Origin of the sequence: Nocardia aurantia (assembly GCF_009604425.1) — a bacterium.
GTDB lineage: Bacteria > Actinomycetota > Actinomycetes > Mycobacteriales > Mycobacteriaceae > Nocardia > Nocardia aurantia.
On sequence record NZ_WEGI01000001.1, the window covers coordinates 1 to 461,373 of the forward strand.

At 69.2% G+C, this 461,373-nt stretch carries 414 protein-coding genes, 6 tRNA genes, 3 pseudogenes and 1 riboswitch (1 of these 424 only partly in view); of the genes and pseudogenes, 247 read left to right on the forward strand and 176 right to left on the reverse strand.

Annotation, left to right across the window (positions count from 1 at the left end; all coding sequences use genetic code 11):
- Positions 1–394, reverse strand: a 394-nt coding sequence (locus tag NRB56_RS00005; RefSeq protein WP_319942335.1) for an acetyl-coenzyme A synthetase N-terminal domain-containing protein, incomplete at its 3' end; no start/stop codon positions are given.
- Positions 395–599: 205 nt separating this feature from the next.
- Here NRB56_RS00005 and NRB56_RS00010 point away from each other — a divergent pair.
- Positions 600–1,343, forward strand: a complete 744-nt coding sequence (locus NRB56_RS00010) for an oxidoreductase (RefSeq protein WP_319942336.1) — start codon at positions 600–602, stop codon at positions 1,341–1,343.
- A gap of 368 nt (positions 1,344–1,711) precedes the next feature.
- On the opposite strand, the gene NRB56_RS00015 is transcribed toward NRB56_RS00010, so the two are convergent.
- A complete protein-coding gene (locus NRB56_RS00015; protein ID WP_319942486.1) occupies positions 1,712–2,491 on the reverse strand; it encodes an HAD-IB family hydrolase in 780 nt (259 codons plus the stop codon).
- Positions 2,492–3,340: 849 nt separating this feature from the next.
- Here NRB56_RS00015 and ssd point away from each other — a divergent pair.
- The 7 genes from ssd to NRB56_RS00050 all read left to right on the forward strand — a co-directional run bounded on the left by ssd (position 3,341) and on the right by NRB56_RS00050 (position 8,624).
- Entirely contained in the window at positions 3,341–4,417 is a 1,077-nt protein-coding gene (gene ssd / locus NRB56_RS00020) for a septum site-determining protein Ssd (protein WP_227837027.1), read from the forward strand.
- A complete protein-coding gene (locus NRB56_RS00025; RefSeq protein ID WP_153338465.1) occupies positions 4,414–5,607 on the forward strand; it encodes a TadA family conjugal transfer-associated ATPase in 1,194 nt (397 codons plus the stop codon). Before ssd ends, NRB56_RS00025 begins: the two co-directional genes overlap by 4 nt.
- A 278-nt stretch (positions 5,608–5,885) precedes the next feature.
- Complete coding sequence (locus NRB56_RS00030) at positions 5,886–6,569, forward strand: type II secretion system F family protein (RefSeq protein ID WP_319942337.1); 684 nt, start codon at positions 5,886–5,888, stop codon at positions 6,567–6,569.
- Complete coding sequence (locus NRB56_RS00035; protein ID WP_153338466.1) at positions 6,566–7,162, forward strand: type II secretion system F family protein; 597 nt, start codon at positions 6,566–6,568, stop codon at positions 7,160–7,162. The genes NRB56_RS00030 and NRB56_RS00035 overlap by 4 nt, the downstream gene beginning before the upstream one ends.
- Positions 7,163–7,219: 57 nt before the next feature.
- Complete coding sequence (locus NRB56_RS00040; protein ID WP_153338467.1) at positions 7,220–7,432, forward strand: DUF4244 domain-containing protein; 213 nt, start codon at positions 7,220–7,222, stop codon at positions 7,430–7,432.
- A 296-nt stretch (positions 7,433–7,728) separates the two neighbouring features.
- A complete protein-coding gene (locus NRB56_RS00045) occupies positions 7,729–8,082 on the forward strand; it encodes a TadE family type IV pilus minor pilin (RefSeq protein ID WP_319942338.1) in 354 nt (117 codons plus the stop codon).
- 200 nt (positions 8,083–8,282) lie between these two features.
- Entirely contained in the window at positions 8,283–8,624 is a 342-nt protein-coding gene (locus NRB56_RS00050) for an Rv3654c family TadE-like protein (protein WP_319942339.1), read from the forward strand.
- Between the two features lie 311 nt (positions 8,625–8,935).
- On the opposite strand, the gene NRB56_RS00055 is transcribed toward NRB56_RS00050, so the two are convergent.
- A complete protein-coding gene (locus tag NRB56_RS00055) occupies positions 8,936–11,359 on the reverse strand; it encodes a DEAD/DEAH box helicase (RefSeq protein ID WP_153338469.1) in 2,424 nt (807 codons plus the stop codon).
- Between the two features lie 436 nt (positions 11,360–11,795).
- Here NRB56_RS00055 and NRB56_RS00060 point away from each other — a divergent pair, with 436 nt between their 5' ends.
- From NRB56_RS00060 to NRB56_RS00085, 6 genes are all read left to right on the forward strand, one after another.
- Positions 11,796–12,002, forward strand: a complete 207-nt coding sequence (locus tag NRB56_RS00060; RefSeq protein ID WP_019044597.1) for a cold-shock protein — start codon at positions 11,796–11,798, stop codon at positions 12,000–12,002.
- Between the two features lie 332 nt (positions 12,003–12,334).
- On the forward strand, positions 12,335–15,208 hold the full coding sequence (gene topA, locus NRB56_RS00065) for a type I DNA topoisomerase (RefSeq protein WP_319942487.1): 2,874 nt from the start codon (positions 12,335–12,337) through the stop codon (positions 15,206–15,208).
- 110 nt (positions 15,209–15,318) lie between these two features.
- On the forward strand, positions 15,319–15,825 hold the full coding sequence (locus NRB56_RS00070) for a DinB family protein (RefSeq protein ID WP_153338470.1): 507 nt from the start codon (positions 15,319–15,321) through the stop codon (positions 15,823–15,825).
- A gap of 233 nt (positions 15,826–16,058) precedes the next feature.
- Positions 16,059–17,267: a DNA polymerase III subunit delta' gene (locus NRB56_RS00075; RefSeq protein ID WP_319942340.1), complete on the forward strand. Its 1,209-nt coding sequence runs from the start codon at positions 16,059–16,061 to the stop codon at positions 17,265–17,267.
- An 82-nt stretch (positions 17,268–17,349) separates the two neighbouring features.
- Positions 17,350–17,425, forward strand: a tRNA-Thr gene (locus NRB56_RS00080).
- A gap of 152 nt (positions 17,426–17,577) precedes the next feature.
- Positions 17,578–17,769 carry a hypothetical protein gene (locus NRB56_RS00085; RefSeq protein WP_153338472.1) on the forward strand — a complete coding sequence of 64 codons (192 nt, stop codon included), beginning with the start codon at positions 17,578–17,580 and terminating at the stop codon, positions 17,767–17,769.
- 37 nt (positions 17,770–17,806) lie between these two features.
- On the opposite strand, the gene NRB56_RS00090 is transcribed toward NRB56_RS00085, so the two are convergent.
- Complete coding sequence (locus NRB56_RS00090; RefSeq protein WP_319942341.1) at positions 17,807–18,694, reverse strand: SDR family NAD(P)-dependent oxidoreductase; 888 nt, start codon at positions 18,692–18,694, stop codon at positions 17,807–17,809.
- Between the two features lie 99 nt (positions 18,695–18,793).
- On the opposite strand from NRB56_RS00090, the gene NRB56_RS00095 reads away from it, so the two are divergent.
- The 3 genes from NRB56_RS00095 (at position 18,794) to NRB56_RS00105 (ending at position 20,668) form a co-directional block, all read left to right on the forward strand.
- Positions 18,794–19,495 carry a TetR family transcriptional regulator gene (locus NRB56_RS00095; RefSeq protein WP_319942342.1) on the forward strand — a complete coding sequence of 234 codons (702 nt, stop codon included), beginning with the start codon at positions 18,794–18,796 and terminating at the stop codon, positions 19,493–19,495.
- A gap of 91 nt (positions 19,496–19,586) precedes the next feature.
- Positions 19,587–20,060, forward strand: a complete 474-nt coding sequence (locus NRB56_RS00100; RefSeq protein WP_153338474.1) for a YbaK/EbsC family protein — start codon at positions 19,587–19,589, stop codon at positions 20,058–20,060.
- Positions 20,061–20,203: 143 nt separating this feature from the next.
- On the forward strand, positions 20,204–20,668 hold the full coding sequence (locus tag NRB56_RS00105; protein WP_153338926.1) for a flavin reductase family protein: 465 nt from the start codon (positions 20,204–20,206) through the stop codon (positions 20,666–20,668).
- On the opposite strand, the gene NRB56_RS00110 is transcribed toward NRB56_RS00105, so the two are convergent.
- Complete coding sequence (locus tag NRB56_RS00110) at positions 20,669–21,295, reverse strand: LysE family translocator (RefSeq protein WP_153338475.1); 627 nt, start codon at positions 21,293–21,295, stop codon at positions 20,669–20,671.
- A gap of 122 nt (positions 21,296–21,417) precedes the next feature.
- Positions 21,418–21,531: riboswitch (SAM riboswitch) on the forward strand.
- A gap of 52 nt (positions 21,532–21,583) precedes the next feature.
- Here NRB56_RS00110 and NRB56_RS00115 point away from each other — a divergent pair.
- Positions 21,584–22,894 (forward strand): aminotransferase class V-fold PLP-dependent enzyme, encoded by a 1,311-nt coding sequence (locus tag NRB56_RS00115; RefSeq protein ID WP_153338476.1) that lies wholly within the window; start codon positions 21,584–21,586, stop codon positions 22,892–22,894.
- 4 nt (positions 22,895–22,898) lie between these two features.
- Here the strand turns inward: NRB56_RS00115 and NRB56_RS00120 are convergent, their stop codons facing one another.
- A complete protein-coding gene (locus NRB56_RS00120; RefSeq protein WP_153338477.1) occupies positions 22,899–23,087 on the reverse strand; it encodes a hypothetical protein in 189 nt (62 codons plus the stop codon).
- 56 nt (positions 23,088–23,143) lie between these two features.
- Complete coding sequence (locus NRB56_RS00125) at positions 23,144–23,584, reverse strand: DUF2752 domain-containing protein (RefSeq protein ID WP_319942343.1); 441 nt, start codon at positions 23,582–23,584, stop codon at positions 23,144–23,146.
- Positions 23,585–23,796: 212 nt separating this feature from the next.
- Between NRB56_RS00125 and NRB56_RS00130 the strand changes: the two genes are divergently transcribed.
- Both NRB56_RS00130 and NRB56_RS00135 read left to right on the forward strand, forming a co-directional pair.
- Positions 23,797–24,585, forward strand: a complete 789-nt coding sequence (locus tag NRB56_RS00130; RefSeq protein WP_153338478.1) for an SDR family oxidoreductase — start codon at positions 23,797–23,799, stop codon at positions 24,583–24,585.
- A gap of 13 nt (positions 24,586–24,598) precedes the next feature.
- On the forward strand, positions 24,599–25,681 hold the full coding sequence (locus NRB56_RS00135; protein ID WP_153338479.1) for an NAD(P)H-dependent amine dehydrogenase family protein: 1,083 nt from the start codon (positions 24,599–24,601) through the stop codon (positions 25,679–25,681).
- A gap of 10 nt (positions 25,682–25,691) precedes the next feature.
- On the opposite strand, the gene NRB56_RS00140 is transcribed toward NRB56_RS00135, so the two are convergent.
- Positions 25,692–26,012, reverse strand: a complete 321-nt coding sequence (locus NRB56_RS00140) for a 2-oxo-4-hydroxy-4-carboxy-5-ureidoimidazoline decarboxylase (RefSeq protein WP_153338480.1) — start codon at positions 26,010–26,012, stop codon at positions 25,692–25,694.
- 157 nt (positions 26,013–26,169) lie between these two features.
- Between NRB56_RS00140 and NRB56_RS00145 the strand changes: the two genes are divergently transcribed.
- Positions 26,170–26,991 carry a crotonase/enoyl-CoA hydratase family protein gene (locus NRB56_RS00145; RefSeq protein WP_153338481.1) on the forward strand — a complete coding sequence of 274 codons (822 nt, stop codon included), beginning with the start codon at positions 26,170–26,172 and terminating at the stop codon, positions 26,989–26,991.
- Between the two features lie 72 nt (positions 26,992–27,063).
- On the opposite strand, the gene ppa is transcribed toward NRB56_RS00145, so the two are convergent.
- Positions 27,064–27,555, reverse strand: coding sequence for an inorganic diphosphatase (gene ppa / locus NRB56_RS00150; protein WP_319942344.1), 492 nt, complete (start codon positions 27,553–27,555; stop codon positions 27,064–27,066).
- Positions 27,556–27,795: 240 nt separating this feature from the next.
- Here ppa and dacB point away from each other — a divergent pair, with 240 nt between their 5' ends.
- The 5 genes from dacB (at position 27,796) to NRB56_RS00175 (ending at position 33,353) form a co-directional block, all read left to right on the forward strand.
- Positions 27,796–29,244, forward strand: a complete 1,449-nt coding sequence (gene dacB, locus NRB56_RS00155) for a D-alanyl-D-alanine carboxypeptidase/D-alanyl-D-alanine endopeptidase (RefSeq protein WP_319942345.1) — start codon at positions 27,796–27,798, stop codon at positions 29,242–29,244.
- Positions 29,245–29,258: 14 nt separating this feature from the next.
- A complete protein-coding gene (locus tag NRB56_RS00160; RefSeq protein WP_227837029.1) occupies positions 29,259–30,416 on the forward strand; it encodes a zinc-dependent metalloprotease in 1,158 nt (385 codons plus the stop codon).
- Position 30,417: 1 nt separating this feature from the next.
- Positions 30,418–31,404, forward strand: a complete 987-nt coding sequence (gene tilS, locus NRB56_RS00165) for a tRNA lysidine(34) synthetase TilS (protein ID WP_319942346.1) — start codon at positions 30,418–30,420, stop codon at positions 31,402–31,404.
- Between the two features lie 16 nt (positions 31,405–31,420).
- Positions 31,421–31,975, forward strand: a complete 555-nt coding sequence (hpt, locus tag NRB56_RS00170) for a hypoxanthine phosphoribosyltransferase (RefSeq protein WP_319942347.1) — start codon at positions 31,421–31,423, stop codon at positions 31,973–31,975.
- A 493-nt stretch (positions 31,976–32,468) separates the two neighbouring features.
- Entirely contained in the window at positions 32,469–33,353 is an 885-nt protein-coding gene (locus NRB56_RS00175) for a LysR family transcriptional regulator (RefSeq protein WP_153338482.1), read from the forward strand.
- A gap of 63 nt (positions 33,354–33,416) precedes the next feature.
- Here the strand turns inward: NRB56_RS00175 and NRB56_RS00180 are convergent, their stop codons facing one another.
- Positions 33,417–34,769, reverse strand: coding sequence for an amidase (locus tag NRB56_RS00180; RefSeq protein ID WP_153338931.1), 1,353 nt, complete (start codon positions 34,767–34,769; stop codon positions 33,417–33,419).
- Between the two features lie 313 nt (positions 34,770–35,082).
- On the opposite strand from NRB56_RS00180, the gene NRB56_RS00185 reads away from it, so the two are divergent.
- Positions 35,083–37,443: a serine/threonine-protein kinase gene (locus NRB56_RS00185; RefSeq protein ID WP_153338932.1), complete on the forward strand. Its 2,361-nt coding sequence runs from the start codon at positions 35,083–35,085 to the stop codon at positions 37,441–37,443.
- A gap of 10 nt (positions 37,444–37,453) precedes the next feature.
- Here NRB56_RS00185 and NRB56_RS00190 read toward each other — a convergent pair whose 3' ends face one another.
- Positions 37,454–39,841 (reverse strand): phosphoketolase family protein, encoded by a 2,388-nt coding sequence (locus tag NRB56_RS00190; protein ID WP_319942488.1) that lies wholly within the window; start codon positions 39,839–39,841, stop codon positions 37,454–37,456.
- Between the two features lie 497 nt (positions 39,842–40,338).
- Here NRB56_RS00190 and NRB56_RS00195 point away from each other — a divergent pair, with 497 nt between their 5' ends.
- Positions 40,339–41,010: a nucleoside/nucleotide kinase family protein gene (locus NRB56_RS00195; protein WP_153338934.1), complete on the forward strand. Its 672-nt coding sequence runs from the start codon at positions 40,339–40,341 to the stop codon at positions 41,008–41,010.
- A gap of 115 nt (positions 41,011–41,125) precedes the next feature.
- Here the strand turns inward: NRB56_RS00195 and NRB56_RS00200 are convergent, their stop codons facing one another.
- Together NRB56_RS00200 and NRB56_RS00205 are read right to left on the reverse strand one after the other, a co-directional pair.
- Positions 41,126–42,007, reverse strand: coding sequence for a PfkB family carbohydrate kinase (locus NRB56_RS00200; RefSeq protein WP_319942350.1), 882 nt, complete (start codon positions 42,005–42,007; stop codon positions 41,126–41,128).
- 6 nt (positions 42,008–42,013) lie between these two features.
- Positions 42,014–42,265 carry a DUF2277 domain-containing protein gene (locus NRB56_RS00205; RefSeq protein WP_019931655.1) on the reverse strand — a complete coding sequence of 84 codons (252 nt, stop codon included), beginning with the start codon at positions 42,263–42,265 and terminating at the stop codon, positions 42,014–42,016.
- 139 nt (positions 42,266–42,404) lie between these two features.
- Between NRB56_RS00205 and NRB56_RS00210 the strand changes: the two genes are divergently transcribed.
- A complete protein-coding gene (locus NRB56_RS00210; protein ID WP_153338483.1) occupies positions 42,405–43,253 on the forward strand; it encodes a DUF1266 domain-containing protein in 849 nt (282 codons plus the stop codon).
- A gap of 15 nt (positions 43,254–43,268) precedes the next feature.
- On the opposite strand, the gene NRB56_RS00215 is transcribed toward NRB56_RS00210, so the two are convergent.
- On the reverse strand, positions 43,269–44,201 hold the full coding sequence (locus NRB56_RS00215; RefSeq protein ID WP_153338484.1) for a hypothetical protein: 933 nt from the start codon (positions 44,199–44,201) through the stop codon (positions 43,269–43,271).
- Between the two features lie 349 nt (positions 44,202–44,550).
- Between NRB56_RS00215 and ftsH the strand changes: the two genes are divergently transcribed.
- From ftsH to NRB56_RS00305, 18 genes are all read left to right on the forward strand, one after another.
- A complete protein-coding gene (ftsH, locus tag NRB56_RS00220) occupies positions 44,551–46,941 on the forward strand; it encodes an ATP-dependent zinc metalloprotease FtsH (protein ID WP_153338485.1) in 2,391 nt (796 codons plus the stop codon).
- Between the two features lie 72 nt (positions 46,942–47,013).
- On the forward strand, positions 47,014–47,634 hold the full coding sequence (folE, locus tag NRB56_RS00225; protein WP_319942351.1) for a GTP cyclohydrolase I FolE: 621 nt from the start codon (positions 47,014–47,016) through the stop codon (positions 47,632–47,634).
- A gap of 61 nt (positions 47,635–47,695) precedes the next feature.
- Positions 47,696–48,652, forward strand: a complete 957-nt coding sequence (gene folP / locus NRB56_RS00230) for a dihydropteroate synthase (RefSeq protein ID WP_153338487.1) — start codon at positions 47,696–47,698, stop codon at positions 48,650–48,652.
- Complete coding sequence (gene folB / locus NRB56_RS00235; RefSeq protein WP_319942352.1) at positions 48,649–49,032, forward strand: dihydroneopterin aldolase; 384 nt, start codon at positions 48,649–48,651, stop codon at positions 49,030–49,032. Before folP ends, folB begins: the two co-directional genes overlap by 4 nt.
- Positions 49,029–49,571, forward strand: a complete 543-nt coding sequence (gene folK / locus NRB56_RS00240; RefSeq protein ID WP_319942353.1) for a 2-amino-4-hydroxy-6-hydroxymethyldihydropteridine diphosphokinase — start codon at positions 49,029–49,031, stop codon at positions 49,569–49,571. The genes folB and folK overlap by 4 nt, the downstream gene beginning before the upstream one ends.
- A 5-nt stretch (positions 49,572–49,576) precedes the next feature.
- Positions 49,577–50,047 carry a DUF3180 domain-containing protein gene (locus tag NRB56_RS00245; protein ID WP_153338488.1) on the forward strand — a complete coding sequence of 157 codons (471 nt, stop codon included), beginning with the start codon at positions 49,577–49,579 and terminating at the stop codon, positions 50,045–50,047.
- Positions 50,048–50,117: 70 nt separating this feature from the next.
- Complete coding sequence (locus NRB56_RS00250) at positions 50,118–51,599, forward strand: DUF6779 domain-containing protein (RefSeq protein ID WP_153338489.1); 1,482 nt, start codon at positions 50,118–50,120, stop codon at positions 51,597–51,599.
- Between the two features lie 175 nt (positions 51,600–51,774).
- On the forward strand, positions 51,775–52,686 hold the full coding sequence (locus tag NRB56_RS00255; RefSeq protein ID WP_319942354.1) for a Rossmann-like and DUF2520 domain-containing protein: 912 nt from the start codon (positions 51,775–51,777) through the stop codon (positions 52,684–52,686).
- Positions 52,683–53,606: a pantoate--beta-alanine ligase gene (gene panC, locus NRB56_RS00260; RefSeq protein ID WP_153338491.1), complete on the forward strand. Its 924-nt coding sequence runs from the start codon at positions 52,683–52,685 to the stop codon at positions 53,604–53,606. The genes NRB56_RS00255 and panC overlap by 4 nt, the downstream gene beginning before the upstream one ends.
- A 32-nt stretch (positions 53,607–53,638) precedes the next feature.
- Entirely contained in the window at positions 53,639–54,058 is a 420-nt protein-coding gene (gene panD, locus NRB56_RS00265) for an aspartate 1-decarboxylase (protein ID WP_153338492.1), read from the forward strand.
- Between the two features lie 22 nt (positions 54,059–54,080).
- Complete coding sequence (locus NRB56_RS00270) at positions 54,081–54,875, forward strand: type III pantothenate kinase (RefSeq protein ID WP_153338493.1); 795 nt, start codon at positions 54,081–54,083, stop codon at positions 54,873–54,875.
- A 177-nt stretch (positions 54,876–55,052) separates the two neighbouring features.
- On the forward strand, positions 55,053–55,697 hold the full coding sequence (locus tag NRB56_RS00275; RefSeq protein ID WP_227837031.1) for a cupin domain-containing protein: 645 nt from the start codon (positions 55,053–55,055) through the stop codon (positions 55,695–55,697).
- Positions 55,694–56,125, forward strand: a complete 432-nt coding sequence (locus NRB56_RS00280; protein WP_194290680.1) for a rhodanese-like domain-containing protein — start codon at positions 55,694–55,696, stop codon at positions 56,123–56,125. The genes NRB56_RS00275 and NRB56_RS00280 overlap by 4 nt, the downstream gene beginning before the upstream one ends.
- Positions 56,126–56,316: 191 nt before the next feature.
- Positions 56,317–57,783: a lysine--tRNA ligase gene (lysS, locus tag NRB56_RS00285; protein ID WP_153338940.1), complete on the forward strand. Its 1,467-nt coding sequence runs from the start codon at positions 56,317–56,319 to the stop codon at positions 57,781–57,783.
- Between the two features lie 118 nt (positions 57,784–57,901).
- A complete protein-coding gene (locus NRB56_RS00290) occupies positions 57,902–58,264 on the forward strand; it encodes a histone-like nucleoid-structuring protein Lsr2 (protein ID WP_153338494.1) in 363 nt (120 codons plus the stop codon).
- A gap of 196 nt (positions 58,265–58,460) precedes the next feature.
- A complete protein-coding gene (locus NRB56_RS00295; RefSeq protein WP_406603416.1) occupies positions 58,461–59,084 on the forward strand; it encodes an FHA domain-containing protein in 624 nt (207 codons plus the stop codon).
- A gap of 293 nt (positions 59,085–59,377) precedes the next feature.
- A complete protein-coding gene (locus NRB56_RS00300) occupies positions 59,378–61,918 on the forward strand; it encodes an ATP-dependent Clp protease ATP-binding subunit (RefSeq protein ID WP_153338495.1) in 2,541 nt (846 codons plus the stop codon).
- Positions 61,919–62,025: 107 nt separating this feature from the next.
- Positions 62,026–62,832: a phytanoyl-CoA dioxygenase family protein gene (locus NRB56_RS00305; RefSeq protein ID WP_319942355.1), complete on the forward strand. Its 807-nt coding sequence runs from the start codon at positions 62,026–62,028 to the stop codon at positions 62,830–62,832.
- 200 nt (positions 62,833–63,032) lie between these two features.
- Here the strand turns inward: NRB56_RS00305 and NRB56_RS00310 are convergent, their stop codons facing one another.
- Positions 63,033–63,842 (reverse strand): LLM class flavin-dependent oxidoreductase, encoded by an 810-nt coding sequence (locus NRB56_RS00310; protein WP_153338496.1) that lies wholly within the window; start codon positions 63,840–63,842, stop codon positions 63,033–63,035.
- A 175-nt stretch (positions 63,843–64,017) separates the two neighbouring features.
- Here NRB56_RS00310 and NRB56_RS00315 point away from each other — a divergent pair, with 175 nt between their 5' ends.
- Positions 64,018–66,720, forward strand: coding sequence for a discoidin domain-containing protein (locus NRB56_RS00315; protein ID WP_227837033.1), 2,703 nt, complete (start codon positions 64,018–64,020; stop codon positions 66,718–66,720).
- 25 nt (positions 66,721–66,745) lie between these two features.
- Here NRB56_RS00315 and mhuD read toward each other — a convergent pair whose 3' ends face one another.
- Positions 66,746–67,060 carry a mycobilin-forming heme oxygenase MhuD gene (gene mhuD, locus NRB56_RS00320; protein WP_153338497.1) on the reverse strand — a complete coding sequence of 105 codons (315 nt, stop codon included), beginning with the start codon at positions 67,058–67,060 and terminating at the stop codon, positions 66,746–66,748.
- A gap of 202 nt (positions 67,061–67,262) precedes the next feature.
- On the opposite strand from mhuD, the gene NRB56_RS00325 reads away from it, so the two are divergent.
- The 3 genes from NRB56_RS00325 to NRB56_RS00335 all read left to right on the forward strand — a co-directional run bounded on the left by NRB56_RS00325 (position 67,263) and on the right by NRB56_RS00335 (position 70,256).
- Entirely contained in the window at positions 67,263–68,003 is a 741-nt protein-coding gene (locus tag NRB56_RS00325) for an alpha/beta fold hydrolase (protein WP_153338498.1), read from the forward strand.
- A 79-nt stretch (positions 68,004–68,082) separates the two neighbouring features.
- Positions 68,083–69,267, forward strand: coding sequence for an acyl-CoA dehydrogenase family protein (locus NRB56_RS00330; RefSeq protein ID WP_153338499.1), 1,185 nt, complete (start codon positions 68,083–68,085; stop codon positions 69,265–69,267).
- 164 nt (positions 69,268–69,431) lie between these two features.
- Positions 69,432–70,256, forward strand: a complete 825-nt coding sequence (locus NRB56_RS00335; protein WP_153338500.1) for an enoyl-CoA hydratase/isomerase family protein — start codon at positions 69,432–69,434, stop codon at positions 70,254–70,256.
- 31 nt (positions 70,257–70,287) lie between these two features.
- Here NRB56_RS00335 and NRB56_RS00340 read toward each other — a convergent pair whose 3' ends face one another.
- The 6 genes from NRB56_RS00340 to carD form a co-directional block, all read right to left on the reverse strand.
- Positions 70,288–70,590, reverse strand: a complete 303-nt coding sequence (locus NRB56_RS00340; protein ID WP_153338944.1) for a DUF4190 domain-containing protein — start codon at positions 70,588–70,590, stop codon at positions 70,288–70,290.
- Positions 70,591–70,738: 148 nt separating this feature from the next.
- Entirely contained in the window at positions 70,739–71,704 is a 966-nt protein-coding gene (gene rlmB, locus NRB56_RS00345; RefSeq protein ID WP_153338501.1) for a 23S rRNA (guanosine(2251)-2'-O)-methyltransferase RlmB, read from the reverse strand.
- A complete protein-coding gene (gene cysS / locus NRB56_RS00350; RefSeq protein WP_319942356.1) occupies positions 71,705–73,102 on the reverse strand; it encodes a cysteine--tRNA ligase in 1,398 nt (465 codons plus the stop codon).
- Positions 73,103–73,250: 148 nt separating this feature from the next.
- Entirely contained in the window at positions 73,251–73,733 is a 483-nt protein-coding gene (ispF, locus tag NRB56_RS00355; protein WP_153338945.1) for a 2-C-methyl-D-erythritol 2,4-cyclodiphosphate synthase, read from the reverse strand.
- Positions 73,734–73,759: 26 nt separating this feature from the next.
- Positions 73,760–74,482, reverse strand: coding sequence for a 2-C-methyl-D-erythritol 4-phosphate cytidylyltransferase (gene ispD / locus NRB56_RS00360; protein WP_319942357.1), 723 nt, complete (start codon positions 74,480–74,482; stop codon positions 73,760–73,762).
- Between the two features lie 2 nt (positions 74,483–74,484).
- Positions 74,485–74,973 carry an RNA polymerase-binding transcription factor CarD gene (gene carD / locus NRB56_RS00365; protein ID WP_019931623.1) on the reverse strand — a complete coding sequence of 163 codons (489 nt, stop codon included), beginning with the start codon at positions 74,971–74,973 and terminating at the stop codon, positions 74,485–74,487.
- A 269-nt stretch (positions 74,974–75,242) separates the two neighbouring features.
- On the opposite strand from carD, the gene NRB56_RS00370 reads away from it, so the two are divergent.
- Positions 75,243–75,917: a copper chaperone PCu(A)C gene (locus tag NRB56_RS00370; protein WP_319942358.1), complete on the forward strand. Its 675-nt coding sequence runs from the start codon at positions 75,243–75,245 to the stop codon at positions 75,915–75,917.
- 94 nt (positions 75,918–76,011) lie between these two features.
- Positions 76,012–77,418 (forward strand): DNA repair protein RadA, encoded by a 1,407-nt coding sequence (gene radA / locus NRB56_RS00375; protein WP_319942359.1) that lies wholly within the window; start codon positions 76,012–76,014, stop codon positions 77,416–77,418.
- Between the two features lie 5 nt (positions 77,419–77,423).
- On the opposite strand, the gene NRB56_RS00380 is transcribed toward radA, so the two are convergent.
- Both NRB56_RS00380 and NRB56_RS00385 read right to left on the reverse strand, forming a co-directional pair.
- Complete coding sequence (locus NRB56_RS00380; protein ID WP_319942360.1) at positions 77,424–78,110, reverse strand: hypothetical protein; 687 nt, start codon at positions 78,108–78,110, stop codon at positions 77,424–77,426.
- A 122-nt stretch (positions 78,111–78,232) separates the two neighbouring features.
- Entirely contained in the window at positions 78,233–78,856 is a 624-nt protein-coding gene (locus NRB56_RS00385; RefSeq protein WP_153338505.1) for a carbonic anhydrase, read from the reverse strand.
- A 177-nt stretch (positions 78,857–79,033) separates the two neighbouring features.
- Between NRB56_RS00385 and NRB56_RS00390 the strand changes: the two genes are divergently transcribed.
- Complete coding sequence (locus NRB56_RS00390) at positions 79,034–79,930, forward strand: HhH-GPD family protein (RefSeq protein WP_153338506.1); 897 nt, start codon at positions 79,034–79,036, stop codon at positions 79,928–79,930.
- A gap of 381 nt (positions 79,931–80,311) precedes the next feature.
- Here NRB56_RS00390 and NRB56_RS00395 read toward each other — a convergent pair whose 3' ends face one another.
- The 5 genes from NRB56_RS00395 to kstR all read right to left on the reverse strand — a co-directional run bounded on the left by NRB56_RS00395 (position 80,312) and on the right by kstR (position 87,028).
- Entirely contained in the window at positions 80,312–81,190 is an 879-nt protein-coding gene (locus NRB56_RS00395; protein WP_319942361.1) for a metal ABC transporter permease, read from the reverse strand.
- Positions 81,187–82,023 carry a metal ABC transporter ATP-binding protein gene (locus tag NRB56_RS38570; RefSeq protein ID WP_227837093.1) on the reverse strand — a complete coding sequence of 279 codons (837 nt, stop codon included), beginning with the start codon at positions 82,021–82,023 and terminating at the stop codon, positions 81,187–81,189. Before NRB56_RS38570 ends, NRB56_RS00395 begins: the two co-directional genes overlap by 4 nt.
- Before the next feature lie 500 nt (positions 82,024–82,523).
- Positions 82,524–83,417, reverse strand: coding sequence for a metal ABC transporter solute-binding protein, Zn/Mn family (locus NRB56_RS00405; RefSeq protein ID WP_319942362.1), 894 nt, complete (start codon positions 83,415–83,417; stop codon positions 82,524–82,526).
- 190 nt (positions 83,418–83,607) lie between these two features.
- Positions 83,608–86,178, reverse strand: a complete 2,571-nt coding sequence (otsB, locus tag NRB56_RS00410; RefSeq protein WP_319942363.1) for a trehalose-phosphatase — start codon at positions 86,176–86,178, stop codon at positions 83,608–83,610.
- Positions 86,179–86,371: 193 nt separating this feature from the next.
- Complete coding sequence (gene kstR / locus NRB56_RS00415) at positions 86,372–87,028, reverse strand: cholesterol catabolism transcriptional regulator KstR (RefSeq protein WP_153338509.1); 657 nt, start codon at positions 87,026–87,028, stop codon at positions 86,372–86,374.
- 173 nt (positions 87,029–87,201) lie between these two features.
- Here kstR and NRB56_RS00420 point away from each other — a divergent pair, with 173 nt between their 5' ends.
- The 6 genes from NRB56_RS00420 to NRB56_RS00445 are packed head-to-tail and all read left to right on the forward strand — an operon-like array spanning position 87,202 to position 94,185.
- Complete coding sequence (locus tag NRB56_RS00420) at positions 87,202–89,382, forward strand: acyl-CoA dehydrogenase family protein (RefSeq protein WP_406603424.1); 2,181 nt, start codon at positions 87,202–87,204, stop codon at positions 89,380–89,382.
- A 29-nt stretch (positions 89,383–89,411) separates the two neighbouring features.
- Positions 89,412–90,473, forward strand: a complete 1,062-nt coding sequence (locus tag NRB56_RS00425) for an acyl-CoA dehydrogenase family protein (RefSeq protein ID WP_153338511.1) — start codon at positions 89,412–89,414, stop codon at positions 90,471–90,473.
- Positions 90,464–91,633, forward strand: a complete 1,170-nt coding sequence (locus tag NRB56_RS00430) for an acyl-CoA dehydrogenase family protein (protein WP_153338512.1) — start codon at positions 90,464–90,466, stop codon at positions 91,631–91,633. The genes NRB56_RS00425 and NRB56_RS00430 overlap by 10 nt, the downstream gene beginning before the upstream one ends.
- Positions 91,634–91,670: 37 nt before the next feature.
- On the forward strand, positions 91,671–92,603 hold the full coding sequence (locus NRB56_RS00435) for a bifunctional MaoC family dehydratase N-terminal/OB-fold nucleic acid binding domain-containing protein (RefSeq protein ID WP_153338949.1): 933 nt from the start codon (positions 91,671–91,673) through the stop codon (positions 92,601–92,603).
- Positions 92,600–93,016, forward strand: coding sequence for a MaoC family dehydratase (locus tag NRB56_RS00440; protein ID WP_153338513.1), 417 nt, complete (start codon positions 92,600–92,602; stop codon positions 93,014–93,016). Before NRB56_RS00435 ends, NRB56_RS00440 begins: the two co-directional genes overlap by 4 nt.
- The gene (locus NRB56_RS00445; protein WP_153338514.1) at positions 93,013–94,185 is read left to right on the forward strand and encodes a lipid-transfer protein; all 1,173 of its coding nucleotides are present in this window, start codon (positions 93,013–93,015) and stop codon (positions 94,183–94,185) included. The genes NRB56_RS00440 and NRB56_RS00445 overlap by 4 nt, the downstream gene beginning before the upstream one ends.
- 31 nt (positions 94,186–94,216) lie before the next feature.
- On the opposite strand, the gene NRB56_RS00450 is transcribed toward NRB56_RS00445, so the two are convergent.
- Together NRB56_RS00450 and NRB56_RS00455 are read right to left on the reverse strand one after the other, a co-directional pair.
- Positions 94,217–94,426 (reverse strand): hypothetical protein, encoded by a 210-nt coding sequence (locus tag NRB56_RS00450; protein WP_153338515.1) that lies wholly within the window; start codon positions 94,424–94,426, stop codon positions 94,217–94,219.
- A 551-nt stretch (positions 94,427–94,977) separates the two neighbouring features.
- Complete coding sequence (locus NRB56_RS00455) at positions 94,978–95,223, reverse strand: hypothetical protein (RefSeq protein ID WP_153338516.1); 246 nt, start codon at positions 95,221–95,223, stop codon at positions 94,978–94,980.
- 506 nt (positions 95,224–95,729) lie between these two features.
- Between NRB56_RS00455 and NRB56_RS00460 the strand changes: the two genes are divergently transcribed.
- From NRB56_RS00460 to NRB56_RS00480, 5 genes are all read left to right on the forward strand, one after another.
- Positions 95,730–96,662 (forward strand): DUF4129 domain-containing protein, encoded by a 933-nt coding sequence (locus NRB56_RS00460; protein WP_319942364.1) that lies wholly within the window; start codon positions 95,730–95,732, stop codon positions 96,660–96,662.
- 172 nt (positions 96,663–96,834) lie between these two features.
- Positions 96,835–97,362 (forward strand): hypothetical protein, encoded by a 528-nt coding sequence (locus NRB56_RS00465; RefSeq protein WP_153338517.1) that lies wholly within the window; start codon positions 96,835–96,837, stop codon positions 97,360–97,362.
- Between the two features lie 30 nt (positions 97,363–97,392).
- The gene (locus NRB56_RS00470; protein WP_153338518.1) at positions 97,393–98,355 is read left to right on the forward strand and encodes an AAA family ATPase; all 963 of its coding nucleotides are present in this window, start codon (positions 97,393–97,395) and stop codon (positions 98,353–98,355) included.
- Positions 98,352–99,626 (forward strand): DUF58 domain-containing protein, encoded by a 1,275-nt coding sequence (locus NRB56_RS00475; protein ID WP_153338519.1) that lies wholly within the window; start codon positions 98,352–98,354, stop codon positions 99,624–99,626. Before NRB56_RS00470 ends, NRB56_RS00475 begins: the two co-directional genes overlap by 4 nt.
- On the forward strand, positions 99,623–100,078 hold the full coding sequence (locus NRB56_RS00480; protein WP_153338520.1) for a hypothetical protein: 456 nt from the start codon (positions 99,623–99,625) through the stop codon (positions 100,076–100,078). The genes NRB56_RS00475 and NRB56_RS00480 overlap by 4 nt, the downstream gene beginning before the upstream one ends.
- Before the next feature lie 182 nt (positions 100,079–100,260).
- On the opposite strand, the gene NRB56_RS00485 is transcribed toward NRB56_RS00480, so the two are convergent.
- Together NRB56_RS00485 and kstD are read right to left on the reverse strand one after the other, a co-directional pair.
- Positions 100,261–101,124 carry a MaoC/PaaZ C-terminal domain-containing protein gene (locus NRB56_RS00485; RefSeq protein ID WP_153338521.1) on the reverse strand — a complete coding sequence of 288 codons (864 nt, stop codon included), beginning with the start codon at positions 101,122–101,124 and terminating at the stop codon, positions 100,261–100,263.
- A gap of 62 nt (positions 101,125–101,186) precedes the next feature.
- Positions 101,187–102,893: a 3-oxosteroid 1-dehydrogenase gene (gene kstD, locus NRB56_RS00490; RefSeq protein WP_319942365.1), complete on the reverse strand. Its 1,707-nt coding sequence runs from the start codon at positions 102,891–102,893 to the stop codon at positions 101,187–101,189.
- A 136-nt stretch (positions 102,894–103,029) separates the two neighbouring features.
- Here kstD and NRB56_RS00495 point away from each other — a divergent pair, with 136 nt between their 5' ends.
- The 3 genes from NRB56_RS00495 to dmpG are packed head-to-tail and all read left to right on the forward strand — an operon-like array spanning position 103,030 to position 105,791.
- Positions 103,030–103,815 (forward strand): 2-keto-4-pentenoate hydratase, encoded by a 786-nt coding sequence (locus NRB56_RS00495; RefSeq protein ID WP_319942366.1) that lies wholly within the window; start codon positions 103,030–103,032, stop codon positions 103,813–103,815.
- A gap of 12 nt (positions 103,816–103,827) precedes the next feature.
- Positions 103,828–104,739: an acetaldehyde dehydrogenase (acetylating) gene (locus NRB56_RS00500; protein ID WP_319942367.1), complete on the forward strand. Its 912-nt coding sequence runs from the start codon at positions 103,828–103,830 to the stop codon at positions 104,737–104,739.
- Between the two features lie 14 nt (positions 104,740–104,753).
- The gene (gene dmpG / locus NRB56_RS00505) at positions 104,754–105,791 is read left to right on the forward strand and encodes a 4-hydroxy-2-oxovalerate aldolase (RefSeq protein WP_153338523.1); all 1,038 of its coding nucleotides are present in this window, start codon (positions 104,754–104,756) and stop codon (positions 105,789–105,791) included.
- A 167-nt stretch (positions 105,792–105,958) separates the two neighbouring features.
- Here the strand turns inward: dmpG and NRB56_RS00510 are convergent, their stop codons facing one another.
- Both NRB56_RS00510 and NRB56_RS00515 read right to left on the reverse strand, forming a co-directional pair.
- Positions 105,959–106,276, reverse strand: a complete 318-nt coding sequence (locus NRB56_RS00510) for a hypothetical protein (RefSeq protein ID WP_153338524.1) — start codon at positions 106,274–106,276, stop codon at positions 105,959–105,961.
- On the reverse strand, positions 106,276–107,472 hold the full coding sequence (locus NRB56_RS00515; protein ID WP_153338525.1) for a Rieske 2Fe-2S domain-containing protein: 1,197 nt from the start codon (positions 107,470–107,472) through the stop codon (positions 106,276–106,278). Before NRB56_RS00515 ends, NRB56_RS00510 begins: the two co-directional genes overlap by 1 nt.
- A 270-nt stretch (positions 107,473–107,742) precedes the next feature.
- Between NRB56_RS00515 and hsaA the strand changes: the two genes are divergently transcribed.
- Genes hsaA through hsaB form a run of 4 tightly spaced genes read left to right on the forward strand, consistent with a single transcriptional unit; the run spans position 107,743 to position 111,342 of the window.
- The gene (gene hsaA, locus NRB56_RS00520; RefSeq protein ID WP_153338526.1) at positions 107,743–108,906 is read left to right on the forward strand and encodes a 3-hydroxy-9,10-secoandrosta-1,3,5(10)-triene-9,17-dione monooxygenase oxygenase subunit; all 1,164 of its coding nucleotides are present in this window, start codon (positions 107,743–107,745) and stop codon (positions 108,904–108,906) included.
- Positions 108,906–109,805 (forward strand): 4,5:9,10-diseco-3-hydroxy-5,9,17-trioxoandrosta-1(10),2-diene-4-oate hydrolase, encoded by a 900-nt coding sequence (gene hsaD / locus NRB56_RS00525; RefSeq protein ID WP_153338527.1) that lies wholly within the window; start codon positions 108,906–108,908, stop codon positions 109,803–109,805. Before hsaA ends, hsaD begins: the two co-directional genes overlap by 1 nt.
- Positions 109,802–110,701 carry an iron-dependent extradiol dioxygenase HsaC gene (gene hsaC / locus NRB56_RS00530; RefSeq protein WP_153338528.1) on the forward strand — a complete coding sequence of 300 codons (900 nt, stop codon included), beginning with the start codon at positions 109,802–109,804 and terminating at the stop codon, positions 110,699–110,701. The genes hsaD and hsaC overlap by 4 nt, the downstream gene beginning before the upstream one ends.
- A gap of 50 nt (positions 110,702–110,751) precedes the next feature.
- Entirely contained in the window at positions 110,752–111,342 is a 591-nt protein-coding gene (gene hsaB, locus NRB56_RS00535) for a 3-hydroxy-9,10-secoandrosta-1,3,5(10)-triene-9,17-dione monooxygenase reductase subunit (protein ID WP_153338529.1), read from the forward strand.
- Positions 111,343–111,507: 165 nt separating this feature from the next.
- Here the strand turns inward: hsaB and NRB56_RS00540 are convergent, their stop codons facing one another.
- From NRB56_RS00540 to NRB56_RS00550, 3 genes are all read right to left on the reverse strand, one after another.
- Positions 111,508–111,915, reverse strand: a complete 408-nt coding sequence (locus NRB56_RS00540; protein ID WP_153338530.1) for a cupin domain-containing protein — start codon at positions 111,913–111,915, stop codon at positions 111,508–111,510.
- 164 nt (positions 111,916–112,079) lie between these two features.
- Positions 112,080–112,925, reverse strand: a complete 846-nt coding sequence (locus tag NRB56_RS00545; protein WP_319942368.1) for an alpha/beta fold hydrolase — start codon at positions 112,923–112,925, stop codon at positions 112,080–112,082.
- Entirely contained in the window at positions 112,922–113,539 is a 618-nt protein-coding gene (locus NRB56_RS00550) for a TetR/AcrR family transcriptional regulator (protein WP_153338532.1), read from the reverse strand. The genes NRB56_RS00545 and NRB56_RS00550 overlap by 4 nt, the downstream gene beginning before the upstream one ends.
- Positions 113,540–113,672: 133 nt before the next feature.
- Between NRB56_RS00550 and NRB56_RS00555 the strand changes: the two genes are divergently transcribed.
- Entirely contained in the window at positions 113,673–114,410 is a 738-nt protein-coding gene (locus tag NRB56_RS00555; protein ID WP_194290682.1) for an SIR2 family NAD-dependent protein deacylase, read from the forward strand.
- Here NRB56_RS00555 and NRB56_RS00560 read toward each other — a convergent pair.
- From NRB56_RS00560 to NRB56_RS00590, 7 genes are all read right to left on the reverse strand, one after another.
- Complete coding sequence (locus NRB56_RS00560; RefSeq protein ID WP_153338534.1) at positions 114,403–115,155, reverse strand: DUF427 domain-containing protein; 753 nt, start codon at positions 115,153–115,155, stop codon at positions 114,403–114,405. The two genes, NRB56_RS00555 and NRB56_RS00560, sit on opposite strands and share 8 nt — an antisense overlap.
- An 89-nt stretch (positions 115,156–115,244) precedes the next feature.
- Complete coding sequence (locus NRB56_RS00565; protein WP_153338535.1) at positions 115,245–116,519, reverse strand: MFS transporter; 1,275 nt, start codon at positions 116,517–116,519, stop codon at positions 115,245–115,247.
- Positions 116,520–116,521: 2 nt separating this feature from the next.
- Entirely contained in the window at positions 116,522–116,998 is a 477-nt protein-coding gene (locus NRB56_RS00570) for a MarR family winged helix-turn-helix transcriptional regulator (RefSeq protein ID WP_319942369.1), read from the reverse strand.
- An 816-nt stretch (positions 116,999–117,814) separates the two neighbouring features.
- Positions 117,815–118,870 carry an acyl-CoA dehydrogenase family protein gene (locus tag NRB56_RS00575; protein ID WP_319942370.1) on the reverse strand — a complete coding sequence of 352 codons (1,056 nt, stop codon included), beginning with the start codon at positions 118,868–118,870 and terminating at the stop codon, positions 117,815–117,817.
- The gene (locus tag NRB56_RS00580) at positions 118,867–119,880 is read right to left on the reverse strand and encodes an acyl-CoA dehydrogenase family protein (protein WP_153338536.1); all 1,014 of its coding nucleotides are present in this window, start codon (positions 119,878–119,880) and stop codon (positions 118,867–118,869) included. The genes NRB56_RS00575 and NRB56_RS00580 overlap by 4 nt, the downstream gene beginning before the upstream one ends.
- Before the next feature lie 31 nt (positions 119,881–119,911).
- Positions 119,912–121,117: an acyl-CoA dehydrogenase family protein gene (locus NRB56_RS00585; RefSeq protein ID WP_153338537.1), complete on the reverse strand. Its 1,206-nt coding sequence runs from the start codon at positions 121,115–121,117 to the stop codon at positions 119,912–119,914.
- Positions 121,118–121,187: 70 nt separating this feature from the next.
- Positions 121,188–122,738, reverse strand: a complete 1,551-nt coding sequence (locus NRB56_RS00590) for a FadD3 family acyl-CoA ligase (RefSeq protein ID WP_319942371.1) — start codon at positions 122,736–122,738, stop codon at positions 121,188–121,190.
- A gap of 61 nt (positions 122,739–122,799) precedes the next feature.
- Between NRB56_RS00590 and NRB56_RS00595 the strand changes: the two genes are divergently transcribed.
- The 6 genes from NRB56_RS00595 to NRB56_RS00620 all read left to right on the forward strand — a co-directional run bounded on the left by NRB56_RS00595 (position 122,800) and on the right by NRB56_RS00620 (position 129,838).
- Positions 122,800–124,047, forward strand: a complete 1,248-nt coding sequence (locus tag NRB56_RS00595) for an acyl-CoA dehydrogenase family protein (protein WP_319942489.1) — start codon at positions 122,800–122,802, stop codon at positions 124,045–124,047.
- A gap of 112 nt (positions 124,048–124,159) precedes the next feature.
- Complete coding sequence (locus NRB56_RS00600; RefSeq protein WP_406603418.1) at positions 124,160–124,954, forward strand: SDR family oxidoreductase; 795 nt, start codon at positions 124,160–124,162, stop codon at positions 124,952–124,954.
- A gap of 162 nt (positions 124,955–125,116) precedes the next feature.
- Positions 125,117–125,908: a hypothetical protein gene (locus NRB56_RS00605; protein WP_153338540.1), complete on the forward strand. Its 792-nt coding sequence runs from the start codon at positions 125,117–125,119 to the stop codon at positions 125,906–125,908.
- Positions 125,909–125,975: 67 nt separating this feature from the next.
- A complete protein-coding gene (locus NRB56_RS00610; RefSeq protein WP_153338541.1) occupies positions 125,976–126,626 on the forward strand; it encodes a TetR/AcrR family transcriptional regulator in 651 nt (216 codons plus the stop codon).
- Positions 126,627–126,667: 41 nt separating this feature from the next.
- Positions 126,668–127,822, forward strand: coding sequence for an acetyl-CoA C-acetyltransferase (locus tag NRB56_RS00615; RefSeq protein WP_319942490.1), 1,155 nt, complete (start codon positions 126,668–126,670; stop codon positions 127,820–127,822).
- Positions 127,823–127,873: 51 nt separating this feature from the next.
- Positions 127,874–129,838 (forward strand): molybdopterin-containing oxidoreductase family protein, encoded by a 1,965-nt coding sequence (locus NRB56_RS00620; protein ID WP_153338543.1) that lies wholly within the window; start codon positions 127,874–127,876, stop codon positions 129,836–129,838.
- Positions 129,839–129,884: 46 nt separating this feature from the next.
- On the opposite strand, the gene NRB56_RS00625 is transcribed toward NRB56_RS00620, so the two are convergent.
- Positions 129,885–130,343: a MarR family winged helix-turn-helix transcriptional regulator gene (locus tag NRB56_RS00625; protein WP_153338544.1), complete on the reverse strand. Its 459-nt coding sequence runs from the start codon at positions 130,341–130,343 to the stop codon at positions 129,885–129,887.
- A gap of 89 nt (positions 130,344–130,432) precedes the next feature.
- On the opposite strand from NRB56_RS00625, the gene NRB56_RS00630 reads away from it, so the two are divergent.
- Positions 130,433–131,839 (forward strand): DHA2 family efflux MFS transporter permease subunit, encoded by a 1,407-nt coding sequence (locus tag NRB56_RS00630; RefSeq protein ID WP_153338545.1) that lies wholly within the window; start codon positions 130,433–130,435, stop codon positions 131,837–131,839.
- Positions 131,840–132,001: 162 nt separating this feature from the next.
- The gene (locus NRB56_RS39975) at positions 132,002–132,904 is read left to right on the forward strand and encodes a YdcF family protein (protein WP_153338546.1); all 903 of its coding nucleotides are present in this window, start codon (positions 132,002–132,004) and stop codon (positions 132,902–132,904) included.
- Between the two features lie 64 nt (positions 132,905–132,968).
- Here NRB56_RS39975 and NRB56_RS00640 read toward each other — a convergent pair whose 3' ends face one another.
- Entirely contained in the window at positions 132,969–134,009 is a 1,041-nt protein-coding gene (locus NRB56_RS00640) for a beta-ketoacyl-ACP synthase III (protein WP_153338547.1), read from the reverse strand.
- A 105-nt stretch (positions 134,010–134,114) separates the two neighbouring features.
- Here NRB56_RS00640 and NRB56_RS00645 point away from each other — a divergent pair, with 105 nt between their 5' ends.
- Positions 134,115–134,699 carry a TetR/AcrR family transcriptional regulator gene (locus NRB56_RS00645; protein WP_319942372.1) on the forward strand — a complete coding sequence of 195 codons (585 nt, stop codon included), beginning with the start codon at positions 134,115–134,117 and terminating at the stop codon, positions 134,697–134,699.
- Positions 134,700–134,708: 9 nt separating this feature from the next.
- On the opposite strand, the gene NRB56_RS00650 is transcribed toward NRB56_RS00645, so the two are convergent.
- On the reverse strand, positions 134,709–135,116 hold the full coding sequence (locus NRB56_RS00650; protein ID WP_319942373.1) for a type II toxin-antitoxin system HicB family antitoxin: 408 nt from the start codon (positions 135,114–135,116) through the stop codon (positions 134,709–134,711).
- Positions 135,113–135,349, reverse strand: coding sequence for a type II toxin-antitoxin system HicA family toxin (locus NRB56_RS00655; protein ID WP_153338549.1), 237 nt, complete (start codon positions 135,347–135,349; stop codon positions 135,113–135,115). Before NRB56_RS00655 ends, NRB56_RS00650 begins: the two co-directional genes overlap by 4 nt.
- Positions 135,350–135,500: 151 nt before the next feature.
- On the opposite strand from NRB56_RS00655, the gene NRB56_RS00660 reads away from it, so the two are divergent.
- A complete protein-coding gene (locus NRB56_RS00660) occupies positions 135,501–135,899 on the forward strand; it encodes a hypothetical protein (RefSeq protein WP_153338550.1) in 399 nt (132 codons plus the stop codon).
- A gap of 24 nt (positions 135,900–135,923) precedes the next feature.
- Here the strand turns inward: NRB56_RS00660 and NRB56_RS00665 are convergent, their stop codons facing one another.
- From NRB56_RS00665 to NRB56_RS00680, 4 genes are read right to left on the reverse strand one after another with little or no spacing between them, the layout of a single operon-like run.
- Positions 135,924–137,003, reverse strand: coding sequence for an NAD(P)H-dependent flavin oxidoreductase (locus NRB56_RS00665; protein ID WP_319942374.1), 1,080 nt, complete (start codon positions 137,001–137,003; stop codon positions 135,924–135,926).
- On the reverse strand, positions 137,000–137,755 hold the full coding sequence (locus NRB56_RS00670) for a CoA-transferase subunit beta (RefSeq protein ID WP_319942375.1): 756 nt from the start codon (positions 137,753–137,755) through the stop codon (positions 137,000–137,002). The genes NRB56_RS00665 and NRB56_RS00670 overlap by 4 nt, the downstream gene beginning before the upstream one ends.
- The gene (locus NRB56_RS00675) at positions 137,752–138,636 is read right to left on the reverse strand and encodes a CoA transferase subunit A (protein WP_153338551.1); all 885 of its coding nucleotides are present in this window, start codon (positions 138,634–138,636) and stop codon (positions 137,752–137,754) included. Before NRB56_RS00675 ends, NRB56_RS00670 begins: the two co-directional genes overlap by 4 nt.
- Position 138,637: 1 nt before the next feature.
- Positions 138,638–139,402: an enoyl-CoA hydratase family protein gene (locus NRB56_RS00680; RefSeq protein ID WP_153338552.1), complete on the reverse strand. Its 765-nt coding sequence runs from the start codon at positions 139,400–139,402 to the stop codon at positions 138,638–138,640.
- A gap of 50 nt (positions 139,403–139,452) precedes the next feature.
- On the opposite strand from NRB56_RS00680, the pseudogene NRB56_RS00685 reads away from it, so the two are divergent.
- Both NRB56_RS00685 and NRB56_RS00690 read left to right on the forward strand, forming a co-directional pair.
- Positions 139,453–140,238 (forward strand): annotated as a pseudogene (locus NRB56_RS00685) (SDR family oxidoreductase); the annotation flags it as partial.
- A 108-nt stretch (positions 140,239–140,346) separates the two neighbouring features.
- Positions 140,347–141,261, forward strand: a complete 915-nt coding sequence (locus tag NRB56_RS00690; RefSeq protein WP_153338957.1) for an SDR family oxidoreductase — start codon at positions 140,347–140,349, stop codon at positions 141,259–141,261.
- An 83-nt stretch (positions 141,262–141,344) separates the two neighbouring features.
- Here the strand turns inward: NRB56_RS00690 and NRB56_RS00695 are convergent, their stop codons facing one another.
- On the reverse strand, positions 141,345–142,100 hold the full coding sequence (locus tag NRB56_RS00695; protein WP_153338553.1) for an SDR family oxidoreductase: 756 nt from the start codon (positions 142,098–142,100) through the stop codon (positions 141,345–141,347).
- A 106-nt stretch (positions 142,101–142,206) separates the two neighbouring features.
- On the opposite strand from NRB56_RS00695, the pseudogene NRB56_RS00700 reads away from it, so the two are divergent.
- Together NRB56_RS00700 and NRB56_RS00705 are read left to right on the forward strand one after the other, a co-directional pair.
- A pseudogene (locus tag NRB56_RS00700) lies at positions 142,207–142,359 on the forward strand (transcriptional regulator); the annotation flags it as partial.
- 440 nt (positions 142,360–142,799) lie between these two features.
- Positions 142,800–143,303: a hypothetical protein gene (locus tag NRB56_RS00705; protein WP_153338554.1), complete on the forward strand. Its 504-nt coding sequence runs from the start codon at positions 142,800–142,802 to the stop codon at positions 143,301–143,303.
- A 572-nt stretch (positions 143,304–143,875) separates the two neighbouring features.
- Here NRB56_RS00705 and NRB56_RS00710 read toward each other — a convergent pair.
- From NRB56_RS00710 to NRB56_RS00730, 5 genes are all read right to left on the reverse strand, one after another.
- Positions 143,876–144,190, reverse strand: coding sequence for a hypothetical protein (locus tag NRB56_RS00710; RefSeq protein WP_153338555.1), 315 nt, complete (start codon positions 144,188–144,190; stop codon positions 143,876–143,878).
- A gap of 6 nt (positions 144,191–144,196) precedes the next feature.
- A complete protein-coding gene (locus NRB56_RS00715) occupies positions 144,197–144,799 on the reverse strand; it encodes a hypothetical protein (protein WP_227837035.1) in 603 nt (200 codons plus the stop codon).
- Positions 144,796–145,089, reverse strand: coding sequence for a hypothetical protein (locus tag NRB56_RS00720; RefSeq protein WP_153338556.1), 294 nt, complete (start codon positions 145,087–145,089; stop codon positions 144,796–144,798). The genes NRB56_RS00715 and NRB56_RS00720 overlap by 4 nt, the downstream gene beginning before the upstream one ends.
- 280 nt (positions 145,090–145,369) lie before the next feature.
- On the reverse strand, positions 145,370–146,026 hold the full coding sequence (locus NRB56_RS00725) for a histidine phosphatase family protein (RefSeq protein ID WP_319942376.1): 657 nt from the start codon (positions 146,024–146,026) through the stop codon (positions 145,370–145,372).
- 443 nt (positions 146,027–146,469) lie between these two features.
- Entirely contained in the window at positions 146,470–146,862 is a 393-nt protein-coding gene (locus tag NRB56_RS00730; protein WP_153338557.1) for a hypothetical protein, read from the reverse strand.
- A 121-nt stretch (positions 146,863–146,983) separates the two neighbouring features.
- On the opposite strand from NRB56_RS00730, the gene NRB56_RS00735 reads away from it, so the two are divergent.
- From NRB56_RS00735 to NRB56_RS00760, 6 genes are all read left to right on the forward strand, one after another.
- Positions 146,984–147,583, forward strand: a complete 600-nt coding sequence (locus NRB56_RS00735; RefSeq protein ID WP_227837037.1) for a DUF6879 family protein — start codon at positions 146,984–146,986, stop codon at positions 147,581–147,583.
- Positions 147,580–148,419, forward strand: coding sequence for a helix-turn-helix domain-containing protein (locus NRB56_RS00740; RefSeq protein ID WP_319942377.1), 840 nt, complete (start codon positions 147,580–147,582; stop codon positions 148,417–148,419). The genes NRB56_RS00735 and NRB56_RS00740 overlap by 4 nt, the downstream gene beginning before the upstream one ends.
- 1,103 nt (positions 148,420–149,522) lie before the next feature.
- Positions 149,523–150,047 carry a hypothetical protein gene (locus NRB56_RS00745; protein ID WP_319942378.1) on the forward strand — a complete coding sequence of 175 codons (525 nt, stop codon included), beginning with the start codon at positions 149,523–149,525 and terminating at the stop codon, positions 150,045–150,047.
- Positions 150,048–150,231: 184 nt separating this feature from the next.
- Entirely contained in the window at positions 150,232–151,722 is a 1,491-nt protein-coding gene (locus tag NRB56_RS00750; RefSeq protein ID WP_194290683.1) for an FtsK/SpoIIIE domain-containing protein, read from the forward strand.
- A 300-nt stretch (positions 151,723–152,022) separates the two neighbouring features.
- Positions 152,023–153,747, forward strand: a complete 1,725-nt coding sequence (locus NRB56_RS00755; protein WP_227837039.1) for a replication initiator — start codon at positions 152,023–152,025, stop codon at positions 153,745–153,747.
- Entirely contained in the window at positions 153,744–153,953 is a 210-nt protein-coding gene (locus tag NRB56_RS00760; RefSeq protein WP_153338560.1) for a hypothetical protein, read from the forward strand. Before NRB56_RS00755 ends, NRB56_RS00760 begins: the two co-directional genes overlap by 4 nt.
- 10 nt (positions 153,954–153,963) lie before the next feature.
- On the opposite strand, the gene NRB56_RS00765 is transcribed toward NRB56_RS00760, so the two are convergent.
- Positions 153,964–155,685 carry a recombinase family protein gene (locus tag NRB56_RS00765; protein WP_153338561.1) on the reverse strand — a complete coding sequence of 574 codons (1,722 nt, stop codon included), beginning with the start codon at positions 155,683–155,685 and terminating at the stop codon, positions 153,964–153,966.
- 29 nt (positions 155,686–155,714) lie between these two features.
- Here NRB56_RS00765 and NRB56_RS00770 point away from each other — a divergent pair, with 29 nt between their 5' ends.
- The 4 genes from NRB56_RS00770 to NRB56_RS00785 all read left to right on the forward strand — a co-directional run bounded on the left by NRB56_RS00770 (position 155,715) and on the right by NRB56_RS00785 (position 160,069).
- Entirely contained in the window at positions 155,715–156,422 is a 708-nt protein-coding gene (locus NRB56_RS00770) for an MmyB family transcriptional regulator (protein ID WP_227837040.1), read from the forward strand.
- A gap of 421 nt (positions 156,423–156,843) precedes the next feature.
- Complete coding sequence (locus tag NRB56_RS00775; RefSeq protein ID WP_153338562.1) at positions 156,844–158,541, forward strand: hypothetical protein; 1,698 nt, start codon at positions 156,844–156,846, stop codon at positions 158,539–158,541.
- A gap of 14 nt (positions 158,542–158,555) precedes the next feature.
- Positions 158,556–159,065, forward strand: a complete 510-nt coding sequence (locus NRB56_RS00780) for an ImmA/IrrE family metallo-endopeptidase (RefSeq protein ID WP_153338563.1) — start codon at positions 158,556–158,558, stop codon at positions 159,063–159,065.
- A complete protein-coding gene (locus NRB56_RS00785; RefSeq protein ID WP_153338564.1) occupies positions 159,062–160,069 on the forward strand; it encodes a hypothetical protein in 1,008 nt (335 codons plus the stop codon). Before NRB56_RS00780 ends, NRB56_RS00785 begins: the two co-directional genes overlap by 4 nt.
- A gap of 242 nt (positions 160,070–160,311) precedes the next feature.
- Here NRB56_RS00785 and NRB56_RS00790 read toward each other — a convergent pair whose 3' ends face one another.
- A complete protein-coding gene (locus NRB56_RS00790; protein ID WP_011207048.1) occupies positions 160,312–160,728 on the reverse strand; it encodes a helix-turn-helix domain-containing protein in 417 nt (138 codons plus the stop codon).
- Positions 160,729–161,088: 360 nt separating this feature from the next.
- Positions 161,089–162,255 carry a steroid 3-ketoacyl-CoA thiolase gene (locus NRB56_RS00795; RefSeq protein WP_153338565.1) on the reverse strand — a complete coding sequence of 389 codons (1,167 nt, stop codon included), beginning with the start codon at positions 162,253–162,255 and terminating at the stop codon, positions 161,089–161,091.
- 206 nt (positions 162,256–162,461) lie between these two features.
- Between NRB56_RS00795 and NRB56_RS00800 the strand changes: the two genes are divergently transcribed.
- Positions 162,462–163,643 (forward strand): cytochrome P450, encoded by a 1,182-nt coding sequence (locus NRB56_RS00800; protein ID WP_153338962.1) that lies wholly within the window; start codon positions 162,462–162,464, stop codon positions 163,641–163,643.
- 180 nt (positions 163,644–163,823) lie between these two features.
- On the opposite strand, the gene NRB56_RS00805 is transcribed toward NRB56_RS00800, so the two are convergent.
- From NRB56_RS00805 to NRB56_RS00820, 4 genes are read right to left on the reverse strand one after another with little or no spacing between them, the layout of a single operon-like run.
- On the reverse strand, positions 163,824–164,243 hold the full coding sequence (locus tag NRB56_RS00805) for a nuclear transport factor 2 family protein (protein ID WP_153338566.1): 420 nt from the start codon (positions 164,241–164,243) through the stop codon (positions 163,824–163,826).
- Entirely contained in the window at positions 164,240–165,406 is a 1,167-nt protein-coding gene (locus NRB56_RS00810) for a thiolase domain-containing protein (RefSeq protein ID WP_153338567.1), read from the reverse strand. The genes NRB56_RS00805 and NRB56_RS00810 overlap by 4 nt, the downstream gene beginning before the upstream one ends.
- Before the next feature lie 37 nt (positions 165,407–165,443).
- Positions 165,444–166,475 (reverse strand): thiolase domain-containing protein, encoded by a 1,032-nt coding sequence (locus tag NRB56_RS00815; protein ID WP_153338568.1) that lies wholly within the window; start codon positions 166,473–166,475, stop codon positions 165,444–165,446.
- Positions 166,476–166,487: 12 nt separating this feature from the next.
- Positions 166,488–167,465, reverse strand: a complete 978-nt coding sequence (locus NRB56_RS00820; RefSeq protein WP_406603425.1) for a Zn-ribbon domain-containing OB-fold protein — start codon at positions 167,463–167,465, stop codon at positions 166,488–166,490.
- Between the two features lie 143 nt (positions 167,466–167,608).
- On the opposite strand from NRB56_RS00820, the gene NRB56_RS00825 reads away from it, so the two are divergent.
- From NRB56_RS00825 to NRB56_RS00845, 5 genes are all read left to right on the forward strand, one after another.
- Positions 167,609–168,646, forward strand: coding sequence for an LLM class F420-dependent oxidoreductase (locus tag NRB56_RS00825; RefSeq protein WP_153338569.1), 1,038 nt, complete (start codon positions 167,609–167,611; stop codon positions 168,644–168,646).
- A 55-nt stretch (positions 168,647–168,701) separates the two neighbouring features.
- Positions 168,702–170,354, forward strand: a complete 1,653-nt coding sequence (locus NRB56_RS00830; protein WP_319942380.1) for an acyl-CoA synthetase — start codon at positions 168,702–168,704, stop codon at positions 170,352–170,354.
- 116 nt (positions 170,355–170,470) lie between these two features.
- Positions 170,471–171,463 carry a sigma-70 family RNA polymerase sigma factor gene (locus NRB56_RS00835; RefSeq protein WP_153338571.1) on the forward strand — a complete coding sequence of 331 codons (993 nt, stop codon included), beginning with the start codon at positions 170,471–170,473 and terminating at the stop codon, positions 171,461–171,463.
- Positions 171,464–171,675: 212 nt separating this feature from the next.
- Positions 171,676–171,948 carry a type II toxin-antitoxin system TacA family antitoxin gene (locus NRB56_RS00840; RefSeq protein ID WP_153338572.1) on the forward strand — a complete coding sequence of 91 codons (273 nt, stop codon included), beginning with the start codon at positions 171,676–171,678 and terminating at the stop codon, positions 171,946–171,948.
- A complete protein-coding gene (locus tag NRB56_RS00845; protein WP_194290684.1) occupies positions 171,945–172,457 on the forward strand; it encodes an N-acetyltransferase in 513 nt (170 codons plus the stop codon). Before NRB56_RS00840 ends, NRB56_RS00845 begins: the two co-directional genes overlap by 4 nt.
- 15 nt (positions 172,458–172,472) lie before the next feature.
- On the opposite strand, the gene NRB56_RS00850 is transcribed toward NRB56_RS00845, so the two are convergent.
- The gene (locus NRB56_RS00850; RefSeq protein WP_153338573.1) at positions 172,473–172,883 is read right to left on the reverse strand and encodes a VOC family protein; all 411 of its coding nucleotides are present in this window, start codon (positions 172,881–172,883) and stop codon (positions 172,473–172,475) included.
- A gap of 113 nt (positions 172,884–172,996) precedes the next feature.
- On the opposite strand from NRB56_RS00850, the gene NRB56_RS00855 reads away from it, so the two are divergent.
- Positions 172,997–173,536 (forward strand): AAA family ATPase, encoded by a 540-nt coding sequence (locus NRB56_RS00855; protein WP_153338574.1) that lies wholly within the window; start codon positions 172,997–172,999, stop codon positions 173,534–173,536.
- A 335-nt stretch (positions 173,537–173,871) separates the two neighbouring features.
- On the opposite strand, the gene NRB56_RS00860 is transcribed toward NRB56_RS00855, so the two are convergent.
- The 4 genes from NRB56_RS00860 to NRB56_RS00875 form a co-directional block, all read right to left on the reverse strand.
- The gene (locus NRB56_RS00860) at positions 173,872–174,531 is read right to left on the reverse strand and encodes an O-methyltransferase (protein ID WP_153338575.1); all 660 of its coding nucleotides are present in this window, start codon (positions 174,529–174,531) and stop codon (positions 173,872–173,874) included.
- 50 nt (positions 174,532–174,581) lie between these two features.
- A complete protein-coding gene (locus tag NRB56_RS00865) occupies positions 174,582–174,725 on the reverse strand; it encodes a hypothetical protein (protein ID WP_153338576.1) in 144 nt (47 codons plus the stop codon).
- A gap of 130 nt (positions 174,726–174,855) precedes the next feature.
- On the reverse strand, positions 174,856–175,965 hold the full coding sequence (locus tag NRB56_RS00870) for an acyl-CoA dehydrogenase family protein (protein ID WP_153338577.1): 1,110 nt from the start codon (positions 175,963–175,965) through the stop codon (positions 174,856–174,858).
- Between the two features lie 22 nt (positions 175,966–175,987).
- Positions 175,988–177,211, reverse strand: coding sequence for an acyl-CoA dehydrogenase family protein (locus NRB56_RS00875; RefSeq protein WP_153338578.1), 1,224 nt, complete (start codon positions 177,209–177,211; stop codon positions 175,988–175,990).
- 149 nt (positions 177,212–177,360) lie between these two features.
- Between NRB56_RS00875 and NRB56_RS00880 the strand changes: the two genes are divergently transcribed.
- The 12 genes from NRB56_RS00880 to NRB56_RS00935 all read left to right on the forward strand — a co-directional run bounded on the left by NRB56_RS00880 (position 177,361) and on the right by NRB56_RS00935 (position 189,357).
- Entirely contained in the window at positions 177,361–177,549 is a 189-nt protein-coding gene (locus NRB56_RS00880; protein WP_153338579.1) for a ferredoxin, read from the forward strand.
- 43 nt (positions 177,550–177,592) lie between these two features.
- The gene (locus NRB56_RS00885) at positions 177,593–178,495 is read left to right on the forward strand and encodes a 3-oxoacyl-ACP reductase (RefSeq protein WP_319942381.1); all 903 of its coding nucleotides are present in this window, start codon (positions 177,593–177,595) and stop codon (positions 178,493–178,495) included.
- A gap of 315 nt (positions 178,496–178,810) precedes the next feature.
- Positions 178,811–179,575 (forward strand): MlaE family ABC transporter permease, encoded by a 765-nt coding sequence (locus NRB56_RS00890; RefSeq protein WP_153338581.1) that lies wholly within the window; start codon positions 178,811–178,813, stop codon positions 179,573–179,575.
- Between the two features lie 4 nt (positions 179,576–179,579).
- Positions 179,580–180,431, forward strand: coding sequence for an MlaE family ABC transporter permease (locus NRB56_RS00895; protein WP_153338582.1), 852 nt, complete (start codon positions 179,580–179,582; stop codon positions 180,429–180,431).
- A 2-nt stretch (positions 180,432–180,433) separates the two neighbouring features.
- The gene (locus NRB56_RS00900) at positions 180,434–181,651 is read left to right on the forward strand and encodes an MCE family protein (protein WP_406603419.1); all 1,218 of its coding nucleotides are present in this window, start codon (positions 180,434–180,436) and stop codon (positions 181,649–181,651) included.
- Entirely contained in the window at positions 181,648–182,679 is a 1,032-nt protein-coding gene (locus NRB56_RS00905) for an MCE family protein (protein WP_153338583.1), read from the forward strand. Before NRB56_RS00900 ends, NRB56_RS00905 begins: the two co-directional genes overlap by 4 nt.
- Positions 182,676–183,740 (forward strand): MCE family protein, encoded by a 1,065-nt coding sequence (locus tag NRB56_RS00910; RefSeq protein ID WP_319942382.1) that lies wholly within the window; start codon positions 182,676–182,678, stop codon positions 183,738–183,740. The genes NRB56_RS00905 and NRB56_RS00910 overlap by 4 nt, the downstream gene beginning before the upstream one ends.
- Complete coding sequence (locus tag NRB56_RS00915; RefSeq protein ID WP_153338584.1) at positions 183,737–185,020, forward strand: MCE family protein; 1,284 nt, start codon at positions 183,737–183,739, stop codon at positions 185,018–185,020. Before NRB56_RS00910 ends, NRB56_RS00915 begins: the two co-directional genes overlap by 4 nt.
- Positions 185,017–186,330 carry an MCE family protein gene (locus NRB56_RS00920; RefSeq protein WP_227837041.1) on the forward strand — a complete coding sequence of 438 codons (1,314 nt, stop codon included), beginning with the start codon at positions 185,017–185,019 and terminating at the stop codon, positions 186,328–186,330. The genes NRB56_RS00915 and NRB56_RS00920 overlap by 4 nt, the downstream gene beginning before the upstream one ends.
- Positions 186,327–187,742: an MCE family protein gene (locus NRB56_RS00925; protein ID WP_153338585.1), complete on the forward strand. Its 1,416-nt coding sequence runs from the start codon at positions 186,327–186,329 to the stop codon at positions 187,740–187,742. Before NRB56_RS00920 ends, NRB56_RS00925 begins: the two co-directional genes overlap by 4 nt.
- Positions 187,739–188,869, forward strand: coding sequence for a hypothetical protein (locus NRB56_RS00930; RefSeq protein ID WP_153338586.1), 1,131 nt, complete (start codon positions 187,739–187,741; stop codon positions 188,867–188,869). Before NRB56_RS00925 ends, NRB56_RS00930 begins: the two co-directional genes overlap by 4 nt.
- Positions 188,866–189,357, forward strand: coding sequence for a h domain protein (locus NRB56_RS00935; protein WP_153338587.1), 492 nt, complete (start codon positions 188,866–188,868; stop codon positions 189,355–189,357). The genes NRB56_RS00930 and NRB56_RS00935 overlap by 4 nt, the downstream gene beginning before the upstream one ends.
- On the opposite strand, the gene NRB56_RS00940 is transcribed toward NRB56_RS00935, so the two are convergent.
- The gene (locus tag NRB56_RS00940) at positions 189,354–190,883 is read right to left on the reverse strand and encodes an alpha,alpha-trehalose-phosphate synthase (UDP-forming) (RefSeq protein WP_153338966.1); all 1,530 of its coding nucleotides are present in this window, start codon (positions 190,881–190,883) and stop codon (positions 189,354–189,356) included. The genes NRB56_RS00935 and NRB56_RS00940 overlap by 4 nt on opposite strands.
- 88 nt (positions 190,884–190,971) lie before the next feature.
- The gene (locus NRB56_RS38190) at positions 190,972–191,139 is read right to left on the reverse strand and encodes a hypothetical protein (protein WP_194290685.1); all 168 of its coding nucleotides are present in this window, start codon (positions 191,137–191,139) and stop codon (positions 190,972–190,974) included.
- 215 nt (positions 191,140–191,354) lie between these two features.
- Between NRB56_RS38190 and NRB56_RS00945 the strand changes: the two genes are divergently transcribed.
- The 5 genes from NRB56_RS00945 (at position 191,355) to NRB56_RS00965 (ending at position 195,275) form a co-directional block, all read left to right on the forward strand.
- Positions 191,355–192,194 (forward strand): alpha/beta fold hydrolase, encoded by an 840-nt coding sequence (locus NRB56_RS00945; RefSeq protein ID WP_153338588.1) that lies wholly within the window; start codon positions 191,355–191,357, stop codon positions 192,192–192,194.
- Positions 192,195–192,363: 169 nt separating this feature from the next.
- Positions 192,364–192,606: an MbtH family protein gene (locus tag NRB56_RS00950; RefSeq protein ID WP_019931522.1), complete on the forward strand. Its 243-nt coding sequence runs from the start codon at positions 192,364–192,366 to the stop codon at positions 192,604–192,606.
- Between the two features lie 168 nt (positions 192,607–192,774).
- Positions 192,775–192,846, forward strand: a tRNA-Thr gene (locus NRB56_RS00955).
- Positions 192,847–193,035: 189 nt separating this feature from the next.
- A complete protein-coding gene (locus NRB56_RS00960; RefSeq protein ID WP_153338589.1) occupies positions 193,036–193,767 on the forward strand; it encodes a response regulator transcription factor in 732 nt (243 codons plus the stop codon).
- Positions 193,764–195,275 carry a sensor histidine kinase gene (locus tag NRB56_RS00965; protein WP_227837042.1) on the forward strand — a complete coding sequence of 504 codons (1,512 nt, stop codon included), beginning with the start codon at positions 193,764–193,766 and terminating at the stop codon, positions 195,273–195,275. The genes NRB56_RS00960 and NRB56_RS00965 overlap by 4 nt, the downstream gene beginning before the upstream one ends.
- Positions 195,276–195,314: 39 nt before the next feature.
- On the opposite strand, the gene NRB56_RS00970 is transcribed toward NRB56_RS00965, so the two are convergent.
- Positions 195,315–195,740, reverse strand: coding sequence for an HIT family protein (locus tag NRB56_RS00970; protein ID WP_153338590.1), 426 nt, complete (start codon positions 195,738–195,740; stop codon positions 195,315–195,317).
- A 24-nt stretch (positions 195,741–195,764) separates the two neighbouring features.
- On the opposite strand from NRB56_RS00970, the gene purD reads away from it, so the two are divergent.
- Complete coding sequence (purD, locus tag NRB56_RS00975; RefSeq protein WP_319942383.1) at positions 195,765–197,042, forward strand: phosphoribosylamine--glycine ligase; 1,278 nt, start codon at positions 195,765–195,767, stop codon at positions 197,040–197,042.
- Between the two features lie 207 nt (positions 197,043–197,249).
- On the opposite strand, the gene NRB56_RS00980 is transcribed toward purD, so the two are convergent.
- The gene (locus tag NRB56_RS00980) at positions 197,250–198,380 is read right to left on the reverse strand and encodes a M23 family metallopeptidase (RefSeq protein ID WP_319942384.1); all 1,131 of its coding nucleotides are present in this window, start codon (positions 198,378–198,380) and stop codon (positions 197,250–197,252) included.
- A 118-nt stretch (positions 198,381–198,498) separates the two neighbouring features.
- Between NRB56_RS00980 and NRB56_RS00985 the strand changes: the two genes are divergently transcribed.
- From NRB56_RS00985 to NRB56_RS01005, 5 genes are all read left to right on the forward strand, one after another.
- Positions 198,499–199,653: a pyridoxal phosphate-dependent aminotransferase gene (locus tag NRB56_RS00985; RefSeq protein WP_319942385.1), complete on the forward strand. Its 1,155-nt coding sequence runs from the start codon at positions 198,499–198,501 to the stop codon at positions 199,651–199,653.
- A 304-nt stretch (positions 199,654–199,957) separates the two neighbouring features.
- Positions 199,958–200,620 (forward strand): TetR/AcrR family transcriptional regulator, encoded by a 663-nt coding sequence (locus NRB56_RS00990; RefSeq protein WP_319942386.1) that lies wholly within the window; start codon positions 199,958–199,960, stop codon positions 200,618–200,620.
- Positions 200,621–200,631: 11 nt separating this feature from the next.
- Positions 200,632–202,053, forward strand: a complete 1,422-nt coding sequence (purB, locus tag NRB56_RS00995; protein WP_319942387.1) for an adenylosuccinate lyase — start codon at positions 200,632–200,634, stop codon at positions 202,051–202,053.
- 101 nt (positions 202,054–202,154) lie between these two features.
- On the forward strand, positions 202,155–202,592 hold the full coding sequence (locus NRB56_RS01000; RefSeq protein WP_153338591.1) for an HIT family protein: 438 nt from the start codon (positions 202,155–202,157) through the stop codon (positions 202,590–202,592).
- 258 nt (positions 202,593–202,850) lie between these two features.
- Positions 202,851–203,825: an alpha/beta hydrolase gene (locus NRB56_RS01005; protein WP_153338592.1), complete on the forward strand. Its 975-nt coding sequence runs from the start codon at positions 202,851–202,853 to the stop codon at positions 203,823–203,825.
- 56 nt (positions 203,826–203,881) lie between these two features.
- On the opposite strand, the gene NRB56_RS01010 is transcribed toward NRB56_RS01005, so the two are convergent.
- Complete coding sequence (locus tag NRB56_RS01010) at positions 203,882–204,097, reverse strand: DUF397 domain-containing protein (protein WP_319942388.1); 216 nt, start codon at positions 204,095–204,097, stop codon at positions 203,882–203,884.
- Between the two features lie 215 nt (positions 204,098–204,312).
- On the opposite strand from NRB56_RS01010, the gene NRB56_RS01015 reads away from it, so the two are divergent.
- Positions 204,313–204,519 carry a hypothetical protein gene (locus NRB56_RS01015; protein WP_153338593.1) on the forward strand — a complete coding sequence of 69 codons (207 nt, stop codon included), beginning with the start codon at positions 204,313–204,315 and terminating at the stop codon, positions 204,517–204,519.
- Positions 204,520–204,562: 43 nt separating this feature from the next.
- Positions 204,563–206,773, forward strand: coding sequence for a S9 family peptidase (locus tag NRB56_RS01020; protein WP_153338594.1), 2,211 nt, complete (start codon positions 204,563–204,565; stop codon positions 206,771–206,773).
- A 33-nt stretch (positions 206,774–206,806) separates the two neighbouring features.
- Here NRB56_RS01020 and NRB56_RS01025 read toward each other — a convergent pair whose 3' ends face one another.
- Positions 206,807–207,088, reverse strand: coding sequence for a hypothetical protein (locus tag NRB56_RS01025; protein WP_153338595.1), 282 nt, complete (start codon positions 207,086–207,088; stop codon positions 206,807–206,809).
- Positions 207,089–207,400: 312 nt separating this feature from the next.
- On the opposite strand from NRB56_RS01025, the gene NRB56_RS01030 reads away from it, so the two are divergent.
- Positions 207,401–208,105 (forward strand): DUF2334 domain-containing protein, encoded by a 705-nt coding sequence (locus NRB56_RS01030; protein ID WP_153338596.1) that lies wholly within the window; start codon positions 207,401–207,403, stop codon positions 208,103–208,105.
- 50 nt (positions 208,106–208,155) lie between these two features.
- On the opposite strand, the gene NRB56_RS01035 is transcribed toward NRB56_RS01030, so the two are convergent.
- Positions 208,156–209,550 (reverse strand): glutamate decarboxylase, encoded by a 1,395-nt coding sequence (locus tag NRB56_RS01035; RefSeq protein ID WP_153338597.1) that lies wholly within the window; start codon positions 209,548–209,550, stop codon positions 208,156–208,158.
- A gap of 77 nt (positions 209,551–209,627) precedes the next feature.
- On the opposite strand from NRB56_RS01035, the gene NRB56_RS01040 reads away from it, so the two are divergent.
- The gene (locus tag NRB56_RS01040) at positions 209,628–211,010 is read left to right on the forward strand and encodes a dipeptidase (RefSeq protein ID WP_227837043.1); all 1,383 of its coding nucleotides are present in this window, start codon (positions 209,628–209,630) and stop codon (positions 211,008–211,010) included.
- Here NRB56_RS01040 and NRB56_RS01045 read toward each other — a convergent pair.
- Entirely contained in the window at positions 210,986–211,639 is a 654-nt protein-coding gene (locus NRB56_RS01045) for an MBL fold metallo-hydrolase (RefSeq protein WP_153338599.1), read from the reverse strand. The two genes, NRB56_RS01040 and NRB56_RS01045, sit on opposite strands and share 25 nt — an antisense overlap.
- Before the next feature lie 92 nt (positions 211,640–211,731).
- Here NRB56_RS01045 and purS point away from each other — a divergent pair, with 92 nt between their 5' ends.
- The 4 genes from purS to NRB56_RS01065 all read left to right on the forward strand — a co-directional run bounded on the left by purS (position 211,732) and on the right by NRB56_RS01065 (position 214,761).
- A complete protein-coding gene (gene purS / locus NRB56_RS01050; RefSeq protein ID WP_319942389.1) occupies positions 211,732–211,968 on the forward strand; it encodes a phosphoribosylformylglycinamidine synthase subunit PurS in 237 nt (78 codons plus the stop codon).
- Positions 211,969–211,988: 20 nt separating this feature from the next.
- Entirely contained in the window at positions 211,989–212,669 is a 681-nt protein-coding gene (gene purQ, locus NRB56_RS01055) for a phosphoribosylformylglycinamidine synthase subunit PurQ (RefSeq protein WP_319942491.1), read from the forward strand.
- Positions 212,670–212,929: 260 nt separating this feature from the next.
- Entirely contained in the window at positions 212,930–213,367 is a 438-nt protein-coding gene (locus NRB56_RS01060) for a MarR family winged helix-turn-helix transcriptional regulator (protein WP_153338601.1), read from the forward strand.
- Positions 213,368–213,462: 95 nt separating this feature from the next.
- Positions 213,463–214,761, forward strand: coding sequence for a M18 family aminopeptidase (locus tag NRB56_RS01065; RefSeq protein WP_153338602.1), 1,299 nt, complete (start codon positions 213,463–213,465; stop codon positions 214,759–214,761).
- Here the strand turns inward: NRB56_RS01065 and NRB56_RS01070 are convergent.
- Positions 214,722–215,993: a glycosyltransferase 87 family protein gene (locus NRB56_RS01070; protein WP_319942390.1), complete on the reverse strand. Its 1,272-nt coding sequence runs from the start codon at positions 215,991–215,993 to the stop codon at positions 214,722–214,724. The two genes, NRB56_RS01065 and NRB56_RS01070, sit on opposite strands and share 40 nt — an antisense overlap.
- A 198-nt stretch (positions 215,994–216,191) precedes the next feature.
- On the opposite strand from NRB56_RS01070, the gene purL reads away from it, so the two are divergent.
- Entirely contained in the window at positions 216,192–218,474 is a 2,283-nt protein-coding gene (gene purL / locus NRB56_RS01075; protein WP_319942391.1) for a phosphoribosylformylglycinamidine synthase subunit PurL, read from the forward strand.
- 36 nt (positions 218,475–218,510) lie between these two features.
- Here purL and NRB56_RS01080 read toward each other — a convergent pair whose 3' ends face one another.
- Complete coding sequence (locus tag NRB56_RS01080; protein WP_194290686.1) at positions 218,511–218,792, reverse strand: YiaA/YiaB family inner membrane protein; 282 nt, start codon at positions 218,790–218,792, stop codon at positions 218,511–218,513.
- A 148-nt stretch (positions 218,793–218,940) separates the two neighbouring features.
- On the opposite strand from NRB56_RS01080, the gene NRB56_RS01085 reads away from it, so the two are divergent.
- From NRB56_RS01085 to NRB56_RS01095, 3 genes are all read left to right on the forward strand, one after another.
- Positions 218,941–220,728 carry an alpha/beta hydrolase gene (locus NRB56_RS01085; protein ID WP_319942392.1) on the forward strand — a complete coding sequence of 596 codons (1,788 nt, stop codon included), beginning with the start codon at positions 218,941–218,943 and terminating at the stop codon, positions 220,726–220,728.
- A gap of 203 nt (positions 220,729–220,931) precedes the next feature.
- Positions 220,932–221,780 (forward strand): CPBP family intramembrane glutamic endopeptidase, encoded by an 849-nt coding sequence (locus NRB56_RS40375; RefSeq protein ID WP_153338603.1) that lies wholly within the window; start codon positions 220,932–220,934, stop codon positions 221,778–221,780.
- Positions 221,719–222,105, forward strand: coding sequence for a sterol carrier family protein (locus NRB56_RS01095; protein ID WP_153338604.1), 387 nt, complete (start codon positions 221,719–221,721; stop codon positions 222,103–222,105). The genes NRB56_RS40375 and NRB56_RS01095 overlap by 62 nt, the downstream gene beginning before the upstream one ends.
- 33 nt (positions 222,106–222,138) lie before the next feature.
- Here NRB56_RS01095 and NRB56_RS01100 read toward each other — a convergent pair whose 3' ends face one another.
- Entirely contained in the window at positions 222,139–223,482 is a 1,344-nt protein-coding gene (locus tag NRB56_RS01100) for a YhgE/Pip domain-containing protein (protein WP_319942393.1), read from the reverse strand.
- 113 nt (positions 223,483–223,595) lie between these two features.
- Between NRB56_RS01100 and purF the strand changes: the two genes are divergently transcribed.
- The 5 genes from purF (at position 223,596) to NRB56_RS01125 (ending at position 231,066) form a co-directional block, all read left to right on the forward strand.
- Positions 223,596–225,179: an amidophosphoribosyltransferase gene (gene purF / locus NRB56_RS01105; RefSeq protein ID WP_319942394.1), complete on the forward strand. Its 1,584-nt coding sequence runs from the start codon at positions 223,596–223,598 to the stop codon at positions 225,177–225,179.
- Positions 225,180–225,437: 258 nt separating this feature from the next.
- Positions 225,438–226,991 carry an ABC transporter substrate-binding protein gene (locus tag NRB56_RS01110; protein ID WP_153338606.1) on the forward strand — a complete coding sequence of 518 codons (1,554 nt, stop codon included), beginning with the start codon at positions 225,438–225,440 and terminating at the stop codon, positions 226,989–226,991.
- Between the two features lie 86 nt (positions 226,992–227,077).
- Positions 227,078–228,091 (forward strand): ABC transporter permease, encoded by a 1,014-nt coding sequence (locus NRB56_RS01115; protein WP_153338979.1) that lies wholly within the window; start codon positions 227,078–227,080, stop codon positions 228,089–228,091.
- The gene (locus tag NRB56_RS01120; protein WP_227837044.1) at positions 228,091–229,167 is read left to right on the forward strand and encodes an ABC transporter permease; all 1,077 of its coding nucleotides are present in this window, start codon (positions 228,091–228,093) and stop codon (positions 229,165–229,167) included. The genes NRB56_RS01115 and NRB56_RS01120 overlap by 1 nt, the downstream gene beginning before the upstream one ends.
- An 84-nt stretch (positions 229,168–229,251) precedes the next feature.
- Positions 229,252–231,066 carry a dipeptide ABC transporter ATP-binding protein gene (locus tag NRB56_RS01125; RefSeq protein WP_153338607.1) on the forward strand — a complete coding sequence of 605 codons (1,815 nt, stop codon included), beginning with the start codon at positions 229,252–229,254 and terminating at the stop codon, positions 231,064–231,066.
- A gap of 155 nt (positions 231,067–231,221) precedes the next feature.
- Here the strand turns inward: NRB56_RS01125 and NRB56_RS01130 are convergent, their stop codons facing one another.
- A complete protein-coding gene (locus tag NRB56_RS01130) occupies positions 231,222–231,836 on the reverse strand; it encodes a TetR/AcrR family transcriptional regulator (RefSeq protein WP_153338608.1) in 615 nt (204 codons plus the stop codon).
- Positions 231,823–232,689 (reverse strand): alpha/beta fold hydrolase, encoded by an 867-nt coding sequence (locus NRB56_RS01135; RefSeq protein WP_153338609.1) that lies wholly within the window; start codon positions 232,687–232,689, stop codon positions 231,823–231,825. Before NRB56_RS01135 ends, NRB56_RS01130 begins: the two co-directional genes overlap by 14 nt.
- Positions 232,690–232,901: 212 nt before the next feature.
- On the opposite strand from NRB56_RS01135, the gene purM reads away from it, so the two are divergent.
- Entirely contained in the window at positions 232,902–233,984 is a 1,083-nt protein-coding gene (gene purM / locus NRB56_RS01140) for a phosphoribosylformylglycinamidine cyclo-ligase (RefSeq protein WP_153338610.1), read from the forward strand.
- Between the two features lie 256 nt (positions 233,985–234,240).
- Here purM and NRB56_RS01145 read toward each other — a convergent pair whose 3' ends face one another.
- The 4 genes from NRB56_RS01145 to ygfZ all read right to left on the reverse strand — a co-directional run bounded on the left by NRB56_RS01145 (position 234,241) and on the right by ygfZ (position 237,426).
- A complete protein-coding gene (locus tag NRB56_RS01145; protein WP_153338611.1) occupies positions 234,241–234,474 on the reverse strand; it encodes a DUF3073 domain-containing protein in 234 nt (77 codons plus the stop codon).
- A gap of 173 nt (positions 234,475–234,647) precedes the next feature.
- Positions 234,648–235,610: an asparaginase gene (locus NRB56_RS01150; protein WP_319942395.1), complete on the reverse strand. Its 963-nt coding sequence runs from the start codon at positions 235,608–235,610 to the stop codon at positions 234,648–234,650.
- Entirely contained in the window at positions 235,607–236,311 is a 705-nt protein-coding gene (locus NRB56_RS01155) for an MOSC domain-containing protein (protein WP_153338612.1), read from the reverse strand. Before NRB56_RS01155 ends, NRB56_RS01150 begins: the two co-directional genes overlap by 4 nt.
- Positions 236,308–237,426 (reverse strand): CAF17-like 4Fe-4S cluster assembly/insertion protein YgfZ, encoded by a 1,119-nt coding sequence (gene ygfZ, locus NRB56_RS01160; RefSeq protein WP_319942396.1) that lies wholly within the window; start codon positions 237,424–237,426, stop codon positions 236,308–236,310. Before ygfZ ends, NRB56_RS01155 begins: the two co-directional genes overlap by 4 nt.
- Before the next feature lie 165 nt (positions 237,427–237,591).
- Here ygfZ and NRB56_RS01165 point away from each other — a divergent pair, with 165 nt between their 5' ends.
- From NRB56_RS01165 to NRB56_RS01190, 5 genes are all read left to right on the forward strand, one after another.
- Positions 237,592–238,479: an aminodeoxychorismate lyase gene (locus tag NRB56_RS01165; protein ID WP_153338613.1), complete on the forward strand. Its 888-nt coding sequence runs from the start codon at positions 237,592–237,594 to the stop codon at positions 238,477–238,479.
- A gap of 112 nt (positions 238,480–238,591) precedes the next feature.
- A complete protein-coding gene (locus NRB56_RS01170) occupies positions 238,592–240,049 on the forward strand; it encodes a cytochrome ubiquinol oxidase subunit I (RefSeq protein WP_153338614.1) in 1,458 nt (485 codons plus the stop codon).
- A gap of 10 nt (positions 240,050–240,059) precedes the next feature.
- Entirely contained in the window at positions 240,060–241,148 is a 1,089-nt protein-coding gene (cydB, locus tag NRB56_RS01175) for a cytochrome d ubiquinol oxidase subunit II (RefSeq protein ID WP_153338615.1), read from the forward strand.
- Between the two features lie 4 nt (positions 241,149–241,152).
- The gene (locus NRB56_RS38585; RefSeq protein ID WP_227837045.1) at positions 241,153–243,291 is read left to right on the forward strand and encodes an ABC transporter ATP-binding protein/permease; all 2,139 of its coding nucleotides are present in this window, start codon (positions 241,153–241,155) and stop codon (positions 243,289–243,291) included.
- Positions 243,292–243,491: 200 nt separating this feature from the next.
- A complete protein-coding gene (locus NRB56_RS01190) occupies positions 243,492–245,162 on the forward strand; it encodes an ATP-binding cassette domain-containing protein (RefSeq protein ID WP_153338616.1) in 1,671 nt (556 codons plus the stop codon).
- A gap of 292 nt (positions 245,163–245,454) precedes the next feature.
- Here the strand turns inward: NRB56_RS01190 and NRB56_RS01195 are convergent, their stop codons facing one another.
- The 6 genes from NRB56_RS01195 to NRB56_RS01225 all read right to left on the reverse strand — a co-directional run bounded on the left by NRB56_RS01195 (position 245,455) and on the right by NRB56_RS01225 (position 249,712).
- Positions 245,455–246,180, reverse strand: a complete 726-nt coding sequence (locus NRB56_RS01195; RefSeq protein ID WP_319942397.1) for an FABP family protein — start codon at positions 246,178–246,180, stop codon at positions 245,455–245,457.
- A 188-nt stretch (positions 246,181–246,368) separates the two neighbouring features.
- On the reverse strand, positions 246,369–246,674 hold the full coding sequence (locus NRB56_RS01205; RefSeq protein ID WP_153338619.1) for a DUF1416 domain-containing protein: 306 nt from the start codon (positions 246,672–246,674) through the stop codon (positions 246,369–246,371).
- A 5-nt stretch (positions 246,675–246,679) separates the two neighbouring features.
- The gene (locus NRB56_RS01210; RefSeq protein ID WP_153338620.1) at positions 246,680–247,513 is read right to left on the reverse strand and encodes a sulfurtransferase; all 834 of its coding nucleotides are present in this window, start codon (positions 247,511–247,513) and stop codon (positions 246,680–246,682) included.
- Positions 247,514–247,544: 31 nt separating this feature from the next.
- Positions 247,545–248,036, reverse strand: a complete 492-nt coding sequence (locus NRB56_RS01215; RefSeq protein ID WP_153338621.1) for a DUF4395 domain-containing protein — start codon at positions 248,034–248,036, stop codon at positions 247,545–247,547.
- 312 nt (positions 248,037–248,348) lie between these two features.
- Entirely contained in the window at positions 248,349–248,807 is a 459-nt protein-coding gene (locus tag NRB56_RS01220; protein ID WP_153338622.1) for a thioredoxin family protein, read from the reverse strand.
- Positions 248,804–249,712: an LmeA family phospholipid-binding protein gene (locus tag NRB56_RS01225; RefSeq protein ID WP_319942398.1), complete on the reverse strand. Its 909-nt coding sequence runs from the start codon at positions 249,710–249,712 to the stop codon at positions 248,804–248,806. Before NRB56_RS01225 ends, NRB56_RS01220 begins: the two co-directional genes overlap by 4 nt.
- Before the next feature lie 241 nt (positions 249,713–249,953).
- Between NRB56_RS01225 and NRB56_RS01230 the strand changes: the two genes are divergently transcribed.
- The 6 genes from NRB56_RS01230 (at position 249,954) to pstB (ending at position 255,841) form a co-directional block, all read left to right on the forward strand.
- Positions 249,954–250,721, forward strand: coding sequence for a winged helix-turn-helix transcriptional regulator (locus NRB56_RS01230; RefSeq protein ID WP_153338623.1), 768 nt, complete (start codon positions 249,954–249,956; stop codon positions 250,719–250,721).
- Positions 250,718–251,662 (forward strand): mycothiol synthase, encoded by a 945-nt coding sequence (mshD, locus tag NRB56_RS01235; protein WP_406603420.1) that lies wholly within the window; start codon positions 250,718–250,720, stop codon positions 251,660–251,662. The genes NRB56_RS01230 and mshD overlap by 4 nt, the downstream gene beginning before the upstream one ends.
- Before the next feature lie 285 nt (positions 251,663–251,947).
- The gene (gene pstS, locus NRB56_RS01240; protein ID WP_319942399.1) at positions 251,948–253,069 is read left to right on the forward strand and encodes a phosphate ABC transporter substrate-binding protein PstS; all 1,122 of its coding nucleotides are present in this window, start codon (positions 251,948–251,950) and stop codon (positions 253,067–253,069) included.
- A gap of 91 nt (positions 253,070–253,160) precedes the next feature.
- Positions 253,161–254,144: a phosphate ABC transporter permease subunit PstC gene (gene pstC / locus NRB56_RS01245; RefSeq protein WP_153338984.1), complete on the forward strand. Its 984-nt coding sequence runs from the start codon at positions 253,161–253,163 to the stop codon at positions 254,142–254,144.
- A complete protein-coding gene (gene pstA / locus NRB56_RS01250; protein ID WP_194290688.1) occupies positions 254,144–255,046 on the forward strand; it encodes a phosphate ABC transporter permease PstA in 903 nt (300 codons plus the stop codon). Before pstC ends, pstA begins: the two co-directional genes overlap by 1 nt.
- A gap of 18 nt (positions 255,047–255,064) precedes the next feature.
- Complete coding sequence (gene pstB / locus NRB56_RS01255; RefSeq protein WP_153338625.1) at positions 255,065–255,841, forward strand: phosphate ABC transporter ATP-binding protein PstB; 777 nt, start codon at positions 255,065–255,067, stop codon at positions 255,839–255,841.
- A gap of 85 nt (positions 255,842–255,926) precedes the next feature.
- Here the strand turns inward: pstB and phoU are convergent, their stop codons facing one another.
- From phoU to NRB56_RS01280, 5 genes are all read right to left on the reverse strand, one after another.
- Positions 255,927–256,598 (reverse strand): phosphate signaling complex protein PhoU, encoded by a 672-nt coding sequence (phoU, locus tag NRB56_RS01260; RefSeq protein WP_153338626.1) that lies wholly within the window; start codon positions 256,596–256,598, stop codon positions 255,927–255,929.
- Between the two features lie 99 nt (positions 256,599–256,697).
- Positions 256,698–258,659, reverse strand: coding sequence for an LCP family protein (locus NRB56_RS01265; protein WP_319942400.1), 1,962 nt, complete (start codon positions 258,657–258,659; stop codon positions 256,698–256,700).
- A 159-nt stretch (positions 258,660–258,818) separates the two neighbouring features.
- Positions 258,819–259,967: a tRNA dihydrouridine synthase DusB gene (gene dusB / locus NRB56_RS01270; RefSeq protein ID WP_153338627.1), complete on the reverse strand. Its 1,149-nt coding sequence runs from the start codon at positions 259,965–259,967 to the stop codon at positions 258,819–258,821.
- 70 nt (positions 259,968–260,037) lie between these two features.
- Positions 260,038–261,009: an acyl-ACP desaturase gene (locus tag NRB56_RS01275; RefSeq protein ID WP_153338628.1), complete on the reverse strand. Its 972-nt coding sequence runs from the start codon at positions 261,007–261,009 to the stop codon at positions 260,038–260,040.
- 447 nt (positions 261,010–261,456) lie between these two features.
- Positions 261,457–261,529: transfer RNA gene (locus tag NRB56_RS01280), tRNA-Lys, on the reverse strand.
- A gap of 895 nt (positions 261,530–262,424) precedes the next feature.
- Between NRB56_RS01280 and NRB56_RS01285 the strand changes: the two genes are divergently transcribed.
- From NRB56_RS01285 to NRB56_RS01315, 7 genes are all read left to right on the forward strand, one after another.
- Complete coding sequence (locus tag NRB56_RS01285; RefSeq protein WP_153338629.1) at positions 262,425–263,084, forward strand: TetR/AcrR family transcriptional regulator; 660 nt, start codon at positions 262,425–262,427, stop codon at positions 263,082–263,084.
- A 138-nt stretch (positions 263,085–263,222) separates the two neighbouring features.
- A tRNA-Glu gene (locus NRB56_RS01290) sits at positions 263,223–263,295 on the forward strand.
- 35 nt (positions 263,296–263,330) lie between these two features.
- A tRNA-Asp gene (locus NRB56_RS01295) sits at positions 263,331–263,404 on the forward strand.
- A 36-nt stretch (positions 263,405–263,440) separates the two neighbouring features.
- Positions 263,441–263,513: transfer RNA gene (locus NRB56_RS01300), tRNA-Phe, on the forward strand.
- 175 nt (positions 263,514–263,688) lie between these two features.
- Entirely contained in the window at positions 263,689–264,099 is a 411-nt protein-coding gene (locus NRB56_RS01305; RefSeq protein WP_153338630.1) for an SgcJ/EcaC family oxidoreductase, read from the forward strand.
- Positions 264,100–264,390: 291 nt separating this feature from the next.
- Positions 264,391–264,576 (forward strand): hypothetical protein, encoded by a 186-nt coding sequence (locus NRB56_RS01310; protein WP_153338631.1) that lies wholly within the window; start codon positions 264,391–264,393, stop codon positions 264,574–264,576.
- Positions 264,577–264,636: 60 nt separating this feature from the next.
- Complete coding sequence (locus NRB56_RS01315) at positions 264,637–265,380, forward strand: polyprenol monophosphomannose synthase (protein WP_153338632.1); 744 nt, start codon at positions 264,637–264,639, stop codon at positions 265,378–265,380.
- On the opposite strand, the gene NRB56_RS01320 is transcribed toward NRB56_RS01315, so the two are convergent.
- Both NRB56_RS01320 and NRB56_RS01325 read right to left on the reverse strand, forming a co-directional pair.
- Complete coding sequence (locus NRB56_RS01320; RefSeq protein WP_227837047.1) at positions 265,377–267,149, reverse strand: HAD-IB family hydrolase; 1,773 nt, start codon at positions 267,147–267,149, stop codon at positions 265,377–265,379. The two genes, NRB56_RS01315 and NRB56_RS01320, sit on opposite strands and share 4 nt — an antisense overlap.
- Positions 267,146–269,572: a glycerol-3-phosphate 1-O-acyltransferase gene (locus NRB56_RS01325; protein WP_153338633.1), complete on the reverse strand. Its 2,427-nt coding sequence runs from the start codon at positions 269,570–269,572 to the stop codon at positions 267,146–267,148. Before NRB56_RS01325 ends, NRB56_RS01320 begins: the two co-directional genes overlap by 4 nt.
- Before the next feature lie 240 nt (positions 269,573–269,812).
- Here NRB56_RS01325 and NRB56_RS01330 point away from each other — a divergent pair, with 240 nt between their 5' ends.
- On the forward strand, positions 269,813–271,117 hold the full coding sequence (locus NRB56_RS01330; RefSeq protein ID WP_319942401.1) for a salicylate synthase: 1,305 nt from the start codon (positions 269,813–269,815) through the stop codon (positions 271,115–271,117).
- A gap of 158 nt (positions 271,118–271,275) precedes the next feature.
- Here NRB56_RS01330 and NRB56_RS01335 read toward each other — a convergent pair whose 3' ends face one another.
- Positions 271,276–272,895: a (2,3-dihydroxybenzoyl)adenylate synthase gene (locus NRB56_RS01335; RefSeq protein WP_319942402.1), complete on the reverse strand. Its 1,620-nt coding sequence runs from the start codon at positions 272,893–272,895 to the stop codon at positions 271,276–271,278.
- 112 nt (positions 272,896–273,007) lie between these two features.
- On the opposite strand from NRB56_RS01335, the gene NRB56_RS01340 reads away from it, so the two are divergent.
- The 5 genes from NRB56_RS01340 to NRB56_RS01360 all read left to right on the forward strand — a co-directional run bounded on the left by NRB56_RS01340 (position 273,008) and on the right by NRB56_RS01360 (position 280,830).
- On the forward strand, positions 273,008–276,877 hold the full coding sequence (locus tag NRB56_RS01340; RefSeq protein WP_153338635.1) for a non-ribosomal peptide synthetase: 3,870 nt from the start codon (positions 273,008–273,010) through the stop codon (positions 276,875–276,877).
- A 151-nt stretch (positions 276,878–277,028) separates the two neighbouring features.
- Positions 277,029–277,913 (forward strand): oxidoreductase, encoded by an 885-nt coding sequence (locus tag NRB56_RS01345; protein ID WP_319942403.1) that lies wholly within the window; start codon positions 277,029–277,031, stop codon positions 277,911–277,913.
- 154 nt (positions 277,914–278,067) lie between these two features.
- Complete coding sequence (locus tag NRB56_RS01350) at positions 278,068–278,541, forward strand: carboxymuconolactone decarboxylase family protein (RefSeq protein WP_153338986.1); 474 nt, start codon at positions 278,068–278,070, stop codon at positions 278,539–278,541.
- A 77-nt stretch (positions 278,542–278,618) separates the two neighbouring features.
- Complete coding sequence (locus tag NRB56_RS01355; protein WP_153338636.1) at positions 278,619–279,539, forward strand: sigma factor; 921 nt, start codon at positions 278,619–278,621, stop codon at positions 279,537–279,539.
- A 106-nt stretch (positions 279,540–279,645) separates the two neighbouring features.
- Positions 279,646–280,830, forward strand: coding sequence for a pyridoxal phosphate-dependent aminotransferase (locus NRB56_RS01360; protein WP_153338637.1), 1,185 nt, complete (start codon positions 279,646–279,648; stop codon positions 280,828–280,830).
- A 451-nt stretch (positions 280,831–281,281) separates the two neighbouring features.
- Here NRB56_RS01360 and NRB56_RS01365 read toward each other — a convergent pair whose 3' ends face one another.
- Positions 281,282–281,926, reverse strand: a complete 645-nt coding sequence (locus NRB56_RS01365; RefSeq protein WP_319942404.1) for a LysE family translocator — start codon at positions 281,924–281,926, stop codon at positions 281,282–281,284.
- A gap of 91 nt (positions 281,927–282,017) precedes the next feature.
- The gene (locus NRB56_RS01370; protein WP_153338638.1) at positions 282,018–283,103 is read right to left on the reverse strand and encodes a 3-deoxy-7-phosphoheptulonate synthase; all 1,086 of its coding nucleotides are present in this window, start codon (positions 283,101–283,103) and stop codon (positions 282,018–282,020) included.
- Between the two features lie 307 nt (positions 283,104–283,410).
- Here NRB56_RS01370 and NRB56_RS01375 point away from each other — a divergent pair, with 307 nt between their 5' ends.
- The 5 genes from NRB56_RS01375 (at position 283,411) to NRB56_RS01395 (ending at position 288,775) form a co-directional block, all read left to right on the forward strand.
- Complete coding sequence (locus NRB56_RS01375) at positions 283,411–285,087, forward strand: DNA repair helicase XPB (RefSeq protein ID WP_153338639.1); 1,677 nt, start codon at positions 283,411–283,413, stop codon at positions 285,085–285,087.
- 44 nt (positions 285,088–285,131) lie between these two features.
- The gene (locus NRB56_RS01380) at positions 285,132–285,806 is read left to right on the forward strand and encodes a DUF3239 domain-containing protein (protein ID WP_153338988.1); all 675 of its coding nucleotides are present in this window, start codon (positions 285,132–285,134) and stop codon (positions 285,804–285,806) included.
- A gap of 30 nt (positions 285,807–285,836) precedes the next feature.
- Positions 285,837–286,475, forward strand: coding sequence for a LysE family translocator (locus NRB56_RS01385; protein ID WP_319942405.1), 639 nt, complete (start codon positions 285,837–285,839; stop codon positions 286,473–286,475).
- Between the two features lie 53 nt (positions 286,476–286,528).
- Positions 286,529–287,947: a M1 family metallopeptidase gene (locus tag NRB56_RS01390; protein ID WP_153338640.1), complete on the forward strand. Its 1,419-nt coding sequence runs from the start codon at positions 286,529–286,531 to the stop codon at positions 287,945–287,947.
- A 318-nt stretch (positions 287,948–288,265) separates the two neighbouring features.
- Complete coding sequence (locus tag NRB56_RS01395) at positions 288,266–288,775, forward strand: LppU/SCO3897 family protein (protein ID WP_319942406.1); 510 nt, start codon at positions 288,266–288,268, stop codon at positions 288,773–288,775.
- A 9-nt stretch (positions 288,776–288,784) separates the two neighbouring features.
- On the opposite strand, the gene NRB56_RS01400 is transcribed toward NRB56_RS01395, so the two are convergent.
- A complete protein-coding gene (locus NRB56_RS01400; RefSeq protein WP_153338641.1) occupies positions 288,785–291,115 on the reverse strand; it encodes a helicase-associated domain-containing protein in 2,331 nt (776 codons plus the stop codon).
- 128 nt (positions 291,116–291,243) lie between these two features.
- Here NRB56_RS01400 and NRB56_RS01405 point away from each other — a divergent pair, with 128 nt between their 5' ends.
- A complete protein-coding gene (locus NRB56_RS01405) occupies positions 291,244–291,435 on the forward strand; it encodes a hypothetical protein (RefSeq protein WP_153338642.1) in 192 nt (63 codons plus the stop codon).
- 779 nt (positions 291,436–292,214) lie between these two features.
- Here NRB56_RS01405 and NRB56_RS01410 read toward each other — a convergent pair.
- Both NRB56_RS01410 and NRB56_RS01415 read right to left on the reverse strand, forming a co-directional pair.
- Positions 292,215–292,859 carry a transglycosylase family protein gene (locus NRB56_RS01410; protein ID WP_153338643.1) on the reverse strand — a complete coding sequence of 215 codons (645 nt, stop codon included), beginning with the start codon at positions 292,857–292,859 and terminating at the stop codon, positions 292,215–292,217.
- 402 nt (positions 292,860–293,261) lie between these two features.
- Entirely contained in the window at positions 293,262–293,495 is a 234-nt protein-coding gene (locus NRB56_RS01415; RefSeq protein ID WP_153338644.1) for a hypothetical protein, read from the reverse strand.
- Positions 293,496–293,671: 176 nt separating this feature from the next.
- Here NRB56_RS01415 and NRB56_RS01420 point away from each other — a divergent pair, with 176 nt between their 5' ends.
- The gene (locus NRB56_RS01420; RefSeq protein WP_319942493.1) at positions 293,672–294,094 is read left to right on the forward strand and encodes a cold-shock protein; all 423 of its coding nucleotides are present in this window, start codon (positions 293,672–293,674) and stop codon (positions 294,092–294,094) included.
- 6 nt (positions 294,095–294,100) lie between these two features.
- Here the strand turns inward: NRB56_RS01420 and NRB56_RS01425 are convergent, their stop codons facing one another.
- The 3 genes from NRB56_RS01425 to NRB56_RS01435 form a co-directional block, all read right to left on the reverse strand.
- Complete coding sequence (locus tag NRB56_RS01425; protein ID WP_319942407.1) at positions 294,101–294,625, reverse strand: DUF2771 domain-containing protein; 525 nt, start codon at positions 294,623–294,625, stop codon at positions 294,101–294,103.
- A 34-nt stretch (positions 294,626–294,659) separates the two neighbouring features.
- The gene (locus NRB56_RS01430; protein ID WP_406603421.1) at positions 294,660–296,612 is read right to left on the reverse strand and encodes an MFS transporter; all 1,953 of its coding nucleotides are present in this window, start codon (positions 296,610–296,612) and stop codon (positions 294,660–294,662) included.
- 62 nt (positions 296,613–296,674) lie between these two features.
- The gene (locus tag NRB56_RS01435; protein WP_153338646.1) at positions 296,675–297,466 is read right to left on the reverse strand and encodes a glutaminyl-peptide cyclotransferase; all 792 of its coding nucleotides are present in this window, start codon (positions 297,464–297,466) and stop codon (positions 296,675–296,677) included.
- Between the two features lie 17 nt (positions 297,467–297,483).
- On the opposite strand from NRB56_RS01435, the gene NRB56_RS39980 reads away from it, so the two are divergent.
- Entirely contained in the window at positions 297,484–298,965 is a 1,482-nt protein-coding gene (locus NRB56_RS39980; RefSeq protein WP_319942408.1) for a DUF3027 domain-containing protein, read from the forward strand.
- A gap of 11 nt (positions 298,966–298,976) precedes the next feature.
- On the forward strand, positions 298,977–302,000 hold the full coding sequence (locus tag NRB56_RS01445) for a sacsin N-terminal ATP-binding-like domain-containing protein (protein WP_319942409.1): 3,024 nt from the start codon (positions 298,977–298,979) through the stop codon (positions 301,998–302,000).
- A gap of 429 nt (positions 302,001–302,429) precedes the next feature.
- Here the strand turns inward: NRB56_RS01445 and NRB56_RS01450 are convergent, their stop codons facing one another.
- Together NRB56_RS01450 and NRB56_RS01455 are read right to left on the reverse strand one after the other, a co-directional pair.
- Positions 302,430–303,053 carry a TetR/AcrR family transcriptional regulator gene (locus NRB56_RS01450; protein ID WP_319942410.1) on the reverse strand — a complete coding sequence of 208 codons (624 nt, stop codon included), beginning with the start codon at positions 303,051–303,053 and terminating at the stop codon, positions 302,430–302,432.
- Between the two features lie 141 nt (positions 303,054–303,194).
- Positions 303,195–303,431 carry a DUF2530 domain-containing protein gene (locus NRB56_RS01455; protein ID WP_319942411.1) on the reverse strand — a complete coding sequence of 79 codons (237 nt, stop codon included), beginning with the start codon at positions 303,429–303,431 and terminating at the stop codon, positions 303,195–303,197.
- A gap of 63 nt (positions 303,432–303,494) precedes the next feature.
- On the opposite strand from NRB56_RS01455, the gene NRB56_RS01460 reads away from it, so the two are divergent.
- Positions 303,495–303,932, forward strand: coding sequence for a MarR family winged helix-turn-helix transcriptional regulator (locus NRB56_RS01460; RefSeq protein ID WP_319942412.1), 438 nt, complete (start codon positions 303,495–303,497; stop codon positions 303,930–303,932).
- A 2-nt stretch (positions 303,933–303,934) separates the two neighbouring features.
- Here NRB56_RS01460 and NRB56_RS01465 read toward each other — a convergent pair whose 3' ends face one another.
- The 6 genes from NRB56_RS01465 to pdxH form a co-directional block, all read right to left on the reverse strand.
- Positions 303,935–304,333 (reverse strand): YccF domain-containing protein, encoded by a 399-nt coding sequence (locus tag NRB56_RS01465; protein WP_153338648.1) that lies wholly within the window; start codon positions 304,331–304,333, stop codon positions 303,935–303,937.
- A 50-nt stretch (positions 304,334–304,383) separates the two neighbouring features.
- Entirely contained in the window at positions 304,384–305,595 is a 1,212-nt protein-coding gene (locus NRB56_RS01470) for a GNAT family N-acetyltransferase (protein ID WP_153338649.1), read from the reverse strand.
- 340 nt (positions 305,596–305,935) lie between these two features.
- Positions 305,936–307,249 (reverse strand): AI-2E family transporter, encoded by a 1,314-nt coding sequence (locus NRB56_RS01475; RefSeq protein WP_319942413.1) that lies wholly within the window; start codon positions 307,247–307,249, stop codon positions 305,936–305,938.
- A 131-nt stretch (positions 307,250–307,380) separates the two neighbouring features.
- Positions 307,381–308,691 carry a citrate synthase gene (locus NRB56_RS01480; RefSeq protein ID WP_319942414.1) on the reverse strand — a complete coding sequence of 437 codons (1,311 nt, stop codon included), beginning with the start codon at positions 308,689–308,691 and terminating at the stop codon, positions 307,381–307,383.
- Between the two features lie 189 nt (positions 308,692–308,880).
- Positions 308,881–310,164: an MFS transporter gene (locus tag NRB56_RS01485; RefSeq protein ID WP_319942415.1), complete on the reverse strand. Its 1,284-nt coding sequence runs from the start codon at positions 310,162–310,164 to the stop codon at positions 308,881–308,883.
- A gap of 88 nt (positions 310,165–310,252) precedes the next feature.
- Positions 310,253–310,918: a pyridoxamine 5'-phosphate oxidase gene (gene pdxH / locus NRB56_RS01490; RefSeq protein ID WP_153338650.1), complete on the reverse strand. Its 666-nt coding sequence runs from the start codon at positions 310,916–310,918 to the stop codon at positions 310,253–310,255.
- Positions 310,919–311,066: 148 nt separating this feature from the next.
- On the opposite strand from pdxH, the gene NRB56_RS01495 reads away from it, so the two are divergent.
- From NRB56_RS01495 to NRB56_RS01510, 4 genes are all read left to right on the forward strand, one after another.
- Entirely contained in the window at positions 311,067–312,212 is a 1,146-nt protein-coding gene (locus tag NRB56_RS01495; protein ID WP_153338651.1) for a citrate synthase 2, read from the forward strand.
- A 66-nt stretch (positions 312,213–312,278) separates the two neighbouring features.
- Entirely contained in the window at positions 312,279–313,163 is an 885-nt protein-coding gene (locus tag NRB56_RS01500) for a polysaccharide deacetylase family protein (protein ID WP_319942416.1), read from the forward strand.
- Between the two features lie 189 nt (positions 313,164–313,352).
- Entirely contained in the window at positions 313,353–315,644 is a 2,292-nt protein-coding gene (locus NRB56_RS01505) for a hypothetical protein (RefSeq protein WP_153338652.1), read from the forward strand.
- Complete coding sequence (locus NRB56_RS01510) at positions 315,641–319,705, forward strand: hypothetical protein (protein ID WP_153338653.1); 4,065 nt, start codon at positions 315,641–315,643, stop codon at positions 319,703–319,705. Before NRB56_RS01505 ends, NRB56_RS01510 begins: the two co-directional genes overlap by 4 nt.
- Before the next feature lie 8 nt (positions 319,706–319,713).
- On the opposite strand, the gene NRB56_RS01515 is transcribed toward NRB56_RS01510, so the two are convergent.
- Complete coding sequence (locus NRB56_RS01515) at positions 319,714–320,358, reverse strand: hypothetical protein (protein WP_227837051.1); 645 nt, start codon at positions 320,356–320,358, stop codon at positions 319,714–319,716.
- Between the two features lie 127 nt (positions 320,359–320,485).
- On the opposite strand from NRB56_RS01515, the gene serC reads away from it, so the two are divergent.
- The 3 genes from serC to NRB56_RS01530 all read left to right on the forward strand — a co-directional run bounded on the left by serC (position 320,486) and on the right by NRB56_RS01530 (position 324,078).
- Positions 320,486–321,613: a phosphoserine transaminase gene (gene serC, locus NRB56_RS01520; RefSeq protein WP_153338654.1), complete on the forward strand. Its 1,128-nt coding sequence runs from the start codon at positions 320,486–320,488 to the stop codon at positions 321,611–321,613.
- Positions 321,614–321,979: 366 nt separating this feature from the next.
- Positions 321,980–323,122 (forward strand): septation protein SepH, encoded by a 1,143-nt coding sequence (gene sepH, locus NRB56_RS01525; protein WP_319942417.1) that lies wholly within the window; start codon positions 321,980–321,982, stop codon positions 323,120–323,122.
- 227 nt (positions 323,123–323,349) lie between these two features.
- Entirely contained in the window at positions 323,350–324,078 is a 729-nt protein-coding gene (locus NRB56_RS01530; RefSeq protein ID WP_319942418.1) for a DUF6928 family protein, read from the forward strand.
- 13 nt (positions 324,079–324,091) lie between these two features.
- On the opposite strand, the gene NRB56_RS01535 is transcribed toward NRB56_RS01530, so the two are convergent.
- Both NRB56_RS01535 and NRB56_RS01540 read right to left on the reverse strand, forming a co-directional pair.
- Complete coding sequence (locus NRB56_RS01535; RefSeq protein ID WP_153338655.1) at positions 324,092–324,400, reverse strand: DUF2537 domain-containing protein; 309 nt, start codon at positions 324,398–324,400, stop codon at positions 324,092–324,094.
- Positions 324,400–325,203 (reverse strand): TrmH family RNA methyltransferase, encoded by an 804-nt coding sequence (locus tag NRB56_RS01540; protein WP_319942419.1) that lies wholly within the window; start codon positions 325,201–325,203, stop codon positions 324,400–324,402. The genes NRB56_RS01535 and NRB56_RS01540 overlap by 1 nt, the downstream gene beginning before the upstream one ends.
- Before the next feature lie 125 nt (positions 325,204–325,328).
- Between NRB56_RS01540 and NRB56_RS01545 the strand changes: the two genes are divergently transcribed.
- The gene (locus NRB56_RS01545; protein ID WP_153338656.1) at positions 325,329–325,691 is read left to right on the forward strand and encodes an FKBP-type peptidyl-prolyl cis-trans isomerase; all 363 of its coding nucleotides are present in this window, start codon (positions 325,329–325,331) and stop codon (positions 325,689–325,691) included.
- A 45-nt stretch (positions 325,692–325,736) separates the two neighbouring features.
- On the opposite strand, the gene NRB56_RS01550 is transcribed toward NRB56_RS01545, so the two are convergent.
- The 4 genes from NRB56_RS01550 to NRB56_RS01565 form a co-directional block, all read right to left on the reverse strand.
- Positions 325,737–326,903 (reverse strand): YhgE/Pip domain-containing protein, encoded by a 1,167-nt coding sequence (locus NRB56_RS01550; protein ID WP_319942420.1) that lies wholly within the window; start codon positions 326,901–326,903, stop codon positions 325,737–325,739.
- A 153-nt stretch (positions 326,904–327,056) separates the two neighbouring features.
- Entirely contained in the window at positions 327,057–328,397 is a 1,341-nt protein-coding gene (locus NRB56_RS01555) for a sensor histidine kinase (RefSeq protein WP_153339005.1), read from the reverse strand.
- A 14-nt stretch (positions 328,398–328,411) separates the two neighbouring features.
- Positions 328,412–329,089: a response regulator transcription factor gene (locus NRB56_RS01560; protein WP_406603422.1), complete on the reverse strand. Its 678-nt coding sequence runs from the start codon at positions 329,087–329,089 to the stop codon at positions 328,412–328,414.
- Positions 329,090–329,758: 669 nt separating this feature from the next.
- Positions 329,759–331,837, reverse strand: a complete 2,079-nt coding sequence (locus NRB56_RS01565; protein WP_153338658.1) for an AMP-binding protein — start codon at positions 331,835–331,837, stop codon at positions 329,759–329,761.
- Positions 331,838–332,155: 318 nt separating this feature from the next.
- On the opposite strand from NRB56_RS01565, the gene NRB56_RS01570 reads away from it, so the two are divergent.
- The 6 genes from NRB56_RS01570 (at position 332,156) to NRB56_RS01595 (ending at position 340,568) form a co-directional block, all read left to right on the forward strand.
- Positions 332,156–336,361 carry a HAMP domain-containing sensor histidine kinase gene (locus NRB56_RS01570; RefSeq protein ID WP_194290689.1) on the forward strand — a complete coding sequence of 1,402 codons (4,206 nt, stop codon included), beginning with the start codon at positions 332,156–332,158 and terminating at the stop codon, positions 336,359–336,361.
- Positions 336,358–336,771: a roadblock/LC7 domain-containing protein gene (locus tag NRB56_RS01575; protein ID WP_011207200.1), complete on the forward strand. Its 414-nt coding sequence runs from the start codon at positions 336,358–336,360 to the stop codon at positions 336,769–336,771. The genes NRB56_RS01570 and NRB56_RS01575 overlap by 4 nt, the downstream gene beginning before the upstream one ends.
- 7 nt (positions 336,772–336,778) lie before the next feature.
- The gene (locus NRB56_RS01580; RefSeq protein WP_026343780.1) at positions 336,779–337,153 is read left to right on the forward strand and encodes a DUF742 domain-containing protein; all 375 of its coding nucleotides are present in this window, start codon (positions 336,779–336,781) and stop codon (positions 337,151–337,153) included.
- Positions 337,134–337,736 carry a GTP-binding protein gene (locus tag NRB56_RS01585; protein ID WP_225054249.1) on the forward strand — a complete coding sequence of 201 codons (603 nt, stop codon included), beginning with the start codon at positions 337,134–337,136 and terminating at the stop codon, positions 337,734–337,736. The genes NRB56_RS01580 and NRB56_RS01585 overlap by 20 nt, the downstream gene beginning before the upstream one ends.
- 354 nt (positions 337,737–338,090) lie before the next feature.
- Positions 338,091–339,650 (forward strand): carboxyl transferase domain-containing protein, encoded by a 1,560-nt coding sequence (locus NRB56_RS01590; protein ID WP_319942421.1) that lies wholly within the window; start codon positions 338,091–338,093, stop codon positions 339,648–339,650.
- 63 nt (positions 339,651–339,713) lie between these two features.
- Positions 339,714–340,568, forward strand: a complete 855-nt coding sequence (locus NRB56_RS01595) for an aldo/keto reductase (protein ID WP_319942422.1) — start codon at positions 339,714–339,716, stop codon at positions 340,566–340,568.
- Positions 340,569–340,745: 177 nt separating this feature from the next.
- Here NRB56_RS01595 and NRB56_RS38595 read toward each other — a convergent pair whose 3' ends face one another.
- Positions 340,746–342,209: an NAD(P)-binding protein gene (locus NRB56_RS38595; protein WP_319942423.1), complete on the reverse strand. Its 1,464-nt coding sequence runs from the start codon at positions 342,207–342,209 to the stop codon at positions 340,746–340,748.
- Positions 342,210–342,311: 102 nt separating this feature from the next.
- On the opposite strand from NRB56_RS38595, the gene NRB56_RS01610 reads away from it, so the two are divergent.
- The 4 genes from NRB56_RS01610 to NRB56_RS01625 all read left to right on the forward strand — a co-directional run bounded on the left by NRB56_RS01610 (position 342,312) and on the right by NRB56_RS01625 (position 347,470).
- Complete coding sequence (locus NRB56_RS01610; RefSeq protein ID WP_153338660.1) at positions 342,312–343,028, forward strand: enoyl-CoA hydratase; 717 nt, start codon at positions 342,312–342,314, stop codon at positions 343,026–343,028.
- 26 nt (positions 343,029–343,054) lie between these two features.
- A complete protein-coding gene (locus NRB56_RS01615; protein WP_153339008.1) occupies positions 343,055–344,212 on the forward strand; it encodes an MBL fold metallo-hydrolase in 1,158 nt (385 codons plus the stop codon).
- Positions 344,213–344,351: 139 nt separating this feature from the next.
- Positions 344,352–345,029: an antitoxin gene (locus NRB56_RS40380; RefSeq protein ID WP_153338661.1), complete on the forward strand. Its 678-nt coding sequence runs from the start codon at positions 344,352–344,354 to the stop codon at positions 345,027–345,029.
- Between the two features lie 176 nt (positions 345,030–345,205).
- Positions 345,206–347,470, forward strand: coding sequence for an ATP-dependent DNA ligase (locus tag NRB56_RS01625; protein WP_153338662.1), 2,265 nt, complete (start codon positions 345,206–345,208; stop codon positions 347,468–347,470).
- Between the two features lie 10 nt (positions 347,471–347,480).
- On the opposite strand, the gene NRB56_RS01630 is transcribed toward NRB56_RS01625, so the two are convergent.
- From NRB56_RS01630 to NRB56_RS01640, 3 genes are all read right to left on the reverse strand, one after another.
- A complete protein-coding gene (locus NRB56_RS01630) occupies positions 347,481–348,173 on the reverse strand; it encodes an ammonium transporter (RefSeq protein ID WP_153338663.1) in 693 nt (230 codons plus the stop codon).
- A 201-nt stretch (positions 348,174–348,374) separates the two neighbouring features.
- The gene (locus NRB56_RS01635) at positions 348,375–349,112 is read right to left on the reverse strand and encodes an energy-coupling factor transporter transmembrane component T family protein (protein ID WP_153338664.1); all 738 of its coding nucleotides are present in this window, start codon (positions 349,110–349,112) and stop codon (positions 348,375–348,377) included.
- On the reverse strand, positions 349,109–351,376 hold the full coding sequence (locus NRB56_RS01640; RefSeq protein WP_319942424.1) for an ABC transporter ATP-binding protein: 2,268 nt from the start codon (positions 351,374–351,376) through the stop codon (positions 349,109–349,111). The genes NRB56_RS01635 and NRB56_RS01640 overlap by 4 nt, the downstream gene beginning before the upstream one ends.
- Positions 351,377–351,501: 125 nt before the next feature.
- Between NRB56_RS01640 and NRB56_RS01645 the strand changes: the two genes are divergently transcribed.
- Positions 351,502–352,572 carry an AraC family transcriptional regulator gene (locus NRB56_RS01645; RefSeq protein WP_153338665.1) on the forward strand — a complete coding sequence of 357 codons (1,071 nt, stop codon included), beginning with the start codon at positions 351,502–351,504 and terminating at the stop codon, positions 352,570–352,572.
- Between the two features lie 9 nt (positions 352,573–352,581).
- Here the strand turns inward: NRB56_RS01645 and NRB56_RS01650 are convergent, their stop codons facing one another.
- From NRB56_RS01650 to NRB56_RS01670, 5 genes are all read right to left on the reverse strand, one after another.
- Entirely contained in the window at positions 352,582–353,361 is a 780-nt protein-coding gene (locus NRB56_RS01650) for a metallophosphoesterase (protein WP_153338666.1), read from the reverse strand.
- 156 nt (positions 353,362–353,517) lie between these two features.
- Positions 353,518–354,267: an RluA family pseudouridine synthase gene (locus NRB56_RS01655; protein WP_319942425.1), complete on the reverse strand. Its 750-nt coding sequence runs from the start codon at positions 354,265–354,267 to the stop codon at positions 353,518–353,520.
- A 30-nt stretch (positions 354,268–354,297) separates the two neighbouring features.
- The gene (locus tag NRB56_RS40385) at positions 354,298–355,143 is read right to left on the reverse strand and encodes a TetR/AcrR family transcriptional regulator (protein WP_227837053.1); all 846 of its coding nucleotides are present in this window, start codon (positions 355,141–355,143) and stop codon (positions 354,298–354,300) included.
- 212 nt (positions 355,144–355,355) lie between these two features.
- The gene (locus NRB56_RS01665) at positions 355,356–356,579 is read right to left on the reverse strand and encodes a cytochrome P450 (protein ID WP_153338667.1); all 1,224 of its coding nucleotides are present in this window, start codon (positions 356,577–356,579) and stop codon (positions 355,356–355,358) included.
- Positions 356,580–356,651: 72 nt separating this feature from the next.
- On the reverse strand, positions 356,652–357,326 hold the full coding sequence (locus tag NRB56_RS01670; RefSeq protein WP_153338668.1) for a phosphoribosyltransferase: 675 nt from the start codon (positions 357,324–357,326) through the stop codon (positions 356,652–356,654).
- A gap of 267 nt (positions 357,327–357,593) precedes the next feature.
- Here NRB56_RS01670 and NRB56_RS01675 point away from each other — a divergent pair, with 267 nt between their 5' ends.
- The 8 genes from NRB56_RS01675 to NRB56_RS01710 all read left to right on the forward strand — a co-directional run bounded on the left by NRB56_RS01675 (position 357,594) and on the right by NRB56_RS01710 (position 367,679).
- Complete coding sequence (locus NRB56_RS01675; protein ID WP_319942426.1) at positions 357,594–358,805, forward strand: hypothetical protein; 1,212 nt, start codon at positions 357,594–357,596, stop codon at positions 358,803–358,805.
- Complete coding sequence (locus NRB56_RS01680) at positions 358,802–359,770, forward strand: glutamate ABC transporter substrate-binding protein (RefSeq protein WP_319942427.1); 969 nt, start codon at positions 358,802–358,804, stop codon at positions 359,768–359,770. The genes NRB56_RS01675 and NRB56_RS01680 overlap by 4 nt, the downstream gene beginning before the upstream one ends.
- A 7-nt stretch (positions 359,771–359,777) precedes the next feature.
- Entirely contained in the window at positions 359,778–360,956 is a 1,179-nt protein-coding gene (locus NRB56_RS01685; protein ID WP_153338670.1) for a hypothetical protein, read from the forward strand.
- A 59-nt stretch (positions 360,957–361,015) separates the two neighbouring features.
- Positions 361,016–363,250 (forward strand): serine/threonine-protein kinase, encoded by a 2,235-nt coding sequence (locus NRB56_RS01690; protein ID WP_406603426.1) that lies wholly within the window; start codon positions 361,016–361,018, stop codon positions 363,248–363,250.
- Positions 363,247–364,371 carry a PP2C family protein-serine/threonine phosphatase gene (locus NRB56_RS01695; protein ID WP_153338672.1) on the forward strand — a complete coding sequence of 375 codons (1,125 nt, stop codon included), beginning with the start codon at positions 363,247–363,249 and terminating at the stop codon, positions 364,369–364,371. The genes NRB56_RS01690 and NRB56_RS01695 overlap by 4 nt, the downstream gene beginning before the upstream one ends.
- A 47-nt stretch (positions 364,372–364,418) precedes the next feature.
- Positions 364,419–365,678 carry a vWA domain-containing protein gene (locus NRB56_RS01700; RefSeq protein ID WP_319942428.1) on the forward strand — a complete coding sequence of 420 codons (1,260 nt, stop codon included), beginning with the start codon at positions 364,419–364,421 and terminating at the stop codon, positions 365,676–365,678.
- Between the two features lie 139 nt (positions 365,679–365,817).
- The gene (locus NRB56_RS01705; RefSeq protein ID WP_227837054.1) at positions 365,818–366,522 is read left to right on the forward strand and encodes an FHA domain-containing protein; all 705 of its coding nucleotides are present in this window, start codon (positions 365,818–365,820) and stop codon (positions 366,520–366,522) included.
- Between the two features lie 263 nt (positions 366,523–366,785).
- Entirely contained in the window at positions 366,786–367,679 is an 894-nt protein-coding gene (locus tag NRB56_RS01710; RefSeq protein ID WP_153338673.1) for a DMT family transporter, read from the forward strand.
- A gap of 65 nt (positions 367,680–367,744) precedes the next feature.
- Here NRB56_RS01710 and NRB56_RS01715 read toward each other — a convergent pair whose 3' ends face one another.
- Positions 367,745–367,909, reverse strand: coding sequence for a hypothetical protein (locus NRB56_RS01715; RefSeq protein WP_153338674.1), 165 nt, complete (start codon positions 367,907–367,909; stop codon positions 367,745–367,747).
- Positions 367,910–367,940: 31 nt separating this feature from the next.
- Between NRB56_RS01715 and NRB56_RS01720 the strand changes: the two genes are divergently transcribed.
- On the forward strand, positions 367,941–368,510 hold the full coding sequence (locus NRB56_RS01720) for a C40 family peptidase (RefSeq protein WP_153338675.1): 570 nt from the start codon (positions 367,941–367,943) through the stop codon (positions 368,508–368,510).
- A gap of 494 nt (positions 368,511–369,004) precedes the next feature.
- Positions 369,005–369,085: pseudogene (locus tag NRB56_RS39990) on the forward strand (MspA family porin); the annotation flags it as partial.
- Positions 369,086–369,233: 148 nt separating this feature from the next.
- Here the strand turns inward: NRB56_RS39990 and NRB56_RS01730 are convergent.
- Positions 369,234–370,085: a hypothetical protein gene (locus tag NRB56_RS01730; RefSeq protein ID WP_153338676.1), complete on the reverse strand. Its 852-nt coding sequence runs from the start codon at positions 370,083–370,085 to the stop codon at positions 369,234–369,236.
- 551 nt (positions 370,086–370,636) lie between these two features.
- Between NRB56_RS01730 and NRB56_RS01735 the strand changes: the two genes are divergently transcribed.
- Positions 370,637–371,365, forward strand: coding sequence for an IclR family transcriptional regulator (locus NRB56_RS01735; protein WP_319942429.1), 729 nt, complete (start codon positions 370,637–370,639; stop codon positions 371,363–371,365).
- Positions 371,366–371,436: 71 nt separating this feature from the next.
- Here the strand turns inward: NRB56_RS01735 and NRB56_RS01740 are convergent, their stop codons facing one another.
- The 5 genes from NRB56_RS01740 to NRB56_RS01760 form a co-directional block, all read right to left on the reverse strand.
- On the reverse strand, positions 371,437–372,300 hold the full coding sequence (locus NRB56_RS01740) for a hypothetical protein (protein WP_319942430.1): 864 nt from the start codon (positions 372,298–372,300) through the stop codon (positions 371,437–371,439).
- Between the two features lie 352 nt (positions 372,301–372,652).
- The gene (locus NRB56_RS01745; RefSeq protein ID WP_153338678.1) at positions 372,653–373,471 is read right to left on the reverse strand and encodes a hypothetical protein; all 819 of its coding nucleotides are present in this window, start codon (positions 373,469–373,471) and stop codon (positions 372,653–372,655) included.
- Between the two features lie 89 nt (positions 373,472–373,560).
- Positions 373,561–374,382 carry a hypothetical protein gene (locus tag NRB56_RS01750; protein ID WP_153338679.1) on the reverse strand — a complete coding sequence of 274 codons (822 nt, stop codon included), beginning with the start codon at positions 374,380–374,382 and terminating at the stop codon, positions 373,561–373,563.
- Positions 374,383–374,920: 538 nt separating this feature from the next.
- On the reverse strand, positions 374,921–376,660 hold the full coding sequence (locus NRB56_RS01755) for a dynamin family protein (protein WP_153338680.1): 1,740 nt from the start codon (positions 376,658–376,660) through the stop codon (positions 374,921–374,923).
- Between the two features lie 62 nt (positions 376,661–376,722).
- A complete protein-coding gene (locus NRB56_RS01760; RefSeq protein WP_153338681.1) occupies positions 376,723–381,357 on the reverse strand; it encodes a hypothetical protein in 4,635 nt (1,544 codons plus the stop codon).
- A 568-nt stretch (positions 381,358–381,925) separates the two neighbouring features.
- Here NRB56_RS01760 and NRB56_RS01765 point away from each other — a divergent pair.
- The gene (locus NRB56_RS01765) at positions 381,926–382,210 is read left to right on the forward strand and encodes a hypothetical protein (RefSeq protein WP_153338682.1); all 285 of its coding nucleotides are present in this window, start codon (positions 381,926–381,928) and stop codon (positions 382,208–382,210) included.
- Between the two features lie 12 nt (positions 382,211–382,222).
- Here the strand turns inward: NRB56_RS01765 and NRB56_RS01770 are convergent, their stop codons facing one another.
- Positions 382,223–383,065: an MHYT domain-containing protein gene (locus NRB56_RS01770; protein ID WP_319942431.1), complete on the reverse strand. Its 843-nt coding sequence runs from the start codon at positions 383,063–383,065 to the stop codon at positions 382,223–382,225.
- A gap of 592 nt (positions 383,066–383,657) precedes the next feature.
- On the opposite strand from NRB56_RS01770, the gene NRB56_RS01775 reads away from it, so the two are divergent.
- The 8 genes from NRB56_RS01775 to NRB56_RS01810 all read left to right on the forward strand — a co-directional run bounded on the left by NRB56_RS01775 (position 383,658) and on the right by NRB56_RS01810 (position 392,282).
- On the forward strand, positions 383,658–384,608 hold the full coding sequence (locus NRB56_RS01775) for a metal ABC transporter solute-binding protein, Zn/Mn family (protein WP_153338683.1): 951 nt from the start codon (positions 383,658–383,660) through the stop codon (positions 384,606–384,608).
- The gene (locus NRB56_RS01780) at positions 384,609–385,499 is read left to right on the forward strand and encodes a metal ABC transporter ATP-binding protein (RefSeq protein WP_153338684.1); all 891 of its coding nucleotides are present in this window, start codon (positions 384,609–384,611) and stop codon (positions 385,497–385,499) included.
- A complete protein-coding gene (locus NRB56_RS01785; RefSeq protein ID WP_153338685.1) occupies positions 385,496–386,785 on the forward strand; it encodes a metal ABC transporter permease in 1,290 nt (429 codons plus the stop codon). Before NRB56_RS01780 ends, NRB56_RS01785 begins: the two co-directional genes overlap by 4 nt.
- Positions 386,782–387,636 (forward strand): metal ABC transporter permease, encoded by an 855-nt coding sequence (locus tag NRB56_RS01790; RefSeq protein WP_153338686.1) that lies wholly within the window; start codon positions 386,782–386,784, stop codon positions 387,634–387,636. The genes NRB56_RS01785 and NRB56_RS01790 overlap by 4 nt, the downstream gene beginning before the upstream one ends.
- Before the next feature lie 285 nt (positions 387,637–387,921).
- Positions 387,922–389,019 carry an amidohydrolase family protein gene (locus NRB56_RS01795; protein WP_153338687.1) on the forward strand — a complete coding sequence of 366 codons (1,098 nt, stop codon included), beginning with the start codon at positions 387,922–387,924 and terminating at the stop codon, positions 389,017–389,019.
- A gap of 49 nt (positions 389,020–389,068) precedes the next feature.
- On the forward strand, positions 389,069–390,211 hold the full coding sequence (locus NRB56_RS01800; protein WP_227837055.1) for an amidohydrolase family protein: 1,143 nt from the start codon (positions 389,069–389,071) through the stop codon (positions 390,209–390,211).
- Positions 390,208–390,624 (forward strand): Rieske (2Fe-2S) protein, encoded by a 417-nt coding sequence (locus NRB56_RS01805; protein WP_319942432.1) that lies wholly within the window; start codon positions 390,208–390,210, stop codon positions 390,622–390,624. Before NRB56_RS01800 ends, NRB56_RS01805 begins: the two co-directional genes overlap by 4 nt.
- Positions 390,625–390,827: 203 nt before the next feature.
- The gene (locus NRB56_RS01810) at positions 390,828–392,282 is read left to right on the forward strand and encodes an aldehyde dehydrogenase family protein (RefSeq protein WP_153338688.1); all 1,455 of its coding nucleotides are present in this window, start codon (positions 390,828–390,830) and stop codon (positions 392,280–392,282) included.
- 144 nt (positions 392,283–392,426) lie between these two features.
- Here the strand turns inward: NRB56_RS01810 and NRB56_RS01815 are convergent, their stop codons facing one another.
- On the reverse strand, positions 392,427–393,980 hold the full coding sequence (locus NRB56_RS01815; protein WP_153338689.1) for an AMP-binding protein: 1,554 nt from the start codon (positions 393,978–393,980) through the stop codon (positions 392,427–392,429).
- Positions 393,981–394,235: 255 nt separating this feature from the next.
- Complete coding sequence (locus NRB56_RS01820) at positions 394,236–394,442, reverse strand: hypothetical protein (RefSeq protein ID WP_153338690.1); 207 nt, start codon at positions 394,440–394,442, stop codon at positions 394,236–394,238.
- Between the two features lie 160 nt (positions 394,443–394,602).
- On the opposite strand from NRB56_RS01820, the gene NRB56_RS01825 reads away from it, so the two are divergent.
- From NRB56_RS01825 to NRB56_RS01850, 6 genes are all read left to right on the forward strand, one after another.
- Positions 394,603–395,499, forward strand: coding sequence for a helix-turn-helix domain-containing protein (locus NRB56_RS01825; protein ID WP_153338691.1), 897 nt, complete (start codon positions 394,603–394,605; stop codon positions 395,497–395,499).
- A gap of 17 nt (positions 395,500–395,516) precedes the next feature.
- Positions 395,517–396,347 (forward strand): SAM-dependent methyltransferase, encoded by an 831-nt coding sequence (locus tag NRB56_RS01830; RefSeq protein ID WP_153338692.1) that lies wholly within the window; start codon positions 395,517–395,519, stop codon positions 396,345–396,347.
- A 27-nt stretch (positions 396,348–396,374) separates the two neighbouring features.
- Positions 396,375–397,625 carry a serine hydrolase gene (locus NRB56_RS01835; RefSeq protein WP_153338693.1) on the forward strand — a complete coding sequence of 417 codons (1,251 nt, stop codon included), beginning with the start codon at positions 396,375–396,377 and terminating at the stop codon, positions 397,623–397,625.
- Positions 397,626–397,936: 311 nt separating this feature from the next.
- Complete coding sequence (locus NRB56_RS01840; protein WP_153338694.1) at positions 397,937–398,713, forward strand: hypothetical protein; 777 nt, start codon at positions 397,937–397,939, stop codon at positions 398,711–398,713.
- Positions 398,714–398,978: 265 nt separating this feature from the next.
- Positions 398,979–400,469 (forward strand): MDR family MFS transporter, encoded by a 1,491-nt coding sequence (locus tag NRB56_RS01845; protein ID WP_153338695.1) that lies wholly within the window; start codon positions 398,979–398,981, stop codon positions 400,467–400,469.
- A gap of 123 nt (positions 400,470–400,592) precedes the next feature.
- Entirely contained in the window at positions 400,593–401,195 is a 603-nt protein-coding gene (locus NRB56_RS01850) for a Uma2 family endonuclease (protein WP_153338696.1), read from the forward strand.
- 75 nt (positions 401,196–401,270) lie between these two features.
- On the opposite strand, the gene NRB56_RS01855 is transcribed toward NRB56_RS01850, so the two are convergent.
- Genes NRB56_RS01855 through NRB56_RS01865 form a run of 3 tightly spaced genes read right to left on the reverse strand, consistent with a single transcriptional unit; the run spans position 401,271 to position 404,208 of the window.
- Entirely contained in the window at positions 401,271–402,791 is a 1,521-nt protein-coding gene (locus NRB56_RS01855; RefSeq protein ID WP_153338697.1) for an acyl-CoA synthetase, read from the reverse strand.
- 20 nt (positions 402,792–402,811) lie between these two features.
- Positions 402,812–403,462, reverse strand: a complete 651-nt coding sequence (locus tag NRB56_RS01860) for a 3-oxoacid CoA-transferase subunit B (RefSeq protein ID WP_319942433.1) — start codon at positions 403,460–403,462, stop codon at positions 402,812–402,814.
- Entirely contained in the window at positions 403,459–404,208 is a 750-nt protein-coding gene (locus tag NRB56_RS01865) for a CoA transferase subunit A (RefSeq protein WP_153338698.1), read from the reverse strand. Before NRB56_RS01865 ends, NRB56_RS01860 begins: the two co-directional genes overlap by 4 nt.
- Before the next feature lie 159 nt (positions 404,209–404,367).
- On the opposite strand from NRB56_RS01865, the gene NRB56_RS01870 reads away from it, so the two are divergent.
- The 3 genes from NRB56_RS01870 to NRB56_RS01880 all read left to right on the forward strand — a co-directional run bounded on the left by NRB56_RS01870 (position 404,368) and on the right by NRB56_RS01880 (position 407,370).
- Entirely contained in the window at positions 404,368–405,129 is a 762-nt protein-coding gene (locus NRB56_RS01870) for an IclR family transcriptional regulator (RefSeq protein ID WP_153338699.1), read from the forward strand.
- Between the two features lie 376 nt (positions 405,130–405,505).
- Positions 405,506–406,168: a hypothetical protein gene (locus tag NRB56_RS01875; RefSeq protein ID WP_227837056.1), complete on the forward strand. Its 663-nt coding sequence runs from the start codon at positions 405,506–405,508 to the stop codon at positions 406,166–406,168.
- A complete protein-coding gene (locus tag NRB56_RS01880; RefSeq protein ID WP_319942434.1) occupies positions 406,165–407,370 on the forward strand; it encodes a PrsW family intramembrane metalloprotease in 1,206 nt (401 codons plus the stop codon). Before NRB56_RS01875 ends, NRB56_RS01880 begins: the two co-directional genes overlap by 4 nt.
- Positions 407,371–407,430: 60 nt before the next feature.
- On the opposite strand, the gene NRB56_RS01885 is transcribed toward NRB56_RS01880, so the two are convergent.
- The 3 genes from NRB56_RS01885 to NRB56_RS01895 form a co-directional block, all read right to left on the reverse strand.
- Positions 407,431–408,057, reverse strand: coding sequence for an HD domain-containing protein (locus NRB56_RS01885; RefSeq protein ID WP_153338700.1), 627 nt, complete (start codon positions 408,055–408,057; stop codon positions 407,431–407,433).
- 85 nt (positions 408,058–408,142) lie between these two features.
- Entirely contained in the window at positions 408,143–408,739 is a 597-nt protein-coding gene (locus tag NRB56_RS01890) for a DUF305 domain-containing protein (RefSeq protein WP_153338701.1), read from the reverse strand.
- 80 nt (positions 408,740–408,819) lie between these two features.
- The gene (locus NRB56_RS01895; protein ID WP_153338702.1) at positions 408,820–409,203 is read right to left on the reverse strand and encodes a DUF6153 family protein; all 384 of its coding nucleotides are present in this window, start codon (positions 409,201–409,203) and stop codon (positions 408,820–408,822) included.
- Positions 409,204–409,323: 120 nt separating this feature from the next.
- On the opposite strand from NRB56_RS01895, the gene NRB56_RS01900 reads away from it, so the two are divergent.
- A complete protein-coding gene (locus tag NRB56_RS01900; protein WP_319942435.1) occupies positions 409,324–410,292 on the forward strand; it encodes an alpha/beta hydrolase in 969 nt (322 codons plus the stop codon).
- Between the two features lie 227 nt (positions 410,293–410,519).
- On the opposite strand, the gene NRB56_RS01905 is transcribed toward NRB56_RS01900, so the two are convergent.
- The 13 genes from NRB56_RS01905 to NRB56_RS01965 all read right to left on the reverse strand — a co-directional run bounded on the left by NRB56_RS01905 (position 410,520) and on the right by NRB56_RS01965 (position 427,342).
- Positions 410,520–410,924, reverse strand: a complete 405-nt coding sequence (locus NRB56_RS01905; RefSeq protein WP_227837057.1) for a hypothetical protein — start codon at positions 410,922–410,924, stop codon at positions 410,520–410,522.
- 391 nt (positions 410,925–411,315) lie between these two features.
- On the reverse strand, positions 411,316–412,290 hold the full coding sequence (locus tag NRB56_RS01910; RefSeq protein WP_153338705.1) for a helix-turn-helix domain-containing protein: 975 nt from the start codon (positions 412,288–412,290) through the stop codon (positions 411,316–411,318).
- 410 nt (positions 412,291–412,700) lie between these two features.
- Positions 412,701–413,846: a glycosyltransferase gene (locus NRB56_RS01915; RefSeq protein ID WP_153338706.1), complete on the reverse strand. Its 1,146-nt coding sequence runs from the start codon at positions 413,844–413,846 to the stop codon at positions 412,701–412,703.
- 30 nt (positions 413,847–413,876) lie between these two features.
- Complete coding sequence (locus NRB56_RS01920; protein WP_153338707.1) at positions 413,877–415,214, reverse strand: glutamate-1-semialdehyde 2,1-aminomutase; 1,338 nt, start codon at positions 415,212–415,214, stop codon at positions 413,877–413,879.
- Entirely contained in the window at positions 415,214–417,097 is a 1,884-nt protein-coding gene (locus NRB56_RS01925; protein ID WP_194290691.1) for a GNAT family N-acetyltransferase, read from the reverse strand. Before NRB56_RS01925 ends, NRB56_RS01920 begins: the two co-directional genes overlap by 1 nt.
- On the reverse strand, positions 417,094–418,449 hold the full coding sequence (locus NRB56_RS01930) for a glycosyl hydrolase family 28-related protein (protein WP_153338709.1): 1,356 nt from the start codon (positions 418,447–418,449) through the stop codon (positions 417,094–417,096). Before NRB56_RS01930 ends, NRB56_RS01925 begins: the two co-directional genes overlap by 4 nt.
- Positions 418,439–419,740 (reverse strand): GNVR domain-containing protein, encoded by a 1,302-nt coding sequence (locus NRB56_RS01935; RefSeq protein WP_153338710.1) that lies wholly within the window; start codon positions 419,738–419,740, stop codon positions 418,439–418,441. Before NRB56_RS01935 ends, NRB56_RS01930 begins: the two co-directional genes overlap by 11 nt.
- Positions 419,731–421,170 carry a hypothetical protein gene (locus NRB56_RS01940; RefSeq protein WP_153338711.1) on the reverse strand — a complete coding sequence of 480 codons (1,440 nt, stop codon included), beginning with the start codon at positions 421,168–421,170 and terminating at the stop codon, positions 419,731–419,733. The genes NRB56_RS01935 and NRB56_RS01940 overlap by 10 nt, the downstream gene beginning before the upstream one ends.
- Positions 421,171–421,197: 27 nt before the next feature.
- Complete coding sequence (locus tag NRB56_RS01945; protein ID WP_319942436.1) at positions 421,198–422,202, reverse strand: CgeB family protein; 1,005 nt, start codon at positions 422,200–422,202, stop codon at positions 421,198–421,200.
- The gene (locus NRB56_RS01950; RefSeq protein ID WP_153338712.1) at positions 422,199–423,626 is read right to left on the reverse strand and encodes a lipopolysaccharide biosynthesis protein; all 1,428 of its coding nucleotides are present in this window, start codon (positions 423,624–423,626) and stop codon (positions 422,199–422,201) included. Before NRB56_RS01950 ends, NRB56_RS01945 begins: the two co-directional genes overlap by 4 nt.
- Positions 423,619–424,770 carry a glycosyltransferase family 4 protein gene (locus tag NRB56_RS01955; RefSeq protein WP_153338713.1) on the reverse strand — a complete coding sequence of 384 codons (1,152 nt, stop codon included), beginning with the start codon at positions 424,768–424,770 and terminating at the stop codon, positions 423,619–423,621. Before NRB56_RS01955 ends, NRB56_RS01950 begins: the two co-directional genes overlap by 8 nt.
- Complete coding sequence (locus NRB56_RS01960; protein ID WP_153338714.1) at positions 424,767–425,828, reverse strand: glycosyltransferase family 4 protein; 1,062 nt, start codon at positions 425,826–425,828, stop codon at positions 424,767–424,769. The genes NRB56_RS01955 and NRB56_RS01960 overlap by 4 nt, the downstream gene beginning before the upstream one ends.
- 29 nt (positions 425,829–425,857) lie before the next feature.
- Positions 425,858–427,342 (reverse strand): sugar transferase, encoded by a 1,485-nt coding sequence (locus NRB56_RS01965; protein WP_153338715.1) that lies wholly within the window; start codon positions 427,340–427,342, stop codon positions 425,858–425,860.
- 508 nt (positions 427,343–427,850) lie between these two features.
- On the opposite strand from NRB56_RS01965, the gene NRB56_RS01970 reads away from it, so the two are divergent.
- From NRB56_RS01970 to NRB56_RS01985, 4 genes are read left to right on the forward strand one after another with little or no spacing between them, the layout of a single operon-like run.
- On the forward strand, positions 427,851–429,101 hold the full coding sequence (locus tag NRB56_RS01970) for a class I SAM-dependent methyltransferase (protein ID WP_319942437.1): 1,251 nt from the start codon (positions 427,851–427,853) through the stop codon (positions 429,099–429,101).
- Entirely contained in the window at positions 429,098–429,883 is a 786-nt protein-coding gene (locus NRB56_RS01975; protein WP_319942438.1) for a glycosyltransferase family protein, read from the forward strand. Before NRB56_RS01970 ends, NRB56_RS01975 begins: the two co-directional genes overlap by 4 nt.
- A complete protein-coding gene (locus tag NRB56_RS01980; protein ID WP_153338717.1) occupies positions 429,877–430,527 on the forward strand; it encodes a PIG-L deacetylase family protein in 651 nt (216 codons plus the stop codon). Before NRB56_RS01975 ends, NRB56_RS01980 begins: the two co-directional genes overlap by 7 nt.
- 2 nt (positions 430,528–430,529) lie before the next feature.
- The gene (locus NRB56_RS01985; protein WP_153339021.1) at positions 430,530–431,558 is read left to right on the forward strand and encodes an NAD-dependent epimerase/dehydratase family protein; all 1,029 of its coding nucleotides are present in this window, start codon (positions 430,530–430,532) and stop codon (positions 431,556–431,558) included.
- Positions 431,559–431,570: 12 nt separating this feature from the next.
- Here the strand turns inward: NRB56_RS01985 and rfbC are convergent, their stop codons facing one another.
- Entirely contained in the window at positions 431,571–432,140 is a 570-nt protein-coding gene (gene rfbC, locus NRB56_RS01990; RefSeq protein ID WP_319942439.1) for a dTDP-4-dehydrorhamnose 3,5-epimerase, read from the reverse strand.
- Positions 432,141–432,286: 146 nt separating this feature from the next.
- Between rfbC and NRB56_RS01995 the strand changes: the two genes are divergently transcribed.
- Entirely contained in the window at positions 432,287–433,390 is a 1,104-nt protein-coding gene (locus tag NRB56_RS01995; protein WP_319942440.1) for a methyltransferase domain-containing protein, read from the forward strand.
- A 147-nt stretch (positions 433,391–433,537) separates the two neighbouring features.
- A complete protein-coding gene (locus tag NRB56_RS02000) occupies positions 433,538–434,131 on the forward strand; it encodes an MspA family porin (protein WP_319942441.1) in 594 nt (197 codons plus the stop codon).
- A gap of 4 nt (positions 434,132–434,135) precedes the next feature.
- Here the strand turns inward: NRB56_RS02000 and NRB56_RS02005 are convergent, their stop codons facing one another.
- Both NRB56_RS02005 and NRB56_RS02010 read right to left on the reverse strand, forming a co-directional pair.
- Positions 434,136–434,951, reverse strand: a complete 816-nt coding sequence (locus NRB56_RS02005) for a glycosyltransferase family 2 protein (RefSeq protein ID WP_319942442.1) — start codon at positions 434,949–434,951, stop codon at positions 434,136–434,138.
- 344 nt (positions 434,952–435,295) lie between these two features.
- Positions 435,296–436,051, reverse strand: coding sequence for an alpha/beta fold hydrolase (locus NRB56_RS02010; protein WP_153338719.1), 756 nt, complete (start codon positions 436,049–436,051; stop codon positions 435,296–435,298).
- A 158-nt stretch (positions 436,052–436,209) separates the two neighbouring features.
- On the opposite strand from NRB56_RS02010, the gene NRB56_RS02015 reads away from it, so the two are divergent.
- From NRB56_RS02015 to NRB56_RS02060, 10 genes are all read left to right on the forward strand, one after another.
- The gene (locus NRB56_RS02015) at positions 436,210–436,434 is read left to right on the forward strand and encodes a ribbon-helix-helix domain-containing protein (RefSeq protein WP_153338720.1); all 225 of its coding nucleotides are present in this window, start codon (positions 436,210–436,212) and stop codon (positions 436,432–436,434) included.
- 8 nt (positions 436,435–436,442) lie between these two features.
- Positions 436,443–436,847 carry a type II toxin-antitoxin system VapC family toxin gene (locus tag NRB56_RS02020; protein ID WP_153338721.1) on the forward strand — a complete coding sequence of 135 codons (405 nt, stop codon included), beginning with the start codon at positions 436,443–436,445 and terminating at the stop codon, positions 436,845–436,847.
- Positions 436,848–436,947: 100 nt separating this feature from the next.
- Entirely contained in the window at positions 436,948–437,484 is a 537-nt protein-coding gene (locus NRB56_RS02025; protein ID WP_153338722.1) for a glutathione peroxidase, read from the forward strand.
- 111 nt (positions 437,485–437,595) lie between these two features.
- Positions 437,596–438,153: a hypothetical protein gene (locus tag NRB56_RS02030; protein WP_153338723.1), complete on the forward strand. Its 558-nt coding sequence runs from the start codon at positions 437,596–437,598 to the stop codon at positions 438,151–438,153.
- A 105-nt stretch (positions 438,154–438,258) separates the two neighbouring features.
- Positions 438,259–439,866 carry a fatty-acid--CoA ligase FadD5 gene (fadD5, locus tag NRB56_RS02035; protein ID WP_153338724.1) on the forward strand — a complete coding sequence of 536 codons (1,608 nt, stop codon included), beginning with the start codon at positions 438,259–438,261 and terminating at the stop codon, positions 439,864–439,866.
- A 171-nt stretch (positions 439,867–440,037) separates the two neighbouring features.
- Positions 440,038–440,463, forward strand: coding sequence for an Hsp20/alpha crystallin family protein (locus tag NRB56_RS02040; RefSeq protein WP_319942494.1), 426 nt, complete (start codon positions 440,038–440,040; stop codon positions 440,461–440,463).
- Positions 440,464–440,756: 293 nt separating this feature from the next.
- Positions 440,757–441,101, forward strand: coding sequence for a cold shock domain-containing protein (locus NRB56_RS40390; protein WP_153338725.1), 345 nt, complete (start codon positions 440,757–440,759; stop codon positions 441,099–441,101).
- Between the two features lie 151 nt (positions 441,102–441,252).
- The gene (locus tag NRB56_RS02050) at positions 441,253–441,396 is read left to right on the forward strand and encodes a hypothetical protein (protein ID WP_153338726.1); all 144 of its coding nucleotides are present in this window, start codon (positions 441,253–441,255) and stop codon (positions 441,394–441,396) included.
- 125 nt (positions 441,397–441,521) lie between these two features.
- Complete coding sequence (locus tag NRB56_RS02055) at positions 441,522–442,352, forward strand: SigB/SigF/SigG family RNA polymerase sigma factor (protein ID WP_153338727.1); 831 nt, start codon at positions 441,522–441,524, stop codon at positions 442,350–442,352.
- Between the two features lie 422 nt (positions 442,353–442,774).
- Entirely contained in the window at positions 442,775–442,978 is a 204-nt protein-coding gene (locus NRB56_RS02060) for an EF-hand domain-containing protein (protein WP_153338728.1), read from the forward strand.
- A 388-nt stretch (positions 442,979–443,366) separates the two neighbouring features.
- Here NRB56_RS02060 and NRB56_RS02065 read toward each other — a convergent pair whose 3' ends face one another.
- From NRB56_RS02065 to NRB56_RS02085, 5 genes are all read right to left on the reverse strand, one after another.
- Entirely contained in the window at positions 443,367–443,666 is a 300-nt protein-coding gene (locus NRB56_RS02065; RefSeq protein ID WP_153338729.1) for a hypothetical protein, read from the reverse strand.
- 14 nt (positions 443,667–443,680) lie between these two features.
- Positions 443,681–444,385 carry a nucleotidyl transferase AbiEii/AbiGii toxin family protein gene (locus tag NRB56_RS02070; RefSeq protein ID WP_153338730.1) on the reverse strand — a complete coding sequence of 235 codons (705 nt, stop codon included), beginning with the start codon at positions 444,383–444,385 and terminating at the stop codon, positions 443,681–443,683.
- 117 nt (positions 444,386–444,502) lie between these two features.
- Positions 444,503–444,817, reverse strand: coding sequence for a hypothetical protein (locus tag NRB56_RS02075; RefSeq protein WP_153338731.1), 315 nt, complete (start codon positions 444,815–444,817; stop codon positions 444,503–444,505).
- Between the two features lie 17 nt (positions 444,818–444,834).
- Positions 444,835–446,322: an EndoU domain-containing protein gene (locus NRB56_RS02080; RefSeq protein ID WP_153338732.1), complete on the reverse strand. Its 1,488-nt coding sequence runs from the start codon at positions 446,320–446,322 to the stop codon at positions 444,835–444,837.
- Positions 446,323–446,332: 10 nt separating this feature from the next.
- Positions 446,333–446,995, reverse strand: a complete 663-nt coding sequence (locus tag NRB56_RS02085) for a sensor domain-containing protein (protein WP_194290692.1) — start codon at positions 446,993–446,995, stop codon at positions 446,333–446,335.
- A 390-nt stretch (positions 446,996–447,385) separates the two neighbouring features.
- Here NRB56_RS02085 and NRB56_RS02090 point away from each other — a divergent pair, with 390 nt between their 5' ends.
- From NRB56_RS02090 to NRB56_RS40395, 3 genes are all read left to right on the forward strand, one after another.
- On the forward strand, positions 447,386–449,980 hold the full coding sequence (locus NRB56_RS02090; protein WP_153338734.1) for an AIPR family protein: 2,595 nt from the start codon (positions 447,386–447,388) through the stop codon (positions 449,978–449,980).
- Between the two features lie 713 nt (positions 449,981–450,693).
- Positions 450,694–452,091, forward strand: coding sequence for a group II intron reverse transcriptase/maturase (ltrA, locus tag NRB56_RS02095; protein ID WP_227837059.1), 1,398 nt, complete (start codon positions 450,694–450,696; stop codon positions 452,089–452,091).
- 318 nt (positions 452,092–452,409) lie between these two features.
- Positions 452,410–452,604 (forward strand): transposase family protein, encoded by a 195-nt coding sequence (locus tag NRB56_RS40395; RefSeq protein WP_406603423.1) that lies wholly within the window; start codon positions 452,410–452,412, stop codon positions 452,602–452,604.
- A gap of 348 nt (positions 452,605–452,952) precedes the next feature.
- On the opposite strand, the gene NRB56_RS02105 is transcribed toward NRB56_RS40395, so the two are convergent.
- The 5 genes in view from NRB56_RS02105 to NRB56_RS02125 are tightly spaced (at most 35 nt apart) and all read right to left on the reverse strand, a layout consistent with a single transcriptional unit that may run on beyond the window.
- Positions 452,953–454,536, reverse strand: coding sequence for a serine/threonine-protein kinase (locus NRB56_RS02105; protein ID WP_153338736.1), 1,584 nt, complete (start codon positions 454,534–454,536; stop codon positions 452,953–452,955).
- 23 nt (positions 454,537–454,559) lie between these two features.
- Complete coding sequence (locus tag NRB56_RS02110) at positions 454,560–457,709, reverse strand: type I restriction endonuclease subunit R (RefSeq protein ID WP_153338737.1); 3,150 nt, start codon at positions 457,707–457,709, stop codon at positions 454,560–454,562.
- Positions 457,706–458,992: a restriction endonuclease subunit S gene (locus NRB56_RS02115; protein ID WP_153338738.1), complete on the reverse strand. Its 1,287-nt coding sequence runs from the start codon at positions 458,990–458,992 to the stop codon at positions 457,706–457,708. The genes NRB56_RS02110 and NRB56_RS02115 overlap by 4 nt, the downstream gene beginning before the upstream one ends.
- Complete coding sequence (locus tag NRB56_RS02120; protein WP_227837062.1) at positions 458,989–460,944, reverse strand: type I restriction-modification system subunit M; 1,956 nt, start codon at positions 460,942–460,944, stop codon at positions 458,989–458,991. The genes NRB56_RS02115 and NRB56_RS02120 overlap by 4 nt, the downstream gene beginning before the upstream one ends.
- 35 nt (positions 460,945–460,979) lie before the next feature.
- Positions 460,980–461,373, reverse strand: partial view of an N-6 DNA methylase gene (locus NRB56_RS02125; RefSeq protein WP_227837064.1) — the end only. The gene runs 1,202 nt beyond the window's last position; the window shows 394 of its 1,596 coding nt (coding positions 1,203–1,596); its start codon lies beyond the right edge, outside the window; it ends in the stop codon at positions 460,980–460,982.

The window sequence follows — 461,373 nt, forward strand, 5'->3', positions numbered from 1 at the left end:
GGTCGCCGGCCACCAGGCCCAGCCCGGTGAAGTAGTTGGCGGCCTGCGACACCTCCACGAGCAACTGCGCGTAGGTGATGTCGCGGGAGTCGCCCGGCTCACCCTCCCAGCGGATCGCGACCTGTTCCCCGTGCCCGTCGAGCACGTGCCGGTCGACGCAGTTGTAGGCGACGTTGAGTTTGCCGTCGGCGAACCAGCGCGCGACCGGGGCGTCGTCCCAGTCCAGGACCCGGGTGAACGGCTTGTGCCAGTGCAGGCGCTCGGCCTGCTCGGCCCAGAACGCCTCCCGATCGGCGGTGGCGCGGTCGTAGAGGGCGGCGTCGGCGTTCGCCGCGGCGGCGAACTCCGCGGTGGGCGGATACGAGTCTCGAGGATCGGCAGGGGTTTCGGTCATGTCGTCTCTTCTTTCGCATGCGCTTCCGGCCGGGGTGACCGCGGCCACGTTCCGACCCTAACGGACGGTAACCCGGGCCGGGGCCGCGTCCCGTCGGCACGGTGTGCGAGGGCGGAATCGCCCGTGGAACGAGTGCGGTAGGCGCCGGTTCGACGCCGTCCCGGGCCGGAATCCGCCGCGATCGGCCTGACAGTAGCGTTGAGGCGTGACCGACGTGCTGCGACCCTTGGCCGATCTGCCCGGTGTGCGCGAGGCGGCCGAACGGGCGCGCGACGCGCTCGCCGAGGTGCACATGCATCGCGCCAACCGCCGGGGCTGGGCCGTCACCGCGGCCGAGGCGGCGGTGCGGGCCGCGCGCGCGTCGGCCGCGATCGACGGAGCCGCCACCGAACTGCCACCCGACGGACAGGTCGCCGATCCGGTGCTGGCCGGGTCGCTACGGATCGGGCAAGCACTCGACGGTGACGCGCTGCGGAATCTCACCGGCGTCTGGCAGCGTGCCCCGTTGCAGGCGCTGGCCCGGTTGCATCTGCTGGCCGCGACCGATCCGGCCGCGGATCCGGAATCGCTGGGCCGCCCGCGCGCCGAATCCGGGGTCGCGCAACGGCTGGATCTGCTCGCCCAGACCGTCCTCACCTCCCACGCCCCGGCCCCGGTCGTGGCGGCCGTGGTGCACGGGGAACTGCTGGCGCTGCGGCCGTTCGGGACGGCGGACGGTCTGGTCGCTCGCGCCGCCGCACGGCTGGTCACGGTGTCCAGTGGCCTGGATCCACGCGCTCTCGGGGTGCCGGAGGTGTTCTGGTTGCGGCGCCGGCGGGCCTATCTCGACGCGGCCGCCGGATTCGCCGGCGGTGGCGCCGACGGGGTCCGTGCCTGGACCCTGCTCTGCTGCGAAGCGCTCGAGGACGGCGCGCGGGAAGCGCGTTCCATCGCCGACAGCGCCGCTTGATTCGCACACGCAAGCGGGCGGTGTGGTCCTCGTGACCTCACCGCCCGCTGGCACGGACAGCCCGGTTACCAAGCGTGCTGGTCGGGTTGTGTTCTGCGGCCTCGGCGACTCTCCGGTTCCCGGTGGTTCATCCCCGCAACCTGTGCGAGGCTCCCGCCACCGCGGCCCCGGATCTCGCAAGCCCACAACGCTGCTGCCCTTGTCGCGGCGCGCTCCGCGTGGGTGCCCGGCTTCCGTGCCGGGAAGGGTGGTCGGGAGATCGGGCCTTCTCTTCCGGCGCGACCCTGGCCTTCCGTCCTTCCGTGGCACCATTGTTACTCTGTGACCCGCCTCACATCAAGGGCTGTGGGGGAATCGAAATATGCAGGTCACGGCCGACGACGGAGCAACCGGTAACTGATGGCGCCTGCCAGCACCGCGCTGAGCCCGACCACCACGCTGGCGGCGATCGTCGTCGAGGAGGGTGTCTGGATCCGCGACCACAGCGAAACCGGGTCGGAGAACGTCAGGATCGGCCAGCCCCGCGTCGTGGCCTCCCGCCGCAGCGCTCGATCCGGGTTGACCGCGGTGGGATGGCCGACCGCCGACAGCATCGGCACGTCGGTGATCGAATCCGAGTACGCGTAGCACCGGGTCAGGTCGTAGCCGTGTTCCGCGGCGAGTTCCCGCAGCGCCCGCACCTTGCCCTCGCCGTAGCAGTAGAACTCGACAACGCCTGTGTACCTTCCGTTCTCGACCACCATCCGGGTCGCGGCGGTATGCGTCGCGCCGAGCGCGGCCGCGATCGGCGCCACGATCTCCTCACCGGAGGCGGACACGATCACCACATCGTGGCCGCGGATCTTATGGTCCGCGATCAGGTCGGCCGCCTCCGCGTAGATCAGCGGATCGACAATGTCGTGCAGGGTCTCCGCGACGATGGACTTCACCTGCTGGACGTCCCAGCCGGCGCACATCTTGGTGAGGTACTCCCGCATCCGCTCCATCTGGTCGTGATCGGCGCCGGAGAGCAGGAACAGGAAGTGCGCGTAACTGCCCTTGAGCACCGTGCCGCGGTTCAGCAGGCCCTGTGCGAAGAACGGCTTGCTGAACGCGAAGGCACTCGACTTCGCGATGACCGTCTTGTCGAGATCGAAGAAGGCCGCCACCCGGCCGGACTCACCGCCGGGATGGGTTCCCGTCGCGGCGTGTGCGACCGCGCCGGTCGCCGAGCCCGAGCCGTTGCCCGATGCGATGTGCGGGGATATCGCGCTCTTCGCGCCCGAGCCGTTGGTCCGCGCCTCGGCGCGATCCCCGGCGGACGCGTCGCTCACCGCGGACTCCGATTCGGCGCTCGCGCCGGACCTTGATTCGGCGCTCGCGCCGGACCTTGATTCGGCGCTCGCGCCGGACCCTGATTCGGCGCTCGCGCCGGTGGTCTCCGTCACGCGGTCAAGGATAGGGAACCCGGCAGTCGTGCGAGTGACCAGGTTCGAGGGGATGTGCGGAACCGGGGTGGTGGCGATCGGCGGACTTGCGTGGCGGCCGGTGCCTGGGTGTACTATTGCTGACACCTGGACATAGTCCGGGTGCGTTCAGCCCGACCCCCCGGGGCTGAACCCGACGGCCCCAGCCTCCTCCCCCCCGGCTGGGGCCGTCCTCTATTTCCGACCCGGTCGTTTCCGGTGGTACTAGGCATGCGATAGACGTCCGCTCTGGATCCTCGCGTCCCAATCCGATTGGTTCGCAGTGTGTTTCCGCGGCACGACGGTGGAATTGTCGCTCCCGTCGCATCCGGAGCCCGACGGTGGGCAGCCCGAAGTCGTTCGCCGACTGTGTCTTTCGTCTCCTGCCGAGGACTGTCGAGCTGCAGGCCGCTGCCGGGGGTCACCGCGGCACGGAGCGGAACCGAGCTTGTCTGTCACCGTGGGTTCCGATTCTGCTCACACCCCCCGAGTTGTCCACAATCGGCCGATCGGCACTGTCGGGAGTGGGACAGAGACGCGACTCTGGGCCGCATGGGTTCCGAATCGACCACAGCCTCCGCGCTGATGCTGATCGCCGAGCATCGGCTGCGTGACGAAGTCCGCCGGATCGCCGCTGCCGCAGACCGTCACCTCGATGAGCAATCCACGCCGCCGGGTCGCCGACTCTGGACCGGCGCCGCGCTCGTGGTGCTCGACAGCGCCACTGTCGCGACGGCCGAATTGTCCCGATATCCCCGGCGCCCCGACACCATCCTGGTCACGGAGGGCGAACCGGGCCTGCCCGATTGGCAGGCGGCCGCGACGGTGGGCGCCGATCACGTATTCGCGCTACCCGCCGATGCCGACCGTCTCATCGAGGCATTCGCCGAAGCTGAATCGACCGGCGAGGACGGCGCGGTGGTCGCGATAGCCGGCGCCACCGGTGGTGCGGGCGCCTCGATCCTGTCCGCGGCGACCGCCCTCGTCGCCGCCGACTGTCGTTTCCGCCCCGAAACCGTGGTCGTCGACGGTGACCGGCTGGGCGGTGGTATCGATCTCCTGCTGGGTGTCGAGGCGGTCGACGGCCTGCGCTGGCCCGATCTCGTCGTCCGCGACGGCCGGGTCGCCGCCTCCGCGCTGCACGCAGCTCTCCCCGCGGCCGCACCCGGTCTGGGCGTACTGTCCTGCGGCCGGGCTCTCGACGGCCGGGTCCCGGACGAACTCGGCCCCGCCGCGGTTCAGGCGGTACTGTCCGCTGCCCGCGGCGCCGGCGACCTGGTCGTGTGTGATGTGTCCGGCGAACGCGGCCCCCATGCCGACCGGATGCTCGAAGCCGCCGATCTCGTAGTCCTGCTGGTCCCCGCCCGCCTGCGCGCGGTCGCGGCCGCCCAAGCCGTGGCTGCTCACATCGGCGGCCGAAACACCAACCAGGCCTTGATAGTTCGAGGACCGGCTCCCGGCGGTCTCCGGGCGGCCGAAGTCGCCGACGCACTGGGTCTTCCGCTACTGGCCGCGGTCAGGGCCGAACCCGGCCTCGACGCTCGATTGGAGCGCCGCGGTCTGGGCTTGGCCCGCGGACCGCTCCGGACCGCCGCCGAGGCGGTCCTCGCCGAACTCGGTGCCCGATGACCACACTGGTGACTCCGGAACTGCTGGAACGGGTCCGCGAACGCCTGGCCGGCGAGCAGGCCGGCCCGGACCCGGCCAGACTGGCCGCCGCGATCCGCGCCGAATCCGCCGGCGTGCTCGGCGACACCGATCTGCTGCGCGCCCTGCGCCTGTTGCAGACCGAGATGACCGGCGCCGGCATCCTCGAACCGCTGCTGCACGATCCGCAGGTATCCGATGTGCTGGTCACCGCGCCCGACGCGGTATGGGTGGACCGAGGCCACGGCTTGCGCCGCACCTCCGTCACATTCCCCGACGAGGCCGCCGTGCGCCGCTTGGCGCAGCGCCTCGCCCTGGCCGCCGGCCGCCGGCTCGACGACGCACAGCCCTGGGTGGACGGGCGCTTGCCGGAACTCGAAGGCACACTGGGGGATTCGTTCGGCGTGCGTCTGCACGCGATCCTGGCACCGATCGCCCACGGTGGCACCTGTGTCTCCCTGCGGGTGCTGCGACCCGCGGCACACGACCTCGCCTCGCTCACGGCGGGCGGATCCATACCGGCGCCTGCGAAAGCGTTGCTGGAGCGCATAATTCGTGCCCGGCTGGCCTTCCTCGTGATCGGCGGAACAGGCGCGGGCAAGACCACATTGCTGTCCGGCCTGCTGGCCGAGGTGGATCCCGCCGAACGCATCGTGTGTGTCGAGGACGCCGCCGAACTCGCTCCGCCACATCCGCATGTGGTCCGGCTGGTATCGCGCACCGCGAATATCGAAGGCGCAGGGGCTGTTACGGTCCGTGATCTGGTTCGGCAGGCGCTCCGCATGCGTCCCGACCGCATCGTGATCGGCGAGGTCCGCGGGGCGGAGGTCGTCGATCTGCTGACCGCCCTGAACACCGGGCACGACGGCGGCGCCGGAACCGTGCACGCCAACTCGCCACGAGAGGTTCCCGCGCGGCTGGAAGCGCTTGCGGCGCTGGGCGGTATGGGCCGCGACGCCCTGCACAGCCAGCTTGCCGCCGCGGTTCAGGTGATCCTGCACATGCACCGGCGAGCCGACGGCACCCGTGCGCTCCGCGAGATAGGCCTCGTCGCCCGCGCCCCCGACGGCACCGTCACCATCGAAGCCGCTTGGCGCTGCGACGCGGTCCCCACGCCGGCCGCCGCGGCGCTGCACCACCTGCTCGACGAACGACTGGGTACCACGGCATGACCGCGTCGAGCGGTCTGTCGCCGGCCGTATCCCAGACCGTTTCGCCCGGCACCACACGTCGGCACTCGAAGTGGCGAGGCCTCACCGGATATCGCGGACCGGCATGGTCGGATGCCGGCGCGCCGGTCGTCCTGCCGTTCTGGACGGCCGGGCTCAGCGGTTGCGGACCACGGCCATGGGCGTTCGTCTGCTGTGCCTTCGCGTTGCTGGCATGGCCCGGGGGCAGGTCCCGCCGCCGACTGTCGGGGTTGCTCCGGCAGCGGCGATCGGAGTGGAATGTGCCGTCCCGGTCGCTGTTCCGGGCCGTCATCGTGGTCGTGGCCGTGACCGCGGCGCTCGTGGGTATCGGTGTGCTCATCGCCGTGTGCCTGGTTGCGGCGACGGTCGGTTACCGGATCCGGCGTGCCCGCGGTGTGCGGGAGCACGACCGGGAGTGCCGTGCGTTGGCCGAGGGGCTGGAGGCGGTGATCGGTGAACTACGGGTGGGCGCTCATCCGAGTGTGGCCGTCGCCACCGCGGCCGCAGATCTGACCGGAACAGCGGGACGGGCGCTGACGGTGGGGGCCGCGCGTGGTCGCCTCGGCGGTTCGGTGGCAGACGGCCTGTGTTCTCCCGGAACGGTTCTCCAGGCGGAGCTGTTCCGGATCGCGATGGCGTGGCGGTTGGCCGAGCAGCACGGTCTCGCGCTCGTCGAGCTGCTCGCCGCGGCGCGGGCGGACCTGTCCGGGCGGATGCGGTTCCGGGAGAGCGCCATCGCCGGGCTGGCCGGTGCCCACGCCACGGCGCTCGTACTCTCGGGGCTGCCTCTGCTGGGCGTCGCGCTCGGTGAGCTGATGGGCGCCCATCCGGTCGGTCTGCTGCTCGGCTCAGGTCCGGGAACGGTGTTGTTGCCGCTCGGTATCGCACTGGCCTGCGCGGGTGTGTGGTGGACCGATGCGATCACCGGGCGGGTGTCGCGATGACCGGAGCGTTCTCCGTGGTCTTGCTGGCCGCGACTGTTCTGGTGTTCCCGCATCGCGGTGCCGCCTCCGGCCGATTGCGCGAACTCATTGCGAAAGCGCCACTGACACAGAGTTTTTCGTCATCGAAGGCCGAGGACGACCCGTTGGCCGCGGCTGCTGTATTCGATCTGCTGGCAGCGTGTCTGCGGTCGGGGATGCCGATCTCGGCGGCTGCACGCGCGGTCGCCGTCGCGGCCGGGGGCCCGTTGGAGCCACCGCTGCGCCGGGCGGCCGATCTGCTGGCACTGGGCGCCGATCCGGTGGCCGCCTGGGAACGCGCGGCGGCCGATGCCCGCTCCGACGACCTGCGCACGCTGGCCCGGTTGATCCGGCGGTCGGCTCGGTCGGGCGCGGCCCTGGCCGATGCGGTCGCCGAGGTGGCGCAGCAGTGCCGCGCGGCCGTGAGCGACGAGGCCACCGCCCGCGCCGCTCGCGCGGGCACGCTGATCGCCGGGCCACTCGGACTGTGCTTTCTACCGGCCTTCGTCTGTCTCGGAATCGTGCCGGTGGTCATCGGTCTGGCCGATCGGGTGCTGGGTGGTGGGCTGCCGTGACCGGCGGCGGGATGTGGCACGGACGGACCGTGCCGATCGGAGAGGAAAGGGAGATCCATGCGATCGACGGTTCGAGGAGCGTTGCGCACGTTGCGGTTTCGCCTGACACTGGTTTGGGGAGACGATGCGGGCATGAGTACGGTCGAGTACGCGATCGGCACCATCGCGGCCGCAGCCTTCGGCGCGGTGCTCTACACGGTCGTCACCGGCGACAACATCGTGAGCGCATTGACCAAGATCATCGACCGGGCTCTGAACGCCACCCCCTGAGTCCTCGCCTTTGCGCGGACGCCATCGCTGATCCGTTCGTGCGAAACAGGATGCACGATCTCACCGCATCCGTCGCGGGACCGGCCGTCCGATCCGATGTGACGGAACCTCCGGGTGCGGCAGAAGCGCCCGTCGTCGCAGCCGCCGGAGCGTGGCGAGGTCCCGGTCCGGCCGCGTCAGGTATTTCGGGACCGATGTGGAGTTGGCGCGGGGCGCCGCCGGTGGCCGCCGGGCCCATGGCGTCGGGTGCCGTCGCGCCTGAGCTCATGGCTTCGGATCACCGGAGAGTGTGGCCGGTGGTTCGACGGTGGTGGGGTGGCGAAGATCGTGGCGCCGTCACCGTGGAGGCGGCGTTCGCGCTGGCGGCGTTGGTCAGCGTGCTGACGATGTGTCTCGGCGGGCTGCTGGCGGCCTCCAGCCAGGTGCGGTGTGTCGACGCGGCGCGGGAGGCGGCTCGACTGGTCGCGCGGGGTGCGGACGATGAGGCGGTTGTGGCGGCGCGGAGGGTGGCGCCGAGCGGAGCCGAGATCACCGTGCACGTCGACGGCGACGGGGTGAGCGCGACCGTCACCGCGCATACCCCGCTGTTGCCGCGACTGACGTTGCGCGCGACCGCCTTCGCGGTTCGTGAGCCCGGAGCCGCATCGTGAGCCCGCGGTCGCATCGAGTGCGCCGAGTCCGTGCCGAGCGGCCGGATCGATACTGCCGGGAGTCGGCGGATGGGCCGGCGGGGTCGGCCCCACGTCGTGAATCCACTGATCCGCCCGGCCCGATCGGGCTAGGGGCCGGTACGCGTGTCACGAGGGCTTGTGGCGGCGTGCTCCACCGGTCGATCGGTCGGGAGGACGGGGTGGCGACCGTCGCCGCTTGTCTTGCGGTGCTGGCGCTGCTGGCGGTCACCGGGCTGATCGGACAGGTCGGGGTGGTGGCCGTCGTGCGGCATCGAGTGCAGTCGGCGGCGGATCTGAGTGCGCTGGCGGGAGCCGGTGCGCTGGAGGACGGGATCACCGCGGGCTGCGCGCGGGCCGGCATGGTCGCCGGGCGCGCGGGATTTCGCCTCGACGAGTGCACGGTGGTGGATTGGGATGTGATCGTCACCGTGGGGGCGGAGATCTCGCTCGCGGCATTGGGATCTCGGCGAGTTCTTGCGAGTGCGCGGGCGGGACCGGTAGTTCCTTACGGAACCGAATGAATACCGAACGGTTGGTGATGGCGGCTTTAACTGGGCCATGCCGTAGACCCCTCCGGGGCGCCTTTGGAAATTGCCGAAATGGAGTACGAAATATTCGCGCTCCGCTCAATTGCGGGCCGCCGCGTTGCGCCATTCCCGAGTTCGCGCAGCTCGCAGTTAATTCACTCGAGCAACGAAGTAGTTAACATGATGGATTTCCTTTTTATTCGGCCGCGAATGTGTCCGTTCGGATCGAAGACGCGCCCGAAGTCGGTCGGTGCGACGCGCGCGACGCAGATCACGACACGAGGAAACGGAGGACGACTGTGCCGTCACGGTTGCGGCACGCCGCCGTTATCCGACTGGTCGTCCGATTCCCCGGTCGGAGTCGCGCCGGCGCGGAGTTCGGCGAGGACGGCCGTCAGCAGAGCCGCGGCACCCTCCTTGTCCAGCGGATGGTTGCCGTTGCCGCACTTCGGCGACTGCACGCACGACGGGCAGCCACTGGGGCAGGCACAGGATTCGACGGCCTCGAGTGTCGCGGTCAACCAGGTACGCAGCTCGCCGAAGCCCCGCTCCGCGAATCCGGCCCCACCGGCGTGGCCGTCGTAGACGAAGACGGTGGGCAGTCCGGTGTCGGGATGTTCGGCGGTCGACACGCCGCCGATGTCCCAGCGGTCGCAGCTCGCTACCAGCGGCAACATGCCGATCGCGGCGTGTTCGGCCGCGTGCAGGGCACCCGGCAGGCGGCGGGCGTCTATGCCCGCCCGGGCCAGCAGACGCGGGGTGACCGTGTACAGCACGGCCCGGGTGGGCAGGGTCTGCTCGGGCAGTTCGAGTTCCACCAGGTCCAGCACCTCCCCGGTGGGCAGGGTGCGCAGGTAGGCGACCACCTGCCGGGACACGTCCACCTGCGCCAGCGCGGCGGTGACCTCGCCGAATCGGTGCTCGGTGGTCACGTCGGCGATCCCGATCGATGTCACGGTCCGCGGGCTGGTGGTCCAGCCGGGCTGGTCGGCGTGCACGAAGGCGACGCCGGCCTCCAGGTCCAGGTCGTCGACCACGTAGGTCTCGCCCTGGTGCAGGTGGACCGCGCCGGGATGCAGGGTGCCGAGGGCGCGGCCCGCGTCGGCGGTACCGAGCAGCCGTCCGGTCTCCTCGTCGACGATGGCGACCTGGGTGCCGATGCCGCCGCGCACGTCGACGGCGTCGTGCGGCTGCTCGGTGGTGGTGGCGTACCACCGGGCCGGTCCGCGGCCGTTGGTCCGGCGCCGGATCAGGCCGTCGGCGGCCAGTTCCGCGGCCACCTCGGTGGCGCCGAGTTCGGCGACCTCGAGATCGGTCAGCGGATGTTCCAGCGCCGCGCAGACCAGGTGCGGAGCGAGCACATACGGATTGCGCGGGTCGGTGATCGTGGCCTCCACGGGCCGCCCCAGCAGGGCCTGGGGATGGTGGACCAGGTAGGTGTCCAGCGGGTCGTCGCGAGCCACCAGGACCACCAGCGAGCCCTGGGTACGCCGGCCCGCGCGGCCTGCCTGCTGCCAGAACGAGGCCACGGTTCCGGGGAAGCCGGCGATCACCACCGCGTCCAGTCCGGCGATGTCGACGCCCAGCTCCAGCGCGGTGGTGGTGGCGGCGCCGAGCAGGGTGCCGTCGTTGAGGGCCGACTCCAGTTCGCGCCGGTCGTCGGCGAGATAGCCGGCCCGGTAGGCGGCCACCCGGCCGGCGAGGTCCGGGTCGATCTCGGCGAGCAGCCGGCGGGTGTCGATCGCGACCGTCTCGGCGGCCCGGCGGGATCGGACGAAGGTCAGCGTGCGGGCGCCCTCGGCCACCAGGTCGGTCATGATCCGGGCCGCTTCCGAGGCGGCCGGACGCCGCACCGGGGCGCCGTTCTCGCCGCTGATCGCGGGCAGCAGCGGCGGTTCCCACAGCGCGACGGTACGGGCCCCGGCCGGGGAGCCGTCCTCGGTGACGGCGACGCAGCGGGCGCCGATCAATTCACTCGCCGCGGCCGCGGGTTCGGCCGTGGTGGCCGAACAGAGGACGAAGACCGGGTCGGCGCCGTAGTGCGCGGCCAGCCGCCGCAGCCGGCGCAGTATCAATGCGACATTCGAACCGAATACACCGCGATAGGCGTGGCATTCGTCGACCACGACATAGCGCAGCCGGCGCAGTACCCGCGCCCAGCGCTGATGCGATCGCAGAATACCCAGGTGCAACATGTCGGGATTGGTGAAGATCCAGCGGGCATTCGCACGGACCCATTGCCGTACCTCGCCCGGTGTGTCGCCGTCGTAGGAGGCGGGATGGACAGCACGCAGCGCGTTGTCGTGGGTGAGTGCCGACACCGCGCGCAATTGATCGGCGCCCAGCGCTTTGGTCGGAGCCAGATACAACGCCGTGGCCTGGGGGTCCCGGTGCAGGTCGGTCAGTATCGGCAGCTGATATCCCAGTGATTTGCCGGAGGCCGTACCGGAACTGACCACCACGTGCCGGCCGGTCACGGCGTACTCGGCGGTCCGGGCCTGGTGTGACCAGGGCGTGACCACGCCGTTGGCCCGGAATGCCTCGATGACCTCCGGGGCCGCCCAGGTGGGCCAGTCCGTGACCTGCGCGGATCGCGCCGGCAGCTCGGCGAGATGGGTGAGCCGCGCGGCCCCGTCCGGCACGGCGGCCAGGACACGGTCCAGCAACACGCGGCCGTATCCGGCGGCCGTATCCGGCGTGGTGTCGGGTGTCGTGCGCGTCGGGTTCATTCGACCGTGATCGCGACACGCTGAAGAACTGTGAACCATGTGTGTGGTGTGTGCCCTACCTGCCATTTCACTACAGAGTAGCGATCTGTATCACACCCCCATTGCCTGACGTCAACCCGGTTATCGCGAAGCAAACCTACCTCAAGTACGGATTTGAGCATTCGAGCCCTCACCTGCGCATTCGCAAGATCATCTTTTTTGCAAATTGTCGGTAACTCGACTGTTGAATTGCTCGGAGACATGGTTCACTGGTTCCTGGTCGCAAGCTTCTGTGTTCGAGGGAACGGATCCAAAGTCCAACACCATCAGCAGGATCGATGTTGCGAACGGTGTGCTTGATGCTTCCTGCAGGGGGAACAGAGTACAGCGGTCGGAACGGGCCCGGTGGACGAACCTAACTAGTCTGCCGTTCCGGTATGGAAAGAGAAGGAACAGAATGGCACAGGGAACTGTGAAGTGGTTCAATGCGGAGAAGGGTTTCGGCTTCATCGCGCCCGAGGACGGCTCCGCTGACGTCTTCGTTCACTACTCCGAGATCCAGGGGACGGGCTTCCGCACCCTCGAGGAGAACCAGAAGGTCGAGTTCGAGGTCGGCCAGGGCACCAAGGGCCCGCAGGCCACCGGAGTTCGCGCGCTCAGCTGAGCGGTAACCCAACAGGTCCGAAGGCTACGTCCCTCACCGCCCACCGCGGTGGGGGACGAGCCGTTTCCGGGCCCAGTACACTCGACCGCGAAAGGGGCATCGCCTCGCGCCGACTACCGGCGCGGCGATCTGCGCACCCGCTGCATCGGGGGCGCGATGCTGAAACACGGTATAAACGTCTCTGGCGGGGATAGCCTCTTCCGCCGCTTGCCCCAGCCGCGCGCTGCGCTCCTGCGTCGCGCGGGTCGACAGGAAAGGTGTGTTCGCCGGTGGCAACACGAGACCGAAACGCCTCAGCAGGGCCCGACCAGGGTCGTCACGTGCGTCGTCTCGTGATCGTGGAGTCACCTACCAAGGCCAAGAAGATCGCTCCGTATCTCGGGCGCGGATACGTCGTGGAGGCCTCGGTCGGGCACATCCGCGATCTGCCGCGCGGCGCGGCCGACGTGCCCGCCAAATACAAGGGGCAGTCCTGGGCGCGGCTCGGCGTCGACGTCGACAACGACTTCGAGCCGATCTATGTCGTCAGCCCGGAGAAGAAGAGCAAGGTCACCGAGCTCAAGCGACTGCTCGAGGACGCCGACGAGCTCTATCTGGCCACCGACCCCGACCGTGAGGGCGAGGCCATCGCCTGGCACCTGCTGGAGACCCTGAAGCCCAAGGTCCCGGTGCGGCGCATGGTGTTCCACGAGATCACCGAGCCGGCCATCCGGGCCGCCGCCGCGGATACCCGTGAGCTGGACAACGATCTGGTCGACGCGCAGGAGACCCGGCGCATCCTGGACCGGCTGTACGGCTACGAGGTCAGCCCGGTGTTGTGGAAGAAGGTCATGCCGCGGTTGTCGGCGGGCCGGGTGCAGTCGGTGGCGACCCGCATCATCGTGCAGCGCGAGCGTGAGCGGATGGCGTTCCGTTCGGCCGAATACTGGGACATCGCAGGCAAATTCGACACCGGGGGCGGTTCGGCCGACGCCGCGAATCCGCGCACCTTCGGCGCCAGGCTGGTCACCGTCGACGGATCCAGGGTGGCGAGCGGCCGTGACTTCGGTTCCGACGGGAAGCTGAAGTCCGGTGGCGTGACCGTGCTCGACGAGGCGCATGCCCGGCGGCTCGCGGAAGCGTTGACGGGTGCGGACTTCCGGGTCTCCTCGGTGGAGTCCAAGCCGTACACCCGCAAGCCCTACGCGCCGTTCATGACGTCCACGCTGCAACAGGAGGCCGCGCGCAAGCTGCGGTTCACCTCCGAGCGGACCATGCGGGTCGCGCAGCGGTTGTACGAGAACGGCTACATCACCTACATGCGTACCGACTCGACCACGCTGTCCGAGTCGGCGATCGCCGCCGCCCGCGCGCAGGCCACCCAGTTGTACGGCGCCGACCATGTGCACCCGACGCCGCGGCAGTACAACCGCAAGGTCAAGAACGCGCAGGAGGCGCACGAGGCCATCCGGCCCGCGGGCGACACCTTCGCCACTCCGGGCCAGCTGCACGCGCGGCTGGACCAGGACGAATTCCGGCTGTACGAACTGATCTGGCAGCGCACGGTCGCCTCGCAGATGGCCGATGCCCGCGGTACCACTCTCACCGTGCGGATCACCGGCCACGCCGGTACCGGCGAGGAATGCGTGTTCTCCGCCTCCGGTCGCACCATCACCTTCGCGGGTTTCCTGAAGGCGTACGTCGAGAGCGTCGACGAGGATTCCGGCGGCCAGTCCGACGACGCGGAGTCGCGGCTGCCCGCGCTCGCCGAGGGGCAGGGCGTCTCGGCCGCCGAACTCACCCCGGACGGGCACACGACCAACCCGCCGTCGCGCTACAACGAGGCGTCGCTGATCAAGGCGCTGGAAGAGCTGGGTATCGGCCGGCCGTCGACCTACGCGTCGATCATCAAGACGATTCTCGACCGCGGTTACGTGTACAAGCGCGGCAGCGCGCTGGTCCCGTCGTGGGTCGCGTTCGCCGTGGTCGGACTGCTCGAGGAGTATTTCGGCCGGTTGGTCGACTTCGACTTCACCGCGGCCATGGAGGACGACCTGGACGCCATCGCCGGTGGCCGGGAGCGACGCGGAAACTGGTTGTCCAGCTTCTACTTCGGCGGCGACAACGGCGTCGAAGGTTCGGTGGCCCGGTCGGGCGGCCTGAAGAAGATGGTGGGCCAGCAACTCGACGACATCGATGCGCGCGAGGTCAACTCCATCAAGCTGTTCGTGGACGATCAGGACCGCGATGTGGTCGTGCGGGTCGGCCGTTACGGGCCGTACCTGGAGCGAATGGTCGTCGACCCGGACGATCCGGACGGCACGCCGGTGTCGCAGCGCGCCAACCTGCCCGACGATCTGCCCCCGGACGAGCTGACCCCCGAGGTCGCGGAGAAGCTGTTCTCGACCCCGCAGGAGGGACGTTCGCTCGGCGTCGACCCGGCCACCGGGCACGAGATCGTCGCGAAGGAGGGCAGATTCGGGCCCTACGTCACGGAGATCCTGCCGGAACCGGCCGCAGACCTCGATACGAAGACCAACGCCAAGAAGAAGGCCGACGCGAAGCCGAAGCCGCGGACCGGCTCGCTGTTCAAGTCGATGGACCTGGCCACCATCGGCCTCGACGACGCGCTCAAGCTGCTGTCGCTACCCCGGGTCGTCGGCGCCGATCCGGCGTCGGGCGAGGAGATCACCGCGCAGAACGGCCGTTACGGCCCGTATCTGAAGAAGGGCACCGACTCCCGTTCGCTGACCGGCGAGGATCAGATCTTCACCGTCACGTTGGACGAGGCGCTGCAGATCTACTCCGAGCCCAAACGGCGCGGCCGGCAGGCGGCGAGCGCGGCCGCGCTGCGGGAACTGGGCGCCGACTCCGCCACCGGCAAGCCGATGGTGATCAAGGACGGCCGCTTCGGTCCGTACGTCACCGACGGCGAGACCAACGCGAGCCTGCGCAAGGGCGACGAGGTCGAATCCATCACCGATGAGCGGGCCTCGGAGCTGCTGGCCGAACGTCGTGCCAAGGCGCCGGTGAAGCGGCCGGCGAAGAAGGCCGCCAAGAAGGCGGCCACCAAGACGGCCGCGAAGAAGACGGCGGCCAAGACGGCGGCGAAGAAGACCACCGCCGCGACGAAGACGGCGGCGAAGGCGACGACCGCCGCGACGAAGACGGCGCGGAAGGCCCCCGCGAAGAAGGCCGCCGCGAAGGCCACCACGGCGAAGAAGTAGTTCGGCGAAACGCCTTCTCATCGGCGGAAATCGGTCCCGGGCCGATTTCTGTCGGTGTCCTGCCGTACCGTGACCAGCCATCGAAGCCCGCTCGAGCGGAAGGACCCGCGATGGCCGTCGACACCGAACGCGAAGATCTGATCGGCATGCTGGCGAGCCAGCGCGATCTGTTCCGCATCACGCTACGCGGGATCGAGGACGATCAGGCGCGCCAGCGCACCACCGTGAGCGAGCTGACCCTCGGCGGTCTGCTCAATCATGTCGTCAACGTCGAGCGGCACTGGTACACGATCATCGTGGAGCGCGACGAGACGGCGACATTCGATGTCTCCCGAATGGATTCGGAGTACCGGCTCGGTCCCGACCAGACCGTCGTGGACCTGCTTGCCACCTGGGACGAGGTGGCGCTGGAGACCGAGAAGCTGATCCGCGACCTCGACAGCCTGGACACCTCGATCCCGTTGCCGACCGCGCCGTGGTCGCCCGAAAGGCAATGGTGGACAGTACGTTTCGCGGTGCTGCACATCCTCCGGGAGATCTCCCACCACTCCGGGCACGCGGACATCATCCGGGAAGCGCTCGACGGGGCCAACACCACGTATCAACGCGCTTCGTAACGGCGACAATTGATGCCATCTGCTCGAAAAGGTATGCGATCGGCGACTTTTCGACGCTGGATCAGCGCGCCGCCCGAACCGATACGGCCGCAACGTCGTTCACGTGACGCCGCGACCGTTTGCGAAGTTTGCGAGTATTCCGGAATTGGCCGCACCGCGGCGGCGGCGCGTGACAGTGGCCACGGCGCGACGGCGAAAGTTCGCTGTCGGTGCCGGACGTTAGGGTGTACATCGTGGCGGGAGTCTTCGATCGGCTGGTCGGCCAGGACGCGGTCGAGTCCGAACTGACCGCTGCCGCGGTCGCCGCGCGCAGCGGTGAGTCGTCGTCGGCCATGACCCATTCCTGGTTGTTCACCGGCCCGCCCGGGTCCGGCCGGTCCGTCGCCGCGCTGTGTTTCGGCGCCGCGCTCCAATGCACCGATCCGGGCACACCCGGGTGCGGGCGCTGTCACTCCTGCACCACCACCATGGCGGGCACCCACGGCGATGTGCGCCGGGTCGTGCCCGAGGGGTTGTCCATCGGTACGAAGGAGATGCGCGAGATCGTGCAGGTCGCCGCGCGGCGGCCGAGTACCGGCCGCTGGCAGGTCGTGCTGGTCGAGGATGCCGACCGCCTGACCGAAGCGGCCGGCAACGTACTGCTGAAGGTCGTCGAGGAGCCGCCGGAACGCACGGTGTTCCTGCTCTGCGCCCCCTCGGTCGACCCCGAGGACATCTCGGTGACGCTGCGCTCCCGTTGCCGGCACATTCCCTTGGTCACCCCGTCCGCCCCGGCAATCGCGCAGGTCCTGCGCGAACGCGACGGGCTCGACGACGAGACCGCCGCCTGGGCTGCCTCGGTCAGCGGCGGCCACGTCGGCCGCGCCCGCAGACTCGCCACCGACGCGGAGGCCCGCACCCGCCGCACCCGCGCCCTCGCCCTGGTCGGCGCCACCGCCCGCCCCGGCGCCGCGTACGCCGCCGCCGACGAACTGGTCAAATCCGCGGAGGAGGAGGCCAAGCAGGTCAGCGCCACCCGCGACGAACGCGAACGCGAGGAACTGGCCACCGCCCTGGGCGCCGGCGGCACCGGCAAGGGCACCGCGGCCGCCACCCGAGGTTCCGCCGGCGCCCTCAAGGATCTGGAACGCCGCCAGAAATCCCGCGCCACCCGAACCGGCCGCGACGCCCTCGACCGCGCCCTCATCGATGTCGCCGGCCTCTACCGCGACGCCCTCGCCGTCCGCCTGCGCGCCGCCGGTCCCAGCGGCACCGGCGTCACCCTCACCCACCCGGACCTCCCGGACCAGATCCGTGCCCTGGCCGCCGAGGTCCGCCCCGAGGGCCTGCTGCGCTCCATCGAGGCCGTCCTAGCCTGCCGCCAGGCCCTCGACCAGAACGTGAAACCTCGCTTCGCGGTCGCGGCCATGGTCGCCACCATGATCGCCGCCCGCGCCGCTTGACCGGCCCACACCCCGGCCCACCCGGACCACCCGTTTTCGCGATCCGGCCACGAGACGATAGACTTCGACGGCCGGAAGGCACGCCGCCTTAGCTCAGTCGGTAGAGCGCTTCACTCGTAATGAAAAGGTCGGGGGTTCGATTCCCCCAGGCGGCTCCACAATTCCCCCCTTCACAGGTTGCGACGACAGCCGCCGGTGACGTCGGGTTGCGCTCGTCGGTCGGCGGCTGTCGTAACTTTGCCCGGTTGCCCGGTTGCCCGGTTGCCTCGTCTCGGTCGGAGTTGGGGTGGGTTCTCGATAACCTGCTGTCATGTACAAGGTTCTGTGGGTCGACGACCCGGTCTGGTGCCGCCGCGCCGGCGAACCGATCGAGATCCCGAATGCCACTCGCGTCATCAACGAAATGGTCGAGCAAGGGTGGCAGTTGCACTCGGCGGTGTCCGGAAACGATTCGAGCAGTGCGGCGAACAAGGGCCTTTATCTGACGTTCTTCCGCACCTGAGCCGGCGGGTGCGCCGATCGAGATCGGTTGTGGTTGTTCACGATCGGACGTCGGGGAAGCTCACTCCGCGCTGGGCGTGCCAGCCGCCCGTGGTGGCGTCGTCGTGGTCGGTGGAGCGGCTCAGGTCGGCCCATTCGGCGTCGATGTCGACTCGGTGCTGCCAGGCGTCGCGGCCGATCTCGTAGGCGTCGCTGCCGGCGAGGATGCGCAGTGGGGGGTTGTCCAGGGCGGCGACGGTCAGGACCAGGCCGGCCACCTTGCGGGGGTCGCTGGTCGCGGTGTGCTCGAAGTCGGCCATGGCGGCCACCGAGGCGCCGAGGGTGGCTCTGTACGGCTCGCTGATCGGGGGAATGGTCATCGATGAACCGCCCCAGTCGGTGCGCATGCCGCCGGGCTCCACGACGGTGACCTTGATGCCCAGCGCGCCGACTTCGGCGGCGAGGGCTTCGCTGAAGCCGCCGACCGCCCATTTCGCGGACTGGTAGGCCGTCATGCCGGGGCCGCCGACGCGGCCGCCCACCGACGAGATCTGGATGATGCGGCCGCCACCCTGTGCGCGCAGGACGGGCACCACGGCCTTGGTGACATAGACGGTGCCGAGGAAATTCGTCTCGATCTGCCGGCGGAAGACGTCCAGGGTGGTGTCCTCCAGGGCTACGCGGTCGCCCTGACCGGCGTTGTTGACTACGACGTCCAGGCGGCCGAAAGCGGCGACGCCGTTGGCGACCGCCGCTTCGGCGGCGGCCGGGTCGGTGACGTCCAGGGCCTCGACGTGGATGTGGTCGCCGTACTTCTCGACCAGATCGTCGAGGGCGCGGGGGTTTCGGGCGGTGGCGACCACGCGGTGGCCGGCGTCCAGGGCCTGCTCGACGATCTGCCGGCCGAGGCCGCGCGAGGAACCGGTGACGAAGAATACCGAGCTCACGGTGGTGAGTCCTCTCTGACGGTTAACGCAATCTGCTTGCGTTAGTGACGCTAGGCCGATCCGGCGGTTAAGTCAATGGCATTGCGTTATCGTGTGGGGGTGGGTTCGACGAGACAACGCGCCCGATCCGTGCAGGACAAGGAACTGCGGAAAGTCGCTCTGCTGGACGCGGCGCGGGAGTTGGCGGCGGAGCAGGGGGTGCGGGAGGTCACGCTGACCGCCGTGACCGCGCGGGTCGGACTGCACCCGTCCGCTCTGCGGCGGTATTTCGAGTCCCGGGAGGAACTGCTGCTCGAACTCGCTCAGGGCGGGTGGGCGGACTGGCGGGACGGGCTGCTGGCGGAACTGGGGGCGGCACGAGACCTGGAGCCCGAGCGGGTCGCGGCCCTTGTCGCCGAAACTATGGTGCGGTTGCCGCTGTTCTGCGATCTGCTCACGCATGTCGCGCTCAGCCTGGAGGGCGCGGTGCGGATCGAGCGGGCGCGGCAGTACAAGCTCGCGGCGGGCGGAGCCTACGACCGGATGGTCGTGGCCGTGGTCACCGCGTCGGCGGACCTCGACAAGGTGGCGGCGCAGCTGCTGCTGACGGGCGCGATGACCATCGGGGCATATCTGTATCAGCTGTCGCAACCGACCGAGACGCTGCGCCGGCTGTACGAGGAGCAACCACGGTGGGCGCACACGGCGCTGCATTTCCGTGAACAGCTGACCACCTTGCTCACGACGATCGCGCTGGGGGCGCGGCCGGGTGTGCGGCCCGATGTCGGTGGTCCGCTGCCGGATGTGGTCGCCGGTGGCTAGGGTGGCGAGTTGCCGCGGGAATGCCGTTGCGGTGGTGTCGGATTCGGGTGCCCGGCCAGCGACGCACAGCTTGCACCTCTACTCTGGTGCCATGCGCAGGTCGTTGCCTCCGGTCGCATCCCGGGTGTCGGACACGCTTATCGCGCGTGGGCACCACGGGGTGATCATCACGCAAACCGAGCCCACGCATTCCGCCGAACAGGCGGCGCGGGCGCTCGGAGTGGACGTGGGCGCGATCACCGAGTCGATGGTCTACCTGCTCGACGACGAACCGGTGTTGCTGCTGGTTTCCGGATCCCATCGGGTGGATCTGGAGCGGACCGGGCATCGGCTGGAGGGGACGCTGGAACCCGCTCCGGCCGCGACCGCGCGCGAGGTGACGGGCCAGCCGATCGGGGGGATCGCGCCGGTGGGGCATCCCACGAATCTGCCCACCTACGTGGACAATGCGCTGTCCGGGTATCGGGAGTTGTGGGCGGCCGGGGGCCATCCGAACACTGTTTTTCGCACCTCGTTCCCCGAGCTGGTGCGCATCACCGCGGGGCTGTCGATCGACGTCGACTAGGCGATGTGACGTCGGTCATCGGGACTCGCGGCGAGGGCTGCGCCGGCCCGACGTAGTTTGGAACGGTGAGTAGATCTCCCGACGCGGACCTACGAGCGTCCGTGGGCTCGGACGGCATCCCGGCCGACCAGTACCGGTCGGCCATGCGGCACTACCCGGCCGGCGTGACCATTGTGACGCTCGCCGGTGCGGACGGGCCGGTGGGGTTTACCGCCACCTCGTTCGCCTCGTTGTCGCTGGAGCCGCCGCTGATCTCCTTCAATATCGCGCACACCTCCTCGAGTATCGCGGCGATGCTCGGCGCGGATTCGCTGGTCGTGCACTTCCTCGGCGAACATCAGCAGGAGCTGGCGCGCCGGTTCTCCCGGGAGGCCGGGCAGCGGTTCAGCGAACCGGACCTGTGGACGACTCTGGAGACCGGTGAACCGGTGCTGCACGGCACTCCGCTGTGGGTGCGGGCCACCGTGCGGGAGCGTTTCGCCGTCGGCGACCACACGTTGGTCGTGGGTCTGGTCACCCGGGTGCACGACGACACCGGTAGCGCGCCGCTGGCCGCGCCCTTGCTGTACTACAACGGCGCCTACCACCGCGCCACCGCACTGGACTGATCAGGCCGCCGACGCCGCGGTCCCGATGCCCAGCGCCGTCAGCACGCCCGCGCTGATCTGCTCCAGGCGGGCCCGGGTGCGCGGCCGCCGCAGCAGTTCGATCGCACGGGCGGCCAGCGTCGCCAGCAGCACCATTTCGACGGCGGCGACCGTCGATTCGATCGCTCCGAGGGCCAGCGCGTTCAGGAAGGTGACCGCCGTGAGGAACTGCGGGAGCACCGCCAGATAGAACAACCCCACCTTCGGATTCAGCAGGCACGACAGCAGTCCCGCCGTGAAGGCGGACGGCACCGTCGCCGTCGTGGCCCGGCCGGTCTCGGGCTCGTCGGCCGCGGTGCGGGCCCGGCGGTGCTCGATCAGCGTCCGAATCCCCAAGTACACCAAGTAGATTCCGCCGATCACCTTCACCGCCCGGTACACGGTGGCGGATTGCTCCAGCAACGCCGCCACGCCGGCCGCGACCACGGTTGCCCAGACGATGCCACCGACCGCGGAACCGAGGGCCGCGGCGATCCCGTGCCGACGCCCGGCGATCGAGAATCGCAGGACCAGAAAGGTGTCCGGGCCGGGGGTGATGGCCAGCAGTACACACAATCCGGTGAAGCCGAGCAGCAGGGAGACGGTCATCCGTCGATGAAAGCGCAGGTCGGCCCGGGATGGCAAGGCGATTACGGCGCGTCCCCGCGGACATGCGCGGCGACATGTCCGGATCTTGACAAGGTATCGGGCGGATGCCTATCTTCAGGTCAGGTCATGAGTGCCAGCGTCAAGCCCCGGCTTGCTGGCCGGCAACCCTCCTCCGCGGCGGGGTGCTCCGGGTGACGACCGGGCCGTTGCTCGACCGGGCACGGCAAGCGCGGGCTCCGATTTCTCTCTCGTCGTTCCCCGGAGTCCCCCACCCGAAGGGATTGCGTGATGACCGCTGTTCTCGACCCGACCTGTGCCGCCCGGGTTTCCGGCGCCGACCTCGAGGTTCCGCTGGTGTCCGGTGGCACCGCGCGGTACGCGAATTTCGACTACGCCGCCAGCGCCCCGGCACTGGCGCAGGTCACCGACCGGGTGACCGAACTGCTGCCGTACTACGCCAGCGTGCACCGCGGGGCCGGGTACGCCTCGCGGATCTCCACCGACTGCTACGAGGCCGCGCGGAACTCGGTGTCCCGCTTCCTGAACTGCGACGACGATCAGGTCGTGGTGTTCACGCGCAACACCACCGACGCGCTGAACCTGCTCGCGTCCTGCGTGCCCGGCGACACCGTGGTGCTGGATATCGAGCATCACGCGAACTTCCTGCCGTGGCTGCGGCGCGGGCGCCGGGTGGTCCCGGCCGCCGACACCGTGGCCGAGACGATTCGCCGGGTGGTCGCCGAGCTGTGTACCAAACCCGCTGCGCTGCTTGCGGTTACGGGTGCCTCGAATGTCACCGGTGAGGTGCTGCCGCTGGAGCGGCTGGCCGCCGTCGCGCACGAGTGCGGGGCCCGGATCCTGGTGGACGCCGCGCAATTGGCGCCGCATCGGCGAATCGATCTGCGGCACAGCGGAATCGACTATCTCGCGTTCTCCGGGCACAAGCTGTACGCGCCGTTCGGCGCGGGCGTGCTGGTGGGGCGCCGGGATTGGCTGGACGCCGGGCAGCCGTATCTGGCCGGCGGCGGGGCGGTGCGGGAGGTCCGCACGGACGGTGTCGACTGGGCGCCCGCGCCGCAGCGGCACGAGGCCGGATCGCCGAACGTGCTCGGCGTGGCGGCGCTGGCCGCGGCCTGCGATGCGCTCACCGAACTGGACGAGCGGGCCACCGAGCACGAGCGGCGGCTGGCGATCCGGCTGCGCGACGGGCTCGGCGGTATCGCGGGGGTGCGTTTCCTGCGCATCTGGTCGGACAGCGCCGACAGTGTGGGCATCGTGACCTTCACCGTCGATGGGCTCGAGCCGGGCCGGGTGGCGGCGTATCTATCCGCCGAACACGGGATCGGGGTGCGCGACGGCCGGTTCTGCGCGCATCCGCTGCTGGCCCGGTTGGGGGTCGACGGCGCGATCCGGGCCAGTATCGGCCTGGGGACGACGACGGCCGATGTGGATCGGCTGGTCGACGCGGTCGATGTGCTGGTACGGCGGGGACCGGCCTGGGACTACGCCTGCGTGGACGGGCACTGGAATCCGCAGCCGGAGACCCGTCCGCGGTTGACCGGCCAGGATGCCGGCGGCGCCGCGCCCTGCTCGTTCTGACCGGTCAGAACACCAGGTAGCGCTCGGCGAGCTGCTCCACCAGCGGATCGTCGTCGGGGACGGAGTCGAGTGCGTCGAGGTCGGTCGCGACGGAGACCAGCCGGGGATCGTCCAGGTCCGGATCGTAGGGCCCGTCCTCCCGGAGCTGTCGCATCAACTTCTCGCGCACCCTGTTCTTCAGGGAATCGATCATGTCGTCAGCATGCCCAGTACGGCGCGGAAGTCACGCTCACCACGCCGTCTGCCGAATCACACCGGCGCCAGCCAGCTGCCCCACGGGGTATTGCGCACCACGGTGAACGCCGCCAGCAGTGCCACCGACACCCACAGCGTGATCGGACCGGCCCGGAACGGGAACGGCCGGCGCCGTCCGTTCCACCGGTTCACCACGAAATGCACCCACCACGCCACGAACGCCACCGTCAGCGGGAGCAGCAGCACGTTGCTGTGGATCGCGGTGAGCAGGTGACCCTCGCTCAGGTTGTGCACGGCCCGTAACCCGCCGCACCCCGGGCACCAGTAACCCGTCAGCGCGTAGAACGGGCAATAGCCGTAGGAGCCGGAGACGTGCGGATCGCGGAAGTGCAGAATCGCGACGGCGGCGGCGAGACCGCCGGCGAGGAGGGCCGGCTGCCCGAGAGTGACCCAGCCGGTGCGGATTCGGTCCGGCGATGCGGCTGCGGTGTCCACAGTCGTCCACGGTAGCGAGGGTGGGCGGGGTCCCGCCAGGTGGTTCCGCTCCCGCCGTCCGGCATCGGCCCTTGACAGACTAGAACTTGTTCTAAAGACTGCTCTGTGACGATCGTCACGCCGCCGTCCCGGGCCGGGTGAGTTCGTCGGTACACCAACGCTTTTCGAGCACGGCTCGGCTGCGCACGGCAGGTCTGAGGAGGAGCCCCGCAATGATTCTGGACAACTTCCGCGTGGACGGCCGGGTCGCCGTCGTCACCGGCGCCGGGCGCGGGATCGGCGCGGCGGCCGCGCTGGGCCTGGCCGAGGCCGGGGCCGACGTGCTGATCGCCGCGCGCACGGCCGACCAACTCGAAGACGTCGCGGGGAAGATCCGGGCGCTGGGCCGCCGGGTCGTGACCGTGGCCGCGGACCTGTCGGATCTGGACGCGATCGCGGGGCTGGCGGAGACCGCGGCCGCGGAGCTCGGGCGCATCGATATCGTCGTCAACAACGTCGGCGGGACCGCCCCCAACACCTTCCTCACCACGTCGCCGGGCTATCTGGAACGGGCCTTCCACTTCAACGTGGCTACCGCGCACGCACTGACCCGGGCCGCGGTGCCGCACATGCTCACCGCGGGCGGCGGATCGGTGGTCAACATCTCCTCGATGATGGGCCGCACGCCGGGCCGGGGGTATCTCGCCTACGGCACCGCCAAGGCCGCGCTGGCGCACTGGACCCGGCTGGCCGCCACGGATCTGGCCCCGCGCATCCGGGTGAACGCGATCGCGGTCGGCTCGGTGCTCACATCGGCGCTGGACGTGGTCGCGTCGCAACCGGCGATCAAGGAGACGATGGAGACCGCTACGCCGCTGCGCCGGCTCGGGGAGCCGTGGGAGATCGCGGCGGGCATCGTCTATCTCTCGTCACCGGCCGGTGGCTACATCACGGGTAAGGTGCTCGAGATCGATGGCGGCATCGAACAACCCAACCTGGACCTCGGTCTTCCCGATCTGTGACAGGAGTTCTCGCATGTCCGCACCCGCCTACCGGGTAGTGCAATGGAGTACCGGCAACGTCGGCCGCCGGTCGCTGCGCTCGATCATCGCCCGGCCGGAACTCGAACTCGTCGGCGTCTGGGTGTCCTCCGACGCCAAGGCCGGCCGGGACGCCGGTGAGCTCGCCGGCCTGGACCGCGAGATCGGCGTCGCCGCCACCACGGACGCGCAGGCGCTGCTCGATCTGAAGCCGGACTGCATCGTGCACACCGCGATGGCCGACGACCGGCTGGCCGAGGCGGTGGAGGATCTGAAGACCTTCCTGCGGGCCGGTATCAACGTGGTGTCGTCGAGTCCGGTCTTCCTGCAGTTCCCCTACGGCACCGTGCCGCCCGAGCTGATCGATCCCGTGATCGAGGCGGCCGAGGCCGGCGGGGCGTCGCTGTGGGTGAACGGCATCGATCCGGGCTGGGCCAACGACTGGCTGCCGCTGCTGCTGTCCAGCGGCAGCGAGCGCATCGACACCATCGTCTGCTCGGAGATCCTGGACTACTCCACCTACGACAATCCCAAGGTGCTGTTCGACATCATGGGCTTCGGCCGTGAGATGGGCGAGGGCGCCAAACTGCCGCTGCTGTTGCAGCCGGGCGTCCTGACCCTGGCCTGGGGCAGCGTGATCCGGCAATTGGCCGCCGCCCTCGACGTCGAACTCGACGAGGTGACCCAGGATTTCCAGCGGTTGCCCGCGCCGGAGCCGATCCGGATCGGCACGCACACGGTCGAATCCGGTACCGCGGCGGCGCTGCGCTTCCGCGTCAGCGGCGTGCGGGGCGGCCGCGAGGTGCTGGTGCTGGAGCATGTCACCCGGCTGCATCCCGAGCTGGCGCCGGACTGGCCGCAGCCCGCCGGACAGGGCGGCTATCGCGTCGAGATCCTCGGCGATCCGGATTACGTGCTGGACCTGCAACTGTCCAGCAATGGTGATCATGCCCTGGGTGGCGTGGTCGGGACCGCCGCCCGCCTGGTGAGTGCGGTGCCGGCGGTGATCCGAGCGCGGCCGGGACTGCTGACCGCGGTCGATCTGCCGTTGACCACGGGGCGTGGGCTGGTGCGCTGAGAGCCGCGCCTCAGTACTCGGGATAACCCTCTTCGGGACCGAGCATGCGGGTCAGGCGAATCCGGGTGATGCGAACGAGATCCTCGAAGGTGGGTTCGGGAACACCTTCGCGCGCAACCGAATCGGCAACGCGATCGAGATCGGCCCGGGACAGTGCGGGCAATTCGACCTCGGCGGCGTCGAGCAGCCGCTGGTGGTCGGGGTAGGGCCGGCCGCCGGCCAGTTTCTCTGCCCATGTGACGCTGCAACAGCATTCGTACAGGGCGTAGACGGCGCGGGTGCTGGGTAATTGGTTGAAACGATCCAGGCCGATGCCCTTGTGCATCAACATGAACAACCTCCGAAGGCCCGGTGGTGGCGTGGAGTGAAAGCGACTCGCCAGTTACATGATCCGTTGCCGACGGTCCGGCACGCCCGAACCGGGCCGCGAGTTTTCACAAGTTTTACACACCCGCTGTGAGCCGAATCCGGCCCGCTAAGCTGGGCAAATGACTGAATGGAAGGCTTTCACGGTCGAGAGCAAGGATCGGGTGGCCCGGGTCACGCTCATCGGCCCCGGTAAGGGCAACGCGATGGGCCCGGATTTCTGGCGGGAACTGCCCCTCATCTTCGGAGAGCTCGACGCCGATCCGGAGGTGCGCGCGATCGTGCTCACCGGTTCGGGCCGGCACTTCTCCTACGGTCTGGATCTGGCCGCGATGGGCGGCACCTTCGGCCCGGTGATCGCCGACCGCGGGCTGGCCGCGCCGCGCACCGAGTTCCTGGACGAGATCCGGCGATTGCAGGCCTCCGTGACGGCCGTCGCCGACTGCCGCAAGCCGGTGATCGCGGCCGTGTCGGGCTGGTGCATCGGTGGCGGGCTCGACCTGATCGCCGCCGCCGACATCCGGCTGGCCTCCGCCGACGCCAAATTCAGTCTCCGTGAGGCCAAGGTGGCGATCGTCGCCGATGTCGGCTCGCTGCAACGGCTCCCGGGCATCATCGGCGAGGGGCACCTGCGCGAACTCGCGTTCACCGGTAAGGACATCGACGCCGCCCGGGCCGAGAAGATCGGCCTGGTGAACGATGTCCACGCCGATCAGGACGCGACGCTGGCGGCGGCGCACGCGCTGGCCGAGGAGATCGCCGCCAATCCGCCGCTGGTGGTGCAGGGCGTGAAGGATGTGCTGGATCAGCCCCGGTCCAGGCAGATCAGCGAGGGCCTGCGCTACGTGTCGGCGTGGAACGCGGCCTTCCTGCCGTCGGAGGATCTCACCGAGGCGATCACGGCGGTGTTCGAGAAGCGGCCGCCGAACTTCCACGGGCAGTGAGCGGTCCGGGCCGCCCGCCGCGAGCGGCCCGTGCCCACCGGTCCGCCGGGGCGGACCGGTGGGCGAGCGGAATCAGTGGCCGCCCTGCTCCTTCAGGCGGGCGACGGCCTCGTCGACCAGCACTTCGGCCTTGGCGCGATCGCCCCAGCCGTCGACCTTGACCCATTTGCCGGGCTCCAGGTCCTTGTAGTGCTCGAAGAAGTGCTCGATGGCCTTCCGGTCGAACTCGCCGATATCCGACATGTCCTGAATGTGGTTCCAGCGCTTGTCGCCCGCGGGCACCGCGACGATCTTCTCGTCGCCGCCGGCCTCGTCGCTCATCAGCAGCACGCCGACCGGACGGGCTTCGACGATGACACCCGGGAACACCGATTCGGGCAGCAGCACCAGGCAGTCCAGCGGGTCGCCGTCGGACCCGAGGGTGTTCTCGATGTAGCCGTAGTCGGCCGGGTAGACCATCGGGGTGTAGAGGTAACGGTCCAGCCGCACCCGCCCGGTCTTGTGATCGACCTCGTACTTGTTGCGCTGACCCTTGGGGATCTCGATGGTGACGTCGAACTCCACGTCATCTCCTTCGTCTGGTGCTTGTCATCAGCGTTGGGTTCGGCGCTCGCGCCGCGAGCATTCGGCGCTCGCGCCGGCGAGCATTCGGCGCTCGCGCGGGTGACCGCGAGGCTGCCGACTCGCCTGCTCGATCGGCGGAACGTCGGCGTGGTGAGGATAGTGTGGGCGCTGGGCCGGTGGGTGCGGCAGGGCACCGGCACGGCGCGCGCTGTTACGGGCGAGTAGGGAGACGGCGGTCACGTGGTAGGTCGGAGCAGGAAGAACATCGGCAATCTGGCTGCTCGCCGGCGCCGGACGATCTGGATCGCGGTATCGGCCGGTGTACTCGTCGTCGTGATCGCGATCGGCGCGGTACTGGTGATCCTGAAGCCGTGGACCGAGGAGTTCCGGCACGGCGGCTTGACGGTATCAGCCCCGCCCGCGCCGGTGAAACCGTTCCCCCAGGTGGTGGCCGCGCCCCCGACGGCGACCTCGCCGAGCGCGCGGGGCCTGTCGGCGGCGCTGGCGAAGGTGGCCGCGGCCCCCGATCTCGGCGCGTTCAGCGCCTCGGTGACCGACGCCGACACCCGGACCGTGCTGTGGAGTGTCGATCCGGACAAGCCGATGGTGCCCGCGTCCACCGCGAAGGTCCTCACGACGGCGGCCGCGCTGCTGATGCTGCCGCCGGATCATCGGCTCACCACCAGGGTGGTGACCGGCGCCGACCCCGGTGAGCTGGTGCTCGTCGGCGGCGGTGACCCCACCCTGACCGCCCAGGCCGACGGCAAGGGCTATTACCCGAACGGGCCGCGGCTGGCCGATCTGGTGAGCCAGATCCGCGCCTCCGGCCGCAAGTTCGACACCGTCACGGTCGACACCTCCGCGTACGCCGGGCCGACCGCGCCGGCCGGCTGGGATCCGGCCGATATCGCCGGCGGCTCGTGGGCGCCGATCGAGTCGGTGATGATCGACGGCGGCCGGCTGGATCCGCTCGTGGAGTACTCGCCGCGCACGCCGACCCCGGCGCTGGACGCGGGGCGGCGGCTGGCCGTCGAACTGGGCCTGGATCCGACCAAGGTGCGGGTGGACAAGGCCCCGGCGCAGTCGACCGAGCTCGCCCACGTGCAGTCGCCGCCGCTGCGGGACCGGTTGCGGGACATGATGGTCCATTCCGACGACGTGCTCGCGGAGGCCATCGCCCGGGAGATCGCGGCCGCGGGCGGCGGCGAGGCCTCGTTCGCCGGAGCGGCCACCGCCACCGGCACCGCGCTCGCCGCGGCCGGCTTCGACACCACCGGCCTCACCCTGCTCGACGCGAGCGGCCTGTCCACCGACGACCGGGTGCCGCCGCGGCTGCTGGACCGGATCCTCGCGGAGGCGGCCGGACCGCAGTCCGGGGTGGCGACGACCAGCGCCTCGAACACGTCCGCGCCCTCGTCGCCGCTGGCCCCGCTGCTGGACTATCTGCCGGTGGCCGGGGCGACCGGATCGCTGGCCGACCGGTTCACCGCCAAGGACCACGCGGCCGCCGGCTGGGTACGGGCGAAGACCGGAACTCTGTCGGTATCCAGCGCGTTGGCAGGGTATGTCCTCGACAGTGATGGCCGGGTGCTGACCTTCGCACTGATGTCGAACGACCGGCCGCCGGAAGCGAGCCGGCCGGCCCTGGATGCCATCGCTGCCACGCTCCGCGACTGCGGATGCTCCTGACGGGTGGGTGAACCATGACCGGACCTGAACGCGATGCCCGAGCCGACCGGCCCGCTCCCTCCGAGCAGGTGCTGGTCGACGTCGAGTCCGGCGAATTGATCCGCAGGCCCCGGACACCGCTGGCCGGCGCGGTCGACTGGCAGCTGGCCGCGCGCACCGGCGCCGCACTGGTGCCGGCCGGGCCGCGGGTCACCCGGTTCTCGGCGGAACAGGTGGTCGACGAGCTGGCCGCCGCCTCGGTGCGGGCCGAGGGCCCGGTGCGCGAGGTGTCCGGCCTGATCGACGATCGGCCGGTGCCGGCGGCCCGGATCGTGGACCGGCCCGGGTGGATCGACGCGGCCGCCGCCTCCATGGCGCAGCTGACCGGCGAGGGCGGGTCGGCCGCCGAGCACGACTCCCTGCGGGGCCGGTTGGCCGGCAAGCCCGCGGGCGTCCAGGTGGGCGCGATGCTGGCTTTTCTGTCCACGGCGATCCTCGGCCAATACGACCCGTTCAGCGGCGAGGACGGCGTGCTGCTGCTGGTCGCGCCCAACATCGTGGCGGTGGAGCGCGCGCTCGGCGTGCACACCGGCGATTTCCGGTTGTGGGTCTGCCTGCACGAGGTGACCCACCGGGTGCAGTTCTCCTCGGCGCCCTGGCTCGGCGAGTACATGCGGCAGAACGTCGCGATCCTCGGTGATGTCGGCGACGAGTCGTTCGACGAGATGCTGTCGCGGCTGATGAACGCCGTGCGCGAGCGGCGGCAGAGCGGCGCCGGGCCGACCGGCGATCCGGCCGACCGCGGCGTGATCGGGCTGCTGCGCGCCACCCAGGCGCCCGCTCAGCGGGAAGCGCTGGATCGGCTGCTGATGCTCGGCACCCTGCTCGAGGGCCACGCCGATCACGTGATGGACGCCGTCGGCCCGGCCGTGGTGCCCTCGGTCGCGCAGATCCGCCGGGCCTTCGACGAACGCCGCCGCCGTCCGGTCAATCCGGTGCAACGGCTGCTGCGCGCCCTGCTCGGCGTGGACGCGAAGGTGGCGCAGTACGTGCGCGGCAAGGCGTTCGTCGACGAGGTCGTCGGCAAGGTGGGGATGGAACGGTTCAATACCGTGTGGACCGATTCCGAGACCCTGCCGCGGACCGACGAGATCGCCGAACCCGGGCGCTGGGTCGCCCGCGTGCTCGCCTGACGTGCCGGTCCGACTGCCGGAGACCGCGGCGGCGCTGGAACTGCGGCACGCGGTGCGGGACTGGCTGTCCCGGTACGCGCCCACCGGAGTGGTCGCGGTCGGGCTGTCCGGCGGAGCGGATTCCCTCGCGCTGACCGCCGCCGCGGTGGTCGAGGCGGAGGTCGTGGACGCCCTGATCGTCGACCACGGCCTGCAATCCGGTTCGGACGCGGTGGCGGCGGAGGCCGCGGCGGCCGCACGGGCGCTGGGCTGCCGCACCGCCCGCGTGCTCGCGGTGACCGTGACCGGTGGGGGTGGACTCGAGGCCGCCGCCCGGCGGGCGCGCTACACCGCCTTGGACGCGGCCCGCGACCGGCTGCCGGTGCTGCTCGGCCACACCCTCGACGATCAGGCCGAGACCGTGCTGCTCGGGCTCGCGCGCGGTTCCGGACCGCGCTCGGTCCAGGGCATGGCTCCCTACGCCGACCCCTGGGGCCGGCCCCTGCTCGGGGTGCGGCGGGCGACCACCCGGCAGCTGTGCGCCGACCTCGGGCTACGGCCGCACGAGGATCCGCACAACAGTGCGCCCGAGTTCACCCGGGTACGGCTGCGCACCGAGGTGCTACCGCTGCTGGAGGAGGTGCTCGGTGGCGGGGTGGCCGCGGCCCTGGCCCGCACCGGCGAGCAGTTGCGCGCCGACGGCGAGGTGCTCGATGAACTTGCCGGAAAGTTGCTTCGGGCCGCCGGTGATGGTGCGACACTGAAGATCGAGACACTCGCCACTGCTCCGGTGGCCGTCCGGCGTCGCGCGGTGCGGGCCTGGTTGCTCGACGGCGGGGCGAAAGCGTTGACGGACAAGCATTTACGAGCGGTCGATGCGCTGGTCACGGATTGGCACGGCCAGGGCGGGGTCGCGATCGGCGGCGGTGTGGCCGGCACGAGGTTGGTTGCCGCGCGCGAACATGGCAGGCTGACCTTGATGGCGCTCACCGGGGGCCGACATCACTGAAGGGAAACCTGCGCACGTGTACGGGGACGACATCGCGTCGGTGCTCATCACCGAGGAGCAGATCAAGGCGAAGGTCGACGAGCTGGCCGAACTGATCGCGAAGCGGTATTCGGCCGACGCGCCCGAGGGTGATCTCCTGCTGGTGGGCGTCCTGAAGGGCGCGATCTTCTTCATGACCGACCTGGCCCAGGCGCTGCCGATTCCCACGCAGCTGGAGTTCATGGCGGTCTCGTCGTACGGCTCCTCCACCTCCTCCTCCGGTGTCGTCCGCATCCTCAAGGACTTGGACAAGGACATCGCCGGTCGCAACGTGCTGATCGTCGAGGACATCATCGACTCCGGCCTCACGCTGTCCTGGCTGAAGCGCAATCTGTCCACGCGCAATCCGGCCTCGCTGGAGGTGGTGACGTTGCTCCGCAAGCCGGACGCGCTGCGCACCCAGGTCGAGGTCGCGCACGTCGGCTTCGACATTCCGAACGAGTTCGTGGTCGGTTACGGGCTGGACTATGCGGAGCGTTACCGCGATCTGCCGTACATCGGCACCCTCGACCCCAAGGTGTACTCGGTCTGAGCCGCGCGTCCGCCGCCCGAGTTGCGGGGACGGCCGTGGTGCGTGACCCTGTTTCCGATCGTCCGGTCGCCGGTGCGGCCGGTCGGTTGTGCACAATCCGCGGCAGGGGTGGGCCGTCTTGTGGCTTGCAACGGTTCCCACGCGTGTCGTGGCAGACTCGCCGGAATGTGACAAAAATCACCGTTTAGGGACCTGGCCGGGATGCCGGATTCGGGCCGTTGTTGCTGGGTGGTGAATCGGAGCCGGTCGCGTTCCGCCGCGGCGGCGTGCCGGGTTGATTCCGGGGTCGTTGTACCTGGTCGGACGACCGGTTGGTGAGGGGTGGGCTGGTGCCGGGGGAGTTTTCCGAATGTTTGCGGAGGCGGCTGTGCGTCCGGTCTGTCTGGGCAATATGCTGTCAGTAACAAACCTGACGGCTGTTTCACCGCCCAATCGCACGGTGAAGGGTCTGCTTTGGCTGGATTTTCCCGACCGATTCTGATAGCAAGGGGCTATGGACCCGCATTTGCGCGACTTGCGGTATTTCGTCGCGGTCGCTGAGGAACTTCACTTCACCAATGCCGCACAACGGCTGCACATCGCTCAGCCGACGCTGTCGCGACAGATCCGCCAGCTCGAGCGGCAGCTCGACGTCGTCCTGTTCGACCGGAACCAGCGCAGTGTCGCGCTGACCGTCGCCGGGAAGGAACTGCTCGAGGGCGCCCGCAAGATCCTGGAACTGTGGGAGGTCACCAACGTGGCCCTGCAGGAGGCGGGGGAGGTGCTGCGAGTCGGCATCCAGAGTTCCATCGGCCGAGGGCTGATCGCCGATCTGGAGAGCGCCAGCGGTCATCGGCTGGCGTTGCATTCGGCGTCCTGGACCGATCCGTCCAGCGGATTGTCCGGACGGCAGGCCGATCTCGCGCTGATGTGGCTGCCCGTGCCCGACACCAGCCGATACCGCTGGCAGGTGCTGCGGTCGGAAACGCGCTGGGTGCTTCTGCCGGAGAACCACGCGCTGGCCGACCGGGAGGTCATCGAGTTCGCGGACCTGGCCGGCGAACCGTTCGTCGCCATGCCGCCCGAAGCCGGCACCGGCCGCGACTTCTGGCTCGGCAACGACGGCCGGGGCGGCCGGCAGCCGCGGATCGGTGGCGAGGCCGCGACCGCGGAGGAGCGGCTCGAGGCCGTCAGCCTCGGGCTCGGCGTCTGCCTGCTGGCCGAGAGCAATGTGCCGATGTACCGCTGGCCCGGTCTGACCGCGCGTCCGGTCGGCGGACTGCCACCCTGCGAACTGGCCGTGGCCTGGCGGGCCGACGACGATCGGCCGACCATCCTCGATTTCGCCAACCGGGTCCTGTCCGGCGGCTTCGGAACGCCCGCGCAGCCGCAGGACTGACCGGCGCGATGCGTGCCACTCGGCAGGCCGGAGGACCGACGGCCGGGTCCGGCCGCGGCCCGTTCAGCGGATGGGCGCCACCCGCTGCCAGGGACGAGCGGCCTCGAGTTGCGCGGCCAGCCGGAGCAGGGTCGCCTCGCTGCCGGGCGGCCCGGCCAGCTGAGCGGCCAGCGGCGTGCCGGTGCGTGGATGGGTGCCTATCGGAATGCTCAAGGCGGGCCAGCCGACCAGATTCCACAGCGGAGTGAAGGGCGCGAAGCGCACGTTCGCGGCCATGTTGGCGACCCAGCCGCGGGTGTGCCAGGCCCGCGCGAGCGGCGCGGGCCTGGCCAGGGTCGGGGTGATCACGACATCGTGGTTCTCGAAATAGTCCAGCAGCCGGGTCTCGATCAGATCGACCTGCCGCGGCCGGATCAGGCCGGCGCGCAGCACCGCGCGGCCCAGGGCTGCGTGTACGCGGCTGCGTCTCTGTAGTCGGTCGGGATGCGGTAGCTCGCCGGCATCCCGCGCGGCGCCGGCCAGCCAGCGCAACATCACCGCGTTGGTTCCGCCCGCATTCGGCAGCGGGGCGTCGGCGACGCTGTGCCCGGCCGCCGCGGCGGCCGACGCGGCCGTGCGGGCCGCGTCGGCCCAGTAGCGATCCACCCGCGCGAGCGGCGTCGGCGAACCCGCCGCCAGCGCGATCCGCAGCGGCGGCGGGGGCTGCGGATCGGCGAGCGCCGGGCGGCCCGCCAGCACCGAGAGCACCAGCGCCGCATCCGCGACCGTCGTGGCGAGGACGCCGTTCTCCACCATCCCGCCCCAGGAATCGGCGCCGACCTCGGCGGGCACCACATCGCGGCCGGGCTTGATCCCCACCACCCCGCAGCAGGCCGCCGGGATGCGCACCGAGCCGAGCCCGTCGTTGCCGTGCGCCACCGGGACCAGGCCCGCTCCCACCGCGGCACCGGACCCGCCGGACGAGCCGCCCGCGCTGTACCGGATGTTCCAGGGCGAGCGGGTGATTCGATCGGGCGTGTCGGTGACGCCCCACAGGCCCAGTTCGGGAAGCTCGGTCAGGCCGACGACCACCGCGCCCGCGGCCCGCAGCCGGGCCACCACCGGATGGTCGGCGGTCGCCGGGTCGTCGCCGCCGGCCCGGGAACCGCCGTGGGTCACCTCGCCCGCGACCGCGATATTGTTCTTGATCGCGATCGGGACGCCGGCCAGCGGCAACGCGTCCAGATCGGGCCGCTCCGCCAGGGCTCGGGCCTCCGCCGGCGCGCGCTCGGCGCGGATCACGGCGAAGGCGCCGAGCGCCGGATCTTCGGTGCGGATGCGGTCGAGAGCTTCGGCGACCACCAACTCGGGCCGGAGCGTACCGTCGCGGACCGCCGCCGCGATCTCGGTCGCCGTGGCCGGAATGGGCGCGCTCATCGGTACCTCCTGGGCAGCGGCCGCCCGAGCGGGATGCTCGGGTGTCCCGGCCACAGTGTTCACGGGTGTCCCGGCCGCAGTGTTCACCTGCGTCGGCGCTGCGGTGTTCACGTGCGGCGGCGGCGTGGTGTTCACGTGCGTCGGCGGCGTGGTGTTCACGTGCGGCGGCGGCGCGGTGTTCACGTGCGTCGGTGCCGTGATGTTCGCGTGCGTGCTCTCGTGCATCGTCGCAACCCCTTCGCGTCGTGGTCGAAATGGGGCATTTCACTGCTGGGGCGAAAATAACATTCCCTTACCGCCGGAGCAGGGGATGATGGCTGGTGTGGCGGGTCCGGTCGAGTTCAAAGCGGTTGCTGCGTTTGCCGCTGCCTGGGAGTCGGACGACAGTCCGCCGGAGATTTCCGATTATCTGCCGGACGCGCAGACATTGCGTTTGCGCGCGCTGCTCGATCTCATCCGGATCGACCTGCGCAACCGGTGGTTGCGCTCGGTGGCCGCGCTGCCCGCGCCGGCCCGCAAACGACTGCGCGAATACTGTGCGGAATTCCCGGAATTGGCGCCGCAGGAGATCCCGGCCGGATTGGTCTACGAGGAGTTCGTGATCCTCCGGCACAGCGGTGAACGCGTCGATCCACGCGACTGGCTGCGCGAATATCCCACCCAGGCGGCACAGTTGCGCGAACTGCTCAACGCCGACGGCGCCGATCAGAGCACCCAGCAGCCGGGTACCGGCACGGCGACGGCCACCCGGGCCGGCGGCTGGTCCGGCGACGCCACCCGCACCACGACCGATCTCGGCTCGCCGCCGGTGGACGACCTCGGACATCTCGACATCGGCCGCAGCATCGACGATTTCGATCTGCTGACCGTGCTCGGCAGCGGCGCCTTCGCCCGCGTCTTCCTGGCCCGCCAGCGCACCATGCAGCGCCTGGTCGCGGTGAAGATCTCCGCCGATCGCGGTTCCGAGCCGCAGACGCTGGCGCAGCTGGACCACGACTACATCGTGCGGGTCTTCGACCAGCGGCTGATCGACCGGCCGGTCGACGTCGGTGGCAGGGAACGCCGATTGCGCCTGCTCTACATGCAGTTCCTGCCCGGCGGCACGCTGTTGAGCGTGCTGCGCTGGGTCCGCGCCACCCCGCCGGAGCAGCGCAGCGGGCAACTGCTGCTGGACGCGGTCGACGCGGCCATGGAGGAGAAGGGTGAGATCCGCCCCACCGACTCCAGCGTGCGCGCCGAGATCGCCGCGCTGTCCTGGCCGGACACGGTGGCCTGGCTGGGCTGCCGGCTCGCGGAGGCGCTGGCGTACGCCGACGCGCACGGGGTGCTGCACCGCGACGTGAAACCGGCCAACGTGCTGCTCACCGCGGAGGCGGTGCCGAAACTGGCCGACTTCAACATCAGCTTCAGCAAACATCTCGCCGATTCGAATCCGGTGGCGTACTTCGGCGGTTCGCTGTCGTACATGTCGCCGGAGCAGCTCGAGGCGTGCCATCCCGGCCTCGACCGCACCGCCGAGGACCTCGACACCCGCGCCGATCTGTACTCGCTCGGGGTGGTGCTGTGGGAACTGCTCACCGGCGCGAAGCCGTTCGCCGACGACACCACCGCCGGCGAGGACCAGGGCGACGCCACGGTCCTGGCCGCGTTGCTGGATCGCCGCCGTGGCGGCGTGGACGCCGAAGCGCTGCAACAGCTTCCGGCCGACTGCCCGGCCGCGCTGCGCCGGGTATTGCTGACCTGTCTCGAACCGGACCGCGACCGCCGCTGGGCCGGCGGCTCCGAACTGGCCGCCCAGTTGCAGCTGTGCCTGGACCGGCGGGCCCGCGAGCTGGTCGACCCGCTGCCCGACAGCACGCGAATGCGGTTGCGGGCCTGGATGATTCCGTTGATCGTGCTGGCCATCGGGGTACCGAACATGGTGGCGTCGCTGTTCAACATCCAGCACAATCGGTCACTGATCGTGGACCGGCTCAGTCAGCCGGCGCACCACGCGTTCGAGATCGTCACCTTCATCGTCAACGTGGTGTTCTTCCCGCTGGGGTTCGCCTTGCTGGTCTATCTGTCGCGGCATCTGCTGGTCGTTCCGCGCGGGCTGCGCCGCGGCCGGACCTTCGACCAGCACACGCTGGACCGGGCCCGGTGGCAGGCCCTGCTGCTCGGCGACCGGGTGGTGCTCGTCGTGTTCGCGCTGTGGGCGCTGGCGGCGGTCACCTTCCCGGTCGCCCTGCAGGTGAGCACCGGGGAGGTGACCGGGCCGATGGTGGCCCACTTCCTGGCCTCGCTGCTGGTGTGCGGCGCGATGGCGGTGACCTACCCGTTCTTCCCGGTCGTGTTCTATCTGGTGCGCTGCATCTATCCGATGTTCCTGCGGGAGGGCGAACTCGACCCCGCCGACGCCGCACAATTGCGTGGCCTCGGCCGCCGCTGCACCGCCTACCTCGCGGTCGCCGCCTCGGTGCCGCTGCTGGCCGTGGCGGGCGTGACATTGCTTCCGCCGGAGGACATTCCGCACGTGATCGTCTCGGTGCGGGTGTTGTGCATCGGCGCCATCGCCGCGTTCGTCGGCGCCTATCTGATGTTCCGCGCGCTGGAGACCGATCTGCGTGCGCTGGAACGGGTGGTGGACCCCGCTGCCGCGCAACAACATTCGACTTCGTCGCAGCGCCGCTGAGCTGTCGCGCTCAGTGCCAGCGCCACTGCGTGACCTCCGGGATGTCCTCGCCGTGGCGGCGGGTCCAGTCCCGGGCGGCCAGCCGGGCGTCGGTCATGTCCTGCCGCAGTCCGGCCGCCGTCTCGCGCAGCTCCGGCACCAGGTCCACCACATCCCGCACCAGATGGTAGCGGTCCATGTTGTTGAGCATGACCATGTCGAAAGGTGTTGTCGTGGTGCCGTTCTCCTGATAGCCGCGCACGTGCATGCCGGCGTGGTTCGTGCGGCGGTAGGTGAGCCGATGGATCAGCCACGGATAGCCGTGGAAGGCGAACAGGATCGGCCGGTCCCGGGTGAACAGCGTGTCGAATTCGGAATCGGGCAGTCCGTGCGGATGCTGGTCGCGCGGTTGCAGCCGCATCAGATCGACCACGTTCACCACGCGAATGCGCAACTGCGGCAGGCGTTCCCGCAGGATCGACGTGGCCGCGAGCGTTTCCAGCGTCGGTACGTCGCCGGCGCAGGCCAGCACGATGTCCGGTGTGCTGCCCGGATCGTCGTTGTGGCCGGCCCACTGCCAGATCCCGATGCCGCGCGCGCAGTGCGTCGCGGCCTCGTCCGCCGACAGCCAATCCGGTTGTGGCTGTTTGCCCGCCACCACCACATTGACGTAGTGCCGTGAGCGCAGGCAGTGGTCGTACACCGACAGCAGGGTGTTGGCGTCCGGCGGCAGGTACACCCGGACGATCTCGGGTTTCTTGTTCAGCACCACGTCGAGGAAGCCCGGATCCTGATGGGTGAAGCCGTTGTGGTCCTGCCGCCAGACATGTGACGAGAGCAGATAGTTCAGGCTGGCCAGCGGTCGCCGCCACGGCACCCGGCTGCTCGCGTCCAGCCATTTCGCATGCTGGTTGAACATCGCGTCGACGATGTGGATGAACGCCTCGTAACAGGTGAACACGCCGTGCCGGCCGGTCAGCAGATAACCCTCCAGCAGGCCCTGGCACATGTGCTCGGACAGCACCTCGATCACGCGGCCGGCGCGGTCCAGATGCTCGTCGTACTCGCCGATCTGCGCCTGCCAGTCGCGGCCGGTGACCGTCAGGATGTCCTGCAGCCGGTTGCTGGCCAGCTCGTCGGGGGCGAAGGTGAGGAAGTTGTCCGGATTGGCGGCGGTCACGTCGCGCAGGAAGCCACCGAGCACCCGCGTCGCCTCGTGCGTCGTCGCGCCCGGCGCCGGCACCTCGACCGCGTAATCGGGCCAATCCGGCAACCGCAGATCGCGCAGCACCGTGCCGCCGTTGGCGACCGGGTTGGCGCTCATCCGGCGATCGCCCGGCGGGACCAGCCGCAGCAACTGCGGGAGCGGATGCCCGATCGGGTCGAACAACTCCTGCGGGCGATAGGACTGCAACCACTGTTCCAGCACCGTGCGGTGCCCCGCGTCGGCGCGCGCGGCGGACAGCGGCACCTGATGCGCGCGGAAAGTCCCCTCGACCGCCTCGCCGTCCACGATCGGCGGGCAGGTCCAGCCCTTCGGCGTGCGCAGCACGATCATCGGCCAGGCCGGCCGCTGGTCGTCGTGGCGCAGCCGTGCGGCGTGCTGGATCTCCGCAATCCGGTCCAGGGCGGTGTCCAGCGCCGTCGCCATGGCCTGGTGCACCGCGGTCGGATCGCTGCCGCCGACCACGACCGGGTCGTAACCGTTGCCGCGCAACAACGCCAGCAACTCGGATTCGGGAATGCGGGCCAGCACGGTCGGATTCGCGATCTTGTATTGGTTGAGCGCGAGAATCGGCAGCACCGCGCCGTCACGGGCCGGGCTGAGGAATTTGTTGCCGTGCCAGCTCGCCGCCAGCGGTCCGGTCTCGGCCTCACCGTCGCCGATCACGCAGAACACCGTGAGATCCGGATTGTCCAGGGCGGCGCCGTAGGCGTGCAGCAGCGAATACCCCAGCTCACCGCCCTCGTGGAACGAGCCGGGGGTCTCCGGCGCGCAGTGACTGGGCACGCCGCCGGGGAAGGAGAACTGGTGGAACAACTCCCGCATACCCCGCGCGTCCTGGGAGATGGCGCTGTACAACTCCGAATACGTGCCCTCCAGCCAGGCGCACGCATTCGGTCCTGGCCCGCCGTGCCCGGGCCCGGCGACGAACACCGCGCGCAGATCGCGTTCCAGGATCGCCCGGTTGGCATGTGCCCACACCAGATTCAGCCCCGGTACGGTGCCGAAATGCCCGAGCAGCCGCGGCTTGATGTGTTCCGCGGCCAGCGGTTCGGTCAGCAGCGGGTTGGCCATCAGGTAGATCTGCCCGACCGACAGGTAGTTGGCGGCCCGCCACCAGGCATCGAGCGTCTCGAGCTCCTCGCGGTCCAGTGGACCGGGCAGGTCCGAGAGCTCGTAGCCCGGCGGCGCCACGGTCTCACCGCGGCCGGAGGTGACGTTGTCCGCCGAGGTGTCGCTGGTGGTGGTCACGACATGCACCTTTCGCTCATTGGGCTGGCCGGGCCGATATCGAGCGTTGCGCGGAGCGACGAATCACATCGGCTCGGACGTTATTGGCCGAACCACGTGCTGTCGATAGCTCGGCTCTAACGGTTGTGCGGCAGATGAGCCGGGGACCCCGGTCGGCGGCGGCAATGCCGCTCTACCCGGCTGCCTCCCGCTCATGCGGGGTACTCATCGAATACGGACGGAGGTGTGCGCGGTGTCGTGCGGCCACGATTCCGTGGCTCAGGTGCCGCGTACGCAGGTCCTGCCGCGGTGTGCGGCTCTGGTCCGACCTGCTTGTCGGCGTGATTCGATGGGTATGGACCGGAGTGGCGGCACTGCCTCGGCGAGGTCCGTGTGCCGCTCGGAATGCTCGCTCGCAGGCGGCTCCCGACGATTGTGAGGATACCGTGTCGTACGTCTGGATGTCCTTGTCGCAGTTGGCTGCTCGGGTACGGTCGGCGGTGGGAGATCGCCCCGGCCGGCTCGTACTGGGTGTCGCCGGTCCGCCAGGGGCGGGCAAGTCCACGTTCGCGGCGATGCTGCGGGACGAGATCGACCGGCAGGGCGGCGCACCGGTGGCGGGGGTGGCGCCGATGGACGGATTCCATTTCACCAATGCCGAACTGGCCGCACGTGGGCTCGCCGAACGCAAGGGCGCACCGGACACCTTCGACGTGGCCGGGTACGTGAACCGCTTGCGCGCCGCGCGGGACACCCCGACGGGCCGGGCATTGCGCTGGCCCGCCTACGACCGGGATCTGCACGAACCGGTACCGGACCGGATCGTTCTGGACGACCTGCGGATCGTGCTCACCGAGGGCAACTACCTGCTCCACGATCGCGCGGGCTGGGCGGATGTCCGGCCCTGCCTGGACGAGGTCTGGTACCTGGACGCCCCGGCGGAGCTGCGCACCGAGCGGCTGCTGGACCGGCATCGCCGCGGCGGCCGTGACGCGGAATCGGCCCGGGACAAGGTGACACGCACCGATCTCCCGAATGCCGAACTGGTCGCGCTGACCCGCGATCGTGCGGACTTGATACTGCATGCCGACGCCGCGAGATACCGGATCGTGGCTGCCGGCCGGCGCGGCTGAAAGAGCGCCGCGCATATGCCGACGGTGTGAGCTGTGCCCACGCCGCTCGCGTATGGCTGAGAAATCGGCTGCCGGCGCCGGCCACCACCGGCAATGCGGCCGCGAACCGCGGCGATCAGCGCGGCTGGGGTATCCGGTGCCGCATCCACTCCCGGGTGCCGAGATAGCGGCACGATGCCGAGGCGACCGTGGCGGCACTGCGCAATGCCTCCGGAAACTGTTGTCCCGCAACGAAATAGTGGCAGAAGGCGCCGTGCAGGATATCGCCGGCGCCGAGAGTGTCCATCGCGTCGACCTGGGGCATCACGAGTCGGCCCGCGCCGTCCGGGGCGCGGAACGGCATCGGTGCGGCGCCCCGGCTGATGGCCGCGTATCGCACACCCCGCCGACGCAGATGATCGAAGACCGCGTCCGGGTCGCCGCCGGTGCCGGGCGGTGCGAAGGCGGCCGAGCAGATCGCGACGGTGGTGAGTGGCAGCAGATCCGGATGCACCGGGCGCCAGCGTCCCGCATCGAGCACGACCGGTATCCCGGCCCGATGCGCGGCGGCGGCGAATCCCACCGCGAGTTCCGGATGGTGACCGTCGACGAGCAGTATCCGCGCCCGGTCCAGGGCGCCGAGCCGCGTGGGATCGAAGCGGGCGGAGATCTCCGCGCCGTCCATGGAGACGATCGTCCGGGTCGCCGCCCCGGTCGCGACCACGATCGAGGACACCGGCGGCGAGTGCGTCCCGGAGGGAGTCACATCGTGCGGGGTCACCCCGCACGATGTGAGGTCGTCACGGATCAGTCGCGCGAGTGGATGGGCGCCGAGCGCGGTGACCAGCGCCGGTGTCCGGCCGGACAGGTGCGCGTAGGTCACGGCGGCATTCGCCGCGGGCCCGCCCGCGCCGAGGAATTGGCCGGTGGCCTGGGTCTTGCTGTCCTCCGCGGGGTAGCTCGGGACGGCATAGGCGATGTCCAGCGTCGCCAGACCGGCGAACACCGCTGTCGCCACGGCGGATCAGTCCGCGGCGGCCAGCCGTCGCAGCGGCGGCTCGGTCGACGGGGGTACCCGGCGCTCCGGCAGTTCCGCCAGCAACGTGGTGGTCGCGGCCGCGATCGCCGCCACCGCCTTGTCGAAGGCGGGCTTGGTGGTGGACGACAGCCCGGACAGGCCACCGACCTTTCGTACGTACTGCTGAGCCGCGGCGTAGATCTCCTGCTCGGTGGCAGGGGGCTCGAGCCCGCGCAGGACGGTGATACTTCTGCACATGGCGCCGAGAGTAGCGCTCTGCGGCCACCTGCGTCAGCCGAGAACGAGCAGGTTCGAAATTATCGTGTTGTCAAACCGCCGACGCGATGCGGAGACCGAAAACCGTGCTCGAACAAGATCGATGAGACACAATCGGAGGATGGCTGCTGCCCGCGACGTGCCGACCCTGACCACGTTTCCGTACGAGGAGCTGGATCGGCGGGAGGACGACCACTGGTCCGGCGCGCAGGTATCCGACGACGAGCTGCGGGCGCTGTCCCTGGGCGCCTTCTACTCGGCGCGCTGGGACGCCTTCCACGACGCGCTGCTGCTCGGGCCCGAACGCCAGCACCCGCTCGGTGACCGGCGGGAGCTGGCCATCGACACGCTGACCGGCGCCTGGGGCATCACCGACGGCGCCCAGGCGATGGCATCGATGGAACAGTTGCTGGAGGGGATGCACGCGCCGCTCTACGAACTGGTGCATCCACTGGTGACGGCCTCGGTGAACTCGCCGGAACGGGACCGGTTCGGCGAACGCGCCGACCGGCACCGCGCCTTCCTGCGGCAGGTGGGCTCGTTCCGGGGGATGGACAATCCGGAGGCGCTGGTCCGCGACTACGACATCTGGTCGCAGGCGATCAAACTCGGGCTCACCGATCATCTGACCCAGCCGCTGCCCGCCGACATCGCCGCCTGGGATCTGGCCCGGGTGGTCGCCGTCGCCCGGATGGCCTTCACCGCCGGCTACCTGGACGCGGACGTGGCCTGGGAGTACGTCATGCGCGCCCTGCCGCCGGCCCAGAGCCGGTACCGCAACTGGCGGCAGTTCGGCGATTCCTATCTGACCGGCTGGACGTACTGGCAGGCGTGTGAGGATCTGGCCGAGCTGAAATCCGGCGGTCTCGACCGGCGGCTCGAGCTGTTGCGACTGTGGCAGCGGCCGACCAGCCCGTGGCGGCGGATCGGGCTGCGCAGCGGGGTGCACGCCACCGGCCGGGCCGAATAACCGGTAGCGCGCCGGTCAGTCCGGCAAGGAGCGCAGGATCCCGCGGCCGTACCGCTGGAACTGCGCGTCGTCGACCATGCCGAGGGAGTGCCGTTCCACCAGCAGATCCCATTCGGAGTACAACTGCGCCACCCCCGGATCGGGCACGGCGACCGCTCCTTCGGCGGAGGACCGCTGGATGGCGAAGTTGAGCGCGCCGACGACCCGGTCGGTGTCGGCCCGATCGGTCCCGGTGAAGTGCAGGGTCAGATTGCCGTCGAAGACGTCGATGCCGTAGTCGCCGCCGCTGCCCGGCGCCGAATCGTCGGTGGGCTGGGCGGAGATCAGGGCCGCGACCGGCATCTCGTAGGCGTGCCGGGCATCCACCCCGATCGGCACGAACAGCATGCGCTCGGTGGTGGCGGCCAGCACCCCGCGCCCGGCCGGGGGCGGGACGGTGTCGGAATCGGTGACCACCACGGCGGTCTCGAGGGCGAACTCGTCGGCGGCGACCAGCCGATGCAGCGCGGTGACGGCGGCCCGGGTGTCGCGCTGCGGGGCCATCCGCTTCACCGCCCGGTCGACGTCCGCGCGCAGCGGCCCGTTGCGGCCCCATTCCGGCGCGGGCGGCGTCAGGTCCGGCATGGACATGTCGATGCGCTGGGTCTCCAGGATCTGGGAGTTGAGTCGCTCCACGATGACCATCGCCGCCGGCACGTCGTGCTCGGCGATGAGGACCGGAAGTGGCGTCCGGTCGGCCGGGATGCCGGTCAGCACCGGTGTCGGGTATCGCAGGTAGATCTCGATGACGACGGCGTCGTCGGCGCGACGGTTCAGCCGGACCTTCAGCAGCTCGGACACCGGTACGTCGAGCACTCGCTCGCCGTCGGTGCCGGGCCGCAGCACGGTCAGCCGCCCGTCGCCGTGTCGCAGAATCGCTGTGGGTGTCCGTAGCTCGACTATGTCCATACCCCCTGCGCTCTTGTTGTGTTGTCGCTCACAATAGAACCCGCATGCCATGATTGAAGGGCACTCGGGTGGACAGAGGCAGCGTCTGTCCGGGTCGGACCCGGTGCGGGTCGGGAACCAGAAACAATCCCCGCCCGTTCACCTCTTGAACTGCATCAGCTGCCGAACTGCGCGATGTATCGAGTAGACCGTACGCGGTAACGTGGCTTGTCCGCATCCTTTTCCGTCGCAGTCGGCGGGAATCGAGCGAACGAGTACCGAACCGCTGCACGTTCACCCCGATCGCACGCATAGTAGGCACGCACCCCCGGAAGTCACCGGAAAGGACTGGCCCGCCGGCCGACGCTCTATGAACCGCAAGACAGTGTTTCGCAACCTGGCCATAGTCGCGGGCATTCTGCTCGTGATCTATCTGGTCAGCTATTTCAGCAACGACACGCGCGGCTGGAAGAACGTCGATACATCGGTGGCGCTCAGCCAGCTGCAGGACAAGCCCAACGTCAAGCAGGTCCAGATCGATGACAAGGAACAGCAGCTGCGCATCACCCTGAACAAGGGCACCGATGCGACCGGCGGCTCGTCCCAGATCATCGCCAAGTACCCGGGCGGCAGCGAGGTCGCCGCCACGGTGCTCAAGAACGTGCAGGACTCCGGGGCGCCCTACAACACCACCGTCAAGCAGGACAGCTGGTTCACCCAGGTGCTGCTGTTCGTGCTGCCGATGGTGATCCTGCTCGGCCTGTTCGTCTTCGTGATGGCGCGCATGCAGGGCGGTGGCCGCGGCGGCATGATGGGCTTCGGCAAGTCCCGGGCCAAACAGCTGACCAAGGACATGCCCAAGACCACGTTCGGGGACGTGGCCGGCGCCGACGAGGCGGTCGAGGAGCTCTACGAGATCAAGGACTTCCTGCAGAATCCGGCCCGCTACCAGGCGCTGGGCGCGAAGATCCCGAAGGGCGTGCTGCTGTACGGCCCCCCCGGTACCGGTAAGACGCTGCTCGCGCGCGCCGTGGCCGGCGAGGCGGGTGTGCCGTTCTTCACCATCTCCGGTTCGGACTTCGTCGAGATGTTCGTCGGTGTCGGCGCCTCCCGAGTGCGCGACCTGTTCGATCAGGCCAAGCAGAACAGCCCCTGCATCATCTTCGTCGACGAGATCGACGCGGTCGGCCGCCAGCGCGGCGCGGGCCTCGGCGGCGGTCACGACGAGCGCGAGCAGACGCTGAACCAGTTGCTGGTCGAGATGGACGGCTTCGGCGACCGCACCGGTGTGATCATCATCGCTGCCACCAACCGCCCCGACATCCTGGACCCGGCGCTGCTGCGCCCGGGCCGCTTCGACCGGCAGATCCCGGTCAGCAATCCGGACCTGGCCGGTCGCCGCGCCATCCTGCGGGTGCATTCGCAGGGCAAGCCGATCGCGACCGACGCCGATCTGGACGGGCTGGCCAAGCGCACGGTCGGCATGTCCGGCGCCGATCTGGCCAACGTCATCAACGAGGCGGCGCTGCTGACCGCCCGCGAGCACGGCAACGTGATCACGGGCGCCTCCCTGGAGGAGTCGGTCGACCGGGTTATCGGCGGCCCGCGCCGCAAGAGCCGCATCATCAGCGAGCACGAGAAGAAGATCACCGCGTATCACGAGGGCGGTCACACCCTGGCCGCGTGGGCGATGCCCGATATCGAGCCGGTCTACAAGGTCACGATCCTGGCCCGCGGCCGCACCGGCGGCCACGCCATGACCGTCCCCGAGGACGACAAGGGCTTGATGACCCGCTCGGAGATGATCGCCCGGCTGGTCATGGCGATGGGCGGCCGCGCCGCCGAGGAGCTGGTTTTCCACGAGCCGACCACCGGCGCCTCCTCCGATATCGACCAGGCCACCAAGATCGCTCGCGCGATGGTCACCGAATACGGCATGAGCGCGCGACTGGGCGCGGTCCGCTACGGCCAGGAGCAGGGCGACCCGTTCCTGGGCCGGTCGATGGGCACGGGTTCGGACTATTCGCACGAGGTCGCCCGCGAGATCGACGAGGAGGTGCGCAACCTCATCGAGGCCGCGCACACCGAGGCGTGGGCGATCCTCAACGAGTACCGCGACGAGCTGGACTCGCTGGCCACCGCGCTGCTCGAACGGGAGACGCTGCACCGCAAGGAACTCGAGGGTGTGCTGTCCACGGTCGAGAAGCGGGCGCGGATCACCGCGTTCAACGATTTCGGCGAGCGCACCCCGTCGGACCGCCCGCCGGTGAAGACGCCCCGGGAACTCGCCGCCGAGCGCGGCGAGCCGTGGCCGCCGGAGGGCCAGACCCCCGTTCCCGCCACCGCACCGGTCCCGGTCGGGCACGGCGACGGCGGCCGGCAGCCGGCCTTCGGCTATCCGGTGCCCGCACCGCAGACCCAGCAGCCGTATCCGGCGCCCGGCGCCACGCAGACGTATCCGCGTCCGGGCGGCACCCACGGCTCGCGGCCGGACTACGGCGCCCCGGCCGGTTGGTCGGCGCCGGGCTGGCCGCCCGCCGAGGAGGCCGAGGGCGGGCAGTCGGGTAACGCCGGTGGTCCGCCGCCGGGGTACGGCGGTCAGGGATATCCGGGTGGTCAGCCCTCCGCGGGCTGGGCGCCGGCCGGTGGCGCCCGCTACGGTCGCGGCTGGAGCCGCCCGGATCAGGACCAGTCCGGCCGGCCCGCGCCGAACGGAGATGGTGAGTCGAACGACTGGGACGGTCCGAACGGCCGCCACTGAGCGGCTGCGGTTACGCTCGAAGGTCGGGGTGCCGAGAGATTGCCGGTACCCGGGATTTTTGGAGGTTCTCGAGTGTCGGTCAACAACCGTGTCGTTTCCGGGCCGATAGCGCTCGACAGCGGCCGCCCCTTCGATCAGGATCGAGCCGAGGCGGCGGTCCGGGAATTACTGATCGCCGTCGGCGAGGATCCGGATCGTCCGGGGCTGGTCGATACCCCCGCTCGGGTGGCACGGGCCTATCGCGAGGTGTTCGCCGGCCTGTACACCGAGCCGGACGCGGTGCTCAACACGACGTTCGACGAGGGACATCAGGAACTGGTGCTGGTCCGCGACATACCGATGTACTCGACCTGTGAACATCACCTGGTGTCGTTCCACGGGGTCGCGCACGTCGGGTACATCCCGGGCACGCACGGCCGGGTGACGGGTCTGTCGAAACTCGCCCGGCTGGTCGATCTCTACGCGAAGCGGCCGCAGGTGCAGGAGCGGCTCACCAGCCAGATCGCGGACGCGCTGATGCGCAAGCTGGACCCGCGTGGCGCGATCGTGGTGGTCGAGGCCGAACACCTCTGCATGGCGATGCGCGGCATCCGCAAGCCGGGCGCCAGCACCACCACCTCCGCGGTGCGCGGACTGCTGCAGACCAATGCGGCCTCGCGTGCCGAGGCGCTCGATCTCATTCTCCGCAAATAGGCGTCGCGACAGCCGGATACCGGCCGCGACAGGCAGAAACGGATAGGCAAAGATACTGCCCATGATCCCGCTGATCACGCCTCGCGCCGGACGGTCCTGTGTGGTCATGGGAGTCGTGAACGTGACCAGCGACTCCTTCTCCGACGGCGGCCGATACCTCGATCCGGTGCTGGCCGTCGAGCACGGTATCCGGCTGTACCGGGCGGGCGCCGACATCATCGACGTCGGCGGCGAGTCCACCCGGCCCGGTGCGGTGCGGGTGGATCCGGCGGCCGAGGCCGCCCGGGTGACCCCGGTGATCCGGGAACTGCATGCGGCCGGCGTGCCCACCAGCGTGGACACCATGCGGGCGAGCGTGGCCGCGGCCGCGATCGAGGCGGGTGTCTCGGTGGTCAACGATGTCTCCGGTGGCCGGGCCGACGCGGATATGGTCCGGGTCGTCGCCGACGCCCGGATCCCGTGGATCCTCATGCATTGGCGGGCGGCGGCCGACTACCGGCATCTCGGCCCGGCCGACCACTACGACGATGTGGTCGCCGAGGTGATCGAGGAACTGTCCGCGCAGGTGGACCTGGCGCTGGCGGCCGGGGTGCATCCGAGCGCGCTGGTCCTGGACCCGGGCCTGGGTTTCGCGAAGAACGCCGAGCACAACTGGACCCTGCTGCACGCCCTGCCGAGCCTGATCGAACAGGGGTTACCCGTGCTGGTCGGCGCGTCCCGGAAGCGTTTCCTGGGGTCGCTGCTGGCCGAGCCGGACGCCGCGGCGACCCCGCGCCCGGCCGACGGCCGCGAGGTGGCGACGGCGACCGTCTCGGCGCTCGCCGCGTGGCACGGCGCGTGGGGCGTCCGGGTGCACGACGTGCGCTCGACGCTGGACGCCCTCGCGGTCACGGATGCGTGGCGGCGCGGCGGCACCGAGCCGGCGGGCGAGTGGACGGGCGACCGCGCCCCGGCGGGTACGGGCGGCAGGGGTACGAGCGCGATCGACGCGGATCGACGGCGACAGGGAGTCAGGTGAATACCGATCGGATCGAACTGCGCGGCCTGCGCGCGTTCGGCTATCACGGCGTGTTCGATTACGAGCGCCGGGACGGCCAGGAATTCGTCGTCGATATCACCGTCTCGACGGATTTCGCGGCCGCCGCGGCCACCGACGATCTCGCCGCCACCATCGACTACGGCATGCTGGCCGAATTGGCGGTGCGTATCGTGCAGGGCCCGCCGCGCGACCTCATCGAGACCGTGGTGTCGGAGATCGCCGACGCCGTCCTGGCCGCGGACGCGCGCATCGCGGCCGCGGAGGTGACCGTGCACAAACCCTCGGCGCCGATTCCGCACACCTTCGCCGACGTCCGCGTGATCACCACCCGCGGCCGCGCCACCGAGGCGGGCTCGTGAGCCGCGCGGTGTTGTCGATCGGGTCGAATCTCGGCGATCGGCAGGCGCACCTGCGCGGTGTCGTCGACGCGTTCGCGCCGTGGCTGGTAGCGGTCTCGCCGGTCTACACCACCGCCCCCTGGGGCGGCGTGGAACAGGACGACTATCTGAATGCCGTTCTGGTCGTGGACGATCCGGATGCCGGGCCGTGGGAGTGGTTGCGCCGGGGCCAGGAGCTGGAGCAGTCCGCGCACCGGGTCCGCGAGGTGCGCTGGGGCGCCCGGACCCTGGACGTCGACGTGATCACCTGTGCCACCGCGGATCTCGCGGGCGGTCCGGCGACGCCGGTCCACAGCGCCGATCCGGCGCTGATCCTGCCGCATCCGCAGGCCTGGCACCGCGCGTTCGTCCTGGTTCCGTGGCTGGCGGCGGAGCCGGACGCCGTGCTCGAGGTGGACGGCCGGCCCCGGCCGGTGCGGGAGTTGCTGGCCGCACTCGACCCCGCCGAACGGGACGGGGTGCGGCGTACCGAACTGACGCTGGGGGCGGTCTCGCGGTGAACGTCATGAAACCGACGCGGGCGCTGGACCTGACGGCGAACGTGCTGATCGCCGCGGTCGTCGCGTGGATCGCCACCCGATGGGCGTACTCGACGTTCCCGCCGATCAGCGTGATCGCGGGCGCCTCGCTGTATCCGGTCGCCGCCCTGGAAGCGGTGCTGGGCTTCGTGATCCGCGCGCGGGTCGGCGACGAGCGCATCGGCGACGGTCCCCGGCAGCTGCATCCGATCACCGTGGCCCGGGCGGTGGCACTGGCGAAGGCGTCCGCGCAGGTCGGGTCGCTGGCGGGCGGGGTGTGGCTGGGTTTCCTGGTGTGGGTGTATCCGCAGCGGTCCAGTCTGCACGCGGCGTCGTCCGACACCCCCGGCGCGATCGTCGGACTGATCGCGGGCGCGGCGCTGGTGGCGGCCGCGTTGTGGCTGGAGTATTGCTGTCGCGCGCCCAGCGAGCCACCGGACGAATCCGCTACCGCATAGTTATCGATGCCTTCCTAGTCAACCGATCAGAAACGAGCCGGATTCAGCTGAGCAGGCTACCCTTGCGGGCATGGCTCCACCCTCCCGTAGCAGTGCTTCCCGGCAGTCCCGGGGAGACACGGGGAAACTCGTTCTCGGACTTTTGATTCTGCTCGGTCTGATTGCCAGTGTGTTCCTGATCTTCAGCAACAACCTGCAGTTGGTACGGATCGGATTGGTGGCCGCACTGTGGGCGGCCGTGATCGGCGCGATCGCCGCGACGAGGTATCGCCGCGAGTCGGCCGACGACCGGGCCAAGGCACGTGACCTGCAGAAGGTCTATCAGTTGCAGCTGGAACGCGAGATCAGCGCGCGGCGTGAATTCGAGCACGACGTCGAATCCCGGGTCCGTGAGGAGGTCGGCGCCGAGTCGGAGGAACTCGCCGCCCTGCGCGCCGAACTCGTGGTCCTGCGGGAGAACCTGCAGCGGCTGTTCGACGGTGTACAGCCGGCTCACCGGCCCGCCCTGCACGCGGACGCGTTCCGGATCCAGGAATTGACGAGCGCGTCGTCGGCGAACGATAACCACACGGAAACCGACTGGGATCCCTGGAATGCGCCGCCGATGTCGCCGATCTCGATGACGCCGATCTTCGAGCCCGATCACCCCGAGCCGCCCGCGTTCGCCAGCCCCTTCGACGATCCGGTGACCGCCGAGACGTCGATCGTGCCGCCGGAGCAGATCGCGCCCGAGGCGCCGGCCGACCCGCATCCCTCCGACATCTCCTTCGCGGCCTTCCTCGACTCGCACGCGTCGGAGACCTTCGCGAGCTTCGACGCCTATCGGTCCGCGACCTTCGATCCGTTCGACCCGCTCGAGGGGTTGGGCCCGTCCCGTCCGGTGGTCGAGCCGCTGCGGCGCCCGGAACCCCGCGAGGAGCGGGACTTCCGGAAGGAATCGCGCTGGGGCGACACCGCCGAGAACGGTGCGACCTGGGCCGGTGACCTGTCACGCGACGACACGGGCCCGGCGCGGAACACGGCTCGGCCCCACGATGATCCGACCGTGAATCCGGCACGGAACGCGGCCTGGGAACCGGGTGATGCGAATCCGCTCGGGGACACCGCGGGAAGTCCGGCCTGGTCCGGTGACAGCGCGCGGGACGGCCGCCGGCCGGAGAACATCGGCGAAGCCTGGGATGCCACGGTGACCGAGCCCGCCCGGCCGATCGAAGCGCCGCGCGGCGGGGCGATCTGGGATCGCGGCGCGACCCGGGAGCCGAGCGTGGCCCCGGACGCCGAACCGGCCCGTGACGAACCGGCCCCGGCCGCACCACCGATGCCCCGGGAACCGTCGGCCGAACCCGCGGCCACCGCCTGGCACGACCTCCGGGACGAGAGCTCGCCGACCCGTTCGCCGGCCCCCTCGAACCAGGCCGCTCCGGGCACACCGATCGGCACGCCCGGGGCCAGGCGCCGCCGCCGCGGCGCGGAGGACAGCACCCACCGCCTCTCGGTCGCCGAGATCATGGCCAACCTCCGGTCGGAGCAGGACGACGACACCAAACGGTGAGGCCTGGTTCAGGCCGCTGATCGTCGCGGAGAGGCCGGGCGTTCGTGAGGCGAACATCACGGTGCCCGTGCTGGCCGTGCGCGCGGCCGCACGCCTATCCTCGACTCGGTAAGTCCGGTACCTGCGCATTCGCGGGACTGGAACTGTGTCGCAGCATCATTCCGAGAGGACATCGGTGACCTCCAGTCACTTTGCGCCTGCACGATTGACGGTGGGAATCGTCTCGGCGGGACGCGTGGGTTCGGCGCTGGGCGCCGCGCTGGAGCGGGCCGGCCATGTGGTGTTCGGGGTGTCCGCGATATCCGACGCCTCGGTGCGCCGGGCGCGCACCCGGCTGCCCGAGTCGCGGATCCTGCCCGCCGAGGAGGTGGCCGCGCGCAGCGAGTTGCTGGTCCTGGCCGTGCCGGACGCCGAACTCGCCGGCCTGGTATCCGGGCTGGCCACCGCCGCCGTGGTCCGCCCCGGCACGATCGTGGCGCACACCTCCGGCGCCAACGGGATCACCGTCCTCGCCCCGCTGACCGAACTCGGCGCGTTGCCGCTGGCCGTCCATCCGGCCATGACGTTCACCGGTCACGACGAGGACCTCACTCGCCTCGGCAACGCCTGTTTCGGGATCACCGCCGCCGACGAGATCGGCTACGCGATCGCGCAGTCCCTGGTCATCGAGATGGGTGGGGAGCCGGTGCGGGTCTCCGAGGAACACCGCACGCTGTATCACGCCGCGCTCGCCCACGGCAGTAATCACCTGGTCACGCTGATCGTGGACGCGGTCGCCGCGCTGCGGTCCGCGCTCGTGGGACCGGGCCTGCTGGGGCAGCCGCTGGTCGACGGGCAACCCGGCGGCCTGCCCGAGCGGATGCTCGCGCCGCTGGCCTCGGCCGCGCTGGACAACGCGCTGCGCCGCGGCCCGTCGGCCCTGACCGGGCCGGTGGCGCGCGGTGACGTCGCCGCGGTGTCCGCGCACCTGGACGCCCTCACCACCCTCGATCCCCGGCTGGCCGCCGGCTACCGCGCGCTGTCGCTGCGCACGGCCGAGCTGGCCGGGTCCGATCCCGACCTCATCGACCTGCTGGAGGACCGTTGACGGCCGACCCTGTCACCCTGCGCGCGAGCTATCGCCCGGGCGAACTGACCGTGCTGCACGATCCGGCCCGGCTCGCCGCCGTGTCGAACGCGCTGCGCGCGGTGGGCCGCACGGTGGCGCTGGTGCCGACCATGGGCGCCCTGCACGACGGGCACCTGGAACTGGTCCGCCGCGCCAAGCGCACCAACCAGGTGGTGATCGTCTCGATCTTCGTGAACCCGCTGCAGTTCGGCGCGAACGAGGATCTCGGCAGGTATCCGCGCACCCTCGAGGCCGATGTGGATCTGCTGCGCGGCGAGGGCGTGGAGCTGGTTTTCGCGCCCAGCCCGGCCGGCATGTATCCGGACGGCCCGCGGACCACCATCGAGCCCGGTCCGCTCGGCGCCGAACTGGAGGGCGCGGTCCGGCCCGGCCATTTCGCCGGGGTGCTGACCGTCGTCGCGAAACTGCTCCAGATCGCCCGCCCGCACGAGGCGTTCTTCGGCGAGAAGGACTATCAGCAGCTGACGCTGATCCGGCAGCTGGTCCGCGACCTGAACTTCGACGTGAAGATCGTGCCGGTGGCCACGGTCCGCGAGCGCGACGGGCTGGCGATGTCCTCGCGCAACAGATTCCTGGATCCGGCGCAGCGGGAGCTGGCGGCGACGTTGTCGGCGGCGCTGGCCGCGGGCCGGCACGCCGCCGGGCTCGGACCGGAGGCGGTGGTCGCCGCCGCGCGGGCCGTGCTCGATCAGGCGCCCGGGATCGGCGTCGACTACCTGGAACTGCGCGCCGCCGATCTGGGCCCGGTCGGCGCGCCGGGCTGGAGCGGCAACGCCCGGTTGCTGGTCGCCGCGCGGGTCGGCGCCACCCGGCTCATCGACAATCTGTCCGTGACGGTCGGGGTGTCGGCCGACGGCCATCCCACGACCCCGGCCTGACCGGCCGTTCCGTATCGAGAGAGGCGACGACGTTGTTGCGCACCATGATGAAGTCCAAGATCCACCGCGCCACGGTCACCCACGCCGACCTGCACTACGTCGGCTCGGTGACGGTGGATCCGGATCTGATGGCGGCCGCCGATCTGCTCGAGGGCGAGCAGGTCTGCATCGTCGACATCGACAACGGCGCCCGGCTCGAGACCTACGTGATCGCCGGTGAGCCCGGCTCCGGCGTGATCGGAATCAACGGCGCCGCAGCACATCTCGTACATCCCGGCGATCTGGTCATCCTGATCGCGTACGGCATGATGGACGAGGCCGAGGTGCGCGAATACGCGCCGCGGGTGGTGTTCGTCGACGAGCGCAACCGCCCGGTGGATCTGGGCACCGACCCGGCGCACGCGCCGGACGGCTCCGGGCTGTCCTCGCCCCGCTCGCTGACCGTCGCCTGATCCGCGGGCGAGGCGCGACGCCATGCTGCTGACCATCGACGTCCGGACGACGAGCATCAACCTCGGCGTCTTCACCGGCAGCGGATCGCACGCGAAACTGGCCCGCACCTGGCGGGTGCACACCAACCCACTGCTCACCGCCGACGAGTTCGCGATGCAGGTGCGCGGGCTGCTCGGCGAGCGGCTGGACCAGGTGGTCGGGGTCGCCGCGTTGTCGACGGTGCCACCGGTCCTGCGCGAACTGCGCACGATGCTGGGCCGCTACTGGGCCGAGGTGCCGCACGTCCTGGTGGAACCCGGTGTGCGGACCGGGATTCCGTTGCTGGTCGACAATCCCAAGGAGGTCGGCGCCGACCGGATCGTCAACTGCCTGGCGGCGTACCAGCGGTTCCACTCGGCGGCGATCGTGGTCGATTTCGGCGTCGCGACCTGTGTGGACGTGGTGTCGTCGAAGGGCGAATTCCTCGGCGGCAGCATCGCGGCCGGCGTGGAGATGGCGACCGAGGCGCTGGTGTCGAACACCGCGTTGCGCCGCGCGGAACTGGCCCGGCCGCGGTCGGTGGTGGGCAAGAACAGCATGGAGTGCCTGCAGTCCGGCGCGATCTTCGGCTTCGCCGGGCTGGTCGACGGGCTGATCGATCGCATCCGGGACGAGCTGGACGCGGTGGTCGGCGACGACGTCGCGGTGGTGGCGACCGGCGCGGCCGCGCCGCTGATCGTGCCCGAATCGGAGACCATCGAACATCACGAACCGCATCTGACGCTGGACGGCCTGCGCCTGGTCTACGAGCGCAATCAGCAGCAGCGACGCCGTTGACCGGCTCCGGTGTCGGATTCGCCACAGGGGTATCGGCACGCCGCCGTGGATACTGCTAAGCTCGCATCCGTGTTCAAGCGCATGATCTCCCAGGAGTGTTGTCGAGGCTGATTCGCCTCGGCCGATGTCGGGGCTTCGTATCTGCCCCGGTCGTCCACTTCTCCTGGAGATTCGCTCATGCGTTCTTCTGTTTCTTCCGCTCGTTCCGTCACCGTGACCGCACCCCCGTTGGTGGCCGGTACCCCCTTGGTGCGTGCGCGCCCGCTGCCGTCGGATGTCGTCGATCGACCCGTGGCCTCGGCGCTGCCCACCCGGTTGCGGCCGGCCGATCTGCTGCGGCTCACCGACGAGGGCGCCGAGGATGTGCTGGCCGGCCGGTACGACCATCTGCTGCCCGCCGGTGGGGCCTGGCCCACGGCGAACCGGTGGGCCACGCGGCTGCAGTCCGACGACGAGGTCGACGTCTGGCTGATCAGCTGGGTGCCGGACAAATCCACCGAATTGCACGACCATGCCGGTTCGCTCGGAGCGCTCACCGTACTCGGTGGCGCATTGTCGGAATTCCGTTGGAATGGAAGGGAATTGCGACAGCGGACGTTGTCCGCCGGCGACCAGGCCTCGTTTCCGCTGGGGTGGGTGCACGACGTGGTGCGCGCCCCCGACCAGCTCGCGGGCCCGGGTGGGCCGCAGGACCCGACCCTGTCGGTACACGCCTACTCGCCGCCGCTGACCGCCATGTCCTATTACGAGATCACCGGCCACGGGTCGCTGCGGCGGACCCGGACAGTGCTCACCGATCAGCCCGAAGGCGATGTGAAATGACCCACCTGACCATCGATCGCATGCTGGAGAACGCCCGGGCACAACTGCGCCGGATCTACTCGTTCGAATTGCCGCAGGCGGTCGCCCGCGGCGCGCTGCTGGTCGATATTCGGCCGCAGGCACAGCGCGTCAAGGAAGGCACGCTGCCGGGCGCGCTGGTGATCGAGCGGAATGTCCTGGAATGGCGGCTGGATCCGACCAGTTCGGCCCGGTTGTCGCTGGCCACCGACCACGAGGTGGAATGGATCGTGGTCTGCTCCGAGGGCTATACCTCGAGCCTGGCCGCGGCGGCCCTGCAACAACTGGGCCTGCATCGTTCCACCGATCTCGTCGGCGGCTATCAGGCATTGAAGGCGGCCGGCCTGTTGTCGGTCGCGGCGCGGTCGCCGCATTTCGCGCGCGAGGTCAACACGCTGGCTTCGCTGTAAATTCGTACCCGAAGCGATACGGAGTCGTTACCGGTTCGGCCGCGCTCGCCCGCGCATAAATGGGTTTCGGGCGCAGGATAGGCTGGTTCTCCGTGAGCAACGCGAACCCCCCTTCGTCCGGTCGAGACCGGGACGGCGTACCTGCCGGGCAATCCCGTCCTGCCGCAGCGGAAGTCGAGCTGCCCGAGCAGATGCGGATTCGCCGGGAGAAGCGGGAGCGGTTGCTGGAGTCCGGCGGCGAGGCATATCCCGTGGTGGTGCCGCGCACGCACACGCTGGCGGAAATTCGGGCCGCCTATCCGGAGCTCGCGGCGGATACCCGGACCGGCCTGGAGGCCGGCGTCGCGGGCCGCATCATATTCATGCGCAATACCGGCAAGTTGTGTTTCGCGACTCTGCAGGAGGGCGACGGCACCCAGTTGCAGGCGATGATCAGCCTCGCCGGTGTCGGGCCCGATCGGCTGGCCGCCTGGAAGGCCGATGTCGACCTCGGTGACTTCGTATTCGTGCACGGTGAGGTGATCACCTCCCGCACCGGCGAATTGAGCGTCATGGCCGACTCGTGGTCGATGGCCGCGAAGGCGTTGCGCCCGTTGCCGGTGGCCTTCAAGGAGATGAACGAGGAGGCACGGGTCCGGCAACGCTATGTGGACCTGATCGTGCGGCCGGAGGCGCGGGAAATGGCGCGCACCCGGGTGGCGGTGGTGCGGGCATTGCGTAATGCGTTGGAGCGCAGAGGTTTCCTGGAAGTGGAGACCCCGATGCTGCAGACGCTGCACGGCGGCGCCGCGGCCCGGCCGTTCGTCACCCATTCCAATGCGCTCGACATCGATCTGTACCTGCGTATCGCGCCGGAGCTGTTCCTGAAGCGCTGTGTGGTCGGTGGTATCGAGAAGGTCTTCGAGATCAACCGGAACTTCCGCAACGAGGGCGCGGACTCCACACATTCGCCGGAGTTCGCCATGTTGGAAACATACGAGGCGTATGGCACCTACGACGATTCCGCGCGGATGATGCGTGAATTGATCCAGGAGGTTGCCCGCGAGGCGTACGGAACACTCGTGGTCACGCTGGCGGACGGGACCGAATACGACTTGGGCGGCGAGTGGACGACGGTGGAGATGTACCCGTCGCTGTCCGATGCGCTCGGTGTGCAGGTCACCCCCGAAACGACGGTGCCGGAATTGCTGTCGCTGGCCGATCGGGTGGGTCTGGAAATTCCCGAGGGCAAGGGCTACGGCCACGGCAAACTGGTCGAGGAACTGTGGGAGCACAGCTACGGTGACAAGCTCTACGCGCCGACTTTCGTGCGCGACTTCCCGGTGGAGACGTCACCGTTGACCCGGCAGCATCGCGACAAGCCGGGCGTCACCGAGAAGTGGGATCTGTACGTGCGCGGCTTCGAGTTGGCCACCGGCTATTCGGAACTGGTCGATCCCGTGATTCAGCGCGAGCGGTTCATGGATCAGGCGAGATTGGCCGCGGCGGGCGACGACGAGGCGATGCGCCTGGACGAGGACTTCCTCGCCGCGATGGAACAGGGCATGCCGCCGACGACCGGTACCGGTATGGGAATCGATCGCTTGCTGATGGCGTTGACCGGGCACGGAATCCGGGAAACGATACTGTTCCCAATTGTGCGTCCGGCGGCACGCTGACAGTCACTTGAATCGAAAGTCGAATCTTCGTGTTGGAAATCTCGGAATTCGAGGTATTCTCAACTCGGGTATCGGCCCCGGTTAGCGGGTCGCACGATTTCGAGAGGACGTTCATCTCATGGCAAAGAAGGTCACCGTTAGCCTGATCGACGATGTCGACGGTGAGTCCATCGCGGACGAGACCGTCGAGTTCGCGATCGACGGTGTGTCGTACGAGATCGACCTGTCCGCGGCAAATGCGGCAAAGCTTCGCGACGGGCTGGAGGAGTGGGTGTCCAACGCGCGCCGGGTCAGCGGCCGGCGTCGCAGCAAGCCGGCCGGCACCGGCACCGGAGCGCCCAAGAGCCGGGTGTCGATGGATCGCGAACAGAGCGCCGCAATTCGCGAATGGGCGCGCCGTAAGGGACACAAGGTCTCCGCGCGCGGCCGTATCTCGGCGGACATTACCGAGGCTTACAACAAGGAGGTCGGCCGCAGCTAGCGGCTTTCCGCCGCTACCGCCCGGAGGAATCGTGGTGACCCGGGCGGTGGCGGTAATTTCATTCCCTTTCCGCATAACCGGGGCATGTGTCCTCCGGTCGCACAAGGGGTGCGATCTTGCTCGGCGTGGGGTCGCGCGGCACCATGGAAACCGTGCGCACACGTCGCTGGGTCGGGCAGCCTGAGGTAACGCTGTAGTGACCGCCTTCCATGGATCATTCCTCCGATTCACCGACGACACGGGCAGGCCGCAGGAACTGGTGCTCTCTCCGGATCGGCAGCGCCTGACCATCGGGCGCTCCCCGCAGGCCGACGTCACGCTGTCCTGGGACGCCGAGGTCTCCCGGTTGCACGCGGCGATCGAATATCTGGGCGCGCACTGGACCATCGTCGACGACGGTCTGTCCCGCAACGGCACCTTCGTCAACGGCGAACGGCTGGTCGGCCGGCGCCGGCTGGTGGCCGGCGACCGGATCCGGGTCGGCACCTCGATGATGTCGTTCCACGATTTCAGCGGCGTGGTGGACGACGCGACCCGTACGTCCTCCGGCTCGTTGCCCACCCTGCGCTCGCTCACCGATACCCAGCGCGCGGTCCTGATCGCGCTGTGCCGCCCGTACAAGAACAACGCCGGGTTCGCGACCCCCGCCTCCAACCAGCAGATCGCCAGCGAGCTGTTCCTCAGCGTGGACGCCATCAAGACGCATCTGCGCGCATTGTTCGGCAAGTTCGGCGTCGAGGATCTGCCGCAGAATCAGAAGCGGGTCAAGCTGGCCGCTCTGGCGCTGCAGAGCGGCATCGTCTCCGAGCGGGACCTCTGAGACAGGCGGGTCCGTCCCGTACGGGCTGCTCGGAGCCGTCGGCGGACCGGATTGCGGGTGTTCGCTACGGGCATATCCGGGACGGAACGTTCGCTGTAGCAGTCACGTTATGACTGAAAGAGTCGCGTTGTCGCCGGTTCGCAATAGGGTGGACGGACGACGGCAGTGACCCCCGCCAACTAGAGTGGAGGCGGGGAGGTGCAACCCCAGGGCTTCATGGCAGGCTGGCGCCCACAACTCAATGGCATGTGGCGCCGGATGCCGTCGAAAGCGGAGCAGGAAGTGAGGGAGCGATGTTCGAGAGGTTCACCGACCGCGCGAGGCGGGTCGTTGTCCTGGCCCAAGAAGAGGCCAGGATGCTCAACCACAACTACATCGGCACCGAGCACATCCTGCTGGGCCTGATCCACGAGGGTGAAGGTGTCGCGGCGAAGTCCCTGGAGTCCCTGGGAATCTCGCTCGAGGGTGTGCGCAGCCAGGTGGAGGAGATCATCGGGCAGGGCCAGCAGGCGCCGTCCGGTCACATCCCCTTCACCCCGCGTGCCAAGAAGGTGCTGGAACTGAGCCTGCGGGAGGCCCTGCAGCTCGGTCACAACTACATCGGCACCGAGCACATTCTGCTCGGCCTGATCCGGGAGGGTGAGGGCGTCGCCGCCCAGGTGCTGGTCAAGCTCGGCGCCGACCTCAACCGGGTGCGTCAGCAGGTCATCCAGCTGCTGTCCGGGTACCAGGGCAAGGAGCCGGTCGAATCCGGCGCCCGCGGCGAGTCGGGCACCCCGTCCACCTCGCTGGTCCTCGACCAGTTCGGCCGCAACCTGACCCAGGCCGCCCTCGAGGGCAAACTCGACCCGGTCATCGGCCGCTCGAAAGAAATCGAGCGGGTCATGCAGGTGCTGTCCCGCCGCACCAAGAACAACCCGGTGCTGATCGGCGAGCCCGGTGTCGGCAAGACCGCCGTGGTCGAGGGCCTCGCACAGGCCATCGTCAACGGCGAGGTCCCCGAGACCCTGAAGGACAAGCAGCTCTACACCCTCGACCTGGGTTCCCTGGTCGCGGGCAGCCGCTACCGCGGTGATTTCGAGGAGCGCCTGAAGAAGGTGCTCAAGGAGATCAACACCCGCGGCGACATCATCCTGTTCATCGACGAGCTGCACACGCTGGTCGGTGCGGGCGCGGCCGAGGGCGCCATCGACGCGGCCTCGATCCTGAAGCCGAAGCTGGCCCGCGGTGAGCTGCAGACCATCGGCGCCACCACCCTCGACGAGTACCGCAAGTACATCGAGAAGGACGCCGCCCTGGAGCGCCGGTTCCAGCCGGTCCAGGTGGGCGAGCCGACCGTCGAGCACACCATCAACATCCTCAAGGGCCTGCGCGACCGGTACGAGGCGCATCACCGCGTCTCCATCACCGACTCCGCGCTGGTCGCGGCGGCCACCCTGGCCGACCGCTACATCAACGACCGCTTCCTGCCGGACAAGGCGATCGACCTGATCGACGAGGCCGGCGCCCGGATGCGCATCCGCCGCATGACCGCCCCGCCGGACCTGCGCGAATTCGACGACAAGATCGCCGAGGCGCGCCGAGAGAAGGAATCGGCGATCGACGCCCAGGACTTCGAGAAGGCCGCGCGGCTGCGCGACAAGGAGAAGCAGCTGGTCGCCAAGCGGGCCGAGCGGGAGAAGCAGTGGCGTTCCGGTGATCTGGACGTCGTGGCCGAGGTCGACGACGAGCAGATCGCGGAGGTGCTGGCCAACTGGACCGGCATCCCGGTGTTCAAGCTCACCGAGGAGGAGACCACCCGTCTGCTCCGCATGGAGGACGAGCTGCACAAGCGGATCATCGGCCAGGAGGATGCCGTCAAGGCCGTCTCCAAGGCGATCCGCCGCACCCGCGCCGGCCTGAAGGATCCGAAGCGCCCGTCCGGCTCGTTCATCTTCGCCGGTCCGTCCGGTGTCGGTAAGACCGAGCTGTCCAAGGCGCTGGCGAACTTCCTGTTCGGCGACGACGACGCGCTCATCCAGATCGACATGGGCGAGTTCCACGATCGCTTCACCGCCTCGCGGCTGTTCGGTGCCCCTCCGGGCTACGTCGGCTACGAGGAGGGCGGCCAGCTCACCGAGAAGGTGCGCCGCAAGCCGTTCTCGGTCGTGCTGTTCGACGAGATCGAGAAGGCCCACCAGGAGATCTACAACACCCTGTTGCAGGTCCTGGAGGACGGCCGCCTCACCGACGGCCAGGGTCGCACGGTCGACTTCAAGAACACCGTGCTGATCTTCACCTCGAACCTCGGCACCTCCGACATCTCGAAGGCGGTCGGCCTCGGCTTCGCGCAATCGAATGCCGAGGGCTCGAACTACGAGCGGATGAAGCTCAAGGTCAACGACGAGCTGAAGAAGCACTTCCGCCCCGAATTCCTCAACCGCATCGACGACGTGATCGTCTTCCACCAGCTGACCACGGGTCAGATCGTGCAGATGGTGGATCTGATGATCAACCGCGTCGCCACGCAGCTGCGGAACAAGGACATGGAGATCGATCTCACCCCGCAGGCCAAGGATCTGCTGGCCAAGCGCGGTTTCGACCCGGTGCTGGGCGCCCGCCCGCTGCGCCGGACCATCCAGCGCGAGATCGAGGATCAGCTGTCGGAGAAGATCCTCTTCGGCGAGATCGGCGCCGGCCAGGTGGTCTACGTCGACGTCGAGGGCTGGGACGGCGAAGGCTCCGGCGAGAACGCGAAGTTCACCTTCGCGGGCCGGCCCAAGGAGTCCAAGGTCGACTCCGCGGAGCCGGTGGCCGCCCTCGCCGGCGAAGGCGCCGCGGCCTCCGGAGAGTAAGTACTCCACCGAAAGCCCCGCTGTCTCCGGGTTCGCCCGGGGCGGCGGGGCTTTCGCCGTTTCCGGGTCCCGAAAATCACTGGCGGCGATCCACCGGAGGGCGCATCGTGCAGACGGCACCCGAGCGAAAGGCCGTCATGCTCACCGATTCCCAGATCGAGGCGTTCGTCACCGACGGATACGTCCGCGTCGAGCGCGCGTTCCCCCGCGCGGTCGCCGATGCCGGCCGGGAGATTCTCTGGCGGGCAACCGGTTTCGACCCGCACGAGCCGGCCACGTGGACGGTTCCCGTCGTCCGCCTGGCCGACCACGCCGAGGAGCCCTTCCGCCACGCCGTCACCGCACCCGCCCTGACCGAGGCCTTCGACCAGCTGGTCGGTCCGGGCCGCTGGATCCCCCGCAACAGCCTCGGCAGCTGGCCGATCCGATTTCCCAGCGCGGAATCCCCGGGCGACGACGGCTGGCACATCGACGCGAGCTTCCCCGGCAGCGGCGATCCCGGCGACTATTTCCGCTGGCGGATCACTGTGACCTCGACCGGCCGCGCCCTGCTGATGCTGTTCCTGTTCTCCGATGTCGGACCGGACGACGCACCGACCCGGATCCGGATCGGCTCGCATCTGCGCATGGCGAAAGCGCTGGAACCTCACGGTCTTCCGGGCGCGGAGATGATCGGCCTGCTCGACGACTACGCCGCCACCGCCGACCTGCCGGAAACCGCGGCCACCGGCGCCGCCGGCGACGTCTACCTCTGCCACCCCTTCCTCGTCCACGCTGCCCAGCCCCACCGCGGTCGTCGGCCGAAATTCATGGCTCAGCCCCCGCTGGGCCTGCGCGACCCGTGCGTCCTCGACCGCGCCGACGGCGCCTACACCCCGCTGGAACGCGCGATCCGGCTCGGTCTGGGCCGCTGAAGGCAAACCCACACTACTCGTGTCGGTCGGGTCGGACCGCTCTGTTCAGCCGACCGCGTCGCCCAGGACGACTCGACGGTGAACCACTGTGAGTGGCGGGCGGGCGGCCCCCGTGGTTCTCGAACGGCTCGGAGCTTCGCGCCGTGCCGGCGGGAGCCGGTGTGGCGAGCAGAGCACGAGTTCGGTCGGACGGGATCCGCTCAGCGCAGCCGGGCCAGCGCCGGCGCGAACAGGTCGACCAGTTCCGCGGGCACGATCACCTCGTCGATGCCGAACTTGTCCCGGCGACCGGTCAGGATGTCCGCGATCGCGGCCGGATCCTCGGGCAGGACGGCGATCGACCCGGCCTCCCGGAGATCGGCCGCGTTCAGCCCCTGGGCGGCTACGAAGGCGTTGAGCCGATCGCCGATCCCGGCGATCTGGAGGCTGAGCGCGACCGGGCCCAACTCGGCGGGCCGGTCGGCGGCACTGTCCCCGACGTGGGCGACGAGGCTGTTCAGATCCTCCTCGGTGGCCTGCGGTCCGGTCGCCAGCAGGATCCGGTCGGCCGCCGTCGCCGCGGCCGCCAGCATCTTCGGCCCGCCCGCGGCGATGACGATCGGCGGCGCGGGATCCACCTCCGCGCGGACCGAAGCCGCCGTGGCGAGCAACCGCGTTCGCCGCTCCGCCGTCGACCCGGCCGCCCGGCCGAGTTTCCGCAACTGGGTGTCGGTATCCGGTCGGCCGACGCCCAGCCCGAGTTCGAACCGCCCGTCGGAAAGCAGTTGCAGTGCGGCGGTTTCGCGCACGGTCTCCGGCGCGAGCCGCAGCGGATCGGCGAGCACGTTCGGCCGCAGCCGCAGCTCGGTGGTGACCGCCGCCGCGGCCGCCAGCGCCGGGAACGGCGACAACGTGTAGACAGTGTCGGGCAGCAGCAGGGTGTGGTAACCGTCCTGTTCGGCGGTACGCGCGGTCCGCAGCCATTCCGCCGCGGATCCCGGAACGGACATGAGGCCGAATCGCAGGGCCATGATGAAACCTCCTCGCACAGTGGCTTTCCCGATTTACGACCGGCATACCGGACATCGCATTCCCGCTCCCGGCGTGCTGTCCGAATACCGCCGGGCCGCCGTGGCCGGGCCATTCGGCCTGTGTCCGGCGATGTCGTGCCGAGGCGGTGACCTGCGGTTGTGCGATGCTGGTCCGATGGCGTCGACGGCGCGGCCGGGGATTCCGGGCCAGCGGTTGCTGGCAGGTCTCGTCGCGTCGACGGTCATGATCGTCATCGTCGCCCTCGGGGGCTGCGGTGTTCGGGCGGATCGGACCACGGCGACCCCGTGCCCGGGTGATCCGCTGTCGGGCCTGCCGGAGTGGGCGCCGGCGTCCACCTCGTTCGCCGCGCCTTACGACCAGCATCCGTTCGTCGGTAACGGATATCTGGGTTTGCGGGTACCGCCTGCCGGGATGGGGTACCTCGAGACCGGGGAACGCTCGGGGTGGCCGCTGTACACGCCGCGATACGACGGCGCTTTCGCAGCCGGACTGTACAGCCGTGATCCGGAGGTGGCGGCTGGCCGTTCGGCGATCGCGGCGCTACCGAACTGGTCCACGCTGCTGGTCGGTGTCGGCGACGAAACCTACCGGCCCACAACGCCGCCCGAGCAGGTGCGCCGTTTCCGGCAGACCCTGTACTGGCGCTGCGGGCTGGTCCGCACCGAGCTGACCTGGCACACCGGAGCCGGGCAGGAGGTGGATCTGGTCTACGAGGTGCTGGCGAATCGGTCCGATCCGCACACCGCCGCAGTGCATCTCACCATCGTGCCGCATTTCACCGGAGCGCTGTCGGTCACCGGCCTGATCGACCCGGACGGTGCGCGCCGATTGCGGCACACGGCGGTCCGCGGCCGGGGGGATGACCCGATGGATGTCGAATTCCACACCACGACAACCGATGTCGCGGGCGATATAGCGAGCGTGCTGGAAGTGGACGACCGGCGCGTGCGCCGGCAGGAGACCGCACAGCGGGTGAACATCGATGTGACAAGCGGCAATTCGTACCGAGTGACGAAGTATGTCGGAGTCGATACCGCGCTCACCTCCGCCGATCCGGCCGGGGCCGCGACCGCCGCGGCCGGTCGCGTGGCGGCACTGGGCTGGCCGGAACTGCTGGATCGCCAGGCGGCCGCCTGGCGCGAGTTGTGGTCTTCGGACATAACGATTTCCGGTCGCCCGGATATGCAGCGCTGGGTGCGCGGCGCGGAGTACTCCCTGTATTCCGCGACGAATCCCGAACAGGACGACAGCATCTCGCCGACCGGGCTGAGCAGCGACAACTATGCCGGACTGATCTTCTGGGACGCCGACCTCTGGATGTTCCCGGCACTGCTGGAACTGGCGCCGCGGCTTGCCCGCTCGATCGTCGAATACCGCTACAAGACGTTGCCCACCGCGCGCGAGAACGCCCGCCGCCTCGGCTATCCGGGCGCCTTCTATCCGTGGACCAGCGCGGCCACCGGCGATCTCTGGACCGACTGTCACAGTTGGTCGCCGCCGCACTGTCTCACCCAGGTCCACCTGCAGGGCGATATCGCGCTGGCGGTCTGGCAGTACTACCTGGCCACCGGCGATATGGAATATCTGCGCCGCCGGGCGTGGCCGATCCTGTCGAATATCGCCGAATTCTGGTCCGCGCGTGTGACTCCCGGCCCGGACGGCGGCTATTCGATCCGCGGCGTCGCCGGGCCGGACGAGTACAGCAACGGCGTCGACGACGGCGTCTACACGAATGCCGTTGCCGCCGAATCGCTCCGGTTCGCCACCCGGGCCGCGCAGCTGCTCGGCGCGGCGGCGCCGCCCGAGTGGGTGACGATCGCGAACCGGCTGCGCATCCCGTTCGACGCGCGGGCCCGGATCTTCGTGCAATACGACGGTTATGCCGGCAGCCGGATCAAACAGGCCGACGCGGTTCTGCTGCAATATCCGCTGCAGTGGCCGATGCCGGAGGAGGTCGCCCGCCGGACCCTCGACTACTACGCCGACCGGACCGACCCGGACGGTCCCGCCATGACCGATTCGGTGCACACCGTCGACGCCGCCGAGAACGGCGAGCCGGGGTGTGCGGTGAGCAGCTATCTGGACCGCTCGGCCCGGCCGTTCGTCCGGGAGCCGTTCGGGCAGTTCGCGGAGGCCCGCGGCGGCAAGGCCGGCCGGGCCGATCCGCTGGCGGGGGCGCCGGCGTTCGGCTTCGTCACCCTCGCGGGTGGATATCTCCAGGAATTCACCGACGGCCTGACCGGACTACGCCTGCGCGAGGATCGCATCCGCCTCGCCCCGCTGCTCCCGCGGTTGGTCGGCGACGGCGTGACCGTCAAGGGAATCCATTGGCGCGGAAGAATTTTCGATGTCGCCATCGGCCCGGCGCGCAGCACGGTCACGCTTCGATCGGGCGCGCCCACGACCGTGGAGACCCCCGACGGCCCGCGCCGGGTCGGACCCGGCGCACCCCTGGACCTGCCGACCCGCCGTCCGCAACTGGCGCCCACCGACGACGTGGCCCGGTGCAAACCGGTGACCGCGACCAGTGAGCAGCCCGGCCACTACGCGGAGGCGGCCGTCGACGGCACTCCGGCCATCGGCTGGCGTGCCGCGGACAGCGCGGCCGATTTCACCGTGGACCTGGGCGTGTCCACGCTCATCGACCGGATCGTCCCGCTCTGGTTCGATCCGGCCCCGGCCGCGCGATTCGAGGTGTCCCGCGACAACCACACCTGGACGTCCGTCACGCCCGGCGCCGACGGCGAACTGCCGGACCCGGTGACCGCTCGCTACGTCCGTGTGCGGGCGGACAGCGCCGACGCCGCGAACCCGCCCGGTCTCCGCGAGCTCCGGGTCCACACCCCGCCGCCGTGACGCGAACTCCCGCGAGCGGGCCGGTTCAGTTCGCCGGCTTACCCGAAACGTCCAGCACGACTTCGAATTCCAGCAACGACGCCCCGGTCGAGACCGGCTGGCGGGCCTGACCGGCGTGCGCCTCCTTGGCCGGTCCGTCCCGCCACGCGGCGAAGGCCTCCTCGGAATCCCACTGCGTCACAACGAAATAGCGGTTGTCCCCGGCGACCGGGCGGAGCAACTGGAAACCCAGGAATCCGGGCGAGTTCTCCACCGCGTGCGCGCGGTGCGCGAACCGCTTCTCGAGCTCCGGTCCGGCCCCTTCGGGAACCTCGATCGCATTGATCTTCACGACTGCCATAACCCAATTCTGGCCCGCCGCGCACGCGAGCCCATGCGCACCCCCGCTCCCGCCCTCCGGAACCGGTGGCGCGGCCGAGTCGGCGGCAACCTCGTCGCCGGATCCGAGCACGACGGCGGCTCCGGGTATCGCCGTCGGGGCCGGTCCGGGCGGCTACGCTCGGCCGAGTCGCAAGGTGGAGCGTGAGGAGGCGAACCGGTCGATGTTGCACGACGAGGGTGGCGAGGGTGTGCCGATCCTGCTGTTGCACGGCCTGATGGGCAGCGCCCGCACCTGGGACACCCAGCTGGACTGGTTGCGCGATTTCGGCCACCTCTACACCTTCGACGCCGCCGGGCACGGCCGCGCCGCGCCGCCGGAGCTGAGCACGGAGGCGTTCGTGGCCGATCTGGCCGCCGCTACCGCCGCCGTCCCGGGGGAGCTCACGGTGATCGGTCACTCCATGGGCGGACTGCACGGCTGGATGTTCGCCGCACAGCATCCGGATCGGGTGCGAGCGCTGGTGGTCGAGGACATGGCTCCCGATTTCCGGGGCCGCACGGCGAGCGACTGGGCGGCCATGGTGAATTCCTGGCCGCAACCGTTCCCGGACGCCGACGCGGTGCTGAACTATTTCGGCCCGGTCGCCGGTCGCTACTTCCTGAACTCGTTCACCGAGGGCTCGGACGGCTATCGCCTGCACGGCGCGGTCGCCACCTTCCGCGACATCTCCGAGGAGTGGGGCACTCGCGACTTCTGGGCGCAATGGGAAGCCGTCCGGGCTCCGGCGCTGCTGCTCGAGGGCGAATACACCATCACGCCACCGGGGCAGATGCGCGAGATGGCCCGCCGTCATCCGGCTGCCCGGCACGTGCTCGTGCCGGGCGCCGGCCATCTGGTCCACGACGACCGTCCCGCCGCCTACCGCGCCGAGGTGTCGCGTTTCCTCCGCGATCTCAATTGATGGCACCCGCCTTCACACCCCCGGAAGCGGACCGTATGCTCGGGCACACGCGCCCCTGAGTAGTTGAAGGTGACCACCGATGATCGACTTCGCGATTCCCGCCGAGCTGGCCGCCGAACGTGACCGGATCCGCCGGTTCGTCGTCGACAAGATCGTTCCCTACGAGCGCGACCCCCGGCTCACCTCGCACGGGCCCAACGACGACCTGCGGCAGGAACTGGTCGAGCTGGCGCGCGCGGAGAAGCTGCTGACCATCCAGGCCCCGGTCGAACTCGGCGGCGCGGGCCTGGGCGGGCGCAGCCTGACCCATGTCGAGCAGGCGGTGCTGTACGAGGCGGCGGGCTGGTCCACGCTCGGCCCGGTCGCGATGAACTGCGCCGCCCCCGACGAGGGCAACATGTTCCTGCTGTCGAAGGTGGCGAATCCGCAGCAGATCGATGAGCACCTGTCGCCGCTCATCGACGGCCGCCAGCGCTCGGTCTTCGCGATGACCGAACCCGGTGGCGCGGGCTCGGATCCGGGCCAGCTGTCCACGACCGCCACCTTCGACGGCGAACGGTTCACGGTGAACGGCCGGAAATGGCTGATCACCGGCGCCGACGGCGCGGTCAGCTGGATCATCATGGCCCGGCTCGCCGCGAATCCGCACCTCCCCGAGGGCCCGACCCTGTTCCTGACCGACGGCCGGCAGCCCGGCATCGTCATCGAGCGGACCATGAACACGATGGACCGCAACTATGTCGGCGGCCACGGCGTCGTCCGGTTCGACGACCTCACCCTGCCGAAGGAGGCGCTGCTCGGCGAGGCGGGGCAGGCGCTGCGCTACGCCCAGTTGCGGCTGGCCCCGGCCCGCCTGACCCACTGCATGCGCTGGCTCGGCGCGGCCGAGCGGGCCCAGCACATCGCCGTCGAGCACGCCCGCACCCGTACCGCCTTCGGCCGGCCGATCGGCGAGCACGAGGGGGTGTCGTTCCTGCTGGCGGACAACGAGGTCGCGTTGCATCAGTGCCGCCTCACCATCTGGCACGCCTGCTGGCTGATGGATCAGGGCGAGCGGGCGCGGCACGAGAGTTCGATGGCCAAGTCCTTCGTGTCCGAGGAGTTGTTCAAGGTCGCGGACCGGTGCGTGCAGGTGCTCGGCGGTATCGGCATCAGCGACGAGACGGTGGTCGAGATGATCTTCCGCGACATGCGGGCCTTCCGCCTCTACGACGGCCCGACCGAGGTGCACAAGTGGGCCATCGGCCGAAAGGTGCTCGGCTGACCTGAAGGCGGCCCGAATTCGTCATAATCGAACACCCGGTTGCGTCGGGGATCATGCGTGTGTTCTGCTCGGTGGCGGTGCCGCCGAGCAGAACAGGTCGGCGCGCCGTGAGCGGATTGTCGCCCGGCGTCGGCCCGGGCCTGTCACAGCTAGGAACGAGTCGCATGAGTTCGGAATTGCACGTCGATGTGTCCGCCGGAATCGCTGTGCTCACGCTCCACCGGCCGGCCCAGCAGAATGCCTTCACGCCGACGATGGCGACCGAACTCGGCACCGCGCTACGCCGCTGTGACACCGAGGACGCGATCCGGGTCGTGGTCGTCACCGGCACGCCGCCCGCTTTCTGCGCCGGCGCCGATCTGTCCAGCCGGGTCGGCGAGGTCAGCGCCACCATCGACCCGCCGCCGTGGCGGATCCGCAAGCCGGTGATCGCGGCGGTCAACGGTCACGCCGTCGGCATCGGGCTCGCGCTGGCCCTGCAGTGCGATCTGCGCTATATGGCTCGCGACGCCGTCTACGGGCTGAATCAGGTGCGCCGGGCGGCGCTGGCCGACGGCTACGCGCACTGGACGCTGCCGCGGCTGGTCGGCATGGCCAATGCCGCCGACATCATGCTCACCGGTCGTACCTTCGACGGCGACGAGGCGCTGGCGATGGGCCTGGCCAACGGTTGTCTCTCGGCGGGGGAGGTGCTGCCCACCGCGCTGGCCGTGGCGCACGACCTGGTCGGTGGATCGGCTCCGTTGCCGATGGCACTGTCGAAGCGGCTCATGTGGGAGGGCCTCGGCATGAGCCCGGAAGCGGTCGGCCGCATGGAGACCGAGCTGACCGCGTATGTCGCGGAGAGTGTCGACGGCGGCGAAGGCCTTGCGGCACTGCGGGATCGGCGTCAGCCGAAGTGGAGCGGCAGTGTCGCCGAGGAATGGCCGGCGACCGAATGGCCGGAGCCCGGCCTGTCCGGCGAACCCGAACCGCCCGGACTGGATTGAGCCGCAACCCGATCCGATGATTGCGCTCGGCTCAGGCGTTGCCGCCGAGCAGGATCAGCAGGAAGAGGATGGCCGTGATGACCATCAGCGCCGTGCCGACCACGCCGAGGATGTAACCCACCAGCACCTGCGACCGGCCGCCCAGACCGCCGTAGGACCGGTCGATCTGCGTCAGCGCCTGCTTGCCCATCACCCAGGCCACCGGCCCCAGTGCGCCGCAACACAACACGCTCAGCGCACCGAGGAGCAGTACCGTAGTCGCGTGCGGGTGCTCGACCGGCGCCCCGGGCGGTTCCTCGGGTAGCCCGCCGTAATAGGGCGACTCGTTCCACATGGCCACCCCATCGATTCTATGGGCGGGGAGCCGATTCTCGCCGAATCCGGTGCGGATCAGGCGAGTCGGTCGATCCCGGGCGCGGCGATGCCGGCCGCGTCATGGCGTGGCGGCGCCGGACATCTCGCGTACGGCGGCGCCGGTCACCTCAGGCGCGGCGGCGGCGCGCGATGTCGGCCAGCACCACTCCGGCGGCGACGGAGGCGTTCAGCGACTCCACCGGTCCGGCCATCGGGATGCTGAGAATGCTGTCGCAGGTCTCCCGGACCAGCCGCGACAGTCCCTTGCCCTCGGAGCCGACCACCACGACCGTCGGTGCGCTGCCGTCGAATTCGTCCAAGCTGGTGTCGCCACCGGCGTCCAGACCGACCACCTGCAGCCCGGCGGCGGCCCATTCCTTCAGCGTGCGAGTGAGATTCGTCGCGCGCGCGACCGGGAGCCGGGCCGCGGCGCCGGCGCTGGTGCGCCAGGCCACCGCGGTCACGCTGGCGCTGCGCCGCTGCGGGATGAGCACCCCGTGCCCGCCGAAGGCCGCCACCGATCGGATCACCGCGCCGAGGTTGCGCGGATCGGAGATGTTGTCCAGGGCCACCAGCAGTGGGGGAGTGCCGGAGCGCAAGGCGGATTCGAGCAGATCCTGCGGATGCTGATACCGGTACGGCGGCACCTGCAGTGCGAGACCCTGGTGTAAACCGTTGCTGCTCATGCGATCCAGGTCGCCGCGCGGCACCTCGAGAATCGAGATGCCCTCGTCCGCCGCGAGTTTCACCGATTCGGTGAGACGCTCGTCGTTCTCGGTGCCGACCGCCACGTACAGCGCCGTCGCCGGTACGCCCGCGCGCAGGCATTCGACGACCGGATTGCGGCCGAGGACCAGTTCGGGACCGTCCTCCTGCTTGCGGCCGGCCGGCCGGCCGGTCCGGGAGCCCGCCTGGGCGGCCTGCTTGGCGGCCGCCGCGGCCCGCTTCGAGGCGGGATGTTTCGGTCGCATGTGCGCGGGCGGGGTCGCGCCCCTGCCCTCCAGACCACGCCGGCGTTGGCCGCCGGAACCGACGGTCGCGCCCTTCTTGCCGGTCTTGCGGATCGCGCCCTTGCGCTGGGAGTTGCCTGCCATCTAGATCCCCTCCTGTTTGCCGAGTGCCCATTCCGGGCCGCTCGGGGTGTCGGTGACCTCGATGCCGGCCGCTTTCAGCCGATCTCGCACGGCATCGGCGGTGGCCCAGTCCTTGTCGGCGCGCGCCTGCTGCCGCCGCCGCAGTTCCGCCCGGATCAGTACATCCAGCGCGTCCAGCGCCACCGAGGAATCCGGCGGGGCGACCCAGTGCGGATCCAGCGGGTCGACGCCGAGAATGCCCAGCATGGCCCGGACCTGACCGGCCAGTTCCCGGGCGGTGTCGATGGCGCCGGAGCCGAGCGCGGTGTTGCCCTCGTGCACCACTCGATGAATCTCCGCCAGCGCCTTGGGAATTCCGAGGTTGTCGTCGAGCGCCTCGGCGAAGGCGTCGGTCCATTTGCCGACCGTGATCTCACCGCTGCGTTCCACCACACGCTGTACGAACGCCTCGAGCCGCTGATAGGTCGCGGCGGCATCGCGCAGCGCCTGATCCGAATACTCCAGCATGGAGCTGAAATGCGCGCTGCCGAGGTAGTACCGCAGTTCGACGGCCCGCACCTGCTTCAGCACATTGGGCACGGACAGCGTGTTGCCCAGCGATTTGGACATCTTCTCGCCGCCCAGGGTCACCCAGCCGTTGTGCAGCCAGTACCGGGCGAATCCGTCCCCGGCCGCACGCGACTGGGCGATCTCGTTCTCGTGGTGCGGGAACACCAGATCCATACCGCCGCAATGGATGTCGAATTCGGCGCCGAGATAGAACTCGGCCATCGCGGAGCATTCCAGATGCCAGCCGGGCCGGCCCGGACCCCAGGGCGAGGGCCAGGTGGGCTCGCCGGGTTTCGCGGCCTTCCAGAGCGTGAAGTCGCGCGGGTCGCGCTTTCCTCTCCCCGCGCTCTCGCCCTGATGCACATCCTCGAGCCGATGTCCGGACAGCGAACCGTATTCCGGGTAGCTGCGGACGTCGAAGTAGACGTTGCCCTCGGACGCGTACGCGTGACCACGCTCGATCAACCGTTCCATCAGGTCGACCATCTGCGTGATGTGGCCGGTGGCACGGGGTTCCACCGAGGGCGGCAGCACGCCGAGCGCGTCGTAGGCGCGGTCGAAGGCGCGCTCGTGGGTCGCGGCCCACTCCCACCAGGGGCGGTCGTTGGCGGCGGCCTTGGTCAGAATCTTGTCGTCGATATCGGTGACGTTGCGGACGAAGGCCACGTCGTAGCCGTTGGCGGCGAGCCAGCGCCGGAGCACGTCGAACGCGACTCCGCTGCGGACATGGCCGATATGGGGTTCGCCCTGCACGGTGGCGCCACACAGGTACACCGAAACGTGGCCGGGGACCAGGGGCGCGAAATCGCGCAGGGTCCGCGTCTCGGTGTCGAACAGGCGCAGAGTCACGACAGGCCATCCTACTGTGAGGTTTTTCCAAGAGAACCGGTGGAGGGGTTTTGTCAAGTATCGCGAAGGCGCCGTTGCCGGCGCCGCGGCGGGGGCGGCCGGAAGCGGGCCGCGAACACCATCGGCAGCGCGGCGCGCCCCTTCGGAACTACGCTCGCGCCGCCTGGCTACAGCGATACAGCAGCGCGGTGGCGATCGCCGCCACACCCTCGCCGCGACCCGTCAGACCGAGGCCGTCGGTGGTGGTCCCGGACACCGAGACCGGTGCGCCCAGCAGTTCGCCGAGCACCCGCTGCGCCTCGGCGCGGCGCGGGCCGATCTTCGGCCGATTCCCGATGACCTGGACGGCCGCGTTGACGACCGAGAACCCGGACTCACCGAGCAGTCGCACAACCTCTTTCAGCATGGCCGCGCCGGATACGCCGGCCCATTCCGGCCGGCCCACACCGAACACCGCGCCGACATCGCCGAGTCCGGCGGCCGAGAGCAGCGCGTCGCAGAGCGCGTGCGCGGCCACGTCGCCGTCGGAGTGTCCGGCGCAGCCGTCGGCGTCGTCGAACAGCAGGCCCGCCATCCAGCAGGGCCGGCCGGACTCGACGGGATGCACGTCGGTGCCGAGCCCGACCCGCATGTCCGGGGCGGTGTTCGCGGGGGAGTTCACCGGACCACCGCCTCGGGGCCGGCGCACAGGGTGCGGGCCAGATGCAGATCCAGCGGTGTGGTGATCTTGAAGGCCCGGGCGTCGCCGGCGATCACGCGGACCGGGACGCCGAGCAGCTCGACCAGTCCGGCGTCGTCGGTAATCGTGGGACGGTCGTTATCTTCGCCGGGCGTGTCGAGCAGGGCGTGTGCCTTCCGCAGCAGCCCGACCTCGAAGCCCTGCGGGGTCTGGACCGCGCGCAACAGGGTGCGATCGGGGGTGCCGGTCACCGCACCGGCCGGATCGATCGACTTGATCGTGTCGGTCACCGGCAGGCCGGGCACGACCGCGGGATGACCGGCGCGTAGCTCGGCCACCACCCGGGCGGTCAGATCCGGCGGCGTCAGGGCGCGGGCGGCGTCGTGTACCAGCACGTGGGTGGCCTCGGGCGCGGCGGCGAGGCCGGCGCGGACCGAGTCGGTGCGCTCGGCACCGCCGGCCACCACGCTGATCGGCACCGCACCGACCGGGACCAGGGCACGAGTGGTATCGATGAGGTCGGCGGGCACCATGATCACGATGTGGTCGACGACCCCGGACGCGATCAAACCGTCTGTTGCGAGGGCGAGCATGGTACTGCCGCCGATCTCGACGAACGCCTTGGGCAGCCCTTCGCCCAAACGCACGCCTCGACCGGCGGCAGGTACCAACGCCACGACACGAACGTGTGGCGTGTTCACGATCAGGAGGCCGCGGCGAGAACCTCGTCGAGCAGGGTCTCGGCCTTCACGTCGTCGGTTCCCTCGGCGAGCGCGAGCTCACCGACGAGAATCTGACGGGCCTTGGCCAGCATCCGCTTCTCACCGGCGGACAGGCCGCGGTCCTGCTCACGGCGCCAGAGGTCGCGAACGACCTCCGCCACCTTGTTGACATCGCCCGAAGCGAGCTTCTCGAGGTTGGCTTTGTAGCGGCGAGACCAGTTCGTGGGCTCTTCGGTGTGCGGAGCGCGCAGCACCTGGAAAACCCGATCGAGACCTTCCTGACCGACGACGTCGCGGACGCCGACGTACTCCGCGTTCTCGGCGGGAACGCGCACAGTAAGGTCGCCTTGTGCAACCTTCAGGACCAGATACTCTTTCTGCACACCCTTGATGGTGCGAGTCTCGATAGCTTCGATCAGCGCCGCTCCGTGGTGGGGGTAAACGACGGTGTCTCCGACCTTAAAAATCATGTGTCCCGTGCCCCTTTCGATGCTCACAGTTTAACATGCGACTCGGTAACGGCGCGATCAACGACGCAGGTCAGGGCCACAACAGCAGGGCCCTGGGGGTTGACAGAACGGGCGTCGTGTGCATCTCGTTGTGCGAGAAAGGGTTACGGGCGAGTAGGAGTGACGCGCAACACTGCCCGGGGTCGGCGCGGCGGGTGGGGACAGGACTACTACGCTCCCTACTACTACTCTCCATCGTGGAGTGAGCCGGTCGACATGGAGGACATCCCGTGACTGCCCTGAAAGCCACCACCGCTGTTGCCGCACTCGCCGCCGGTGCGGCGCTCGTGTTGTCGGGTTGCGGCGCCGGTCAGCTCTCGCAGACGGCGTCCCAGGTCGCCGCCGTCAACGGCAACAGCGCGAACGTGGGCAAGGTCTCGTTGCGCAATGTCCGAATCCTGCTGCCCGCCGCGGAGGATTACACGAACGCCAAGGGCGGCAAGGCGGTTCTCGCCTTCAGCGCGATCAACGGCGGGGCGGCCGCCCCCGACGAGCTCACCAGCATCACCACCGACCTCGGCGCGGTGCGCATCTCCCCGGCCGCCCCCGAACTGCCGCCACTGCAGACCCTCGTCGCCGCGGGCCCGCAGGCCGGCCACGCCGCGACCCCGGCCGCGAGCTCCAGCGCCCCGGCCACCCCGACCGCCGGCGCCGCGGCGAGCAGCACCCCGGCTACCGCCTCGAGTACCCCGGCCGGCAGCGGCGCGGCCGCGGCGGGCAAGCCGTCCGCCGAGCCGAACACCGAGAACAAGACGGTCCTGGTCGAGATCACCGGCCTCACCAAGGACATCACCCCCGGCCTGACCTACCCGGTCACCTTCAACTTCAAGGACAACGGCACGGTCCTGGTGAACGTTCCGGTCGACGCCGGATCGAACAGCGAGCAGGCCGCCGAACACCACTGAGCGGCGCTTTCCGGCCCCGCACCGATCGGCGCTCCCGACGAGCGCCGGGCGGCGGGAGCCGAATCTGTCGGATCCACCGCCTAGGCTGCCTGCCGTGGCCAAGGTGAAATCGCTGTTCCGGTGTTCCGCGTGCAGTCACGAGGTTGCCAAATGGGTGGGCAGATGTCCCGCGTGCGGGGCGTGGGGGGCCATCGAGGAGTCCGCGGCGGCGCCCTCGACCCCGGCGGGTGCGCCCGCGGGCAGGCGTGCGCTGCTGCCGTCCACCGCGGCCGCCCCGCTGTCGATGATCGATTCCCAGCACACCCGGGCGCGTCCGACCGGTGTCTCCGAACTCGACCGGGTGCTCGGCGGCGGCATCGTGGCCGGTTCGGTGGTGCTGCTGTCCGGTGAGCCCGGGGTGGGCAAGTCGACGCTGCTGCTCGAGGTGGCCCATCAGTGGGCCCGCCGGCACGACGAGCGCGCGCTGTACGTGACGGCCGAGGAATCGGCCGGTCAGGTGCGGCTGCGCGCCGACCGCACCGGGGCCGTGCACGAGCGGGTCTACCTCGCCGCCGAATCCGATCTCGCCACCGTGCTCGGGCATGTCGAGCAGGTACGGCCGACGCTGCTGGTGGTCGACTCGGTGCAGACCATGCTGGCCGCCGACGCGGACGGGGTGATCGGCGGTGTCACCCAGGTGCGCACGGTCACCGCGGCGCTCACCTCGCTGGCCAAGGCCAGCGGTATCGCCGTGCTGCTGGTCGGCCACGTCACCAAGGACGGCAACGTCGCGGGCCCGCGCACGCTGGAGCACCTCGTCGACGTGGTGTTGCAGTTCGAGGGCGACAAACACTCCACGCTGCGCATGGTCCGCGGCGTGAAGAACCGGTTCGGCAGCGCCGACGAGGTCGGCTGCTTCGAACTGCACGAGGACGGCATCGTCTGCGTCTCCGATCCGTCCGGCCTGTTCCTGCACCACCGCACCGGCACTGTGCCCGGCACTGCCGTCACCGTCGCGATGGACGGCAAACGGCCGCTGCTCGGCGAGGTACAGGGCCTCACGGTGCACACCCAGGTGCCCGCGCCCCGGCGCGCGGTGTCCGGCCTGGACTACAACCGGGTGTCGATGGTGCTGGCCGTGCTCCAGAGTCGCTGCGGCGTCTACCTCGGCAAACACGACGTCTACGCGGCCACGGTCGGCGGTATGCGGCTGACCGAACCGTCCGCCGACCTGGCGGTCGCGCTCGCCATCACCAGCGCGGTGCGCGACGCGCCGCTGCGCGAGGGCATGGTCATCCTCGGCGAGGTCGGCCTGGCCGGTGAGGTGCGGCCGGTCACCGGGTTGCGGCGGCGGCTGGCCGAGGCCGAACGGCTCGGTTTCACCGAGGCGCTGGTACCGCCGGGTCTCGACCGGACGGGTCTGTCGATCACCGTCCGGGAGGCCGTGAGCGTGCGGTCCGCACTGGCCCTCAGCGGCCTGCCGAAGCGGTCCGCCGAATCGTATGTGGAGGCCGTCGACTAGCGGCCTCAGGCGATGTTGAAGGTCTCCGGAGCGCTGCGGATCGAGCCGAACTGCGCCACCACGGCGTAGGCGCCCGGCGGCACCGGCACGCGCTGCCCGGCGCAGCTGGGCTGCGAGGTCGTGCCCGACCAGGTCAGAGTGAAGGCGGCCTGCTGACCGGCGGCCAGCGCCCGCACATCGGCCGGTCCGCCGGTGTCGCAGTCGGTGTTCGACCACAGCCGATGCTGGCCGTCCAGCGACTGCACCGACACCTGCTGCAGTCCGGATCCGACGTCGCGCTGGCAGGAGGCGGTCGAGATGTTGGTGATGACGATGCCGAACACCGGCTGCTCACCCGGCTTGTAGGTGGGCCGCCCGACGCTGAGCTTCACCGCCAGCGACTGGTCGGCGCAGGAGGCCGGCGAACCGCTGGCGAGCACGTTGGTGGTCGCCGCGGCCGCCTTCGAGACACTGGGATCGGCGGTGCCGGGGGGTGTTTCGGCGGCCGCCGCGGTCGTGGAACCGGTGACCTTGGCCGCTGTCGCGGTGCTGGAGGTCGCGGCCCGGGGCGCCTTCTTACCGGGGGTGCCGCCACGCACCACCGTGAACGCCAGCCAGATCGCCAGTGCGAGGGCCAGTACCAGCGCGGCGATGGCGAGCAGGCGGCGGCGCCAGTAGATCTCCGGCGGCAGCGGTCCATTCGGTTCCAGCACGCAACAAAGGTAAGGGCAGCACCGAGCCCGCCCGGTTCACGTATCCGGCGTGTCGGGTGGTCGCGGTGGCGCCGACCAGTGCGTTGCGGCCGAGCGGCGGCGGAGCCGCCCGGCCGGGCCGATCAGACCGTTTCGCCGATGTTGCCGACCACCCGGTGCAGTTGCACCCGGCCGTCGGTCAGCTTGTAGGTGACGCACGCGATGGCGCATTCGCCGGTGGCGACCCGCTGCGAGATGGTCATCGACCGCTGCATCAGCAGGCGGCTGGTCTCCACCACGTGCCGTGCCTCCAGCTCGTCGACCTCGGACAGGCCCTCGCGCCGGCCGATCAGGATCGACGGGGTGACCCGCTCCACGAGACTGCGGATGAACCCGCCGGGCACGTCGCCGCCGTCGAGCGCGTCGATGGTGGCGCGCACCGCACCGCAGCTGTCGTGGCCGAGCACCACGATCAGCGGCACGTGCAGCACCTCGACGCCGTACTCGATGGAACCGAGCACCGAGGAGTCGATCACGTGACCGGCGGTGCGGACCACGAACATGTCGCCGAGTCCCTGGTCGAAGATGATCTCGGCCGCTACCCGGGAGTCGCCGCATCCGAACAGGATCGCGGAGGGCTGCTGTCCGCCGACCAACTTGGCTCGATCGGCCGCCCCTTGGCTGGGATGCTGGAGGGTGCCGTTCACGAACCTTTCGTTGCCCTCGCGGAGGGCCTTCCAGGCACTGATCGGGTTCGAATGAGGCATGCGTCCCATTTTCCATACGCTGCGGCCTACCGGCCAGTCACCCAAGTTACGGTCCCGCAACCGAGCACTCACGCCACGCCCGGGCCGCGGGGTGCGTTCGGCCCGGCACCGCCGCCGGTCGGCCGCGGGACATGCGGGAGAATCGGCCCGGTATCCGGGCCGGATCGCGCGGCCTGAATGTTCCGCACGACACAGGATGGTGGGCCCGCGTTGGATTCGGACGTCTTGATCGACTGGTATCGGGAGACCGCGCGCGATCTCCCGTGGCGCCGGCCCGGTGTCACGGCGTGGCAGATCCTGATGAGCGAGATCATGCTGCAGCAGACCCCGGTGGTCCGGGTGGAGCCGATCTGGCGGGAATGGGTCGCCCGGTGGCCGGTGCCGTCGGCGATGGCCGCCGCGGCGCCGGGCGAGGTGCTGCGGGCCTGGGGAAAGCTGGGATATCCGCGCCGCGCGCTGCGCCTGCACGAATGCGCGCGGGTGCTCGCCACCGAACACGGCGACGAGGTGCCCGACGATGTGGACGTCCTGCTGGGCCTGCCCGGGATCGGCGCCTACACCGCGCGGGCCGTCGCCTGTTTCGCCTACGGACAGCGAGTTCCGGTGGTGGACACCAACGTTCGCCGGGTGGTCGCCCGCGCGGTGCACGGCCGCGCCGAGGCGGGCAACCCCTCCAGCCGGGACCTGGCCGAGACCGAGGCCCTGCTGCCGATCCGGATCGATCGCGCCGCCACTTTCTCCGCGGCCCTGATGGAACTCGGCGCGACCGTCTGCACGGCCCGCACCCCGTCCTGCGACGGCTGTCCGCTGCCCAGTTGCGCCTGGGTGACCGCCGGCCGCCCGGTCTCCGAGGTGGTCCGCCGCGTCCAGAAGTACGAGGGCACCGACCGCCAGGCCCGCGGCCGCCTGCTGGACGTCCTGCGCGCCGCCTCCGGCCCGGTCGAACAGGTCGCCCTCGACCTGGCCTGGACGCACGACCCCGGCCAGCGCACCCGCGCTCTGGACTCACTCCTGGTCGACGGCTTGATCGAGCAGACCCCCAACGGCCTGTTCGCCCTGGCAGGGGAGGGCTAGCGCCGCCCACCGCAACCGCGGCGATCGCCCGGTTCGGCTCGTATGCTCACCGAATCCGTGCCATCGCCCGCCGAACATTCGCGGTGACACGGCCTTCGGCGCGAGGACGGATATCCTGCGGTCGCCGGTCGCGAGTCGCCGATCACCTGCCCACCGGCCGGACGTCACCGATCATGGTCGCGCCGTGGGCCGGATATGAGTGCACTGTGCTTCACACCGCAGACCGGGTGGTCGAGCGACTGCACGATCGAGACTCGGCCGATTGCCGTATGTGCCGGGTCGCCAGGTCGTTTCGCGAGCGGTACTTCTCGGAACCGCAGCGACGAGTTGAAGTGACGCGTGCTGCGCCCGGAGGGCCATGGTGAGTGAACGAATCGCGGCTCAGGCGGGGACGAGGGTTCGCCGGCGGTTCCGGCTGCGGGTGCCGACCAGGCGGCAGATCAGGTAGATCGTGAACGAGATCGCCGTGATGAATGTGGATACCGGGACGCCGGGGGCCAGCGAGAGCAGGATGCCGCCGACGGCGGCGACCTCCGCGAACATCACGGCCAGCAGGGTGGCGCGCGCCGGGCTCGCTGTGATCCGGGCGGCGGCCGCGGCCGGGGTGATCAGCAGCGACAGGACCAGCAGCGCGCCGACGATCTGCACCCCGAACGCCGCGGTGACGCCGAGCAGCACCGCGAACACCACCGACAGCGCCCGCACCGGAACACCGCGGGCGATCGCCACTTCGGGATCGGTGCTGGCGAACAACAATGGGCGGTAGACGACCGCCAGCACCAGCAGCACGCCCACGGTGCACGCGGCCAAGAGCCCGAGCCCGCCGTTGCCGACGCTCACCACCTGGCCGGTCAGCAGCGAGAACTTCGAACCAGCCCGGCTCGGGCCGAGCCACAGGAACAGCACCGACAGGCCGAGCCCGAACGAGAGCACGACCGCGATCACCGAATCCCGTTCGCGCACTCTGGTACCCAGCAGGCCGAACAACACCGCGGCCACCACCGATCCGGCGATGGCCCCCACACCCACGCCGATCCCGGCCAGCAACGCCGCCGCCGCGCCCGTCAGCGACAGTTCGCTGGTGCCGTGCACCGCGAACGACATCTGCCGGCTGACGATCAGCGGCCCGATCATCCCGGCCAGCAGCCCCAGCAGCGCCGCCGCCAGCACCGCCTGCTGGACGAAGTCGTAGGACAACAGATCCGCGGTGGTGTGGAAGTCGAACATCTCGGTGACGACCTCGGCGAGTTTGCCGCTCACGCATGCCCCCCGATCGCGTCGAAGGAATCACCGGTGCCGACGACGACCAGCCGATCCCGCACCCGCAGCACATCCACCTCGGTGCCGTAGAGCTCCGACAACACCTCCGAGGTCATCACCTCGTCCGGCGTGCCGATCCGGAACCGGCCGTCCACCAGATACAGCACCCGATCCACCAGCGGCAGAATCGGATTGATCTCATGGGTGACGAACAGTACCGCGGTGCCGTGGATCCGGCGCCGGTGATCGATGAGCTGCGCGACCAGGCGCTGATTGGCCAGATCGAGGCTCAGCAACGGTTCGTCGCACAGCAGTACCCGCGGATCCCCGACCAGCGCCTGGGCCACCCGCAGCCGCTGCTGTTCCCCGCCCGACATGGCGTCCAACGGCGAATCCGCGTAGTGCGCGGCCCCGACCTGCTCGACGGCCGCCGCGACCAGACGCCGCCGCCGCTTGCGATCGCGCAGCCCGAATCCCCACCGGTGGCCGTCCACCCCGAGCCCGACCAGGTCCACCCCGCGCAGCTGCACCCCCGACTCGAACGACTTCTGTTGCGGCACATAGCCGATATGCGGATTGCCCAGTCGCGCGGGCATTCCCGCGATCTCGACCGCACCGGCGCTCGGCGCGACCTGCCCCAGCAACATGCGCAGCAACGACGTCTTACCGGAACCGTTGGGCCCCAGCACCGCGATGAACTCGCCGGGCGCGACGTCGAGATCGAGCCCCTGCCACACCGTCCGCGTACCGTACGCCAGCCGCGCGCCCCGCAACCGGATTGCCGGTGCCTGAGCGGTTTCCGTCGCCGTGCCGACTCCGGCCGCCGCCGCCAGCGGATCGCCGCCGCTGGAGTCGTTGTCCGAGAACGTCTCCCGCTGAACCGGCGAAAGGCGCGTGGCGGAATGCGGCACCGGATGTTCGCAACCCAACGGACATTCGATCGAGAGATCCGGCGGCACCTCGGTGCCGATTGTGCGCGGATCCGAGTGCGGCCCCGGGGTTTCCGTTCGTACCGGGATCCCGTCCGGCCGCGACCGGAGCTCTCCGGGCTCGTCCGGGTGCGCTCGGGCCACGCCGCGCCCATCGGCGGGCGGCGTGGTCGCGCCGAAGGTGTTCGGCGGCAACGAGTCTGCGCCGGGCCGCGCCGCGAGCGCCTCCGGCCCGGTCCGTCGAGCGACCGGGAGGGAATCGCCGGACGACGTACCATCCGTACGGACCGTGCTGTCGTCGCCGAGGAGTTCCGGCGCGTCGTCGCCGAGAGATGACGTGTGTGGACGGCTATCGGTGTGCGTGGTCCGGTACATCGCTCGATCCGATCGGTTCTGCTCGGCGGTCAGCCGAGCGCGGTGGCCAGGGCCTGGGCGTTGCGGGTCTGCCATTGCAGGTAGTCGAGCCCCTGCGGCAGGGTTTCGGCGACCTCGATCACCGGTATGCCCGCACTCTTCGCGGTCGCGGCGACCTCCTTCGTGGTCTTGTCCTCGGTCTGGACGTTGTAGAGCAGGGCGCGAACCTGTTTGCCGCGCAACAGGTCCCGGACGGCGGCGAGGTCGGCGGGCGCGGGGTCGGTGCCCTGCTCGACGGCCTCGGCGAAGGCATGCGGGGTGCGGTCGTCGGCGTCGGCCGCCAGCAGCAGATAGTGGCCGATCGGCTCGGTCTGCAGCACCGGGGCCTTGGGATGGGCGGCGGCGATCCGCGCGGTCACGGCCGCGATGCCCTGCAACGAGTTGTGGAAGGCGGTGGCCCGATCGGTGTACGCCCGGGCGTGTTCCGGATCCAGTTGCCCGAGTTCGGCGGCGATCCGGGCGGCGACCGCGTCGACGGTCGGCAGGTCGTACCAGATGTGCTCGTTGTCGTCCTGCTTCGCACGGTCCGCCCGCAACTCGAAGGCGTCGACGGTGGGTTTGCCACGCCCGGCGGCGGCCTTCTCCGCGAACTCGTCGTAATGACCGCCGTTCACCACGACCAGCGCCGCGTCCCGGATCCGGGCGGCGTCCTGCGGGGTGGTCTGGTATTCGTGCGGGTCCTGGCTCGGATCGTCGATGAGCGAGACCACCCGGACGTCGGGTCCCGCGATCGCCCCGGCGATGCTGCCCCACACATCGGTGGAGGCGACGACGGTGAGTCCGCCCTGGTCCGAGCCGGAGTTGCCGCATGCGGTGAGGGTCGCCGCGAGCGCGGCCGTCCCGAGGGCGACGACGGCGAGTCTGCGGACGAATCTGCTGGTCACGCGGCGGTACTCCTGGCATTACAGAAAACGGAAACGATTTCCATTTGAATGTAGCGCACGTGTCCAGGTCCGGCGGTACGGACTGTCCCTTTCGGGTTGTGTGTTACGACTCAGCAGGTCGGACCCTGGATATGCCACGGGCCCGCGACCGGCGAGGTACGCCGGGCACGGGCCCGAGTGCGGGAACCGATCAGGCCAGGGCTGCTACCGGCTGACTCAGCAACTGCGCGCAGCGCAGCAAACCGAGGTGGCTGTACGCCTGGGGATGGTTGCCCAGCGATCGCTCGGCGATCGGGTCGTACTCCTCGCTGAGCAGGCCGGTGGGGCCCGCCACATCCACGAGCTGGGCGAACAGCGCCTCCGCGTCCGATCGTTTGCCGATCAGCAGGTAGGCCTCCACCAGCCAGGCCGCGCACAGGTGGAAGCCGCCCTCGCCGCCGGGCAGCCCGTCGTCGTGGTGGTAGCGGTACACGGTCGACCCGCTGCGCAGTTCCGCCTCGGTGGCGACCACCGTGGCGGCGAATCGCGGGTCGGACGGGTCGATCAGGCCGCTCAGCCCGATGTGCAGGGTGGCCGCGTCGAGGTCGGGCCCGTCGTAGGCGGCGGTGTAGGACTGCACCTGGTCGTTCCAGCCCTTCGCCTTCACCTCCTCGGAGATGACGTCGCGCAGCGGTGCCCACGCCGGGTCGGCCGGCCGGCCGAACTTGTCCGCCAGCTTCAGCGCGCGGTCCACGGTCAACCAGCCCATGACCTTGGAGTACACGTGATGACGCGGGGCGCCGCGGATCTCCCAGATGCCGTGATCGGGTTCGCTCCAGCGTCGCTGCACCGCGGACACCATGGCGCGCACCAACTCCCAGTCCCGGTCGGACAGCGCCTCGCCGGGTTCGGTGCCGCCGTGCTTCTCCCGGGCCTCGGCCATGGCCGCGATCAGGTCCACGATCGGGCCGAACACGTCGAGCTGGACCTGCATGTTGGCGGCGTTGCCGACGCGGACCGGCCGCGATCCGGCGTAGCCGGGCAGCTGGTCGAGCACGGCCTCGGGCGGCAGCGTCTCGCCGTACAGCGTGTACAGCGGGTGCAGGCGCTCCGGACCGGCCAGCGTCTCCAGCACGCGGTGCACCCAATTCAGGTACTCCTCGGCCTCGGACAGGGAGCCGAGGGTCACCAGCGCGTGCGCGGTGAGCGCGGCGTCGCGCAGCCAGCAGTAGCGGTAGTCCCAGTTGCGCACGCCGCCGATGTCCTCGGGCAGCGAGGTGGTGGCGGCGGCCATGATCGAGCCGGAGGGCGCGTGCACCAGGCCGCGCAGCGTCAGCGCGGACCGCTTCATCAGGTCCGGCTTCAGCGGCGGCAGCTCCAGCCGATCGGCCCATTCACGCCAGTAGCGCTCGGCGAGTCGGCGGCGTTCCGCCTCGGCGATCATGGTCGGCGCCAGATCGGAGGTGCCGCAGCGCATTTCGAGTACCACGGGCCCCCGGGACGGATCCACGACCGCCCGGGCGGTCTGGTGGATACCCTCCTCGAGGATCTCCCACTGCACGCCCGGGGAGCGCAGCACGATCGGGTCGTTGGTGCCGTGCACCCGCAACCCGGCCGGTTCGCGTTCCAGCATGACCGGCACCTGGCCGAATTCGGGCCGCGGCGCGAAGGTCACCACCGCCTTGGCGTCACCGGCGATGACCCGGGTGAGGTCGGTGCGCTCCGAGGGCACGTCGTGCGGCAGATAGTCGATGACTTGCAGGCTGGCCCAGCGGGTTTCGACGGTCATGGTGCCGTCGACGTAGCGCTGCGACAGCGGCAGGCCCGGCCGTTCCGGGGCCACCGTGAAGTGCCCGGCCTCCGGGCCGCCGAGTAGGTGCGCGAACACCGCGGCGGAATCCGGCTCGGGATGGCACAGCCAGGTGACCGTGCCGTCCGGGGTGACCAGGGCCTTGGAGCGCGGGGCCGCCAGCATGGTCAGCCGCTCGATCCGGGGCGCGGAGGCGCCGGCCAGCCAGGTGCGCCGCTCCTCGACCAGGAACGCCAGGGCCCTGGCGACCTCCTCGGTGCTGGTCACCCGGTATTTGGCGAGGCTCGAGCCGTCGCCGACCTTGATGCCGACGTCGGGACCCGAAAGCCGGGAGAAGGCCTTCTCGTCGGTGACGTCGTCGCCGAAGAAGACCGCCGCGGAGGCGCCTTCCTGATGCCGGATGATGTCCAGCGCGGCGCCCTTGTCGGTCTGCACGACCGCGAGTTCGATGACGGCCTTGCCCTCCGTCACCTGAACGCCCACCCAGCTGGCCGGGCCCTGGAGAGCCTGCTGGAGGGCGCGCCGCCCGACCTCGGCCGCGGCATTGCGCACGTGGAGGGCGACGCTGGCGGGTTTGACCTCCACCGCCGCGCCGGGATTGCTCTCGGCGATGCGGGTCAGTGCCGTCTGCACCTCGCGCAGCAGCTGTTTCGCGTCGTTGTCGATGGCATGCACGAAGCCGACATCGAACTCCGAGCCGTGGCTGCCGATCAGCTGTACCTCGACCGGTAAGCGCGAGAGCGCCGCCAGATCGCGTAAGGCTCTGCCGGAGATGACGGCTGCGGTGGTACCGGTCAGACCGGCGAGCGCACGCAGGGCGCTGACCGATTCTCGATGTGGATAGGCCTTCGTCGGATCGGACACGATCGGTGCGATCGTTCCGTCGTAGTCCGACGCGACCAGTAACCGTGGCATGCGGGCTACAGCAGCCAACGCACGCCGAAGTTCCTGTGGCAGATCCTGTGCGCTCACGCATCCAACCTCGTGATCGGAGGAGATTTTTCAGGGCGCGAGAAACTCTACTGGGTAGGGTTTGCTCGCGTGTTCGCGCAGTGATACGTAGCGTTTACGTTTACCTCGCTGCGCGCATCCCCGATTGTGCGGCCTCTTGTCGTACGTTAGCTGGCTTGCCACGCCAGAGCATCGGCAAACTTTTACCGACGGGTCAGGACTTGTCGCCGAGCAGCAGGTCGATGGTGAGTTCCAGCCGTTCGGTGACATCGGTCGCAGAGGCGCGCCGGGTGAGCCACGCCACCAGGTTCGACAGCCACACGTCGCTGATGACCCGGGCGATCGCGAGGTCGCGGTCCGTGGGCTCGCCCTCGTTCATGGCACGGGCGAAGAAGCGGTCCATCACCCGGCCGACCCGATCGACCTCGGCCGCGGCGGAGGCGTCGGCGAACATGAATGCGCGCGTCATGGCCTCGGTGAGCAGCGGGTCGCGCTGCATGGCGCGGGTGACCTGGGTCAGCAGGGTGTGCATCCGCTCGCGCGCGCTCTGCCCGGGCAGCGGTTTGCGTTTGCTGTCGAACTGCTCGAATTCCCGCGCCAGGGCGGACACCAGCAGGTGCACCTTGGAGGGGAAGTACCGGTAGAGGGTGCCGACGGCCACGTCGGCTCGCTCGGCGACCGCTCGCATCTGCACGGCGTCGTAGCCGCCCTTGGAGGCCAGCGCGAGCGTGGCGTCCAGGATTCGCTTGCGGCGGTCTCGTTGTGCGGTCGAGCTGAGGTCGTCCTCGCTGAGTGTCGTCACCGGGGTGACGCGCGGCCGGGATCCCTGCGCACCCGTCTCGGTCGCCGGCTCTCGGGAGGGACTGGCCATCGGTGAAAGTCCTTTCCTGCACAGGTCGTTCGAAGGGGACGGCCCGCGGGTGGGCGGGCTCGGTCGCCCGACTGCGCTGTCGGTGTGCCGTCCGGCGGCGCTTGACTTCCGCCCGACGGGGATATTAGAACATGTTCTAGGTGTGGGAGTCACGCCGGAAAGGCGGGATGGATGTGACCATCGCCACCACTGACGAGCATAAAGCCGTGCAGGAGTCGATGCGCGGGTGGGCCGCTTCGGTGCGGCCGATTGCAACCATGCGTGACCGGCACGACGGCGACGGCGACTATTGGCGGTCCTTCTGGCCCGGATTGGTGGGACTCGGCGTCTTCCGGGTCGCGGAGCCCGAGGCCGCCGGTGGCGCAGGTGGTTCCGTCGGCGATCTGGCCGTCCTGCTGGAACAGGCCGCCCACGATCTGGTCGGCGGTCCGGTGCTGTCCACCGCGCTCGCCGGGCTGGTCGCCGGCGCTGCCCTGGACGAGGACATCCCCTGCGGCGTGGCCCTCGGCGAAGCGGTTGCGCTGCCGGGGGATCCGGCCGGGTCCGCCGAACTCACCGGCTCCTGGGACACCGTGCTCGGTGCGGCGGCGGGCACGGCCGTGCTGCTGCCCGTCACGCGCGGCGACCGGCGGCAGTGGGCGCTGATCCCGCCGGACACCGCCGGGGTCGGCATCGATCCGTTGCCGTCCTCGGATCCGAGCCTGCCGCTGGCGCGGGTGCGCTGCGAGGGCGTGGCCGTACCGGCACGGCGACTCTTCGAACCCGACTGCGCGGTACCGGATCTGGTGGCCACCCTGGTGGCCGCCGAACTGGCCGGGATCGCCGGCTGGTGCCTGGACACCGCCGTCGAATACGCGAAGGTGCGCGAGCAGTTCGGCCGCCGGATCGGCGAATTCCAAGCGGTGAAGCACATCTGCGCCTGGATGCTGTGCCGGACCGAGCTGATCCGCGCGGTCGCCGCCGATGCCGCGAACGCGGTGGACCAGGGCGGCCGGGAGCTGGCCCTCGCCGCGGCCATCGCGCTGAGCATCGCGCTGGACGCGGCGGTGGAGACGGCCAAGGACGCGATCCAGGTGCTCGGCGGGATCGGATTCACCTGGGAGCACGACGCGCACTTCTACCTGCGCCGGGCGAGCGCGTTGCGGCAACTGCTCGGCGGTTCGGCGGCGCAACGGCTGCGGGTCGCCGAACTGGCCCGGCAGGGCGGCCGGCGCACGATCGGACTCGATCTCGGCGGTGAGGCCGGCGCGAACGGCTGGGCGGCAGTCGGACTGGATCCGGCCGCGGCCGCAGATCTCTCCGCCGAGGTGGATCGGATCGCGGGCCTGCCGGCGGACGAGCGGCGAAATGCACTGGTGGACAGCGGCCTGCTGTCCCCGCACTGGCCGCCGCCGTACGGCCGGGGCGCGGGCCCGCTGCTGCGCGCGCTGATCGACGAGCGGGTCCGCGGGGCCGGTATCGAGGTGCCGGACCTGACCATCGGCAACTGGGCGGTGCCCACGCTGCTGCAACACGGCACCCCCGGGCAGATCGAGCGCTTCGTGGAACCGACCCTGCGCGGAGATGTGTTCTGGTGTCAGCTGTTCAGCGAGCCGGGCGCGGGTTCGGACCTGGCGGCGCTGCGCACCTCCGCCACCCGGGTGGACGGCGGCTGGCGGCTACAGGGGCAGAAGGTGTGGACCTCGCTGGCGAACATCGCCAACTGGGGCATCTGCCTGGCCCGTACCGATCCGGGCAGCGCGGCCTCGCAGCGCGAGAAGCACCGGGGCATCAGCTATTTCCTGGTCGACATGAGCAGTCCAGGCCTCGAGGTGCGGCCACTGGTGACCATCACCGGCGAGGCGCGGTTCAACGAGGTCTTCCTCGACGATGTCTTCGTGCCGGACGACTGTCTGGTGGGCGAGCTCGGCGCCGGGTGGAAGATCGCCCGCTCGACGCTCTCCTCTGAACGGGTGGCCATGGGCGGCAACGGCATCGGTGACGCACTCGAGTCACTGATCGCTTCCGCGCCGCGCACCGGCGCGGGCTCGGAGCTGATCGCGGATCGGCTCGGCGGCCTGATCGCCGACGCGATCGCCGGGCTGCTGCTGGAAATCCGTGCCGCACAGCGGATGCTGGCAGGTGCCGATCCCGGCCCGCAGAGCAGCGTCCGCAAGCTGGTCGGCGTGCGGCACCGGCAGGCGGTCGCGGAATTCGCCGTCGAGCTCGCGGGGGTGGCGGGGGCGCTCGAATCCGAAGCGGTGCAGGAATTCCTGCTCACTCGCTGTCTGTCGATCGCGGGGGGTACCGAGCAGATTCTGTTGACTGTGGCCGCCGAACGGATTCTCGGGCTGCCGCGCGAGTCGCATCACTAGAGTCCCGCATCTGAAACCTGGAGCACCGCATGGACTTCACCACCGACGACAGCCAGGACGCGGTCGCCGAGGTCGTCGTGAGCTTGCTGGAGCGCAACAGCGAACGCGATATCTCGTTGTGGCCCAAGCTGGTCGACAGCGGACTGCCCGCAGTCGCCCTGCCCGAACGGTACGGCGGCGACGAGATGGGGCTTCCCGAGATCTCCGTCTTACTGACCGAACTGGCCACCGACGCGGTCGCCACCCCCGCGCTGTCCACCTTCGGCTTCGGAGTGCTCCCGCTGCTCGGCAACCTCCCGGACGACTTGGCGGACAAGATCTTCCCCGCCGTAGCCGGCGGCGCCGTGCTGACCGCGGCGCTGCACGAACCGGGTTCGCCGTTCGCGACGAGCCCGGCCACCACCGCGACGTCGCGCGGCGGCGAGATGCTGATCTCCGGCCACAAGGTCGGCGTGCCCTATGCCGAGCAGGCGGCCTGGATCCTGGTGCCCACGGACGCCGGGGTCGCGGTCGTGGATGCCGCCGCTCCCGGCCTGGACCGCCGGGCGAGCCCCACTTCGACCGGTGCGGCGGAATATTCGCTGCGATTGGACGAGGTGGCGATCCCGGCCGGGCATCTGCTGTCCGGTACCGCGCCGACGGATCTGCATCGCTGCGCACTGGCCTGTCTGGGCTCGGTGGCCGACGGGCTGCTCACCGGCGCACTGAAACTCACCACCGAGCACGTGCGCACCCGGCACCAGTTCGGCCGGCCGCTGGCCGAATTCCAGGCGGTGGCACAGGAGATCGGCGACATCTACGTGACCTCGCGCACCCTGCACGCGGCGGCGCTGGCCGCCAACTGGGCGCTGGCCGAACTGCGCCGCGGCGACGGCGATCCCGATCGGGTCGACGACGATCTCGACGTGCTGGCCTACTGCATCGCCGCGGAACTGCCGCCGGCGATGCAGATGTGCCATCACCTGCACGGCGGCATCGGGGTCGACGTGACCCACCCACTGCACCGCTACTACTCACAGGCCAAGGACATCACCCGCTGGCTCGGCGGGGAATCGTTGCGACTGGACCGGCTGGGGGCGAGATGTTCATAGATCTGACCACCGAACAGCGCGCGTTGCGCGACGAATTGCGTTCGTATTTCACGACTCTGGTGACCGCCGAGGAGGCGGCCGAGATGTCGGTGAACCGGCACGGCGACGCCTATCGGGCCGTGGTGCGCCGGATGGGCCGCGACGGCCGTTTGGGTGTCGGCTGGCCGAAGGAGTTCGGCGGCCAGGGTTTCGGCCCGGTCGAACAGCAGATCTTCTACAACGAGGCGGTGCGCGCGGACGTGCCGCTGCCGCTGGTGACGCTGCTGACCGTCGGCCCGACGCTGCAGCAGTTCGGTACCGAGGAACAGAAGCGCCGCTTCCTGCCCGGCATCCTGGCCGGCGAGATCCATTTCGCCATCGGCTATTCCGAGCCCGAGGCGGGCACCGATCTGGCGGCCCTGCGCACCGGCGCGGTGCGCGACAGCGGCGGTGACTGGATCGTCAACGGGCAGAAGATCTTCACCACCGGCGGGCACGAGGCCGATTTCGTCTGGCTGGCCTGCCGGACCGGATCGGTCCAGTCGCGGCACCGCGGCATCACGATCCTGATCGTGGACACCACCGATCCCGGTTACTCGTGGACGCCGATCATCACCTGCGACGGCGCCCATCACACCAACGCCACCTACTTCGACAACGTGCGCGTGCCCGCCGACATGCTCGTCGGCGAGGTGGACCGGGGCTGGAAGCTGATCACCACCCAGCTCAACCACGAACGCATCGGCCTGGGCCCGTCCGGCAAGATCGAACAGCTCTACGAGCGGGTGCACACCTGGGTGCGGGCGCACGATCTGCTCGGCGAGGACGATGTGCGGCGGCTGCTCGGCCGGCTGCACGCCACGGCCCGGCTGAACGAACTGCTGAACTGGCAGGTGGCCGCGAATGCTGTACAGGGCGAGGCGGATTCGGCGCAGGTGATCGCCGACGCGTCGGCGACCAAGGTGTTCTCCACCGAGCATCTGCAGGAAGCGGGCCGGTTGGCCGAGGAGATCGTCGGCCGCTACGGCGATCCGGCCGATCCCGACACCGCCGAACTGCTGGTCTGGCTGGACCGGCGCACCAAACAGAACCTGGTGGTGACCTTCGGCGGCGGCGTCAACGAGATCATGCGCGAACTGATCGCCACCGCGGGCCTGAAACTGCCACGGGTGCCGAGATAGCCGTGGATCGAGACAGGAGTTGCTCGTGCCGGACACGATGAAGGCCGCGGAGATCACCGCGGCGGGCGAGCGGATCAGGGAGGCGGGGGAGTGCGCGCCGCGCACCGCCCGCGACCCGGTCAACCAGCCGATGATCAACAACTGGGTCGAGGCGATCGGCGACGGCAATCCGATCTACGTGGACGAGCGGGCCGCGCGCGCCGCCGGACATCCCGGCATCGTCGCGCCGCCGGCGATGGCCCAGGTGTGGACCATGTTCGGCCTGCACGGGGTGCGCCCGGCCGACGATCCGCTCGGCCGCATCACCGAGCTGCTCGACGCCGCCGGCTACACCTCGGTGGTGGCCACCAACTGCGAGCAGACCTATCACCGGTATCTGCGAGTGGGCGAACAGGTCACGGTCCGCAGCCGGCTCGACGACCTGTTCGGCCCGAAGCGGACCGGCCTCGGCGAGGGCTGGTTCGCCACCGTGCACACGAGCTGGTACGTCGGCGACGAGCTGGTCACCGAGATGCTGTTCCGTATCCTGAAATTCGCGCCCGGCACCGCGAAACCGGCCTCGCCGCAGGATGATCCGAGCAAACGGGCCCGCCCCGCCGTTTCCCGGGACACGGAGTTCTTCTGGGCCGGAACGAAGCTCGGCGAACTACGCGTCCAGCAGCTGCCCGACGGCAGCCTGCGGCACCCGCCGGTGCCCGCGCTGTGGCAGGACCCCGCCGCGACGCCGGAGTACCGGGTCGTCTCCGGCCGCGGCACCGTGTTCAGCTACGTCGTCCACCACGCGCCGAAGGTGCCGGGCCGCGCGCTCCCGTACGTGGTGGCCCTGGTGGAACTCGCCGAAGGCGTGCGAATGCTGGGTGAACTGCGCGGCGTCACACCGGATTCGGTCCGGGTCGGCATGCCGGTCGAGGTGGCCTTCGAGGCGCTCGACGACGACATCACCCTGCCCTACTGGAAGGTGCGCCCATGACCGCCTCGCTGCGGCCGGGAACGGTGCCCGTCGGCACCGTCCTGCCCGAACTCGTCATCCCCGTCGACGCCACCTTCGTGATCAGCACCGCACTGGCGACCCGGGACTTCCAGGACGTGCACCACGACCGCGACAAGGCGGTGGCGCGCGGCTCGAAGGACATCTTCGTGAACATCCTCGCCGACACCGGGCTCGTACAGCGGTACGTCACCGACTGGGCCGGCCCCCGGGCGATCGTCAGATCGCTGGCGCTGCGCCTCGGCGTGCCCCTCTACGCCGGTGACACCCTCACCCTGACCGGCACGGTGACCGCCGTCGAGGGCGAACTGATCCACCTCGAGGTCGTCGGCCGCGACAGCCTCGGTGACCACATCCAGGCGCAGGCCGTGATCGCGTTGCCGGAGGAGAAATGAGCGGGTTGAGCGGACAGGCCGCCATCGTCGGCATCGGCGCCACCGATTTCTCGAAGGATTCCGGCCGCAGCGAGCTGCGGCTGGCCGCCGAGGCGGTCACCGCCGCCCTGGCCGACGCCGGGCTGACCCCCGCCGACGTGGACGGCCTCACCACCTTCACCATGGACAACAACCTGCAGGTGGCCGTCGCCCGCGCGATCGGCATTCCGCAGCTCACGTTCTTCAGCAACATCCCCTACGGCGGCGGCGCGGCCTGCGCGACCGTGCAACAGGCCGCGATGGCGGTGGCGACCGGGGTCGCCGACGTGGTGGTGGCGTACCGGGCCTTCAACGAACGATCCGGGCACCGGTTCGGCCAGTTCGCCACCCATCTGGCCGCCGCGCCGACCTCCTCGGGCGTGGACGCCGCCTGGGCCTACCCCCAGGGTTTGGGCACACCGGCCGCCCAGGTGGCGATGGTGGCGCGGCGCTACATGCACGTGTACGGCGCCACCAGTGCGGATTTCGGCCGGGTGGCGGTCGCCGATCGTAAACACGCGGCGGTGAATCCGGCCGCGCACTTCTACGGCAAGCCGATCACGTTGGAGCAGCACCAGAATTCCCGCTGGATCGCCGAGCCGCTGCATCTGCTGGACTGCTGCCAGGAGACCGACGGCGGGGTCGCGCTCGTGATCACGAGCGCGGAACGGGCCCGCGATCTGCCGCGCCGCCCGGCCGTGATCGCCGCGGCCGCACAGGGTTCCGGCGCCGATCAATATGTGATGACCAGCTACTACCGCGACGCCATGACCGGCCTGCCCGAGATGAACGTGGTCGGCGACCAGTTGTGGGCCCAGAGCGGGCTGCGGCCGGAGGACATGCAGGCAGCGATCCTCTACGACCACTTCACGCCGTTCGTGCTGATGCAGCTGGAGGAATTGGGATTCTGCGGTCGCGGCGACGCCCGGGATTTCATCGCCGACGGCGCCATCGAGATCGGCGGACGGCTACCGCTGAACACACACGGCGGCCAGCTCGGCGAGGCGTACATCCACGGCATGAACGGCATCGCCGAGGGGGTGCGCCAGATCCGCGGCGACTCCGTCAATCAGGTCGAGGGCCTGCGCAACATCGTCGTGACCGCGGGCACGGGCGTACCGACGTCCGGGCTGGTGTTGTCCGCCGGGTAACCCGCGGCCGACCGGCCCGAACGCCGATGTGTTACAGGCCGAGTCGGCGAGCCAGCTCGGCGTCGATGTCCTCGGCGCTGAGCGGCCGGGTGGCGGGCAGGCCCGCGACGGCCGGTTTCCCTTGCGCGACAGGCCCGGTCAGCAGCAGCTCGATCTGCTGGGAAAGGGTCAGCCCGTGGGCTGCAGCCAGCCGGTGCAGCCTGTCACGGGTGGTCTCGGGAACCTTGATGGTGACAGTCATGCCGCCAGTATGCCGGATTCACCTGTGCCGCAGTTGAGTACCCACCGCTGTTGTGAGCTGTTCGATACGGTACCGTTCGCCACGCCCGCCTTCGCGCGGGAGCCGGGGGCGGGTGATGACGCCCACCCGCCCGGTCCGGCCACCCCGGCGGCCCGGCCGCAAACCGTCCGTCGGGCAAGAACTTTCGCCCGGCGTTCGCGATCCGGCGAACGCCCTGAGCGAGGTGCCCGCGGTGGCCGCACACCTCCCCGGCGAGGGCTCCGTCACACCGATCCGCGACCGGCGTGGCGAGGTTCGCGTCGAATTCGCCGGACCTGGAGAATGCGGGCGGCATCGGCCCGCGCGCCACCGAACCCGCCACCGGCCCGAGCGCCGCACCGGAGTTCGGCTACCCGGCCCGAGTGGCCCGCGCGGCCTGGCCGACGCGAGGCCGCGCGCCTCCGGTGACGGCTGTGCGGTCCCGTGTGGCGTCCGGCGAGCGGGCCGGGCCGCCGTCCGGGAACGGGTATCGGGCCCGTTCGGGCATCGCGCCAGGTCGGACGCGGGTTCGCTCAGGGCAGGGAGAGTTCGCGCTCCCCTTCGCCGGTCGCGGCGACTGGGATCGAGGGCGGGTGACAGGAGGCGGACGGCGACTGGGCGGAGAAGGTCTCGATGAGGCAGCCGAGGTTGATCTGACCGCTGAGGGACGAGGGCCCGCTCAGCGACGAACTGCCGGAATCGGCGACCGCCGCCGGGGCGCTGATCAAAACTGTTGCGGCACAGATCATTCCGGCCACGGAAAAGGTGCGAACGAACATGCTGTCGATCATCGCAGACCGCGCCGGTCCGGGAGAGCCGCCGAACGCCCCCAATTCCTGTGCCGGACTTTCCCGGGCCCGAATACCGATGTGCGCCCGGTGCGCCGATTCCGGAGCGGGTCCCGCTGTGCGGCGGGCCCGATATCCCGCCCGCTCGCCCGAGGGTGCCGGAAATCAGGATGTCTGCGAATCACGCGGACGGCCGAATGGCCCGGCCGGCCAATTCGGCGGCGCGGACGGAAATGCGGCCGGCGCGTTTTCCATTTCGGGGAGCCGGACCGCGCCCGGTGCCGGAGCGGGGGTGAACCCGCCGGTCCCCGGCCCGGCCGGGAAACCCGCGGGTGGCACATTTGTGGAGCTTCACAGTCCCGGGCGTTCCCGGCCAGTGCGGAAAGAATTCGAACGACAGTCCGGGTAGAACGTGTCTCCATTTTCCCGTTACCGGTGGTTCCGGCGTGTCACGATGTGGCTGTTTACCGATGTACCGCTGATATAGGGAGAGTTTCGTGGGCGGAGCGCGCCTCGTGGTGTCGCGCGCGGCCGGGCTGCTGACACTGGTCGCGCTCGTCGTGGTCGCGCTGCGCGGATTCGTGCCCGGAACCGGTGGGCCACGGGTGGGTTCGCCGCCGTCGATGGTCGGCTTCGCGCTGATGCCGGTGCTGTCGCTGGTATCCGTTGTGATCCTGCTGGCGGGGGTGCTGACCAGCGAGCACCGGCTACCCCTCGCGATGCCGGTGCAGCAGCGCCGCGACGACCCGATCCGGTGGCGGCGCGCCGGGACGGCGCTGCTCGTGCTGGTCGCGTTCGTCGCGATGACGGGCGCCGCGGCCTGGGCCGCCGCCGTGCTGCACGGTCACCGTGGCGACACCGCCCGTCCCGCAACGCCTTCGACGGCCGCCGCGCCGGACACCGCGGCGCCCCCGGCGACACCGCTGCCGTTCTCCGGCACCCCGCGCGCCGACGACCGGGCGCTGGTCTGGATCGGCGTGACGGCGGCCGTGCTGATCGGGGTGGCGCTGGTCGGCCTCGTCGCGGTCGCGTCCGGCACCCGGCAGCGGGTCGAGGCCCACACCACGGCGGCGCTGCCGGACCGCGGCGAACCCGAGGTATCCCTCGTCCAGGTCGCGGAGCTGGGATTGGCGGCCATCCTCGCCTCGGGCGATCAGGACGCGCGCACCGCGATCATCGCCTGCTACGGCGCGATGGAAAGCGGTCTGGCGCAGGCCCGCGGAGTGGCTCCGCTGATCTCCGACACCCCCTCCGAGGTGCTGGCCCGCGCCTTCGACCGCGGCGCCCTGCGCGACGCGTCCGCGCGCGAACTGGTGACCCTGTTCGAGGAGGCCCGCTTCAGCCCGCACGCGATGCTGGAATGGCAACGGCTGCTTGCGGAACAACTGCTGCGCATCGTGCTGCGCGACCTGCGGGCGGACCCGGCATGAGCGCGCCGAAGGCGACCGATGCAGGCACGGCGGACAGTCGCTGCCCGAGCCCGGGGAAGGGCGATGCGCGAGGAACATCGCGCGAATCGGGGGCGGGCGGTGCCGGTCCGAGAGCGCGGGCGGCGGTCGCCCCCAGGTACTGCTGCCGGCTGTGGGGCGCGGAGGGTGCGACATGAGCAACGGGGATCCGGTGCGGGTGCCGTACGCCGTGGTGGCCGTGGGCGCGGCGGTACTGATCGTCGCCGTAGAAGCGGTTGCGCTGCGCGGCCACAGGGCTCTGGCGCCGCTACTGGCCGCCGTCCCACTGACTCTCACCCTCGCACTGCTGATCCGATCACTGGTCGAACGAGCCCGGCCCACGCCGGAGTTCGGACCCGAGGACTACGAGATCGACAACGGCCCGGCGGAGATGTTGCGGCGCTGGCGGTCTCGCGCGCAGATGCTGGCCGATCGGGCCGACGGCTCCCGGGCGGACTGGGATCGGCACCTGCGCCCGTTGCTGGCCAAGGAATTCGAGCTGTCCACCGGCCACCGGGTCGCCAAGGACCGGCGCGCGACCGCCGCGGCGGGCCTGGTGCAGTTCGGACCCGAGCTGTGGCCCTGGGTAGACCCGGAGAATTCGTCGCCGCGCGAGCAGAACGAGCGAGCGCCGGGACGTGCGGCGCTGGACGAGATCCTGCGCCGGTTGCAGGAGATGTGAGGCAACGGTGAGGAATACGCGGGTGCGATCATGACGGCGCCGATGGACGCCACGGTGACGCGAACCGAGGCGATACTGCGCGAGATCGGCCGGGTCGTCGTCGGCAAACGTGACGAACTGCAACTGATCATGGTCGCGGTGCTGTCCGGCGGGCACATCCTGATCGAGGACCTGCCCGGCCTGGGCAAGACCCTGATCGCCCGGTCCTTCGCCGCCACACTGGGTCTGAACTTCACCCGGGTGCAGTTCACCCCGGATCTGCTGCCCGCGGACCTGATCGGCTCGACCATCTACGACATGTCCTCGGGCCGCTTCAATTTCCGCCGCGGCCCGGTCTTCACCCACATGCTGCTGGCCGACGAGATCAACCGCACCCCGCCGAAGACGCAGGCCGCCCTGCTGGAGGCGATGGCGGAGGGCCAGGTCAGCATCGACGGCGAAACCTTCCCGCTGCCACAGCCGTTCATCGTGATGGCCACCGACAATCCGATCGAGTACGAGGGCACCTACCCGCTGCCGGAGGCCCAGCTGGACCGGTTCGCGATGCAGCTGCGGCTGGGCTACCTGTCCGAGGCCGACGAGACGCAGATGATCCGCCGCCGCCTCGAACGCGGCGCGGCCCCGCCCCGGGTCGCCCAGGTGGTGGACGCACAGGGCCTGCTGGAGATGCGTGAGTCGGTCGAATACGTCACCGTGCACCCGGATGTCGTCACCTACGTGGTGTCACTGGCCGCCGCCACCCGCGGCCATCCACAGGTCGAGGTCGGCGCCAGCCCGCGCGCCGAACTCGACCTGGTGCAGATGGCCCGCGCCCGCGCCCTGCTCCTCGGCCGCGACTACGTGATCCCGGAGGACGTGAAGGCACTGGCGATTCCGGCCATGGCGCACCGCATCACGCTGCGCCCGGAGATGTGGGTCCGCCGCATCCGCGGCGAGGACGTCATCGCGGAACTGCTGCGCCGCCTACCCGTCCCGCGCGCCACCCCGTCATGAGGCATCGGGACACGACCAACCTGGTGGACAGCGAATTGCACTGGCGGCCCGCGCCTCTGGTGTACATGCTGGCGGGGGTCGCGGCGGCCGCGTTGGTGGCCGCGATCGCGCTGGGCCGCTGGCAGCCGGTGGTGTTCGCCGCCCCGCTGCTCGGCGTGCTGGCGTCGGCTCCGTTGCAGTTGTCCCGCACCAGGATCGCGCTCGACGGTGGCGGCGTGCAGCGCTGCTTCGAGACCGAGGAGGTGGTGCTGAGCATCGCCGCCTCGGTGGAGGGCGGGTACGCGCTGTTACGGATGCGCCCGGAACCGGTTGCGGGCGCGGAGGTCCGGGTAGAGGAGGCGGTCGACTCCGGTGCGGTCCCGGCCGGATTGCGCCTCGTGGTGTCGGCATCGCGCTGGGGCCGCTTCCCGGTGCCGGTCCGGATCGACGCGCTCGGCCCGGCCGGTTTGGCGCGGGCGTCGGTCACCCTGCCGGGCGGCGAGGTGTTCGTCTACCCGATCGCCGATCCGCAGCGAATGCGGTTGCCGCGCATCGAGCTTCCCGAACGCATCGGCACCCATCCGACCCGCCGGCACGGCCCCGGCGTGGAGTACGCCGACATCCGCCGCTACGCCGCCGGTGATCAGCTGCGCACGGTCAACTGGCCGGTGAGCGCGCGCCGCGGCCGCCTGTACGTCACCGAACGGCTCACCGATCGTGCCGCGGATGTCGTTGTCCTGGTGGACAACTCGTTGCAGGCGCCGGGACCGGCCACGGAGTCGCTGGAGCTGTCGGTACGCGGGGCGGCCCAGGTGGCGCAGTCGGCGTTGCAGGCGGGCGACCGCACCGCGGTGGTCTGCCTCGGGCAGGCCCCGCGCTGGCTGCGCGCCGATATCGGCCGCCGGCAGTTCTACCGGATCGTCGACACCGTGCTGGACGTCGGTGAGGAGCACATCCGCACCACCGGCACGCTGGCCCCGCATCCGGCCGTCCCGCTGGGCGCGGTGATCGTGGCGTTCTCGACGCTGCTCGACACCCAGTTCGCCCTGGCCCTGATCGATCTGCGCAAGCGCGGGCATACCGTCGTCGTGGTGGATGTGTTGCGCGGCACGCCTTTTCGTGAGGATCTGGACCCCACCCTGGCCCGGATGTGGCAGTTGGAACGCTCGGCGATGTACCGGGACATGAGCACCCTCGGCGTCGACATCGTGGCCTGGCCGGAGGATGCCCGCCTGGATCAGGTGATGCGCCTGCTGCCCCAGCGCCGCCGGATGATGCGGGTGCGGCGATGACCAGATTCCTCGCGGCGCTGTCCGGCCTGCTGCTCACGGTGGCGACGACGATCGTGCTGCCCTGGGCGGGCGTGGCGGTACCGGTCCTGGTGCTCCTGAGCTGGTGGTGGCGACCCGCCGCGGTGGGAGCGGCGCTGGTCGCGCTCGGCGCCCTGCTCTGGACGGGCACCGGCACCCTGGGCTGCGCGGCGACCGGCCTCGTCGTGACCGCCTACCTGCTCGGCACCGCGACCGTCCGTGCTCCGGCCGGCGTGGTCCCGACCAGCCTGCCGTCGGTGGCCGGGGCACTACTGTTCGCCGCCGCCGCGGTGGCCGCGGCAGCGGTACCGGTGCACCTGGCCTGGGCCCCACTGGCCGCGCCGATCCTGATGATCCTGCTGTACGCCTGGATAGTGCGGGGACTGGCCGCGAACACCGACCGGCGGGTTCATTCCGGTGATAGCGGACGGTAATGAATGGTGATGCTGTACACATCTACTGTCCTGGTAGTACTACTATCCGTAGTATCAGGTCCATGTGGATCATTCCGATCATCGCCGTCGTCTGTGCCATCGCCATCGGGGGCCTGTTCGCCACCGGCTTCCCGAAGTAGGCGCCGGATTCCGGCCGGGCCGCGCGCCCGGCCGGCCCGATGTCACTCCGTGCAGGTGAGCACCACGTCGGCGAGGACCGGGGCATCGTCGCGCTCCACCACGGTGGCCGCGATGACCAGCTCGTTGCCGGTGCGCCAGATCCGCGACCGGATCGTCTCACCCGGATAGACCACCCCCGCGAAGCGCGCCCGGAAACCGGCCACCCGAGTGGCGTCCGAGTCCAGCACCGCGTCGGTGGCGGCCTTGCAGACGATGCCGTACGAGCAGCGTCCGTGCAGGATCGGATCCGGGAAGCCCGCGTCGTGCGCGAACTCCGGATCCGAATGCAGCGGATTGCGGTCGCCGAGCATCCGGTACAGCAGCGCCTGCTGCGGCAGCGTCGGGGACAGGACCTCGAAATCCGGTGCGCGGTCCGGCAATTCGACCTTGTTGCTCGGTCCGCGCTCGCCACCGAAACCGCCCTCGCCCTTGGCGAAGATGGCGGAGCGGGCCGTCCACAGCGGCTGCCCGTCGGAACCGGCGACGCTGATCTCCTCGACCACCACCGCAGCCGACCCTTTGTCCCAGATCTCGGCGACGCGGCCGGTCGCGGTCGCCTTGCCCGCGGCCGGGATCGGGCGATGCGTCACGATCTCCTGGCTGGCGTGCACGACCTTCGCGAGATCGATCTCGATGCCGGGATAGCTGACCCGCGGCGGATCGGTGTCGCGCAGCGTGGCGGCCACGGTAGCGAACGTGGGCAGCACCTGCGGTTCGCGGTCGTGCAGGTACCGCAGTTCGCGCGGGTCGGTCCAGCGCGCCCCGGCGCCGAGGCCCAGGTGGTACAGCTGCACGTCGGACGGTTCCCACGCGAGTTCCTGCGTCGGAAGTGCCGCTCCCAGTGCGACTTTCGGATCTATCGGCATTGTGTTCCCGTCTCCTGTGCCCGAGCTCCGGGCTCATCGATGCTGTGCGGCCACGGCGGGCGCTATTGCGCCGCGGCCGGTGCCTGCCGCGTCCGCTCGAGGATGTCCCGCACCGCAAGATAGCCGAAGGTGATCGCCGGGCCGATCGTCGCGCCGGGGCCGGCGTAGGTGTGGCCCATCACCGGCGCCGACGAGTTGCCGGAGGCGTACAGCCCCTCGATGACGGTGTCGTCCTCGCGCAGCACCCGCCCCGCCGCATCCGTGACCAGGCCGCCCTTGGTGCCGAGGTCGCCGGGCACGATCTTGGCCGCGTAGTACGGCCCCTGGACGAGGCCCGCCAGGCACGGGTTCGGCTTGACCGTCGGATCGCCGTAGTAGCGGTCGTAATGACTGTTGCCGCGGCCGAAGTCGGCGTCGGTGCCGGTCTCGGCGAATCCGTTGAACCGCTGCACGGTCTCGGCCAGCCGGTCGGCGGGCACGCCGATCCGCTGCGCGAGTTCCGCGAGGCTGTCGGCCTTCACGATGTTGTCGTCGGCCATCCAGCGCGATGGGAAGCGTTGTCCCGGTTGGAGTCCCGCGAAGATGTACCGATTCCGGTAGCGCTGATCGAACACCAGCCAGGTCGGGATGTTCTCGCCGGGTCCCTCGCCCTGCCCGTACTCGCCGCCGTACATGGTGTGCACGGCCTCGACATAGGGCGCGGACTCGTTACCGAACCGCTTGCCCTCGGCGTTGATCATGATCGAGCCGGGCAGATTCCGCTCGGCCAGCGCGAACCACGGCCGCCCGCCCTTGAATACCGTCGGCCCCCACCAGGCGTCCTCCATGAACGTGACCGCCCCGCCGACCGCCATGCCGGCCAGGATGCCGTCGCCGGTGTTGGCCGGTGCGCCGGTGGTCCACTCGGTGGTGATCGGCTGGCGCTGGTACTTGGCGCGCATCTCCGCGTTGTGCTCGAAGCCGCCGGTGCCGAGCATCACGCCGTATTTCGCGCGGAAGCGCACGGTCTCCTCGCCCTGGCGCGCCTCGACGCCGACCACCCGGCCGTCCTCGACGATCAGCCCGGTCAGCGGAGTCTCCAGCAGCAGTGGCACATTCGCGTCCAGCAGTCCCTTGCGCATGGCCGCGATGATCGCCTGCCCCATGCCCAGTAGATGTTTGCCGGTGGCCTTCGCCCAGTAGGTGCGCGCGCCGACCCGGATCGCGCGCATGATGCCGATCGGGTGGCGCCGGATCAGGTTCAGCCGCCGGTAATCCGCCTGCATGACAACGACGTTCATCGGCGCCTTGGCGTACGGCGGTTCCAGGTCGAACCGCTCCGCGCCGAGGGTCTTGGCGTCGAACGGCGCCGGTTCGCAGGAGCGGCCCTCCCCGCGGCCGCCGGGCGCCTCGGGGTAGTAGTCGGAGTAGCCGGGCACCCACTTCATCTTCAGCGGGGTGTGCGCGAGTACGAAATCGAACGCCTCCGCCCCGCGATCGATGTAGGTGTCGATGCGCTCCTTCGGCACCGCGTCGCCGATGATGCTGTGCAGGTAGGTACGGGCCTGCTCGCGATCGGCGTCGTCGCCGCGGCCCGCGGCCACCAGGGCCTTGTTGCCGGGGATCCACACCCCACCGCCGCTGCGCGCGGTGGACCCGCCGTAATGGGCGGCCTTCTCGATGATCACCGCGCGCAACCCGTGATGGGCGGCGGTGAGGGCAGCGGTCATGCCGGCGGCGCCGCTGCCGACCACCACCACGTCGTATTCCCGATCACTCATGTAGAACACGTTATAGAATCACTGCCGTCTCGGTCTATATTGGACTGGCAGGTGAGCGGATCGACACAGGTAACTCGTTCCAATTTCTGCACGTCCGGCCTCGGTCGAAACGAGGCCGATCTCGGTCGGGAGGAAAGGAACACACGTGCTGTCCGACGCGGTACGCAAGGAACTGGCCGACGAACTCGCGGTCGCGGAGCGGGACCGGATCCCACTCGACCCGCTGGTGGTCCGCCATCCCGACATCGATGTCGTGGACGCCTACGAGATCCAATTGCACAACATCCGGCGGCGGGTGGCCGGCGGCGCGACCGTGATCGGTCACAAGGTCGGCCTGTCCTCGAAGGCCATGCAGCAGATGATGGGCGTCGACGAGCCCGACTACGGGCACCTGCTCGGCGAGATGCAGGTGTTCGAGGAGGCCGACGTCGTCGCGTCGAATTACCTGTACCCCCGGGTCGAGGTCGAGGTCGGTTTCGTCCTGGGCGCGGATCTGCCCGGCGCCGAGTGCACCGAGGCCGACGTGCTGGCCGCGACCGTTGCCTACGCCCCCGCGATCGAGCTGATCGACACCCGGATCCGGGACTGGAAGATCGCGTTGTGCGACACCATCGCCGACAACGCCTCCTCGGCCGGCTGGGTGCTCGGCCCCGAGCGAGTGGATCCGGCGACGCTGGATGTCACCGCGATCGATGCCGTCCTGACCCGCAACGGCGAGGTGGTCGCCGAGGGCCGCAGCGACGCCGTGCTCGGCGATCCGACCGTGGCGGTGGCGTGGCTGGCCCGCAAGGTCGCCTCCTTCGGGGTGCGGCTGCGCGCCGGCGACATCGTGCTGCCCGGCTCCTGCACCCGCGCGATCGACGCCCGGCCGGGCGACACCTTTCACGCCGAGTTCGCCGGACTCGGTTCGGTTCGTTTGAATTTTCAGTGAGGAGACGCGAACGTGTCAGCCACCCGCAAGGTCTCGGCCGCGATTGTCGGTTCCGGCAACATCAGCACCGACCTGCTCTACAAACTGCTGCGCTCGGATCTGATCGAGCCGCGCTGGATGATCGGGATCGACCCGGACAGTGAGGGTTTGAAGCGCGCCCGCGATCTGGGCCTGGAGACCTCACACGAGGGCGCAGACTGGTTGCTGGGGCTGCCCGAGCAGCCGGACGTGCTGTTCGAGGCCACCTCCGCCTACGTGCACCGTGCCTACGCGCCGAAATACCTCGAGGCCGGCATCCGCGCGGTGGACCTGACGCCCGCCGCCGTGGGCCCCGCGGTGGTGCCGCCGGTGAACCTCGGCTCCCTGCTCGACGCCCCGAACGTCAACATGATCACCTGCGGTGGCCAGGCGACGATTCCGATCGTCGCCGCGGTCTCCCGGGTGGTCACGGTGCCCTACGCCGAAATCGTCGCCTCGGTCTCGTCGGTCTCCGCGGGCCCCGGCACCCGCGCCAACATCGACGAGTTCACCAAGACCACCAGCCGCGGCGTGGAGACCATCGGTGGCGCCGAGCGCGGCAAGGCGATCATCATCCTGAATCCCGCCGATCCGCCGATGATCATGCGCGACACCATCTTCTGCGCGATCCCCGACGACGCCGACACCACCGCGATCGCCGATTCGATCCACCGGATGGTCGCCGACATCCAGCAGTACGTCCCCGGTTACCGGCTGCTGAACGAGCCGCAGTTCGACGAGCCGAGCGTGGTTTCCGGTGGGCTGGCGAAGGTTTCGGTGTTCGTGGAGGTCGAGGGCGCCGGCGATTTCCTGCCGCCCTACGCCGGCAACCTCGACATCATGACCGCCGCCGCCACCCGCGTCGGCGAAGTCATCGCCGACCAGATCATCTCGGCCCGAGTCTAGGAGGGATCGCGATCATGCCCTATTCCCAGGAAATCGACATCCGCATCACCGACACCTCGCTGCGCGACGGGTCACACCACAAGCGGCACCAGTTCACCGCCGACGAGGTCCGCGGCATCGTCGGCGCGCTGGACGCCGCCGGTGTCCCGGTCATCGAGGTCACCCACGGCGACGGCCTCGGCGGCTCGTCGTTCAACTACGGTTTCTCGAAAACCCCTGAGCAGGAACTGATCACGCTCGCCGCCGAGACCGCGAAGCAGGCCAAGATCGCCGTCCTGATGCTCCCGGGTGTGGGCGTCAAGGAGGACATCAAGATCTCCCAGGACCACGGCGCCTCGATAGTCCGCATCGCCACCCACTGCACCGAGGCCGACGTCTCGATCCAGCACTTCGGCCTGGCCCGCGAACTGGGTTTGGAGACAGTCGGTTTCCTGATGATGGCGCACACCCAGCCCCCCGAGGTGCTGGCGAAGCAGGCCCGCATCATGGCCGACGCCGGCTGTCAGTGCGTGTACGTGGTCGACTCCGCCGGTGCGATGGTCCTGGAACAGGTCTCCGACCGCGTCGCGGCCCTGGTCACCGAACTCGGCGACGACGCCATGGTCGGCTTCCACGGCCACGAGAACCTCGACCTGGGCTGCGCCAACTCGATTTTCGCGATCCGCGCCGGCGCCCACCAGATCGACGGCAGCACAAGACGTTTCGGCGCCGGCGCCGGCAACACCCCTGTGGAGGCCCTCGTGGGCGTCTGCGACAAGATCGGCGTCAAGACCGGCATCGACTTCTTCGCCATCGCCGACGCCGCCGAGGACGTCGTCCGCCCCGCCATGCCCCAGGAATGCCTCCTGGACCGCCAGTCCCTGATGATGGGCTACGCGGGCGTCTACTCCAGCTTCCTCAAGCACGCCGAACGCCAGGCCGAACGCTACGGCGTCTCCGCCGCCGACATGCTCGTCCGCGCGGGCCGGCGCAAACTGGTCGGCGGCCAGGAGGACCAACTCATCGACATCGCCCTGGAACTCCAGCGCGAACAACAGGCCCCCACCGCCTGATCAGGGACCGGCACACCCTGCTACGACAACGGCCCGGGCGGTCATCCGCCCGGGCCGTTTCGCGTCCCTCCCGTCGCCCCGGCGGAAGCCGGTACCCGGGTGGCCGGCGATGCCGCGCTCCCATCGCCGGGCTCGGGCACCGGCTTCCACCGGGGCGACGAGAAGGGTCATTCCAGGGGGATCAGGCCTTCCGCTGCCGCGTGGTCGATGGTCCGCTGGAGGTGGGGGCAGGAGACGTGGCGGCCGGGGCCGGCGGCCTGCTCCCGGAACACCGGGCAGTGGTCGGCGGGATGGACCGGCCACTGCACCGATGTCTGATGCGCACTGCTCTTGCGCACCAGCACTTCCGTGCCGCAGTTGCGGCACGCCACCGGAGTCATTCCCGTCTCCAGGTGGCCGTGTTTGTCGACGATCGTCTGGGCGCGCACCTCCGCCAGCCGTTGCGGACGGTCCGCGAAATCCGGTGCCTTCGCCCAGCCGGCCATCAGGCGCTCGTCTCCTGGGAGGACGGCTCCTGCCGGCGGCGCATGTTGTCGGCGACCTCGCGCTCCCAGGCCTCGTTGGCCTTGGTGGTGTCGACCTCGAATTCGAAGCGCTGCACCATCTTCGGATCGATGTCGGCGACGTCGACGTAGAACTGGTCGTACCAGCGGCGCAGCTGGTAGACCGGGCCGTCCTCCTCGCAGAGCAGCGGATTGTCGATCTTGGACTTGTGCTTCCAGATCTCCACGTCCTGCAGGAAGCCGTCGCCGAAGAACTTGGTCATGCTGGCGGCGAGCTTGTCGGCGGTCTCGTCGTCGATGCCCTCGGGCTTCTCGACGCTCAGACCGTATTGCAGCACGAACGAGTTCTGCGTGACCGGGTAGTGGCAATTGATCAGCAGGATCTTGATCTCGTATCCGCCGTAGCTGTTCACCAGCGGGTTGATCATGTACGACGGGCCGAAGTAGGACGCCTCCGACTGCAACAGCGACTCACCGCCGTACTTGGCGGCCATGCCGACGTCCGGCCGGCCCTTGGTCTCCAGGTACTGGGTGGCGACATGGCCCTCGAACACGTTCTTGAAGTAGGTCGGGAACGCGTAGTGGATGTAGAAGAAGTGCGCCATGTCGACCACGTTGTCGATGATCTCGCGGCAGTTGGCGCCCTCGATGTGCAGCGTTTCCCAGGTCCACTCGGTCCAACGCTCACCCAGTTGCTCGCGCGGCGAACCGTCGGCCTCGGTGTACGGTCCCTCGATGTACGGGATCGTCACCTCGTCCGGAGGTGGATTGCCCTCGTGGTCGTGCCACACGTACAGCTGCCCGTTGCGCTCGAGGGTGGTCCAGGAGCGGGTGCGGGCCAGTGGGGGAACCCGGCGGGCGTAGGGGATCGCGGTGCAGCGGCCGTTGCCGCCCCAGCGCCAGTCGTGGAACGGGCACGCGATCGAATCGCCCTTGATCTCGCCCATGCTGAGATCGCCGCCGAGATGCCGGCAGTACGCGTCGAGCACCTTCAGATCGCCGGAACTGTCGGCCCAGACTACGAGTTTGGTCCCGAACGCCTCGATGGCGTGCGGTGTGCCGTCCCGGAACCCCGCGACCGTACCGAGGCAATGCCAACCGCGCGCGTAGCGGGTGGGCATGGATCCGACATCGATCTCACGTACCTTCCCGCCCGGCCGCGGTGTTGTCTCTGCCATCGTGATCCCTCCTCTGGAAGTACTAGAACACGTTACAAAATTGCGAGCCGCTGCGCTAGTTATTCCCTTGGCCACCAGGCAAAGGGCATGTCCCGAACCTGCTGGTTACCCGTTCTCGACAGGAATAGTAACGTGTTCTAATCTCGACTGGAGTACGGCGCCCGTGCCGAACTTGCGGTACGGCGCCCGCGTCCGAATGGAACGTGGCGCCCGCGCCGGGCCATCGCACGGGTGTTGGAGCAGGTAGAAGCAGGCAGGAGCCGCGAAGAGATGACGCAGGAAGTAACCGAACGGGTCGAAGCGTTGCTGCCGGCCCTGCGCGAGCGCGCGCAGGAGGCCGAGGATCTGCGGCGCATTCCCGACGAGTCCGTCAAGGGGTTGCAGGAGGCCGGGTTCTTCAAGCTGCTGCAACCGCGCCAGTGGGGCGGGTACGCCGCCGACCCCGTCGTCTTCTACGACACCGTCCGCACGATCGCGAGCGCGTGCGGATCGACCGGCTGGGTGTCCGGCATCGTCGGTGTGCACAACTGGCATCTGGCGCTGTTCGACCAGCAGGCGCAGGAGGACGTCTGGGGCGAGGATCCGGGCGTCCGGATCTCCTCCTCGTACGCCCCGATGGGCGCGGGCGTCGTCACCGACGGCGGCTACCTGGTCAACGGCCAGTGGGCCTGGTCCTCCGGCAGTGATCACGCGCAGTGGACCTTCGTCGGCGGCCCGGTGATCAAGGACGGCAAGCCCGTCGACTTCGGCAGCTTCCTGATCCCGCGCGGCGACTACCGCATCGACGACGTGTGGAACGTGGTCGGGTTGCGCGGCACCGGATCCAACACCCTGGTGCTGGAGAACGTCTTCGTGCCGCGGCACCGGTTCCTCAGCTTCCGGGCGATGAACGAGCTCACCGCGCCCGGCCTGCAACAGAATTCGGACCCGGTCTACAAGATGCCCTGGGGCACCATCCATCCCACCACGATCTCCACGCCGATCGTCGGCATGGCGTACGGCGCCTACGCCGCGCACGTGGAACATCAGGGCAAGCGGATCCGGGCCGCCTACGCGGGCGAGAAGGCCAAGGACGATCCGTTCGCCAAGGTGCGGATCGCGGAGGCGGCCAGCGATATCGACGCCGCCTGGCGCCAGCTCTCCGGCAACGTCGCCGACGAGTACGCGCTGCTGCTGGCGGACCGGGAGATCCCGTTCGACCTGCGGGTGCGGGCGCGCCGCGACCAGGTCCGCGCCACCGGCCGCGCGATCGCCGCCATCGACAAGCTGTTCGAGAGCTCCGGCGCCACCGCGCTGGCCAACGGCACTCCGCTGCAACGGTTCTGGCGCGACGCGCACGCGGGCCGGGTGCACGCCGCCAACGATCCCGAGCGCGCGTACGTCATGTACGGCACCCACGAGTTCGGGCTGCCCGTGACCGACGGGATGGTCTGATGGCGCCGCCGGAAGCCGGTCTCGTGGCCGGGGAGCTGACCTTCGAGTCCACCTCGAAGTACGCGCAGGTGCGGCCCGGCCTGCGGCTGCACTATCACGAGGCCGGCGTGGGCAACGGCCCGACCATCGTGCTGCTGCACGGCGGCGGTCCGGGCGCCTCGTCGTGGTCCAACTTCTCGCGCAACATTCCGGTGCTGGCGAAGGACTTCCACGTGCTGGCGGTGGACCAGCCCGGATTCGGGCTGTCCGACAAGCCGACCGACCATCCGCAGTACTTCGTGCACAGCGCCACCGCGCTGCGGGATCTGCTGGACACCCTGGAGATCACCGGACGCGTGCACCTGCTGGGCAATTCGCTCGGCGGCGGCGCGGCGGTGCGCTTCGCCCTCGACAATCCGGACCGGGCCGGGCGACTCGTGCTGATGGGCCCGGGTGGGTTGAGCACCAACCTGTTCGCCCCCGACCCGACCGAGGGCGTCAAGGCCCTGGGCCGGTTCAACGCCCAGCCGACCCGGGAGAACATCGAGACCTTCCTGCGCATCATGGTTTTCGACCAGTCCCTGGTGACCCCGGAACTCGTCGACGAGCGATTCGCCTCCGCGAACACCCCGGAGGCGCTGGCCGCCACCCGCGCGATGGGAAAGTCGTTCGCCTCGGCCGATTTCGAGCTCGGCATGCTCTGGCGCGAGGCATACAAGCTGCGTCAGCCGGTGCTGCTGATCTGGGGCCGCGAGGACCGGGTGAACCCGCTCGACGGCGCGCTCGTGGCCCTGAAGACCATCCCGCGCGTGCAGTTGCACGTCTTCGGGGGTTGCGGCCACTGGGCACAATTGGAGAAGTTCGACGAGTTCAACCGGCTGGCAGTCGATTTCCTCACTCCCAAGGAGAAGCGCCCATGAGCATCAAGGCACTCGGCTACCTCCGGATCGAGGCCACCGACATGGCGGCCTGGCGTGAGTACGGCACCAAGGTGCTCGGCATGATGGCGAGCGACGGGTCCGACCCGGACTCGCTCTACCTGCGGATGGACGAGTTCGCCGCCCGTCTGGTGATCGTGCCGGGCGAACAGGACCGGCTGCTGGTCGCCGGCTGGGAGGTCACCGATGCCCCTGCGCTGCAACGACTCCGGGAGACCCTGGCCAAGGCCGGGGTGGCGTTCACCGAGGGCACCAAGGAGGAACTCGCCGAACGCCGCGTGGAGGGCATGATCCGCTTCCGGGATCCGTCCGAGAACACGCTCGAGGCGTTCCACGGCGCGCAGTACCTGGGCCGCCGGTTCGTCAGCCCGCACGGCCACCGCTTCGTCACCGCCGAACAGGGCCTCGGCCATGTCGTCCTCACCTGCACCGACGACGCCGCGGCGCAAGCGTTCTACCAGGACGTGCTCGGCTTCCGCCTGCGCGATTCGATGCGCCTGCCCCCCCAGCTGGTCGGCCGCCCCGCCGACGGCGATCCGGCCTGGCTGCGGTTCTACGGCTGCAACCCGCGCCACCACGCCCTGGCGTTCCTGCCGCTGCCGAACCCCACCGGCATCGTGCACCTCATGGTCGAGGTGGAGAACTCCGACGACGTCGGCCTCGCCCTCGACCGCGCGCTGCGCAAGAAGGTGAAGATGTCGGCCACCCTCGGGCGGCACATCAACGACAAGATGCTGTCGTTCTACATGAAGACGCCGGGCGGATTCGACATCGAATTCGGTTGCGAGGGACTGGAAGTCGAGGACGAATCCTGGATCGCCCGGGAGTCGACCGCGGTCAGCCTGTGGGGCCACGACTTCAGCGTCGGATTCCGGTAACGGCACCCCTCCGGCACGAGCACACGGACCAGCGACAGAGGACGGCCGACATGACCTCGGAAGCAGTGGCGGACAGCGGTTTCCCGGAGATCGACGCCCGTCGGTTCCGGAACGTGCTGGGGCAGTTCTGCACCGGCATCACCGTGATCACCACGTTCGACGACGACCGGGCCCCGGTGGGCTTCGCCTGCCAGTCCTTCGCCGCCCTGTCGCTGGATCCACCCCTGGTGCTGTTCTGCCCGACCAAACAGTCCCGCACCTGGGCCGCGATCGAGCGCGCCGGCCGCTTCTGCGTCAACGTCCTCGCCGAGGAACAACGAGAACTGTGCGCCCGCTTCGGTTCCCGCGAACCCGACAAGTTCGCGGGAACCGCCTGGCACACCACCGAATTCGACCTCCCGCAGATCGACGAGGCCCTGGCATCGATCGACTGCCGGGTCGACCGGGTCATCGACGGCGGTGACCACCACATCGTGATCGGCCGCGTCCTAGCTCTCGCCGAAACCACCGAATCCGGCCGCCCCCTGCTGTTCTACCGTGGCCAGTACACCGCCATAGAACCGGAGAAGACCGTCCCTGCCCCCTGGCGCGCGGACCTGGAACACTTCCTCACCACGACCACACTCGACACCTGGCTCTGAGACCTCCGCGCCTGGCGTAGGGTCCTGCGCCACCGAGCGCTTCCGGGCCGCTGAGCGTGCGCTGCTCAAGTCGCCGAGGTGTGCCGAACTGCCGCGCGATACCGGGCTGCCGGCTATCGAGTGGCCCGCACTGCAAGCTGAAGCCGTGTCTCCTGTGGAGGCCGGTCAATCCAGCCGGAAGTCCGCGAAATCGAAGCCCGGCGACACGATGCAGCTGACCAGCACGTACTCGTCGCCGGCCGGGCGGGCGGCCTGACTGACGCCGCCAGGGACCACAGCCTGCAACAACTGGCCGTGCTCCACATCGGGTCCGAGCACGATCTCCTCGCCGTCGATGTTCAGCAGCAGCGGGCCGCCGCGATGCCAGAACCAGAGCTCGTCCGACCGCACCGTATGCGGCGCGGACCGCTCACCCGGCAGCAGCAGGAAGTGGATCGACGTCGCCGCCGCACGGGTGTCGCCGTATCCGCTGGGTGTGAATTCGACCGGACTGCGCCATGTTTCGCGATACCAGCCGCCCTCCGGATGTGGCTGCATATCCAGCACCGCTGCCAATTCGGGCCGCTCACCCATGTCCCGCTACTCTCCGTCGACGCTGTCCCGATCGTCGCGCACGGCATGCGAACTCGGCAATCCCCGCACGGTGTCGCGCATCCCACATTCGCGGAGCCGTCCGCGGCCGTTCAGCGATAGAGGTTGCGCTGGAGCGCATTCGGTCCGGTCGGCGCGAGGCGCGCTCAGGAGTGGCCGGCGAAATCCGCGAGCAGCTCGGCGACCACGGCGGGCCGCTCGATATTCGGCGAATGCCCTGCGCCGTCGATGATTTCGACGCGGGCGCCGGTGGCCCGGTAGCGAGCGGTGGTGGTGGCGCAGTCGTAGAAGCGGTCGTGGGTGCCGTGCAGTACCAGGGTCGGCATGGACAGCGCATGGATCTGCGCGTCGAGCGGGTTGGCCGCGAGCCGGCGGCGGCGATCCACGATGACCGTGCGGGGCATGCGCGGGCTCATCGCGCGGTAGTCGCGGACGCCCTGATCCGGATCGTCGAACGCACCGCGAACGTCGAAACCCGGTGCCACCCCGTACCGGAGGCCGAATCGGATGAACGGCGGCAGGGCCGCGCGGTGCAGCAGCGGGCCGAGCAGCGGATCGGCGAGCAGTCCGTTGCCGGTCGGAAAGCGGGCGGCGCTGTAGTCCGGAGCCTGATCGATCACAGCGATCCGCCGCACCCGGGGTGACTGGCCGGCCGTGGCGAGCGCGACGTCGGCGCCGAACGAGTGACCGGCCAGGGTGACATCGTGCAGATCGAGCACGTCCAGCAGTCGCGCGATCGCGCGGCCTTGAGCCGGGCCGTCGAGGTCGTGGTGACCACCGGTGCCGCCGTGCCCGCGCAGATCCGGCCGGATCACCCGGTACCGGTCGGTCAGCAGCGCCGCGACCCGGTCGTACCAGTGCAGCGATCCGGCGAAACCGTGCAGCAGCACAACGGGTTTCGCGGCCGGATCACCCTCGTCGCGGAAATGTATCGGGTGCGCGCCGAGTTCGTCGTCCCGGTCCGCGACGCCGGCATCCCGGCCCGCGCTCACCGCGTCTCCTCGCTGTAGGCGAGCACCACCAGCGTGAACAGGTCCACCCGGCGGTCCCACGCGGTCACGTCGTAGGGCTCCAGCAGGCATTGCGCGGCGGTGCCGTCGTGCACGGCGACCAGGGCCCGGCCCAGCGCCACCGGATCGGTGACGAGCCGGCCGACCCGGTGGAGCAGCTTCTCCACCACCGGCAGCAGGGCCGCGACGATCGCGTCCTCGCGCGCCGCGACCACCCGGCGCAGCGCCGGATTGCGCAGGGCGTGCGCGGTGAACTCGAAGGTGATGCGGAACCACTGGTCGTCCACCGGAACCGCGCGCAACACGATCTCCACGCCGGCGCGCAGGTCGGTCATGGCGTCGGTGGCGTCCTCGGCGAGGACCGCGGTCACCTCGCGGAGCAGCAACTCCGAGCGCTGTTCCCACATGGCGAGGAACAGTTCCTCGAGGGAGGTGAAATTGGAGTAGAAGGCGCCGCGCGTGAAACCCGCTCGCTCACAGATCTGCTCGACGGTGCAGCGGCCGAATCCCTCGTCGGCGAAGGCGTCGAAGGCGGCATCCAGCAGCCGTTGCCGGGTTTCGGCGCGTCGCCTGGTCACCCGCGGCTGGCTCGACATCCGCTGAGCGTAGCAATCGCCTCCGGCGGGCCGGACGGACGCACTGCCGGGCTCGCCCGGGATGCACTGCCGGGTCCGGCCGGGACGCACTGCCGGACCCGCGCCCGGGATGCCCCCTCGTACCCTGGTGATCATGACGCAGTGGCGGCAGCGGCCCGGACCGATCGGCGTGCTCACCGGTGCGGGAATCTCCACCGATTCCGGCATCCCGGATTTCCGCGGTCCGCGCGGGGTGTGGACGAAGGACCCGATCGCGGAACTGCTCTCGACCTATCCGCACTACATCGCGGATCCCGAACTGCGGCAACGGTCCTGGCTCGCCCGCCGCGACAATCCGGCCTGGCGGGCCACGCCCAACGACGCGCATCGCGCCCTGGTGCGGCTGGGCGAGAACCGAGACGTCTCGATCATCACCCAGAACATCGACCGGCTGCATCAGCGGGCCGGGACGCCGGCGGACCGGGTGGTGGAGATCCACGGCAACATGTTCGAGGTGGTGTGCGTCGACTGCGACTTCACCACCTCGATGGCCGCCACGCTGGACCGGGTCGCCGCCGGTGAGCCCGATCCGCCGTGCCCCGACTGCGGCGGCATCCTCAAGTCCGCCACGATCATGTTCGGCCAGGCCATGGACGCCGGTTCGGTCCGGGCGGCCGAAACCATCGCCGCCGGCAGCGCGGTCTTCCTGGCGATCGGCACCTCGCTACAGGTGGAACCCGCGGCATCGATGTGCGCGGTCGCCGTGGACAGCGGCGCCGACCTGATCGTGATCAACGCCGAACCCACCCCCTACGACCGCTACGCCACCGAGATGATCCGCGAGCCCATCGGCGAGGCGCTGCCGCGCCTGGTGCGCGAAATGCTCAGCTGAACTGCGTCTTCGGCCGCTCCTGCAGGACATCGTCGAGGTACAGATCCACCTTCTCGTTGTAGAAACAGGCGAGGCCCGCGATCTTCTGGCTCTCCGGCAGCGGAGTCCGGTACAGCCACACCAGATCCGGATGTTCGGTGCCGTCGAGGTGGACGGTGAAGTATTCGGCCGTGCCCTTGTACGGGCAGCCGGTCCGCGTCGGCGACGGGGTCAGCAGGTCGAGCCGGACATCGGTGAGCGGCAGGTAATACCGTGGCGGCAGCCCGGTTTCGAACAGGATGCGCGGCGACCGCGACTCGGCGACCGTCCGCCCCTCGATCTCCACCCGCACGTGCCGGGAGCTGGCCAGGATGTCGACCCGGTGATACGGGTCGCGCGGATGGGTGTAGACGGGTTCGTCCTCCTCGAACCAGTCGTCCATCGCCTGCCAGTCCAGCCGGACCACCTCCCGCAACTCCGGGATGGGCGATTCGGGATAGCGCAGGGCGGCCTCGGCCCGGACGTCGTCGCCGACGACCACGTCGTGCACGACGCCCTCCCCGCGGCTGGGCGAATGCTTGCTCGCCCCGGTCGGCTCCAGCCGGGCGTGCACGTCGTCGACGGGGAAGTAGTAGGTGGGGTAGTGCGGCCCCTCCCAGACCAGCAGCGGCCGGACGGTGTCGACCACCAGCCGCCCTCGCGCATAGGCCCGGACCCGGCGATGGCCGGACTCCGTCCGGATACGTCCACGATTCGTTTCCGTCATACCCCCCGAAGGTACTCGCGCCGGGTGACGGACGAGCACGCGAATCGGGGCCCGGCAGATCGTGCCGGGCCCCGATGAACCACCAGGATTCAGTCGTCGGCGAGGGTGATCGCCTGGGCCTCCTCGACGCTGTGCGGCGCCGGATCGTGGTGGTGGTCGGTGGCGGGCTGCAGTGCCGAGCGGCCGCCGAGGAAGACCAGCACGCCGACGGCGGTACAGGCGGCGCCGACCCAGAACGGCAGCGCCGTCGCGTGCTCGCCGAGCTTGCCGGCCAGATAGGGGGCCGCCGCGCCGCCGACGAAGCGGACGAAACTGTAGGCGGCCGAGGCGGTGGAGCGTTCCACCGGTGCGGAGGTCATCACGGCCTCGGTGATCAGCGTGTTGTTGATGCCGAGGAACAGCCCGGCCAGCACGGTGCAGACGATCAGCACCGGCTTGTGATGCGCCCCGACCGCCATCACGGCCAGGTCGATCGCGAACAGCGCGAGCGCGGTGGCGATCATCGGGACGGTGCCGAACCGCCGTTGCAGCCGCGGCGCGAACCACACCGACGCGACAGCCAGCAGCACACCCCACCCGAAGAAGATGAAGCCGATGGCGTAGGTGCCCATGTTCAACGGGAACGGGGTGTAGGCCAGCAACGTGAAGAAGCCGTAGTTGTACAGCAGCGCAGTGATACTCACCAGCAGCAACCCGCGGAAGCGTAAAGCCTTGAACGGCGCGATGATCGAGGTGTGCTGCGTGGGCCTCGGCCCGTCCGGCAACAGCACGATCAACGCGATGAAAGCGACCGCCATCAGCACCGAGACCCCGAAGAACGGTGCGCGCCAAGTGATTCCGCCGAGAAACCCCCCGACCAGCGGCCCCGCCGCGATCCCGATCCCGAGCGCGGCCTCGTACAGGATGATGGCCCGCGCGACCCCACCGGTGGCCGACCCCACGATGGTGGCCAGCGCGGTAGCGATGAACAACGCGTTGCCGAGCCCCCACCCGGCACGGAAGCCCACGATCTGCCCCACGCTGTGCGAACTGCCCGCCAGCGCCGCGAACACCACGATGATCGCCAGACCCGACAACAGCGTCCGCTTGGCCCCGAACCGGCTGGAAACCACCCCCGTGATCAGCATCGCGACCCCCGTGACCAGCATGTAACTGGTGAACAGCAGCGTCACCTGCGAGGGCGAGGCATCCAACTGCTCACCGATCGGCTTGAGAATCGGATCCACCAGCCCGATCCCCATGAACGCGATCACCGAAGCGAAGGCGACAGCCCAGACAGCCTTGGGCTGGGAGATTTTCGAACTGGGCGCCGCGTGTTTCGCGGCCGGCGCCGCATGGCCGGGATGTCGAACGCTACTGGTCATCACTATTCCTGGTGCGAAAAAGGTTGTGGTGCGGTACTTTTCAGCTCCCCGAGCAGATCGGACAGCTCGACGCGCAGCCGGTCCAGCCGATCGGTGCCGAAGGAGGGCAGCCGGGCGGCCAAGGCCGACCCGATCGCGCGGCGGGACGCGTTCAGGCAGTCGCGTCCCGCCGGCGTCAACTCGACGACCACAGCTCTGGAGTCGCCGGGATCCCGGGTGCGGCTGACAAGCCCACCGGCCACCAGCCGCCCGATCAGCGTCGTCGCCGTCGGCTGGGAGCAGCCGTCGAGGCGAGCGAACTCACTGACCCGCAACCCCCGCCGTTCATCCAAGATCGACAACGCCCGCAACGTCGCAGGCGGCAACCGATCGAGCGACCGAACCACACGAACCAACCGCCCGACAGCAACCGCAATGTCAACCAGATGACCCTCCCCCGGGGCTACGGAAGCGGATCCCTCCGCCTGACTCAACTGCACGCCAATAAGCTTACATACGCTAACTATCTATATAAATAGTTCGGCTAACTATATTTAAAGTGAGCCGAGTCACACCGCTGGAGTCGTGACGCCGGATCCGCGCCACCGCCCCCGACGGCGCCCTGCTTACCCGAACGACACCGACCCGCAGGCACACCCCCGCTCCGCTCACCGATCAGCAGACGCATCCCCGCTCACCCCACCCCGCTCACCAATCCGCAGGCCCGATGCTCCCGCTTCCCGCGACCCGGTCACCATTCCGCAGCCGTATGTACCCCCGTTCTCTGCGACCGGGTCAGCATTCCGCAGCCGTATGTACCCGGTCCCGTGGCTCGGTCACTATTCCGCAGCCGCACGTACCCCGGTCCCGTGGTTCGGTCAGCATTCCGCAGCCGTAGGTCCCCCTGCTCCCCGTGGTTCGGTCACCGTTCCGCAGCCGCACGTACCCCTGCTCCCCGTGATCCGGTCACCATTTAGCAGCCGTACGTACCCACTCCCCGTGGCCCGGTCACCATTTCCGCAGCCGTGTGTACTCCACTCCCCAGGACCCGGTCACCATTTAAGCAGCCGTAACCCCGTTCCCCTGAATGCGGTCACCGATACGCAGGGGTAGCCCTCCTGTTCGCGGCCCGGTCCGATCCTGGACTGACGGAGGCGGGGGAGCGAAGCGGAGGAGCCGGAGGAGGGAAGGATCGGGCCCGCAGGGCCGCGAACCCGCCGGAGCGAAGCGGAGGCCAAAAAACACAGCCCGTCACCCCCAAGCAGGCCCAACACCTGTGCGCACCCCCCCAGGGATCAGGTCCCCCTGGTCAAAAATCAGCCCGTTCGAGCGACCGGACGCACTGGTACCCCGAACAATTCACCGTCCGCATGTGCGCGCTTGAAGAAAAGATGCGCATCATGTTCCCAGGTGATGGCGATACCGCCATGCAACTGAATCATTTCCCCGGCCACAGTCCGGAAGACCTCCGTACAGTGAATCCGCGCAGCCGCAACCTCCGCGCCAGCGAGCCTATCACCGGATTCCAGCCCCGCAATGGCCGAATATGCCACCGACCGAGCCGATTCCACCAGCACGTACAAGTCTGCCATCCGATGCTTCAGCGCCTGGAACCCACCGATCGGCCGACCGAACTGTACTCGCGATCCGGTGTATTCGACAGTCACGCCGAGGCAGTAATCCGCCGCCCCGACCTGCTCGGCGGCCAATGCAACCCAAGCGATGTCGCGCAACCGAGAAGCCAAAGTCGTACCATCCCCCGCCAGAACACGGGCCGGGGCGGAATCGAAACCGATCTCCCACAGTCGCCGCGTGACATCCATGGTCGCCGCCACCCTCCGGGTGACTCCCGTTGCGCCGGCGTCGATTTCGTACACCCCGGCGGCAGTGACCACAACCAGGGTATCGGCCGCATCCCCGTCCAGCACGTAATGCGCGGTCCCACTGAGCTTCCCGTCCACGACGCGAACACCGAACCCGTCCCACCCCCGAGAGTCCGCCCAGCACACCGCCAGTGTGAGCCCCCCCTCGGCGACCCCCGGCAGCAGTCGCGCACACGCCTCGATGTCCCCGGACAGCAGCAGCGCCCAGACACCGAGCACAGCCGAGCCGAGCATCGGCGGGGTGTGCAGGGTACGGCCGAGCTCCTCCACAACGATCAGCGATTCGGCCAGCCCCGCACCGACACCCCCGTACTCCTCCGGCACGGCCAGCGCCGCCACGCCCACCTGCTCACACAGCACGCGCCACAACTGCTCGTCGTAGCCGATGTCACCGTCGATAGCGCGCCGCAGCACAGCCCGATCGCCGAACCGGCTCAGTGCCGCCCGGACGGTGGTAGCGAGTTCCCGGCGTTCCGCGATGGTGCTCACGAGTTCTCCGTCCGATCCGTCCGCAGTGCCGAGGCGACCCGCTCCCGATGGAAATCAACTGTGCCCCAAGCAGTTCGCAGCGCCATCACCTTCGTCAGCCACAGCGACAGATCGAATTCGGCGGTGTAACCAATGGCCCCGTGCACCTGGAGTGCGGTGCGGGCCGCCCCGTGCGCGGCATCGGTGCAGGCGACCTTGGCAGCGGACACATCGCGGGCCCGAATACCGGCATCGCCGGAAGCCACGCTCAGAGCCGCCCGATACAGCAGCGGCTCGGCCATCTCCAGAGCGATCAGCACATTCGCCAGATGATGTTTGACGGCCTGGTACTGCCCGATCGGCTTGCCGAACTGCCGCCGCTGTTTCACATAGGACACGCTCGTATCCAGCAACGCGCGACCCGCGCCCAAGGTCTGTGCCGCGCAAGCCAGCACCCCCGCGTCGAAAGCGGCCGAAGCGGCGGTCCGCACCGCGTCACCCGCCGCGACAGTCTCGTCGGCGACCAGCGAGAACAGCCGGCGGGACGAGTCCACCGAGCGGATCGGCCCGGCCCGATGCGCGGCCGTGAGCCGGTCACCGTCGACGGCCAGCACCACCTCGGCGGTATCGGCGTCGAGGGCGGGCAGGTCCGCGGCGGGCGCGATCGTGCCCAGCACCCTGCCCTCGGCCAGCGCAGGCAGCCACCGCTGCGCCGGTCCGATGTCCGGAAGCGCCTGCAACAGTGCGGGAATCACGGCCCCCGTCTCCACCAGCGGCCCCGGCGCCGCGGCCCGCCCGAATTCCACGAACGCCACCACCAGATCCACCGGGGTGGCCCCGAATCCGCCGAACCGCTCCTCGGTGACCAGCCCCAGCGCGCCCGCCCCCGCCAGCTGCCGGAGCAGGCCACGACCGCCGCGGTGATCACCGCCGCTCCAGGCGCGGACGATGTTCGGGGTGCCCGCGGTCTCGCAGATCTTGCGCAGGCTGCCGGCGAAATCCCGTTGTTCGGGGGCCAATGCGAATCTCATCGTTGGAGTCCGTTCCGAAGTCGTGCGGCGGTCAGCGCGGCAGCCCGAGGAGGCGTTCGGCGACGATGTTGCGCTGGATCTCGTTGGTACCGGCGTAGATCGGGCCCGCCAGCGAGAACAGATAACCGTCGGTCCACGGGCCGCTGCGCTCGGCGCCCGCACCCAGCAGATCGAGCGCGGTCTCGTGCAGGGCGATGTCGAGCTCCGACCAGAACACCTTGTTCACCGAGGATTCCGCGCCGAGTTTCCCGCCCTCGCCCAGCCGGGTGACGGTTCCCCAGGTCGCCAGCCGATACGCCTCGGCGCCGATCCAGCAGTCCACCACCGCATTCCGGGCGGCGGTGTCGGCCGGGTCGGCGGTCTCGCGCCACAGTTCGAGCAGCCGGCCCGCGGTCGCGGTGAACCGGCCGGGGCTGCGCAGCGACAGGCCGCGCTCGTTGCTGGAGGTCGCCATCGCCACCTGCCAGCCGTTGTCCGGTTCGCCGATCACATCCCGATCCGGCACGAACACGCTGTCCAGGAACAGTTCCGCGAAGCCGGGCTCGCCGTCGAGCTGCGGGATCGGCCGCACGGTGACCCCGTCCGCGGTCAGCGGGAACATCACGTAGGTGAGGCCGCGGTGCCGTGCCGGGCGGATGCGGTCAGACCCGGAGGCGGCAGCCTGCGTAACCACGGAGGGTCCCGCATCCGCCCCATCGGATACCGCCGCCGGATCGCTGCGGAACAGCCCGAAGGCCCAATCCGCGTACGCCGCACGGGAACTCCAGGTCTTCTGGCCGTCCAGGATCCAGCCGCCGTTGGTGCGCCGCGCGGTGGACCGGATGCCGGCGAGGTCGCTGCCCGCCTCCGGTTCGGACCAGGCCTGCGCCCAGATGTCGTCGCCGCGCGCCATCCGCGGCAGGATCCGGCCCAGCTGTTCCGGGGTGCCGTGCTCGAACAGGGTCGGCGCCAGCAGGAAGATGCCGTTCTGGCTGACCCGCCCCGGCGCACCGGCGGCGTAGTACTCCTCCTCGAACAGCACCCATTCGAGCAACGAGGCGTCGCGCCCGCCGAATTCGGCAGGCCAGGCCACGACCGACAGGCGGGCCTCGGCCATGGTGCGCTCCCAGGCGCGGTGCGCCTCGAAGCCCGCCCGGGTGTCCATCGAGGGCAGCGGCGTCGCGGGCACGTTGGCGCGCAGGAACTCTCGCACCTCGGCGCGGAATTCCTCAGCGCCGGAATCGAAGTCGAGATCCATCGCTACCACCCCACCCGCTCGACGGGCTCGTGGCCGACTTGGCCCGCATCCGGCGCCGAAGCTTGCGAACTCACGAATTCTCCTCACGTAGTTGCCGCTTGAGCACCTTTCCGGCAGCGCTGTAGGGCAGCTGATCGCGGAATTCGATGTAGCGGGGCACCTTGAAGTTGGCCAGCGAGCGGCCGGCGTGGGCGAGCACATCCTCGGCGCCGATGTCGGCACCGGGCGCGCGCACCACGTACGCCTTGCCGACCTCGCCCATCCGCTCGTCCGGCACGCCGATCACCGCGGATTCGGCGACGCCGTCGAGGCGGGCCAGGTTCTGCTCGATCTCGGCCGGATACACGTTGAAGCCGCCGGAGATGTACATATCCTTGAGCCGATCGGTGATCTTCAGATAGCCGCGGTCGTCGAGGACGCCCACGTCACCGGTGTGCAGCCAGCCCTCGTCGTCGATGGTCTCGGCGGTGTTCACCGGATCGTCCAGGTAGCCGAGCATGACGTTGGGCCCGCGCATCAGCACCTCGCCGTTGCCGGCGATACGGAGCTCGAAATCGGCGATGGCCCGGCCGGAGGTGTTCGCGATGGTCTCGGCGTCGTCCTCGGGCCGGCACATGGTGCCGAAGCCGGCCGATTCCGAGAGGCCGTACGCGGTGAGCACCACGTCGAAACGCAGGACGTCGCGCATCTTCTCGATCAGCACGACCGGCACGACCGAGGCGCCGGTGACCGCGACCCGCAGGCTGGACAGGTCGAACTCGGCGCGGCGCGGCTGGTCCAGGATGGTCTGGTAGATGGTCGGCGGGCCGGTCAGCACGGTGATGCGCAGATCCTGCACCAGCCGCATCGCCGCCGGCACGTCGAAGGTGGCCTGCGGCACGATGGTCGCGCCGGTGACCAGGCAGGTCAGGATCGCCGCCTTGTAGCCGAAGTTGTGGAAGAATGGCGGGATCACCAGATAGCGATCGGAGCTGTTCAGGGTCGCGCATTCGGCCCAGGCCCGGGACACCGCGAGCGCCTGCCGCTGCGCCACCAGCGTGCCCTTGCTGCGGCCGGTGGTGCCGGAGGTGAACAGGATGTCCGAGATGTCCTCCGGTGCGACGGATTCGCCACGCGTGTCGATCGTCTCGGCCGATACCGCGGCGGCCAGGTCCGGCAGCTGCGTCCAGGAGATCCGGTCCGGCGCGGCGGAGTCGGTGCCCTCGACCGGAATCGTGATCACCGTACCGATACCGAGTTCCGGTGCGGCGGCGCGCAATTCGGCCAGCCGGTCCCGCCCGAGGAACGGCCCGGCGATGAACAGCGCCGCGGCGCCGACCCGCTCCAGCACCTCGGCCGCCTCGTCGGCGACGTAGCGGGTGTTCAACGGCACCAGCGCCGCCCCGGTGTAGTGGGCGGCGAGCGCGGCGACCACCCAGTGATGGGTGTTGGGAGCCCAGATGGCGACCCGGTCGCCGCGTTCGACGCCGCGGGCGATGAGCGCGCCGGCCACCCGCCGGACCTCGTCCAGCAGCTGCGACCAGCTCAGTTCGACGTCGCCGTCGTGCACGGCGGGCGCGTCGCCGTAGGCGCGGGCCGCCGCGTGCAGCGCGCCCGGGGTGGTCTGCGGTGGGGTTGTCACGTCGTCCTCGATCGGTCTACAAAGCAAGTGCTTGGTAGGTTACTCTACCGGAGTGAGCGCGATCCAGACTTCCGATTCGGTCACCGGCACACCCGAGGGGACATCGACGGTATCCGGTCCGACCGGCGACGATCGGCGATTCGCCGCCGAGATCCGCGAATGGCTGGCCGAGAACCTCGAGGGCCGGTTCCGGGAACTGCGCGGCCTCGGCGGGCCGGGCCGCGAGCACGAGGCCTTCGACGAGCGGCTGGAATGGGATCGCCACCTCGCCGCGGCGGGCTGGACCTGCCTCGGCTGGCCCGCGCGGTACGGCGGCCGGGACGCCACCCTCGCACAGCAGGTGATCTTCCACGAGGAGTACGCGAAGGCCGATGCGCCCGCGCGGGTTTCGCATCTCGGCGAGGAACTGCTCGGCCCGACGCTGCTGGCCTTCGGCACCGAGGAGCAGAAGCAGCGCTTCCTGCCGGGCATCAAGACCGTCACCGAGCTGTGGTGCCAGGGTTATTCGGAGCCCGGGGCCGGTTCCGACCTGGCCGCGGTGAGCACCTCGGCCCGGCTCGACGGCGACCATTGGGTGATCAACGGCCAGAAGATCTGGACCTCCCTGGCCCATCTGTCCGACTGGTGCTTCGCGGTCTGCCGCACCGAACCGGGATCGGCTCGTCACACAGGACTTTCGTATCTGCTGGTGCCGATGAAGCAGCCCGGGATCGAGGTCCGGCCGATCGTCCAGCTCACCGGCACCTCGGAATTCAACGAGGTCTTCTTCGACGGCGCGCGCACCGAGGCGGGCCTGGTGGTCGGCGCTCCCGGCGACGGCTGGCGAGTGGCCATGGGCACCTTGACCTTCGAGCGCGGCATCTCCACCGTCGGTCAGCAGATCCGGTTCGCCCGGGAACTCGCGGATCTGGAAGCGGTGGCGCGGTCCACCGGCGCGCTGGATGATCCGGTGCTGGCCGAACGCCTCGATCGGGCCTGGGTGGGATTGCGAGTGCTGCGCGCACACGCGCTGCGCACCCTGGAATCCGCGCACGAGACCGTCGACGCCCGCACCGCCGCCGGCCAGGCGTCGGTGTCGAAGTTGTTGTGGGCCAACTGGCATCGCGGCCTCGGCGAACTCGCCATGGATGTGCTCGGGGCGCCCGGCCTGCTGGCGCGGGACCTCGACGGCGGGAACCCCGGCGAACTGAACGAATGGCAGCGGCTGTTCCTGTTCACCCGCGCCGACACCATCTACGGCGGCTCGAACGAGGTGCAGCGCAACATCATCGCCGAGCGGGTGCTCGGCCTGCCCCGGGAAGCGCGGTGAGCGTGGCCGTGCGGCAGCTTCGGATGAGGTGCGGCGATACCCGCGAATCCAGTTGCAGCGCAACACGTTCATGCGCCCTACCCGCCAACCTGCAACTCGGAAGGATTCATCCGTGACCGATCTCTCCGTCCCGCCGTCCCCGGTCGCCGGCCACGGCCTGCTCGCCGGGCGCACCGCCGTGATCACCGCCGCCGCCGGCACCGGTATCGGCTCCGCCACCGCGCGGCGGCTGCTCGACGAGGGCGCCGACGTCGTGGTCTCCGACTGGCACGAGCGCCGGTTGAAGCAGACCGAGGAGGAGTTGCGCGCCGCGTATCCGGATCGCCGGGTGGCGTCGGTGGTGTGCGACGTGACCAGCACCGAACAGGTCGACGCCCTGATCCGCGACGCGGCGGCGGCGCTGGGCCGCATCGACATCATGGTCAACAACGCCGGGCTCGGCGGCGAGACCCCGGTGGTCGACATGACCGACGAGCAGTGGGACCGGGTCCTGGACATCACGCTCAACGGCACCTTCCGATGCACCCGCGCGGTGCTGAACTACTTCCGCACCGCCGGCCACGGTGGCGTCGTCGTCAACAACGCCAGCGTGCTCGGCTGGCGGGCCCAGTACGGGCAGGCGCACTACGCCGCCGCCAAGGCCGGTGTGATGGCCCTGACCAGGTGCAGCGCGGTCGAGGCCGCCGAACTGGGCGTTCGGATCAACGCGGTCGCGCCGAGTATCGCCCGGCACCCGTTCCTGGACAAGGTGAGCTCCACCGAACTGCTGGACCGGCTGTCGGCCGACGAGGCGTTCGGCCGGGCCGCCGAACCGTGGGAGGTCGCGGCCACGATCGCCATGCTGGCCAGCGACTACACGTCGTACCTGACCGGTGAGGTGGTGTCGGTCTCCAGCCAGCACGCTTGACCGGCACCGCCGGAGCACGCTTGACCGGCACCGCCGGAGTGCGCTTGACCGGCACCGCCGGAGCGGCGAAATACCCTCGACCGAAATTGGGTGGCGCCGACCCACCCCGGGTATGCAATCCTGGGAGAGGCCGATTCGGCGATTCCGAAGGGACCTGGACCCATGGGTCAGGACCGTCGTCACAGCGACAACTGCGACAGAGACGACGACGCGGTCGACGGCGATACGGTCGGCGACGCGATCGACAACAACGAAGAACGGGAACTCGAACTGGTACGCGAGGTGGTACTCACCCGGCGCCGGGTCGACGGGTCCGTGCTGGCCGCCCTCACCCTGGGCGCCGAACTGCTCGATCATTCGTCCCCGGCGGTGACGGCCGCGCGGGCGGCCCAGATCCTGGCGGCGCACGCCGTCGACGAGGTCGAGGTCGGCAGCGATCCCCGTGGCGCCCTGTGCACCGATATCGCCCGCGACCACGACCGGGCCCGCCGCATCGGCCTGATCCGGCACCGATGCGACACCGACGACGATTCGCGACGCCGGCAACGCACCGCGCTGCTGTGCGAGGTGCGGGCCGACCTGCTCGAGGTGGTCCGGCGCTGCGGCAGGTTCCGGCTAGACGGGGTGGCCTTCGCCGACGGCATCTCGGAGGGCCTGTGCGCGGCCACCGACAAGCTCGTGATCGGCGCGGACATGGACACCTATCACGCCTGGCAGCGCGGCATGGTGCTGAAGATCAGCGAGGAGCCCACCCACAGCGGCCCGCCGCGCGCCATGGCGACCGTGGACGCGGGCCCCGGCCGCGGACCGCTGACCGTGGAATGGGACACCTGCGAGCGCCGGTTGGCGCTGGTCGCGCGGATGGCGCGGGCGGGTGTATCGCCGATCGTCATCTGCGACCGGCTGCTGGCGGACCTCTCGGTCGCCTCGCCGCTGCGCTTCTCCCTGCGCTGACCGGCCCCCGGCCCCCTCCTCGGGAACGCGCACCGCCCCGTGGACCAAGCAAATGCTTGGTTGTATTATGGCCGGTGTGACCGCACCCGACACCTCCAAATCCGCACGTCGCACCGAACTGCTCGCCCTGGCGGCCGAGCTGTTCGCCGAGCGCGGGCTGCGTGCCACCACGGTTCGGGACATCGCCGACGCGGCCGGGATTCTATCCGGCAGTCTCTACCATCACTTCGATTCCAAGGAGTCGATGGTCGACGAGATCCTGCGCGGCTTCCTCGACGACCTCTTCGGTCGCTACCGGGAGATCGTCGCCGCGAACCTCTCGGCGCGGGATACGTTGGAGGCGTTGGTGATCGCCTCGTACGAGTCGTTCGACCATTCGCACGCCGCGGTGGCGATCTATCAGGCCGAGGCGAAACGCCTCAGCGGCACACCGCGTTTCGACTACATCGACGAGTACAACCGGGAATTCCGGGAGATCTGGTCGCGGGTGCTGCACGAGGGCGTCGCCGACGGCAGCTTCCGGCCCGAACTGGATGTCGAACTGGCGCTGCGATTCCTGCGCGACACCGTGTGGGTGGCGGTCCGCTGGTACCGGCCCGGCGGCCGGATCACCGTCGGCACCCTCGCCAAGCAGTACCTCACCATCGTGCTGGACGGGCTCACCAATCCGGAGACCCGGGCCGAAAAGTTCTCCGGCGCAACGGAACACAGCAAGTAGGAGCTCTCATGTCTGCACCGACCCGCCGTCCGTACGCACCCGTGCGGGAGGCGTACGTGATCGACGCCGTGCGCACACCGGTCGGCAAGCGCGGTGGCGCGCTGGCCGCAGTGCACCCGGCCGATCTGGGCGCCGCCGCGCTGCGCGGGCTGCTCGGCCGCAATTCGATCGACCCCGTGCGGGTCGACGACGTGATCGTCGGCTGCGTCGACAATGTCGGCCCCCAGGCCGGCAACATCGGCCGCACCGCCTGGCTCACCGCCGGATATCCGGAGGAGGTGCCGGGCGTCACCGTCGACCGGCAGTGCGGATCCAGTCAGCAGGCGATCAACTTCGGCGCCCAGGCCATCATGAGCGGTACCGCCGAGGTGATCGTGGCCGGTGGGGTGCAGAACATGAGCGCCATCCCGATCTCGGCCGCGATGCTGGCCGGGAAGGAGTACGGCTTCGAATCCCCGTTCGTCGGCGCCGAGGGCTGGGACCATCGCTACGGCACCGGCGAGGTGTCGCAGTTCAACGGCGCGCAGCTGATCGCCGAGAAATGGGATATCAGCCGCGAGGATATGGAGCACTGGGCGCTGCGCAGCCACGACCGGGCCCGCGCCGCGATCGCCGAGGGCCGCTTCGATCGGGAGATCGTGCCGGTCGGCGACTTCTGGATCGACCAGGGCCCGCGCGAGACCAGCCTGGCGAAAATGGCCGCGCTGCCACCGTTGTCGGAGGGCAGCCGGCTCACCGCGGCGGTGGCCAGTCAGATCTCCGACGGTGCGAGCGCCACCCTGCTCGCCTCGGACTGGGCGGTCCAGGAGTACGGACTCACCCCGCGGGCGCGCATCCATCACGTCAGCGCGCGCGGCGCCGATCCGATCTACATGCTCACCGCGCCGATCGCCGCCACCCGGTGGGCGCTCGAGAAGACCGGACTCACCATCGACGACATCGATGTGATCGAAATCAACGAGGCGTTCGCCTCGGTGGTCCTGGCGTGGCTGAAGGAGACCGGCGCGGACCCGGAGAAGGTGAACGTCAACGGCGGCGCGATCGCCCTCGGGCATCCGCTCGGGGCAACGGGCGCAAAGCTTTTCGCGACCCTGCTGAACGAGCTGGAGCGTCGCGGCGGCCGGTACGGCCTGCTCACGATTTGTGAGGGCGGCGGCACCGCGAACGTCACGATCATCGAGCGGATCGAGGCCTGACGCTTCAACCGTCGCCGCGACGCACACCCGGCCCGCGTTTACCATCAGTGGATGGAGGTTCTGGGCGCATGTCCGCTCGACTGCCCCGACGCCTGTTCCTGGGTGGTGACCGTCGCCGATGACGGCCGGGCGGTCGAACTGCGGGGCAACAAACATCATCCGGTCACCCGCGGCGCGCTGTGCGTCAAGGTGAACCGATATCTCGAGCAGGTCGACTCGCCGGATCGGATCCGCTATCCGATGCGGCGGGTCGGCCGCAAGGGCGAGGGCAGATTCGAGCGGATCACCTGGGACGAGGCCCTCGACGAGATCGCCGAGCGGCTGACCGGCATCGTCGACGAGGACGGCGGCGAGGCGATCTGGCCGTTCCACGGCACCGGCAGTCTCGGGTATCTGCAAGGGCTGGAAGGACTCTCGGGCCGCCGGTTCTTCAACGTGCTCGGCGCCAGCCTGCACGATCCGACCATCTGCTCGATCTCCGGCTCGCTCGGGCTGAAGTACACCCTCGGCACCTCCGGCGGCATGGATCCCGAGGATTTCCCGCAGTCGAAGCTGATCATCCTGTGGGGCACCAACCCGCTCACGACGGGGCACCACGTGTGGAAATTCATCCAGGACAGCGGCGCTTACCTGGTCGCCATCGATCCGGTGCGCAGCCGCACCGCCGACCGCTGCGACGAACATCTGGCGCCGCTGCCGGGCACCGACGCCGCGCTGGCGCTGGGCCTGATGCACGTGATCGTCTCGCTCGGGGCCGAGGACCGGGAATACCTCGCCGAGCACACCGAGGGCTGGCCGCAGTTCCGCGAACGCCTGGCGGAGTATCCGCCCGACCGGGTCGCCGAGATCACCGGCCTGCCCGCGGAGCGGATCTTCGCGCTGGGCGAGCGGATCGCCCGCACCCGCCCCACCGCGATCCGCGCCTCACAGGGCATGCAGCGCCACGCGGGCGGTGGAATGGCCTTACGTACCTTGGCATGTCTGCCCGGTGTGACCGGCGACTGGGGCATTCCCGGTGGCGGACTGCACTATTCGACGAGCGGTCACTTTCGGCTGAACGAATCCGCGCTGGCGCGTTTCGATCTGCTGCCGCACCCGGTGCGGACATTGTCGATGACCCGGCTCTCCGAGGGGCTGCTGGAGGCGAAGGACCCGCCGGTGCGGGCGCTGTTCGTGATCGCCGCGAATCCGGTCGCCTCCAATCCGGACCAGTCCACGGTGATCCGGGGGTTGTCCCGCGAGGACCTGTTCACCGTTGTGCTGGAGCACTTCCCGACCGATACCGTCGACTACGCCGACATCGTGCTGCCGGCCACCATGCAGCCCGAACACCTGGATGTGGTGGCGGCCTACGGCAACATGTACCTGGCCTGGAACGAACCGGCCGTCGATCCGCCCGGTGAATGCCTTTCCACCACCGAGACCTTCCGGCGCCTGGCCCGGCACATGGGCCTCACCGAACCGTCGCTGTACGACTCCGACGAGGATCTGGCCCGGCAGTTGCTCGAGGGCCACGACCTGGACCGGTTGCGCCGCGAGGGTTTCCTGCGTGTCGAGCCACAGCCGGTGCCGGCCGGCAAACTGCAATTCGTCTCCGCCCGGGCCGCTGCCGCCGGGCACGACGCGCTGCCCACCTACATCCCGCCCGCGGACACCGGCGACGGCCTGGTGCTGATCTCGGCGGCCTCACACTATTTCGTCAATTCCAGCTTCGGCAGCAATCCGGAACTCCGCCGCCGGGCCGGTGAGCCGCAGGTGACCATCCATCCCGGCGATGCCGCCGAACGCGGGATCGCCGACGGCGCGAAGATTTTGGTGTACAACGAGCGCGGCGCGTTCGAGGCGATCGCGCTCGTCTCCGATCGGGTCCGGCCCGGTGTCGCCGCCACCACCAAGGGCCGCTGGATGAGGTTCTCGCACGGCCCCACCGTGAACGCGACCATCGCCGAACGTGATTCGGACTTCGGCGGTGGTGCGGTGTACCACGACAACCGGATTCACATCACGCTGCGCTGAGACGCGGTGATCGCACAGCGGTCATCGGATCGGAACCGCGGCCGGTTCATTCGCCGGCGGGCGGCAGCGGCCGGTAGTCCTCGTCGTAGCCCAGCGCCCGCAGCGACAGCCGGTGCAGGGTGGCGCGTTCCGTGGGGTCGAGGCGGCCGAGCAGTTTGTCGTGCGAGGCCTCGATCTCGGCGTCGACCCGGCGGCGGGCGGCGCGGCCGGCGTCGGTGATCGACAGGCAGTGCTTGCGGCGGTCGGTGGTGTCCCGCTGCCGGACCACCAGGCCGGCGCGTTCCAGGCCGTCGACGAGACGGACGACCTCGCTGCGGTCGACGGCGAGCGCGTCGGCGATCTCCTGCTGCGAGATCCGGTCGGCGCGATCCTCCAGGTAGACCAGCACCCAGTGTTCCCGTAGCGACGAGCCGACCTCGCTGTGCACCGCGCGATGCAGCTTCCCGAAGGCATACGAGGGGAAGCGCAGGAGTCCTTCCAGGTGGACATCGTGGGCGTCGGGCATGGCTCGATTGTAGTGGTATTGCTGAGCCCCGAGATTGTTGATAATCTCCGCAATTGAGTATCCCAACAATATCTCGAAAGGGGTGCCCGATGACGCAGACGCGCTCGGCCACCGCGGTTTCCCCCTCCGATTCGATTCCCCCGCACGTCTGGCGCATCGCCGGCGTCGTCGTGTTCGGGGCGCTGATGAGCATGCTCGACACCTCGCTGGTGAACATCGGACTTCCCACGATCGGCGCCGACCTGCACGCGAGCCTCGCGACCGTGCAGTGGGTGGCCAGCGGTTATCTGCTCGCGCTGGCGGTGTCGCTGCCACTGTGCGGCCGGCTCGCCCGCCGGTTCGGGCCCGCCCGGGTCTGGGTGGCCGCGGTGGCGGCGTTCACGATCGCCTCCTGCCTGTGTGCCCTGGCCCCCGGCATCGGCTGGCTGATCTTCCTGCGGGTACTCCAGGGCCTGGCCGCCGGCGTCGTGGTCCCGGCCGGGCAGACCATCCTGGGCCAGGCCGCGGGCCCGCGATACCTGGGCCGGGTGATGGCCGTGGTCGGTATCGCGGTCGTGAGCGCACCCGCCTTCGGCCCCACCGTGGGCGGCCTGATGCTCGACCACCTCAGCTGGCCGTGGCTGTTCCTGATCAATCTTCCGTTCGGCGTGGTCGCCTGCGTGCTCGGCCTGCGGGTGCTGCCCAGGCAACCCGGAACACGCGGCGGCGCAGTGGATCTCGTGGGGCTCGTGCTGGCGGGCGGTGGCGCGTCCGCGGTGGTCTACGGCCTCGGCGAACTCGGTGTGCGCGACGCGAATTCGGTGCTGTCGGTCTGGCTGCCGATCGTGCTCGGCGCACTCGGCCTCGCCGGCTTCGTGTTCCGCTCGCTGCGGCGCAGCGAGCCGCTGCTCGACGTGCGGATGTTCCGGGACCCGGTCTTCGCCGCCGCCAACAGCGCGAGCTTCTTCGCCGGCGCCGCGATGTTCGGCCTGATGGTGTTGCTGCCCTTGTATTTCCAGATCCTGCACCACGAGAGCCTGATCCGCAGCGGCCTGTTGCTGCTGGTCTACGGTGGCGGCGGGATCATCGCCCTCCCGCTGGGGGGCCGGCTGACGGACCGGGCCGGCGGCGGCATCATCGCGGTCTGCGGCACCGTTGTGGTGGCCGCCACCGTCGCGCCGCTGGCGTTTCTGCCGGTCGACGCGAATCCCGTTCTGGTGCAGGTGTTGTTGTTCGTGTGCGGCGTCGGCACGGCCCTCTCGACCATGCCGCTGGTCAGCACCGCCTATGCCGCCGTGCGGCACGATCAGATGCCCGACGCCGCGGCGTTCGTGAACATCCTGCAGCGCATCGGCGGCGCCACCGGCGTGGCCCTGATCGCCGTGATCCTGTCCCGGATGGCGGAATCCGGTCGCCCGGCGCTGTCCGGTTATCACCTCGCCTTCGCGGGGATCTGCGTGTTGTCGCTGGTCGCCGCGCTCGCATCCGGAGTTCTGTTGCGGGTGCGGCGAAGTTGATCCGATGGGTCCGGTCCCGCTCGGTCATCACGCCCGAGCGGGACTCCGCCGTGGTTGAATGAACCACGGCCGAACAGTGCGGTAATACCGGGCTCCGGCCAGGGATCGTCCTGATCGAGGCAGAGCTTGACTGGCGCAAGTGAACCGGCGGAAATTGCGCGCGTGGTTGCCGAGCGGGTGAAAAAAGCGCTGTCCGAAGGCATGTCCGCGGCTACCCGGGACGGCCACGAGCTGACGGGCGCGGCCCGTGCCGGTATCGGGAAACTCGTCGAGGCGGAGACACGCGAGGCGATACCGCTCGACAGCGCCGGCCGCGCGGTCATCGCCGACTCCAGAGTGCTCGGCGGCCGCAGGGAAGCCGCCTACGACGAGTGGCTGAACCGACTGCGCGAGCGCGGCGTGGACACCGACCGAGCGCTCACCGATCTCGGCACGATCTACGACTTCCTGCGCCGGGATCCGGCCTGGGAGATCGAGGCCGGACGGCACTACGGCGGCATCGTCGTATTCGGCAGTCCCGATATCGGCGGGGCCGGTGTGGTCGCGAACATGGTCCACGACCACGGTCTGGCGGGTGTGCCCGTGGTCTTCTCGGGATACCAGGGTGAGGCCGAGGCGTTCCGGGTGGCGGCGGAACGACTGGGCCTGGCCGCCAGTCGCAGCGTCGAGGAACCGCTGGCCCGCAATACCGTCGAGAACGCGATCTACGGGGTCGGCACCCTGCGCGCGAGCGGACGGGACACCTCGTCGCTGATCGCGGTGACGACTCCGTTCCACGCGCGCCGGGTATGGGCGACGCTCATGAAACGGTCCCCGGAGGTGGAGCACGTCAGTATGGGTGTCGCGGACGTCTCGCTGGAGAACTACCTGAAGTACGGCTTCCGCACGGAAACCCAGACCGTGTCGAACCCGGATGCGATCGCCGCCAACATCACCGGCGAGATCCCCCGCTTCGAGAAGTACGCCCGGACCGGCGACATCGTCGAGGTGGCGGTTCCGGACGAGGTCCGCGCGGCCTACGACGCGGTACACGAGATCTTCCGCCCGCTCCCACCCAAATTCTGAGTCCGCGCCGGATCGCCGATCGCGGCGCCGGTCGGCCTTCGCCGGATACTCCGCTGCCGCAACACTATCCGGCGATCGCGGGCAGGGTCACGACCTGGCCCGCATACGCCAGTCCCGCACCGAATCCCAGCAGCAGGGCCGTGTCGCCCGGCCGCGCCGCGCCGGAGCGGATCAGTTCCTCCATCGCCATCGGGATCGAGGCGGCGCTGGTGTTGCCGGTCTCGGCGATGTCGCGGGCGACGGCGACACTGTCGGGTACGTGCAGGGCCTTGATCAGCGCTTCGGTGATGCGAATGTTGGCCTGGTGCGGCACGAACGCGTCCAGCTGGTCGACCGTGACACCCGCGAGGTCCAGGGCTTCGCGGCACGCCTTCTCCAGAAAGGTGACCGCCCAACGGAATACGGCGGTGCCGTTCATCCGGATATAGGGGCGCGTCGAGGTGCCACCGCTCGCCTCGGCCGCCGCGACCTCGGCGAAGTACTGCTGAAAGTCCTTGTCCTGCTTGATCGCCGCGGTCTGACTGCCGTCCGATCCCCAGGCCACCGGGCCGATGCCCTCCTGTTCGGCGCGACCGACGATCGCCGCGCCGGCGCCGTCGGCGAAGATGAACGCGCAGGTGCGGTCGCTGGTATCGAGCAGATCCGACAGTCGCTCCACGCCGATCACCAGGACGTTGCGAGCCTGTCCGGCGCGCACCAGATTCGCGGCGTTCGCGAGCGCGTAGCAGAATCCGGCACAGCCCGCCGAGACGTCGAAGGCGGCGGTGTCGTGCATCCCGAGGATGTCGGCGACCACCGCGCCCGCCGACGGTCCGAGCACCATCTGCGAGGAGGTCGCGAGGATCACGGCATCGATCGCCTCGGCGTCCAGCCGGGCGGCGGCGAGCGCGGCGCGCGCCGCGTCGGCACTCATCGAGACGATGGTCTCGTCGGCGTCCGCCCAACGGCGGGAGGCGATTCCGGAGCGGGTGCGGATCCACTCGTCCGAGGAGTCGATCCGATCGATGATGTCGGCATTGGGAACGATCCGGCGGGGCCGGTACACGCCGAGGCCCAGCAGGGCGGCATGTGCGACGGGGGCGGCGGTGGCGATGTGCGCGGGCATGACGGTCCTCTCTCATGTGAACCGATCGGTCCACACCTGCTAGATCTAACATGGAACGATCGGTTCAATCAACAGATCGGTTCATTCCAGGGAGAGGAGCACGACGTGGCGACGGCCGGCCCGCGAGCCCGACTGCTCACGAACACGATCGCCACGGTGCAGGAGCACGGTGTGCACGCCGCCGGACTCAACGAATTGCTCAAGCGCAGCAACGCCTCTCGCAATTCGCTGTACCAGCACTTTCCGGCCGGCAAGTCCCAATTGGTGGAGGCCGCGGCCCGCATCGTCGCCCGCGTCGTGTACTCGCACGTGAGTTCCACCGCCGACGCTCTGCAGACCGCCGCGTCCCCCGAACAATGGCTCGACCAACTCTTCGCCTTCTGGCGGATCCCCCTGGAGGTCAGCGACTATCGCGAGGGCTCGTTCATGATGGCCGCCGCCCTCGACGAACTCGACCCCGACGTCCAATCCGTAGCCGGCCACGCCTTCGCCGAATGGACCGCCCGCCTCGCCGACGGCCTGATGGCCGCCGGCATCGACCAGGCCCCCGCCTGCGCCATCGCGGGCCTACTGCTCTCGGTCATCGAAGGCGCCATCGTCCAGAGCCGAGCCCTGAAATCCACCCGCCCCTTCGACGACGCCCGAACCCAACTGTCCCTACTCCTCAACCACCACCTGGACCGCCGCTGAGGGCGTCGATCAGCCCGCGCGCCCGGTGATCTGCGAGACCCGTTGCGGGCTGATGCCGAGGATCATCGCCGTATCGCGCACGCCCATACCGTGTTCGGTCAGCAATCGCACCGCGTCGGCCGTTCTTTGCGCCGCCTCGGCGGCGAGAGTGTCGGCACGAGCGCGAAGTTTGCGTACTGTCAGGGCGGTGGCGTCGATCAGGCGGTCGCCGGTATCGAAGGACCAATCGAGCTGCAACTCCGCCAAGTTTTCGTCCGGCAAATCCTCGGCCAGGACGATCACCTCGCGCACCGATTGCTCCAGGCCGGACAAGCTTCTCGAGAAGGTGTGCGCGCCGGACAGTTCGGGAACGTCGGCCAGCCAGTTCTTTCCCTCGCGGGTCACCACGACCAGATAGGTTCGGTCGACGTCGTTCACTGGCGTTCTCCTCTCAGCCATCCTGATCCGAATGCGGGCGTGAGGTCGCGTTCGATCGCTCTCAGCGTTCCGATCGGTATGTCGCCCGAATGTTGGGGCACGGTTGTGTAAGCGGTGGCCTGCTGTCCGCTGTCTAGCTCATAGACAATTTTGTACCGTCTATGTGATCCTACCTGTCGGACAGATATCCCGCCAAGCTGCTCTATTCGCCGATTCACCCCTCTAGCTTCCATGGCGCATGTCTACATGTTCGGAGATGAGGTCATCAAATGGGTAGACGGATTTCGAGCGTGTTGTCTGGTGCGTCGGAAAAGCGGTCTGTTATGAAGTTCGCAGCAGTGGTGTGGAAGCGGCGGTGGCTGTGGGCCGAGGAGATGAATACCGATGTCGGATGGCGACATTCGTGCTGTGGCGATCGAGCGGATCGCCAGATTGTCCTACGCGGACTGGAAGACGCAGCACGATCGCGGCGTGGGGTACGACGGGGAAGGCGGTGCGGCGCCGGAATGGGCGGATGCGCCGGGTGATTCGGGGCCGAAGCTCGCCTTCTTGACGGCGGCGGGGGAGAGTGTCGACGCCATCGGTGATCTGCTCGGGCCCGGCGAGACGGTGGTGCGGTTGCTTCGCGACCTCATCGATCCGATCCCGTGCCGGCGCGACGAGCGCGGGGTCTGCCGGGCGCACGGGCAGGTGCCGGCGGGGCCGGACCGGCTGTGCCCGCACGACGAGGCCAAGCGGTGGCTCGCCGATCATCGGCCGGACGGGGATGCCGGCGAGCGTTGATCGGCGAGCCGGGTGGCGCGGTGTTCAGCCCGTGGGCGCGGTGGTGCGCAGCGCGGCCATGGCGTCGATGCGGGCCACCGCGTCGGTGACGATGTGGTCGATCAGTTCGGCGACGGTGGGGAGGTCGTCGATGATGCCGGTGACCTGGCCGGCGGCCAGGACGCCCGCCTCCGTATTGCCCTCCACCAGACCGGCTTTCAAGAGCATGGGGGTGTTGGCGGCCATGATGACCTGGGACCAGGTGAGGTCCTTGGTCTTTCGCATGGCGAGGCCGTCGCGGATCAGGGCGGACCAGGTCATGCCCGACATGCTCTTGAACCGGGCGGCGTTGGCGACGGCGGCGGTCAGGCCGCGCCAGTTGCCCGAATTCTCCAGGCGGGCGACCAGTTCCGTGTTCAGGACGCGGTGCGGCATGCCGTCCACCTTGAGCGAGACGACGGTGTCCTGGAGGCCGCGGCCCAGGTACTCCTGTTTGATCGCGTCGGGGACGGTGCTCTCCCGGGTGAGCAGGAAGCGGGTGCCCATCGCGACGCCGGCGGCGCCGTAGGACAGGGCGGCGGCCAGGCCGCGGCCGTCGAAGAAACCGCCCGCGGCGACCACCGGGATGTCGACGGCGTCCAGGACCGAGGGCAGCAGCAGGGTGGTGGCGACCGGGCCAGTGTGGCCGCCGCCCTCGCCGCCCTGCACGATCACGGCGTCGGCGCCCCAGGCGGCCACCTTCACCGCGTGCTTGGCGGCGCCGATCGACGGGATTACCACCACGCCCGCGTCTTTCAGGCGTGCGATCAGCTCCTGCTTGGGGGCCAGGGCGAACGAGGCCACCTTCACCTGCTCGCGGATCAGCAGTTCGATGCGCTCGGTGGCGTCGGTGGCGTCGGCGCGGATGTTCACGCCGAACGGTTTGCCGGTGTGCGCCTTGGTCTTCGCGATCGCCGCCTCGAGTTCGGCGAACGTCATGGTGGCGGAGGCGAGGATGCCGAGGCCGCCGCCGGCCGCGGTGGCGGCCACCAGGCGAGGGCCGGCCACCCAGCCCATGCCGGTCTGCACGACGGGATGTTCGATGCCGACCAGATCGGTGAGCGGGGTGCGCAGCCGGGCGGTCACGCCGAGACCTCCTTCTCGCGAAGTCCCTTGGGATCCAGCACCGTCCGGATCAGGCGCAGTTCCTCCTCGGTGGGCCACCGGGTGGTTTCGGCGGTGGCGAGGTCCGCGACCTCGAAGGAGGTGTTCGCGGCGACGTCCTCGGCGGTGACGCCGGGATGCAGCGACAGTGCGCGCAGGGTGTGGTCCGGGCCGCCGAAGTCGAACACGCCCAGATTGGTCACCACCCGGTGCAGGTGGTGGAACCGGAACGCCGGATTGGTGGAATCGACCTTGTCGTAACCGATCCCGGAGACGATGTCGACCCGGTCGGTGAACACCCGGGTGGTGTGCCGGGGCACGAAATAGCTGGTCGGGTGGTTGATCGTATTGCCGGGAGCGCCACGCACGCCGAACATCTGGCGCTTGGGGCGCTGCAACGGGCCGAAGGCCGAGAGGTTCTGGTTGCCGTGGCGGTCGATCTGGTTGGCGCCCATGACGACATGGCGGCGGCCGGATGCGACGACATCGAAGACCCTGCCGAACGGGATCCAGCCCTCGACGGGGGCCTTGCCGCCCAGGGCGGGGGTTTCGGCCAGGAACAGCGCCTCGCCGTCGGAGATCAGCAGATCCGGTTCGAAGGTGAGCCGGGCCAGCCGCGCGCCGACGGTCGGCGTCGGCGACATCGGGCTGGCCATGATCTCGCCCGCGCCGCGGAAGATCTCGGCGCAGGCGACCGCGCACACCTCGGCGCGGGTGACGGTGCTGGTGCTCACAACTGTGTCCTCTCCTCGGCGAAAGTGCGGACGGCCGACTGATATTCGGCCTCGGAGACGTCCAGGTACCGGGCCTTGAACTCGGCCCACGACTCGGGGGTCGCGGCGGCGGCCACGTAGTGGCGCTGGAACCGTTCGTCGCGGCCGTAACTGCCGGAGAAGGTGAAGTGCGCGCCGCCGGGCGCCTCGACCACACCGTCGACCATCATCCGATTGAGGATGATCGCTTGCTGCGGAACGGCTTTCACCAGCTCCTCGGTCTCCACCACGCGGTCCACCGACAGGTAGCGGCGTTCGGCGGCGAGGCAGAACAGATCGTCCATGTAGGGATCGACGCCGGTGTAGGCGGCGTTGCCGTGCTTGTCACCGAGATCGAGGTGGACGAAGGCGGCGTCGAGATTCAGCGCGGGCATGGCGATCAGGGTTTCGGTGCGCCCCTCGGCATCCGGATAGGGGGACTGCACGGTCCGTAGTTCGCCGTCCCAGAAGTTCACCACGTCGGAACCGAGTCCGGCGCGGATCGGCAGGAACGGCAGCCGGGCCGCGGCGGCCTGCAGGCCGCACTTCACCATGCCCTCGTCCATCTCCCGGGCCACGATCTCGCCGCCGGTGCGGGCCGCGGCGAACCAGGGATCGTAGAACGGCGCCGAATCCAGGGACACGAAGCCGTAATACGCCTTGCGGACCTTCCCGGCCGAGCACAGCAGGCCGAGATCGGCGCCGCCGTAGGTGACCACGGTGAGGTCGGTGACGTCGGAGCGCAGGATCGCGCGCACGAAGGCCAGCGGCTTGCGCCGCGAACCCCAGCCGCCGATCCCGATGGTCATACCGCTGCGCAGGCCGGAGACGGCCTCTTCCAACGAGATTCGCTTGTCCCGCATATCACTTCCCCGCCTTCCTGGACGCCAGGTCCGCGTCGAACCGGGCGCGGATCTCGTCGGCCACCCCGGCCAGATTCAGTTCGAAGGTGAAACCCTGCTCGTATCGGTAACTCCGGTGTACGTCCTGGGTGTCGATCCCGTTGAGCGCGCGCTTGGCGGCCCGGATCACCCGGCCGTCCTTGGCGGCGATGTTCTTCGCCACTTCCAGTGCGGCGGCGTCCAATTCGGCGCGCGGCACCACCTTGTACACCGAGCCGAAGTGGTGCAGCTGCGCGGCGGTGACGGTGCCGGCGGTGAAGAACAGGGTGCGCATGAGGTGCTGCGGCACCAGCCGGGACAGGTGGGTGGCCGCGCCGAGGGCACCGCGCTCGACCTCCGGCAGCCCGAAGGTGGCGTCGTCGGCGGCCACGATCACGTCCGCGTTGCCGACCAGTCCGATGCCACCACCGAGGCAGAAGCCCTGCACCGCCGCCACGACCGGCACCTCGCAGTCGTACACCGCGCCGAACGCCGCGTAGCAGCCGGTGTTGTGATCGATCAGGGTCTGATGCCCGGGGTTGCGCTGGATCTCCTTGATGTCCACGCCGGCGTTGAAACCGCGGCCCTCCGCCCGCAACACCACGACCTTGGTCTCGGGATCGCGACCGGCCTCGCGGACCGCGTCGGCGAGTGCGAACCAGCCCGCCGCCGGAAAGGCGTTGACCGGCGGGAAGTCGATCGTGACGACCTCGATCCCCGAGGTCTCGGTGTGACGGTTGATCCCCATCGCATGTCCATTCGTTGGCCAAACAAGCAAGTGCTTGGTAGGTTAGCACGGTGGCAATCGAAGTGGATCTCTCCGGATCCGTCGCCCTCGTCACCGGTGGGGTGCGGGGCGTGGGAGCGGGCATCAGCCGGGTCTTCCTGGAGGCCGGGGCGACCGTCGTGACCTGCGCGCGCCGCCCGCCGGAGGCGCCGGTCACCGGCGTCGGCGGCACGGCGGAGTTCCTGCCGTGCGACGTGCGTGACGCCGGCGCGGTGCAGGAACTGGTCGAGGCGATCGTGGCGCGGTACGGCCGCCTCGACCACGTGGTCAACAATGCCGGCGGCGCCCCCTTCGCGCCGACGGCGACCGCGAGCCCGAACTACCACGACAAGATCGTGCAACTGAATCTGATGGCGCCGCTGTGGGTTTCGCGGGCCGCCAACGCGGTCATGCAGCAGCAGCCGACCGGCGGCTCGATCGTGATGATCTCCAGCGTGTCCGGGCACCGGCCCTCCCCGGCCAGTGCGGCGTACGGCGCGGCCAAGGCCGGGCTGGACAGCCTGGTCGGGTCGCTGGCCGTCGAATGGGCGCCCAAGGTCCGGTTGAATTCGGTGATCGTCGGGATGGTGCGCACCGAGAACAGTCATCTGCACTACGGCGACGAGGCGGGCATCGCCGCCGTCGCCGACACCGTGCCGCTGCGCCGGCTGGCCACTCCCGAGGACATCGGCCGCTGCGCGGCGTTCCTGGCCTCACCGCTGGCCGGCTATGTCACCGGCGGCACGCTGCTGGCGCACGGCGGCGGTGAGCGTCCGGCGTTCCTGGACGCCGCGACCGCGGGCAATGTGGAGACCGCCGGGCAGCGAACCGGAACCGCTTCGCGCACAGCCCCGATCGCTTCGCGTAGAGACATCCGATCAGCGCCCGACCACGCGGCGGGCACGAGGGAAACGAGAACAGCCGAGATGACCGAGAACACCCTGTTGTGCGCCGGGCGCACCGTCATCGTGACCGGCGCGGGCCGCGGCATCGGCCGCGCGCACGCGCTGGCCTTCGCCGCCGCGGGCGCCAACGTCGTGGTCAACGACCTCGGCGCCGAACTGGACGGCGCGCCCAGCGCCGATTCGCCTGCGGCACAAGTGGTCGCGGAGATCGAGGCTATGGGCGGCCGGGCCGTCGTGAACGGGGACGACGTCGCCGACTGGGACGGGGCGAAACGGCTGATCGCCCAGGCCGTGTCGGCCTTCGGCGGTCTCGACGTCCTGGTCAACAACGCGGGTATCGTCCGGGATCGGATGCTGGTCAATCTCGGTGAGGACGAATGGGATTCGGTGATCCGCGTCCACCTCAAGGGTCACTTCGCCACCATGCGGCATGCCGCCGAGTATTGGCGCGGCGAGTCGAAGGCGGGGCGTCCGGTCGCCGCCCGCATCGTCAACACCAGCTCCGGCGCGGGCTTGCAGGGCGCCGTCGGCCAGGGCAACTACGCCACCGCCAAGGCGGGTATCGCCGCGCTGACCATCACGGCGGCAGCGGAATTCGGCCGCTACGGCATCACCGTGAACGCCATCGCGCCCAGCGCGCGCACCCGGATGACCGAGACGGTCTTCGCCGAGACCATGGCCCGCCCGGACGAGGGCTTCGACGCGATGGCCCCGGAGAACATCTCGCCGCTGGTGGTCTGGCTGGGCAGCGCCGAATCGGCCGACGTGACCGGCCGCATGTTCGAGGTCGAGGGCGGCAAGGTGGCGCTGGCCGACGGCTGGCGGCACGGCATCCCGGTGGACCGCGGCGCGCGCTGGGAGCCCGCCGAACTGGGCGCCGCGGTCCGGGATCTGATCGCGAAATCCGCTCCGCCGGAAGCAGTTTACGGGGCCTGAGGCGCGCGTCCCCGGCCGCAGCGGCGGATAGGTCGGTCGTCCGCCGCCGCCGGGAGGGCCGGCTGCGGCGGACATCGAGCCGCCTACCAGGGCAGCGGACCGTATTCCACACCCCCGGGCTCGCCCCAGAGGTGTCCGGTGAACTGCCCGCTGGGGCCGCCCGCGGGCCCGGTGAGCACCGCCACGATCGGTTCCGCACCCTGCGCCGCGGTGCGGAAACCGCTGTGGCCGTTGAAATCCGTGGCGGTGTACCCGGGATTGACCGCGTTCACCCGGATCGGGGTGTCCCACAACTCCTTCGCGTACTGCGCCGTGATCATGTTCAGCGCGGTCTTGGAGGTCGGGTAGGGGATGGCCGCCATCGGCCACATCGGGCCCGTGGGGTCGGTGGCCATCGTGAGCGAACCGACCTCGCTGGACACGTTCACGATGCGGGCCGCCGGGGCGCGCCGCAGCAGCGGCAGCATCGCGTTGGTGACGGCGACGACGCCGAAGACGTTGGTCTCGAAGACCTCCCGGAGCGTGCCGAGCGTGGTCGTGGACGGCTTGCCGTCGCCCTCGAAGGCGCCGGCGATCCCGGCGTTGTTCACCAGCACGTCGAGCGCGCCGAACTCGGCCTCGACAGCGGCCGCGGCCGCGGCGACGGACTGCGCGTCGGTCACGTCCAGCGGTACGAACCGGGCGTCCGCGCCGCCGGCCCGTAGTTTCGCGACGGCGGTCTCGCCACGCTTGGGGTCACGCGCGCCGACCAGCACGGTGAAGCCGTGTTCGGCCAGCTGTCGGGCGATTTCGTAGCCGATGCCCTTGTTGGCACCGGTGATCAGAGCTGTTCGGTTCATGCCCCCACTGTTCGCGCCGAGTCCGCCGGGTGGGAGGACCGATCTGTACCACCCAGCGCCGCTCGCGATAGCCGACACTGGAACGGACACCGCCCGGCCGAAGGGAATGCCGATGAGCGATCGAGCCGAACTCGCGGCCTTTCTGCGCACCCGCCGTGCCCGGCTGCGCCCGCCCGACGTCGGCCTGCCGCAGCTCGGAAACACCAGGCGCACACCGGGCCTGCGCAGGCAGGAGGTGGCCCAATTGGCCGGGGTGACATCTCGGTTACGCACTCCTTAAAACTGTCCTCTTATGGAGCGCGGCAGGTGAAGGCTTCGGGCATGGGTGCGTAGGGCATTGGTGTGTCTTTGCAGGTAGGTGCGATTTGACTGTCGGTCTGAAGTATTGGGTGGCAAGCCATCCCGCTGAGGGATGGTGCGGCAGCGCATGATCATGGTGCAGAATTCAGGTGTGCGGGGCGGTAGGGTGTGCAAAGATTAAGTAGTCACTCGTACGGTGCGACCAAGGGGAGGCGGGGCTATGGAGCGTGCGACGGTCTACCGCTGGAACATCCGTAATGGCACTGGGGTGTTGACTCGACCAGATGGCTCACTGGCGTGGTTCCACTTGTCCACTGTGGACAAAGGGGACGTCTTGGCGCTGCGAGAGGGTGATCGGGTCGATGCTGAGATCGAGAATGTTCCACAGGGGGACTACGAATGTCGAGCCGTATCCGTGCGCAGGCACGTCGAGTAATCATCGTATTGACAGCGCTTTTTTCATGCGCAGTAGCATTTCTCGCGCCGATGCAGCGTGCTGCTGCGGAGCCGGGACAATGGCCGGGGCAGTATCATTACCACCTGAACGATACTAGCTACCGATATGACGGAATTCACGGCAGCTTTACGGGCGATGTAGTCTATGCTGTTCAGAGCCCTGCGGGCGGCAATCGATTGATCTGGTCGCTGAGGTTGTCGCCGTACGTGCAATCCTTGGTTCAAGGACCGATGTCGTGTGGTGCTTCGGTGTGGGGCAAGCCGGGCTATCATGATTTCCATCCGTCAATCCCGGCTGATTACTGGTGGCATTCGGCCGTGACCGCTCTCCAGTTGGATACCACGTACACGCTGTATGCGAAATGCGACTTCACCGCTATCAATGGCTATACCACCGCACCCGGCAATGTGCAGTACACCGTTGAATTTACGCTACATTCTAGTTAAACGCAGGCCAGTTCTGTCCCTACGTCTCCGGATTCATGTTCTCTATTCGTCATGGTCGGACTATGCGATGAATTATTAGAGCGCTTGTGTTAAGCGACAAGGCGCGCGGCGGCTCACGGTTGTGGTGGTTCGGTTCCCGCTTCTGGTCCTGTGCCGGGGTGCCCGCCCGGGAGCGGAGCGGGAGGGCGGGCGACCCGGGCGGCGCGCTTGCGCGCCGCTCTTGATTCTGTAGAGAGAAATTCGGCAACTTCTTCTTTGTTGGGTTCCGGTCTTCTTCCCCCTTTTTCTTTTCTTTCCCGGTTCCCAACTTCTCTGTCTGCCACAAGTATTCAAGCTTGTGGCCTTCTTCGCGTTGGCGATTCTGACCGGACAGCCCGCCCGGTCCGCGACGCGACCCGGCAGGCACCTCCAGGCGGAGGGTTCCAGGATCGGGGTCACCGAATCCGCCGCAAGCGGGTGCGGACAGCAAGAACCCCCGGTGCCTCGAGGAGACTGCTCGATCTGGCATCGGGGGTTCTGCCGTTCCCGGCACTGCGGAGGGGGACTGAGCGGACTGAGCAATGCGGGACGTTCTACAGGTGGGCGGCGATCACGGCTGTGTCGGCGGTGCTGAGTCCGTGGCCGCAGGCGTCGGTGGCGCAGGTGCGGATACCGCTGCGTTCGAGGATCGCGAGGAGACTGGTGTTCTGCTGCGCGGCGAGTTCGGTGGCTGTGGCGTGTAGCGCGATGGCGGCCATGTGGACCACGGCGGCGGGTTCCTCGCGTAGCAGCGCCCAGCCGTCTTCTTGGGGGTGTTCGGCCAGTTGCAGGAGCAGGGCTGCGGCGCGGCGGTGGAGGTAGGACATGTGGTTGTCGTGCAGGACAGCGACGGTGGTTGCGGTGGTCATGGTCGTTTACCGTTGGGTCGCCGGCGGGGCGGGTTGGGCGTGGCAGGTGTAGCTGTGGTGTTTGATCTGGCCGTGTCCGCATCCGTCGCAGTACCGGATTTCGGTGGACAGCCAGTTGGTGAACCATTCCGGGATGGCGGCGCGAGCGTCCTCGGGCAGTTCGTACCATGCGACGCTCCAGGGGCGGCGGCAGTTGTCGCAGTCGTACCCGAGGTCGGTTTCGATGGTTTCCAGGGTGCTGCGGTGCTGGCGGTCGCCGCTGACGACCTCGAAGATCCGGGGGCCTGTGCCAGGTTTGCGTTTGGTCGGCGTGACGGGTCGGAGGATGGCGGTGGTGGGGCGGGCGATGAGTTCGCCGTGTCCGGTGTCGCAGAGGTGGATTTCGACGGTGGTCCACCAGGGGAGCACGGGTTCGGTGAGGGTGTAGACGGTGACGGTGTGGTAGTCCTCCTCGCGGCTGGTGGGTGTCTTGCAGGTCTCGTTGACGCAGGGCCGGTAGGTGTCCGCGGCGACCGCGTGCAGTGGCATGGGTGACAGTTCCCCGGCGACGGTGATGCCGAGGAACATTCGAGCCGGGTCGGAGACGGCGGTGAGGGTCTGGCCGGTCATCGGCGGGTGAGTCCTTCCAGTGTCGCGAGTAGTTCGGCGGTGCCGAGCGTGAGCATCGGGGCGGCGCGTTCGTGCGCCGGTGACAGGTGGATGCCCCGGCGGGCGGCCCGTTCATACAGGGGCATTGTTTGCGGGACGACTTTGCCTGCGAGAACAAGGATTTGGAGGGCGGCGCGTTTGACGACGCAGGTGTGCGGGGTGCAGGCGCGGTGCTCGCGCCACAGCCGGTGGGCCTGGTCGACGTCGGTGTGCGCGCACACGGACAGTGCGGCGGTGGGTAGTGCGGTCACGATTTCCCCAAGAGCGATGGATCGGTGGTGGAACACCCCGGCGGTACCCGGCTGGGTGAAGGGCGGCACCATAGGGCCGGGTACCGCCGGGGCTTCGATCCCCGTGCCGCACGGGAAACGGGTTGTGCGACACAGGTTTCCGGTGAGAGGAAGGGTTCCGGGTGCGGACCGGTCTGCGTCCGGTTCGCGGGTTGGCCGTCCGGAACCCGTTGACCTCTCCCCGGGTTTCCCGGCCCGCACTGGTGTGCAGTGAGGGAGCGGGCCGGGAAGTGTGGAAAGTTCAGTCGAGATGGCGAGTGTCGTTGTGGCACAAGAGATTCCAGCGCATATAGCCGTCACGGGTGTCGGTGCGGCGCAGTGCTGCGTATTGCCAGATGGTGACGCCGGTGTAGTCCACGCTGAACGTGATATTCGCGCGTGCCCAGGGCAGCAGGGAGAGGAAGTTCATCGCGGCGGCGATGACGGTTTCGCGGTGGGCGACTACGGCGACGGTTTTGCCGGGGTAGCGGCGCACGAGGTCGGCGAGATCTTGTCCGGTGCGCCGCTGGAAGGCGGTCCAGGGTTCGGCACCCGGGGCGATGGGCCGATCCGGGTGCAGGGCGGGTGCGTCGCCGAATCCGGTGATGATCTCCGGCCACGGCCGACCCTCGCCCTTGCCGTAGTCCGGTGCCGACAGGGCGGGAATCACCGGCTTATCGAGGGCGATGGCGAGGATTTCGCCGGTCTGCCTCGCGCGGGCAGCGTTACTGCTGTAGACGGCGGCGATCGGGTATTCCTGTTGGCTGGCAAGGTGTTTCGCCAGCCGTTCCGCCTGCTGGCGTCCCCGGTCGGTCAGTCCTCGGCAGGTACGGACGCCGGCGGCAACATCATCGACGTTGGCGTGCGCTTCGCCGTGGCGTACGAGTATCAGGCGGGTGGGAGCCTGGTCGTCTGTCACTGTCGTTTCTCCTGGAAGTGTGAAAAAGGTGGGTAGCCCCCGCCCCGAGCACGGTCGAAAACCGGGGGCTACCCGTTCTCCCCGGTTCAGCGGCCCTGAATCCTTACGCCGACCGGGAAGTCATCGGGTTCCTGAATCTCGCGCGTTGCAGGGGTTATCGCCGTCCCCTAATCGCTTGTTCCGCAATAGATTTCAGCTTTCCGGACGGCTGTAGCGTCGTCCGGGTGCGATTCGGCCATGTGAACGACACGAACATCACACCGGTGCATACGACCACGATTGCCGCCAGCCCGACCAGAGTCACCATCTAGAGCCTCGCGTCGCGCTGAGAGGAGCCTCGAAACCGTCCTCGGCGGAGTGGATTAATCGGCAAGTTGCCTGAGTCCTCCGCCGCCTAGTACCCACTGTTGGCGGAACGCCGTGCCGTAGAACGAATTCCGTGATCATCGCTGTACGCGCTCGGTCCAGTCGGACAGTCCGTCGGCGGAGACGAACGTTCGGCCGATGCTGCATCCGGATGGACGGAAGTTCACCTGCATCGTATGAGTGATCAGCGATTCTTCGCGGATCTCGTCCCATAGGGCCGAATACTGCGGAAGCCACTCGCGCACCTGGTCGATACTCGGACGTTGGTGCGGTTGAGGCCCGAAGGCGATGTGCCCATCGGGCAGCCCCGGTATCGAGTTATTCGGCCACCGGATCGCCGGGAACACCGATTCCGGGTCGTTCATGTGCATGATCTGAGGGACGCCGCCGGTCGGGATCTCCCACATGGCCGACAGCGGACCCTTTGCCGTGCGAAACAATATCCGTTCCGAACTTCTGGACACGATCATGGTGTTTCCCCTGCCTGCCTCCGATGTCTGGAAGAGCACCCGTGGCGTGGCGTCAATGCCACGGGTGCCAAGTCCGACGCTACGAGGAGGTGAGCAGGATCAACCATAGGTATGCACAGGTATGCACGAAGTCGGCCATCAGGCCGCCGGGGCGATTGAACGAGAGGACAATGGCGAGCGACCGAGAATTCTGGTGCATAGAAGGGGTATCCCAATGCTGCGACCCGAAGACAGTTTCGAGGTGTGGCGCAACATGTTTCGTGACCTTCACGGCTCGGCGTTTCACCTCGAAGTCCGGGACGAGTACCACGTACCGGCCGAAGACGAACGCCTACAGCGGTTCCTGCGGGGAGTACCGACGCCGACGCCGTGGTTGCCATGGCACGACCTCGTTCGCGAAACCGTCGAACGCGGCGTTGCGATGCAGCGCCTACGGGTCGTGACGGTCCCGCACTCGGACTATCAACGGTGGCTGTTGTCGGTCGCCGGGCGTGGGATCGAGGCTGGCGAAGACATCCGGTATCTGCCCCGACATCTCGCGGGAGAGGTTCCGCCGGACGACTGGTGGTTGATGGATGACCGAGTGGTGTTCAACCTGGTCGACGCGGCAGGGGCTCCCGCCGGCCTGGCGGTGTCCGAGGACCCACACATCGTCGGATACTGCCGCACAGTCCGGACTCGGCTCTGGGGCCTGGCAACCCCATACGCGGAATACCTGTGAACGGCAGCTATTTCGAGGCACGGGAAGCTCTCGGGGCGCGTCTTCGAGAGCTTCGCCAACTAGCAGGGCTCTCGGGTGCCGACCTAGCCCGGCTGTGCGGCTGGCATCAAACCAAAGTGCCGAAGTTGGAGTATGGCCGGATCAAGCCGTCGCCGGACGACATCCGGGCGTACTGCACTCATTGTGATACAGCGGACGAGTTGCCGGATCTGCTGGCGTCGCTGAATACGCTCGAACTGGCGTACCTGGAGGTCAAGAAGTCGCTCAGTATCGGCACGCGGCGGCGGCAACGAACCGTGCTGCGTCAAGCCGAGCAGGCGGAGATCATCCGGATATTCAGCCCGAACCTCGTGCCTGGGTTCCTACAGACAGCCGAGTACGCAAGGGCGATACTCGCCGAAGTGGTTGAGTTCTACCAGGTGCCGAACAACGACATCGACGAAGGCGTATCCATTCGCCTGGAGCGGCAACAACTGTTGTACAAGCGAGAACACCGCTTTCACTTCCTGATCGGTGAGGCAGCGCTTCACACCCGAGTCGGGGACGATGCTGTCATGCTCGGACAGTTGGACCGGCTTTTAGCAGTCGTCGGTCTACCGAGAGTCGTTGTCGGGATGATCCCGTTCAGGGGTGCCCCAGCGCTGCAAACCACGAACTTCACCATGTACGACAATCGGGTCGTGAACGTCGAAGCAGTGACGGCCGAACTGACCGTGACCCAACCTCGTGAGATCGCTTTGTACGGGCGAGCATTCGACCTGCTCGCCTCGAAGTCGGTGATTGGAGAGCACGCCAGGGCGCTCATCTGTGCCGCCCTGGACGACTTGGCGCACTAGTTCGGCTATCTAAGGTGATGAGGTCTGTTGAGGCGTAGCCAAATGCGTGTGAGGTTCGTCACCTTCGCGGCCGGGCTCCGGTAAGTTCACTGCGGCTCATATAGGTCTGTTTGGCAACTTATTTGAACTTTTCAGAGTTCTAACGCCTGGTCCCGCGCCCCGCGCTCGTCAGTCCCTTCCGGCTGTTCGTGGTGTTATGTCCCCCAATAAGGGGTTAGCTCGCCTCATTTTCGTGTTAGTTCGATGCTCTTGCACGAATGTCAAGGCGACACGCCGGGGATAACGCCTCCATGGCGGGTGTGCCTTACTTTTGGTCCTTTCTTCCTCGAATTCACCCAAATTGGGTCCTTGACCGGGCCGGATTTGCCGGGATGATGGATATCAGGGGACTGACAACCTGAATGCAGGATGAGAGGAAGGATTCAGAGCGTCGTGTCGGTGTCCTGTGCGCTGGCGCGGATCGGTCGAGGGGGCCGTACGGCGATCCCGATCCGTTCAGCCGGTGAATCCAGTTTTCTGCCGTGGGGGCCGTTCCGGCGAGCTGTGAGCTTCGTCATACCGCTGACGGTGGATGACGGCTGCGGATATCCCGTGAGGTGTCCAGCTGTTCCCGTGGAGTTCCCGCGTTCCCGCGAGTCCAACTATTCCGCGCCAGCGCTCGGCCGGATTTTCGATCTCGCACAGGTTGTAGGAGGCGGGCTGGTTGATGTCGGTGGCCGGTGCTGTGATGATGGTGTGGAACGAAAGGTGACCGAATGGCCGATTGACCGCTGAGAGTTTCGTGGCTGTCCCCCCGCTGGAACGAGGGGACAGCGTGAACGAAAAATTCACTCCACAGGATTATCGGGTACGCAGCCCTACCTTTGGAGTCCCGTTTTCCATTCTTTAGCAGAACCGGAGTTCTGCCATGTCCAGAGTAATACATACATGCCTGCTGCAACACCGGTACCGGGGTTTCGGCCCGTCCGTCAGGGACGGCTCGGTCTGGTCGGGCGAGCGCGGCGTGTGTGGCCTCCCGGTGTGGTCGTCTCCGTTTCCGCTGTTCACGGCGCTGCTGTGGCTCGGGGTCGCAGGGTGAGGGGTGCCGTGACAGTGCCCCCTTCGTGTTCGTGTCGAGTGTCGACACGGATGGAAATGATCACAACCGAAAGGCGGCCATCATGGCTGAGCAGCAAGGACAAAACCAGACCAATAATCCGCGGTCGGCGTTTCGATACCCGGTCGCTTTCGAAGAGTTCTATGCCGCTGGGCTATATCAGATGGGGCCGGTGCGTCCGGACACGGTGTACACCGGTGATCCGAACCGGCCCGGCCCGCAGCAGCGGGATCCGGTGACGGGCCTGTGGGTGTGGAAAGCGTCGGTGACCGACCCCGGTGAGCCGAACTCCCGCCGACGCAGCTACGACATTCTGTTGCTGTCGGAGACGGAACCGGTACCGACCACCGATGAACTGTCGGCGGGGTTGCGGCCGATCGTGCTGGAAGGGCTGACCGTTCAGCCGCGCGTCGGAGGTCAGGGCGAATTCAAGTACCTGACCTACACCGTGCGAGCGGCGGGCTACGCACCGGCACCGGCACCGGCGGTGAGTGGCCGGGGAGGTGCGGGCTCGGGGCGTAACCAGTCCTGACCTGCTGAATCCGTAGTACCCGAACAGGCGGGTCCGCCTGTGGCCGTGATGGTGACCGGCGGACCCGCCCTGATTCCGCATGCCCGAAAACGGCTGCGCGACAGATTCATTCATGTTTTCGAAAGGTTCGATGATGGTGAAATCCGCTGATTATCGTCCGGTCCCGCAAGGACGGACGGATCTGATGAACGAGGTGGGGGAGGTGCTGTTCCTGCTGGTGGGCAAGCTGCTCGTCGGGCTGCTGGTGGTGGCCTGGTGGGCGGTGCTGTATCCGATGTTCTCGCTGCCGGTGGCTGCGGCGGTCGCGCTGGGCTGGTGGCAGGGGTGGCCGTACGGGGTAGCCGCCGGTGTCGCGGTGGTGGGGTGCTGGGTCGTGTGGCGGGTTCGGTGGCCGGTGTCGTTCGAACGGTGGGTGACCGGCCGGATCCGGCAGCGGTATTGGAAGTGGTTCCGCTACTCCAGTCGATGGATCAAGGTCATGGCGATGAACCGGCTCACAGCGGAACTGGATACGAAAGTGATTACGCCGTACCTGTTTTCGGCGCGGATCGGGCGTGTGGTGGATGTGCTGGAGGTCGGGTTGCCCTATGGGCAGAAGGTGGAGACCTGGGAAGCGCGGTCGGAGGAGTTGCGGCATTCGTTCCGGGCGGTCGGGGTCCGGGTGCGTCACGCGGTGTCGGGGCGGGTGCGCCTGGAGGTGATCCACACCGACATTCTCCGCAAACCGATCCCGCTGCCCCGCACGGTCGTGGATGCGAGATCGGTTGACCTGGAAGCGGTTCCGATCGGTATGACGCAGCTGGGGAATCCGTGGCGGGTGGCGTTGCTGGGGACGCATGTCATGGTGGCGGGCGCGACGGGATCGGGCAAGGGATCGGTGGTGTGGTCGGTGATCGCCGGCCTCGGGCCTCGCATCGCGGAAGGATCCGCGGTGGTGTTCCTTTTGGACCCGAAGGCCGGGGTTGAGTTCGGTGCTGGGATGGACTGGTTCGACAAATTCGCCTACGACAACGGTAAAGGTGCGTTGGAGCTGCTGCGGGAGACAGCGCGGGTGATGATCCGGCGGATGAACCGGATGCGCCGGGCTTCCCGCAAGCTGATTCCGTCGGTGAAAGAGCCGTTGATCGTGCTGATCGTGGACGAGTTCGCGTCACTGACCGAGTACTTCTCGGACAAGCGGATCAGGGACGAGATCCAACGGCTGCTCGGGTTGATCCTGACCATGGCCCGTGCGGCGGGCGTGGTGGTGATCGGGTGCCTGCAAGATCCGTCGAAGGAAGTGATGCGGCTGCGGCAGTTGTTCCCGACCCGGGTCGGCTTGCGGCTGTCGGAGGCTACACAGGTGGCGATGGTGTTCGGGCCGACCGGCCGGGATCGGGGCGCGTTGTGTGATCTGATCCCGCACACCACACCCGGTGTCGGCTACGTGCAGATCACACCGGGCGTCGACACCGAGGCTATCGGTGACAACGAGTCGGAAGAACAGGTCGCCGAAATCGAGCGGGTCCGTGCCTACTACGTGACCGACGACGATATCCGGTGGATCATGGCGACCTACCCACGGCCGCGACGGTACACCGGCGACCAGGTTCCCGGCGGCGCGGCACCGGTCGACCTCGACGAGCATCTCTACCCCGAAGGCCGAGACGGAAAAGGCAAGGGGTACAACGAATAACAGCAATCCACAGGTCTGGCGGTGATCGTTGCTGCCGGGCCGGTCCCGGATCTGGTGGTCCGGGACGGCGTACTCTCGATTCTGCCGTCTGGTGAATATCTGTTCAGTGTGTTTCGGCGGCTCTTGCGCGCTACAGCGCTCCGGTATTCGAGGCATCGTGTCGGCGGTGTCACATCCTTTCGAAACTTGTTCCGACAGTTGACTTCTCACTCCTTGATCTACAGCTGACACCGGTATCGGTCGACGTCGGCCGGTGCCGGTGCTGTGGGTCGTCATCGACTGCGCGACAAGAGGTTTCGCATGAACGAAATAGACGTGACCGAGGACGGCGGGCTGGGGGCGTCGTTCGATGAGGTGGCGGTGGCTACGGCGCAACGGTTCGGGGTGTGTATCCGGCCGATGGTCCTGGAACGCACCGACATCACTACCGGGGCAAGGGCTTTGGTGCCCGTGCCTTGTGGTTCCACGATGGAGGCGAAGTGCCCGGCGTGTGCGCGGAAGGCGAAAGCGCTGCGGCTGGCCCAGTGCCGGGAAGGCTGGCATCTGGATCACGAACCGCAGATCCCGCGTGCACGGCCGACCTACGATCAGACCGGCCTGATGTGCTACCGCGCCGATCTGATCGCGGCACTGGCCGATCCCGCCAACGCCCACGAGGCGAGCGAACTGCAAGAAGAGATCGCATGGGCAGACCACGAACTGATCGCGTTGGGGATGCGTGGGAAAACGCCGGCGGTGCCCGACCCCGGTACCGGTGCGGACACGGACTCCACCGACACGGACACAGACTCCACCGACACGGACATGGATGGGGAGGTGGATGCGGCCGGTGAGGGTGAGTCGCGGCGGCGGTCGACTCGTCGGCGTGAGGATGTCGCGGGGTTGCCGCGTCTGCCGGTCACCGATCGCACCATCGGCCATGAGTACGCGGGGAAGTACCTGCCGTCGATGATGATCACGCTGACGCTGGACAGCTACGGGCACGTCCATTCCAGCGACGGCACCCCGGTGGACCCGGACTCCTACGACTATCGGCGGGCGGCGTGGGATGCGGTGTGGATCTCGCGGTTGTTCTCCCGCTGGGTACAGAACCTGCGGCGTGCGGTCGGCTGGAATGTCCAGTACTTCGCCAGCGTCGAACCGCAACGCCGGGGCGCACCCCATATCCATGTCGCGATCCGTGGCGCGATCCCGCATCGGATCATCCGGCAGGTCACCGCGGCGACCTATCACCAAGTGTGGTGGCCGCACCCGGACCGTGTCGTCTACAGCGGTGACCGGATGCCGGTGTGGGACAGGGAATCTCGGACGTTTCTCGATCCGTCGACGCGGGAACCGTTGCGGGATTGGGCGGCGGCGATGGAATCCACCTGGGACGACGACACACCCGCGCATACGGTGACGTTCGGGGCGCAGGTGCATTCGAAGGGCATCCTCGGCGGCACCGAGGAAGTCACCCGGCATATCGGGTATCTGTGCAAGTACCTGACCAAATCCGTGTCCGAAGTCCTGGAAGCGAAAACCGTCCGCCAGCACGCGCACTACGACCGGCTACACGCCGCGCTGCGGATGACGCCGTGTTCGCCCCGGTGCGCGGTGTGGCTGCTGTACGGCATCGTCCCCAAGGGCGCCAACGCGCGGATGCAACCCGGTCAGTGCAAAGCGCGGGCGCACCGCCGCGAAACCCTCGGCCTGCCCGGTAACCGGGTGCTGACCTCGGAGCGGTGGACGGGTAAGACCCTCGGTGACCACAAGGCCGATCGGCTGGAATTCGTCCGCCGGACCCTCGCCGGCGTCGGCATCGACAAACCCGCCCCGGACCCGCGCGGCTTCACCTGGTCGACGGTGGCACCGGGCACGCGGATACCGTCGCGGGCGCAGCTGCTGTTGGCGGCCATCGCGGAACGGATCGCGTGGCGGGCCGAGTACGACCGGGCGATGCTGGCGGCGTACCCGGACGGTGGTGGCGGTCCACACGGGGGTGTCGGGGAAAATCGTTCGGCAACCGGACCGGTGACCTCATGACCGTGCCGGAGGAACGGGTCTCGGCGGCGGGGCGGATGGTGGTCGGGCCGACCAGCGAGCACACCCGTCGGATGGTCGCGGAAAGCCGGTTGCGGCAGGGGCTCCCGGCGCGGATCGACAACCCTGCGGTGATCGAATCGCTGGCGTTGTTCCTGCGCAATGCGCTGGCCACCCTCGATCAGGATGACCAGCGCCGATCCGCGTAACCGGGTGCGGTTACAGCTCTCGCCAGACGACTTCGACGGCGGTCTCATCGAACCGCCATGTCTTGCGGTTCTGGTCGACCCATTTGGCCGCGTAGACGTTGACCGGTTTCACGATGACTTTCTCGATCAACCGGGCCGCTGCCTCGTGCCGCCAGCGCGGACCCTTGTCCGCCCATGCCTTCCGCAACTCGCCGGGGGTGGAACCGATGTCGGCCAGTACCGCCAGCGCTTGAACACTGCGCAGCGAATCCTGTTCGGCACGAAGTGTTTTCAACGTGGCTTTCAGTCCGGTGATGGTGCGGTCGATGACACGGAGGTCGTATTCGTCACCGCCACCGGAGAGGGCCTCGGTGCGTCGGTCGGCTTCCGCGTCCAGATTCCCGGTCGTCAGTTCGATGCGCTGTTGCAACTGGGCGATCCGCGCCGCGTGGTCGTTGCCGCGATCCAGCCGCGCGAGGATCTGCGGGTTCTCGTACTCGGCGATGACGGCCTGAGCCACGAACATCTCCAGCGCCCCCGCGTCCCGGAACACCCGGCCGCACCCGCACACGGTCTTCTTCGAATCCTTGGCCTGGCATTTGTAGCGGCGCTGCCTGATCGGGCCGTTCTTCCCCTTGCGCTCCAGAACGGTCCCGATCATCCACGCACCGCAGACCTGTCCAGCCCGCTCGGCCTGCTCGGGCCAGATGCCGCCGCACTCGACGAGCCCGGTCAGCCAGTACTCGCCGTGACGCTGGCGGGGACGATCAGGGTCGGTCTCGCGCCGGTGGGCTCTGAGCGCGATACGCATAGCGTCCTGCTCGTCGCGAGTGAACACCGCAGGCCATTGCGCACGATGCCGGGTGCCGGTGCGTTCATGCACGCGGATGCCGTTGCCTTCCGGGTTGTTCAGGCATTCGCACCGCCGGCCACCTGCGTCGGTGTGTTCGCCGAGGTCGTAGGCTACGTACGCCTCCATCAGCAGCGTCTCAGCGAAATGACCGACCCGCCACATCTTCCCGGCGGAGGTGGTCACTCCCCGGGCGTTCCAATCGCTGATGATCGTGGTCTGACTCTCCCCGTTGAGCACCCGGTCACGACCTTCGTGCAGAACCTTGATCTCGGCCTCACGTACGGCGCACCGATCGAGGATCTCGGCACCGGTAATCGGGTGGATACCAACGACTTTGCCGTACCCGTAACGGCGTGCACCGCCCTGCATCACCCCTTTCGCCGCTTCCTCGGTCATCCGATCGAGCAGGTTCTCGGTGTTGGTCTCCCGGTACTCGGCGGCTTCGGCGACCTTCACCATGAAATTCTTGCGCCCGGCACCGGTGGTCAGGTCGTACTCGGTGTCCTTCATGAACACATACCGCACACCCCTGTCTCGCCCGAGCTTCATCAGCTCGTTGCCCAGGTCGTAATCGCGGGCCAACCGCGCCACGTCACGGGCAAGGACGATCTTCGCCGGTCCGCGCGTCACCAGTGGCAGCACTTCCCGCAACGCAGGCCGATCCGCGTCCGCGCCCGACAGATCGTTGTCACAGAAGATCCGCGCCAACGGAAGCCCTTTGCGGGCAGCGTGATTCACCTGATTCTTCGCCTGCAACTGCACCCCCTCGGCGCGGTCCTTCTCATCCCGGGAGATACGGACATAGCCGTACACCCACAACGCGGGATCGACATCGGCCACAGCAGTAGCCAGCGCAGCATTGATCTCCACCAACCAGGCGGGTTCCGTGTTTCGAGCCATGACACCAGGCTACGGATGTAGTGGGTACGTTGAAGGTCGCTGGACTGTCGGTGGACTACTACATCCGGCTGGAGCAGGCCCGCGGCGCCAACCCGTCCCGGCAGGTGCTGGCCGCGCTCGCCCGCGCACTGCTGCTCACCGCCGATGAGCGGGAGTACCTGTACCGCATCGCGGGGGAGCAGCCGCCGCTGGTCGCCGGGCCGAATCGCACCGTGCCGCAGTCCATCCGGACCATGATGGACAATCTGGTCTCGACGCCCGCCTACGTGGTGGACGCCACCTACGACATCCTGGCCTGGAATTCCCTCGCGGTGCACTTCATCGGCGATCTCGACGCGCTGCCCGGCGCCGATCGCAACATGATCCGCTGGATGTTCCGGGCGGCCGCGGCGGGCGGGGTGTGGCCCGACGAGGCCGCTCTCGCCTTCGCCCGCGCCACCGTGGCCGACCTGCGCGCCGCCTACGCGCGCTATCCGGGCAACCCCGGCCTGGTCGCCATGGTCACCGAACTGCTCGGCACCTCACCACAATTCGCCGAACTGTGGGCGACACACGACGTCGCGGTGCGGCGCGCGCACCGCAAACGGGTGGTGCATCCGGACCTGGGGCCGCTGGAATTCGAGTGTCAGGTCATGCACATCGCCGACACCGATCAGCGGATGATCTTCTATTGCGCCGCACCCGGATCCCGCACCGAGTCGATCTTCCGAACCCTGGCGGCCTCGCCCGCCGAGTGAGCGTGCGCGCTGATTGCTGACGGAAATCAACCATCTCCGGTCGGAAGAACTGGCTGTGAGGTTGCCGGACCCGGATACCCGGAGCGCCGGAACCGCGTCCGGCGATTCCGGGTACCTGCGATCCGCCGGCGTCCCGGCGCCGAATAACCTTGTGCGCGTGACGATGACCGGCCACGAAGGGGCGGCCGGACCTGGAATGTACCGGACCCGGCGCGATCTCGTGTCCGGTTTGTTGCGCATGGGGTGAGCGGGCGAGAAACGAATCATGCCTCCTACCTCGAAAAGTGCGGCAAATCATACAAACTCGCTCACTTGGCAAATGTTCGGCAGCTAGTATGGTGTCGGCTCGATCGAAGTCCCGGATGAGCTCGCGACCCGGGTGAAGTTCTGCGCTCTACACGATGAGGGGAAAGGTAAGCGCATGGCCTTGGGTCGCATGGTGCGCGTCGCGGCAGTGGCCGGGATGGTCGCCGGTTACGGGTTCCTGGGGCCGCTGGTCGCCTCGGCCCGCCCGGAATCTCCGTGCCCGCAATGCTCCACCGGTGGCGAACCGGACGAACACGCCCTGCGCATCCCGGGTCGATCCGTCACGGCGCCGGATACTTCACATCCCGCCCGCGACCTCGAGCTTCCCGCCCCGCGCCCGGGACCGACCGCCCTCCTCGGCACCGGTTCCGCCGCCCTCGGCTCGGCGGCGCCGGGCTCGGCCGCCCTCGGATCCGCCGGTGCCGGGACTGCTTCCGCGACCTCCGCTCTCGACACCGGCGACGCATTCGATTCCGCCGCGGCCGATCCGGAATCGGCGCCGGAGCCTGCGCGGATCGATCCGGCCCTCGCGCTGGTGGCGGCCGTGGCGGGCACCGATGCCGCCGGGCTGGTGGTCCAGCTAGCCGCGCTCGCCACGAGCGCGGCTGTGCTCGAAACGTCGCCGGCACCAACAGGTTCCGAGCACGTCGGCGCGGGTTCACCTTTCTCGGCATGGCTCGTGCCCGCACCGCTCCGCGCTCCGGACGCGGCCGAGGCCGAGGCCGACGACCCCTCGGACCTGCTCGGGAAAGCCCCAACGGCAGCGACATTCGTGATCGAACGACAGACCGTCCCGGGAGCCGATACGCCCGGATCATCCGGTGCCGCCGACTCGATCGACGCCAGGGAGACGGGTTCCGGATCCGCCGCGGCGAGCGCCGCCGCGCTCCTCGGCATCCTCGGCACCGGTTCCGCCGCCGGCGCGGTATTACCGGGCGCACTGGGCACCGCCTCGGCCGGCGGCATCCCGCTGCTCGGCGCACTGGGCACCGGCTCGGCAGCGCCCGGCCCGGTGGGCGCCGCCACGAGTTCGGCGTCGGCGGGAGCGTTGGAAACCGGTTCGGCTGGTGCGGGATCGGCAGGAACTGCCACGGATTCCGCGTTGTCGGGTCCGTTGGGTACCGGTTCGGCCGCAGTGGGTTCGGCGGGTGCCGCGACGGGTTCTGCGTTGTTGGGAAGCCTGGGGACAGGTTCGGCCGCGGTCGGTTCGGCGGGTGCCGCGACGGGTTCTTCGTTGTCGGGAAGCGTGGGGACAGGGCCGGCCGCAGTGGGTTCGGCGGGTGCCGCGACGGGTTCCGCGTTGTTGGGGGCTCTGGGAACCGGTTCGGCAGCGGCCGGGTCTTCGGCGGCAACGGGTTCGGGATTGGTGGGGACGGGTTCGGCGGCAGTCGGTTCGGCCGCCGTGGGATCCGCGGTGCTGGCGTCACCGCTGCTGCTGTTGCTCCTGCTGCAACCGCCGCCCACGCCGCCGGTTCCCGAGCCGCCGTTGCTCATTCCACCGGCTCCGGGACCGGTACCGCCGGGGCAGCTGCCAGTGCGGCCGGTGGTGGTCGTGGCGCCGCCGGCGGCGGATGAACTGCCCGTACCGATCGTGCCCGGACCCGCTCCCGCGCCTGGCTTCCGGGCCGAACCGGCGGTGCGGCCGACCGCGAATTCCGGTGGGCTGCCGCCGGTTCGGGCGCTCGAGGTGATCGGCGGCCTGATCGCGATGGCGCTGGCGGCGACCGGGTCGGGGGCCGTCGGATTCCAGAGCGCGGCGGCGGCGCAGGCGCGCGTCGACGCCGCGCGGGCCGCGTTCTTCCCGCGGGCATGAGAGGAGCGTCGGCGATGACCTACGCACGGACGCAAGGCCGTTCCCATCGCCGGGTGGCGGCCGCGGTCGACGCGGTGTGCGCGGTGGCGGCCGATTTCGACGCGACCACGCTGGACGAGGTGGTGCTCGCCGTCTCCGCCGAGCGGCGCCGCCCGATCGAGATCGTCAGCGAGGAGCTCGGCCCGGGGGTGTGCGGGCAGCGACGGACCTATCCGGACAAGGAGGTGATCGTGCTGGCCGCGGCGCTGCCGAGCCGCGAGCACACGCTCGCACACGAGTTGGGGCACATCGTCTTCGACCATCCCGGTGAGGTCGCGGCCGAGGTCACGCTGGCGGCGAGCGACGATCTGATCGCCTACATGCTCAACCGGCGGGCCTACCAGCAGATGGTGGCCCAGGGGCCGGACGAACTGGCGGAGTGGGAGGCGGAGACCTTCGCCAGCATGCTGATGACCAGGTTGCGGGTGTTCCACAGCCGAGGCGCCGGCGTCTCGGTCCTTCGATTCGACGAGGCACTGGGATGACATTCTGGCTCGGCGCACTGGTGATCTGGATGGCCGCGGGCGCGCGGGTGGGCCGGGTGCTGGTGAAACCGGCGACCACCGCCCGGCTCGCGATCGTGCTGGCGGTGGCGAGCGTGGCCGCGGCCGCGACCGCGGCGATCCCCGAGGTGGCGGTCACGGTGGACCATCTGCTGCCGGGCGGTGTCGACGGCCGGCCGCTGGCCGAGCGGGTGGTCGCGGCGGCCTGGCTGATGTTCGCGGTCGCCACCTCGGTGGTGGCCGCGGCCGCCTGGCCGATCGTGTCCCGCCGCAATCTCCGCAAGATCGCGGCCTCGATCTACGCGGCCGGACTGGCGGCCGTGGTCGTCACGGTCGGCTGGTCGGTGCTGTTCGGATGGGCGGTCACGCTGCCGGCCTGCGGATTCGTGGCGATCACCGGATTGCGCAATCTGGACTGGACCGCGCTCGGGCGCGGCATCGCCCTCTACACCTCGGGCACGGTGGTGGTGGGAGTGCTTGCCGCGCTCTCGATTCGGCGGCTGGCGCGCGACGAACCGCCCGCCCGGCCGGGCACTCCCGGTTGGTTCTGGCCCGCCTGGCAGGTGGCCGGGCTGTTCGTCGCGCTCGGCGCGGTGTGGATCGTGATCGAGCTGTGGGCGCGAGCGCGCCTGCTGCTGCGGCGGATCCGGGTCCTGCACCGCACTCTGATCGGACGGTTCCCCGAGGTGGTGACCGGCGACAAGCCGGCCTCGACCGCGCAGCTGCGGGCGTCGGATCACGTCACCCAGATCATGGACGCGATGTACCTGCAATCGGGCGGCGGGGTGGAGTTGGTGGCGGTCGGGCCCCCGCCGGCGTCGGTGGCCGAGCGCGCGGATCTGGTCGCGCGCTGGGCCCGCGATCCGTCCGGCGGGGTCGCCGTCGACGCCCGCTGGATCGCGCCGCCGGAGGGAGTCGGTCCGCGCGGGTGGGTTCGGGCGATCGCCCGCGCCTACCGGACGACCCCGGCCGAGGGGAGCCGATGAGATGCAAACGAAAAGCGTACGAACAATTGCAATCACATACTGCCGGGCGTTCGCCGGACCGACTGGTTTTATGTCCTGGATCACAGTGCGGCGTTCTGTGCCCACGACTGCCGACCGCATCGATGGCGGCGCACGGACACGGCTCACACCGAAGCGGGTCGCGCTTCGGTGTGAGCCGAAATCACCCCCAAAACAAACACAGTGCGGTGGTCACCGCACTGTGTGTTGCCTTGTGGACCTTGTTATTCCGTGCCGTCCGGCGGGATCTCGGGCAAGCCTTCGCTCGCCCGCAGCTTCTCGGCCATCGAGGTCAGGAGGTTTTGCGATTCCTCCGACAGATCGAAGGCCCTACTCGACAGCCGACGAAGTCCGTAGCCCTGCAGCTGGGACAGCAGCTCGAGATCGTGGTCGATCTTGGCCGCGTAGATGTCGTTGAAGAAGTAGTCCGGCTTGACCTTGAAGAACTTCGCCAGCGCGGCCACCGTCTCATCGGACGGATTGGTGCGCTGTCCCGACCGCAACTGCGAGAGGTACGGTTTCGAGATCGGATGGCCGGAGGCTGTCAAGGCAGCCGCCACCTCCGCGTTGGTGTGCGGCTTGCGCCCCGGGGGATGCACGGTTTCGAACAGCTTGTTCAGCCGCGCCGCGAAATCAGCCATTGTGAGCCGCCCAATTCCCTTCGCTGTACTAACAGTCGTTATCTCGGATACGTATCATTGATATTAGCGGCTGAGTAACTGAAAACCTACGCCTGATTCGTGATTTCCTTGAAGCTTCCAGACGTCCGGTTCTGGAACCGACGCCCGCCGCGGCGTTTGCGGGGTACCCCAACGGCACTGGAGAACCGCAGGCTGGAGTGGGTTTTCGCCCGTCGCGAGGGTGCCCGGCACCCATCGAATGGTAACGCAAAGATAGCTGACGTCTCATGGAAGACTCTGTATCGCACATTGTGTGGCGTACGCCACCCGATGGGTCCACGGGGATGAACGTTCAACAACCCCCACGTGAAGTGCCTGTTTCTACAACCTCTCCAAGATCGTGCCGGTCGCAAGTGCGCCACCGGCGCACATGAGGACCATCGCCGTGGTCCCGCCGGTCCGCTCCAGTTCGTGCAGGGCGGTGGTGATCAGCCGGGAGCCCGTGCTGCCGACCGGATGGCCGAGCGCGATGGCGCCGCCGTTGACGTTGACCTTGTCGAGATCGGGCCGATGCACCGACGCCCAGGACAACACCACCGAGGCGAAGGCTTCGTTGATCTCGAACAGATCAATATCACCGATGCTCATGCCCGACCGTTCCAGCAGTCGGGTGGTCGCCTGCACCGGACCGTCCAAATGGAATTCAGGTTCGGCTCCCACCAGCACCTGAGTGCGGATTCGCGCCCGCGGCCGCAGTCCGTGCCGGGCGGCGACCTCCTCGTCCATGAGCAGGACGGCGGCGGCGCCGTCGGAGATCTGTGAGGAGGTGCCGGCGGTGTGGATGCCGCCCTCGAGGACCGGCTTCAGCTTGGCCAGCCCCTCCGCGGTGGTGTCGCGCAGGCCCTGATCGCGCGCGACGTCGAGCTTCTCGCCGGTGAGCGCGCCGGTCTTGTCGACCTGCGGCGCGGTCACGGTGAGCACCTCGCGGTCGAAGCGGCCCTCGGCCCAGGCCCGTGCGGCGAATTGTTGTGAGCGCAGGCCGAATCGGTCGACATCGTCGCGAGTAATGCCGCGCCGCTTGGCGATTCGCTCGGCTGCGCCGAACTGATCCGGCATGTCCACGTTCCAGGACGCCGGTCGCCGCGGCCCGGCCTGCTCGGGGTTGAGGTTGGCGCCCAGCGGCACGTGACTCATCGCCTCCACGCCGCAGGCGATGCCGATATCGATTGCGCCGGTGGCGATCAGGCCGGCCACCAGATGATTGGCCTGCTGTGCCGATCCGCACTGCGCGTCGATGGTGGTGGCGCCGGTCTGCCACGGGAGCCCGGCGTGCAGCCACGCGGTGCGGGTGACGTTGTTGGACTGTTCACCGGCCTGCGTGACGCAGCCGCCGACGATCTGCTCGACCAGCGCCGGGTCCAGATGGGCGCGCTCGAGGACGCCGCGCTGCGCGGCGCCGAGCAGTTCGGCCGCGTGCAGTCCGGCCAGCAGGCCACCGCGCTTCCCGACCGGGGTCCGTGCCGCCTCGACTATCACGGGTGTGCCCATGAGCCTTCCTTCCCCTCAAATGCAGCAAAAACTGAAACAAGTTCGATGCTAACTCAGGCGGAAAATGCCGGTGTCTTTACTAGTCGATCCGCCTGTGCTGCAATGGCCATAGAACGTGTTCCAATTACTGGAGGAGTCAGCTGGTGGTAGAGGCTGGTACCGCGCGGCCGAACGTGCCGGACGGTTTCGACGTCACCGACCCCGCGATGTGGGAGCAGCGCGTGCCGGTCGAGGAGTTCGCCGAACTCCGCCGCGCCGCGCCGATCTGGTGGAATCCGCAGTCCCCGGAGATCGGTGGCTTCCACGACGAGGGCTTCTGGGTGGTGTCCCGGCATGCCGACGTCAAGGAGGTGTCCCGGCGCAGCGATGTGTTCTCCACCTACGAGAACACCGCGATTCCGCGCTTCCAGGACGACATCCCGCGCGAGAACATCGACATGCAGCGGCTGATCCTGCTCAACATGGACCCGCCGGAGCACACCAAGCAGCGCAAGATCATCGCCCGCGGCTTCACCCCGCGCGTGATCAACGGCCTGCGCGCCGAGTTGTCGGCCCGCGCCGAGCGAATCGTGAAGGCGGCGGCCGAATCCGGAACCGGCGACTTCGTCGAGCAGGTCGCCTGCGAGCTGCCGCTGCAGGCCATCGCCGATTTGATCGGCGTGCCGCAGGAGGACCGGATGAAGGTCTTCACCTGGTCCAACGAGATGACCGGCTACGACGATCCGGACATGGACGCGGATCCGGTGATGGCGTCGGCGCAGCTGCTGGGCTACGCCTACCAGATGGCCGAGGACCGCAAGGCGAATCCGGCCGGCGACATCGTCACCGATCTGGTGCAGGCCGAGATCGACGGCGAGGCACTGACTTCCGAGGAGTTCGGCTTCTTCGTGATGCTGCTGGCGGTGGCGGGCAACGAGACCACCCGCAACGCCATCTCGCACGGTATGCACGCCTTCCTGGAACACCCGGATCAGTGGGAGCTGTTCAAGGCACAGCGCCCGGCCACCGCGGCCGACGAGATCATCCGCTGGGCCACCCCGGTGAGCATGTTCCAGCGCACCCTGCTCGCCGACGCCGAACTGTCCGGCGTGCAGATGACGAAGGGCCAGCGGCTGGTGCTGCTGTACCGCTCCGCCAACTTCGACGAGGACGTGTTCGAGAACCCGTACACCTTCGACATCTTGCGGGATCCCAACCCGCACTTGTCCTTCGGCGGCACCGGCGCGCACTTCTGCATCGGCGCGAACCTGGCCCGCCTGGAGGTCGACCTGATCTTCAACGCCATCGCCGACCACCTCCCCGACATCGCCGCTGTAGCCCAGCCCCGCCGCCTGCGCTCCGGCTGGCTGAACGGCATCAAGGAATACCAGGTGAATTACAAGCACTGATGCGGTCGTGACGCGAAGGGGGCCACCCATCGGTGGCCCCCTTCGGTGCTAACTCGACCGGCACGGTTTGCGGCCGCCCCCGGTGTTCCGGTGCCCGATGCGATGCGACGAAGGAGCAAGCAGCGGGTGCCGGAACACCGGGGTTACAGGCCGCAAACCAGCGAGGCGGAGCCGAGCAATTTATACAGCTCTGATGGTGGCCATTGCGCGCTCTTGTTCCCAGAAGGCGCGGAGAGCGGCGATCTTGCCGGAATCGTCTACGCGATAGGTGAATACGCCGTGGGCGTCGATGATCTGGCCGCCGATGGTGGTGCGGATGAGGCCGGTGTAGGCGACCTCGTTGCCGCAGGCGAACGAGTCGTCGAAGAGGAACTCGATGGACTCGGCCATGGCGATCGCCTTGTCCCAGAACGCCGCGATGGCGTCCCGGCCGCGGTGGCCGGCGCCCTCGGGGTCGAACAGCGAAGGGCCGACGGGATCTTCGACGATGCCGTCGGCGGCGAACAGGTCCAGCCAGGCGGCCTTGTCGCGGGCGCGGACCGCGGCCTGGGAGGCGCGGCCCGCCACGCGCGCGGGATGGTCCACTGCGGTGTCCGTCATGGCTTCTCCGATCCGACTACCCACATCGAGAAGTATTGTGAGCCACCGCCGTAGGCGTGGCCAAGGGCTTTTCGCGCATCTTCGACCTGGTAGTCGCCGGCGCGGCGCATGACCTGCTTGGCGGCCTCGGCGAACCGGATCATGCCGGACGCGCCGATCGGGTTGGAGCTGAGCACGCCGCCGGACGGGTTGACCGGCAGCTTCCCGCCGATCTCGGTCTCCCGGGCGTCGGTGAGCTTCCAGCCCTCACCTTCCGGCATGAAGCCGAGGTTCTCCAGCCACATCGGCTCGAACCAGGAGAAGGGCACGTAGATCTCGGCGGCGTCGATATCCTCGAGCGGGTTGGTGATGCCCGCCTGTTTCCACAGGGCGGCGGCGGCGTTGCGGCCCGCCTGCGGATTCACCTGGTCGCGACCGGCATACGCGAGCGGCTCGGTGCGCATCGCGGTGCCGTGCACCCAGGCGACGGTGCGGCCGTTCGCCGCCGCGGCGGCCGCGGCGGTCTCGTTGCCGAGCACCAGGGCGCACGCGCCGTCGGAGGACGGGCAGGTCTCGTCGAAACGGATGGGGTCCCAGAGCATCTGGGAGGCCAGCACCGATTCCATGGTGATGTCGGCCTGCTGCAGGTGGGCCAGCGGATTCTTGGCGCCGTTGCGGCGATCCTTCACCGCGACCATCGCGCCGATGTGCAAGGGCGCGTTGGCCCGCCGGATGTAGGCGCGCACGTGCGGGGCGAAATAGCCGCCCGCGCCGGCGCCGACCGGTTTGGTGAACGGCACCGGATTCGACAGTGCCCACATGGCATTGGATTCGGACTGCTTCTCCCAGGCCACGGCGAGTACCCTGCCGTGCACACCGCCCTGGATCAGGTTGGCGGCGACGACCCCGGTCGAGCCGCCGACCGAGCCGGCGGTGTGCACCCGCAACATCGGTTTCCCGGTGGCGCCCAGCGCATCCGCGAGGAACAGTTCCGGCATCATCGAACCCTCGAACAGGTCCGGCGCCTTGCCCACCACGACGGCGTCGATGTCGGCCATCGTGAGCTCGGCGTCGGCCAGCGCGCGATCGATTGCCTCCCTGCACATTCCGGCCATCGACACATCCGCGCGTTTCGTCACATGATGGGTCTGGCCGGTGCCGAGTACTGCGGCGAGTTCAGTCATGCCGATATCTCCCGATGATGATTCGTCTCCCGGTGGCTCATCGCGCCTCCAGGGTGGCGACGAGGTTCTGCTGCAGGGCGGGGCCGCTGCTCGCGTGGGCGAGGGCCCGGTTCGCGCTGCCGTCGATGATCGCGGTGGCGGCGTAGCCGATCCGCTCCAGACCGGCCGCGAACATCGGGTTTCCGGCGAGCGCGCCGCCGGACGGGTTGATCCGGGTGCCGTCGCCGAGTCCGATGGCCTGCTTCAGGATCAGCTGTTCGTGGCTGTACTGGGCGTGCAGTTCGGCGACGTCGAAACCCGAGGCGTCGCCGTCGGTCACGGCGCGGGCCGCGGCCCGGGTGGACGGCGAGTCGGTGAGGTCGCGGGCGCCGAGCACCGGGGTATCGATGCGGTGTGCCATGCCCGTCAGCCATGCCGGACGCGCGCAGAGTTCGCGGGCCCGGTCACCGGTCGCCAGCACGATCGCGGCGGCGCCGTCGGTGATCGGCGCGATGTCGTGCGCCCGCAGCGGATCGGCGACATACGGTGCGGCCAGCCGCTTCTCGATGTCCGCCTCGTCGAGCGCGCCGACCGCGGCCAGATCGCGTTCGGTCCAGCGGCCGCTGTCCAGTCCGGCGCGGGCGGCCAGCCCGGCGATCGAATCGGCGTCCGGCCACAGCGGACCGACCAGGTACGGATCCATCTGCATGGTCAGCACCTGGCGCAGCGTGCCCGCCGACGGCTTGCCGAAGCCGTAGACCAGAGCCGTATCCGCTTGTCCGGAGCGGAGTTTCACCCACGCCTCGTACAGCGCCCAGGCGGCGTCCATCTCGACGTGCGACTCGTTGATCGGCGGCACCGCGCCGATCGAGTCGATCGCCGAGATGAACGAGAAGGCGCGCCCCGCCAGGTAATCCGAGGATCCGGAGCACCAGAAGCCGATATCGGCGACGGTGATGCCCAGCTTGTCGTACAGGTTCCGGAAACACGGCGTGAGCATCTCCACGCCGTTGGTGGTGCCGAAGGTCTCCCGGACGTGCGGCGCGTGGGCGAAACCCACCACCGCGATGTCGGTTGCTCTGTCGCTCAAGGTATTCAGCCCTTACAAGTGGTGCGAGTAGGTCTCGTACTCGGCGTCCGGCTCACCGGTCGGCTCGAAGTGTGAGATGTTGTCGAGGCCGTCGTAGGTCCATTCGGCGCGCGGCTTCCAGGATCCCTTGACCCGCATGCCCATTCGGACCTCGGTCACGTCGCAGCCGAGCACCAGGTGCAGGAACGGGATGTCGGCACCGTCGAGCAGCACGTACGCGGCCACGTAGGGCGGCTTGATGCGCTGGCCCTGGAACGGCACGTTCACGATGCAGAAGGTGGTGACGATGCCGGTGTCGGGCAGTTCGACGTAGTCGTCGGTGGCCTCACCGGTGCGCGGATCGGCGCCGCGCGGCGGGAAGTACACCTTGCCGTCGGTGGCGCGCGCGCCGAGCAGGCGGCCGTCGGCGATGGCCTTCAGGAATTCGGTCTCCTGCGGCGACGCGGTGTGCTTGTAGCGCAGATCAACCGGGGTGACGATCGCGGTCACCGGCACACTCTCGTCGACGGCGGAATCCGCTGGCGCCGTGGAGGTTTCACCGGGTTCGAAGCATTCGATGTCGTGGATGCCGCCGCTGCGCCCGGCGGCCCAGCGCGCCCGCACCCGCAGGCCGGTGTGGATGTCGTCGGGGGAGGCCACGTCGACCGCGTGCAGCAGGCCGGTGTCGGCGCCGTCCAGCCGGATCAGCGCGTAGGCGAACGGCCGGTCGAAGGGCTGGCCGGGTAACGGTTCCCGTACCCATGACCAGGTCGCGACGGTGCCCACGTCGGCGACGTCGACGAAGTCGGTCAGCGGTTCGGCGGTGACCGGATCGTATTCGGCCGGCGGCACCAGGACCCGGCCGTCGGAACCGCGCACGCCCACGACACGCCCGGACCGCAGCCCGGTGAGGAAGCGTCCGATGGTCGGACCGACGGATCTGGTGTAGTCGAACTTGAGCCGCAGCTCCGCGGCGAGCACCTCCGGCGTGGCGCCGCCGTCGTCGGAGATGGTGCCGGCAATGGTGTTCCCCTGAGTCACGACATCGAGTAGAACAGGTTCTTATTCTCGGGGCAAGGGCCGCCGGGCATAGTAGGACCCGTGCAGGTGACGGCCGCAGGCCGTGATCGTGGCTCCGCGAGAAAGGACATGGCATGCGTTTCGGATTGCAGCTCGGGTACTGGGGTGCGCAGCCGCCGGCGAACGCCGCGGAATTGATCACGGCGGCCGAGGAATCGGGCTTCGACGCGGTGTTCACCGCCGAGTCGTGGGGGTCGGACGCGTTCACGCCGCTGGCCTGGTGGGGATCGTCGACACAACGGGTGCGGCTGGGCACCTCGGTGGTGCAGCTGTCCGCGCGCACACCCACCGCCACCGCGATGGCCGCGCTCACCCTCGACCATCTCAGCGGCGGCCGGGCCATCCTGGGACTCGGCGTGTCCGGGCCGCAGGTGGTGGAGGGCTGGTACGGCGAGCCGTTCGCGAAACCGCTGGCGCGCACCCGGGAATACGTCGATGTGGTGCGGCAGGTGCTGGCCCGCGAGGCGCCGGTGGTGAACGATGGTTCGCACTATCCGCTGCCGTATCGGGGCGCCGGCGCGACCGGCCTGGGCAAGCCGCTCAAGCCGATCACCCATCCGCTGCGCGCGGACCTGCCGATCTGGCTGGGCGCCGAGGGGCCGAAGAATGTCGCGCTGACCGCCGAGATCGCCGACGGCTGGCTCGCCATCTACTACACGCCGCGGCTGGCCGGCATGTACAACGAGTGGCTCGAGGAGGGCTTCGCGCGGCCCGGCGCCCGGCGCACCCGTGCGGATTTCGAGATCGCCGCCACCGCGCAGGTGATCCTGACCGACGACGTGGCCGGGGAACTCGATCGGCTGCGGCCCTTTTCGGCGTTGTACATCGGCGGGATGGGCGCCGAGGATCTCAACTTCCACGCGGAGGTGTACCGCCGCATGGGATACGGCGAGGTGGTCGACGAGGTCACCGCCCTGTTCCGGTCCGGCCGCAAGGCCGAGGCGGCGGCTGCGGTGCCCGACGAACTGATCCTCGACACGACGATCATCGGCGACGAGGCGCACGTCCGGGAACAGCTCGGAGTGTGGGAGAAGGCCGGGGTCACGATGCTGCTCGTGGGGGCGCGCGACATCGAGCAGGTGCGGCGGCTCGCACCCCTGCTAGCGCATTAGTAAACCCTGTAAATCAAGTCTTGTCAGTTGCATGAACACGTTCTATTTTTGTCGTGTGGGTTACAACATCGCTGATCTTGTCGAACACGCCATCGATCTCGTGCCGGAACGTGTCGCGCTGGCCGACGACACCCGCTCGGTAACGTATGCCGAATTGGAGGAGCGAACCAACAAACTGGCGCACTACCTGCAGGAACATGGTGTGCGGCCGGGCGACAAGGTCGGCATCTACTCGCGTAACACGATCGAGGCAGTGGAGGCCATGGTCGCGGTGTTCAAAGCACGCGCGGTGATGATCAACGTCAACTTCCGCTACGTCGAGAACGAGTTGCAATACATATTCGATAATTCGGATATGGTCGCGTTGATCCACGAGCGCCGATACACCGATCGAGTGGCCGGTGTGCGTCCGAATACGCCCAAGCTGACGACGGTTCTGGTCGTCGACGACGATACCGCCGGGCAGTTCCCGACCGCGCCGGATTCGGTCGAATACGAAGCGGCGCTGGCGGCTTCGTCCGGTGAACGGGACTTCGCCCCGCGCTCGCCCGACGACATCATGATGATCTACACCGGCGGCACCACCGGCCTGCCCAAGGGCGTCATGTGGCGGCATGAGGACTGGTGGCGGGTGCTCGGCGGCGGCATCAACTTCGTCACCGGCGAAGTGGTGCAGGACGAGTGGCAGCAGGCGAAGGTCGGCGCGGGTAATCCGCAGTTGGTGCGATACCCGATTCCGCCGATGATCCACGGCGGTTCGCAGACGGCCACCTTCCACAGCCTCTTCGACGGCGGCAAGGCGATCATGCTGCCCGAGTTCAGTGGGCACGGGGTATGGCAGGCCATCGACCGGCACACCATCAACCTCATCTTCGTCACCGGCGACGCGATGGCCCGGCCGATGCTCGACGCGCTGCTGGCCGGGAACCCGGAAACCGGTGAGCCGTACAAACATTCGAGTCTCTGGGCGATGGCGTCCAGCGCCGCGCTGTTCTCGCCGACGCTCAAGGACCAGTACCTGGAACTGCTGCCGAACACGATGATCACCGATTCGATCGGCTCCTCGGAGACCGGTTTCGGCGGCCTGTCGGTGGCGGCCAAGGGCGCCACCCACACCGGTGGCCCGCGGGTGAAGATCGACGCCTCCACCGACGTGCTCGACGAGGACGGTAATCCGGTGGCGCCGGGCTCCGGGCAGGTCGGGCTGCTGGCCCGCCGCGGGCACATCCCGCTCGGCTATTACAACGACCCGGTGAAAACCGCCGCGACGTTCAAGGAGTTCAACGGGATTCGCTACTCGATCCCCGGCGACTACGCCCGGGTGGAGGAGGACGGTTCGGTGACGATGCTCGGCCGCGGCTCGGTGAGCATCAACTCCGGCGGCGAGAAGATCTATCCGGAGGAGGTCGAGGGCGCGCTGAAATGCCATCCGGACGTCTTCGACGCGCTGGTCGTCGGCGTGCCCGACGAGCGCTGGGGGCAGCGGGTCGGCGCGGTGGTGCACTGCCGCGACGGCAAGCGGCCGAGCCTGGAGGATCTGCGCCCGGTGCTGACCCGGGAGATCGCCTCCTACAAGCAGCCCCGCAGTCTCTGGTACGTCGACGCGATCCAGCGGAATCCGGCCGGCAAGCCCGATTACCGGTGGGCGCACGCCGAGGCCGAATCCCGGCCCTCGGACGAGGACGCACCGGCGCCGACCACGAAATAACGCCGCTTCTTGTCGGTGCCCTGTGCCACAGTGGGACCAGAGCGGGGGTGATGCGCGGTTGCCAGCGCCGGATCGGGCCGAGAGGCCCCCGCTCATGCGACGAGAGGAACGACAGCATGAGCACCAGCGCCGGCTCCACCGGAGTCGAGGAGATCCTGCCCGAATTCGAGGGATACCGGCGGGAGCTGTGCGCATACGCCTACCGGATGCTCGGCTCCTCCTTCGAGGCGGAGGACGCGGTCCAGGAGACGCTCACCCGGGCGTGGAAGGCCTACGACTCGTTCGAGGGTCGATCCAGCCTGCGGTCCTGGCTGTACCGCATCACCACCAACGTGTGCCTGGACATGCTGGACGGGCCGCAGCGCCGGGCGATGCCGATGGATCTGACCGGTCCGTCCACGGCCGACTCGCCGCTGCCCCCGCCGCGCACCGACGTGCCCTGGATCGAGCCCATCCCGAACGGGCTGGCCTTCGGCTCCGATCCGGCCGACCGGGCCGCCACCAAGGATTCGCTGCGGCTGGCCTTCCTGGCCGCCATGCAGCATCTGCCGGCCACCCAGCGCGCGATCCTCATCATGCGTGAGGTGTTGCGGTTCTCCGCCAACGAGACCGCCGACATGCTCACCATGTCCCCCACCTCGGTGAACAGCGCGCTGCAACGGGCCCGCGCCACCATCGCCAAGGTGCAGCCGACGGCGGAGAAGTCCTACGACGACACCGACGAGGAGCAGCGCAAGTTCGTCGAGGCGTACGTGCACGCCTTCGAGGCGTTCGACATGGAGGCGCTCACCGCCCTGCTGAAGAAGGACGTCGACATGCAGATGCCGCCGTTCGACTTCTGGGTGCGCGGCCCGCGCGAGGTCGCGGACTTCATGCTCACCCTCGGATCCGCCTGCCGCGGTTCGAAACTCGTCCCCCTCGCGGGCGCCAACGGCCTCCCGGCCTTCGGCCACTACAAGCCCAGCGATGCGGACCCGTCGGTGCTCGAGCCGTGGTCCATCACGGTGCTCGAACTCGACGGCGACCGCGGCATCAGCGGCCTGAACTACTTCCTGGACACCGAGAAGCTGTTCCCCCTGTTCGGCCTGCCACCGGAGCTGCGGGTGTGAGCACCGGGCGCCGGGACACAGGTGCTTGCTCTCGGGCATGATGGGGCTATACCGCCCATCCCCTCTGGGGATGGGTTTACTTTTCCCGGGTGTCTGCCTCACTGGCCGCGCATCCAGAACTTTGCCCTCGGTTGGCCGAGTCGCTAGCGTTGTACGGACAGTAGCCGTACATTCGGTGGTGTGCCGAACGGCACCCGAAGTGAGGTCACGCGATGAGCGACATCAAAACAGGGAGATTCGAGATCAGGCTGGCCGAAGAGGGGCGCAACCAGATCGAAGCGGCGGCCGGAGTCGTCGGCGAGACACTGACCGACTTTGTGCGTAAGGCGGCGATGCAGCGTGCCGACCAGGTCCTCGCGCTGTCCAGCCGGACCATGATGCCGGCGGAGCAGTTCGACGAGATGATCAGATCGCTGGACATCGCCGATGAAGCGCCCGCGCTGGCCGAGGCCGTGGCACGCGGCCGGAGGTTCGTCCGCAGGTGAACGCGCCGATCTCGACCCGGCTCACCGGGGAGCACGATGTGTCGCAGTTCGACTGTGGCAATGAGGTTTTGAACAAATGGTTGCAGATCAAAGCGCTCTCCGCGGACAAGGGGATGACCAGCCGGACCTATGTCTGGTTGTTCGATGACGACCCGACTGCGGTCAAGGCGTACTACGCGATAGCACCGACTTCGGTCAACCGCGCCGAAGACGGTCTTTCCAGCGGCGCGGCGGGAGGGATGCAGTCCGTACCGGCGTTCCTGCTGGCCAAGTTCGCTCTCGACAGTTCGATACAGGGTCGGGGATACGGGACCGATCTGCTCATCGACGCTGTTTCGAAGATCATCGGAGCCGCTCAGGTATCCGGCGGTCGGCTGATCGTGGTCGATGCCATCGACGAGGCGGCGTTCAACTTCTACAAGAAGTACAGCTTCATCCCGGTGCAGAAGACGCCCGGTCGTCTGGTCATGAAGATGACGACGGCCCTCGGTGCGTTCGGGATTGGCTAGAACGCTCGCCGGTTGTCACTGCCCGCGCATCCAGAACGCTTCCCACTGGTGGCCATCCGGGTCGAGGAAGGTGCGGCCGTACATGCCGATCGCCATTTCCTGAAGCCGGCGGTCCGGGTGCAGTTCCTCGACCGCGCCGGCGGCCACGGCGGCGGAGACCAGGGTGTCGACCGCGTGCATACTGCCGAGCGCCAGCGCGTAGACCGCCCCCACCGTCGCGGTGGTGATCGCACGCGGCCGCTGAGCGAAGTTGTGGAAGAAGTTCTGCGACAACAACATCACGCTGATGTTGTCGTCGATCACCACACAGGCGGCGGCATCGTCGGTGAACTCCTGATCGATCTTCCAGCCCAGCCGCTCGTAGAAAGCCTTCGACCGCTCCAGATCGGCCACCGGTAGGTTGAGGAAGATCATCGTGCTCGGCATCTCCGAGTCCTCTCGGGCCGGGGAACAGTACGGACAGGTATATCGACGGTTCAACCGTCCGGAACTCATCGGTGCGGTGTCCGCCGGCGGACCGCCGCTATACCGTGATCCGCATGTCCGATCCCCGCGACGGCGTCTACCTGATCACCGGAATCCAGGCGTCCGGTAAGTCGACCGTGGCTCAGGCGCTGGCCGAGCGGCTGCCGCGCTCGGTCCATGTACGCGGAGATGTGTTCCGGCGCTTCGTGATCGGTGGGCGCACGGAGATGTCGCCCGAGCCGTCCGCCGAGGCGCTGGATCAGTTGCGGCTGCGGCATCGGCTCGCGGCGCGGGCTGCCGACGACTATGCCGCCGCCGGCTTCACCGCGGTCTTGCAGGATGTGGTGCTCGGCGCGATGTTGCCGTATCTGGTCGGCCATATCCGGACCCGTCCGCTGCGGGTCGTGGTGCTGGTGCCGCGTCCGGAAGTGGTGGCCCGGCGCGAGGCGGGGCGGCGCAAACGTGCGTACGGGGCCTTCAGCGTCGAAGATCTCGACACCGGCCTTCGCCGCGACACGCCTCGCCTGGGCCTCTGGCTCGACAGCTCGGACCTCACCGTCGATCAGACCGTCGACGAAATCCTCACCCGTGCACAACCATTGGCGACGGGATAGTTCGGCCGAGCTGATTCGCGACCCGGGCTCGGTATCGAGAGCGCTTGTGTTTCCGGGCAGCTCGGTCCCTTTCGCGCGATGCTCGGGGTACGGCGATCGAAATCTCTCGGTGGCAACGGCTTCCGGAATCGAGCGATGTGCGCAGGATCGGACCGACGTGAACGGTAGTGAGATACCTTCGGGCCGAACCGGCTCGGCTGGGACGGTCCGGTCAGGGCCGCGATCTTGTAGGTGGCTTCGATGCGGGCAGTGGATGCGGCGCGCGGCCGCCGGGCTGTCGTCGAATGCGCGGCCGCGCGGCGAGCGCCGGCGGGGTGGGGCGGGAACGCTTCGCATCAGCCGATGCGGAAGGCCACCTCCACGCTGGGCTGGGTGGCGGAGGAGAGGTAGCCGCTGTTGCCGCGCAGGTATTCCAGCAGTTCCGGGCTGGAGTCGGAGTTGTCGGCGATGACGAGGGCGCCGGGGGCGAGGCGGGGCTCGAGCAGTTGCACGATGTCCAGGTACATGTGCTTGGCGCCGTCCAGGAACAGGATGTCGACGTTGGGGGGCACGTCGCGGGCCAGGGTTTCCATGGCGTCGCCGAGGCGGATCTCCACCAGATCGTCCAGTTGGGCCTCGGCCAGCGAGGCGAGGGCGGTCTGGGCCTTCGACTCGACGAATTCGGTGCCGATCACGCGGCCGCCGCCGTTGTCCCGGACCGCCGAGGCCAGGCACAGGGTGGACAGGCCGAAGGAGGTGCCGAACTCCACCACGGTCTTGGCATGCCGGGTGCGGGCCAGGATGTACAGCAACTTCGCGGTCTCCGGACGGACCGCGAGGTAGAGGTCCTTGGCGTCCTCCTCGAAGAAGGTCTGCCAGTTCTCCGGCTCGGGGCGTCGCCCCTGATCGGCCTGCCGGTTCTCCCAGCGGGCCCGCATGGCCTCGCGCTGCTGGTCGACATCGGCCTGCATGCGGGCGAGGACGTCGGCCGCGGGGGAGCTCGTCAGAGTCGTCATGGCTACCAGCATCACACGACTGCGCGGTCTCGCGGGGTCCCAGCGACCGTTCACAGCAGACCCGAAGGTCTCATCTTCGCGTCGGCCTGGGCGTCCGCCGGAGCGCGGGAATGCGCGCGGGTGCGGACGATCGCGGACCGGGCGGGCCGACGATTCGCCCGGCCGCGGCCATGGACGACGGTCGTGTCGGACATCCGCGGCATCTCGCCGCCCGGAGGGGTGCCGGGCGGCAGGGCGTCCGGGTCATCCGGTCTGCTGCGCCGGAGCGACCGCGTTGGCGGGCCGGGCACGGGCACCGCCGCGAGCGGCGTCCGGCGGGGTGGTTCAGTCGCGGGCGAGGAGGGCGCCGAGGGCGCGCAGGTGGTCGGTGGCTCCGCCGAGGGCGAACTCGTTGTGCTTGGCGGCGATGAAGTAGTTGTGCACGATGTGGTCGCGGTCGATGCCGACGCCGCCGTGTACGTGGACGGCGGTGTGGGCCACCCGGTGGCCGGCGTCGGCGGCCCAGAACTTGGCGGTGTGGATCTCGGCGGTGGCGTCGAGGTCCTCGGACAGCCGCCAGGCGGCCTGGGTCACGGCCAGGCGCAGGCCCTGGACGTCGATGTAGCCGTCGGCGAGGCGCTGGGCGACCGCCTGGAAGCTGCCGATCTTGCGACCGAACTGCTCGCGTTCGCGGGCGTAGTCGGCGACCAGTTCCAGGGCGCGCTCGACCGTGCCGAGTTGCTGGGCGGCCAGGCCGAGCCAGGCCCGGTCCAGCAGCCAGGCGAGCGCGCCGGAATCCAGCGTGCCGACCAATTCCGCTGGGGCCGAGTCGAATTCGAGTTCCGACTCGGGGGTCTTGTCCACCACCTGTTGTTCCGCCGCCCGGACGCCGGGGGCGCCGGGATCGACCAGGAACAGCGCGGTCCCGGTGCCGGACGTGCCGGAGACGCTGGCGGGCACGAGGATTCGGGAGGCGTGTGCGGCGAACGGAACCGCGGTCTTCGTGCCCGTGAGCAGCCAGTGGCCGGCGTCGGCCACGGCCAGGGTGGTCGGCCGCGCCGGATCCCAGTTTCGTTCCTCGGCCAGGGCGACGGTGAGAATCGTCTCGCCCGCAGCCGCTTTCGCGGCCAGCTCGGTCTGGGCCGGCGAGCCGAAGCGGGCCAGGGCGGCGGCGCCGAGGGCGATCGACCACAGGTACGGCACGGCGGCGACGTGGCGGCCGAGCTCGCGGAGGATCGCGGTCTGCTCGAGTACGCCGAAATCGCTGCCGCCCAGGGACTCCGGCAGCGCCGAGGCCAGCACTCCGGTCTCGGCCAGTGATCGCCACAGCGGTTCGTCGAAACGAGCGGGGGCGTGGTCGAGTTCGCGCAGGCGGTCGGCGGTGACGAGTTTGCCGCACACCTCACCGGTCAGCCGGGTGAGATCCTGCTGTGCTTCGGTCTGCGTGAAATCCATTGTGATTACCTGGCTTTCGGAACTAGCGGGCTGCGGCGGGCTGGCGCAGGGCGGTCATGGCGATGATGTCGCGCTGCACCTCGTTGGTGCCGCCGCCGAAGGTGAGGATCAGGCAGGAGCGGTGCATCCGTTCCAGTCGTCCGCGCAGCAGCGCGCCCGGCGAGTCCTGGCGGAGGTACGCCTGCGGGCCGAGCACCTCCATCAGCAATCGGTATGCCTCCGTGGCGAGTTCGGTGCCGAGAACCTTGCAGGTGGAGGCGTCCCACGGCCGGGGACCGGCCTTCTCGGCACTGCCCGCGGCGCCGGTTTCGGCACTGCCCGCGGATGCGGCCGAGGCGATCTCCCAGTTCAGCAGCTTCAGGTATTCGACCTTGGCGTGCACCCGGGCCAGATTGATCCGCACCCATTCGCTGTCGATCACCCGCGCGCCGTGGGCGTCACGGGTTCCCCTGGCCCAGTCCAGGGTCTGGGACAGGGCCAGTTGCAGCGAGCCCGCCGAGGTCAGTGCCACCCGTTCGTGGTTGAGCTGGTTGGTCACCAGCGGCCAGCCGCCGTTCTCGGGGCCGACCAGCGCGGTCGCGGGGACCCGCACGTCCTGGTAGTAGGTGGCGCTGGTGTCGACCCCGGCCATGGTGTGCACCGGCGTCCAGGAGAAGCCCTCGGCGGTGGCCGGCACGATGAACATGCTGATGCCCTTGTGCTTCTTGGCCGTCGGATCGGTGCGGGCGGCCAGCCAGATGTAGTCGGCGTAGGGGATGAGGCTGGTCCACATCTTCTGGCCGTTGATGATCCAGTCGTCGCCGTCGCGCACGGCGGCGGTGCGCAGGCTCGCGAGGTCGGTGCCGGCGCCGGGTTCGGAATACCCGATGGAGAAGTGCAGCTCGCCGGCCGCGATCTTCGGCAGGAAGAATTTCTTCTGTTCCGGGCTGCCGTAGTGCATGATCGTCGGCGCCACCGAGTTGATGGTCAGGAACGGCACCGGGGCGCCCGCGATCGCGGCCTCGTCGGCGAAGATCAGCATGTCGAGCATCGGGCGGTCCTGGCCGCCGAACTCCTTCGGCCAGCCCAGCGCGAGCCAGCCGGCCCGTCCCATGTCGCGGACGACCTCGCGGTAGACGTTGCCGGTGCCGTACTCGCCGGTCTGCGCGGACAGCGCGGCCCGGCGCTCCGGCGTGATCAGCCGCGCGAAGTACTCGCGCAGTTCGGCGCGAAGTTGCTCCTGCTGCTGGTTGTACGCGATCCGCATGGGGTCACCTCGTCTTCGGTGGTCGTTGCGCCGATCATTGCACAAGGACTGGAACATGTTCCAGTATGAGGGAGTGGTTCGGCGCGATGGGCCGTCTCGGGCCGAACCGGGCTTGTAGGCTTGCGTCACCAGCGGCAAAGGAGTCATCAATGAAGCTCATCGTGGACTTCGATCAGTGCGAGGCGAACGGCATCTGCGTCGGAATCGCCCCGGACATCTTCGAACTCGACGATCAGGACTATCTGAACGTCAACGTCTCCGACGTGCCCGACGACCGCCTCGAGGCGGTTCGCGAGGCGGTCGCCCAGTGCCCGAAGGCGGCATTGCGGCTCGAGTGAACGGCCCTTGCCGTTAACTGAAACACGTTCTAGAGTCGGGCTCGTGAGCGAGCATGACGTGGACCTCTCCGGTCGAGTGGCAATCGTGACCGGGGCCGGTGCGGGCCTGGGGCGGGCGGAGGCGCTCGCACTGGCTCGCGCGGGCGCCGCGGTCGTCGTCAACGACCTGGCCGAGACCGAGACCACCGCGGCCACCGTGGCCGCGATCCGGGAGCTCGGGGCCAAGGCGGAATTCGTACCCGGCAGCGTGGCGGAACGTGCCACGGCCGATGCATTGATCTCGGCGGCGGACGAAACGTTCGGCGGCGTCGATATCGTCGTCAACAACGCCGGAATTACGAGGGATCGAATGCTTTTTAATATGTCCGACGAGGATTGGGACGCGGTCGTCGCGGTCCATCTGCGCGGGCATTTTCTGTTGTCGCGCAATGCCGCCGCGTACTGGCGCGGCAAGTCCAAAGAATCGGGTTCTCCGGTGTACGGGCGATTGATCAACACCGCCTCCGAGGCCGGTTTGACCGGTTCGCCCGGACAGGCCAACTATGCCGCCGCGAAAGCCGGAATCGCACAGCTGACCGTGTCGGCGGCGCGCGGACTGGCCCGGCTCGGCGTGCGGGCCAACGCCATCTGCCCCCGCGCCCGGACGGCGATGACCGAGCAGGTCTTCGCGCCCGCGCCGGACGACGAGGTCGATCCGTTGTCGCCCGATCACGTGGCCCGGCTGGTCGCCTACCTGGCCGCACCGGCCGCCGACGCGATCAACGGCCAGGTCTTCGTCGTCTACGGCTCGACCGTCGCGCTGATGGCCGCGCCTCGGGTGGAACGGTGGTTCGAGGCGGACGGCCCGCAGTTCTCCACCGCGGAGCTGGCCGGCGCGCTCGGTGCGCACTTCGCCGAACGGCCTGCCGAACAGATGTTTTCCGCGGCGGCCGCACTCGGTCTCTGAGGAATTTCTCCGCCGTCGTACGTCGGCGGTTCTCCACCGAAAGACGGTTGATCGGCGCTCGGCTCCTTGGTAGACATGGGGGTCGATGACGCGCGCGGTTTCCGAACGGCATACTGTACGCCGTATGAACCTGTTCCAGTCCATCGCGCCGAGATAGCAAGAAAAGAACAGCTCAAAAACGAGAATTTGCCTCCACATAGCGCGGTGAACGTGTTCTAATTGTGGAGGCGGGGCGGGGCAGTAACTCTTCGGAGCGGCCCGCTGCTGGGGTTCGATGCGCAACGTTGCGCAGGCACGGCAAGGAGGAATCGCGGAATGAACGAGGTCCTTGCCGTCCCGTTACGAGCGGTCGGCGGGTTCTTCGAACTCACCGCCGACGTGGCCCGCGCGGCCGTCCGGCGCCCCTTCCAGCGACGCGAATTCATCGACCAGGCATGGTTCGTCGCCCGGGTCTCCATCGTTCCGACTCTGCTGGTGGCGATCCCGTTCACCGTGCTGGTGAGCTTCACGCTCAACATCCTGCTGCGGGAGATCGGCGCGGCCGATCTGTCCGGCGCGGGTGCGGCATTCGGCTCGATCACCCAGGTCGGGCCGATCGTGACGGTGCTCATCGTGGCCGGCGCGGGCGCCACCGCGATCTGCGCGGACCTCGGCGCCCGCACCATCCGCGAGGAGATCGACGCGATGCGGGTGCTCGGCATCGACCCGGTCCACCGGCTGGTGGTGCCCCGGGTGCTCGCCTCGATGTTCGTCGCCGCGCTGCTGAACGGGCTGGTCTCCACGATCGGCATCCTCGGCGGATTCCTGTTCTCGGTCTTCCTGCAGGGCGTCAACCCCGGCGCGTTCGTGAACGGGATCACGTTGCTGACGCATCTGCCCGAGCTCGTCATCTCGGAGGTGAAGGCCACGCTGTTCGGTCTGGTCGCCGGCCTGATGGCCTGCTATCTGGGCCTGAACGTCAGGGGCGGGCCCAAGAGCGTCGGCGACGCGGTCAATCAAACGGTGGTGTTCTCCTTCATGGCCCTGTTCGTGGTCAATGTCGTGGTCACCGCCGTCGGGATCAAGTTCACAGCGCGGTGACGGTATGGCCTTCGTGATCGAATCCAGGTTCCCGCGTACGGTACGACGAGTGCGTAGGATGTCCGACTCTCTCGACGGTGTCGGAAGACACGCACAGTTCTACGCGAAGTCGCTGGCCTCCGTGCCGCGCGCGCTGATCCACTACCGCTCCGAGACCATCCGGCTCATCGCCGAGATCAGCATGGGTACCGGCGCGCTGGCGGTGATCGGCGGCACGGTGGTGGTCGTCGGCTTCCTGACCCTGTTCGCCGGCGGCACCATCGCGGTGCAGGGCTACAGCTCGCTGGGCAACATCGGCGTCGAGGCGCTGACCGGCTTCTTCGCCGCCTTCATCAACGTCCGCATCGCGGCGCCGGTGATCTCCGGGATCGGCCTGGCCGCCACCATCGGCGCGGGCGCCACCGCGCAACTCGGCGCGATGCGGGTGGCCGAGGAGATCGACGCGCTGGAGTCCATGGCGATCCGGCCGGTGCCCTTCCTGATCGGCACCCGGGTGCTGGCGGGCATGATCGCGATCGTCCCGCTGTACGCGCTGGCCGTGATCGCGTCCTTCGTCGCCAGCCGGTTCGCGACCGTCGACATCTACCACCAGTCCGCCGGCGTCTACGACCACTACTTCACGACATTCCTGATTCCCAGCGACATCCTCTGGTCGTTCGTGCAGGCGATCTTCATGGCCCTCGCGGTCATGCTGATCCACACCTACTACGGCTACCACGCCACCGGCGGTCCGGTCGGCGTCGGCGTCGCGGTCGGCAACGCGGTGCGCGCGTCGCTGGTCGCGGTGGTGACGGTGACCCTGCTGGTCTCGCTGGCCATCTACGGCACCTCCGGCAACTTCCATCTCTCGGGGTAGGCATGGCGGCGAACAAATTGGTCGAAAAGGACGGCGCCGGAAAGGTTTTCGGAGCCGGGTGGGGCGTGAAACTGGCCGGGCTGGGCATGGTCCTGGCGCTGGTCGCGATCGTCGCGGTCGCGCTGACGATGTTCGCCGGCGGATTCACCTCGACGGAGGCGGTGTACATCGACACCCCGCGCGCCGGGCTGGTGCTCGACCCGGATGCCAAGGTCAAGATCCGGGGCGTGGAAATCGGCCGCGTGCAGTCGATCTCGTACGCCGGTGACCAGGCGCGATTGCGGCTGGCCATCGATCCGCACGAGTTGACGCTGGTCCCCGCCAACGCCACCGTGGACATCCGCTCCACCACCGTGTTCGGCGCGAAGTACGTGAATTTCGCGGTGCCGGAACAGCCCTCGGCGGACCACCTGCGGCCCGGCGCCACCGTCGCCGCGCAGGCCGTGACCGTCGAATTCAACACGCTGTTCCAGCATCTGAGCGATGTGCTGGCGAAGGTGCAGCCGGAGAAGCTGAATGCGACGCTGACCGCCCTCGGCACCGCCCTGCAGGGCCGCGGCGACGAACTGGGCCGGCTGCTGGCCGACTCCGATCACTATCTGCGCGACATCAATCCGAGCCTGCCGGACCTGCAACGGGACCTGCAGACCTCGGTCCCGGTCACGAACCTGTACGCCGACACCGCCCCGGACCTGCTGCGCACCACCGGCAACGCGGCGGTGACCGGCGGGACGCTGGTGCGGCACCAGGACGATCTGGACGCGGTGCTGCTGAACGTGATCGGGCTGGCCGACACCACCGGATCGGTGTTGCGCGACAACGAGAATCAACTCGTCACCGCGCTGGACCTGTTGCGGCCCACCAGCGAACTGCTCGACGAGTACAGCCCGGAGCTGTACTGCCTGGTCGTCGGCGTCGCCGACGCGCTGCCGGTGGCCAACGAGGTCTTCGGCGGGCAGGGCCCCTGGGTGAATCTCAACGCCAGCTTCATGCCGGGTGGCGAACCGTACAAGTATCCGAAGGATCTACCCAAGGTGAACGCCACCGGCGGCCCGCACTGCGAGGGCATCCTCGACCGGGTGCCCGGCAGTCACTCCGACTACCTGGTCACCGACACCTCGCAGGGTGAGGTGTGGACGCCCAGCCTGGACTCGCATTCCAACGGGGCCAGGGTGTTCCAGTTGCTGTTCGCCGGACTGCCGGGGGTGCCCAACCCATGAGGTTCAAACCGCACGCCAGCACCGTGAAGCTCGGAATCTTCACCCTGGTGATGCTGCTCGTGCTGGCCCTGCTGGGGGTGATCTTCAGCCAGATGCGGTTCGCCCGCGAGACCGGCTACCACGCCGTGTTCACCAGTTCGTCCGGGATGCTGCCCGGCGCCAAGGTGCGCATCGCGGGGGTGCCGGTGGGCTCGGTGACCCGGGTCTCGGTGGGCAAGGATCATCTCGCGCACGTCGACTTCGACGTCGACCACCAGTACCGGCTGTACACCAGCACCCACGCCACCATCCGCTACGAGAATCTGGTCGGCGACCGGTATCTGGAGTTGCTGGAGGGGCCGGGCACCACGCAGGCCATGGCCTCCGGCGGCACCCTCGGCGTCGACCGGACCAAGCCGGCCCTGGATCTGGACCTGCTGCTCGGCGGCTTCAAACCGCTGCTGCGCGGGCTGGATCCGGCCCAGGTCAACGACCTGACCAGCGCGCTGTTGCAGGTGTTCCAGGGGCAGGGCGGCACGCTGGTCGCGCTGCTGAACAGCTCCGGCTCGTTCGCGAAGACCCTCGCCGACCGGGACGCGCTGATCGGCAGCGTCATCGACAATCTGAAGACGGTGCTCGCGACCCTGGACGATCGCGACAAGGAATTCGACACCACCCTGACCGAACTGCGGCGGCTGGTCAGCGGGCTGGCGGCGGACAAGGATCCGATCGGGGCGGCGTTGCCGCGGCTGTCCGGCGCGACCGGCGATCTCGCCGGGCTGCTGCAGGTCGCGCGGCCGGATCTGCAGGCCGACTTCGATCAGCTGGGCCGGTTGTCGGGCAACCTCGACGAGCGCTCCGCCGACGTGCAGTGGGTGCTGGACAAGTTGCCCGACACTTACAAGAAGCTGGTGCGCATCGGCTCCTACGGGTCGTTCCTCAACATGTACGTCTGCGGCACCAACTTCCTGATCGACGGTCCCGACGGCAAGCCCCTGCATGTGAACCTGCCCGGTTTACAGACCACCGGGAGGTGTTCCGACCAGTGAGCGAGCAGCGTTCCACCCTGGCCACCGTCGGCGTCATCGGTGTCGTGATCGCGGCGACCGTCTCGCTGTCGGCCCTGCAGTTCGATCGGTTGCCCTTCATCCGCTCGGGCGCCGAGCACTCCGCGTACTTCGCCGACGCCGGCGGGCTGATGTCCGGAGATCCGGTCCAGGTCGCGGGGGTGCGCTCGGGCCGGGTCGAACAGGTGAAACTGGACGGCGCGAAGGTGCTGGTGACCTTCAGCCTGGACGACTCGATCGTGCTGGGCAAGCAGACCACCGCCGCCATCAAGACCAACACCGTGCTCGGCCGCAAATCCCTCGAGGTGGCCCCGACCGGCGACGGCATGATCCGCGGTGACGATCCGATTCCCTTGGCGCGCACCACTTCTCCATATTCGCTGAACGACGCGCTGGGCGATCTGGCCGGCACGGTCAAGGGCCTGGACACCGACCGGGTCAACCAGACCCTGGACGCGCTGTCCGGCGCTTTCGCCGACACCCCCGCCCCGCTGCGCGGCGCGCTGGACGGCGTGACCGCCCTGTCGCGCAGCCTCAACGCCCGCGACAAGGCGCTGACCGAACTACTCGCGCACGCACAGGACGTCACCAAGGTGCTGGCGAGCCGCTCGGACCAGATCAACGCGCTGCTGCTGGACGGCAACGATCTGCTCGGCGAGCTCAACGCCCGCCGGACCGCGCTCAGCCAGCTGATCGTGAACGTGAACGGCCTGGCCCAGCAGCTGAGCGGGTTCGTCGCCGACAACGAGGCGTCGCTGAAACCCACTCTGGACAAACTGAATTCGGTGCTGGCCCTGTTGCAGCGGAACAAGGACAACCTCGGCAAGGCGCTCGACTCGCTCGGGCCGTTCGCGGCCGCGCTGGGCGAACAGGTCGGCAGCGGGCCGTACTTCCAGGCGTACGTGTCCAACGCGACCAGTCTCACGCTGCGGGTGCTGGTCGACGCGCTGGTGTGGCCGGATCACGTGCCGGAGTCGTTGAACGACTACATCAATCACCCGCCGCTGTCGGTCGGCCCGTCGATCCAGGAGCCGCCGCGATGAGCATGGTCAGCAGGGTGCGGGATTCGCGGCTGGGGCGGCTGCCGCGCTGGGTGCGGATCGCCGCCGCGGTGGTGGTCGTCGCGCTGGTCGGCTGGGGCGTCTACGGTGTGCTCGCCGATATCGGGAAAAAGCATGTCACCGCGTACTTTCCGAGCACCAACGGGTTGTACGCCGGTGACCAGATCCGGGTGCTCGGGGTGCAGGTCGGGCGGATCGACTCGATCCGGCCGGGCCGTGACCGTGCCACGGTGAGGCTCACCGTGGATCGCGGCGTCGACCTTCCGGCCGACGCGCGCGCGGTGATCATCTCGCCCTCGCTGGTGTCGGCGCGGTTCATCCAGCTCGCCCCCGCCTACACCGGCGGCCCGAAACTGCGCGACCACGCCGAGATTCCGATCGAGCGCACCGCGGTGCCGGTGGAATGGGACGACATCAAGGCCGAACTGTCCAAGCTCTCCCAGGCATTGGGCCCGATCGGCCAGGATCAGCAGGGATCCTTCGGCCGGTTCGTGAACACCGCCGCCGACAATCTCGCCGACGGCAACGCGCAGGCGCTGCGCGATACCCTGCGCGAACTGTCCAGCACGCTGAGCACCCTCTCGGACGGGCGGACCGACCTGTTCGGCACCCTGCGCAACTTGCAACAGTTCGTGGACGTGCTGTCCAAGAGCAACGACCAGATCGTGCAGTTCGGCGGCCGATTGTCCTCGGTGTCCTCGGTGCTCGCCGGGGTCTCCACGGATCTCGGTGCGGGACTGGACAATCTGGATTCCGCGGTGGCGGATGTGAAGCGGTTCCTGGACGAGCGCGGCGGGCAACTGACCGAGAGCGTGCAGCGCCTGGCCGACGCCACCCAGGTGCTCGCGGACAAGCGCGACGATCTGGCGCGGGTGCTGCACGCGGGCCCCACGGCGCTGGCGAACTTCTACCAGATCTACAAGCCCGCACAGGGTTCGCTGACCGGTGCGGTGGTCGGCGTCAACGCCGCGAACCCGTTCGCCTTCCTCTGCGGCGCGATCGAGGGCATCGAGAACCACGACTCCGATCGGTCCGGTGCGCTGTGCCGGCAATACCTGGCCCCGGTGATCCAGTCGCTGATGATGAACTATCCACCGCTGCTGGTGAATCCGGCCTCCGGACAGGGCGCGTTCCCGGACCAGCTCACCTACAGCACGCCCGATCTGGCCGACCGGGTGCGGGCGCAGAACGAACCGCCGGCCGCGCCGGTCTCGGTGCCGACGGACTTCCTGGGCCTCGTGATTCCGGGAGGGGCGCGATGAACACTCGAATCCGGCTGGCGGGGGCCGTGATCGGCCTCGCGGTGCTGCTGACCGCGACCGGCTGTCAGTGGGACGGGCTGAACACGCTGCCGATGCCGGGCGCCGCCGGAACCGGCGAAGGGTCCTGGCAGGTGCGCATCCAGATGCCGAATGTCACGACGCTGACCCGCAATTCGCCGGTGAAGGTGGACGACGTCACCGTCGGCACGGTCACCGACATCACCGTCGAGGGCTGGCACGCGCTGGTCACCGTGAGCCTGGACAAGAATGTGCAACTGCCGGAGAACGCCACCGCGCGGATCGGCCAGACCAGCCTGCTGGGCAGCAACCACGTCGAGCTCGCGGTCCCGAAAGACGTTCCCCCGCAAGGAAAATTGCACAACGGTGACGTGATCCCGCTGGAGCGGGCTGGCGACTATCCGACCACCGAACAGGTGCTGTCCTCGCTGTCGGTGGTGCTCAACGGCGGCGGTATCTCGCAGCTGGAGACCATCACCCACGAGCTGGACGCCACCTTCCACGGGCGGCAGGACGACATCCGCGATCTGCTGCCCCAGTTGTCCACGCTCACCTCGACGTTGAATCAGCAGACCGCCGACATCATCGCGGCCATGAGCGGACTGGACCGGTTCGCCGGTGTCCTGGCCCGGCAGCGCGACGACCTGACCACCGCGATCACGCAGATCCACCCGGCGCTGACCGTACTCGCCGACCGCCGCGAGAACGTCACGAAAACCCTCACCGCGCTGGGCGATCTGAGCGATGTGGTGCAGCGGATCATCGCGAACTCCGGCGCGAACCTCACCGCCGATCTCGCGCACCTGCGGCCCGCGTTGCAGTCGCTGGCCGACACCGGCACCAAACTGGCCGACTCGCTGCAGATCCTGCTCACCTTCCCGTTCCCGTTGAAGAACCTCGATCGGGCGCTGAAGGGCGACTACCTGAATCTGCTGATGACCGTGGACATCACGGGTGCGCGGCTGGATTCCAACTTCCTCACCGGCACCGCGCTCGGCGGCCGCTTCGGCGGCGTCGAGGGCGCGCTCGGTTCCCTCGCCGGTACCGCGGAGGGCAAGGGCGACCCGATGACCGGGCCGTTGCAGGCGCCGCCACCGGCTCCCGCGCCGGCGCCCGCCATCCCCGGGCTGCCGCCGATCCCGGGCCTGCCCGCCATCCCCGGGCTCACCGTGCCCGCGCCGCCGGCGCCGGATTCCGCACCGGCACCGCCGGCCACCGATTCCGTACCACCGCAACAGGTTCCGGGATCGGGCCAGGCTCCCGACGCGACCGGAGGGGGGACGGATCGATGAAGCTCACCCGGTTCGTACGCAACCAGCTGATCATCTTCTCGGTGCTCACCCTGGTCGGCCTGCTCGTGATGGCGGGCACCTACGTCCATCTGCCGGCGATGTTCGGTATCGGCCGCTACGGGGTGACCGTGCGGCTGACCGCGACCGGGGGGCTGTACCCGAGCGCCAACGTCGCGTACCGCGGCACCAACATCGGCAAGGTGACCGACGTCCGGCTCACCCCGTCCGGGGTGGACGCGGTGCTGTCCATCGACAGCGACTACCAGGTGCCCGCCGACAGCGACGCCTACGTGCGCAGCGTCTCCGCGATCGGCGAGCAGTACGTGGATCTGGTGCCCGCCGACCATCCCCAGGGCGGTAATTTGCGCGACGGTTCGGTGATCGACGTCGGGCGCACCCGCCTGCCGCAGGACGTCGGCGCGATGCTGGACCAGGCCGATCGGCTACTGACCAGCGTCGCCGACACCAAACTGCGCGAGGTGATCGACGACGCCTTCGTCGCCTTCAACGGGGCCGGACCGGATCTGCAGAAGTTCATCGACTCGGCGTCGCTGCTGGTGCAGGAGGCCCAGGCGAACACGGGCCAGACCAAGGATCTGCTGGAGCGGATCGGACCGCTGCTGGACACCCAGAACCGATCCGCGGATTCGATCCGGTCCTGGACACAGAACCTCGCGACCGTGACCGACCAACTGCGCCAACACGATCCGGCGCTGGCGCAACTGCTGGAACGTACCCCGTCGGCGGCGCAGAAGGTGAGCTCCACCTTCCAGCAGCTGAAGCCCACACTGCCGCTGCTGTTGTCGAACATGGTCAGCGTCGGTCAGGTCGGCGTCACGTATCACGCCGGGCTGGAACAGATTCTGGTGATCTACCCGCCGCTGATCGCCGCGCTGCTGACCGTGATCCGCGGGCCGGCCGAATACGGCGCGGTGGTCGACTTCATGCTCGGCCTCAACGATCCGCCCGGCTGCATGACCGGCTTCCTGCCCACCGACCAGTGGCGCGCCCCGACCGCGCTCGACCACCCCGACATCCAGGGCGATCTGTACTGCAAGGTGCCGCAGGACGCCAAGGAGGCGGTGCGCGGTATCCGCAACACCCCGTGCGCGGACGTGCCCGGCAAGCGGGCACCGACCCCGGAGCTGTGCCACGACCCGCAGGGCTACGTACCCGAGGGCGACAACCCGCCGTTCCGGGCGCCGGCCACGGCGGGCGCGCCGCCGCCGGACGGACAGTCCGGCGATCCCGGGCAGACGCACCCGGCGGCCGTGTCCACCTCCCGGGACCCGGCGAGCGGGACCTTCGTGGGTCCCGACGGCCGCACCTATCACCAAGGTGACGTCGGTCCCGACGGATCCGGGAGAGTACCGTCCACCTGGCAGGCGATGTTCGAGGAGCCACTGCGATGAGCGACAGCAGAACGAACAGCGAACGAACCAGACGGCGCGCGAGCCGCCGGGCCGGGCCCCCGGTGGACGCGCCCGGCAACGCTCCCGCGAACGGGTCCGCCCCGGGCGCGGTGCCCGATTCCGCCGCGACCACCTCGGTCACCGGTGCGGTAGCGCCGCCGGCCGAGACGACCGACCCCGCGCCTGCCGCTGCCGCCCGTGCCTCCGACCGGCCGGGACCAGCCGCCTCCGACCGGCCGGTGACAGCCACGGCCTCCTCCGGACCCGATCGAATCTCGCCGTCCGGCACCTCGGAGCCGACCGTGGTCGGCCGGACGGCGGCGGCCGCGAGTTCTTCCGGACCCGTTCGGGCTTCGGCGTCCGGCATTTCGGAGCCGGCCCTCGCCGGCCGGACGATGGCGGCCGCAAGTTTTTCCGAGCCCGATCGCGTTCCGGCACCGGGGGCTCCGACGGCGGCCGGCGCGGAGGACGGCGTCGCGCACCGACCGGTCGGCGGTTCGGCCGCGGCCGTGCAGGCGCAGGACGTCCCCGATGAGACCGAATCGTCGTGGACCTATGTCGACCTGACTCAGGCCCGGCCTGCCGACGTCCCGGCCACGGCGGATCCTACCGCCGATACCCACAGCGTCCGGCGGAATCTCGGAGTGCTCGGCTGGGCCGCCACGGTGGTGGCGGTGCTGTCGCTGGTGCTGCTGGTGGGAGCCGGCGGCGTCTTCGTCTATCACCAGCGGCACGCCGACGCGATGGCCGAGCGGCGTACCGAATATGTGCAGACCGCGAAGCAGGCCATCCTCAACCTCACCAACATCAAGGACGACACCGCCGCCGCGGATATCGACCGGGTGCTGTCGGTGGCCTCCGGGCAGCTGAAGGCCGAGTACTCCTCGCAGAAGGACGCGTACGCGAAGGTCGTGCAGCAGGCCAAGGTGAAGGCACACGGCGAGATCGTCGACGCCGCGCTGGAGAGCGACGACGCCGGCACCGCACGGGTGCTGGTCGCGGCGACCCAGACCCTCACCAACGCCGGATCGGCCGAACCGAGCCAGCGCACCTACCGGTTCCGGGTCACCGTCACCCGTGACGACAGCGGCGCCGTCACCGCCTCGGAAGTGGAGTTCGTGGCATGAACCTCGGAACGAAACGGATCGTCCTGGCGGTCACGGCGGTAGTCCTGTTCGTCGCCGCGGTCGCGGCATCCGGATTCACCGGCTATCGATTCTGGTCGGATCGGCAGGCCGAGCGGGCCCGTGCCGCCTCCGTCACCGCCACGCAGCGCACGCTGGAGGCGATCTTCACCTACGACTACAAGTCCGTCGACAACGAATTGCCCAAGGCGGCAAACAATCTCACCTCCGACTTCCGGCACGACTACCTGATCCTGATCAAGAACGACATCGCCCCCGCGGCGAAACAGAAGGATCTGACCGTGCGAGCCACCGCCGAGGCGGCCGGCGTGATCTCCACCGACCGTTCGCACGCGGTGGTACTGGCATACCTGAATCAGGTTCTCACCAGCAAGGATTCACCTCAGGGCTCGGTCCTGAGCACCCGAGTGCGGGTCAGCCTGGACAAGGACGCCGGCCAATGGCTGGTCGCCAAGATCGATCCGATCTAGTCTGCTTCGTCGTCGGTGAGGAGCGCGCTGCCGGCGACCCGGTCCTGCGCCAGCGCCTCCAGGAAGGCGCGGGCCCAGCGGTCCACGTCGTGGGCGAGGACCTGCCGGCGCAGTGCGCGCATCCGGCGTCGGCGGGTGTCCGCGTCGTCGCCGATGGCGTGCAGGATCGCTTCCTTGACGCTCTCCAGATCGTGCGGGTTGCACAGGTAGGACTGCCGTAATTCCGCTGCGGCGCCGGTGAATTCGCTGAGCACCAGCGCGCCGTTGAGGCCGCTGTGGCAGGCCACGTACTCCTTGGCGACCAGATTCATCCCGTCGCGCAGCGGCGTCACCAGCATCACGTCCGCGGCGACGAAGAACGACACCAGTTCCTCGCGCGGGATCGGCCGATGCAGATAGTGCACGAACGGGTAACCGACACGGGAGAATTCACCGTTGATCCGGCCGACCTGGCGTTCGATATCGCTGCGCATCTGGATGTAGCTCTCGACGCGTTCGCGGCTCGGGGTGGCGAGCTGCACCATCACCGTCTCGGCCGGGTCGATCTTGCCCTCCTGCAACAACTCCTCCAGCGCGGCGAGCCGGATGTCGATGCCCTTGGTGTAGTCGAGCCGGTCGACGCCGAGCAGAATGTTCTTGGGATTGCCGAGTTCCGCGCGGATCTGCGCGCCGCGTTCGCGCACCGACCGCCGCCGTGAGTACTCGTCCAGTTCGGCGGACGCGATCGAGATCGGGAAGGCGCCCACCCGCACGGTGCGGAAACCCACCTGTACCACACCCATTTTCGCGCGCACGCCGACCGTGCCGCGCGACGTCGGTTGCCCGGCAAGCCTTCTCGCGAGATACAAGAAGTTCTGCGCGCCACCGGGCAGGTGGAAGCCGATCAGGTCGGCGCCGAGCAGACCCTCGACCAGCTCTGTGCGCCAAGGCATCTGGAGGAACAGCTCGATCGGCGGGAACGGGATGTGCAGGAAGAACCCGATGGTGAGATCGGGCCGCAGCATGCGCAGCATCTTCGGCACCAGCTGCAGCTGGTAGTCCTGCACCCACACCGTCGCGCCCTCGGCGGCCACCTTCGCGGTGTACTCGGCGAAGCGCCGGTTCACGTCGACGTAGGCGGTCCACCAGCGGCGGTGGTACTCCGGCCGCACGATCACGTCGTGGTACAGCGGCCACAGCGTGCCGTTGGAGAAGCCCTCGTAGTAGTCGGCGACCTCCTCGGCCGACAACGGCACCGGATACAGCTCCAGACCGTCCTCGATGATCGGATCGACATCGACGTCGGGGACCCCGGCCCAGCCCACCCAGGCGCCGTTGTTGTTGCGCAGCACCGGCTCCAGCGCCGTGACCAGACCACCCGGGCTGCGCTTCCAGCGCTTGGTGCCGTCGGGCAGTCGCTCCAGATCGACCGGCAGACGGTTGGCGACGACCACGAAACCGGAGCCGGCGCCGCTGTGCCCGCCGGACTCGGGGGAGTTGTCCTCCCGCTCGCCGGGTGAGGATAGGTCGGTGGGGGATTGGCTCATCTGGTCCACTGCTGGATCCCTCCGGTCGCCGGGCCGTCGCGGCGTTGAAGTTGTGCTCGGGTGAGTCTCCGGTGGAGACCCCTACGGTTCAGTCGTTGCGGCCACTGGGAGCGATACCCAGCATCGACAGCAGCATCCGGCATTCGTCGGCGTCGGTTGCGTAGGCGGCCACCACGCGCTGGGCCTGCCGGGCGGTCTCGTCCGCCAGGGGCTCCAGGTCGTCGTCCGCGATGTCGTTGGCGCCCTTCGCGGCCATCGTCGTGTCCTCTCGGCTCGGGCTGTGCATCACACAGCTCGGATTGTCACGGTTCTCGAGAGTCCATGGTATCGGGCGGCGACCTGGGTACTGTCGCCTCGGGCACACCTCGCCCGAACTGCAACGGCCGCAACGCCCGGGCGAAACACCCGAGCCGGGCCAACCTATACCGTGGGGTAGGGAATGCAGAAGGTAACAGAAAGGGTCCGAAGCTCATGCCGTTGGCCACGGTGAACGGAATCGCGCTGAACTATCAGGTGAAGGGGGACAGGGCGCGGGGCACCGACACCAAGGGCGCGGCGCCGCTGGTCGTGCTGATCATGGGCACCGGCAGTCCGGGCCGGGTGTGGGAGTTGCACCAGGTGCCCGCGCTGCTGGCCGCCGGTTACCGGGTGTGCACCTTCGACAACCGCGGCATCGCGCCGTCGTTCGAGTCGACCGCCGGGATCACCATCGAGGACATGGTCGCCGACACCGCGGCCCTGATCGAACTGCTGGACGAGGGCCCGGCGCTGGTCGCGGGCACCTCGATGGGCGCCCGGGTCGCCCAGGAATTGGCGCTGGCCCGCCCCGACCTGGTCCGTAAGGCCGTCTTCCTGGCCGGTCACGCCCGCCTGGACCTGTTCCAGAAGACGCTGTCGGAGGGCGAGCACGAACTCGACGCGAGCGGTGTGCGGCTGCCCGCCAAGTACGACGCGGCGATCACCGCCGTGATGAATCTCTCCCCGGCGACGCTCGCCGAGCCGAACGCCGCCCGGGACTGGCTGGATCTGTTCGAGTTCACCGGCGGCCCGGTCGGCCCCGGCGTGCGCGCACAGCGGCGGATGGACCACGATTTCGACCGGTTGCAGGCGTATCGCGGGATCCGGGTGCCGTGCCTCGCGATCGGCTTCGCCGACGACCGGATGATCCCGGCGTACCTGTCCCGGGAACTCGCCGAGGTGATTCCCGGCGCCCGCTACCAGGAGATTCCCGACGCGGGCCACTACGGTTACCTGGAGCGGCCGGAGGCCGTCAACAAGGTTCTGCTGGATTTCTTCTCGAGTTCTCGCTGATGTACTTCGCAAGTCCGCACTGAACCCCGACCCGCGGAACCGGGCTCGAGACGAGCCCGACCCACGTAACGTTGAGCTTGCTAGGGTCGACACACGCGTCACGGGGTTCGCCCCAGGTCGGACACCCGACCGCGTATCCGTACACATCGCCAGTATCCAGTGAGGTGAGATGAGCACCAACCCCTTCGACGACGAGGACGGCCGCTTCTTCGTTCTGGTCAACGACGAAGAGCAGCACTCGCTGTGGCCGGCCTTCGCCGAGGTCCCGGCCGGGTGGCGAGTGGTCTTCGGCGAGGACAGCCGGGCAGCCTGCGTCGAGTACGTCGAGAAGAATTGGACCGACATGCGGCCCAAGAGCCTGCGCGACGCGATGGCGGCCGACGACGCGGCCCGCCAGGCCGCGCAGTCCTGATCGCGGAACATCCAGATACTGCGCCGATACCGCGCGCGCTCCCGGCCGGTTGGTGTGTACGCCCTCGCGTACGCACCAACCGGCCGATCCGCGCCCACCCACCCGGTGCCGTGAGCTCCGGCTTTCCCGCCCCACCGGTAACCCGGTTATGATTGGCCCGCTTTTCCCGCCTCCTTAGCTCAGTGGTAGAGCACTCGCCTTGTAAGCGAAAGGTCGTCAGTTCAATCCTGACAGGGGGCTCTACCCGGTCGTCCCGACGGTGGTGGCCGCTCGTTTTCGACTGTCGCAGTGCGGTTTTCGTCCGTTCGCGGGTGTGTCCGAATTCCGTCGGGCATTGACAGGAGGCTCGGACCGTAGGGGGAGGGGCTTCCCAGAAAACTCCCAGAGAAGGTTCAGCGACTTCCCGATGGGGCGGGGCACGATTGTCCTATGAATGGTGCTGCCGACCGAACCCCAGAGGCCCGCGTGCTCGTGGTCGACGACGAACCGATGATCGTCGAGCTCATCTCGGTGAGCCTGCGTTATCAGGGCTTCGAGGTCGCCACCGCGGGGAACGGCGCGGAGGGGTTGGACAAGGCGAAGAGTTTCCGGCCCGACGCGATGATCGTCGACGTCATGATGCCGGGCATGGACGGGTTCGGGTTGCTGCGCCGGCTGCGGGCCGACGGGATCGACGCGCCGGTGCTGTTCCTCACCGCGCGGGATGAGGTGGAGGACAAGGTCACCGGGCTCACTCTGGGCGCCGACGACTACGTCACCAAGCCCTTCAGCCTCGAGGAGGTGGTGGCGCGGCTGCGGGTGATCCTGCGCCGCTCCGGTCACGTGGTCGAGGAGACGAAGTCGTCCCGGTTGCGGTTCGAGGACATCGAACTGGACGACGACACCCACGAGGTGTGGAAGGCCGGGGAGCCGGTGTCGTTGTCGCCGACGGAGTTCACCCTGCTGCGGTACTTCATGGTGAACGCGGGGACGGTGCTGAGCAAGCCGCGGATACTCGACCATGTGTGGCGCTACGACTTCGGCGGCGAGGTGGGCGTGGTCGAAACCTATGTGTCGTACCTGCGCAAGAAGGTCGACACCGGGCCGGACCGGCTCATCCACACGCTGCGCGGCGTCGGTTACGTGATGCGCGCACCCAGCCGGAGCAAGTCTGCGAGATGAGCATCCAGGTCGACGAGGCAACGGCCGTCCCCGGAGCTTCGGCGGACCCGTCGTCGGCACAGCGGTCCCGATCGATCGCCCATCTGATCCGGTCGCGGTTCGCCGCCGTTCCATTGCGGGTCATGCTGGCGATGGCACTTCTGCTGTTGTCCGCGCTCGGGTTGCTGGTGTCCGGGGTCGCGGTCACCTCCTCGATGCATCGCGTGCTGCTCGATCGGGTCGATCGGCAGCTGGTCGAGGCGTCGCACACCTTCGCACGGCCCAGTCAGCCGCCGCTGGAACCGCAGCCGGCGCCGCGCGGGGAACGGCCACCGACGCTGTTCTATGTGCACATCATCGATCCGGGCGGTAATCTCCGCACCGAATTCCTTTCCGGGACAAAACTTCCCGATATTCCGTCGGATCTCGACCGGCATCCCCGGACCATCGGCTCGGTGGGCGACGCGGACGCGCACTGGCGGGCCCTGCGAGTGGTCGGGCCGGACGGGTCGACCAGCATCGTCGCGCTGCCGCTGAACGAGACCGACAACACGATCGATCGCCTGATCGGCCTGCAGGTCGTGGTCGGCGTGATCGTGCTCGCCGTGCTGGCGGTGTTCGCCCAGTTCGCGATCCGGCGCAGCCTGCGGCCGTTGCAGGAGGTGGAGAAGACCGCCGCCGCGATCGCCGGCGGCGACCTGCATCGCCGAGTTCCGGTGCGCGGCACCAACACCGAGGTCGATCTGCTGGCGCAGTCGCTGAACGGGATGCTCGCCCAGATCCAGCAGGCGTTCGCCGCCACCGAGGCCTCCGAGGAGGCGGCCCGCCGGTCGGAGACGAAGATGCGGCGGTTCATCGCCGACGCCAGCCACGAACTGCGCACCCCGCTGACCACGATCAAGGGCTTCGCCGAGCTGTATCGGCAGGGCGCGATGGCCGATCCGACGATGTTCATGGATCGCATCGAGCGCGAGGCGAACCGGATGGGCGTGCTGGTCGAGGACCTGCTGATGCTGGCCCGGCTGGACGCGCAGCGGCCGCTGGACCGTCGCCCGGTGGACCTGCTGGCGCTGGCCAGCGATGCCGTGCACAACGCCCGCGCGGTCGACGCCGCGCAGCGACCGGACGGTCCGCCCCGGCCGATCGACCTGGTGATCCGCACCGGCGCCGGCACGCTGGAAGTGCTCGGTGACGAGGCCCGGCTGCGTCAGGTCCTGGGCAACCTGGTCAACAACGCGCTGATCCACACCCCGCCCGACGCCGCGGTCGAGGTCCGCCTCGCCCCCGCCGTCGACGAGGTGCTGCTCGAGGTCGCCGACACCGGCCCCGGCCTGCCGCCGGACCAGGCGGAACGCATCTTCGAGCGGTTCTACCGCACCGACTCGTCCCGCAGCCGCGACAGCGGCGGCACCGGTTTGGGCCTGTCCATCGTCCAGGCCCTGGTCGACGCGCACGGCGGCACCGTCACCGTGCACAGCGTCCCCGATGCGGGCACTACCTTCACCGTGCGGCTGCCCCGCCGGGTATGACCGGCGGGCCGGGGCGCTCGCGCGGACGGGCGGCCTCGATCATTCCGGGACGTTGGCGGCGTAGCCGAGGTCGCGGAGGGCCTGTTTGATCTTGGTCTGGGCCTCGTCGAGGGATTCCTTGCTAGGGTCCTGGTCGGCGCCGGAGATGTTGAAATCGCCGAGTTCGAAGGCGGGGAAGACGTGGACGTGGAGGTGGGGTACCTCCAGGCCCGCGATCAGCAGGCCCGCGCGGGGGGCGTCCCACGCGGCGCGGACGGCCTGGCCGATGGTCTGGGCGACCGACATCAGGCGGGTGAAGGTGGCGGGGTCGAGATCCTGCCACTGATCGATCTCCTGGCGGGGGACCACCAGCGTGTGCCCCTGGGTGACGGGGGCGATGGTGAGGAAACCGACGAATTCGTCGTCCTCGTACACGAACCGTCCGGGCAGCTGACCGGCGATGATCGCACTGAAAACGGAAGCCATGGTGAGTACCCTAAGCTGTCTGCCGTGCGCGTACTCGTCATCGGCTCCGGAGCTCGTGAACACGCCCTCGTGCTGGCCCTGCGCCGGGATCCGGGGGTGCGGGCGGTGTTCGCCGCGCCCGGCAATCCGGGGATGGCGGCGCAGGCCGAGCTGCGGGCCGTGGACCCCGTGAACGCCGACGCCGTGGCGGCGCTGGCGCGGGAGGTCGCCGCCGATCTCGTGGTGATCGGGCCGGAGGTGCCGCTGGTGCTCGGGGTGGCCGACGCGGTGCGCGCGGCGGGGATCGCGTGCTTCGGCCCGTCCGCCGACGCGGCGCGGATCGAGGGTTCGAAGGCGTTCGCCAAGGACGTCATGGCCGCCGCCGGGGTGCGCACCGCGCACAGCGAGGTGGTCGATCATCCGGGTGAACTGGACGCCGCGCTGGACCGGTTCGGGCCCACCTGGGTGGTGAAGGACGACGGTCTGGCCGCGGGCAAGGGGGTCGTGGTCACCGCCGACCGGCTGGCCGCCCGCGATCACGGCGCCGAGCTGCTGGAGCAGGGGCATCCGGTGCTGCTGGAATCGTTCCTCGACGGGCCCGAGGTGTCGCTGTTCTGTCTGGTGGACGGGGAGACGGTGGTGCCGTTGCTGCCCGCGCAGGACCACAAGCGGGTGGGCGACGGCGACACCGGGCCGAACACCGGCGGCATGGGCGCCTACACACCGCTGCCCTGGCTGCCCGCCGAGACGGTCACCGAGATCATCGAGGATGTCGTGAAACCCGTTGCCGCGGAGATGGTTCGGCGCGGTGTGCCGTTCTCGGGGCTGCTGTACGCCGGTCTCGCGATCGGTCAGGCCGGACCCGCCGTGGTCGAATTCAATTGCCGCTTCGGCGATCCGGAGACCCAGGCGGTGCTGGCGCTGCTCGAGAGCCCGCTCGGTGAACTGCTGTACGCCACGGCCACCGGCTCGCTGGACCAGGCGCCACCGCTGCGCTGGCACGACGGCGCCGCGATCACGGTCGTGCTGGCCGCCGAGAACTATCCCGGCCGGCCCCGTACCGGCGACGTGATCGCCGGCACCGAGACTACCGAGCCCGATACCGACGTGCTGCACGCGGGCACCGCGCTGCGCGACGACGGCGCGCTGGTGTCGGCCGGCGGCCGGGTGCTGAGCATCGTCGCCACCGGCGCCGATCTCGCCGAGGCCCGCACCCGCGCCTACGACCGGCTCGCGGGCGTGAAACTGCCCGGCGCGCACTGCCGTACGGATATCGCGCTCGCCGCCGTCGAGGACCGCATCTCCGTCCCGGCGCGGGTCTGAACCGTTCGCCGCGAGCCGGATCGGGCCGCGATTCCGGTGCATCGGCTCGGTTCCGGGCCGGGACAATCGGTTCGGCGGGGCCGGTGCGTGCCGCCGAACACTCCGACGCTCCCGGTCGATGCGGCGGCGCGTCCGCTGAACATGGCCGTCGCACCGCGTGGTGGTTGATTCGTGGTCTGCCGGCGTGCGGGCGGGAATCGGGTGGGATCAGCCGATCGTGATGCCGTGCAGGGCCAGCCAGGGCTGGGGGTCGATGTGCTGCCCGTTGATCAGCACCTCGAAATGCAGGTGCGGGCCCGTGGAGTCGCCGCGGTTGCCGACGCGGGCGATCTGCTCACCGGCGTGGACGCGTTCACCGACGGAGACCGAGAAGTCGTACATGTGGCCGTAGACGGTGATGGTGCCGTCGTCGTGGCGGATACGGACCCACAGGCCGAAACCCTGCGCCGGTCCGGCGTCGATGACCGTGCCGTCGGCGACGGCGTAGATCGGGGATCCGATCGGAGCCGCGATATCGATACCGTAATGGAAAGTGCCCCAGCGGTTTCCGTAGCCGGAGGTGAAGACGCCCCGAGCCGGGAGGGCGTAGCCGCCGAGGCTCGGCGCGATACCGGGCAGTGTCGCCGGGCCGGGTAGCCAGGGGGCGGGGCGACCGGCGGCCGCGGCGGCGGCCTCCGCCTTGGCGCGCTCCAGGGTGGCGCGGGACGCGGCGGCCACCACCTGGGATTCGCGGATGCGCTCGCCGTTGTCGATCGCGTCGAGGTAGCGGCGGGCGGATTCCGGTGCGGCCTGGTTCTCCACGCCGTAGGCGATCGGGACGCGTTGTGTCGCACCGAGTTCCAGGTCGATGTCGACCGTGTGCGGCGGCCGCGCGTCCGACGTGGCGAGAATCGCGGTGCCGCACAACACGATCAGCAGCACCCGGTGGGTCTCGACGAATTTCCGGGCGTCCTGCGAGGTCCGCCGCCAGTCGCGGGTGCGCGCGGTGTGCCGGACCCGTATGGCGCCGCTGCGCACTGCCCCGGCCACGCTCATTCTCGCGACCCGGCCCACGGTGGCGATCCGTCGTAGTGCCGCTCGAGCTTGCCGGCTCACTGTTGCCGTGCTGCCGGCCGCGGATGCGCGGCCGGTTGTCGCCGTGTTGCTCGTCGTCGGCGGGCCGGTGGGTTCCACGTCGTCCGGCGCTGCGGTGCGGTCTGCTTCGGCTGTTCCGGCCGCCGCGGCCACGCCTGCCGCCGGGCCCGGCGCGACCGGCCGGAGCCGGTTCACCAGCGCGCGCATGCGCTGCCGCAGGGTCGGCGGCCGTGGGCGGGAGCGCCAGTCGGGGCGGATGATCACCACCGTGCACCCCCTGACGCGTCGATCAGCCGCCCGACCCGGGCATACCGCCGACGATAACAGGGTGGTCTCGCAACCGGGAGTGAGCGGACGGGCGGGCGTGTTCTACCGTCGACCGGTGCGCAGTGAATCGCTTCGTTCCACCATCCCCACCTTCTACGTCATGGACGTGTGGAAGGCCGCGGCCGAACGAGCCCGCACCCACGGCGACGTCCTGGTGCTCGCGGCGGGGCAGCCGTCCACCCCGGCGCCGGCGCCGGTGCTGCGGGCGACCAAGCTGGCGATCGACAACGAACTGCTCGGGTACACCGAGACTTTCGGCATTCCGGAGCTGCGCGAGGTGATCGCCGCGTATCACCGCGACGGTTACGGGGTCGACGCGACCGCCGACGATGTGGTGATCACGACCGGTTCGTCCGGTGCGTTCACGCTGATCTTCCTGGCCGCCTTCGACACGGGCGACACCGTGGTGGTGGCCCGGCCCGGCTATCCGGCGTATCGCAACACGCTGACCGCGCTCGGCTGTCGCGTGGTCGAACTGGACTGCGGGCCGCAGACCCGGTTCCAGCCGACGGTCGCCATGCTCGCGGAGTTGCCGGAGCCGCCCGCGGGCCTGGTCGTGGCCAGCCCGGCCAATCCGACCGGGACCATGATCGATCCCGGCGAGCTGGCCGCCCTGGCCCGCTGGTGCGACGATCACGGCACATTACTGATCTCCGACGAGATCTACCACGGGATCAGCTATGCCGACACCGAGCCGACCGCCTCGGCCTGGGAGACCTCGCGCGAGTCGGTGGTCGTGGGTTCGGTGTCCAAGTACTTCTCGATGACCGGGTGGCGGCTGGGCTGGATGCTGGCGCCGGCGCGGCTGCGACCGGCGTTGCAACGGCTGGCCTCGAACATGACGGTGTGCCCGCCCGCCGTCTCGCAGTACGCCGCGGTGCACGCCTTCGATCCGGAATCGCGTGCCGAACTCGACCGGCACGTCCGCCGGTACGCCGACAACCGGGCGCTGTTGCTCGACGGTCTGCCGAAACTCGGCATCACCGAACTCGCGCCGGCCGACGGCGCCTTCTACGCCTATGCGGATATCGGCCATCTGACCCACGATTCGACGCGCTGGTGTGCCGATCTGCTGGCGCACACCGGGGTCGCGCTCGCGCCCGGAATCGATTTCGACACCGAAAACGGAAACCATACGGTCCGCATTTCTTTTGCCGGTGCCACGACCGACATCGAGGCCGCATTGGTCCGGATGGGCCGCTTTCTGTGACCTCCGTCGCATCGGACTGCCCAGTCCCGCAAAGACTTTCCGTTCCCGGCCCCCTATCGGCCGCCGATGCGGTAGAAAAAGTATGGTGTGTTTTCGCACCGCACCTTCCCGTTTACCCACGGCCGGCTCGGGACGCCCCACCGCCCGGTCGGCGCATGCAATCCCGCCGGGTCGGCGCATGCAATCCGGACGGGGTCCACGCATGCAATCCGGAACCGGCAGAAGAAGACCGACAAAGTACGTACCCACAGCGATCGCACCGATTTGGCACGGATGAACCGATGACGACTGGCACGATGACACGGTGATAACCGCGACGACCCCGAAAGGCGAACGGCGTCGCCAGGCTCTGGTCGCGGCTGCCGCCGAGCTGTTGCTCGAAGGCGGGTTCGATGCCGTCCGGCACCGCTCGGTGGCTACGCGAGCCGATCTACCCTTGGCGTCGACGACGTACTACTTCCAGTCCCTCGAGGATCTGATCGCGCGCGCGGTCGAATTCAGCGGCAACGCCGAACTCGACGCGATGCGCCGGCGGGTCGGCGAGGTGACCCATCGCCGCCGCGGCGCGGAGGCCACCGCCGACCTGATCCTGGACCTGCTCGTGGGCACCGACGGAAACGACGAGTTCGCGCGCGGGCAGCTGCTGGCCCGGTACGAGCGCTCGGTGGCCTCGGCCCGTCACCCCGAGCTGCGCGACGTGCAGCTTCGACTACGTACCCAGCTCGAGGACCTGCTCGCCGACGTGCTGCGCCGCTCCGATCGGGTGGTCCGCGGCGAACAGCTGCGGCGGCTGGTGGCGGTGGTCGACGGTGCCGTGGTGGCCGCCCTGACCGAGCCGGAACCGCAGCCGCGCCGCACCGCGCGCGGGGCCCTGCTGGAGCTGATCGACGTGATCGCACCGGCCACTCCGCAGCAGACCATCCTGCACCCGCATACCTCCGGCAATCGGGTCGGCACCGAACACTAGACTCGACCGACGTGAGTGTTGTCCCGAACGTCCTCGCCAACCGGTACGCCGGCCCGGAGCTGCGGCATCTGTGGTCCCCGGAGAACAAGATCGTGCTGGAGCGCCGGCTGTGGCTGGAGGTGCTGCGGGCACAGGCCGAACTCGGCGTGGACGTGCCGCCGGGGGTGATCGAGGACTACGGGCGGGTGATCGACCACGTCGACCTGGCCTCGATCGCCGAGCGCGAGCGGGTGACCCGGCACGACGTGAAGGCCCGCATCGAGGAGTTCAACGCGCTCGCCGGGCACGAGCACATCCACAAGGGCATGACCAGCCGCGACCTCACCGAGAACGTCGAGCAGTTGCAGATCCGGTCGTCGCTCGAGCACGTGTACCGGCACGGGGTGGCCGTCGCCGCCCGGCTGACCGAACGGGCCGCCGAATACGGGCCGCTGGTGATGGCCGGTCGCTCGCACAACGTGGCCGCGCAGGCCACCACGCTCGGCAAACGGTTCGCCTCCGCCGCCGACGAACTGCTCATCGCGCTCACCCGGCTGCGCGAGCTGATCGATCGCTACCCGCTGCGTGGGATCAAGGGCCCGATGGGCACCGCCCAGGACATGCTGGACCTGCTCGGCGGCGACGCGGCCAAGCTGACGCTGCTGGAACAGCGGGTCGCGCGGCACCTGGGCTTCGCCAGCGTGCTCACCAGCGTCGGCCAGGTGTATCCGCGATCGCTGGACCACGACGTGCTGTCCGCGCTGGTGCAGGTGGGCGCCGGGCCGTCCTCGTTCGCGCACACCATCCGGCTGATGGCCGGGCACGAGCTGGTCACCGAGGGTTTCCAGCCGGGCCAGGTGGGTTCGTCGGCGATGCCGCACAAGATGAACACCCGGTCCTGCGAGCGGGTCAACGGCCTGCAGGTGGTGTTGCGCGGGTACGCCTCGATGGCCGCGGAACTCGCCGGTGCGCAGTGGAACGAGGGCGACGTGTTCTGTTCGGTGGTGCGCCGGGTCGCGCTGCCGGACGCGTTCTTCGCCATCGACGGCATGATCGAGACCTTCCTGACGGTACTGGCCGAATTCGGCGCCTATCCGGCGGTGATCGAACGGGAACTCAACCGCTACCTGCCCTTCCTGGCCACCACCCGCATCCTGATGGCGGCCGTACGGGCCGGGGTCGGCCGGGAGGCCGCGCACGAGGTCATCAAGGAGCACGCGGTCGCGGTCGCGCTGGCCATGCGCGAGCAGGGCCGCGAACCGGATCTGCTGGACCGGCTGGCCGGCGACGACCGGTTGCCGCTGACCCGCGCCGAGCTGGCCACCGCCCTCTCCGACCGGTCCGCGTTCGTCGGCGCCGCCGAGGCGCAGGTGGCCGACGTGATCGCGCAGGTGCAGAAGCTGGTGGACGCCGATCCGGCGGCCGCGCGCTACACGCCGTCGCCGATCCTGTAGCGCTGCTGCGGGTTTCGGGCCCCCGGGCACCGCTGCTGCGCGGACGGCCCGCGGCGCGGCGATCGTCCGGATCGAAATGCCGTACGAAGTAGGCTGCGAGTATGAATCCGTACACGATCTTCGCCGATATCGTCGCCGGCCGCGCTCCCGCGTCGAAGGTGTACGAGGACGAGGATGTGCTGGCGTTCATGGACATTCGGCCGGTGACTCCCGGACATCTGCTGGTGATCCCCAAGACGCCGGCCCGCAGTCTGTCCGAACTCGATCCGGAGTTGGGCGGCAAGCTCTTTCGGGTGGGGCAACAGTTGGCCGCGGCGCTGCGAGCATCAGAGGTGGGCTGTGACGGCGTGAATTTCTTTCTGGCGGACGGGGTTACGGCCGGGCAGGAAGTCTTCCACGTGCACCTGCACGTGATTCCGCGTACGCCCGGCGACGGATTCGGCCTGCGCGCGCGGCCCACCCACCCGGCGCGCGCCGACCTGGACTACCTGGCCGGGTCCATCCGGGGTGCGCTCGGTCGTGCCGGTGGCAAGGACTGATTCGCCGGCGGCCCGTCGATTGTGTGACCTGGCGATTCGTCGAGCGAGCCCACCGGTTGTGCGGCACCGGGTTTCGCTGAGCCTTCCTGGCGTGGCGATTCGTTCGCCGAACCGGCGGGTAACCGGCTCCCGCTGTACCGTTTCCGAACACGTACCGCTCGGTTTTGCCCAAGGGGTGCGGCAATGAAATAGTACTGCCGCGATCTCCGGCCGTGGGCTACGTTGGAACGACTCGGGCTGGGCTGATGGAGGTAGGACATGCGCTTCAGTGTTGTTGCTGCCGTGTTGCTTTCGGTGTTCACGGGCGTCTTCGCGCCAGGTGCCGGGCGGTTGCCCGTAGCGGCCGCCGACTCTCCGCCGGGCGCTCGGATCCTCACTCAGGATCGGGTGAGCCCGACACGCTCCGCGCTGCTCGTGGACTCGCCTGCCATGGGGCGAGCCGTGGCGGTGGAGGTGTTGCATCCGCGCGGCGGGGCCGCCCGGCCCACCTACTACCTGCTCGACGGTCTCGACCCCGGGGTCGACCAGAGCACCTGGACCAACGCGACCGACGCCGAGACCTTCTTCGCGGACAAATCCGTCAACGTGGTGCTGCCCATCGGCGGACAGGCGAGCTATTACACGGATTGGCAGACCGACGATCCCAAATTCGGCCGCTACCGCTGGGAGACGTTCCTGACCCGGGAGTTGCCCCCGCTGATCGATGCGGCGTTCGACGGTAACGGTGCCGACGCGATCGGTGGCCTGTCAATGGGCGGTATCGCGGCATTCGTTCTGGCCGTACGCCATCCGGGCCGATATCGGGCGGTGGCCGGCTACAGTTCCTGTCCGGATCTCGGCATCGCCCAGGGCGCGATCGAATTCTCCATCGCCAATCGCGGCGGTAATCCGGCCGATATGTGGGGGCTGCCCGGCGACGCGGCCTGGGCCGAACACGATCCGGCCCTGCTCGCCGAGAATCTGCGCGGGACGACGATCTATCTGTCCACCGGCACCGGTATCCCGGGGCCGCACGAGGCGGAGGTGAAACCGCAACTGCCGGAGAACATCCTGTTCGGCGGCCCGATCGAGGCCGGGGTCGACACCTGCGTGACCTCGTTCGAGCAACGACTACGCGGGCTGGGTATCCCGGCCCGGATCGAGCAGAATCCGGTCGGTACCCACTCGTGGTCGTATTGGCAGGACACATTGCACGCGTCCTGGCCCACGATCGGCACGTCGATCGGCGTCTGAGGCCACCGGCTGGCATACACGGGCCGGAGTTGGAGCGAAGGCCGGTGCGCGCGGATTCAGGCGGAAGGGCGGTTGAACTCCCCGTCCCGGGCGCCGGCGACGAAGGCCGTCCACTCGGCGGGGGTGAAGATCAGGGTCGGGCCGCCGGGATTCTTCGCGTCACGCAGGCCGACGTAGCCGGACGAGAGGTAGGCCACTTCGACACCGCCGGTGCCGCCCCCGCTGCGGTGCCACACGGCATCGGGGTCGATTTCGGGGTTCTTCGCGTCCACATCTGCTCCTGTACGCCGGCGCCGAACGAGTCGGCTTGGCTGGGTGCGGGATTCGGTGATCTCGGCCGCAATTCACAGTAGTCGTGGCATCGGGGGTTTATCCGGCGATCGGAGCGGAAACCTCTGTGGCTGTGGCGGAACCGGAACCGCGAATCGGTCAGACGGACGTGATTCGTGCATTCCGCCCTCAACCAGGCACGACAAGGACAGCGCCGATGGCACCGGAATACGACACCTGCTCGGTGGTGCCCCTCCACCTCACCGTCGAGCTAGCGCACCATATCCTGCACATCCACCGCAGTTGCCCGACCGAACAATGCCCGCGCCGCAAGGCGGCGCTGTACTACCTGATGGATACCCGGCGGGTGACCACCCGCCGGGCCGGTCTGCCGGGTTCGGCGAGGCGCACCGGTCTGGGATAGCCCGGACGTCGCCCGGCGGCGGTGCGCGATTACCGTGGACCGCATGGCTCTCGACAGTGGTACCGGAACGGTTCCCAGCCCCGGCGACGCGACGCCGGGCACCGCGGTCGCGGTGACGCCCCCGGTGGCGAAGCGGGTACCCGCCGAGCGGTTACACCACGGCGACACGGTCGTCGACGAGTACGAATGGCTGCGCGACAAGGACAGCCCCGAGGTCATCGCGTACCTCGAGGCCGAGAACGCGTACACCGAATCGCAGACGGCACATATGCAGCCGCTGCGGGAGGCCGTCTTCGACGAGATCAAGGCCCGCACCCAGGAGACCGACCTCTCGGTCCCCGCGCGGATGGGCGACTGGTGGTACTACTCGCGCAGTTTCGAGGGCAAACAGTACGGTGTGCACTGCCGCTGCCCCGTCGTCGATCCGGACGACTGGACACCTCCGGCGCTCGAGGCCGCCGCCGAGATCCCCGGCGAACAGGTGCTGCTGGACAGCAACGCCGTCGCGGAGGGGCACGACTTCTTCGCCCTGGGCGCCTTCTCCGTCAGCCACGACGGCACGCTGCTGGCCTTCTCGACCGATACCGTCGGTGACGAGCGTTATCTGCTGCGATTCAAGGATCTGCGTACCGGCGAGATCCTGGCCGACGAGATCGCGGGCACCGCGCCCGGCGCCACCTGGTCGCTGGACGGGACGCACATCTTCTATCAGACCGTCGACGAGTCCTGGCGTCCGGACACGGTGTGGCGGCATCGCCTGGGCACCGCGAAGGACAGCGATGTCGTGGTCTATCACGAGCCCGACGAGCGGTACTGGGTCAGCATCGGCGCCACCCGCTCCGAGAAATACCTGATGATCTGGGTGGGTTCGAAGATCACCAGCGAGGGCCTGGTGCTCGAATCCGACGATCCCGAGGGCGAATTCCGCATCCTGCTGCCCCGTCGCGAGGGGGTGGAGTATTCCGCCGAACACGCCGTGGTCGCCGGTCAGGACCGATTCCTGTTCCTGCACAACGATGTCGTCGACGGGGTGAAGGCCGAGAACTTCGTCCTGTCCGAGGCCCCGGTGGACGATCCGGCGAATCAGACCGTCCTGATCCCGCATCGCGACGATGTGCGGCTGGAGGACGTCGACTGCTTCGCCGATCATCTGGTGCTGTCCTATCGCCGCGAGGCGCTGCCGCGAGTCGCGGTGTGGCCGTTGACCTCCGACACCTCCGGCACGCCCGGAGCCGGGTACGGCGAGATGCGGGAGCTGGAGTTCGGCCTGGAACTGTTCTCCGCCGGCGTCGGCTCGAATCCCGAATGGGCGCAACCGACGCTGCGCATCGGGCTGACCTCGTTCATCACCCCGATGCAGGTGTTCGACTACGTCCCGGCCACCGGCGAGCTGATCCTGCGCAAGGAACAGCAGGTGCTCGGCGGCTACGACCCGAACGACTATGAGCAGCACCGTGATTGGGCGGTGGCCGAGGACGGCACCCGGATCCCGATCTCGATCGTCCGGCGCCGGGTGACGGCCGGCGACGACGCGGGCCCGGCCCCGACGCTGCTCTACGGCTACGGCTCCTACGAGTCGAGCATCGATCCGGGTTTCTCGGTGTCGCGGCTGTCGCTGCTGGATCGCGGCCTGGTGTTCGCGGTCGCGCACGTGCGTGGCGGCGGCGAGATGGGCCGGCTCTGGTACGAGAACGGCAAGACGCTCACCAAGAAGAACACCTTCACCGATTTCGTCGCCTGCGCCCGGCATCTGATCGATTCCGGCGCCACCGCGCCGGATCGGCTGGTCGCCGACGGCGGCAGCGCGGGCGGGCTGCTGATGGGCGCGGTCGCGAATCTCGCTCCGGAGTTGTTCGCCGGAATCCTGGCCAGCGTGCCGTTCGTGGACCCGCTCACCTCGATCCTCGATCCGTCGCTGCCGCTGACGGTCATCGAATGGGACGAGTGGGGTAATCCACTGGCCGATCCGGACGTCTACTTCTACATGAAGTCGTACTCGCCGTACGAGAACGTCGCGGCCCAGCGCTATCCCGCGATCCTCGCGGTCACCAGCCTCAACGACACCCGGGTGCTGTACGTCGAGCCGGCGAAGTGGGTGGCCCGGTTGCGCGCCACCGCGACCGGCGACTCCCCGCTGCTGTTGAAGACGGAGATGAGCGCCGGTCACGGCGGCGTCAGCGGACGTTATGAGAAGTGGAAGGAAGTAGCGTTCGAATACGCGTGGGTACTGGACCTCGTGGGGCGCGGCGTCTGACCGCGCTCCTCGGATCCGGGTGGATCGGCTGCCCTACGCCGCCGGCGGGGCGAAACCGCACGCGTTGATCAGGTTGACCAGGTCGGCGTGCTGCTGACCCTGGAAGAGGCCGTACCCGGGCACCTTCGCCGCCATCTGGGCGTCGTACGCGGTGGCGATCTGCTCGGGCGTGACGGCGTCCGGCTGGGTGGCGTGCACCGAGTCGATGATCTTGCTGGTGCTGTCGCACAGCTGATCCGGGGACGGGGCCTGGCCGGGCAGGATGTCGGCCGGCGGCGGCGCGGGCTGGGCGCCGGCCACGGCCGGGACGGCCATCAGGAACGGAACGGCGAGGGCGCTAAAGAGTGCAGCTTTCACGCGGCGCAGTCTAGTAACGGTTGCGTTGTCGTGTACATCCTGCATCAATGCGAAAACGGCGCGTCCACTTCCGCGTGTCCCTGTCCTCGCCGATATCGTTCGGTTACCGGGTGGGGCATATCACATCGCTGTCGTGCTGTTTCAGCCGAAATCGGCCGAATTCGCGGGCGAACCGGCGCCGTCGCGGAACTCACGAATCGGTGGCGCGAATTCGTCGGGAAGTCACCGGAGCAGCACGTCACGGACACTTGCCGCCCACACAGTGGAAACATGAGCGGGTCGCAGTTGATCGTTTCGGTTTCCGGTATTCGTGACACGACGCGAGCGGCGGCGATGTCGTTCGCCACGGAGATGGACCGGCGCGGCGTGCCGCTGTCGCTACTGGTGGCTCCCCGGCTCAAGGGGAAGTACCGGCTCGCCGACGATCCGAAGACCCAGCAATGGTTGCGTGCCCGCCGCACGGTCGGCGACGCGGTCGTCCTGCACGGCTACGACCAGGCGGCCACCAAGAGCCGCCGGGCCGAATTCGCCGATCTGCCGCGGCACGAGGCCCGGCTGCGGCTGATGGCCGCCGATCGGGTACTCGAGCAGGTGGGCCTGCGCACCCGGCTGTTCGCGGCGCCGCGCTGGAACACCTCGGAGGGCGCGCTCGCGGCCCTGCCGGAGGTCGGCTTCCGGCTGGCGCTGACCCTCACGTCGATCCACGACCTGGAGCGTGGGACCGTGCAGCGGGCCTGGGTGCACGGCATCGGCGAGGGCTTCCGCGCCGAATCGTGGTGGTGCCACGCGCTGGTGATGAGCGCGGTGCGGACCGCTCGCCGCGGCGGGCAGTTGCGCCTGGCCGTGTCGGCCGCGCAGCTGAGCCGGTCCGGACCGCGACAGGCCATGATCGACGCGGTCGACCTGGCCCTGTTTCACAACGCCGTTCCCGGCGTGTACCGCTGGGACCCGTTCGAGATCGCCCGCGCCGCCTGACAATTCGGCACGCGGGCCGAGGTGTGCCGCCTGCGGCGGACCCGCGCCGCTCAGGCCGAACGCGGGGTCGCGTCGTGGGTGAACCCGCCCGCCTCCTGGCGGGTGAGGGAGGTCTCCAGCGGGTGCCGGTGCAGGTGGTCGATGCTGCGCCGGACGTCCGCCAGCAGCAGGTCGACCATGTCGTGGGTGAAGCCGTGCCGGATCACCGCGCGCATGACCGTCTCGCCCTGCCGGTCCGCCGGTAGCGGATAGGCGGCGATCAGCCAGCCGCGGCTGCGCAGCCGGTCCGACAGGTCGTAGAGGTTGTAGTCGGTCTCCTCGGTCATCCGCCAGGACACCGCGGTGATGCCGCGCAGCGGATCGCCGTCGTGGATCAGCTCGAAGGGCCCGGCCGGTTCGACCCCCTGGGCCAGATGCCGCGCGACGTGATGATGCTCCTCCTGCACCGCCGTGTAACCGACCCGGCCCAGCCGGATGAACTCGTAGTACTGGGTGATGGCCTGCCCGCCCGGCCGCGAGAAGTTCAGGTTGAAGGTGGCCATGCTGCCGCCGAGGTAGTCGACGTCGAAGATGAGCTGTTCGGGCAGATCCTCGGTCGAGCGCCAGATCGCCCAGCCGCAACCCAGCGGCGCCAGGCCGGTCTTGTGCCCGGACGCGTTGATCGATCGCACCCGGGGCAGCCGGAAGTCCCAGATCAGTTCGGGTGCGGTGAACGGCGCGAGGAAACCGCCGCTGGCCGCGTCGACGTGCAGCGGGATGTCCAGGCCGGTGCGCTGTTGCAGATCGTCGAGGGTCGCGGCGAATCCGGCCACGTCCTCGTACAGTCCGGTGAAGGTCTGGCCCATCGTCGCCACCACCATGATGGTGTTCGAATCACAGTGCGCCGCAACGTCGTCCGGATGCAGGGTGAACCGGTCGGCGCGCAACGGCACCTGCCGGATCTCGACGTCGAAGTAGCGCGCGAACTTCTCCCAGCAGACCTGGACCGGGCCGCAGACGAAATTCGGGACGCCCTTCGCGGCGGCGTAGGGACCGTCGGTGCGGGCCCGCCAGCGGAACTTCGCGGCCAGCCCGCCGAGCATCGCCGCCTCGCTGGATCCGGTGGTGGAGGTGCCGGGGGTGTGGTCGGGATCGGGTGCGTGCCACAGGTCGGCGACCATCCGCACGCAGCGCTGCTCCAGCTCCGCGGTCTGCGGATATTCGTCCTTGTCGACGATGTTCTTGTCGGTGGTCTCGGACATCAGCCGGCGGGCCTGGTCGTCGAGCCAGGTCGTGCAGAAGGTGGCCAGGTTCATCCGGGAGACGCCGTCGAGCAGGAGTTCGTCGTGCACGATCTGATAGGCGGCCGACGCCGGGATCGACAGTTCGGGGAATCGGTTCTTGGGCGCGCCGTGGGCCAGCGCGGGCAGGGTGAACAGATCTTCGGACTCGTCGCGCACGGACATCGAAGCCTCTCCTCGCTGACGGCGGGTCGATCGGTCGTCCCCCATCATGCCCGCAGCACGCGGTAGAAAGGATGATCATGACCGACGATTCCCGGACCGCCGCGCTGCGCGAGCGGGTGCAGGCGCTGATGCCGCGAGCGAAAGCCGATCTGGCGGAACTGGTCTCGTTCCGTTCCGTCGCGGACCCGCGGCAGTTCCCGGTCGAGGAGTGCGAACGGGCGGCGCGGTGGGTGCTCGACGCGTTCCGCGCGGCCGGGCTGACCGACGCCGGACTGTACGAGACGCCCGACGGCAGTTCGTCGGTGGTGGCGCGGTATCCGGCGCCGCCGGGCGCGCCCACGGTGCTGCTGTACTGCCATTACGACGTGCAGCCGCCGCTGGACGAGGCCGCCTGGCTGACCCCGGCCTGGGAACTGCACGACCGCGACGGCCGCTGGTACGGCCGGGGCGCCGCGGACTGCAAGGGCAATCTGGTGGCCCATCTGACCGCCCTGCGCGCGCTGCGGGAAGTGCTGGGCGGCAACGATTTCCCGGTCGGCATCACGCTGGTGTCGGAGGGTTCGGAGGAGCAGGGCGGCGCCGGGCTGGAGGAATTCGTCCCGCGCAACGCCGAATTGCTGCGCGCCGACGCGCTGGTGATCGGCGACTGCGGTAATTTCGCGGCCGGCGTGCCCACCTTCACCCAGACCCTGCGCGGCACCGTGAATGTGCTCGTGACCATCGAAACACTGTCCGGCCCTTTGCATTCCGGCATGTTCGGCGGCGCCGCGCCGGATGCGGTGACGGCGCTGGTGCGACTGCTGGCGACCCTGCACGACGAGCACGGCAACACCACCGTCGACGGCCTGGCCGCCGATCAGAGCTGGGACGGCGTGCAGTATCCGGTCGAGCGATTCCGTTCCGACGCCGGGGTGCTCGACGACGTGGCGCTGTTCGGCGACGGGACGATCTCCGACATGCTGTGGGCGCGACCGGCTCTCACGGTGCTCGGCATCGATGTGCCGCCGGTGGTCGGCTCGGCCGCGGCGTTGCAGCCGCGGGCCCGCGCCCGGCTGAACCTGCGGATCCCGCCCGGCCTCGACCCGGACCGGGCGCTGCGGGACCTGACCGCTCATCTGCGCGCGCACACGCCGTGGCGGGCCCGGCTGACGGTGGAGACCGAGGCGGTCGGCGCGCCGTTCCGCTCGGGTACCGGCGGCCCGGCCCGCGCCGCGATGGAGGCGGCCCTGGCCGCGGCGTACGGCCGCCCGGCCACCACCCAGGGGCAGGGCGGATCGATCCCGCTGTGCAACGTCTTCGCCGAGACCTATCCGGACGCGGAGATCATGCTGATCGGGGTCGAGGAGCCCGCCTGCCTGATCCACGCCCCCAACGAGAGCGTGGACCCGGCCGAGATCGCGCGCATCGCCCTCGCCGAGGCGCTGTTCCTCGACGGCTACGCGGTGGCCAGGTCGGCCTGATCCTCGGGCTCGATGACGACGAAATCGCTGTCCGGGGGCCGCATTTCGGACAGCCGCCCGAAGTAGATGCCCTGCGCCGCGGGGCTGATGATCCCGTAGTGGATGGGCAGCGCGACGCGTGGGTGCACCGCGCGCAGATAGTCGACGGCCTCGCTGATCTTCATCCACGGCGCCACCGCGGGCAGGGCCAGCACGCCGACCGGCACCGGTGGCACCCACAGGCTGTCGCCCGGATGCACGAACCGCGCCGGATCCGCCGGGGTGCCGAGCTGGAACACGGTGTTGTCGATCACCCGGATCTCCGGGTGGATGACCGCGTGCCGGCCGCCGCCCCCGGTGATCTGCATCTCGCCCACGGTGAGCACGTCGCCGGCGTGGACCGCCTCCCACGGCTCGCCGCGCAACTGGGCGGTCTGCGGATCGCAGAGCAGGCGAGCGCCCGGGTTGCCCTCGATCAGGGCCTCGATCCGGTGGGCGTCGATGTGGTCAGGATGCTGATGGGTGACCGCGATCGCGTCCAGCCCGGTGACGCCCTCGAATCCGTGCGAGAAATTGCCCGGATCGAAGAGAATCTTGACGCCGTCGAGTTCGACGAGAACACAGGAATGTCCGAAGTGTGCGACTCGCATACGGCCAACGTACAAGCCCGACCCGAGCCCCGCCGCACGGAACTCGCCGACTACGCTGTTGCGGTAATCCCCCCACAGCTGAGGAGCAACGCGTGGCACGAGTCGTGGTCGAGGTGATGCCGAAGGCCGAGATCCTGGATCCGCAGGGTCAGGCCATCGTCGGCGCACTCGGGCGCCTGGGTTTTCCGGGTGTCTCGGACGTCCGGCAGGGCAAGCGATTCGAACTCGACGTCGACGACAGCGTCGACGACGCGGAGCTGGAGAAGATCGCGGAGGCCCTGCTCGCCAACACGGTGATCGAGGACTGGAAGGTGGTGCGACTGCCGTGACCGCGAACGCTCGCACCGGTGTGGACGGCAATGCTCGCATCGGTGTCATCACCTTCCCGGGCACCCTCGACGACGTCGACGCCGCCCGCGCGGTCCGGCTGGGTGGCGCCGAGGCGGTCGCGCTGTGGCACGGCGACGCCGACCTGCGCGAGGTCGACGCGGTCGTCGTCCCCGGTGGTTTCTCCTACGGTGACTACCTGCGGGCCGGCGCCATCGCCCGGTTCGCGCCGGTGATGGGCAAGGTGGTCGAGGCCGCCGGCAAGGGCATGCCCGTACTGGGCATCTGCAACGGCTTCCAGGTGCTGTGCGAGGCCGGGCTGCTGCCCGGCGCGCTGACCCGCAATCAGGGCCTGCACTTCATCTGCCGCGACGAATGGCTGCGGGTGGAGCGCACCGACACCGCCTGGACCTCCCGCTACGAGCCGGGCGCGCAGATCCTCATCCCGGTCAAGAACGCGGAGGGCCGGTACCAGGCCTCGCAGCGGGTGCTCGACGAGCTGGAGGGCGAGGGCCGGGTGGTGTTCCGCTACGGCGAGAATCCGAACGGCTCGCAGCGCGACATCGCGGGAATCTCGTCCGCGGACGGCCGGATCGTCGGCCTCATGCCGCATCCCGAGCACGCCACCGAGGCGCTGACCGGACCGAGCGACGACGGTCTCGGCATGTTCCTCTCGGTGGTCGACACCCTCGTCGCGGCCTAGGGATCGAATACCGGAAAGCCGGGTCACCCGCCGGAGGACCGTGCGGGTGACGGCGGGTGGCCCCGGCAAATCCGCGTCTATCGACCGGCAATCGTGCACGTGCAGGTAGCTGGCAAACTCTGCAATTGCATCCGTTCACACATCGGTGTTATTCCCGGCGATTCCCGGAACGAGGGAACCATTATCTCGTTCGGGCACTCACCGAACGACTACATTCGGTAGCCTCTCACTCGTCCTGGCGGAAATGATGGGCGGAATCGATGTCGACCATTGTGAGCGGAGTTTCCACGTTGCACGGGGCGCTGCGTGCCGCGGAACGTTGCTGGCTGCGCCACCTCGATGCGGCCCTGTGCGCCCGGCAACTTTCCGCCGATCAGTGGGCGATGTTGTCGAATCTGTCCGACGACAGCGGCATCACCATGACCGATCTGGCCACCCGTGCCCAGTTGCCGCCCTCCTCGGCGACCAGACATGCCGATTTCCTCGCGGATCGCGGCCTGATCTTCCGGATCGCCGCCGCGGAGGATCGCCGGCGCATCCTGATCGGTCTCAGCGATCTCGGTGTGGCGCTGGTGCACTCGGTCCGCGCGGAGGAGTCGCGGATGGAGGAGGAATTGCGGAAACGGATCGGCGCGGAACGGCATGCCGACCTGCTGCGGCTGCTGGAACAGGTGGTCGAGGCGCCCGCGCTCGGCTGATTCGCCCGATATGACCGGAGCGAAATGTGAAACTTCGGATTGCGGCTCGTGCCGTGAGAATTCGCGGGAATTGTAAAGCCCCCTAGGATCGCGGTATGCCCGTCTCGATCACCGCGAGCGCGTCCGGACTGTGTTCCTTCATCGACGCGTCACCCTCCCCCTTCCACGTGTGCCGAACCGTCGCAACGGAGTTGGCGGCGCACGGATTCACCGAACTCACCGAGTCCCGGCCGTGGGGGCACGCCGGCGCGGGCCGGTATTTCGTGGTGCGCGGGGCCTCGCTGGTGGCCTGGGCCGAATCCGACGAGGCGGCGGCCGACGCCGCGCGCGGTTTCCGGGTGGTCGGCGCGCACACCGACAGCCCGAATCTGCGCGTCAAACAGCATCCGGATCTCGCGATCGCGGGCTGGCAGCTGGTCGGCCTCGAGCCGTACGGCGGCGCCTGGCTGAACTCGTGGCTGGATCGCGATCTCGGCCTGTCCGGGCGGCTGACCGTCCGCGACGGGGATGTCGTGCGGCAGGTGCCGGTCCTGATCGACGAACCGCTGCTGCGGGTCCCGCAGCTGGCCATCCATCTGTCCGAGGACCGCCGCGGTGTGACGCTGGACCCGCAGCGGCACGTCAACGCGGTCTGGGGCCTCGGCGGCGAACCGCGCTCGCTGGCCGAATACGTCGCGGACCGGGCCGGGGTGCGGGCCGGCGACCTGCTGGGCTGGGAGCTGATGACCCACGATCTCGCACCCGCCGGCACCGTCGGCCGGGACCGTGACCTGATCAGCGCGCCGCGCCTGGACAACCAGGCCACCTGCTACGCGGGCCTGCACGCGCTGCTCGCCGCCCTGGCCGAGCCGCGGCCCGGCGCCCCCACGCCGGTGCTGGCGATCTTCGATCACGAGGAGGTCGGCAGCCAGTCCGACCGCGGCGCGCAGTCGGATCTGCTGCCCGCGGTGCTGGAGCGGATCGTGCTGGCCCGGGCCGGCGGTCGATCGGAATACCTTGCGGCACTTGCCGGTTCGATCTGCGCCTCGGGCGACATGGCCCACGCGACGCATCCGAACTATCCGGAGCGGCACGAGCCCGCGCACCGGATCGAGGCCGGCGGCGGGCCGGTGCTGAAGGTCAACCAGAACCTGCGCTACGCCACCGACGCGGTCGGGGCCGGCGCCTTCGCGCTGGCCTGCGCGCAGGCGGAGGTCCCGTTGCAGCGTTATGTGCACCGCGCCGATCTGCCCTGCGGTTCCACCATCGGCCCGATGACCGCGGCGCGCACCGGCATGCCGACCGTCGACGTCGGCGCGCCGCAACTGGCGATGCATTCGGCGCGCGAGTTGATGGCCGCGGCCGACGTGCCGGCCTACGCGGCCGCGCTGGCGGCGTTCCTCGCGCCGCGGTAATTACGCCGGAAACAGGTCGCCGCGACCGCCAGCAGGCCCGCGAACGCGACCAGCACGTAGCTGCTGCCGATCGCCTGCTGCCACAGCGCCCAGCCGTGTTCCCGATGGCCGCTGTGCGGCAGCAGCCAGTGCGGGCCGATCAGGAACATCAGCGCGATCGCCCCCGCGGTCGCGAGCCGGGCCCGGGTGAAACCCGCCCGGCGCAACCAGACCAGGACCATCGGCACCGCCGGCGCCACCCACACCCAGTGATGCGACCAGGAGACCGGCGAGACCAGCAGCACCGCGAGCGCGTTCACCAGTAGCGCGGTGGCCTGTTCGAGTCCGGTGGGGTGGGCGGTCCGCAGCAGCCGCCACATCACCACGGCCGCCAGCGCGACCGTGACCACCGCGAGCGTCAGCCACAGGCGGGTCGCGGCCTGTTCGCCGAGACCGAGCCGGAACACCATGCCCTTCAGAGACTGGTTCCCGGCGAACGCGGGCGGGCCGATCCGGCCGGTGTCGCGGATCACGCGGGACCAGTACTCGCCCGACTCGTGGGGGAACAGCGCCACCCCGATCCCGACGGTGACCAGCGCGGACACCACGGTGGTGAGCATGGACCGCCAGTCCCGGCGCACCAGGAAATACAGCAGGAAACCTGCCGGGGTGAGTTTGACCGCGATCGCGATGCCGATCAGCATCCCGCGCGGCCAGGCCGGCCGCCGGACCAGCACATCGAGTGCGATCGCGGTCATCAGGACGAGGTTGACCTGGCCGAAGTTGTAGGTTTGCCGGACGGGTTCGGTCAGGCCGAGCAGGCCGGCCCCGCCGATCACCAGGGCCCACCGGGTGACCCGGTCCGGGGCGAGTTCCAGCACGTCCAGCACCACCCACAGCGTGAGGCCGAGGCAGAGCACGGAGACGAGGACGGTGGCGGGCCCGGCGAGCCACAACGGCATCAGCGCCAGCGGGACGAAGAACAGCGCCGCCGGCGGGGGATAGGTGAACGGCAGCCCGAGACCACCGGACAACGGCAACGGCCCGTACAGATCGCGGCCGTCGAGCCACACCCGGGCGCCGTTGCGGTAGACCTGCAGGTCGATGTAGCCGGCCCATTGCCGGGCCACGATCTCGATCAGCGCGGAGAAGAGGAACAGCCCGACCGCGATCCACAGCAGCCGGCGATTGCGAGCGGCTCGGGGATCGTCGGGTGCGTCACCCGAGGCGGCGAGCCGGGCTCGATCGTTCACCGATCCAGCGTACTGGGTCGGCCGCCCAGGTCCATACCGCCTTTTTCGGGGGTGTGGCGGGGCTCACCGGACCGGTCGCGACGGGTGGTACCGCGACTGCGGGGCCGTCGGATGCTGCTTCTAAACTGGGCTTCGTCTCCCGTATCCGCGCCCGGGCGCCGCGTACGCCTGTCCGCCGAAAGGACCCCGGTACTCACAGTGACCGTCCACGTCGACACCGTCAGCACCGCCGCCGCCAGCCCGGACACCGCGCAGCCCTACAAGGAACTGGGCCTCAAGGACGACGAGTACGCGCGCATCCGGGAGATCCTCGGCCGCCGGCCGACCGATGCCGAACTGGCGATGTACTCGGTGATGTGGAGCGAGCACTGCTCCTACAAGTCCTCCAAGGTGCACCTGCGCTACTTCGGCCAGACCACCACCGACGAGATGCGCGCGTCCATGCTGGCCGGTATCGGCGAGAACGCGGGCGTGGTCGACATCGGCGACGGCTGGGCGGTCACCTTCAAAGTCGAGAGCCACAACCACCCCTCCTACGTGGAGCCCTACCAGGGCGCGGCCACCGGCGTCGGCGGCATCGTGCGCGACATCATGGCGATGGGCGCGCGGCCGATCGCGGTGATGGATCAGCTGCGGTTCGGCGCGGTCGACCATCCGGACACCCGGCGCGTGGTCGACGGCGTGGTGCGCGGGGTCGGCGGCTACGGCAACTCGCTGGGCCTGCCCAATGTCGGCGGCGAGACCGTGTTCGATCCGTCGTATCAGGGCAATCCGCTGGTCAACGCGCTCTGTGCGGGGGTGATGCGGGTGGAGGATCTGCACCTGGCTTTCGCCTCGGGCGCCGGCAACAAGATCATTCTCTTCGGCGCGCGCACCGGCCTCGACGGCATCGGCGGCGTGTCGGTGCTGGCGTCGGACACCTTCTCCGGCGACGAGTCGGGTACCGGCCGCAAGAAACTGCCGAGCGTGCAGGTGGGCGACCCGTTCGCCGAGAAGGTGCTGATCGAGTGCTGCCTAGAGCTGTACGCCGGTGGTCTCGTGGTCGGCATCCAGGATCTCGGTGGTGCCGGATTATCCTGTGCCACTTCGGAACTCGCGGCGGCCGGCGACGGCGGCATGCATATCGACCTCGACCGGGTGCCGCTGCGCGCCAAGCACATGACCCCCGCCGAGATCCTCTCCAGCGAATCGCAGGAGCGGATGTGCGCGGTCGTCACCCCGGAGAATGTCGACGCCTTCCTGGCCGTCTGCAAGAAGTGGGATGTGCTGGCCACCGTGATCGGCGAGGTCACCGACGGTGAGCGCCTGGTCATCACCTGGCACGGTGAGACCGTGGTGGATGTGCCGCCGCGGACCGTCGCGCACGAGGGCCCGGTCTACGAGCGCCCGGTGCGCCGCCCCGACGAGCAGGACGCGCTCGTCGCCGACACCCCCGACCGGCTGACCCGCCCCGGCAGCGCCGACGAGCTGCGCGCCACCCTGCTGAAGATGATCGCCAGCCCGCAGCTGTGCAGCCGGCGCTGGATCACCGAACAGTACGACCGCTACGTGCGCGGCAACACCGTGCTCGCCGAGCACGCCGACGCCGGCGTGATCCGCATCGACGAGGTCGGCGGCCGCGGTATCGCGCTCGCCACCGACGCCTCCGGCCGCTACACCAAGCTCGACCCGTACACCGGCGCGCAGCTGGCGCTGGCCGAGGCGTACCGCAACGTCGCGACCACCGGCGCCACCCCGAAGGCCGTCACCAACTGCCTCAACTTCGGCTCCCCGGAGGATCCGGGCGTCATGTGGCAGTTCCAGCAGGCGGTCCGCGGCCTCGCCGACGGCTGTGTGGCCCTGGGCATTCCGGTCACCGGCGGCAACGTCAGCTTCTACAACCAGACCGGGCAGACCGCGATCCTGCCGACCCCCGTGGTCGGCGTGCTCGGCGTCATCGACGACGTGCACCGCCGCATCCCGACCGGCCTGGGCCTCGAGCCCGGCGAGACGCTGATCCTGCTCGGCGACACCCGCGACGAGTTCGGCGGCTCGATCTGGGCGCAGGTCGAACACGACCATCTCGGTGGTGTGCCGCCGCGGGTCGATTTCGCGCGCGAGCAGCTGCTGTCCGAGATCCTCACCGCCGGTTCCCGCGACGGCATGATCAGCGCCGCGCACGATCTGTCCGAGGGCGGGCTGGCCCAGGCCGTCGTCGAGGCCGCGCTGGCCGGCGAGACCGGCTGCCGGATCCTGCTGCCCGAGGGCGCCGATCCGTTCGTGACGCTGTTCTCCGAATCCGCCGGGCGGGTGCTGGTGGCGGTGCCGCGGTCGGAGGAGACCAGGTTCACCAAGATGTGCAGCGCGCGCGAGCTGCCGTGGGCGCGGATCGGCGTGGTCGACCAGGGCTCCGACTCCGTCGAGGTGCAGGGGCAGTTCTCGGTCACCCTGGCAGAACTGCGGACGGCCTTCGAGGGCACGCTGCCCGCGCTGTTCGGCTGAGTTCGTCCCGGGCCGGCCGCGGCGGCCGGCCCGGAATCAGTTCACGGTCTTGAACGGATCGTGTTCGGCGATCAGCTTCTCCAGCCGGGCCTCGTCGATGCGGTGGTGGACCCGGGTCGCCTCGTGCTGGTCCCGCACCACCTTCGACAACGTGAAGGTGCTGCTCACCAGGAACAGCGTGGCCATCAACAGGAAACCGCGCTGCCAGATGTCGAGCGGCAGGCGGAAGATCCCGAATCCGGTCGCGGCGAAGCTGAGACCGAAGGCGATCGCCGACTGGATGAGGAATGCCGGGCTGTTCTTCTGCGGGGTGGTCATGTCGTCCAGCATGAGCGTCCCGGATCCGCTGCACCCGAGTGTTCGACTACTCGAAATCCGGCCGGTGGCCCCGCGGTCGTTCGCCGCGAGTTGGCCGGTCACCGTGCGGTGCCCGGGTTCGCGGCGCGCGGTTGGCCATACTTGACGGGTGCCGGAAGCCCCCGAGATCCCGGAATCGACGACACTGCCCCGCGTGCGCGGCGCGGCCGTCGTCCGCCGGGGCCGCTCGGCGGGGCGGCGCGCGCTACGGGTGTTGCGCCGCATCGAGACCGACGTGATCGGCCTGAACTATGTCGGGCTGGTGGTCGGGACGGTGTTCTTCGCCTGGTCGGTGACGCCGTCGCTGGTGCCGCGGGACTGGCTGTTCCAGGGACTCATCAGCGGGATCAACGCGGCCATCGGTTACGGCGCGGGCTGCCTGCTGGAGTGGGGATTCCGGCGCTGGGTGCGGCCGCGGCTGCGCCTGCGACCGCTGCCGATCCCGTGGCAGTACGCGGTCAAGATCGTGATCCTGATCGGCTGCGGGCTGATCGCCGCCTCCATGCTGGTGTTGTCGGCGGACTGGCAGCGGCAGATCTACACGCTGATGGACATGCCCGGCACCACCCGCGCGGCCTATCTGCGGACCGGCGGGCTGAGTCTCGTGGTGGGCATGGCGGTGGTGGCCGGGTACCGGTCGCTGCGCGAGATCGTGCGGTTCCTCGCCCGGGAGCTCAGCCGCTGGGTGCGGGTGCCACCGCGGTTCGCGCCCGGCGTCGGCGCGGCGCTGCTGGCGGTGCTGATCGTGCTGTTGTTCAACGGCATCGCGTCCCGCGCGTTCTTCGCGGTCGCGAACTCCGCGTTCAGCGTGCGCAACGACAAGGTGACCCCCTACGCCGTCCAGCCCCGGGCCCCGGAGCGCTCGGGCAGCCCGGCGTCGCTGGCCGCCTGGGACACCCTCGGTTCCGAGGGCCGCTGGTTCGTCTCGCACGGACCGGACCCGCTGCTGATCTCCGCTGCCACGAACGCCCCTGCGCGGCAACCGATCCGGATCTACGCCGGACTGGAATCGGCGACGGGCGACCGCACCCAGGAACAGCTGGCGGTGGCCGAACTGGAACGCACCCACGCCTTCAACCGCAAGGTGCTCGCGATCGTCACCACCACCGGCACCGGCTGGGTGAACTCCACCGCGGCGGCCGCGCTGGAGTACCTCTACCACGGTGACACCGCGATCGTGGCGTCCCAGTACTCGTATCTGCCGAGCGTGCTGTCGTTCCTCGCCGACCGGCAGAAGGTGGCCGCGGCGGGCCGGAAGATGTTCGACGCGGTCTACGCGGCCTGGTCGGCGCGCCCGCCGCAGTCCCGGCCGAAACTGGTGGTGTACGGCGAGAGCCTGGGCTCGCAGGGTTCGGAGGCGGCCTTCGGCGGCCTGGGCGATCTGCGCGACAAGGTCGACGGCGCGCTGTGGGTGGGCCCGCCGAACTCGAATCGGCTGTGGAGTCAGTTCGTCTCCCGCCGCGACCCGGGCACCCCGGAGGTGGAACCCGTCTACGCCGACGGCCTGGTGGTCCGATTCGCCTCCGACACAGACGAATTGAGCAAACCCTCCGCCGACTGGCGGCAACCCCGGATCGCTTACCTCCAGCACGCCTCCGACCCGATCGTCTGGTGGTCGCCGGACCTGATCTTCTCCCGCCCCGGCTGGTTGTCGGAGCCGCGCGGCCCCGACGTCTCCGGTCGGATGCGCTGGTGGCCGTTCGTCACCTTCTGGCAGGTGGCCGCCGACCTCACCAACGCGCAGAGCGTCACCGACGGACACGGCCACAACTACGGCAGCCTGGTGCTCGACGCCTGGGCCGCCGTCCTGCGCCCACCGGACTGGACCCCGGCCGAGAACGAACGAATCCGCACCGACCTGGAACTGGCCGAGACCTACGAACGCGTCGTCAAGTGAAGCCCCGCGACGCCTCCCGCCTGTGTCTCGCCGCGGCCCTGCCGCCGCTGTGGAACAACCTGCTGCTGCCCCGATTTCGCCTCGGTTCCCGTGCCCGCACCGCCGCCAACGTAGCGTTCTCCACCGGCTACGCCGCCGCCTTCGGTGGCCGAACGTCGTTGTGTGCTCCGATATCCGAGGCGCGCGAGCCGAATCGGCACGGAATGCCGTTCGGCGACAGTGACTTTCGGGCCGATTCCAGCCGTGGAGGGGTCGGCGGCGCCGCGCCCGATCGTGCCGCGGGTGCTGCCTGTCGCGACGGGCACGAGCCGAGGCGCCGTCGCGGCAAGCGGTGCGACCACGATCTACCACGCGACCACCTCTCGTGGCCGTGGCCGTGGCCGGGGCCGAGGCCAGGGCCGGGGCGCCCGCGCCGGCCCCGCACCGACATCCGTACCGGCGGCCCCGAGACCGGGATCTTTCGTGAACGTTGTCCGGACCACCGCGCGCCGATTTCGCGATCACGACGGGGAGGCGTCGCCTTCGTGCTGACTCCGGCGTGCCTAATCATCGTCGGATACGTTGTGGCCCTTGCTGTTCCGTCCGTACGAACTCGCCTCACGCGGCTCGCCGATCGGTCGCCGGATGTGCCGCTGGGGGAGTGGACAGGTGTGCAGATCCCGTTCGGGACTGTCTTCACCGAGGAACTGGTTTTCCGCGGGACGCTGGACGCGCTGTTGGCAGACGCTTGCGGTGATCGCGGAAGATGGCTCAGCGCAATACTTTTCGGACTGTGGCACATACGGCCCGCGCGCGCTGCGGGTGATGGTGTCGCGATCACCGTGGTCGCCACCACCGCCGCCGGGCTGCTCCTGTCCGGGCTGCGCCGCCACGCCGGTCTCGCGGCTCCGATATTGCTGCACCTCGCTGTCAATGTCGGCGGCGCGATCGCTCCCCGGATGGCTCGGCGCATGACGATGCGCCGCGCGGACGATTTCGTAGGCTCGGGGGATGGCAGGACGACAGGCGGTGGATCCGGCGGCGGTGCGGGCGGCGGTGGCGGCCCTCGGTGATTGGCTGCGGGACGTCTCGCGACCCGCGCCCGCGCGGGCCGAATTGGCCGCCGCCGTGCGCGGTACCGCGCGTAGTCTGGCGGCCGCCGCACCGGGGGCATCGGTGGAGGTGCGGGTGCCGCCGTTCGTGGCGGTGCAGTGCATCGAAGGGCCACGGCATACGCGCGGTACCCCGCCGAATGTGGTCGAGACCGACGCGCGTACCTGGTTGTTGCTCGCGACCGGGCTGCTGGAGTTCGACGAGGCGGTCGCGTCGGGGATGCTCAGTTCCTCCGGACTTCGGGCCGCGGAACTCGCGCACTGGTTGCCGGTGGTGCGGCTGTAGGGCCGCCGGATACGGCGTCGAGTCGGCCGTCGCTCAGGCTTCGTGCCGGCCGGTGGCGGGCTGCCGGTGGTGCAGGCCGGTGTCGACCGGTCGGCGATGCAGGCCGCGGCGATCGTAGAAGCGGGTCACGACCAGCCCGACGACGATGCCGATCGCGAGGCCGACCACGGTCATCCAGAATCCGCGGGTCAGCCCCGCGGGACCGCTGGCGTCGAAGTACAGGATCGCGCGGACGGCAAGGAAGACCTGATGCATCGGCTCGAAGGTGGCCAGCCAGCCGAAATATCGGGGTGTGGCCTCGATCGGCACGGTGCCGCCCGAGGAGGGCAGGCCCAGCACGATGAACAGGATCAGGTTCACCAGCAGGCCGGCGCTGCCGATCGCCGCGAGGTTCGCGAGGCCGGTCCAGCCGACCGCGATTATCGCGAAGGCGCTGTACAGGAACAGCGCCAGCGGTCGTTCGATGGTCATGCCCAGGGCCTTCGCGATGCCCAGATAGACGGCGGCGACGATCACCGCGGTGACCGCCCAGATGACCCACTTGAGCAGCAGGGTCCGGGTCCGCGAGATCGGGGTGAACGGCAGGTGGATGAACCACGGTCCGTATTCGGTCGGCACGAAGCCGAGGGCGGAGTCGACCAGCGTGTGCACGATCATCGAGCCGACCACGCCGATCAGCAACAGCAGCAGCGCGTAGAAGAACGCGGTCAGGCCCTCGCCGGAGCCGGCGGCCAGCGGGTGGAAGGTCTGCACGTCGAGGTGCAGCGGCTGGGCCAGGGTCAGCCGGGTGGCGGCGCTGAGCGCGGGCGCGTTGCCGCCCTGGGCCAGCTGGGTGTTCACCTGGTCGGTCAGTTGTCTGCCGACCTGCTCGTCGACCTGCGCGAACACCCGGTCGCCGATGCGCTGCACGGTCGCGGTCGCGAAGACGCCGACCCGCGGGTTGGTCTCCAGGGTCAGGCTCGGCCGCTCGATGTCGCCGGGGACCACGCTGCCGGTGCCGAGGATGCCGAGCCGCTTGCTGAAGTCGCTCGGGATGATCAGCGCGCCGTAGACCCGGCCGTCCTGCATCTGCAGCTGTGCCTCGTCGATGCCGACCACCCGCAGGTCGATCTCGCCGCCGGGCAGGGACTGCCGCAGGCCGGCGGCGACCTGGTCGCCGAAGTTCACCTGCCGTTCCTGGCCGGGCGATCCGAGTGTCTCGCCGACATCCTGATTGACCAGGGCCATCGGGAAGTTGTGCAGATTCTTCTCCGGGTCGATGACGTAGTCGAGGTACATCACACCCAGCAGCGCGGCCAGCAGTGTTACCACGATCACCGGCATCGCCTTGCGCAACAGCGACACCCGGCGCGTCTCCGGGACATCGGGGGCGGTCACGGGTCGCACCGTAACAGCAAACGGCGCGTGGCGGCGCGAACCCGCGACCGGGTTGCCGTTCGGTGACCCGTAGAATGATCAGTGCCCCCCTACCGTCGAACAGGGAGCAAACGGTGACCTCTGCCGACCTTTCGGTCCACACCCCCAACCTGTCGACCACCGCTGCCGCGGATCAGGACGAGAACGAACCGCGCGAGGAGTGCGGAGTGTTCGGAGTCTGGGCTCCCGGCGAAGAAGTGGCAAAGCTCACATACTACGGGCTGTACGCATTGCAGCATCGCGGGCAGGAGGCGGCCGGCATCGCCGTCGCCGACGGCGCGCAGGTGCTGGTATTCAAGGATCTGGGCCTGGTCAGCCAGGTGTTCGATGAACAGACGCTGGCCGCCATGCCCGGTCACGTCGCCATCGGGCACTGCCGCTATTCCACCACCGGCTCCACCACCTGGGAGAACGCGCAGCCGATCTTCCGCACCACCGCGGTGGGCACCGGCCTGGCGCTCGGTCACAACGGCAATCTCGTCAACACCGCCGAGCTGAGCACCCGCATCCGGGAGCTGGGCCTGGTCAAGGGCCGGCTGTCCGGCGCCACGGTGCCGGCCACCTCCGATTCGGACGTCATGACGGCATTGCTGGCCCACGCCGCCGCCGACAAGAGCATCGAGCAGGCTGCCATGGAGTTGCTGCCGACCCTGCGCGGCGCCTTCTGCCTGACCTTCATGGACGAGCACACCCTGTACGCCGCGCGCGATCCGCACGGAGTGCGGCCGTTGTGCCTGGGCCGATTGGACCGCGGCTGGGTGGTTGCCAGCGAGACGGCCGCGCTCGATATCGTCGGCGCCTCGTTCGTGCGCGAGATCGAGCCGGGCGAACTGCTGGCCATCGACGCCGACGGCGTGCGGTCCTCGCGCTTCGCCGCCCCGGAGCCGAAGGGCTGTGTCTTCGAATACGTCTATCTGGCCCGGCCGGACAGCACGATCTCCGGTCGGTCCGTGCACGGGACCCGGGTGGACATCGGCCGCCGGCTGGCCAAGGAGCATCCGGTCGAGGCGGATCTGGTCATCCCGGTTCCGGAGTCCGGCACCCCGGCCGCGGTCGGGTACGCCCAGGGTTCGGGGGTGCCCTACGGTCAGGGCCTGATGAAGAACGCCTACATCGGCCGCACCTTCATCCAGCCGAGTCAGACCATCCGGCAGCTCGGCATCCGGCTGAAGCTGAATCCGCTGCGTGAGGTGATCCGCGGCAAGCGGCTGATCGTGGTCGACGATTCGATCGTGCGCGGCAACACCCAGCGCGCCCTGATCCGCATGCTGCGCGAGGCCGGCGCCCTGGAGATCCATGTCCGGATCGCGTCGCCGCCGGTGAAGTGGCCGTGCTTCTACGGCATCGACTTCGCCTCGCGGGCCGAGTTGATCGCCAACGGATCCGGCCCCGACGGCGCCGAGTCGATGGACGACATGGTCGAGAACGTGCGCCGCTCGATCGGTGCCGACTCGCTCGGCTACATCTCGCTGGAGGGTATGGTCGCCGCCACCGAGCAGCCGCGTTCGCGGCTGTGCTGTGCCTGCTTCGACGGTAAGTACCCGATCCCGCTGCCCACAGAGGCCGCGATCGGCAAGAACGTGCTGGAGGGTCTGCTCGCCGGCAAGTCGGAGTTGTTGAGCGACAACGCGAATGCCAGCGCGCTGAGCCGTCCGTAGCCGGTCCCGCCGCGGCGCCCCGGGGTGTCGCGGCGGCTCGCCGATCACTCGCGCGCATTGCCTCTTATTTGTTGCGAAACGCAACATATCGGCAATGCGTTGCCGGTACTGTCCCCGCATACCGAAGTCACCGCGGTCGTAACCGAGCCGTGATCCGGTCCGGTCGCCGCGAGCGAGAGTGGGGCAGTTATGCGGACCTTGGCGACACGGCCGTCTCCGATCCGATCGGGCCGGCTGAAATGCGTTGCGGCACTGGGAATGGCGAGTTTGGCGGTGCTCGCGGTCGCCGGTTGCGGCGCCGGGCGCACCGGCGGGGGCTCCGGTGCCGGACTGAAAATCGGCACCACCGACAAGATCTACTCGCTCGACCCGGCGGCCGCCTACGATCAGGGCTCCTACGTGCCGGAGACCCAGATCTATCAGCATGTGCTGAATTTCGCTCCGGGACAAGCGGTTCCGCAGCCGGACGCGGCGGAGAAGTGCGGCTTCGCGCAGCCCGTCGTGTACACGTGCACGATCCGGTCCGGGCTGAAGTTCGCCAACGGTGACCCGCTGACCGCGCGCAGCGTGAAGTACTCGTTCGATCGGATGGTGAAGATCAACGATCCGAACGGCCCGGCCTCGTTGCTGGAGAACCTCGATCACACCGACGCCCCCGACGATCACACCGTCACGTTCACGCTCAAGGTCCCGAACGATCAGACCTTCCCGGCGATCCTGCCGACCCAGGCCGGTCCGATCGTGGACGAGAAGGTGTTCCCGGCCGACAAGACGCTGCCCGACGAGGACATCGTGAAGGGTAAAGCGTTCTCCGGCCAGTACGTCATCAGCAGTTACGACAAGAACAAACTCGTTCAGTACCGGGAGAATCCGGATTACAACGGGTTGCTCGGCAAGCCGAAGACCGCCACGATCTCGACGACGTACTACGCCGAGGCGTCGAATCTGAAACTGGACGTCCAGAACGGCGCGATCGATGTCGCCTACCGCAGCCTGACCCCGACCGACCTCGAGTCGCTGCGCGGCGACGACAAGGTGAAGGTGCTCAGCGGACCCGGTGGCGAACTGCGCTACATCGTGTTCAACCTGAACACCATGCCGGGCGGCACCCCGGATCAGAAACTGGCCGTGCGCAAGGCCGTCGCCTCCTCCGTCGATCGGGACGCGCTGGCGAGCGGTGTGTACAAGGGCCTGTTCAAGCCTGTGTACTCCTCGGTCCCACAGGGTTTCGTGGGCGCCACCGAACCGTTCAAGGAGATCTACGGCGCCAAGCCGAACAAGGATCAGGCCGCGAAATTCCTGGCCGACGCCAAGGTGCCCACCCCGGTACCGATCAACCTCCAGTACAACCCCGATCACTACGGCAGCTCCAGTTCGGAGGAGTACGCGGCGATCAAGGGCCAGCTCGAGGCGACCGGGTTGTTCAAGGTGAACCTGCAGTCCACCGAGTGGGTCAGCTACAACAAGGAACGCACCCAGGACGGCTACCCGGTGTTCCAGATGGGCTGGTTCCCGGACTATCCGGATCCGGACGACTACCTCACCCCGTTCTTCGGTCCGAACAACTTCCTGAAGAACCACTTTCAGGACCCGGGAGTGTCCGCGCAACTGTCCGCCGAGGTGACGGAGCCGGATGTGGAGAAGCGCAAGGCGATTCTGGCGCAGGTGCAGCACGATCTCGCGCAGAACTTCGTGTCGATGGTTCCACTGCTGTCCGGTGAGGCGATCGCGGTGGTCGGCAAGAACGTGTCCGGCGCCGAGCAGACGCTGGATCTGTCCACGAAATTCCGTTACGGCGTCCTGAGCAAGTGACCGCCGAGGTGACCGCGCCGCCGCCGGCCGGACCGGATGCGGCGCCGAACCGGAACAGTCAGGGCCGCAGCGCATCTCGATACGGGATGCTGCTGCGGTACCTGGCCGTCCGGTTGTTGCTGATCGTGCCCACGGCGTGGATCCTGGTGACGGCCGTGTTCTTCCTGATGCGGGTGATCGGCGACCCGATCAGCGCCGCGATGGGCGGGCGGCTGCCACCGGAGCAGATCGCCGAACGCAAGCACGCCGCCGGCCTGGACCGGCCGATCCTGGCGCAGTACCGGGACTATCTGGTCCGCCTCCTGCACGGCGATTTCGGCCGCTCCCAGGACAATCGGGCGATCGGCACGGTCGTGGTCGACTACGGCGCGGCCACTCTGGAACTGGTGTTCTGGGCCCTGCTGGTGGCCTTCGCGATCGGCATACCGCTCGGCAGATACGCGGCGACACACCGTGATTCGGCTGCGGACCTGGGACTGCGACTGTTCGCGGTGCTGGTCTACGCGGCGCCCGTGTTCTTCGTCGGACTGCTGCTGAAGCTGGTGTTCGCGGTGAAACTGGGCTGGCTGCCGGTGGCGGGCCGCGCCGATACCGATGTGGAACTGGCCCTGCGGAACGTGTCACCGAAGACCAACATCCTGCTGATCGACGCGATCCTCTACGGCGACCCGGGTTACGTGCTGAACGTGCTGGAACACACTGTGCTGCCCGCGCTTTCGCTGGGCCTGCTCACCGGCGGAGTGTTCCTGCGGCTGGTCCGGATCAACCTGATCCAGACCCTGCGCACCGACTACGTCGACGCCGCGCGAGCCCGGGGCCTGTCCCGGCGCGTGGTCACCGGCCGGCACGCCTTCCGCAACGCGCTGATCCCCATCGTCACGGTGATGGGCATGTACATCGCCATGATGCTCGGCGGCGCGGTACTCACCGAGACCACCTTCGAATGGAAGGGGCTCGGCTACCAACTGGCCCAGTACCTGCAGGCGCGCGACTTCGTGGCGGTCCAGGGCATCGTGGCGTTCATCGCACTGGCGGTGGCCGTCGTGAGCTTCGTCGTCGACGTGATCGTCGCGCTGATCGACCCGAGGGTGAGGTTCTGATGACGGCACCGGAGGTGGTCACCGAACCGGCCACGACCCCGCTCGCCGCCGGACGCGGTGCGCCGGGCCTGCTCCGGCTGATCCGATCGACCGGCGGACCACAGCGCGCCGTCCTGATCGCCGGACTGGTGCTGGTCGGGCTGTTCGTGCTGCTCGCCCTGTTCGCGCCGCTGATCGCCCCGTACGGCTTCTCCCAGAGTTCTTCCGGGGGAGTCGATTTCGTACGGCAGCAGGCGCCGTCCGCGCACCACTGGTTCGGCACCTCGGTGCGCGGCGAGGATGTCCTGTCCCGCGTTGTCTTCGGCGCGCGCACGGCGTTGGTGGTCATCGCGATATCGCTGGTGCTGTCGATGTTCGTCGGTGTGCCACTGGGTTTGGTGTCCGGTTATATCGGCCGCCTGCCGGACCGTGTCCTGGTGCTGATCACCGACGCCATGTACGCGTTCCCGACCCTGCTGCTGGCCATCGTGGTGTCGATCGTGGTAGCGGGTGGCAATTCCAGCGGGGTGGGTGGCGTGCTGTCGGCGGCGGTGGCGATCACCGTGATCTTCGTACCCCAGTACTTCCGGGTGGTGCGCAACGCGACGGTGGCGGTCAAACAGGAACCGTTCGTCGACGCGGCCCGGGTCACCGGCGCCTCCACCACGCGAATCCTGTTCCGCCACATCCTCGCCAACGTGACCGGATCGCTGCCCGTCCTGATCACGCTCAACGGCGCCGAGGCCATCCTCACCCTGGCCGGCCTGGGCTTCCTCGGCTTCGGCATCGAACCCACCCAGGCTGCCGAATGGGGCTACGACCTGAACAAGGCCCTCTCCGACGTGTCCAACGGGATCTGGTGGACCGGCGTCTTCCCCGGCGCGGCAATCGTTCTCGTGGTCCTCGGGATGACCCTGGTCGGCGAGAGCCTCAACGAGGTGCTCAACCCCCTGCTGCGCACCCGCCGCCTCCCGGGCGCGGTGATCGCGCCGGATGCGCCGAGCACGACCGCTGCCGGACTCCCGTCAGAACACACTGGGCCGCAACATGATTCGGCCGCTCTTACGACCGGTGCCGCCGGCGAGGCGGAACTGTGAGTGCAATGGTGTCGCCAATGAAATTCGCTGAGCTGCAAAGGATCCGGCTCCAACGGCGACCGGCCCCCATCGAGAGGCGCGATCATGGCTGAGGTATCGGCCCAACTCACCGATGCGCGACCGGACCCGACTTTGACGGTGGCGGCCCTGTCGGTCTTTTTCGCCACCGACGCCGGACCGGTGACCGCGGTCGACGAGGTCTCGTTCGAGGTATACCCGGGTGAGGTGCTGGCGATCGTCGGCGAATCCGGATCCGGCAAGTCGGTCTGCGCCCGCACCGCGCTGGGACTGCTGCCCGGCACCGCCCGGGTGCGAGGCACGGTGCTGCTGGGCGACCGGCCTGTCACAACGATGTCCGAGAGGCAACTGACCGCCCTCCGGGGTGGCCGGATCGCGATGGTGTTCCAGGAACCGGGCGCGGCGCTGGACCCGCTGTTCACCGTCGGCTTCCAGATCATGGAGGCGATCCGCGCGCACGGCGGCGCCACTCGCTCTACGGCCCGAGCACGCGCGATCGAATTGCTGCGCACGGTCGGCCTCCCCGACCCGGAGCACCGGATCGACTTCTATCCACACCAACTGTCCGGCGGCCAGAAACAGCGCGTGATGATCGCGATCGCGATCGCCTGCGAACCCCAGGTCATCATCGCCGACGAGCCGACCACCGCGCTCGACGTCACCGTCCAGGCCGAAATCCTCGAACTGCTGCGAGATCTGCGCGACCGGATCGGCGCCGCGATCGTGCTCATCACCCACAACATGGGTGTGGTCGCCGACCTCGCCGACCGCGTGGTCGTGATGCGGCACGGCCGCGTCGTCGAAACCGCAACCGTGCACGACCTTTTCGCCGCACCCCGAGCGCAGTACACCCGCGACCTGCTCGCCGCGGTACCACGGATGCACACCGGCGCACCCGAAAGCGCGGCCACCCCACACCTTCCGTCCGCCCCTCCGGATGCCACGACAGGCACGGGTGCTGTCATCGACCTGTATCCGCCATCTCCGACAGCTGCGACGGTGCCCTCGATCCGCACCGGCGATCCCGCGAGTACTGCCGCCGAACAGCTTTCGGCAGAGGCGGCAGTGCTGGCTGTCGAGGATTTGGTGGTCGAATTCCCGGGGTCGTTCGGCCGCCGCCCGTTCCGCGCGGTGGACAGTGTCTCGTTGCACCTCGGACGCGGCGAAACCCTCGGCCTGGTGGGCGAATCCGGCTCGGGCAAGACCACCATCGGCCGATGCGTGGCGGCCCTGCAACGACCGACCGCCGGAACGATCCGGCTGCTCGGCACCGAGCTGACCGGCCTGTCCGAACGTCGGCTGCGGCCACTGCGCAAGCGACTGGGCTTCGTCTTCCAGGACCCGGCCACCTCCCTGAATCCGCGCCTGACCGTGGGCCGTTGTGTCGCCGAGCCGCTGATCGTGCACCGGGCCGCCAACGGTCCGGCCCTGCGGACGCGGGTCCGGCAACTGCTGGACGCGGTGCAACTTCCCGCCGGCACCGAGAACCGTTATCCCCACGAGCTGTCCGGCGGCCAGCGCCAGCGCGCCAGCCTGGCCCGCGCGCTCGTCCTGAACCCGGACCTGCTGATCGCGGACGAACCGACCAGTGCCCTGGACGTCTCGGTACAGGCCACCGTCCTGGAGCTGTTCGCCCAGCTACAAAGCGAATTCGGCTGGGCCTGCCTGTTCATCAGCCACGACCTCGCCGTCGTGGACCAGGTGGCCGAGCGAATCATGGTGCTGCGCAACGGTTCCGTGGTGGAACAAGGCTCGGCCGACGCGATCCTCCGCCATCCGGCCGAGGACTACACCCGTCGCCTGGTCGCTGCCGTCCCTGTTCCGGACCCGGTCGAACAACGCCGCCGCCGCACTGCCGCCGCCGAGAGTGCGAGCGAATAGGCAAGTATCGGTGAAATTCGGCTGCTGCCCGATGTCCGCCGGGCTGACCGGAGCTCGCGAGCGGGATCATCGATGGACGGGTCGTAGTTTTCGCGCTCGCATTATCGGTAAGGCTTGCGCCCGTGACGGATTCGGTCGTGGGCGAATGGTGCGGCTCAGGCGGTTCCGGGCACCCGCAGCACGCCGGAGATCAGCAGCATCAGGCATTGCTCGGCCTCCAGCCGGGCCGTGTCCGGATCCTCGGCGTGCGCGACGATCATCCCGGCCTCCATGACGGCGCTGAGGATCAGCTGCGCCAGCAGGGGTACCGGGGCCGGTGCGGCCAGACCGGCGTCGACGGCGCGTTGCAGGGCGTCGGTGATCATGCCGAGGCCGTACCGGGCCTCCAACTCGCGCCAGCGCTCCCAGCCGAGGACCGTCGGGCCGTCCATCATGGCGATCCGCACGGTTTCCGGCCGGCGGCTGACGTCCAGGAAGGTACTCAGCCCGGCGGCCATCGTGGCGAGCAGGTCGGCGGGGTCGGGCAGGGCGGCGATGGCGGTCGCGATCGCCGCCGTGTTCTCGGTCTCCAATTTCTCCAGCACCTCGATGAACAGCCCCTGTTTGTCGCCGTAGTGGTGGTGCAGCGCACCCCGGGTGACACCGGCCGCGGCCACGATCTCCTCGGCCGAGACACCCGCGTAGCCGCGCTCGGCGAACAGCCGGCGACCGGCGTCCTCGAGCGCGGCCCGGGTGGTACGGGAACGGTCCTCCTGGCTACGGCGCGGCATGTTGCCGAGTGAACTCCACGATCATCTCGGCGAGCAACTCCGGACGGTCCTCCGCGCTGAACGCGTAGGAATCGTCGATCCAGCGCAGTTCGGCCCGCGGCAGGTCCGCGGCCAGCCGTTTCGCGAATTCGGGCCCGAAGACCTTGTCCTCGCGGGCCCAGGCGAGCAGTACCGGGATGTCCACCTCGGCGAAGTGTTCGGCGGCGGCCAGCGTGTAGCGCTTGTGCACACCGCGGAGCATGCGGCGCAGGTCGGCCCGGATGGCCGCGGACCGCCGGGTCGGCAGTAGATACGAGTCGGCGACCTCGGGAGGAATCGGGCGCTTGGTCATCAGGCCGAGCGCGATCGGCAGGCGCTGCGCGGGCCGGAAACGCATGAGCTCGGCCATGACTCGCAGTACCCCGGGTACGGCGGCCAACTGCGGCAGCGCCGTGAACGGCTGCGGGAAGAACTTGTCGTAGGCGTCGCAATCGGTCAGCACGACGCGTGCGATCCGGTCGCGGTTGCGCGTCAGCAGGATCTGGGTGATCGCCCCGCCGGTGTCGTTGGCCACCAGCGTGACGTCGCGCAGATCGAGCACGGACAGGAAATCGGCGATCAGATCGGCCAGCCCGGTGGGGGAGAGGTCGGCGTCCGGAACGGGCACGGAATGTGCGCCCAGCGGCCAGTCGGGCACCAGGCAGCGGTGCCCGATGGCGGCCACCGGCGGGACGACCCCGCGCCAGAGGTCGGCGTTGACGAGCAGGCCGTGGACGAAGACGACAGGCGCACCGGCGCCGACGTCGTGATAGCGGATGTGCCCGCCGGGCAGTGCGACATCGTAGAGCGGGCCGAGAGCGGTGCTGTTACCCATGTCGGGCCTCCGATGATCGGGGATCGGTCACCGTCGACAATTACATACATACCGTATGTACGTCAATGGTGTACCGGGTCGTGACCGTGCGGATGCGGTTCTTCCGCGGATTTGTCAAGCGGAGAACTCGAGACCGGTGCGGTCCCGTTATCTGATTCCGGTAGCGTGTTCAGGCATCTATCCGCCGATTCGGTTTGGAGCTTTCCCCGACAATGACTGAGCAGACCCCGAGTGGAGCCGGTGCTGCCTCCTACGCCGCCGCCGGCGTCGACATCGAGGCCGGCGACCGCGCAGTCGAGCTGTTCGCACCGCTGGCGAAGAAGGCGAGCCGGCCGGAGGTGCAGGGCGGTCTCGGCGGATTCGCCGGCCTGTTCGCGCTCAAGGGCGGCTACCGTGAGCCGCTGATCGCGGCCTCCACCGACGGGGTGGGCACCAAGCTCGCGGTGGCGCAGGCCCTGGACAAGCACGACACGGTCGGCCTCGATCTGGTCGCCATGGTGGTGGACGATCTGGTGGTGTGCGGCGCCGAGCCGTTGTTCCTGCAGGACTACATCGCCGTCGGCAAGGTCGTGCCGGAGCGGGTCGCGAGCATCGTCTCGGGCATCGCCGAGGGCTGCGTCCGGGCCGGGTGCGCGCTGCTGGGTGGCGAGACGGCCGAACATCCCGGTCTGATGGGCCACGACGACTACGACATCTCCGCCACCGGCGTCGGGGTCGTGGAGGCCGACGCCGTGCTGGGCCCGGAACGGGTGCGGCCCGGCGACGTGGTCATCGCGATGGGCTCGTCGGGCCTGCACTCCAACGGCTACAGCCTGGCCCGCCGGGTGCTGCTGGAGATCGATCACATGTCGCTGACCGGTCATGTGGAGGAGTTCGGCCGCACCCTCGGCGAGGAACTGCTGGAGCCGACCCGGATCTACGCCAAGGACTGCCTGGCGCTGGTCGCGGAGACCGAGGTGCGCACCTTCGCCCATGTCACCGGCGGCGGGCTGGCCGGCAATCTGGCCCGGGTGCTGCCCCCCGGCATGGTCGCGGAACTCGATCGCGACACCTGGAATCCGGCGCCGGTGTTCAAGTTGATCGCCCAGCGCGGCCGGGTCGAGCGGGTCGAGATGGAGAAGACGTTCAACATGGGCGTCGGCATGGTGGCCGTCGTGGCGCCCGAGGACGCCGATCGCGCCCTGGCCATCCTGACCGCCCGGCACATCGACTGCTGGGCCCTGGGTTCGGTGAAGAAGGCCAAGGATCAGGACGCCGACCGGGTGACGCTGCGCGGCGAGCATCCGAGGTTCTGATTCGGCCGAATCATCCTGTTCGACAACGAAAACCCGCTTCCGGCGATTCGGAAGCGGGTTTTCGTTTCACGGCGATCGATCGGCCGTGATTCGAATCGAACAGTAAAGAGCACCGACGTCCCGACCACGATCATCGGGATATCGGTGCTTGTCGCAAGCCTGGTGGTGGGAACCAGTAGACCGGTGCGCGGGGCCTCACATCGACGTGCAAAGGGGAAGGCTCCTGAGGCCTCCCCCTTCGTGCGTCGAATCCGAGTCAGCGGCGCCAGTCGTCGTAGTCTTCGTCTTCCTCCCAGCGCGACCGCGGAACATCCGCGTCGTGCTCGTCGGAAAGCACACCACTGCGCTGCGAGTCGTGGGAATGTCCCAACAGGTCGTGGGGACCTCCCGACAACTCGCGCTGAAGGCTGGCGAAGTCGGTCGACGGCGAGCTGTACTTCAGCTCGCGTGCGACCTTGGTCTGCTTTGCCTTAGCCCGGCCACGGCCCATGGCTGACCCCCTCGCGTCACTGCGGGGCGGCCTGGGGTGGTTGGCGGCCCCGTTCGAATTAATACTCTTCCTGACAGACACTCTAGCGTGTGTGCGGCGGTCGCGCTTCCAGGAGTGGCGGAAGACGCCCGAACCGGGAGAGTTTGCCCGGTTGTCGCCTGTGGAAAACCCGGTTACAGCAGACCCGGAACCGCCCGAACCACGCCCACCCGGGCGCCGCCGCCGAGCACCGGCGGGGCCGCCAGCTCGGCATGGGTCTCGGTCCAGGACACCCCCATACGGTGCAGAATCGCCTGCGTCAGTGGCATTCGCGCCCGGTCGTGACCGTCGTCGATCTTGTAGGCGAAGGCCCGGCCGTCCGGTAGCGCACCGGCGTGCACCCCGTCGGCGCCGATCTTGCACAGCAGCCCCGGAGTTGCCCGCATGGTCAGCAGATCCGGACCGCCCGTGCCGGAAATCACTCGCGGATGCGCGCGGACGGCGTCCGCGACCCGGCGTTCCGGCGAATCCGGTGCCGCCGTCACGATTTCGGCGTAGGCGCGGGCGAGATTGGTCAGCGAGACCGGCACGATGGGCAGGCCGCAACCATCGATGCCGAGGTCGGTCTCCGGCTCGCCGGTCAGGTCGGCGATCGTCGCGGTCACGGCCTGCTGCAGCGGATGCGCCGGATCCGGATATCCGGTGGTCGGCCACCCGTTGATCACGCAGGTCGCGAGCATGGCGGCATGTTTGCCCGAGCAGTTCATGTAGATGCTGCGGGCGGCGTCGGCCGGATCGTGGCCGGCCAGTGCCTCGGCGCGAGCCCGTTCCGCGTAGGGCAGATCCGGCGGGCAGGCGAGTTGCGCCTCGGTCAGGCCGAAGCGGTCGAGCAGCCGCCGGACCAGCGCGATGTGGTCGGGCTCGCCGAAGTGCGAGGCCGTCGCGATCGCCGTCTCGGCATCGTCGATCGGCTCGAAACCGTTGCGCAGCAAGGTGATCGCCTGCATCGGCTTGTTGGTCGAGCGGGGGTAGATCGGCAGGTGTACCTCGCCGAGCTCGACGACCGGCTCCCGGTCCGGGCCCAGGATCACCAGCGAGCCGCGGTGCACGCATTCGCGGAATCCGGATCGGACCACCTCGACCAATTCGACGCTCACGCGGTGCCTTCCGCGGCGGTCGCCGAATCACGTTGTCGCGCACGGTTGTTCGCGGCCTCCGCGCGCCGGGCGTGCCGGTCCACCTGCATCCGGACGTCGTCGGACACGGTCGGTTCCGCGGTCAGCAGCAACCGCAGCCGGTCCGGGTCGGCGCCGGTGAACAGGTCGCGCACCGTAACCCCATGTGCCGGAACATGATCCACTCGGACCTCGTCGCCCGCCCCGATGGCGCCCTCGGTGCGCACCCGCAGATAGGCGCCGGTGTTCGCGCGCAGGGCGAAGCGTTTGACCCAGTGCTGCTCGCCCGCCCAGTGCTGGAAGGTCGAACACGGCACCCGAGGCGCCGACACCTCGAGGACCGCGTCGCCGATCAGCCAGCGTTCCCCGATGACCGCGTCGCTGACCGGCAGGCCGGTGATGCGCAGATTCTCGCCGAACCAGCCGGCCGGCAACGGGCGGCCGAGCTCCCGGCTCCAGGTCTCGGCATCCTCCTCGGCGTAGGCGTACACCGCCTGATGGACGCCGCCGTGGTCCTTGGTGTTGCAGACATGGTCGCCGTCGAGGCCGAGCGCGCGGGCGGGGATCCGGCCGGTGACCGGCCGCTTGTCGATGGCGGTGCGGCCGACCCGGCCGATGGTGTGCGGCAGTTCGACATCGGCGTGCACGACACAGACGGCGAGCACCCGGCCGAGGGCGCTCATCGGCCGCGAAGCCGTTCCACGGCCTGCCGGCCCGCCTGCGGTTCGTCGTCGGCGAGTACCGAGTCGGGGTCGATCGCCGCCGCCATCGGGCCCGCGAGCAGCTGGGTGTCGGCGGGCACCGTGCGCTTGACCAGGGCCAGGGCGATCGGGCCCAGCTCATGGTGGTCGATCACCGTGCCGAGGCGGCCGACCGCGCGGCCGCCCGCGGTGACCGGGTCACCGGCCGCCGGGCGTTCGTCGGCGGATCCGTCCAGGTGCAGCAGGACCAGGTGCCGCGGCGGTTTGCCCAGGTTCTGTACCCGGGCCACGGTCTCCTGGCCCCGGTAGCAGCCCTTGTTCAGGTGTACGGCACCGCGTTCGGCGATGTCGCCGATCCAGCGGGCCTCGTGCGGGATGGTCCGGTCGTCGGTGTCGATCCCGATGCGCGGCCGCAGCGCCGCCACCCGCAGCGCCTCGTAGGTCCACAGTCCGGCCGGTTCCGCGCCGGCGGCGGTCAGCCGCGACCACCAGCCGGCGAGTTCGGCGCGCGGGACGATCAGATCGTAGGAATCCTCGGTGGGCCAGGGCATCCGGCGCAGGAAGCCGTCGTGATCGCCCAGCCGCACCGCGCCGTAGACGTCGGGCAGGGCCTCCACACCCAGAACGTCGGCGAGATCGGGAACCCGCGGGCCCAGCAGGCTCAGCATCGCGTGGCCGGGGGCCGCCTCCGGCTGCGCGTCGGCCCAGAACACCATCTTGCGCAGGAAGTCCAGCAGTTCCTGACCGCGTTCACCCTCGGTGTCGATCCACACCCGGCCACCGAGGTCGGTGAGGACGAAGTGGTTCAGCACCCGGCCGTTGAGGTCGAGGTCGAGATTCTCGGCGGACCGCCCGTCCGCGAGGTCGGCGACGGCCTGGCTGGAGATGGTGTGCAGCCAGGACAGCCGCTCGCGGCCGGTGATGGTGAGCACGAACCGGTGCGACCGGTCCACGATCGCCACCCGCTGCGCGGCGGCGCGCTGTTCACCGAACGGATCGCCGTAATGCCAGGCCACCGCCGCATCGGGTGAGCCGGGCGGACCGGCGACGGCTCCCGGTTCCTGCAGCAGTGGGCTGGACGGAAGAACGTCGGTCACAGTAACCACTGTATGGGAAACCTCGAACTTCGGCCGGGCCGCCTCCGCCGAGGTCGGGACCGTCCTGGCACATTGCTTGACACAGAGTGGGTTTCGGTGGCCGAAATGTGTACCGAAGGTTCGGTAGCCCGTCGCGGAACGACCTGTTGGCCTAGGCTTCCACGCATGGTGGATCGAGTTCTGGTGACTCTCGATGGCACGATCAGAGACCTGAACGAGCCGTTGCTGTATGCGGACGATATCGGGCTGCTGCGCGGCGACGGCATCTTCGAGACAGTGCTGCTACGCGACGGCAAGGCGTGCGCGCTCGAATTACATTTGGCTCGTTTGCGCCGTTCCGCGGAGGCGCTCGAGCTGCCGGAGCCCGATCTGGGGCGCTGGCGGCGGGCCGTCGAGATCGCGGCGAAGGAATGGGGCAGCGAGCGCGAGGGCACCCTGCGCATGGTGTTCACCCGCGGCCGCGACACCGACCCGCGACCGGGGCGCGACGCCGGCACCTCCTACGTACTCGTGGTCCCTGTGCCCGAACGCGTGAACAAGGCTCGCGCCGAAGGGATTTCGGTGATCACCCTGGCGCGCGGCACCTCGATCGAACTCGCACCCACCGCGCCCTGGCTGCTGCTCGGCGCCAAGACCCTCTCCTACGCCGCCAACATGGCCGCGCTGCGCTTCGCCGCCCGCAACCATGCCGACGACGTCATCTTCACCAGTCCGGAGCATCGGGTGCTGGAGGGTCCGCGGTCCACCGTGGTCATCCAGCGTGACGACAAGCTGATCACCCCGCCGGTGCGCAACGGCGTGCTGCCCGGGATCACCCAGCGGGCGCTGTACGCGGAGGCCGGGAAGGCGGGCTGGGACTGCCGCTACGAGCCGTGCTTCGTCGCCGACCTCATCACCGCCGACAGCGTGTGGCTGCTGTCCAGCGTCACCCTCGCCGCGCGGGTCTCCTCCCTGGACGGCCTGCGCATGTCGGCGCCGGAGCGGGCCGCGGAGATCCCGGAACTGGTCGATCGCGGGATCTCCCGCCTCTGGAGCCTCACCGACTGGAAGTGAGTCCGGTCCCGCTCCGGAAGTTCACCGGAGTGTCGTGATCCAGGACTCGTTGTGCCGCGGCCGAACCTGCGTAGCCTTTACTACGACACGTCGTAGTACGGCAGGAGGCCGCATGAATGTCGTCGATGTCGCGCGCTGGCAGTTCGGGATCACGACCGTCTATCACTTCATCTTCGTGCCGCTGACGATCGGGCTGGCCGGTCTGATCGCCGTCATGGAAACGGTGTGGGTGGCGACCGGCAACGACGCCTGGGTGCGCCTGACCAAATTCTTCGGGAAACTGTTCCTGATCAACTTCGCCATCGGTGTCGCGACCGGCATCGTGCAGGAATTCCAGTTCGGGATGGCCTGGAGCGAGTATTCGCGATTCGTCGGCGACGTGTTCGGAGCGCCGCTGGCGATGGAGGCGCTGGTCGCGTTCTTCCTGGAGTCCACCTTCCTCGGATTGTGGCTGTTCGGCTGGACCCGGTTGCCGAAACTCGTTCACCTGGGCTGCATCTGGCTGGTGGCGATCGGCACCGCCGCGTCCGCGTACTTCATCGTCGCGGCGAACTCGTTCATGCAGCATCCGGTCGGCGCCGAGTACAACCCGGCGACCGGCCGCGCGGAACTGCACAGCATCGCGAAGGTGCTGACGAATCCGACCACGCTCGCCGCCTATCCGCACATCGTCGCCGGCGCCTACATCGTCGCGGGATCCTTCGTCGCCGCGATCGCGATCTGGTGGCTCGGGCGGGAGGCGCGGGCCGGTCGCGGCGAGGCCGCGAACGCGATGTGGCGGCCGGCCGTCTGGCTCGGCGTCTGGGTGGTGATCGTCTCGGCGGTCGTGTTGTTCTTCACCGGCGACCAGCAGGGCAAACTGATGTTCCAGCAGCAGCCGATGAAGATGGCGTCGGCGGAATCGTTGTGCCACACCCAGACCGACCCGGACTTCTCGGTGCTGACCATCGGCACCCACAACAACTGCGACAGCGTCACACATCTGATCGAGGTGCCGTATGTGCTGCCCTATCTGGCCGAGAGCAAATTCTCCGGAGTGCGGCTCGAGGGCGTGAAGGATCTGCAGGCCGCCTACAACCAGAAGTTCGGCCCCGGTGACTACCGCCCCAACCTGTTCGTCACCTACTGGAGTTTCCGGGCCATGATCGGCTTCCTGGCCGGTCCGGCGCTGCTGGTGCTGGCGGCGTTCTGGACGCTGTGGCGTGGCCGGATGCCGCGGCAGCGCTGGTGGCCGTGGCTGGGCGCGTTCGCGGTGGTGACGCCGTTCCTCGCCAACAGCGCGGGCTGGGTGTTCACCGAGATGGGCCGGCAGCCCTGGGTGGTGGCGCCCAACCCGACCGGCGACGCGCACATCCGGATGACGGTCCAGCAGGGCGTCTCCGGACTGTCCGCCGGCACCGTGCTCACCTCGCTGATCGTCTTCACCCTGTTGTACGGCGCGCTCGCGGTGGTGTGGTTCTACCTGATGCGCCGCTACGCGTACGCCGGACCGGAACCCGCGAAGGCCGTCGCCGAGGCCGAGGCCGACGCGAATGAAGTTGCCGTCGAGAAGCTTTCGTTCGCTTACTGAGGAGCCTGCCATGAGTCTGCCGGAATTCTGGTTCTTGCTGATCGGGGTCCTGTTCACCGGTTATTTCGTGCTGGAGGGCTTCGACTTCGGCGTCGGCATGCTGATGCCGATCCTGGGCCGCGGCGACGACACCCGCCGCCGCGCGCTGCTCAACACCATCGGCCCGGTTTGGGACGGCAACGAGGTGTGGCTGCTGACCGCCGGCGGCGCGATGTTCGCGGCCTTCCCGGAGTGGTACGCGAGCCTGTTCTCCGGGATGTACCCGGCGCTGCTGCTGATCCTGGTGGCGCTGATCGTGCGGGCCTGTGCGATCGAATACCGCGGCAAGATCGACGATCCGCGCTGGCGGGTCTGGTGTGATGCCGCGATCGGATTCGGTTCCTGGGTGCCCGCGATCGCCTGGGGCCTGGCGTTCGCGAACATCGTGCACGGGGTGCGGCTGAACGCGCATCGGCAGATGGAGGGCGGTCTGCCGCACCTGCTCGGCCCCTACGCGCTGCTCGGCGCGCTGACCACCGCGCTGCTGTTCGCCCTGCACGGCGCCGTCTTCATCGGGCTGAAAACCGGTGGGGAGATTCGGGATTCGGCCGACCGCACCGCCCGGGTACTGCTGCTGCCGACCGCCGTCGTGGTCGCCGTGTTCGGCGTCTGGACACAGCTGTCCTATGGCAAGGGCTGGACCTGGGCGCCGCTCGGCGTCGCGGTGGCCGGTCTGCTGCTCGCGGGTGCCGCGGTGCTGGTCCGCCGTGACGGCTGGGCATTCACCGGCACCGCCGTCACCATCGTGGCCGCGGTGACGTTGTTGTTCGGCGTGTTGTTCCCGCACGTCCTGCCCTCGACCCTCGACCCGGCCTACGGGCTGACCGTCGACGGCCGTGTGATCGACGGCCACGCCACCGTCGCCGCCTCCTCGACGCACTACACGCTGATGGTGATGAGCTGGGTCGCGGTGGTCATGACCCCGGTGGTGCTGATCTACCAGGGCTGGACGTACTGGGTCTTCCGCAAGCGGATCACCCTCGACCAGATCCCCGCGCCGACCGGCCTGCCGCTCGAGCCGGTCGCCTACGGCCGGCACGCCAAGGCCGCCGAGGCGTAGTCCGATGGCCGCACCCGTCGATCCGCGCCTGTGGCGGTACGCCCGCTCGGCCCGCCGCTATCTCGTTGCCGCCGTGGCACTCTCGCTGGTGACCACGGCGGGCATCGTGGTCGCGGCGGTCGCCCTGGCGGAGGTGCTCGCGGGCGTGATCACCGATCCGAGCCGCCGCGACATCGCCTCCTGGAACGCCGCGCTGACCGTCCTCGCCGGCGCGGTGCTGTGCCGGACCGTCGCGACGTGGTGGCAGGCCCGGCTGGCCCACCGCGCGGGCGCCCGGGTGGTCGCCGAACTGGAGACCGCCGTCCTCGCCGCCGCCGCCGAACTCCCACCCCGCGAACTGGATTCGCGCCGAACCGAATCGGCCGTGGTGGTGGCCGACGGATTGTCCGGCCTGCGACCGTATTTCAGCGGCTACCTCCCCGCCCTGCTGCTCGCGGTGCTGGTTCCCCCGAGCGTGCTGACGGTGATCCTGCTCCACGACCCGGTGTCCGGTGCCGTCATCGCGATCACCCTTCCCCTGATCCCGATCTTCATGATCCTGATCGGCCGGATGACCCAGGGCCGCTCCGCCGCGACCCTGGCGGCGGCCACCCGCCTCTCCGGCCAACTGCTCGATCTGTTCGCGGGCCTGCCGACACTACGGGCCCTCGGCCGCGAAACAGTCTGCGCCGCGGAAGGTCCGGCTCCCGCTGCGCGGCGCGCTCGGCGGCACATCGATCGCGAGGTCGCCGGCACGGCAGCCGCGGACCGTACCTGCGAGCACGAAGTTATCGGTGCGGCAGCGGATTCGGCTCTCGCGCCACGGCGAGCCGATTTCGGCGGCGTCGGCGCCTCGGCGGCTACCACTGCCGTGCCGGGACGCGACGGAGGCAACGCCGGGTGTGCAGCCGTCGACGCGGTATCGGATCGGGCTGTCGTGCCGGGGCCGGGCAGTGGCGCCGAAGGTGAAACGGTGCGTCCGGCAGCGGGTCGCGGTGCTGTGCCGCGGGATTCCGGTGGCGGCACCGGCCGCGAAACTGTCGATGTGACAATGGTTCTCGCATCCGAGCAGCAGGGTTCCGATGGCGCGGACATCGGAGTGCCGGCGGTTTCCGCACGGACGATGCGGCACCGGGTGTACGAACTCGGCGCCGCGCTGCGGGAGCGCACGATGGCGGCGCTGCGGGTGGCGTTCCTGTCCTCGATGGTGCTGGAATTGCTGGCGACGCTGTGCGTCGCGCTGGTGGCGGTCTCGATCGGTATGCGCCTGGTCTACGGGCACATGAGCCTGTACGCCGGACTGCTCGCCCTGATCCTGGCTCCCGAGGTCTATCTGCCGCTGCGCGCCGTCGGTGAACGCTTCCATGCCGCGCAGGACGGAATGGCCGCCGCCGACAAGGCTTTCGGGCTGCTCGAGAATCCGGCTCGGATGGTCCCGGGTGATCGGCGGTTCGAGGAGCCGCATCCGATCATCGACATCCGTGATCTGTCGGTGGCCGCCCGCGACGGGCTGGCTCCCGCCGCGCTGTCGGCGGTGCTTCGGCCCGGCACGGTGACCGTGTTCACCGGCCCGAACGGTTGCGGTAAATCGACTGCGCTGCAAGCGATCCTGGGGCTGACGACTCCGTCCGGCGGCCGAGTGCTGGTGGCCGGTACCCCGGTCGCCGAGCTGGATCCGGAGCACTGGTGGCAACATCTCGCCTGGCTCCCGCAGCGTCCGGTACTGCTGCCCGGCACTCTGCGCGAGAATCTCGACCTGCTCGGTACCCGGGCCTTCACCGCGATACCCGAATCCGAGCTGCATATTGCCTGCGCGGCAACGGGTTTCGATGACGTGCTGCGCGAACTGCCCGACGGCTGGGACACGGTCGTGGGTGCCGGGGGCACCGGCCTCTCGCTGGGGCAGCGGCAGCGGCTGGCGCTCACCCGAATCCTGTTGGCGGAGCGTCCGATCCTGCTGCTCGACGAGCCGACCGCCCATCTCGACGACGTCGCCGAGGCCCGGGTTCTCGCCGCTCTCGTCGCTCGCGCTCGCGCCGGTGCGACCGTTGTCCTGGTCGGCCACCGTCCGGCGGTGCTCGCCGCCGCGGACGAGGTGATCACCGTCTTCTCCACGGCGACGGCGCGCTCGCCGTGGCGGCAGTCGGCGGACGTGATCGGATGAGCGGGTATGCGACCCTTCGGATCGGGGTCATCGCCGGTGTGGCGGGCGGCGATCGTGTGTGCCGGTCGGCCGCATCGCATCCGGAAGCCGGTTCCGCGGGGCGTGGGTGCCCGGAGGCGTTCGGTGCGGTGGAGTTCGCCGGAGCCTCGGAGACCGGGACCTCGCTGCGGCCATCGGTACATCGGAGGAGGCGGTAGTCGATGTCGTTGCTACTGAACGATTTCCGTCGGATGCGGGAACTGGCCGGGTTGCCGTGGTGGCGGGTCGGTGTGTCGGTGCTGTGGGGCGTGCTGGCGCTCGGGAGCGGGCTCGGGCTGGCCGGGCTGGCGGCGTGGCTGATCGCGCGGGCGTGGGAGATGCCGCACGTGCTGGAGCTCAGCGTGGCGGTGGTGATCGTGCGGGCACTGGGGATCTCGCGGGGGGTGTGCCGGTACGTGGAGCGGCTGGCGACCCACGATGCCGCACTGCGGGCGATGACCCGGGCCCGGGCGGGGGTGTACTCGGCGCTGGCGGCGGCGGACGTCTGGAGTCTGCGGCGCGGCCGGGCCGAGGACGATCCGACGCGGTTGCGGCGCGGCGATCTGCTCACCCGGATCGGGCGTGACATCGACGATCTGGGGGCGGTGGTGGTGCGGGCGCTCGTGCCGATCGCGGTGGCGCTCGTGCTGTCGGTCGCCGCGGTGATGACGCTGGCGACCATCTCGCTCGCCGCGGCCGGGGTGCTCGCGGCTGCGCTGGTCGTGGCGGGAGTGGTCGCGCCCTGGTTGTCGGCGCGGGCGGCACGGGAGGCGGAGACGGCGGTTCGTGCGGATCGGATCGCGTTCACCACGGCGGCGGTGACCGTCCTCGATCACGCGCCCGAACTACGGGTGGCGGGCCGGCTCGGCGACGCGCTGGGGGATGCGGCCGGATCCGCCGCGCGTGCGGTGGCGGCCGAGGATCGGGCGGCCGCGCGTGGCGCGTGGGCCGCCGCGGCGTTGCCGTTGTCGATCGGGGCGAGCGTACTGGGTGCGTTGCTGATCGGAATCATGTTGTACGGCAGTGGTTCCGGTGCTCCGTCGGGTCCGTTGCAGCCGGCGCCGGCGGGTGGGATCACACCGATGGCCCTCGCGGTGCTGGTGCTGTTGCCGCTGTCGGCGTTCGAGGCGGTGGCGGTGCTTCCCGCCGCGGCGCAGGCGATCACGCACGGCCGGGCCGCGATCCGGCGGATCGCGACTGCCGAACGGGTTCGGAACACTGTGTCGCCCAGGGGTTTACCGCCACTGCCCGCCGGCCGGCGGATCGTGGTGGTGGGGCCGAGCGGGGCGGGCAAGACCACCTTGCTGATGAGCTGGGCGGGCCTGTTCGATGTGCCCCGGCCGGGTGTCACCTTCTTCGCGGAGGACGCGCATCTGTTCGGCACCACGGTGCTGGAGAATCTGCGGGTCGCGCGTGGCGATCTGACGCCCGAGGCCGCCGAGGCCGCGTTGCGGGCGGTCGGTGCCGGGCCCTGGCTGGACGGGCTGCCCGACGGTCTCGACACCGAACTGGTCGGAGGTGCGGCCGCGGTGTCCGGCGGCCAGCGGCGGCGCATCCTGCTGGCCCGCGCGCTGGTAGCTCCGGCACGGGTACTGCTGTTGGACGAGCCGACCGAACATCTGGAAGCCGCTGCCGGAGCGGATCTGCTGCGCGCGCTGCTGGACGAGACCAGCGGGCTGGTCGAACCGGATCGCACTGTCGTGGTGGTCACCCACCGGCTGCCCCCGGACCATCGCGCCGGCACCGTCGTGGAGGTGGCTCCGGGCGGGTCGGTGATCATCCGATCCGATTCCGGCGAAAGCGCTCCGACCTGCGGTTCCGCGCTCCGCGAAAATGCGTTGCCGATCCGTTGAGCGCGGACTACCTTGATCTTTACACGGGAAAGGAGGTGGTTCCGAGAATGAGTAATTCCAGGACACGTGAGGTGGCTGCCGGCTAGGCGTCACCGCTGCGAAGACGGATTCCGTTCGCGCGAACGCCGAACCAAATCCAAGGCAGTCACCCGGCCCCCGAGCCCCCGATTGGTCCGATCGGGATCGTGCGAGGTTTCACCTCCACGGTACGGCTCGGGGGCTGTTCCCTGTTCAGGGCCGGTCAGGGTGGGCTGTCATGCTCGCGCCGTGATCGGTCGAATTCGGTTGTCGCTCAGCCGATATAGCGTTGCAGGCGGGCCGACAGGCGAGGTTCGAGGGCGCCGTCGGCGACCACCCGTTCCTCGACGTAGCCCAGGTCGCCGCCCTCGACGATGCCGTAGAGGCGCTTCGCGCCGCCCACCACCGCGCCGGACTGGCTGCGGATCACGACATCGGTCGCCAGCTCCCAGGAGGACTGGGTGAGCGCCTGGCCGTAGAACAGTTCGACGATGCCGGAGCTGTGCGTGAGCAGCAGTTCGATCACCTCGTCGTCGCCGTCGATGCCGACTCGCCAGAAGCCGCTCTCGCGCAGATCGGGGCCGCCGTAGGTGCCGTCGGCGTCGAGCACCCAGGAGCGGGAGTTCCAGGTCAGATAGTCGCCGCCGTCGTGCGACACGATGATCTGCTGACCGAAGTGATAGTCGCCGCGCTCGGGATCGTTGCCCTCGCCCTCACCGCGCCACACGCCGACCAACGGGAGCAGCGCGAGCATGGCCGAACTCAGGTCCGGGCCCAGGCGCAGGTTGGCCGTATCGTCGGGCAGCGGCAGATCCGGGAGCTGCGGAATGTTGCGGATCCCGGTGGATTTGGCGCGATCGGCGGCCTCGGCGACGGCCTGGTCGCCACTGCGGCGGGCCGCATCATCGGCGCTGCGGCGGGCCGCATCGTCGTCCGCGGGTTTCGGCGCCGTCCCGTTCGTCGCTACATCCTCGACGTGCTCGCGCGCCGAGTCGCTCACGACTCGGTGAACAGCCGGTAGAGGACGTACAGACCGAACCATGCGATCAGCACGGAAACGAGGACCAGCAGAATCTCGAAGGCAAGGACCACGTCGGGTAGTTTAGCCGCCCCCGCCCCGGGCATGCGAACGGCCCCGGGAAAATCTCCCGGGGCCGTTCCCATGGTTGCCGAACGGAAAGCGGCGACCTACTTGGCGACGGAGACGTCCACGTTGTGGATGCCCGCGCCCTCGGGCTTCACCTGCGCCGTGCCGTTGCCGGCCGACGACAGCGCCCGGATGGTCCAGGTGCCGGGGGCGGCGAAGAAACGGAAATCACCGGTGCCGGAGGCGACGACCTCCGCGGTGAACTCGTCGCTGGAATCCAGCAGACGGACGAACGCGCCGCCGACGGGATTACCCTCGGCGTCCAGGACACGGCCGGTGATGACCGTCTCCTTCTCGGTGTCGACATTCGCGGGCAGGGTCTGGCCCTGGGTAGGTGCTGCACACATGTCTATTACGCTCCCAACTCGATCGGTGCACCGACGAGGGAGCCGTACTCGGTCCAGCTCCCGTCGTAATTCTTGACGTTCTTGTGGCCCAACAGCTCCTGCAGCACGAACCAGGTGTGCGAGGAGCGCTCACCGATGCGGCAGTAGGCGATGGTCTCCTTCTCGCCGTCCAGACCGGCCTCGGCGTAGATGTCGGCCAGCTCCGCATCCGACTTGAAGGTACCGTCCTCGTTCGCGGCCTTGCTCCACGGCACGTTGATCGCGCTGGGGACGTGGCCCGGACGCTGGCTCTGCTCCTGCGGCAGGTGCGCGGGAGCCAGGATCTTGCCGGAGAACTCGTCGGGCGAACGCACGTCGACCAGGTTCTTGGTGCCGATGGCGGCGATGACCTCGTCGCGGAAGGCACGGATGGACAGGTCCTGCTCGGCCGCCTTGTAGCTGGTGGCGGGCCGGTTCACGCCGTCCTGGGACAGCGGGCGGCCGTCGAGCTCCCACTTCTTGCGGCCGCCGTCGAGCAGCTTGACGTTCTGGTGGCCGTACAGCTTGAAGTACCAGTAGGCGTAGGCGGCGAACCAGTTGTTGTTGCCGCCGTACAGGACCACGGTGTCGTCGTTGCCGATCCCGCGGGCCGACAGCAGATCGGAGAACTGCTCCCGGTTCACGAAGTCACGACGGATCTGGTCCTGCAGATCCTTCTTCCAGTCGAGCCGGACGGCGCCCTCGATGTGGCCCGTGTCGTAGGCGGAGGTGTCCTCGTCGACCTCGACGATGACGACGCCGGGGGCGTTGAGGTTCTCTTCGACCCAGTCTGCGGAGACCAGGACATCGGAGCGAGCCATGTTGTTCCTTTCAGAGTGACTTGCCAGAAGGCTAGGCAGGGTTATCGCTCGCAGCGGGGAGTACCCGCACCGCGAGGGGATACAGCATGCAGCCCAGGCAGATGCCGAAGGCCGCGTTGAGAAACGCCGCGAACAGGGCGAACGCGGTGAAGATCGCGCCGAAGACGACGCTGCCCGCGACGAACCCGACAAAGCCGAGCACCGCGAAGATCAGACCGACCAGCTGGGCGAACCGCAGCGGCGGCACCGGCTCGGTCTCCGTGACCGGCCGCAGCCGCGGCGCGATCAGGGCATAGAGCCGGCCGTAGGGGCTGCGCCGCGGGCCCAGGAGCGCGCCGAGCGCGAACACCACCGCCTGCAGGCCGAGCAGCACGGCGGCCACCCCCGGACCGAAGGCCGCCGCGATCAGGACCACCACCAGCACGGCCGTGGTCACCCAGGCGGCGAAGCGAGGACCGCGCACGTCGACCTGCCCGGCGGGCGGTAACGGCCGATCGGTGGCGAGAATGTTTTCGTCGGACATGGTGCAAGCTCCTGCGCTGGGAAGGCGGCCAATTTTCTCCGGATACCGGGCGGTGCCGGTTCGGTACGCGATTCGTACACACGGCGAAGAACAGAACCGGTCGGCAACAGGGGGTTGACGAAGGGCCGACCGGCTAGCGGCACAGGCAGCAACAGCCGCCGAGGCGGCACAGATCAACTGTGCGGCGTCGGGTGAGCATCAGCTCTCGGCGGGTTTGCACGAGAAGGAGTTTACCTGCTTCTCGGGGGGAATTGGACCCGGGGTACGGAACTTTGTCACGAATTCGCTGGTCCGATCATGAACGACGGCCGTTCAGGCGACCTGTGGCACGGTCAGCGGGCGCACCGCGCTGTGCAGATCGGCGGCCCGCGGCACCCCGGAGATCCGGAACCGTTCCCGGCCCGCGGCGTCGAAGACGAAGGTGGTCGGCAGCGACAGCACGTTCAGTTCCCGGGCCAGCGCGGGCTGCGCGTCGATATCGATCTCGACGTCGCGCGGCGGCTGCGGGCTGTCGGCCAGGCCGGTGACCACGCCCTCCACCACCCGGCGGACGGCCGCGCACGGGCCGCACCAATCGGCGGAGAAGTGCAGGATGACCGGGGTGTCCGGGGTGACGCCGGCGGCGGCGAGCAAGCCGGCGCGCGCGTCGCCCGCACCGGCCGCGGCGCCCATGTCGCGGGTCTCGCGGGCGCGCCCCTCACGACTCTTCAGAACCAGTCCCACGGCCAGACCGGCCAGCAGGACTACCACCAGGATGATCAGCGCCGTCATGGTCTCGCGAACCTGTCCATATCTACTGTCACGTCCTCACCCTTACCTTCCACGACGATGCCGCCGTATTCCGTCTTCACCTTGTTCGGGTGAACACCGAACGGCAGGTCGCGGGTGTCGATGGTGCGGGTGAAGCGGCTCAGGACCACCGACTTGTCCAGCAACGGCCCCTCGACGACCGGCGTCGAGATCGGCGCGGTGGCGGAATCCTTCTCCTTGTCCTTGTAGAGATCGGTGGCGATGATGCGCACCTGATCCCCGTCGAGCAGGAGATCCGCCTGCACGCTCACCCGCTGGGTGGTGCGCGGCTCGATGCCGGTCAGGATGGTACCGGTGAGCACCAGTTTACTGACGGTGTTCGTCTGCCCGTCGGCCGAGAGGTCCGAGCCGTCGGTGTTGGCGCTGCCGTCGGCGCCCGCCGAGCCGTCGTCGGACTTGTCCTTGTCGACCGGCTTCAGCTGTACCGACAGGTCGGGAATCCGGAACAACCGGCCCAGTTCGACCGGCTCGATGCGCATTCGACCGGCCACCTCGTCCACCGGAACCGAGTGCAGATGGACATCGGCCAGATCGCCGGGCGGCACGTGCGCGCGGCTCAGCGTCGCCTCCACGACGATCTCACCGGGGATGTCGGGCCGGACCGCGCGGGCGCGGATGTCCACCGTGCGGTAGGTCCCGCGCACCGCCTGCACCAGGAACGGGAACCCGTGGACGGTCACCTCCGGATCGGCGGACAACTGGGCGCCGGTGCGCAGCGATCGCGACACCCGGTACTCGGAATAGGCGGCCGCCGTGAAGTCCGCCAGCACCGCCACCGCGGCCACCAGCACCACCGCGCCGATCACCCGCCGCGCGAGGATTCCGCGCCGCCCCGCCTCCCCACGCGCGGGCCCGTCGTTGGTCACGGGTCCTGCGTGTGTGCCGCTCGGATGGGAGTTTCCCGGGGAGTTACCCATGTACGCACGATATCTGTTGTGCCGTTCGGCGGCCCGGGGGTCCATGGCCCCGAGCAGGGTAGGTTGCCCGGAATGCGTGGTGAACGGGACGGACGCGCTAATGTAGGCACGAATTACCTGTGCAGACTTGCATGGATTCGCGAAAGACACTGAGGTTGCCGCGGACATGCCAGATTAGGAGGAGAGCTGAATGGAGCTGCTCCTGCTGACTTCCGACCCGAATCCGGAGTCGGTGTTGCCTTCGCTGGCCTTGTTGCCGCACAACGTCCGGCCCGCTCCCACCGAGGTCGCCTCGTTGCTCGAGGCCGGTACCGCTGATGTGGCCCTGGTCGACGCCCGCACCGATCTGGCCGCCGCGCGCGGCTTGTGCCGGCTGCTCGGCAGCACCGGCTCCTCGGTCCCGGTGGTGGCGGTGCTGACCGAGGGCGGTCTGGTGGCGGTGAATGCCGACTGGGGTCTGGACGACATCCTGCTGCCGGGTACCGGGCCGGCCGAACTCGACGCCCGGCTGCGCTTGCTGGTGGCCCGCAACGGCGGCGCGGCGAGTCCCGAGAACACCGGCAAGATCACACTCGGCGAACTGGTGATCGATGAGGGCACCTACACCGCGCGGCTGCGCGGCCGCCCGCTCGACCTCACCTACAAGGAATTCGAGCTGCTGAAATACCTCGCGCAGCACGCCGGCCGGGTCTTCACCCGCGCGCAGTTGCTGCAGGAGGTGTGGGGTTACGACTTCTTCGGCGGTACCCGCACGGTCGACGTGCACGTCCGGCGGTTGCGCGCCAAACTCGGCAGCGAGTACGAATCGCTGATCGGCACCGTGCGCAACGTGGGCTACAAGGCCGTGCGGCCGGCCCGTAGCACCGGCAAGGGCGAACCCGCCACCACCTTCGCCGACGAGGATGTCGAGGGCACCGACGACTCCCATCTGACCCCGGTCAACGGATCGCTGTCGTGACGGAGTCGGAGACCGCGGCGCGGCCGTCCGCGCCGGGTCCCGGCGCCTGGGTGGCCACGCCCGCCGCCACGGATGCCGCGGGTGTGCGCGCGGCGTTCGAGCGGGCGGCCGAGGCCGACGGGGTCGACCCCTTGTCCGAACAAGTGCTGCTGTCGTTCACCGCGGTATCACCGGCCCGACACCTGGTCGCGCACCGCGACGGGGAGGTGGCGGGCTACGCGAACCTGATGCCCGCGCACGGTGAGCATCCGGCCATGGCAGAGGTCGTGGTCGACCCTCGACAGCGTGGCCGGGGCCTCGGAGCCGCTCTGGTCGCGGCGGCGCTGGCGGCCGGCGGCCCGGGGGCCAGGGTCTGGGCGCACGGCAATCTCGCGCCCGCGCGCGCGGTGGCAGGCCGGCTCGGGCTGCGGGTGGCGCGGGAGCTGTGGCAGATGCGCCGAGGCCTCGCAAACGGTGAGTTACCGGAGCTGCGGATTCCGGACGGCCTGGAGCTGCGCACCTACGCCGGTCCGGCCGACGACGCGGAACTGCTGCGGGTCAACGCCGCGGCCTTCGATTGGCACCCCGAGCAGGGCGGATGGACGGCGGACGACGTCGCGGCGCGGCGGGAGTCGGACTGGTTCGACCCGGCCGGGCTGTTCATCGCGGTCGACCCGGCCGATCCCGGCCGGATCCTGGGCTTCCACTGGACGAAGGTGCATCCGGCGACGGCGACGGAACCCGAGGTCGGCGAGGTCTATGTGGTGGCCGTCGACCCGGCCGGGCAGGGCCGCGGGCTCGGCCGGCTGCTGACCCTGGCGGGCCTGCACTACCTGCGGAAACGCGGGATGGGCGAGGTGCTGCTCTACACCGAGGCCGACAACACGGCCGCCGTGCGCACGTACACCCGGCTGGGTTTCGAGGTGGCGCACGTCGACGCCGCCTACACCGCGGCGGGCTGAACCGGAGCGAAAAGCCGCGTCGCAGGGGGTTCCGAGCAGTGCGGCAAGGGTTTTCGAGACTCGAGTTACATTGCGGTTAATCTCACAATCCGGACCCGTAATCGCGCCGGGGTGTTCACTCTTCGTTCACTTACCCAGGTCTCGCTGTCAACCGACCCACCCTACGTTACTTGTGGGCGGTGCATCGCTGCCTGGTGCGCAGTGTTCCCTGTGAATTGCTCACCACCGCGCCCGCCCGATCGTTGAGGGATCGGGCGAGTACGACAACGGTTCCCGGAGGACTAGGTGAATCTCAAGCGCACGAGCGCTCTACTCGGTGTGTTGGCCGCGGCCGGCACCCTGACCCTTTCTGCCTGTGGCAGCGACGACAACACCAGCTCGTCGGCTTCCGGCTCGAGTGTGGCCAAGACCGCCGTCGACTGCGGCGGCAAGAAGGCCCTGAAGGCCAGCGGCTCCTCGGCCCAGAAGAACGCGATGGACCGCTTCGTCGCCGCCTACCAGCAGAACTGCGACGGCTACAGCCTGGACTACACCTCCAGCGGCTCGGGCGCCGGCGTGAACGAGTTCATCGGTGGCCAGACCGATTTCGGTGGCACCGACTCGCCGCTGAGCGCGAAGAACCAGGAGCCGGACAAGGCCAAGGCCCGCTGCGCCTCCGACGCGTGGAACCTGCCGACCGTTTTCGGCCCCATCGCGATCACCTTCAACCTGGGTGACGTCACCAAGCTGAACCTGGACGGCCCGACCGCCGCGAAGATCTTCAACGGTGGCATCACCAAGTGGGACGACCCGGCCATCAAGGCGCTGAACGCCGGCGTCAACCTGCCGAGCGACCCGATCCACGTGATCTACCGCAGCGACGACTCGGGCACCACCGACAACTTCCAGCTGTACCTGGACTCGGCCGGCAACGGCGCGTGGGGCAAGGGCGCGGGCAAGGCGTTCGCGGGCGGCACCGGTGAGGGCGCCAAGGGCAACGAGGGCACCTCGGCGATCATCAAGAGCACCAAGGGCGCCATCACCTACAACGAGTGGTCCTTCGCCAAGTCGCAGAGCCTGAACATCGCGTCGGTCATCACCTCCGCGGGCCCGGCCCCGGTCGCGCTGACCGTCGACTCCGCGCAGAAGGCCGTCGCCGGCGTGCAGGTCAAGGGCACCGGCAACGATCTGGTGCTGGACACCAGCTCCTTCTACAAGCCGACCCAGGCCGGCGCCTACCCGATCATGCTGGCCACCTACGAGGTCGTGTGCTCGAAGTACGCCGATGCCAACACCGCCAAGGCGGTCAAGGCGTTCCTGACCTCCGCGGTCGGTAACGGCCAGGCGGGCCTGGACACCGCCGGGTACATCCCGCTCCCGGACGCGTTCAAGACCAAGTTGACCACCGCCATCAACGCCATCAACTGATTGCAGCCTCCCCATGACCGTGCACGACGAAGTCGCCCCCGCGGGTAGGTCCACCGAGACCGACCCGCGGGCGGGCGGAGAAGCCGCCACCATGTCCCTCGAGAGCACGCCGCAACCCTCGACGCCGATCAAGGCCAGAGGCGAGCGCAAGCACAGCAAGAACGCGGAATTCGCGTTCCGCTCGCTGGCCACGGCCGCGGGCGCGACGATCGTCGCTGCTATCGCGCTGATCGCATTGTTCCTGTTGATCCGCGCGGTGCCGTCGGTGGCGGCCAACAAGGCGAATTTCTTCGCCAGCACGGAATTCAATGTTCGTGACGCGAACAATCTGCGCTTCGGCATTCGCGACCTGTTCGCGGTGACGGTGCTCAGTTCGCTCATGGCATTGGTGATCGCGGTGCCGCTGGGCGTCGGGATCGCACTGTTCCTGACCCAGTACGCGCCGAAGGCGCTCGCCCGTCCGTTCGCGATCCTGGTGGATCTGCTGGCGGCGGTGCCTTCGATCGTGTTCGGTCTGTGGGGAATCCTGGTCCTGGCCGAGAAGCTGTCTCCGGTGGAGCAGTTCCTGAACGACAATCTCGGCTGGTTCTTCTTGTTCGACACGGGCAATGTCTCGGTGACCGGCGGTGGCACCATCTTCACCGCCGGCATCGTGCTCGCCGTGATGATCCTGCCGATCATCACCTCGGTCAGCCGCGAGGTGTTCAACCTCACCCCGCGTGCGCACATCGAGGCCGCCCAGGCGCTCGGCGCCACCAAGTGGGAGGTGGTGCGGATGACCGTGCTGCCGTACGGCCGAAGTGGTGTGATCGCCGGTTCCATGCTGGGTCTCGGCCGCGCGCTCGGTGAGACCATCGCGGTGCTGATCGTGCTGCACACCGCGGCCAAGGCCGGCCACTGGTCGCTGTTCGACGGCGGGTACACCTTCGCCTCGAAGATCGCCTCGGCCGCCTCCGAATTCAGTCAGGCGCTGCCCACCGGCGCCTATATCGCCGCGGGCTTCGTGCTGTTCGCGCTGACCTTCGTGGTCAACGCGCTGGCCCGGGTCGCGGCCGGCGGGAAGGTCAACGGCTGATGTCCACCACGACTCTCGACCGCCCGATCAAGGCGCCGACCTTCCGGGACGTGAGCGCGGGGCGGAAGCTCCGCAACAACATCGCCACCGGGGTCATGTGGCTGTGCTTCGCCATCGCGCTGGTACCGCTGGGCTGGGTGCTGATCCTGGTCATCCAGAAGGGCCTGCACGCCGCCACCCGCAACGGCTGGTGGACCAAGTCGCAGCGCGGCGTCCTGCCCGACCAGTACGGCGGCGGTGTCTATCACGCCATCTACGGCACGATCATCCAGTCGGCGATGGCCGCGGTGATCGCGGTGCCGCTGGGCATCCTGGCGGCGATCTTCCTCGTCGAGTACGGCCGCGGACTGCTGGCCAAGGTCACCACCTTCATGGTCGACATCCTCGCCGGTGTGCCCTCGATCGTCGCCGCGCTGTTCGTGTTCGCCCTCTGGATCGCGACCTTCGGCTTCCCGCAGAGCGCGTTCGCGGTATCGCTGGCGCTGGTGCTGCTGATGCTGCCCGTGGTGGTGCGCAGCACCGAGGAAATGCTGAAGCTGGTACCCGACGAACTGCGTGAGGCGTCGTACGCGCTCGGCATTCCGAAGTGGAAGACGATCCTGCAAATCGTCGTGCCGACCGCGGCCCCCGGCATGATCAGCGGCATGCTGCTGGCGCTGGCCCGCGTCATGGGCGAGACCGCGCCGGTGCTGGTGCTGGTCGGCTACTCGAAGTCGATCAACTTCGACATCTTCAACGGCAACATGGCGTCGCTGCCGCTGATGATCTACCAGGAGCTGTCCAACCCGGAGCCCGCCGGCCGGGCCCGGGTGTGGGGCGCGGCCTTCACGCTGATCGCGATCATCGCGCTGCTGTACCTTGCCGCGGCGGCGGTCAACAAACTGCTCACGCGGAACCGATAGAGGCGGAACGGAAATCACATGGCCAAGCGGATCGATGTCAAAGATCTGAACATCTACTACGGGAAGTTCCACGCCGTCGCCGGCGTCGCGCTGACCGTGCTGCCGCGCAGCGTCACCGCCTTCATCGGTCCGTCCGGTTGCGGTAAGTCCACCGTGCTGCGCTCGCTGAACCGCATGCACGAGGTCACCCCGAACGCCCGGGTCGAGGGCGGGGTGCTGCTCGACGGCGAGGACATCTACGGCGCCAACGTCGATCCGGTCGGCGTGCGCCGCACCATCGGCATGGTGTTCCAGCGGCCGAACCCGTTCCCCACCATGTCGATTCGCGACAACGTGGTGGCCGGGCTGAAGCTGCAGGGCGTGCGCGGCAAGAAGGAACTCGACGAGGTCGCCGAGCGGTCGCTGCGCGGCGCCAACCTCTGGAACGAGGTCAAGGACCGGCTGGACAAGCCGGGCGGCGGCCTCTCCGGTGGTCAGCAGCAGCGGTTGTGCATCGCCCGGGCCATCGCGGTGTCCCCGGACGTGCTGCTGATGGACGAGCCCTGTTCGGCGCTGGACCCCATCTCCACGCTGGCGATCGAGGATCTGATCGCCGAGCTGAAGAAGGAGTTCACCATCGTCATCGTCACGCACAACATGCAGCAGGCGGCGCGCGTGAGCGATCAGACGGCGTTCTTCAACCTGGAGGCGCAGGGCAAGCCGGGCAAGCTCATCGAGATCGATGAGACGGAGAAGATCTTCTCCAACCCGTCCCGCAAGGAGACCGAGGACTACATCTCCGGCCGGTTCGGCTAGATCCGATCGTTGCCGCCGGATCCGCAGACGGACCGAGGGCCCCGGGGAATTTTCCCCGGGGCCCTCGTCGCGTGCCGGGCCGAATTCAGATGTGCTCGATCTCCGCGTCGGGATCCGCGGGCAGCACGCCGGTCACCAGGAAGACCACCCGGCGGCCGATCTCGACGGCGTGGTCGGCGAAACGCTCGTAGTAGCGGCCGAGCAGGGTGACATCCACCGCGGCGGCGACGCCGTGCTTCCACTCGCGGTCCATGAGCAGCGTGAACAGGTGCCGGTGCAGGTCGTCCATCGCGTCGTCGTCGCCGCTGAGTTCGGCGGCACGCTGCGGATCGCGAGTCTCCAGGACCTCCTTGGCCGCGGTCGCCATGCTAACCGCGACCCGGCCCATCTCCGCGAAGTAGCCGTTGACGGCCTCGGGGAGGGCGTGGTTCGGGTGGCGGCGGCGCGCGACCTTGGCGACGTGCAGCGCCAGCGCGCCCATCCGGTTCACGTCGGCGACGATCTGGATGGTGCTGACCACCTGACGCAGATCGCCGGCCACCGGGGCCTGCAGGGCCAGCAGGGCGAAGGCCTTCTCCTCGGCCAGTGCGTTCATCTCGGCGATGCGGTCCGACTCGGAGATGACCTGCTCGGCCAGATGCAGGTCGGCCTGCAACAGCGACTGCGTGGCGCGCTCCATTGCCGACCCGGCGAGGCCGGCCATTTCGCCCAGCAGAGCGGCGAGCTCGGCCATTTGTTCGTTGTAGATGACACGCATGGAGACAAACAGTAGTTGGGAGCCCTGACCGGGTCACCAACGGTAGGTGAACCACCGGTGTTGCCGGGTGCTAGCGGGAAATTTTCCGGTGCCGGTCCGTTATTTGCAGATGTCGTCGGCCGCGTTGCGATGTTCCAGGTCGGCGGGGAGCGTGACCGGCGCCGACCACACCACCGTCTCGGGCTGTTCCGGGATCGTGCTGCCGGCCGGGCTCGGGGCCTGCACGCCGCCGGTGAAGTCCGCGCCCAGCGCGACCTCGATCAGCGTGCCCAGTCCCGGCACCGCTTCCAGGGTGGCGCCGGGCAGCGCGGAGGCGACCGTGGCCGCCTCGGCCTCGTGCCCGGATGAGTACCGCACCCGGGTACCGGGAGCGCCGTCGGCCAGGTTGCCCACGCCCGCCACCTGGAAGCCCTGGGCGGCCAGTTTCGGCGCCGTTCCCGCGGCCAGTCCCGGCACGCCGGAGGCGTTGGACACCTGCACTTGCACCGTGGCCGGATCGACGGCCGCGTACCGCATCGGGGCCGTGGGAACGCCGACCGCCGGGGACTTCACCTCGCCGGGCAGCGCCTGGTCGTCGATGATCGCGCGGAACAGCGCCTTGATGTCGTAGTCGCGGGGGATCTCGTTGCCGGAGAGCGTGGTTCCGCCGGTCGGCAGGGTCACGAAGGTGACCGATCCGGTCTCCAGGCGCTGCAGCGAGCGGCCCAGCGTGAGCAGATCGCCGGTGCTGACGCTGTCCATGAACGCGTGGCCGGTGAACGCGTCGACCAGGCCCCGCAACCGGGCCGGATCGAACAGCACCCGATTCGACACCGCCGACCGCAGCAGCGAGGACAGGAAGCGCTGCTGCCGGCTGATCCGGTCGTAGTCGCTGCGCTGCTCGCCGTACACGTGCCGGGCGCGCACGTAGTCCAGGGCCGTGGAACCGTCGAGGACCTGCCGTCCGGCGCTGGCCAGGATCGTGCCCAGTTGTCCGTCGACGATCGGCCGGGACGCGCAGACCTCCACGCCGCCGAGGGTATCGACCATCGCCTGGAATCCGTTGAAGTCCATCCCGACGAAATGGTTGATCTTCAGCCCGGACAGTTTCTGGATCACCTTGGTCAGGCATTTCGGGCCGCCGAGGGCGTACACGCCGTTGAGCTTCTCGCCGGCGGCCGCGTAGTACGTCAGCCCGGTGTAGACGGCCTTCTCGTTGTTCCAGGCCTCGCAGGCCGGTCGGCTGACATCCAGATCCCGCGGGAACGACACCACCACGGCCCGCTGCCGGCTCGCCGGGATGTTCACCAGCATCACCGTGTCGGACCGGGCGCCGTCGGCGTCGTCGGTGGTGCCCGCGCCGATCTGCCCGTTGACACCGGCCCGCGAGTCGGTGCCGACGATCAGATAGTTCTCGTCGCCGAGTTGCCCGAGCGGGTCGACGATATCGGTGGAGTTCACATCCAGTGCGGCAACCCGATTGAACCCGTCGTCGGTGGCGCGCAGGAACTTCCAGCCCAATCCGCTGGCGGTCAGCAGGCCGATCGCGCAAGCGGCCACGGCGATCCGCACGGCCCACCACGCCGGACCCGCGGCCGCGTCGGTCGCCACCGCCGGGTCGTACCCGTCCGGTTGACCGTCGTCGGGGATCGAAATGGCCTGCGGCGCTTCGGCATCCGGCTCGCCGATTCGAACGTCCGGCGCCTCGTCGGCATCCGGTGGACTGATCCGGTTGTCGCGGTTCTCGTGAGCGTCCGTCGCGCTGACCCGGACGTCGCGATCCTCGTCGGCATCCGATGCGCTGATCCGAATGTCCGGTGCCGCATCGGCGTGCGATGCGGTGATCCCGCTGTCGTGCGATTCGGCGATGTCCGTGCCGATCCGGCTGTCGCGTACCTCGGTGGCATCCGGTGTGCCGGTCGGGCTGTCCTGGGGCCGCGCATAATTCGGCCGGCCGATCCGGATGGTCGGAAACTCCGCGACCACGGCAGCGGACGGCCGCGCGGCGCGAAGTCGTTCCCACGGCGCGCGCGGCTCGAACGCGGGCGGATCCTCGGTTCCATCCTCACCATCACCGGTCACGAAACCTCGCTTCGCTCGGGTCGCCGTACCGGAATCGGTCGTCCCCGGTCCCGGCCGTGGGATACGCGCGGAGATGCCTCGAGTGCACGATCCTCGCACGCCGAACCCGGGATCCGCCGAATCCGGCGAAGCCGGAGGTTACGTGTCAGACACGCCTGTTCAGCCGCCGGAATGCATGACGTCGGCGGCCTTGGGGACCGTGGCGTCCTCCGGGTCGTCGAGCCAGCCTTCGGGGAGGACGACCTTGCCGGGTGAGCCCTGGCGGCCGCGGGGGCCCTCGGCGTCGGCGGGGAAGGGGGCGTCGGGGTCGAGGAGGGCGATGAGGTCCTGGAGTTCGGTGAGGCCGGTGACCGTGGCGAAGCGGCGGCGCAGGTCGGAACCGACCGGGAAGCCCATCAGGTACCAGGCCATGTGCTTGCGGATGTCGCGCATGGCCTTGTCCTCGCCGTCGTGGTCGGACAGCAGGACGGCGTGACGGTAGAGGATCTCGCCGACGCGCCCGAGGGCCGGGGCGGGCGGGATCGGTTTGCCGCGCAGGGCGGCGGACAGTTCGGCGAACAGCCACGGCCGGCCGAGGCAGCCACGGCCGACCACGACGCCGTCGCAACCGGTTTCGGCGACCATCGCCAGGGCGTCGGCGGCGGAGAAGATGTCGCCGTTGCCGAGCACCGGGATGGTGGTGACGGCCTCCTTGAGGCGGGCGATCGCGGACCAGTCGGCGGCGCCGGAATAGCGCTGCGCGGCGGTGCGGGCGTGCAACGCGACCGCGGCGGCGCCCTCGGCCTCGGCGATGCGGCCGGTATCGAGGAAGGTGTGGTGGTCGTCGTCGATGCCGATGCGGAATTTGAAGGTGACCGGGACGCCGGCCGGTTCCGCGGCGGCGACCATGGTCCGCACGATCTGCTGGAACAGCCGGCGCTTGTAGGGCAGGGCCGCGCCGCCGCCGAGCCGGGTGACCTTCGGAACCGGGCAGCCGAGGTTGACGTCGATGTGGTCGGCCCAGCCCTCGCCGACGACGATCCGCACGGCCTCGCCCAGGGTCTTCGGGTCGACGCCGTAGAGCTGCATGGATCGGGGCCGCTCATCGGGGCCGAACGCCATCATGTGCAACGTCTTCTCGTTGCGCTCGACCACCGCGCGGGCGGTGATCATCTCGCAGACGTACAGCGATGTGGCGCTGCCGAACTCGCGGCACAGCGTGCGGAACGCGACGTTGGTGATACCGGCCATCGGCGCCAGCACCACCGGCGGATCGACCTCGTACGGGCCGATCCGCAGGCTGGTTCGGGTTTCGACGGCGGTAGTCATGGTCCCCATTTTCGCATCACACCGGCAGTGGCCGGGATCACGGTGGAATCCGGGGACCCGGTACCGCCGGTCAGCCGGCGAGGGTGGTGATCTCCTCGCGCTCGCGCTTGGCGGCCTCGCGGGCCAGCATGCGGTCGCGCTGCTCCTCGAACTTCAGGACGTCCTTGCCGAGGCGCTCCAGGAACAGGCCCAGGCGCTCGCGCACCGCCTCACCGCGCGCGGTGAAGTCGTCGCGCTCGAAGATCTTCCACTTCTTGAGGACCGGCTGGATGACCTCTTCCAGATGCTGCCGCAGGTCGTAGATGCCGTGCTTGGCCATCAGGACGCCGTTGCGGCGGAAGTTCGGCATGCCCGCACCGGGCATCTGGAAGTTCTCCAGGATCAGGGTGATGGCCTCGATCGACTGATCGGGCGTCAGGTCGAGGGCCGCGCCGCACATGTTGCGGTAGAAGATCATGTGCAGGTTCTCGTCGGTGGCGACGCGCTGCAGCATGCGGTCGGCGATCGGGTCGTCGCAGACCTTGCCGGTGTTGCGGTGGCTGACGCGGGTGGCCAGCTCCTGGAACGTCACGTACGCGACCGAGTGCAGGAAGCCCGCCTCGTTCTCGGTGGGAGAGGCGAACCCGTTGGTCATGTGGATCATGCGGGCCTGCTCCAGCGCTACCGGGTCCACGCCGCGGGTGACGACCAGATAGTCGCGCATGACGATGCCGTGCCGGTTCTCCTCGGCGGTCCAGCGGCCGACCCAGGTGCCCCACGGGCCGTCCTGGGAGAAGTTCTCGGCGATCTCGCGATGGTAGGAGGGCAGATTGTCCTCGGTGAGCAGGTTGGTGATCATCGCGGCCTTGGCGAGTTCGCTCAGGCGGGATTGCGACGGATCCCAGTCCTCGCCTCCCATGGCGGCGAAGTTGCGGCCCTCGTCCCACGGGACGTAGTCGTGCGGATGCCACTCCTTGGCCATCGAGATGTGTCGATCGACGTTCTCTGCGGCAACCGGCTCCAGCTCAGAAAGAAGCTCGAGTTGGGTCAGATCCCTGGCCATGTATCCGTGTCCTTCATCAGTGTGGTAAGTGCGATCTTGCAGGTCGCCCCCCGGTGGGCCGTGCTGCTGCCGCCCATACCCTACGTCACCGTAGGGTGATGCGAACCGCATCTTGGGCGAGTTCACAGCGCGGCCGATGAGTTCACAGGCTCGAGTTGTGCGCCTCACACGACATCGTCGGCGTGCGTGGAACGTTATCGAGTGTAGGCGGGGCCGTGATCGTGTCCAGACGCATCCGTGACCACGCACCACCTGTCCGAATCCCGTACCGGTGCTATCGCGCAGGTCGGCGGCGTGTTATCCCCGATATGAAAATCTCTGCCGGCGTTCCGGCACGGTGTGCGGGATGTCTGTTTTCCTCGATCGACTTGTCATCACCGGAACCGGCCGGCGACCGGGAGGAACGCCGACGGGCCGGTGATCGTGATCACCGGCCCGTCGGCGGAGTGCCCCCACCAGGGCTCGAACCTGGGACCTGCGGATTAAAAGTCCGTAGCTCTACCAACTGAGCTATAGGGGCGCGGATGGCAAGTCTAGTGGGCGCCGTGCGGAAGTGGTAACCGGTATCTGTCCGGCCCGCCGACCGGGGATGTCCGCGCAGGTCGGCGCGATTCGGGAGGGGTTCGCGGGACGTGCGCCCGGCGGCATCGGCGGCGGTGAGCCCGCCGATGTGGCGGGACGAGTGGACGGATTGTTGACGTGTCCTGTAATTCCGGGACGCGCGCGAGGCAATCTTCTTGCTTCCCAATTTGTTTCGGCGCGGAAGTATGGAAACATTACCCAATCGTTGTGCGTTGCAATGTAATTGGTCGGGAGGTGAGCGTGGTGATCCGGTGGTCCGGCCGGTGCCGGAGCGCGGGTGCGCGCGGCGCCGCCGGCGGTGGTCCCGTCCCGGGTGTGCGGAGTCGGCGGGGTAGTGGGTGGAGCGAACGGGAATTCACGACAGCGGATCTCCCACAATTCGTTAGCTGCCTATTTGCATGTGTCCTACAACCGCTATTCAGCGAACTGACTTGCCGGTATGCCTTACAGCGCGCAACGATTCGAGGTACGGTGACCGCTTGGTGAATTCCGTAGGAACCGGCAGCGCCCGGGGGGATGGGATTCGGCCGAAGGTTGATGTGCCCGAATGCGTCGCGACCGGTCAGGCCGATCGCGGTGCTCCGAAGACCACGTCACAGGAGGCAGTTCCACGACGAAGAAAAAGCCCGGGTGTGCACCCCTGCCGCGCACCCGGGCGGGAAAACTGTACCACCGAGTCTGAGGACTGTTTTCCCAGAAGTTTTCGTACCGAAAGTTTGGAAAACCGGGCAATAGCCTGAGTTGAAGTATTTGAAAATCTCATAACTTCGCGTCGGGGGCTGTTCCGTCTTGGCAGTTCACCGGCGGCAAGTAGCTTCGGAGGCGTTTCGAGCATGGCACGGCAGCAAGAGCGGGCCCGCCGGACACGGGCGGCGATCATCAGGTCCGCCGCCGTTGAATTCGGGAAGAGCGGCTACGCCGCGGCATCGTTGAACCGGATATTGGAAGGTTCGCGCGCCACCAAGGGCGCCATGTACTTCCACTTCGACTCCAAGGAGGACCTCGCCCGCGCGGTACTGGAATCGGCGGTCGAGCGCTACCGCGTGACCTCCGAACGTTGGCTCGCCCGAACCGATCTCGGGCCGCTGGACGTGTTGCACGGGATGGTCGACGAGGTCGCGTTGCGACTGGAGAACGACATCGTCATCCAGGCCGAGTTCCGGCTCGTGATCGAGCCGGAGTTCTATCGGGACGCCAAGGCGGCCGGCGGGCGCATCGTCGACCGCGCCACCCGGCTCCTGGCGGTCCGGGCGATCGAACAGAAGCAGTTGCGCGCCGACGCCGACCCGGACCGGTTCGCGCGCACGCTGGCGGCCGCCCTGGCCGGCCAGCGCTACATCGTCGACGTCCAGGGGGGCCCGATGGATCTGCGTACCAGATTCCAGGAGGCGCTGGAGGTCATCGTGGAGGCCATGGCGACACCCGAGTGGGCCGACGAGTTCCGGCGGTACGGCTGGCGCGCGGCCGCCCGGTTGGAGGAACTCGACATCTGACCAGGGGGTGCCGGTGAGGGCGAGATCGCCGCAACGTGGTCTCTGACCAGCCGATTTGGGATTCGTGTCCAGCCTGTCATAAGCTATGCGAGCTCCCAACGGAAGCCGTTGAGAAACGGACCGGAGAGATCCGGACGGGCCCCCTTCGTCTAGCGGCCTAGGACGCCGCCCTTTCAAGGCGGTAGCGCGGGTTCGAATCCCGTAGGGGGTACAGTGGCAACACTGTATGAGAGCAGAACAGAGCATGGCCCTGTGGCGCAGTTGGTTAGCGCGCCGCCCTGTCACGGCGGAGGTCGCGGGTTCGAGTCCCGTCAGGGTCGCAAGTTTTGCTGGGCATTCGGTGCGGGTGCCCCCCGGGCCAGGTAGCTCAGTTGGTAGAGCGTCCGCCTGAAAAGCGGAAGGTCGCCGGTTCGATCCCGGCCTTGGCCACTTTCACCCTCGGTTCCGTTCACGGGCCGGGGGTTTTTCGTTCGCTGGGTGGCCCGTCGGCGATGCCGCGAAATCTCCCTGCCGGGCCGCGATGAGTTCCGGTTCGGCCGCCGGTATGTATCGGCGAGCTCACCGGAAGCACCCGGGCGGGCCGTCGACAAGGGAGAAGAAGACGATGTCGAACAGTCGTACCGACGATGTGGCCGCGATTCAGGCGGTCCTGGCCGATTCCTACCGGGCCTGGGCGGCCGGTGACGCCGACGGGATGGTCGCCGACTACACCGAGGACGCGACCGCCATCATGACCGGCTCGTACCGCGATGGGAGGGACGTGATCCGGCTCAATATGGCGGCGGCCTTCGCGGGCCCCCTCGCGGGCAGCACGACCCACAACGAACAACTCGGTATCCGATTCCTGGGCAGCGACGCCGCGATCGTGATCAGCGAATCCGCCATTCTGTTCGCCGGGGAGACCGAGGTGCCCGGCGATGCGCGCAAGGTCAAAGCCACCTGGGTGCTGGAGAAGCGGGACGGCCGGTGGCTGATCGCGGCTTATCACAACAGTCCGGTACTGGCGCCCGCGTAGCGCGCCATTCCGGGAGGATCCTTCCCCGGGCGCCCGGGGAAGGGCCCTCCGGCTTGTCGATCGAAGTTTTCGGCGGCCGGATCGATGGTCACTCGCAAAATGTGAAGTATCGGCGTCCGCGCACGGCAAAAGTTTCTCCGGGGAGGGATTCGTACCCTCTGTCCTTTTCCGTGCAGCAACTTCTACGACTCCGCAACAATTGTGATCAGAATCACTGAAATTCGTTTCCGCAATTCGCCGGCGGGGGAGGGTGTGGCCGGTCGCCGAGGCGAGTCGTGCGATCCTGATCACATGGCTGACTCCGAGTGGTACTACTGCCTCAAGCATCACCGTGCGGAGCAGGGCAAGCGATGCTGGTTCGGGGATCGGATGGGTCCGTATCCGGATCAGGCCACCGCCGAGCACGCCCTGGAAATCGCGCAGGCGCGCAACAAACGCGAGGACGACCGCGACCGCGCCTGGCGCGAGGACGATTAACCCGCATCCGCTACGGTCTGGGGTGCAATATTCGGCGCCCGCTCGGCGGGCGTGAGCAGTATGCCGAGTCGAGCGGAGGGCGTCTTGAAGGTGACCGTGGTCGTGCCGACCTACAACGAGCGGGAGAACCTGCCGGTGGCGGTGGAGCGGCTGACCTCGCTACCGGTCCCCGACCTGCATGTGCTGGTCGTCGACGACAATTCGCCGGACGGTACCGGCGAGGTGGCCGACAAACTGACCGCCGAATATCCCGGCGTGGTCGGCGTGCTGCACCGCAAGGAGAAGGACGGTCTCGGCCGCGCCTACGTCGCCGGTATCACCCGGGCCCTCGACGAGGGCGCCGAGGTGGTCATCCAGATGGACGCCGACCTGTCGCATCCGGCGGAGGTGATCCCGGCCATGCTGGACAAGCTGACGAACTCCGACGCCGGAGTGGTGCTCGGATCCCGTTATGTTCCCGGCGGTTCCACGGCGGCCGAATGGAAGTGGTACCGGAAGGCGCTGTCGGCCTGGGCCAACTTCTACGTCAACGCGATCCTGCGGTTGAGCGTCCGGGACGCCACCGCCGGTTTCAAGGCGTGGAAGGCCGACACCCTGCGCGCGATCGACGTAGCGTCCATCCACAGCAACGGGTATTCGTTCCAGGTCGAGATGAACTACCGGACCATCAAGAAGGGCATCACGATCGCCGAGGTGCCGATCCGCTTCGAGGAGCGCACCAAGGGCGCCTCGAAGATGAGCCTGAAGGTGCAGCTGGAATCCGCGGCGATGCCGTGGAAGCTGTTGTTCGGCCGGAAGGTCTAGGCGCCGTCCGGCGCCGGCCAGTGCAGCAGCGTCTCGACGAACAGCTGCCGGACCCGCTCGACGTCGTCGGTCATCGCGTCCGGCCGCCAGCCGCCGACATCGATCGGCGGCAGCACCGCCACCTCCACGGTCCCGTGCCGGACGACCATCGAATCGCGCCGGACGATCTCGCCCGCGTTGCGGATCACGACCGGGACGATCGGCACTCCCGCCTGGATGGCGATGTGGAACGCGCCCTTCTTGAACGGGCCCACCCGGGGCGACCGCGACCGCGTGCCCTCGGGGGCCACGGCGATCGACAGCCCGCCGCGCAGCGTCCGCACCACGGGTGTGAGCGCCGCCTTCGCGCTCGCGGTGTCCGAGCGATCGATGAAGGTCGCGCCGGTGAACCGCAGCAGCGGACCGAACACCGGATTGGCGGTGATCTCCCGCTTCACGACGGCGGTGACGCCGCCGCGGAGGACGGCCGCGAGTACCACGATGTCGAACTGACTCTGGTGGTTGAACACGAACACCGCCGGTCGCGGGGCGCGCGCGTATTCGGCGCCGGTGATCCGGAGGCGCACACCGGTGGCGCGGAGCGTGGTGTCGGCGGCGCGGGCGATCATCGCGTCGGCCATGCGCTGGTGCCGCCCAGCGGTCGCGGTGTATTCGGTTGATGTGACGGTCGATTCGAGCGGCGTCGCCTCGTGCGGCGGTGACGCGGCGCGCGTGCTCGCGGCGTGGTCGAGCGTCGCAGGGGTGGTGCCGTGGCGGCCCGGCCGGACCGCGGCGCCGGCGATCCCTGCCGCGGCGCCGGTGAGCAGTGCGGTGAAACCGGCTGCGGTGCGGGCGATGTCGCGGGAACCGATGCTCGCGCGGGGCCGGAACGACAGGGTTGGCCAATCCCGTTCGCGCGCTTGCCGTGCCAGCCCGGCATCGGGATTCACCGCGGCCGGACGGCCCACGAGCTCCAGCAGCGGTAGATCGGTGAGCGTGTCGGCGTAGGCGTAACCGTTCGGCAGGTCCAGGTCGTGCGCGGCGGCGTACCGGCGTACCGCCTCCGCCTTCCCGGTGCGCCACAACGGCTTTCCGGCCACCTGACCGGTGAGGACGCCGTCCGCCACCGCCATCTCGGTGTACAGGGCATGGGGGATGTCGAGTTCCGCCGCGACGGGCAGTACCTGGAACCGGGTGAGGCAACTGGCCAGGATCAGGGTGTGCCCGGCCGCCTCGTGTGCCCGGATCAGCTGCCACGCTTCGGGATACAACTGCTCGTAGACCTTCGAACGGAACAGCCGGGCGCCCGCCTCGTCCAGCTCGGCCTCGGTCCGCCCGGCCCAGGATTGCATGGCTCGCTGCAGGAATCGCTCATATTCGCCCTCGGCCCGCGCGCCCCGGATCCCGGCCGCGAGGCTCGCGTCGAGCGTGCGGCCGGACCGCCGCCACCGTGACAGCGGCGTGAGCCCGTGCACGACCGTGCCACCGAAATCGAAGACGGCGGCGATCTTCGGGCCCTGTGGACCACTGTGGACAGCCGAGATCCGGTCCGTCAACGTGAGCGGACGGCACCCCGTCGAGGACAGGCCTCGCCCGGCGGCGTAGGCACCGGGCGTCCCGGCCGCATCGGGGCCGGTCGGATGTCCGTCGAGCGGGCCCGATGCCGCTCCGGATCCGGCCGTGGCCGTCCCGGATTCCGTCGAGGCCGTCTCCGTCGAATCGATCTCGGCGGGAGCGACTTCCGGTCCCGCCGAGGTCGGACCGATGTGCTGAAACTCGTTGTCGCTCATGGCTGCTCCGGGCGGTTGGCCGGGTCGAGGTTGGCGGCGTGGGAGATTCGGGCGCCGAGGGCGCGCAATTCGGCGGCGAAGGCCCGGCGGCGGGCGCGCAGGTCGGGGGCGTCGGGGTCGAGCAAGCCGTGGTTGTCGGCGAGTTTCAGTGCGCTGGTGAACAATTCGGTCGAGACCGATTCGGGGCTGTGCAGGCGTTGTTGCAGCAGCATCTGGCGGCCGACGGCCAGGCATTCGGCCAGGAACTGTTTGCGATCGATCGGGCCGGGATCGGTGTCGGCGGCGAGGCGTTCGGCCACCACGAGCTGAGCGTCGAAGAACGAGTTCAGCACCCGATGCGCCATCATGAATCCGGTGCCGGTCAGTTCGCCGAGGATCTCCGTGCCGACGGTGCCCGCCGCGGTGCGCTCGTGCCAGTGCGGGTCCACCAGCAGCATCTCGGCGGTCAGCTGGGCGGCGAAATCGGCGCGCTCGGGGAAGAAGAACTCGAATTTGAGCAGATCGCGCAGCCGGTACGCGGTGTCCCAGCCGGTGTCGAGTTGTTCGCCCGGCGGCGCGTCCACCGCAGCCAGCACCGCGAGTTCCAGGATGGCCCGGTTGACGAACCAGTGCACGGCGCTGTTGCGGTAGAAGGCCGCCTCCAGATGGGCGCCGGTTTCGATCGAGTACACCGGTTCCAGACCGCCGCGGTAGACCGTCACCACCTTCGCGCGCGACAGCTGTTCGAGTACCACCGAGAGGCTGTGATCGTCACCGAGGGAATCCAATTCGCCGCCGGGCAGCCCGCGCCGGCGGATGTAGCCGCGCACCGGTTCGAGGGTCCGGCGCACCTCGCCGAGCGTCAGCGCGCGCTCGTGCACGCCGAGCAGGACCAGGGTCACCAGCGCGTTCACCGTGATCGGGGTGACCGCGTTGATTCCCACGGCGACCTCGAAGGCCAGACGTCGCACGGCATTTCGCTCCCGCTCGGCGGCGCCGGGGGACACCCCGGCACCGGGAGCGGGCGCCGGGGTCAGTGGATCACCGTGTGCGGCAAGCCGTTCCCGGGCCGACAGCGGTGTGCCGAAGCGCAGGTAGACCTGGCCCGCGGAGCGCTGCTGGTTGCGGATGTAGCGGGCCATCCAGGTCAGGCCCTCGGGTTCCTTCGTCCCACCCGCCTGTTCGCTGGCGATGGCGCCCAGTTCGTTGAGCCGCTCGTAGGTGATCGACACCGGCACCAGCATCACGTCGTCGACCCGGCGGGACCGGATCGCGGCGGCGAGATAGTTCAGCAGGCCGTAGCGCGGCGGCCGGAGCTTGCCGGTGCGGGTCCGGCCGCCCTCGAAATACCACTCCAGATTGAAGCGTTTGGCCAGCAGGTACGCGAAGTACTCCTCGACGACGGCCTTGTACACCTCGTCGTCGCCGAAACTGCGGCGGATGAAGATGGTTCCGGTGCGCCGGGCGATCGGGCCCATCGGCCAGAAGCCCAGGTTCATGCCGCCGACCACGTGGTTGGGTGGAAAGTCGTGGCGTGCCAGCGCGTCCCCGAGCACGAACGCGTCCACATAGGAGCGGTGCGAGGGCAGGAACACCAGCGAATGCCGGCGGTTGAGCCGGCGCAGCTCGTCGAGGCGGTCCGCATCGCTGTCGACCTTCCAGGTCCAGGCGTGCACCGGCCGCATCGCCTGGGTGAACAGATCCGACACCAGCCGGCTCTGCGCGGCGACGAGTTCGCGCAGCCCCTTCTCGGCCCGCCGGTACACCTCTTTCGAACCGGTTCCGGTGTGCACGGCGATGGCGTCGAGACGGCGCAGGAACTCCGGGGAGTCGAGGATCTCCTCGGCGACCAGCCGGGGCACCTTGTAGCGGTCGCCGATCACCGCGCGCTCGGCGCGTTCCAGGGCGACGGTGCCGGCCCGGACGATGGCCCGCGCGAACGGTTCCGCGCCCCCGGCCGCGCCGGGACGGTCGACGCCCTCGGCGGCGCCGGGACGGTCGACACTGCCGGCCGCCTCCGGATGGCTGGCCCGTAACTCGCTGAGCCGCGCGGGCTGCCCGGTCAGCACCAGATGCCGGTCCGGCGCCTTCGCGACCAGGCGGCGCTGCCGCAACCGGTTCGGCCGGCGCGGGTCGTTGAAGAACACCAGATCCGCGAAGGTGGTGCGGCGCACGCCGTCTCGCTCCGGCGGCAGCCACACCACCCGCACCGGCACCACCAGCGGATCGTCGCGGCGGCCGACCAGCCGGTCCGCCACCGCCGCGGCGTCCAGGTCCAACTGGGTCACCGGTGCGTCGACGCCGATCTCGGCCAGGACACCGCCCGCGGCGAGCCAGTCGCCGATCAGCGTCCGTTCCACCGAGGTGGAAGCCTCCACCAGCGCGACCACCGATCGCGGCGCGGTATCCGGGGTCGCCGGAGAAGTTTCGGCGTGATCGATCATGGTCCCTCCGTTGCTGGCGCAGCCCGCTGCGGCGGTAGCTGGTCACCGCCGCGGCGCAGTGCATCCCGGCCTCGCGAGCGAACTCGTCGCGAAGCGGCACATCCCACTATTGAAGCCCGGCCGGAGATTTCGCGCAGGCGGTTGTCGCGCCGGATGTGCACGACACTACGAACACCGATAGTGAAAAGGTAATGCTAACCTCACTTTCGAAAGTAAGGTGAGCATAACCTTGGAGGTCTGGTGACGGTCACGGACGAACGCGTGCGGATTCTCGATCCGGCGGCGGCGGTTTCGGCGCTGGCATCCGCGCAGCGATTCGGCGAATACGTCGTCTACGAACGACCGGGGCAGTGGGTGTTCGCCGCCGATCCACTCGGCGGTATCGAGCTCACCGCGGAGGAACTGCGGGTTCGCTGGGCGGATCGGAGCACGACGAGTCGGTGGACCGGCACGCCGGCCCAGGCCCTCGATCGCGCGCTGGCCGAACTGCCGACGGAAGGTCGAACCGCGTACGGCTGGCTGGCTTTCGAGTTCTGTGCCTGGTCCTTCGAGGCCACCGCGCACGTGCCGGCGCGGACTCCGCTGGGATTCCTGATGATTCCGCGGATCGAAGTGCGGCTCGACGGCAACGGCATCGAGGTAACCGGGGCGACCGCGGAGGAGCTCGAGCTCATCCACCAGTTGGTCGAGCAGGCGCAGCAGACGGCCATGCCGGATCCCTTCCCGGTGGACATCACACCGGACCCCACCGGCTACCGCGACCGGGTCGCCACCGCGGTGCGCGAGATCCGGGACGGCCGGTATCAGAAGGTGATCCTGTCGCGAAAGGTGGAGTTGCCCTTCGTCGTCGACGTTCCGGCCACCTATCGCCTGGGACGGGCCCACAACACCCCGGCGCGCTCCTTCCTGCTGCGGCTGGGCGGCCTGGAGGCGGCGGGATTCAGTCCCGAACTGGTCGCGTCGGTCGACGACACGGGCATGGTGACCACCGAACCGCTCGCCGGCACCCGAGCCTTCGGCCGCGGCGACGCCGCCGATCGAGCGGCCCGCGCCGACCTCGTCACCGACCCGAAAGAGATCGTGGAGCACGCGATCTCGGTGCAGACCTCGTTCGCGGAGGTCGCCGCGGTCGCCGAACCGGGCAGCACCGCCGTCTCGGATTTCATGGCGGTGCGAGAGCGCGGCAGCGTGCAGCACCTGGCCTCCACCGTGCGCGGCCGGCTGGCCGCCGATCGGAATTCGTGGGACGCACTGGAATCGCTGTTCCCGTCGGTGACCGCGTCCGGAATCCCCAAGCGCGGCGGCGTCGATGCGGTCTTCCGGCTCGATCGCGATCCGCGCGGTCTGTATTCCGGTGCGGTGGTGACGGTTTCGCCGGAAGGCGAGCTGGAGGCGACTCTGGTGCTGCGCGCGGTGTACCAGACCACAGACGGGGCCTGGATCCGCGCGGGTGCGGGTATCGTCGCCGCCTCCACTCCGGCGCGGGAATTCGAGGAGACCTGCGAGAAGCTCGGCAGCGTCGCGCCGTATCTGGTCGCGGGCTGAACGGCGGCATCGGGCACCGAGGACGGTCGCGCCACCGTCCTCGGTGCCCGATGCCGTGGTACGGCAGTGTGTTCCGGGCAGTTCCCGGTACCCGCCGACGGCATCGGCGAAGGCCGGTCGGGCCCGATCGCCGGTGCCGCCGAACGGATTCCGGTACTTTACAAGGTTGCCCGCAGCACCTTCTTGTCGATCTTGCCGACCGCCGTGAGCGGCAGGGTGTCGGCGGTGCGCAGCACGTCGGGCAGTTTGAAGGCGGCGAGACCACGGTCGGTGAGGAACCGCTTGATCTCGGCCAGCGTGGGGGCCGCACCGTCCACGACCAGGACGGCGCACACCTTCTCGCCGAGCGCGGCGTCGGGCAGGCCGACGGCGGCGGCGTGCCGCACGACCGGATGTGCCAGCAGATGCTCCTCGAGCTCGTCGCACGAGACGTTCTCACCGCCGCGGTTGATCACGTCCTTGATCCGGCCGGACACGATCAGGTGCCCGCTGGGCAGTCGCCGCACCAGATCGCCGCTGCGGTAGTAGCCGTCCGGGGTGAACGCCCGGGAATTGTGTTCCGGCGCACGGTAGTAACCGCGGATCGTGTACGGTCCGCGGGTCAGCAGCTCGCCCTCCTCACCCGGCGCCACGTCATTGCCCTCGCCGTCGACCACGCGCAACTCGTCGGCGGCGGACAGCGGCCGCCCCTGGGTGGTGCACACGCGATCGTCGGAATCGTCGAGGCGGGTGTAGTTCAGCAGGCCCTCGGCCATGCCGAACACCTGCTGCAACTGCGCTCCCAGCGCGGGCCGCACCTCGCGGGCGTTGACATCCGCCAGCCGGGCTCCGCCGACCTGCAACAGACGCAGCGACGACAGGTCCGCCTCCTCCCATTCGACTGCGGCGCACCACAATTGGGCCAGCGGTGGTACCACGGCGGTGACCGTCGCACGATACCGCTCGATCGCCGCGAACGCCGCCTCCGGGCTGGAGTCGGCGGTGAGGGCGATCGAGGCGCCCACCGTGATCGCACCCAGGATTCCGGGACAGGCCAGCGGGAAGTTGTGCGCCGCGGGCAGAGTCGCGAGGTAGACGTCGTCGGGACCGAGTGCGCAGACCGCCGCGCTCTCCCGGGCGTTGAAAGCGTAGTCGTCGTGGGTGCGGGCGATCAGCTTCGGCAGGCCGGTGGTGCCGCCGGACACCAGCATCAGCGCGATGTCGTCGGGTGCCGGTTGCGGCAGTGAATCGCCCTCGCCCGCAACGGTCGCCAGATCCGTGAACGGTCCGGGATCGCCGAGGACGAAGACCCGGCGCACGCTGCCGACCTGTTCCACCAGGGTGGCCGCCAGCTCGCGGTAGTCGAAATCGCCCACCCGATCGGCGATCACGTAGGCGACCGCGCCGGACAACGCGGCCAGATGCTCGATCTCCGCGCGCCGGTGCGCGGGCAGTGCCAGCACCGGGATCGCACCGGCGCGCAACAGCCCGAACAGGATCGGCACGAAGGCCGGCACATTCGGCAGTTGCACCAGGACCCGATCGCCCGCCGCGATGCCGTGGGCGCGGAAGCCGTGGGCGAACGCGTCGGCGTCGGCGTCGAGCCGGGCGTAGTCGCGGACTCCGTCCGCATCGTGCAGGGCCGGCCGGCCGGGCCACTGTCGCGCGGCCGACCGGAGCAGGTCACCGAGGGTCTGCCCGGTCCAGTATCCGGCGGCCCGGTAGGCGGCGGCGGCCTCGGCGGGGATCGGCACGAAGCCGTCGCGGTGCGTCTCGGCAGTGGGAGAAAGGGATGTCACGGGCGCTGCCTCACGGTCGACAGGTTGCTGAAGGTCTGATTACAAAGGTTAGGCAACCCTATCTCAATGGGCTAGGCTGATCGACGATCGGCCAGACAAGGAGTACGCGGAGATGGAGTCAGCACAGCCACCCGGTGCGGGTGACGGCATCGAGCGCGACGAGATCCGGGCGGCCGTCGCGGCGCAACTAGGTATCGCGGCAACGGATATCGCCGACGGGGACGATCTGATCCAGCTGGGCCTGGATTCGATCCGCACCATGAAACTGGCGGGCGGATGGCGCAAGCGCGGGATGGACGTCAACTTCGCGCAGCTCGCGGCCGCGCCCACCGTCGCCGACTGGCTCCGATTGCTCGGCGGCAGTGCGGATTCCGCCGCGGCGACCGGCCGTTCCGCCACGGCGTCCCCGGGCGGACTCGCGGCGGCAACCGATGCTCCAGCGGTGACCGGTGGTTCTGCCACGACGTCGCCTGGCGGGCCTGCGGCGGCGATTGATGCTCCGGCGGTGACCGGTGGTTCTGCCACGACGTCCCCCGGCGGGCCTGCGGCGGCAACCGATGCTCCGGCGGTGACCGGTGGATCCGCCACGGCGTCGTCCGGTGAGGTATCCGCGGCGATCGCCGATGCCCCTGCGGCGGCCGGTGGTACCGCTGCGGCGTCTTCTGAGGTATCCATGGCAACTGCCGATACTTCCGTGACAATCGGTCAGGCCCGTGCGAGCGCTGATGTCCGACCGGCAATCGATGCCACGGTGGTGACCGATGAGACGCCCGCGGTGACGGACGACGGCTCACCCTTCCCCTTGGCGCCGATGCAGCACGCGTACTGGATCGGCCGCTCGGCGGAGCAGCGCCTCGGCGAGGTGGCCGCGCACTTGTACATCGAATTCGACGGCGGCGCGGTCGATCCCGATCGTCTCGGCGTAGCGGTCGCCGCGCTGGTCCAGCGGCATCCCATGCTGCGCACCCGGTTCCGGCCGGACGGGCGGCAGCAGACGCTCGCGGCGCCGGCCCGGCCGGTGTGGAGCGTCACCGACCTGCGGCAGACCACGCCTGCCGAGGTCGACGCCACGCTGGAATCGTTGCGTCACAACCGGACCCATCAGCGGCTCGCGGTCGAGGAGGGGCAGGTCGTCGACATCGCCCTGACCCGGCTGCCCGGCGACCGGACCCGGCTGCACCTGGATGTCGACATGCTCGCCGCCGACGCGATGAGCTACCGGGTGCTCATCACCGACCTGGCCCGGCTCTACCGCGGCGAGACGCTGGCGCCGGTGACCTACACCTTCCGCGAATATCTGGCCGATCCACGCGGGCGGGCCTCGGCCGAGGAACGCAAGCGCGCGCACCGCTGGTGGCAGGAGCGGCTGCCGGAACTGCCCGGCGCGCCGGAACTCCCGCGCTCCGCCGCCACGGAGACCGGCAACAGCACTGTCCGCCATCATCATTGGCTGCCACCGGAAGCGAAAGCGCGGGTGATCGCCACCGCGCACGCGCGGGGCGTCACCCCGGCGATGGCGCTGGCCTCGGTCTTCGCCGACACCATCGGGGGCTGGTCGGCGCAGCGTCGCTTCCTGCTGAATCTGCCGCTGTTCCATCGGGAGCCGGTGCATCCGGAGGTCGGCGGCGTGGTCGGCGACTTCACTTCGTCGGTGCTGCTGGAGGTGGACGTCACCGAACCCGCCACGGTCTTCGAGCGAGCCGCCGCGCTGCAACGCCGGATGCACGCCGCCGGAGCGCATTCCGCATACTCGGGGCTCGAGGTGCTGCGCGACCTGGGTCGTTCCCGAGGTGAGCCGGTGCTGGCGCCGATCGTCTACACCAGCGCGCTGAATCTCGGCGAATTGTTCGCGGACGTGGTCACCGAGACCTTCGGCGATCCGGTCTGGATCATCTCGCAGGGCCCGCAGGTCCTGTTGGACGCGCAGGTCACCGAGGTGCGCGGCGGGCTGCTGTTGAACTGGGACGTCCGTGCGACCGCATTCCCTCCGGGCATGGTGGAGACCATGTTCGGCGGTTACATCGACGCGATCACCGCACTGGTCGCCGAACCCGCCGAACCGGGCACCGGCTGGGATGCCGCCGCGGGCGTGCGACTTCCATTGGCGCAGGCGGACATTCGTCGCCAGGTGAACGACACCGACGGCCCGGTGTCCGGAAGAGCCCTGCACACCGGCTTCTTCACCCATGCGGCCACCGAACCCGATGCCCCGGCGCTGATCTGGGAATCGGCCGGCGCCGCGCATCGGCAGACCTACGGTGAACTGGCCGCCGAGGCGCTCGCCGTGGCCGGCGCCCTGCGCGCCGCCGGGGTGCGGCCGGGTGACGCCGTCGCCGTGCAGCTGCCCAAGGGGCCCGATCAGGTGGTCGCGACCCTCGGCGTGCTGGCGGCGGGCGCGGTCTACGTGCCGATCGGCGCGGACCAGCCGCCCGCTCGGCGCGCCGAGATCCTGCGCGTCGGTGACGTGGTCGCCGCGATCACCGCGGGTGCGACGATCGCGGAACTGCCGGCGCTGCCCCTCGGCACCGCGCGGAGCCATCCGGAACCGTTGCCGGAACCGATCTTCCCGGACCCGGAACAGATCGCCTACGTGCTGTTCACCTCCGGGTCGACCGGTGTGCCCAAGGGGGTGGAGGTGCCGCACCGGGCCGCGATGAACACCATCGACGACCTGAACGACCGCTTCGGGATCGGTGCGGCAGACCGCGCGCTGGCACTGTCCGCGCTGGAGTTCGACCTCTCGGTGTACGACCTGTTCGGCCTGCTCAGCGCGGGTGGCTCGGTGGTCGCGGTGGATGCCGCGCAGCGCGGCGAACCGGCCGGCTGGGTGGAACTGATCACCCGGCACCGGGTCAGCGTGCTCAACTGCGTGCCCAGCCTGCTGGACATGGTGCTGAACGCCGCCGGCGGCACTCCACTCGACTCGCTGCGCGCGGTGCTGCTCGGCGGGGACTGGGTGGACGTCGCGTTGCCGGGCCGCCTCGCCGCGGTCGCCCCCGGCTGCCGGTTCGCCGGTCTCGGTGGTGCCACCGAGACGGCCATCCACTCGACCGTCTGCGAGGTCACCGGGGCGCGGGTTCCGCAGGACTGGAAGGCGATTCCGTACGGGACCCCGCTGCGCAACGTGCGCTGCCGGGTCGTGGATCCGGCGGGACAGAACTGCCCGGACTGGGTGACCGGCGAGCTGTGGATCGGCGGCGCGGGTGTCGCGGCGGGTTACCGCAACGAGCCGGAGCGCACCGCCGACCGATTCGTCGAGTACGACGGCCTGCGCTGGTACCGCACCGGCGATCTGGCCCGTTACCGGCCGGACGGGATCCTGGAGTTCTTCGGCCGCGCCGACCATCAGGTGAAGCTGCGCGGTTATCGGGTCGAACTCGGCGAGGTGGAGAGCGCCCTGCGCGCGCTGCCCGGCGTACGGCACGCCGTCGCGGCCGTGATCGGTTCGGCCGCACCGAAACTCGCGGCTGTGGTGGTGGCCGTCGACGGCGTGGCCCTGGATCCGGGAGAGACGCTGGAGGCGGTCGCCGAACTGCTGCCCGAGTACATGGTCCCGTCCCGGCTCGAGGTGTTGCCGCGACTTCCGCTGACCTCGAACGGCAAACCGGATCGCAAGGCGGTCCTGGCGCTGCTCGCGGAATCCGGTACGGAGCACGAATTCGTCTCGGCCCGAACGGATGTGGAACGGGCCCTGGCCGACATCGTGGCGGCGGTGCTGGAGCGCACGGAGGTCGGTGTCACCGACGACTTCTTCGCTCTCGGTGGCGATTCCGTGCTGGCCACCACGGTCGTCGCACGGGTCCGGGAATGGCTGGACGTGCCCGGCGCGGTGGTGTCCGATCTGTTCGCCTCCCGCACCGTCGCCGGTCTGGCACAACGGCTTTCGCAGCGCGAGCCGGCCGGGCGGCTGGATACCGTCGCCCGCCTCTATCTGGAGGTCGCCGCGATGAGCGACGACGAGATCGTGGCCGCCACACGCTGAGCCGCCGGGGTGTGATCGTGCCGGTACTCGCCCGGAGTACCCGGCCGGTCCGCCACGGCTCTAGACTCGTGGCCAGAAGGCGGGTTTGCGGGGACGGAACCGCCGCCGCGCCCGCCCGGCGGGCGGGGCGAACCACTGGCGAGGAGGCGACGTGAGTCGTTGGGATACGTCGAACATTCCGGATCAGAGCGGTCGCACGGTCATCGTCACCGGTGCGAACAGCGGGCTCGGCGCGGTCACCGCGCGGGCGCTCGCCGCGGCGGGAGCGCAGGTGATCATGGCCTGCCGCGACGAGGTGAAGGCCCGCGCGGTCGCCAACAGCATCGGTGAGCGGGCCCAGGTGCGTCGCCTGGACCTGGCGGATCTGTCGTCGGTGCGTGAGTTCGCCGCCTCGATCGACCGCGCCGACGTGCTGATCAACAACGCCGGCGTGATGGCGGTGCCGTTGCGCCGCACCGCCGACGGCTTCGAGATGCAGATCGGCACCAACCACCTGGGTCACTTCGCGCTGACCGGCCTGCTCCTGGACAAGATCGCGGACCGGGTGGTCACGGTGGCCAGCGGCGCGCACATCATCGGCAAGATCGACGCGGCCGACCTGAACTGGGAGCGGCGCCGGTACAACCGCTGGGCGGCCTACGGGCAGGCGAAGCTGGCGAATCTGCTGTTCACCTACGAACTGCAGCGCCGCCTCACCGCGGCCGGATCGTCGAAACTGGCCCTGGCCTCGCATCCCGGTTACGCCGCCACCGACCTGCAGTCGCACACCGAGACCTTCATGGACAAGGTGATGGTGGTCGGCAACCGCGTCCTGGCGCAGAGCGCCGAGATGGGGGCGCTCGGCTCGCTGTACGCCGCCACCGCCACGGACGTGGCGCCCGGCGGGTACTACGGCCCGACCGGGCTGGGCGGCGCGCGCGGCTATCCGGTCGCCTGCAAGTCCTCGGCCGCCTCCCGCGACGAGGTCACCGCCGGGCGCTTGTGGGAGCTGTCCGAGCAACTCACCAAGGTCACCTTCCCGTTCGCCGAGCGCTGAACCGGGACGCCGGCTACACCGAGCGGCTGCGGCCGGTTCTGTTGTGACGCGGGTCACCGGAGCGGATGTCACACGGCGCCGGGCCGCGTCGTCGTCCTGATGTACGGGCGCCGCGCCACCGCGCGGCGTACCACCTTCGAGGAAGGACATCGTGATGGAAGCCCGACTGAACATCTTCGCCAGCCCCACCGCCGCCAAGTTCACCAAGCGGCTGAACTCCGCCAGCCAGGCCGTCGTCGAGTCGACCCTGCCGCACGAGATCCAGGAGTTGGTGAAGCTGCGTGCCAGCCAGATCAACGGCTGCGGGTTCTGCACCGACATGCACGCGAAGGACGCCGTCGCGGCGGGGGAGACCTGGCTGCGGCTGAACCTGGTCGCGGCGTGGCGGGAGGCCACCGTGTTCACCGAGCCGGAACGGGCCGCGCTGGCCTTCGCCGAGGAGGGCACCCGGCTCGCCGACACCCATGAGGGCGTCTCGGACGCCACCTGGGAGCAGGTGCGCAAGCACTTCGACGACGACCAGATCGGCGCCCTGATCGCGACCGTGGCGCTGATCAACGCGTACAACCGGCTCAACGTCATCGCCCGCACCCCGGCGGGTGGCTACGAGCCCGGTCAGTTCAATTGACCCGTACCGCAAGGCCTCCCGTCGTCGGCGGGAGGCGGCGGTCGGGGGCGCCGGTGCGCCGCCGTAGAATCGGTGCAATGGTCTCCGCACTCGTCGCCGATTTGTTCGAATCCCATCGGACACATCTGTTCTCGGTGGCGTACCGGTCCACGGGCAGTGTCGTGGGCGCCGAGAGCGCCGTCGAGGAGGCCTGGCTGCGGCTGGCGACCACGCCGCAGTACGAGATCGAGGACCTGCGCGAATGGCTGACCGCGACGATCGGCCGGATCTGCCTGGAGCAGTCGCGCTCCGCCGCCGTGCGGCGGAAAAATTATGTGGGACAGTGGCTTCCGGAGCCGATCGTCACCGGACCGGCGCCCTCCGGGCGGCCTGAACTGCTGGAAGTCGTTGCGCGCCATCGGGATTGCCGGTTCGAATCGATGATCGCGCTGGACGCCCTGGAGCCGGTGTCCCGGCTGGCGCTGGTGCTGCGGGACGGTGGCGGGTTGCCCGCCGCGGCCGTCGCGACGGTACTGGAGCGGCCCGAGGCGGCGGTGGCGGCGGCGGCCGACGCCGCGCGGGCCGTGCTCGCGGGCCTGCCCGTACCCGTCACGGATGCCGGGCACGCCGCGGCGGTGGGCCGGCTGCTGGCGGCCCTGGAGTCCGCTGACCGCGCGGCCGTGTGCGCGGCGCTGCATCCGGAGGCCCGGTACATGGCCGACGGCGGTGGGGCCACCCGGGCCGCCCTGCGGGTGGTCGTCGGCGCGCCGGGATTCGCCGATCTCGCCCTCGGGCTGCTCGGCCGGTACGGCATCAGCCTCGCTCCCGGCGCCCCGGACTGCGACGTCGTGCGCGTCAACGGTGAACTGGGCCTGCTGATCCACGAGCGGGCCTCCCACGACGGCCGGCCGGGCACCCCGGCGCGGGTGATCGCGTTCACCGTGGCCGGCGAAACCGTGTGCGGCGCCTACGATCTCGCGAATCCGGCGAAGCTGTCCGGGGTCCGGGTCCCGCACTGAGCCGGCTGCGGTCACGAACGGGTGAAGCGCCCGGGGAGATGACAGGTTGGAATCGGCTCGAGCCCGGCCGTCTCGGGGCCGCTGACCAGCACGCTAGGTTGGAAACATGTCCCACACGCAGACCGTCGCCCGCTTGCGCCCCTTCGCCTCGACGATCTTCGCCGAGATGACCGAGTTGGCGGTCCGCCACGGTGCGGTCAATCTCGGCCAGGGCTTCCCGGATTCCGACGGTCCCGCCGCCATGCTGGACGTCGCCCGGGCCGCCATCGCCGATGGTCTGAACCAGTACCCGCCGGGCCGCGGCATGCCGGTGCTGCGGCAGGCCATCGCCGCCGATCGCGCCCGCCGGTACGGCACCCGGTACGACCCGGACAGCCAGGTGCTGGTCACCGTGGGCGCCACCGAGGCCATCGCGGCGGCCGTGCTGGGGCTGGTCGAGCCGGGTCAGGAAGTGGTACTGATCGAGCCGTACTACGACTCCTATTCGGCGGCGGTCGCGCTGGCCGGGGCGACCCGCCGGACCGCGCGGTTGGTCCCCGACGGCGACGGCTTCGCCCTCGATCTGGACAGCCTGCGTGCCGCGATCACCCCGAAAACTCGTCTGCTGCTGCTCAATTCCCCGCACAACCCGACCGGCGCGGTACTGAGCCGCACCGAACTGCAGGCGGTGGCCGACCTGGCGATCGAGCACGATCTGCTGGTGCTCACCGACGAGGTGTACGAGCACCTCACCTACGACGGGCACACGCATCTCAGCATCTCCACCCTGCCCGGCATGTTCGAGCGCACCGTCGTGATCTCCAGTGCGGCAAAGACTTTCAGTGTCACCGGCTGGAAGATCGGCTGGGCCTGCGCACCGGTTCCCCTGCTCGACGCGGTCCTCGCCGCCAAGCAGTTCCTGACCTTCGTCGGCGGCGGCCCGTTCCAGCCGGCCGTGGCGTACGCCCTCGAGCACGAGCTGCCATGGGTGGCCGCCCTGCGGGACACTCTGGCGGAGAAGCGGATTCGGCTGTCGGACGCGCTGCGGGAGGCCGGATTCGAGGTGAAGCGCAGCGACGGAACATATTTCGTCTGCGCCGACATCACCGGTCTCGCCGCGGCCGACGCCCACGCCTTCTGCCGGGAACTACCCGAGCGCCTCGGCGTCGCCGCCGTCCCGCTGAGCGTCTTCGCCGACCATCCCGACGCGTGGAACCGCCTGATCCGCTTCACCTTCTGCAAGAAGGAGGAAACCCTCACCGAGGGCATCCGCCGCCTGCACGCCCACCGCGCACCCAGCCCCGCCCGCTGAATCACGGTCCGGCTCAGCGCTCTCCGGGGCCGCCGGGCTCCGGCCCGGTTCATCCCGCCGAGGGCCCGCCGACCTTCGGCCCGGTGCACCGTGTCCTGTGCCCGCTGAGCTTCGGTCCGGTGCACCGTCCTGTGTCCGCTGAGCTTCGGTCCGGCTCATCCCGCCGCGGGCCACCAATCCTCGGTCCGGTTCACCGCTCCCCGGGCCCGCTGGGCTCGGTCCGGCCCATCGCGGCTGGGCCCGCCTAGCTTGGTCCGGCTCATTGCGCACCGGGCCACCAATTCGCCGCATTCAGGGGCCTCTCGCAGAGTCGCGGCCGCCACGTTCCAGGCCACCGCCGACCTGCGGGCCGGCCGCCGCGGCGCCGTGCACACAGCCGCGTCCCGTCCACCCAGCCGCGAGTCCGTCGGTCGATTCCCTATGGACGGGACGTGCGTCGCGCGTCCGGGGCTCAGGCCGGGACCGGCCGGGCCCGATCGGTGGCCAGGAGCACGGCGATCGCGCCGAGCATGGTGCCGGTCACCCACCGCTGCGCCCGCAACCACAGCGGGCGCTCGCCGAGGAAGGCCGCGATCGACCCGGCGGCGAGCACGATCAACCCGTTCACGGTGAGCGCGACGCCGATCTGCACCGCGCCGAGGCTCAGACTCTGCAACCACACCCGCCCGTGCGCGGGCACTACGAACTGCGGGATCAGGGCCATGTACATGATCGCGATCTTCGGATTCAGCAGATTGGTGACCAGGCCCATGGTGAACAGCCGCCGGGTCGGATCGGCGGGCAACTCGCTCGGCGCGAAGGCCGAGATGCCCCCGGGCCGCAGCGTCTTCCACGCCAGCCAGCCGAGATACAGCGCCCCGGCCAGTTTGACGGCCAGATACAGCTCGGGCACCACCGCGAAGATCGCGGTGATGCCCACGGCCGCCGCCGTCAGATAGACCAGGAATCCGGCCGCCACCCCGGTCAGCGAGATCAGCCCGGCCCGCCGGCCTTGTGACACCGTCCGTGACACCAGATACATCATGTTCGGCCCGGGCGTCAGCACCATCGCGAGCGCGGCCGCCGCCACTCCCGTCACCGCAGTCGTCTCGATCACGAATCCGATACTGGTCGGCCGACCACCGCACTGTCGCGGTCCAGTTGATCAGTCGTGGACCGGCTGCGGCCCGGTCGGGGCGGCCGGCGGCCTAGGACGCGGTTCGGTGGCTTGCCCGGCGGTCCGCGACGGCGGTGGCGAGGCGGTCCAGTTGGGTGGCGGTGGTGTCCCAGTCCAGGCAGGCGTCCGTGATCGACCGGCCGTAGGTCAGGTCGGCGGCGCGGCCCAGGGTCAGGTCCTGGCGACCGGCCACGAGGAAGCTCTCCAGCATCACGCCGACCACGGACCGGTCGCCGCCGGCGATCCGCTCGGCCACATCGGTGACCACGTCGACCTGCTTGGTGTGGTCCTTGTTGCTGTTGCCGTGGCTGGCGTCGACGACGACGCGCTGCGGCAGCGACGCCTTCTCCAGGCGCAGGCAGGCCTCGGCGACCGAGGCGGCGTCGTAGTTGGTCCCGGAGCTGCCGCCGCGCAGGATCACGTGACAGTCCGGGTTGCCGGCGGTGCGGATCAGGGCCGCGTGGCCGTCGAGGTCGGTGCCGGGGAACACGTGGCTGGCCGCCGCCGCGCGGACGCCGTCGACGGCGACCTGCACGTCGCCGTCGGTGCCGTTCTTGATGCCGACCGGCATCGACAGCGCGCTGGACAGCTGCCGGTGCACCTGGCTGGCGGCGGTGCGGGCGCCGATCGCGCCGTAGGCGACCAGATCGGCGATGTACTGCGGGGTGATCGGGTCGAGGAATTCACAGGCCACCGGCAGCCCGAGCGCGGTGATGTCGACCAGCAGCCGCCGGCCCAGGCCCAGGCCGGTGTTGACGTCGAAGGATCCGTCCAGATGCGGATCGTTGAGCAGGCCCTTCCAGCCCAGGGTGGTCCGCGGCTTCTCGAAGTACACCCGCATCACCACGTGCAGCCGGTCGGCCAGTTCCGCGGACTTCGCGGCCAGGCGCCGCGCGTAGTCCAGGGCGGCGCCGGGATCGTGCACCGAGCACGGGCCGACGATCACCATCAGCCGGTCGTCGGCGCCGTCGAGCACGTCGACGGTGGCGCGGCGGCCGGCCCGCACGGTGGCCACCTGGGCGTCGTCGAGGGGGTGGGCGCGGCGGACGTCGGCGGGTGACAGTAGTGGGCTGATGCTCAGAGTGCGCTGATCGTCGAGATCACCTGCGGTACTCATCTGGAGCTTGTCCTCTCGGGATTTCGGACCTGGGCCGACTCACCGAGAGCGAATCCCGCGAGCCGGTCTGGGGCATCCGGCTCGGGGTGGGGGGAAGGTCAGCGCGGCTCACCGACCGGCCCACCCGGGGCCGGCTTGGTAAACCAGAAATACACGCGCTGCACGAGGAGGGACTGTACCAGCCGGGAGCGACGCCGCGGCCGCGCGACCCCGGGGGTGACGAGTGCCACACCCGTTTCGCGCAGGTCGCCGGGTCGTGGCCGATCCCATACGGCGAGATGTCGGTCACCCCCGATATCGTGGGCAGATGCCCCACGAAGGTGACCGAGTGGCCGGGCCCCTCATCGTTCAGAGCGACAAGACCGTCCTGCTGGAGGTCGACCATCCGCAGGCCGATGCCGCGCGCCAGGCCATCGCGCCGTTCGCCGAGCTCGAGCGCGCCCCGGAGCACGTGCACACCTATCGCATCACGCCGCTGGCGCTGTGGAACGCGCGCGCCGCGGGGCACGACGCCGAGCAGGTGGTCGACGCGCTGGTCAGCTTCTCGCGGTACGCGGTCCCGCAGCCGCTGCTGGTCGACATCGTCGACACCATGGCCCGCTACGGCCGGTTGCAGCTGGTCAAGAACCCCGCGCAGGGCCTGGTGCTGGTCAGTCTCGATCGCGCGGTGCTGGAGGAAGTGCTGCGGCACAAGAAGATCCAGCCCATGGTCGGTGCGCGCATCGACGCCGACACGGTGCAGGTGCACCCGTCCGAGCGCGGCCGCATCAAGCAGATGCTGCTCAAGATCGGCTGGCCCGCCGAGGATCTGGCCGGCTACGTCGACGGCGAGGCGCATCCGATCGAACTCGACTTCGAGGCGGGCGCATGGCAATTGCGCGATTACCAGGAGATGGCGGCCGATTCGTTCTGGGCGGGCGGTTCCGGTGTGGTGGTGCTGCCCTGCGGCGCCGGCAAGACCATGGTCGGCGCGGCCGCGATGGCGAAGGCGAAGGCCACCACCCTGATCCTGGTCACCAACACCGTCGCGGGCCGGCAGTGGCGCCGTGAACTGCTGGCCCGCACCTCGCTCACCGAGGACGAGATCGGCGAGTACTCCGGCGAGCGCAAGGAGGTCCGCCCGGTCACCATCGCCACCTATCAGGTGATCACGCGAAAGACCAAGGGCGAGTACAAACATCTGGAACTGTTCGACAGCCGCGACTGGGGCCTGGTCATCTACGACGAGGTGCATCTGCTGCCCGCGCCGGTGTTCCGGATGACGGCCGATCTGCAGTCCCGCCGCCGCCTCGGCCTCACCGCCACGCTGGTCCGCGAGGACGGCCGCGAGGGCGACGTGTTCTCGCTGATCGGCCCGAAGCGCTACGACGCGCCCTGGAAGGACATCGAGGCGCAGGGCTGGATCGCGCCGGCCGACTGCGTCGAGGTCCGGGTCACGCTCACCGACGCCGAGCGCATGGCCTACGCCACCGCCGAGCCGGAGGAGCGCTACAAGCTGTGCTCCACCGCGCGCACCAAACTCGCGGTGGTGGAGTCGATCCTGGCCCGGCACAAGGACGCGCCGAGCCTGGTGATCGGCGCGTACCTGGATCAGCTGGACGAGCTGGGCGAACATCTGAACGCCCCGGTCATCCAGGGCTCCACCCGCACCAGGGAGCGCGAGGCGCTGTTCGACGCGTTCCGGGCCGGGGAGATCCCGGTGCTGGTGGTGAGCAAGGTGGCCAACTTCTCCATCGACCTGCCGGAGGCGTCGGTCGCGGTGCAGGTGTCGGGCACCTTCGGGTCCCGGCAGGAGGAGGCGCAGCGGCTGGGCAGGCTGCTGCGCCCGAAACACGATGGCGGCCAGGCGCATTTCTACTCGGTGGTGGCACGTGACACGCTGGATGCCGAATACGCGGCACATCGGCAGCGTTTCCTTGCCGAGCAGGGGTACGCCTATCGCATCACCGACGCGGACGACCTGCTGGGCCCGACGATCGGATGAGCGGACCGGCGCGTCGGGCGACCCGGCCCGGGAGACAGGTGAGGATGGTAGACGTGCGACGCTTCGACTTCGCGGTGGACCGCGCGTATGCCCGATCGGTCAACGAGATCGTGCCGACCGTCCGGCGGTTGCGCATCGTGGCCTTCGCCGTCGCGATCGTGCTGGGCCTCTCGACCGCGGGCCTGATCCGGCTGGGGCATCCCTATTCGTTCATACTCTCCGTCGCCTTCGCGCTCGGCACGGTCACGGCGCTGTTCGTCGCGGTGTGGACGCCGCACCGCGCGCGGGTCGACAAGCTGTACGCCGCGGGTGAACTGGTGCCCGCGGTGGTGACCGAGCACAACCAGAAGGGCCTGACCCTGCTGGCCCTGGTCAACGTCGCGAAGCCGGGCGCCGCGCCGGTCTACGCGCTGATCGTCCGGGTGGTGCGGGCCCTGCCGGGTCATCGCGACCGGGCGGGCGAGCAGGTGCCCGCGGTCACGGTCCGCACCGACTTCGCCTCCGGTTCCATCGGCGATCTGCGGCAGCCGATCACGCCGATGCCGATCGCCTGGGGCACCCGCGATCCCGGCGTGATCGAGCGGGCCCGCTCCGCGATCAGTGAGGTGGAGTGGACGCTGCTGGCCGACAACATCACCCTCGCCGCGAAGGTCCTGGCCGCCGAGTCGAAGCGGCTGCTGCTGGATCCGCATCAGCTGCCGGAGGAATTGCGCGGGTAAACCCGTTGCGCGCCTTCGTAGAATGATCTCGTGATTCCCACCTCCAACCTGGTGGCCTTCCTGATCGCGGCGACCGTCATCATCGTGATTCCCGGGCCGGGTGTGCTGTTCACCATCGGCCGCGCGCTCACCGACGGGCGGCGTGCCGCCCTGATATCGGTGCTCGGGCATGCCCTGGGGGTGCAGATGCTGGTGATCGCGGTGGCCGCCGGGCTCGGCAGCCTGGTCGCCGCCTCGGCACTCGCCCTGACGATCGTGAAGCTGACCGGGGCGATCTACCTGGTGTACCTCGGCGTCCAGGCCGTCCGGCAGCGCCGGTCGCTGCGCGAGGCGTTCGCCGCGCAGGCCGAGCCGGCGCCGCATCGGCGGGTGTTCCGGCAGGGCATCGTGGTCGGGGTGACCAATCCGAAGGCCCTCGTCTTCTTCTCCGCGGTGCTGCCGCAGTTCGTGGAGCCGGCCAGCGGATATCTGCCGGTCCAGTTCCTGATCCTCGGATCGATCTTCCTCGGCGTCGCGCTGGTGTCCGACAGTGCCTGGGCGCTGCTGGCCGGTACCGCGCGCGCCTGGTTCGCGCGGTCGCCGCGGCGGCTGGAGGCCGTCGGGGGCGCGGGCGGGCTCATGATCATCGGTTTGGGTGCGACCGTGGCGGTCACCGGCACGAACAACTGATCCGGCTACCATCCCCGATATCCGCACGCAGGTCGGAAGGGGTGGCTCGACGCATGCACACACGAATGCGCCGCCTGGTGGCCGGGCTGCTGCTCGCCGGCGCCTCCGTGTCGCCGGCGCCGGTCACCGCGCCTGCCCAGGTGCTGGACGATCCGGCGGTCGGCGCGCCGGGCCTCGGCGATCCCTATTATCCGGACGATGGCAACGGCGGTTATCGCGTCGAGCACTACGACCTCACCCTCGACTACGACCCGCCGAATCGGCAGCTGGCGGGCATCGCGCGACTGTCGGCGATCGCCGCACAACCGTTGCGCGCCTTCGAACTCGATTTCAACGGGCCCGAGGTCCGGGCGGTCACGGTGAACGGCCGCCCGGCCCTCTTCGAGCGGACCGGTGCGCACAAGCTGGCTGTCAGCCCATTGCTGCCGTTGCTGCCGGGGCTGCCGTTCGCGATCGCCGTCGACTACGCCGGCCAGGTCACCGACACGCCCGACTCCGGGTGGACGGTGTCGCCGAGCGGTGGCGCCTTCGCCGCGGGCGAACCGCATTCCGCCGCCACCTGGTACCCGCTCAACGACACCCCGCTGGACAAGGCCACCTTCGAGGTCCGGGTGACGGTGCCGCAGGAGTGGGAGGTCGTGTCGAACGGGCTGCGCACCCGCGACGTCGCCGACGGCACGCATCGGACCGTCGAATGGCGGCTGCGCGATCCGGTGGCCGGCTACCTGACCACGGTGGCGATCGACCATTTCGAATTCCTGGAGCAGCGGCGAGCCGACGGCACCCCGTTGTTCAGCGCCTTCGCCCCGCAGGCGGTCTCGCGCCGGGAACTGGAGAACCGGCTGCCGGAGATCCTGGACTTCCTGGAAACCCTGTACGGCCCTTACCCGTTCGAAACCGGCGGCGGCATCTACGTCGACACCGATCTGCAGTTCTCGCTGGAGACCCAGACCCGGCCGATCTACGCCCCCTGGACCGACCTGAACACGGTGGTGCACGAGAACACCCATCAGTGGTGGGGTGATTCGATGTCGGTCACCCAGTGGTCCGATATCTGCCTGAACGAATGCTTCGCCAGCTACACCGCCGACTACCTGTGGCCGGAACGCAAGGAGGGCAAGGACGTCGACCGGATGTACCGCGAAACCGTCGACAAGTACCGCGACGATCCGGACTTCTGGTCGATCCCGTTGCAGAACCCCGGCGCCGGAAGGGAATTCACCGTCGTGTACACCCGCGGCCCGCTGTTCCTGCACGCGCTGCGGCATCTGCTCGGCGACGCGATCTTCTTCCCGGCGATGTCGCGGTTCGTGCAGGCGCACCGCTACGGCAACGCCGCCATGCCCGAATTCCGTTCCTACCTGCAAACTCTGACGCCGATCGCACTCGGCGGGTTCCTCGCGGCCTGGCTGGACGGCACGACGCCGCCGCCGGACAGCGACCTGTTCCCGGGCACCCTTTCCCTCGGTTGAGACCGCCGTAACACCTGGCACAAATAGGACGACACAATCCTCGGTGCGATCGGGGACAGTCCCCGCGTCGCTGTGGAAAGGTGTGAAACATGACCTACCTCGGAATGCTGACGCTGCTCAATATCAGTCGCACACTCGGATACGCCCTGCTCGGGCTGCACGGCCTCTCGATGGGAGGCACCCTGTAACCGGTTCCGCGGGCAACCGGCCCGGGTGCTCCGGCGAACCGGCGCACGGGGTATCGTCCGCTCACCGGCGTTCGCGGGCGACCGCGCCGCGGATACGCCGTGAACGATTGGGTGAGAGAGGTTTTCGTACGTGAACAAGGCAGGGACGAAGCTGATCGTTCGCTTCGTGCCGGCACTGGTGGCGGTGGCCGCACTGGCGGTCACCGGCTGCTCATCCAGTTCCGGTAAATCCGATACCGCGCGGGCCAAGGTGGGGGACTGCATCAACGTCCTCGAGGGTTCGACGACCGCGGCCAAGACCGAGCCCGTCGACTGCTCGTCGGACAAGGCGGTCTACAAGGTGGTGTCGACCTCGGACCAGAAGGCCGACTGCGGCACCGAGAACACCTCCTACGAGGAGACCTACGGCGGCGGCACCGCCCATCTGTGCCTCGCCCCGAATCTGAAGCAGGGCAGCTGCTATCACCAGGACCGGGAGACCGGATTCGCCTACGCCGACTGCGCGTCCACCGCGGCCACGGTCAAGGTCGTGAAGCGGATCGACGGCACCAGCGACGAATTCGCCTGTGACTCGAATTCGACCTTCCTGACGCTGTCCAACCCCAAGACCACGTTCTGCCTCACCAATCCCAAAGGCTGAGCGCGGAATTCACTCGACCAGCGCGACCGACGCGATCCGGTGCAACGTGAAGTGCCGGACCGCGCCGGTCACCGGGTCGAGCGCGTCCAGTTGACCACCGGACACCTGCAACGGTTCCACCACGCGCTGAGTGGCGACGCCCTGCGCGTCGACATAGCCGATGTGCACCGGGCGGCGCACCTTCGCCGCGAGTTGCAGCAGCGCCATCGTCGCGGCGGTACTCGTCCGGCTGCCGTCGGCGCGGACCGCCTGCCCGGATCGGGTGCGCGCGGCCTTCTCCCCTGCTCGCAGTTCGGTCACCAACGCCCGCAACTGTTCCGTGCTGGGCGGATTGGGCCGCCACGACTGCCGGGCGTTCGGACGCACCGACAGTCGTGCCCCGCGCGGCCGCAGGTCGACGATCGTGCCGGAGGCATCCTCCCCGGCCGGGCTGAACCCGGCCGCGCGCAACTGTTCCAGGACGTCGCCGAGGGGCGCCTGGGAGATCGCCACCGTCGGGGCGACGGCGCGCAGAGCCAGCCGCTCGGCCACCGGCGCCGCCAGCACCTCGGCCAGCAGGCTGGGATCCTCGCTGCGCAGGAAGGACTGCGCCAGACCGGCCCGTAACCGGCCGTGCCGGCGAGCCACGTCGTCGATCAGATAGGTGAGCGCCTGCGGTACCGGGGTGCGGGAATGCGCCGCGAACAGCTGCTGTAGTTCGGCAGCCGTCAGCCCGGCGTCCAGCGCCCGGCGCACCGAATTCTCGCCGACCCGGTACACGGTCGCGGCGCCCGCCGATTCGACGTCCGCGACCAGCGCGATGCGCTGCTGGAGATCCGGGACCAGCGGGCCGGGCGCGATGACCGTCAGATCCGCCTGCACCAGAACATGATCGAGCGGCGCGGGCAGCGCCGTTTCCATCTCGGCCTCGGCGTCGCCCGGATTGCCGTGCAGCAGAGCGCGTCCCGCGGAGGTGAGCGCTCCACGGCCGGCCAGTCCGAGCGCCGCCGCCTCGGCCAGCGTGTGCTCCACGGTGTCGGTCCGGAAATGCCTGCGGCGCCGCGGTTGCCGCCACGCCAGCACCCGCGCGAGGTCGGTCGCCGTCACCGCCGATCCGGCCGGATACTCGCCGAGCAGGGACAGGACCGCGTGCCGGTCGCGGGCCGCGTGCACGGTCCGCAGTTCGGGCGACAAGGCGGCCAGCGGTTTGTCGTTGGCGTCGCGCAGGCCGATCATCCACGGGCAGCGATCCAGCTCCAGCCACGCCAGGGCGAGCACCACCCAGCGGCGGGCGGACGGTCCCTCCAGCCAGCCGTCGGTGGCGGCGGTCGGCGCCCAGAAATCGTCGACGGTCTCGACCTCCGGCGCCGGATCCGGAAGACCCTTGTCCAGCAGGTGGGCCGCGGCCAGCACCTCGGCGAGCAGACCGGCCCGGTTCTCGTCCATCCCGGCCTGTTTGGCGATCCGGCGCAACTCCCGCACGCCGAGGCCGCCGGCCCGTAGCACCGGGGCCGGGCCCTGACCCAGCACCTCCAGCAGGTCGCCGGCATGACGCAGCAGTTCGCCCACCTCGCCCGCGGCGGCCGCATTGGCCTCGGCGGCGGTGTGGTGGACGGGTTCCGGCCGCGGCGGGGTCAGGACGTGCGGGTCGGTGACCGGTTCGCGGCGCAGTACCTGGCCCACCGCGGGCGGCAGTTCGACGGTCTCGGCGTCGACCCAGTTCAGCAGGCGGGCGGCGAGCAGTCGCTGGATCGGGCGGTCCGGTGCGGTGCCCGGTGCGGCGTCGCGGGTACGGCCCCGGGGGCCGGTGGTGGCCAGTTTGTCCAGCAGGGCGCGTTCCGGCGGGGCCAGACCGGCCAGCGCGGCGGTGATCTCCGCCTCGCTCAGCGCGTCCGGGATCTCGGTGATGCTGCCCAGCGGCCAGGGCAGCGCCTCCTTGGTGGCGGCCACCGCGTACAGCTCGTCGGTGCCCCACACCAGGGCGCGCGCGGTCAGCCGCTCGATCGCGGTGTCGATGTCGGCGATCGGGGCTCGGTCACCGAGCAGATCGGTCAGCCGGCGGCGCGGCAACGCCTCGGCGGCCCGGTTGCGCGACCCGCCTTCGTGGATCGCGTTGTGCACCGCCAGGGTCTCGAGGACTGCGAAATCCAGGGTGTCGAGGTCGTCGGCGGCACGGAACACCGAGGCACGCTGTTCGGCGCGGGCCGCCAGCACGGCCATCGAGGCGGGGAGCGGTACCGCGAGGTCGGGACGCAACGTCAGCAGCGTCACGAGATCGTCATCGGAGCGGGCGGCCAGCCAATCGGCCAGGGCCACCCCGCCGGCCGCGCCGGTCGCGGCGGAGGCTTCGGTCGCAGTCATCGCCGTCCAGCGTACGGTGAGAGCCTCGCCCGTGTCTGTGCTCCGCGACCCCGCACGCGCGCGTTCGGCTATCGGCCGGCGAGCCGGGCCGTGAACCGGAACGTGTGCCGCCATGTCAGAATGACCACGTGGCGAAAGAATCGAAGAAGTCCTCCTATGTCGACAACGGCTGGCCGCGACTGGCCAACGGCGATCACGCGGTCACCGAGCTCTCGGCGACCCGCGCGGGTGGTCTGTCCCCGTACGGCGAGGACACCGAATTCCCGGTCCCGGCGGAGCAGATGCCCTACGTGCACCCGCACACGGTCGTCAACCGCTGATTCAGGCTCCTGGAGGCCCCCGCACCGATCGGTGCGGGGGCCTCTGCCGCGTCCGAAAACAGTCGGCCCGCCGTGTTCGGCCGACAGCCCGGCAGGCGCGTGGCCGCTGGGCCCCGGGCATTCGCGGTGCGAGCCGAGCCGTCGAGCCGCCACGGTCGCGCCACCGCACTGCCTCCACCACAGGATTTAGACCCGGCCGCGTAAGGTCCCTGGCCGGGGTCGCGGGCTACCGGCCGCTCGAGCCCGGCCGGGTCTGGCCTGTACGTGAGGCCGTCGCCTCGATGCCCGTGCAGTTACGGCCATCGGCTCACCAGGCAACGGAAGGAACCTGGTGAGCCGATGGGGACGATCAGGTGGGCTGTGTGGAAGTGCTCATACCGCCACGGATTCCCGGGCCTCGGACCGGTACGCGGCTTCATACCGGCTCAGCAACCGGGACAGGCCGACTGGCTCGGGACTCGGGCAGGGAGCACCTCGTGCCGGAAACCTCGATGAGTGAACGGTTTCCGAGTCGCATCGCCGCGGGTCGATGAACGACGCTGTCAGCGAGTCGGGCTCGGCTCCGCGACGGAATGTGATCTCGCACCGGCGGATTCACGCGAGGATTCCGTTCGGCACGATGCCGTGCCCGGTGAGTAACCGTTGTGCCCAGTCGATCAGCGATTACGTGACGTCTGACCGATATCGATCTTCGAGTCGCGGATGTGCGTGATCGACTGTGGGAGAAAGAACACCGGCCGCGATGACAGGGTCGACGGCCGGTCCGAAACCCGAGGGGATCAGTTGGGCAGCAGGCCCTTGTTCGCCTCGAAGAAGTTCACGACGGAGGGGTCGAGCTTGGTGCCACTGGCCTTGAACGCGTTGTAGGTGTTCATCGCGTCCTGCGGGACCTCGAAGCCCTGCGCCTGCGCGGCGGCGACGACGTTGTCGACGGCGTGGAAGATGTCCTGCGTGCCGTCGGGGAACTGCGCCTGCGGCGCGCCCGCCACCACATCGTCGGCGTCGGGGCTGCTCCAGTGGTTGCCGGGGCTCACGGGTGCGGTGCGCTCGCTCGGCGAGCTGTGCAGGCCGAGGTTCGAGGAGCAGGTGGGCCAAGCGCCCCAGCCCTGGCTGGCGAGAACCTTCTCGGCCACGGTGATCTGCTGTTCGCGCGAGGCCTGATTGGCCGCCGGCGCGTAATCGGTGCCGCCGTGCGAGGCCCAGGTGCCGGGGGAGAACTGCAGGCCTCCCTGGAAGCCGTTGCCGGTGTTGATGCCCCAGTTACCGCCGGATTCGCACTGCGCGAGACGGTCCCAGTCGGAGTCGGGGGCCGCGGAGGCGTGTCCGGCGAGGGCGACACCGGCCCCACCGACGATCGCGCTCGTCACAGCAACCTTGGCGACAGTGCGGCCGGTGTTGGTCGGCTTGCGATGGCGTCCACTCATATCGGGTCGTCTTCCTCTCGTACGCACCTGCGAGATGCACTCGGGTTCGGACTGAGAGGTCGTCCGTCCCCTGCGCGCCCGGAGGTGCGCCGCCCTCACCCCTGCTTCCGTCTGGGGTCCGTACCCGCGGGGTGAGGTTCGGTGCGGCGGGCCGGTGGTGCCGGGAATCCCGGCTGCGTTAAGAACGGTACGACGAACGCCGGAGAAAATCACCATTTGATAACCGGCGTGTGCGGGTGGCCGGATCCCGCGCGGTCAGCGCCCGAAAAGTGTTTCTGCGCAGGTGAATGCGGTGCGTTACCGCCGAGCATGGACTGTGACCGCCTCGTTATCGTCTCGTTATGTGACGAACATCACAGGACTGGTTCCGGGGTGAACTGGGCAAATGCGCGGGTGCGCGCATCAGCGCGCGCGGCGACCGGACCAGAGGGCGAACGCCAGGGCCAGCAACAGTCCCGAGGCGGTACCGGCCATGGCTGTGACGTACAACCACAGCGCGGGTTCGGCGTCGGACAGCACCGGAGTCAGCAGAATGGCGACGATGGCCAGCAGACCGATCGCGAAGAGCCCCAGGGCGACGTAGAGCAGAGGCGTGCCGGACCGGCGAGGCGCCGGCCGCGAGTGAGGATCGGGCATTACTGCACCGTAAAACTCATGTGCTCGCGCTCTCGGCACCGGGGTAGACTCAGAGCATTCGCGTCCTGCATACCTGTGGGGCGCGTTCTTTTCGAAAGCAGAAGGGCCCGGACGTATCCCGGCGCCCTCGGTTGTGTCCGGGTGGTCCGGGCATCGATGACGAACGGGTGATCGCAGTGCCGACCGGCAGGGTGAAGTGGTACGACGTCGAAAAGGGCTTCGGCTTCCTTTCCCAGGATGAGGGCGAGGACGTCTATGTTCGGTCGTCTGCGTTGCCCAAGGGTGTCGAAGGGTTGAAGCCCGGGCAACGAGTGGAATTCGGGATGGCCGCCGGCAAGCGCGGCCCGCAGGCGCTGAGCCTGAAGTTGCTCGATCCGCTGCCGTCGGTGCGGGAAGAGGCCCCGAGCCGTCCCCGCCGCAACGATGCCGCGCATCCCCGCAAGTCCCCCGACGACCTGCACGGGATGATCGAGGACATGATCACCCTGCTCGAGGCGACGGTGCAGCCGGATCTGCGCCGGGGCAAGTACCCGGACCGCAAGACCGCGCAGCGCATCGCCGAGGTCGTCCGCGGCGTCGCCCGCGAACTCGATCACTGAGCGGGCTCAGGCGGTCGCTATCGACCACACCTGGTACGGGGCGTACGACTCGGCCCCGTTCTCGTCCCGGACCGGCAGCACCAACTGGATCTCCACGCCCACCAGCCGGAGATCCTGCTGCGGACGGGAATTCACGGTGACGGCCATCGTCCCGGCCGGGTAGTCGCGGTAGGACGCCAGGTGCTGGACGGCCGTGCCGTCCGGCAGCGCGTACTCCTGCACCATCACCCACGGCGCGTCGGCGACCTGCCTGGGCAGCGACAGCTGCAACGGGTAGCCGGCGGGCGTCGCGAGCGGCGCGGTGATATTGCTCTGCCGGCACTTCAGCGCCAGCCGCGCACCCTCGTCCTGGACCGTGCAGAACCGGTACGGCGGCACGGTCACCGTCTTACCGTGCGCGTAGGCGGTGAGCTGCGGATCGGCCCGATGGGCGCGGTGCACCGCCGTGGCCACGATGCCCGCGACGGCGGCGACCACCACGATCAGCGCCACGGCGGCGAGCACGGCGAACTTGCGGGTGCTGGGCTTCACTGGTCATTCCTGTCGCTCGGGGACGGGCCGTCCGTCACAGCCCCGGCGCCTCGGTGCCGCCGGAGATGTCGGCACTGCCGCCGGGGATCTCCTGCTGCGCGTGCTGCGGCCGGTTGCCGCCCAAGCCGGGCAGCAGCGAGTGTCCACGGTAGCTCACTACGGTTTGTGCCAATCCCACCGCCAGTAGCGCTGTGACCACGGCGAAACCCTTCCAGTACTCCGTGGGGAGCAGCACCCCGCCGGCGCCGCCGATCACCCAGGACAACTGGAGTACGGTCTCCGACCGCCCGAATCCGGAGGCGATCGACTCCGGGGGCAGATCGTCCTGGATGGACGCGTCCAGCGACACCTTCGCCAGCGCGCTGGCCCCGGCGCCGATCAGCGCCGCGACGGCCGCGCCGAGCAGGTTGTCCAGGAAGGTCGCGAAGATCGCCGCCGCCGTACAGGCCGCGGTGCAGCTGACCACCAGCAGCGCGGGCCGGCCCAGGGTCAGCCGGGCGCCGGAGGCGTTGCCGATGAAGTTGCCGATCGCGGCCGCCGCGCCCACCGCGCCGAGCATCGCGGCCTGCTGCACGGGCCGGTGCTCGGTGGATTTCGCGACGAAGGCCACGTAGAAGGTCAGGAAGCCGGTGAGCACCCGGATCGAACTGTTGCCCCACAGCCCGGTCACCACCGACCGGCCCAGTGGCTGCCGGCGGCGGGCCGGTTGCACCGTGACATCGGGCTCGGCGGCGGGCCGCCCATCGTTCCCGGCGGCGGGCCGCCCATCGTTCCCGGCGGCGGGCCACCCATCGGACTCGGCGGCGTGACGCTCATCGGGCTCGCCGGTGGGCTGCTCATCGTTCCCGGCGGCGGGCCGCTCGTCGGACTTGGCGGCGTGACGCTCGTCGGATTTGGTGGCGGGCCGCTTATCGGATTTGGTGGCGGGCCGCTTATCGGATTTGGTGGCGGGCCGCCCATGAGGCTCGGTGGGCCGCTCGTCCCGTTCCGCGACCAGGTGCCCGTCCCGGCGGTGATATCCCAGCGTGGTCGGTACCTCGCCCTCGGTGACCTCCACCCAGGACGGGATGCGCAGGCTCAGGTACGCGCCACCCGCGGCGATCAGCGCCGCGAAGATCAGCGCCCCGGCCGATCCGGCGACGGTCGCGATGGCCCCGGCCACCGCGCCCGCACCCAGGGTGCCGCCGACCAGGCCGAACACCGTCAGCCGGGAGTTGGTGCGGACCAGATCGATTCCCGGTGGCAGCACCCGCGGCGTCACCGCGCTCTTCAGCACCGCGAACGATTTGCTGAGGATCATCGCGCCCAGTGCCAGCGGATACAGCGCCCAGCTGTTCACGTTGAAGATCAGCAACAGGATGAACGCGATCCGGACGGCGAACGAACCGGCCAGCGCCAGCCGGCGGCCGCGCTGCAACCGATCCAGCAGCGGGCCGATCAGCGGCGCGATCACCGCGAACGGCGCGATCGTGATCAGCAGATACAGCGCCACCTTGGATTTGGATTCGGCGGTCGCGCTGGCGAAGAACAGCGTGTTGGCCAGGGCCACCGCGATGGCGGCGTCGAGCGCGAAATTCGCCATCGTGGCGTAGACCAGGGCCGTGAGCCCGGATTCGCCGGCGCCGTCGGCCTTCGCGGCCCGCTGGAAGGTCTGGAAACCCTTCTCGGTGAGTTCCAGGCTGCGCATCGCGACCACGCGGGTGACGGTGAGCTTGCGCGGGACCCGCCGTCTGGGCTGTTCGGCGTGGTCCGCGGACGGGGATTCAGGTGGCGGCGAGGCAGCGAGCGGCAGTTCCGTGGCGGGCAGCGGTGTGGTCCGGGGTTGCCCGTTCACGGAACCCCCGGAACCTTTGCCACGCGACTTCCGCTCCGACGACGAGTTCGGCGGCGGGTACCGGTCGTAGCCGGGGTGCCGCTCGAGCATCGGATGCTCCTCGCCGCCCCACCGACCTGGATCGGTACCGGAGGGATCGCGGGAGACAGTCACGCTGTCGATTCTCTCGCACGTCCGGCGGGCGTGGAGTCCAGCCCGTGCGGCGATCCGCTCGTTCAGGCCGGTACGAAGCGAACCTCGAAGGTCAGGGGCCAGTTCTTCCCGGCGAGCAGAAATCGGTCGGTGCCGGGGATCTGGGCGATTCCGTTGAGCACGTCGGTGCCCGGCTTGTCCTTCGGCGCCAGCAGGCCCGAGGCGTCGATGTCGCCGAGGACGCGGCCGCTGTCCGGGTCGATGTGCAGGATGTGGTCGGTCGGCCAGGCGTTCGCGTACACGGTGCCGTCGGCGGCGCAGTTCAGCGAGTTGAGCCGGACGGTCGGGTGGCCGGTCAGTCGCACCGATCCGGTCTCGGCGAAGGTCGCCGGATCCCGGAAGGTCAGGGTGTCGCTGCCGTTGCTCATCACGACCCGGTCGCCGCGGGTGCACAGGCCCCACCCCTCGCCCTCGTAGCGGGCCCGGCCGCGTTCGGCGAGGGTGAGCGGGTCGCGGGCGAACGCCACCTGGTTCTTCCAGGTGATCTGCCAGACGGTGTCACCCACCCGGGTGACCCCCTCACCGAAGAACTCGGGCGGCAGCTCGACACGCCCGAGTTGCGCACCGGTCGTCGCGTCGTCGACGCGCAGGCTGGAACGGCCCTCCAGTCCGGTGCTCTCGTAGAGCAGACTCCCGTCGATCTCCAGTCCCTCGGTGAACGCCGCACGATCGTGCGGCCGGGTGGCCACGACCTGTACCCGCAGTTGAGGCGGGTTCGCGGCGTCGTCACCGGGGTCGCAGGCGGCCGTCGAAACGGGCAGTATCGCCAGCACGATCGAACCTGCCACGGCCCACGCACGATGTTTGCGTCCCATACGGCAAAATGTAGGGCGTGAGCGCTGTTCGTGTTTCGGAGTCCGGTGTGCGACCGATCCTGGCGGAGGCGGTCGGACTGGCCCGCCGTGCGCTCCTGGAGTTGCAGCCGACCGGGGTCGGCGAGCATCTGGGGGTGACCGGCGAGGACGAGTACGCCGCCACCCACCATTTCGCCGCCACCCTGCCCGGGTACGGCGGCTGGCAGTGGGCCGTGGTGGTCGCCGCCCCGCCGTCGGCCGACCATGCCACAGTCAGTGAGTCGGCACTGCTGCCCGGCCCGGAGGCCCTGGTGCCTCCCGACTTCCTGCCCTGGGATCAACGGGTCCGCCCCGGCGATCTGGCCCCCGGCGACCTGCTCGCCACCGGCCCCGACGACCCCCGCCTGGTCCCCGGCTACATGCTCACCGGTGACCCGGTCGTCGACGAGGCGATCGAGGAGATCGGCCTGGGCCGCCCGCGGGTGCTGAGCCGGGAGGGCCGCGAGGAGGCCGCCGGTCGGTGGTATTCCGAATACGGTCCCGATACCGACATGGCCCGCGCCGCACCGTCGACGTGCGGCCTCTGCGGTTTCTTCGTGCCCGTGGCCGGCGCCCTGCGCGCTGCCTTCGGCGTCTGCGCCAACGCGATGGGCGCCGACGGGCACGTCGTGCACACCGAGTACGGCTGCGGAGCCCACTCCGACACGGAACTCCCCACCGGCCAGGGCTCGCCGCTCTACGAGGCCTTCGACGACGCGGCCGTGGACATGGTCTCCGCCGCCGATCTCCGCCGTCCGGCCGAGACTCCGGCCCCGGATGCCGAAACCGTTTCCACGGATTCGAACGGGATCGATCCCGAGAGCGGTCCGGGCGCGGCCGCTTCGGCCACCGGCGTCTCCGATCCGGCCGGTGCGAGCGAGTCCGCCGCCGGCACCGAGGCCGTCGACACATCCGCTGTCGAAAACACCGGCACTGCGGCCTCGGCCGACGGTGCCGGTGCCGGCCCGGCGGGCTCCGATCCGACGTCGGTCGCCGGTGCGGGAGCGGCGTCCGATACGAATTCCGATGTGGTGAGTGCGGATTCGTTGAGCGATACCGCATCGGGCGCGGGTGCCCCCGATGTCCGGCCGGCGGCCGAGGCTGCTTCGGTGGGTGAGGTCGGGATCTCGGCGGATGCCGAGGCCGGATCGGAGACCGGGGACACCGGCATCACCGGTGCCTCGCCGGTGGCGGTCGGCACGGCTCCGGAGGCCGAGTCCGATGAGATCGGTGCGGGTGCGGAATCGGCTACGGCGCAGTCTGTTCCGGGTTCCGACGCGGGCGCCGAGGCTGATACGGTGTCCGACGCCGCGGACGATCACGATGCTGTCGCCGAGCCGGGCTCCGTGGGAGCGGAATCCGAGCGGAACGGTGAGCCGGAGCAGGCCGAGCAGTCGGATGCGGGGCGATACAACGATGCCTGGGCCGTGTCCGCGGTCCGGGTCCGGCCCGATGAATCCGGAGTGGCGGGGTCGAACTGAGCAACACGGTTGTGGATACGTCGGATCCGTTCGGGACGGCGGCGCTGCGAGCGGGAGTGCTGGCGGCATGGCGGGATTCACCGACCCGATTGCGGGAGGACGCGGCCACCGAGGCCGACCTCGTGCGCGCCGGGTACCGGGATCGGCTGCTGACCGAGCTGGCGCAGAACGCCGCCGACGCGGCGGTCAAGGCGGGTGTGCCGGGCCGGGTGTCGGTCCAGCTGCGCGACCGTGCGTTACACGTGATGAATACCGGTGTGCCGCTGGATGTCTCGGGGGTGCATGCGCTCACGGCGTTGCGCGCCTCGGCGAAGTCGGGGCGGGATTCGGTGGGCGAGTTCGGGGTCGGTTTCACGGCCGTGCTCAGCGCCGGTGACGAGGTCGAGTTCCGTTCCGCCACCGGGTCTTTGCGGTTCTCCCGGGCGCGGACCTGGGCGTCACTGCGGGACGCTGGGGTGCGGATCCCGGAGGGCGCTGCCGAAAGTCGCCGCGGCGAGGGTGATTTCGCGCCGCCGGCGCTGCGGCTGGTCTGGCCGGAGGCATCGCCGCCGGCCGATGGATTCGACAGCGAGGTGGTCGTCCACCTGCGCGCGGACGTCGACGCGGACGCGCTGCTGGCGGCGATGCGGGCCGAGGCGATCGACCTGCTGCTGGAACTGCCCGCGCTGCGATCGATCCGGGTCGGCGACGACGAATTCCACAGTATCGTCACCGATCTCGGTGGCGGGCTGGAGGAGTTGCGAATCCGGCTCGGGCCGCTACCGGCGGTCGCGGAGCAGCCGATACGCGTGCTCGGTGGCGAGGGTCCGATATCGGGCGATGCGGACGCCGGGCCGGGGGATGCGCCGGAAGCCGGGGCGGCGGAGCCGGATCCGTTCGACGCGCTGCTCGCGGGTCTGGACGCGGACACCGGGACGATCGGTGTGGCCGACCCGTTCGGCGCGCTCGACGAGGCGTCCGAGGAGTCCGGGGAACGGGTGTGGTGGCAGTTCCGGACCGCCCGTGCCCGCTGGCTGTTGCCGGTGCGGAACGGCCGGCCGGTGCAGGCGCGGCCGGATGTGCTGCGCGCGCCGACCCGTTCGGACGAGGAACTGTCGCTGCCCGCGCTGCTGATCGCCGACATCGCGATGCAGCCGGACCGGCGGCGACTGCTGCCCGGCGGCCGGATCGCTGAATTGGCTTCCGGATACGCGGATTTCGCGCGAGCCCTGCCGCCGCGGGAGCGGTTGCTGCTGGTGCCCGCCCCCGGTTTCGCGCGCAGCGAGGTGGACGGCCTGCTGCGCGAGGCCGTCGTCACCGAACTGCGCGAGGGCACGTGGCTGCCGGTGCTGACCGTCGACGAATCCGCCGTCGAGGACGGTGGTGCGCCGGTGGTCGTCGAGGGCACCGCGATACCGACCCGATCCAGCGTATTCACCGGCGCCGACGCCGAATTGGCCCATCTGCTCGCGGATCTGCTGGGGCCGCTGGTGATTCCGGAGCTGTCCGGTCGCGCGGTCGCGGACCGGCTCGCGGTGCTGGACGTGCACCGGATCGGCCTGGCGCGGATCGCGGAGCTGTCGGCAGGGCTGGATCGTCCACTGACCTGGTGGTATTCGCTGTACGACGCATTGCAGTCGTTCGTCGGCGATCCGCTGGCGGTGGAGGAACTGGGTGCGCTCGCGGTGCCGCTGGCCGACGGCCGTCAGGTCACCGGGCCGCGCACGGTGGTGGTGGACGACCAGTTGCGGGTGCCGATCCCGGTGCACTGGGCCCGGCTGGTGCATCCGGAGGCCGACCACGATCTGCTGATCCGGCTCGGCGCTCGCCGGGCCACTGTCGAGGAGCTGCTCAGCGACCCCGCGTTGCGCGCGGAGCTCGAGCAACAGCCCGACGATCCGGACACTGTCGACGCGGTGCTGCAACTGGCCGAGCTGCTGCCGGAGGACGTCCCGCTGCCGGAATGGCTGGGCATGCTCGAATTGCCGGACGACACCGGCGAACTGCTGCCCGCCGAGGATCTGCTGCTGCCCGGCGCCCCGCTCGCGGAGCTGCTGGCCGACGATTCTCCTTTCGGCACAGTCGATTCCGAGCTGGTGGAGCAGTACGGCGAGGTGGCCCTGCGCGCGGTCGGCGTGGGCTGGGGCTTCTCCGTTGTCACCGAGACCGATCCGACCGGACCCGATCACGATCTGGACGAGGAGGATCTCTGGTGGGACAGCCTGCCGGAGGATCCGCCGGTGCTCGCGGCGGTACGCGATCTGGAGCTGATCGATGCGGACGCGTGGCCGGACGCGTTGCGGCTGTTGCTGTCCGAGCCGGACACCCGCGGGCTGCTGGCCGACCGGGACGGCTACACCGTGTGGTGGTTGCGCCGCTACGCCCGCATCGACGGGGTGCCCCTGGGCATCCACCGTGCCCCGGCCGACACCGCGTACGCCGGTCTGCTGCCGGAGCTGACCGGTTTCGGTGAGACCGATCTGCTCGCCCTGCGCGGCGTACTCGCCGATCCCGACACCATCACCCAGTATTCGGCCGCCGTACTGCTGGAAGCACTCGCCGATCCGGCGAGAACCCCGTCGCCGGAAGTGATCTCGCGGGTGCACGCGCGCCTGGCGGAAGCGGTCCCGCGCCTGTTCCTGGAGGCGCTGACCCTCCCGGACCGGGTGCGCGCACTGTCCGGTGCCGTCCTGGAACCCGGGCAGGCGCTGGTCCTGGACCAGCTCTGGTATGCAGCGGCCGTACCGCCGGACCGGCTGGTGGTCGGCGATCTGGCGACCGCCCCCGCACTGGCCACCCTCCTGGATCTGCCCTTGGTCTCGCAGGCCGTCACCGCCGAGGTACTCAGCACCGGACGCCCCACCACCTGGGCGGACGAACCTCTGGGCGTCCTGCTGCGCCTGCAAGCAGTCGGCCCCGCTCCGGCAGGCGATCTGGTCGTGCACGAGTGCCTGCGAGTGCGGTTGTCCGGCGCTTACGAGGCCGAGCTGAACGTCCCCTGGTGGCGAATCGGCACCACCACACATGTCCAAGCCCCACCCGCGATCCCCGGATAGCGAAGGTACTCCAAGCCGCGTGTCGGGAGGTACACGGAGGCCCACCGCCACCCGCCACTGATCCGCACACCACCCCACAGGACTCGACGCTGTCCCGAAAAGCTCGCTGTCCGGCCCATTCTCGGACCGGACCCAGACTGCTGAAACTCGCCCAGCCTCCGATCAGAAATTCCCGGTCCGACCGCGCTCCCAGTGTGAGGCGCCTACCGGGTTGTTCGCGGCCCGTCTCGATCCTTGAACCGACGAGCCGCCCTAACCCGTTCCCCTGAGTCCGGTCACCGATACGCAGGGGTAGCCCTCCTGTTCGCGGCCCGGCCCGATCCTGGACTGACGGAGGCGGGGGAGCGAAGCGGAGGAGCCGGAGGAGGGAAGGATCGGGCCCGCAGGGCCGCGAACCCGCCGAAGCGAAGCGAAGGCCAAAAACACAGCTCAAGCGTACGAGGTGATCATCTCCGCGAGCAGATCCAGTTGGGTGCGGACCGCCGCGCTGTCGTTGTCGACCAGCCAGCGCAACACGATGCCGTCGATGACCGACAGCGTGAACCGGCTGAGGGTCTGGACGGGCACCCGCCAGTCGGTGCCGGTGGCGTCGCGGGCGTGTTCCAGCACGTCCGCCACGGTGGAATCGTTGAAGGTGTATTGCTCACGGGCGATGGCGAGTTTCGCGGGGGTCTGTTCGCCCTCGCGCAACGCGTAGGTCGTGGTCTCGTAGGTCAGCAGCTGTCGTTCGGGAGTGGCCTCGATATTGAGCCACAACAGTTCCAGACTGGCCCGGACCAGGTTCTGGAGGGAATCCTTGCCGCTGCGGACGTCCTGCCAGACCGCGTCGTTGGTCTCGACGGAATCGCGCAATTCCATCGCTAGCGCTTTGACCAGTTCGGTCATGAGCGCATCCTTGTTTTCGAAACAGTAATGCACCACTCCGAGCGAAACACCGGCTGCCTGAGCCACATCGCGCGTGGTTACTCCGGCCACCCCCTTTTTCTCCGCGAGGCCGATCGCGGCCTCGATAAGGTGGGCTCGTCGTTCTTCGACGCTCAATCGGGAGGACACCCCGTGCAGTAAAGCGGGAAGGACGCGTTCAGTCAATTCGTCTACCGCGAAACGGCTCTGGGGGCGGTCAGCGCTGTGACCTGGTGAAATCCGACTCGTTGGATTTTCGCTCGATGCACGGCCCGGCGTGCAGCCTTTCGTTCAGAGCCCTTTCTGCGCGCCCTTGTCGCCGCGCCGGGCGGACCGGCGTTGCCACAGAAAGATGCCGTAGGCGAGCAGCCCGACGACCAGTCCCATGAGACAGACCGGCCGCGCCGGCGCCCAGCGGTCGACCACCCACACCACCACCGTGGCGATCAGCCACAATCCCGCGCCGACGGCCACCACCGGGCGTGGATCGGTGAGCCGGGCCGGTATCTCGGGGGTCTTCTGCGTCACGAGTCCACGATAGCCGTGGGAACAAGAGGTCAGTCCGCGGCGTGTCACGTATCGTTTGCCTCTGTGACAACGCCTTCCGACATCCGTGCGCTCGCCGCAGAGCTTTCTCTGGCGGTCGTGCGCTTGACGCGCCACTTGCGGGGCCGTCGTGCGGATGCCCAGATTTCGCTCACCCAGCTGTCGGCACTGGCCACGCTCAACCGTGACGGCGCCATGACACCGGGTGCGCTCGCGGCCCGGGAGCGCGTGCAGCCGCCGTCGATGACCCGGGTCATCGCGTCACTCGCGGAATTGCAACTGGTGCAGCGCGACCCGCATCCGACCGACGGCCGTCAGATCATCGTCTCGCTCTCCGAGGCCGGTCGCGCGCTGATCCAGGACGAGAACAACGCCCGCGAGGTCTGGCTCACCGAGCAGTTGTCCGGGCTCACCCCGGAACAACGAGAGGTGGTACACGAGGCGGTGGCCATCATGAAAAAGTTCGTTGCCGAGGATAAATAAAATCAGCGGGGGAAAGCGCCATCGCTGGAAACGATTTCGTGGCCCAGCGGCAACATCGAAACAGGAATCAATTTCAGATTCGCCCAGCCGAACGGAATTCCGATGATCGATACGAACAACGGGATGCTGGTGAGCAGATGTCCGAGCGCCAGCCACCATCCGGCAACGACGAACCAGATGATGTTCCCGACGAGCGAGGCCGCGCCCGCGCCGGGCTTTCGTACCGCCTCGCGGCCGAACGGCCACAGCACGTAGGCGCCGATCCGGAACGCCGCGATCCCGAACGGAATCGGGACGATCAGCACGCAGCACACCACCCCGGCGACGAAATACCCCAGCGCCATCCAGAATCCGCAGAACACCAGCCAGATCACGTTGAGCACCAGTCGAATCGGCGACATGCCCCCAGGGTAGGCCGATCGGCTGAAAGCAGGCTGTGAACCGTCGCCGGTCAGAAGAACCAGCCCAGGACGGCGTCGCGCTCGCTGCCGAACGCGAAATCCAGCGCGTTCAGCAGTGCCGGGTCGCCGATCCGCAGCCGGTTCGCCGCCGCGAAGCCACGGGCCGGATGAGCTCCCAGGTACATGCCGCCGAGGACGTCGATGTCGAGTTCGGCATCGGCGGTCCGGTCGGTCGGGGCGCACTCGGCCACGCCGTCGCGCACGCGCAGCGCGAACGTGCCACCGGCCTCCCGGAACGGATCCCGCACGGCCAGAACGACATCCAGATCACCGCGATAGCCGCGGGCGGTGAGCGCGGCGGGCACGTCCATCACCCGCAGCCACAGCGAATCCCGGCGGCCGACCGTCCGCACCTGCCTAGGGTCGGCCAGCAGGTACGGCAGCGGATCGCCCGGCTCGACCACCGCCTCCACCCGATCGAACAGCTCCAGCGCGAGCAGCGCACGCCACAGCCCAGCGTTCGCGTCGGCCGTCACCGCGCGCATCTCCACCACCTCGACCGCCGATTCGGTGGGCCGCCGGTGATACCGGTACAGCGCGTAGCCGTCCGGATGCACGAATGCGTACAGTTCGGTCCCGCCGCCGCGGCGACGGCCGGGCTCGTCGAACCGCCGGGCCCACGCGATCTCCGGTCGCTGCTGGGCGCCCGGCGTCCGGCGTTGCCACCGCTGATAGATCTCCGGAATCAGCTGTCGTGCAACCGCCATCGGTACCAGTTCCACGCCGCCGGGATTCGGCGCGGTGGGCAAGAAGCCGGCTCCGGCGCGCTCCACCACGATGTCGTGCTCGATGATCGCGGGCGCGTACCCGAACCTGCCGTAGATGCCGCCCTGACTGGCGGTGAACATGGTGATCGGCAGTCCGGCGGCCTCGGTGCGCCGATGCTGTTCGGTGTAGAGCGCCCGCAGGATGCCGCGCCGCCGATGTGTCGGTGCCACAGCGACATTCGCGATCGTCTCGACCGTCACAGTGCGCTCGCCCGGCACGGTCACGGTCTGGGGTCGCGCCGCGGAATAACCGACCACCCGATCCCCGTCCACCGCCACCAGCGCCTGCGTCAGCGGGAAGATCCCGAACTCGTGCGGATCCGCGGGTTCGGCGCTGACCCCGAACCCCGCATTGGTGATCAGCAGAACCGCGTCCGAGTCCGCCGCGGTCGCCCGGCGGACCCGTATGCCGTGCTCGTTCGGCGTCGAAGTCATGGTTGCACCTTCGCACGCGCCCGAACCGGGCCGCACACCATTTTCCGGCGAGTCCGCCACCGAGTCCCGTCCGAGATCCCGGACCGCCAGAGTCGGAAAACTCTGTCCAGCAACAATTTCGGCGACCACGATGACCGCGGACCCGCGCGGTTGCGTTGCGGCGGAACTGTCTCGACCGCTGCCGCGATCGGCTGGGTATCCGGATCATGCGACCGTGCTGCGCCCGATCCGATCCTGCTGGGCCGACTTCGGCTGTGGTCCCGTTGTTCGGACAACGCGAATTCGGCCCTCGCGCGGTCGAGTTCGCGGCATGCTCACCGCGGCGGGCGACCGGCCCGGATTACGATGTCGTGTCGTCCCGGCGCGTACCGGTGCCGTCCTCGAGGTCGGGGCCGTCACCTGCATCGTTCGGCGTATCTCCGGCTGCGTCGTCGTCCCGCTCCAGCGCGCTCTCCGCTGCCGAGTCCCGCTGTCCGCGCCGCGACGACCCGGCCCGCCCCGGTGGCAGTTTCCAGCGGGACCGCCGCACATCGCGTTCGATGCGCGGGTCCTCGGCCACCTCGTAACGGGTGACGTATTCACTGAGGAACGCCTGCACGGTCGCGGTCGCCGGGATCGCCAGCAGCGCACCCACCGCGCCGAGCAGCGCGGCGCCGGCCAGCACCGCCAGCAGCGCCACCGCGGCGTTCACGTCGACCGTGCGCGCGGTGATCCGCGGTTGCAGCAGGTAGTCCTGGAACCACTGGTACAGCACCACGAACCCGAGCACCCAGAGCGCGTCGATCGGATGGATCGTCAGCGCCACCAGCACCGGCAGGATGCCCGCGAGGTAGGTGCCGATGGTCGGCACGAAGGAGGCGACGACGCCGAACCACACGCCGAGGGCCAGCGCGTTCGGCAGCCCGAGGATCGCCAGGAAGATCCAGTGCGCCACCGCCGAGATCACCGCGAGCAGCGCCCGCGAGTACAGATAGCCGCCGGTCTTCCCGATGGCCAGATCCCAGGCGTGCAGGACGGTCGCCTGCCGGTCCGGCGGCAGCAGCGAGCAGATCGACCGGCGCAGCTTCGGCCCGTCGGCGGTGAGATACACGCTGAACAGCGCGATGGTCAGGAACTGCACCAGCCCGCCGAGAATCGTGCTGGACAGCCCCCACACGTTGTTGGCCGCTCGCTCCGCGTACCCGGACAGGATGTTCGAATCGTGCAGCAGCCGGTCCCGGAGCTGGTCGATCGTGAAGTGCTGGTGGAAATGGTGATTCACGAAGTCCACCAACTCGTTCAGCAGCCGCGGCATCTCCTCGAGCAGATTGCTCACCGTCTGCACCAGCAGCGTCACCAGCGCCGCGAGAAACCCGGCGACACAGGCGAACAGCGTGACGAACACCGCGCCGGTGGCCCAGCCGCGGCCGATTCCCTTGGCCGCCAGGATATCCACGGCCGGCTCCATCGCCAGCGAGACGAAGAAGGACACCAGCATCATGGTGGCCAGGCCGAACAGCTTGTGCCCCGCCCAGTCGAGCAGTTGATAGCCGGCCAGCAGCGCGAAGGCGAGCAACATGGCCCGCGGCAGCCAACGTGGCATCCGCTGGTCGGCCCGCCCGGTGGATTCGGCCGAGCCGTTCGGTTCCGCGGATTCGGACGTGTGCTCGGCCACCCGACCAGTCTCGCCGATTCCCGCGCACAGCACCGGGACGAAACGCCGCTACCAGCCGAGAAGCCGGTCACACCCGCGAACGACCGAGGCCCGCCCCCGGGAACGGGTGCGGGCCTCGCGGTGAATCGGGTTCAGCGACCGGTGATCTCGTGGTAGTCGCGCTCGCCGTAGCCGGTGTAGATCTGGCGCGGGCGGCCGATCTTCAGCGGCTCGGACTGCAGTTCGCGCCAGTGCGCGATCCAGCCGGGCAGCCGGCCCATCGCGAACAGCACGGTGAACATGCGGGTCGGGAAGCCCATGGCCCGGTAGATGACGCCGGTGTAGAAGTCGACGTTCGGGTACAGGCGGCGCTCGATGAAGTAGTCGTCGGACAGCGCGGCCTCCTCCAGCTCCTTGGCGATGTCGAGCAGCTGGTCGCCGCCGAGCTTGCCGAGGATCTGGTCGGCGGTCTTCTTGACGATGGTCGCGCGCGGGTCGTAATTACGGTAGACGCGGTGCCCGAAGCCCATCAGCTTCACGCCGTCTTCCTTGTTCTTGACCTTGCGGACGAATTCCTTCACATCGCCGCCCGCGGCCTTGATCCCGTCGAGCATCTCCAGCACCGCCTGGTTGGCGCCGCCGTGCAGCGGGCCCCACAGCGCGTTGATGCCGCCGGAGACGGAGGTGAAGAGGTTGGCGTCCGAGGAGCCGACCAGGCGCACGGTCGAGGTGGAGCAGTTCTGCTCGTGGTCGGCGTGCAGGATCAGCAGCATGTCCAGCGCGGCGGCCACATCCGGGTCGACCTCGTAGGGCTCGGCCGGGAAGCCGAAGGTCATCCGGAGGAAGTTCTCCACCAGCGACAGCGAGTTGTCGGGGTAGAGGAAGGGCTGGCCGACCGACTTCTTGTACGAGTAGGCCGCGATGGTCGGCAGCTTGGCGAGCAGCCGGATGGTGGACAGCTCCACCTGCTCCGGGTCGCGGGGATCGAGCGAGTCCTGGTAGTACGCCGAGAGCGCGTTCACCGCCGAGGACAGCACCGGCATGGGGTGCGCGTTGCGGGGGAAGCCGTCGAAGAAGCGCTTCAGGTCCTCGTGCAGGAGGGTGTGGCGGCGGATCCGATCGGTGAAGTCGTCCAGCTGGGCCTGGGTGGGCAGCTCACCGTAGATCAGCAGGTAGCTGACCTCGATGAAGTTGCTGCGACCGGCCAGTTGCTCGATCGGGTATCCGCGGTAGCGCAGGATGCCGGCCTCGCCGTCGATGTAGGTGATCGCCGACTTGGTCGGAGCGGTGTTCATGAACCCGGGGTCGTACGTCACGTATCCGGTACTGGCCAGCAGCTTGCCCAGATCGATACCGTCGTTGCCCTCGGTGGCCTTGGCGACCGTCATGGGGTATTCGCCGCCAGGGTAGGACAGTACCGGCTTGGCGTCGTCGTCGACGTTGATGATGTTCTCAGCGGGCACGGAAGGATCCCTCTCAGGCTAGAACGGCGAGCACCGGACGCGATCGGCAACCGATGCTTGGCCTCCACGCTAACCCGTGTCTGTTACGGGCGATCAGCGAGGGTGGGCGTTAACTACTTCGCAGTACGTTTCACAACTCAGCGAATTTCGACTGGTCGGCCGGGGTGCCGGCGGACATCGGTGGCGGCTTTACGACACGGTGACCTCGGCCGTCGGCCGCCCTACCCGGAACCTTACGAAGGCGGGGAACACCAGGGCCGCCAGCGCCACGCCGAGAACGACCAGCAACCCACCGCCGGCCGCCGCGGTAGCTGTACCCAGTGCCGCCGCGGCGAAACCATGGGCAACGTCACCGATACGCGGGCCGCCCGCGACCACGACGATGAACACGCCCTGCAACCGCCCGCGCATCTCGTCGGTGGCCACCTGTTGCAGCATCGAGTTGCGCAGTGCCGCGGAGAACATGTCGACCGCGCCGCCGAAGGCGAGGCAGGCCAGCGCCACCCACAGCCCGATCCGGGTGGTGAGCCCGTGCGCGGTGCCGCCGACGGCCAGCCCGAAGCCGACCATCGCCGCACCCCACAGCACGATGCACACGACCACCGCGAGCCCCTGCCGCCGCACATGCCCCAGCCAGCCGGAGAACACGCCCCCGGCGACCGCGCCGACCGACATCGCCGCGAACAACAGGCCCAGCGCCACGCCGCCCGCCGCCGGATCGCCGAAGGTGTGGTGCGCGATCTCCGGGAACAGGGCCCGCGGCATCCCGAAGATCATGGCGATGATGTCGACGGCGAACGAGGCCAGCAGGATCCGCTGGCCGGCCAGATAGCTGAAGCCCTCGGCCACGGCCTTCAGCCCGGCCCGGCGGGCCGCGCCCGTCGGGGGCACCGCGGGCAGTCGCCACACCGCCCACAGCGTGGCCAGCACCGCGATCGCGTCGAGCAGATACAGCATCGGCAACCCGGTCAGCGGAATCAGCGCACCGGCCAGCACCGGACCGGCGATCGCGCCGAACTGCACCACGGTCATGTTCAGCGAGGTCGCCGCCGGCAGCAGTTCGCTGTCCAGCAGGCGGGGCAGCAGCGCGCTGCGGGTGGGCTGGTTGACCGCGAAGAACGCCTGCTGGATCGCGAACAGCCCCAGCACGACCCAGACGTTCGCCACCCCGGCGGCCGCCTGCACCCAGAACAACAGCGAGGTGATCCCCGTGCCCGCGGTGGTGATCAGCAGCAGCCGCCGCCGGTCCATCACGTCGGCGAGCGCGCCGCCCCAGAGCCCGAACACGATCAGCGGCACCAGCCCGAACAGACCGGCCAGGCCGACGTAGCCCGAATTGCGGGTGATCTCGTAGATCTGCTGCGGCACCGCGACCACGGTCAACTGCGCGCCGATGGTGGTGACGACGCCCGCCGTCCACAACCGGCGGAACGAGTCGGTGCGCAGCGGGGTGAGATCGGCGAGCAGTTTCACCGGGCGAAGATTAGCGTCACGAACTGTGTCATGAACGTGAATTTTCCGTGATTCATCCCATGACTACAACCCTTGCGCGGGTCCCGGATCAGGGTTGCAGTCGCTCGACGGCCAGGGTCTCGCCCCGCTCGTCCAGGCGCACCCGGATCCGGTTGTGCAGCCGGCTGCGGCGGCCCTGCCAGAACTCGACCACGTCCGGCCGCAGCCGGTAGCCACCCCACCGCGGCGGCACCGGAATGTCCTCGACGTCCGCGAATCGGGTCGTGACGTCGGCGAGCAGCCCGTCCAGCTCGGCCCGGGATCCGACCGGCCGGGACTGCTGCGAGGCCCACGCGCCGAGCCGGGAATTGCGCGGCCGGGAACGCCAGTACGCGAGCGTGATGTCGTCCGGAACGGGATGCACCGAACCGCGCAGATGGATCTGATGGGCCAGCGCCGGCCAGACGAAGGTGGCCGAGGCGTGCGGCACGGCCGCCAGCTGCCGGCCCTTCGCCGAATCGTAATGGGTGTAGAAAATCACACCGGCGGGCGAGAGGTCCTTGCACAGTACGGTCCGGGAGAACGGCCGCGGACCCTCGTCACTCGATTCGACCGTCGCCAGCACCATCGCGTTCGGTTCGGCGATTCCCGAGGTCACGGCGTCTTCCAGCCATCGGCGCACCAGCGGTTCCCAGCCGTCGGCGAGCCAGGATTCGGTCAGATCAGGTTCGCCGCCGTACTCCGCGCGCATCGCGGCGATATCCAATTCCCGCATGAACCCAGACGTTACTCCCCAGTAACGGGCGAGCTATGGTTTGTCCGAGCGGCGTGCGACCCCCCTCTCGGTCCCCGTGGTCGCGCTCGTCGTCACGCTGCGGCCGCCTCATAGACGTCGCGGCCCGAACGCAAGGAGAGTCGGTTCTATGACTGCCAGCGCTGCGGCTCCTCGCCACTCGGAAATCCCCGCCGGCTTCGTCGCCGGGCTGGAAGGTGTGGTGGCCTTCACCACCGATATCGCCGAACCGGACAAGGACGGCGGGGCGCTGCGCTATCGCGGCGTCGACATCGAGGATCTGGTCGCCAACCGGGTGACCTTCGGCGACGTGTGGTCCTTGCTGGTCGACGGTGAATTCGGCCGCGGCCTGCCGCCGGCCGAGCCGTTCCCGCTGCCCGTGCACACCGGCGACGTCCGGGTCGACGTGCAGGCCGGACTCGCCATGCTGGCCCCGATCTGGGGCTATCAGCCGCTGCTGGACATCGACGACGACGCGGCCCGGGAGAATCTGGCCCGCGCCTCGGTGATGGCACTGTCCTATGTCGCGCAGTCCGCGCGCGGTATCTATCAGCCTGCGGTCTCGCAACGGCAGATCGACGAATGCGTCACGATCACCGAACGATTCATGACCCGCTGGAAGGGCGAGCCCGATCCGCGCCACACGGAGGCGATCGACGCCTACTGGGTGTCCGCGGCCGAGCACGGCATGAACGCCTCCACCTTCACCGCCCGCGTCATCGCCTCCACCGGCGCCGACGTGGCGGCCTGCCTGTCCGGCGCGATCGGCGCCATGTCCGGCCCGCTGCACGGGGGCGCCCCGGCCCGGGTGCTGCCGATGATCGAGCAGGTCGAGCGCTCCGGCGATGCCCGGGCGCTGGTCAAGGGCATTCTCGATCGCAAGGAGAAGCTGATGGGCTTCGGCCACCGGGTGTATCGGGCCGAGGACCCGCGCGCCCGGGTGCTGCGCGACACGGCCCGGCGGCTGGCCGCGCCCCGCTACGAGGTGGCCGCGGCCCTGGAGCAGGCCGCGCTGGCCGAACTGCGGGAGCGCCGGCCCGATCGGGCCATCGAGACCAACGTCGAGTTCTGGGCCGCGGTGATCCTCGACTTCGCCGAGGTGCCGGCGCACATGATGCCGGCCATGTTCACCTGCGGCCGCACCGCCGGATGGTGCGCGCACATCCTGGAGCAGAAGCGGCTGGGCAAGCTGGTCCGGCCCGCCGCCATCTACACCGGTCCGGCCCCCCGCAAGCCCGACACCGTCACCGGCTGGGACACCGTCGTCGGTCACTGAGCGGCAACTGCCGCGGCGCCCGGGCGATTCGGGCGAAAGCGGTTTCCGTGACGTAACATCCGTCGCGTGTCGGTTCCGGAGTTGTCACGGCGGCGGTTGCTGGTGTCCTCGGCGGTGGCTGCCGCCGGATTCGTAGCGGCCGCGTGCGGTCATCCACAGAACAATTCGCCGGTCGCGAATTCGGCTGCGCCGCAACCGGCTTCGGCCGTACCGACCAGCGACGCGGTCGCCGCCCGGGTGCCGGTGGCGCGCCCCGGCGTCTCGCCGCAGGCGGTGGCCGCGCGGTACACGGGCCGGCGGCCCACCCGATGGGGGATGGATCTGGACGGCATCACCACCACGATCCCGGTGACGGGCAAGCAGATGGCGCTCACCTTCGACGCCTGCGGCGGACCCGGCAACAACGAGATCAACGACGACCTGATCGATTTCCTGATCGCCCACGAGATTCCGGCGACGCTGTTCCTGAACAAGCGCTGGATCGACGCCGATCCCGGCCGGGCGTCGCGACTGGCCGCCGACCCGCTGTTCGAACTCGCGAACCACGGCACCCGGCACTGCCCGCTGTCGGTCAACGGCCATGCCGCCTACGACATCGACGGGACCATGTCGCCGCAGCAGGCGGTCGACGAGGTGTGGGGCAACCACGAGCGGCTCACCCAGCTGACCGGGCAGCCGCCGCGATTCTTCCGCGCGGGCACCGCCCATTACGACGAGGTGGCCGTCGCGATCGTGCACGACCTCGGCGAGACGCCGGTGGGGTTCAGCGTCAACGCCGACGCCGGCGCCACCTACACCGCGGCGCAGGTGCGCAAGGCGATGTCCGAGGTGACGCCGGGCGCCATCTCCATCGGCCACATGCACCGGCCACAGTCCGGCACCGCGCCGGGCATGTCCGCGGCACTGCCCGCCCTCCGCGCGGCCGGCTACGAGTTCGTCAAACTGCCCTGAGCCGCCACCGGGTGACACCGACCCGAAATCCGCTCGAGCCGTGCGGTTCACCCGGAGTTTCCATTGCTGGGAACGAGCCCGCGCCGGGGTGACAATCGGGGCGATCGATCCGGCGAGACGATCGTGGACTCGCACGCCCCGGGTGTCGCCGCCGGTCGAGCGCCGCGGCAAGGCACCAGGGAGATCCGGATGGCTGATTCGTTTTTCGTGGACGAATCGGGCCTGCGCGCGACGGTGGACGACCTCCGCCGGCTCGCGGACGAGGGGTCGCAGATGCTGGCGGCGCTACAGGACGCCGTCGATCACCAGCGCCAACCCTGGGGCACCGACGAGACCGGTGCGCAATTCGCGAAGAACTACGTTCCGGACGCCGACCGCGGAATGCAGAACCTGCGAGAACTCGTGTCGAATCTGCACGACCTCGGCGACAGCGTCGCCGCGGCCGCCGAATCGTTCGACCGGCAGGACGCGTTGGGCGCGGCGGCGGTGGACCGACCGAACGCCGGTGATCCGTTCGCACCCTCGATCTCCGCCCCGCCGGCGGCCACCATCGTCGGTCCGCCGCCCGCCGCCCAGACGAATCTCGTTGCGACGGAGGCCGTCTCTCCCACCCGCGCCACCGCGCCGGTCTCCGGCGTCGGCCCGACTGCCGCTTCTCCGATGGCCCGGAAGCCGGTCTCGGCGGGTGATCTGCGATCAACAGCACCCGAACGATCTGCGTTGCAGCCGAATTCGGCGAAACCGGCGAACGCGGAAGCCGATGGTCCAGCCAGGCAACCGGAAAACACTGTGCCGCAACAGGATTCTACATCCGAGGCCGAGCCGGAAAACGATGGCGCCGGACCGGGACCGACGACAGGCACGTTCCCCTCGGCGAACACATCGGCCGCCTCGAATTCGACGCACTCGAAGGACAATCCGCCGACAACCGAAACACGCTCCGGCACACCGTGGTCCGCGCGAGGCGCCGCGAGCAACCCCTGGGCCAGGCCGGCCGACGGCACGCAGCAGAGCGCGTCGCCACCGCGAGTGTCCCCACCTCAGAACGGGTCGCCACCGCGAGTGTCCCCACCTCGCCGCGCGGATCGGCCACCGCGGCCCGATCGCACCGGCGCCCCGCCGAAGCGGACCGGACAACGGCGGATCCCCGAGCGCGGCACCCCGGTGATCGACGCCGAAGCGCTGCGCCTGGTCCGCGAGGCCGCCGCACGTCACGGACTGGAGCTGTCCGGATTCGACACCTGCGGAATCGGGATGACCGCCGCCCGCGAACTGGTCGCCGCACTCGGCGCGCTGCTACCCGAGTATCCGAACCTGCTGCGTGCCCGCGAAGGCGCTGCCCGGGACCGGGCGGACGCTCCGGACGAGACGCCGCCGCGTAGCCGGAGGCCCACGCACGCCCAGGATGATGTGGACCGGAGTCCGGTGGATGCTGCGGACACGCCGCCGCGTGGTCGGAGGTTCGCGCATGCCGAGGATGGTGCGGACCGGGACCCGGTGGACACGCTGGACACGGCGTCGTCGAGTGGTCGGAGGCCCGCGCGCGCCGAGGATGATGTGGACCGGAGTCCGGTGGATGCTGCGGACACGCCGTCGAGTGGTCGGAGGCCCGCGCACGCCCAGGATGGTGTGGACCGGAATCCGGCGGACGCTCTGGACGAGGCGTCGCCGGCCGGCCCGAACTCGAGGCGCGGTCTCGATGATGCGGCCGGAGATCCCGCGACCGCGGTGAATGGGACGTTGCCCAGACAGTGGAACTCGGCGGGTGGTCCCGATGGTGCCGTTCGGGATTCGGTGGTGGCACTGGAGGACATGCTCCCGAGTGGCTGGAACTCGGCGCGTGCCGAAGACGACGCGGCGGTGGCTGCGGTGGACCGGGGAGTGCCGGGAGGTTCGGGCCGGTTGTACGGCTCCGACGATGCGGAGCGAGGTCCGGCGATCGACCGAGGGCTACCGGAATGCCCGAAACCGTTGCGAGGCATCGAAGTAGCGCGGCGACCGGGGCCGAGGTCCCGGGTCGAGGTCCGGGACGTGCCGGGCGGGGTCGCGCTGTGGATCGTGCTCGACCCGGACGCGGTGGTGGACCTCGCCCTGCTCGGGAACGTCGCCGGGGTCACCGAGGCCGTGGCCGAGATCGGCCGGGCCCGGCCGATGTACGCCACGATCGTCCGGGAAATCGGTGCCGCCCTGGCGATCTCGGTGTCCGAACCGGTGCGACGCCGAGTGCAGCGCGAGTTGATCGTCGAATACCTGCGCGTCAGCGGTACCCGGATCAGCGGGATGCGAGCGGATCCACTGAGTGTGATCGTCGCGGGGTACCGCGGCTGGCGAGATCTGCTGGGGGCAAACTGTTTCGACCGTTGCGTACTGCGGCCGCGCGCGGCGCTCGGTGCGGGATTCGCGGAGGTGGAGCTGTGCGGCGCGGGGGCCGGCGAGGCGGCCCGCGTGCTGCATCGGCTCGTGGTAGCGGCGGCCGGATGATCTCGGCGCTGCCCGCCAACTTCCCGGTCGGACTGGTCGAACCGGTCCTCGGGCCGCGTCCCGACGGCAATCCGGACGAAATGCGCCGGCGCGCGGATCGGCTCAGCGACACCGCGACGGTCTGCCGCTCGATCTCGGCAGCGCTGTCCGCCCGGGCGGCGGCGACGCCCGCGATCCTGAACGGGGACACCGGTACGAACCTGACCAGCCGGTTGCGGGCCACGGCGACCGCCTGGAACGGTGCGGCGGACTATCACGACAGCCTCGCGCTTCAGGTGCACGAAGGCGCGAACTCGATCGAGGAGGGGCAGCTCACCTGGGAGGGGATGGGCATCGTGCTGGTCGCGCAGTTGGCCGTGGACGCCATGCTGCTGCAGGCGGGCGCGGCGAAGGCCACCGCCGATCGGATCCAGGCGCGTCAGGGCTGGCGCGCTTTCGTGATCCGGCTGCTCGATCGCATGACCGCGCGCGGCCTCACCTTCACCGCCACCCGGTCCCGCATGCTGATCACCGCGACCCTGACCGGCGGTATCGCCGGCGCGGGCGTGCCGCTGATCGCCGAAGCACTGCAGATCGCCGCCGGGCATCGTCGCGGGATCGACCTGGAGACCGTCACGGTCGGTGGGGTCAGCGGCCTGGTCGGCGGGTTCACCGGCGGCCTGACCGGAATGGCGCTGGGGCCCCGGGTCGATCGATGGCTGGGCCGGCGGGTGACGAACCCGGTGCGGGCGACGATCCTGCGGACCTTGGCGCTCGGCGCCGGCGGTGGCGCCGGCGGCGCGCTGCCGGGCACCTTCGCGGCGAGCCTGACCCAGGCGGCGTTCACCGGTGATTTCCGGTTCGACGGCAGCAGCCTGCGAACGAATCTGATGACCGGTGTGGTCGGTGGCGTCGTCGGTGGCACCGTCTCCGCCCTGCACACTGGGCGCACGATTCCGGACCCGATTTCCGTCACAGGTCTGCGCCCCGGCGATCCCGGATCCGTCGCACTGGTCGAGAACACCGTGGCGGGCCATCTGGACGGCTGGTCCGACCCGGCGCACGTACGGGACATCGCGCGGGTCGCGGGCGACGCCGTGCGCCGCGGCCGGGGCGCCCTCGCCCTCGAACTCGGCCGGCCCGGCGCGCAACGCGTCCGCCTCGAGCTGACCGACTCGGCCGGCGAGACCAGCCGCACCCGGGTGATCTGGGAACTGGACCGCACCCCCGGCCCGGTGGAACCGGTCTTCGCACGGGATTCCACCCCACCGCCCGAGCGGACCGCCGACGAACTGCTCGCGAACTTCGGCGACGACCGCGCGGATCACCTGCTGGCCAACGATTCCGCCGAGATACCCGAATACCAGCGCCGGGTGCCGGAAGTCCGGGCCGCCCTCGGCCGTCGACTCGACGCCGAGATCGAATCCGGCCGGGTCGACCTCACCGCGGACCGGGTGCACGGCGCCCTGACCGCCTATTCGGAGCTGTACACCAACGCGGCGTCCTATTCGCCGGACCATACGGTCCACACGGCCGTCGACCCGATCGCAGCCGACGGCCGCCGCGGCCTGCGCATTACCGTCCGCAACGACCTCGCCCCCGGCCAGGCCGCCGAACTACCGCCCTGGACCGCGAACCCGCCGGACCCGCTCCGCGAGGGCGGTCGCGGCACCGCCCTGGTCCACGAACTGAGCAACGGCCTGGCCGAACGCGTGATCACCATCGGCAGCGACCACATCGAGGTCGCCCACTCCTTCGAACTGTGGGAGCCCGGGGACGGTACCGGAACTCTCCTCGGCCCACCCTCCGACGGCAACTCCGATCGCTTCGCCGCATCGGCGGACCACCCCGCGGACGGCACCGACGCTCATGCCGGTGCCCGATCGGCCGATGGCGATGTTGGTCGTCGCGTCGCGTCGGCGGACCTGCCCGCGGACGGCACCGACGCTCATGCCGGTGCCCGATCGGCCGATGGCGATGTTGGTCGTCGCGTCGCGTCGGCGGACCTGCCCGCGGACGGCACCGACGCTCATGCCGGTGCCCGGTCGGCCGATGGCGATGTTGGTCGTCGCGGTGCGCCGGCGGATGTGCCGGCGGACGGCACTGAAACTCGTGCCGGTGTCCGGCTGACCGATGGCGATGCTGGTCGCCGCGCCGCGTCGGTGGACGTGCCCGGGGAAGGGGTTCGCGTAACCGATGCGCCGGATTCGGCGGTGACCGATCGGCGGGTGGCGGAGTTGTTGTCGCGCCGCCCCGAGGTCGCCAACCGGTATCTCCGGCTCGTCGGCGCTGTCGACGACCTCGCCCATACTCTGCCCGTCGACGGGCACGCCCTGCTGACGGCTTCCCCGCAGCGACGGTCGGAACTGTTGCGGGAGTTGGGCGGACGGCCGGAGTCCGGGGGCCGAAGGCTGTCCAGCCTGCTGGATCGGTTCGACGCCACCACCGCCGAACTCCGCGCGCTCGATGCCGAGATCGCTCACCTGCGGGTACCCGGTCGACCCGCCGACGCAGACCTCCGACCTCCGGACTCGTTGCCCGACGCGCCGGACGAGGCCGGGATTCCCCGGGATGCGTCCGCCGACGATCCCGGGCCCCGGACCCGGCCGGCCGCCACCGGAACGGAAAGCCGCACATCGGCCGCAAACCCCGAAATTGGCACGCGGGGATCGGCTTCGGACCCTGAAAGCCGGGCACGGGGACCGGCTTCGGATCCCGAAAGCGGCACGCGGGAATCAGCCTCGGACCCTGAGAGCCGGTCACGAGGATCGGCGTCGGATCCCGAAAGCGGCACGCGGGGAACGGCTTCGGATCCCGAGAGCCGGGCACGGGGATCGGCGTCGGATCCTGAAAGCGGCACGCGGGAATCAGCCTCGGAGCCCGAAAACCGCAGGCCAGCATGGGTTCCGGAGCCCGACGGCCGCAACCGGGCCGATGGTTCCTCGACGCCGGTGGCCCGGCCGCCCGGCCCGCGCGATCCCGGGCAGGTCACCGCGTTCGGGGACGACGGACCGGGGTTCGGTCCGGCGGCGGCGCACGGGCCGCCGGGTGAGCCGTCCGGATCGATGGCGGATCGCCTGGCCGAACTCGTCGCCCAGCGGGCCGCGGTGGTGCGGAACGAGGCATGGGCCGCCCTGACCGAACGCACGGCGGATCTGCCGTTCGGCCCGGAACAGGTGATCTCCGGCGAATACCGGGACTACCTGGTGGATCCGGTGAAGCGGGCCGAATTCGAGTCGGCCACATCGGGTTCGGGGGAGGTCGGCCGCCTCACCCGGGTCGCGGAGTTGGAGCGCGACGCCGCACGATATCGCGCGGCAGGGGAACCGGTGTCGCGCGATCCCGGTGGCGTGGCGGCGATTCCGGTCGTGACACATCCGGCGGAACTCGATCCGGCGGTGGCCGGATCGCTGGTCGCGGATGTGATCGAGAGCCGGTTGCTCGGCAAGTCGGCGATCTACGGGAGCGGCCGGGTCGCGCCGGAGATGCACCTTTTCGACCAGTGGGCGAAATCGGAACGGGTGGACGGGATGCCCGGGTTCACCATCAACACGGTAGCCAACTGCATCAAACTGCCGCTGTACGCGGGGGCGCTCGGTGGTGTCATCGACCGCGGTTATCTGCGTACGCTGACCCGTTTCGAATGGTGGGACGACCATCTGGTCGACCGGGGTGACGGGCTGGTCTGGCAGGACGAGCGGGCGGTCGCGCAAGACGAGAAGGAGCAGCACAGCCGGGTGAATCGGCTGGCCATGGCACCGCACGGCCTGCGCGACTACGGCGGTGCCGGCGCCCCGCCGCCGAGTCGTGGTGATCTGGTCTACTTCGACGGACTGGGCCATGTGGCGGTCGCCACCGGCCGCGTCGCCGCGGACGGCTCGCCGGAGTTGTTCTCCTTCTGGCCCCACGACGTATGGCCGCGACCGGACACCGTCCATCTCTCCTCGATCGACACCGAGTCCAGCCGGCTGCGGGAGATCAATGGAGTGCCCGATGTCCACGTGGAGTACGGCGCCGGTCCCTGGGGTCGCGGTGCCGGGCGGTTCGAGCATCTGATGACCGAATGGATGCAGCGGTACTGAGGCGGCCCTCAGTCCTCGCGCGACGCCACCCAGTCCACCGCCACCGATTCGCCCCGGTCCACGGTGAAGAAGGCGACCTCCAGATGCCGGCCGAGGTCGACGAGTTCGATCGCGTTCAGCGGCACCGGCGCCACGATGCGGACCCGCCAGGGCGCGGGTTCGTCCCAGGCGTACAGCTCCAGGTCCAGGCGCAGGACCGGGTTGTCCCGGCCGGTGTAGTCGGCGGCGACCGGGGTGGCGGACAGCACGGTGGCGTCGGCGCGCCGGCCGTCGGCGAGAATCTTCGCGATGCTGACCCGGCCGGTCTCGCCGGGCGCGGCCGGATGCAGCACCAACCGGTCGCGGTCGCCCGGATCGACCCGGCAGCCGACCACGTCGCCGGGCTGCATCAACAGCAGATCGGCCTCGGGGACGCGTTGCCGGACGCGGGTCTCGTACGGGATCAGCCCGTCGATCCGCACCTGGACCCAGAAGCGGTCGGCGCGGACGCCGAGGATCGTGGCCGTGCCCGCGAGCCCGCGGCGCAGCAACTCGCGCTGCGCCGTCTCGGACACGGCCGTGTGCCACAGGGTGAAGGCGTGCATACCGTATCGGCGGGTCGCGGGCCGCGGATCCGCGCGCCGCACCGTCCCCTCCGGTCGTCGACCATCCATGCCAACACGGTAGCCGGAACGTGTCGGACATCACTTTCCGAGGTCGTCGGGCATGATTCCGGAAGGTTGCCGCTCGCCGGTGACCCGCGCGCGAGGGAGACGCCGGTCACGCTCTAGGCTGGTCACCATGACCGCTGCGTTCCCGACCATCCCCGACGACCTGAAGCCCGTTGACGGCCGTTTCGGCTGCGGCCCGTCCAAAGTCCGGCCCGAGCAGTTGCGATCTCTGGTGGAGGTCGGCGCCTCGGTGTTCGGCACCAGTCATCGGCAGAAGCCGGTCAAGGATGTGGTGGCGCGGGTGCGTTCCGGGTTGCGCGAATTGTTCTCGCTGCCCGAGGGTTACGAGGTGGTGCTCGGCAACGGCGGCACCACGGCGTTCTGGGACGCGGCCGCGTTCGGCCTGATCCGGGAGCGGTCGCTGCACCTCACCTACGGTGAGTTCAGCTCGAAGTTCGCCTCGGTGGCCAAGAAGAACCCGTTCGTCGGCGACCCGATCGTCGTCTCGACGGATCCGGGTACCGCGCCGGAGCCGGTCGCCGATCCGGCGGCCGACCTCATCGCGTGGGCGCACAACGAGACCTCCACCGGCGTGGCCGTGCCCGTGCAGCGGCCGGCCGGGTCCGAGCACGCGCTGATCGCGATCGACGCCACCTCGGGTGCCGGTGGGTTGCCGGTCAGCGTCGCCGATTCCGACATCTACTACTTCGCTCCGCAGAAGTGCTTCGCGGCCGACGGCGGGCTGTGGGTGGCGCTGATGAGCCCCGCGGCGCTGGAACGGGTTTCGGAGATCGCCGAATCCGGCCGCTACACGCCGGAATTCCTGTCGCTGCCGATCGCGATCGACAACAGCGGCAAGGATCAGACCTACAACACCCCGGCGCTGGCCACGCTGCTGTTGTTCGCCGATCAGATCGAGTGGATCAACGGCAACGGCGGTCTGGACTGGGCGGTGAAGCGCACGCTGGATTCCTCGTCGCGGCTGTACTCCTGGGCCGAGTCCAGCGAGTTCGCCACCCCGTTCGTCGCCGATCCGGCGCTGCGGTCGCAGGTCGTGGGCACCGTCGACTTCACCGACGCGGTCGACGCGGCGCAGGTCGCGAAGGTCTTGCGGGCCAACGGCATCGTCGACACGGAGCCGTATCGCAAGCTGGGCCGCAACCAGTTGCGGGTCGGCATGTTCCCGGCGATCGACCCGGAGGATGTGTCGCAGCTGACCCGCAGTATCGACTGGGTCGTGCAGAATCTGGCCGGTTAGATTCCCGGCCCGCGGTTTTCGCGCGGCCGAATCCGTCCGTGACGACGCCCGGTTCCGCGACTCGCGGGCCGGGCGTCGCGCGATTTCCGATTTTCCGGTGGCTGATTCCCGCGTGGCCGGAGCCCCTTCCGCGGATCCGCCCGCGCGCCGCCGTATCGGGAATTCGATTGCGGCACGACGCTTTTCCGGCCCGTAAGCAGTGCCGATCGGCACTGTCCCGAGCAGGTGGAACTCAGCAGATTAGCCCTATGCGGTTGGGGGGCGGTAGATTTTCGGGCAGCGTGTCTTGCCCCACGAATCTCAGAAGTGCACTACTGTTCCAGAAAGTGGGCGGTGTCGCGGAGCCGACGCGATAAGGAGGTAACGGTGCGTGAACTTCGAGTGATCGGATTGACGCCCGATTCCACGCACATCGTGTGCATCGATACCGAGACCGGCCAGAAGTATCGGCTCGCCGCTGACGAGAAATTGCGCGCTGCCGCCCGCGGAGACCTTGCCCGATTCGGCCAGATCGAGATCGAAACGGAAGCGACTATGCGTCCTCGCGATATCCAGGCTCGTATCCGTGCCGGTGCCTCCGTGGAGCAGGTCACGGAAGAATCCGGAATGCCCGCCAGCCGGGTCGAGCGGTTCGCCTACCCGGTGTTGCTGGAGCGCGCCCGGGCCGCGGAACTGGCGCAGCGAGCGCATCCGGTACGCAAGGACGGTCCGGCGGTGGAAACCCTGATCGAGGTGGTTTCCTCGGCGTTCTCCGAGCGCGGGCACAACATCGATATCGCCGAATGGGATGCCTGGAAGGACGAAAAGGGCTACTGGGTCGCCCAATTGCAGTGGCAGGCGGGCCGTTCGGTCATCGCCGCGCATTGGCGCTATCAGCCCGACGCGCACGGTGGTTCGGTGTCGCCGCTGGACGATCCGGCCTCGGATCTGGTCGATCCCGATTTCGGCCGGGCGCTGCGCGGATTGGCCACGATCCTGCCCGAGCCCGCCGCCGCATCCGGTTCGGCCGAACCGGCCGCGGCCCCCGCGCCCGCCGCGCGAGGTGAGGGCGCCACCGCGGCCCGCGCCGCGGCGGAGCGCAGCCAGCAGGGCTTCGACGAGTACTACGAGCCGCGAGCGGCCGTGGGCGGCAATGCCGTTCCGGTGACGGCCGGCGCCGCACCGAAGACCGCCGCGGCGGCGCAGCCCGCCCAGGCGCCCACCACCCCGGCACCGCAGCCCGCCGCCGCACAGCCGGGCGGTACCGCCGCGGCGCCGCCCGCTGCACCGCAGCCGGTTTCGCCGCAACCCGCCGCCCCGGCGGCCGCGGCCCCCGCGCAGCCGGCCACCCCGCCGGCCGCGGAACCCGCACCGGCCCCGGCGAAGTCGGCTCCGGCCAAGTCCACACCCGCCGCGGCGAAGGCCACGCCCGCCAAGGCCACGCCGAAGACCCGGGCCAAGCGGGGTGGCAAGGCGCCCATGCCGTCCTGGGAGGACGTGCTGCTCGGCGTCCGCAGTTCCGGTCACTGAGTCCGTCGCGTCCCGGCCCGCGCGGCCGGGACGCGCGAATGATCTTGACACGCGCTGTCCGGGACATCGAAGCGCACCGATTTCGCCGCTCGGGGGAGTAGATTTTTCGTATGCCCTCGGTTCGGATCGAGGGTGTCGGCAGGTCTCGGAGGCGGGCCCGCTTCCGCCCTTCGAGTTTGCTGAAGAGTAGCTCTGCTTACTCTCACGAGCATCGGGAGGTGCCCGAAGTGCCGTCCACAGCTTCGTCCCTCTGGTATGTCGACGACCCCGATCCGGTGGCCGTGCTGCGCCGCCGCCCGGTTCCCGACCCGGAGGCCGCGCTCGCGCTCGCCAAGCAACTCCACCCCGACTGCGATGTGATCCCGGCTGCCTCGGGTTCGCTGGAGGTCTGGGCGGGGCCCGATCCGGGTTCCATCTACATCGGCTGCTTCCCCGGCCTGACGGTGGTGTGCACCGCCGCGGCCGCGGTCACCAGGCCGACCGGGTTGCCGGAGTTGCTGATTCGGCCGCTCGCCTCGGAGCACACCTATCTGGTGTCCTACGACGTGCCGCGCGCCTGGGGCGCGTTCGCGCACTGGGAGCGCGGCGAGTTCCGGCGGTCGTTCAGTGCCACCCGCGTCACCATCCTCGAGGACGAGGGACTGCCGCTGGTGTGGGAACGACCGTTCTGGGCCGGCGAGCATCCGGTGCCGCTGCGGCTCGGCGAACGGCCGGACCCGCAGATCCTGCCGTTCGATCCGCCCGACTTCGCCGGCGAGGCCAATGCCGAATGGCTCGGATTCCACTATCGGGCAGCCGAATCCGACGGCGCGGTGCGGCCGGCGGACATTCCGGTCAGCGGTTTCACGCTGTTCCCGAAGGGGCAGGCGCCCGCGGTGGCGGTCCCCGACGATGCCGAATCGGCCACGCACACCCGATGGTTCGGCTGGTTGCGCAACCGCGACCGGGTGGGCTGACCGCGCCGGCCGATCAGGCGAGGATCGCGGAGATCAGCAACAGGAGCCAGCCGAGGAGCACACCCCCGGCGACTCCGCCGAGCACCCAGCGCGTCACCACGAGGCCACGCCAGCGCCAGACCGTCGGCGCCACACCGCCGACCGCGATCACGTTCACCACCACCGCCAGCAGCCAGCCCACGTGCGGGACCTCGGCGAGGGCCACCCCGAACGCGTAGACGCCGACGGTGGTGAGCAGACCGACGACAACGGCGACCGCGAGACCGGCCGCCCACGGCGTCGGCTCGGGGTAGTACCCGTGGCGGGTCCCGTCCGGTGGCATCACGAGGCGCGCACCCTTTCGTAGAAGGCCATCGCCGCGGCGGTGGCCACGTTCAGCGAGTCGGTGCCCGCCGACATCGGGATGCGGGCCCGCACATCGCTCGCGGTCATCGCGGCCGCGGTCAGTCCCGGACCCTCCGCGCCGAGCAGCAGTGCCACCCGCTCCCCGGTCAGGGCCGCGGCCAGCGTCGCCGCGGCCGGATCGGGGGTCAGGGCGATGATCCGGAAGCCGTTGTCCCGCAACAGCTCCAGACTATCGGGCCAGGTCGGCAACTGGGCGAACGGCACCCGCAGCACATGTCCCATGGAGACCCGCACCGCGCGCCGATACAGCGGATCGGCGCACCGATCGCCGAACAGTATCGCGTCGGCCCCGAGCCCGGCCGCGTTGCGGAAGATCGAACCGATGTTCTCGTGGTCGTTGACGCCCTCCAGCACCGCGACCGTGCGCGCGGTCGCCAGCAGCCCGGCCGGATCCAGCTCCGCCGGCCGCCGGGCCGCGGCCAGCACACCGCGATTGAGATGGAAGCCGACCACCTCCGCCATCACCTCCGCGCTCGCCCGGTAGCAGGGGACGTCGACGCCGGCCAGATCGTCGGCCAGCTGCGCGAATCGGCGATCGACCCCGAACAGCGCGAACGGCGGAAAACGCGAGGTCAGCATGCGTTGCACCACGACCACGCCCTCGGCCAGCACCAGACCGCGGCCGCCGGGCCGGTCCGGCCGGCGGTCGGCGGCGCTGAGGTCGCGGAAGTCGGCGACCCGGGGGTCGTCCGGGTCATCGATGTCGATCACTACGGCCACGGATCACCATCCTGCACCCCCGGATGCGTATTGTTGTTCCCGGCCACTGGCGACCCCGCGAGAATTATCGCCGTGCGGCGAAGCGCGACGCCGGAGGTGTCCTACCGTCGACAGAAAGAGGATCCATGACGAAGCCGGAAGTCGAGTTCCAGGACGGCCCCGCGCCCACCACGCTGGTGATCGAGGATCTCGTCACCGGCGACGGTCCGGAGGCGGTGCCGGGCGGCACCGTCGAGGTCCACTACGTGGGTGTCGAGTACGACACCGGCGAGGAATTCGACTCCTCCTGGAATCGTGGCGAATCCATCACATTCCCGCTGCGCGGCCTGATCCAGGGCTGGCAGGACGGCATCCCGGGCATGAAGGTCGGCGGCCGCCGGCAGCTGACCATCCCGCCGGAGCTGGCCTACGGGCGCGCCGGCGCCGGTCATCAGCTGTCCGGCAAGACCCTGGTCTTCGTGATCGATCTGCTCAACGTCGTCAACTGACGTGGTGCGGGCGGGTTCCGGCGTCGCGCCGGAACTCGCCGCCCGCTACTTCCGCACGATCTCGACCGGATCGGTGAGCGATTCAGCGATCGCCGACTGCTGCGAGCTGCTGTGCCCGGGCAGCGCGGTGAGCGCTTTCCCGGTCTGGGTGTTCAGATTTCCCACGATCTGCTGCAACTGCTGAACCCCGCCGCTGAGCTGGGAGAGCGCGCTCACCAGGGCCGCGGAACCCTGATCGGCCAGCTGGGGGATCTGCTGGGCCATCCCGGCGCCCGTGTTCAGCAGCGTGCCCGCCTCGTCGAGGCGTTTCACCGCGTCGCGCAACAGGGTTGCCAGCGGAGTGTCGGGATCGGTACTGCTGCCGGCCAATTGGGCGAAGCCCCGCAGCTGCCCGGCCGCCTGGTCCGCCACCCCGCGCAGCGCGTCCAATTTGCCGATGACATCGGTCAATTGGGGATCGGCCGCGAACGGCAACGCGCGCAGCACCGTGACCGCCTGGTCCAGCCCGGTGCCCAGCTGGGTCGCCGAGGTGGTCACCTGGCCCAGCGTCAGCCCCGACTCGTCCAGCGCGCCCGCCAGGCCCGACGCGGTCGAGCGGACCGCGACCAGCGCGTCGTTCAGCTGGCCGATACCCGCGGTCAGCTCACCGGCCCCGCTCTTGGCGGTGTCCAGGAAACCCAGCATCTGGTCGGCGCCCGCGGAGAACTCCCCGGAGGCTCCGGCGGCGGCCTGCACACCGGCGCCGAGCAATTGGGTGGTGAACGCCGCCTGCTGCACCGAACCGCGCGCGGTGGCGATGGCCGCCAGCACCTCGTCGACACCGGCGGCGCCGACCCGGCGGGTCACCTCGCCCACCGCGTCGTCGACCACATGGGCGTCGGCGCGCCGATTGCTCGCCACGGTGACCTGCGCGCGGTGCGGGGAGGCGGTGGCGAGGGTGCCGATCGAGGTCGACAGATCGGCCGGCAACGTGATCACCGCCGCGTAGTCGTCGGTGCTCACCCCCGCCTTCGCGACGGTCCAGTCGCGGGAGTGGCTGTCCTGCAAGGCTTTCACGATGCGGGCGCCGGTCGGACCGGTATCCGCGTTCACCAGCGCGATCCCGGTCGGCGCGCTGCCGGGCCGCAGCCACAGCGCCGCGCCACCGGCGACGGCGGCCACGACGAGCACGATCACGGCGAGCAGGATCCAGGGAAGGCGTCTACCGAACACGGACGAACCGTAGCGGGCGTACCGCCCGCCTATTCTGGCGCATCTCTGAGGATTCGGTAAGGGTCCCCGGATCCGGCGCGTGGATCGTGCCGAATCCGGCGAGATGGCTTGGTACCGAGCGGGGTTCGCGGCGCGGGCGGCCACGCCGGCCGATCAGCGCTCCGGCAGCGTCAGCACCAGGCGGACCCCGCCCAGCGTGCCGTCGTCGAAACAGGCTCGGCCGCCGTGTAATTGGGCCTGCTGCGCGACCAGGGCCAGGCCCAGGCCGGAGCCGCCCTTACTGGCGTCCCGGCCGCGCACGAAGCGCTGGAACACCGCGTCGCGTTCCAGCGGCGGGATACCGCGGCCGTTGTCATCGATCGACAGCACGATCGCGCCGTCGGCGATCCGGTGCGCCGAGACCAGCGCCTCGGTCGCGCCGCCGTGCCGCACCGAATTCGTGAGCGCGTTGTCGACGGCCAGCCGCAGCCCGGTCGGCAGGCCGTGGATGATCAGCTCCGGATCCGCGTCGATGCGCACCGTCAGCGCCGGATAGTGCCGCATGGCGTCGTGCGCCGCCTGATCCACCAGGTCGGCGAGGTCGGTCTCCACCAGATCGCTGTCGTTGGTGAGCTCCCCGGCGGCCAGCCGTTCCAGCGCCGCGAGCGTGGCCTCCACCCGGCCCTGGCTGCGCTGCAGATCGTCGAGGATCTCCGCGCGCTGCGCCTCGTCCAGATCCAGCGTGCGCAGCACCTCCAGGTCGGTGCGCATCGCGGTGAGCGGGGTCCGCAGTTCGTGCGCGGACACCGCGGAGAAATCGCGCGCGGTCTCCAGCGCCGCGGCGGTCGCGGCCTGGGCCCGAGTGACCCGCTCCAGCAGGCCGTTCAGGGCGTCGGCGAGCTGTTCCGCCTCGCGGACCCCGGAACCGTTTACCGGCTCCTCCGGTTGCCCGGTCGCGCCGTACGACCCGACCTGTTCGGTGAGATGGACGATCGGCCGCACCGCCCGCCCGCCGAACACCCAGCCCAGCCCGGCGGTGGCGGCGATCGTCAGCAGGGCCGCGGCCAGCACCCAGCGGCGCTGCTCGGAGGTGGCGTGATAGGCCTGGGTGAGCGGGATGCCGATCGAGACGGTCCGGCCGCGCGGCTGATTGTCGGTGGTCGTGAGCACCCGGAACGGGACGCCGTCCAGCGAGATGGTCTGCGATCCCGGCCGCAACTCCGGCAGATGGACGCTGGTACTCGACACCACCGTGCTGTCGTCGCGGACCGTCACCGCCAGATCGTGATTGGGCCCGACCAGGGAGAGCACGCCGACCGCGATCACCGGCTGGATCAGCACGATCCGCGCGGCGATGGTCAGTTCCTGATCCGCCTGGGCCAGATTGTTGCGTTCCAGCGCCTGCACCGACAGCCAGCTCACCACCGCGGCGATGACGGTCGCGCCCAGGGCCGTCGCCGCCGCCACGCGGGTGCGCAGCGAATACGAGCCGCGCCGCCGCCGATGGGCGCACATCGCCCCGGCGGTGCTCACTTGGGTGCCCGCAGCACGAAGCCGACCCCTCGGATGGTGTGCAGCAGCCGCGGCGTGCCCTCGGCCTCCAACTTGCGGCGCAGATAGCCGACGAAGACGTCGACGACATTGGTGTCGGCGGCGAAGTCGTAGCCCCACACCAGTTCCAGCAGTCGCTCCCGGCTCAGCACCACCCCGGCGTTGCGGGCCAAAGTGGACAGCAACTCGAATTCCCTTTTGGTGAGCTCGATCTCGTGCCCGTTGAGCAGCGCGCGGTAGCCCGCGACGTCGACTTCCAACGGGCCCACCGTGATTCCGGCCGGACCGGTGCCCGCGGGGACCGCGGCGTCGCTGCGGCGGCGCAGCAGAGCGCGAATGCGTGCGACCAACTCGGCCAGGACGAACGGCTTCACCAGATAGTCGTCCGCACCCGACTCCAGGCCCGCGATCCGGTCGTCGACCGAATTGCGCGCCGACAGCACACAGATCGGCACCTCGTTGCCCATCGCCCGCAGCGCGGTCACCACTCCGGCGCCGTCGAGCACCGGCATGTTCATGTCGAGCACGATCGCGTCGGGCGACTGCTCACCGACGCTGCGCAACGCCGCCGCCCCGTCCCGGGCGATCAGCACCTCGAATCCGGACAGCCGCAACCCACGCTGGACCGACGCGAGCAGATCCTCGTCGTCATCCACCAACAAAACTGTAGGAACTGTTGCTGTGGCTGTGTCCAATTGCTTCGGCTCCGCCTCGCTGGTTTGCGGCCTGTAACCCCGGCGTTCCGGTGCCCGCTGCCTGCTCCTTCGTCGCATCGCATCGGGCACCGGAACGCCGGGGGCGGCCGCAAACCGTGCGGGGTGCGGGGGTGCGGCCGTGGGCGATCGGTCCTCAGGCTATGCCATCGACGTGCCGGTTTCGGAGCAGACCCGCTGCTTCGAGGGCTTACCGAGGGAGTCGTGTGCGGGATGGGTTTCCGAATGTGCGTAGCGGGGGAGGGGTGATGCGCGTCGCGGGGGACTCGACGGCTTCGGCCAGGTAATGAGCGGCGGTCCGCCGACGGCGCTCGACGGCTTCGGCAAGGTGATGAGCGGTAGTCTGCCGACGGTGCTCGACGGGCTTCGGCAAGGTGATGAGCCGTAGTCTGCCGACGCCGCTCGGCGGCGGCGAGATGGTGATTTCGGCGGGTCGCGCCAGAGCGACTGTGCGGGTGAGGATGAACCGGGCGGCGATCGGTCGGGGTGACCGGCGTTCTCTTCGTTGCCGCGACGGCAGGCGACACGAAAAACGTTGTGGCCGAGTCTCGTCGGACGGGGTGGGGGACGAGGGCGGTATCGGCGGCGGGACGGGGGTGGTGTCGGTGCCCGTCAGGCTGGGCTGTCGTCGGGGGAAGGCGGCTGGGGGGTGGTGCCACGGGAGGTGAGGATCTGGTCCTCGAAGGCCAGTAGGACGGCCGGGTCCTCGATGGTGGCGGGCATTTCCCAGGCCTCGTCGGCGGCGATCTGGCGCATCGTGCGGCGGAGGATCTTGCCGGAGCGGGTCTTCGGGAGGGATGCGACGATCACCACGTCGTGGAGGGTGGCGATGGCGCCGATCTGGTCGCGGACGCGGGCGATGACCTCGTCGCGGAGTCGGTCGGGGGTGATGTCGGCGGCCGTTTTCAGGACCACGTAGGCGATCGGGCGCTGGCCCTTGAGTTCGTCGGGGACGCCGATCACGGCGCATTCGGCGACCGCGTCGTGGCCGGCTACCGCTGCCTCGATGCCGCCCGCCGAGAGGCGGTGGCCGGCCATGTTGATCACGTCGTCGCTGCGGCCCAGGACGAAGAGGTAGCCGTCCTCGTCGAAATAGCCGGAGTCGCCGGTGAGGTAGTGGCCAGGATAGGCCGAGAGGTAGGAGCGGGCGAAGCGTTCGTCGTCGCCCCACAGGCCGGTGAGGGTGCCGGGGGGCATGGGGAGGCCGATCACGATGTTGCCCTCGGTGCCGGGGGCGACGGCGCGGCCCTCGTAGTCCAGGACGCGCAGCCGGTAGCCGGGGACCGGGACCGAGGCGGAACCGGGTTTGATCGGAAGTTCTTGCAGGCCTATGGGATCCGCGCAGATCGGCCAGCCGGTCTCGGTCTGCCACCAGTGGTCGACGACGGGGGTGCCGGGGTGGTCGGCGAGCAGGGTGTCGCGGACCCAGTCGTAGGTGGGGGGATCGAGGCGCTCGCCCGCGCAGAACAGGGCACGCAGGGAGGAGAGGTCGTGTTCGTGGGCGAGGGCGGCGTCGGGGTCGATGCGGCGGATGGCGCGCAGGGCGGTGGGGGCGGTGAACATCACGTGGACGCCGTACTTCTCGACCAGGCGCCAGTAAGTGGCCGAGTCCGGGGTACCGACCGGTTTGCCTTCGAACAGGACCGTGGTCGCACCCGCCAGTAAGGGGGCGTAGACGATGTAGGAATGGCCGACCACCCAGCCGATGTCGGAGGTGGTCAGCATCACCTGGCCCGGTCCGACGTCGTAGATGTTGCGCATCGACCAGGTCAGGGCCACCGCGTGGCCGCCGTTGTCGCGGATCACGCCCTTGGGCCGGCCCGTGGTGCCGGAGGTGTAGAGGATGTACAGCGGGTCCGTCGCGGCCACGGGCACCGGGTCGGCGGGTTCCGCGTCCCGGATCATGTCCTCCCAGTCCAGCCATTGCGCCGCAACGGTTTCCGAGGAGTCCGGCAAATGATCGGTGGCCGCCTGTGGGGTGGCGAAGCGGATCACCGGGAAGCCCTCGCGCTGCTTGACCACCACGTGGCGGGGGGCGGCGGTCTTGGTCAGGTCCAGGGCCTGGAGCACGATCGGCGGGTACTCGATCTGCCGGCCCGGTTCCAGGCCGCCGGAGGCGGTGACGATCAGGGTGGGCTGGGCGTCGTCGATGCGGGCGGCCAGTTCGTGGGCGGCGAATCCGCCGAACACCACCGAGTGCACGGCGCCGATCCGGGCGCAGGCGAGCATCGCGACCACGGCTTCCGGGATCATCGGAAGATAGATGACGACCCGGTCGCCGGTCCGCACACCCAGCCGCAGCATCGCACCGGCGAACTGCGCTACCTCCGCGAGCAATTCGGCGTATGTGTAGGTTCGACTGGCGCCGGTCATGGCCGAGTCATAGATTAGGGCCGGTTGGTGTGCGCGACCCCCCGGCGCCGTGGGGCTACCGACCGAGTCCGGTTGGGGCACTTCGACTTGCGTCGAGCCCTCTTCCGGTGTGATATCGCGCACATGACGATCCAGTGCGTTGTAGGAGGTGTTCAGGCGGGCATCGGGAAACCATCGGGCGGTCGGCCGGGCCGTGGCATCGAGGATCTGAGTGGGCGGAACGTCCCAGCTGACAGCCTCGGCCGCAGTGCGCCAGAAGTCCGAGGGATCGACCAGGCTCGTTTGGTAGGCGGGCCGGTACTCCTGCTTCGCGTTCAACCCTGTGACTCCCTGCCTCGCCTCGATGCCCGCCTCGATAGATCAGCCTGATTGTGGCAGACTTCACGCGACGTCCGGGCGGACGCCGCGACCTTTGATTTTGTCCAGAATGGGCTGGTTGATGGCCGGTGAAGGCCAAGAAGTCACACAAGAAGTTATTGATCCGTTAGAATCGCATGCCACATATATCGGCCGTCATGGACGCAATTTTCTCGGCCAGCCGCAGTTCTCGGCCAGCTCTGACTGTCGAGCCCAGCGTGCGATCGCGGAGGCTCGCTCATGGCGCATGGCTGGGGCCAGTTTGGAAAGTGAGTGGAGATGCGTGACGCCGCTAGGCCCGGTACGAAGCGTTGGGCGCTCGGCAACTGGGACCTGCGCTGGAAGGTGACGGCCGTGCTGGCCGTGCCCTTGCTGGTGGCGGTGGTACTGGGAGCATCCCGGATCGCGTCGGAGTTCGGTGACTCCAGTCACCTGGACTCGTCGGTCACCCAGGTCGAGGCCATCCCGGCGGTCACCGGGCTGAGCGCCGCGGCCGGCACCATCTCCGCGTCGCAGATGGTCCAGATCGGCACCCAGTCGCTGGTCGACGACGCCGATCTCGGCAAGCTGGACGCCGCCATCGAGGCCGCCGTCAAGGCCGAATCCAAACTGGACGGTGTGTCCGGCGGCCGGGCGACGCTGGAGTCCATGATCAACGGCGCCAAGGCTGTGCGAGCCGCCGGGAAGACTCCGGCGAAGAGCGTGCCCGACGCGCTCAATGAAGAGGAGAGCATCCGGCAGGGCAGCGTCAAGACGGTGGAGGCCATCGTCTCGTCCATCGCGGACCCTGGCGTCGAGGCCTCGAAGCTGCAACTCGTCGACTCGCTGAACACCCGCGCGGCCCTGGTGACCCAGAGCGCCGCGATGGCCGTCGCGTTGCGTGGCAATCCGAAGGACGGGTTGCGCGACTACCTGGCCTCGCTCGCCACCGAGCGTCAGATGCTGACCGTGCTGGCGCACCGGTTCCCCGACGGCGACCCGACCATCGCCGGACTGATCGCCGAGGTCGACACCCGGCAGGCCGATATCACCGGCCCGCGAGCGGCCGGCGGCGATGTGCCGATCCAGGACATGAAACAGTCCTCGGAGACCAGCCTCGCGAGCTACCAGAAGATCGTCGACCGGTCGACCGCCGACATCACCGCGCGGGTGAACAAGCTCGCGGGCGATTCCCGGACCGGCGCCATCCGATACTCCGCGATCGTCATCACGACCATCCTGGCGGCGCTGCTGCTCGCCGTGGTCATCGCGCGGTCGATGATCGTGCCGCTGCGCAAGCTGCGCCTCGCCGCCCTGCGCGTGGCCGAGCACGATCTCGGCCACGAGGTGTCGCGTCTGCGCGACGGCGCGAGCCCCGAGGACGTGCCGCTGGAACCGATGCCGGTGCACACCGACGAGGAGATCGGCCAGTTGGCTCGCGCGGTCGACGACATCCACGGCCAGGCGCTGCGGCTGGCGGCCGATCAGGCCGCGATGCGTACTCAGGTCAACGACATGTTCGAGACGCTGGCCCGCCGGTCCAAGTCGCTGGTCGACCATCAGCTCTCGCTCATCGAGGCGATGGAGTACGACGAGAAGGACCCGCGCCTGCTGGAGAACCTCTTCCGGCTGGACCACCTCGCCGCCCGTATGCGCCGCAACGGCGACAACCTGCTGATTCTGGCCGGTACCCGGCAGCGCCGCACCAAGTCCGCGCCGGTCGAGATCGCCGACGTGCTGCGCGCCGCGATCTCCGAGGTCGAGGACTACGAACGGGTGAAGCTGGGTGCCACCCCGCGTGGCGCCATCACCGAACCGGCCGCCTCCGACCTCGCGCACCTGTTCGCCGAACTGCTCGACAACGCGCTGCGCGCCTCGCCGCCGGAGACCGACGTCAAGTTCACCTTCGCGCAGGCGCACGACCAAGGCGTGCTGATCGAGGTCGCCGACCGCGGCATCGGTATGCCGCCCGCGGAGATGGCCGAGATCAACCGCCGCCTGGAGACCACCGCCGAGGTCGGTTCCGACACCGCCCGGCACATGGGTCTGTTCGTGGTGGGCCGGCTCGCCGAGCGGCACGGGCTCACCGTGCGCCTGCGGCCGACCTTCGACACCGCCCGCGACCCCGGCGTCACTGTGACGGTGCACGTACCCAAGGTGCTCATCGTCGCCCCGCCGGGTGGCATGGTCACGGTTCCGGCGCCGACGCCGAGCCAGCCGAACAATCCGATCCAGCCTCCCGGGTCGCAGCGGAACACCGGCCCGTCCTCGATGCAGATGCGGGCGGTCACCCGGACGCCCAGCGGCAACATGATGGTGACGGTCGATCCCAACTCGAGCGGCGCGATTCCGGCCGGCTCCGGGACCGATCGGACGGTCGCCGCCAACGGCACCGCCGGAATCAACGGCACCGCCGGGCCGAAGGGCCCGAACGGCACCGCGCCGCAATCCGCCCCGCCCAGCGGTCCGCTGCCGCAGCGGCAGCCGGGCAACGCGGCGGCCGCCGGTGGCCTGCCGCAACGTCAGCCGGGTACCAACGGCCCGACCGTGCGGCACACCGTGTCCGACCCCAACCTCCGCAATTCCGGACTGCCGCAACGGGATCCGGGTGCCAACGGGCCTCAGGCGCCCCAGGCGCAACCGGGTACCGGGCTGCCGCAGCGCCCAGCGGGAACAGGTACGCCGCAGCCGCAGCCGGGTCTGGCGGCCAACATGCTCAAGCGGCAGCAGCCGGGCGCCGTCCCGGGCCAGCCGCGACCGGCGGGTCCGCCGTCGGCGCCGACCGGTATGCCGCAGCGGCAGCCGGGCTCCAACGGTATGCCGCAGCGCGAGACCGGACTGTCCCAGCGGCCCGCCGGGCCGTCGGCCGCGCCGACCGGGTTGCCGCAGCGAGACACCGGTGCCACCGGGTTGCCGCAGCGCGATACCGGCGCTACCGGCCTGCCGCCGCGGGCTCCCGGTACCCCGGCCGGTGGCCTGCCGCAGCGTCCGGGTTCCGGTCTGCCGCAACGTGATGCCGGTCCGAGTGGTCTGCCGACGCGTGATCCGGGTGCGACGGGCGGTATGCCGCCGCGCGATCCGGCCGCGCCGGGCCTGCCGACCAGGGATGCGCCTTCGGGTGGGTTGCCGCGTCGGGAGCCGACATCGCCGGGTATGCCGTTGCGGGATCCGAACACCGGTCTGCCGCAACGTGACGCGGGCCCGAACGGTCTGCCGACCCGCGACCCCGGTGCGACGGGCGGCATGCCGCCGCGCGATACCGCCGCGCCGGGTCTCCCGACCCGGGATGCGCCTTCGGGTGGGTTGCCGCGTCGGGAGCCGACGTCGCCGGGTATGCCGTTGCGGGATCCGAATACCGGTCTGCCGCAACGGGACGCGGGTCCGAGCGGTCTGCCGACTCGTGATCCGGGTGCGACGGGCGGCATGCCGCCGCGCGATCCGGCCGCGCCGGGCCTGCCGACGCGGGACGCGCTCTCGGGTGGGTTGCCGCGTCGGGAGCCGACGTCGCCGGGTATGCCGTTGCGGGATCCGAATACCGGTCTGCCGCAACGGGATGCGAACACCGGTCTGCCGCAGCGGGACGGGGGCCCGAGTGGTCTGCCGACCCGCGATCCCGGCGCGACAGGTCTGCCGCAGCGCGATACCGGTGCCCACGGGCTGCAGCGACCGGGCCCGACCGGTCTGCCGCAACGGGATACCGGCGCGACTCGGTTGCCGCAGCGCGATACCGGCGCTCACGGGCTGCAGCGACCGGGCCCGACCGGTCTGCCGCAACGGGATACCGGCGCGACGAAAATCCCGCAGCGTGACGGCGGTCTGCCGCAACGCGATACGGGGGCGACTCGGTTGCCGCAGCGGGACACCGGATCGACCGGCCTGCCCGGTGTGCTGCCGCAGCGCGAAGCGCCGGACAACGGCCTGCCGCAACGGGATTCATCCGGTGGCCTGCCGACGGGCCTACCCCGTCGACAGCCCGGCGCGGGCCTACCCCCGCGTCCGGAGCCGACCCCGGGCCTACGCCCGCCGGCGGCGGAGCGACTCGATGACGCCGATGACGGCGAGGGTCGCGACCGTGGCCGGCACAGCTTCCGGGCCAACACCCAGAAGACCGCCTCCTTCTTCCAGACCCGGTTGCAACCGACCGCGGAATCGGATCCGATCATCGGCGGAACGCCGATCTTCGCGGAGATGATGTCCGCCTGGCTGCAGGATCCGAACGCGGATCGGTCCCAGGTGGCCGCCTCCTTCGAATCACCGGGCGACGAGGGCTGGCAGGCGGCGCGCCACGCGGTGGAGTCGCAGTCGGAGCGGCGGACGGCGGCCGGGTTGCCCCAGCGCGACCCGGGTAACCGACTGGTTCCCGGTGGAGTCACCGGAAACACCGACGCGTCCACCAACCGCGATCCAGAATCCATCAGGTCAAGTCTGAGTCGTCACCAGCAGGGCGTCCGGGATGGCCGCGCAATGAGAGCAATGAACCTAACCGGAGATAAAGGAGACCGATGAACCCCGATCTAGGTGGTACGAACCGTCAGCTGGATTGGCTGGTTTCGAACTTCGCCAACGAGGTTCCGGGCGTCGCTCACGCCGTGCTGGTTTCGGCGGACGGTCTGCTGATGGCCGCGAGCGCGCAGTTGCCCGTCGACCGCGCCGAACAGCTGTCCGCGGTGACCGCCGGCCTCGCCAGCCTGTCGGTTGGCGTGTCCAACCTCTTCGAGGGCGGCACGGTACTGCAATCCGTGGTCGAGATGGAGCACGGCTACCTACTGCTGATGGCGGTCGGCGACGGCTCCTATCTGGCCGTGCTGACGAACACATCCTGCGATATCGGCCAGGTGGGATACGAAATGGCCTTGTTGGTCGAGCGAGTGGGCCAGACGGTCCAGGCGACACCTCGAGTCACGATGGGTTCCTGACGGTGGGATGGACATAAACAACCAACGCGTGGGAAGCGCCGAGCCGAGCCTCGTCCGCCCGTACTCCTTGACCGCCGGCCGGACCAGGCCGACGGTCGAGTTGGCATTGGAGGCGCTCGTCGCATCGCATCCGGTCGCCCTGGAGCGGCAGTTCGAGCTCACCAACATCGAAACGTCGATCGTGGAGTTGTGCAGAGAATCGCCGTCGGTCGCCGAAGTGGCCGCCCGACTGGGCATGCCGATCGGGGTGGCACGGGTACTGGTCGCCGACCTGATCGAAGCCGGCCATGTGCGGGTTTCGGCGACATTGAAAGACGATTCCAGCGACGACGAACGTCGCGAGCTGATCGAAAGGGTTCTCAGTGGACTCCGGCGTATATGATTCGACGTCCTCGGTCGATACCCGCACCAGTAAGCCAACCTCCGCGAAGATCGTGGTCGCCGGTGGCTTCGGTGTGGGTAAGACCACTCTCGTCGGTGCGGTTTCGGAGATCGTTCCGTTGCGCACCGAGGCATTGGTGACCAATGCCAGTGTCGGCGTCGACAGCCTGGCAGCCGTCCCGACCAAGGCCACCACCACGGTGGCCATGGATTTCGGCCGGATCAGCCTGGCCGACGATCTGGTGCTGTATCTGTTCGGCACGCCGGGCCAGTACCGCTTCTGGTTCATGTGGGACGACCTGATCCGCGGCGCCATCGGCGCCGTGGTGCTGGTCGACACCCGCAGGCTGGAGGACAGTTTCGCGGCGGTCGACTACTTCGAGGCACGGCACCTACCGTTCCTCGTGGCGATCAACGAGTTCGACGACGCACCGCGGTACCCGCTGGAGGACATCCGGCAGGCGCTCGCGGTACCGGCCGATGTGCCGATCATGTCGCTGGACGCGCGTCGCCGCGAGCCCGTGAAGCAGGCATTGGTCTCGGTCACCGAATACGCACTGCGCAAAGTCGTTCAGGGCTATTGATATTGGCTCGGCTCCGCCTCGCTTGGTTTGGGGCCTGTAACCCCGGCGTTGCGGTGCCCGTCGCTTGCTCCTTCGTCGCATCGCGACGGGCACCGCAACGCCGGGGGCGGCCCCAAACCCTTCGGGTTGGGATGCCGGGGAGCGCAGTCGGGGTCGGGTGATCGACGCGCGGCTGGGTGATCGGTCGGGTGATCGACGCTCCGCTGGGTGATCGGTCGGGTGATCGACGCGCGGCTGGGTGATCGGGTGGGCTCGGTGTCCTGGTGAGGCCGAGTGGGTGGCCTGGTGCGACCTGGTGGTGTCCTTGTGAGACCGAGTGGTTCGGGTGGTCGGTGCGGTAGCTACGCTCGCCGGGTGAAGACCTCGGCGCGACAGTTGCTGGACGACCTCCTCGACCCGGGTTCCTTCGTGAGCTGGGATCGGGCGCCGATCGAGGTTGCCGCGGGGCCGGAGTATCGGGCGGAACTCGAAGCGGCGGCGGCGCGAACGGGTCTCGACGAGGCCGTGCTGACCGGTGCGGGATTGCTGCGCGGGCGGCCGGTGGCCGTGATCGCCTGTGAGTTCGGCTTTCTCGCGGGTTCGATCGGGGTCGCGGCGGCCGAGCTGATCGTGACGGCGGTCGAGCGCGCCACCGAGCGGGGTCTGCCGTTGCTGGCGTCGCCGACTTCGGGCGGCACCCGGATGCAGGAGGGCACTGTCGCTTTCGTGCAGATGGTGAAGATCGCGGGTGCGGTCGCCGCGCACAAGGCGGCGGGCCATCCCTATCTGGTGTACCTGCGCGATCCGACCATGGGTGGTGTTTTCGCGTCGTGGGGTTCGCTGGGGCACATGACCTTTGCCGAGCCGGGTGCTCTGATCGGCTTCCTCGGGCCGAGGGTGTACGAGGCGTTGTACGGTCATTCGTTCCCGGCGGGTGTACAGACTGCCGAGAATCTGTACCGCTCCGGGGTGATCGACGGTGTGCTGCCGGTTCCGGTCTTCCGCCGCGTCGCGCACCGGGTGCTGAACGTGGTGTGCGGCAGGGACTTTCCGCACATCGGATCGGGCCGTGCCGAAACGTCCGCACGGGACACGAAATCCACTGCGGCGGAGCCGAATTTCGAGCCCGCTGCCGAGGCGACCGAAAAGGCTGCGGCCGAATCGGTTTCACCGGCGTGGACGTCGGTGGTGCTGTCCCGTCGTCCGGACCGGCCGGGGCTGCGGCAACTGCTGCGCCGCGCCACCGATCGGGTTCCGTTGTCGGGCACCGGACAAGGCGAGGCCGACCGGACCGTCGTACATGCGCTGGCGCGTTTCCACGGTCGTTCGTGCGTGGTGTTCGGGCACGATCGCAGCGGGCAGACCCGCGAGAACACCATGGGTCCGGCGGCCTTACGGGAGGCGCGGCGCAGCATGCACCTCGCGGCGGAACTGCGGTTGCCGCTGGTGCTGGTGATCGACACCGCCGGCGCGTCGCTGTCCCGCGAGGCCGAGGAACGCGGCCTGGCGCCCGAGATCGCGCGCTGCCTGGCCGATCTCGTCACCCTCGACACCCCGACGGTATCGGTGCTGCTGGGCCAGGGCACCGGCGGTGGTGCGCTGGCGCTGCTGCCCGCGGACCGGGTGCTGGCCGCCGCGCACGCCTGGCTGGCGCCGCTGCCGCCGGAGGGCGCCAGCGCCATCGTGTTCCGGGACACCGCGCATGCACCGGAACTGGCTGTCGCACAACGTATCCGGGCGTACGATCTGCACGCCGACGGGATCGTGGACCGGATCGTCGGCGAATATCCGAACGCCGCCGCCGAGCCCACTGCCTTCGCCGGCCGGATGGTTTCCGCGATCGCCGAGACCCTGGACGAACTGCGCGATCGGTCCCCGGCGGAGCTGCGCGCGGACCGCCGGAAGCGGTACCGCCGGCTCGGACTCCCGCAATAGTGAGGTCGAACACACCCGGACATGTCGTTGACGCGTCCGGAAACCGCTTCTACCGTCGGAAAGGTGACCTTCAGTAGCGCAAGCAGCACTGTGCCCACCGTCGTCCTGAACGACGGAAACGTCATTCCCCAGCTGGGTTTCGGGGTGTGGCAGGTGGCCAGCGAGGAGGCGTTCGCCACCGTCGCGACGGCCCTCGAGGTGGGGTATCGCAGCATCGATACCGCCGCGGCGTACGGGAACGAGGCCGAGGTCGGCCGCGCCATCCGGGAATCCGGGGTGCCGCGCGACGAAATCTTCCTCACCACCAAGCTGTGGAATTCCGATCAGGGCTACGACTCCACCTTGCGCGCTTTCGACAAGAGCATGGGCGAGCTGGGCCTCGAGTACCTGGACCTGTACCTGATCCACTGGCCGGCGGCGCAGGCGGACCGGTTCGTCGACACCTTCCGGGCCTTCCAGGCGCTGAAGTCGCAGGGCCGGATCCGGTCGATCGGCGTCTCCAACTTCACCGCCGATCATCTCCAGCGAGTGATCGCCGAGACCGGCGAGACCCCCGCGGTGAACCAGATCGAGCTGCACCCCAGTCTGTCCCAGCTGAAGCTGCGCGGTTTCCACGCCGAGCACGGCATCGCCACCGAGGCGTGGAGCCCGCTCGGCCAGGGCAACGAGCTGAAGAACGCGACGGTCGTGGAGATCGCGGAACAGACCGGACGCACCCCGGCGCAGGTGATCATCCGCTGGCATCTGCAGCTGGGCAACATCGTCATCCCGAAGTCGGTCACGCCGTCGCGCATCGAGGAGAACTTCGACGTCTTCTCCTTCGAGCTGACCACCGACCAGATGCAGCGCATCAGCGGCCTGGACACGGCCAACCGCATCGGGCCCGACCCGGACGAGTTCACCCTCGGGCTCGTGTAGACCGCTCGGCCGCCCGCTGCCACCGGAACCCCGGCGAACTGCCGCGTGTCCCGCTCGGCTCGATCCGGGTCGCCCAGTGAGTGACCTGGTCGTTCGGTCCGGCTCGCCGGGTGAGTGGTTCTGGCCGGTCCGGATCGCCGGCGCGCCACGGTCGACGTGGTCCGACGGCTCTGCGGCCTACCCGGGTTCGGGTCCGGTGCGGCGTGCTCGGCGGCCGGGCGGGCTCAGGTATTCGGTGAGCTCGACGGCGGCGGCCCGCCCGGCGCGGTTGGCGCCGATCGTGCTCGCCGAGGGCCCGTAACCGATCAAATGGATGCGCGGGTCCGCGGCGACCTGGGTGGCCAGCCGCCCGGTCATGGTGATGCCGCCGCCGGGCCCGCGCAACCGCAGCGGCGCGAGATGGTCCAGCGCGCTGCGGAATCCGGTGGCCCACAGGATCACCTGCGCGGGCTGGAAGGTGCCGTCCGCCCAGCGCACCCCCTCGGGTTCGATGCGCTGGAACACCGGATGCCATCGCAGCACTCCGCGCGACCGGGCCGCGCGGATCCGGTCGTCCACCGGCAGCCCGGTCACCGACACCACCGAGCGTGGGGGCAGGCCGCGTCGCACCCGGTCCTCCACGAGCGCGACCGCACGCCGGCCGTCGTCCGGGCTGAACGGGGTTTCGCGCCAACGAGGTTCGGTGCGCGACACCCAGGTCGTGGTGGTCACCTGCGAGATCTCGTCGAGCAGCTGGATCGCCGAGATACCCGCGCCGACCACGACGACGTGCGCACCGGCGAATTCGGCCGCCGTCCGGTAGTCGTGTGCGTGCAGTTGCCGTCCGGCGAAGGTCTCGGCCCCCGGGTAGTACGGGATGAACGGCTTTTCCCACGTGCCGGTCGCGTTGACCAGGCCGCGCACTCGGAAGGTCGTCGCGGGCCGAGTCGTGGGTGCCGGCCCGGCCTCGGAAGCGATCACCTCTGCCCGCGCGTTCGCGGCCGGTCGCGCTCCGGGGCCGGTGGGGCCCGGCTCGCGGTCGGTGATCGTGCCGGTCTGCGCGTCGGCGGCCCGCCGTGCCGCCCGGCCGGTGACCGGGAGCTCCCGCTCGGCCGGGACCGGACTCGGCTCGTGGCCGGTGCTCCAGGCTGTGGTCGGCCACCCATCCAGCCCGGACGGCACTCTCGGCTCGTGGTCCGCAGCCGGTCCGGAGCCCGGCGGCCCTGCGTCCGGCGGCGGTGCGGCGGCGGGGCCGGGCACGGCTTCGGCGTGCAGCAGGCCGTCGGCCTCGCCGATCGGGCAGGTGGCGGCGGTGGCCCGGTCGCACACCACCCGCACCGACACCGGGCGGTGCACGGCGAGTTCGAAGCGCTGCTCGTACAGCGCGAAGTAGTGCGGTACGGCGGTGGCCGCGGGGACGTTGTCGGAGCCCGGCGGCAGGGTCTCCGCGAACGACATCCCCGGCAGATCGTGCACCCGGTTCACCGTGGTGAGCGTGAGCGAGGGCCAGCGGAACTGCCAGGCGCCGCCCGGTCCGGGCGCGTGGTCGACGATCAGGAAGTCCTGTCCGGGTCGCAGCCCGAGGCGGCGCAGGTGGTACCCCACCGAGAGGCCGGCCTGGCCCGCGCCGATCACGAGGATGTCGACGTCGGCGGTGGTCACCATCGTCACAGTACCGCTGGTGCGTCGGGTGCGGCCGGGCAACCGTCGGCCACCTACAGTGAAGGCGTCAATGCTCGTCGCACGACCGGGGAGGTCCGAACCATGCTGGGTGTGAGCCGCGATGGGGACGTGGTCACCATCGAACTGCAGCGCCCGCAGCGCCGCAACGCCCTCAACGAGGAATTGGTGAAGGCGCTGCACGAGGCGGTGACGACCGCCGCGGCCGAGGCCCGGGTGATCGTGCTCACCGGAGCGGGGCCGATCTTCTGCGCCGGGGCCGATCTCGACGGAGCTCATTCGGAACAGTTCCTGCGCGCGTTGATGGCGATGCTGAAAGCGGTGGAGAACTCGCCCGTCCCGGTGATCTCCGCGATCCACGGCGGTGCGCTCGGCGCGGGCGTGCAGCTGACGCTGGCCTCCGATCTGCGGGTGCTTTCACCGGACGCCTTCGTCGGCATTCCGGCCGCGAAACTCGGTGTGTCGCTGGATAATTGGACCGTTCGGCGGCTGGCCGCGCTGATCGGCGGCGGTCCGGCCCGGACCATGCTGCTCGGCGCGGAGCTGATCCCCGCGGCCGACGCGTACACCTTCGGCTACGCCAACCGGATCGGGACGCCGGAGGAGGCGCAGGCGTGGGCCAAGCAGATCGCGACGCTGGCGCCGCTGTCGCTGCGGCACCTGAAGATGGTCCTCAACGACGACGGAGCCGAGACGCCGGAACAGGCCGCGGCCCTGCGGGCGGCCTGGATGAGCGCCGACGCCGAGGAGGCGATGGCGGCGCGCCGGGAGAAGCGGGCCCCGAAGTTCGTGGGCCGGTGAGGGGCGTGCGCCGACCGCTCGCGACGATGCGGAAGATCGCGCTGGCGGCCGCCGGTGTGGCCGGGGTGAGCTGGGTGGTCCGGGCGGTGTGGGAGATCCCGTCCGCGATGGGCGCCTCCGCCGCCGCGATCGCGCCGGTCGCCACGGGCGCCGTGGGCTACCGCAACCGCCAGTTCCACAACACCGAGCCGAGTGTCCAGGTCCGGCCGGGTTCGATGATCTCGTTGCTGTTCTCGGCGCTGACCCGGCAGGGTGCGGGCCGGCCGCCCGGCACGATCCCGCTGGCCGTGCCCCAGGTCCCGGACCGGGCTGCGGAACTGGCCGTCACCTGGTACGGGCACGCCTCGGCGCTGCTCGAGGTCGACGGCTACCGCATCCTCACCGATCCCGTGTGGAGCGAACGGGTGTCGCCGTCCGCGCTGGTCGGGCCCGCCCGGCTGCACCCGGTGCCGGTACCGCTGCGGGAGTTGCCGCCGCTGGACGCGATCGTCATCTCCCACGACCACTACGACCACCTGGACCGCGAGACGGTACGCGGGCTGGTCGAGGGGCACGACGCCCCGTTCGTGGTGCCGCTCGGGATCGGCGCGCACCTGCGCGGCTGGCACGTGCCGGATCGCCGGATCATCGAATTGGATTGGGGCGCTTCGGTTTCGCTGGCCGACCTCGGCCGCGCGCACGACTCCGGCGACCTGGTGCTGACCTGTGCCGCGGCCCGGCACTTCTCCGGCCGCGGCCTGACCCGCAACACCACGCTCTGGGCGTCGTGGATCGTGCGGGGCCCGTCGCGGCGGGTGTACTTCGGCGGCGACACCGGCTACACCAGCGCGTTCGCGGAGATCGGCGCCACCGAGGGACCGTTCGACCTGACCCTGCTGCCGATCGGCGCGTACGACGTGCACTGGCCGGATGTGCACATGAATCCGGAGGAGGCGGTGCGAGCACACGCCGACGTGTGCGCCGGCGATCCGGGCCACGGCCTGCTGGTGCCGATCCACTGGGCCACCTTCAATCTGGCCTTCCACGAATGGGCGGAACCGGTGCGCCGGCTGGTGTCCGCCGCCCGCGCCGCGGGCACCCCGGTAGCGGTGCCGATTCCCGGTGAGCGGATCGACCCCAATGCGCTGCAACCACAGGACCCGTGGTGGGAAAATGTCCGCAGTGCGGCATTGCCGCCGCAGTGACAACATAGCGACACCGCCGCGGTGAGAACATCAGCGGCACCGCCGCAGTGAACATCAGCGGCACCGCCGCAGTGAACATCAGCGGCACCGCCGCAGTGACAGCCGCAGTGACAACAGCGAATAGAGAGTGCAGGGTCCGATGGGTCTGATCGATACGCTCAAGGGATTGGTTGGCCGGGGCAAGGAACTCGCTGCCGACAACGCCGACAAGATTCACGAGGCCGTCGACAAGGCGGGCGGATTCATCGACGAGAAGACCGGCGGCAAGTACACCGACAAGATCGAGAAGGGCACCGGCGCTGTCAAGAGCGTGATCCCGGAGGCACCGGCCGGCGAGTCCGCGCCCGGCAGCGAGGCCGCCGCACCGGCGGCCACCGACGAGCCCCCGGCTGCGGAGGAGGCGGCGGTCTCTCCGGAGACCGCCGCTGCCGCGGAGCCCGAACCGGCCGCTGCCGCGGAGCCCGAACCGGCCGCTGCCGCGGAGCCCGAACCGGCCGCTGCCGCCGAGCCCGAACCGGCCGCCGCCGCGGAGCCCGCACCGGCCGAGGCGGCCGAGCCCGCGCCCGCGGAGGCCGCCGTTCCGGAGTCGGTGATCGGTGAGCCGCCCGTCGCCGTGCCCGCCGAGGAAGCCGTCGCCGACGCCGCGGCCCCCACCCCCGAGCCCGCGGTCGCCGAAGCTGCGGTTCCCGAGTCCGCGATCGGCGAGCCGCTCACCGAGGTCCCCGTGGCCGCCGAGGAATCCACCCCCGAGCCCGCGGCTCCGGAGGATTCCGCCCCCGAGGAACCGAAGCCGGCCGCCGAGCCCACGAAGGAGTGAGATCACGCTCGCGCTGAGCGGCACTCGAAATCGAGTGCCGCCCAGCGCGACCGAGAAGTAATCCGCAGCACCGGGCTCCGCCTCCGGAGTGGTGGGCGGCTGTCTCGAACCATCGAGACCATCCCTCGGGGTGCCGTTCGGACCGAGTTGTCGGGGTCACCCCTTACACTGCGAGCATGGTCTCCCGTCGCGACTTCGGGGGTGTCGAGGTTGAGTTGACCAACCTCGACAAGGTGCTGTATCCGGCCACCGGCACCACCAAGGGGCAGGTCGTCGACTATTTCACGCACATCGCACCCGCCCTGCTGCCGCATGTGGCGGAGCGGGCGGTCACCCGGAAGCGGTGGCCGAACGGGGTAGCGGAGCCGTCGTTCTTCGAGAAGAATCTGCCCGCGCACGCGCCCAAGTGGTTGCCGCGGCGTTCGGTGGAGCATTCGGATCGGCGGGTGACCTATCCGCTGCTGGACTCGGTCGCGGGGCTGGCCTGGATCGGGCAGCAGGCGGCGCTGGAAATTCATGTGCCGCAATGGCGTTTCCGCGGGGAGGAGCGCGGTCCGGCGACTCGGCTGGTGTTCGATCTGGATCCGGGGCCGGGTGTGGGGCTGGCCGAGTGCGCGGTGGTGGCCTTGTCGATTCGGGATACCGTCCGCGACGCCGGGCTGGACGCGTATCCGGTCACCAGCGGCAGCAAGGGAATTCACATCTACGTCCCGCTGGACCGGATGCTGACCGGGCACGGCGCCTCCGCGGTGGCCAAGCAGCTGGCCGCCGGGCTGGAGCGGCTGCACCCGGAGCTGGTCACGGCCACGATGGCGAAGTCGGCCCGGCCGGGCCGGGTCTTCCTGGACTGGAGCCAGAACAATCCCGCGAAGACGACGATCGCGCCGTACTCGCTGCGCGGCCGGGAGCGGCCCACGGTGGCGGCGCCGCGGTCCTGGGACGAGATCGAGCAGGGAAAGAGCCTGCGGCAGTTGGGTTTCGACGAGGTGCTGGCCCGTTGGCGGGACGGCGGCGATCTGCTCGCCGGGCTGGATCCGCCACTGCCGGAACGGGTTCCGGACGCATTGGCCACCTACCGGTCGATGCGCGATCCGGCCCGCACCCCGGAACCGGTGCCGTCCGAGCCGCCCGCCGAGGGTTCCGGCGAACGGTTCGTGATCCAGGAGCACCACGCTCGCCGCCTGCACTGGGATCTGCGGCTGGAGCGCGGCGGGGTGCTGGTGTCCTGGGCGGTGCCGAAGGGTCCGCCGACCTCCACCGGCGAGAACCGCTTGGCCGTGCACACCGAGGACCATCCGCTGGAGTATCTCGACTTCCACGGCGCGATCCCGAAGGGCGAGTACGGCGCCGGGGAGATGACCATCTGGGATTCCGGCACCTACGAGACGGAGAAGTGGCGGGAGGACGAGGTCATCGTCCGATTGCGCGGCACCCGGCTCGACGGGCGGTACGCGCTCATCCGGACGAACGGCAACCAGTGGCTCATGCATCTCATGAAGCCGGAAAGTACTGAGGCACAGCCGGTTTCGGACGTTGCCGCCGCACCGAGCCGATCCGCGCCGATGCCGCGCGGCCTGTCGCCCATGCTGGCGACCGCCGGCGACGTCTCCGATCTGGACGCCGCCGAATGGGCCTTCGAGACCAAGTGGGACGGCTTCCGGCTGATCGCCGAGATCGCCGACGGCGCGGTCACGCTGCACAGCCGGGCGGGGAACGTCGTCACCGGGCGTTATCCACGGCTGGCGCGCCTGGGGCAGGAGTTGGCCGGGCACCGGGCCGTCTTCGACGGCGAGGCGGTGGTGTTCGACGATCACGGGGCGGCGAATCTCGGCCTGCTGCAAGCGGATGCGGCGCGGGCGGTGTTCGTCGCCTTCGATCTGCTGTATCTGGACGGTACGTCGTTGCTGCGCAAGCGGTATTCGGATCGGCGGCGGGTGCTGGAGGCGCTGGCCGCGCGGGCGCCGTCGCTGGTGGTGCCGCCGCGGCTGGACGGTTCCGGCGCGGAGGCGTTGCGCTACAGCCAGGAACACGATCTGGAGGGGGTCGTCGCCAAGCGGCACGACAGCGTCTATCTACCGGGCCGGCGGGGTCAGTCCTGGATCAAGACCCGCAATTGGCGGACCCAGCAGGTGGTGGTCGGCGGCTGGCGGCGCAGTACGGCGCGCCCGTTCGCCTCGTTGCTGATCGGGGTGTGGCACGCGGACCGGTTGTACTACGTGGGCCGGGTCGGCACCGGGTTCGACGAGCGGGAGATGGCCGAGCTGGCGTCGGCGCTGCGTCGCCTGGAGCGGCGGACCAGCCCGTTCGACAACGACCTCACCGCCGTGGAACGCAAGGACGCGGTCTGGGTGACGCCGAAGATCACCGGAACGGTGCGGTACATGAACTGGACCGAGGCCGGGCGCCTGTGGCACCCGGCCTGGATTCCCGCCTCCGACTAGCGGCGCCGGATCAGCGCTGCCACTTGGTCGTGCCGGGCGGCGCGATGAAGGTGCCGGCGAGATCGATACCCGCGATCAGCAGCGCGGGCCCACCGACGACCAGCGTGCCGATGATGCCGCCCAGGGTGGCGCCGGTGATCACACTGGCGACCACGGTGACGCCACCCACGATGCCGATCAGGCCGGCGACGGCGCCGAGCGCGGTGCCGAGCAGGGTCCCGATGCCGGTGGCGACGCTGAGCTGGGTGTTGAACGCGTCGAGCGCGCGCTCGTTCTCCAGCGCGGAGGCGACCGGAGTCGCCGCCACCGGGGCGGGCCGGGCCGTCGTCTCGTCCTTCACCGCGGTCAGGCCGAGGGTCCGGCCGTCGTCGCTGATCCGGTGCGGCAGTTGGTATTCCATACCGTCCTGGCGGAAGGACAGCGGCAGGCTCAGCAGGATGCCGCCGGCCGCGTCGACGATGTCGACCGTGCGCTGATCAGTGGCGACCCGGAAGGTCCCGCTGTCCAGGGCGGTCTCGACGATGTTGTCCTGCAAGGTGATCCGATAGTGCACATCCGGTGCGGTCGGTGCCACCGGCGTGGCGGGCGCCGTCTGCACGGTGGACTCCGCCGGTACGACCGGATCTGCGTGAACCGTGCCCGACCCGAGGGCGACGGCCACGGCGACCGGCACCGCCGCCGTGGTGAAGGTGCGCAATTTCATTGCGGGTATTCCAATCTTCATCAGGTGGTGAAGTGACGAGCCGGGTGTGTCCCGGGCGCGCGGGACTCCCTGCCGTGCTCACCCCCTGCTTTGCTTTCCCGCCGCGTGCCCGGTGGCCGCGGCCGGACCCATCAAGATAACCGTACACGTTTCACAAATGTGGAGAGTCCGGAATCGGCTGCGAACTCGGAGAATTCGCGATCACATCAGCAGATCGAGGGCCACCGCGCCGACGCACACCACGGCCACCACCGCCAGCGCGACGGCATCGCGGCGACCGGGTGCGTTCGGGCGGGCCGTGAGCTGGCCGGTGCCGCCGCGGGCGGTGATGGCCTCGCCGAGTTCGCCCGCGCGGCGGGTGGAGACGGCCATCGCGGCGGTGAGGATGTCGATCAGCGGGTTGTCGGTGGCCCGTTGCAGCAGATTCTCCCGCGGCCGCAGCCGGCGCGCGGCCCGCAGGATCCGCATCTCGTCGAGCAGCAGCGGCAGTCCGCGCAGCGTCAGCGCCACCACGACGGCCCATTCGTCCACGGGCAGGCGGAGTTTGCGCAGCGGGGCGCCGAGGGTCGCCAGCGCCGGCGCGATATCGCCCATCGGGGTGGTCCAGGCGATCAGGAACGAGGTGGCCAGCAGCACCAGTCCGAAGACCAGCACCTGCACGTACCGGACGACGGCCGCACCGCCGACCGGGACGTTGATCAGGCCCCCGACCACCAGCAGGGCCCAGAACCACCAGGGCAGCCGCGGCAGCGTGCCCAGCGGCAGCCGCGCTGCCAGGCCCGCCGCGATCAGGAACGCCACTGTCACCGCGAGCACCGGCCAACTGGGCAGGAACATCAGCAGCACGCTGACGGCGAACGCGCCGATCATCTTGGTACCGGCCCAGAGCCGATGCACCGGGCTGTCGACGGGTACCTCGCGCAGGATCGCCGCGCTCATCGTGGTCCTTCGAATGCGTCGGGCCGGTGCAGCGGCGTGCTCCAGGCGGGTCCGGGTTGCGGCGCGGCCGCGGCGGCCGGCGTGGCCGCGGTTTCCGGGATACGGCCGGATTCCAGGTGGACGGTGCGATCGCAGAGCATCGCGGCGTCCTCGATGTCGTGCGAGATGACGATCAGGGTGAGACCGGAATCCCGCAGGCGGGCGAGCAGTTCCACGACCTCGGTGCGGCCCTGCGGGTCCAGCCCGGCCAGCGGTTCGTCCAGCACCAGCACCTGCGGGCGGGCGGCCACGATCGCCGCGAGCACCACGCGTTTGGCCTGCCCGCCGGACAGTTCCTCCACCGAGCGCGAGGCCAGCGATCGGTCCAGCCCCACCGCGTCCAGCGCGCGCCCGACCGCGCCCGATCCGGCGCTGCGCCCCCAGGCCGCGATCTCCGAGCCGACGGTCTGCCGCTGCAACTGCAGCCGGGAGTGCTGGAAGGCCAGCTCCACCGCGCCGATCCGCCGGTGCACCGGATGCGATCCGCCGGTGTCGTGCAGCACACAACTACCCGAGGTCGGCACGACCAGCCCGGCCATGATCCAGGCCAGCGTCGACTTGCCGGAACCGTTGCCGCCCACCACCAGAACGGCCTCACCGCGCTGCACGACCAGGTCGACCCCGTGCAGAGCCGGTGCGGCCCACGGGGTTCCGCGATCGTAGGTGTGCCGCACGTCGCGCAGTTCCAGCAACGGGGTCCCGGTGCCGGTGTAACCCGATGCGGCACCGCCGTATTCGGCCGCGACCCGGATGCGGTCGGACGCGGTCCCGCCGTATCCGGTCGGCGCGGGGGCGTATTCGTTCGCGGTTCCGGCATGCTCGGAAGTGGTACGGGGTGCGTAGCCCGGGGCGGTGTGTGCGGCTCGGCGGTGCCGCACCATGGGCCGCGGCCAGGCGGGCAGGCGGTCTACCCGGCGGCCCTCGGCGAGATGGATCACCCGGTCGGCCGCGGCGGCGTCGGCCTCATGATGGGTGACCAGGACCACCGCCATCGGATGCCGCCGCGGCAGTTCGGTCAGCAGCGCGACCAGTTCGCGACGCCCCACCGGGTCGATCATGGCGGTCGCCTCGTCGGCGATCAGCAGGACCGGGCGGCGGGCCAGCGCGGCCGCCACGGCGAGGCGCTGCTGCTGCCCGCCGGACAGGGTCGCGGTCTCCCGGCCGCCGAGTCCGCCGAGACCGACCTCACGCAGCAGCCCGTCGATGTCGACCTCCGCGGCCGCCTCGCGCGGCAGCCCCCACACCACGTCGTCGGCGACGAGGACGCCGAGGGTCTGACTCTCCGGCCGTTGCAGGACCATGGCCGTGCCGCCGCGCAGGCCCAGCCCCGCGGAACCCGGCCGGTCGACCGTGCCGGTGGTCGGGGGCCGCCCGGCGAGCACCCTGGTCAGCGTCGACTTGCCGGATCCGTTGTGCCCGACCACGGCCACGAATTCGCCGATGTCCACGGTCAGATCGATGCCGGACAGCGCGTCGGCGCGGGCGCCCGGATAGCGGAACGACACGCCGCGCAGCGTCACCGGCAGCGGTCCGATGGGCCGATCGTCCGGCGGCGCGGCCAGCAGATCGCGGCCGGGCAGCCATTCCAGCCGGTCCAGCACCCGGCCGAGGACGAACCAGGAGAAGAGCGCGGCCGCCAGCACACCGCCGAGCACGCTCGCCCCGACCAGCACCCACCACCAGCGCAGGGCGAGGTCGGTGAGGGTGGCGACGTCGTTGCCCAGCGGTCGCAGCGCGGGTTCGCGCGCGGCCAGGTTCGCCACCCCGCGCGAGGCGTTGCGGATGTTGTCGAACAGCAGCGCCCGGGACCGGGTGAACAACAGCAGCGTGCCCACCGAGAACAGCGCCCAGCCGATTCCCGCCAGCACCGACAATCCGAGGACGGCCGCCGGCCCGCCGCCGCGGCGCTTCACGGTGCCGATGATCCCGCCGATGGTCGCCGCCGACACGACGGTGCCCGCGGACACCAGCCCGGCGGCCACGAAGGTCACCAGCGTGGCCGCGACCGTGGCGGCCACACTCGCCCGCAGCCGGTACCGCTGCGCGAGCAGACCCATCGGCACGGCCGCGACCAGCTGCAACGCGGCCGCGAACGGGATCACCGAGCCGATGGTCACCAGCCCGACGGTGACGCCGCCGAGCACCGCGCCGGTGGCGAGTTCGATCGGGCGCAGCGGTCCGTGCGCGGGAGGCAGGCCGTCGCCGACCGGGGATACAGCGGTCACGCCGTCAAGTCTGCCAGCCGTCCCGCGCTACCGACCGGCACCGCGACCGGGCCGATGTCGCCGTCACCGTGCCGGAGTGCGCCGAACCGGTGCTACGAATCGGTATTTCCGGCCATAATCGGCGGATGGCGACGGTGCAACAGACTGATGTGCGGGACTGGGACTTCCCGAGAGGGGTGGCCAGTGCGGCGCTGATGGTCGGTTACGCCGGTGAACACGGAGTGACCTCGGCCCGGATGTTGCGCGGGACGGGCCTGTCCGATCGGGCGCTGTCGGATCCGAACGCGCAGATCGACGCGCGGACCGAGCTGGCCGTGATTCGTAATCTGGTCCGGGCCCTGGGATCCGACCTGCCCGATCTGGGTGTCGCGGTGGGCCGGCGGTATCGCATCACCACCTTCGGCATCTTCGGATTCGCCTGCGTGTCCAGCCCCACCCTCGGCGAGGCGATCACCTTCGCGCTGCGCTATCTGGAACTCAGCTTCACCTTCTGCATCCCCGTGACCCGTTGGGAGGGGGGCGAATACGTGGCGTATGTGCAGGACGAGCGGGTGCCCGCGGATGTCCGCCGGTTCCTGGTCGAGCGCGACGTGCTGGCCATGCATCAGGTGATGACGGATCTGCTCGGCCATCCGCCGGTCCTGCTGCGTGCCGAATTCGATTACGCCGAGCCGGAATACGCCGAGCTGATGACCGGGATCCTCGGGGTGCGGCCGCGGTTCGGGCGATCGCGCAATCTGCTGGTGATGGATCCGGCGACGCTGGAACAGCCACTGCCGCAGGCGAACGAGCACACCTGGGCGATGTGCCTGTCGCAGTGCCGGGAGCTGGTGCACCGGCGGCGGGCCCGCACCGGCATCGCCGCCGAGGTACGCGGCCGGCTGGTACCCCGCGGCGGGGCCGACGGAATCGCGACCCCGCCCGGAATCGATTCGGTGGCAAAGGATCTCAACATGAGCACCCGGACGCTGCGGCGCCGGCTGGTGGACGCGGGCACCAGCTACCGGGCGCTGCTGGACGAGGTCCGGCACGCCCTGGCCGAGGAGATGCTCAGCGCCACACCGCTTTCCGTGAGCGATATCGCGATCCGGCTGGGCTACGCGGAGGCGTCCACCTTCATCTACGCGTTCCGGCGCTGGACCGGCACCACGCCGTCGGCGTACCGGCGCGACCGGGTGACCGTCGCGGGCCTGTGAATCCCGGATTCACCTGGGCTGCACGGCGATCCGGCCCCCCATCGGCACGGTGCGCACGATCGTGGTCAGCCGCCGATCCTCGATCACGTGCAGCAGGATCGACGGGTCGGGGCCGTAGTCGATAGGCACCTGACCGGGCCGCGCCACCTCCCAGACGCCGCCGATCAGCGAGGCCACGCTCGGCGCGACCACCAGCGGCCGGCCGCCGAACAGGGTGGTGCCCATGGCGTGCATGTGGCCGCTGATCACGCCCACGATCCGGTCGTCGGCGGCCACCAGTCGTTCCAGCGGTTCGGGGTTGGTCAGCCGGATCGGATCCACCACCGTGCTGTACATCGGCAGCGGCGGATGATGCAGCGCCACCAGCACCGCGTCCGCGGCCGGGGTGTCGCGCAGCATATCGGCCAGCCAGGCCAGGGTGCCGGCGGACAGCTCGCCGTCGCTGCGGCCGGGCACGGTGGAGTCCAGCAGCGCGACGGTCACCCCGGGCAGCCGCAGCGCCTGGTTCAGCGGTCCGGTGGTGGGCGGCTCGCGCAGCAGCACCTCGCGCAGGCCGGCCCGATCGTCGTGGTTGCCGGGCATGAAGCGCATCTCGAGGTCGGCGAGCAGCGCGGTGCGGGCCTGTTCGTACTGGCCGCGTTCGCCGGTGTCGGTGATGTCGCCGGTGACCAGGATGGCGTCGGGCCGGCGCGGCAGGTCGGCCAGATAGGCCATCACCGCCTCGACTCGCTCGGCATTGCGTTCGTGCAGGTCGAAGTGGGTGTCGCTGAGCTGCGCCAACAGGATCATCGGCTCCGCTTTCTTCCGATCGCGCCTTTGCGCCCGAACGTGCCGGTCCCGGCACCTTCCTCAGGCTAGAGGCCCGGATGCGCCCGCGTCTTCATGAGACTCGCCACCGAATATAGCCACCGGCTATGACCCGGGTCGGCCGCACCCGCCGGGCGATCACGCCGCGCCGAGGATCACGGCCGGGTCCGCGGTGATCGGATCCGGGCCGGTGGCCCAGAAATCCGGGCCGGGCTCGGCGGTCAGATCGAGTTCGCGGTCGCGATAGGGCGCGTCCAGGCGCAGCCGCCAGGAGTGCAGATGGGTGCGGTCGCAGCGCTGCGACCGGTCGAACAGCGGATCACCGGCGATGGGGTAACCGATCCAGGCGAGGTGCACGCGGATCTGGTGCCGGCGGCCGGTGATCGGCCGGACCGCCAGCACGGTGTGCGTCGCGGTGCGGTGCACAGTGGTGAATTCGGTGCGCGACGGATAGTTCCGGCCCGCGAGCAGGTCCCGTGGGTCCACCGTCCAGGTGTCACCGACGCGGGTGATGCTCTCGCGCGGCGCCGCGATCCGCACCCGGTTCTTGCGGCCGACGCTCAGCGGCAGATCGATGACGCCGTGATCCGGGAGTCCGGTGGCGGCGGTGACGGCCAGGTAGCGCTTGTCCGCGGTGCGTTCGCCGAACTGGCGGGTCAGCGGCCCGTGCGCGGCGAGATCCTTGGCCAGCAGCACCAGCCCGGAGGTCACCTTGTCGATCCGGTGCACCGGATACAGCCGTTCGCCGTGCGCCGCGGCCTGCTCGACCAGATCGGTGTCGTGCCGCTCACCGGTCACCGAGACGCCGGCCGGTTTGTTCAGCGCGAGGATCGCCTCGTCCTCCTCGATGCGGCAGCGTTCCCGCAGCTCCGGCCAGTTGATCTCCACCGGATCAGGGTAGAGGACGGCAGGATTCGCTCAGCCGGTCGTCGGCGCCGCCGGTCGGCCGGTCGCGGGCCGGGGGCCGGTCCGGACCAGCGGCGCGATGAACCGTTCCAGCATGGCCCGCTCCTCGGCCTCGGTCCGGCCGGGAACGGTCAGCAGCGAGACGATCACCCGGGTCAGCCACTGCGCCAGGCTCGGCTCGGCCGGATCGCCGGCGACACCGGTGGCCGCCGCCGAGGGCGCTGCCGGGCCTGTCGTCGGGGGCGCGCTGCGAACGGCCGTCGTTGTGGGCGCTGCGGGGTCCGTCGTCGGGTGCGCGCTGCGAACGGCCGTCGCCGGGACCGAGGTGGGGTCGGCCGTCGCCGGGACCGAGGCGGGGCGCGGGCGAGGGCCTCGACCGGATCGGTCGGCCGTCGCTGGGAGCGAGGTGGTGCCGGCCGTCGCTGGGAGCGAGGTGGTGCCGGCCGTTGCCGGGAGCGAGTCGGCGATAGCCGTGACGACAGCCGAGGTCTCCGCCAACTCCAGGGCCAGGCCGGCGTCGCCCGGCCGGAACCACGCGATCAGCAGGGGATCCGCGCGAACCACACGCAGGCTGGCCAGTACGCCCGCCACCAGTTGTGCCGCCGGGTCGTCGATCTCGCGGATCTCGGCCGCGACCTGCGCGCCGACCCGCCGCGCGGCGCGATGTACGAAGGCGCGCTGCACCGCACGGCGGCTGTCGAAGTAGCGGTACAGCGTCGCGCGGGAGCAGCCCGCGGCCTTCGCGATATCGGCCATCTGGGTGGCGGCCACACCGCGCTCGGCGAACACCGCGGCGGCCGCGTCGAGGATCCGCTCGGCGGCCGACATCGAATGTTCCTCGCTGAGCCAGCCGCTCATCGGTGTCCGTCCGGCATGAGCAGGTGGTCGCCGTGGTGATGCTTCGCAGCCTCCCGCCCGGACCCGCTCATGCGGGTGCCCAGTCGGCATGAGCGGGGGCCTGTGTGGTGACGCTTTGCCGCCGCCGGCGCTGCCCGCTCATGCTGTGTCCGTTCGGCATGAGCGGGGGTCTGCGTGGTGACGCGCCGCTGCCGCCTCCGGCCCCTGCCCGCTCATGCGGCCTCCGCACGGAAGGGCACGCGTACCGGCCAGCGCACGTAGTTGCCGTCGGCGTATTCGACCCCGTCCGGGTCCACCGTGAAATTCGGGCAGCGCGAGAGCAGTTCGCGGAGGGTGACCGTTGCCTGCATGCGCGCGGCCGCGGCGCCGAGGCAGTGATGATTGCCGTGGCCGAAGGTGACGATGCCGCGCGGATCGCGGGTCACGTCGAGTCGGTCCGCGTCCGAACCGAATTCGCGGTCGTCCCGATTCGCCGACGCGTACAGCAGCAGCACCCGCCGGCCGGCCGGGATGGTCACGCCGTGCAGTTCCACGTCGCGCGTGGTGGTCCGGGCGAGCCCCTGGACCGGCGAGGTGAGGCGCAGGAATTCGTCGACCGCGCCGGGGATCAGATCCGGATCGTCGATCAGCCGTTGCCGCTGCTCCGGGAACTGGGTCAGCAATTGCACTGCGCCGCCGAGATTTCCGGTGGTGGTGTCGTTGCCGCCGGACACCATGGTGAAGGCGAAGCCGAGGATCCGCAGGATGCCGCCGACGTCCCCGTCGTCTCCGAGTCCCGAGGCGACCAGATGCGAGACGGTGTCGTCACCGGGTTCGCGGCGGCGCCGCTCGACCAGTTCGGTGAAGTACCCGGCCAATTCGGCGACCGCCTGTTGCGCACCCGCGAGCGCGCCGGTGGCGGACGCGCCGACGATGGCGTGGCTCCAGGCGTCGAAACGCTGCCGATCCGCCTCGGGCACACCGAGATAGTGCGCGACGACCATGGTCGGCAGCGGTTTGAACAGTTCCTGCGAAATGTCGCCGCCGCCGGCCGCGCGCAGTGCCTCGAGCCGATCCACCACGAATTCCCGTACCGCGGGCAGGATCTCCTGCACCTGGCGTGGGGTGAAACCCTGCGCGACGCGGCGGCGGAACGCGGTGTGGTCGGGCGGGTCCGTGAACACGAACGGCCGGTTCTCGCCCAGGCCGATCTCGCTGATGTTGTGGTAGTCGACGGTCAGACCCGCTGCGGAGGAGAAGGTTTCGGGATCGCGCACGGCCTCGTACACGTCCCGGTACCGGGACAGCACGTAGTAGTCCTCCGCCGGGCGGCCGGGCGGGACCACATGATGCACCGGATCATGTTCGCGCAGTGCGGAATACATCTCCCAGGGATCGCGCCAGGTGTCGCCGGACCGCAGTTCGAACCGAGCCTCGTGAGACATATCGCCGTGCATGTATCGACGGTAGGACGACGACCGCCGACTGTCTATAACTTGTTGCAGAAATGGCCGAAATCAAGAACGTGTTCAGCGCGGCGGGAGGGGTCCGGCCGACGCCGCAGCGCGCGATCCGCTCGCCCGGCCCAGCAGCTCCGACACCAGCGCCGGCGGAACCGGATCGAAGTGCCGGTACCACTGGCCGAGGGTGTGGAACAGCGCGGGCGTCTCCAGGCAGACCACGTGATCGGCGTGGGCGGACAACTCCAGGATGGGCCGGCAGGCGCCGACCGGGGCCGCGAACACGATCCGGGCCGCGCCGCGCGACCGGGCCAGCGCGCAGGCCGCGCGCGCGGTGGCGCCGGTGGTCACGCCGTCGTCGACGAACACCGCCGTGTACCCGGCGATCGACAGCCGGTCCCGGCCGGCCCGGAAGCGCACGGTGTCGTTGCGCACGGCCTCCCGGGCGACCCGTTCGACCCGGGCCTGCTCGGCCGGATCGATGAGGGCCCGCCGCACGAGATCGTGGTCGACGACGCGCACCCCGCCCTCCGCGACCGCGCCGAACGCCTGCTGATGCGAGCCCGGCGCGGCCAGCCGGCGGACCACCGCGATGTCCAGCGGCAGCCGCAGCGCCGCGGCCACCTCGTACGCGACCGGCACGCCGCCGCACGGCAGGCCGAGCACGATCGTCTCCGGGCCGCGAAAGGGCCGCAGGCGTTCGACGAGTCGGCGGCCCGCTTCGCGGCGGTCGAAAAATGGCATCCGTTTCACCAGGTGTCGGTTGCGAAAGAGGGCCCACCACACCCGGCCCGGGAAGACAGCAGGCCACTCTACCCGTGCGGGTCGGAGGCGATGCGGAAACCCCCGGGTTCGCGGGGTCCCGGTAGTGGAAACGATCGTCGCGCGAGACCGATTGGCCTCCCGTACCATCCTGGGCGAGATAGCGTGACGAGGGAGGAGGGGGCGATTTTGGCACCTCGGCTGCCTGAGTCACTGCGGACCGGGACTCGGTGGTTGCGGCGGTTCGCCGTGACGACGCCCGGTGTACTGGTCGCCATCGCCTTCGGCGCCGTATTGTTGTGCCTGGTCACCGGATTGATCGGCGCGAGTGAGCTCAACGACCGGACGGGCCGCCGCGATACCGCCCTGCAGCGGGAGGAGCCGCTGGCCGACGCGGCGCAGCGGTTGTACGTCGCGTTGTCCGCCGCGGATGCCTCGGCGGCGAGCGCGTTCCTGTCCGGCGGTGTCGAATCACCGCAGATCCGAGCGCAATACCGGCAGTCGCTGACCGACGCCGCGAACGCGCTCGCCGCGGCCACCGCCGGCGTCGGCGATCCGGCCACCCGGCAGATCGTCGCCCGCATCGACGCCGACCTGCCCGTCTACACCGGATTGGTGGAATCGGCGCGGGCGAACAACCGCCAGGGGTTCCCGGTCGGTTCGGCGTATCTGCGCGAGGCGTCGGCATTGATGCAGAATTCGTTGCTGCCCACCGCGGCCCAGCTCACCACGCAGCGCTACGCGGCCGTGCGCTCGGATCAGCGGGTGATCACCCGGCCGCCCTGGATCACCGTGGTGCTGCTGCTCCTGGTCGTCGCCGGTGCGGTCGCCGGTTCCCGGATCCTGTTGCGGCGCACCAACCGGCTGTTCAATCTCGGGCTGGTCGCCGCGGCCGCGGCCGCCGTGCTGGCCCTGGTGTGGATCGTGGCCGCGACCGTCGCGGCGCACGGCGCGATCGACGGCGGGCCGAGCGGTACGGCGGCACGCACCGAGAGCCTCGCGCGGGCACGGATTCTGGCGCAGCAGGCCCGCACCGACGAGACCCTCGAACTGATCACCCGCGGCGACACCCAGGCCCCCGAGGACGATTTCAAGGCCAAGACCACCACGCTGCGCGATCGACTCGGCGCCGCGGCCGGTCCCGGTTCGCCGATGCCGCAACAGCTGGCCCGCTGGCTGGACGGCCATGCGCTGCAGGTGAACGCGTACAACGGCGCCAACTATCTCGCGGCGGTCGACCAGGCGATCGGCACCGGGCCGGACTCGTCCACACGGCGCTTCACCGATCTCGACAACGCGCTGCGCGACGCGATCGCCGACAGCCGTGACCACCTCCGGGAGGACATCGGCAACGGCGGCGACAGCTGGAGTGGCTGCGAACTTGGCACACTGGGATTGATGGTGTTCGCGGCCATCGCCGCCGTCGGCGGATTGTGGCCGCGGCTGAAGGAGTTTCTGTGAGAGCCGGGCGAGGGTTGCGGGTCGTGCTGGCCGCCACCGCGGTGCTGGCGGCCGGCTGTGGCGCGGATACCCGGGTGCCGGTGACGACGGTGCCCTCGGTGGCGCAGCCGCAACCGCCGGGCGCGCAGCCGATCACCATGTCGGGTGCGGTGGACAACGGCTGCGACGTGGAGGCCAGTCTCCGGCCCGGGGCGCAGCCGCAACCCGGTGCCATGCCGCCGAATTCGGTGATGGCCCGGATCCTCGCCAAGGGCCGGCTGACCGTCGGCGTCGACCAGAACACCTACCTGTTCGGCTACCGCAATCCGGCCACCGGCCAATTGCAGGGTTTCGACATCGATCTGGCCCGAGAGATCGCCCGCGACCTGTTCGGCGATCCGAACAAGGTGGAGCTGCGGTCGGTCTCGACCGCGGGCCGGGTGCCGGCGCTGCAGAAGGGGCAGGTCGACCTGGTGGTCCGCACCTTCTCGGTGACCTGCGACCGCCGCCGCGACGTCGACTTCTCCAGCGTGTATTACCGTGCGCCGCAACGGATTCTGGTGCCGATCGGCTCCGGCATCCGCTCCAACACGGACCTCGCCGGCAAACGGGTGTGCGTCACCTTCGGATCCGATTCCACCGCACCGCTGCTCGCGATCCCGAATCCGCCGGTCGTTCAAGGCGTGGACAACTGGACCGACTGCCTGATCGAACTGCAGCAGGGCCAGGTCGACGCGGTCCGGACCGACGAGGCCATCCTGGCCGGGCTCGCGGCCCAGGACCCGAATCTCCAATTGGTCGGGGACGCCATGGGTTTCGAGCCCTACGCGGTCGGATTGCCCAAGGGCGAGACGGATTTCGTGCGCTTCGTCAACGGTGTGCTGGAACGCATCCGCGGCGACGGTACCTGGCAGCGCCTGTACGCCGCAAATCTCACGCCCCTGGGCCCGTCACCGGGGCCACCGGCCGCCCGCTACAGCGATTGAGGCGACGATGAACGCCTTGACCGTTGCCGAGATCGACACCGAATTGGCCTCGCGGGGAAGGGAGATCGACGCCGTCACCGCGACACTGCTGGAGCTGGACCGGCATCCGGGCCTGACGCTGCTGCGCGGCTTCGCTCCGACCGGCACGACCGCGCAGCGGTGGGCGCCGGTGCAGCGGCAACTGGACCTGATGTGGACGGATTTCGGCCGCGTGCAGGCGATCGTGGAGGAGGCCCGCGCGATCCGGGCCCGCCGGCACCGGCCCACCGACGCCGAGCGCGCCGAGCTGACCCGGCTGCTGCGCGACCGTCCGCACGAGGTGTCGCGGACGCCGATCCCGATGGCGCAGCGCACCCTCACCGGTCCCGGGGAGCGGGTGCTGTTCGTCGGCATCGCCGACACCCTCGACCGGATGCGCCGCACCTTCCCGGCCATCGCCGAATTCCTGGACTCCGTGGACGCGCGCAATTCCCGGGTGCTGACCGGCCTGGCGCCGGTGCAGGCCGGGCTGGACCGGCTCGGCGGCGGCACCGCCGAACTCACCGCCGTCGCCACCGCGGTGGCGGAGTTGCTGTCCCGTTCGGCCACCGACCCGCTGTCGCTGTCGCCCACGGAGGTCGACCAGCGGATCGCCGCACTGGCCGAGCGGGTGCGCCGCGAGGACGAGGCGCTGGCCGAACTGCGGACGCTGCTCGCCGACTGGCCCGCCGCGATCGCCGAGACCCGGGGCCGCCTCGACGCGCTGCGCGCCGCCGCCGACCGGGCCGAGCGCGTCCGCGCCGAGGCGGAGGAGAAGATCCTCACCGCGGCGCTGCCCCGGCATCCGGATCCCGGCCTCGCCCCGGCGGCCGACCTGAACGTGCTGGCCGCCGGCGCGGCCACCGCCACCACCGCCGCGACCCTGCTGGAGCTCCGCCGCCGGATCGAGGCCGCCGCCGGGGCCGTCGCGGCCGCCGAGGAGCTGGCGCAGGGGCTGCTCGACCGGCGCGCCGAACTGCGCGGCCGGCTCGGCGCCTATCAGGCGAAGGCGGCCCGGCTGGGGGTCGGCGAGGACCGCGACGTGCTGGCCTGCCATCGCATCGCCGGCGGCCTGCTGGCCCGGCGGCCGTGCGATCTGGCCGCCCTCACCCGCGCCGTCACCGACTATCAGCAGATCGTCGCGGAGAAATCGGGGAGGCGGGGATGAGGTGCCGTGAAACCGGCTGCGCCGGAACGATTGTCGACGGCTACTGCGACCGCTGCGGGATGGCGGCCGAGCCGCCGGCCGGCCGCGCCGTGGAAGAGTCGCCCGGCGCGGCCATCCCGTTGCCGGGCGGCGGCACCGGTGAGTACGCCCCGCCGCCGGAGCCGCCGGAGCCGCCGGGCACGGTGGCCGTGGAACCGCCCGGTACCGTGGCCGCGGCCCGGACAGGCCCGTCGACCGCGCGTACCGTGCGCACCCGCAGCACCTCCGCGCGGCGGCGTAACCGGCGCGGGGCGGGGCTGGTCGAGGTGCCGCCGGTGCCCCGGGTCGATCCGGCGACCGCGGTGCTCACCGATCCGCGCGTGCCGGAGTCGAAACGGTTCTGCGCCAAGTGCGAACGACCGGTCGGGCGCGGGCACGACGAACGGCCCGGCCGCGCCGAGGGCTTCTGCCCGCACTGCGGGACCCGATTCTCCTTCGTGCCCAAGCTGTCCCGCGGTGAGCTGGTCGGCAATCAGTACGAGGTGGCGGGGGCGCTGGCGCACGGCGGACTGGGCTGGATCTATCTGGCCGTCGATCGGAAGGTCAGCAATCGCTGGGTCGTGCTGAAAGGTCTGCTCAATTCGGAGGATCCGACCGCGATGGCCGCCGCACTGGCGGAGCGCCGCTTTCTCGCCCAGGTCGAGCATCCGAACATCGTCAAGATCTTCAATTTCGTGGAACACACCGGATCCGACGGAGTCCCGGTCGGCTACATCGTGATGGAGTACGTCGGTGGCACTTCACTGGATCAATTGCTGCGGGATCGGCTGGCGGAGCGGGACGGTCATCTGCCGCCCGCCCAGGCGATCGCGTACGTGCTCGACATCCTGCCCGCGCTCGGGTACCTGCACGGACTCGACCTCGCCTACTGCGATTTCAAGCCGGGCAACATCATGCTGACCGCGGAGCAGCCGAAGCTGATCGATCTCGGCGCGGTGATCGCGATCGACGACGAGGACAGCCCGATCTACGGCACCGCCGGATACCAGGCACCGGAGATCGCGCGCACCGGCCCGACGGTCGCCACCGAGATCTACACCGTGGGAAGAACTCTCGCCGTGCTGATGATGAATGTGCCGCAGCGCGACGGGCATTTCGCCGAGCTACCCGGCCCGGACACCGAACCGCTGCTGGCCGGTCACGACTCGCTGCACCGATTCCTGCTGCGGGCCACCGACATCGACCCGGACAGCCGGTTCGGCTCCGTCGAGGAGCTGGCCGAACAGCTGACCGGGGTTCTGCGCGAGGTGCTCGCCGCCGGTGACGGCCGGCCCCGGCCGCCGGAGCAGCCGATCAACTTCGGGCCGCCGCGGGCACCCTTCGGTATCGGCGCGCCGCCCACGCCGCCCGAGATCGTCGCGGCCCTGCCCGTTCCGCTGGCCGACACCGGTGACCCCGGCGCGGCCCTGCTGGCCGTCACCACCGAGACGACGGTCGCGGACCTGGAGACCGCCCTCGCCGCCGGCAGCGACGAGTCGGTGGAGATCCCGCTGCGGCTGATCCGCGCCGCGATCGAATCCGGCGACGCCGCCGACGCCCACCGCCGCATCGGCGAACTGGCCGCCGTCGTCGGAGCCGACTGGCGACTGTCCTGGTTCCGGGCCTGCGCTCGCCTCATCGAGGGCGAATTCGATGCCGCGGCAGCCGAATTCGATGCGGTCTACAGCTCGCTGCCGGGCGAGGCGGCACCGAAACTGGCGCTGGCCGTGGCTTCGGAACTCGGCCGCGCCGCGGCCGGCGCCGGCCCGGACGCGGAGGCCGGCCGCTACTACGAGACCGTCTGGCAGACCGATCGCGCACACGTCTCGGCCGCCTTCGGCCTGGCCCGGCTGCGTCGCGCGGCCGGCGATCGCGACGGTGCGGTGACCGCGCTGGACCAGGTCGAGCCGTCCTCAGCGCTGTATTCGGAGGCGCGGGTCGCGGCGGTGGAGGCGCTGCTGCACGATCGGGATCCCGGGGAGATCACCGAGGAACTACTGCGCGAATGCGGCGAGCGGGTGAGCCGGCTGACGCTGGATTCCACCCGGCGGGCGGTGGCGATCCGCTCCCTGGTCCTGGAGACCTCGCTGCGCTGGCTGGCGGCCGGGCATCGGGCCGCGCCGGCGCCGTTGCTGGGCAACGACTTCGACCTCGGCGGCGTCCGAGCGGGTCTGGAGTCGTGCTACCGCGCGGTCGCGCACGACACCGGCGACATGTGGCGGCGCTTCGCACTGGTGCAGCGCGCCAACGAGATCCGGCCGAGGTCGGTCCTGTGAACGACACGACGAGGCGGTGCCCGGCCTGCGGGGCGGAGATCGGCGGGCCCGCGGACCGGTTCTGCGAGAACTGCGGCCGGGATCTGAGTCCCGATGCCGGTGAACCCGCGACCACCCTCCCGATCCCGACCGGGCGCGACGGGATCCCGCAGGCGATCCTGCCGCCCACCGCGGCGGACCGCACGGCCCCCTGCGCCGGTTGCGGCGGAACCGGTTTCGACGACGACGGTTACTGCGCCGGCTGCGGTGAGCTGGCCGGTCCGCCCGACGGCAACGCCGCCGACCTCGGTGCCGTGCAGTTGCACACGCATCGCGGAAAGGTCCACGCGCACAACGAGGACGCGGTGTCCGCGAGCGTCGTCGCGGGCGAGCACGGCCCGGTGGCGGTGATCGTGCTGTGCGACGGGGTGTCCACCTCCTCGGATCCGCAGGCCGCGTCCGGCGCGGCGGTCCGTGCGGGCGGCGAGACCATCGTGACGGCGCTCGCGGCGGGCCGGGATCCGGTGCAGGCCAGCCGCATCGGCCTGGACGCGGCATTCGAGGCGGTCCGCGCGACGGCGGGGCAGGATCGCAACGCGCCCTCGTGCACCTACGTCTCCGCGATCGTGCGCCGGGATCCGGAACAGGCGGAGTCCGGCGAGGCGGAATACGAGATCACCGTCGCGAACGTCGGTGACAGCCGCGGATACTGGCTGGCGGCCGAATCCGGTTCGCGCCGACTGACTCTCGACGATTCGTGGGCGCAGGTCGTGATGGCCGCCGGCCAACTCGACGAGGCCACGGCGATGCGGGATCCGCGCGCGCACGCGCTGGTGCGCTGGCTGGGCGCGGATTCCACCGATTCCGCCGACACCACCGACATCCGCACCCACCGGGTGCGCGGACCGGGTGTGGTGCTGCTGTGCAGCGACGGACTCTGGAACTATCTGCCCGGCGCCGACGATCTGGCGGGCATGGCCACCGCGACCGCCGCGGATGTGGCGGCGAGCGCGCTGGTCGACTTCGCGCTCGCCGGCGGCGGCAGCGACAACATCACGGTCGCGCTGGTGCCCGTGCCCATGTCCGGGCAGTCCCGCGCGAAGAGCACACCTTGGTCGCGAACGGGAGGAGAGCAACGGTGAGCACGGGGTCGGAAGCCAGCAGAACCGATGGGGGGCAAGGCATTTCGGTGACGATCGACCAGAACTCGTATCTGGCCGACGGGGCCGACACGGTCGACGCCATCGTCACCATCGAGGCGGGCGCGGATTTCGCGGCCGCGGCCCCGCCGCCGGAGCGGCTGGAGATCATCATCATCGACTGTTCCGGCTCGATGGGGGCGGGGGACCGATTCGAGGGCGCCCGGCGCGCGGCCTTCGCCGCGATCGAGACCATCACCGACGGAACGCTGTTCACCGTCATCGCGGGCACCGCCGAGGCGCAGGTGGTCTACCCGCGGCGCGGTCCGCTGCTGCCGGCCGACGACACCACCCGCGGTGCGGCCCGGCTGGAACTGGACCGGCTGCGGCCCTACGGCGGCACCGCGATGGGCACCTGGGTGGGCCTGGCCCGGCAGATCGCCGGGCAGCATCCGGACGCCCTCGCACACGCGATCCTGTTGTCCGACGGCAAGAACGAACACGAGAGCCCGGAGCAACTGGCCACCGAGATCGGCCGCACCCAGGGCATGCTGAGCGTCGACTGCCGCGGTGTCGGCGACAGTTACATCGTGGAGGAGTTGCGCTCGATCGCTTTCGGGCTCAACGGAAGTCTGGACGTGCTGCGCCGGCCGGCGGAACTGGCCGCGGAATTCGCGGCGATGATGCAGGCCTCGATGAGCAAGGCCGTGTCCGACCTGAAGTTGCGGGTGTGGACGCCGGCGGGCGCCGTGGTGCGGTTCGTCAAACAGGTCGCCCCCGATCTGAACGACCTGTCCCGCACCGAGGCCGGCGCGCAGGTGGGCGAGTATCTGCTCGGCGCGTGGGGCGGCGCCGACGACCGCGACTACCACGTCCAGATCCGGGTCGACCCGGCCCCGGTGGGCCGCGAGAAACTCGCGGCCCGGATCAGCGTGGTGTCCGGCGCAGAGGTGCTGGGTCAGGGGCTGGTCAAGGCGGTGTGGACCGCCGACACCGAACTGTCCACCCGGATCAATCGCCGCGTCGCCCACTACACCGGGCAGGCCGAACTCGCCCAGACGATCCAGGACGGACTGGCGGCGCGGCAGCAGGGCGACCTGTCCACCGCCACCGCGAAACTGCAACGCGCCGTGGACCTCGCCGCCGAGTCCGGTAACGACAACACCGCGAAACTGCTGCGCGGCGTGGTCGAGGTCGACGACCGCACCGGCACCGTCCGGCTGCGCCGCACCATCGACACCTTCGACGAGAAGGCGTTGGACGCGCGCTCGACCAAGACGGCCCGGGTCCGGAAGGCGCAGGGGGAATGAGCGACAATCGCGCAGCGGCTTGTCGTCCCGACCGGGTGCGGGTGTCCCGCGAGGATGCAGGAGGGACGATGAGCGACAATCGCGCAGCGGCTCGTCGTCCCGACCGGGTGCGGGTGTCCCGCAGGATGCAGGAGTAGTGATGGTTCGTTGTCCCGAGGGGCACATGTCCACCGCCACGGACTATTGCGACGTGTGCGGTACCGCGCTCGAGGGTGATCCGGCGGCGGCCACCGTGGTGTCGTCCGCCGCGCCGGAGCAGACGCGGTGCCCGGCCTGCGACGCGCCGATCGCGGGCCGGTTCTGCGAGGAGTGCGGTCACGATTCGGCGCTGCCCGCACCGCCGCGCTCGCCCGAGGACACGGCGGTGATGCCCGTCTACCAGGCGAGCGCCGAGACCGCGGGCCCGGTCGCCGCCGAGCCGGAAGTGCCTGCCGGAGAGTACGTCTGGATCGCCACCGTATCCGCGGACCGGGATTTCTACCAGCGGGTGCTGATCCGTGAGGGGCCCGACGCCGAGCGGGTGGAATTCCCTTCCTACTATCCGGATCGGCGAATCCTGTTGCACGGCAGCGACTTCCTCATCGGCAAACGCAGTGTCTCGCAGGGTCTCAACCCGGAGATCGACCTCGGCATCGCGCCGGCCGACATCGGCGTCTCCCGGGCGCATGCTCGCCTGCACCTGGACGAGAACGGCCTCACCATCACCGATCTCGGCTCCACCAACGGCACCAGTCTGAACGGCAGCGACGATCTGATCCCGGCGCGGGTCCCGATCCCGTTGCATCCCGGCGATCGCGTCCACGTCGGCGGCTGGACCACCATCACCGTCACCTTCGAGCCGTGAGCACGGGCCGGGGACGGTCGACCGCCGCCCCCGGTCTCGCACCCGGTGTTAAGGTGACGCTCGTGCACCGACTCTTCTGCATCACCCCGCCGCCCGCGCGCTGAGCGGGGCGATTCTCCCGAGCCGAGCGGTGTGACCACCCGGCTCGTTCTCCGTACCGGTTGTCCTCCGGCCCGTTCCGGATACCCGGTTCCCGCGACGTCGATCGTCGCTTGTCGCCCCGCGTCGTCGATTCCCACATCCTTCGACGCAGGAGTACACCCATGTCCGTCGACCTCGTCGCGCGCTCGCGCGACCGTTCCGCACCGGTCCTCATCGTGGCCGGAATCCTCTGGGGCACAGGCGGTCTCGCCGGTTCCCGATTGGGCGCGCTGGCGCAGCTGCAACCGGTGGCGGTGGCCTGTTACCGGCTGCTGCTCGGTGGCGGTTTCGCCGTGGCCTATCTGGCGGTGACCGGCGGGTTGCGCGCGCTGCCGCGCAGCCGGGCGGCGCTGCGCCGGATCCTGACCGGCGGCGCGCTGCTGGGCCAGTTCCAGGGCTGCTATTTCGCTGCCGTGCACTATGTTTCGGTCGGCCTGGCGACCATGGTGACGATCGGCACGATGCCGGTCTTCGTCGCCCTGGGCACCGCGATGCGGACCCGCCGTCGCCCGGCCGCCCGCACCATCGCGGCCCTGGCCGCGGCGGTGGCCGGGCTGGTCCTGCTGACCTGGTCACCCGGGGTGGTGACGACCACCGCCGGCCTGGTGGCGGGACTGCTGCTGGCGCTGGTCTGCGCGCTCGGATTCGCCACCCTGACCCTGCTCACCGCGGAACCGGTACCCGGTCTGGCGCCGTTGCCCACCACCGCGTTCGGCATGGTGTTCGGTGGCGCGCTGCTGGCCCCGATCGCCGCGGTGACCGGAATGGCGCTGCCGATCCGGCCGGCCGTCGTCGGCACGGCGATCTATCTGGGCAGTGTCCCGACCGCGCTGGCGTACACCCTCTACTTCCGGGGGTTGCGCACCGCGACGCCGCTGTTCGCGGCACTGGCGGCGCTGCTGGAACCGCTCACCGCCACGATCCTCGCGGTCGTGTTGCTGGGCGATCACCTCACCCCGGTCGGCTGGTGCGGCGCGGCGCTGCTGATCGGCACGGTCGGGCTGAGCGCCCGGTGACCGGGGCGGGCGGCCGCCACGCGGGCGGCCGCCCGCACGCTCGGCGTGGCGAGATCTGCGATATTTCAGATGTTTATTGTTTCGTTATGGCGGGCACCCGTGTTGTCTTTGTGTTCCGGGGTGCCGCCACGAATGATGGCAACCGATTCGCAGGACTGACAGATCATCGGATGTTTTTCGAAATCCATCGAGAAGACCGGATGGCGTCCGCGCGCTTCTCGGCGGTCCACCGGCGCTCGTACGAGGATCGGAGGACCGCGTATGTCAGGAACCGCAGAGGGTCGAAGTCGCAGCCGCCTCAGGCGGGTGCTCTGGTGTGTTCTCGCGGCCGCACTGGTCGTGATCTGCGCGATCGGCACCCTGTTGCTGACCACCGGACAGGTGACGGCACACGGGAAGTCGTCGCCGGGAATCCGGCCGGTGGGCTGGCTGGACGATCAGTTCGCCGAGTTCACCAAGTCGCTGCCGTGGGTGCCACACCACCAGCGGACGGCCGGGGAGGTGGCCGTGGAGGCCGCCCGGTCCAAGATCGGCTCGAGTTACATCTTCGGCGCCACCGGCCCCGACACCTTCGACTGCTCCGGATTGGTGGTGTGGTCGTACGAGCAGGCCGGGATGGAACTGCCGCGCACCAGCTACGACCAGCTCGCCGCGGGCATCCCGGTGTCGCTGGACGAGCTGCGGCTCGGGGATCTGGTGTCCTTCTACGGCGGTGACCACTCCGCCATCTACGCCGGCGACGGCCAGGTGATCCACGCCTCCACGGCTGCGCGGGGCGTGGTGCTGTCGCCCATCGACGACATGCCGGTGACGGGCGCCCGGCGCTTCTGAGCATCCACTCGGCCGTGCCCCGGCGACTCCACGGAGTTAGCCGGGGTATAGCCATTTCTTGGTGAAAGTATCTGTAAAGAAATGGCGCGTACCCGCCGGGAGACGATGAGGGGCACACTTCCGACGGGTACGCGCGGGGGCCCGATGGTCGTTGCGGGGAGCCGTCGAAACCGAGAAAGCTGGGCGGAAGGATGCCGGCCGACCGCCCGGCGACAGCTCGGTGACGAGGCGGCGCACCGCACGGGCCGATTCCGACGATGGTGCCCCAGCGGCCCGCGGGCCAGCGGGTTTGCCTTGAAGGAAACTGTTTGCCAAAAATTTGCCAACTGCCGAAAGGGGAGTGTGAAGCCCTTTCATTCATGGAAAGTTATGCTAACGAGATCCGGTCCGTCCATTAGCTTTCGATTTCGGTGCGCGTGTTCCGCCCGGGCTGTGGGGATGGCGGCGGGCGAAAGAATTGCACGCGTCACGCGATACGTCTCGACTGCCGCGAGATGTTCGGCCACAACCGCGTGACGTGGAAGGACGAGACCATCGCCGTGAACGGTTGCGGCGGGTATGCGCAGGCTTGCGCGTTCGTCGAGGTCATGGTCGGTACACCGACCGTGTCCGGGGCACGCGACGCTGTGGGGCGCGCCGTTCGGCATCGGCTGAGGGTCTCTCACGCGACGGGCCCCGAACCGCCGTGGCGGTTCGGGGCCCGTGCTGTCGAGCTGTGGATATCTAGCGGTTGGCGCCGTGCGGCTGGTTCGGACCGGCGCCCGCGACTTCCTGGCCGGGGGAGGGCTGCAGGGTGGTCTGGCCGGACGGCTTGTCGGCGTAGTGCGAGGTGCCGTCCGCGGCCTGCATGGTGGTCACCAGGTCCAGGCCGGTGGCGACCAGGGTCGGCCCGCCCGCGGCGATGGTGCCGACGATGCCGCCGACGCCGGCGCCGGTGACCAGGCCGGCCACACAACCCGCGGCGATGGTCACGACACAGCCGATGGTCGCGCCGACCGCGGTGCCGATGAAGCCGCCGACCGCGGTGGCCAGGCTGAACTTGGTGCTGAAGTCGGACATCGCCTTCTGGTTCTCGGCGTCCGAGGCGATGGCCTGCGCGGCGACCGGCTTGGTGGCGACCGGGTTCAGCGCCAGCGGCTGGGACACGTCCAGGCCGGTGGGACGCTGCGGGGTCAGCTCCAGCACGGTGCCGTTGTCCTTGACCGCCGGGGCGACCGGGATCACCAGGCCGACCACGTGCACGTCGAGCGGCAGCGTGGCCACCGTGTGCCCGGTGGTGTCGCGGACATCGACCACGTCCACGGCGTCGGCGGGCTTGGTGACCGCGCCGTCGGCGTCGTACAGCGCGCCGTCGCGGTCGGTCAGGCGGACGTCCTTACCGTCGGCGAGATCCGCTCGGCGCGCCTTGGCGAGCGCGAAGGTACCGTCCCGGAGGGTCGTGACGACCTTCTGGTCGACGAGCTTGGCCGAGTAGCGGACCTCCGGCTGCGCGGCGGCGGGATCGGCATGGCTGATGCCCGCGGTCGCGGCCAGGGCGCCCACGACCAGGGCGGCGGCCGCAGTAACGCTGCGCATTTGCATAACGGTTGTTCCAATCCTTCTCGTCGGCTCGGCTTTCCGGAGCGGCCGGTGCGAAACGTGCTGCGCAACGGATTCTTTCGGCCGAGCCGAAGCAGAGTGATACGGCAGATCGCCTCGGATCATATTCGACGGATTCCGAGAATGCGACATCGTATGTCGATCTCTGTCAATGTGATCCGCGATCGCACGCCGGTAGGTTGCCATGAAGCGAAATAGTTCCGCGTACATCGGGAACCCGCTGCTGGGGGCCGGGTGAGGAGATGTCCGCGACCGGGGCCGATTGTTTGCCGGACCGCCCGCGGAGTTACCATCATTGAGAGCGAAAGGGCATCGTTCCCTGTAGGCGATGTTTTCTGGCAGGCGGTCCGGGGACGCGTCCGCGTCGCCGCCGGAGAAATTCCGGCGGCGAAGCCTGCCGGAGCAGCGCCGGAGGTGGGCAAGGTCACGTCCGGCCGTATCCGGCAAGACCGTTTTCCGCGCTCAGGACGGAAGTGAGGCCGAGGCCGATGGCGCGACATTCCAACGGGGAATCGGTGTTCTCCCGTGTGGCAAGGATTTTCGAGGGTTTCGATCCGGAGCATTCGGCTCTGACGGTTTCGGAACTGTCCGAGCGGACCGGGATCCCGCTGCCGTCGACCTCGCGGATGGTCACGGAGATGATCGAGTACGGCTGGCTGTGCCGGGACGCCGACAAACGAGTCCGCCTCGGCATGCGGATCTGGGAGCTGGTCGCCCGGGCCGCGCCCGTCAACGAAGTGCGCGCCGCCGCGCTCCCGGTGATGACCGAGCTGCTCGGCCGGGTCGGACAACCCGTCCGGTTGAGCGTGCGCGCGGGCCGTGAGGCGCTGTGCGTGGAGCGGCTCGGCGCGCCCGGTGCCGTCCGCGACGCCACCACCGTCGGCGGCCGGGCGCCGCTGCAGGCGTCCGCCCCCGGGCTGGTGCTGCTGGCCCACGCTCCCGCCGATCTCCGGGAGTCGGTGCTGTCGGAGCGGCTGCCACGCAATCCCGAGGATGCCGTGACGGATCGGAATACGTTGCGCCGCTTGCTTTCCGAGATCCGCAGCACCGGTCTCGCGCATTATCCGGGTACGACGCTCGCCGTGCCGGTGCGCGCCGCGGGCGGCCGCACGGTGGCGGCGCTGTCGGTGGTGCTGCCCGACGCCGGCCTGATCCGGCCCGTCGTGCCGCCGCTGCGAGCCGCCGGCGCGCGGCTGAGCCGAGCCCTCGGCGACGGGGCGCCCGCGCGCGGCCTGCCGGACACCCTCACCGCCTGACGGTCCGGAACCGCCCGCGGGCGGGCCGCTCCGGAGAGCGGCCCGCCCGCAGGTGATTTCGCGCGGCGCGACTACTTCGGCGGAGCCGGCTGGGCCGGATCGACGCAGTAGGTGCCGGGGCCGGTGCAGGGTGCGGTGATGGTGCTGAAGTACTGGTAGGCGGACCACAGCAGGATCGGACCGGCGACCAGCGCGGAGCCGACCAGGGTGCCGACGGAGCCGACGGTGGCGGCGCCGGCGACACAGCCGATCACCGCCGCCGGGAACGCGCCCAGCAGGGCGGTGACGGCGCCGGCGATGGTGCCCGAGACGCCGGCGCCGATGGCGCAACCCAGTCCGCCACCCAGGATGGCGCCGATCACCGCGCCGGTCGCCGACGCGATCGTGCTGCGCGAGGACAGGGCCGAGAGCTCCTGCTGGTCACGCGGGGTGAAGGATTCGGTCACCTCCTGTGCGGTCAGCGGCTTGGAGTTGGCGATGTCCTGCGCGGTGATCGGGTTCTCGACCGGCTTGCCGTCCTCGGCCACGGTGTCGGGGGTCAGCCGGACCGTGTTGCCGCTGATGTCCGCGGCGATCGGGAATTCGGTCGCGTCCTTGCGGTATGCCAGCGGGATCGAGTCCGCGGCTCGGCCGCCGGCGTTGCTGATGACCAGGTTGCCGCCGACGGTCCGGAAGCTGCCGTCGGTACTCGTCAGCACGGCGGAGTCGCCGTCACGGGAGAGGGTGTAGTGCACGCCGTTGACCTCGACGGCCTGGGAGGCGGGCACATGGACGATGCCGGCGGCCTGATCCACGGTCACACCCGGAGCGACCGGGGACGCGACCGGATCCGCGTAGGCGGTGGCCGAGGCAATGGCGACGGCGCTGGTGGCCAGCACCGCGGCTGCGGTGAACTTCTTCATCATCAAGGGGGCGACCTTGCTTTCCGAATTCAAAGGATCTCGCTTCGGCCGATAGCTCCGGAGCGACGGGCTGTGCCCGGCTCGGAACCTTATTCCGTGATAGTCCGGAAATGAAATAGATGTTGTGCATCAATGCTGGTCAAAGCTGTCAGGAACCTCGCGGTGAATGCACAGAAAAGCTGCTCGGAAGGTTTCTGCGAGAATCCTGTGAATGGCGAAATCGGACATTGCCGCCCGAATTCGCGCGATTCTTAACCCATTATTCAACTGTTGCCGGAACTGCTTCGGAGCGCAATGAATACGCCAACGGGCAGGCCTTCCGGCGGAAGGCCTGCCCGTTGATTTTCAGTTGTTCGACGGAAATCCCGCCGGGTGTTGCCGGCGCTTACTTCGGCTGGGCCGGATCGACGCAGTAGGTGCCCGGGCCGTTGCAGGGCGAGGTGATGGTGCTGAAGTACTGGTACGCGGACCACAGCACGATCGGGCCGGCGACCAGGGCCGCGCCGACGAGGGTGCCGACGGAGCCGACGGTGGCGGCACCGGCGACACAGCCGACGACCGCCGCCGGGAACGCGCCCAGCAGGGCGGTCACGGCGCCGGAGATGGTGCCGACGACGCCCGCGCCGATGACGCAGCCGAGGCCGCCGCCCAGGATGGCGCCGATGATCGCACCCGTGGTGGAGGCGATCGAGGCACGCGACGAGAAGGCCGACAGCTCCTGCTGGTCACGCGGGGTGAAGGATTCGGTGACTTCCTGAGCCGACAGCGGCTTGGAGTTGGCGATATCCGTGGCGGTGAGCGGGTGCTCGGCGAGCTTGCCGTCCTCGGCCTTGGTGTCCGGGGTGAGGCGGACGGTGTTGTCGCTGATCTGGGCCGCGATCGGGAACTCGGTCGCGTCCTTGCGGTAGGTCAGCGGGATCGAGTCGACACCCTCGCCGGCGGCGTTGGTGACGACCAGGCTGCTGCCGACCGTCTTGAAGGCGCCGTCGGTGCTCGTCAGCACCGCCGAGTCGCCGTCGCGGGACAGGGTGTAGTGGACACCGTTGACCTCGAGGGTCTGCGACGCCGGGACGTGCACGACGCCGTCCTGGACGGTGACACCGACCGCCGGGGCGGCCGGGGCCGGCTCGGCCTGGGCGGTGGCCGCGGTGACGGCGACGACGGCGGTCGCCAGAGCGGCGGCAGCGGTGAGCTTCTTCATCATGTGGGGGGACCTGATCTTTCAGTCGAGAACAATGCACCAGGACCCGGTGGGCACCAGCCTCGGATACCCACCGGTTTGCTCAGCGGTCTCTACTTCGGCGGGGCCGGCTGGGCCGGGTCGACGCAGTAGGTGCCGGGGCCGTAGCACGGCGAGGTGATGGTGCTGAAGTACTGGTAGGCCGCCCACAGCAGGATCGGGCCGGTAACCAGGGCGGAGCCGAGCAGCGTGCCGACGGTGCCGACGGTGGCCGCACCGGCGACGCAGCCGATGACCGCGCCGGGCAGGCCCGCCAGCAGAGCGCTGACGGCAGCGGAGATGGTGCCCGCCACGCCCGCGCCGACGACGCAGCCGAGGCCGCCGCCGATGATCGCGCCGATGATCGCGCCCGTGGTGGAGGCGATCGAGGAGCGCTGCGAGAACGCGCTGAGCTCCTGCGCGTCACGCGGGGTGAAGGACTCGGTGATCTCCTGGGCCGACAGGGGCTTCGCGTTCGCGATGTCCTGCGCGGTGATCGGGTTCTCGACCGGCTTGCCGTCCTCGGCCTTGGTGTCGGGCGTCAGGCGGACGGTGTTGTCGCTGATCTGGGCCGCGATCGGGAACTCGGTCGCGTCCTTGCGGTAGGCCAGCGGGATGGAGTCGACGTCGCCGCCGGCGTTGCTGATGACCAGGTTGCCACCGACGGTACGGAAGGTGCCGTCGGTGCTCGTCAGCACCGCCGAGTCGCCGTCACGCGACACGGTGTAGTGGACGCCGTTGACCTCGAGGGCCTGCGACGACGGGACGTGGACGATGCCGTCCTGCACGGTGACGCCGACAGCCGGAGCGGCCGGAGCCGGATCGGCATAGGCGGGGGCAGCCGCAACGCCGACGGCGCTGACGGTAAGTGCTGCATAAGCAGCGAATTTCCTCATCAGGGGGGACCTCTTGCTTCTTTTGTTGCGTGAGACCTGCGCGGAGCCCTACGGACACAGCGCAGTACGGACCTTCCCAGGCAACTGAGCGAGAGTCAAGATTCTACTCACTATGAATAATTCATGAACGGCGCGCGACACCTCGCCGTAAATGTTTGGACACCTTGCGGTGGGGTTCGGGCCAGCTCACGGCAACCGATACCGAGGTGTGTGTTACTTCCGGTAACGTTATCTGGCTCACCAGAATTAACGTCTTCTTCAGAGAGTAGACGGTGGTCCGCCATTCGGCCATTCCCGGCGATACCGTGCGGTGATAGCGGGATGTAATGAAATGGATGCGCGGGACCTGCGGAGTTCGCACCACAAGCCCGGTGGCACGGTCGGAATTAATTCATCGACTATTTACGGCGTCCGGACATGGCTTTCATCGACAACCCGGACGGGGTTACCGCCATTCGGCCGGATGATGCACATCGTGGAAACAACGAGGCCCCCGCGGCTTCCGCGAGGGCCTCGAATTATGTTGCCGCCGAACCGGTTATGCGGCGGCCGCCTCGGCCAGATGCGCCGCGCGCATCCGGATCCGTTGCAGCCGTTCCAGATCGGCCGCCACCGTGCTCACCCGGTCGCGGCGGTCGTCCTCGTGCCGGTCGACCGCGCGCGCGGCGTCCGCGATCGCGGCGTCGGCCGCGGTGGCCCGCTGCTCCGCCACCTCGGTGAAATGGTCACGCAGCGTGCGCTGTACCTCGCGCAGCCGCTGCTTCGACTCCTTGCCGACCTGGAACGAGACCTCGTCCATCAGCTTGCCGACGGCGATCTTCGCCTCCAGCTGCCGCCGGGCCTTCACGTTCTTCAGGTCCTCCCAGACCGTGTGGCCGCCCAGCACCAGGCCGGCGGCGATCGACCAGGGGTTGACCAGCGCGAGACCGGCCAGCGTGGTGGCCACGCCGATCATCAGCACGCCGCTGTAGGAGCCACGCAGCGCGCTGACCGCACGCTGGGTGATCGAGCCCTTCGCGCTCTCCAGTTCCTCGAGCGGGCCGTAGCTGTCCAGCACGTCCCGGGTGTCGGAAATGCGGATGCGCGGCACCGAATTCCGCTCGTCCTCCGCGAACCGGGCCGCGACCGTGCCCGCCAGCTCGACCGAGAGACGCTGGGCGAGCAGGAAGTTCTCGGTCACCTCGGCGTTGATGCGGTCGCCGATCCAGGTGTTGAACTGCGCCCAGCGCTTGCTCGGATCACCCTTGGTGACATCGTGTTCCGCCTCGCGGATCAGCGCGCGCAGCCGGTTGCGCAGGTCGTGCTCGACGGCCACGTTCAGCTCGGTGACTCCGTCGCCCAGGGCGTACGGCCAGTTCGAGGTGCGCTTGCGCAGCGCCAGGGCGGCCTGCCGGGCCTGCTCGAGGTGGGTGCGCGCCACCAGATCCCGCTGCGGATCCTGCAGCCGGGTCACCTCCGAGTTCAAGGCCAGTGTCACCTGATCGGACACCACCCGGACGTCGTTGATGACCGACTCGCGGGCCAGCAGCGCGGCGCGGGCCAGCAGGTGCTCGCGGATGTAACCGGTCAGCTGCGGGATGCCCGACTCGACGATCTTCCCGTTGTCGCTACCGCGATGGCCGGCGCGATGGGTCTCGGCCGACACCGGCAGCAGCGGCAGGTCCAGTCCGGCGTCGGTGAGCAGCTTGCGGTTGGCGCGCTGCACGTCGGCCCAGCGCGGATTCGCGTCGATCTTGTTGATCACGCAGGCGACCACTGAGCAGGCGGCCTGCAACTGCTTGAGGTAGCGGACGTCTCCGATGGTCAGCTCGTGGGTGCCGTCGGCCACGAAGAGCACCGCGTCGGCCGTCGGCAGCAGGTCCAGAGTTGCTGCCGCACTGCGAGACTCGGGTCCTTCCAGGCCGGGGGTATCGATCAGCACGACACCGGCGGCCAGCAGTTCGGCCGGGGCGGTGACGCTGACGAGGCCGTCGCGGCGCGCGGGGGTACGGGTCACCCGGTCGCCGTGCTCGATCACCGCGGGTTGCGGGGTGTGCTGGCCGACCAACGCGACGTCGGCGGCCACCAGGGCGTTGACGATGGAACTGAGCCCCGCCCGGGATTCACCGGTCACGACGATGCGCAGCCGGTCGTCGCCGATGCGGCGCTGCGCCGCGGCGAGCCGCCGCGACAGATCGGTGCGGCCGACGGTCTCGGTCACCGATTGCAGATCGGTGAGGATTTCGGTCATCGTTGCAGTCGCGTCGGTCACTTTGCCGACCAGTGCAGGGGCGCTCACGAGTGGAAGTCCTTTCGGCCGGCCCGTCCCGCCGGGTTGCGGCGGGACGGGCCGGGTCTGAATCAGTGCTGGAGAAGGGCGCTTGAGTCGTGGCTCGCATCCGCGGTGGGATGTGCGCTCGTCGACACATCGGTGCTCGACGACAGGCCGCTCGACAGACCGCTGGAGTGCGAGTCGGTCAGGCCGTGATCCGCGGTGCCGCCGGTACCGGCCGTCACATCGGTGTGCGTCGCGGTGGTCGGCGCGGCCGAGTGGCCGCTGTCGGTGCCCGCGGTGGCATCCGTGTGCGTGCTGGTGCCGGTGCTCGCCGTGCCCGCGCTCGTGGTCGGGGCGGAACCGCCGGTGGCGGCTCCGGTACCCGTCGAGGTGGAACCCGACGTGCCGTGCGAATCGGTGCCGGTGCTGGTCGACCCGGAGGTCGTGCCACCGGTCGAACCCGCGGTGCTCGAGCCCGGCTGCTGCAGCTGTGTCACGTTGTCGCTGGTGTGCGAGCTGACGCCGCCGCCGTTGGTGGTGCTGCCACCCAGATCGGCCTGGGGAGCGGAGCCGCCGGTGGTGGTGGCGGTGCTGCCGGTCGTGGTGGTCGGAGCCGAGTGCGTCGTATCCGTCGTGGCCGAGCCGGTCGTGGCCGAACCGGTGGTGCCCGGAGTCGCCGTGCCGGTGGTGCCGGTGGTGGCGTGGGAACCGTCGGTGGTGGTCGGCGTGTGGGTGGTCCCGGTGGTACCCGTGCTGCCGGTGTGGGTCGTGCCGGTGGTTCCGGTCGAGCCGGTGCCCGTCGTGCCGGTCCCGGTGGTGGCGGTGTGGCCGGTGTCGGTGCCGGTCGGCGAGTGGCCCGCGCCGGTGGTCGAGGTGCCGACCACGGCCGCCGCCCGGACGTCGGTGTTGGTCGCCTGGGTGACCGTCGACGACAGCGAGGTCGTCGCGGCGTTGGCGGTGTTGGCCGCCACCGGGGTGGCGATCACCGGCTGGGCGGCCGCGGCCGTCGCCGACGCGTCGGTCGCCGCCACCGTGGCGGTGCTCGCGTGCGCCACCGACGCGGTGGACTGACCCAGCGCCGACTGGCCGAGCGCGCTCGACGAGGCGCCGAGGCCCGCGGATGTGCTGGTGGCGAGGTTCGCGGAGAGACCGGCGTTGTGCGCCGCGCTGTCCGCGGTGGTCGCCGCCGAGCTCTGCGAGAACACCGGGCGCGCGTCGGCGCCGGCGTTCGCACCCGCGTTGACCGAGGCGTTGCCGTTCACGGACGTGTTGACCGAGGCGTTGCCGTTGGCCGAGGCGCCGGTGCCGACCGAGGTCGTCCGGATCTCGCCCGGCTGGCTGCCGTTCGGCTGACCGCCGCCGGCGCGCACGTCCTGGGACCCGCGGCCCTCGTTGTCGTGCGAACCGTTCCGTCCGTCGTTGTCGTGACCGATGCCGTTGTTGCCGGTCCGGCCGGACACGCCCGAATGATCGGAACCGCCGTCGTGATCGAACCCGTGGCCGCCGTCGTGGTCGGCGAAACCCTGACCGGCGTTGTGCCCGTCGTGATTCTGCGCGCCGGTCCCGGGGCGACCGCCCTCGAAGCCGCCGCCCACGTGGCCACCGAGACCGATGCCCGCGCCGACATGGCCGCCGATGCCCGCACCGAGCCCGCCGCCGAAGCCGCCACCGATCGCGTGACCCCAATCGGCCGCCGGCGCCTGGCCGTGCCCCTCGAAGCCACCCTGGCCGAAGCCGCCGTGGTTCTGGCCGCCGAACCCGTTGTGGTCCTGCCCGCCGAACCCGTCGTGGTTCTGCCCGCCGAAGCCACCGTGGTCCTGGCCGCCGAAGCCGTTGTGGTCGTGGCCGCCGAATCCGGCCTGGCCGCCGAACCCATTGTGATCGCCGAATCCGTTGTGATCGCCGAACCCGTTGTGCTCGCCACCGAAGCCCGGCTGGCCGAAGCCGCCCTGGCCGTGGTCGCCGAAGCCGTTGCCGTTGTGTCCCTGGTCGAAGCCACCCACACCGAAGCCGCCGTGGCCCTGATCGCCGAAGCCGCCGTGCTCGCCGCCCAGGCCACCCGCCGCGCCGAGCCCGGCGCCCGTGTTGATGCCGAATTCGAAGCCGACGCCGCCGATGTTCACGCCGACCTCGACGCCCGCCGAACCGCCGACCGGGATGGCGGGTCCGCCGTTGGCCGACACGGTGTCCTGCACGACGCTGGTCTCGATGGTGGCCGAGAAGCCGGGGCCGCCGGGGATCAGCGAGCCGCTGATGGAGTGGATGTCGTCGGTCTCGGTCTGGGTCTCCGTGATCGAGCCGCCGGCACCGCCGAGCCCGGAGGAGACGCCGCCGGAGACCTTCACGCTGTCCTCCGACACCCGGTGCTCGTCGACCGTCTGGAAGCTGGGCCCGAAGGTGCCCAGCGAGGCGTCGGTCTCGTGCACGGTGTCGGTCTCGGCGTGGGTCTGGTCGACGGATTCGTAGGCCGACCCGAACGGGGTGTTCACCGCGTTGGTGACCTCGTGCTCGTCGAATTCCGAGTGGGTCGCGTCGACGGTCTGGTAGTGCGAGCCGAACGGCCCGGTGCTCTCGTCGACGTGCAGGGTGTCCGACTCGGCGTGGGTGTCGTCCTCGGTGTGCGAGGCCGAACCGAACGGCGTGTCCACGGCCTGCACCGAGTGGTAGCCGTCGACCTCCTGATGCGACGCGTCGACGGTCTCGTGACCGAAGCCGAACAGCCCGGTCTCGCGCGACTCGTGCAGGGTGTCGGCCTCCGCGTGCGTCCGGTCGGTCGCCTCGTAGGCCCCGCCGAACGGGGTGTCGACGAAGTGGCTCGAGGACTGTTCGTCGAACTCGTTGTGCGCGGCGTCGATGTTCTCGTGGCTGCCGAACAGGCCGGCCCCGCGATCGACGTGCAGGCTGTCGTTCTCGAGATGCACGGCATCGGCGGTCGATCCCGCCGAGCCGAACGGGGTGCTCACCACGTCGACGGCGTGGTAGCCGTCGGCCTCGTGGTGGGCCGCGTCGATGGTCTGCGAGTTGCCGAGCCAGCCGGCCCGCTCGCTCTCCTGCAGGCTGTCGGACTCGGCGTGCACCTGGTCCACGGCCTGGTACGACCCGCCGAACGGGGTGTTGACGACATGGCTCGAGGACTGCGCGTCGAACTCGTCGTGCGCGAGGTCGACGTCGTTGTAAGTGCCGAACAGGTTGGCGCCGTGATCCTCGTGCAGGGTGTCGTTCTCGATGTGCACGCGGTCCGCGGTGTCGGCGGCCGAACCGAACGGGGTGTTGACGATGTCGACGGAGTGGTAGCCGTCGGCCTCGTGGTGGCCCGCGTCGATACTCGACGAGTTGCCGAACCAGCCGGCCTGCTCGCTCTCGTGCAGGGTGTCCGATTCGGCGTGCGACTGCTCGACCGACTCGTATCCGGAGGCCAGCGGGGTGTTCACCACGTGGGTGATCCGCTGGTCGTCGTACTCGTTGTGCGCGGCGTCGATCTCCTGGTGGCTGCCGAAGAAGTTCGCGCCGCGGTCCTCGTGGAAGGTGTCGTTCTCGCCGTGGACCCGGTCGACGGTCTCCGAGGCGGAGGCGAAGGGGGTGCTCACCGCGTTGACGCCGTGGTAGACGTCACCCTCGTGATGGCCGGCGTCGATGGATTCCGACGAGCCGAACAGTCCGTGCTGCTCGGCGATCCGCAGATCGCCGGACTCGGCGTGCGCGGCGTCGGTGGCCTGGTAGGCCGAGCCGAACACGCCGTCGACCGAGTGGACGCTGTGCTCCTGGTCGGCCTCGCTGTGCCGGTCGTCGACGTTCGTGTAACCGCCGAACAGCCCGGTGCCGGTGCTGACGTGCCGGCTGTCGTCCTCGTTGAAGGAGGTCTGCGACCCGTCGAACTCGGTGCCGAACGGGGTGACGGCGCCGGCGACGTGCACGCTGTCGTCGGCGACGTGGGTCTGCTCGTCGGATTCGAAGGCGCTGCCCCACGGGGTGACGTACCCGGAGGCGTCCGCGCTGTGATCGGCGACGTGGTCGGTGCGGTCGGCGGAGAACTCGGTGCCGAACGGGGAGACCGAGGTGTGCACGTCGGCGCTGTGGTCGGCCTCGTGATCGGCCTCGGAGCTGGTGAACGCGCTGCCGAACGGCGTCGACACGGAACCGGCGTGCGCGGTCTCGTCGTAGACGTGGCTCGAGGTGGAAGCGTCGAATTCGGAGCCGAGCAGGCCCGTGGTGCTGTGCACATGACTGGACTCGGCGTCGACGTGGTTCGCCTCGTCCGCGGCGTAGGCCGAGGCGAAGGGGGTGGAGATGCCCGCGGCGCTCGCGCTGTGGTCGGCCACATAGGTGTCCTGACCGGCGTCGAAGGTGGTGCTGAGCAGGCCCGGGGTGACCCCGACATGGCTCTGCTGATCCAGGATGTGGCTCTGTTCACCGGCGACGAAGGAACTGCCCACCGGGGTGGCCACCCCGGCGGCGAAGCCGTGCGCGTCGACGGCGGTGACGTGCTCGCCGGCCTGGAAGGAGAGGCCGTCCGGAGTGGGGACGACACCGGCGCCGGAATCGACGTCCACGGTGTCCACATTGCCGACCAGGATTCCGGTGCCGGCCGGTCCGAGGGCGGATACCGCCCCGGCAGCCAGATGGGGTGTCGTGGCGGCGTGAATGTCGTCTGACTGATCGTTCGCTGGGTCGTTGCCGACGCCGAAGACCGTTGCTTCCCCGAGGTTGTTGCCGAGGGCCATGGTGGAACTGCCTTTCCTGATAACAATCGGCACAATCGCCTATGTGGGCTGTATCGCCATCCCTGCCTGCGAAGTTACGGTCATCCGCTGGCGGGTAGGTGGGAGAAGTCTGTGAGTCAGCCGAGTGCTCACACCGGGCTCACAGCAGACGTCAAGACCTTTGCCCGTGAAATTCGGGGGTTGCCGGACGTCGGGACACAGGCCCCTGGCTGAGACCGGTCGGCGCAATTCGCAGCACGGTGACACGCGGTCGGCCGCTCGCCGCGCGGGCTGCGCGGCACGAACCGCCGGGAGCGAGTGTCCCCGGCACCACCGTTACCGCGATGATACCTACACTTGGCTATAAGCGCAGGTCCCGGGTTTTTCGTGGGATCGGCCGCCCATCACGAACCGATCACCGCCGGATGCGCGCGCGCCCGGGAGTCGATCGGATGTCGCGATGTGGACATCGCCGCGGCGCGACCGTGGCGGATGTGCGAATCGCGGATATACATGGGAAACACGTTGCGGCACAATGCAAGGCGTACGTATTCGGGTGGTCCCGGCAGTCGGCGGAGGGGGTGTGGCGGTGAGCGGTACGGGAGCGGGTTCGGGCGGGCCGTTGTGCCCGGCGGACGCCACCGGGGGCTGGGAGCCGGCGGGTACGCCCGACGCGCCGTGGCTGGTGAAGGACTACGGCGAATATCGGGGCCGCGTGACGCGGACGGCCGGCGCGACCTGCGTGTGGCGGGTCGGCCGGCCGGACGGGTCCATGCTGCGGGAATCCTCGGCGCGCGGTGTCGAGGAGGCCAAGGCGCTCGCGGACGCCTGGGTGGCACGCGCCCGCGGCCAGGCGGAGGGCGATCGGGTCTGACCGGTACTCCGGCTATCGCCTCGGCCTGAAATCGGTTGCCGCCACGTCGATTTCGCGATCAGGCCCGAGATGCCAGCTGCCCGGCGCCGGGGTGTGGACGGGCTCGATCGGATCGGCGAACTCGCGCAGGCTGCGCTCGTCTATCTCGGCGAGGCCGACCACGATGATCAGCACCATGGTGACGATCGTGACCGTGGTGATCAGCGGCATGAGCAGATGCATCGAATCGGCGCCCTGTAACGAGCCGTCGCGATCGTGATGGAAGGCGCGCATCGCCCCCATTCCGGTGAAGTGCATCCCGCACACGGCCACGCCCATGACGAGGCCCGCGCCCAGGGAGGCGGCCAGGCCGTGCAGATGCAGCATGAACCACAGCGCCACCGTGGCCGCCACCACCGCGATGGCCAGTGACAACATCACGATCGGCAGGCTGTACCGGATGCTCGCGGTATCGGTCCGCATCGCGCGCATGCCCAGATAGTGCATGGCCGCGACGCCGAGGCCGGTGACGGCCCCGCCCAGCGGCAGCGCCAGGATCTCCAGGTTCCACCGCACCACGATCGACAATCCGATCCACACCACCACGATGGCCACCACGGCACTGAGCAGGGTGAGCGGAACGTCGTAGGCGATCGCGACGCCCTGGATGGAGAAGCCGAGCATCGCGGTGAAGTGCATGACCCAGATGCCGGCGCCGCCGAGCGCGACGGCGGCGGCCGCGAGCCACACCGCGGGCCGGGTGGCCGACCGCGCGTGGAAGGCGCACCGCAGGCCGAGCACGGATCCGATGACGGACATGACATAGGCCAGAACGGGTGTTACCCATCCATAGCTGAAGTGGTCGAGTTCCAGCACGCGCGTACTCCGATGGTCGACGAGCCCTCTTGATGGGAGGGGACTCTGGTTCACTTGCCGATCGTTTGCAAGGGGCTGTGTCGCAGGTAGGCCATTCCGCTGCGGTAAACGCCGGTCACCAGCGGAATGCGCGAGGAGTCCTCCAATTCGGGTTGTTCGGATTGTCGGTAACCTGATGTCCGATTCTTTCCGAAGCTAACGGTCCGGTGACTCCGACGCATCTCGTGAATTGCCCCGAGTCGTCGGGACATCCAGCAGGTGGTGCGTAAAAGCGTTGCTCTGCAACAACTTTCGTCGAACTGTCGCATATGCGCCGAGGCGGCGCATCGGTGCGCCGGAAGTGTGCGGAGACCGCGTGCCGCGCACGGTGTTTCGACTGGCCGACCGATGTCGGCGGGTTGGCCCGGGGTGTGCCGGGGGCGACCGCGCGATGGCGAGAACGCGTCGGCGGGTGAGTGTCGCCGAGTCGCTGCGCCATGTTTGCCACCAATGTGCGACATGTCCGATTCGAGTGCCGGTTGATGCGCGCCGGGCCGGCCTGCTACCTTATCGACAATGATTTTCACTTTCGAAAACTGATGAGGGATGCGCGATGGCTCGACCCGGTTCCGGCAGGCGTGTGAGGGGTGCGGCGCTCGGCGCGACCGCACTGGCGATGGTGGTGGCGGCGGGCTGCGGCACCTCCGCACCATCGCCGGGTGGTGACGAAACTGCCACGGCCGGTGGGAAATTGGAGGTGGTCGCCACCATCGACGCGTGGGGCGGCATCGCCGCCGCGCTCGGCGGCGACAAGGTGCACGAGACCGGCATCATCACCAATCCGGACACCGATCCGCACGACTACGAACCCACCCCCGCCGATGCGCGCGCGGTGGCCGGCGCGAAGGTGGTGATCGCCAACGGCATCGGATACGACGCCTGGGCGGACCGGCTGCTCGCCGCCAGCCCCGGCAAGGACCGCGTCGAGCTGAACATCGGGAAGCAGCTGAACGTCCCGGCCGACGGCAACCCACACCAGTGGTACTCGCCCGCCGCGGTCGCGGCGGTGGCCGACCTCGTCACGGCGAACTACAAGCGTGCCGACCCGGCCGACGCCGCCTACTTCGACCAGCGGCACGACCGGTTCGTATCCGGCGATCTGGCGAGATATCAGGCCCTGATCGCGGAGATCCGGCAGAAGTACGCGGGCACCCCGGTGGGCGCCAGTGAGTCCATCGTGGAACCGCTGGCACAGGCGCTCGGGCTGAATCTCGTTACCCCCGAAGCCTTTCTGAAGGCGATCAGTGAGGGTACCGACCCGTCCCCGGCCGACAAGGCCGCCATCGACGCGCAGATCACCGCGAAGGCGCTGAAGGTCTACATCTTCAACAGCCAGAACAGCACACCGGACGTGCAGGCCCAGGTCGACGCGGCGAAGCGGGCGGGCATCGAGGTCACGACGGTCACCGAGACCCCGGCCCCCGCCGGCGCCACCTTCCAGGACTGGCAGACCGGTCAACTGCAGGCGCTCGCGGACGCGCTGCACCGAGCGACCGGCGCATAGATGGCCATCGCGCAGGCGAACGCGATGGCGGCCGGAGCGACCGTGCCGGCGGCCGGCTCCGGCGAGCCGCCGGTGGTCCGGCTGCGCGACGCGGCGACGGCCCGCGGCGGCCGCCGGATCTGGTCCGATGTCTCGCTGGAGGTCCGGCCCGGCGAATTCGTCGCGGTGCTGGGTCCCAACGGGGCCGGGAAATCCACCCTGCTCGATGTGCTGCTCGGCCTGGTGCCGGTGGTCGCGGGCAGCGCCGAGGTGCTCGGCGAGCGCCCGGGCCGCCGCAACCCGCGGATCGGCTACCTCCCGCAGCGGCGCGCGTTCGACACCGCGGTCCGGCTGCGCGGCGCCGACGTGGTCCGTCTGGGGCTGGACGGAACACGCTGGGGCACACCGCTTCCCATACTGTTCCCGCGCCGGCGGCGAGCCCGGAGGCAACGGCTGCACGAGGTGCTGGCGCGGGTCGGCGCGAGCGGATACGCCGACCGGCCGATCGGCCGCTGCTCGGGCGGCGAACAACAACGCCTGCTGATCGCGCAGGCCCTGATCCGCCGCCCCGCACTGCTGCTGCTCGACGAACCACTGGACAGCCTCGACCTCCCCGGCCAAGCGGGCATCATCACCTTGATCCGTGACCTCTGCCGGACGGACGGCGTGACAGTGCTGATGGTCGCCCACGACGTGAATCCCCTTCTGCCACACTTGGATCGCGTCATCTATCTGGCGGGCGGCGCCGCGGCCACCGGCACCCCCGCCGAGGTGATCACCCCGCGACGGCTGACGGCCCTGCACGGCATCCCGATCGAGGTCCTCCACGATTCGGCCGGGTTGCCGGTGGTGGTCGGCCGGCCCGGAACCCCCTCCGGCCCTTCGAGTTCCGATCCGGGGGTGCCACGATGACACCGCACCTCGGCTGGAATCTGTGGCTGGATCTGCGGCAGATGCTGTCATATCCGTTCATGGTCAACGCGTTTCGCGCCGGTGCCGTCGTCGCCGTGGTGGCGGGCGTGGTGGGCTGGATGATGGTGCTGCGCCGCGAGGCCTTCGCCGGTCACACCCTGGCTGTGGTCGGCTTCCCCGGTGCGGCCGCCGCGACCTGGCTCGGAATCGCCCCCGGCTACGGCTGTTTCGCGATCTGCGTGCTCGCCGCCCTGGTGATCGGCGCGCTGCCCGCCGCGACGCGCGCGAACGCCTCCGGCGAACACGCCGCGGTCATCGGCACCCTCCAAGCGTTCGCGCTCGCGGCCGGAATGCTGTTCGTGAGCCTGTACCACGGCTTCCTGTCCGGCCTGACGAGCCTGCTGTTCGGCACGATCACCGGCGTCACCACCGGGCAGGTCCGGTTCCTGCTCACCGCCGCCGTCCCGTGCCTGCTGCTGCTCGCGTTCCTGGGCCGCCCCTTACTGTGGTCCTCGATCGACCCGAAAGCAGCTGCGGCACAGCGAGTACCGACACGCCTGGTGGCCGCACTCTTCCTCGTGCTGCTCGGCGTCGCCGCCGCCGGCGCGGGCCAGATCACCGGCAGTCTGCTCGTGTTCGCACTCCTCGTGGCTCCGCCCGCCGCGGCCCACCGCCTCACCACCCACCCGGGCCGGGGCATCGCCTGCTCCATCGCGATCGCCGTGGCGGTCACCTGGCTGGGCACGGCCTCCGCCTTCTTCTCGCCCTACCCCATCGGATTCTGGGTCAGCACATACGCTTTCGCCACCCATATGGCCGCCGTCCGGATCGATCACCTGCGCGATCGCCGATCCGGTGGCCCCCGGAGCCCCGCCTCGCCCGGAGTGCGGGGCGAGAAGTTCGCCCTTCCGGCCACCCCACCGGACAGGAACCCGCCGAGGACATCGGACGAGAGCGCCTCTCTCCCCGCTGTTTCCGGCGAAGCGGACGCGGCAGCGGCGTCGCGGCGTGGACGTGAGGGGTCCCCGCCGCACGCCGCTGCCGCCGATACCCGCATCCCGTTCACAGGTGCCCTCTGCCCGCTGTCGCGTGCGCGGCGGCGCCGCTCGTCGTCCGCTCCGCCGGATCCGTCCGGCCCGGCGCTCGGCCTGTCGTCGATTCTGTTCCGCGCTCGCCGGTTACGCCGGAAATCACCGGTGTTGCGCGGCGACATCCGGGGTTGTCCGGACGCTGCGGAGAGAGCCCTCGGAAGCGGCCGCCGCGTTATCGAAGGAGAAGCGGCATGACCCTTGTCGCGCATGCGTTCCTGGTGCACGCCCTGATCGCGGGGACGGCGGTGGCGCTGTTGTGCGGGGCGGTGGGGTATTTCCTGGTGCTGCGGCGTGAGGTGTTCGCCGGCGACGCGCTCGGGCACGTCGCCTACACCGGTGCCATGGCCGCGCTGATGTTCGGATTCTCGCCTCGCGCCGGGCTTTTCGCGGCCGCGATGGCGGCGGGTGTGGTGCTGGGAGCGGGGGCGCTGCGCGGCGGCGCCGACGATGTGGCGATCGGTTCGTTCTTCGCCTGGATCCTCGGCCTGGGAGGGCTGTTTCTCGGTATATATACGACACATCGCAGCAGCGAGCACGGCAACGCCAATGTGAACGTCTTGTTCGGCAGCATCTTCGGGATCGGCACACGGGCCGCGGCGATCGCGGTCGCCATCGCGGTGACGGCCCTGGCGGTGCTGCTGGCGATCGCGCGGCCGTTGCTGTTCGCGACCGTCGACCCCGCGGTGGCCCGCGCCGCCGGAGTGCCGGTCCGGCTCCTGGGCATGGGATTCCTGGCCGTGGTCGGCGCGACAGTCGCCGAGGCCACCCAGTTGGTCGGGGCGGTGGTGGTACTCGGCCTGCTCACCGCGCCGGCCGCCACCGCCGCCCGGCTGACCGCCCGGCCGTGGCCGGCGTTCGGCCTGTCGGCGGTCCTCGCCACGGTGGCGGTCTGGGCGGGTATCGCCCTGTCCTGGGTCGTACCGGCAGCTCCGGCCGGTTTCACCGTCACCGCGGTGGCCGGTGGGGGATACCTCGTGGTGGTCGCCGGTGGGCTGCTGTGGCGCGCAATCCGTTCCGGTGTGACCGGCGTCCCGGCCCGGGCGTGAACCGGCCGCGCCGCGACCGGTGCGGGCGGCGGCCGAAGCGCGCATAGTGGGTAGGAGCGGCGGGTATCCCTCCTCTGCGCGGGCATGGATACCCGCAGGTCCGGCGGGCGCGGCGGCAACGCGCACGGCCCCTTCCGGCAACCTTCCAGCAGTAAGCGGAGACTCACTACGGTATTGCGATTCTCCAAATCCGGAAGTATCGTTATCACTGTAAGGATTGCAAGAGTGTGCCTGTTGCCGTGCAGGCATGGCTGTGGTCCGAACGACCGTGAGTGGGAGCTGCAATTGCTGGATTTGCCTGACGGCACCCGCATTCCGTTGATCGATGCGAGTGTCCACATCTTCTTCCGATCGAACCGGGAGTTCCGGAACGCCCTGCGGGAGCCGTACCGGTCCCGGGGCATCCCGGACGTGGAGATGGACTGGTACGGCGCACCGGGCGGCGAGTACGCGCCGGGCACCGAGGGCCCGAACGGGGAGTACCCCGGCTCGGAGCCGGACGTGGTGGGGGAGCATCTGTTCCTGGAGCGCGGCGTCGATGTGGCGGTGCTGCATCCGATGACCCGCGGCGTCCTGCCCGACCGGCATCTGACGTCGGCGATCCTCGCGGCGCACAACGAGATGATGGTGTCGAACTGGCTGGAGTCGGGCCGGTACGCGGAGCGGTTCCGCGGCACGATCCGGGTGTGCCCGGACGACATCTCCGGCGCGATCCGGGAGATCCGGCGCTGGCAGGGTAATCCGCAGATCGTGCAGATCGGGATCCCGTTGCAGTCGCGCGAGTTGTACGGCAAGCCGCAGTTCTGGCCGCTGTGGGAGGCCGCCGAGGAGGCGGGCCTGCCGGTGGCGGTGCACATCGAGACCGGCAGCGGCGTGGAGAATCCGCCGACGCCGTCCGGGCATCCGCGCACCTACGAGCAGTACGCGTCGTTCATGGCGTTGAACTACATCTACCACCTGATGAACATGATCGCGGAGGGCGTCTTCGAACGCTTCCCGCGGTTGCGTTGGGTGTGGGCTGACGGCGCCGCCGACATGCTCACGCCGTTCATGTGGCGGATGGACACCTTCGGCCGCCCGCATCTGGAGCAGACCCCGTGGGCGCCGCAGATGCCGAGCGCCTACCTGCCCGAGCACGTCTACTTCGTGCAGGGCGCGATGGACGGCCCGGGCGACGTCGAATACGCCGGGGAGTGGTTCGGTTTCACCGGCAAAGAGAACATGGTCATGTTCGGGTCGAGCTACCCGCACTGGCAGCTGGGCGAGGCGGCGAAGGTGCCGTCGGCCCTGTCCGGCGAGCAGCGGGAGAAGCTGTTGTGGCGCAACGCCGCCGGCCTCTACGGCATCGATATCGACACCATCACCACCGCCGGGGTGCGGTGAACAAACACGTTTTCCGGCAGCACGGGCCGAAAGACAGTGGGAGGCAATCATGACGCAGGCAATGATCCGGTCCCGGGTGCCCAGTACCGAACTGGTCCCGGTCCGGGTGGTCGATTCGGATATCCATCCGATGCCGGCACCGGGGCAGCTGGTGGAGTACATCCCCGAGCCCTACCGGAGCAAGATCCTGACCCACAAGGTGGGCAGCACGATCTATTACGACGCACCGGATTTCAACCACGCCTTCGCGATGCGGGTCGACTCGTTCACCGAGGACGGCGGATTCCCGGGCAGCGACCCGGATCTCGCCTTCCAGCAGGCGATCATCGAGGGCGGCTCCGATATCGGCATCCTGGAGCCGGGTTTCACCGCCAAGCGACTGCCGGAGTGGTCGCAGGCGATCTGCACCGCGCACAACACTTGGCTGGCCAACCACTGGCTCGACAGCCACAACAACTGGCACCAGCGGTGGCGCGGTTCCATCTGCGCGGCGACCGAGGACACCGCCGGCGCCGTGCGGGAGATCGAGAAGTGGGTCGGGCATCCGTACATGTCGCAGATCCTCATCAAGGCCGAGCCGCGCCCGGCGTGGGGTGACCCGCAGTACGACCCGATCTGGGCGACCGCGGTGAAGCACGACATGCCGGTGGCCTGCCACCTGTCCCGTGGTTTCTACGAGACGATGCCGGCCCCGCCGGTCGGAATCCCGAGCTACAACCACGATTTCATGGTCAGCTACTCGCTGCTGGCGAACAACCAGGTGATGAGCCTGATCTTCGACGGCGTCTTCGACCGGTTCCCGGAACTGCGAATCGTGCTGGTGGAGCACGCTTTCACCTGGATCCTGCCGCTGATGTGGCGGATGGACGCGATCTACGAGGCGCGCAAGTCCTGGGTGGACATCAAGCGCAAGCCGTCGGAGTACGTCAAGGAACACATCAAGTTCACCACCCAGCCGCTGGACTACCCGGACGACAAGACCGAGCTGACCCGCGCGTTCGAGTGGATGGACTGCGAGAAGATCCTGCTGTTCTCCTCGGACTACCCGCACTGGACCTACGACGATCCGCGCTGGCTGGTGAAGCATCTGCCGGCCCACGCGCGCGAAGCGATCATGTTCCGCAACGGGATCCAGACCTACCATCTGCCCGAGTCGGTTCCGGCGCTGCCGGGACAGACCAAGGTCTGGTGACGGGCTTGGCCGAGGAAGCATTGCGCGACAACGCTTCCGCGCCCCGCCTCGCGCAGGGCCGGGAGCATGTGGTGGCCACGGTGGACGAGATCCCGCCCGGCACCCACAAACTCGTGCCGATCGGTCGCCACGGCGTCGGTGTCTACAACGTGAACGGCACCTTCTACGCCATCGCCAACTACTGCCCGCACGAGGGTGGTCCGCTGTGTTCCGGCCGCGCCCGCGGCCGGACCGTGGTGGACGAGAACGCCCCCGGCGACGCGGTCGAGGTGCGCGACCAGGAGTACATCTACTGCCCGTGGCACCAGTGGGGTTTCGAACTGGCCACCGGCACCACCGCGGTGAAACCGGAGTGGAGCATCCGCACCTATCCGGTGCGGGTCGTCGGCGACGACGTCCTCGTCACCGCCTGATCGGCCCGGCGCGCGGGACACCGTGCGCCCGCAAGACGGAAACACCGTGCCCGGGTGCGCCCGGCACGGTGTTTTTCTTGCTCGGCAGGGGTCATCTGCCCGAATCGGGGGTAGCGTCACCCTGGCGAATGTAGGATTCTCGAAATACGAGAATGAAGTTTTCATCACTCGAAATTGATCTTCCAACTCATCGAGGAGACGGGATGCCAGCGACAACGGGCGTCACGAAGCGGCTGCTCATCGACGGCCAGCTGGTCGAGGCGCAGCAGTCGTACCCATCGATCAACCCGGCCACCGGCGAGATCTACGGTTATGCCCCGGATGCCGGACTCGCCGAAGCGGAGGCGGCGATCGCCGCCGCCCGTAAGGCGTTCGACACCACCGATTGGGCCACCAACGCGGAGCTGCGCGCGCGCTGCCTCGATCAGCTGCACCGCGCGCTGTCCGACAACGTGGAGCACCTGCGCGACCTGACGGTCGGCGACGTCGGCGCCACCCGGATGTCCACCTCCGGCGCACAACTGGAGACCCCGATCGAGATCGTGCGGTACTACGCCGATCTGCTGCCCGGCTACTCGTTCAGCGAGGACCGCGGCACGATCGAGGTGCGCGGCGCCAACCACCTGCGCTGGGTGGAGAAGGAAGCCGCCGGCGTGGTCGCGGCGATCATCGCCTACAACTACCCGACGCAGCTGGCGCTGGCCAAGCTCGCCCCCGCGCTGGCCGCCGGCTGCACGGTGGTCCTGAAGGCCGCCCCCGACACCCCGCTGATCACCCTCGGCATCGCCGAGCTGATCGCCGAGCACACCGACATCCCGCCGGGCGTGGTGAACGTGTTGTCCTCGACCAGCGTCGAGGTCGGCGAACTGATGACCACGCACCCGGACGTCGACATGGTCACCTTCACCGGCTCCACCCCGGTCGGCAAGAAGATCATGGCCGCCGCCAGCGGCACCCTGAAGCGGGTCTTCCTGGAGCTCGGCGGCAAGTCCGCGGCGATCGTCCTGGACGACGCCGACTTCGACATGGTCGCGATGATGTCGGCCTTCGCCGGATGCAGCCACGCCGGCCAGGGCTGCGCGATCACCACCCGCATCCTGGTGCCGAGCAGCAAGCACGACGAGATCGTCGACAAGATCGCGGCGATGCTCGGCAACGTGAGCGTCGGCGATCCCGAGGATCCGACCAAATACATGGGCCCGCTGGTCAGCGCGCGGCAGCGGGACAAGGTCGCGGGCATGGTCGACCGGGCCGTCGCGGCCGGCGCGAAGCTGGTGTGCGGCGGTGAGAAGGTCGATCCCGGCTTCTTCTACACCCCGACCCTGCTCACCAACGTCGATCCCGATTCCGAGATCGCGCAGGAAGAGGTGTTCGGTCCCGTGCTGGTGGTGCTCACCTACGAGGACGACGACGACGCGGTCCGCATCGCCAACAACTCCGCCTACGGCCTGTCCGGCGCGGTCTACGGCAACGAGGAACGCGCCCTGGCGATCGCCCGCAAGGTCCGCACCGGCACCCTCAGCGTCAACGGCGGCATGTACTTCGCCCCCGACGTCCCGTTCGGCGGCTACAAGCAGTCCGGCCTCGGCCGCGAGATGGGCCCCGAGGGCCTGGAGGAGTTCCTCCAGATCAAGACCATCGCCAAACCCGTTGCCTGAGTAGACAACCGGACCGCCCGGTCGAGCGCGCGGCGACGCGCCCGCCGGGAGTCCACCACGGCACTGCGGCCCACCGATTCGGCGGGCCGCAGTGCCGTTCCCGCGCGTGGGACGTAAGCCCTGTGGATACCGCGCGCCGCAACGCTATTCGGCGGACGAGCCGATCGTGCCGTCGGCGATCGCCTGCCGCAGCTTGAAACGCTGCACCTTACCGCTGGGAGTGCGCGGGAAATCGGCGACCACGTGCACCTCCTCCGGCCACTTCTGTTTCGCCAGACCCACTTCCGCGAGATGAGCGCGCAGATCCCCGAGCGTCGGCACCGTCGAATCCGCGCGCAGCCGCAACACCGCGGCCGCGTGCTCGCCGAGCCGCACGTCGGGGGCGGCCACGACGGCGGCCTCCGCGACCCCGGGCATTCCGAGCAGCGCCTCCTCCACCTCCAGTGCGCCGATGTTCTCCCCGCCCCGGATGATCAGGTCGGATTTGCGATCGGTGACCGTGAGGTAGCCGTCCTCGTCGAAGACCCCGATATCGCCGGTGTGATACCAGCCCTCGGCGTCGAAGGCGCGTTCGGTGAGCTCGTCGTCGGTGTACCCGAGGCACAGTTCCGGTCCACGCGTGACGATTTCGCCGTCCTCGGCCAGCCGCACCTCGACCCCAGGCAGCGCCTTGCCGTCGGTGTACAGCCGCTTGCCGGCGTCCGCGGTGTAGCGCGACCCGGTCACCGACGGATGCTCGGTACTGCCGTAGGAACGGAACACCGTGATCCCCAACTCGGTGAGCCGCGTGGTCACGGCCGCGGGCACCGGCGCCCCACCGAAGCCGACATACCGGATACACGAAAGATGTTCGGCCCGGAAGCCGGGATGGTCGAGCAGGCTGGTCACGTAATACGGCACCCCACCCTTGACCGCGACGCCGTACCGCCCCATCAACTCCAGCACCCGCCCCGGATTCCAGACATCCATGAGATGCACGGGACTACCGTCCAGCACCGGCAGCAACAACGCACCGAGCATGCCGATGAAATGCCCGACCGGCGCGGCGGTCAGCGCCGGCCCCGAATAGGGCGGATTGTGCGCACCGAGCTGCCGAATCTCGAACCCGAGGGTGCGATGACTGTGCACAACCCCCTTCGGATCACGAGTGGTCCCCGAGGTGAAGGCGATCAGCGCCGGCGCGTCCGGATCGACGCCGACGGCCCCGGCCAGCGGCTCGTCGGCGAGCAACCGATCGAAGTCCCGCCCCACCACCCCGACGACGGGCACCTGCGCCGCCACCTCCGGCCGAAACACCAACGCCCCGAAGCTCTCCGCCGTCAGAAATACCCGGGGCCGCACGGTCCGCAGAATGAACTCCACCTCCCTGCGCCCGTAGATGTGCACGATCGGCACCACCACCGCCCCGAGCAGCGCCGCCGCCCAGAACCCGACCGCGGCCTCCACCCAATTGGGCAGCTGCAACGCCACCGCGTCACCCGGCCCGACCCCCCGCTCCCGCAGCCCCGCCGCCAGCCGCCGCGCCCGCACCTCGACCTCCCCGAACGTCCCCGACCACGGCCGCACCTCGGAATGCACATGGAATTCGGTATCCGGCGCGGCGGCCAGCCCCCGCCCGAGCAGATCCCCGAGCGTATCGTCGGTCCACCACCCCTCTGCCACATACCTTTCGGCCAGGTCGGCAGGAATCTTGCGCATGGGAGCTCCGTTGCCCGAGGGGAGGACCGCCGACGACCCGAGGCCGGCGCGGTCGGCTGGCAGGCGGGGCACGAAAGCTCTCCGCTGCGGTCATGATACCCGTCGCGCGCTCAAATGTGAATGTTTACTTACATACGTCTGACTCGCAGTGTCAACAAAAGTCGTTGCAGAACAACGCCTTCCGTGTCATGCGGTGCGGAACGGACCGATGTCGGCGAACGATTCGCGATGAGGGTCGCCCATTCCGGTCCGCGCTCAGGCCGAAGGTCGTAGTCCGGTGGCCGAAGTGCCGAGTCCTGCTGCGCGCAACTCTGTTTCGATCGCGTGGGCCGCGAACCACTGACCGTCGGCCCGCAGTCGGTCGACGCGGCGCAGGATCGCCTCGACCCCGTAGGCTGCGGCGACGTCTGTGATACCGAGCCGGTCACCGGGTATGCGGGCGCCGGTACGGGCGTGTGCCACCGCTCTCCTCTCCGAGGTGTCGCTGGAACATTCCGGGCAATTCCCCGCTCGGAGTATAACGCTGTTGCACGTGCACCGGCACGTGCAGGCCGATCCGCTGCCGGAGCAGAACTGTTGTGGCACACTCGAACCCGCGACCTCATGGTCGGCAGGAGGGCCAATGATCGAAAGCAGCAGGGCCGTCGAGGGCGGTAACGGTGACCACGATGGCGAAGCGGGGGTGGATCCGAGGCTGCTGCGCGTGATTCTCGGCGCGCGGTTGCGCCGGTTGCGCGAGGCCGCGGGGATCAGCGGCGACATCGCCGGCAACGCGATCCGCGCCTCGCATTCCAAGATCAGCCGGATGGAGGCGGGCCGGGTCGGTTTCCGCACGCGCGACATCGAGGATCTGCTCACCGTCTACGGCATCGGTGATCCGCAGCGGCGGGACGAGTATCTCGACCTGGCCCGGCGGGCCAACGCGGCGAGTCAGTGGCACGCCGAGGTCGGCTCGCCCACCCAGCGCTGGGACACCTACTTCACGCTCGAGGACGCGGCCGCGCTGATCCGCAGCTACGCGCCGGGGGTGATGCCGCCGCTGTTGCAGACGGCGGCCTACGCGCACGCGGTTCTCGCGGTGGCGCAACAGGGTTCGACGCTGGAGCTGCAACGCCGGGTCGAGGTGCTGATCCGGCGGCAGCGGCTGCTCACCCGCGCGGACGCGCCGCGACTGTGGGTGGTGGTCGAGGAGGCGGCACTGCGCCGGCCGCTCGGCGGCACCGCGGTGTGGCGGGCGCAGCTGGAGTATCTGGCCCGGACGGCTCTGCGGCCCAATGTCACCGTGCAGATTCTGCCCGATCACCGGGGTGGGCCGGCGATCAGTGCGGTACCGTTCACCATGTTGCGGTTCGGTGCCGCGGATCTCGGTGACCTGGTCCATCTCCATCACGCGACCGGTACCCAATTCCTGGACCGCAGAAGCGATCTCGACGCGTACCGGGAGATCTGGGACCGGTTGTCGGTGGTCGCCATGGCGCCGGAACAGACCATCGATCGGATAGCCGCCATCCTGGGATGAGCTGATCAGGGGGGAACATGCCGGACGGTACCGTCGAGCCGGGACTGCCGACGGAGATCGACGTCAGCGTGCCGCACGAGGCACGGGTCTACGACTACTGGCTCGGCGGCCGGGACAACTACCCGGCGGACCGGGCGCTCGGCGACACCATCGCCGCGCACGTCCCGACCATCAAGACCATGGCCCGGGCCAACCGGTCCTTCCTCGGGCGGGCGGTGCGGTATCTGGTCGCCGAGGCGGGCATCACCCGCTTCCTCGACATCGGCACCGGCATCCCGACCGCGGGCAACACCCACGAGGTCGCCCAGGCGCTCGATCCCGCGGCCCGCGTCGTGTACGTCGACAAGGATCCGATCGTGCTGGCGCACGCCCGCGCGCTGATGGCCGGCGCCCCGACCGGCCGCACCGACTTCGTCTACGCCGACCTGCACGATCCGCGTTCCATCCTGGACCACCCCACGCTCGCGGCCACCCTCGGCGGCACCGAGCCGATCGCGATCATGCTGGTCGCGATTCTGATGTACTTCCGCGACGCCGACGACCCGGGCGGCATCGTCGCGACCCTGCTCGACGCCGCTCCGCCCGGCAGTCATCTGGTGATCACCCATCCCACCGCGGATTTCGACGCCAAGGCGATGGCCCGTGTGGTCGCCGCCGCCGAATCCTCCGGCATCCCGTTCGTCCCGCGCAGCCGTGCCGGCACCACGGCGCTGTTCGCCGGCACGACGCTGGTGGAGCCCGGGGTGGTCCCGGTGGTCACCTGGCGTCCGGAGCCCGCCACGGGTCCGGTCGCCACCGCCGAGGCCGACAGCGCCTGGTACTGGGCGGGCATCGGCCGCAAGGACTGAGCGGGCCGCCACCGTATGCTCGGTTGAATGAGTGAGCCTGCAGCCACCCTGGTCGCGGTCGGTCCGGATCTGGACGAGGTGACGTGCGTCGGTCCCGAGGACGATCCCGCCGCGGCGGGCCTCGACCCCGCCGGCGTGGCGGCCGTCTGGGAGTCGGTGCGTGCCTGGTATCGGCTGGGGACCACCCCCGCGATCCAGATCTGCCTGCGCCGCGACGGCCGGGTGGTGCTGAACCGGGCGATCGGGCACGGCTGGGGCAACGCGCCGTCGGACGGCCCGGACGCGGTGCGGGTGCCGGTCACCACGGAGATGCCGTTCTGCGGATTCTCCACCGCGAAGGGCGTGGCGGCGACGCTGACCGCGATGCTGATCGAACAGGGCGCCTTCACCTGGGAGGACCGGGTGTGCCGCTACATTCCCGAGTTCGCCGCGAACGGCAAGCAGGACATCACCATCGGCGACGTGCTGTCGCATGCGGCGGGCGTGCCGTTCGTGACCGGGCCGTATCGCGGGTCGGAACTGGTGGTGGACGAGGATCTGGCGGTCCGGGCGCTGACCGAGTTGCGGCCGGCCTGGCCCCGCCGGCGGTTCCGGGTGTACCACGCGATGACCGGCGGCCTGATCCTGCGCCTGCTCGTGCAGCGGGCGACCGGCCGCCGGATGCGTGAGCATCTGGCCGATCAGGTGCTGCGCCCGCTGGGATTCCGCTGGACCAATTTCGGGGTGGACGCGGCGGACGTGGCCCGGGTGATCCCGAGCGTACCGATCGGTCCCGGACCGTCTCGGGCGTGGAAGTTCCTGGCGCGCAAGGCCCTCGGTGGCGGAATGGGCCGGGTGGGGAACACCGCGTCGCAGTCGTTCCTGACCGCCGAACTGCCCTCGGGCAACCTGGTCACCACGGCCTTCGAACTGTCCCGGTTCTACGAGATCCTCGCCCGCGGAGGCGAACTGGACGGTATCCGGATCATCCGGCCGGACACGCTGCGCACCGCGGTGGCGCCCGCGCCGTGGCTGCCCGGAGTGGCCGGCCGGGTCAGCCGCGCCGGTTTCGAACTGGGCTCCCGCCGTTCGAAATTCGGGCACGACACCGGTGCGCACTTCGGCCGCAGCGGGCTCACCACCCAGTACGGCTGGGCCGACCCGGAGCGCGGATTGTCGGGGGCGATTCTGACCAGTGGCAAGGCGACGCTGGATGGTCGCCGGCCGTGGCAACTGTGTGCGCAGATCGCCGATGTGTGCGCTCCGCGAGTATCCGCCGGAGATCCCTTCCACTGGTGATCATCACAGCTTAGGGGTGGCTGAGAATTCGGTCGCAAGTTGGCGTATTCCATTGTGGCGCGGAGGTTGCTTTCGATATGCTCGGCCGCGGTCGTCGCTGTGTGTGAGATGAGTCTGCACGCGGGGGTGCGGATTCGGGTTGGAGGGCCCTGCCGCACAGCGTTTTCCGAAGTTCCAGGTCGGCACGGATGACCGGCCGCCGGGAATCGGCCATGCTGTTGCGTTTCACGTAATCCGCACGATATCGAGATCGCTTTGGGATACCACCGGGGGTGACGCTGCGTCGTCGCTGGTGTTAGGGAAAGAGGGACATGAAGATTCGCGCATGGATCGGTGCGCCGATCATTGCCGCACTGACCGTGGGGGCCGTGGGGGCGGCAACCGTCACCGGGTCCGGAACGGCCACTGCCGCACCGGATTCGGTTGTCACCACACCGGAAGCGGCGGCCACCATCGTGCCGACCGTCTCCGGAGTGGCGGCGCCGGGCCCGGGAACGCCGGGGTCCGTTCAGTATTCGGTCAAACTGGTCGACCACACCGTGCTCACCACGCTGACGGGCGCCACCTTCCGGCTGGCGCCGGACGGTAAGGCCTACGACATCGCCGACGGTAGCGGCGCGACCGTCATGACGCTGCCCACCGCGGTGAGCGCCGGCGGCACCGCGATCCCGGTCGCGGCGGAGGTCCGGGAGGGTGGCACCGTCCTGGCGCTCACCCCGCAGGCCACCGCACCCGCGGGGACCACGGTCGATTCGGTCGAGGTGCACGCCACCCCGATCGCGTCGCCGCGGGAGAACACGCTGGCCCAGCAGGCGTTCGCCACCCAGTTCGGCCTGGCGACGGCGGTCGGCGGCTTCCTGGGCACCGCGGCGGGCGTCGTGATCGGCGCGATCGCGGGATGTGCGCTGGGGTTGCCGTTGTTCGGTGTCGGCTGCATTCCCGCCGCCATCACCGGCGCGGGCATCGGCGGCATCATCGGCACCCTGGTCGTCGGTGGTCCGGCGCTGATCGCCGCCGCCGTCGATCTGATCAACACGCTGCAGGCCGCGCCGGGCAGCAGCCCGTGGGCGGAGAACGCGCCGAAGTAGTTCCACCGCTCCTGCCACGCCCGCGCCGACCCGTCGGCGCGGGCGTCGCGCGTTCTCCGGCGGGCGAATCCGGAACCCCCGCGGGCTAGCGGGTTTCGGTCTCGGCGGCCTCCGGCGGAAATTTGTTTGCACCACCGATCAGTTCCACGCATCATTACCGTCCGAACTGGTGTGTGGTTGCCGCGATGCGGCGAGTTCCGCCCGGCACCGACGCCGGTCCGTATCGAGCCACATGTGACCCTGCTCACCGATTCCCGGAGGATCCATGCCCGCCGACCTATCCGCCCCAGCAGGCGGCAGACGCACACCCATCGTGATCCGATTGCTCGTCCTGGCGACGTGCGTGGTGATCCTGAACGAAACCATCATGATCAACGCGATCCCGCGCCTGATGGTCGACCTGCACGTCACCGAACGCACCGCCCAGTGGGTGTCCACCGCGTTCATGCTCACCATGGCCGCGATCATCCCGGTCACCGGCTGGTTCCTGCAGCGGGTCACCACCCGGCGCGCCTACACGATCGCGATGACCGTCTTCCTGGCCGGCACCGCGCTGGCCGCCGTGTCGCCGTCCTTCCCGCTGCTGCTGGCGGGCCGGATCGTGCAGGCCGGCGGCACCGCGGTCATGATGCCGCTGCTGATGACCACCCTCATGACGGTCGTCGGCGAGCACGATCGCGGCCGGGTCATGGGCAACGTCACCCTCGCCATCTCGGTGGCGCCGGCGATGGGCCCGGTGATCTCCGGCCTGGTTCTCCAGATCGCCTCGTGGCGCTGGCTTTTCGCGTTGATGCTGCCGATCGCCGGTGCGGTGACGATCTTCGGCCTGCGCCGCCTGGACAACATCGACGAACCGCAGGACGGTGACATCGACTGGGCCAGCGTGGTTTTCGCGGCCCTCGGCTTCGGTGGCCTGGTGTACGGCCTGAGCCGCTTCGGCTCCGGCAGCGTCGTCGAGCCGGTGGTGATCGTGGTCGCCGGCCTTCTCGCCATCACCGCCTTCGTCCTGCGCCAGCTCTACCTGCAGCGCCACGGCACCCCCCTGCTGGACCTGCGAATCCTGTTGGCCGGCACCTACACCAAGGCCCTGGTGCTGATGTCGGTGGCCTTCATGGCGATGCTCGGCTCGATGATCCTGCTCCCGCTCTACCTGCAGAACCTGCGCCTGCTCAGCCCGCTGCAGACCGGCCTGCTGGTGATGCCGGGCGGACTGGCGATGGGCGTGCTCGGCCCGACCATCGGCCGCATCTACGACCGCTTCGGCGGCCGCCTCCTGGTCATCCCCGGCACCATCGCGATCACCGTGGCCCTGGCGGGATTCACCCAGATCACCCTGCACACCCCCTACTGGCAGCTCCTGGCCCTGCACATCCTGCTGAGCCTCGCCCTCGCCGCCGCCTTCACCCCGGTCTTCACCCTCGGTCTCGGCGCCCTCCCGTCCCACCTGTACTCCCACGGCAGCTCGATGCTCGGCACCCTGCAACAGGTCGCCGCCGCCTTCGGCACCGCCCTGGTCGTCACCATCATGTCCGCCCGCAGCACCACTTTGATCAACCACGGCACCGACCCCCTGACCGCCCACCTGGACGGCATGCGCCTGGCCTTCGTCGTCTCCGCCGTCCTCTCGGTGATCGTGATCGTGATGGCCGTCCTTCTCCCCAACCGCTCCACCTCCCCGGACGAATCCGAGGTCGTGGCCACCTCGGCGGATCCCGTCGACGCCGAGCCGAGCGTCGCTGCACTGGTCGCGGACTGATCGGGATGGCCGGACCCGTCCGAGGGCGGGTCCGGCCATAGGTCACGAGCGAGGTCCCTTCGGGATCGAGTGTCGTAGGCTCGGTCCGAGCCGGATCACCACGAGGAGCTGACTGTGTCGGTAATGCATCCCGATGAGCACCCACGTCTCACCGTGGAAGAGTTCCTGACGGCCGAGCCCGATATGTTCAGCACCACATTCGGCGATGTCGAGATCGTGGACGGCCTCGTGGTGCGATTACTCGCGCAAACCGAGGCCCACAGCCGCGTGGTGCGCCGGCTGGCCGCCGCTCTCGACGACGCCCGTGATCCCGCGGGGCCTTGCCTGCGAGTCAGCTCCGACGTGGCAGTGCGTTTCGCCGACTCGGAGGATCGACGCGTCGACCACCGCCTCAACATCCGCTATCCGGACATCTTCGTGCGTGACTGCGAGCCCTACGACGTCAACACCGTTCGTGACCACATCGCTCTTGTTGTCGAAGTCGTCTCGAAATCGACCGTCGACGCGGATACCACCGAGAAATACAAGGCCTACGCGCGCGCCGGGATCCCCGTCTATCTCATCGTCCATTTCGACAAGAGCTGGGAAGCCATCGACCGTATCGAGGAATATCGCCTCGACTGGTCCGGCCTGCGGTACATGCCGCACAAGGTCCACCGCACGGCTCTGGTCCTGGACACGCCGGTAACGCTCGCGATCACCTTCGACGCTCTCCATCGTCCCTGAGGCGCCGAAACCGTCTGCACCGGCGTTCTCGAAGTCGGTACGCGCGATAGCCGAGAACTCCGTGCTGATCGAGGATTACCGATGGCCCTCCGTGGTACCGCCGTACTCCGCGCGGATCCGTGCCTTGGCGAGTTTTCCGGAGGCGTTGTGCGGTAGCTCGGCGCTGAAGACGACGGATTTCGGGATCTTGTAGCGGGCGATGCGGGCGGCGAGGAAGGTCAGCAGGTCCGATTCGGTCGGGGCGGCACCGGGTTTCGGGGTGACGACGGCCCGGCCGACCTCGCCCCAGACCGGGTCCGGGATGCCGATCACCGCGCATTCGGCGACCGCTTCGTGGGCGTAGAGGGCCTGTTCGACCTCGGCGGGGTAGACGTTCTCGCCGCCGGAGATGTACATGTCCTTGAGCCGGTCCACGATGTAGAGGTAGCCGTCCTCGTCGCGGCGGCCCACGTCGCCGGTGTGCAACCATCCGCCGGGGTGGGCGGCGTCGGGCCGATTCCAGTAGCCCGGACTGACATTCGGGCCGTGCACCAACACCTCGCCGACCGTGCCGGGCGAGTCGGTGGGCGCCAGTGCGACGTCGGTGAAGAAGCAGGGGGTGCCCGCCGAGCCGAGTTTGCCCGTGCCGGAACCGGGATCGGTGGCGCGCAGCATCGTCACGCCGGGCGACGCCTCCGTGAGGCCGTAGCCCTGGATGATGTTCAGGCCCCGATCCCGGTAGGTCTCCAGCAACGACATCGGAATCGGCGCCCCGCCGGAGAGCGCGGTGCGCAGCGTCCGCAGATCGGCGGTGGCGAATCCGGCCGCACGGGACAGTCCGAGATACATCGAGGTGACCCCGAAAAGCATGGTGACGCCGTGCGTTTCGATGAGCCGCAGGGCGCGGTCCGGATCCCAGCGGGCCTCGATCAGCGCCGTGCCGCCCTTCAGCAACACCGGGAACAGCACCTGGTTGAGTGCGGCGGTGTGGAACAGCGGCGCGGTGACCAGGGCGACCTCGGTGTTGCGCACGTCGATGTCGACCAGCAGGTTGTAGACGTTCCAGGTGATGTTGCCGTGGGTGAGCAGCACTCCCTTGGGGCGGCCGGTGGTGCCCGAGGTGTACTGGATCATGAAAAGATCGTCGAGCGCGATGTTTTCGTCGATCGGCTCATCGGAACCGTTGTCCCGCAACGTCTCCAGCGTGACTTCGGCCGTCTCCGGCTCGACCGCAACGGTGTCGACGCCGAGTTCCCGGATCTCCGCCGCACCGGCGATCGACTCGGAGCCGCGATCGTGGATCAGCAGCCGCGCACCACAATCGGCGAGAATCCACGCCGTCTCGGCCGGTGCGAGCCGCGTGTTCACCGGGACGGCGACCGCACCCAGCATGGCGATCGCGAACACGGTCTCGACGAAGGCCACCGAATTCGAGCCCAGATACGCCACCCGATCGCCGCGGCCGATCCCGCGGCGCCGCAGGCCGTGCGCGAGCCGGGTGGCCCCGCGGTGCAGGGCCAGGTAGGTGGTCTCCGTGCCGTCCTGGACCAGCGCCACGCGATGCGGCGTCATCCTGGCCCGGCGGCCCGGCCAGGAGCCCATGCCCTGGTCCCGCATGACCGTGTTCCCCTGTCAGCTCAACCGGCCACGTCCGCGAGCTCGACCACCAGTTCCGGTTCGGTCGCGGCGATCACCTGCTCGACGGTGACCTCCGGCGCCAGTTCGCGCAGCACCAGCGTCCCGTCCCGCACATCGAGGACGGCGAGATCGGTGATGATCCGGTGCACCACGGCCCGCCCGGTCAGCGGCAGCGTGCACGATTCGACGATCTTCGGATTGCCGTCGCGGTCGGTGTGTTCCATGACCACGATGACCCGCCGGGCGCCGTGCACCAGATCCATGGCACCGCCCATGCCCTTGACCATCTTGCCGGGCACCATCCAGTTGGCGAGATCCCCGTGCCGCGAGACCTGCATCCCGCCGAGTACCGCGGTATCGATGTGCCCGCCGCGAATCATGCCGAACGACAACGCCGAATCGAAGAAGGTCGCCCCCGGGTTGACGGTGACGGTCTCCTTGCCGGCGTTGATCAGATCCGGGTCGACCGCGTCCGGATGCGGGTACGGCCCGGTGCCCAGGATGCCGTTCTCCGAATGCAGCACCACCCGCACGCCGGCGGGCAGATGGTTCGGGATCAGCGTCGGCAGCCCGATGCCCAGGTTGACGTATTCACCGTCGACCATCTCGGCGGCCGCGCGGGCCGCCATCTCCTCACGTGACCAGCTCACAGCGCCACCGTCCGCTTCTCGATTCGCTTCTCCACAGGACCCACGTGCACCACCCGCTGCACGAACACACCGGGCAGATGCACCTGCGCCGGGTCGAGTTCGCCGGGCTGGACCAGGGTTTCGACCTCCGCGACGGTGATCCGGCCGGCCATCGCGGCCAGCGGGTTGAAGTTCATCGCGGTCTTGTTGAACACGAGGTTGCCCTCGGTGTCGCCGATCTCGGCGTGGACCAGGGCGAAGTCGGCGTTGATCGCCCGCTCCAGCACATAGGTCCGGCCGTCGAATTCGCGCGTCTCCTTCGCGGGCGACTGCACCGAGATCGATCCGTCGGAGGAATAGCGCCACGGCAGGCCGCCCTCGGCGACCGGCGTGCCGACGCCGGCCGGGGTGTAGAAGGCCGGGATGCCCGCGCCACCGGCGCGCAGCCGCTCGGCCAGCGTGCCCTGCGGTGTCAGCTCGACCTCCAGCTCACCGGAGAGATACTGCCGCGCGAACTCCTTGTTCTCACCCACATACGAAGCGGTCACCCGGCGAATCCGCCCGGCCGACAACAGGATTCCCAGACCCCAGTCGTCCACGCCGCAGTTGTTGGAGAACACCTCGAGCCCGGCGGTGCCCTGCGCGGCGAGCGCGGCGATCAGCCCGGACGGAATACCACACAGACCGAATCCACCCACCGCCAGTGACGACCCGTCCGCGATGTCGGCCACGGCCGTTCTCGCGTCGGCGACCAGCTTCGTCGACATATACCTACCCGTTCACTCAGTGATCACTACGGTCCCCCCGAAGAGAGTCAAGTCGGTCGAACTGCCCTGATCAAGGGCCGCACGGTACCGTTCCCGCGATCGTTCACGCAGTGGCCGCTCGGTCCGGAAGCGTTCACTGGGTGAACGTATACTCGGCCGATGCCGGACGACTCGAAACCCCAGCTGGTGGCGCGCGCGGCGGCCATCCTGCGGGCGATCGCCGCGCTGGAGCCCGAGGGCGGTTCCACCGCGGGCATCGCGCGCGCGGCCGGGCTGGCCCGGCCCACCACGCACCGGGTGCTGTCCGCGCTGGCCGAACAGGGCCTGGTCGACCGCGACAAGCGCTCGGCCCGCTGGACCCTGGGCCCGGAGCTCTACCTGCTGGGCACGCTGGCCGCCGCCCGCTACGACATCACCGATCAGGCCGGTGGCGTGCTGCGCCGGCTGGCCCGCGACACCGGCGAGAGCGCCTTCCTCTCCGCCCGCCGCGGCGACGAAACTGTCTGTCTCGCAGCCGAAGAGGGCACTTTTCCGCTGCGCTCGCACGTCCTGCACATCGGTATCCGATTCCCGCTCGGCGTCGCCTCCGCGGGCCTGGCGATCCTGGCGCACCTGCCCGACCGCGAGGTCGACGAGTACCTGACCCGCTCCGACCTCACCGGCGCCTGGGGGCCCGCGCACGGCACCGCGGCGCTGCGAGCCCGGCTCGCCGAGGTCCTCCGCGACGGTTACGCCACGAACCCCGGACTGATCGTGGAGGGTAGCTGGGGAATGGCCGCCGCCGTCTTCGACCGCCGCGACGAACCGGCCTGGGCCCTCAGCCTCACCGGCGTCGAAACCCGTTTCGGCGACGTCCGCCGAAGGCAGCTCGGCGAATTGCTCTTGCAGAGCGCGCACGATCTCGGACAGTCACTGCGCTGACGAACATTTCGCCGGGGCCGTGGTGAGCATTCGGCGGCGAGTCGTGGTGAGCACCTGCCGGAATGGGCAGGGTCGCTGCGGGTAACCGACTGCGCGGCATCGCAGGACAACCGGCGCGGGACGCAATGGGCACTCGGCGACGGCAACCGGCGCGGGCCGCATGGGCATCCGGCAGTGGGTGATGAGGTCAACTGGCGGCGAGCCGTCACGGGCAACTGTCGGTTTATCGCGGCAGGCAACCGGAGACGGGGCCGCAGTGGGCAACCGATCGTGCGTCGCCGTGGTACCCGGCGGCGCGGCGCGGCACATATCCGGCGCCGCGCCGCCGCATACTTTCCTGCGATAGGTTGACGGCTGATCGAGGGAGGAGGCGGCCGTGACGGCGGTGGCAGGTTCCGAAGGCGCCGGGGGCGCCGAGCCGGGATTCGATCCGGGTGATCGCTGGGTGCCGGTCGACCGGCGCTGGCTCGGCCTGGACCGCGCGACGCTGTTACCGGCCCTGATCGTGCTCGGGCTGGCGATCCTGATGGGCTCGATCCTGCCGGCGATCGATGCGGCCGTGCCCTACCACGACACCGCCGCCGCCGGGGACATCATGCAACTCGACGGCGGGATCACCTTCACTCCGGCGCCCGGCTGGGGCATCACCGACGGAGTCCGCGCGGGCGCCGATCAGGTGACGAAGGCGTACCCGCCGACCGCGAAACTGGTCGACGGCCCGATCCGGTTCTCCGTCTACACCGCGCCCTTCGCCGGGAACGCGGTCGACCTGCTGCGGCAGATCGAGCGCACCGACGCCCTGCTCAACGGCGATTCGGCGATCACCGGCGACCCGGCGGTGATCACCAACCAGGACGGTGCCAAGGGTTTGCTGGCCCGCTTCACCCGGGGCGGTTCGGACGGCGTGATCGCCGCATTCGTCCTCGACGGCCGCGGCGTGCAGGCCGTCGCACTCGGCCCGACCGGGCTCACCCCCGCGCAGACCCAGGACATCGCCGAGATGATCGTCAGCATCGGCCGGACCCGGGAGGCCGTGTGACCGCCCCGGCGTTCGACCAGCTCGAGGCCGACCGCCGGGCCACCATCGCCGATTCCGGCTGGGGCCGGTCGTTCACCCTGTGGCAGCCGCGCAACCTGGCCTTCTGGGTCTATCTGGCGCTGGTCACGAGCGGGATGTGGGCCTGGGTGTCGATGATCAGCGGCCGGTACGCCGCCTACGGTCACGCCATCGTGATCGCGGTCGAACTGTTCGCGATCTACGGGGCGATCTTCTGGTGGTTCACGCACAGCATCGACCGCTACGCGCGGCAGCCGATCGGCGCGCTGGTCGCGGCCTTCCTCTGGGGCGGGTTCGGCGCCACCTGGCAACTGGCCGCCACCGCCAACACCGCCCTGCTCACGTTGTACGCCAAGGCATTCGGACAGGCGTGGGCCCTGGACTGGGGCGCCGGGCTGTCCGCCCCGTTCACCGAGGAGATCGCCAAGGGCGCGGGCCTGCTGCTGCTGATCGCGCTGGGTCCGCGGCTGGTCCGCACCGCCTTCGACGGCTTCATCCTGGGCGCCTTCATCGGCCTCGGCTTCCAGATCCTGGAGGACATCGCGTACGCGGTGAACGCCGCGGCCTCGCAATTCGGCGCCAACCAGATCGGCGCGGAACTGCCGACGATCTGGCTGCGCGTGATCTTCGGCGTCGCCGCGCACACCCTCTACAGCGCGGTGTTCGGCGCCGGCCTGATCTACCTGATCGGCCGCCCCGCCGAACCGCGCCGCGTGCTGCGCGGCCTGGCCCTGATCGCCGCCGCGATGCTGTTGCACGGCGTCTGGGACGACCTGTCCGCGCTGGTCCACGGCCGGGCCGGACTGCTGTTCCTGGCCTGGATCGTGGTACCCGCCGCCGCGCTGGTGCTGGCGGTGAACGTCTTCGGTGCCACCGTCCGCCGGGAACGCGAATTCCTCGGCCGCATCCTCGCTCCCGAGGTGGCGACCGGTGTCGTACTGCCGCGGGAACTCGCCGCCATGTGCGGAGACCGCAAGGAGCGCAAGGCCTTCCGCAAATCGCTGCCGGACCGCCGGATCCGCCGGACGGCCGGCCACGTGCTCGACGCCGCCGCCGACCTCGCCGACACACTGGCTACCGCGCACGGAATCTCCACGCCCGCAGTGCAATTCGCCCGGAGTGAGGTCACCAGGATCCGCTCCGGACGGCCCCCGCGCTCCCGCGACGCCGACCCCGCGGGATAGCGGAGCTGCGCGCACCCTTCCGTCCGGCGAACTGACCGTGATGCGGAAACACTGTTCGTCTCAGCCACCCCAGCGCCCGGCGGCCGCGGCGCGCTCGATTCCGGTCGCGGCACCCGCCTCGCGTTCGCGCAGCAGGTCACCGGCGAAGGTGTAGGGCGCCGCCTTCGCCGGATTCCCGCGCGCCTGTTCGACCACCGCGTCCACGAGCGAATTCGCCATCGCCAGCCGCGGATACGCGGTGTGGATCGCGATCGCCTGCTCCTCGCTGATCACCGTGGAGCCGCGCCCGAAGTCGATGCCGACCCCGGAACGGGTGAGGAAGGCCAGCGGCCCGCGCCGTTCGGCGATTCCCCCCGAGGTGTGCAGCGCGATGGCCTCCCAGATCAGCGCGCGTTCCGCCGCCGGCACGCCGAGCGGCGCGAGGATCGCGTCCGCGGCGTCGGCCCCGTCGACCTCGAACCGCTGATCCCCGTTGCCGCGCGCGGTCAGCCCGATGTCGTGCAGCACGCACGCCGCGAACAGCGTGCGCTCCGCCACGATCAGCCCCTCGTCGCGCGCCAGCAACCGGGCGAACAGATAACTGCGGATGCTGTGGTTCGCGATGGACACCGACTCCTCCGCCCGCACGATCTCCAGCACGGGTGCGACGATCGGATCATCGGGCAGCTGCAACACCTCTGCGGTCATGAGCCGATCGTCGCGGATCACCGGCCCGCGGACCAGCACCGGACCGGACGAAATTCGTCAGGATCCGGCCGCCGCGGTACCGGCGTCAGCTCCCGAGCATCGTGCGCATCCGATCGATCTCACTCTGCTGCGCCGCGATGATGGACTGCGCCAGCGCCTTCGCGTCGCCGTTGTCCCCGTGCGCGAGTTCGTCGTTCGCCATGGTGATCGCCCCGCTGTGGTGATCGATCATCATCTGCAGCCAGGCCCGATCGAACTCCGCCCCCGACAACGTGCGCAGCCGGTCCATGTCGGCGTCGGGCATCATGCCCGGCGTGGTCGCCATGCCCGGCATGTCCGGCATCGAGTGGTCGCCGGTGGCCGGCGCCGGCTTGCCGAAACTGCGCAGCAACTCGCTCATCCGCTCCATCTCGGGCGCCTGCGCGTCCCGGATCGCCGCGGCCAGTGCCACCACCTGCTGATCCCGCGACCGCGACGGCACCAGCTCCGCCATCGCGACGGCCTGGGCGTGGTGCGGATACATCATCTGCAGAAACGACACGTCGGCGTCGTCGAAATCGGTCCGCATCGCGGTGGACATCGTCGTCCCCGGCGAATGCGCGGACGTCGAATCACCACATCCCGCGGTGAACAGGACGAGGCCGGAGGCGGTGAGGAGAAAAAGGGTACGGGTACCGAACATGACAACTCTCCTGGTGAATTGTGAGAAGGGAAGACAGGACGAAATCGCCACCACCGTGCGGCGGCGGCGACGAAGATCCGTCAGATCCGCAGAATCGACAATTCGGCCAACGAGGGCATCGTCCAGGGCGGCGGCCGCCCTCGATGGTTGGGTACGAGCCCGCCGAGAATCGGAGCCGGCCGGTCCGCTCCGGCCTCTTCCCGGACGCCCGGCACCGGCCCGATATCCGGCACGGACCGCGACAGCACGAACGTGCACGCGTGCACGGCCCCGTGCGCCGGCCCGCTCACCGGGTGCACCGCGACCTCGGACGCGGCGGCGACCATCCGGCCGGACATCCCGTCGTGCGTCTCGCCGCCGACGCAGAACACCCCGGCGTGCATGGCCGCGATACCGAAAACGAGCAGCAGCAATCCGAGCACCCGGACCGACCGGGTCATCCGCGACTGCCGCTGCTCGACCACGCCGCCATCCTACAAACCCGTTTCGCCCGAAACCGCCCCCGCGAACACGTTTCGCAAACGGCCGCCGATCCGATGATTCCGATGAACACCCCACTGCACCCCTGCGCAGGGAGGACCCCGGTGCGCACCACCACCCCCGCCACCTACCGCGACCAACCGGAATGGCGGGCCCTGCAACAGTTCCTGCCCACCCGCCTGCACCTGACCGACGAGACGGCCCCCGCCGAGGAGTTCTGGCCCTGGCGGGGCAACGAGATCCACCTGGACCGGTACCCGGCGCCCGCCGCCCCCGCGAAGATCCTCCTCCACCACGGCGTCGGCACCAACGGCCGCCAGCTGACCCTGATCCTCGGCGCCCCCCTCGCCCGCCGCGGCTTCGAAACCGTCGCCCTGGACAACCTCGGCTACGGCCTGACCCGGCTGCGCCCCGGCTACACCCCCACCTACGACGACTGGGTCGATCTGGTGGTCGACTACCTCGCCCACGAACGAACCCGCGACAACCGCCCGATCATCCTCTACGGCCTCAGCGCGGGCGGAATGCTCGCCTACCACGTCGCCGCGAAGGCCCCCGCCGACACCCTGCGCGGCATCGTCGGCATGACCTTCCTGGACCAGCGCATCCAGCGGGTCCGCGACGAAACCGCCCACGATCTCCTGAACGCCCGCGTCGGCGCACCCCTCCTGCGCCTGCTCGCTCCCACCCCCGCCGGCCGGGTCCGCTACCCGATGACCCTGGCCGCCAAGATGTCCGCCCTCGTGAACGACCCGGCCGCCCTTCGCGCCATGACCACCGACCCCACCTCGGCCGGCAACCGAGTCGCGATCCGCTTCCTGAGCAGCTACCTGAACTACACCCCCGCCGTGGAACCGGAGGACTTCACCGCCTGCCCGATCCTGCTGACCCAGCCCGCCCGGGACCGCTGGTCCCCGCCACACCTGGCCGATGTGTTCCTGTCCCGGATCACCCGGGTCCTCGTGGAACGCGTGTTACTCCAGAACGCCGGGCACTATCCGATCGAGGAGCCCGGCCTTCGGCAACTGGAGGATTCGGTAGCGAATTTCGCCGGCGCTCGGATCAGAAATTGACCCGCCCACACGGGCAGAGGGCGGGTTTGCCGCCGACGAAGGTGATGCCGGGCAGGAAGTCGACCACCCGCCCGATGGTCTTCGTCACCGGTGACACCCGCCGGGTCGCCGCCGCACGCCCGGACATATGCCTCAGCCGTCTCCCAAGTCGGGATGTGATATCCACCGGCCGCCTCGGCGAGCGCAGTGCGTGATCGGCCCGAGATGCGGGCCATCTGACGGCCATGTTAACCGACGGCCTCCGCCGTTCGCCGACGGAAAGCGCCGGCCCCGGCGCTTACCTGCTCCTCCCAGCAGACCGGCAACGGTTCACCCTCGTATTCGAACATCCAGCCGAACGGCAGCAGATGAACCTGCTCGCCGTGCTCCTCGAGCCGCTCGGCGATCTCCGCGACGAGCCCGAACCCGTCGCGGAACCGCGTACCGTCCGACGGCGCCGCGCACGACCCGGTGACGAGCAGATATCCGGTGTCGCCCGCGAGATCCCGGACCCTCCGGGCCGCCGCCGCGGCCAGGCGCCGATCATCGTCCTCGGCCACGATGTGGACCAGGACGCAATCGAAGAACGTTCGTGGCGCCCCGACGGTGGCCCGGTCCAGCGCGACGGCCTCCGGCCCCGGCACAGTCGGCATGTATTCCAAACGGCGCCAAGCACTTCCGAAAATCTTCATCGCGTCTCCGCCGGCTGCCCGGCCGCGGCCGGCCGGGGGCGTGGGGCCCGGCCGCGAAATCGGCCGTACGTCTCGACGAGGTCCCGCATCCAAGGGGTATCGGTGCCGAACAGCGGGCTCAGGGTGACCGGCTCGATCATTTCCGGCTGTTGTCCGGCCTCGTCGTAACAAACGAATATCCTGCGCATCGTCACTCCCGTGATTCAGACTCCCGTGCGTGCCCGAGTCCGCCGGTCGGACCGGTATTCGCCCGGTTGTTCGCGACCGTAATCGCACGCCGGGGCGGCCGTTTGCTCGCCGGCGCAGACCGCTTTCCGCCGCGCGCACGCTCCGTCGGCGGCCCCTGCCGGGATCAGCCGCGCTCGCCGCGTGCCGTGTCGAAGGCGGCGGAGCGCAGATCGCTGGGGGTCGTGTCGAACCGCTGCCGGAAGGCGGTGCTGAAGGCGCTGATGGAGCCGAAGCCCAGGTCGAGAGCGATGTCGGTGATGCTCTGGTGACGGTAGGCGGGATGCCGCAGCCGGTCGGCGGCGAGTCGCAGGCGATGTTCGCGGATGAGTTCCCGCGGCGTCGTGCCGGCCTGCTGAAGGGCGAGTTGAACCTGACGGACCGACCAGCCCAGCGCCCGGGCGACGGTCGCGCCGGTGAGGCCGGGGTCGCCCGCATGGGTGGCGATGTACCCGCGGACCGAGGCCTCGACCTCGCGCAGCCCGGTCGGAGTGTCCGGCGGTGCGCTGAGAATCAGCAGACACACCAGGTCGACGAGGTGGTCCGCGACCGCATCGAACTGAGTGGTGGTGAGCCCGGCGTGTTCGTCGTGCAGGCTCGCGGCCAGACCGCCGACCACTCGGCCGAGGCCGGTGCCGAAATCCAGCGGCTGGGCCGGCACAGCGACCCGGTTGAGCCGATTCCGCACCTCGCGGCGGGGAATGGTCAGGATCAGCCCGCTGGTATCCCGGCTCATCGACAGGCCGAACGGCTGATCCAAGGTGACCAGGAAGGCGGTACCCGGCAGGAGTATGCCCTGCTCGTCGTCCTGTTCCAGCCCGAATCGGCCGGTGGTCGGAACGAGCAGCCGGTAGTCGTCGTCCGGATCGGTACGGATCTGGCGCGCCGTGCGCCGGTAGGTCACGGCGTCGGATTCCCAGCCGACGAGTTGATAGGCGCGGCTACGGCGAACCCGGGTCAGGCCGTGGAAATTCTCGCGGTCCGGGAATTCGTAATGCAACCGGCCGTGATACGAGTCGATCAGCTCCGTCCAGTAGTCCGCGCGCTCGCGCTGACCGACCGCGGCGGTCGTGGCCGATTCGGTGATCGGATGAGTCACCATGGTGTCCCGTTTCACTGGACGACCCGGACGCGTGTTGCCCGGATCGGCATGTGTCCACGATAGAGCGCTTCCGGGCCGACCGGGCGGCCGGTATCGCGGTGCTGCCGGACCGGTGGTGCGAGGGTGGCGAGGTACCGGCCGGAGCAGCGCCGACTCCTCCGGTGCGCGCCGCAGTGCCGGTCCCAGGCGCAGCCGAGCAGCCGGTGCGGGAGCCGCGGTGCCCGGTGTGCGTGCCGCGGCGCCGTTCTCCGGCGTGGCGTTGCCTGGTCCGTGCCGGGCGCGCTGCGGCGACGCCGGGCACTCTCGGTCGCTGTTGCGGCGGGTGGCGACGCGGCACCGTCGGTCATCCGTTCGGCGTGCCCGCTCCGGACGGCCCTGCGTGCTCGCGCCTGCGGGTGACAACCGCATCTTCACGAAACAGTCACGCGGGCAACCACTTCGGCCATAGTGCGGCGGAAGGAACCGGGGGAGAAGGATTCCGCGTGCTTCCGGATCACCGCCGGATCGTAGGAGGCCGGATCGAAATCGCGCATGGCGCGGGCGAATTCGGTGACGACCGCGGTGTCGTCGCCGAATTCGACGTGTTCGCCGCTGATTCCGGGCAGCACGGTGTCCACCGCGCCGCCGGCGCCGACCGCGAGTACCGGTGTGCCGCAGGCCATCGCCTCCACCGGGACGATGCCGAAATCCTCGACGCCGGGCATGAGCAGGGCGCGGCAGCGGCGGTACATGTCGAGCAGGACCTCGTCGGGCGCCGCGCCGAGGAAGGTGGTCTCCGGGCCCGCGACGGATTCGAGCTGGGTGCGGAAACGTCCCTCGCCCAGCACGATCAGGCGGCATCCCGCCAGTTGCGCGGCGCGGATCGCGAGGTCGGCGCGCTTGTAGGGGACCAGGCGGCCGGCGATCAGGAAGAAGTCCTCGCGGGCCACCGTCGGGTCGGGGGCGAAGCGGTCGATGCGCACCGGCGGATGCACCACGGTGGACGGCAGACCCCACCAGTCCCGGACCCGACCGGCGACGGCCTGGGAATTGGCGACCACGTGCGCGAGTCGCGGTGCCGCGCGCAATTCGCCGTGGCGGGCGAGGCGGCCGAGTGCGGTGAGTGCCGCTCGTCCGGCGCGGCCACCCGCTTCGCGGGCGCGGAAGGCGGGGTCCCAGGCCCAGCGCGCCGGGCTGTGGACGTACGCGACGACCGGGGCGTCGGTGGCGAACACGGCCTGGGTGGCGAAGGCGTGGTGGCTGACCACGACGGTGTCGAATCGGTCCGCGAGCGGGAGCCGGCGCAGGGCGGCGGGCACCAGCGGCAGCAGCGGGGCGTGCGAACGCTGTCCGGTCAGTTCGTAGGCGCGGGTCAATCGGCTGGTGTGGAATGTCGTTGCCGGTTCGCCTTCCACCGGCGCGGCGGCGGTCCGGACCGAGTCGAGGCATTCGGCGGTGGTGAGCGGTGCGAACACCGGTGCGCCGGGCCAGGTCTTCATGAATTCCGCGACGACCGCTTCGGATCCGCCGTATTCGGTGAAACGTTCGTGGACGAGGGCGATGCGGGGCGGGGTCATCGGCGAGCCTTCGGTATCTGGTTCGGGACTTCAGAACGGCTGCGGCGCGGGAGCGATGTAGCGCGGCGCGGCCCGCGCGCGGAGGGCGGGGGCCACCGGACGACCGCGCAGCAACCCCTCGACGGAGCCCTGTTCCACTGCGCGCCGGTAGATTTCGGCGGCCGACCGGCACGCCTCGACGGTGTGGTCGATCGCCGCGTCGGTGTGCGCGGCGGAGGTGACGAAGGATTGGCCGAGCACGCCGCGCTCGAGCAGCTCCTGCAGGAACAGGGTCCGGAACGGTTGGGAGGGAAGACCCTCCGCATCGCGGGTCGCGAAGATGAGGCAGGACGGCCGGCCGAGCACCCGGAGGTGGCCGGCGATGCCGAGTTCCGCGGCGATCGCGTTGACGCCGTCGGCCAGCCGGCGACCGGCGCGTTCCATCCGGCCGACCGGGTCGCTCTCCGCGTAGGCCCGCACCACCGCGCGGAACGCGGCCAGCGAGCCGGTTTCCGGGCCGTGGGTCGTCGACAGCAGGAACACCCGATCCCGCTCGGTGCGCAGTCCGCCCAGCTCCATGAATTCCCGCCGCCCGGCCAGCGCCGAGATCGGGAATCCGTTGCCCATCGCCTTACCCCAGCAGGACAGGTCCGGGGTCACCCCGTACACCGCCTGCGCTCCGCCCGCCGACCAGCGGAAACCGGTGATCATCTCGTCGAACACCAGCAGGGCCCCGTACCGGTCGCACAGCGCCCGTACCCCGGCGAGATAGCCGGGCGCGGGCTCGGCGGTCGCCGTACCCGCCTCCATCACCACACAGGCGACCGAGTGCGAATCGAGCACGGCGGCAAGCGAATCCAGGTCGTTGTAGGGGAATCGCACGGTCGGCGGCGAGGCCGGGATGCCGGCGTTCATCGCGGTGGTGCCGATGAACCAGTCGTCGACGGAGAAGAACGGCTGATCGCAGATCGCGACCGTCTCACGGCCGGTGGCGGCGCGGGCCAGGCGCACCGCCGCGGTGGTGGCGTCGGAACCGTTCTTGGCGAACTTCACCATGTCCGCGCCGGGTACCAGACTCAGGAAGTCCTCGGCGGCAAGCATTTCCAGTTCGGTCGGCCGGGAGAAGTTGACCCCGTCGGCGATCGTGCGCGACACCGCCGCCACCACGGGCGCGTACCCGTGCCCGAGGGTGACCGACCGCAGTCCCATCCCGTATTCGACGTATTCGTTGCCGTCGCAATCCCAGACGTGACAACCGTTGCCGCGCACCAGAACCGGGGCCATGAATTCCGGATACTGATCCGCCCCGCGGGCATATGTGTGCGCGCCCCCCGGAACGAGTTCGTGCAGCCGGTCCTGGACGTAATTACTACGGTCGAAACTGCGCATCAGCCCCGCCCCCGCTCCGGCGCCGCCACGGTCAGCGCCCACAACATGTGATCGGCCCGTCGCCCGGCGGCGCCGAGATGATCGCGCAACCGCCCCTCCTCGAGCATGCCCGCCGCAGCGGCGACCTCGGCGAATTCGGTATCGGCGGAGTCGATCTCGGCCGCCACCCGATACAGGCCCAGCGAATCGACGGCATACGCCAGCACGGCTCGCAACGCGGCCGTGCGGATCTCGCGTCCGGCCCGGCCCGGATCGGCCCAAGCGGACAACCGCGCATTGCGATCGAACATGTCCAGATCGAACAACCGGTACTCACCCGCGTAGACCCCGCCGACCTCCAGCACCAGCACCAGACCACCGCCCGACCGCAATCCGCCTCGGCTCTCGAAGAACTCGCGCCACCACGCGACCCGCCTGCCGTGCGCAGATGGCCCGCTGGGCAGGCGATGCTCCGCGTGCGCCGACGGGTCGCCGTGAACAGGTGAATCGCCTCGGGGAAACGGCACGCTGCGCACGCTCTGCACGAGCGGCTCGCCATGCACGCGATCCGCACGGTGTGGGAACGAGTCACCATGGGTGAGCGGGTCGGGCATGGCCTGGGGGAGGGGGTCGCTGTGCAGGCGTTCCGCACTGTGCGGGAGGGAATCACCGTGTGTGAGTGGATCGCCGAGCGCGCCATGGGTGAGCGGGTCGCCATTCAGGCGATCCGCACTGTACGGGAGGGAGTCACTATGGGTGAGCGGGTCGCTGGGCTCGCTGTGGCTCAGTGGGTCACCGTGGGTCAGTGGATCACCTGGAAGGGGATGCTCGCGGTAAGCGAGCGGGTCACCGTCGGTGCGCGCGTTCCCCAGAAGAGGATAATCGTCGTGGCTGAGTGGGTCACCGTGGGTCAGTGGATCACCCGGACAAGGATGCGCACTGAGCTCGAGCGGGTCGCCGTGGCTGAGTGGGCCGCCGGGCCGAAGGTGCGCGCTGGGCGGGAGCGGGCCGATACCGTCGAGCGGCCCCCGGTGTACGTATGCCGCCGCGCGCGGGCCGCCGTCGGCGAAAGTGCGGCTGCGCAGGACGATTCTGGGCTGTCCGGGAACGCTCAACCGGACCGGACGATCGCCGCGCAGCAGCGTCGGGGTGCGCCGGATCCGCCACGCGGTGTGGCGCGCGGTCCGAACACCGACGAGTGCGGCCGTACCGAGCCGGTTCGTCCGGGGGTGCGCCTCGGCCGCCGGGAGCGTCACCTCGGCGCGCGAATCGTGCTGCCCCGCCGCGCTTGCGCCGCGCATCCGCCGGAGCTGACTGTCCACCAGCCCTTCCGGCGGCAGATCGGCCCGGGTCAACGACCACAATTCGTGATCGCTGCGAGTGCCACCCGCGTCGAAGTACCGCGCCAGCAACGCTTCCCGCACGAAACCGAGCCGGGTGGCGAACGCGAGCGCCGGACCGTTGTCGGGCGCTATCGGGGCGGCGATCCGTTCCAGCCCCAGCCTGTCGAAGCCGTGCGCGAGGACGAGCGCGGCGGCCACGCAGGAGAATCCGTGCCGCGCGAACCGGGAGTCGATCCAGATGCTCAGTTCCGCGGAACCGGCGCGGGTGTCGAGCCGGCACAGTTCGCACTGCCCGGCGAACCGGCCGTCGATCTCGATGATCCCCGAGAACTGCCGTCCCGCACGCACTTCCGCGCGTACGGCGACATACTCGTGGATCCACTCCCGCTCGGTGTGCCGCTGCGCCCAGTCGAGATCCGAACTGTGCCAGTACGGTTCGATGAGCTTCCGGTCACGCAGCCGGGCGGCCCGCCACGCCGCGTGGTCGGACGGCCGCGGCGACCGCACGACCACCTCGCAACCGCGTAATCGCACCGGGCCCAGCAGTATCCGCCCGCTCACAACCGCGGCCGGTCCTTGCCCAGCGGGGCGGTGTGCACCACGCCGTCGACGCCGACCGACAGCCGCCAGTAGCCTCCGGCGGGATCCTTCAGCACCACGCCACCCTCCGGCCGGTCGGACATCCATGCGCCGCTGGGCAATACCGCCGCCAGCGGCGCCCCGCTCGGATCCTGGATCTGGAAGATGTCGGTGTCCGGCGAGCCGGCCTGCAGCACGGTGGTGCCGACGAACCGGGTGGCGCGGGCGCGCCCGCGGGCCACCACGAACCAGCTCTCCGGGAAGACCCGCAGGTCGAGATCGTCGCGGTAGCCGGAGATCAGGTTGATCGCCGATCCTTCCGGGCAACCGGCGTGGTTGACCCGAATCTCGACGGGCAGGTTGTCGCCGTCCGGATCGAACTGCACATTCGCCAGATACGGCTGCCGGCAATGGATCAGGTCGAGGCATAGTGCGCGCGCGGCGACCTTGCAGTTCACCATCCCGAACTGTGCCGGTCCGCCGCTGTCGCTACCGATCGACAGCGCGGTGTCGGCGCCCTCGAACCACACGTTGGTCAGCCACCAGTCGTTCGCGGCGCCGTCCACGACGAGGTGCCGGTCGGTGGTCCGGGGATCGGCGTCGGAGACGAATTCCACGTTGGACAGCGCCAATCCGGCGTTGTGGTCGTTGCCGGTGCCCAGCACGCCGATCCGGTTGTTGGTGAATTTGCTGGAGGTGACGTAGTTCTGGATGCACGAGGTGACCAGACCCAGCCCGAAGTTGTTGATGTCGCAGTTGAGGAACGCGGTGCCACCGGTGTTCCCGTCGAGCACCACGCCGCGCTGGCCGGCGTAGCGGGGGAAGTTGCCGGACAGGTGATTTCCGCGCAGCACGACCGCGTCGAAGCTGCACCGGAAGGATCCGGTCAGCCACACCGCGGTCGAATTCGCCCCGGACAGATAGAAACCCAGGCGCTGGAACCGGACCCGCTGCCGGCCGCGCAGCGAGATCAGGGTGCCGTCACCGTCGTAGGTGACGGTGGTGGCGTCGGCCCCGTCGCCGAGAACGGTGGCGTAGTCGGGCAGATCGGGCCAGCGCGTCACCTTGTAGGTGCCCGCCGGCAGGTACAGCACCAGCGGCCGGTCACCGGCCGCGGCGGCCGCCGCGATGGCGGCGGTGTCGTCGGCCTTACCGTCGCCGACCGCCCCGAAGTCCCGGACGTTGCGCGCGGCGGGCGCGTCGGTGACGTGCGGGGAACGGAATCCGGGGCCCGGATCGGCGGCCGGGGTCGAGCACGCCGCCAGCGAACCGGCGGCCGCCGCGCCCAGCGTCACCGCCAGCAGCCGCCGGCGGTGTACCGACTCACTTGCCATCGGGAGCTCCGCCCGGCCGGGACAGCCAGTTGCGCTTGCGCTTGGGGTGGGTGTACACGACCACGCCGCTCAGACGCGGATCGTCGGGCCCGAACGCCGTGAGCGCGTCGGTGACCTGCGGGCTGGTGGTCCGGCCCAGCTCCACCACGCCGAGGGTGGTGTCGCAGTTGCGGGCCAGCGGGACGGCGTCGGCGGCCGCGGCGACCGGCGCGCACTCCAGCACGATGTGGTCGAATTCGCTGCGCAGCTTCGCCATGATGTCGGCGAATCGCCTGGACGCCAGCAGATCCGGGGTGTGCTTGTCGAGGGCGCCCACGGGCAGCACCCAGATCCCCGCTTCCTCCCAGGGGAGCACGGCGTCGTCGAGCGGGGTGGCCAGCCGCAGCAGTTCGCTCAGCCCGGTCGCCGATTGCAGCGTCAGGTGCACCGAACTGCCGTGCCCGGTGGTGTCGGCGTCGACCAGCACCACCCGCGCGCCGGCGTCGCCGAGGGACTGGGCCAGTCCGATCGCCACCTCGGGCCGCGACTGCGGGGACAGCGGGGCGAGCAGCACACTGCGGATCCGGCGGTCGTCGGTGAGCCGGGTGCGCAGCCGGCGCAACTCACCGGCGGCGGTCGGCTTGCCCTCCTCGACGTGGGCCAGCACCGGCACCGTCAGCAGCTTCGCCACCTCGTGCGAGGTGCGCAGCCGCCGGTCCAGTCGATGCCGGCCGATCGCGGCGAACAGCCCCAGCACCAGACCGGCGAGGACGCCGAGCACCAGGATGCGCTTGGACTGCGGGCCGCTCGGCGCGGACGGGACCTGCGCCTGGTCCACGACCGCGACCCGGGCCGCGGGCGCGGAGTCGGACTGGATGGTCTCGAGCTGGTCGACCAGAGCCCGGAACTGCGACATCACCTCGTTGGTCAGCTGCCGTGCGCCGTTGGCGGTCGAGGCGCGCACCGAGATCTCCACCAGGGTGGTGGCGGGCGGCGAGGACACGGTGATCGCGTTGCGCAACTCGGCGGTCGAGACATTCAGTGCGAGTTGATCTTTCACGTGCTGCGCCACGGTCTCGCTGGTGACCAGGTCGACGTAGGAGCGGACCCGCTGCTGGGCGGCCAGGCCGCCCTGGTAGGAGTCGTTGACCGACGTCCCGGTCGCCATCGTGATGTAGCAGGTGCTCGACGCCGTGTAGGTCACCGGCAGGGTCCGCAGGTAGGCGAAGGAGGCGCCCACACAGATCACGAATATCGTGGCGATGATCGGCCAGCGGCGCTTGGTCACATGCCAGAAATCGATCAAACCCATTGTCCTGCTCTCAATTGCGACGTGACGAGGGATGCGTTGGCGCGCTCCTCCAGGAGCGTGGCGATCGCCGGCGGCTCCCGTCGTCTCCGATACTCGCCGACCAGTAGATAGATGATCCAGACCAGCGCCATGGCCTGCAGGTACTTGCCGAGCGTTTCGAAGGCGCCCAGGAAACCGCGCTCGAACAACACCGGAACCTCGATCAGAGCCAGCCCGAGGACGGGCAGCGGAATGCGCGTATCGTACATGGCCCACGCCCAGACGAGCAGCACCGCGAACGTGAACAGCACATCCAGGGCGACACCGGGATACCCGCCCAGGACATAGCCCTCGTTGATATCGCCCTCGGCCAGCGACACCTCGATACCCGACATGTCCACCGACTGCCCGCGCACGTCGGCGGCCCATTCGGCGCCGGCCTGGAACTTCTCCGTGCCGAGCAACTGGGTGGGCAGCAGGGTCTCCGCGGCGTGCTCCATCGTCTCCTTCGGCGTCAGCCAGGAGCGGGGACCGGCGTAGTAGGCGTCGGTGGCCGCCTCCAGGCCGTCGAACCGGCGCAGCAGGCTCAGGAACGGCCGCACCGAGGTCGGGTAGCTCGAATCCGCCAGCGCGGATTGTGTTTTCGCCTCGTCGCTGGCCTTGAGCGATTGCAGCGCACCGAATCCGCCGACCGCGATCACCGTCATCGTCAGTACCGCGATGACCTTCCCGCGGGTCCAGTCCGTCATCGCGAACCGCACCGCGAGCGCGAGCGCGGCGCCCATGATCGGGGTCTTGGACTGCACGGCGGCCGTCCACAGCAGTTCGCCCGCGGTCAGTCCGCCGATGATCATCAGCATGCCGCGCAGGGTCGCGGGCCGCGAGTACACGAGCAGGCCGACAGCGCCGATGGTGCCCAGCACCGTGATCAGATTGAGGAACGGGTTGGGGCTCTCCAATTCGCCTGCGCGACCGGCGGTTCCGGTGGCGTAGGCGGCCAACCGGCCGAGCGTGCCGAGGATGTACAGGATGACCAGGGTCGACTTGAACTGCGGGTTGTCCGCGAGCCGGGCGAGCGCGCGGCCGCGCAGGAAGGACTGTCGTTCCACCGCGTCGCCCGGCACCGGACTGCGCCGGCCGCGCCGCCAGATCGTGTAGACCACAACCATTCCGGCGTACAGCCACGACCCGAACACCACCGGCCGCAGCACCGCCGCGATCCCGGGGTCGTAACCGAGCGCGACCAGTCGCGGGTCGGGCAGGTTGTCGCCGTACTGCGGTTGCGGCTGTACCCACAGCAGTACCGCCGGCACCGCGACGTAGGACAGCGCCCAGTACGCGCTCTGCGCGATCAGGAACACCCGGATCGGCCCGGTCAGCAGGAAACCGCAGATCACGAAGGTCACCAGGGCCCCGGCGACGAGGAGCACCTCGGTGGTGGCCCCCGTCATCGGGGGGCCTCCGTCCGGTGGCGGGGGTCAGGCGATCGCATCGATGATCTCGCGGGCGCGATCGACATAACGGTGGCCGCCGGAGACGATGCGCCGGTATCCGGCCTCGGCGACCTTCGCGGCCTGTCCGGGATGGCGGTCACATCGGTCGAGGATCTCGCGCAGTTCGGCGGTGCCGGAGAACAGGAAGCATTCGCTGTCCTCGGCGAGCAGCGCGGCGTGCTCGTCGGTCCGCTCGCCGACGAAAAGCCCACCGGCGGCGGGTATCTCGAAGCTGCGGCAGGTGTGGGTGTCGCGGTTGGCGGAGTTGAGCAGCACCAGGTTGGCGGTGACCGCGGCGACCGCGACCGAGAAGTGCTCGCCGTAGACCGGTCCGCGCACCGCGGCCCCGGCCCGCACCAGCGCGGGTTCGCGCCGCCAGCCCGGCCCGTAGACCGCCAGCCGCGACCGGTGCTCCCGGGCCAGATCCACCAGCAGTCCGGTGCGGTCGGGCCGGCGCGCGCCGATGAAACCGGCCAGGAACCGATCGCCGCCGCGGCGCGCGCAGGGCCGGTGCCAGGCCGGATCGTAGGCGCTGGCGACGAACGTCACCGCCCGCGCGCCGCGCTCACGCAGCTCGGAGACGTTGTGCCGCTTGGTCGTCACGATCAGATCCCAGGCCGCCTCGTGCGCGAGGTAGGCGGGGCTGGTGTTCTCCGGATTCGACACGTCGTCGGGACTGTAGTGGATGCGCACCCGGGCCGGCACCGACAGCAACCGCTGCTGGTCGAGATGGACGCCCTTGAAGACGAACAGCACGTCCGGCGTGAAATCCGCTGCCAGCCGGTCGATCTCGTCGTGTACCGCCATGATGTCCCAGCCGGCCCGGCGGCGGGCCAGCTTCGAGTAGATCCACGGCGGCGAGAACCGTTGCGGCAGTGTCACCTTCGTCGAGTCGACGACCACCACCTCGTGCCCGGCCTCGCGGAAACCGTCGGCGAGCGAGCGGGCGTTGCTGCCCACCCAATCGTCGCCGATGTACAGAATTCTCACGACGCCTCCACCTCGTAGACCGCGGCCGGTTCGGCCGCGAGCCGGGTCCGCTGCCCCGCGCGCTCGCGGACCAGCATCCACCGCACGCGGGCGATGTACCAGAGCATCACGGTGAATTCGGCCGCCACCGTACCGTGCACCAGTGTCCACACCGAATGGGTGTGCAGGGCGAGCATCAGCCCACCGGCCGCGACGCAGGTGCCGATGACCGCACCGATCAACACCCCGGCCGTGTCCTCCCGGACCGGCAGGATCGCGGTGGTGACGAACGAGGTGACCGTGGTGGCCGGCAGGATGCACGCCTCGACCCGCAACAGCGGTATCGCGCGGGTGAACTCGTCACCGAACATCACGTGGATCAGCACGGGCGCCAGGGCCCACACGCTGACCACGCCCAGCACCGCGATCACCACGCAGCCCAGCAGCGATCGGATCGAGGTGCGCCAGAACGATTCCTGCGCGCTGCGGTGCGCCATCCGGGGTAGCAACGCGAAACCGATGGGATCCAGCAAGGATTGGATGGCCCGCACCAGCCGGTCGCCGGCGGAGTAGAGGCCCAGCGAAACCGGGTCCAGCACCACGGAATACACCGCGGCGGCGCCCTGCCCGTAACTGGTGACCAGCGCCCGCGAGACCAGCACCGGCATCCCGATGCGCAGCACCTCCCGCAGCCGATGCGGCCGGCCCGGCATCCCGAACTTGCGCAGGGAATCCGACCAGGTCAGGATCACGGTCAGCACCGAGGAACCGAGCAGGCACAGCATCGCCACGGTGGCCGTGGGGAAACGCGGCAGCAGCAGCAACAGCAGAATCGGATAGACGAGGCGGCCGGAGCTCTGATAGAGCGTCGACGCGCCGAACCGGCCCTGGCCGATGAGCAACCAGTCCTCGGAGACGGACCAGAACCCGCCGGCGAACAGGCCCAGCAGAATCATGTGCAGTTTGTCCGGCGCGCCGGTGGCGAGGCCGATCAGCAGCGCCGCGCCGATCGTGCCCAGGATCGTCACCCGGACGGCGAGGTAGGTGCCGCGCAACCGGTCGATGTCGGGCCGCGCCTCGGGCCGATCGTGGTCGTGCACCTTCGCGGCGAGGAACGAGGTGATCCCCAGATCGACCACCAGCGAGCCGATGAAGTACGCCGACATGCCGATGGCGAGCAGCCCGAGACCGCTCGGGCCGAGCAACCGGGAGATCAGCGGCAGGGTGACGACCGTGATGAGGTACTGACCGTACTTGCCGAAGCTGACGAAGCCGATATCGCGCAGCACCGCCGCGACACCGTGGCCGCCACGCCGCCGCCCGGCCGGCTCGGCCGTGGCGTCCGGGGTGGCCCTGCCGAGCACCGGGATCTCGACCGTCGGGGGATCGACAACCGGGATTTCGACCGTCGGAGCCTCGGATGACCAGGTGTGGAATTCAGCCATGCCGCAGCCACTTCCGCCGCCCCGCCACCTCGGTGAGGAACCCGGCCACCACCCGGGCCGATTCGGTGATGCCGAAATGCCGGGCCCGGACACGGGCGGCGGTGGCGAGCCGGTCCCGTAGCGCCGGATCGCCGAGTAGCCGATCGAGGGCCGCGGTCAGCTGCGCCTCGTCACCGGCGTCCACCAGCAGCCCGCTGACCTCCGGCTCTACGATCTCGGTGGGGCCGCCGGGCCGGGTCGCGACGACCGCGCACCCGGCGCGCATCCCCTCGGCCACGACCTGCCCGAACGGCTCCGGCAGCACCGAGCAGTGCACGAGCACGTCCACGTCCCGCAGGATCGTGTCCGGGTCGTCGACATGGCCGGTGAAGGTGACCGGCAGCGCGAGTTCGGCGGCGAGCCGCTCGAGCCCGGCGCGGTACGGTTCCTCGTCGAAGAAGGTGCCACCCACCAGAAGGACTTGTCGCGGAGTGTATTTCGCGGCCGCGAGCGCGCGCAGGAACACGTCCTGCCCCTTCCACGGCGCCAGCCGCCCGACGACCGCGACGACCGCGTCCTCGGGCTCGCGCTGCGGCGGCCGGGGCGTCTCCGGCGCGGGCTCCAGCCCCGGATAGGCGACGATCGCGGGCCACCGCCAGGTGAACAGCGTGCGCAGTGTGCCCCGGCTGTTGGCGATGCAGCCCTGCGCGGCGACCCGGCCCAGCACCCGGATGACCGGCGCCAGCGCGCGGCCGAAATACTGCGCGGTGATCCGGTCGTGCACCTGCCAGACCAGCGGAATTCCGGCGCGCCGGGCCGCTACCGCGCCCATCAGCAGGGTCTTGGTGCTCCCGGCCACCAGCACCGTGGCCCCGAGCTCGCGGGCGGTCGCGCCGAGCGCCCAGCCCACCCGCAGCAGCCCGGCGGCACCGGCGAGCAGCCGCCGCGGATCGGCCGCACCGGCGATGGTCATCGATCGGCTGTCGAAAGTGTTTGCCAGCAAACGGGTTTCGATGCCGCGCTCCCGGGTGCGGTCCAGCATCGGCCCGTCGGCGGTGTAGACGACGGCGGTGTCCAGATGCGGCCGCAGCGCCGAAACCAGCCGCAGCATGGCCAGTTCGGCGCCGGAGGGGGCGGCGGTGTGCGCCAGGAAGACGGCCCTCATGTGCCGACCAGGTCGCGATAGAGGTCCAGATGCCGGTCCGTGGCCGCGGTCCAGGAGAACTTTTCGGCGTGCGCCCGGCAGCGGGCCGGGCCGGGCCGGTCGCCGTCGAGGGCGGTGCTCAGCCGGGCCGCCAGCGCTTCCCGGTCGCCGACCGGGACGATCAGCGAATCATCCAGTCCGCGTACGGCATCCGGCAGCCCGCCGCAGTCGGTGACCACCGGCGCCCGCCCGGCCGCGAGGGCCGCGAGCGTGACGAGCCCGAAACCCTCGAGGTCCAGCGACGGCACCACCGCCACCGTGGCCCGGGTATAGAGCTCGTCGAGCCGGTCGTCGTCGACGAATCCGGTGAACTCGATCGAGGGGAGAGGCGCCGCGCGCTCGCGCAGTTCGGCAGCGATCGTGCCGGTTCCGACGATGATCAGCCGCGCCTCGGGATGCCGGTCGAGCACGGCGGGCCAGCAATCGATGAGGACGTCGATGCCCATGCGGCGCTCCAACCGGCGCACACACAGGACCGTGGGTGGTGAATCCGCCGGGGACGAAGCGGGTTCGGGGCTCGCGGGCACGTCCACGCCGGGCGGAATGATCGCGATGCGATGCGACGGTATCCGGTAGTCGTTGACGAGCACATCGTGAAAATACCGGGACAACACGACGAACCGGTCGGCGCGGGTGTACCGCAGCCGCTCCAGCGCGTATTTGGCGCGGACCGCGCCGGAGCCCTCGCCGGCCAGCCGGCTCTCGGCGGCCCACGGTCCGTGGAAGTGCACGACCGTCGGCTGGTTGCGCAGCCGCCCGGCGCCCACCGGTCCGTAGAGGCCGAAATGCCGGTCCAGCACGGTGTCCGGGCCCAGATCGCGCCGATCCAAAAAGGCGGTTCGCGCGCGGTGCAGCGTGCCGCCGCCGACCGGACCCCAGGACCGCCCGCCCTCGGGCGCCGGCCCGAAGGCGGCGGCGCTCACCACGACATCCGGCCGGCGGGCCAGCGCGCCGTACAGGTCGGTGAAGTACCGGTTCAGACCGCCGGGGACGGCGGCGAACCACTCGGACCCGGTCATGTGCACCCGAACCGGTGCCGTATTCGCCATCAGTAGGCGCCCTCGCCGCGCAGCACCGCGCCGAGGGTCCGGGAGACCAGCAGCAGATCCAGCACCATCGACCAGTTCTCCACGTAGGACAGGTCCAGGTTCATCGAGTCCTCGGGCGACAGATTCGACCGCCCGCTGACCTGCCACAACCCGGTCAGGCCCGGCTTGACCAGCAGCCGCCGCCACATGACCCCGTCGTACGAGTCGACCTCGCGGCGCACCTGCGGCCGCGGCCCGACCACGCTCATCTCACCGCGCAGCACATTGAAGAACTGCGGCAGTTCGTCGAGGGAGTACTTGCGGATCACCTTGCCGACCGGCGTGACCCGCGGGTCGTCCTTCATCTTGAAGAACACCGTATTACCGCCCTGAGCGGCGATGAGCGCGTCGACGTGACGGTCCGCGTCGACGTACATGCTGCGGAACTTGATCATCGGGAACGGCCGGCCGTTGCGGCCGATCCGTTCGGACAGGTAGAACACCGGCCCGGTGCTGGTGACCTTCACCGCGATCGCGATCGCCAGCAGCACCGGGGACAGCATCGTCACCGCGAGCAGCGCGAAGCAGATGTCGAACAGCGCCTTGCGATTCGAGCGCGCGCGGTCGTACTGCGGCTTGCCCACGTGCAGCATCGGCATGCTGGCGACGAGTTGATGGGTGAGCCGGGTGCCGGAGATGTCGACCAGGCCGGGCGCGACGATCAGCTCCACCCCGATCTGGTCCAGTTCCCAGGCCATGTGCCGGAAGTCGGCCGGGCCCAGGTCGTCGGTAGCGGTGATCGCGACCGTGTCCGCCTGGGTGTAGCGCACCGCCGCGAGGACCGAACGGTCGTCGCCCACAACGGGAATCGTGCGATCGCCGACGGCGATGCCGACCAGGCCGATGTCCGGCGTGCACATCCCGACCACCTGGTACCCGGACCCGGGGTCGCGGGAGAACGCGGCGATCATCGCCGACGCCGCGTCCCGGCTGCCCACCACCAGCACCCGGATCCCGCAGTCCCCGACCAGCCGCCGTTTGGTCAGCCAGTGCCGCCACCACCAGCGCTGCGCGGTCAGGCCCACCAGGCCGAGCGGCAGCGCGATGGCGAGATAGCCACGGGCGATGTCGAGATGGAACACCAGCGACAGGATGGCGATCAGCCCGAACAGGGTCATCGTGGCGGACAGCAGCCGCCGGTACTCCTCGGGGCTGCCGAAGATCCGCGGCGACCGGGTGCCCGCGCCGCTGAGGCAGACCACCCACACCAGCCCGAGCAACGCCGACACCACCGTGTACCGCACCTCGAGCGGGAGGGTGGCCGCGAGCGGCGGATTGGCCGTGCCGCCGAACCGCATGACGTGCGCCACACCCACCGCCGTCACGATCACCACCAGATCGCCGATGCGCAGCCAGCGTTCATATTCGCGTTGCCAGCGTTCACGCTCGGAACGCGGCGGTACGACGACCCGCGCATTGGCGCGAGCCCTGGGCTCGAAACGCATGAATAAACAAACCTCCCCCATGGCGGAACGCGGCTCCGATCCGGGACCGGTCCACCCGACAAGGGATTCACACCACAAAGACTGACGAGTTACGCGGCATTTTCGGTGCCGGGAGAGAAATGTACCGAACGGCGGCCCGAAGCGCATGTCGGGATGTCCGCCGGGATAACCCATTCCGGGATCCGCGCGCACAGATAAGACCGACTGACCGGTCAATCCCCTAATGATCCCCTAAGCGCCCCCGGGTCGGGCATTCCGTGCCGACGTTTCGGGCGTTTGTCCGCTGTGTACCAGCTTAGACGGGACCGGAACGCAAGAGCTGTTCCCGAAACTTTATGAACTCTTGTCCGAAAAGATGCCGAGTTCTGAAGTGGCTCCGCGCCGGAATGTACCCGGCGGCCGTCGCGCGAAACATGAATCCGTGTTGTAGTGTGGGCCGGCGGGAACGGGCGGTCATTGCTTTGTCCCGGGCCGCTGCCGAGGTGGTAAAGATCAGAGGGAACTGCTCGTGCGTTGTCGCTTGTGCCATTCCGGTCACTTGACCAGTGTGCTCGATCTGGGCGCGACGCCGCCGTGCGAGAAATTCCTCACCGAGGCCGAGCTGGATCTTCCGGAGACGACCTATCCGCTGCACCTGCGCCTCTGCGAGAATTGCCTCCTGCTGCAGATCCCGGCCCTGATAACACCTGCGGACACCTTTGTCGAATACGCTTATTACTCTTCGTTTTCCGACAGCTGGGTCCGGCACGCGCGGACGTTCGTCCAGCAGGCGATCGCCGATCTGAGCCTGGGCCCGGACTCGCTGCTGGTGGAGGTGGCCAGCAACGACGGGTACCTGTTGCAGCACGCGGTCGCCGCGGGCATCCCCTGTCTGGGTATCGAACCCTCGCACAACGTCGGCGCCGCCGCCCGCGAGAAGGGCGTGCCGACGGTCACCGCGTTCCTCGACGAGGACACCGCCACACGGATCCGGGACGCGCACGGCCCCGCGGATCTGGTGGTGGCCAACAACGTCTACGCGCACGTACCCGACCTGCTCGGCTTCACCCGCGCCCTGCGCGGGCTGCTCGCCGACGACGGCTGGTTGTCGATCGAGGTGCACCACGCGCTGAACCTGGTGCGGCTGGGGCAGTTCGACACCGTCTACCACGAACATTTCCAGTACTACACGGTCGCCTCCGCGCGGCGGGCGCTCGCCACCGCCGGACTGACCGTGGTCGACGTGGAGTTGCTGCCGACACACGGTGGCTCCCTGCGGCTGTGGGCCCGGCCCGATCCGGTCGCCCGGCCCCGGCCACGGGTCGCCGAGGTGCTGGCGATGGAGGAGTCGGCCGGATTGCACTCCGCCGCAGGCTATTCCGATCTGCAGGACCGCGCCGAACAGGTGCGTGCGGAGCTGCTCGAATTCCTGCTGGACTGCCGCGCGGCCGGGCGCCGCGTCGCCGGCTACGGTGCGCCCGGCAAGGGCAACACCCTGCTCAACTATTGCGGTATCCGCCCGGACCTGTTGTCCTACACGGTGGATCGCAATCCCTACAAGCACGGCCGGTACACCCCGGGCACCCGCATCCCGATCCATCCCCCGGAACGACTCGATGCCGACCGCCCCGATGTCGTGGTGGTGCTGCCGTGGAATCTGGAGACCGAGATCACCGCGCAACTGCGGCATGTCGGCTCCTGGGGCGGGCAGCTGGTGTATCCGCTGCCGACACTGCATCATGCCAACCTGGCGGGGGCCGAGTCCGGGAGTAGATCGTGAAAGTCGTCCTGTTCTGCGGTGGATTCGGCATGCGGATGCGCGGCGGCGCCGACGATCCCGTGCCGAAGCCGATGCAACTGGTCGGCCCGCGGCCGCTGATCTGGCATGTGATGCGGTACTACGCGCACTTCGGGCACAAGGAGTTCATCCTCTGCCTCGGTTACGGCGCCGCCCACATCAAGAACTTCTTCCTCACCTATCAGGAGTCGGTCTCCAACGATTTCGTCATCCGCGACGGGCAGGTTCAGCTGCTGGCCTCCGACATCAGCGACTGGACAATCACTTTCGTGGACACCGGCCTGGATTCGGCGATCGGCGAACGACTGCGCCGGGTCCGGCACCTGCTCGAGGGCGAGGAGTACTTCCTCGCCAACTACGCGGACGTCCTGACCGACGCACCGCTGGACGAGATGATCGACAAGTGCGTCGCCGCCGGTGCGGCCGCGTCGATGATGATCGTGCCGCCGCAATCCTCGTTCCACTGCGTGGATGTCAACGCCGCCGGTGAGGTCGAGCGGATCACTCCCGTCGCCAAGCTGCCGCTGTGGGAGAACGGCGGCTATTTCGTGCTCTCCCAACAGGTTTTCGACCTACTGCCGCCCGGCGGCGACCTGGTGGAGGATGCCTGCGGCCGGCTCGCCGAACAGGGCCGGCTGGTCGGTTATCAGCATCTGGGCTTCTGGAAACCGGCCGACACCTTCAAGGAACGCCACGAACTCGACGCCGCCTACCACTCCGGCATGCGGCCGTGGATGGTGTGGGAGCGGAACGAACGATGCTGACGCTGCGCGCCGACGGCGTGCGCGAGGTGGCCCTGCTGGCCGCGCACTGCGACGACCTGGCCATCGGCGCCGGCGGCACGCTGCTCACCCTCGCCGAAGCGGTTGCGGGCCTGCGGGTCCGGGCGCTGGTCCTGTGCGGCGGCGACACGCCGCGCGCCGCCGAGGAACTGGCCGCGCTGACCGACTTCTGCCCCGGCGCCGACCTGGACCTCACGGTCCTGTCGCTGCCGGACGGCCGCACCCCCACGCACTGGGACGAGGTGAAGGACGCCGTGGCCCGCTTCCGCCGCGGCGGCGACCCCGACCTGGTCCTCGCCCCGCAGCCCGGCGACGCGCACCAGGACCACCGCCTGCTGGCGCGCCTCGCGCCCACCGAATTCCGCGATCATCTGGTGCTCGGCTACGAGATCGTCAAATGGGAGACCGATACGCCGCGGCCCACCCTGTTCTGCCAGTTGCGAGCGGACATCGCCGCCCGCAAGGCCGAACTGCTGATGAAACACTATCCGTCCCAGCGGGATCGGGACTGGTTCGACGAACGGACCTTCCTGGCGCTGGCCCGGCTGCGCGGCGTCCAGTGCCGCGCCGACCACGCCGAGGCCTTCGTGATCGACAAGGCCACTGTCACTTTCGGAGGTACGTGACCATGCGGGTACTGCTCACCGGCCACCAGGGCTACCTGGGCACGGTCATGGCGCCGGTGCTGCGCTCCGCGGGCCACGACGTGATCGGCCTGGACATCGGCTATTTCGCCGACTGCGTGCTCGGGCCGCTGCCCGGCGATCCGCCCGGCATCGTCGCCGATCTGCGCGAGGTCACCGAGGAGCACCTGGCGGGCTTCGACGCGGTGATCCATCTGGCGGCCCTGTCCAACGACCCGCTCGGCGCGCTGGCGCCGCGGATCACCCACGACATCAACCACCACGCCTCGGTGCGGCTGGCCGAACTCGCCAAAGCCGCGGGCGTGCAACGCTTCCTGTACGCCTCCACCTGCTCGGTGTACGGCGCCGCCGGCGACCGGCCGGTGGGGGAGGACACCCCGCTGCACCCGCTGACCCCCTACGCCGAGAGCAAGGTGCGGGTCGAGGCGGATGTGGCGGCGCTCGCCGGCGACGGCTTCTGCCCCGTATTCCTGCGCAACGCCACCGCATTCGGCTTCTCGCCACGGTTGCGCGCCGATATCGTCCTCAACAACCTGGTCGGCTACGCCGTGCTGACCGGTGAGGTCCGGGTGCTGTCGGACGGCACACCGTGGCGCCCGCTGGTCCACGCGGCCGACATCGCGACCGTGTTCGCCACCTGCCTGACCGCACCCGCCGAGCGGATCAGCGCCCGCGCGTACAACATCGGCGACGAATCCAACAACGTCACCGTCGCCGACATCGCCCGCGCGGTGGTCGACGTCGTTCCCGGCTCACGCCTGGTGATCGCCAACGAGACCGGCCCCGACCCCCGCTCCTACCGGGTCGACTTCACCAGGGCCCGAACCGAACTCGACTACCGCGCGACCTGGAGCATCGCCGACGGCGCGGCCGAGCTGTACCGGGAATACACCGCCCGCGGCCTCACCGCCGACGACTTCGCCACCCGCTTCACCCGTCTCGCGCGGCTGCGGGAACTCACGCTCGCGGGTGTGATCGACGAATCCCTGTGCCGCGTCGCGGTCGGGGCCTGAACGGTGACCCGCTCACCGCGTGCGGTGCCGGTGCAGCGTCGGGAGCAGTTCGGCCCAGCTGCCCGCGGCCCGATCGCGCGCGGAGACCACCGTCACCGGCAGCGGCCAGTCGATGGCCAGCTCCGGATCGTCGTACGCCACCGCGACATCCTCCCGCGGATCGTGCGGGCGGTCCATCCGGTAACACACGTCGGCCTCCTCGGTGAGCGCCTGAAAACCGTGCAGCAGCCCCGGCGGGATGTACAGCTGCCGGAAGTCGTTGTCGTCCAGCCGAAATGCCTGCTGCCGCGCGAAAGTCGGCGAGTCCGGCCGGATGTCGACGAGCACGTCGTGGATCGCCCCCCGCGCACACCGCACCAGCTTGCCCTCGCCCCGCCCCGACCGCCCGTGCATCCCCCGCACCACCCCGCGGATAGACCGCGACTGCGAGTCCTGGACGAACGCGGCCGCGGCCCCGGGAACCTGGAGGTGAGCGTCGAACTCGTCGGCGTCGAAGGTCCGGGTGAACAGGCCACGCTCGTCCCGGAACGGCTCCGGGACCAGCAGCAACACATCGAAGAGGTCGGTCTGCTCGATACGCACCCCGGCATAGTGCCACGGGTCCGGGGCACGCGGGCGGTGGTCCGGCCCAATCGCCGGGCCGAGTTCGGCGCGCCGGTGCGTCGGCGAGGGCATGGCCGATGTGGCCGACCGGCATCGCGCCGCCGCGGCGGCTGCGGAGCGGCCGCGTGAACCTCCGACACCGTGGCGCTGCCCGCGCCTGCCGAGCCTGTGCGGCGACCTCGCTGGACCGGGTGCTCGATCTCGGAAAGATGTTCGCGGCGGACCACTTTCCGCCGCTCGAGGTACCGGTCGAGGCCGACCCGGCGCATGCGCTGGCCATGGACCTGTGCCGCGGCTGCGGCCTGGCCCAACTGGCCGACGACGACACCGTCGTCGCCGAGCCGCGCGGGGTGGAACCGCAGGCGTTGCGCGACCAGGCCGCCGCCGCAGTCGCCGCGGTGGCGAGCGCGGACCTGCTGACCGGTCATACCGTCCGCGAGTTCGGCAGCCCGCACGGCGGCACCTGGATACCCCTCCTCACCGCCCACGGCTACACCGAAACCCGCACCGAGCCAGCCGATCTCGTTATCGACAGCTTCGGCATGATGCACGCCCCGGACCAGCGCGCGGCCGCGGCCACCCGGGCCGCCGCCCTGCGACCGGGCGGCGTCCTGCTGCTGCAATTCCACACGCTGCCTGCCATTCTCGCGCAGGGACAATGGAATGCGTTGCGCCACGGTCATTTCGCCTACTACTCGCCGACGGCGCTGACCGCCCTGCTGAACGCGGCGGGCCTGTACCCGATGACCGCCTGGGAATTCGACCTCTACGGCGGCACGGTGCTGGTGGCCGCCCGGCGCGAACCGATCGAACCCGACGCCACGGTGCGCCGCCTGCTCGCCGCCGACACCACGAGCCTCGACCCCAGCACCGTCCGCACTCTCCAGACCGCCGCAGACCGGCAGGCCCGCGACCTCCGAACCTGGCTGGAGAACGAGACCGCGAAGGGCCGAAGGATGTTCGCGTACGGCGCCGCGTCCCGCGCGGTGGCCCTGTTCGCCCACGCCGGCCTGCGCCGGGACCTGCTCACCGCCGTAGCGGACGCGTCACCCGCCAAGCACGGCCGCCGCATGCCCGGCACGGACATCCCGATCGTCACTCCCGCGGAACTGGTTGCCGCGAAACCGGACCGAGTGCTGCTGACCCTGCCGGACCTGCTCCCCGAAGTGGAGACGGCACTTCCGGCCCTGCACGACCGCTGGGTGGTGGAGGTGCCCCGGCTGTCGTGAGCCGACCTGCGCCACCCGGGCGGGCCGCCGCAGTCCCGCCGAGTGTCCGCCCGAGGAAAAAGCCTGCGCCACAACGATTCCGGCGCAATTCATCCATGAGGGAAAGTGGGAACAATGCGGAAAGTCTCTCGCCGTATCGCACGGCGTGTGGCCGCCACCGCGTCCACGGCCATGGTGGCGGCGGTATTCGCCGGCGGCATGGCCGCAGCCGGCGTGGACAGCACGAGCAGCATCATCGACCACGACCAGCGCACCATCGCGGCCATCGAGTCGGACACCCGGATCGACTCCGTGCCGCCGCTGGACAGCAACCCGCTCACCCGCGAGTGGTTCCATTCCGGCAGAGCCGGTTTCAAGGTGTCCGGCGACCACGACACCGACTGGCACGGTCACCTGACCGTCGGCTACATGGTCGGCTACCCCGCCACCCTGGACGGCAAGCTCCGGCTGCAATACCTGACCCCCGGGGTGGAGCTGGAGGCCGGCACCGACCTGAAACTGGATTTCTACGACCTGATTCCACGACTGGGCCTCGAATTGGCCGTCGGCTTCGGCCCCGGCATCCAGACCGTGGAATGCGCCGGCGGCGACATCTCCGGCGCAGAAGGCTACATCCAGATGTCCGGATTCCACGGCGCGGTCACCGGCGCGGTCGGCCCGGTCACCATCCGCCCGTTCGTGAAGGTGGTGAGCAGCAGCGGCGACACCGTCGTCACCTACGGCCCGACCACGACCCTCTGACCGGTCAGCGCAGCAGATCCGGCCGCCGACGCAGAATCGCCATGGTCCGGATCTGCAACCGCTGCAACGCCTGCCGGACCAGTCGCAGATCACCGGCGATCACATCGCCCCGCGCGACCAGCTCCGGATACTCCCGCCCGAGCCGATGATGGAAGCGGGCCTGCTCGGTCAGCTTCGACACCGTGGACGTCCGGCTGCACAGATTGAACGACGAATTACGCCACGCCGCAGACACATCCGGCATCCCGTAGAAGGCCCCCGACTCGCACACCCGCGCGAACAGGTCCACATCCATCGGGAACACCAGATCACCGCGAAAACCACCGACCCGCTGAAAATCCCGCCGCCGGAACATCGCCGCCGCCGTAGGCCCGAATTCGGCCGGCCCGTGCCGCACGATCGCCCGCATCAACGAGAGCACCGACTGCGCACCCACCAGCCCCGGCAGCCCCAGCCCGGAATCCTCGACCTCACCGACCTCGTCGATGACATCGAATTTCGTGGAACTGAGCGCGATCTCGTCGTCCCGCATCAGATCCAGCTGCGCCTGCAACGTCCCCGGCATCAGAATGTCGTCCGCGCAGACCACCTTCACCAACTCGCCCGAGGAGATCTCGACGGCCCGGTTCCAGTTGTCCCCGATCGGCAGCACCCGCTCGTTGCGATGCACCCGCACCCGCGGATCATCGAAACCGCGGGCCACGTCCCCGGTCCCGTCGGTACTCGCGTTGTCGAGCACCAGCAGTTCGAAATCGGCATCCTGATCCAGGATCGACCGCATGGTCGTCGCGAGCGTCCCGGCCGCGTTGTAGGCCGGCACACAGATCGACAGAGAAATTGCTAGCCCTCCTCGACTGCCCCGCCACCCGACGACCCAGCCCGCCGACCCCCCGGCCACCCGCCGAATTCCCTCATCCCTGCCTCCTGAGACGCCGTCACCCACCGGACCGTCGTTCGGAGAAGCAGCTGTTCGCCGCAAACCTATCGCATGTGCAACAGCAGTGCCACAGCTGAGAAGACCCCCGAATTCGGGTCCCCGCGGAGTACACGGCGTGCTTCACGGCGAGGTCGGCCCGGCCCGACGACCTCCCGCGACGGCCGGATCGCATCCACCCGGCGAACTCGGCAAGCGGAGCCGGCGCAGCCCGAATTGCGAAGGCCCGTTCAGCCCGCGAATCCACGAACGAGTTCCACGAACTCCTCCGGCCGCTCGACCATCACCTGATGCCCGCTCTCGATTTCCGCGTACTCGGCCCCGGTGATCGCGGCGGCCAGCTCCCGGGAATACCGCGCGGAAATCAATGTGTCGCGCGAACACCCGATCACCAACGTCGGCACCGAGACCTCAGGCAGCAGATCGCGCACGTCGAGCCGCAACGCCAGATCGATCTGCCGCAACCGCCCCGGAACCGGCCGATAAGCCGCCGCCATTTCCGCCACGGTCCCCGCCGGCACGGATTCCAGATACTCCCGGCTGAACGCGATCAACATGCTGTACCGCGCGAACGCCTCGGTATCACCGGCGAGCTGCCGCCACAGCACCGTCGCCTCCCGCAGATACCGATCACCCCGCCCCGTCCACCCCGTGACCAGCACAAGACTGCGAACCAACTCCGGCCGCGCCACCGCGAGCGCAGCCACCACCGCCCCACCCATCGAATGCCCCGCGGCATCGGCGGGCCCCTGCCCCAGATCGGAGATCACCGCGGCGACCTGCTCGGCGAGCACCTCGACCGTCAACTCCCCACCATCGTCCCGCGCCGCATCACTACCCGAAAGATCCGGCAGCACAACCATTCTGCTCTCCGCGAGCGCCGAGGCCGCGACCTCCCACGCCTTCGACCCCGGACTACCCCCGTGCACCAGCACCAACGGCCGCCCACTCCCGAACACCCGATACGGAATCCGAGCCGATCCCACACATATCTCCCGCACGCCTGCCTCCTCCGCGAAACCTGAAGTGCCACAGACGATGCCAGCAAAAGTGGATGATGAGGAGCGGAGCACTCTCCCTAGGACCCGCCCTCCGGGTATTCCGTGTGGTTCGAACCCGGCGGCGTAGGGTATGCTGGCATACCATGAAGCGTACGACCATCAAACTAGCGGATGACCTGGACAGTCGGGTCAGGCATGAGGCTGCGCGACGTGAGATGACTGTGTCCGATTGGACTCGTGAGGCCATCGCCGCGCATCTGCCGAACGAAGGCAAACGCAGTTTCGGTGCAGCGGGTGCCGGTCACAGCGGACGATCGGATATTTCCGAGCGGATCGAAGAGATCCTGCGGGGGGAGTGGGACCGATAACTCGCCTCTTGGTCGATGCGGGCCCGTTGTATGCCTATGTCGACGCCGACGACGCACATCACCGTGCGTGCCTGGATCTCCTGCAGAACCATCGAGGTCCGCTCGTGGTCCCGACGTTGGTGATCACCGAAGCTGCCTACCTCATCGGCACCCGTCTCGGTGCCGAGGCTGAAGTTCGCTTTCTCGGCGACTTCGCTGAAGGTCTGTTCGAGGTCGAGTCCGTTCATCCCGCCGATTGGCTTCGGATCGCTCAACTTGTCGCCCGGTACCGAGATTGGCCGCTCGGTACCGCCGACGCATCGGTCGTAGCCGCGGCGGAACGGCTGAACATCACGCGGGTCGCGACCGTCGACCGGCGGCACTTCTCAGCCGTCCGGCCGAAGCACGTCGACGCTTTCGAGCTACTGCCGTAACGATGACCCCATCAGCGGAAAGTCCGGATCGGAAGACAGTGTCGCAGAAGTCGAATCGGTGACGATCGCGAGCGGCGAGATCACGACTATGGTCGATGCCATGAGTGTCTACGAATACAGCGTGACCACCGCGAACGGCGAGACCAAGTCCCTCGGCGACTACAAGGACCGGGTGATCCTGATCGTGAACGTCGCCAGCAAGTGCGGCTTCACTCCCCAGTACGCCGGCCTGGAAGCGCTGCATCAGGCGACCAAGGACCGCGGCCTGGACATCCTCGGCTTCCCCTGCAACCAGTTCGGCGACCAGGAACCCGGCACGAACGCCGAGATCCAGGACTTCTGCTCCACCGAATACAACGTCACCTTCCCGGTCTTCGCGAAGCTGGAAGTGAACGGCCCCGACGCCGATCCCCTCTACACCTACCTGCGTGCCGAGGCCCCCGGCGACTTCGGCCCCGACGCGGGGTTCCTCTACGAGCACATCGCCAAGAACCGCCCCGAGACCATCGGCACCGACGAGGTCAAGTGGAACTTCACCAAGTTCCTGGTAGGCCGCGACGGCGAGGTCATCCGGCGCTACGAGTCCACCGCCACCCCGGAGGAGATCGGCGCCGACATCGCGCTCCTCCTCGACTGAGCCACCTGTGTAACCGCGGATACACAACCACTGTCACCGCGCGAACAGACCTTTCGCTGTCGAATCCGAAGAATCGTGTGCACACACGAACCGGTCACTTCGGAGGAAACCATGTCCCGCTTCACCACGATGCTCAGCACCGCGGCCGCCGCACTCGCCACGGCCGGGGTGCTGGCCCTGGCCGCCGCCCCCGCTGCCACCGCGGACCCGGTCCCGCCGGCCGCCACCGCCCAGGCCCCGGTCCTCGCGAAAACCCAAGGCTGGCTGAGCATCTACAACGGCCAGGCCCCGCAGGGCGCCAACAACATCGAACTCCGCGTAGTCATCGACCCCACCGTCGGCATGCGGGTCACCGACCGCGACGGCCGCTCCCTGTACCGCTTCGACAAGGACACCCCGAAGCCCTCGGTCTCGAACTGCAACGGCGACTGCGCCACCACCTGGCCCCCGCTGCTGGTCAGCCGCGGCCAGAACCTCTACGTCGACGGCCTCGACCCCCAGTTGACCGGCTTCATCGAGCGCGCCGACGGCACCTGCCAGATCACCATCGGCGGCTGGCCGGTCTACTACTTCGCCAAGGACAAGAACCCCGGCGACCTTCTCGGTCAGGGCGTCGGCGGCACCTGGTTCGCGGTATCCCCGACCGGCGGCAAGGTCCTCGCCAAGTAGTCGCCCGATTACCGACCGAACTAAGTTAATCTCGCTACTCTGTGACGTAGAGCACATAGTCCGCAGCGCCCGGATGCTCGGACCGCGCGTACGACAGGAGCGAGAATGCCCGCCACCACGGAGTCTACGAACGAGTCGATCACCGAACCCCTGCACTCGCGACGGAACCACTGGAACAACCAGGTACACCGCCATTCGCTCATGACTCCCGACCGTCCGGCCATCAGCTACCTCGACCGCACAACCACCTGGCGCGAACTGGACAACCGATCCAGAGCATTCGCCGCCGCCCTCCACCGCCGAGGCGTCCGATTCGGCGACCGGGTCCTGATGGCCCTGCTGAACCGCACCGAATACCTCGAAGCAGTCCTCGGCGCCAACCTGATCGGCGCGATCCCGGTCCCGGTCAACATCCGGATGAGCCCCGCCGAGGTCGCATACCTCGCCACCGACAGCGGCGCCGAGGTCATAGTCACCGAAAAACTGCTGGCCCCCCTCATGGCCGCCGCCCGCGCGTCCACCGGCACGATCAGCACGATGATCGTGGTGGACAACGGCGAAGACCCGGCCCACCTCGACTACGAAACCCTCCTCGCCGAGGATCCCGCCGGCCTCCCCGAGATCGACGTCCCCGAGGACACCGTCGCCCTGATCATGTACACCTCCGGCACCACCGGAAAACCCAAGGGCGCCATGCTGACTCACACCAACCTGCAAGCCCAGGCGGTCACCACGATCAACTGCGTCCAAGGCGGCTCGGACGACGACGTGGCCTCGGTGGTACCCCCCATCTTCCACATAGCCGGCCTGGCCGCCTTCGCCCCCGTCCTGTACCGAGGCACCCGCTCGGTGATCCACCCGCTCGGCGCCTTCGACCCCGACGCCATGCTCGACACCATGGAACGCGAGGGCACCACCTCGGTCTTCATGGTCCCCGCCCAATGGCAGGCCATCTGCGCCGCCCAACAGGCCAGACCCCGCAACCTGGCCCTGCGCACCATCAGCTGGGGAGCGGCACCCGCCTCCGACACGGTCCTCACCGCCATGAACGAGACCTTCCCCGAAGCTCTCAACATGACCGCCTTCGGCCAAACCGAAATGTCCCCCGTCACATGCGTTCTCGAAGGCAAGGACGCCATCCGCAAACTGGGCTCGGTGGGCAAGGTCGTCCCGGCGGTGACCGCCCGCGTGGTCGACCCGATGATGAACGACGTAAAGCCCGGCGAGGTAGGCGAAATCGTCTACCGAGGCCCGAATCTCATGAAGGGCTACTGGAACAACCCCCAAGGCACCGCAGAAGCCTTCCGCGGCGGCTGGTTCCACTCCGGCGACCTCGTCCGCCAAGACGAAGAGGGCTTCCTCTACGTGGTCGACCGCGCCAAGGACATGATCATCTCCGGCGGCGAGAACATCTACTGCGCCGAAGTCGAAAACGCCTTGTACGCCCACCCTTCCATCACCGAAGCCGCGGTGATCGGCCGCGCCCACCAGAAGTGGGGCGAGGTCCCGGTAGCCGTGATCGTCCTGACCCCCGGCGCCGGCAACGTGACCCTCACCGACCTCGAACCCCACCTCAACGAGCACCTCGCCCGCTTCAAGCACCCGAAGGACCTGGTGATCGTCGACGAACTCCCGCGCAACGCCAGCGGGAAGGTGGTCAAGCCGGAACTCCGGAAGGCATATGGGAGCAAGGACGTCGGGCTGGCCGACTGAACCGGCCGATCGCCGATCCGCTGTCCGAGCGGGCCGTCCTGCCTGGCCGTTCCAAGTTCCCACCCCAACACCTTGCATCGATCTTCCATGAGTGCTAAAACAAATCTATCGCGACCAACACAGATTATCGCGATCGACAACCAGAGAATGGAGTGAGTGGAGGTGGCTACCGTGCTGATGCGGACAGACGGGTTCCGTGACCTGGACCGCTTCGCCCAGCAGGTGCTGGGGACCGCGGCGAGGCCGGCGGTGATGCCGATGGACGCCTGGCGTGACGGCGACGAGTTCGTCGTCGAACTGGATCTGCCGGGTATCGACCCGGGTTCGCTGGATCTGGATCTGGAGCGCAACGTGCTGACCGTGCGCGCCGAACGCCCGGATATCGACCCGGGCCGCCAGATGATCGCTGCGGAACGCCCCCGCGGCGTGTTCTCCCGCCAGTTGTTCCTCGGGGAGACTCTCGACACCGAGCAGGTCCGCGCCGACTACACCGACGGGGTGCTCCGCGTGCGAATCCCTGTGGCCGACAAGGCCAAACCTCGCAAGATCACCATCGACCACACCGCCGACCGGCAACACGAACTGACCAGCCACTGACCCGGACCGGACCGCGACACTCCCCGCCGAGCGCATTCCCCTCGTCGCGCACTGCGTGAGTGGCCGTCCGGGACGATCGCAGATCCTTTCACGGAAAGGAGGTATCGCCGGAAAAATTCTCGTGTACATACGTTTCGTAGCCGGACGACCGGGTAGCCGCGTCCCGTCGCGCGAGCCACCTTCCTGTTGCACCTCATCGGCCCCTTCAGCTCGCGCGACCCGCGCGGCTCCCGGTCCCTTCACCGAAGTCCAGCGGATTTCTTGTTCGTTCGACAGCGGAAAGCACCACATCCATGACCGCAATTCTGATCCCGCAACTCCCCGCCACCGCCTCGCCGGCATCGACCGGCACGGCGGCCCGCCGATGGCAGCGCGGGGAAGTGGCCTGGTTCGACGAGGCCAAAGGGTTCGGATTCATCACCCCCGCCGACGGCGGTGCGCCGATCTTCGTCCAGTACAGCGCCGTCGACACCCCCGGCTACCGGCGACTGGTCGCCGGCCAGCCGGTCGCGTTCACCACGGTCGGCACCCGGCACGGGCCCGAAGCGGCATCGGTGCGGCCCCTGCCGATCCCCGACCGCACTGTCACCCGGCCCGCGCCCACCGCGGGCACGCACGACGAAGGACCGACACCGTGACCACGACCGTATCCCCGGCTGCCACCGACACCGCGGAGGCGCCGTTCGTGAAATGGCCAGATCCCAGCCCGCTCGACCGATGGTGGCAAGAGGTCATGGCAATACCGTCGCCCGGCCCCACCCGCCCGAGCCGTTTCGCCCCGGTGCGGTGATGCTGACCCTGGCAATCGCGACGGTGGCCGTGCCCGCCGTCGCCGCGACCACAGCATGGGCGACCGTCGCCGCGACCTACTGGCACGAAGCCCGCCACCGCTTCCACTCCACCGGAACCCCGGCAAAGCGGCACCGCCACTGAGTGTTTCGTCAGGAAGTCGGCATCTCGAGGTTTGACGGCCGCGGCCGCCGGTATCCGCACGCATCGGCGCACCGCGCGGTGCGCCGATGCGTGACCGTTCGTCCTTGTGCTCGGAGGTATGGCCCATGACCGAGGTATACGACCGCCCCCTGACCACCACCGCCGATCCGTCCCGGCGTGGCCGCGATCCCTACGACGGGATCGAGCCGCGCTTCACGGAACTGGCCCGCCTCGACCCCGGCGGCCCGGAATGGAAGCGGTTGCGGGAGGAGATCATCGGCCACTGCCTGCCCCTGGCCGAGCACATCGCCCGCTGCTACAGCGGCCGCGGCGAGTACTACGACGACCTCCTCCAGGTCGCCCGCTGCGGACTCCTGGAAGCCATCGCCCGATTCGACCCCACCCGCGGAGCCACGTTCGTATCCTTCGCGATCCCGACGATCATGGGCGAGGTACGCCGCCACTTCCGCGACCGAACCTGGGCAGTGCGGGTACCCCGCCGCCTGAAAGAACTACGCACCGACATCAACGCCGTCACCCCGAAACTCATCCAGCAACTGGGCCGCATGCCGACCGCCACCGACATCGCCGACGCCCTCGGCCTGGACCGCGACGAGGTCGTCCAGGTCCTGATCGCCTCCAACGGCTACGACAGCAACCCGCTGGACGCCGGCGACGACACCGACGACCAGACCACCCCACCCCCGATCCGCCGCCTGGCCACCATCGAACCCTGCTACGGCCTCATCGAGGACGCGATCACCGTCCGCCCCCTCCTGGACCGCCTACCCGACCGAGACCGCCGAGTCCTGGTGTGGCGCTACTACGAAGGCGCCACCCAGAGCGAGATAGCCGCCCGCCTCGGCGTCTCCCAGATGCAGGTATCCCGCCTACTGTCCCGCCTGCTCACCACCCTGCGCGAACAAGCCCTCACCGACACCGCCCGATCGGCGTAACCATCCGGCCGAGGTGCGCCGCGGTCCCGGACAGCTCTCCCGAACCGGGACCGCATCCCTCGGGCAGTGAAAACATCCCTGTCACAACCACTGTCGCGTACAGGAGCGGGTATTCCGATAGTCGGACTGATTCTGTTCACCGCAGCCCTCGCGGCCCACGCACTGATCATGGCCGCAATCGGCGCCGCGATCATCGCCGATCCAGGCATCGCGGCGATGGTGAGACGTGCCGAGTTCCCCGCGGGTAGATCCAGGTCACACACTGATGCGGTCTCGATGCAGTCATAGCTCTGTCAAGCTATGGCTTCCCCCCGAATTCCTGTCTCCACAGCGTCGGCCCCGGTGGTACCTTGGCCGAGTTCTGAGCTCGGAGTCCGACCCGAAACGGGAAATCATTCCGCACAGCTGAGGGAGACATCGTCATGGCCAATGCCAAGCAGATCTTCGACGAAATCGATACCGACACCGATGGCTACATCTCGTGCGCCGAACTGAAGGCCCATCTCGACAACAAAAGGTCGGTCAGCGATTCGGCCGCGTCGAGGTACTTCAACCTGCTCGACAAGGACGACGACGACCAGATAAGTTTCGCGGAATTTGAGCAGTCCCACCTCTCCCGCAACTAGCTTGGGCGACGGACGAAACAACTCGGGCGGTGACCGTATAGGTCACCGCTCGAACTTTCTCCGCCGTCCGCACGATTTGTCGACGACGTTCAGTCTGGCCGCGACTCGTCGCGGGTCGCCGAGGTGGACGTAGTCCTCCGGCGGGGTCGGAAACGTCGCCAGCAGAGCCGCCAAGCTGTCGCGCTCGGCGGGATGCGGTCGAGAACGCAACTGGCACACAGGTTGTCGATCAAATCACCCCATTCGCCGACATCGCTGAACCTGCGACAAGTCGCGAGGGCGTCTGCGGGCAACCGGTCGACGAATCGCTCCAGGAGCGCACGAGAATCGTTCTGCAACTTGACCGGATCCCCTGCGTAACGGTGCCATAGCGGCGTGGTCACAGCCGTCAGATCCCCCAGAATCGCTCCGGTTTGTCTACGGTCACGACGTGATCGAGTGGAATGCCTCGGTAGTGGTTCAGCTTGATCTGGAAGAACTCGGCGGCTCCCACAGATTCGACCAGGTCCAGGATCTTCTCCAGCTTAGTGGCTACCAGGCCGTACGGCGCTTCCCGTAGCGCCTGCAGCAGTGGTCGCCAATCGCCGAGCCCGCCGTATTCTACGAGGTTGAGCAGGTCTTGTTCCTGCAGGATCCGCGGATCGGCATCGTCTCGATGGATGGTGTTGTAGTAGATGTTGCTGGTCATGGCTCCGCCCGCAACTATTCGATGTCCTCGGCGATACGCTGGCACCTCAAGCGTATCTGCTCCCAGTTCTTCAGGTCGTTCCGCAGTCCAGCCAGCTCATCGAGTACTGCTTGCGGGTCGGTTTCGCGGGGATTCGGGTCGGCCAACGCGGTGATGACCTGACGTGCCAGCGAACCTGCGGACTTGTGCTCGCTGTAGTAGTTATCGAAGGCCGCGATTGCAGTCGCGGCGGAACTGCCTGCTTCCCGTAGGCCTTCATCAAGGGCAACGATGTCGACGTAGTCCCTGGTGAGATTCCGGGCGAGTATTGCCAGTGCCTTCATACGGACAAGTTCGGCCGGCGCGGCGACTCGCAACGGACGACCCTGGTAAGTGACCTCGGCCAGTTCTATGTCGCGGAGCCGGTTCAGTTTGCGGACCGATACGCGAGCGCCGCCGTAGCGACCCATCAAGTTGGTCGGGATCTTGGGATGGTCGGTGATCCAGTCTTGAAGGTCTTCGAGCTCGGAACGGACCTCTTGCCAGTCGCGATCGAGGTTGCGCAGGACGAGATCGGCATCACCCGATAGACGGTGGCCGGTATGAACAGTGACCGCAGACCCGCCGATCATCGTGGCATTGGGTAGCAGTGACTGTACGGTCAAGACGGCATCCAGGATGGCCCGCCATCGCGTATCGATCGGGTCATCGCCCGAAGGTGCTTGCGCCTCGCTCGACATGTCCCAGATTCTGCTCGATCCAGACGGCCGCCGCGGCGTCGGCTGCACGCGTCGTACAGGAGTGTCGCGCCGATGGAACTGACGACCAGCCGTCCAGCGATGAGGAATGGCTCGGCTTCATTCAGATTTTCGGACCACGGCTGGCTCATCGACGACATTGAGCCCGGTGAGGACACGGGATGGGTCGCCGAGGAAGGTGTAGTCCTCCGGCGGGATCGGGAACATCGCCAGTAGTGCCGTCACACTGTCTCGCTCGGCCGGCGTCATCGGGATGCGGTCGAGAACCAAACTGGCACAAAGATTGTCGATCAACTCACCCCATTCGCCGACATCGCTGAATGTGCGATAGGTGGCGAGGGTTTCTACGGACAGGCGGTCGGCGAATCGCTCCAGCAGCGCGCGGGAGTCGTTGTGCAACTTGACCAGATCCACTGATTCCTCGATTCCGCCTATTTCGGATTGCCGTGCTCGTCATTGTGGATCACGCCCTGCCCGCCCGTGGGGTACCCGGTCCAGACGCGCCCGCCGGGCAGAACCACCACCTCGATGTCGACGCCGTTTCGGCGACCCTTGACCAGCCACCGACCGTTCTTCTGCAACTCGGGTGGGTGGTCCGGATTCCGTGCCACGTCCACGATCCGGTCGATGATCTCGTCGTCTTCCCAATCGTCCGGGAACTCGGTCTTGTTCGGCATACCTGTCCCTGGAGCATGACCCCCGTTGATGCCGTCGCCGTGACCGTCCAGGATATGAATGCGATCCCGCTGGGTGATCGTGATATTCGACGGCCCGTTCGGGACGACACCCCACAGCGTACCCGCGGTCGAATTCGGGCTGCCGGTGGTTGGAGTATCGGCTTGCTCGGTGCCGGATTCGTTCGGGGCGGCAGTGGTCGGCGCCGCCGCCGAGCCAGGCGGAGGAGCAGGGACTGCTGGCTTCGGGAGTCCACCCTCGTTCGCGACCGGGTCGATCACGTCGACCTGGGTGATGGTGATGTCGGCGCCGTCGAGCGTGGTCTGCGCCTGTCCACCACGGGAGATCGACGCGTCGAACGCCGCCTCGCTCGGGGCGGCTCCGGCCGGGCGGCGGACCACTACTCCGACATAGGTTCCGTCCGGCCGACGTACCAGGGCATCGAATTGGCGTTGTCCACCGCCGGTGAGCGCGGCGACTTCCTGCTCGGACATGCGGCTCAGCGTGTCGGCCGTCAGCCGAGAGGTGACCGGTCGTTCGACGAGCTGAACACCCTTGTCCTGCGCATACTTTCGCAACGCGGCAGTCTGCTGTTGCCGACTGGCGGCATTACCGGATGCTGGGGCCTGGGGTTTCCCCACGCCGGTCGGTGCCTGCTTCTGCGGCTGATTTCCCGGCTGGGGTGCCGTCGGACGTGGCCGGCTCGCACGCTGTGCTTCGGTCTCGACGTGTGCCAGCTCCGCATCGATGGCCTCCGCCTCCTGCAACAACTGCTGCTGCAGGGTGAGTAGAGCGGTCCGCTCACCGTTGTACCGCCCGATGTCCGCATCGTGATTGTCGACATCGGTGTTGTAAGCGTCGACCTTCCCGTTGTAGGCATCGATCTGCGCGTTGAACGCACTGATCGCCCCACCCGACGCGTAGGGCGACGGTCGCCGCGCCTCCAGCGCATTGCCCTCCGCGTCGAGTGCGGCCTTCCGGCCCCGGAGAGCCGTTTCCTCGGTCCCAAGCCGGGATTCCCAGTTGCGGTGAGCCGTAGCGCGGCTCAGAAAGCCGTTCACCTCGGCGTCGAAGACAGCAATCCGCTGACTCAGCGCGGCGGGATTGCGATTGTTCGGGGCGATCCGAGCTACATCCGACGGAGTGGGCTCCGGAATCGCCGGAGGCTGTGCGGACACCGACGAGCCGAGCAGCAGGACGGCGGCGAGGACCGCGAAGAAGCTGCGGGCGATGAGTCGAATCATGCGTGCGCCCTTACAGTTTGGCGGCGACTTTGTCCGCGATCGCCGTCGCCGCAGGCTGCCCGTTGCCGGATTGGCACAGCGCGACCTGCAGTAGCACGGCTTCTTTCAATCGGGCCTCGCGATAACAGCGCCAATCGGTGGCATCGAGTTGCTCGGCATTCCACCGCGCAGTGTCGCCAGTGGATACGTCGATATGGTTGCGCCACTTGGAGTCCACAGCGTCGGCGGTGCCGAGAACTGCAATCTCCTTGTCGCCGCACGTCGTCAGGCCCTGGGTCAGCTTCGCGAACGCGTCCCGCGCCCGTTCGGCGTTGTCGTACCGGCCCACCGCCTGCGTGAGGCTGTGATCCCAGGTATTGGCGTTCTCCTGAAAAGTGCTGAGCCGGAAGCCGGTCCAAGAGTTCCCGAACACCAGATCCGACGCCGGCGTAGCCGCAACCTGACAATCTGGCGGCGTAACCGATTGCGCCGCATCGGGTTTACCGGCATCGATCCGGAACCACAGTGCCGAGCCGACCCGCCCACCGGCGTCGTGCATGCTCATCAACGCAGCATCGATGCTGCCGGCCGGGTAGTCCGGAGTGGCGGAGCCACCGACCACTGAACAACCCGAAGCGGCGACAAAAGCGGCCGACACCGCACCGATACCGAAACCTCTCGGCAACAACGCCATCAGCTTCCCCCTGGTCACGTCCGGTCGTGGCCCCCGAACGACGACCACCGGCTCCCTGCCAATGGTCGCGCGGCGCCGACGCATCTGTCCAGTGGAGCCACGCACACGTCACGTCCTGATCGAGATCAGCGAAGCAACGGCGGTTGTGTGTTGTGGGACGCGTGCCGGGTAAGCCCGTGAGCAGTCGATTGTTCCAACCGGACGGTATTTTAATTGAAGGAGAATGCCGTGTCTAGAGATCGGCAATCGTGTAATTAGGGGCAGATTGGGCGGCTCGAAAATGGTGCTCTGGTCAGGTGTTTCGCTCGGCCATTCCCCAGTCTTGCAATATTCGGGGTAATATCCGGCAACCGGTAGGATCATGTCCAGAGCTCAAGGGGGGTCGCGACCATGTCGGCACAGGTGGAACACGTGAGGCGGGCGATTCTCCGTGACTTCGGTGAGCTCGTAGATGTCTCGGACGTCGAAAGCAAGGACGCGACCGAGATCGAGAGATGTCGGGTCTCTCGTAGCCTCGCAGCGCTGGCGGCCCGGATGCTCGTAGGGTGCGATGCGTCTACTGCCGCATCCTCAGTCATCGACAGTAGGGACGATCGCGGCATCGACGCAATCGCTTTCGCGGACGGAACTCCTGATCTTTACCTAATACAGGCAAAGTGGAGCGATAAAGGTACGGCTGGAATAAAGGCGGCTTACGTCCGAGACCTGGTCGACGGGTTCCGCAAGATCGAGGATCAAAGTTTCACCAGGTTCAACCCCAGATTCCATGCTATGTCCGGACGAGTGAAATCGCTGATTCAGAACCCGAAGGCGCAAGTTACTCTGGTCCTTGCGGTGATGGGTGACGGCCATGTCCACCCCGACGTCCAAGCAGAATTCAATGACGCTGCCACTCATTTCAACAGCCACGGTAGGTGGGTGCATCAGCGAGTTATAGCCGCGTCTGAATTCTGGCAGTTCGTCCGCGACGATATGAGTCCGCATCCGGTCGAGCTGGTGGTGCCAATGTCTCGTTGGCTGCCATGGGACGGCATTTCTGAATCCTACTTCGGTACTGTCTCTATGTCTTATCTTGCTCAATGGTACGAGCAATTTGGGAATCGACTGTTCGAGTCGAACGTACGGAAGGCTCTCGGGCTGACCTCGGTCAATCAGGGAATGGTCCAAACGCTACTCGATGACCCCGAAAGCTTCTGGGCTAAGAACAACGGAATTACGATTCTGTGCGCAGAAGCGGTCCGTAGCCGACACTACGGAAGCCGTTTTCGCAACGATGAACCTCTTGAACTGACGCTGTCTGATGCAAAGGTAGTCAACGGTGCTCAGACGGTTCAAGCAGCCCACCGTGCCGCAAAAGAAGCTCTCGCTCAAGTTGCCCATGCTGACGTCATGGTGCGTATCATTTCGGTACCATCCGATATGACGGATCTCGGTAAGACAATTACCCAAAGTACAAACACTCAAAACCATATCGAGCCGCGCGATTTCATCACTCTTGATGGCACTCAGGCGAAGATCCGGGACGACTTCATGATGGGTCTGGACCTCACGTATGTCTTTCATCGCGGTGAGGCCGATCCGCCCCGAGACTCAGGATGCTCCGTCGTCGAAGCGGCGCTCGCCCTAGCTTGCGCTCACCCCAATCCCGATATCGCTGTTCGTGCAAAAATAAATCAGGATACGTTATGGGACCAGAGCAAAGGCGGCACATATCCACTGTTATTCGGTAATCAGCCTCCAGCGCTGGAAATTTGGCGCTGTGTTTTACTTTACCGGCGTATCCGTGCTCAGATCGACGTAGAAACCAAGCGCCTTCGCGAACGGGCCCTTGTCGTCGCAGAATATAGTGATCTTCTGCTTACGCACATGTGCTTTCGCCTCATTGAATCCGATGAGCTGGAGAATCCTGAAGCCAATTGGGAACTAATAATGGACCGAATAGCTGCCCAGGTCGGAAACCTGCTGGCTTGGCTGATCGTCGAGAACGACCGGGAACTCGGTGCGAAGTCTTTTGTTTCAAAGACCTTCACCGATGAGGGTAAAAGCCGTCTCCTGGCCGAGCAGGTTCTGGCCCATGTACGAGTTCAGGAAAGCATTCCATCGCTGCCTTTTGAATACCGGACCGCGAAGAAAACCACTAAATCCAGGTCTAAAAGCGCTGTTTCGGTATTGCTCGACGCGAACCACCTCAAGGCGGGTACGCCGCTGTATTATCGGGCACTGACCCCGCGGGAAGAAGCCGCTATATCTGAATGGATACGAGTCGATCCGCGCCGTGGCCGCGCCAGTTGGGTGGCCGATCGCAGCAAGCCTGTGCTTTGGGAAGCGGACGGAAAACAGTACTCGCCAACCGGTCTCATCATGCACATGTGGAGCCTTGCGGGCTGGGACAAAGCTCCCGTCGCGGTCCAAGGGCCGAAGTGCTGGGTGGTGCCGGATCAAGGATCGCTGGCCGATATCGCCGAAAAATTGCGCAGAACTCCCGAGGAATTGTCACCTTCTTTGGACGCAGCGGATAGGATTGCGATTGTTATCAGTCGGGAACAGATCGAGTCTGGAGAAGTCGATACCATTCTGAACGTGCTCGGTTCACTGTACGATTCACCATCAAAAGCGCGAAAGACCGTAGGTATTGTGGATCTACTCATCGACGGCTATAACGATACTTCGGCCGAGCTGTTTGAAATAGAGGAGGTCCGCGCGTACATTCACAATCTCGATGCCGCGTTTCCATACTGGTTATATTTTTCGAACCTGAACAGTTCGTCCCTGCAGTTGATCGCGCTTTGTTTCCTGCCGCCGTTCCTCACGAGAGAAGCGCAGCGGGCCGAGTTCGGGCCACGGCTTCAAGATATATTGATAAAAAGATGGATTCCCGCACTGAATCATATGGCACAAATTTCCGGATTAACTCACACCGAGCTGAACAAGCGATTCAGTGCTGTCGTCGGATACCTCGGTGCAGAAGGCCGGGGCGTCATATAACCGATAGTATTGACGGGCTCACTGACGTTGGCTCTGTCCCACATTCGATTTGCGCCGTGAGGCGCTGTGATTCGAGCGGAGGTGAGAGACCCCCGCCACTGGCCTGTCGTAGCAGGTCGGTGGAGCTGAGGGCAGCCTGATCCGGGTGGTGCCGGGGAGGGTGGGAGCAGCCCTGACAACGCCGGGGCGTGGCCAGTACTGCCAGATGGTGCGGGTCCGGCAAGCGGGATGAAGAGGAGTACGCGAGGAACCGGCGTTGTTACGTCCCTCAATGGGACACCTGCTCGAACCTGGCGGATCTGGGCAGGAAGCGGTGCGTACCGGCCGATTCGGCCGGGAACTCCCTGATCGGTTTATCGAAGCCGGTCGGGAGGCCACGGGGAAGGTCTACGGCGTACCCGTGGCGATGCCGCAGGGACACAGTCGGGCTCCTCCTTCGTCGAGCGAATCACAGTGAACACGGGAACCACCCGGTCGGGCTCCCCGATGGCGCAGCGATCCGGTTGCGCCCGTTGGGGATAGACACACCGACGGTCGAACCGGCCGGGTGGGGCGGAGCCGCCGTAGTAGTCCGAGGCCGGGAAAGCCGGTCACATGGCGAAGGGCGGCAGCGGTTTCGAGAAAGGACGGATGCTGCAATGCCGAAAGACGCGCCACCGAACGGTGACGCCGCGCCGGTGGACCCTGCGGGGCCGCGCCGGCGGGTATCGGAGATGCAGGCCAAGCTTCACTGTTGGGCGGCGGCCGATCCCGGTCGCCGGTTCGATGATCTGTTCAACTTCGTGCACGATCCGGCGACGCTGCTGATGGCGTTCGACCGGGTCGCGGGCAACCACGGAGCCCGCACCCCGGGTGTCGACGGCATGACCGTCGCCGATGTCGAGGACCTGGTCGGGGTTCCTGGGTTCCTGGACGATCTGCGGATCTCGTTGAAAGACGGGTCTTTTCGGCCACTGCCGGTGCGGGAACGCAAGATCCCCAAACCGGGAGGGTCGGGAAAGGTTCGGCGCCTCGGGATTCCGACGGTGACCGACCGGGTCGTCCAGGCCGCGCTGAAGCTGGTGCTGGAACCGATCTTCGAGGCCGACTTCGAGCCGGTCTCCTATGGGTTCCGGCCCAATTGGCGGGCCCAGGACGCGATCGCCGAGATCCACTACTACAGCACCCGCGGTTACCGGTGGGTGCTGGACGCGGATATCGAGGAGTGTTTCGACTCGATCGACCACACGGCCCTGATGGACCGGGTTCGGTTGCGGGTCAAAGACAAACGCATCCTGGCGCTGGTCAAGGCGTTCCTCAAGGCCGGGATTCTCACCGAGCTCGGTGACCGGCGCGACACCATGACCGGCACCCCGCAGGGCGGCATCCTGTCTCCGCTTCTGGCCAATATCGCGCTGAGCGTGCTCGACGAGCAGGTGATGGCGCCGTGGAAGCCGGGCGGGACGATGACCAGCGAGAGCAAGCGGGCATACCGTCGCCGGAAAGGGTTACCGGCGTGGCGGATCGTCCGCTACGCCGACGACTTCCTCGTCCTGGTCCATGGGACTCAGGATGATGCGGAGGCGATGCGCGAGCAGGTCGGGCAGGTGATTTCGCCTCTGGGTCTTCGGCTTTCACCGGAAAAGACCCGAGTGCGGCACTTGTCGGAAGGGGTCGATTTCCTGGGATTCCGCATCCAGTGGCGTCGCAAGCGGGGCTCGGGCAAATGGTTCGTCTACACCTTCATCGGCGACCGGCCCATCCGGTCGTTGAAGACGAAAGTCCGTGCTCTGACCCATCGGCAGTCGCAGCAGGGTCTGGGGTATGTGATCATGCGGCTCAACCAGATTCTGCGTGGCTGGTCCAACTATTTCAAGCATGCCGTGGCCAAGAGCCGGTTCGACGCGCTGCAGCACTTCGTCTGGCAGCGGGTGATCCGGATGCTACAAACCCGGCATCGCTGGAGTTGGCATGACATCCGGCGCCGATACACCACCCGAACAGGGCGATGGCTCCCCATCACGGCGGCGGACGGGACCGAGTTGTTCGATATGGGCAATGTGACAGTGAGCCGCTACCGATGGCGCGGCCACACAATCCCCAACCGATGGACGACCCCACGAACAGCCTGACGGCAGGAAACCGTGGAGAGCCCGTTGCGTCGAGAGGCGCACGGCGGGTTCGGCGAGAGGTCCGGAGAGACGGATCGGGAGCAACCCCGACACCGCGCTCCGGGCCTACTCAGCGATGGTCGGTCGTCGATTGTGTTGGGGTGCTGTGGTTTCCGGTAGAACTTCCGGGCGTGGCGGTTGATGGTGTCGCAGAGGCGTTGTGACAGTTGATGTTCCCGGATCGGTCGGGTGCGGGTGGTGGGTGAGTCCCGGGTCCGGGCGGTGGTCCGGTTCGATGCGGTGACCGCGGGGATCCCGTAGCCGTCCCCGGCGTGCGGGGTGGTCGCGGCGCGGGTTCACAGCCGTTATGTCCGTGAGATCGCCGACGTCGCGGTGGCGGGCCGGGAGGTAGCGCTGAGGTTGCGGGTGCGGCGATCGTTCTGTGGAAACAGCGGGTGCCTGGCGGCGGATCTTGGCCGAGCAGGTGAACGGGTTGACGGTGCGGTACGGGCGTCGCAGTCTCGCGCTCGGTGAGGTGCTGAGGCGGTTCGCGCTGGCGCCGGGCGGCCGGACTGCGGCGCGACTGTGTGCCGGGATCTCGGGTGTGGTGAACCGTCACGGGTTGGGGACCGGCTTCGGTGTCAGACCAGCGCCGGTCGGCGTGGTGGTTGTTGAGCGTAGTAGGCGGCCTCGTACCCCTAACGTGTCCTCCCGGCCGACATACGCCTGGTGCACATGGGCTACGTCCGGGTCGGCGTCGGCCAGCTCGTTCAGCTTCCGCATGCCGTTTGCGCCGGCGATCCAAGCAGGGGCTCGACGCGTACGTCGGGGAGGTTTTGCAGCCTCGAATCTGCGGTTCGGCGAGCATGATTCAGGCTTCCTTCACCATGTCCCGTTTCCCGCCTGTCGGAGTCGCTTGGCTTGCTTGTCAAGGTTGCGCACGTGGGTTGACACTGCGCCGAAGGCACTGACCAGATCAGGTCGCAACGCATCGAAGTCACCCAGAGCCTCATCGACACGCCCGGTCGCGGCGCGCAGCTGTGCGATGACGAACCGCGTTTCGAGCACCACATGGAGCTGGTCGCTATCCCCCACTGCGGCATTGTGTACGAAGAAAAGTAGCTGGGGCAAGGCCTTCTCGGCTTTGCCGATCTGGGCATAGGCGTGGCCCGCCTGAAGGGCACAGCTGAGAACATCGGGATCAGAAAGCGGACGAAGTCTGCGGTACTGTTCTCCGACTTCGTCAAACAGCGCCGCTGCTCGACCGAATTCACCGCAGACATACAGGGCCGCAGCCAACTCCTTCCGTAGCAGCAGCGCCAACGCGGGGTCGTGGCCCGCTCGCGCGACACCATCTTCCAGCAAGCTGACCGCTTGGGATGGACGATCCTCTCTCAGCGCCAGATCAATATCGTCCCACAGCTGATGCACCTCGCCGTTGGTGAGCTCCGCACCGCTATTGGTTGACGCCGCTACAGCGATCGAGTTCACCAGCGGGCGCCGAAATGGGCCGGTGGGGTCGGGGTCCTGGCTTCGGGCTCGGCCATTCTCGGCGACCATGGCAAATGGCAGCAGCGTGCCGTACACCGTCAGCGCGGCGGGCCGCTCCGTTGCGTCTTTATCAAGCATCGCCGTCACGAGGACATCCAGGTCCAGCGGTATTTCGGGGCGGCGCGAACGCACGGACGGCACACTGGATTGCAGATGTTGCGATCGCACGGCTCCGTCGACGCCCAGGAACGGGAGGTCTCCCGTCAGGAGCTCGAATAGCAGGCAGCCGAGCGAGTAGATGTCCGACGCGGATGTCACCATCTGACCGAGCCACTGCTCCGGCGACATATACGGCGGCGTTCCCACGGTGCGGTCGATCTGAGTGAGCCTCGGCAATGCCCCGCTGCCGTGCAGGATCGCGATGCCGAAGTCCAGAAGCTTGACCAGCCCGCCGTCGACGATCATCACATTGGCGGGCTTGATATCTCGATGCACGATGTCGACCTGGTGCACCTCGGACAACACAGCCGCGATCTGGGCCGCGATGGACGCGGCCCACGCGATGCTCGGCTGACTGTCCACGAAATCGGTGTGGTCGAGCATCGTCTGCAGCGTCTTGCCGCGAAGCAGCTGCATGACCAGCCACAACTGCGTGGTGCCGTCGGCCCGCGTCTCGACCCCGGTGTCATATACGGCCGGTGTTCCCGTCAGTTCCAGCCGCGCGGTGGTGCGGATTTCCCGCACGAACCGCTTCCGATCCCGTTCCAAAGCCTCGAGAATTTCCACGGCTTCCGGGCTGACAGGTCCCGACGGCACCGGCCCGGACGGCGGTTTGAGCAGCTTGATCGCCACTTTGCGATCAAGTCGCTCGTCCCATCCGTAGAACACCTCGCTCATGCCGCCACTGCCCAGCAGCCCGTCAATCCGGTACCGGCCCGCCAGCAACCGCTTGCCTGCCACGAGTTCGTCCGCCATCGTGACCTACCCCCAATTCGGTTTCATTCTTCCCGCATGCGATCCACGGTGGCGCGGTCCATCTCCGCACGCAACCGCGCGAGGGCCTCGTCGCGGGCCGGCGCATTGATGATGCGGTACGCCCGCTTCGCAGCGGCTTGCTTGATAGCCTGCTGGAACTCGCCGTTGTCGAAGTACAGCTTCATGAACTCGGTGTTGCGCTCGGCGTTCTCGACGACGATGTCGTCGAGCCGGTCGCTCGCTACCTGGGCGAAACGAGCCTCGTCGTTCATGAGACCGATCTGCTGCATGCCAGCGTCCTCGACAAGTCCGGCTACCTGCTGGTTCACCAGGATTTCATCGCTGGTGCCCAGGTCAAGACCGAACCGCTGATTGAGCTCGTCGATGATCTCCGACAGGGGGGTGACGTCCGGCTCCTTGTAACCGCCGCCATCGGCGGCGTGGCCTCGAACATCGCGGTCTCCGACCGGTGCCAGCGACACGTTATGCCGCCCCGTGAATTCGAGCCGGTAGTGGCTCAAGTCGGCGTCGCCGATGTCGACAGAGGTAGAAGGCCTGCCGGGCAGCCGAATCAAGAGAATCCGACCGAACTGGTACAGACGTTCCAGCTCAGCGTCCGGCCAGTCGACGATCTGCGCGAGCAGATTGTAGGCGCGCACGAAGTTCTTCAACGCCGTGCGGAAGCCTTCCCGCTCGTCGTCGGTCTCCAGGTTGACAAAACGATCAAGCGCCGGCTTCAGCGCTTCATGCAGGTCGGCGTGCAGTTTGCCTTCGGTGGGATCCGACATGCGGCCCGGCGACGCGGCCTTGAGCAAAGTCACGAACGCGGCCATCTCCGACGAGACGAGCACGCCGAACTCCATCACCTCACGCTGCTTGGTGTAGAGCATGTCCGGCTGCGGCGGCTCGGTGATGGTGGCCTCGAACCAGTCCTCGAATGACTTCTTGATGTCCTCGGCATCGTTGACGAAGTCGAGGATGTGGATGTCGTCCTGGGATTTCAACGGGTGAATCCGGTTGAGCCGCGACAACGTCTGCACCGCTGTGACACCGGTCAGCGGCTTGTCCACGTACATACCGCACAGCAGCGGCTGGTCGAAGCCGGTCTGATATTTCTCCGCGACCACGAGCAGGCGATATTCGTTCTGCTTGCGCGCTGCGGCCTGTGGATCGTCGGCCTTGACGTAGCCGAACTTGTCGGGGAGTTGCCTCTCCGAGAATCCGTTGAGCTGGGCCTCGCTGACTTCGACCCCTTCTTCTATCTTCAACTGCCCCGAGAATGCGATCAGCGTTCCGCAGTCGGTGAATCCGCACAGCTCGATGTACCGGCGCATCGCCTGGTAAAGATCGTGTGCATGCATGCGGCTGGGCGTGACCACCATCGTTTTCGCCCGGCCTCCGAGCGTCCCGGCAACGTGCTCCCGGAAATCGTCGACGATATGCCTGGCCCGCTGATCCACCGCCGTCGGGTGCAGTTCGGCCAGACGAACAAGCTTCGCCTTCGCCTTCGCCTTGTCGACCTCCGGGTTCCCCAGGCCCGACTCCTGTTGGTCCACGGCGACGTTGTTCAGCCGCCACTTCGTGTCGTAGGTGATGTAGTTGGCCAGTACATCGAGGATGTAGCCCTCGTCGATCGCCTGCCGCATCGAGTAGATATGGAATGGCACGTACATGCCCTGCGCGCCGGTACGCGGATGCACCCTGTCCGGCTCGAACCGCCCGAACAGCTTCAGCGTCGGCGACTTCGGCGTGGCCGTGAACGCGAAGTACGACAGGTTCGGCTGTTTGCCCCGCACCCGCGTCATGTATTCCGCATCGTCCTCGTCCTCTTCACGGGGCGCCGCGTTGGCGCCCAGCGCCTGCTTGAGCCGGATCGCCGACTCGCCGCCCTGCGATGAATGGGCCTCGTCGATGATGACCGCATACCGCATCCCGGCGAGGTCCATGTCCGCGATCTTCCCCAGCACGAACGGATACATCTGCAGTGTGGAGATAATGATCTTCGACGTACTGTCCGCCAGCGCCGCTGCCAGCTGCGTCGAGTCCTCGTCGATCTTCTTCACCACGCCCGGCGTGTGATCGAACTGGAAGATCGTCTTCTGCAGCTGCCGGTCCAACACCACACGGTCGGTGATCACGATAACCTTGTGGAACACCGGCTGATTCGCCGCGTCGAACAGGTTCGACAGCCGATGCCCAAGCCACGCGATGGTATTCGACTTCCCCGAGCCGGCCGAATGCTGAATCAGGTAGTTATTCCCCGCGCCGTTTTCCCGTGCATCGGCGACCATCTTCTGCACCGCATCCCACTGGTGGTAGCGCGGGAAGATTCGCGGATCGGTGTGCGGATTGGCCTTCACGCCCTTGCGATCTGGCGCCTTGATGTGAATGAACCGCTGCATCAGTTCGAGCCAGTTGTCGAAGTCCCAGATCTGCTCCCACAGATAGGCAACCGCATAGGTCCCCGAACCCGGCTCCACCGGCGGATTCCCGGCGCCGCCCGATATCCCCGGCCCGTTGGAGCCGATGTTGAACGGCAGGAACGGGGTGTCTTTGCCCTGCAACTGCGTCGCGACGAAAGCCCGATCGGGGTCCACCGCGAAATGCACGAGAGTGCGTTTCGCGAAGAACGGCTCCTTCGGATCGCGGTGATCCCGGTACTGCGCGATGGCATGGTCGGCGTTCTGGCCCGTGTTCGGGTTCTTCAGCTCGACCGTCGCCACCGGCAGCCCGTTGACGAACAACGCCATGTCCAACGACTTGTCCGGATGACGCTTGCTGTAATGCAGCTGCCGAGCGACCGACAGCACATTGCGGCGATACTCACGCAACGCATCCGCAGCGAGGGTGTGACCCGGCCGGAAATATGCGAGGTTGATCAAGATGCCCTTGGTGCGCACCCCCTGCCGCAGAACGTCCAGCGCGCCACGCGCGTCGATCTCGGCCGCGACCAAGTGCACGAACTCCCGCTGCGCGGTGTTCGCATCACCCGCACGGTCGACAAGCTTGTTCCACGCATCGCCTTGCGTGGCACCGATGAACCGGAACATCTCGCCGTTGTCGATGCTGAGCTCGACGTCGAACGTTCCCTGCGCACGGGACCACCCACGGTCGAGAAGCTCCACCTCGACACGCTTTTCGAATGCCAGCTCGGTATGAGCGCCTGGGGTCATGCGGACACGCTTTCGGACGGGGTGAAGCGGCGGGCGGTGGTGACGTCGATCTGGCCGGTGACAGCGGCGGTGATCAACGCCTGACGGCGTTCGGCGAGGTAGGTCAGCTGGCAGTCCAGTACATCCATCAGTCGACGGCTTGTATCGCGAAGTCGCTCGTATTCCTTAACCGCGACTCGTTGTTCTGCGAGCGTTGTTACCGGGACCGGGAAATCGCGAACCTTTGCGCTACTAGTTGTTGCGATGCCTACTTGCGTCGACGTGAATCGAAAGTATCGACGACCATGCTGAGAAGCTAGCAGTGCAGAGAGATACTCCGGAAATATTGCTGATTGATCGAGGCGGATTGCAAAGACGTGGTTTTGATGAACCATATTGACTAGCCCGCCATTCCAGACAGCGCCACGGCCAAGGTTGTCAGGATTGCCGTTGGCTTCCGTCATTAGAACATCCCCTGGTTTCAGCATGGATCCGCGAGCCATCGAACGCGGTATCACGATAGTCTTGATATCCGAAACATCTATCTGGCCATCCTGGACGTTAGCAACACGCAGATAGGGAAACTCGGCGTCGTCCGTAGTGCGTTCGCGTGCGCCATGCACAGTCACTCCTGATTGAACCACGGCAAAGTGTCCGAGACGCGTAGTCCTAAGGTGCGCAGGCAGCCAAGGCCATCGCCTCGACCCGCTGACGACTATCGAAATACCGGGCGTAACAAGCTCAGATATGGCGGAACTATAGCGCTCATTTAACTTGTCGACCTGCTTCCTGCGCGCGCATACCATGGCGTCGATCCGCAATGTCTCAGCGTCGAGGAAGTCGGCGATGCGGCGCTGCTCGTCGATTGGCGGGATACTTAATGGCACGGACGCCAAACCGTCGCTAGACAGCTCCATAAATGTCGAACCTGCCCCCCGCGACACTAATTCCTCCCGTAGCGAGACAATCTGGTAACGGAAGTATCTGATATCAACCGGCGACGTCGCGACCAAGCCGCGACAACCCTGGTTGAATGCCATCCTCGTTGAAACTTGCGCGACATAACCGATCGGCGCCCGTGTCGAAAGCACAAGCGAACCTTCCGGAACCGCTCGCGACCCAGCGAGCACTCCATCCTCGGTTAAGTATCGTTGGGTGGTGCCGAGGTATTCGCCGTCCACGCTACCTATATCGACGGGCGTCGCCCATGGTACGTCTCCGTCCCAGAACGCGGCACTAGACGTAGGAGTGCCACCGTTTACCACGCGGAAGATCCTCCGAAGTGGCGCTTTCGGCCAACTCACCTAGTCACCTCCCCCAGCAGCTTCTGGATCTGCTCCTCCAGCTCCCGCAGTTCCGCGTCGATCTCCGCCAGCGGCCGCGGGGGGGTGTAGACGTAGAAGTGCCGTGTGAACGGAATTTCGTACCCGACCTTGTCTTTGTCGCGGTCGATCCACGCGTCCGGAACATGCGGCGTCACTTCGCGGGCGAAGTACTCGTTGATGTCCTCATCCAGTGGGATGTTCTCGTAATCGCGCAGGTCGGGGTCCGGCAGGACCGAGCCGTCCTTCGCCGTCTGCACCTCGCCGTCGGGGTCGGAGATCGACACCGCGGCCCACAAACCCTTCTGTAGCGCAGCGGTACTCGGCCAGGTTGCGTCAGCACCTTTGATGGCGGCTTTCATTGCGTTGGCTGCTTCGTTCTTGGTCCACCACACCGAGCCGGTCAGCCCACGTAGGGCAGCGACCAGGTCGTCACGGTCGGCCCATTTCGCCAGCGGCTTCGCGTCTTCGAGCGCGGCGAGGGTGTCTTCGGTAATTTCGAAGCGCTGTTTCAGCGGGCGTTCGACGGTGATGCGGTTGTAGCCGAAGTCGCGGGTAGCGAAGATCTTCACCTTGGCGTGGTCCGGGTGCGTCGGGTCGGTGGCGATGTCGACGGCAGTGACGTACATCTTCGTTATGTGGCCGATTTGGGCATCACTGATGTGTTTGCGCTTGTCGCCCAACGATTTTCGCATCTTCTCCCACTGGTCGCGGGCGTCGAGCAGGATCACCTTGTCGCGCAGGCGCTTCGACTTGCGGTTGGACAGCACCCAGAAATAAGTGGAGATGCCGGTGTTGTAGAACAACTGATCCGGTAGCGCGACTATGCCTTCCAGGAGATCGTTTTTCAGGATCCACTGGCGGATGCGGGATTCACCGGATTCGGCGGCGCCGGTGAACAGCGGGGAGCCGTTGAAGACGATCGCGAGGCGGGAGCCCTTGCCTTCGACCGGCTCCATCTTGTCGATCATGTTCTGCAGGAACAGGAACGAGCCGTCGTTGATGCGGGGGGTACCCGCGCCGAAGCGGCCGGCGAAGCCGAGTTCGGCTTCGGCTTCGACGAAGTCCTTGACCTTTTTCCATTCCACGCCGAACGGCGGGTTGGACAGCATGTAGTCGAACTTGCGGTCCTTGAAGCCGTCTTCGCTGAACGAGTTGCCGAACACGACCTCGCCGGGCTGGCTGCGGATCAGCATCTCCGACTGGCAGGTGGCCCACGCGTCGGGGTTGATCTCCTGGCCGTACAGGTATACCTCGGCCTTGGGGTTGATCGCCTTGATGTGCTCCTCGGCGGCGGTGAGCATGCCGCCGGTGCCGCAGGCCGGGTCGAGGATGTTGATGACCTGGCCCTCACCGGCGACGGTGTCCGCGTCGGGGGCGATGAGCAGGTTCACCATCAGCTTGATGACTTCACGCGGAGTGAAGTGCTCACCGGCGGTCTCGTTAGAGGCTTCTGCGAACAGCCGGATCAGATGCTCGAAGACGTAGCCCATGTCGTGGCCGTCGAGCTTGTCGAGGTCCTTCATCGCTGCGAACCGGCCGATCACCTGGTACAGCAGTTTCGCGCTCGCCAACTTGGTGATCTGGTTGTCGAAGTCGAACCGCTCGAGGAGCTTGCGCACGTTCGGGGAGAAGCCGTTGATGTAGTCGCGCAGGTTTTTCGCCACGCTCGTCGAGTCGGACGCGATGGTACCGAAGTCCTGCTGGGAGGTGTTGAAGAACGGCAGCTTCGCCGTTCGCCCCAGCACCTTCTCCTTGTTCTGGACGCCGCTAGCCTCCAGTTTCGCGTCACGTTCACGGACGGCGTCACGGGTGGAGGCCATTACCGCATCGAGCCGGCGCAGCACCGTGAACGGCAGGATCACCTGTCCGTACTCGTGGCGCTTGTAGTCGCCGCGCAGCAGATCGGCGACCGACCAGATGTCGTTCGCCATCTTCTGGTGTGTGGGTCCTGAGGTCATGCCTCGTGTCACCTTCGGTTCGAGTTGATATTGTCAGTTTTGTTGATAGGTAACAATTTTGGAGTCAAAACGCCGATAGTCAGGGCATGGAGGGTCTGGTCGATCACGTTCGCGCTCGCCGCAGCGAGCGCGGATAGCGCGTCGCGCAGCTCCAATAGCTGCCGAAACGCCGCGCCGTAGCGGCCCTGCTCCGCCGACGGCAGTCGAGGAATGCGGCAGCGCCGCAGATCGTCGCGGCTGAGGACGCCGATCGTATTGGATGTGGGCAGTGTATTGGCATCGGCCTGAAGGAACGTTGCGACGAAATACGGGTCCATCCGAGCCAGGTCGACCTCGATGACCTGGGACACGCCCACTTCGTCCGATCGGGCCCCGGTGGCGACGATCGGAGGTCGACCGAGG

Coding starts and splice junctions, on each gene's coding strand:
- NRB56_RS00180 (WP_153338931.1), bottom strand. CDS start 34,769: ATGAGCGCGCCCATTCCGGCCACGGCGACCGAGATCGCGGCGGCGGTC.
- NRB56_RS01040 (WP_227837043.1), top strand. CDS start 209,628: ATGACCGACGATTCCCGGACCGCCGCGCTGCGCGAGCGGGTGCAGGCG.
- NRB56_RS00565 (WP_153338535.1), bottom strand. CDS start 116,519: ATGACCAGTAGCGTTCGACATCCCGGCCATGCGGCGCCGGCCGCGAAA.
- ftsH (WP_153338485.1), top strand. CDS start 44,551: ATGAACCGCAAGACAGTGTTTCGCAACCTGGCCATAGTCGCGGGCATT.
- NRB56_RS01355 (WP_153338636.1), top strand. CDS start 278,619: ATGGTCTCCGCACTCGTCGCCGATTTGTTCGAATCCCATCGGACACAT.
- NRB56_RS00705 (WP_153338554.1), top strand. CDS start 142,800: ATGTCGAGCCGTATCCGTGCGCAGGCACGTCGAGTAATCATCGTATTG.
- phoU (WP_153338626.1), bottom strand. CDS start 256,598: ATGCGTGTCATCTACAACGAACAAATGGCCGAGCTCGCCGCTCTGCTG.
- NRB56_RS01015 (WP_153338593.1), top strand. CDS start 204,313: ATGGCACCGGAATACGACACCTGCTCGGTGGTGCCCCTCCACCTCACC.
- NRB56_RS38190 (WP_194290685.1), bottom strand. CDS start 191,139: ATGGCCGCGAAGGGCGCCAACGACATCGCGGACGACGACCTGGAGCCC.
- NRB56_RS40375 (WP_153338603.1), top strand. CDS start 220,932: ATGCCGTTCGGCGACAGTGACTTTCGGGCCGATTCCAGCCGTGGAGGG.
- NRB56_RS01960 (WP_153338714.1), bottom strand. CDS start 425,828: ATGACCGGGTCCGAGTGGTTCGCCGCCGTCCCCGGCGGTCTGAACCGG.
- NRB56_RS40385 (WP_227837053.1), bottom strand. CDS start 355,143: ATGAGCGGCTGGCTCAGCGAGGAACATTCGATGTCGGCCGCCGAGCGG.
- NRB56_RS00425 (WP_153338511.1), top strand. CDS start 89,412: ATGGACTTCACCACCGACGACAGCCAGGACGCGGTCGCCGAGGTCGTC.
- NRB56_RS00115 (WP_153338476.1), top strand. CDS start 21,584: ATGACCGCTGTTCTCGACCCGACCTGTGCCGCCCGGGTTTCCGGCGCC.
- NRB56_RS01615 (WP_153339008.1), top strand. CDS start 343,055: ATGCGGAAGATCGCGCTGGCGGCCGCCGGTGTGGCCGGGGTGAGCTGG.
- NRB56_RS00805 (WP_153338566.1), bottom strand. CDS start 164,243: ATGACGGACACCGCAGTGGACCATCCCGCGCGCGTGGCGGGCCGCGCC.
- NRB56_RS01285 (WP_153338629.1), top strand. CDS start 262,425: ATGGCACGGCAGCAAGAGCGGGCCCGCCGGACACGGGCGGCGATCATC.
- NRB56_RS00310 (WP_153338496.1), bottom strand. CDS start 63,842: ATGGCCCTGCGATTCGGCCTCATGTCCGTTCCGGGATCCGCGGCGGAA.
- NRB56_RS01230 (WP_153338623.1), top strand. CDS start 249,954: ATGGAGCTGCTCCTGCTGACTTCCGACCCGAATCCGGAGTCGGTGTTG.
- NRB56_RS01380 (WP_153338988.1), top strand. CDS start 285,132: ATGGTAGACGTGCGACGCTTCGACTTCGCGGTGGACCGCGCGTATGCC.
- NRB56_RS01810 (WP_153338688.1), top strand. CDS start 390,828: ATGCCAGCGACAACGGGCGTCACGAAGCGGCTGCTCATCGACGGCCAG.
- NRB56_RS00630 (WP_153338545.1), top strand. CDS start 130,433: ATGACGCAGACGCGCTCGGCCACCGCGGTTTCCCCCTCCGATTCGATT.
- NRB56_RS01935 (WP_153338710.1), bottom strand. CDS start 419,740: ATGGGTTTGATCGATTTCTGGCATGTGACCAAGCGCCGCTGGCCGATC.
- NRB56_RS00585 (WP_153338537.1), bottom strand. CDS start 121,117: ATGGATCTCGACTTCGATTCCGGCGCTGAGGAATTCCGCGCCGAGGTG.
- NRB56_RS01870 (WP_153338699.1), top strand. CDS start 404,368: ATGCCGGACGACTCGAAACCCCAGCTGGTGGCGCGCGCGGCGGCCATC.
- NRB56_RS01965 (WP_153338715.1), bottom strand. CDS start 427,342: ATGCGTTTCGAGCCCAGGGCTCGCGCCAATGCGCGGGTCGTCGTACCG.
- NRB56_RS01575 (WP_011207200.1), top strand. CDS start 336,358: ATGAACCCCGATCTAGGTGGTACGAACCGTCAGCTGGATTGGCTGGTT.
- NRB56_RS02055 (WP_153338727.1), top strand. CDS start 441,522: ATGACCGAGGTATACGACCGCCCCCTGACCACCACCGCCGATCCGTCC.
- NRB56_RS00430 (WP_153338512.1), top strand. CDS start 90,464: ATGTTCATAGATCTGACCACCGAACAGCGCGCGTTGCGCGACGAATTG.
- NRB56_RS00790 (WP_011207048.1), bottom strand. CDS start 160,728: ATGGCTGATTTCGCGGCGCGGCTGAACAAGCTGTTCGAAACCGTGCAT.
- hsaD (WP_153338527.1), top strand. CDS start 108,906: ATGGCGCCGCCGGAAGCCGGTCTCGTGGCCGGGGAGCTGACCTTCGAG.
- NRB56_RS00605 (WP_153338540.1), top strand. CDS start 125,117: ATGGGTCAGGACCGTCGTCACAGCGACAACTGCGACAGAGACGACGAC.
- NRB56_RS01815 (WP_153338689.1), bottom strand. CDS start 393,980: ATGCGCAAGATTCCTGCCGACCTGGCCGAAAGGTATGTGGCAGAGGGG.
- NRB56_RS00210 (WP_153338483.1), top strand. CDS start 42,405: ATGGCTGCTGCCCGCGACGTGCCGACCCTGACCACGTTTCCGTACGAG.
- NRB56_RS01610 (WP_153338660.1), top strand. CDS start 342,312: ATGCTGGGTGTGAGCCGCGATGGGGACGTGGTCACCATCGAACTGCAG.
- NRB56_RS38585 (WP_227837045.1), top strand. CDS start 241,153: ATGGCCGCACCCGTCGATCCGCGCCTGTGGCGGTACGCCCGCTCGGCC.
- NRB56_RS00140 (WP_153338480.1), bottom strand. CDS start 26,012: ATGTTGATGCACAAGGGCATCGGCCTGGATCGTTTCAACCAATTACCC.
- NRB56_RS01435 (WP_153338646.1), bottom strand. CDS start 297,466: ATGGGACGCAAACATCGTGCGTGGGCCGTGGCAGGTTCGATCGTGCTG.
- NRB56_RS01835 (WP_153338693.1), top strand. CDS start 396,375: ATGAGTGAGCCTGCAGCCACCCTGGTCGCGGTCGGTCCGGATCTGGAC.
- NRB56_RS01025 (WP_153338595.1), bottom strand. CDS start 207,088: ATGGCCGTCCCGGCCGTGGCCGGCGCCCAGCCCGCGCCGCCGCCGGCC.
- NRB56_RS01705 (WP_227837054.1), top strand. CDS start 365,818: ATGGTTCGTTGTCCCGAGGGGCACATGTCCACCGCCACGGACTATTGC.
- NRB56_RS40380 (WP_153338661.1), top strand. CDS start 344,352: ATGGGTCTGATCGATACGCTCAAGGGATTGGTTGGCCGGGGCAAGGAA.
- NRB56_RS01710 (WP_153338673.1), top strand. CDS start 366,786: ATGTCCGTCGACCTCGTCGCGCGCTCGCGCGACCGTTCCGCACCGGTC.
- NRB56_RS01065 (WP_153338602.1), top strand. CDS start 213,463: ATGCCCGTCTCGATCACCGCGAGCGCGTCCGGACTGTGTTCCTTCATC.
- NRB56_RS02065 (WP_153338729.1), bottom strand. CDS start 443,666: ATGACCAGCAACATCTACTACAACACCATCCATCGAGACGATGCCGAT.
- NRB56_RS01865 (WP_153338698.1), bottom strand. CDS start 404,208: ATGTCGACGAAGCTGGTCGCCGACGCGAGAACGGCCGTGGCCGACATC.
- NRB56_RS00780 (WP_153338563.1), top strand. CDS start 158,556: ATGACCTACGCACGGACGCAAGGCCGTTCCCATCGCCGGGTGGCGGCC.
- NRB56_RS00215 (WP_153338484.1), bottom strand. CDS start 44,201: ATGGACATAGTCGAGCTACGGACACCCACAGCGATTCTGCGACACGGC.
- NRB56_RS01035 (WP_153338597.1), bottom strand. CDS start 209,550: ATGTCCGTGCGCGACGAGTCCGAAGATCTGTTCACCCTGCCCGCGCTG.
- NRB56_RS01210 (WP_153338620.1), bottom strand. CDS start 247,513: ATGGCTCGCTCCGATGTCCTGGTCTCCGCAGACTGGGTCGAAGAGAAC.
- NRB56_RS00070 (WP_153338470.1), top strand. CDS start 15,319: ATGGCCGTCGACACCGAACGCGAAGATCTGATCGGCATGCTGGCGAGC.
- NRB56_RS02105 (WP_153338736.1), bottom strand. CDS start 454,536: ATGGCGGACGAACTCGTGGCAGGCAAGCGGTTGCTGGCGGGCCGGTAC.
- NRB56_RS02025 (WP_153338722.1), top strand. CDS start 436,948: ATGAGTGTCTACGAATACAGCGTGACCACCGCGAACGGCGAGACCAAG.
- NRB56_RS00205 (WP_019931655.1), bottom strand. CDS start 42,265: ATGTGCAGAAGTATCACCGTCCTGCGCGGGCTCGAGCCCCCTGCCACC.
- pdxH (WP_153338650.1), bottom strand. CDS start 310,918: ATGCGGGAATTGGATATCGCCGCGATGCGCGCGGAGTACGGCGGCGAA.
- NRB56_RS00680 (WP_153338552.1), bottom strand. CDS start 139,402: ATGGGGATCAACCGTCACACCGAGACCTCGGGGATCGAGGTCGTCACG.
- NRB56_RS00100 (WP_153338474.1), top strand. CDS start 19,587: ATGCGCAGGTCGTTGCCTCCGGTCGCATCCCGGGTGTCGGACACGCTT.
- NRB56_RS00275 (WP_227837031.1), top strand. CDS start 55,053: ATGCGTTCTTCTGTTTCTTCCGCTCGTTCCGTCACCGTGACCGCACCC.
- NRB56_RS01580 (WP_026343780.1), top strand. CDS start 336,779: ATGGACATAAACAACCAACGCGTGGGAAGCGCCGAGCCGAGCCTCGTC.
- NRB56_RS01910 (WP_153338705.1), bottom strand. CDS start 412,290: ATGGTGACTCATCCGATCACCGAATCGGCCACGACCGCCGCGGTCGGT.
- NRB56_RS01030 (WP_153338596.1), top strand. CDS start 207,401: ATGAGCGGGTCGCAGTTGATCGTTTCGGTTTCCGGTATTCGTGACACG.
- NRB56_RS00945 (WP_153338588.1), top strand. CDS start 191,355: ATGCCGTTGGCCACGGTGAACGGAATCGCGCTGAACTATCAGGTGAAG.
- NRB56_RS00485 (WP_153338521.1), bottom strand. CDS start 101,124: ATGCCGATAGATCCGAAAGTCGCACTGGGAGCGGCACTTCCGACGCAG.
- dusB (WP_153338627.1), bottom strand. CDS start 259,967: ATGACTACCGCCGTCGAAACCCGAACCAGCCTGCGGATCGGCCCGTAC.
- NRB56_RS00105 (WP_153338926.1), top strand. CDS start 20,204: ATGCGGCACTACCCGGCCGGCGTGACCATTGTGACGCTCGCCGGTGCG.
- NRB56_RS01825 (WP_153338691.1), top strand. CDS start 394,603: ATGATCGAAAGCAGCAGGGCCGTCGAGGGCGGTAACGGTGACCACGAT.
- NRB56_RS01005 (WP_153338592.1), top strand. CDS start 202,851: ATGCGCTTCAGTGTTGTTGCTGCCGTGTTGCTTTCGGTGTTCACGGGC.
- NRB56_RS01060 (WP_153338601.1), top strand. CDS start 212,930: ATGTCGACCATTGTGAGCGGAGTTTCCACGTTGCACGGGGCGCTGCGT.
- NRB56_RS00655 (WP_153338549.1), bottom strand. CDS start 135,349: ATGGAAGCTAGAGGGGTGAATCGGCGAATAGAGCAGCTTGGCGGGATA.
- NRB56_RS01845 (WP_153338695.1), top strand. CDS start 398,979: ATGCCCGCCGACCTATCCGCCCCAGCAGGCGGCAGACGCACACCCATC.
- pstA (WP_194290688.1), top strand. CDS start 254,144: ATGTCCACCACGACTCTCGACCGCCCGATCAAGGCGCCGACCTTCCGG.
- purM (WP_153338610.1), top strand. CDS start 232,902: ATGACTGAGCAGACCCCGAGTGGAGCCGGTGCTGCCTCCTACGCCGCC.
- NRB56_RS01145 (WP_153338611.1), bottom strand. CDS start 234,474: ATGGGCCGTGGCCGGGCTAAGGCAAAGCAGACCAAGGTCGCACGCGAG.
- NRB56_RS00110 (WP_153338475.1), bottom strand. CDS start 21,295: ATGACCGTCTCCCTGCTGCTCGGCTTCACCGGATTGTGTGTACTGCTG.
- NRB56_RS01215 (WP_153338621.1), bottom strand. CDS start 248,036: ATGTCCGACGAAAACATTCTCGCCACCGATCGGCCGTTACCGCCCGCC.
- NRB56_RS00620 (WP_153338543.1), top strand. CDS start 127,874: ATGGAGGTTCTGGGCGCATGTCCGCTCGACTGCCCCGACGCCTGTTCC.
- NRB56_RS00085 (WP_153338472.1), top strand. CDS start 17,578: ATGTACAAGGTTCTGTGGGTCGACGACCCGGTCTGGTGCCGCCGCGCC.
- NRB56_RS01645 (WP_153338665.1), top strand. CDS start 351,502: ATGGCGACGGTGCAACAGACTGATGTGCGGGACTGGGACTTCCCGAGA.
- NRB56_RS00835 (WP_153338571.1), top strand. CDS start 170,471: ATGAGCACCAGCGCCGGCTCCACCGGAGTCGAGGAGATCCTGCCCGAA.
- NRB56_RS00325 (WP_153338498.1), top strand. CDS start 67,263: ATGTTGCACGACGAGGGTGGCGAGGGTGTGCCGATCCTGCTGTTGCAC.
- NRB56_RS00940 (WP_153338966.1), bottom strand. CDS start 190,883: ATGAGCCAATCCCCCACCGACCTATCCTCACCCGGCGAGCGGGAGGAC.
- NRB56_RS01790 (WP_153338686.1), top strand. CDS start 386,782: ATGACCCTTGTCGCGCATGCGTTCCTGGTGCACGCCCTGATCGCGGGG.
- NRB56_RS00060 (WP_019044597.1), top strand. CDS start 11,796: ATGGCACAGGGAACTGTGAAGTGGTTCAATGCGGAGAAGGGTTTCGGC.
- NRB56_RS01890 (WP_153338701.1), bottom strand. CDS start 408,739: ATGTTCGGTACCCGTACCCTTTTTCTCCTCACCGCCTCCGGCCTCGTC.
- kstR (WP_153338509.1), bottom strand. CDS start 87,028: ATGGCCAGTCCCTCCCGAGAGCCGGCGACCGAGACGGGTGCGCAGGGA.
- NRB56_RS00765 (WP_153338561.1), bottom strand. CDS start 155,685: ATGGCTCGAAACACGGAACCCGCCTGGTTGGTGGAGATCAATGCTGCG.
- NRB56_RS01125 (WP_153338607.1), top strand. CDS start 229,252: ATGGCTGAGGTATCGGCCCAACTCACCGATGCGCGACCGGACCCGACT.
- NRB56_RS01400 (WP_153338641.1), bottom strand. CDS start 291,115: ATGACTGCGACCGAAGCCTCCGCCGCGACCGGCGCGGCCGGCGGGGTG.
- NRB56_RS02090 (WP_153338734.1), top strand. CDS start 447,386: ATGTCGGCACAGGTGGAACACGTGAGGCGGGCGATTCTCCGTGACTTC.
- NRB56_RS01750 (WP_153338679.1), bottom strand. CDS start 374,382: ATGAGGAAATTCGCTGCTTATGCAGCACTTACCGTCAGCGCCGTCGGC.
- NRB56_RS00965 (WP_227837042.1), top strand. CDS start 193,764: ATGAGCATCCAGGTCGACGAGGCAACGGCCGTCCCCGGAGCTTCGGCG.
- NRB56_RS00925 (WP_153338585.1), top strand. CDS start 186,327: ATGAAGCTCACCCGGTTCGTACGCAACCAGCTGATCATCTTCTCGGTG.
- NRB56_RS00465 (WP_153338517.1), top strand. CDS start 96,835: ATGAGCAACGGGGATCCGGTGCGGGTGCCGTACGCCGTGGTGGCCGTG.
- NRB56_RS01000 (WP_153338591.1), top strand. CDS start 202,155: ATGAATCCGTACACGATCTTCGCCGATATCGTCGCCGGCCGCGCTCCC.
- NRB56_RS01760 (WP_153338681.1), bottom strand. CDS start 381,357: ATGGCCCTCGGCAACAACCTCGGGGAAGCAACGGTCTTCGGCGTCGGC.
- NRB56_RS01800 (WP_227837055.1), top strand. CDS start 389,069: ATGACGCAGGCAATGATCCGGTCCCGGGTGCCCAGTACCGAACTGGTC.
- NRB56_RS00850 (WP_153338573.1), bottom strand. CDS start 172,883: ATGCCGAGCACGATGATCTTCCTCAACCTACCGGTGGCCGATCTGGAG.
- NRB56_RS01785 (WP_153338685.1), top strand. CDS start 385,496: ATGACACCGCACCTCGGCTGGAATCTGTGGCTGGATCTGCGGCAGATG.
- NRB56_RS01495 (WP_153338651.1), top strand. CDS start 311,067: ATGACTGCCAGCGCTGCGGCTCCTCGCCACTCGGAAATCCCCGCCGGC.
- NRB56_RS00555 (WP_194290682.1), top strand. CDS start 113,673: ATGACGCAGTGGCGGCAGCGGCCCGGACCGATCGGCGTGCTCACCGGT.
- NRB56_RS00315 (WP_227837033.1), top strand. CDS start 64,018: ATGGCGTCGACGGCGCGGCCGGGGATTCCGGGCCAGCGGTTGCTGGCA.
- hsaB (WP_153338529.1), top strand. CDS start 110,752: ATGACCTCGGAAGCAGTGGCGGACAGCGGTTTCCCGGAGATCGACGCC.
- NRB56_RS01650 (WP_153338666.1), bottom strand. CDS start 353,361: ATGATCCTGTTGGCGCAGCTCAGCGACACCCACTTCGACCTGCACGAA.
- NRB56_RS01690 (WP_406603426.1), top strand. CDS start 361,016: ATGGCGGCCGAGCCGCCGGCCGGCCGCGCCGTGGAAGAGTCGCCCGGC.
- NRB56_RS00120 (WP_153338477.1), bottom strand. CDS start 23,087: ATGATCGATTCCCTGAAGAACAGGGTGCGCGAGAAGTTGATGCGACAG.
- NRB56_RS01830 (WP_153338692.1), top strand. CDS start 395,517: ATGCCGGACGGTACCGTCGAGCCGGGACTGCCGACGGAGATCGACGTC.
- NRB56_RS01370 (WP_153338638.1), bottom strand. CDS start 283,103: ATGAGTACCGCAGGTGATCTCGACGATCAGCGCACTCTGAGCATCAGC.
- NRB56_RS01340 (WP_153338635.1), top strand. CDS start 273,008: ATGGAGTCAGCACAGCCACCCGGTGCGGGTGACGGCATCGAGCGCGAC.
- NRB56_RS01955 (WP_153338713.1), bottom strand. CDS start 424,770: ATGAGGGCCGTCTTCCTGGCGCACACCGCCGCCCCCTCCGGCGCCGAA.
- NRB56_RS00540 (WP_153338530.1), bottom strand. CDS start 111,915: ATGGGTGAGCGGCCCGAATTGGCAGCGGTGCTGGATATGCAGCCACAT.
- NRB56_RS00035 (WP_153338466.1), top strand. CDS start 6,566: ATGACCGGAGCGTTCTCCGTGGTCTTGCTGGCCGCGACTGTTCTGGTG.
- carD (WP_019931623.1), bottom strand. CDS start 74,973: ATGATTTTTAAGGTCGGAGACACCGTCGTTTACCCCCACCACGGAGCG.
- NRB56_RS01840 (WP_153338694.1), top strand. CDS start 397,937: ATGAAGATTCGCGCATGGATCGGTGCGCCGATCATTGCCGCACTGACC.
- NRB56_RS00185 (WP_153338932.1), top strand. CDS start 35,083: ATGGCTGGTGTGGCGGGTCCGGTCGAGTTCAAAGCGGTTGCTGCGTTT.
- NRB56_RS40390 (WP_153338725.1), top strand. CDS start 440,757: ATGACCGCAATTCTGATCCCGCAACTCCCCGCCACCGCCTCGCCGGCA.
- NRB56_RS00195 (WP_153338934.1), top strand. CDS start 40,339: ATGTCCTTGTCGCAGTTGGCTGCTCGGGTACGGTCGGCGGTGGGAGAT.
- NRB56_RS01470 (WP_153338649.1), bottom strand. CDS start 305,595: ATGACTTCGACGCCGAACGAGCACGGCATACGGGTCCGCCGGGCGACC.
- NRB56_RS00895 (WP_153338582.1), top strand. CDS start 179,580: ATGGCCTTCGTGATCGAATCCAGGTTCCCGCGTACGGTACGACGAGTG.
- NRB56_RS00930 (WP_153338586.1), top strand. CDS start 187,739: ATGAGCGACAGCAGAACGAACAGCGAACGAACCAGACGGCGCGCGAGC.
- dmpG (WP_153338523.1), top strand. CDS start 104,754: ATGCCCTATTCCCAGGAAATCGACATCCGCATCACCGACACCTCGCTG.
- NRB56_RS01360 (WP_153338637.1), top strand. CDS start 279,646: ATGTCCCACACGCAGACCGTCGCCCGCTTGCGCCCCTTCGCCTCGACG.
- NRB56_RS01775 (WP_153338683.1), top strand. CDS start 383,658: ATGGCTCGACCCGGTTCCGGCAGGCGTGTGAGGGGTGCGGCGCTCGGC.
- NRB56_RS00785 (WP_153338564.1), top strand. CDS start 159,062: ATGACATTCTGGCTCGGCGCACTGGTGATCTGGATGGCCGCGGGCGCG.
- NRB56_RS01905 (WP_227837057.1), bottom strand. CDS start 410,924: ATGCCGACTGTGCCGGGGCCGGAGGCCGTCGCGCTGGACCGGGCCACC.
- NRB56_RS00340 (WP_153338944.1), bottom strand. CDS start 70,590: ATGTGGAACGAGTCGCCCTATTACGGCGGGCTACCCGAGGAACCGCCC.
- NRB56_RS00970 (WP_153338590.1), bottom strand. CDS start 195,740: ATGGCTTCCGTTTTCAGTGCGATCATCGCCGGTCAGCTGCCCGGACGG.
- NRB56_RS00625 (WP_153338544.1), bottom strand. CDS start 130,343: ATGCCCGACGCCCACGATGTCCACCTGGAAGGACTCCTGCGCTTCCCC.
- NRB56_RS00145 (WP_153338481.1), top strand. CDS start 26,170: ATGACTGAATGGAAGGCTTTCACGGTCGAGAGCAAGGATCGGGTGGCC.
- NRB56_RS00690 (WP_153338957.1), top strand. CDS start 140,347: ATGACCGAGAACACCCTGTTGTGCGCCGGGCGCACCGTCATCGTGACC.
- NRB56_RS02110 (WP_153338737.1), bottom strand. CDS start 457,709: ATGACCCCAGGCGCTCATACCGAGCTGGCATTCGAAAAGCGTGTCGAG.
- ltrA (WP_227837059.1), top strand. CDS start 450,694: ATGCAGGCCAAGCTTCACTGTTGGGCGGCGGCCGATCCCGGTCGCCGG.
- NRB56_RS00950 (WP_019931522.1), top strand. CDS start 192,364: ATGAGCACCAACCCCTTCGACGACGAGGACGGCCGCTTCTTCGTTCTG.
- NRB56_RS00300 (WP_153338495.1), top strand. CDS start 59,378: ATGTTCGAGAGGTTCACCGACCGCGCGAGGCGGGTCGTTGTCCTGGCC.
- NRB56_RS00855 (WP_153338574.1), top strand. CDS start 172,997: ATGTCCGATCCCCGCGACGGCGTCTACCTGATCACCGGAATCCAGGCG.
- NRB56_RS01730 (WP_153338676.1), bottom strand. CDS start 370,085: ATGCGCAGCGTTACTGCGGCCGCCGCCCTGGTCGTGGGCGCCCTGGCC.
- NRB56_RS01745 (WP_153338678.1), bottom strand. CDS start 373,471: ATGATGAAGAAGCTCACCGCTGCCGCCGCTCTGGCGACCGCCGTCGTC.
- NRB56_RS01080 (WP_194290686.1), bottom strand. CDS start 218,792: ATGACCACCCCGCAGAAGAACAGCCCGGCATTCCTCATCCAGTCGGCG.
- NRB56_RS01920 (WP_153338707.1), bottom strand. CDS start 415,214: ATGCGCAGTTTCGACCGTAGTAATTACGTCCAGGACCGGCTGCACGAA.
- NRB56_RS00550 (WP_153338532.1), bottom strand. CDS start 113,539: ATGTCGAGCCAGCCGCGGGTGACCAGGCGACGCGCCGAAACCCGGCAA.
- NRB56_RS01130 (WP_153338608.1), bottom strand. CDS start 231,836: ATGCCGCGCCGTAGCCAGGAGGACCGTTCCCGTACCACCCGGGCCGCG.
- NRB56_RS01985 (WP_153339021.1), top strand. CDS start 430,530: ATGCGGGTACTGCTCACCGGCCACCAGGGCTACCTGGGCACGGTCATG.
- NRB56_RS00750 (WP_194290683.1), top strand. CDS start 150,232: ATGAACGAGGTGGGGGAGGTGCTGTTCCTGCTGGTGGGCAAGCTGCTC.
- NRB56_RS01505 (WP_153338652.1), top strand. CDS start 313,353: ATGGCTGATTCGTTTTTCGTGGACGAATCGGGCCTGCGCGCGACGGTG.
- NRB56_RS00515 (WP_153338525.1), bottom strand. CDS start 107,472: ATGGCAGAGACAACACCGCGGCCGGGCGGGAAGGTACGTGAGATCGAT.
- NRB56_RS00825 (WP_153338569.1), top strand. CDS start 167,609: ATGCGTTTCGGATTGCAGCTCGGGTACTGGGGTGCGCAGCCGCCGGCG.
- NRB56_RS00660 (WP_153338550.1), top strand. CDS start 135,501: ATGTCGGATGGCGACATTCGTGCTGTGGCGATCGAGCGGATCGCCAGA.
- NRB56_RS01120 (WP_227837044.1), top strand. CDS start 228,091: ATGACGGCACCGGAGGTGGTCACCGAACCGGCCACGACCCCGCTCGCC.
- NRB56_RS01115 (WP_153338979.1), top strand. CDS start 227,078: ATGCTGCTGCGGTACCTGGCCGTCCGGTTGTTGCTGATCGTGCCCACG.
- NRB56_RS01325 (WP_153338633.1), bottom strand. CDS start 269,572: ATGATCGATCACGCCGAAACTTCTCCGGCGACCCCGGATACCGCGCCG.
- NRB56_RS01190 (WP_153338616.1), top strand. CDS start 243,492: ATGTCGTTGCTACTGAACGATTTCCGTCGGATGCGGGAACTGGCCGGG.
- NRB56_RS00900 (WP_406603419.1), top strand. CDS start 180,434: ATGGCGGCGAACAAATTGGTCGAAAAGGACGGCGCCGGAAAGGTTTTC.
- NRB56_RS02060 (WP_153338728.1), top strand. CDS start 442,775: ATGGCCAATGCCAAGCAGATCTTCGACGAAATCGATACCGACACCGAT.
- NRB56_RS01625 (WP_153338662.1), top strand. CDS start 345,206: ATGGTCTCCCGTCGCGACTTCGGGGGTGTCGAGGTTGAGTTGACCAAC.
- NRB56_RS00175 (WP_153338482.1), top strand. CDS start 32,469: ATGGACCCGCATTTGCGCGACTTGCGGTATTTCGTCGCGGTCGCTGAG.
- lysS (WP_153338940.1), top strand. CDS start 56,317: ATGCGGATTCGCCGGGAGAAGCGGGAGCGGTTGCTGGAGTCCGGCGGC.
- NRB56_RS01510 (WP_153338653.1), top strand. CDS start 315,641: ATGATCTCGGCGCTGCCCGCCAACTTCCCGGTCGGACTGGTCGAACCG.
- NRB56_RS01720 (WP_153338675.1), top strand. CDS start 367,941: ATGTCAGGAACCGCAGAGGGTCGAAGTCGCAGCCGCCTCAGGCGGGTG.
- NRB56_RS01850 (WP_153338696.1), top strand. CDS start 400,593: ATGCATCCCGATGAGCACCCACGTCTCACCGTGGAAGAGTTCCTGACG.
- rlmB (WP_153338501.1), bottom strand. CDS start 71,704: ATGGCAGGCAACTCCCAGCGCAAGGGCGCGATCCGCAAGACCGGCAAG.
- NRB56_RS01545 (WP_153338656.1), top strand. CDS start 325,329: ATGACGAAGCCGGAAGTCGAGTTCCAGGACGGCCCCGCGCCCACCACG.
- NRB56_RS01390 (WP_153338640.1), top strand. CDS start 286,529: ATGCACACACGAATGCGCCGCCTGGTGGCCGGGCTGCTGCTCGCCGGC.
- NRB56_RS00055 (WP_153338469.1), bottom strand. CDS start 11,359: ATGAACCCGACGCGCACGACACCCGACACCACGCCGGATACGGCCGCC.
- NRB56_RS01535 (WP_153338655.1), bottom strand. CDS start 324,400: ATGCCACCGGACGGGACCCGCCACGGGTACTACCCCGAGCCGACGCCG.
- mhuD (WP_153338497.1), bottom strand. CDS start 67,060: ATGGCAGTCGTGAAGATCAATGCGATCGAGGTTCCCGAAGGGGCCGGA.
- NRB56_RS01930 (WP_153338709.1), bottom strand. CDS start 418,449: ATGGCAAGTGAGTCGGTACACCGCCGGCGGCTGCTGGCGGTGACGCTG.
- NRB56_RS00810 (WP_153338567.1), bottom strand. CDS start 165,406: ATGACTGAACTCGCCGCAGTACTCGGCACCGGCCAGACCCATCATGTG.
- NRB56_RS02050 (WP_153338726.1), top strand. CDS start 441,253: ATGCTGACCCTGGCAATCGCGACGGTGGCCGTGCCCGCCGTCGCCGCG.
- NRB56_RS00875 (WP_153338578.1), bottom strand. CDS start 177,211: ATGCGGATCGCGTACAACCAGCAGCAGGAGCAACTTCGCGCCGAACTG.
- NRB56_RS01170 (WP_153338614.1), top strand. CDS start 238,592: ATGAATGTCGTCGATGTCGCGCGCTGGCAGTTCGGGATCACGACCGTC.
- ssd (WP_227837027.1), top strand. CDS start 3,341: ATGGGTTCCGAATCGACCACAGCCTCCGCGCTGATGCTGATCGCCGAG.
- NRB56_RS01415 (WP_153338644.1), bottom strand. CDS start 293,495: ATGCCCGATCCTCACTCGCGGCCGGCGCCTCGCCGGTCCGGCACGCCT.
- NRB56_RS00960 (WP_153338589.1), top strand. CDS start 193,036: ATGAATGGTGCTGCCGACCGAACCCCAGAGGCCCGCGTGCTCGTGGTC.
- NRB56_RS00450 (WP_153338515.1), bottom strand. CDS start 94,426: ATGACTGTCACCATCAAGGTTCCCGAGACCACCCGTGACAGGCTGCAC.
- NRB56_RS00870 (WP_153338577.1), bottom strand. CDS start 175,965: ATGGATTTCACGCAGACCGAAGCACAGCAGGATCTCACCCGGCTGACC.
- NRB56_RS01095 (WP_153338604.1), top strand. CDS start 221,719: ATGGCAGGACGACAGGCGGTGGATCCGGCGGCGGTGCGGGCGGCGGTG.
- folP (WP_153338487.1), top strand. CDS start 47,696: ATGATCCCGCTGATCACGCCTCGCGCCGGACGGTCCTGTGTGGTCATG.
- NRB56_RS00435 (WP_153338949.1), top strand. CDS start 91,671: ATGAAGGCCGCGGAGATCACCGCGGCGGGCGAGCGGATCAGGGAGGCG.
- ispF (WP_153338945.1), bottom strand. CDS start 73,733: ATGCGGGTCGGGCTCGGCACCGACGTGCATCCCGTCGAGTCCGGCCGG.
- NRB56_RS01045 (WP_153338599.1), bottom strand. CDS start 211,639: ATGCGAGTCGCACACTTCGGACATTCCTGTGTTCTCGTCGAACTCGAC.
- NRB56_RS01940 (WP_153338711.1), bottom strand. CDS start 421,170: ATGACGGGGGCCACCACCGAGGTGCTCCTCGTCGCCGGGGCCCTGGTG.
- NRB56_RS00385 (WP_153338505.1), bottom strand. CDS start 78,856: ATGCCTCATTCGAACCCGATCAGTGCCTGGAAGGCCCTCCGCGAGGGC.
- NRB56_RS00880 (WP_153338579.1), top strand. CDS start 177,361: ATGAAGCTCATCGTGGACTTCGATCAGTGCGAGGCGAACGGCATCTGC.
- NRB56_RS00735 (WP_227837037.1), top strand. CDS start 146,984: ATGCACGAAGTCGGCCATCAGGCCGCCGGGGCGATTGAACGAGAGGAC.
- NRB56_RS00795 (WP_153338565.1), bottom strand. CDS start 162,255: ATGGGCACACCCGTGATAGTCGAGGCGGCACGGACCCCGGTCGGGAAG.
- NRB56_RS00135 (WP_153338479.1), top strand. CDS start 24,599: ATGTCCGCACCCGCCTACCGGGTAGTGCAATGGAGTACCGGCAACGTC.
- NRB56_RS01375 (WP_153338639.1), top strand. CDS start 283,411: ATGCCCCACGAAGGTGACCGAGTGGCCGGGCCCCTCATCGTTCAGAGC.
- NRB56_RS01780 (WP_153338684.1), top strand. CDS start 384,609: ATGGCCATCGCGCAGGCGAACGCGATGGCGGCCGGAGCGACCGTGCCG.
- NRB56_RS02030 (WP_153338723.1), top strand. CDS start 437,596: ATGTCCCGCTTCACCACGATGCTCAGCACCGCGGCCGCCGCACTCGCC.
- NRB56_RS00335 (WP_153338500.1), top strand. CDS start 69,432: ATGAGTTCGGAATTGCACGTCGATGTGTCCGCCGGAATCGCTGTGCTC.
- NRB56_RS00330 (WP_153338499.1), top strand. CDS start 68,083: ATGATCGACTTCGCGATTCCCGCCGAGCTGGCCGCCGAACGTGACCGG.
- pstB (WP_153338625.1), top strand. CDS start 255,065: ATGGCCAAGCGGATCGATGTCAAAGATCTGAACATCTACTACGGGAAG.
- NRB56_RS01855 (WP_153338697.1), bottom strand. CDS start 402,791: ATGCGGGACCAGGGCATGGGCTCCTGGCCGGGCCGCCGGGCCAGGATG.
- NRB56_RS00390 (WP_153338506.1), top strand. CDS start 79,034: ATGTTCCGCACGACACAGGATGGTGGGCCCGCGTTGGATTCGGACGTC.
- NRB56_RS00865 (WP_153338576.1), bottom strand. CDS start 174,725: ATGTCCGACACGACCGTCGTCCATGGCCGCGGCCGGGCGAATCGTCGG.
- NRB56_RS02015 (WP_153338720.1), top strand. CDS start 436,210: ATGAAGCGTACGACCATCAAACTAGCGGATGACCTGGACAGTCGGGTC.
- NRB56_RS01570 (WP_194290689.1), top strand. CDS start 332,156: ATGCGTGACGCCGCTAGGCCCGGTACGAAGCGTTGGGCGCTCGGCAAC.
- NRB56_RS00160 (WP_227837029.1), top strand. CDS start 29,259: ATGACCGGACCTGAACGCGATGCCCGAGCCGACCGGCCCGCTCCCTCC.
- NRB56_RS01350 (WP_153338986.1), top strand. CDS start 278,068: ATGGAAGCCCGACTGAACATCTTCGCCAGCCCCACCGCCGCCAAGTTC.
- NRB56_RS00840 (WP_153338572.1), top strand. CDS start 171,676: ATGAGCGACATCAAAACAGGGAGATTCGAGATCAGGCTGGCCGAAGAG.
- NRB56_RS01515 (WP_227837051.1), bottom strand. CDS start 320,358: ATGGATGGTCGACGACCGGAGGGGACGGTGCGGCGCGCGGATCCGCGG.
- hsaA (WP_153338526.1), top strand. CDS start 107,743: ATGACGCAGGAAGTAACCGAACGGGTCGAAGCGTTGCTGCCGGCCCTG.
- NRB56_RS00710 (WP_153338555.1), bottom strand. CDS start 144,190: ATGACCACCGCAACCACCGTCGCTGTCCTGCACGACAACCACATGTCC.
- pstC (WP_153338984.1), top strand. CDS start 253,161: ATGTCCCTCGAGAGCACGCCGCAACCCTCGACGCCGATCAAGGCCAGA.
- NRB56_RS00715 (WP_227837035.1), bottom strand. CDS start 144,799: ATGACCGGCCAGACCCTCACCGCCGTCTCCGACCCGGCTCGAATGTTC.
- NRB56_RS00440 (WP_153338513.1), top strand. CDS start 92,600: ATGACCGCCTCGCTGCGGCCGGGAACGGTGCCCGTCGGCACCGTCCTG.
- NRB56_RS00510 (WP_153338524.1), bottom strand. CDS start 106,276: ATGGCCGGCTGGGCGAAGGCACCGGATTTCGCGGACCGTCCGCAACGG.
- NRB56_RS01220 (WP_153338622.1), bottom strand. CDS start 248,807: ATGACGGCGCTGATCATCCTGGTGGTAGTCCTGCTGGCCGGTCTGGCC.
- NRB56_RS01110 (WP_153338606.1), top strand. CDS start 225,438: ATGGCGAGTTTGGCGGTGCTCGCGGTCGCCGGTTGCGGCGCCGGGCGC.
- serC (WP_153338654.1), top strand. CDS start 320,486: ATGACCGCTGCGTTCCCGACCATCCCCGACGACCTGAAGCCCGTTGAC.
- fadD5 (WP_153338724.1), top strand. CDS start 438,259: ATGCCCGCCACCACGGAGTCTACGAACGAGTCGATCACCGAACCCCTG.
- cydB (WP_153338615.1), top strand. CDS start 240,060: ATGAGTCTGCCGGAATTCTGGTTCTTGCTGATCGGGGTCCTGTTCACC.
- NRB56_RS01205 (WP_153338619.1), bottom strand. CDS start 246,674: ATGTGTGCAGCACCTACCCAGGGCCAGACCCTGCCCGCGAATGTCGAC.
- NRB56_RS01670 (WP_153338668.1), bottom strand. CDS start 357,326: ATGCCATTTTTCGACCGCCGCGAAGCGGGCCGCCGACTCGTCGAACGC.
- NRB56_RS01165 (WP_153338613.1), top strand. CDS start 237,592: ATGGTGGATCGAGTTCTGGTGACTCTCGATGGCACGATCAGAGACCTG.
- NRB56_RS00695 (WP_153338553.1), bottom strand. CDS start 142,100: ATGAACCGAACAGCTCTGATCACCGGTGCCAACAAGGGCATCGGCTAC.
- NRB56_RS01665 (WP_153338667.1), bottom strand. CDS start 356,579: ATGCACGGCGATATGTCTCACGAGGCTCGGTTCGAACTGCGGTCCGGC.
- NRB56_RS00480 (WP_153338520.1), top strand. CDS start 99,623: ATGACCAGATTCCTCGCGGCGCTGTCCGGCCTGCTGCTCACGGTGGCG.
- NRB56_RS00560 (WP_153338534.1), bottom strand. CDS start 115,155: ATGACGGAAACGAATCGTGGACGTATCCGGACGGAGTCCGGCCATCGC.
- NRB56_RS00245 (WP_153338488.1), top strand. CDS start 49,577: ATGAAACCGACGCGGGCGCTGGACCTGACGGCGAACGTGCTGATCGCC.
- NRB56_RS01950 (WP_153338712.1), bottom strand. CDS start 423,626: ATGGCTGAATTCCACACCTGGTCATCCGAGGCTCCGACGGTCGAAATC.
- NRB56_RS00025 (WP_153338465.1), top strand. CDS start 4,414: ATGACCACACTGGTGACTCCGGAACTGCTGGAACGGGTCCGCGAACGC.
- NRB56_RS00610 (WP_153338541.1), top strand. CDS start 125,976: ATGGCCGGTGTGACCGCACCCGACACCTCCAAATCCGCACGTCGCACC.
- NRB56_RS00800 (WP_153338962.1), top strand. CDS start 162,462: ATGTGGGAGCAGCGCGTGCCGGTCGAGGAGTTCGCCGAACTCCGCCGC.
- NRB56_RS00675 (WP_153338551.1), bottom strand. CDS start 138,636: ATGCGGGACAAGCGAATCTCGTTGGAAGAGGCCGTCTCCGGCCTGCGC.
- NRB56_RS00860 (WP_153338575.1), bottom strand. CDS start 174,531: ATGACGACTCTGACGAGCTCCCCCGCGGCCGACGTCCTCGCCCGCATG.
- NRB56_RS01155 (WP_153338612.1), bottom strand. CDS start 236,311: ATGAGCGCCCTCGGCCGGGTGCTCGCCGTCTGTGTCGTGCACGCCGAT.
- NRB56_RS00640 (WP_153338547.1), bottom strand. CDS start 134,009: ATGCCCGCGCACATCGCCACCGCCGCCCCCGTCGCACATGCCGCCCTG.
- NRB56_RS00915 (WP_153338584.1), top strand. CDS start 183,737: ATGAGCATGGTCAGCAGGGTGCGGGATTCGCGGCTGGGGCGGCTGCCG.
- NRB56_RS01980 (WP_153338717.1), top strand. CDS start 429,877: ATGCTGACGCTGCGCGCCGACGGCGTGCGCGAGGTGGCCCTGCTGGCC.
- NRB56_RS01555 (WP_153339005.1), bottom strand. CDS start 328,397: ATGTGCGCCCATCGGCGGCGGCGCGGCTCGTATTCGCTGCGCACCCGC.
- NRB56_RS00455 (WP_153338516.1), bottom strand. CDS start 95,223: ATGTTCGTTCGCACCTTTTCCGTGGCCGGAATGATCTGTGCCGCAACA.
- NRB56_RS00580 (WP_153338536.1), bottom strand. CDS start 119,880: ATGAGATTCGCATTGGCCCCCGAACAACGGGATTTCGCCGGCAGCCTG.
- NRB56_RS00130 (WP_153338478.1), top strand. CDS start 23,797: ATGATTCTGGACAACTTCCGCGTGGACGGCCGGGTCGCCGTCGTCACC.
- NRB56_RS00890 (WP_153338581.1), top strand. CDS start 178,811: ATGAACGAGGTCCTTGCCGTCCCGTTACGAGCGGTCGGCGGGTTCTTC.
- NRB56_RS01410 (WP_153338643.1), bottom strand. CDS start 292,859: ATGAGTGGACGCCATCGCAAGCCGACCAACACCGGCCGCACTGTCGCC.
- NRB56_RS01635 (WP_153338664.1), bottom strand. CDS start 349,112: ATGAGCGCGGCGATCCTGCGCGAGGTACCCGTCGACAGCCCGGTGCAT.
- NRB56_RS00290 (WP_153338494.1), top strand. CDS start 57,902: ATGGCAAAGAAGGTCACCGTTAGCCTGATCGACGATGTCGACGGTGAG.
- NRB56_RS01305 (WP_153338630.1), top strand. CDS start 263,689: ATGTCGAACAGTCGTACCGACGATGTGGCCGCGATTCAGGCGGTCCTG.
- NRB56_RS02120 (WP_227837062.1), bottom strand. CDS start 460,944: ATGGCGAACGACATCTGGTCGGTCGCCGATCTGCTGCGCGGCGACTAC.
- NRB56_RS01020 (WP_153338594.1), top strand. CDS start 204,563: ATGGCTCTCGACAGTGGTACCGGAACGGTTCCCAGCCCCGGCGACGCG.
- NRB56_RS00920 (WP_227837041.1), top strand. CDS start 185,017: ATGAACACTCGAATCCGGCTGGCGGGGGCCGTGATCGGCCTCGCGGTG.
- NRB56_RS01885 (WP_153338700.1), bottom strand. CDS start 408,057: ATGACCGCAGAGGTGTTGCAGCTGCCCGATGATCCGATCGTCGCACCC.
- NRB56_RS00775 (WP_153338562.1), top strand. CDS start 156,844: ATGGCCTTGGGTCGCATGGTGCGCGTCGCGGCAGTGGCCGGGATGGTC.
- NRB56_RS01685 (WP_153338670.1), top strand. CDS start 359,778: ATGAACGCCTTGACCGTTGCCGAGATCGACACCGAATTGGCCTCGCGG.
- hsaC (WP_153338528.1), top strand. CDS start 109,802: ATGAGCATCAAGGCACTCGGCTACCTCCGGATCGAGGCCACCGACATG.
- NRB56_RS02085 (WP_194290692.1), bottom strand. CDS start 446,995: ATGGCGTTGTTGCCGAGAGGTTTCGGTATCGGTGCGGTGTCGGCCGCT.
- NRB56_RS01310 (WP_153338631.1), top strand. CDS start 264,391: ATGGCTGACTCCGAGTGGTACTACTGCCTCAAGCATCACCGTGCGGAG.
- NRB56_RS00935 (WP_153338587.1), top strand. CDS start 188,866: ATGAACCTCGGAACGAAACGGATCGTCCTGGCGGTCACGGCGGTAGTC.
- NRB56_RS02070 (WP_153338730.1), bottom strand. CDS start 444,385: ATGTCGAGCGAGGCGCAAGCACCTTCGGGCGATGACCCGATCGATACG.
- NRB56_RS01315 (WP_153338632.1), top strand. CDS start 264,637: ATGCCGAGTCGAGCGGAGGGCGTCTTGAAGGTGACCGTGGTCGTGCCG.
- NRB56_RS00755 (WP_227837039.1), top strand. CDS start 152,023: ATGAACGAAATAGACGTGACCGAGGACGGCGGGCTGGGGGCGTCGTTC.
- NRB56_RS00730 (WP_153338557.1), bottom strand. CDS start 146,862: ATGATCGTGTCCAGAAGTTCGGAACGGATATTGTTTCGCACGGCAAAG.
- NRB56_RS00470 (WP_153338518.1), top strand. CDS start 97,393: ATGACGGCGCCGATGGACGCCACGGTGACGCGAACCGAGGCGATACTG.
- NRB56_RS00270 (WP_153338493.1), top strand. CDS start 54,081: ATGCTGCTGACCATCGACGTCCGGACGACGAGCATCAACCTCGGCGTC.
- NRB56_RS00475 (WP_153338519.1), top strand. CDS start 98,352: ATGAGGCATCGGGACACGACCAACCTGGTGGACAGCGAATTGCACTGG.
- NRB56_RS01320 (WP_227837047.1), bottom strand. CDS start 267,149: ATGAGCGACAACGAGTTTCAGCACATCGGTCCGACCTCGGCGGGACCG.
- NRB56_RS00445 (WP_153338514.1), top strand. CDS start 93,013: ATGAGCGGGTTGAGCGGACAGGCCGCCATCGTCGGCATCGGCGCCACC.
- NRB56_RS00905 (WP_153338583.1), top strand. CDS start 181,648: ATGAGGTTCAAACCGCACGCCAGCACCGTGAAGCTCGGAATCTTCACC.
- NRB56_RS01465 (WP_153338648.1), bottom strand. CDS start 304,333: ATGTCGCCGATTCGACTGGTGCTCAACGTGATCTGGCTGGTGTTCTGC.
- NRB56_RS00040 (WP_153338467.1), top strand. CDS start 7,220: ATGCGATCGACGGTTCGAGGAGCGTTGCGCACGTTGCGGTTTCGCCTG.
- NRB56_RS00250 (WP_153338489.1), top strand. CDS start 50,118: ATGGCTCCACCCTCCCGTAGCAGTGCTTCCCGGCAGTCCCGGGGAGAC.
- NRB56_RS01915 (WP_153338706.1), bottom strand. CDS start 413,846: ATGACCCCGCCCCGCATCGCCCTCGTCCACGAACGTTTCACCGAATAC.
- NRB56_RS00280 (WP_194290680.1), top strand. CDS start 55,694: ATGACCCACCTGACCATCGATCGCATGCTGGAGAACGCCCGGGCACAA.
- NRB56_RS01630 (WP_153338663.1), bottom strand. CDS start 348,173: ATGAAATTGCGCACCTTCACCACGGCGGCGGTGCCGGTCGCCGTGGCC.
- NRB56_RS01275 (WP_153338628.1), bottom strand. CDS start 261,009: ATGGCCAGGGATCTGACCCAACTCGAGCTTCTTTCTGAGCTGGAGCCG.
- NRB56_RS01135 (WP_153338609.1), bottom strand. CDS start 232,689: ATGGGTAACAGCACCGCTCTCGGCCCGCTCTACGATGTCGCACTGCCC.
- NRB56_RS02080 (WP_153338732.1), bottom strand. CDS start 446,322: ATGATTCGACTCATCGCCCGCAGCTTCTTCGCGGTCCTCGCCGCCGTC.
- NRB56_RS00760 (WP_153338560.1), top strand. CDS start 153,744: ATGACCGTGCCGGAGGAACGGGTCTCGGCGGCGGGGCGGATGGTGGTC.